The sequence below is a fragment of the Mycolicibacterium sp. 624 genome (assembly GCF_040548615.1).
In the GTDB taxonomy this organism is placed as follows: domain Bacteria; phylum Actinomycetota; class Actinomycetes; order Mycobacteriales; family Mycobacteriaceae; genus Mycobacterium.
The window spans coordinates 115,344-559,947 of the sequence record NZ_JBEPRZ010000005.1; the positions used below are offsets into that span (position 1 = coordinate 115,344).

A 444,604-nucleotide genomic window follows, 5' to 3' on the forward strand; every position below is an offset into this window, starting at 1 on the left:
CGACGGGCTGCCCACCGAGTTCGGTGGCGCCTAAATCACATCAGCCACTCATGCCCCCTCTCGGGGGTGGTGATGCGAGTGCCCGCCTCTGAGCGACAATCTCATTGGCGTCGGATGCCTTCGGGCGAAATGTCGCTCAGAGGTGGGCAAACGAAGTGGCATTTCCTGAGTACACCGCGGGCGCACAGGAGCAACCCGGCTACTTCTGCAACGGTGTCGGACGCGGGCCCTAGGGTAGATCTCAAATGGGCCTTCATCTCCACCGTGCGGAACGCACCGACGTCCTCGCCGACGGGCTCGCAGATCTACTCGCCCAACCGCTCGTCGACCCGTTCGCCATGGAGTTGGTGCTCGTTCCCGCGCGCGGTGTTGAGCGTTGGCTCTCGCAGCGGCTGTCACACGTGTTGGGTCGCGGCTCGGGGGCCGACGGGGTGTGCGCGGGCATCGACTTCCGCAACCCGCACTCACTGATCGCCGAGATCACCGGCAGCGGCCGCAACCCCGGCGACGACCCGTGGGCCCCCGACACCATGGTGTGGCCGCTGCTCGAGGTGATCGATGCCAGCCTCGACGAGAGCTGGTGCCGCACGCTGGCCACCCACCTGGGCCACTTCGAGACCGGCGAGGCCGAGCGGGAGCTGCGGCTGGGGCGGCGCTACGCCGTCGCTCGGCGCATCGCGGGCCTGTTCGCGTCCTATGCCAGACAGCGCCCGCAACTGCTCATCGACTGGCTGGCAGGCGCCACCGACGACCTGCCCAGCGACGTCGCCTGGCAGCCTCCGCTGTGGCGGGCGCTCGCGGCGCGGGTGCCCGCCGACCCACCCCACATTCGCCATGCGAACACCCTTGCCCGACTGCGTGATTCGGCAATGGACCTGCCGCAGCGGCTCTCACTGTTTGGACACACCCGGCTGCCGGTGACCGAGGTGGAGTTGATCACCGCGCTGGCAACCCATCACGACCTGCACCTGTGGCTGCCCCATCCCAGCGACGCGCTGTGGCAGGCACTGCGCGGCGTGCGGGGCTCGGTGCCCCGTCGCGAGGACAGCAGTCACCGCGTGGTCGGCCATCCCCTGCTGGCCACCCTTGGCCGGGACCTGCGCGAGCTGCAGCGCGGCCTGCCCGACGACGTCGGCACCGACGAGCACCTCGAGGCCGGCGACCATCCCGCCACGCTGCTCGGCTGGCTGCAATCCGATATCGCCGCGAATGCCGTTCGCCCGCAGGGCCGGACGTTCACACCGTCCGACCGCTCGGTGCAGGTGCACGCGTGCCACGGCCCCGCTCGGCAGGTCGACGTGCTGCGGGAGGTGCTGCTCGGTCTGCTGGTCGATGACCCGACTCTGGAACCGCGCGACATCCTGGTGATGTGCCCGGACATCGAGACCTACGCGCCGCTGATCAACGCCGACTTCGGCCTCGGTGACATCCTCCCCGGCGTGCACCCGGCCCACCGGCTGCGCATGCGGTTGGCCGACCGCGCGCTCGTGCAGACCAACCCGCTGCTCGGCGTGGCGACCGAGGTACTGGCCCTGGCCGGTAGCAGGGTCACCGCCAGCGAGGTGCTCAACCTCGCCCAGGCCGCCCCGGTGCGGGCACGCTTCGGATTCACCGACGACAACCTTGAGGACATCACCCGCTGGGTCCGGCAGGCGAACGTACGCTGGGGTTTCGACCAGGAGCACCGCAAGCCGTACGGCGTCGACTTCGTGCACAACACATGGCGTTTCGGAATCGACCGCGTGCTGGCTGGTGTCGCGATGTCCGATGACGCCCACGCCTGGATCGACTCCACGTTGCCCTTGGACGACGTGAGCAGCAACCGCATCGAACTGGCGGGCAAGCTCGCCGAGTTCATCGACCGCCTGCAGCGAACGGTCACCTCGCTGACCGGTGCGCGGCCGCTGCGGGACTGGTTGAGCGCTGTGACCGACGGCATCACGATGCTGACCCGCATCAGCGATGCCGATGCGTGGCAGCTCAGTCAGATGCAGCGCGAGTTCGGTGACGTCCTGCGCGACGCGGGCACCCACGCCGACACCGAGATGCGGCTGCCCGATATCAACGCGCTGCTGCAACGCCACCTGGCCGGCCGGCCGACGCGGGCCAACTTCCGGACCGGCACGCTGACGGTGTGCACGATGGTGCCGATGCGGTCGGTGCCGCACCGGGTGGTGTGCCTGGTGGGTCTCGACGACGGTGTGTACCCGCGCCGGGGCGCCACCGACGGCGACGACGTGCTGGCGCGGGACCCCGTGACCGGTGAGCGCGACATCCGTTCAGAGGACCGGCAACTGCTGCTCGACGCCATCGGCGCGACCACCGAGAAGCTGGTCATCACCTACACCGGGGCCAACGCCTACTCGGGCCAGCCGCGTCCGCCCGCCGTACCACTGGCCGAACTCCTGGACGCACTGGAGGCCACCACACCCGATCCGGTTCGCGACGCGATCGTCGTCCATCATCCGCTGCAGCCCTTCGACATTCGCAATGTCGTACCCGGCGGCCTGGTGCCGGATGTGCCGTTCACGTTCGACTCGACGGTTCTGCGGGCGGCCCGCACCAGCACCGGCGAGCGGTCCGAGCAGCCGAAGTTCGTCTCCGGACCGCTCCCGCCGCGGCCGACTGATGATGTCGCGCTCGCCGATCTCGTCGGGTTCTTCAAGGATCCGGTCAAGGGTTTCTTCCGCGCGCTGGACTACACGCTGCCATGGGATGTCGACGGCGTCGCGGACGAGATGCCCGTCGACATCGACGCTCTGGAGGAGTGGTCGGTGGGCGACCGAATGCTCACCGACATGCTGCGCGGTATGGAGGCCAAGGACGCCCGGCAGGCGGAGTGGCGCCGCGGCACCGTGCCTCCTGGCCAGCTCGGCTGGCGCAAGACGACCCAGCTGCTCACCCAGGCCGATCTGCTGGCCGAGGCGGCACGCCGCCATCGCACCGCCGAGCCCAGCGCGTACGACGTGGATGTCGAACTCGACGGTGGGCGTCGGCTCACGGGGACGGTGTCGCCGGTCTTCGGCGACCGGATGGTCTCGGTGACCTACTCCAAGCTGGGCGGCAAGCACCTGCTGGCATCGTGGATTCCGTTGCTGGCGTTGTTCGCCCACCGTCCGAATCGGGATTGGTCGGCCATCTGCATCGGCCGGCCACCGCGCGGAACAGACCCACGCGAGCAGACTCTCGGCCGTCCCGAGGAATCAGCCGTCGACCTGTTGCGGGACCTGGTGGCGATCTACGACGCGGGCCGGCGCGAACCGCTTCCGCTGCCGATCAAGACGTCCTACGCCTGGGCCGCCGCCCGGCACAGCGGTGATGACCCGGAGCGGGCCGCGGGGTTCCGATGGAAGTCGGGCAACTTCCCCGGGGAGGAGGCCGACCCGGCCCAGGTGCGCGCCTGGGGGCAGGGCGCATGGCTGAGGGATCTGATGCAACCGCTGCGGCCGGGCGAGGAGTACGACGGCGAGACCAATCGCCTCGGCGCCTACGCCGCACGGCTCTGGTTGCCGATGCTGCGGGCCGAGGGGAGGCGTGGATGATGGAGCGTTTCGACCTGCAGGGTCCACTGCCCGCCGCGCCGTCGACCACCGTGCTGGAGGCCAGTGCAGGCACCGGAAAGACGTTCGCTCTCGCCGGGTTGGTGACCCGCTATGTCGCCGAGGGCGAGGCGACGCTGGACCAGATGTTGCTCATCACGTTCGGCCGCGCGGCCAGCCAGGAGCTTCGCGAGCGGGTCCGCTGCCAGATCGCGCAGGCCGCAGCGGCTTTCGACGATCCCTCGCTGGCCGGTGACAATAAGCTGGTCGCCCACCTGTTGGATGCCACCGATGCCGAACGCGTCGCCCGTCAGCAGCGGTTGCGCGACGCACTGGCCAACTTCGACGCCGCGACGATCGCCACCACCCATCAGTTCTGCCAGCTGGTGTTGAAGTCCCTCGGTGTGGCCGGTGACTCCGATTCCGGGGTCACCCTGGTGGAGAGCCTGACCGACCTGGTCACCGAGATCGTCGACGACCTCTACCTCGCGCACTTCGGGCATCAGCGTGAGGACCCGGAACTGACCTACCCCGATGCGCTGAGGCTCGCGCGGGAGGTGGTGGCCAATCCGGCAACCGAGCTGCGGCCCCGTGACCCCGCACCCGAGTCCCGAGCCGCGGTCTGCATCACGTTCGCCAAACGCGTTCTCACCGAACTGGAACTGCGCAAGCGCAGACTCGGCATCCTGAGCTACGACGATCTTCTGACACGGTTGGCCGACGCGCTGGAGCCGCTGGACTCCCCCGCCCGGGTCCGCATGCACCAACGCTGGCCCATCGTGATGGTCGACGAGTTCCAGGACACCGACCCCGTGCAGTGGGAGGTGATCGACCGCGCATTCAGCGGACGCTCGACGGTGATCCTGATCGGTGACCCGAAGCAGGCTATCTACGCGTTTCGCGGCGGCGATATCGTCACCTACCTGCGCGCCGCCGAGACCGCGGGCGCCAAGAAGACGCTGGGCACCAACTGGCGCAGCGATGCCGCACTGGTCGACCGGCTACAGGTCGTGCTGCGCGACGCCGAGCTGGGCAACCCGGCGATCGTCGTGCACGACGTCGACGCGGCCCATCGGGGCCACCGGCTGGTCGGGGCGCCACACGACGATCCGTTCCGGTTGCGTGTGGTGGCGCGACCGACGTTCGGCCGCAGTGGAACCCAGAACGTGGCGATCGCCGACCTGCGACGGCACATCAGCCAAGACCTGGCCAACGATATCGGGGAGCTGCTCGCCAGCGGCGCCACATTCGACGGCAAGCCGGTCCAGGCCGGCGACGTCGCGATAATCGTTGAGACGCACCGGGATGCGCGCGCATGTCAGCGTTCGTTGACCGCGGCGGGTATCCCCTGCGTCTACACCGGCGACTCGGACATCTTCACCTCCGCCGCGGCCGATGACTGGCTGTCACTGTTGGAGGCCTTCGACCAGCCGCACCGCACCGGGGTGGTGCGCGCCGCCGCGGCCACTATGTTCTTCGGTCACACCGCGCAGACCCTGGTGACAGGCGGCGACGCGCTGACCGACCGGATCGCAGAGACGTTGCGGGAGTGGGCAGGCCATGCCCGCGAGCGTGGCGTGGCGGCGATATTCGAGGCCGCGCAGCTGGGCGGTATGAGCGACCGGGTGCTGTCCTGGCGTGACGGCGAGCGCCACATGACCGACCTCGCGCACATGACGCAGCTGCTGCAGGACGTCGCGCACCGCGAGCACTACACGCTGCCCGCGCTGCGCGACTGGTTGCGCGCCGAGCGCGACGACCGCGGCGGAGCCACCGAGCGCAACCGCCGCCTCGACAGCGACGCGGCCGCTGTGCAGATCATGACGGTGTGGGTGAGCAAGGGGCTGCAGTACCCGATCGTGTACCTGCCCTTCGCCTTCAATCGCTACGTGCCGGAGCCCGAGCTCATCCTCTTCCACGACGGCGACACCCGGTGTCTGCACGTCGGCGGCAAGGACAGCCCCGACTATCACGCCGTTGCGAAGCTGGGGCGCGAGGAGTCCGCAGGTGACGACAGCCGCCTGACGTATGTCGCGCTGACCCGGGCGCAGGCCCAGGTGGTGGCATGGTGGTCGTCGGGCCGCGACGAACCCAACGGCGGGCTGTCCCGGTTACTGCGTGGTCGGCGACCGGGCGAGCGCGTCGTGCCGGAACGCTGTGTGCCCGCCAAGATCAGCGATGACGACGCGCTGGCGCGGCTGCGCGAGTGGGAGGCGCTCGGCGGACCCGTGCTCGAGCAGTCGGTGCTGGGGCCGGCGCCGACGCTGCCTTCGGTGCCGGCACCGACCGATCTCGATGCCAGGCACTTTCACCGCAGCATCGACCTGCGCTGGCGCCGCACCTCCTACTCGGGTCTGATCCGGGTGGCCGAGACAACCAGTGTGGGCAGCGAACCCGAGATCGTCGAACTCGACGACGAGGTCGCCGATATCCCGCTGGTGGCACCGTCGCGGGGACCGTCGGTGCCATCCCCGATGGCCGATCTGCCGACGGGCGCGCAGTTCGGCACCCTGGTGCACTCGGTGCTGGAGACCGCCGATCCGCTGGCGCCCGATCTGGCCGCGCAGTTGGAGACCCACGTCGGCGAGCATCTGGCGTGGTGGCCGGTCGACGTGTCGCCACGTGCGCTGGCCGAGGCGTTGGTGCCGCTGCACGACACCCCGCTGGGCCCGCTCGCGGGCGATCTGACACTGCGCGAGATCGGGCTGCCCGATCGACTGCGCGAGATGAACTTCGAGATCCCCTTGGCTGGCGGCGATCTGGTGACCGAGGCACCCGACATCGCGCTGCGTGACGTCGGCGCGCTTATGGCCCGGCACGTGCGCGCACCCGACCCGCTCGCGACCTACGCCGACCGGCTCTCGGGTGACGCGCTGGGGCATCAGTCGTTGCGCGGATACCTCAACGGGTCGATCGATGCGGTGCTGCGGATCCCCGACAGCGACGGTCACCGCTATGTGGTGGTGGACTACAAGACCAACTGGCTGGGGGACGGTAACGAGCCGTTGACCGCGGCCGACTACGACCGGCCGCGACTGGTCGAGGCCATGTTGCACTCGGACTACCCGCTGCAGGCGTTGCTCTACAGCGTGGTGCTGCACCGGTTCCTGCGGTGGCGGCAACCGGGGTATGACCCCGATCGTCATCTGGGCGGAATCCTGTATCTGTTCGTGCGCGGCATGTGTGGCCCGCAGACACCTGTGATCGACGGGCACTACGCCGGGGTTTTCGACTGGCGGCCGCCGTCGGCGTTGATCGTCGAGATGTCCGACCTCCTCGATGCGGGCAGGGCTGTCGCGTGAGCACGCTCGAGGTGCCCGACGCCGCGGACTGGCGACGCGCCGTCGGTGCGTCGGGACTGTTGGCGGCGTTCAACGAGGCTGGCGTCATCGACTCCTCGGATGTCCTTGTCGCGCAGCGCCTGACCGCACTCGGGGAGGATGACGACGAACTGGTGGCGTTGGCCGTCGCGTTCGTGGTCCGCGGGTTGCGCAGCGGCTCGGTGTGCGTCGACGTGCGCGCCTTGGAGGCTCAGGTCGACGTGAGCGACCTGCCGTGGCCCGCGCCCGACGAGTGGCTCGCCGCGGTTGCGGCCAGTCCGCTGCTCGAAGCGCCGCACGTCCTGCGCATGCGAGACGAGCTGCTCTACCTCGATCGGTACTGGCGCGAGGAACAGCAGGTCGCCGACGATCTCCTGACGATGGTGTCCGACGGTGTGGGAGCGGCGACCGTCGCCGACGCCGGCCGGCTGTTCCCGGCGGGTTATGACGAGCAGCGGGTGGCCGCCGAGCTGGCACTCAACCAGCGCCTGACGGTGCTGACCGGCGGGCCCGGCACCGGAAAGACCACGACGGTCGCCCGTCTGCTCGCGTTGCTCGCCGGGGAGGCGCAGGCCGCCGGGGCGCCGCGGCTGCGGATCGCGTTGGCGGCGCCGACGGGAAAGGCCGCCAACCGGCTGCAGGAGGCCGTGCAGGCGGAGATCGACCTACTCGAACCCGTTGATCGCCAGCGCATCTCGGGGTTGGGTGCCACCACACTGCACCGTCTTCTCGGCAGCCTGCCGGACAGCTCGTCGCGGTTCCGGCACCATCGGGGCAATCGACTCCCCCACGATGTCATCGTCGTCGACGAGACCTCGATGGTGTCGCTGACGATGATGGCGCGGCTGCTCGAGGCGGTGCGTCCCGAGGCCCGACTGCTACTTGTCGGCGATCCCGACCAGTTGGCCTCGGTGGACGCCGGCGCCGTGCTCGCGGATCTGGTCGAGGGGCTCGGGCGCAGGACCGACGTGCGGGTCGCCGAGCTGAGAACCTCACACCGGTTCGGCGAGACGATCGGGGCGCTGGCGGCCGCGATCCGCGACGGTGCCGCCGACCTCGCCCTGGAGGTGCTGCGCGCCGGCGGGGATCACGTCGAGTGGCTGGAGGTCGATGACCCGGGGCCCGAGCTGCGCAAAGTGCTGGTGCCCCAGGCGCTTGCCGTGCGGAAGGCGGCGATGCTCGGCGACGGGCCGTCGGCGCTGGCCACGCTCGAGGAGCACCGGCTGCTGTGTGCGCACCGGCGTGGCCCCCACGGTGTGGCGCACTGGAATCACCAGGTGGAGCGGTGGCTGACGGAGGCGACGGGCGAGCCGATCTGGTCGGCCTGGTACGTGGGTCGGCCGATCCTGGTGACGGCCAACGACTACGGGCTGGGGCTGTTCAACGGCGACACCGGTGTCGCGCTGGCCGGCGAGGCCGGACTGCGGGCGGTGGTCGCGGGCACCGACGCGCCGCTGAGCTTCGGAACCGGTCGGCTGTCCGACGTCGAGACCATGCACGCCATGACCATTCACAAGAGCCAGGGCTCGCAGGCGGCCGAGGTCACGGTGTTGATGCCGCCGGTGGACTCCCGGTTGTTGACGCGCGAGCTGTTCTACACCGCGGTCACACGCGCGAAGACGAAGGTGCGCGTCGTCGGGTCGGCCGACGAGGTTCGCGCCGCGATCGACCGCCGCGCGGTGCGCGCGACCGGGTTGGCGTCGCGGTTGAGCGCCTCGTCCTGACCCGGCTTCCGTTCGGTCGTCACAGATATGTCACCGCTTCCACGTGTGCGCAGCGGCAGACTGGCAATCACTGGCATCAACGAGGAGGAGGGCGCCCATGCTAGGTCGACTGGCATCACTGACCGTGCAGGTCGTCGAATCGGCGCTGATGATTGTCGGGATACGCATCGGCACCGAGGAGCCCTCCCATACCAGCGAACCACTCGCCGATAACGTCGAGCTACGCCGCTACGGCCCGCGTATAGCGGCCGAGACCATCGTCGCGGCCGACGAGGACGCCGCACGCAGTGAAGGCTTTCGCCGTCTTGCGGGCTATATATTCGGGAGGAACCACGGCTCGGACGCCATCGCCATGACGGCCCCCGTCGGCCAATCGAAGGCGGGGCAGTCGATCGCGATGACCGCGCCTGTCGCCCAGTCCACGCAGCCCAGCGACGGCGACACTGGCTGGGTGATCCGGTTCTTCATGCCGTCCAAGTGGACCATGCAGACGCTCCCCGTACCCGATGACGACCGCGTCCGGCTGATCGAGGTGCCCGCCGAGACGTTCGTTGTCCTGACGTTCACCGGCGACCGCGGTCCCGATGCCCTCAAGGCACGAACAGCCGAGCTGCGGGAATCGTTGCGCGCCTACGGTATCGAGGCGACGGGCGATCCCACGGCGTGGTTCTACGACCCGCCATGGACGCTGCCGTTTCGTCGCCGCAACGAGATCGCGATACCTGTCTCGGCGTGATCAGCGCCCCCGCTCGTGCCAGCGCTACGCGTGCAGGTGCCGCTGTCGCTCCGGGTGTTCGGCGAGCCAGCGCTGCTCGACACGCTTGACCCGGCGGTGTTCCAGCGTGATCAGGAGCGCGCCCGCCGTCACCAGTGCGCCGGCGATGAACCCGAGGGCCAGCTGCACGTCACTGTTGCCGTACGCCGTGGCAAAAATGAACCCGGCGATGGTGACGGTGCCGAACATGATGAGGATCAGGCCGGGCAGCCACAGCGTGTCGATGAACGACTCGCCGGCATGCGGCTGAGTGGTGCGGGCGTGGTCAACAGGATCGTGATACGCACCCTTCATCTGCATCTCCCTTCCTCGCGAGATGCCCCCAGCGTACGCCTGCTTGTGAGGCAGGTCACACGGTCGCGGATGCCGCCAGCGCCTGCCGGGCGTAGGCGCGGACGTCGGCATCGCCGTCGTCAAGCGCACCTGTCAGCGCATCGCGCGCCGTGACCTCGGACGCCGCCCACCGGGTAAGGCTGAGGACCGCAGCCTTGCGCACGTCGAGGTGTGGATCGCCCAGCGCCCTCGACAGCGGCGGTACTGCCGTCGACGGTGACGGGGCCCCGGCCAGCGCGCGGGCCGCACCCTGGCGGATCTGCCAGGCCGACGCGGCGAGCGCACCCTCGACCGTCGTGGCGTCGGTGTCGTCCCACCCGATGACACCCATCGCGGCAAGGGCGGCGGCGCGCACCAGCGGATCGGGGTCACCGATCAGTGCGCGGACGGCCTGTGTGCCGGTGCCCAGGGTGCCCAGACCGTTGGCCACGGTGATGCGCACCTCACGGTTGACGTCGTCGCGGGCGCCAGCGACGCCGTCGGCGTCATCGACGGAGACCAGGGCCCGCACGGCCTCGATCCGCACGCGGTGGTCGTCGTCGGCCACCGCCCGTCGATAGCTCGCGGGATCACCGACGCGACGTGAGCTGAGCACGTACAGAACAGCGCCGCGCACGATCGGGTCGGCGGAGTCGACCAGCGGGCGCAGCGCCTCGGGGCCGGGCAGCACCTCGACGAGTTCCCGGATGCCGTCGGCCGCCACCCGCCGCACCTCGACGTGCTCGTCGGCAAGCGCGGCGACTAGTGCGGATGCGTAACCGTCGCACAGGTGCTCGGTGAGCACGTCGACGGCGGTCTGCCGCACGCCGGGATCGCCGTCGGTGAGGAACGGCGCGAGATCGTCGAGCGCGGGCTCGTCGAGCGCGAGCACCGCAGCTATCCGCGGTGACGGCGGCTGCGCCGACGACTCGGTGCGCACCCGAGACACCTCCGAGGGCGGCGCCTGGCCGCCGACGAGGTCGGGCTGTCGCACGGCGATGGGTTCGGTTTCACCGCTGGGCAAGTCGTCGAGCCCGGGGACGGGGACGAAGTACGGTGCGACGGGCCGCTTGAGGAACTCCATATCGCCACTGGAGGTCTTGCGCAGGTTGAGGTGGTAGCGCCAACCCTCGTCATCGCGGTCGGGCAGGTCACTGCGGTCGTGGTAGAGGCCCCAGCGGGATTCGGTGCGGGTCAACGACGAACGGGCCGCCATCTCCGCGCAGTCCCGGATGAACGACACCTCGACCGCGCGCAGTAGCTCGTGCGGCGTGGTGGCACCGATTCCGGCGATCTCCTCGCGCATGCGATCGAAGGTCTGCACAGCGATCGACAGCTTGGCCGCAGTCTTCGGCGGCGCAACATAGTCATTGACGAAGCGCCGAAGCTTGTACTCGACCTGGGGCTGCGGCGGGCCGTCGGGGTTGCGGAGCGGCCGGTAGATCAATTCGTGGGCCTCGGCGATCTGGTCGGCCGGCAGGGCTTCCGGCGCCGCGACGTCAGCAAGTGTTGACACCGCGTGGGAGCCCGCCAGATCCCCGTAGACGAAGGCCCCGATCATGTAGTTGTGTGGCACGCAGGCCAGGTCGCCGGCCGCGTACAGGCCGTCCACGGTGGTGCGGGCGTTCTCGTCGACCCAGACTCCGGACGCGGAATGTCCACCGCACAGGCCGATCTCGGAGATGTGCATCTCGACATCGTGCGTGCGGTAGTCATGGCCCCGGTTGGCGTGGAAGGTGCCGCGGGTGGGCCGCTCGGTGGTGTGCAGGATGCCCTCGAGCGTCGACAGCGTCTCGTCGGGCAGGTGGCTGACCTTGAGGTAGATCGGGCCGCGGGCCGATTCGATCTCGCTCTTGACCTCGGCCATCATCTGCCCCGACCAGTAGTCGGAGTCGACGAACCGCTCGCCGAGAGCGTTGACCTGATAGCCACCGAACGGGTTGGCGACGTAGGCACAGGCCGGTCCGTTGTAGTCCTTGATCAGCGGATTGATCTGGAAGCACTCGATGCCCGACAGCTCCGCGCCCGCATGAAACGCCATCGAGTAGCCGTCACCGGCGTTGGTCGGATTCTCGTAGGTGCCATAGAGATAACCCGATGCGGGGAGGCCGAGCCTGCCACACGGTCCGGTGGCGAGGATGACGGCCTTGGCGCCGACGACGACGAACTCGCCGGTCCGACTGTTCAGGGCGGCGGCACCGACGGCCTTGCCCTCGTGTGTCAGCACGCGCACCGGCACGAAGCGGTTCTCGATGCGGATCCTCTCGCGCATCGAGCGCTGCCGCAGCACCCGGTAGAGCGCCTTCTTCACGTCCTTGCCCTCGGGCATCGGCAGCACATAGGAGCCCGAGCGGTGGACGCGGCGGACGGCGTACTCGCCGTGCTCGTCCTTCTCGAACTTGACGCCGTAGCGCTCGAGCCGCTGCACCATCGCGAAGCCGCGGGTCGCGGTCTGATAGATGGTGCGCTGGTTGATGATTCCGTCGTTGGCGCGGGTGATCTCGGCGACGTAGTCCTCGGGGGTGGCCTTACCGGGAATCACGGCATTGTTGACGCCGTCCATACCCATCGCCAGTGCGCCGGAGTGCCGGACGTGGGCCTTCTCCAGCAGCAGCACCTGCGCGCCGTTCTCAGCGGCGGTGAGCGCGGCCATGGTGCCCGCCGTGCCGCCGCCGATGACGAGGACGTCGCAGTCGAGCCTGATGGCATCTGAGAGTGCGGGGATGTCCACTAGCTGATCAACTCCGAATGATCGAGTGCGGCAATCACTTCTGCACGCACAGCGCTACGCACGACGGTGGTGTCGCGCGGAGATGGCACGTCGAGAAGCGCCCGCAGCGGCTGGCCTGCGCGTCCAAGCACCGCGATGCGATCGCCGATGAGCAGGGCCTCGTCGACGTCGTGGGTGACGAAGACGACGGTGGTCGGGTGGGCGCGCCAGGTGTCAATGAGGAGGCGCTGCATGGTGGCCCGCGTCTGGGCGTCCAGCGCACCGAACGGCTCGTCCATCATGACGGCGCGGGGTGCACCGGCCAGGCCGCGGGCGAGTTGGACGCGTTGACGCATACCGCCGGACAGGCTCTTGGGCAGGTAGCGCTCGAAACCGGTCAGCCCGACGTCGGCGATCCACCTGATGGCCTCGGCGCGACGGCCCTGGCGTGGGGCGCCTGCCAGCTTGAGCGCGAGTTCGACGTTGGATTGCACGGTGCGCCAGGGCAACAGCGCGTTGTCCTGGAACACCATGGCGCGATCCCGCGAGGTCGTGGTGACACGTTCGCCGTCGGCCAGCACCTCTCCCCCGTCGGGTTGCAGCAGGCCCGCGATCGCCCGCAGCACGGTGGACTTACCGCACCCCGAGGGCCCGGTCAGCACCAGGATCTCGCCGGGGGCGACGTCGAGGTCGAGACCGTCCACGACGGGGGCGCCGCCGTAGCTCAACACGAGGTCGCGTAGCTGCAGTGCCATGCCCGAGCTGTCAGTCATGACCCCGCCCTCTCCTCGCCGCGGGGCAGCCAGCGGGTGACGCGGCGACCGATGAGTTCGATGGCGGCCGAGGTGGCGAAGCCGAGCACGCCAATGGTGATGATGCCGACGAACACCTCGGGGTAGGCCAGCACGGTGTAGGCCTGCCACGTGCGGTAGCCGACGCCGAGGCGCCCGGAGATCATCTCCGCCGAGATCACGCAGATCCACGCGACGCCGATGCCGACCGAGAGCCCACCGAAGACGCCGGGGAGGATTCCGGGCAACACGACTCGGGTGATGACGTCGGCGCGGTTACCGCCGAGCGTGCGCACCGAGTCCTCCCACAGCGTCGGCAGGGCGCGCACGGCGTGGCGGGTGCTGACCATGATCGGGAAGTAGGCGGCGAGGAAGGTGATGAACACGATCCCCGCCTCGTCGCTGGGGAACAGCAGAATGGCGACGGGCACGATCGCGATGGCGGGGATGGGCCGCGCGAGTTCGGTGAGCGGTCCGAAGGCATTGGCGAACTTGCGGGACCGGCCGAGCATGATGCCGGTGACCACACCCGCGACCGCGGCGAGCGCGAACCCGGTGAGGATCCGGATCAGTGACTGGCCGAGGTCCAGCCAGTAGTCCTGTGTGCCGAGTCGGGTACCGAAGGCCGTGACCACCTCGGTGACGGTCGGCAGCGTGTCGAATCGCAGCCAGGCCCGAACATCGTTGACGGTCAACACCTGCCACAGCGCGATGGCCGCCGCCACCGACGTGATGCGCACCAGCCAAGAGGGCCAGGCCCGGGTGCGCGTCTGCCTCGGCGGCGAGGCCGGGGCGAGGACGACCGGCGCGTCGGCGGCGAGGACGGCGGGCGGGGCCGTCATACCGCACCCGCGAGGGCCTGCTGGTAGTCGACGACGGCGGAGCCTGGATGCGCGGCGGTGTAGCGCCCGGCGCCTGCCGGCGTGCCGAACGGCAGGTAGTTGGCGCCGTCGTGAACCCAGACGGACTTGTCGGCGAACCATCGGGTGCCGAACTCGGTGTCGGGAACGTAAGCGGCGCGGACAGTCTCACCGCGCGCGGTCGCCTCACGGATCGCACGCAGCAGGCAGCCTGGGTTGGCGGCGGGTTGCGTGGCGTCCTTACCGTCGAGCCACACTTCGCCTGCCAGTTTGGCGTCGGTGACGGCGACATCACACACGGGGTCCTGGCCGGTGACGGCCGAGGGATTGGCGGTGGCGTCCAGTGCGGCGTCGTAATCCTGGCCGCGGTCGGCGAACGCCTTGCGGATGGCGGTGTCGGAGACGAACCCGTCGATGTCGAGGTCGGCGAAGTCGCCGATGGACTTCAGATAGGGCACGTCACCCTTCAGCGCCTGCACCAGGGACGGCTTGATCGTGGTGTCGAAGCTGGTGCCACCGGGACCGTTGTAGAGGTAGACGACCTCCTGCGGCAGGCCGCTACCGTCGGCGACCAGCTTCGCCGACTCCAGCGGGTGCTCGTTGAGGAACTCGGTGGCGTCGAGCTGGGCCTGTAGGAACGCGTCGAGCAACTCGGGATGCTGGCCGGCGTAGTCGCGACGGATCACCACGCCGTGGAACGTCGGGTAGTCGCCCTCGGCACCGTCGTAGAGCAGCGTGGCCTTGTTCTGGAAGACCAGCAGGCCGGGCCAGGCGACGAACTGCGAGAGCGCCTGAGCCTGACCGGATTCCAGGGCTGACGCGCCGACCTGGGGCTGCTGGTTGAGCACCTCGACACCGGTCTTGGGGTCGATGCCTGCGTTGTCGAGCGCACGAACCAGGGTGCCGTGCCCTGCAGATCCGACACTGGCGGAGACCTTCTGGCCCTTGAGGTCGGTTATGGTGCGGGCCGGTGAGTCGGGTCCCACGACGATCATGTTGAGCGATCCGGTCGGGCTGTAGCCGGTGACGGAGACCATCTCGGTGCGGGCGCGCTCGTTGGCCTGGGTCTTGGAGCCGTTGATCAGCATCGGGTAGTCCCCCATGGAGCCGATGTCGATCTTCTCGGCGACCATCTGAGCGGTGATGGGGGCGCCGGTGTCGTAGTCCTGCCACGAGACGTTGTACGTGACGTCGCTTGACTTGCTGATGTCTGCGAGGCGCTTTTCCAGAAATCCCTTGGCCTTCAAGAGTGTTCCGGCGGTGACGGTGTTGATGGTCTTGGACTGGTAGCCGATGACGACGTTGACGGTGTCATCGGACTGCGAGGCGGAATCCAGTGAGCAGGAGGCCAGTGACGTCGCGGCGACGGCGGCCAGCAGGGCGGCGAGGGTGCGTTTCATGGTGGTCCTAGGGCTTTTCCGGAGCTATCGGAGGAGGTAGGGCATGTTGACGGAGACGGCGCCGGTGGGACAGCGGGCCGCGCAGGGGCCGCAGTACCAACACTCGTCGACGTGCATGAACGCCTTGCCGTTCTCGGGGTTGATGGCCAACGAGTCCAGAGGGCATATCTCGACGCAGAGCCTGCAGCCCTCGATGCAGAGCGATTCGTCGATCGTGACGGGCACGTCGACGCGTTGGTTGACCTGGGCCATCAGTGTCCCCTGACTAGGTTGCCACGCAGCGTGATTCGATCGCCACGCATGCGTATGTACTCGAGGTCGACGGGCCGTCCGTCGTCGAGATGGGTGAGGCGCTCCAGCAGCAGTAGCGACGCCGTGTCGGGCACCTGTAGAAGCGCTGCGGAGTGGGGCTCGGCGGGTACGGCCTCCACCGCCAGGCTGGCGTTTCCGAGCCGGCGTCCGGTGACCTGCTCGATGAGGGCGAAGACGTCGTTGGTCTCGAGGTCGTGTGCGATGACCTCATCACCGATATCGGAGGCGAGGTAGGTCATGTCGAGGCTCAGCGGCAGGTCTCCGAGGTAGCGCAGGCGCTCGATGAAGACGACGGGTTCTCCGGTGCGCAGGCGCAGCTTGCTGGCGACGCTGGGTGGCGCGGAGACGGTCAGGGTGGCGCGGACCTCGTTGCGGATGTCGCCGTAGCCCCTGAACGTCTCCTTGAGCCCGACCAGCGCATCGAGACCGTGGTCGTACTTGCGGATCGCGACGTGGGTGCCGGTGCGGGGCCCGCGGTCGATGAGGCCCTCGTCCTTGAGGGTGGCCAGCGCCTCGCGGACGGTGTTGCGGGAGACGAAGAACTCGCTCGCGAGGTCCTGCTCCTGCGGCAGACCGTGGGGATAGCCGCCGGCGTGGATCTGGTGTCGCAGGACGTCGGCGACCAGGCGCGCCTGATCGGCGCGGGGTCGGCGGATGGGGGTTGGTGGTGCACCGTCGTCGACAGCGTCTTGCGAGGCCACGGTCACCTCCTCGGGGCTGTTCGGTGTGTGACTGACCTGGTGAGAGACGGTATCGGCGGGTTCGCGTGTGATCAGGGTCGTGATGTGCGGTGGAGCTCGACGGGTCGCGAATGCGCCACCCTCGACCCCCGCGAATCCGTCGTCACCAGGGGTGGTTGTCGCATTGCGCCACCCACAACCGGCCTGGGTGGCTTTGAATCGCGGTGAGCGGAACTGCGGCCTTGCGTGGCCGTCATACTTGCGTCAGGCCTGGGACCCAGGCCGTTGACCTGCACGTATCTGGTTGGCCACGGACCATACGTGCGGTTTTCACGCCTGTCGTGCATAAATCGGTAACGATGGGGGTATCGAGCCCCGAAAAACCCAGTAACAGAGGCCTGCGCCCCGCCCGCTGCGTGCGGCCGATCACGACCTGTGCGGGTAATCGACAACAGATGGGCAGTGGGATGACGTTCAGTTTCCGAGGCGCGTGGCGCCGGATTGCGGTGGTCGCGGTGTCAGCTGCGGTGTTGCCTGGCCTGGTCGGTATTGCCGGTGGTTCGGCGACCGCGGGCGCCTACTCCCGGCCGGGCCTTCCGGTCGAGACCCTGATGGTGCCGTCGGCGTCCATGGGCCGCGACGTTCCGGTCAGGTTCCAGGGCGGTGGCTCTCACGCGGTGTACCTGCTCGACGGGCTGCGCGCGCGGGATGACAACAGCGGGTGGGACATCGAGACCAACGCATTCGAGGACTTCTACGAGTCGGGTGTCGCGGTGGTCATGCCGGTCGGCGGGATGTCGAGCTTCTACACCAACTGGAATGCCCCCGCCGTCGGCAATGGACAGACCCAGACCTACAACTGGGAGACCTTCCTGACCTCGGAACTGCCGGCGTACCTGTCGGCGAACAAGGGGATCTCTCCGTCGGGCAACGCCGTGGTCGGGTTGTCGATGGCGGGCAGCGCCGCGCTGATCCTGGCCGCGTACCACCCCGGCACCTTCTCCTACGCCGGGTCGCTGTCGGGATTCCTCAACCTCTCGCAGGGGATGTGGCCGACACTGGTCGGCTTCTCGATGCGGGATTCGGGCGGTTTCGACGCGAACGCGATGTGGGGTCCGGGCGGCGGGCCGGAGTGGCAGCGCAACGACCCGACACTTCAGGCAGGCAGGCTGGCAGCCAACGGCACCCGGCTCTGGGTGTACACGGGTAACGGCACGCCCACCGAGCTGGGCGGCGGCGATCTGCCTGCCACCGTGCTCGAGGGGATGACCAAGGACAGCAACATCGCCTTCCAGAACGCGTACACCGCCGCGGGCGGCAACAACGCCACCTTCAACTTCCCGCCCAACGGCACGCACAACTGGGCCTACTGGGGCGCGCAGCTCGAGGCCATGAAGCCCGACATCGTGCGTTCGCTGGGGTAGTTCACTCGTAGCCAACGTGAAGAAGATGGCCATGTTTCGCGAGATCCTCGCCATCTCCTTCACGTTCGGCGAACCGTGGCAGTGTGGAGGGCATGACGCTCACCGACAAGACCGGCGCACCGGTGACGGTGCACAAGGAATCCGACAAGTTCACCATCGCGATCGACGGCAAGACCGTCGGCCTCACCGAGTACAGGGATGAGGGAAACGCGCGGGTGTTTCCGCACACCGAGGTCGACGACGCCTTCGAGGGGCGCGGCCTGGCCACCGTCGTGATCAGCGAGGCACTGGCACAGACGAGGTCAGAGGGGCTGCGGATCGTGCCGGAGTGCCCGGCGGTGATCGCCTACCTCGAGAAGCATCCCGAGTACGAGGACATCGTCGACCGTCCCGGGCGGTAGCTCAGTACCCCGAAGGTCCAGTGACGCCGGGCTTATGCGTCTCCGTGCCGACCAGCGGCGGGTTGAACACGCATATGAGCCGCATCCCGTCGGCGCTCGAGAGCACATGCACCTCCCCCTTGTCGGGTGCGTACAGAGTTCCCGGCTCGATGGCGAACGTCGTTCCGTCGACCTCCACGGCGCCGTGGCCCTCGACGCAGTAACAGGACTCCAGATGGTTGTCGAAGCGCAGCTCGGTCGACGTGCCAGGCCTGACATAGGCGTCGGTGATCGCGTAGCCTCGCTCGTCCGCTGCCACCAGCAGCCGGCGGCTCGTTCCGTTGCCCCAATCGACATCGAGGTCCGTGCCGAGTATTGAAGCCTTCGTCCGAATGATCATTCTTACCTCTCACTTGCGTTGAAACTCAGGGACAACGGCCGCTGCTGTTTGCAGCTCAGCGGCGCAGTGCGGCGAGCGCCGCGGTGAGCCGATCGACATCCTCATCGTCGTGGTAGTACACGAAACCAAACCGCACAACGCCCTCTACGTCGGAAATCCCGAGCGCTCTTAGACATTCGATGGCGTAGTTATTGCCCGACGACACGAACACCCCGTGCTTGGCGAGTTCCCTCGCTACGGCCCGTGGTGTCCACCCGGCGACGGTGACGGCGAAGATCGGCTCACGACCGTCGACCGTGTCGATGCCGTGCAACGTGATGTGATCAAGGCCAGCAAGCGCCTCGAGGGTGCGTCCGGTCAGCGTCCGTTCGTGGGCGCGGATGCGCTCGTACCCGATCTCCAGCATGTAATCCGCAGCCGCTGACAGACCGGCGATCGACTCGAGAGTGGGCATCCCGAGCTCCCACCGCCGCGGCCCGGCAGCAGGAGCGGGGCGCACCTTGTCGGGTTCGAATCGTTCGAGCACGGCAGGGCTGGCCGACAACACCCCAATGTGTGGACCGAAGAACTTGTAGGCCGAACAGACACTGACATCGATCCCCAGCCGGGTCTGGGCGATACTCGTGTGCGCCGCGGCGGCTACGCCGTCGGCAAAGGTGAGGGCCCCCACCGCCTGCGCGGCCCCGACGAAGGGTGCTGTATCGATCTCGGTGCCAATAAGATTCGATGTTCTGCTGAAGGCGATCAGCCGCGTCCGGGAATCCACCACACGGTCGAGATCCTCATAGCGCAAGGTGAAGGACTCGGGGTCGAGCCGCACAAATCGCACCTCGGCACCCCTTCGCTCACTGATCGCCAACCAGGGGGCGACGTTGGCGTCGTGATCCAGCTGCGTGCAGACGATGTTGTCGCCGGGCTGCAGCGTCTTCTCGAAGGCACGGGCGAAATGCCATGTCAAAGAGGTCATGTTCGGCCCGAAGATCACTCCCTCGGCATCGGCGTCGAGCAAATCGCCAACGCCTTGCCGCGTCGAATCGACCAGAGCCCGCGATTCGAGTGAGGTCACGAAATCCCTTGTGGGATTGGAGTTGAAATCGCCGAGGAAGGCACCTATCGCGTCGATCACCCCTTGTGTCACCTGCGTACCACCCGGCGCGTCAGCATGGACGAACCGCTCGCCATCGGCGCCCAGGCGGTGCAGCGAGGGAAAGTCCTTTCGGTCATGGGTGGGCGGGTTGCGGAGAGTCGTCACCGATTCACCGACGCTGTTCGAACTCATGCGCCCATCCTCAGGTCGACCCGTTACTGCTGTCCAATACCTGAATCGGATCAGATTGATAACGTAGCGATATGGAGCTTCGTCAAATCCGTTACGCCGAAGCCGTCGCCCGGCACCTGAACTTCACCAAAGCTGCCGCCGAGATGTTCGTCGCGCAACCGGCCCTTTCCCATCAGGTCAAGCAACTGGAGACGGAACTCGGCATACGACTGTTCGATCGCGGCACCCGCCACGTCGGTTTGACGGACGCGGGACGCGCCTTCATGCCGCTGGCGCGGCGAATCCTTGCCGACTTGGAGGCAATCGAGCGGACCATGCGCGAGACCATGCAGCTCGAACACGGAATGGTTCAACTCGGGGCGCAACAGTCGGTGACAGCCTGCGGAGCCCTGCCGGAGTTGCTCGTGAGGTTCCGCTCTTTGCACCCCGGCGTCGACGTCATCATGCAGGAGGAGAGTGTCGAGGACGCACTGACTCTGCTGAAGGATCGCAAGCTCGACATGGTGCTCGCCCAGTTCGAACCACACCACGAGTCAGAGAGCCTCGTCTCCGAGACGCTGTACCACGAGGAGATAGCCCTGGTGGTGGGACCGGATAGCCCACTGCGGGAATCGGTACGAAGCCTGCGCGATTTGACCACTGAGAACTTCCTGGCGTTCAACAAGTCCGCTGCGCTGCGGAGGATGCTCGTCCAGGTCTGTGCTGATGTCGGGTTCCAGCCCCAGATCGGTTACGAGAGCCCATCTTTAGGAAGCATCCGCGCGATGGCCTCTGCAGGGCTTGGCGTTGCACTGCTGCCACTTCCATCGATTCTGGCCGCTGGCCCTCCGGTTTGCCCATTGAACATACCGCCGCTGCCGTCGCGTCCCATCTCCCTGGTACGTGGACGTGACCACTATCGATCGTTCGCAGCCCTATCGCTAGCCGGGCACCTCCAGGAGAATCTGCAGACGTCCGTGCACGCCTTGATGTCTCAGACGGGCGGCTCATAGACATGGCCACAGATCCGACGCCCGTAGGCCAGGATTGCGGGCTCGGATCCCGGTCGCCCGACTATCTGGCGAGGACCGTCGTCAGTGGGTACCACCATTGCGGGCCAACCCAGCGCATTGACCATCGGTGTGATCTCCAGCAGGCGATCCGATGATGTGAGCTTCTTCGCGGCGTAGTCCTCCAGAACCGCCTCGACGGTGGGGGCATCCCCGCGGAAGACAGGCAGAACTACGAGGTCGACGCCATCCAGTGACCGGTGCACCTCGTCTCGCCAATCGGCCATGGTTGCCTCGGCCCGCGCGACATCGCCGACCTCGCCGCCGAGTTTGACCAGCAGGTCGTCGCCGAAGTCCTCGGGCGACTGCTCGGCATGGGCGCGGTGCAACGCATAACTCTGGGCACGGAAGGTCACCCAGTGGTCCGCACTCGGAAACGGCGGGAGCAGGTCCAAGCCGTCTTCGCAGACGGTCAGATCCTGCACCTCGGGAAGTTTTGGGACCGCCAGTACACGCTGGAGGATCTCGACTGACCGAACCAGGTACCCAATCGAATCATGGCTCGGGGCAAGAGGATGAACGCCCTTCATGGACACCGATCCGTGTGCGCACTTGAAGCCGATGATGCCGCAACACGCAGCGGGAATCCTGACCGATCCGCCGGTGTCCGTGCCTAATCCGATGTCACAGTAGCCCGCCGCCACCGCCACGGCCGAACCACCGCTCGACCCACCGGGCGTCCGCGAGCGATCGCCCGGGGTTCGCATCAATCCGTAGTGCGGATTGTATCCACTGACACCGTAAGCCATTTCATTCAGGTTGGTCTTGCCAATGACCACAGCGCCCGCGCGTTCCAGCTGCGTCACCACCGGCGCGCTGCGGGTGGGAACGTGGTAACGGAAGCGTGGCGAACCGTAGGTCGTGCGCAGCCCGGCGGTATCGATGAGGTCTTTGACACCAACCGTCAGCCCGCGCAGCCGCGTCCCGCCGCCCATCGACAGATTCCTGTTCACCGCATCAGCATCCACCGTGATGAAGGCGCCGAGCTCTGGGTCGATCCGGTCAAGTGCCGCCTTCATCTTCGCGCGTATCTCGTCGTCGCTCGCGATACCACTAGACATGACTGATGGCCGCTAGGAAAGTCTTCGTCCGGTCCTCCGCCGGTGCGCCGAACAACTGGTCGGGATCGCCGGTCTCGATGATCCGGCCCTCGTCCACGAAGACCACACGATCAGCGATTCGGCGGGCGAAGCTCATCTCATGGGTCACGATGACCATCGTCATCCCGTCCCGGGCAAGGTCGGACATCACCTGAAGCACCTCTTGTACGAGTTCAGGATCCAGCGCTGACGTCGGCTCGTCGAACAGCAGAACGTCCGGATTCATAGCCAACGCACGTGCGATCGCCACACGCTGTTGCTGACCGCCGGAAAGCTGGTGCGGGAACTTATCCGCATGAGCTGACATGCCGACCTTGTCGAGCAGGGCCATTCCGAACTCGCGAGCGTCGTTCTTCTTGACGAGGCCGAACTCGCGTGGCGCCAACGTGACGTTATCGAGAGCCGAGTAGTGCGGGAACAGTTCGAATCGCTGGAACACCATGCCGATTGCTCGCCGGCGGGGTGCCAGTCGACGCTCGGACGATATTGCGGGCCGAAGGCCGCTGCGGTCCTGCGGGCCACCGCACTCGTCGCCGTTGAGAATCACCACACCGCTGTCCGCCACCATCAAGTGATTGAGACAGCGCAGGATGCTGGACTTACCCGACCCGGATGGGCCGATCACGACGCAGACTTCACCCCTCTTGATGGCGATGTCGACACCGCGGAGAATTTCGCGCCCACCAATCGACTTGTGCAGATTCCGGCCCTCAAGGGCGACAGGACTGGACTCCAGGTCTGAGCGACTCCTCTCCGGAGGCGGCGCATAATCCTCGGGAGTCCGAAGTTGCTGAATGCCAGGCGAACTCGTCGGTCCAGCGGCCATCGGCGGTTTGCCGTTCGCCCGCCTGTGGGTGTCCATTCGACGTTCGACGATCCGCTGCAATTGGCTGAAGACTGTCACCATCACCAGGTAGATGCAGGCTATCGCCGCCAGCGTCTCCAGGACGCGGAAGTGCACGCTGTAGATGCGCTGCCCCACCAAGGTCAGTTCAACGAGGGAGATGACCGACACCAACGACGTGTTCTTCAGGTTGGAGATGTACTCATTGCCCAATGCCGGTATGGAGAGCCGTACCGCCTGGGGAATGACCACCCGCCTCTGCACCGCGATATAACCGAACCCCAGCGCCCGGCCCGCGTCTCGCTGGTCGTTGCTGACCCCTTGCAGTCCGCCGCGGAACACCTCGGCCATGTAGCCGCTTTCGCTCAGCACCAAGGCGACCAGACCCGCTATGAAGGGATTCGACAGGAGTGACTGCGATTGCGGAATTGCCTGCGGCACAGCGTTGTAGATGAAGATGATGAGCAGCAGCAGCGGGATTCCGCGAAAGAACCACACGTAGGCCGCGCTGAATGCTCGAACGACGCCGATTGACGATTGCCGCATCAAGGCCAGGCCGAAGCCGATCACCGCGGCGAGCGCCCAGCTGATGGTCGCCAAGGTCACCGTCGTCTTCGCCGCATCCCACACGGCTTGAACAGTGAAGGCGTCGAGGAACGCCGCCCACTGGAAATCGATTCCCATCATTTGTAGAGGACACCCTTCCGCGCGTCCTCAACCAGCGCAGGGTCCGGCAGTTGCAGTCCGAACTTGTCCAGAAGTGTTTCGAGTTCGCCGTTCTCAACCAGCTTTTCGACCGCTTGCTCCATCGCCCGCGAGGTGTCCGGCCTGTCCTTGGACACTGCGATGCCCGTGGGAATCGGGAACAACAGCTCGGGGTTCGACACCGCGAGATTGAGTTCCGCGAACTCGTCGGCACGATAGGAGACGATCGAGAAGTTGGTGAAGAAGGCGTCAGAGCGGCCCGCCGCCACATCTTGTGTCGCCTCGACGTCGGTGGGGAAGGATTTCACATCGAGGGTGGAACCGCTGGCCGCGCAATCTGCAGTGATTGCTCCTGTCGCCATGCCCTCCTCGAAACCGCCGGCAAGGACGGCGACCTTGTGGCCACACAGATCGGCGGCGGTCTTGGGCTGAAAATCGCCGTCACTCTTGGCCAGAAAGCCCGATCCAGTCTGCGCGTAAGGCACCATGTCGACGGTTTTCAGGCGTTCCTGCGTGATGTAGAGCATCGATATCGCGGCGTCGGCTCGACCGGCCTGCAGGCTGGGAATCAGCGAACTGAAACGGGTGTCGACGAGTTCGAGTTTCAGCCCGAGTAGTCGCGCGATCATCTCGTCGAACTCGACGTCGAACCCCTTCTTGGTCGTTCCCTCGACGTAGTCGAAGGGTGGCCCCTGGAAGTCGGCGGTGACGGTGAGGGCGCCAGGTGAGATCAAGGCCGACGGCGGGCTGACCTCAGCGGAGGCCGCCGTGTCTGCCACGCTGCCTTCTGCGCTACACGCGGCGACTGTCGCAAGCGTGATGGGCAGCACCAGGCTCAACGTGAATGCACGCATCTTCTTTCGCATCGTCTTCCCTAGGAAACGGGGTCGCCAGGTCGCGACGGTTGACCAATGCTGTGCCTCGTGGAGCCGATCGTCCAATACATAGATCGGCTGACATTGATAACTGACGACGATTAATTCACTACGGTCGCCGTCGTCCCCCTGCACCCCCGTCGAACGTGCAGTAGATGGCGAGAATCTCGCGAAACGTCGCCAATTACTTCACGTTCGGCGGACGCAGCGGGGGCTCATTCGTTGTCGCCTCCGGTTGACGCGGTCTTGTCGAGATCTGTCACATCGACCGCTGAGCGCGCCGCCGGCCACACCCAGTCCCGCACCTCGGGGATATCGTCGCCGTGCTCGCGGGTGTACTCGCGTGCGGCGATCCGCTTGTCACTCAACCGTTGCCGCAGCGGCGCCGCCTTGGACTGCAGGAACGGCACGCGATCGATGACGTCCATCGCCAGGTGGTAGCGATCCAGGTCGTTGAGCATCACCATGTCGAACGGCGTGGTGGTGGTGCCCTCCTCCTTGTATCCGCGCACGTGCAGGTTGGGATGCCCGACCCGCCGGTAGGTCAACCGATGAATCAGCCAGGGGTAGCCGTGATAGGCGAAGATGATCGGCTTGTCGACGGTGAATATCGCGTCGAATTGCTTGTCGGACAATCCGTGCGGGTGCTCGCTGTCGGACTGCAGTCTCATCAGGTCGATCACGTTGACGAATCGGATCAACAGGTCGGGCAGGTTCTGCTTGAGGAGGTCGACCGCTGCGAGTGCCTCCAGCGTGGGGACGTCGCCGGCGCAGGCGATGACGACGTCGGGGTCCTCACCCAGCGTCTCGGTGCCCGCCCACTCCCAGATGCCCAACCCGCGCGTGCAGTGCGCGATGGCCTGCTCCATGTTCAGGAAGTTCGGGCTGGGCTGCTTGCCCGCCACCACGACGTTGACGTACTGCCGCGACCGCAGGCAGTGGTCGTAGGTCGACAACAGCGTGTTGGCGTCCGGCGGCAGATACACCCGGACGACTTCGGCCTTCTTGTTGACGACGTGGTCGATGAACCCGGGGTCCTGGTGGGAGAACCCGTTGTGGTCCTGGCGCCAAACATGGCTTGATAGAAGGTAGTTCAGGCTCGCGATCGGCCGACGCCAGGCGATGTGGTTGGTCACCTTGAGCCATTTGGCGTGCTGATTGAACATCGAGTCGATGATGTGGATGAACGCCTCGTAGCAGTTGAACAGGCCGTGCCGGCCGGTCAGCAGATACCCCTCCAGCCAGCCCTGACACTGGTGCTCCGACAGCATCTCCATGACGCGCCCGGCGCGGGCCAGGTGGTCGTCGACCTCGGGTCCGAAGAACTCGGCGTTCCACTGTTTGTCGGTGGCCTCGTACACCGACTGCAGGCGGTTGGACGCGGTCTCGTCGGGTCCGAAGATGCGGAAGTTGTCCGGATTGAGCCGGACGACGTCGGTCAGCCACTGGCCGAGCACCTTGGTGGACTCGGCGATGGGCGCGCCGGGGGTGACGACGTCGACACCGTAGTCGCGGAAGTCGGGCAGTCGGAGGTCCTTGAGCAGCGAACCGCCGTTGGCGTGCGGGTTGGCGCTCATGCGCAGATCACCCGCGGGGGCCAGGGCGGCGATATCGGGGTCCAGGGCGCCGTTCTCGTCGAACAGTTCCTCCGCGCGATAGGACGTCAGCCAGTCGTTGAGCACCTGGAGGTGTTCGGGGGTGTCGCGGGCGTTGGCGAGTGGAACCTGGTGCGCCCGCCAGGATCCGGTGGTCTTCTTGCCGTCGATGGTGGCCGGACCGGTCCACCCCTTCGGGGTGCGGAACACGATCATCGGCCACTTCGGCCGCCGCTCATCGCCGTCGGCGGCCTTGGCCTTGAGGTCGGCGATCTCGTCGAGGACCTCGTCGAGCAGCTGCGCGAATCGGCGGTGCGCGTCGGTGTGGTCGGCCGCGGTGGCGTCGTCGGGCACCTCGAAGAAGTACGGTCGGTGCCCGTGGCCCTCCATCAGGCTGCGCAGTTCGTCGGTCGGGATTCGCGCCAGCACAGTCGGATTGGCGATCTTGTAGCCGTTCAGATGCAGAATCGGCAGGACGACGCCGTCCTTGACCGGGTTGACGAACTTGTTGGAGTGCCAGCTGGTGGCAAGCGCTCCGGTCTCGGCCTCGCCGTCACCGACCACGGCGGCGACGAGCAGGTCGGGGTTGTCGAACGCGGCCCCGTATGCGTGCGACAGGGCGTAGCCGAGCTCACCGCCCTCGTGGATCGACCCCGGCGTCTCGGGCGCCACGTGCGATGGGATTCCGCCGGGGAAGGAGAACTGCCGGAACAGGCGGCGGATGCCCTCGGTGTCGGGCGTGATGTCGGAGTAGACCTCCGAGTACGTGCCGTCGAGATAGGCGTTGGCCACCAGCCCGGGGCCACCGTGGCCCGGGCCGGTGACGTAGATGGTCGACTGCGCGCGCTCGGCGATCGCGCGATTGAGATGTGCGTATAGGAAGTTCAATCCGGGCGTGGTGCCCCAGTGCCCGAGCAGCCGGGGCTTGACGTCCTCGCGGGTCAGCGGCGTGCGCAGCAGCGGATTGCCGAGCAGATAGATCTGCCCGACGGACAGGTAGTTGGCGGCTCGCCACCAGCGATCGATCCTGGCGAGAGTGTCGGCGCTGATCTCGGCGGCGCCAGCGCGCCATGGGGTGGATGTCGCGGACATGGATCTCACGGTTTCGACCACCTTGACAATCGTAGGTGCGGTGCCTGCGCGGCACCGGACTGTGGGAACAACGTTTACCTGGGCTTCTTGTGCGCGACCAGTCCGTCGAGAGCCGAAGGCGCCATCCCGTGACAACGGCTGCCCATCATGGACGAGACTGAAACCATGACGGACACCGCTGCCACCCGCGTCGCGGTCTATCTCGACTTCGACAACATCGTGATCTCGCGGTATGACCAGGTCAACGGGCGTAGCTCGTTCCAGAGGGACAAGACGAAGGGTCTGGAGCAGGATCGGTTGGACCGGGCGACCGTCGACGTCGGCGCCATCATCGACTTCGCCTCGTCGTTCGGCACGCTGGTTCTGACCCGGGCCTACGCGGACTGGTCGGCCGACGTCAACGCCGGATATCGCGGTCAGCTGGTCGGTCGCGCCGTCGACCTGGTCCAGCTGTTCCCGGCGGCCGCCTACGGCAAGAACGGCGCCGACATCAGGCTGGCGGTCGACGCCGTCGAGGACATGTTCCGGCTGCCCGACCTCACCCACGTGGTGATCGTGGCGGGCGACTCCGACTACATCGCGTTGGCGCAGCGCTGCAAGCGACTGGGCCGTTACGTGGTCGGGATTGGTGTCGCCGGTTCATCGAGCCGGTCGTTGGCCGCGGCGTGCGACGACTTCGTCATCTATGACGCGCTGCCGGGCGTCCCGGTGTTCGAACCGGATCCGGAACCCGATGTCGTCGAGGAGGCCCCGAAGAAGCGGACGGCGCGCCGCAGCACCAAGGCCGCCGGACCGCCAGCGGAGCCGGAGCCGCCGGACCCGCAGACCGCGGCCACCGCGCTACTGACGCGCGCGCTGCAGATCGGCCTGGAGAAGGACGATGTCGAGTGGCTGCACAACTCGGCGGTCAAGGCACAGATGAAGCGGATGGATCCGTCGTTCAGCGAGAAGTCGTTGGGCTTCAAGTCCTTCAGCGACTTCCTGCGCTCGCGCACCGATGTCGTGGAGCTGGACGAGAGTTCGACGACGCGGATGGTGAAGTTGAAGTAGGGCTGACGGGCTCAGAAGACGGGTTGCGAGTGCCCACCTCTGAGCGACAGTGCGGGTGTCACGGTGGCCAGCCCGCTCAGGGGGCGCGTCGCCCACCGCGAAGTCGCTCAGAGGTGGGCACTTCGACTGGCACCTCCGGGCCGCCACGCTGCCGGCCGGCCCTACCCCTGGCGCGCCCGCACGATCTCACGCACCCGATCCGCGGCCTCGACCGGATCCTCGTGCTCCCAGACCCGCACGCTCACCCAGCCGGCCTGCGCCAACCGCTCGTCGGTGTCCCGGTCGCGCGTCCGGTTGCCCTCGACCTTGTCGGCCCAGAACTTCGCGTTGGCCGACGCGACGGTGTGGTGCTGCGGGCAGCCGTGCCAGAAGCAGCCGTCGAGGAACACCGCCACCTTCGCGGTGGGGAACACCATGTCAGCGGTGCGCCGCAGCCCGGCCAGCGGTTTCGCCGACACCCGGTAGCGCAGGCCCAGCGCGTGGACCGCCGACCGCAGCGCCTTCTCGGGCTTCGTGTCGCGGCTCTTGTTGGACTGCATCACCCGCCGCACCGCTGGCGAGGAGGCCCATGACTCCGCCATGTCTCCAGAGTATTGGCGGCGCGCCGCCCCACCTGCCCGAATAGCGGGCTTGGCTGCCTACCATTACGGGGATGCTTGAGCCTTCCCTCGTCGCCGGTGGGCATCGGCCCAGCGCCGAGGCCGGCTTCGAGCGGTTCCGCACCCGCAACGGTTCCTACGAACGCGTCCTGCACCTGCGCGACGGCAGCCGGGCCACCAGTGTGCTGGCCCGCTATCCCGGTCGCGACGCACGACCCACCTGCGCCGACGAGGCCGAGCGCGCCTGGCTGCAGAACCCGATCGCTCCGCCGTGCGCCGCCACCCGCTCCTCGGTGCGCGTGGTCGACCTGTTCTCGGGCTGCGGCGGGCTCTCGATCGGGCTGGCCGAGGCGGCGCGAGCGCTCAACCGCCCCTTCGAACCGGTCCTGGCCGTCGACCTCGACGACGTCGCCGCGCAGACCTACGCCGACAACTTCCCCACCGCCACCACGGTCTGCGATGACGTCGCCGCGCTGCTGCCCGGTGAGGTGGGCGCGCGGCGCACCCCGGCCGAGCGTCAACTGGCCAAGCGGTACGGCGGCGTCGACATCATGGTCGGTGGCCCACCGTGCCAGGGCCACAGCGACTTCAACAACCGGACGCGGCACCGCGACGAGAAGAACGAGCTGTACCAGACGATGGTGCGTGCCGCCGAAGTGCTTGAGCCGCAGCACATCCTGATCGAGAACGTGCCGGGCGCACTGAATGACCGGCGGTCGGTGGTGCAGCGGACCGCCGACGCGCTGCACGCCCTCGGCTACCACGTGTCGATCGGCGTCGTCGCGCTGCACGAGATCGGCGTCCCGCAGACCCGCCGGCGCCTGGTGCTGATGGCCAGCCTGTCGCACACCGTCACGCCGGCTGAGGTCGTCGACCGCCACCGCCGCAACCCCCGGACCGCGGGCTGGGCGTTCCAGGACCTCGAGACGATGCCCGACGCGCACCGCGTGGACGCGGTCGACGTGGTCGCACGCTCGGCACCGACGACCCGCCAACGCATCGACTACCTCTTCGAGAACGCGGCGTTCGACCTACCCGACAGCCAGCGTCCCGACTGCCACGCCGACGGCGGCCACAGTTACAAGTCGATCTACGGCAGGCTCGCCTGGGACCGACCGTCGCAGACCGTCACCACGGGCTTCTACAGCATGTGCATGGGCCGCTACGTGCACCCGAGTCGCCGGCGCACCATCACCGCCCACGAGGCCGCCCGGCTGCAGTACATCCCGGACTGGTTCAGCTTCTCGCGCGTCAACCACCGCACCGCGCTCGCGCGAATGATCGGCAACGCCGTGCCATCGCGGCTGAGCTATGCCGTTGCCCTGGAATGGCTTCGGTGAGCTTCACGGTCGCAGGACTGTTCGCCGGTATCGGCGGCCTCGAACTCGGCATGGCCGAGGGCGGTCACCACACCGGGTTGCTCGTCGAGAACGCGCCGGCCGCCATGCACGTGCTGCGGCGCCGCTTTCCCGACACCAAGATCGAGGCCGACGTCCGCGACGTCAAGCGCCTGCCGACTGGCACCGACGTCGTCGTCGCGGGCTTTCCCTGCCAGGACCTGTCCAGCGTCGGGCGCAAGGTTGGAATCGACGGTGCGCGAAGCGGTCTCGTCGGCGAGGTACTGCGTCTGCTCGATACCTCCGACGTGCCGTGGGTGGTGCTGGAGAACGTCCCGTTCCTGATGTCCCTGGGCCAGGGAGCGGCGCTGCGAATGGTCACGCGGTCGTTGACCGACCTCGGCTACCGGTGGGCGTATCGCGTCGTCGATACCAACGCGTTCGGTCTGCCGCAGCGCCGCAACCGGTGGTATCTGGTGGGCAGCCGCGTCGGCGATCCCCGCGACGTTCTGCTGGCCGACGACCACGAGAGACCTGCAGATGGTGGCGGCTATCCCGATGTCGCCTGCGGCTTCTACTGGACCGAGGGCATGCGGTCGTTCGGCTGGGCCGTGGACGGTGTGCCGCCGATCAAGTGCGGATCATCGGTGGGCGTCGCCTCTCCCCCGGCGATCCGGCTGCCGTCCGGCGAGTACGTCACGCCCGATGTGCGAGACACGGAGCGACTGCAGGGCTTTCCCGATGACTGGACCTCCCCCGCCGACGAGGTGGCCAAACGGGGCGAGCGATGGCGGATGGTCGGCAACTCCGTCAGCGTGCCCGTCGCGGCGTGGGTCGGGACCCGCCTCGCCGAGCCCGGTCACTACGACCGCGCCGACGACCCGCCGTGGGCGGGCGCGAAGTGGCCCCGCCGGGCCGCGTGGGCGGACCTCGACGGCCAGGTGCACGCGTCGAACGTCGGGCCGTGGCCGGTATGGCAACCACGACCGTCGTTGGCGGACTTCCTGCGGTATCCGGGAAAGCCGCTGTCAGCGCGAGCGGCGTCGGGCTTCCTGGGACGAACACACAAGGGCACGTTGCGATTTCCGCCGGGGTTCATCGAGGAACTGACGGCGTACGCGCAACGTGCCGGATGACTCAGCCCCAGAATCGGCGCTTCTGGTGCTTGCGCGCGTCGCCATGCACCTCGGTCCAGCCATCGGCTGGATAGCTGAACGGCGCCTTGGCGCCAGTGCGAATCACGTCGAGCGATCCGTCGCCATGTTCGAAGTAGGTGTCCCCGAACCGCATGTATTGATCGGTTTCGCCGTCAGGCAGCGTCACTGTGACCGTCATGGCCGAGACTCCTCACGTCGAGAACATTGCCCGAAACCGGGCCACTCGACACCTCCCACGGTACGCCTCTTCCGTTGAGAGTGACCGCTATTCGGACTGCACTACCTCTGCGGGGCGATTCTGGAACGCGATGATGTCGGGATTCATGATCTTGCCGTCGAGGATCTCGATCGCCGCCCGCACCGTCGGGTCGTCCTGCCACGCATCGCGTCCGGCGAGCACCGTCCGCAGATACGGCATGAGCGCCTCGCCGATCTCCCAGCTCGCCGCGTTCCACAGGTAGGACGGGCTGTGGTCGACGGCGTAGTACGTGATGTTCGGGCCGACCGTGAACGTCGGCTCATCGAACGTCGTCGGATGCGCCCAGCTGAAACCCATTGCCTCATCGCATGATACGTCGATGATCAGGCCGCCCTGGCGGAACGACGTCAGGTCGTCCTCGTCCAGGAAGGTCAGGGGCGCATTGGTGTCCTGCAGAACGCAGTTGACGATGATGTCGTGCTCGGCCAGGTATCCGGCCAACGGTACTTTGCCGTCTGGCGTCATCGCGTAGTTCGTCGGCTCGCCGGGGCCGGCGTCCGGGTCGTTTCCGAAGTTCAGGATCTGTGCCGAGTGGATCGGTGAGGCCACCTCGGTGACGCTGCGGTTGGTCAGGATGTTGACGTCGTGAATCCCGAGCGCCGCCAGGGCCGTCACCGCGCCGCGGGCGGTGGCACCGAATCCGATGACGGCGGCGTTGAGCCGGGGACCGTAGGTGCCGGTCAGGCCGACGATCTGCAGGCCGTGCAGCACCGAGCAGTAGCCGGCCATCTCGTTGTTCTTGTGGAAGACGTGCAGTTTGAAGGACCCGTCGGAACCCCACACGTTCATCGCCTCGAACGCGATGACCGTCTGCCGGCGTTCGACGGCCTGATCGGTCAGTGCCCGGTCCTGGACGCAGTGCGGCCAGCCCCACAGCACCTGACCCTCGCGAAGGGCGGCCAGATCGGCGGCACACGGTTTGAGCAGCAGGATGACGTCACACTCGGCGATCAACTGCTCGCGAGTGCGCACGCCTGCGACGAGACTCGACAGATGCTCGTCGGAGACACCGAAGTCGGCGCCGTAGTTCGCCTCGAGGTAGATGTTCGCGCGCAGATCCGCGTCGATCCGCTCCACGTGGTGTGGATGGATCGGCAGCCGGCGTTCGTTCTCCTTGCTGGTCCTACCGATGACGCCGAGGCTGAGGGTCGGCGTCGGCGCGGTCACGCCATCGACCGTCGCTCGAGCACCAGGCGTTGCGCCAGAATCAGATACGACTTGCTGACGGCGGGCCACAGCATGGTCGGGGCCAGACGCCTGCCCTCGGCGGCCATGGCACCCGACGATCGCGGATCGGTCAACACCTGACGTAGTGCGGCCGTCAACGCATCGGGGCGATCGTGCGCGACGACGATGCCCGCGCCGCTGCCGAGAACGTCGACGGCGTGCGGGAAGGCCGTCGCGATGACGGGACGTCCGTTCGCGACGGACTCGACGAGGACCCCGGAGGTGACCTGGTCGGTCACGTCGTACGGCAGCACGACCGCCGCGCAGGACTGGATCAGCGCCGCAATCGAGGCGCGGCTGCGGTAGTCCGGCGCGAAGAGCACCGTTCCGGTAAGTCCACTGTCGATGACCTGTTGCTTGAGCGCCTCGCGGTAGGCCTCGCCCTCGGCCGCGAGCGTTCTGGGGTGCGTCGGGCCCGCGATGACGTAGCGCGGCTGTCCGCGCAGGTCCTTCAGCGCCACCATGGACTCGATGACCCGCTCGACGCCCTTGCCGGGACGGAGCAGGCCCCACGTCAGCAGGGTGGGCCTGCCGCCACGCTTCACCTGGGCGGCGGCGGGGATGGTCGCGCCGTGCGCGATGGTCGTCACCTTGCGGCGGTGCACGACGTATTCGGTCTGCAGCCGCTCGCCTGCCGTGTCGGTCATGACGACCACCTGGTCGGCCAGGTCGAGAATGGTCTCGAAGACGGCGCGCTGCTCGGGTGTCGGAATGCGTGGGACGGCGTGCGCCACGACGATCGCGGGGACGCGCAGGGCGCGCATGACCTCCACGAGGTCGGCGCCGTCGGTGCCACCGTAGATGCCGACGTCGTGCTGGATGACGGCGACGTCGCAGCGGTTGAGAGTGTCCGCGCATGCCGCGATGGACGAGCTTGACCCGGCGGTCAGTTCACCGACGACGCGGGGATCCTCCGAGGGCTCTCCGTCGGCGATCCGCACGACCTGGACCTTGGCGCCACTGGCCTCCATCCCATCGCACAGCGACGCGCTGAAGCTCGACAATCCGCAGATCGTTGGCGCGTAGGTCGTCAGTACGCCCACACTTGGAGACGAGGAATCGCCCTGGTACGCAATGCTATTGATCGATGATCGACCAAGTGATAATGCTGTCAAAGTGATCCCGACGCGCGGTTGTCGCGAGGTGCCCGGCTTGAGCGGTTGCTCGTGGATGTCAGCGGTGAACTGCTGATTCATTCCGGGCTGGTCGGTTTCCCAACACCCCTGACATTACACCCTCCGACCAACCCGTCAGGCCCTGCCAAACGTCCAGCAACCGCTGCTCAGCAGGCTCGCGTGGGCCGCGGCGTGGGCCCGACCAGGCATTTCGGCGCGGCCTGCCGTCGACTGCGGGCCCCGAAGGCGCGGCCGTGAGCGTAGGGTCCAGGTATCGGGACCAGCCAGGCCCCCTTATCAAAGGGCCGACATTGTCTGACAAGTCCCCGCGCCAGGGCATGACCAAGAAGACCGGCAAGTCGTTGAAGGAAAAGCGCGCCGACAAGCGCTCCAAGTCCGACACCGCCTCGCAGACCGACAACCTGCTGCACGGCAAGAAGCGCTAGCCGCTCCACTGGCGGACCGCGGTCCGCACACCCAGTAAGCCGCCCTCGGAGTCCCACCTCGAGTACGCCGCGGCCATCTCCTCCAGATCGCGCACCGAGAGTTGCCGGGCGGCCGGGACAACTTCGAGCACGATGCTGGTGCCCCCGATGCTGTACGCGTAGAGCTTGTCGAACAACTCGTACCGATAGGCCTCCAGCGTGACCGTCGCGTCGCCTACGACCATCTGACGGGGCACCAACGGCGCCCACCCGGCCGGGTTGTAGACGACCCGCTCGACGCGTCCCAGCCGATCGGCGAGCGCGGCGAGAAGGTCGGGAAGCTCGGCCACCAGATCTCGCGATCGCGGCCACCAGGTTCCGCCGGTTTCCCCGACACAGTCGGTGAGCGGCTTCAGACTCAGGTGCAGCGGTTGCGTGGCGCGCACGGACGGGGCGTGTGCCTCAACTGACGTCATGAGAGACGCTGCGTTCCCTCGGCCTGCACCGTGCCGCTCGGATGGCGGATGGTCTTGTCCCGAAGCCGGCGGTTGTGCATGGGCTCGCGCATCGACTTCTGGTGTTCGAGCTGACGGATCAGCTCACGCTTTGCATCGTTGAGCGCGCGGGTGAGGTCCATGTCGTCTGCGACCGCCACGACCGGGTTTAGCCCCGGCAGCGTCGTGCGCAGCGTGACGCGCTGCTCCTTGGCGCCGCGGTTCTGCACCGACACCTCCACGCGCACGCCGCTGGGGTCCCAGCGGCCCAGATGCGGCCCGAGTGTTGACAGCTCCGCCATCACATGTGGGCGCTCCTTGGCCACGAATCCCGCGCCGATGTGTACGGCCTTCTCGCTGAGTGTGTTTCGTTGCGGATCTTCGGTCTTGCTCATGGTGTCTCCTCTACAGGGCCTCTCAGGTTTCGCGGGCGAGTGCGGCCAGCAACTCGGGAAGCGACACGGTCGCGATGCCGATGGCGCTGTCACAGATCCCGTACGGGATCACCAGCGTGTCGGCGTGAACGAGCGCGCCGCATGAGTAGACGACGTTGGGCACGTAGCCGTTCTGCTCATCCGGCACGGGGCTCAGCAGTGGCCGCCGCAGACGGCCGAGCACCCGGGTCGGGTCGTGCAGATCGAGCAGAATCGCACCGATGCTGTACGTGCGCATCGCTCCGACACCGTGGGTCAGCACCAGCCAGCCGGCATCGGTTTCGATTGGCGGGCCACAGTTTCCGAGTTGCAACGTTTCCCACGACTCCGTCGGCGTCTGGCATGGGGCCGCACTCGTCCAGACCGACAGGTGATCGGCGAAGCCGAGGGTGTTGGTCTCCCGATCCGATCGCGACATCGCGGCGTAGCGACCGCCGATGCGACGGGGGAACAGCGCCAGGCCCTTATTGGCGGCGGCGCGCCCGACGAGCGGACCGGAGGTGAAGGTCCTGAAGTCCGTGGTCTGCAACAGCTGCTGGCTGATGAGGGATCCGCTGTAGGCCGTGTAGGTGGCGTAGTAGGTGATCGAGCCGTCGTCGTCGACAAAGCGCACGAAGCGTGCGTCCTCCATGCCTGCCTGCTCGGCCTCCATCGACGGCCACAGCACCCGCTCGGACAGCGCGACGCCGTCGGGGAACTCGATGGCATAGAAGCGCTCGGCGATGCCGCGGATCACGGCGATCGTGTCCTCGGCGTGTCCGCGTGTGCTCAGGCGGGTCCGCAGGTCATCGAGTCGCTCGTTCAGGTCGGCTCGGGTGAACAGTGCGTCGAGCCCGTTGAAGACGTAGTCCGCGGCCTCACCGGCGTGTTCCTGGCGGCTGAGTTCGACGCGGAAGGCGGCTGCGTCGAGGAGCGTGCGCCCGACACGTCCGGTGGCGGCGAACGGGGCGGGCTCGTCCACCGTGGCGTTACCCGCCGAGTCGATGACACCGGTGCGGAATCCGATCGAGGAGCGGTGCCCCTCCCCGATCCCCCGGACGCTCATCACGAACCGCAGGCTGCCCGCGGCGGTGTCGGTCTGATCGGGATGCGCCACCATGCTCGGGTTGCACAGCGCAGCGCCTTCGATGGCGTACTCGCTGGTGAATGCCGCTCCCAGCAACATCTTTCGCGAATCCGAGAGAGTGCGGTCGGGATCGAGACGGTCGGCGAGTTCACTGGCGTGACGGCGAAAGATCCCGTCGAGGTCCCGGTGACGCCAGTCGAAGCGGGTGACAACGTCCTGCAGCGATGCCGCGACGTCATCGTCGGACAGGGCCAGGATGCGCGACAGAACGACGCCGGTGCGGGACTCCTGGAGTTCGAAACCCTCCTGGCCTGGTACGAAGAGTCGCGTGACCACGCGGCCAGGGTCCGCCGCGATCCGTAGTGAGCTGCGGGTGGCCAGTGCGGTGTGCATCGCCGTCATTGCGGTGCCGTCGCAAACTGGCGGGCGTGCTGCATGGTCGACATCACCGCGAGCGTCGACTCCGCGCCCTGGTTCTGGTTCACCCGGTCGGTGTGTAGCCCGTCGAAGCCACCGCCGGTGTCCGGGTCCCACATGAGCAGCCCAACGTCGTTGGCACCCTGGAACCAGGCGGCGGCGGATCGGACGCCCTCGGCCCACAGCGATCGTGGATCTGCGCCGGCCGCGCGTGCGCACGCGTCGGCCAGGGTGGCCACCTCGATAGGCTGCTGGTCGAACGCGGGCCGGGCGTCGTGCGGTCCGCGCCCACCCACTGGGGTGGGCGAGAGGTGACCGTCTGCCGTCTCGTAGTCGAGTAGCCACTCCAGACAATCCAGGCCGCGCTGCAGCAGCGTCGAGTCATCCAGGGCCACGCCCGCAGCGATCATGGCCTCAGCCAACACGGCGTTGGCGTAGGTGAGCCGCGTTTCGGGCCAAGGCCATTCGGTGTCGTGGGCTGCTTCGGCGACGGTGGCGGCGTAGTCGGCGAGCAGCTGGGACGCTGCCGGATGTCCGGGCACGAAGGTCAGCAGTTCGGCGGCGCCAAGCGCGGCGAACGCCATCGCCCGCGGCGCCCGCGACCTGGCCTTGGCCGCACGCTCGAACTGGATAACCGCCAACCGGCGAACCAGGCTCACATCACTGTGGGCGGCGGCGGTGCCGAGACCCCAGATCATCCGGCCCCAGTGATCGTCGGTGGTCGGTTGGTCGGTCCAGTGCCCCCCGACGTCCATCCGGTTGCGGCAGGCTCCGTTGAAGGACTGCGCGTCGTTGAGGAACGTCAGGGCCTTACCGGCCAGCCCCTTCACCTCGCCCGGCGCATCGGGCTCGCGGGTGGCGACCACCAGAACCCTGGCCATGTCGTCGGTGCAGTAGCCGTGCTCGCGACGGGGCTCGGTCAGGCAGGCGTGTTCGAAGGTGGCGCGGTGATCCGTCAGGCGCAGCAGGTGCCCGAAATGCGAGGCGAATGTCGGGTCGGCCTCTGCGCCGGCCACGTCAGCGTCGGTCACGTCAGCGCCAGCCGTGCCGCGACGAGCCGCCGCGCATGTTCGAGATAGGCGTCGGCGACCACCGGCCACGCCATAGTCGGCGCGAGTTCGCGTGCCTCCGAGGCCATGGAGCCCGCGACGCGCTGGTCGGTCAGAAGCCGGCGTAGCGCGTCCACCAGCGCCTCGGGATCGTCGTGTCCGACGACGGTGCCCGCGCCGCTGCCGAGCAGCTCGACGGCGTGGGGAAAGGCGGTGGCGATGACCGGTCGGCCGCTGGCGATGGAGTCCACAAGCACGCCGGAGGTGACCTGCTCCCTGGAGTCATACGGCAGGACCACGACGTCGGCGGTCTGAATGAATGCGGTCAGCTCTGCGGGGTCGCGGTACACGGCGTCGAAGTCGACCGAGTCGGCGACGCCGACGCGCCGCGCCTTCTCGATGAGCGCCTCGCGGTACGCCTCCCCCTGGGCGGCGAGCACCTTCGGGTGGGTTCGGCCGGCGATCAGGTACCGCGGCGGGTTGGGGAGATGCTGCAGGGCTCCCATCGCCTCGATCATCCGCTCGATGCCCTTGCCCGGACCCAACAGACCCCACGTCAGAATCGTCGGTCTGCCCGAGCGCTGCACGGCGGCAGTACTGGGCAGCGCCGCGCCGTGCGGGATGGTGACGACCTTGTCGCGGTCGACGGCATAGCCCGCGCACAGCCGAGCACGTGCGGCCTCCGACATCACGACCACCTGATCGGCGAGCGCCACAACCTCTTCGAGGACCGAACGCTGGTGCGGTGTCGGATCTTTGAGCACCGTGTGGGCGATGACGATCGCCGGGATCCGCAGGCCCTTCATGACCTGAACCACTTCGTCTCCGTCAGGACCGCCGTACACGCCGTACTCGTGCTGAATGAGCGCGACGTCGCTCCTGTTCAGCAGCTCCGCGCTGTCCGCGACCGATGACGATGAGCCGTTGACGAGTTCACCGACGACGTTGGGGTGCGCGGAGTCCGAGCCGTCGGCGATGCGGACGACGCTGACAGCGGCGCCCTTGGCAGACAATCCGTCGGCCAGCGCCGCACTGAAGGTCGCTAGCCCGCAGGGCGTCGGCGGATGGGTGCTGAGAATCCCGAACCGCGGCATGTAGGCGAAACTCTGCATCCCGAAGGGAGCAATCAAATGATGAACTGTCGTTGGAGCATTCAAGGTTATCCCGACTGGCGGTTGCCACCGGAGATTCCGGCGTGTGCGGCTGGTCGGGGGAATCAGCGTCGAGAGCTGACCCATTCCAGACGAGCTGGGTTTACCACCACCACCGACGGTACACCTCATTGGGTCAAACGGGTCCTGAAGGTGACCAACACGGCAATGCCGGCACGACCGTCACCGAGCCGCAAACGTCAGTATCGGAAATTAATCCTGCACCAGGACAGTCGATTCCGGCCGTGAGCGGTCGAGGCGACGCAGCCGATGGACGATGCGTTGCGGAACGGTCGGCGCGGCGCCGTCCGTCGACGTCCAGAACCCGTCGGGGAAGGCCAGCTCGTGGATGACTCGCAGCGTCGAGAGGTACTGACGCGGTAGCGACCCGCTGGTGTAGGGGATGTCGTACTTCTCGCACAGCTGCCGGACCCGCGCGGCGATCTCCGCAAGGCGGTTGCTGGGCAGGTCGGGGAACAGATGGTGCTCGATCTGATAGGAGAGGCTGCCCGTCGAGAACGCCAGCAGCGGTCCTGCGTTGAAGTTCGCGGCACCCAGCATCTGGCGGAGATACCACTCGCCACGGGTCTCGTTGTCGAGCACCGCTGGATCGAACTTCTCGGCGCCCTCGGGAAAGTGCCCGCACAGGATCACCACGTTGGTCCACACGTTGCGCAGGAGGTTGGCGGTCACGTTGGCGCCCAGGGTGCGACGCCAGCGCCGTCCGCTCAACGCAGGGAACAACACGTAGTCCTTGGCTGTCTGACGGCCGATCTTGCGGAGCAGCAGCTTGCGCTCGGCGGCCTTCTTGTCGGGCGTCTCGACGCGGTCACGCTCCGAGTAGAAGTCGTGCAGTGCGATGCCCCACTCGAAGGTGGCTGCCAGCAACAGGTTTCGCAACGGCTGGAACAGATTCTCGAGCTTCCACGGTTGGTCGCGGGTCACGCGGATGACGCCGAAGCCGAGGTCATCATCCACACCGACGATGTTGCTGTTCACGTGGTGGCGATAGTTGTGCGAGTACCGCCACTGAGAGGACGGGCCGACCATGTCCCACTCCCAGGTGGTGGAGTGGATCTCCGGGTCGTTCATCCAGTCCCACTGGCCGTGGCCGATGTTGTGACCGAGTTCCATGTTCTCGATGCACTTGGCGTAGGCCAGCGACAGCGTGCCGGTCCACCAACCGGTCCTCGACCGACTGCCGGCGATGAGCAGCCGCGCGGCCAGGTCGAGTGTCCGCTGGAAGGCGATGGTGCGTCGAATGTAGGTGGCGTCGCGCTCGCCGAGCGATTCCTCGATGTCGCGGCGGATGCCGTCCAGGTCGCGCCCGAGACCCTCGATGTCAGCCGCGCTCAGATGCGCGTACTCGGCAATGTCGGCGATGGCCATGTGCTGTCCTCGGTAGATCCAGGCGGGCGGATCTGGACCCTGGAGCCGACGTGTTGCCAACCAGTCGTGCGACGTGTCGGCAGCTCGTCGGAGCGTGGTTCCCAGGCTAGTGATGCGACCGGCATGCGGCAACACGACCGATTGCGACATGTGGCGTCGGCCTGTGTTTCGTAAGGCTCACGAAATGTTCCGATTGCGTGATGTCATCGCGCCACGAGTGAGTTGAGCTCCATCCCGTCATCAGACAACTGGATCAGGGTGCTGTTGATCCGCCAAATACGAGCAAGCGAATCGGGCTTGGAAGGGATCGACCACACCTTTTCGCAGGAGATCCGATCCCTGGCCGTCGCAAGCAGACCTGCATTGTGGTTGGTCACCTCGAAGACGAAGATCGACCCGTCCGTTCCGATGTAGTTCTGCATCGGGAAATCGCAAGCCGAACCCTCGTCGCCGGTCTTCAGGTCGTACTGCTGCCACATCGGAAATGACTGGCTCTTTGTGTCGTTGACCAGCAACGCGGTTCCGACGCGGCTAATCGCACCATGAGGAACCTCGATGAGCTTGCGCCCCTGAGGGGAGTACACCGTTAGCGGGCTGTCGTCGCCTGACGAGATAACCGGCAGATCGATTGAGTCGTCCGACAATGCGCCATCCACTCCCTGGTCGCCGACTCGCTGGCCCGTCTCATCAAAGAAGCTGATGCCCGAACGGGTGCCGTCAGGCCCAAGAATCTCCGCAGCGAATCCACCCGCGTAGACCGCAGTATCGGCGAGTGAGGCCCCCTCTTCCACTGCCGGTTTGATCACCTTGCCGTCACTTACCGAGAAGATGGTCGTTGCCCACTTCCTGGGGTTTGCGTCCCCCTGCGCAACAAGTGACTGCGGCACCGGCCGGGAGTTGTCCGGTGGAGCGGTCTGTGCGCGACCATCGCCCGGAACGAACCAGGTCGTTTCCGCGCGTGGTCCGATGCCATACACACCTTGGCCGTCGGTCTCCGCCACGGCATAGATGCCGACCTGTTTGACCGAGAGCGTCGCGGATCCCAACCGGAGATCAGTGGGGCCGGTGTGCGATACGACGCCGGATCGTCCGTCGATCACCCAGGCAGCTCTTGAAGGAAACTCATCGAGACACAGGATGTGGTTGGGCCCGTTGAGAAAGCATTGAGGCGGCTGGACTGTCACACCGAGTGGAATGGCGTCGAAGAGACGTTTTCCGTCGCGAACGTTCAAACCCACAAGCCACCACTGTTGCCCTGTTGGTGCAGGACTGGTGGCCAACATGTAGACGCTCTCACCGACATTCTTGACCCATGCGCGAGGCCCAGTTGGTTCGTTGCTAACGACGATGCGACTGTGATTGGCTTCTGGGAGCCCGAGGTCGACAACGCTTGTATGCCAACCGGCGACCGGCTGCTCGCGCATCGACGATGACAGCACGGGGTCCGGCGGCTGCCACGCCGCGCGCGCGTCGTTCAACTTGTACCTCGGCCACCACACAAGGACGAGCGCAAGCCCCACGGCCACAACGAGTAACAACGCCCCGCCTACGAATAACCATCGACGACGCCGATGGGGAGTCTTCGACATTCGCGCTTACTCGGCCCGCAGCGGGTATCGAGCTGCGAACAGGTCTGCCATGTGCGCGCTCGAGACGTCGGGTGCCGGCAGTCCGATCGCATGTTGGAGGTAGCCACTGGTACCTGCTCGGTCGTGGCCAAGGCCGCGCATGAGTTCGACCGTCACCGCGTGCTGGGCGGCCAGTGCCTTCTCCTTGGCCAAGTCCGCCAGTACGACGATCTCGTCGGCCAGCTGAGACTCGGTGAAGCTCGATGCGTCCAGGATGTCGACGTCACGGATGCGTCCGCCGATCGTCGCCGTCGCTGACACCGTTCCCGGCGGATTGGATACCGTGAAGAACGCCACGGGCGCCATTTCAGCTTCGTCGCTGATTTCTAGTGAATCGACTGTCCACTCAACGCCCTCGTCTGACACGGTGGGCACGTAATCGTCGAACGCAGCTAGGCCAGACGCAGTGTGCGGGTCATCTTGGAGGCCCGTCTCGACTTCGTCGTCGTCCCACGGATCGCTACCGGACATCGCCTGCCCTCATCCGCCGACTGATCTGCATCACAAGCTGCAAGTATCGATGTCCTTGCCTGCGAGCCAGTCAGCATTGTTGTAATTCGCCGACGCCAAGGTCAATCGCTCCGAGAGGTCGTGGGACATCCGCCATAGCTTTGCGTCTGCGGCATCGCGTGCGGATTCGATGGCGCTGACCGCCATGTTGCTCAGGGCACACACCACTCCGTGCGTAGACGACACGCTGGACGCAAGGTCGTTGACCGTCTCCCCCGCGATCTTGAGGCAGCCAGCGGCTGTGGTCTGCCTGGCCGCGAGGTCGTCGATGTGCTCGGTCAACACTCGAAGATTATCGGTTTGACTAGACATGAATCTGCTCCTTCCGAGAGGGGACGGTTGTCAGCGTGGCGCCGGTATCTCGTAGGGCGTCGCAGGCGGGTAGATCACCGGCGGTCCGTCGATGACGGGCGGGGTGAACGGCGTATTCGGAAGAGTGCGACTTGGGAGCTGCCCTCCGGTGCGCTCGTCGCCAAAGGGCTCGCCACAAGGGAACGTGTTCTCGGGGTCGACCTTGTCCTCTCCCGCTGCCGACTCGTACCTTCCCTGCGGCGTGCGCATCTCGTTCGCTACGAGCGCCGACTCGGCGACAAGCCTTGCAATTGAGAACTCAGCGAATCCGAGTTGCGTGGATGCGACACCCATGTCGGCCGCAGCCTTGACGGCGGCGCCGCCGGGTATCGCGTTCATCCACGATGTCGTGGTGTCGTAGTCCGAGAGAAAGTCAATGGCATCCTGCAGATCCTTCCGGGTCGCGTTGACCTGGGCAGCCAAACGACTGAGTGACTGCTTCATCTCCCTGTCAGCTGCGGCGGCCTCCAGTGTCAGGTGGCGATGCTTGTCATTGATCTCTCCATAGGCATTCGCTGCGGTGCCATTCCACTGATCGTCCTTGACCGATGCGTCGATGAGGAGGTCGCCCGCTTCTTCATACAGATCCGCGGACTTCTCGAACGCTTCACCCGCCTGGGGCTCGCCGGAACCCGTCGTCGCCTTCATCCCCTGGATCGTGACCTGCGCGGCAGCAAGAATGGGCGAACTCGCAAGGTTGACGACGCCCAAGTTCGGGAGACGATCGAGCGGCCCGGGCGCCTTGTCCCATTTGACGCCTATGACATCGCCGTAGCGGCGAAGAATGTCTAGCGCTTCTCCCAATAGGCTCAACGAACGCACCTCCTCGTGCGTCCAGCATAAAACGACCAACCCGCCGTCAACTGCACCAATCGCCGGACAGTCGTTGCCAGCCTTTGAGGGTGGTGAGGCGCCTACTTCTGCAGCGCGGTGCCCGCCGTCCCGAGATCGAGGAACACGGTCTCGCCGTTGGCGTCGTCGAGCCCGTCGTTGTCGGTGACGACGAACAGCTTCCCGTTGCCCGCGACGGCGAAACCCTCCACCTTCTCCTGCGCGAAGCCGTTGGTGGCCTGCAGATCCGGCAGGAGATCACGGGCGAGCTTCTTGGGCAACACCTTCGGGGCCTGATCGGCGGCGGTCAGGACGCCGTCCTCGGGAATCTCGACGCGGTAGATGGCCTTGACGCGGGCGTCGGGTCCGTTGAGCTTGTCGCGTTCAAGCACCAGCAGCGCGCCGTCGTGAACGGCGATCTCGGACAATCCGATCCAGTCGCCCTCGACGGCGGTGCTGTCCAGCTGGTAGCCGAACCACACCCACTTGCCGTCGGCCGGGGTGTAGCGACCGATGCGGGCCACGCCCTTGGGGTCGGTCTTGAGTTCGCGCTGGAGCGCCACCCAGACGGTGTTGTCGTCTGCGGCCACCCCCTCCAGGCCCTGACCGCCCAGTCCGTCCGCGATTTCGGAGGGCAGCGAGACTCGGTTCTCGATGCTGCCGTCGGCGGCGACGAACACCAGCTGGTTGTCGGGGCCCTTCTCCCCCTCGACGGCCAGCACGAAGCCGCCATCGGGGCGGGCCGCGACGCCCTCGACGTCGAGAGTGACGGGCTTGCCGTCCTCGGTGATCGGCAGCGCGGTGTCGATCACCGCCGGGGTCTGTGACACGTCGACGCCGAGGATCCGCGCCGGCCCGTACGCGCTGTCGGTGGAGGTGTAGAGCCGGTTCTCGTTGGCCGGGTCGGCGGACAGCGCGCCAAGGGCGCCCCAGCCGATCGGCGCGCCGTCGACGTCGCCGGACACGATGGACGGGAACGCGGGCTTGCCGCCGGCCGCCGCGTACTGGTCCCCGTAGCCGTACACGCTAACCGAGGCGCGCACCCCGTTGTCGGCCTCATCGGCCTCCGAGGAGACCACCAGCAGGTTGCGCGATGGGATCGGCAGGACACCCTCGGGGCCCGGCGTGGTCGGCAGGATCTGGCGGAACCGCGGCGCGGCGGGGTCGCTGACGTCGTAGACCGCGACGAAGTTGCTGCGCTCGGAAGCGATCAATGCGGTTGGGCGACCGTCGATCTCGGTGATCGCGAGACCTTCTGGCTCCGGGCCCTTCGACTCGGCGCGACTCTCGATGTGCAGACCCGTCCGCACGGCGAGCTGCTCGACGGTGTTGCCGGCGTCCCAGGCCACCTCCCCGGTGGTGGCGTCGAAGACGGTCCAGCCGCGGGTGCCGCCCTTCCAGTCACCCTCGTTGGCGGTGGCCAGGTGGTCGTCGCCGATCCAGCCGATCGCGTCGGGTTCGCGGGGCGTCTCGGGGATGGAGCCGCTCTGGTCGATCTTGCCGTCCTCGGCGGTGTCGATACCGCTGACGGAGGCGGTCCCGGCGCTGAAGATCTTCTGCACCGCGCCGGTCTTGCCGTCGATAATGGCGATGCCGTTGTTCTCCTGCAGGCTCACCGCGACCTGGCCGCGGGAGTTGATGCTGACGTACTCGGGCTCCAGGTCCCCAGGGGTGTCCAGGCCCGCCTGGCGCGCGGCGTCGACGTCGAAGTCGACCTTGCGGCTCTTCCACGCGGTCGGCGCGCCGGCGAGGTTGACCAGTTGCACGAATCCCGTTGGGGGCTGGGGCAGGTCGCCCTCCTCCTTACCGGCCGGGGTGAACTCCTCGTCGCGCTGGTTCTCGATCGCGATCGCGGCGAACGTACCGTCGGAGCTGATGGCGATCGAGTCGGGCTGACCGCCGAGGTCGATGCTGTGCACCCGAGTGCGATCACTGACCCGCACGACGTCGACGCGTCCCGACGGGTTGGCGAAGTCGCCGCCGGTGGTGTCTACGACCACCAGGACGAACTCGCCGACGGCGGCCACCGAGGTCGGCTGGTCATCGGCGTGACCGAGTTCCTTGAGCGAGAGCGTGCCCAGCCCAACGGGTTTGGCGGGATCGCGGACGTCGACGAAGCCGATCCGCTTGGCGGCGGCGTCGGTGTAGATGACGGTGTTGCCGTCGGGCGTCACGGTGGAGATCTCGGCGACGGTCTCGGCCGCCGGATCTTCGGGGGGAGCCCCTATGGGCTTGTTGAGATACACCGGGTAGGTGGCCTGCCGGTGGTAGCGCTCCGATGCCGGCAGGTTCCAGTCGATGGGCGAGGTGGCCTTCGGCGTCTCGGGCGGGGTCTCGGAGGCCTCCTCGGTGGTGGAGCAGGCCGCCAGCAGCAGTGCTGCGATGGTGGCCGCCGCCGCTCGACTCAGGTGCGAGGTGGTCACGAGTCCCCTATTCAGTTCGGCTGTGAAGTCGCAGTGAGCCTGTCGTGAGCAGGTGACACAAAGGGGGTGTGCGGGTGAACGCTGGGCGATGGGGAGGTGTCCGGAGGTTGTCAGGCGTCCTCGTCGTCGTCCCAGTACACCGGGTTGTCGAGCACCTCCTGCTTGAACGCCGGACCCAGCTCGTCGATCACCGCGAGCGCCTCTGCGGTGAGCTCCTCCCGAATGCCGCTCTGCGCGTGGGCGAACGGCACGAAGGCTCGCAGGAGTTCTGGAACCGCGAGCACACGCTCCCCCGCGACGTCCTCGCTGAAGGATGACGAGCCGAGGGCCTGCTCGACACGCGCCGCACTCCACCGCACCGGGTCGCCCGATCCGGTCTCCAGAAGCTCCAGCAGCAGCTCCCGATAGTCGGGATCGCCGAACGGTACGCCCCATGGGGAGTCTACGAACTGGTTGAACAACTCCGACAGGCGAAGACCCCATGCGGGTGATTGGTATGCCTGCCCGCCTTCGGGCAGGTGTGCAATGAGCCATTGCACCAGTGGCCGACAGCCCGGCCACGAGTCGGTGCCCGCCACAAACATCTGCTGGCCGAGTCCATATTGGATCCAAGCCCGAGCATCGGCAGGGCTCATCTCGACGAAGCTGGTGTCAGGGTCTGTGTTCTGCTCTGCCGCAACGGAGATCACATGGTCAATCGAATCAGGCACGAAGAACGCGTCTTTGACCTCCGAGAACAGGAGGTGATTGATGTGCGCAACGCAGGTCACTTCGTGACCGCTGGTGAACCTGGCGCCGATCAGCAGTTCGTCGCCGTCGCCCAGCACGTGTGCCATCCGCACCGCGCGGTAAACGTCGACCTGCGGCAGCTCGGAGATCCACTGTGGCGGGGCGTCGTGCCGCGCGGCGACCTCCGCTCGGCACCGCAGTGCCAGGTCCGTGTCGTCGACCAGCAGTTCGGCGAGCACCGCCAGCAGCACCGTCGTCTCCGGAATCGGTACGTCGACGAAGCCGGTGATGAGGTCATCGAGTCGGACGGGGTCCCCCTGCGGGCCAGACTTCACAAATGCCAGCGGGTCGGGCTTCGTGGCCTCGATCAGCAGGCTGACCATCCCGAGGAGATCGAGCGGATGCCCCGTGGCCAGTGCCTGGCGCACCTCCTCGACCAGCGGCGTTTCGTCAGGGGTTTCCTGGTCACGAGGGGTTTCCTGGTCGCGGGTCTGCATCCGCCGCACGTCGCGTCGCGCCTGCTTGGCTTTGCGTCGCCTGCGTCCGTCGTTCATGGCACCGACGCTACTTGCGGGCAAGGACACCGCCTTGCACTCGGTGCCGGAAAAACCCGGGACGTGGCCATTGTTCAGCCCGGCGTCGTACCGTACCGTCAACTTAGTTGATATGATTCCGTCCGCCGAAGCAGTACCTCACCACCGGTAAATCATGTCACCGCTCCTCGAAAGGCCACGAATGCAGCGGTTTTCGCCCAGTCGCTTTCTGATGCGACGGTGGATGATTGTGGTGGCAGTGCTGGTGGTCGGGGTGGCTGGGTTCGCGGTGTATCGCCTCAACGGCATCTTCGGCTCCCAGGACGTGGTGTCCACGCCTGACAACAGCGCCAACGACACCAAGCCGTTCAACCCGAAACGCGTGCTCATCGAGGTGTTCGGCGCCCCGGGGTCCACCGCCACCATCACCTACCTGGACATCTACGCCCAGCCCCAGCGCGCCGACGCCGTCGCACTGCCGTGGGCATATGACACCACCACGACCCAGCCGACCGTGTTCGTCAACGTTCAGGCCCAGGGCGACGGCGAAACGATCGGCTGCCGCATCACCATCGACGACGCCGTCAAGGACGAGAGATCGGTCAACGCCTTGAACCCCTTCACCTACTGCCTGGACAAGTCCGGATGAGCGGGCGTCACGGCTCGACCGACGAGGCGCCGACGGCCCCGATCGACACGCCGCACGACGAGAAGCGCAGCCGCATCGCCCACACGATCCGGGTGCTCTGCGTCCCCATCGTGGTGTTCTGGGTGCTCGTCGCCGGGCTCAGCAACGCGCTCGTCCCGCAACTCGAGGTGGTCGGCGCGGAGCACAACGTCGCGCTGAGTTCCCCTGACTCGCCGTCGCTGCAGGCCTTCAAGCAGATCGGCGAGAAGTTCGAGGAGTTCGACACCGACAGCGCGGCAATGATCGTGCTGGAGGGCGACGAGCCGCTGGGCGCCGAGGCGCACCAGTACTACGACGAGATCGTCAAACGAGTCGGCGCCGACACCAAGCACGTTCAGCACATCCAGGACTTCTGGGGCGACCCGCTCACTGCGGCCGGTTCGCAGAGTCCCGACGGCAAGGCCGCCTACGTCCAGGTGTTCCTGTCCGGCAATCAGGGCGAGGCCCTGTCGCTGGCCTCCGTTGACGCCGTGCGCGAGATCGTCGACGGCACGCCCGCCCCACCCGGGGTCAAGGCCTACGTCACCGGGGCCGCCGCCCAGATCGCCGACCAGTTCGAGGTGGGCAACGAGAGCACCGAACTGGTGACCGCGCTGACGGTCGGTGTCATCGCGGTGATGCTCCTCATCGTCTACCGCTCCTTCGTCACGATGCTGCTGGGGCTGGCCACGGTGCTCATCCAGATGGCCGCCGCGCGAGGCATCGTGTCGTTCCTGGCGAACGAGAACCTGATCGGCCTGTCGACGTACTCGACCAACATCCTGACGCTGCTGGTCATCGCGGCGGGCACCGACTACATCATCTTCCTGCTCGGCCGTTACCACGAGGCGCGCGGCCTGGGTAAGGATCGCGAATCCGCCTGGTACGACATGTATCACGGGACGACACACGTCATCCTCGGCTCGGGGCTGACGATCGCCGGCGCGGTGGCCTGCCTGTACTTCACCCGGCTGCCGTACTTTCAGAGCCTCGGCATCCCGGCGGCGCTCGGCGTGCTGGTGGCGCTGTCCGCCTCGCTGACACTGGCGCCCGCGGTGATCGTCATCGGCGGCAGGTTTGGGCTGCTGGATCCCAAGCGCCCCACGCAGAAGTACCGCTGGCGGCGGATCGGGACGGCGATCGTGCGCTGGCCCGGACCAATTCTCATCGCCACGATGGCCGTCGCGCTCATCGGACTGCTCGCGCTGCCGGGGTACAAGACCAACTACGACGACAGCGTCTACATGCCAGACAGCGCACCGTCGAACGTCGGTTACGCGGCCGCCGAACGCCACTTCTCCAAGGCCCGGCTGAATCCCGAACTGCTGATGATCGAGACCGATCACGATCTGCGCAATCCCACGGACATGATCCTGTTGGAGCGGGTGGCCAAGGCCGTGTTCCACACCGACGGCGTCGCGCAGGTGCAGTCGATCACGCGGCCGCTGGGCACGCCGCTGGACCACACGTCGATCCCGTTCCAGATCAGCGCGGGAAGCGCGTCGCAGATCAACAACCTGCCGTTCCAGCAGGCCCGCGCCGACGATCTGCTGAAGCAGGTCGGGGTGATCGACGACAGCATCACCACGCTGCGCCAACAGATGCAGCTGCAGCTGCAGTCGAGCGACATCACGCACGAGCAGAGCGAGGCGTTCCAGCAGACCGTAGCCACGGCCGCCGACCTACGAGACAAGATCGCCACGTTCGACGACTTCTTCCGGCCGATGCGTAACTACTTCTACTGGGAGCCACACTGTTACGACATCCCGGCGTGCGCGGCGTTCCGGTCGCTCTTCGACGCGCTGGACGGGATCAACGAGCTGACCGATCAGCTGGCCAACGTGTCGGGCAGCATCGCCAAACTCGATGAGCTTCAACCGAAGCTGGTGGCGCTCATCCCGCCGCAGATCGCGAATCAGGAGACCAACCGCGATCTGACGATGACTAATCACTCGACCACGTCGGGCATCTACGACCTGAGTGCGGCGGCGCTGGAGAACTCCACGGCGCTGGGCCAGGCGTACGACGCGTCGAAGACCGACGACTCGTTCTACCTACCGCCGGAGGCGTTCGACAACCCCGAGTTTAAGCGCGGGCTGAAGCTGTTCCTGTCGCCCGACGGCAAGGCCGCCCGGATGATCATCACCCACGACGTGGATCCCGCGACCGCCGCGGGCATCTCGCACATCGAGGAGATCCGGCACGCGGCTGCCGAGGCGGTGAAGGGCACGCCGCTGGCGGGGTCGAAGATCTACATCGGCGGCGTGGCGGCCACCTACAAGGACATCGCGGAGATGGCGCACTACGACCTGTTCATCGCCGGCATCGCCGCGATGAGCCTCATCCTGCTGATCATGATGTTCATCACACGCAGCCTGGTGGCCGCACTCGTCATCGTCGGCACCGTGGCGCTGTCGCTGGGCGCCGCGTTCGGCATATCGGTTCTGGTGTGGCAGTACCTCTTTGGCATACCGCTGTACTGGGTGATCCTGCCGTTGTCGGTGATCCTGCTGCTCGCCGTGGGGTCGGACTACAACCTGCTGCTGGTCTCCCGGTTCAAGGAGGAGATCCACGCCGGGCTCAACACGGGCATCATCCGCGCGATGGCGGGCAGTGGCTCCGTGGTCACCGCCGCCGGCCTGGTGTTCGCGTTCACCATGGCGTCGTTCATCATCAGCGACTTGAAGGTGCTCGGCCAGATCGGGACGACGATCGCGCTGGGCCTGATGTTCGACACGTTGATCGTGCGGTCGTTCATGACGCCGTCGATCGCGGCGTTGATGGGCCGGTGGTTCTGGTGGCCGCTGCGGGTACGACAGCGGCCAGTGCCCGCGAAGTTCGGGGCGGACCGTCGCGACGACGAACAGCTGGCGTTGTTCTAGGTCGGCGCTACAGGCCCGAGGCGATGAGGTTGACCACCGAGGCCACGATCACCGACCCGAACAGGTAGGACAGCAGGCCGTGCTTGAGGGCCGTGGCGCGCATCCGCGATGAGGTCAGGTTGGTGTCCGAGATGGCGAAGCTCATGCCGACGGCGTAGGCGACATAGGCAAAGTCGCTGTAGCGGGGCGGTTGCTTGGTGTTGAAATCGATTCCGCCGACGGGCTTTTCCTGAAAGTAGATCTTGGCGTAGGTGAGCGCGTACAGCGTGTGCACGGCGAACCACGAGATCACCACGCTGACGACGGACACGGCCGGGGCGACGGCCTCGTAGTTGTCCGGCAACTCGTTGGCCAGCAGCAACCCAACGCCGACGAGACTGGCCAGCGCACCACCGAGGATCAGGATGAAGACGGTCCGACGGCCGGGCTCCTCGTCCTCGGCGTGCGACGCCGTCTGCGCAGGATTGAAGGGCCAGATCACCCGCCAGGTCCAGGCCATGAACGTCACCGCGAGAAAGTCCCAGCCGATCAGCAGGGAGAACCACCGGAACCCGACCCAGGCCGCCACGGCGGTCGCGATGAGACCGACGATTGCGCCGCCCAGCACGCGCACGGCGGGGCTGTGCATCCGGTGGCCTGTGCGCATGGGGCACAGTCAACCAGGTGGGGCTGTGAGTTCCGGGCTGGTCAGAGGATTCCGGGCCGACGCTTCGGGCCTACCGGCCGCTCTGCTGCATGGCGAGGCACGTGCCGTAATGCTCCGGCGTGCACGGGACGCCGTTCACCGACGGAAGCTCACCTGGCCGTGACACGACATTGGCGCCGCCGCCAGGGGTGGATCCCGGCGGGAGGAACGCGGGTGCGTTGGAGCCGCTCTTGGTGCACACGCCCGGCCACTTGGTTTGCGAGGTGCCGGAGGGGCAGGGCTTGGCCGACGCCGGAGACGCGAAGATCACCGGTGCCGACAGCAGCGCCATCGCACTCCCGAGGGCAAGGATTCCGAGCTTCACGACGTATTCACGCTCCAAACGACTCAATGTTTCTCTGAAGCCTAGCTTCTGCTGCGCTGGAGCCCGGCGCTTGGCCGTAAGTGCCGAGGTGACAGCGTTGGACACCGAGGGGTTGCTGTTGCGATTGCCCGCCTCTGAGCGACTATCGCGCGGAGGCGGGCGATGGGTTCGCGTCGCGCCGCCTAGGCTCAACGGACGGCGATACACGGGAGCGGCGGATGACATCGGCGAGCACATCGACACCGTCCACTTCGACATGGGCACCGCTGCGATCGCCGGTCTACCGCTCACTGTGGATCGCGCAGCTCGTCTCCAACCTCGGCACCTGGATGCAGATCGTCGGGGCGCAGTGGATGCTCGTCGGCGACCCTCGCGCAGCGGTCCTGGTGCCGCTGGTGCAGACCGCGACGACGCTGCCGGTGATGCTGCTGGCGCTGCCGTCGGGTGTGCTCGCGGACCTCGTCGACCGGCGCCGGCTGCTCATCGCCACCCAGGGGGCGATGGCCGCGGGAGTGGGTCTGCTCGCCTCGTTGACCGGTGCCGGGTTGACGACGCCGGCGGTGCTGCTGACCCTGTTGTTCGTCATCGGCTGCGGGCAGGCGCTCACGGCGCCGGCCTGGCAGGCGATTCAACCGGATCTCGTTCCCGCTGAGCAGATTCCGGCGGCGGCCGCGCTGGGCAGCATGAGCATCAACGGCGCGCGAGCCATCGGGCCGGCGATCGCCGGCGTGCTGGTGGCGGTGTCCGGCCCGACCCTGGTGTTCGCGCTCAACGCGGTGTCCTTCGTCGGGATCGTGTTCGTGCTCATCGCGTGGCGTCGCCCCGGCGTCTCGAGCGGCTACCCGCCCGAGCGAGCGCTCGCGGCGTTGAGCGCGGGCGGACGGTTCATCCGCAGCTCGCCCGTCGTGCGGCGCATCCTGCTGCGGGCGGCGCTGTTCATCGCACCCGGCAGCGCGATCTGGGGACTGCTACCGGTGATCGCGAAGGACCGGCTGGGGTTGTCGTCCTCGGGGTACGGGTTGCTGCTCGGTGCGCTCGGTGCCGGTGCCGTGCTCGGGGCGTTCCTGCTGTCGCGGCTGCGAGCGCGGTTCAGCCAGAACGCGCTGCTGACGGTCGGTGCGGCGGGCTTCGCGGTGGCCACCGCGGTGCTGGCGCTGGTGCCGATCTTCGCCGTCGTGTTCGCGGCCCTGGTCGTCGGCGGCGCGGCGTGGCTGCTGTCGCTGTCGACGCTGAACGCGTCGATGCAGTTGAGCCTGCCCGCGTGGGTGCGCGCCCGCGGCCTGTCGGTGTATCAGCTGGTCTTCATGGGCGGGCAGGCGGTGGGTTCGGTGGTGTGGGGTGTGCTCGCCGGAGCCACCACCAGTTCGGTCAGCCTGCTGGTGAGCGCGGCCATGTTGGTGGTGTGCGGGCTGTCGTCGCTGTGGTGGCCGCTGCACGCGAAGACCAACGAGCTGGACCTGACGCCGTCGTCGCACTGGCCCGAGCCGACGCTGATCTTCGAGCCCGAACCGCTGGACGGCCCCGTGCTGGTGCTGACCTCCTACTGCGTCGCGGCGGCGGACGAGAAGGACTTCCTGGCGGCGATGACGGTGCTGGGCCGGTCCCGCCAGCGCACCGGCGCAGCGGAGTGGCGGCTGTTCCGCAGCATCGAGCATGAGGCGACGTTCGTGGAGTCGTTCATCGTGCGGTCCTGGGGCGAGCACATGCATCAGCACTACACCCGGCTCACCGGTCAGGACCTGCTGATCGAGCAGGCCGTCGAGCGCTACACCGACGGTGTGCCGGTGTCTGAGCACTATCTGGCGGTGCGGGACGTGCGGTGAGGTGGCACGGTGGGCGGACGGGTCGGCTAGTCGGCCGCAACGACGTCCGTATGCCCAAAATCATCGCCCTTGAACAACAATGGCTGACCGCTGACCTTGGCTAGCGCGTAGGAGAAACAGTCGCCGTAGTTCAGGCCTGCCCGATGACGGCCTTTGCCATAGCGCCGGTAGGCCGCTCGGGCGACCTCGGCTTGGTCGGCGTCGACCGCGACAAGACTCACCGAGGCCCGGTGCAGCCACAAGTCCAATTCGCGGCCGCCGGATTCGCCGAAGCGGCTCTCGACCACGATGGCGGTCTCCAGGTATGACGCAGTGGACATGGTCCGCACGGGATCGTCTGCCACTCTCGCCTCGAAAAGCTCGGCATCAGGCTCGTCGGTCAGCATGGCGACCAGCGCGGAGGTGTCGATGACCATCAGGACGGCAGCCCGCGGTCGTCATAGCCCACGATCTCCTCTGCAGATCGGTCGTCGGCGGCCGGCAGCGCCGCGCACCGACGACGGATCGCCGCGAGTTCGTCGCGTAGTGGGATCACTGCAGTGCGACCGGCCTGGCGCGCTAGTCGCTCACGCAATGCGACCACCACCGCCTCGGTCAGCGTCTCGCCGGTTCGCGCGGCGAGTTCCCGGGCGAGGCGGTCAGCCTCGGGATCCTTGATACTAAGAGCCATATCGAGATTATAGATAGGTGTCGCGATTCTAGAAACCGTCATCTGCACCTTTCCAGTCAGGGCTGGCCGTTGAGTTCGACCCGATTTTCTGCGCGCCCTCACCGGCCAGGCCAAGGTGACTTCCTCCATGATCGTGCCGATCTTGTTCTCGAAGAACTGGAGGAACTTGGGATGCGGATCGCTGCGGCGGTGCGGCGCTAGACCACGTCGTCGAGGCCCCAGTACTTGGCGTGCCTCAAAACCTCCCGCTTGTAGCTCGTCCTCAGACTCTCGACCATAGCGAGCGTCCGCGCCGTCAGTTCGTCGCGAATCCCACTCTGCGCGTGAGCGTATGGGATGAACGCGCGAAGTAGATCGGGAGCATCTAGCGCGACCTCCAACGGAATGCTGTACTCGCTGTGGGGCGTGCCGCCGATCGCCTGTTCGACGCGCGCCGCGCTCCACCGCAATGGGTCACCCGTACCAGTCTCGAAGAGTTCCAGCAGCAGCTCCCGATGGCTGGAGCCGGTGAACGGCGCCGCGGAACTGGTCGCGAAGAACCCATCGCACAGCTCCTTGCCCGACTTCCAATCCCCGGGCGGTGACCGGTGCTCACCACCTTCGGGTAGCCGACCTACCAGCCACCGAACCAGTGCCCGGTAGAGCGGCCATTCATCGGTCTTCGGCGAGAGTGTCGGCATGTTGAGAGCATCCTCGGTCCACACCCGCGCGTCGGCAAGCGTCATCTCGAAAATGTCGGTGTCGGTGCTGGTTTCGGCGACCTTGGCAAGCGCTTCGTCGATCGGTTCCGGCACAGCGGCTGCATCGGTGACAGTCGAGAGCATGTTGTGGTCGATCCGGATGGCGACGGTCAGCTCGTGGCCACGGTCGAGTCGCATACCGATGACTACTTCGTCGACGTCACGGAACACATGGGTTCTGCGGACCGCGCGGTAGACGTCGACCTGCGGCAGTGCGGTGATCCATCGCGGTAGATGCTCGCCACGTTCGGCCACTTCGCGGCGGCATCGGAGCTGTTGCGCTGGATCGTCGACGAGAAGTTCGGCAGTGACGGCCAGTAGCGCCGTCGTCTCCCGATTCCGTACACCGATCAATCCGGTCAGGATGTTGTCCAGGTGCGTCTCATCGCGGCGCCTGTCAGGTTTCCCCACGTGGATCACCATGCTGGCCATACTGAGCAGGTTGAGTGGATGCCCACCCGCCAGCGCACTGCGTATCGCGTCCGTGAGTTCCGTGTCGGTAGAAGTTCCCGCGGTGCGCCTCTTCGCCCGCCGCACGTCACGTCGGGCCTGTTTGGCCCTGTCTGCTCGTCGCTTGTCACTCATATCGCGGACGCTACTCACGGGGAGTGACAAACGCCGCCCGCGGTTCAGAGGCCTTCTCCTCCAGCGCCTTCATCAGTGACGGTCGCCGGCCGTAGTCCTGGCGGATGTGCACGGCTCGCAGTGCCTGGCGGCCCTTTTCCCGCAGGGGGCCTGAGGCCGGCAGCGCCGCGCACCGACGGCGGATCGCCGCCGTTTCTGAGTTTTCGACAGGTTAAAGACTCCAGAAGCCCCATTGACCTCCGATTTCCTGACGCCCTGCGGTAGCTTTCGCCGCGAGCGTGTCCGCTGACGCAGGACTGGGGGTTCTGAATGGACGAGCTGAAACCGTTCTCGCCGTCGATCGACTGGAGTAACGGCCTTGTCGATTCGCTGATCTGGATCGGCGAGGCCTGGGCGATCACCGCGCTCGGCACGCTGGTCGTGCTGACGCTCATCGCCCGGTTCACCGTCTGGGGCCGACAGTTCTGGGCCGTCACCGGGGCCTATTTCACCGGACGGCACAGCATCAAGCCGTGGATCTCGTTGAGCGCCATGCTGTTGTCGGTGATCATCGGGGTGCGGCTGAACGTCCTGTTCAGCTACCAGAGCAACGACCTGTACTCCGCCGCGCAGATCGCCGTGCAGGGGCACGCGGTCGGCAACCAGTCGGTGAAAGACTCTGGGGTCTGGGGCTTTTGGCTGTCGCTGATGCTCTTCGCGCTTCTGGCGGCGATACTCGTCACCCGCATCATGATCGACCTGTTCATCACCCAACGCTTCATGCTGGCCTGGCGGGCGTGGCTGACCGACCGGCTCACCGGCGACTGGCTGGACGGGCGGGCCTACTACCGCGGCCGGTTCATCGACCAGACCATCGACAATCCGGATCAGCGCATCCAGTCCGACATCGACGTCTTCACCGCCATCTCCGGCCCGCAACCGAACACTCCGCATCAGACGAGCAACGGCACGCTGTTGTTCGGGGCGATCTCGTCGATCGTGTCGGTGGTCTCGTTCACCCAGATCCTGTGGAACCTCTCCGGTTCCGTGTCGCTCTTCGGTGTCGAGGTGCCGCGCGCCATGTTCTGGACGGTGTTCGTCTACGTGGCGGTCGCGACCGTCGTCGCGTTCTGGCTTGGCCGTCCGCTCATCCGGCTGTCCTTCAACAACGAGAAGTTCAACGCCGCGTTCCGTTACGCGTTGGTCCGGTTGCGGGATGCCGCCGAGGCCGTCGCCCTCTATCGCGGCGAGAAGCCCGAGCGCCGTCAGCTGCGCAGCCGGTTCGAGCCGGTGCTGTCCAACTACAAGCGGTTCATCAACAGGACCATGGTCTTCACCGGATGGAACCTGTCGATGAACCACATCAACCTTCCGCTGCCGTGGCTGCTGCAGGCGCCCCGGCTCTTCACCGGCCAGATCCAGCTCGGCACGGTCATCCAGTCGGGGGCGGCGTTCGGCTCCATCCAGGAGGCGCTGTCGTTCTTCCGCAACTCCTACGACGTGTTCGCCGGCTACCGCGCCTCCATCCTGCGACTGCACGGGCTGGTGACCGCCAACGAACAGAGCCGAGCGCTGCCCAAGCTGACCGTCGCCGCCGATGCCGACGGCGCGGTCGAACTCGACGCGGTCGAGGTCCGCGACCCGGCCGGTGCGCAGTTGATCAGCGACCTGCAGCTGCGACTGGATCCCGGGGAGTCGCTGATCATCACCGGGAAGTCGGGCACCGGCAAGTCCACGTTGTTGCGCAGCCTGGCCGAGCTGTGGCCGTACACCTCGGGCACGATGCGCTGCCCGGGCGGCGAGCACGAAACGATGTTCCTGTCCCAGCTGCCGTACGTTCCGCTCGGCGACCTGCGGACGGTGGTGTCCTATCCGCACGAGCCCGGCGAGATTCCCGATGACGAGGTGCGGGCGGCGCTGGAGGCGGTGGCGTTGCCGCGCTACACCGATCGGCTCGACGACGAGGCCGACTGGGCCAAGGTGCTCTCCCCCGGCGAGCAACAGCGCATCGCGTTCGCCCGCGTGCTGTTGACCAAGCCCAAGGCGGCGTTCCTCGACGAGGCGACCTCGGCCCTCGACGAACCGCTGGAGTTCATGATCTACAGCCTGGTCCGCCGCGAACTGCCCGACACCGTGTTCGTCAGCGTCACCCATCGCAGCACCGTCAACCGGCATCATCGGCAACACCTGGAACTGCTGGGCGAGGGCGCGTGGCGGCTGGGTCTCGTCGACGGTGCCGAGCCGGTGCCGGTCTGACCTCCGAGTTCCGTGTGAGGATGCAGGCGTGATCCTTCGCTTCGTCGCCGCCATGGCCATCACCGCCGCCGCCGTGATCGGCGTGCCCGCGACACCGGCGTCCGCCGATCCGTGTGCCGATGTCGAACTCGTCTTCGCCCGCGGCACGGCGGAGCCGCCCGGCCTAGGTCGGGTGGGGGACGCGCTGGCCAACACGCTCCGACCGCAACTCGGCGGTCGCACCCTGGGCACCTACGCGGTGAACTACCCCGCGAGCTACAACTTCCTGTCCACCCGGAACGGCGCCGACGACGCTGCGGGCCACATCGCCTGGATGACCGAGCAGTGCCCGGCCACCAGGATTGTGCTCGGCGGCTTCTCCCAAGGCGCATCCGCGGTGTCGATGCTGGCGGGGGTGGCGCCCATCGGGGATCGCATCGGCTCGATCGGGTCGGCACCACCGCTGCCCATCGAACTCGCCGGCAATGTCGCTGTCGTTGCGGTGTTCGGAAACCCCGGCGCGCGGTTCGGAAGCCCGTTGTCGACGACCGGCCAATTCGCGGGCCGCGCAATCGATCTGTGCAGCCAAGGGGATCCGATCTGCTCGGCGGGCCGCGATCGGTCGGCGCACAGCAATTACGAGCTTGCCCCCTATCCGGATCAGGCTGCGCGGTTCATTGCGGGGTTGGTGTAGCACGGCAGATCTGGGCACGGCCACTGCCGGGGTCGCGTGTCTGTCTGATGGTGTTCAGCCGCAGCAGGTTTGCGACGAATCGCTCTTCGACATGACATCAGCTCGAGGTAGTCGACACACTAGAACGACGAATTCGCTTGTACCGCTTAGGGTTGTGCCGAGCAGAGTGGCATACGAGTCAGACCCCATTAGGTACCGGCGGGTGTAGCCGAATGGCTGCCAAGCGTTCGGTCCACCGCTGGCCGTTGCGGTAGCACCGTACTGGTCGTCGGCGGCGTGGCCTGACTGCTGACGCTGTCGACGCTAAACGCCTCGATGAACTAAGCCTGTCCGCGTGCGCGCCCGCGGACAGGCGTCGCCGATGCGGCGTGCCTTCCGGCAGATGCTCGTCACCTGCTCATATGGTGGGTGCATGGCACGCATCCGATCGATTGCACAGGGACAGCAAACAATCCGGCCGCATCGGTCCGAGGTCGACTGCTTCTACAATGTCGTCCAAGCCGACGACGGAGCACTGCTCCTACATCTGAGCACCTTCGGTTCTGACGACCGCACATCGGAGCCGAAGAGCAGCCAATCGATACAGGTCGATGAGGACAACGCGCGGCAACTGGTCGAAATTCTGATCACCACCTTCCCTTCGATCAAGAACTCGACGTAGGCCTGTCAGCGCCCAGCTCCGCCACCGCGCACACCGATGTCGTGCACTAGGTTGTTTCGGTTTTTGAGTGTGGTCGTCGCCATGGTTGGAGACATTGCACCACAGCAGCTTTTTAAGGCCGACTTGGGTACGCCGGGTATAGATCGCCGATCACATTTGCTTATCGGTGCGCAGTTCGATGATTGTCTCCACGCCCGATGTGCGTTGAACGGCGCACGGCTGAACTAGCATGACTGCCGCGGTTCGACGGACTTCCGCGACAGAAGTGTGATGCCGGACATGTCCCCACCCGCACGACTCACTTCGTGCTGCCCAGGGGATTCCACTTGACGCTCATCCGAACGACTGCCAACCGCATCCGCGGCCAAGAGCCCCAATCTCTCGTCGAGCAGCTTCTCGAGCAGATGTTGTATCAAACTGGCCACCGCGCCTCGCCCGCCGAACAGTCGTCTTGGCGGAAGAGCCTGCCAGCGTTTGCGGGCGATCTCGTCGACGCAGGCCTCGGCGAAGTCGAGATGCTCATCGAGTACCACCTGCCGCTCACATCTCAACGCGCTGATGTGGTCCTGGCCGGAGTCCACCCGCTGACAGGACAACCGTCATACGTGGTCGTCGAGCTGAAGCAATGGTCGACCGCATACACGTTTGAGGGGGACCCAGAACTCGTCGAGGTTCCAGGCATGCCAGGGCCGCCCAAATTGCATCCAGTAGTTCAAGTTCGCGGCTACTGTGAGTACCTGGCGAGTTTTGCCCGCGCAATCGCCGATCAGCCAGACGCCCTTGCAGGCATGGCCTACCTCCATAACGCGGTCAATCTAGCTGAATTCAAAGACCTCCTCGCAGTCCCTGTGTCCACAAACGGACGATTGTTCACCGGTGCTGACAAAGGGACGATGGTTGACTTCCTAAAGTCCAGGCTCGCGGCTCGTCCCGGCCATACAGCCGGGGACATCTTGATGCACTCGGCAATCGCCCCGTCGATGCAGCTGCTCAAAGTAGCAGCCTCAGAAATTCGCGATCGACCGCAGTTCCAACTGATTGGAAATCAGCGACTTGCCGTCGAGTTGATCCTGCACACGATCGAACATGCCCGTGCCGGAAACAAGAAGCGCGTCATCGCGGTCACGGGCGGCCCAGGGTCGGGCAAGAGCGCAGTGGCGCTGTCAGTATTGGGTGAACTCGCACGAAGGGGCCGCACCGTCGTACACGCAACGGGATCGAGGTCCTTCACTCAGACGCTACGCAAGGTCGCGGGACACCGGGCAAAGGCAGTGCAGGCGATGTTCAAGTACTTCAACCAGTTCATGTCCGCCGACCCAAACGGGCTGGATGTTTTGGTCCTCGATGAGGCGCACCGCATCCGCGAGACGTCGGCGAGCCGCTATACAAAGGCGGAATATCGAACCGATCGAACCCAAGTCGACGAACTCATCGCTGCAGCTCGGGTCCCGGTCTTCCTACTCGATGAGAACCAGGTCGTCCGACCGGGTGAGATGGGCACCCTGGAACAGATTGAACGGCACTCGGCACACCTTGGCCATGACTTCCAGCACATCGAGCTTGGTGCGCAGTTCCGTTGCGGTGGCAGCGAGGAATACGTGCTCTGGGTGACACGACTGCTCGGCCTCACTGAGGGTCTACCGACCCAATGGCATGGCGATCCCCAGTTCGACGTACAAGTGGTTGACAGCCCAACCGACTTGGAGGACCTCCTCCGAGGAAAAATGGAGCACGGTTACTCAGCGAGGATGACTGCTGGATTCTGTTGGCGCTGGAGCGAAGCCCGCAAGGATGGAACGCTGGCACCAGACGTCCAGATCGGCGATTGGGCGCGCCCGTGGAACAGCAAGAGTGATCGACGTATCGGCGACGCGCCGCCAAGTGCACTCTGGGCGACCGAGGATGGCGGCTTCGGTCAGGTCGGTTGTGTCTACACGGCCCAAGGATTCGAATATGACTGGAATGGCGTCATCATCGGCCCGGATCTAGTATGGCGCGACGGACGGTTCGTCTCGGTTCGAAGCGCCAACAAGGACCCAGACTTCCGTAATCAGGCAACTGTTCCCGATCGGCGCTTTGATCTGCTCGTTCGTAACGTTTACAAGGTGTTGCTCACCCGGGGGATGGTCGGAACCGCCATCTACTCAGTAGACGCTGAGACCCGTGAAGCGCTGCGATCCCTTCTGAGGGATTAGGCCGAGATCGCCGTCGGCGAGGAAGCGGCAGAAGTACTCGCCTCCGGGCCGCGCCCAAAGATCAGTCGCGGGATAGCCGTGATCTAGCTCCTCACCCCATTCCCAGCCCCGCAGTGGGTCCGGGTGGCGGCGCGCCTACCGAAGTCGCCCAACGAGCTACCGCGCCCCGTACTCCAACGCAGGATCCGTCTCGGACCCACGGCTACTCGAGATGGTCAGCTGATCTGGTCGCACCTGATACCGGGCACCGTCGTCCGGGTTGATCGCGTCGAACCCGCCGCCGGCAGGCACCGCGTTCTGCAGCACCAGCTGGGCCCCGTCGCGCAACCGCTCGCCGCGGTAGTAGTAGCTGCCCGGCGACGTCTCGCACACGATCGCCAGGGAGTTCGCGGTCTTGATCATCGCCGCCGGCGAACTGCCCGCGTCGCAGCGCGCCGAGTGACCGACGAAGCCCTGCGAATCGATCCCCGACAGGCCCGCGATCGGTGCCGAACTCGTCGTCGTCGTGGGTGAGGTCGACGTGGTGGACGGTGTCGTCGTCTCCTCCTCAGAGGCCGACGGCACGGGCTCTTCAGAAGGCAATGGCGGCGGCACGGCCAGCGTGCTCCGCGGCTCCGAACCCCCGCCACTGCCTCCAGTGGACGCCACCACCGCGGCCAGCACCCCTGCCAAGGCGAACATGCCGACGATCCCCGCCATCAACGCCCACTGGGTCCGGCTGAACCGCGACTTCCGGACCGGTGCCGAAGGCGGGAGCGGGGCATGAGGGACGTAGCCCGTCACCGACGGTCGCGGATCGACCGCCGTGAACTGCCGCGTCGGGGGCGGCGAACTCGGCCGAACGGGCGGGGCCGGCGCCGCGGCCACCGGCCGATCGTGGGCGGCGGCCGTCGCGGCCCTGGCCAGCTCCCCCGCCGACGCGTAGCGCTTGGCGGGGTCCTTGGCCATGCCCTTCGCGACGACGTCATCAAAGGTTGACGCGATCCCGCGGCGCATGATGCTGGGCCTCGGCGGCGGTGAGAACAGGTGCGCGCTCATGACCTGGCGCAGGTCACCGGCCTCGAACGGTGCCCGACCGGTCAGGCACTCGTACAGCAGGCACGTCAACGAGTACACGTCCGACGCCGAGCCACCGGCCTGTCCGTTCAACCGCTCCGGCGCCATGTAGGCACACGAGCCGATGACCAGACCCGTCTTCGTCACCGTCGCCTCACCGCCGCCATAGGCGATGCCGAAGTCCACCAGGTACGCGAAGTCCTCGGGCGTGAGCAGCACGTTCTCGGGCTTGATGTCGCGGTGAACCAGGCCGCTGGCGTGCGCGGCGTCCAGCGCGGACGCGACCTGGCTGATGATCGCCGTCGTCCGGGTCGGCGGCAGCGCGCCGTTGACCCGCAGCTCGTCCTTGACGCTGGTGCCCTCGACCAGGCGCATGTCGATGTAGAGCACACCGTCGATCTCGCCGAAGTCGTGCACGGGGATGACGTGTGGCTCCTGCAGGCGCGCCGCGATGCGCGACTCGCGGCGGAAGCGCTCCTGAAAGCTCGGGTCGGCCGCCATGTCGGGCCGCAGCACCTTGAGCGCCACCTCGCGCTCACGCACGGTGTCGTAGGCGCGATAGACCTCGCCCATCCCGCCGACACCGATCAACGAGTGCAGCTCATAGGAGCCGAATCGTGAGCCCAGACGCGGGCCGACATCCGAAGAACCCATATGCGTTCCTCCTGCCCTTCCGCGATAGATCTCATGGTGACCGCGCAGGTCACACCGTCAACCCTGACGGTGTTCCCGCATGCTGCTGCGCTCAACCCGCTCCCCGCGGCAGGCGACCTGCTGTGACACCGAAGTCACAGCAGCACAAGCCAATTGCTCGCAAGCCAGAGTACACACGTCCTAACGCTACGGTTGACTGGCGACAACGGCGACCCTGCCTCGCCCACCTACGTTCTTTGCCGTGTGGCACTCGACGGTGGCCCGGGGACCGGCGGGTGTAGCCGCCGTCCACGTCTCTCGTGACACCGCTCACAAATGGAACTTCCAGCGCCGCCACTATGGGTTCAGCTTCGTGCTTCCCTCGATTGGGTGCGTCGTACTGACGACCTTCGCGATGCAGTTGTCCCTGTCGAAGCCCTGATCGGTGCACCACCCGAGGACTTGGTAGGGGTTGTTGGAGAACAGCCCGACGATGGTGACCCAGAAGTTGGGACCGTCGTAGGTCGACCAGTCCCCTGACCACAGCAGCCGAACATCGGGATAGATATTGCGTAGCCGTAGATGTTCCTCGAGGATCGCCTGGTTGTCCCAGATGATGCCCTTGGCCTCGATGCCGACGCGCTTCGAGCTGACCTGTGGGACCCAGATGTCGGCGAGGCGTGCGGCGACGTAGCCGCGATCTTCGCCCGCGATGTTCTGCAGCCTGGTCAGGCTCATCTTCTCCACGTCCGGCGTCGGTGACACCGTGACCGTCCGCGTGGGCGTAGAGGGTTTCGGCCGCGGGGTGGGCGTCGGATCGTCGGTGCCTCTCATGAGGAACTCAACGCCGGCCTTCGCCTCCTCCTCCGTGTAGCTCATCTCGTGGCCCTGGCCCACCTGTACGCGGTAGAACCGAGCCCCCGCAGGGACGTCGCCGACCGCGAACTGCATGACGCAACCGTCGTCGTTACTGCTGCTCTTCTGGATGCTGCCCTTGGCCAGAAGCTTGCCCGACTCATCCTCGACGGTGATCGGGGAGTTGGGTGCGATGTCGCCGAAATCCCTTGCTCCAGCGCACTTGTAGCCGGTGGGCAGGTCGACCGTCTTGATGATGTCCTTGGTCAGTTGCACTGTTCCTGCAAGGGTGAACGGATCAGCAGGAGGCGGCTCGTTGGCGGGCTGCAGCGCGAAGTACGCGCCCAGGGCGATCACCAACACGATTGCCGCCGCACCGATCAGGAGGGCACTCCGACGGCGACGGTGACCCAGCACGGGCGCCTCCGGTGTGCGTGTAGCGGGGGTGGCCACGGGCGCCACCATGGTGTCAGCGGCGTGCAGGGTGGGTGTCGTCACCGATTCGTCTGGCGTCTCGGTGGGCGCCTCCAACGCACTGACGAACTCCATGCACGTGGCGAATCGATCATTCGGGTCCTTGGCCAGCGCCCGCGTCAGCGCCGCGTCCAACGCCGCCAACTCGGGCCGGATGTCGCCAAGCTTGGGCGGCATCGCGTTGAGGTGGTTGCTGATCACGACTGCCGGGTTCGAGTGCTGGAACAACTGCGTTCCGGTCAGCAGGTGATAAGTCGTTGCCGCCAGCGAGTATTGGTCCGCCCTGCCGTCAACGGGGAGCCCCATCAGCTGCTCGGGCGCGGCGTACGCCGCCGTCCCGACGGTCATGTTGGTGGCCGTGAGCCCGCCGCCACTCTCCTCGGCCAGGTCGCGGGCGACACCGAAGTCGCCAAGAAGGATTCGTCGTTCCCCGTGCTCGGCGTCCGCCACCAAAATGTTGGCGGGCTTCACGTCACGGTGCAGCAAGCCCTTCGCGTGGGAGTAGTCGAGCGCCGAAGCCACCGCCTTGACGATGGCGAGAGCATCGCGAACCGGCATGCCATCGGGATACTGCTCCTGGAGCAGACAGGCCACGTCGGTGCCGTCGACGAAGTCCATTGTGATCCACAGTCGCCCGCGGTACTTGCCGCGGTCGAGAATTCCGACGATGTGCGGGTGCCACAGCTTGGACGCCAGATCTGCTTCCCGATTGAACCGTTCCATGTAGTCCGGGTCGGACGAGATGTCGGACCGCAGGACCTTGATGGCGTCGTGTCGGGGCAGCCGAGGATGCTGAGCGAGGTAGACCTCGCCCATCCCCCCTGCGCCAAGCCGCCGCTCAATGGTGTAGCTGGCAAACTTCGCACCGTTGGCCAACGGCATGGCTGGACGGTACCGATGATTCGCTCAGTCGACACGGAGATTGTGCACTCTGCCCTTATACGCGGTCAGCGCCGCCGCTTCACATCCCGCAGCACCTCGCGAGCCGCATTCCGGCCGTTCGCCCCAGTCACCCCACCACCGGGGTGCGTGCCGGCACCACACAGATACAGCCCGCGCACAGGCGTCCGATACTTGGCCCACCCCCGCACCGGCCGCATGAACAGCAACTGATCCGGCGACATGTCCCCGTGCAGCGCGTGCCCGCCCGTCAAACCCATCACCCGCTCCATGTCCAGCGGGCTGAGCACCTGGCGATGCTCGATCAACCCGCTCAACCCGGGGAAGTGCGCCTCGAGTTGGGCGATGACCTCGTCGGCCCGCTTCTCCTTGATGTCGTCCCACGACTCGTCGCGCAGGTGGAACGGCTGAGAGTTCACGTCGATGGTCGCGATGTGCTTGCCGTCGGGCGCCAGAGACGGATCATGCACCGTCGGGAACACGATCTCCACATGCGAGTCCCGCACCGCCAGACCGTACTGCGCCTGCGCCTGGTGCAGGTCCATCTCGGCGATGAACGGGTTCACCTCCATGATCCCCCGGTGATACGGCTGCACTCCCCCGGTCGGATGCCCTGTGACATAAGGCAACTCACTCAGCGCCAGGTTGATCTTGATGCTGGTGCCCATACAGCGGTAGGCCTCCACCTGCCGCACGAAGTCGTCGGGCAGGTCGGCGCGGTCGCACAGCGTCAGAAACGTGTGCTTGGGATCGGCGTTCGACAGCACCCGCGTGGCACTGATCTCCTCACCGGACACCAGCCGCACCCCGGTCGCCTGCCCCCCGCGGGTCACGATGCCCGCAACCGCTGCATCGCAACGGATCTCAGCGCCGGCCTCCCGCGCCGCATCGGCCATCACCTCGGTCAGCACGCCCATGCCCCCACGCACGAAACCCCACTGCCGCACCCCGCCGTCGCTCTCCTCGCTGGCGTGGTCGTGCAGCAGCACGAACGCCGTCCCCGGCGTCGACGGCCCCGCCACGCTGTCGTTGATCGCATGCCAACCCAGCGCGGCCTTGACGTGTTCGCTCTCGAACCGCTCGGCCAGGATCTGATGCGCGCTGGAGGTGAACAACCGCGCCAGCTGGTCCAGGTGCTTGCGTGCGCGCAGCCCGACCCCACCCAGCCTCGCCAGCCCACGCAGGTCGTCCAGACTTCTCACCCGCGGGTCGGGTGCCGTCCAGTCGAACACCGGCAGCACCTGCTGGACCATCTCGCTGAGGTCCTCCTCGAACTTCGGCAGCGCCCGCGCGTCGGCCGCCGAGAAGTGCTTGGTCGCCGCGACGTTCTCGGCCATGTCGTCGCCCAGGTAGTAGCTCGCGCCGTCGGGATAGAGGTTCAGCGTCGGGCCCGCCGGGTCGACGAAGATTCCCCGTCGCTCCAGCGCCATGTCCTGCCAGATCGCCTCGCGCAGCATCGACAACACGTAGGCCCCGGTCGACGCTCGGTAGCCCGGCGCGAACTCCTCGGTGTTGCACGCCCCGCCGACGAACGGCCGCCGCTCCAGAACCAGCGGCTTGAGCCCGGCGCGCGCCAGGTAGAACGCCGCGACCAGCCCGTTGTGACCGCCACCGATGATGACGGCGTCGTAATGAGTCATCTGCCCTCTGTTCTTCGCGCCAGCGCTCATCACCGGGGCATCACGGCGCCTTGGCACGCTGGTGCGACGTTCCTGGCATAGAAGGCCAAGTATCCCGATTTCACGTTGGGTTCGCGACGGGTCCAGCGGGAACGCCGCTCCTCCAGCACGTCCGCGGGCACGTCCAGGTCCAGCCGGCGCGCACGCAGGTCGATGACGATCCGGTCCCCGTCCTGCACCAACCCGATCGGCCCACCGTCGGCCGCCTCCGGCCCGACGTAACCGATCGCCGGGCCGTGCGTCGCCCCGGAGAACCTGCCGTCGGTGATCAGCGTGACGCTCTCCGACAGGCCCATCCCCACGACTGCCGATGTCGCACCGAGCATCTCGCGCATTCCCGGCCCGCCCCTGGGCCCCTCGTTGCGGATGATGATCGCCGTGCCCGGTGTGACGTGGCCGCCGAGGATCCCCTCGATCGCGGACTCCTCGTCCTCGAAGACCTTGGCCGTGCCGTCGAAGCTCCACATCGACGGTGCCACGCCGGACGCCTTCACCACCGCGCCGTCGGGTGCCAGGCTGCCCCGCAGGATGAAGATCGCCCCCTCCGGCGCGATCGGGTTGTCGCGGGATACCAGCAGCTCGGGGTTGAGGTTCTCCGCCGCCGCAGCGATCTCGCCGGTGGTCTGTCCTGACACCGTGATGGTCGACTTGTCGATCAGGTCACCGAGTTCGGCGAGCACCGCGGGCACCCCGCCCGCCGCGTGCAGTTCGGTCACGCCCCAGGGGCCCGACGGCGCGAGCTTCGCCAATGTCGGCGTCTGCCGGCCGATGCGGTCGATGGTGTCGAAGTCCAGCTCGATGCCCGCCTCCTTCGCCATCGCGATGAAGTGCAGCACCAGGTTCGTCGAGCCGGACACCGCCAGCGATACGCGCAGCGCGTTCTCGAACGCCTCCGCGGTGAGGATGTCGCGAGGACGGACGTTGTCGCGCAACAGTTCCACGATGCGCATCCCGGTGTACTTGGCCGCCCGGATCTGGTTGTTGCACCCCGCAGGCAGGGTCCCGGTGTGCGGCAACGACATGCCCAGCGCCTCGCAGTAGATGCCTGCGGTGTTGCCCGATGTCAGGGTGTCGCCCGCGCCCGGCCCGGGGAACAGCTCGTCCTCCCAGTGCTTGAGCGTCGCCTCGTCGAGTTCGCCGCGCACCACCTCACCAACGCCGTCGTACACCGTCTCGAGGAACAGCTTCTTGCCGCGGTACACCCCGTACTGCGTGGGGCCCGCGTACAGCAGGATCGCCGGCAGGTTCAGCCGCGCGGCCGCCATCATCATGCCCGGCGTCGGCTTGTCGCCGCCGGTCAGCAACACCAGCGCGTCGACGCCGTGGCCCTCGGCCATCAGCTCGATCGAGTCGGCCACCACATCACGGCTCGGCAGCACGTAGCGCATGCTGCGCGCCGCGAACGCCTCGCTGTCGGTGACGTGGAAGGTGTTGAACTCGATGGGCGTTGCGCCGCCCATCCGCACGCCGGTCTTCACCGCGTCGACGAGCGTGCGCAGGTGCGCGTTCTCCGGCGAGAAGTCCTGATAGGTGTTGGCGATCAGCACCAGCGGCTGCGCGAGCTCCTCGTCGGTGAACCCGGCGCCCTTGATCCAGGCCCGCTGCAGCGAGCGGTCCGTCCCCTCGAACTGATCCCTACTTCTCATGCTTCTCCCTCTCAATCGCGTTAAGCACGGTCGCGGCCACCTTCTCGACCTGCTCGGGTGTAATGACAAGTGGCGGACGGATCTTCAGGACGTCCGAGCGCGGACCCGTCGAGCCGATCAGCACGCCGTTGCGGCGGGCTCGGTCGAGCACCCGGCCGGCGTGCGCGGCGTCGCCGAGGTCGACGCCGATCAGCAGGCCGCGGCCGCGGACGTCGTAGCCGCTCTCGGTCAATCGCTGTCGCAGCAGTTCGCCCATTGCGCCGGCGTGCTCGATCAGGTTCTCGTCGGCGATGACGTCGAGTACCGCGGTGGCGGCCGCCGCGGCGACGGGCCCGCCGGCGTAGGTGCTGAAGAACTCGGTGTGCTCTGCCAGCGCCTCCACATCGGCGCGGCGCGCGATGACCGCGGCCACCGGGAAGCCATTGCCCATCGGCTTGCCGAGCGTGACGACGTCCGGCGTGATGCCCGCGCCGACGAACGACCACAGGTGGTCTCCGGCGCGGCCGAAGCCGGCCTGCACCTCGTCGGCGACGACGAGCGCGCCCGCCTTATGAGCCCTGGCACACAGCGACGCGTGATAGTCGGTGCGCGGCACCAGGATTCCGTCGCTGGTGTAGGTCGGTTCGATGAACACGGCGGCGACCCCGTCGGCCTCCGGCTGCGAGCCCACGGTGAACGTCCGCACGTGCTCCGGCGCCCAGCCGCCGCGCCACTGCTCGGGCGACAACGCCGTCGTCGCCGTCGTCACCCCGTGGTAGGCGAAGTCGGACACCAGTGCGCCGGTCTTCCCGGTGGCGGCCTCGACGATGCGCCACGCCAGGTCGACGGCCTCACTGCCCGAGTTCAGGAACAGCACGGTGTCGAGTCCGGCGGGCATCGTCGCGATGAGTCGCTCGGCGAGCTCGATGGCGCGCGGGTGCAGGTAGCGCAGGTTGGTGCTGAGCAGGCGGGCTTGATCGGCGATCGCCGTCGCCACCCGCGGGTGCGCGTGCCCGACGACGGGCACGTTGTTGTAGGCGTCGACGTACTCGCGGCCGTCGACGTCGTACAGCGTTGCGCCGCTTCCCCGTACAGGCGTCAGCGGCTCGGAGTAGGTCAGCGGTGCAAGCACGGTTCCGAAGACTCTGTCGCGGCGGGCGCGCAGGTTCGTCGGCTTGGGTTGTGGTGTCTCTAGTTCGCGGAGCAGGCTCCACGCGCCGGCGTCCCAGCTGGACAGGTAGTCGGCGATGTCGGGGCGATCGCGGCGGCGCCCTGCCGACAGGCTCAACGTGATCGCGGTGCGCAGCCGCAGCGTGTCGACGAGCACCTCGCGTTCCACGGGTTCCAGCGGGCAGAACGCCGTGTAGCCGTCCAGGAACAGCCCGATGGTCGAGTGCAGGTCGCGCCCGGTGCGAGTCGACGCCACCGACGACAGCGCGGCGGCCACGTCCCAAACCAGAGCGGTGTGCGTCAGATCACCGAAGTCGAGAATGCCGCAGACGTGGTCGTCGTCGTCGAGCAGCAGATTGTCGAGCGTGAGGTCGGTGTGCACGGGTTGCGCGCGTAGTCCGGCCCACCGCGGTGCGACATCGGTCTCGAATCGGTCGAAGGCCTCGAGCACCAGTGCGCGGCCGGCGGTGTCGGTGATGGCGTCGGCCATCGGGCGCACGTCGTGGCGGGATTCGGCGTGCCACGGCAGCCCGCGCCGAGCGGCGGAGTGGAAGAATCCGCGCAGCGCCAGGCCGAGCCGGGCGGCGACGGCACCGAACTCCTTGACGGCAGCGGGTTTGAGCGTCGAGCCGGGCAGGGAAGCCTCGCCCGGCAGCCGGTCGTAGAGCCGGATCAACCGGCCGTGGGACGTCCCGTGCAGGGCGCCGTCGAGCGTCGGCAGCGGGACGGCCATTGGGAGCGTCGGGTCGACGTCGCGGACCCAGACGGCGGCTCTGCCCTCGAGATCCACGTCGGCCTCGGGCGTCGCGGCGTGCGAGATCTTGACGACACGTTGCGCGCCGTCGGCGTCGGCAAGCAGCGCGGTCTGGTCGCGCTCGCTGTCGAAGCCGCCGACCACCGCGCCGACGATTCCGAACAGTTCGCCTACGGCGGCGGCTATTTGGGCTTCGTCGAGTGCAACGTCGGGATCTGCGAGCAGATCGCCCTGGTTCATCTGTCGAGTTCCGCGCTCCGCGCGGCGAAGTCCATCATGATGCCTTGACTTGCGCCCAGGCCCTGATCCACGCGTCGCGGTCCTTCGGCGGGGCGGCAGGAATGGCGTCGTCGAGGTTGAAGAGCGTGTCCAGTGCCGCGTCCTCGCGCACCTCCGGCGTGACCGCCTCGACGATGCCCTCGTTGGAGCCCATGTAGTTCCAGTTCGTCGCCGCCCACACCTGGGCGGGCAGGCTGGTGTACCAATTGAGCAACGCGTATGCGGCATCCACGTTCTCGGGCTTGATCTTCGGACTGATGCCGTACCCGCAGGTCCACAGCATCTGACCTTCCTTGGCGGTCGCGAACTTCACGTTCAACCCCTCGGACTCCAGGTCCTTCTGAATGTTGGTGTAGCCGCTGGCGATGTCGATCTCGCCGGTCTTGAACAGCGTGATGAGTTCACCCTGATCGGCCCACCAGGTGCGGAAGTTGCCGCGGTTGGAGATGAGGAACTGCTTCACGCTCTCTAACTGCCCGGCGTCGATGTTGAGCGGATCCGTGATACCGGTTGCCAGTGCGCCGATATCGATCGCGGTGACGGCGTTGTCCTGCAATGAGGCCCGGCTCTTGTACTTCGGGTCGAACAGGTCGTTCCACGACGTCGGCGGGGTGGTGATCTTGTCCGCGTTGTACATCAGGCCGGCGGTGCCCGCGTCGACCGGGACGACGAAGAACTGGCCGTCGTACGTGACGCCGGGCATCTCCTTCATGGCGGGCCAGATCTTGTCCCAGTTCTCCAGGCGCGAGGTATCCAGCGGCGCATAGACATCCGCCTCGACGGCCTCCAGCGCGGCCTCGTCGACGCAGGTGTTGATGACGTCGGCGGTGAAACCGGACTTGACCTTCGCGATCGCCTCCTCGTTGCTGCCGAACGACGCGGTGTCGAGCGTGATGTTCGGGTACTGCTCCTTGAACGACGCCATGTAGTCGGGGTCGTAGCCGTCCTCGTAGGAGAAGAGCCGAATGGTGCCGGTGATCGAGGCGGGGTCACCGGGGTTGGAGCTGCCGGCGCCGACGGGCGTGTCGTCACCGCCGCCGCAGCCTGCGGTGAACAGGGTCAACGCGGCGAGTGCCAGGGCCACCGGCTTCATCATGCGTCGAACCTATTTCGCAGACTCCATATTGTCAACAATCTGCGTTCTGCTCGAACGGCGCGGGTCCGACGGTTCGGAGAACTACTTGGCTTCGTTGAGCAGCGCAACCAGTAGCCGGCCGGCCTCGAGCACGTGCTCGCTGGCCAGTTGCGCGGCCAGGTCCTCGTCGCCGGCAGCGATCGCGTCGACGATCGGCTCGTGCTGGCACATGACCTGATCCAGCGACGGCATGATCTGCTCGTCGAGCCGCAGCAGACCGCGGATGGTCGGCACATAGCGCTGGAAGACCTCGAGGACACGACTGTTTCCCGACAGCGCACAGAGGCCCTGGTGGAAGGCGACGTCAGCGCGAGCGACGGCGGACGCGTCACCGGTGGCGGCGGCGTCGCCGATGCCCTTGACCAGCGCTCGTAACGTGGCGATGGCGGCGGCGTCCTGCTGCTGGGTCACCAGCCGCGCCGCAAGTTCCTCGATCGCGGCGCGCAGGCCGTAGATGTCGGTGACGTCCTTGGCGGTGAGGCTGACGACGAACACGCCGCGGCGGGGTTCCTCGGCGACGAGGCCCTCGGACCGCAGAATCTTGAACGCCTCACGGACGGGGCCGCGGCTGACCTGGAGCTGCTCGGCGATGTGCGCTTCCTTGAGGTGCTCGCCCTGACGGAAGCCACCGAGGATGATCTGCTCGCGGATCCGGTCGGCGGCGTCCTCGGTCAGCGAGCGCGGCAGCTCGATGGGCCGCAACGTCACAGGATCGGTCATGCCGGAAGAATAGCAACTAATCTTGCTAGCTGTTTTTTGTCAACAATCTGTAGTGTGCACGGCGTGGCGAACATCGTGTTGATCGAGGCGTGGGCCCTGGGCCCCGACGTTGAGCGGTTCCGGTACACCTCCTTCTCCGACGAGGTGTTCACGACGACGACGTTGGTGCGGATCACCGACGCCGATGGCTATTGGGGTATCGGCGCGTACGACTCCGACACCTTCGGGATGTGGGACCGCATGCCCATCGAGACGTTGCGGCCACTGTTGCCGCGGGTGCTGGGCCGGGACGCGTCCGATCGTGACGGCGTCTATGCGATGGTGTCGGAGGACGGCACGTCGCCGTTCCCGCCCGCAGTGCGGTCGACGATCGACACGGCGTTGTGGGACTTGGCTGCTCGGCGCGCGGGCGTGCCGTTACGGGAGCTGTTGGCGGGCGGGGATTGTGGCTCGTCCCTGCCGGGGTACGCGTCGGTGCCGCTGCTGGACGACGAGACCGCGTATCGGGATGCGCTCGCCGGCTTCGTCGAGTCCGGTTACAGCGCAGTCAAACTGCACGCGTGGGGCGTACCGGACCGGGACGCATCGCTACTGTATGGGTTGCGCTCAGCGTTCCCGGAACTGGTGCTGATGTTCGACGCAGAGGGACGCTACGACCGCGAAGGTGCACGCAAGGTGGCGGCGGCGTGCGACACGGTTGGGGCGCGCTGGTTCGAGGCGCCGCTGCCGGACTTCGACCTGGCAGGGTATCGAGAGTTGCGCGACGAATTCGGTTCGGTGCCAGTACTTCCTGCAGGCGACGCCCTCTGGCAGCCGGAACTGCTCGCGAATGTGCTGCGGTTCGAGCCCTTCAGCGCGGTGCGGTTCGACGTGTCGTTCGTGGGCGGGCCGACGCCTTCTGTGCGGTTGTTTCAGGTGGCTGCGGACGCGGGGTTGGACGTCGAATTGATCAGCTACGGCCACACCGTCATCCAGGCCGCGGATCTTCATGTGGCCCTGGCGTTCGGCCGGACGACGTACTTCGAGCAGGCCGTGCCTGTGGAGCCGTTCGAGCACGGGGTTGTCGACGTCTTGCGCACCGGGTCCGACGGCCTGGTGCACGCCGCCGGGCCCGGGTTGGGGATCGGACTGGACGACGAGGCGATCGACCGGATTGCGTTCGAGCGGTTGGTGGTCGGGGCCTAATCACTACACACGACGGCGCTAACTGGCGACCGCCGCGATGGCCTTGACCAGCGCGGCCACGTTGTCGTCAGTCATCGCGGCGTTGGCCTGGATCCGCAGCCGCGCAGTGCCTTCCGGCACCACCGGGTAGCCGAATCCGGTCACCAGCACCCCGTGCTCCTCGCGCAACTCCCGGCTCATGCGGCCTGCGCGCGCCGTCTCGCCGACGATGATCGGAACGATCGCCGTCGCCCCCGGCAGCGGGTCCAGGCCGGCGTCGCGCAAGCCGTCGCGCAACGCAGCAGCCAACGAGTGCAACCGTGTCACCCTCTCCCGTTCGGTCCGCAGGATCCGCACCGCCTCGCGGGCGCCGCACGCCGTCGGCACCGGCAGCGCATTTGAGAACAGCGACGGGCGCGCGACCTGCGTCAGCAGCTCGACTACCTCGGACGGACCCGCCACGTATCCACCGGCTGCTCCGCCCAGCGCCTTACCCAAGGTGCCAGTCAGCACGTCGATCTCACCCAGCACGCCCTGCGCCGACGGTGTCCCTCGACCATCGGCGCCCATCACACCGACGCCGTGTGAGTCGTCGACGATCAGCACAGCGTCGTGACGACGGCACAGTTCGACCAGGTCGGGTAGCGGCGCGACGTCACCCTCCATGCTGAACACGCCGTCCGTCACGACGATTCGGCGGGCCCACTCCCCCATGCCCGACAGCGCCTCGTCCAGCGCGGCCAGATCCACATGCGGGTACACGACCTTCTTTCCCGCCCGCGACAGCCGGACGGCATCGATGATCGACGCGTGGTTCAGCGCATCGGACAGCACGACGGTGTTCTCGTCGGCCAACGTCGTGATCGCCGCCGCGTTGGCGTCCCAGCACGACACGAACGTCAGCGACGCCTCGGTACCCACCAACGACGCCAGATCTCGTTCCAACTCCAGGTGTGGCGTGAACGTTCCGCAGATGAACCGCACCGACGCCGTGCCCGCTCCGAACTCCTGCAGACCCCGAGCGGAGGCCGCGACCACACGTGGATCGGCCGCCAAACCCAGGTAGTCGTTCGAGCACGCGACGAGCACCTCCCGGCCGTCACCCAGCCGGCTCGACGGGCCCTGCGGCGCGTCCAGGATCGGTGGCACCTTCAGTGTTCCCCTCGACGCCATGTCGGCCAGCGCCGCGGCACTATCCGAGCGCAGCCGATCGTTCACGCGACGGCTTCCCCGATGGCGGCGATCACCCGATCCAGCGCCTCTGCGTAGGCCTCAGGCGACATCGACAGGGACGGTTGAATGTTGAAGCTCGTCGTGCTCGACGCGACCAACACGCCGCGCCTGAGACACCCCTCGGCGACGGCCTCCTGCAAGGCCGTTGCCCGCTCCTTGGTCACCGGGTCAACGACGAGTTCCACGCCGACGAACGCACCCTGCACTCGGACGTCACCGACCTGCGACACCTGCTCAACCAACGGGCACAGCTTGGCGACGGCAACCGCGTGCAGCGCGCGCACATTGCCCAGCACATCCTCGCGCTCCAGCAGGTCCATATACGCCAGGGACGCCGCACACGCGGCCGGGAGCCACGACCACGTGCTGCCGGTCGACAGATCGTCGTATCCGCCCAGCGCCCGCTCATTGCCGAGCAGCGCGCCGATCGGCATCACACCGCCGCCCATGGCCTTGCCCAGACACAACAAGTCTGGCTCGAGATCCCACAGGTCAGCGGCGAACACCTCGCCCGTCCGACCGAAGCCCGTCTTCACCTCGTCAAGGCAGAACAACCAGCCGAATTCCTGACACAAGCTCGTCAGCGCCGGCCAGAACGAATCCGGCGGTATCACAACGCCTCCCGAGCCCAGGATCGGCTCAATGATGACCCCGGCCACTTCCGCCGGATCGACGACGTGGAACAGGATGTGGTCGCGCAGGAAGTCGACCGTCGCGTCGCCGGTGCCGCCCGGCCGTGGCGACCCGAACGGACTGCGGTAGCTGTTCGGGAACGGCACGTGGACGAAGCCACTGGTCACCCCGCGCAGGCCGCGCCCGATCTCGGACTGCTCGGCACCCAGCCCCGCGGTCGTCGTCGTCTCGCCGTGATAGCCGCCCATGAACCCGATGATCACCGGGCGGCCCGTTGCGCGACGCATCACCCGCACCGCCGTCTCGACCGATTCGGTGCCGTTGAGCGCGATATCGACGCGCGTAAGACCGTTCGGCGCGAGGTCGAGCAACCGGGTGGCCAGCGGCAGCATCCGCTCGTGGAACACGGCGTGGCTGTCCTCGTTGCCGAAGTCCAGCAGCGCCTGCGCCGCCGGTTCCACCACCTCGGCCCGCCCGGCGCCGAGTGGCACCGACGCCGAGGACGACACCAGGTCGACGAACACGTTGCCGTCCACGTCGGTGACCGTCCAGCCCGACCTGGACCGCGCGACGAACGGATACCCGTCCGACGACAGCCCCGGGTAGAACACCTTGTCCTGAGCGGCAAGGATTTCCGCGCTGCGGGGGCCCGGCACAGCGGTGGGCTCGGTAGGAAGCAGGCTCACGGTGTCACGACTCCAGTCTGTTGATCTTGGCCATTCGGAAGGCTATTGCTGCGACGACACCCGACGCGATCAGCAGCAGGTTGCTCAGCGCCGCACCGCGTGCGAGGTCGCCCTGTTCGAGGATCAGGTCGTTGACGGCCTGTCCCAGCATGTAGCCGCTGGTGCCGCCGACCAGCGTCGGCGTGGCGAAGTCGGTGAACAGCGGGATGTACACCAGCAGTACGGCGACGAAGATTCCCGGGGCGGCCAGCGGCAGCAGGATCCGCCGCGTCATGGTCCACCAGCCGGCACCGAGGTCGGCGGCCGCCGAGAACAGTGTCGGGTCGATCGCCTTCATCGCCGCGTACAGCGGTATCACCGTGTAGGTGATCCAGCCCGTCGACAACACGACGATCACCGTGCCCTGGTTGAACAGCAGCGCGTCGATCGGCTGATCGATCAGCCCCACGGTTTCGAGGAACTTGTTGATGATCCCGTTGCGACCCAGCAGCATTCGCCAGGCGTACACCCGGACCACGGGATTGAGCTCGTCGAGCACGACGAGGCCCAGCAGCAGCGGGATCTCGAAGCGACCGGCCTTGAACGCCATCACGTACGCCAGTGGCACGCCGATCACCAGCTGCGCGATCATCGCCGATGTCGCGATGATGATGGTGGTGATAGCCACCTTCCGGTACAGCGGGTCGGTCAGGAGGCTGGTGTACGCCTCGAGCGACCACACGCTGGTGCCGCGGCCGATCTCCATGCCGATGCTGATGAGGAACAGGATGAACATCGGCACCAGCACCAGCAGGATCAGCACCGTCATCGGCGCCGACAGGTACGCGGCCGGCAACAGGCCGCCCCGCCTCTGCGCGGGGGCGGTCTTCTCGGCCTCCAGCACCTCGAGCGATGCAGTCACCGCAGACCCCCACCCACCATGTCGGTCAGCGTCTCCTCTGAGCCGCGGCGTCTGTTGATGGCCTGCAACGCCATCCACATGCCGTAGACGACCAGCACCTGTGCCACCGAGACCGCCGTCGACACCGCGTTGACGATCGGCAGGTTGTCCGACCGGCGCAGCACCGAGTACACCCACACCGGGAATGTCTGCTCGTAACCGCCGTTGAAGAAGCTGATCTCGAAGTTGTTGAACGACCATGCGAACGCGAAGATCAGCGCCGCACCGAGCGTGGGCGCCAGCTGCGGCAGCACCACCTTGGTCATCAGCTGCAGCTGCGAGGCCCCGAGGTCGACGGCGGCCTCCTCCTGCGAGCGTTCGAACCGCACCAGCCGCGCCGACACCAGCGCCGTCACCAACGGGAACGTCACCGCGATGTGCATGGCCCCGACCGTCATCAGCGACAGCTCGATGCCCAGGGAGGCGAACAGCAGCAGGCCGCTGACACCCATCACGAGCCATGGGATCACCAGCGGCGCGGCCACCAGCGCGGACCAGAAGCCGCGGCCACGGAACCGGAAGCGGGTGAGGCCCCACGCGGTCGCGGTGCCCAGCACGACGCACAGCGGTGCGATGATCGCCGCCAGGACCAACGAATTGCGCAGCGAATCAGCCACATCCGGGTCGGAGAACGCCGCCCGGTACCACTCGAACGTGAACCCCTCGAACGGTAACGCGATGATCGACGAGTCGTTGAACGAGAAGACCGCGAGCAGCAGGATCGGACCGACCAGGACGACCATCACCACCGCGACCAACGCCGTGGCGAGGACCGTGCCCCAGTTGTTGCGACCCGTCACCCGCCGGCCTCGATCTCCTGCCACGCGCTGCGCCACACCTCGGCGTTCGCCGGTTCGACCTGCGGGATGGTGCCCTTCACCTCGGCAGGATCGGCGCCCTTGCGGAACTCCTCCGAAACCTCGGGCAGCGCCGTCGGGTTCGTGATCACGTAGCCGAGGTCACCGACGACGGCCTGCGTCGCGGTCCCGATGTAGTCGTTGATGAACGCGTACGCCGCGTCGGTGTCGGCAGCGTCGGCGCTGATTCCGAGCCCGCACACCCAGGACAACGTGCCCTCCTTGGGCGCCACCCAGGTGACGGCGCCGTCCTCGGAGTTGATCTGCTCGGCGGTGCCGCGGCCGCCGTCGGCCAGGACGATCTCGCCCGACTTGAACAGGTTGGCCTGGTCGGAGTCCGACTGCGAGATGGTGCGGAACTGGCCGTCGTGCAGCGCGGCGATGATCTTGTCCTTCATCTCGCCGACCTGGGCGTCGGTCATCGAGATCGGGTCCTTGATGCCCGACGCGAGCGCGGTGTCGGCGAGCGCGGTGAGCCAACCGCCGTCGAGCGCGACCTTGCCCTTGTTCGCCGGGTCGAACAGCGCTGCGTAGCTGTCGACACCGTCGGGGAAGTCCTTGGTGGAGTAGATCATCCCGTGCGGACCCGACGACACCGGCACCATGATGACGTTGCCGTCGACTGTGACGCCGTTCGCATCGCGAAACGTCGTCGACAGAGCGTCCCAGTTGCTCAGCTTCGAGGTGTCGATCGGCGCGAGCAGATCGTTCTCCAGCAGCGGCTTGGCCTCGTCGAGGCACACCTCGATGACGTCGGTGGAGAAGCCGGACTTCAGCTTGGCCGCCGCCTCGTCGAGGCTCTCGAACGTCGCGGTCCGTACGTCGACGTCGGGGTTGGCCGCCTTGTACGGGGCGAGGATCTCGTCGCTGACGGTGTCCTCGTAGGTGAAGGTGCGCAGTTCACCCCCGCCACCGGACGCGGTGCTCTCGCTCCCGCCACCGCACGCCGCCAGCAGCAGCGCCGCCGACGCACACGCCGTCATCCGAATGGGATATCGAATCATCTTTCCTCCAGGGTCGTGCCGTCGAGCAGAGCGTCACTATCCGATCCGAATCGTTCGTGCAGCAGGTCTCGGACAGGCCGCAGATCCGCCTCCCCAAGCTCGTGGGCATCCGAGGCCACCAGGTCAGCGAGCCCCTCGGCGAGCAGGCGGTGCGCCTCAGCCGCCACCGCGGGTCCGTCGCAGCCGAGCAGCGAGCCCGAGTCGACCTGCAGCAGGGCACCTTTCGACTTCAGTTCGTAGGCGAAGTCGTGGTCGCCGTCGAACAGGAAGGCCCGACGCTCGGGGTGCGCCACCACGGGCCGCAGGCCGGCGGCGACGACGCGTTCCACGTAGGCGAGGATGCCGGCGTCGTGCTGCATGGGGATGTCGTCGGGGCCGTCGACAAGTACCACGTCGGTGCCCGCCAGGCGCCAGCGCGCGGGGTCGGCGACGAACTCCGGTGCGCCCGGTCGCGGTGCGATTTCGAAGCCCATCCGCAGCTCCGGGCAGCCGGGTACGTCGGCGCCGAGTTGCTGCAGGTGGTCGAACGCCTCAGCCAGTGCCGAGGCGCGCTGCGGAGTCCACGGGTAGCGCTCGTCGAGATGGGAAGTGACGAACAGGATTCGGGTGCCGCCGGAGGCGGAGTCGTTGAGCATCTGCACGCTCTCGGCGTCGGTGCGCGGCCCGTCGTCGACCCCCGCAAGCAGGTGCGAGTGGCAGTCGACGAAGCCGGTCACGACTCGACCGAACCGATCACGTGGCTACAGCTCGCGGGCCAGGACAGCCGCACCCTCGACCCGCGGCCGATCGCCCGCACGTCGGTGTCGTTGCTCAGTTCGTGCACGACGAGCTGCTCGCTGGTGGGCAGCTCGACGGTGACATGAGTGGTGGACCCGCAATACACCAGCTCCGTCACGACGCCGCGTACCGCGCTGTGGTCATCGGGCACCTCGGCGTCCTCGGTCGGATGCAGGTAGATGCGCTCCGGCCGGACGGTCACCTGGAGGTCGCCCGCCGTCGAGCCCGCACGCGCGACGAGCCGGTCGCCCCTGCCGAGCACACTGACGTGGTGTTCGCCCACGCGCTGAGGATCCCTGAGCACCAGGATGTTCGACGTGCCGATGAAGCCGGCGACGAACGCCGTCGCAGGCCGTTCGTAGAGGCTGCGCGGGTCGGCGAGCTGCTCGATGCGCCCCGCGTTCATCACCGCGATGCGATCCGACAGCGTCAGCGCCTCCTCCTGGTCGTGCGTGACGTAGAGGAACGTCGTCCCGGTGCTGCGGTGCAACCGGCCGAGTTCGAGCTGCATCTCCTTCCGCAGCTGCAGATCCAGCGCGCCGAGCGGCTCGTCGAGCAGCAGCGCCTTGGGCCGGTTCACCAACGCGCGAGCCAGGGCGACGCGCTGCCGCTGGCCGCCCGACAGCTGAGCGGGTCGTCGCCCGGCGAGCTTGGTGAGCCGCATCGACGCCAGCGCCTCGCTGACCCGCTGCGAACACTCTTGCTTGCCAAGGCCTTTCACCTTCAACCCGAACGCCACGTTGTCACCGACCGTCATGTGCGGGAACAGCGCGTAGTCCTGGAACACCAGGTTCACCGGCCGCTTCGCCGGGCGAGTAGTGGTGATGTCCTCGTCACCCAGCAGCACCCGACCCGATGTCGGCTGCTCGAAGCCGGCGACCATCCGCAGCGTCGTCGTCTTTCCGCAGCCGCTGGGTCCCAGCAGCGAGAAGAACTCGCCCGCTTCGACCTTGAAGTCGACGTACTCGACGGCGTGGTAGATGTTCTCGTAGGTCTTGGTGACGGCTTCGAACGTGATGGAGCTGCCCGTGCGGACGAGCGCACGGGTGTCTGGGAGAGTCGCGAGATCGCTCAGTTTCGGCCCCACAGTTCATTGACCACGTCGAAGACGTAGGTGTTGGGGTGGACGCCGGTGAAGCGTTCGGCCAGCGGACCCGCCGCGGTCACCGGCACCATCGTTCCGGTGTGCTCGGGAGTGGTCCAGTCCACTTTGAATTTTCGGTCAGTGCCCTTGATGGTGAACGGCCCGCTGCGTTTCGGAACGCCACCGTTCGGCAGCGGCATGTTCTCCGGCTCCTTGGCCCAGTACGGCACCGGGTCGTCGGCGATCTGGTCGCTGTTGGGTTCGGGCTCACCGTCGTCCAGCACATTCTCGATCGTCATGCCGCCGGTCTCGTGGTCGGCGGTGACGATCAGCAGCACCTCGGGATGGTCCTTCTGGTACTCGGTGATGACCTTGACCATCTCGTTCATCGATTCGCCCGCCAGCATCATGTTCTGTGCGTCATGCTCGTGGCCGGCGGAGTCCAGATCGTCGCTCTCGATGACGAGGAAGAAGCCCTTGTCGTTGTTCCCGAGGATGTCGAGCGCCTTGGAGACGAGCTTCTCGGGTGCCACATAGTTGGGATCGGTCGTGTAGTCGTAACCCTCGATCTCGGTGGAGCGACGCTTGGCACTGTCCTGCACGAGCGCCAGGGCCTTCGGTCCGGACAGCGCATCGAAAGTCGGCTGATCCCAGGCATACTGGTAGCCGTCGGCCTCGGCCCGTTGGACCAGGTTCGACGTGCCCTCGCTGGCATCGTCCTCACCCTTGTCGGCGATCTTGCCCGGCTCACCCTCGGGGTACCAGTACTTCTCACCACCGCCGAACAGCACATCGATCCCGTTGTCGAGATAGCCCTCGGCGATGTCGACCTTGAGGTCGCGGTCGGGCACCGGGGACCCGAACGCCGCCAGCGTCGCATTGGTGATGTCATGATCATTGACCAAACCCGTGGACATGCCACGGTCTTTGGCGATAGTCATCAGCGTCGGCACTTGCTCGCCGTCGGGGCCGAGTCCCGTCGTGCCGTTGGGCACCTTCTTGCCGATGGCCCACGCGGTCGCGCCGGCGGCCGAGTCGGTGACCGCGGCCTCCGGGTCGCCCGGAATGGTGTCGAGGAAGCCCGAGTACGGCAGCGCGTCCATTGGCTGCCGCTCGTCGAGGCCATACAGGTAGTACTGGATCGCCGTTCGCTGCTGCGGGCCCATGCCGTCACCGCTGAGGATGATCACGCTCGGATTCTCAGGTGATCCCCTGTCAGAGGAAGTGTCGCCGCACGCGCTGAGCGTCGTGGCACCGGCAGTGAGCAGAACCATGAGCGTCGACATCCGTCGGCCTAAGGGCATGTTCGGAGACGTTATTGGCAGTAGCGCAAAAGGTCAACAGCAGATTGTAAACAATATGCGAAGAATGAACGTCCAATGCGCAGCCGGCTGAGCGGCAACGCCACCTCACAACGACCGCAGCACCGGCTCCCGATCCGCAACCACGAACGACGCATCGGTCCGCACCGGCGCGCCCGGGCGCGACACGTACGGCACCACCCGGAAGTCGGCGCGCATCTCATCGGCAGACACCCTCGCCCGCACATACCCGCGCCGATTGTTGAAGTACCGGATGTGCGGGTTCTCCGGCAGCACCGCCTCGATATCCGCCCGAGTGTCGGATCCGTCCCCGCCCGAGGTGATCGACGACGTCACCAACTCGGTCGCCACGACGGGCGACGACGGGTCGCCGACCCGCTCGCGCACCTCGGCGGCCCAGTGCGAGTGCACGTCACCGGTGAGCACCACCGCGTTGCGCACCGGAGAGTCGACCAGCCCGGCGATGATCCGCTCCCGATTGGCGGTGTAGCCGTCCCACCCGTCGGGGTTTATGCCGTCATCGGGTCCGGGTTTCAGCTCCACACCGCCGAAGAACACCTGCTGCCCCAACACATCCCACCGCGCCGACGACCGCGCGAACCCGTCCAACAGCCACCGCTCCTGCTCCACCCCGGTCAGCGTGGCGGCCGGATCGAACCGCGCCGCGCAGTCGGATTGGAACTTGTCACCGCACGGCTGGTCGGTGCGGTACTGCCGGGTGTCGAGCATGTGAAACGTCGCCAACCCTCCCCACTGCACGCGCCGGTAGAGCTGCATGTCGATGCCCCGTGGCAACGCCGACCGGCGCAGCGGCATGTTCTCGTAGTACGCCTGCAGCGCAGCGGCGCGTCTGTCCAGAAACCCCGGCTCGGGTTTCGCGGGCACCTCGTCGGCCCAGTTGTTGGCCACCTCGTGATCGTCGAACACCACCAGCCACGGCGCCACCGCGTGCGCCGCCTGCAGGTCGGGATCGGTCTTGTACTGCGCATACCGCTGCCGGTAGTTGGCCAGCGTCACCGTCTCCGGCCCGATGTGATCGCGCACCCGCTCCCTGCTCTGCCCGGCGGCGTACTCGTAGTGGTAATCCCCCAGGTGCACAACCAGATCCGGCTGATCCTCGGCGAGCCGGCGATAGGCGGTGAACCAGCCCTGCTCGAAGTGCGAGCACGACGCGACACACATCGTCAGCGGCCCAAGCGATCCCAGCGCGGGTGCGGTGCGCGTACGTCCGGCCGGTGACAGATGACCGCCGGTGCGGAACCGGTAGAAGTACTCCGCACCGGGTCGCAACCCCTCCAGTTCGACGTGCACGCTGTGCGCCGACTCCGGCACCGCCGTCACGCTCCCCCGCCGCGCGATGCGGGTGAACGACTCGTCCTCGGCGAGTTCCCATTCCACGTCGACCGGCCGCGCCGGCATGCCACCCAGACCGTCGTCGGCCAGCGGGCCCGGCGCCAGCCGCGTCCAGAGCACCATGCCGTCCGGGGATGGTTCACCGGAGGCCACGCCCAGCGTGAACGGATCCGATGACAGGAGCCCGCGACGATGCTCTCCGGAGAATCCCACGACGGGCAGAACGGCCAGCACAGCCGCTCCCTTGAGCAGGGTGCGGCGGCTCGGACGATGGGACACGGCCGAGTGTCCGAGCCCCACCTTTCCAGTCGGTGACGGGCAGCCATCCGGTGTCTCCCCAGCGGCAGGCCGTCTACCGAACAGGTTGTGTACGTGGTGTTTCCTGATGGAGGCCAGTGCATGTCTGACCTCAACTTTTGCAAACCCGAACAGGAACGACGCGCCCCGTGCTTACTGTGGCGACATGCCTGCTGCCATAGAGATGTCCCATCCGCCCGAAGCGCTGCTGCGCGCTGTCAACCCCGCCCTGCGAGTCCTGATCGGTGTCCCCGGGGTTGGCTCTGCACTCAAGGACTTCATGGTCGTCGAATTCACCGGCCGCAAGTCGGGACGACACTTCGCCGTGCCCGTCAGCGCGCACCACCTCGACGGCGACCTCTACGCCATCCTCGAAGCCGGGTGGAAGCACAACTTCGCCGACGGAGCACCCGCTGAGGTGGTGTACGCCGGCAAGAAGACGCCCATGCAGGGCCAACTGATCAAGGATCCCGCGACGGTCGCCGACATCGCCCACCGCGTCGCCAACGCCTACGGACCCAAGAAGGCCCAGCGCTCGATGGGTTTCAAGTTCACCACCGGAGCGATCCCCTCGCTCGACGAGTTCACCGAGGCGGCCAAGCGCCTGAAGATCGCGGCGATCCGGCTGACCCCCCGCGCCTGACCTACGGGTACGTCGCAGCGGCGAGGTCCAGAATCTCCTGACGATCCGCGGCCAGCAGGAAGCCTGCCTCGATCGCCGCATCCAATGACTGGGTGAACCGGTCGATGTACTCGGCCGCACCACCCGGGTAGAGCCGCGCCACGGTGTCGGCGTCGAAGACCTCACCGGACCCGAAGAGCATCGCCATCAGCGGCTCAGCGCTGCCGATGCCCGAGGTCCGGGCGATCGGCACGTCGACCCACGGCGTGCGCACCCCACCCGTCGCGAGCCCGTTCGCGTCAAGCACCAGCTGTGGCGGCTCGGCGTCGGTCAGGTCCATCCGCTCAGCGGTCGGCGGAAGCTCGCCCGTGCGCACCCACGCGACCAGATGAGCGAGCGCGGCCTGCAGCACGTAGTGGTGCTGCGGCGCGAAGTTGATGCAGTGTGGCAACTCCTGGCCCATCAGGGTCGTGGTCGGCGCGTAGCCGGCGACGAGGTCATCCAGCGGCGCCGCGCCGGAGTCGATGAACCCCACCTTGATCGTGTAGTTGTCGGCGTGCGCGGTGCCCGCGACCTCCCAGGCGCGCAGCCGATCCCCGTCGGGCTGCCTGGCCAGGTGATAACCCGCCCGGACGCCGCCGACGAGGTCGGTCTCGGTGATGACCGTCATGACCGGCACCCGCAGGTCATCGCTGAACGGCACGGGTTGCGGATCGGCGGAGTCGTCGTCGAAGATCGACGAGCCATCCAGCGGCGCGGCGGGACCGAACCGCGAGTGCACCAGGAACCCGTCGTACACCTGCGCGAGCGGATCCATGACGTTGACGTAGGTCGTCAGGAACAGCGCCGACTGCGATTCGCCAATGGCCAGAACAGTTTCCGGCTGGAGACCACCCAGGAGTTCGTCAGCGCGGACCCGGACCAGTCGGCCGACCTGGGAGTAGATGTCGTAGGCGTACGCGTCACCGGGATGTGTCAGCGCGCCGTAGCGGGCTGCGTCCAGCGTCTTCAGCGACATGTCCATGCCCATGCTGGCGCCGCCCTCGATCCCGACGCGCTGCGCCGAGACCGCGACGTAGGCGTGGCCCGCGCGGACGATCTCGCGGTGCGCCATGAACCACACTGCGGGAGCGTCGATTCCGCCGCTGACGTTGAGCCACTCGACGACGACCGTGCCGCTGAACCGCGCCGGGTCCGTCGGCGTCATGACCACAATGCGTGTCACGTAGTCCGCGCTGGACGGCTGCGGCACGTAACTGGTCGCGGTGCCGGAGACGAAGTGCTCCTGCGCCGCGTAACCCAAAGTTGACACGTCGAAGGCACCGAGCAGAAGGTTCGGCGTGCCCGGCACGTGCTCGATCGCCGGGTCGGTCACTTGATCGCGCACTGCATCATTGGCCACCGGCCCACCGTACGTCGCCGACCTGAAGGACTGTGGCGTTGTCGCTCAGAGGTGGGCACGTGCAACATCGTCTCGGCGGCACATCCCCCCTCGGCGCCCGAGAGATCAGGCCCTGGCATCGCCCGTCTCGACGTCGAACCGCCCGGCCTTCAACCGCTCCAACGCCCGCCCGTCAACCAGTTCGGTTCGTTCGTCTGGATGCAGCCAGTAATGCCGGATCATCCAGTACAAACCGACTCCCCTGGGCACGTAGAAGTCCAGCCCGTCGATGATCCTCTCGCTGCCATCCCTCAGACTGAGCACGGCCGCCTTGCGGGTCTTCTTCTCCTCTGAGTGGTCGACCATCTTGACGATGTCATCCCACTCGACAATGTCATTCGAAAGGATGTTGGCGATGTCTAGGCCGGCGGGCGTGAGCTTGACGTAACCGACGCCGCCTCGCTTGTACGCGGTGAGCAACCCGCGAACCGCGAAGACCACTGCGGGCACAAGCACGATCGGTGTTGCGAGCTGCCATCCGCGCGACACATCGAGGTCAATCGTGCCCCGGGGTATGAAGATCGCGAGCACGGCTCCTCCGACGATGAACAGAGCAAACCCGAGATACCCGCACCATTCGAAGATCTTGTCGGCGACCAACTTCGTTCCAGTGGCATCACGTCTCGCGCGCAGCGAAGTCCATCCCCCCGCAACGTATCCCAGCATGCCAACGAGCACGATCGGGCAACCGACGAACGCCCCCACCCCAACAGCCGTCAGGTAGTCACCTCTGACAGCGGCACGGCCGGCCACGTAAACGAACCAGGCCACGAAGGCCACAGTTCCGAGGCTCAACCACGCCAAACGGTGCCAGCTATCACGCCAGTTCAGCGGCTCCGGCAACGGCATCACATTCGCGAATCGTCCGTGTCATCGACATTGAACCGCCCGGCCTTCAACCGCTCCAACGCCCGCCCGTCAACAAGTTCGGTTCGTTCGTCTGGATGCAGCCAGTAGTGCCGGATCATCCAGTACAAGCCGCCGCCGGGGACGTACGCGGTGAGACCCTCGATGATCTCTTCACCACTATCCTTCAGACACAGGACAAGCGCCTTTCTCGTTGGCTTTTCGGCCGAGGCCTTGATGCCGATCACGTCGTCCCACGCCACGAAGGTCGTAACTTTGACATTTGCGTTCTCGATTCCCGACGGGCTCAAGCGGAGATAGCCAGCACCCTTGCGTCGAACGATCGAAATCAAGCCACCAACAACGATGAAAAGCGCGCTAGCCATCAGTATCGGCGAGAAAACTTGAAAGCCGCGCGACATCGGGAGGTCAATCTGCCCACGCGGTACAAAGATCACGTACATCAACCCGCCGGGGATGAACAGTAAACCGCCAATGAGCAGCAGTGTCGCTACCCGTATATCCCCACGGAACTTTGTGCCAGCTGAATCGACACTTGCCCGCAAGGACGTCGGCGAGACAGACGCCCACACCAAGACAACTAAGCCGAGGATCATGGGCGCTACCCACCCGACGACTATGACGGTAGTGAGGTAGTTGCCGCGCACCGTCGCTTGGATGCCCAAAACGCTAAGCCACACGCAGGCAACGACCATGAAAGCCGCTGCCCAGACCCACTTACGCTGCGCTTCTCGCCAGCCGCCAGGTTCTGGCAGGTTCAGTACGGACACACGACCTCTCCTACGAACTTGCCCAATTTTGCGCCGCCAAACGCGCCGACCGCACCCACGAAGAATGCGCTGACGGGCACAGTGAACGGCGCTGCTGGACCTCCCATCAACCCAATCACCGCACCGGCCGACGCACCCGCTTCTGCTCCCGCCCAGCCACCGCCCGCACCGGCAACACCAGCGACCAATGCGATACAGCGATCCTTGCCCGAGTCCGCCATGGCCATGTCGAACACTGTCGTGGCAACACCGAGCGCGGGTCCACCGAACTTGGCGGCCTTGCCGATGTCGTCGATCGACGAAGCCGTGATCATCGGCAGGCTCCCGCCGTTCACGACGTGCTTCTCCAGTCCTGAAAGCCCGGCCCCCGACACCAATGAGATGTTATCGATCAGTTCCACCGGCACAGCCGAATGCCTGCCATCGGCCGTGGTGAAACCGGCGGTCCGATATCCGGTCGGATCCATCGACATCGTCCAATGCGATCCGTCCGGCCAAGAGACAGTCGTGTAGTCGCAGTCAGTTCCGAAGTCGTGCCACGAACTGGATTCCGACACCTCGTTGCCGTTCTTGTCGAACTGCTCGACGGTGATGAAGTTCTGCTTGCTGGGCCAGTCGAACGGATCGCGCTTGGTGATGACCTGTCTACTGCCGTCCTGCATGTACACGGTCGTCACCTCCTCGCCATAGGAGTTCTCCGACTCGACGACCTCGCGAACCGTAATCGACATGTCCCCGTTGCGAATTGCCTCCTGCGCGACCACACCTACTGGATCGCGGGGATTCGGCACCTCATCGCCGGGGCGCTGCGCGACCGGGACCATCATCGAGCCGAGGTCGGTCGGCGGGCCGGCCTCGACGAAGCCGAACTCGGCTCCCGCCGCCACCACCGCGTTGGCCGTCGCGTCATCGGCATCACCGACGGCCATCAGCATGCGATTGATCGTCTCCTGCTCCGAACGCGCCAGCTTCTCGAGTTCAGCCATGTCCTCGGCCGACATCTTGACCGGGTCGATCAGGACCACCCACTGGTCGGTGACGTTGAGCGGACCCGCGTCGACCTGGTCTGCCGCGTTGAGCAGCGCAGTTCGCGCCGGTCCGATCGCATCGGCACCGGTTCGCAGCGCCGACGCGACGCCCTTCGCGTACGCAGAGAATGTCGACGCCTGACGGCTCGCCCGTCCGAACATCGCCGACGCCGCGTCATGCGCACGCCCCGACCAAGCCTTGGTCTCGGGCATGCGCTGGCACGCGTCATCGATACCCGTCACCGCATCCGACACCGACTGTGCCTTGGCCATGATCGACTCGGCAGACGCCGTCAGGGAGTCCGGGTTCCACCCCCGCAGGGTGGGACGCGACGGCAGCATCGCTCAGAACAACCCGTCCAGAGTGCCCGCCAGCGCGTCATCGGTCACCTCGTACGTGTCACCGGCACCGCGCACGGCCTGTCCGAGCTTGGTGACATTCTGCGCGAGTTGATCTGCCACGGTGGAGAAGTGCTCGCCGACGGCGCGCACCGCCCACTGTGTCGTGGAGCCGGGCAGTCCCTCGGCGGCTTTGGATGTCGTCCCACCGACATCGGCCGCGGTGATCACCCCGGCGGCGCTGTCGACCTGGCCGGCCAACGCTCGCAATATCTCCGGATCTACCTGCACCTGTCCCCCTCAAGCACTCCCTCACCCCATTCTGCTGCATGCCGAGGGTACGGATGCGCACGTCTTTTAATGCCAAGGTGAAGAAATCCCCGCAGCCGACGTCCCGACCATCGCCGGCCACACCTGCCCCTCAGGCGATGCAGCGAAACCCGATGTGGGTGGTGGCGCTGTCCTGCGACTGCGACGAGCGCGCGGCCGGGCGGTAGCGGTGGCAGTACTCGGGCGCGCACAGGTGTGACCCGCCCTTGAGAGCCTGGTTGATCGCCGGGTCCCCGGACGACGACGGCGGCGGGGGCGGCGGACAGCAGGTGGGCTGGTCCGTCCGGTGTCGTGGCGTGTAGGGCGTGGTGGTCCACTCCCACACGTTGCCGATCATGTCGACCAGGCCGAAACCGTTGGGCGGGAACGTACCGACCGGGGAGGTGCCGACCCAGCCCAGCGCGCCGTCGTTGCGGTACGGAAACCGGCCCTGCCACGTGTTGGCCATCAACTGGCCATCGGGCGACGCCTCGTCGCCCCACGCATAGGCCGTCTCCGCTCCGGCCCGCGCGGCGTACTCCCACTGCGCCTCACTGGGCAGGCGACGCCCTGCCCAGGCCGCGTACGCGGCGGCGTCCGGGTAGGCGACCTGCACCACCGGGTGATCGAGTCGATCCTCGATGGAGGACTCCGGTCCGAACGGGTGCCGCCACGACGCGCCGGGTGCCCAGGTCCACCACTGCCGCCAGTTGCGCAGATCGACCGGCCCGTCCGTGGGCTGGAAGACCAGCGCGCCAGGAACCAGATCGGCGGGTGGAACGCCAGGGAAGTCCGCCGGGTCCAGCGGTCGCTCGGCGACGGTGACATGGCCGGTGTCGGACACGAACTCGGCGAACTGCGCGTTGGTCACCGGATGGCGCTCGATGGAGAAGGCCGCCACCGTGACCGAGTGGACGGGGGCCTCCTCGGGATAGAAGTCGGTCGAGCCCATCCGGAATGAGCCGGCCGGCAGGTCCAACAGTTCGGTGAGCATCCCGCCAGGCTAGATCCACATCCGGGCGAACGTCGGACTAGCCGCGCGCGCCGTTCACCACAGGCGTGTCGATCATGCCCTTCTCGACACCCCACATCGTGGCGATGGTGCGGTACTCGCCGGTCTTCATCAGGTGCTCGAGCGCCAGCCGCAGCGACTCCGACAGCGCCGAGCCCTTGGACACCGGCCAGCCGTAGGGCGCCATGTCGAATATCTCGCCCGCGGTATCGAGTTCTCCCGCACTGAGTTTCACCGTGAAACCGGTGACCGGCGAGTCCGCCGACATCGCCTCGATGTCACCGGCGATCAGCGCGGCGGTCAGGTCGTCCTGCCGGGTGTAGACCACCATGTCGATCGGCGCCAGACCCGCCGCGACACACGTCGCGCTCTTACCCGGCACCTCGGTGGTCTCCTGGATCGTCGCGAACGTGACCCCAACCCTCAAGCCGCAGGCCGCATCCGGGTCCACCGCACCGCCGGAGCGCTTGGCCCACTGCGTGCCCGCCTGGAAGTAGGTCACGAAGTCGACGGCCTTCTCCCGCTCGGCGGTGTCGGTGACCGACGACATCCCGACGTTGAAACTCCCGCCGGTCACCGAGGGAATGATGCTCTCGAACCCGGTCTCGCGGTAGTCGGGCGACAGACCCAGGACACGGGCCATGGCGTTCATCAGGTCGACATCGAAACCGACGATCTTGCCCGAGGAGTCCTTGAACTCGTTGGGCGCGTAAGGCGTATTCACGCCGACCACCAGCCGACCCGTCGAGCGAATGTCAGGCGGCACCGTCGCCGCGATCTCGGGCACCTCGCCGTCGGGCGTGCCCGGCGGGACCGTGGACTCGGCCACGCTCGCGGGCTTGGCGTCGCGGCCCGGCGCACCCCAGATCTGCCACGCCCCGAACGCGCACAACCCGGCCAGCACCACCGCGGCACTGGAGGCGGCCAACGCCCGCCACGGCACCCGGCTCGTCGACGTGACCGGACGTGCGATGTGTCGTCCGCTGGTCCGGCCCGACCGCGGCACCGGCGCGGTCAACGCCCGCCGCGCCGCCCCGGCCAGCTCGGCCGCGGTCTGATAGCGCTTCTCCGGTTTCTTGGCCATGCCCTTGGCGATGACGTCGTCGAACGCCCCCAACCTCGCGGCGGTGGCCGACGGGCGCGGTGCCGGCGACATCATGTGCCCGGCGATCTGCTGCTCGAGGCTGTCGGCCTGATACGGCCGCGCGCCGGTCAGCAGCTCGTAGAGCACGCACGTCAGCGCGTAGATGTCCGCGCGGGAGTCGATGGGCCCGCCCTCGAACCGCTCCGGGGCCATGTACCCCAACGTGCCCAGCGTGTTGCCCGCCGTCGTCATGCCGGCCTCACCGGCCGTGCGGGCCAGCCCGAAGTCGATCAGATACGCGAAGTCGTTCGGCGTGAGCAGGATGTTGGACGGTTTGACGTCGCGGTGGATCAGACCCGCCTTGTGCGCGGCGTCCAGTGCGCCTGCGACCTGTTCGATCACCGCCACCGCCGATGCCGGATCCAGCGGCTTCTTGTCCTCGGCCAGGATCTCGCCCAGCGTGCGGCCCTCGATGAGCCGCATGTCCAGGTAGAGCCTGCCGTCTATCTCGCCGTATCCGTGAATCGGCACCACGTGCGGATCGTTCACACCGGCGGCGGCCTGCGATTCGCGGCGGAACCGCTGCTGAAAGACCTCGTCGGTGGCTAGGTGCGGTGGGAGAACCTTGAGCGCGACAATGCGATCGGTGTTGGTGTCGTAGGCCTGGTAGACCTCGCCCATTCCGCCTCGGCCCAGCAGCTTCTGCAGCTGGTAGTGCCCGAAAGGTGTCGCATCCACCGGTGAACTCCTCGGCTGCGGCCAGTCGGTGTGTGTCGCATGCAAGTTACCGCACCATTTGCACGATTGACGAAAAATGTCGACAGCCTGTGCCAGTTTCCTGCTTGCACTGCGGTCCCAGAACCGCACTTGTGGCGTCGGCAAACGTTGCGCCGCGGCGCGGTATCGACTTCCAGGAAACGCGCAGCGCCGGACGGTTGATTTCCCTGGTCGCGGGTATTCGATATGGCTCACGGTGTCCATCTCGGGGACATGAGGATTCGGAGAGCACGATGAACGTATTCAAGGGAGCATTCCGTCTCGTCACCACCACTGCCGACGCGGCAGTGGCCACCGCGGGTGCGGTCGGCGGCGCTGCGGTCAGCGGCGTGATCGGCGGTGTTCGCGGCGTCGCGAGCGGCGTCCGCGACGGAGCCAGCAGCGGCAGCCACTCGACGCCGGCGGCCGCAGTGGCGCTCGGACTGATCGGCGCCGCGGGCCTCGTCGAGTGGCCACTACTCGTCGGCATCGGTGGCACCGCGCTGGTGGTCCACCAGCTCAGGCATAACAGCCAGCGCCCACCGCCAGCAACCCTGCGCGCGGTCGCCGACAAGGGTTCGCGTTCGGCGTCCTCCGAATCGCGCACCCGCAGAGCGCCGGCCAAAAAGGCGCCGGCCAACAGGGCACCCGCCAAAAAAGCGCCCGCTAAGAGGGCACCGGCCAACAAACGCACTCCCGTGAAGGCGGCCGCAAGGAAGACCGCCACGAAGTCCGCGCCCCGTAAGCGCTGACCGACAGGAGCCGTCCCACGTGAACCTCGCGCACCTGGTGAAGGCCTCGGTCGCACTACCCCTTCGGGCCGTTGACACCGGAGTCCGCGCTGCCCAGCTCGGCGTGGCCACTGCCACCGTTCTGACGGCGGCAGGCATCACCCTGGTCGATGCGCCGCGGCGCGCGGCCGTCAGCGCGGCCGTCAGGTTGCCCGGCGCGCTCGGCGGACAGCGACGCTGCTGGACCCGCGACGACCGCTGTTGGATCGAGGTCCGCGGGCTCGACGACGACGGCACGATCGGCGCAACGGTGCTCGAGAAGCTCCGAGCCGAGCCAGCCGTGCGCGAGGCATTGCTGAACCGCGCGCTGGCGCGCGTCATGGTCCGATTCGCCCCCGACACCGACACCGACGACCTGTGCGACCTGGTGGCCGACGCCGAGGCCGCGGTGGTCGGGGGGCCCGCCGAGCCGCCCGGCACCGAGCTGCCGTGGGACGGCCCCGTTCTCGTCGCCAACGCGGCATCTGCGGCGGTGAACATCGCCGGTCTGGCTGCGGCGCTGGCGGGGCGTTTCACGCCCTGGCCGGCGCTGCCGTCCGGGGTGGCCGCCGCCGCGGTCCTGATCGACTATCAGCCCCGGTTGCGCGCCGCCCTCGAGCATCGGCTCGGCGCCACCACCGCCGACACCGCGATAGCACTCACCACCGCCGCGGCCTACACACTGACCCAGGCTCCGTGGTCGCTCGCGATCGATGCGACCAAGCACCTGGCCCGGGCCGCGGAGGCACAGTCCGCAGCCCGTGCGTGGCGCGCCAGGGAACCCGATCTGGCCGAGCACGCCGACTGCGACGACGGCGTACGCGCGAGCTCCCGGCCCCACCCGCTGCCCGCAGGTCCCATCGAGCGCCACGGCGACCGCAGCGCCGTCGTGCAGCTGTTGACCGCTGCGGGCCTCACCATCGGGACCGCCGGCCTGGACGCCGCGGCCACCGCGATCCTGGTGGCCACTCCCAAGGCCGCCCGTAACAGCAGGGAGGTCTTCGCCAGCACGCTGAGCTGCGGCCTCGCCGACCGGCACGGTGTGCTGCCGGTACGACCCGCGGCGCTGCGCCGGTTCGACCGCGTGGACACGGTGGTGGTCGACCCACGGGTGCTGGGCACCGAGGAGCTACACGTGGGCCGCATGCGCAACGTGGATGACCGTGACCGGGTCACGGTGTGGCAGTGGGCGCAACACGAACTCGGCCGCGGCGCCCTGAACGTGGGATGGCAACCCGCACAGTCACCTTCGAACGGACAAAGCGGCGGCGAGGTTCTGGTCCGCCACGCGCGGCATCCGCTGGCCGCCGGGCTTCTCGGCGAGCTGCGCCGGGGGCCCGCCGAGTCCGTCAGCCTCGACGTCGACTACCTCGACGATATGAGGGCCGCCTTCGACGATCTGTGGCCATGTGAGGCCGACTCCGTCGACGATGCGCTCGCCGGCCTGGTGCGTCGGCTGCAGTCCGACGGCCGCACCGTCGCCGTCGTGTCCACCGACGCCGGCCAGGCGATGTGTGATGCCGACGTCGCGATCGGCGTCCGCCGGGACGAGACACTGCCCTGGCGTGCCGACCTGATCACCGACGACCTCGCCGGCGTATGGCGCATCGCGCACGCGTTGCGGGCCGGGCGTCGAGCCAGCGAGCGCGGTGTCCAATTGGCCACCGGTGCATCAGTTCTCGGCGCGCTGCTGATGATCCCCGGGGTGCGGGGACGCGGCCCCGGCCCCGTCACCGCGGGTGCCGCCGCGGGGGTCTGGACGGGATTCTCACTGGCCCGCGGCGTACTGACGGCCAATCCACCGCAGCCGGTCATCGAGCGCGACTGGCACGCCATGACGGTCGACGAGGTGCGAAGCGCGCTACCCCCACCGGAACCGTCGGAACCGCCCAAGTCCCGCTCTCGATTGACCTCCACCGCGGCCTCGGCAACCGGTGCCATCTGGTCAGTCGCTGGCCCGGCCCGCCGCACGGTGTGGCAGTTCGCCAGCGCCATGCGCTCCGAGATGTCCGATCCACTGACCCCGGTGCTGGCGATCGGCTCAGCGGCCAGCGCCGTGCTCGGCTCTCCGGTGGACGCGGTGCTCGTCGGGTCGGTGCTCACCGGCAACGCAGCACTCGCCGCGACACAGCGCCTGCGGGCCGAACGACTGCTGCAGCGGATGCTCACCGTGCAGGATCCGCCAGCTCGTCGTCTCGTCGGCGATGACAGCTACGAAACGGTGCAGGCCAACACACTTCGCCCCGGAGACGTTATCGAGGTGCGGCCCGGCGAGGTGGTGCCCGCCGACGCCAGGATCGTGCACGCGGCTGAGGTGGAGGTCGATGAGTCCGCGTTGACGGGCGAGTCGCTGCCGGTGCCCAAGCAGGTCGAGCCGACACCGGCCGCGCCTGTCGCCGAACGCGCCTGCATACTGCACGCCACCACGACGGTGGTCGCCGGCACCGCCGTCGCTCTTGTCACCACCGTCGGCTCCCAAACCCAGGCCCGCCGGGCTGCGCACTCACCACACTCGGAGGGCTCGGCCGTCGGACTGCAGGCGCAGCTGCGTGAACTCACCGACAAGGCATGGCCGTTCAGCCTCGCGGGCGGCGCCGCGGTGACGGGTCTGGGTCTGCTGCGCCGAGCCGGCCTGCGCCAGGCCGTCAGCAGCGGCGTTGCCGTCAGCGTGGCGGCCGTGCCCGAGGGCCTGCCCCTGGTGGCCACGCTGGCCCAGCAGGCATCGGCGCGCCGCCTCACCCGCGTCGGCGCGCTGGTTCGCACACCCCGCTCGGTGGAGGCACTCGGCCGCGTCGACGTCGTCTGCTTCGACAAGACCGGCACGCTGAGCGAGAACCGATTGAGCGTCAACAGGATCGAGGCCTGCCCGGGATCCTCCGACGACCGGGTGCTCGACCACGCGGCACGGGCGACACCTCCCCCCAACGGCGACGGCCACGAACACGCCACCGACGCCGCCGTGGCCGAGGCCGCCGAGAACGCCGGCCTCGGCGCCTGCCAGCCGGCGCGCGCTCGCCTGCCGTTCCGCTCCGGACGACCGTTCTCGGCGTCGATATGCGGGGACGTGCTGTCGGTCAAGGGCTCACCGGAGGCGATCCTCACCGCCTGCGGGAATGTCGATGACGATGTGACCCGGACGGTCCAGGAGATGGCCACCGACGGCCTGCGCGTCATCGCGGTCGCCCGTCGCGAACTGACACAGACGCAGGTGGACGATGTCGGTGACGACGCCGACACCCTCGTCGAACTGTGCAGCGGCGGGCTGTCTTTCGAGGGCCTGCTCGGACTGTCCGACACTCCGCGCCCCGAGGCCGCGGCAGTGCTGGCGGAGCTGGCCGACTCCGGGATCGGCGTGCGCCTGATCACCGGCGACCACCCCGTGACAGCGGTCGCGATCGCGACCGAACTGGGCCTGGACGCCTCCATGGAGCAGGTGATCAGTGGCTCCGACTGGGAGGGCCTGTCGCGGCGCGGTCAGGAGGAGGCCGTCCAGAACAGCGTGGTGTTCGCACGCATGTCCCCCGAGCACAAGGTGCAGATCGTCCAGACCCTGGAGCGGCTGGGACAGGTCTGCGCGATGGTCGGCGACGGCGCCAACGACGCAGCCGCCATCCGTGCGGCCACGGTCGGCATCGGCGTGGCCTCGCGCGGCAGCGACCCTGCGCGCACCGCTGCCGATGTGATGCTGCTCGACGGACGGATCGGCGCTCTGCTCGACGCCCTCGACGAGGGCCGCCAGCTCTGGCGACGGGTGCAGTCCGCGGTGGCCGTGCTGCTGGGCGGCAACGCGGGTGAGGTGGCGTTCGCGATCATCGGCACGGCGCTGTCGGGCCGGGCCCCGCTCAACACGCGCCAGCTGCTGCTGGTCAACATGCTCACCGACGCGCTGCCCGCCGCCGCGCTCGCCGTCAGCCCGCCGAGTGCCAGTCAGCGGACTGCCGGCCGGGGACCCGATCAGGCTGCCCTGGGACGCACCGTCGCGGTGCGCGGGACGGCAACGGCTGCGGCGGCGACGACGGCGTGGGGCCTGGCCCGTGTGACGGGTCGCGAGGCGCGGGCGTCCACCATCGGACTTGTCACGCTTGTCGCCACGCAGCTGGGCCAGACGCTGATCGACTCGCACAGTCCGCTGGTGGTGAGCACCGCAGCCGGCTCGCTGGTGGTGCTCGGAGCCCTGATCAGCACGCCGGGGGTGAGCCAGCTGCTCGGTTGCACACCACTCGGGCCCCTGGCGTGGGGGCAGGCGCTGACCACGGCGGCCGCGGCCACGGGTGCCGCAGCACTGGCACCCCGGCTGTTCGCGCCGGGTGCACAGGGCCCGATCGAGGATCAGTCGACGATCTCCACGATGCCGAGTGACACCAGCAGTGCATACAGCTCGCGCACCGGCACGGCGAGCACGCGGGCCACGGCGTCGGTCAACGGGTCCGAACCGAGTGGTGAGGCCATGGCCACCACAGTCGGCACACCGAGCGACGAGACGTCGAACTCGCCATGACGGGAAGGCAACGAATGTCCGAAGACTCGCTCGCGGCGCGGCGCCGCGATGCCATTCAGCGGGTGCGGGACGCCCGTGGTTTCGCCGTCACGCTGCCCGTCGTGGGCAGGATCCGCGTACCCCACCCCGAACAGCTCGCCTACTACGGTGCGCTGGCGGCCCTGGCCGCCGTCGAGATCATCGACTGGCCCGTCGCGCTGGCCCTGGCCGCCGGGCACGCGTTGATCGAGGACCAGCACAATCGCATCGCACAGGAGATTGGCGAAGCGCTCGAGGGGGTCTGAGACCCTGACGCGTGCGCATGGTGGGCCGGGTGGAGATCGGTCCGCGCACTATCCGACCGTCTCCGACTCTGGACTCGGCACGGGTTCACTCGCGCTCTGCGGTGCGGCCGCCGGGCCGTAGACCTCGGGCCGATCCGGCCACAGCCGATCGATGATCGGGCAACCGATGAGCGCCACCAGACCCGAGGCGACAAGTCCGCCGTCGATGCCGCCCATGAGCGGCACCAACGCGCCGGTGAACGCGTCGTTGAGTGAGAACAACATGCCGACCGCCGCCGAAAGGGTCCAGAGGCCCAGCGTGCGCGGGTTCAACCCGTGCCGGTACCAGTAGACGCCGCCCTTCTCCCGGCGGTTGAACACCTGCAGATCGTCGACGTTGTAATAGCCGCGGCGACGCAGGTGGCCGTAGACGATGATGACGACCCACGGAATCGAGAAGCACACCAGCAGTTGCAGATAGACCGCCATCCCGCCCTCAACCGCGTCGTAGAAGTGCCCGACGTAGACCAGCGCGGTGGCCAGGGCGCAGGCGAGCAGAGTCGCCTGAACGCGGTTGAACCGAGGAATGATGGCGCTGGTGTCCAAGCCGGTCCCGTAGGTATTGATGACGGCCTGCGTCGTGCCCGATGCCAGTCCCAGGTACAGCAGGAACGGGATGTACCACAGCGGCACGATCTCGACGATGCCGAAGACAAATGGGGTGTCGGCGTTGGCGGCTGCGGCGTTGAACGCAGCGGCCGATGTGAAGGCACCCCAGAGGAAGCACACACCCATACCGAAGATGCCGCCCATGAACAGGGTGAACACGATCCGGCGGTCGGAGAACTTCTTCGGCGAGATGTGCCGCGTCCAGTCACCGGAGTAGGCGGCATACGACGACACGGTGGCCGCGCACAGCAGCGCTGAGATCAGCCATGTCACCAGGTGCGAGTCGAACGCGTAGCTCCCGGTGCCTTGGTACGAGGCGTCGAAATCCTTGCTGTAGACGAACAACCCGATGATCATGCACAGTCCGGCGGTGGGCAGGATGAACTTCAGCGAGCTCATCATGATGTGGTGGCCGTAGACGGATATCACGGTCACGATGATGCTGAGGACCGCATACGCGCCCAGCCGCACCGCCTCGTTGTCCTGGATGTCGAAGTAGCGGATCAACGCCGACGCCAGGGCGTCGCCACCGGTCCAGATCGAGATGGCCGCGAACGCCAGGCTCGCCGTTGCCTCGAGGAACGAGCCGATCAATCGCCCCGCGACCCCGAAGTAGGCGCCGCTGGACACCGGGTTGTTGGTTCCCGAGTGGGGGCCCATCAGCCCGGACAGCCCAAGGAACACCGCTCCCACGGCTGAGCCGAAGACTATGGACGTCGCCGCCGACCACCACCCCAAACCGAAGGCGATCGGATACCAGCCGATGATGAACAGTCCGAATGTCATGCTGCCGCCAAGCAGCAGGACGTACAGATTGCTTGGGCGGGAGCGTCGCTCGTCTTCGGGGATGTACTCGATACCGTGCTTCTCTACTTGTAAGAATCGGTCCTTGATCGCAGTCTCGACGCCTTTGTCTTCCATGCCGTTGTTGTCACTTTCGGACGAGCCATTCGAATGGCTTGAGGTGTTCTGAATTTTCGGTGTAGATCAGTTCGGGATGCCACTGCACACCGAAACAGTTCTCGCCTTCGACTGCCTCGACAACTCCGTCGGGGCTCCACGCGGTCGCCAGCAGCGAACCGGTGTCAGAGATGCATTGATGGTGCTGCGAATTCACTTTGGTGAGATTGGGGAAGATCGAGCTGGCGAGGGTTCCCTCCTTGATTTCAATGGGGTGAATAATCGATGCGTACTCACCGTCGATGGTGTCGACCATGTGCTTGTTCATCCCCAGGGCCAACAGGTCCTGGGCGAGCCGTCCGCCGTGCGCGACCGCGAGTAGTTGCGCCCCACGGCACACTCCAAAGGCCTTGATCCCCCGGCGCATTGCCGCCTGCGCGATGGCTAGCTCGACGCCGTCGCGTTGCTCGTCGACGCCGTGCAGAGTGGCACGTACCGTGTCGCCGTAGCGGCGGGGATGAATATCCCCGCCGCTCAGCAACAGCAGGGCGTCGATCCGCTCGGTCAGCTTCAACGCGTCGTCCGGATCCACCATGGCGGGGATCATGATCGGTGAACCACCAACCGCGACGATCGCATCGATGTAGTTCCGATGACTCATCAGGAAGCCATCGGGACCCAACCCAGAGACAACACCAATGACCGTCATAGCTCCAACAGGTACCTTCTGCGCTCGCTGTCCGACACCAGCAGGTGGTCGGCTTCCCACTCCTTGATCTTCATCTCGGTGTACTCACGCACGAAGGCCGGCGGGAAAGTCGCGTGCACCAGTGGATCACCCTGAAACGCCTCGATCGCCTCGAGCAGGGTGCGCGGCAGCGTCGGCGCATCGGTGTTGTGCGACGCCTGCTCCAGCGGCGCACCCGGGTCCAGGCCCTCCCGAATTCCCTCCAACCCCGCGGCGATCATCAACGCCGAGGCGAAGTAGTAGTTCGCGGCGCTGTCAGCGGCGCGGTACTCGATGCACGGCCGGTTCTGCGGCAGCCGGACCGTGCAGGACCGGTTGTTGGAGCCGTAGCTCACCCGCGTTGGCGCCCAGGAGATCTGACCGTCGGCCAGCCGCGGAGTCAGGCGCCGATACGAGTTGGTGGTCGGATTGCCCAACGCGGTGAAGGCCGGCGCGTGCTTGAGCACACCCGCGATGAACTGGTAGGTCTCCTGTGTCCACTGTCCGGCGGTGTCGTCGGCGCGGAATGCGTTGCGCCCAGTGGCGATGTTGACCAGGCTCATGTTCAGGTGCGCGCCCGAGCCCCACATGCTCGCGTACGGCTTGGGCATGAACGTGGCCAGCAGTCCGCACTCCTTGGCGACCTGCTTGACGGCGAACCGGAACAGCGTCATCCGGTCGGCCATCTCCAGGACCGGGGCGTGTCCGATGCTGAGTTCGTACTGACCGTCCCCGCCCTCGTGACCGAACGCGTAGACACCGAAGTCGAGTTCACTGAGATAGCCGACGAGCTTGTCGAGGAACTCCGACGCGTCCATCGTGGCCTCGACGTCGTAGGCCGGCGACGGCTTGAGCGAACCGCTGGCCGAGATGGGGATCAGCCGCTCGTGTTCACCCTCGAGTGACTCCGGGCGGAACACGTAGAACTCGGGCTCCACCCCGAGGTGTACCGAGTAGCCGAGTTGGGCCGCCGCCTCGACCTGCGACCGCAGTGCGGCACGCGGGCACAGCGCGAACGACTCGCGGCCGCCGTAACTCATGTCGGCAAGCATCCAGGCGTAGTTCCGGTCCCACGGCAGGATCTTGAGAGTGCTCAGATCCGGCACACCGATGACCTCGTCCTCGGTGGGGTTCATGCTGCCGATCCCACCGAATCCGCGTGGCGTGTAGCGCTCGGCACCCGCCACCAGATCCGCGAAGTGGGTCAGGGGCACGATCTTGGACTTGGGACGGCCGAGCACGTCGATCCAGTTCGCCATCGCATACTTCACGCCCTTGGCGCGGAGCTCCTCCGCGACCCGCGTGTGCTCCGGGTCAAGGCCATACAGCGTGTCGTTACGTTCGAACACGGTGTCAGTCATGCACTTATCTCCTTGTGATATCGAGTCCCACAGCGATGTGGCTGTGGGCATGCTGATTTGGCTATTGCCTGGCGATCGCCTCGGCGGCCAGTACGAACGGTTCAAGCGGCGCGCGAGCGACACCACCGCCGATCTGGCCTCCGCCCACACCGGCGATCCCGATGTCGAGGACGGGAGTGATGCCGGTCTCGGCGATCACGCGAACGTCGAAACCCACTGGGGTGCCGCGATAGTCGAGCACCGGGATGCGGAAGTCGGGATGTTCTGCGACGCAGATGTCATACATCTGGGTCGTCCGAGCGATCATCGCTGCCGCACTGCCTCCGCTGGATCGCTGCAGCGGAAGCGCCGCTGCCTGCGCGACTCCGCCCAGACCGACGACCTCGGTGATGACACTCTCGCCACCCATGAACTCCATGTCGTCCGCGGTGAAACCCGGATTGAGCTTGGTCGCCTCGAAGGTGGGCAGCGGACCGCGGAACCACTGATCCCCGGTGCCGGCGACCTGAACGCCGAACTCCGCACAGGAGAACGCCATCGCGGTGACCACACTGGAGCCGCGCACCCCGCGCATGGTGTTGGCCATGACCTTGGCCGCGGCCATCGCGAGCCGCAGGAAGAAGTAGTCGCCGGTGAAGAGGTACTCGGCGAGGACACGCGCATCGTCGGCCGACAGGTCGGCGAACACGCCAAGGAGTTCACGGACGAAGAGCGTGGTGGCTGCGGTGTTGCGGCTGTGCAGTTCATCGCCCATGGTCAGTGCGCGGGCGATGATCGGCTTGAGTTCGACGCCCCCGCACATTTGGACCGCACGGCCGAGGGCGGGCCCGACGTGGTCGTGCAGGTAGTCCAGATTCTCGCGGGTGGCCGCGGTGTACTTGCCGTAGTTCAGGCGGTCAGCCGCGTCGCCCTCATACAGCGTGCAATAGGCCCGGTCGCCGGTGAGCGGATCCTCGACGACCACCACCGGCATGGACGCCGTGGTCACCCCGGCCAGTGAGCCGACCGCACCGAGTTGCTGACAACCGCTGACCACGACTTCACCAGCGGCGTAGGCACGTTCGGCCTCGACTCGGTTGGTGGCGTATCCCTCGTAGATCGCCGCGCCGAGCAGGGCTTCGCGCTGCCCCCCGGTGTAGCGCTCGAACGGCAACGTCGGACCTGACGTCAGGATCTGGTTGCGCTGCATCCCCGGGATGGCGCGCAACGCCGACTCAACGGCGACGAGCCTCGGCTGGCAGGCGAAGAGCCGGTGCACTGCCTCGGTGTTCGCATCCAACGCCGGCACGGTGTGGCCGCTCGCGCTGATCCCACTGATCGTCACGTCGCTCCTCCAAGTTGGTAAAACCTTTTGGCATCGATCAGGCACAACGGTCCGCGTTCGACTGACACCCTGAGGGGCCGACCATGGACCGAGCGATGAGACCTAGTTTGACAAAAGGTTTTGGCTCTGCTGGTATGAAACCATAGTGCAGTGATCTGATGCGGGTCAAGACCCAAGTGTGACGACGAGCACCAGAGCGGAGCAGGGAGAGACGTGGCGAACATCAAGGACGTGGCACGCGAGGCCGACGTCTCGATGACAACGGTGTCCCACGTGCTCAATGGCCGTGGCCGCGTCGCAGACAAGACGCGCAAGCGCGTCCTCGAGGTCGCCGAGCGACTCGGATACATCGCCAATCCCCATGCCCAACAACTAGTTACGCGCCGCAGCCGAATCCTCGTCATCCAGATGCCCGATCTCGACGGCAACGCTGGAAGTGGTGGCCTGGTACCGACATCCGAGTCGGAGTACTTCCTGGAGCTGATCAACGGCGCCGCCGCGGCCGCCGCCGCCGCCCGCTACGCGTTGATCGTGACGTCGGCGGGCGTTGACCCCTCGTCGCTGGGCGGATTCGGGCTCGACGGCATGATCATCGTCGACCCCAAGGGCTCCGAACAGGCACTGCAGTCCTCCTTCGCCGCCAAATATCCGGTCGTCACCACGGGTGAGCCCGTTGTCGCAGCGGGCGCCCCCTCGTTCGTCATCGACAACGACCATGCGAAGGCCACCCGGGAGGTTCTGAATCACTTTGTCGCCCAGGGCTGCTCGCGCCCCGCACTCATCGTCGACACGTCCTCGCGGTCCTTCATCCGCGATATCGTCGACGCCTACGGTCAGTGGTGCACCGAGCACGACGTGCCCCCGGCCGTGTTCGCGGTGTCGGACATGTCGCCAACGGAGATGGACCGCGCGCTGGACTCGCTGCGCGCCGGGCCGTTGCCGGCAGACGCCGTCTACACCAGCTCGGATGGCTGCGCGATCGCGCTACTCAACGCCGCGCGGGCGGCCCATGTGTCGGTGCCCGGCGATCTCGCCCTGGCGAGCGCGGTCGACAGCACGATCCTGCGCGTCACGAACCCACCGGTGACCAGCGTTCATCTGCATCCGAGGGATATGGGCGCGCAGGCGGTGCAGATCCTCACCGAGCTGATCGCCCGCGAGGAGCCGGACTGCGATCTGCCTCCCATGGAGGGCACCCGCCTGCTGATCCCGACCCGGCTCATTCTCCGCGCGTCGTCGGTAACCGAGCCCGAACTCGCCCAGACCTAGAACAGGCGGCAGTTGGGCTTCATGCCGGAGAAGTGCACCGCGGGCATGCCGTCGACGGTCACGAAGTCGGTTCCGACATCCCACGTCGTGTCGGGTTTGATCCACGGCGGCACGCCATCCGGATAGGCGATGGTCATATCGGTGTAGAACAGGAACCCGCGCGGGCACTTGGAGGAACTGGCTGCCGGCTGCGGATTCCACGCGTGCACGACGACGGGGTTGGTCAGTCGAGTGCCCTGCGCACAGTTGGGTTGGCACTCCAACGAGTCGTCGGTGCCCTTACCCTTGGCTCCCTTGGCATCCCACGACGTCCACACCATGTCTTGCAGCACACCGGTGCTGTCGCAGTTGTAGTCGAATCGCTCGGGCTCTGGCTGAGCGGGCTGTTCGGCCGTGATGCACTTGCCGATGGCGTAGGTGGTGGGCAAGGGTTGCGGATCTGCCGCTGCGATCACCGAGTTCGACATCGCGATGGCGGCGACAGTCACGGAAAGTGCCAGAGCGCGGAGCACACGGCTCTCCTTCGTCACGGGTGGGCGGCAATTGCGATGTTATCGGACGCAAATATCCCCGACGTGGCCACATGGCGCACCCGGACAGCGAAACGCGCCCGGCGGCATCGTCACGTATGACGACACCGCCGAGCGCGCATCAGCACTCAGGCGTGGAACTGCCTGTCAGAAGTTGTTGCAGGAACCCGCGACCGAGTTGATCAGCCCGGTGTAGGAGTTGAGCTGCGGGTACGCCTGGATCTGCGCGATCATGCTGCGACGACCCTCCGGCGGCGAGGCAACAAGCTTCTGCAGCCATCCGGTCGCCATCGGGCTACCGGAGAGCTGGCCCGCCGCGGCGGGATCCTGCGACTGCAGCGCCGCCATCACCTGCGGGTAAGTGCACGTGGAATTCACGATTGCCTCGATATCGGGCGCCGCGGACGCAATTCCTGCACTCGCGAACACCGACACCAACGCGCCGCCACAGCCAACAATGACCTTCGTCGTCAACGACATTCTCAATCACCCTCCGACGGCACCGCCGACCTTCAGCGAAGTCTCGTCACTCGTTTGGCAGCGACGTTATTCGCCGAGCCTCTGCGTTACAACAGTAAGACAAGCTAAAAGCTTACCCGTTCCCGTTGCGGGAAAAGTTTGTCTCTCCCCTGGCTAGGTCTTCGCTCGGCGCCCGCTGTGCGTTACCGCGCATGCGATGTGAGCGTCGTCTCAGCCCGCCGCGTGACGGCCTCACCACGGAAAACCCACGCTACGCCGAGCGCGGACCCGCCGTGTCGTGCAGCCCGTAGGGCACCGCCCGCAGCAGTGTGACGTCCTGCATCGCCAGGTTGGGCAGCTGATAGCTGCGGGTATCGCCCACCCGCGCGCCATTGATCGCCGCCCCCAACGGGGAGTTCAGCGAGTACACCTCGATATCGCCGTAATCCGCGCCGCGGGTACCGAGCAGGAAGGTGTCGGTGTCGTCGGTGCCGCCGTAACCGACCGTCACGACCATGCCCGGCTCGGCGATCCCGTCGTTCGGCGGCTCCTCACCGATCACGGCGCTGACCAACATCTCGTGGATCTGCTGGATCCGAGCCTGCTGCGCACGCCGGACCGCGACCGCATCGGTGTCGGCGGAGTCGGTGACATCGACGGCCCACTTCTGCAGCGTCGTGAGTTCTTCGCGCAGGCGATCGTGTGCCGCGGGGGTGAGCCAGACGCCTTGAGCAGTGGTCATTGAAATCTCCTTGTTGTAGGGGTTTGCCGTCAGGGGCGGGTGTTGTGCACACCGCCCCTGACAGCTGTGGGTGAGGTCCTACCGGAGGGGCTCGAACGCGGCGAGCGCGTCGGACTGCTTTCCGGTGGTGATTTGTTCGGCCAGCAGACGGCCGGTGATCGGGCCGTGCGCCAGGCCCCACATACCGTGGCCGCCTGCGACGTAGACGCCCGCGTCCACCTGCCCGATCACTGGCAGGCCGTCGGTGGTGACGGGTCGCGGTCCGACCCAGACGTCGTGCATATCGTCCCAGCGCACGCCCTCGAGCAGCCCGGCGGCGGAAGCAGCGATGGCACGGACACGCGCCGGCATCACCGGGTCGTCGGGGTCGCGGAACTCCATCGTTCCCGCCACCCGCAGGGCGCCCTGGTACGGCGTGCAGGCCACGCGCACCGTGGGCAGGTAGACCGGTCCGAGCATCGGGCGGTCGACGGGCACCGTGAACGAGTAGCCGCGGCCAGCCCGCACTCCCACTCGCACCCATCGCCGCGCCAGTGCCGGCAGCCACGCTCCGGTCGCGATCACGGCGGCGTCGGCGTGCAGCGTCGCTCCGCAGAGCCCGTGCACGGCAACTCGATGGCCGACCGGATACACATCGGTGACCTGCAGCTGGCGGATCTCGGCACCGCGTTCGGCGACCGCGTCTCCGAGCGCCGTCACGAACCTGCCCGGGTCGACGAAGCGTTGATGATCGATGGACAGCCCGACGTTGACCGCACCTGAGGCCAGCGGAACCCGTTCGCGCAGTTCATCTTCCGTCAGTTCGGTGACCTCGACGGACTGGCCGGCCCGCCGCAGATCAGCCAGCTCACGGCGCAGCTCGTCGGCCTGGTGGTCGTTCTCGAACAACGCGGTGATCGACGCCTCGGTCCGGGGCGCGTCGACACCGTTGTTGGTGAGCACGTCGAAGGCCTCGAAGCACTCCTCGTTCAGCGGAAGGTTGGCGCGAATCACCTGCTCAGCGCGTGAGCTCCGGCAGTTCAGCGCGAAGCGGCCAAGGAACCCTGCCAGCCCGACATCGGCCTTGAGCGGAATGTGCAGCGGCGCAGCGGGATCCAGCAGCGATCGCAGTCCGTGTCGCAGCACCGCCGGCTGGTTGAGCGGAATTGTCAGCGCCGGCGACAGCCAGCCCGCGTTACCCCAGGACGCACCCGCGGCCACACCCGCGCGATCGACGACCGTGACCTCGACGCCACGCTCCTGCAGGAACCACGCCGTCGAGAGGCCCACGATGCCCGCGCCCACCACGATTACCGACCGGGGTCCCCCGTCGATACGCTCGGCGCCCGCCACCACGAACCTCCCTGTTCAGCCAGTACTCCTTCCAAACCATGATGGTCCTAGTTGAGCAACGCCGACTGGGCTGGAGCGACAATCAGGCGGTGGGGTTTTGTGGCGGTGCCACAGTTGCGAGCTGGATGACCATCGCGAGCCGCTTGTCCGGGTCATCGAGGTCCAGCGGAGCGATCTCCAACATCTTGCGCAGCCGATTCCGCACGGTGTTCTCGTGAACCCCCAGCCGGATGGCGGCCTGCGCGGCGTCACCCTGAGCCTCCAGCCAGCTCCGCAGCGTCGCGACGAACAGCGTGCCGTGCTCCTCGTCGTAGCGGACCAGCGCCGCGACCGGCCCACGCGTCGGGCTGCGCCCAGATCCCGCCGCCGTCCGCAGCCGCTGCAGCAGGATGTCGTCCCACGACTCGTCATAGGCCGGCGGATCGATGCGCGAGGCGTTCGCCTCGTGCAGGCCAAGGCACTCGTCGGCCTCGCGACGCGCGGTGGCCAGTTCGACCGCCGTCGCCTCGCCGCTGATGCCCGCACACAGCGTCGCCGCTGGGGGCAGCGCCGTCGCCAATCGGGTGGTCCAGAGCCGGGCCTGGGTCGCGGACTCCGCGGGCAACACGGTGTAGACGGCGTTGTCGACAACCGCGCTGCGGCCGGGTCGCGACCACCCGAAACCCGCCGTCGCCTGCTCGAATGCCACCAACAGCGCGGTGTGCGGCTCGGCGGCGATGCGGGGCCGCACGGCGATCACCCGAAGCCGCTCCTGCGGCAGCCCCAGCCTGCTGACCACGGTGGCGGCGTCCGCGGTGCCCTCCAACAGCCGGATCACCGATTCGGACTCGACCTGGCGTTCCAGGTCCGCGCTGGCCCGCGAGCGCAGCAGATGCAGGGCGACCGTGCGCGCACCGTCGGCCAGCGCGGTGCGCGCCGTGCCGTCCAGCTCCGCCGAGCACGTCACCCACACCGAGCCGAGCAGTTCACGCCCGACGCGCGCCGCGACCACCATGCGGCCGGTCAGCCCATGCTCGGTGACGGGTTCGACGAAGAAGGGTTCGTCCGACGTCGACAACCGGGTGTCGACGCCGCGCCGTTCCAGCGCCGCGCGCAACGGCTCGGGTGTCGCCCGCGCCAGGATCGTCTCGATGCGGGCGGGGTCGGCGTCGGTCTGCATCCGCGAGTACGCCAGCACCCGTGCCCGACGGTCCTCGATGACCACCGCGCCGCCGATCGCATCGGCGAGGCTGTCCGCCAGCGCGAACAAGTCGGTGGGCCCGCGGCCCGATTCGGTCTCACGGCCCTCGAGAACCAGGCCGTAGACGACGGCCACCAACTCACTCCATGGGACGGCCGGATCGACGTACAACACCGCGACGCTGGTGGCGGGCCGCTGATCGGCGGCGCGGACGAGTACCGCCTTGGCCCCGGCGGCCACGGCCCACTGCAGGGCCTCCTCCACCGACCGCGCCCCGATGCCCAGCACGACGTCCCCGAAGACGCCGGCCTCGGGGATCACGACGCTGCGCAGCTCGGTCGATCGCGGCACCGAACCCAGCTGCGACACGACGCCGTACCCGCCCAGGACGTTGACGAGCCGGTCCAGGGTGATCACGGTTGGAGCCTATCGATCCGCGCTGGAAGACAGGACAAGACGACGGCCCCGCCACAGGCGAAGGCCGTCGACCTCTCTTATCAGCTTCAGCTCGTCGCGGCGTCCCACTCGGGGCGACGGATCGGCTCGACCTTCTTGATCATCAGGCCGAAGCACAACGCACCGGCGACGACGACCGCGGCAGTCAGCAGCAGTGGCACCGTGAACGATCCGGTGGCGCCGTAGAGCGCACCGATCACGATGGGGCTCAACGCACTTCCGATGTTGGAGAAGAAGTTCTGCGTCGAGCCGAGGCTGGCGACCGTGCTGGAGTCGACCACGTCAGCGGGCAGGCACCAGATGGAGACGATGGTGAATGCCGCCGCCGCATACGAGATCGACATCAGCACCAGCGCCTGCCACGCCTCGGGTGCGACCGCGGCCAGCGCGATCACCGAGCAGACGAGCATGCCACCCACCAGGCAGGTCTTGCGGACCTTGTTCAGCGACCAGCCCCGTTCCAGCAGGAAGTCGCCGACCAGTCCGCCGGCCCAGCTGCCGAGGATGGCGGCCAGCGGCGGGATCATGCCGAAGGCGCCGAGCTTGAGCAGGTCGAATCCGCGTTCCTCCACCAGGTATGACGGGAACCAGGTGAGGAAGAAGGTGATCATGAAGTTCAGGCAGAAGAAGCCGAGCATCATGCCCCACACGGTGCGCTGCTTGAACAGCTCGGCGATGGTCATCGGCTTGGCGTCGGGGTGCAGGTTGTTGGCACTCTGCTCGCGGTGGCTCTCGTGGATGATCGCCAGCTCGAGTTCGTTGACCCCGGCCTTGTTCTCCGGCCGCCGGTACCAGGCCCACCACCCGATGGCCCACAAGATGCCGATTCCACCGGCGAAGATGAACGCAGCCTGCCAGTTGAACACGCCGATGATCAGCGCGATGAGTGGTGTCGCCGCGGCGCTACCGATGCGGGCACCACTGTCGTAGACCGAGGTGGCACGACCACGCAGTCGCAGCGGGAACCATTGCGACACAGTCTTGGCGGCGGCCGGGTAGGCACCGGCCTCGCCCACGCCCAGGCCGAGACGCAGGCCAAGCAGTGCGGCGAAGCTCGAGACACCCGCGGTGGCCGCGGTGAACAGCGACCACACCAGGACCGAGGCGCCGAACATCACGCGCTCGCCGAACCTGTCGATGAGCCGGCCCGCCGGAATCTGCATCAACGCGTAGCTCCACGAGAAGGCGCTCAGGATGAGGCCCTTCTCGGTGGGCGTCAGATGGAAGTCCTCGGTCATGAACGGCAGGCTGACCGAGATCGCCGACCGGTCGATGTAGTTGATCGCGAGGCCGACCGCACAGAACACCGCGACAGCCCAGCGCACCTTGGTGGCGCGGGTCATGCCAGCGGGGCCGGGGTCGACGGGTTCCGATTTCGTAGCGGGAATGCTAGTCATCTGTGTCTCCAAGTTGGACTGTTTGATTGTTTCGCTCACCGCGGGGTGAGAAGCGGACGCTGGTTGAGCGTGGCTGTGGTGCGCGACACAATCAGGATCCTCGTCGTACATGATTGAACCAATCATTTTGATTGTCAAGACCCTATCTTTGCGCCCTTGTATGCGCACACAATCACATCGAAGGCGTCTAACGATCACAAGATGATCGATTCACGCATCTAAGGTTGACTTGCGCACATCGCGCATGTAACTTCGGTCACTGTGAGCAACGAGGATCTGACGAACGACACGGGTGACGATGAACTGGTCGCGCGTCGCCGGGATGTCCGTGGCGCGAAGCGGCGGGAGCAGATCCTTCAGCTGCTGCAGACCGTCGAGTCCGGCGCACTGAGCGTGGAGGAGATCGCCGAGCGCTTCGGCGTCTCGTTCGCCACGGTCAGGCGGGACCTGAGTCGGTTGCACCAGGACCGCCACATCACCCGCACCTACGGCGGTGTCGCCCTGACCGGCCCGGCCGAACTGTCGATTCACCAGCGCCATCTCGAGTTCACCGCCGAGAAGGACGCCATCGGCAGGCACGCCGCCGAACTGGTCGGCGACGGCGCCGTGGTGATCCTCGACGCCGGCACCACGACCGAGTTCGTCGCACGCCACCTCGACGCCGCCGACGTCACGGTGTTCACCAACGGCATCGGAGCCATCAACGTCCTGCTCGGCAACGAGGACGTCTCGGTCGTCGTCCTCGGCGGACGGCTGCGCGCCGTGAACCAGACGGTCAGCGGACCCGAGGCCGAACACATGCTCGGTTCCGTCGTCGCGGACTACGCCTTCATCGGTGCCGACGCCGTGCATCCGGAGTACGGCGTCGCATCACGAACACTCGAGCAGAGCCGGCTCAAGACCTTGATGATGCAGCGGGCGCGCCAGATCGTGGTCGTCGCCGATCGCCGCAAGGTCAGCACCGACCAGTTCAACTACTGGTCACCAACACCGGCGCGGTGGCGCTTGATCACCGACGACGACGCCGACCCGGCATCCCTCGACGAACTGCGCGAGACCGGGGCACAGGTCGAACTCGTTACACCCCTGCGAGCTCTCGCCGAGCCCACCAATGTGAAAGGCAACCAACCGTGACCACCACGTCGGACACCAGCACGTCGGACACCAGCACGTCGGACACCAGCACGTCGGACACCGCCACCGCAACGCAGTCGGCGCCGTTCTCCGGGCAGACGACGATGCGCCAGGCCGTGCTGCACCAGCCGAACGATCTGCGGATCGAGGAGGTGCCGGTCCCCACCCTGGAACCCGGTGACGTTCTCCTTCGCGTCGACGCTGCGCTGTTGTGCGGCACCGACGTTCGCATCTACGAGGGGCGCAAGCAGAAGAACGTCACCTTCCCGACCGTGTTGGGTCACGAGTTCGCCGGCACCGTCGTCGACGCGAACGGCCCGCTGCCCGACGGTGTGGCGATGGGCGATCAGGTCGCCGTCTACCCGTTGGTCACCTGCGGTGAGTGCGCGGCCTGCCGCAAGGGGCACGAGAACATCTGCCGCAACCGAAAGGCGTTCGGCTACCAGCTCACCGGCGGCCTGTCCCAGTTCGTCCACGTTCCGGCCGTCGCACGGCAGAACCTGGTCCCGGTCCGCGGCGTCTCGGCCGCTGAGGCCGGCATCATCGAACCGGTCGCGTGCGCCTACAACGGGCAGAAGCTCGCCAACATGTCGCGCGCTGAGACCGCGCTGATCGTCGGCTGCGGCCCGCTCGGACTGATCCACACCGGGCTCGCCAAGAGCTTCGGCGTGGAGAGGGTCGCCGCCGTCGACCCGATCGCCGGGCGGCGCGCGATGGCAACCCGTTTCGGGGCCGATCTGGTGCTGGAGCCAGGCCCGGACGCGGCCGAGCAGCTCAACGCGTTCAGCGACGGCGGTATCGACGTGCTTGTCATGGCGATCGGCCGAATCGATGCGCTGACACCGTATCTGGGCTGCCTGGCACCCGGCGCCAGCGTGTCGGTGTTCGCCGGGTTCGGCGCCGACGCCGACCTGGCCGTCTCGGCCAACGATGTGCACTACAACGAATGGAACATCGTCGGCGCCTCGTCGTGCCGACTCGACGGCTTCCACGCCGTCGCGCCCATGGTCGCCACCGGACAGCTCCCGGTCGCCGAACTGATCGGCACCCAGCTGCCGCTCGACCAAGCCGTCGAGGCCCTCACCCTCGCCGGCTCCGGCGCTGACATGCGTGTCGGCGTCAATCCCTGGGCCTGACCCGCAGACCCAACCCTCGGCCCGTCCCACCACACAAGGAGAGCAGTAGGCATGACCGCCACCTTCACCCCCGCCTTCGACATCAACCCGACGGGAACCACCGCCGGACTCGGACGAAACCTCCGGCTGCGCCGGCTCTTCGCCGCAGACGGCCGCACCGTCACCGTCGCCCTCGACCAGGCCGTGCCGCGCGGTGTCGCGCCCCGGCTGGCCACGATCGGCTCCACCTTCGCCAGCATCGCCGACGGTGAGCCCGACGCCGTCACCATCACCAAGGGCCTGGCCGGTCCGCTGCTCGGTGGCAACCGCGCTCCCCTGCCCTGGATCCTCAAGGCCTCGATGTTCTCCGTCGAGTTCCACCCGACCTACGACGCCACCATCGCCACCGTGCAGGACGCCGTGAGACTCGGTGCGGACGCCGTCGCGGTCGGCATCTCGGCCGGCTCGTCCAACCAGGTCGCCATGTTCGAGATGCTCACCCACGTCGTGGAGGAGGCGCACACCTGGGGTCTTCCCGTCGTGTGCCACGCCTACCCCTCGGGCGAGATGTGGGGTGACCGCAAGGGTTCCACCGAGTCGGTGCTCTACGCCTCCCGCGCCGCGGCCGAGCTCGGCACCGATATCGTCAAGACCTGGTACACCGGCTCCACCGCCGAGTTCGCCAAGGTCGTCGAGGGCACCCCGGCCATCGTGGTCGCGGCAGGCGGCGCGCCGGCCAACAGCCCCCTGGACGTGCTCAAGCAGGCCGCCTCCGTCGTCGAGGCCGGCGCCCACGGCATGACCGCAGGCCGAAACATCTGGCAGGCACCGGATCCCGGCAAGATGGTCGCCGCACTCAAGGCCGTCATCCACGGTGGCGACAGCCCCGAGGTCGCCGCCAAGCTGCTCGACTGACCGAAAGCCGTTTCCGCACAGCCGATCAGAACCGTGCGCAACCCTCGAAGGAGTGGGTTTCGAATGCCTTGGGAAAAGCACCATCAGGATGCCGCTCCGGTGACCTACCTCGGAATCGACGTCGGCACATCGGCCACCAAGGCTGTGGTTCTCGCCTCTGACGGCACGGTCGTCGCCCGGTCCCGGGTCCCGCACCCCGCAGCACGCGGGGCCGGGGCCGGGCGGGCCGACCCGTCGGCCTGGCGGACCAGCGTCACCGCAGCGGTGCGCGAACTGGCCCCGCACACCGCAGAGGTGCGCGGTGTCGGCATGGACACCCACTGCCCCACCGCGCTGCTGCTCGACGCGGCCGGCGAGCCGCTGGTCGCCGGCGTCACCTGGGATCACCCCGGGCTCGCCGAGCCCACCGCGCAGCTCATCGCCGCGCTGTCCCCCGCACATCGTCGGCTGCTGGGGAATCACCTGATGCCCGCCACCGCGATGGGGGCGGCGCACCGACTGCTCCAGACCATCGAACCCCAAGCCGCCGCAGCGGCAACCACATTCGGTCTCGCCGGGACCTGGCTCGGCCAGTGGCTGACCGGTCAGCGCGCGATTGACCCCACCCAGGCCTCCTACACCGGACTGATGGCCAGCACCGACGGATCCTGCCGCTGGCTGACCGATGTGGTCGCGCAGCTGGGAATTCCACCCGAGCAACTACCGCCGGTGCTGCCGTCGCTGAGCGTTCTGGGCCCGCTGACGGCTGCTGCCGCCGCGACGCTGGGCCTGCCCGAGAACATTCCAGTCCTCGTCGGCTCCGGCGACACCCCCGCCGCGTCCTACGCGCTGGGAACCGAGCCCGGGGGCCGCCCACTGCTCATCATGGGCACCACGCACGTGGTGTCCAACGCGCTCGCAGTTCCCGACCCCCGCGCCAAGGCGCTGCAACGCGTCGACGTCCGGGCAGGCCGGTGGCTCATCAACGGTGTCATCAACGGCGGCGACGCGCTGGCCGACGGCGCCGCCCGACTGGGCTACGGCCAGGGCGATATCGCGGTGGCGGCGTTGGTGGGGACCGCATTCGGAGCCCACCCCGATCAGATGGCCGACGCCCCCGTCTTCATTCCGCACACCCGCCCGGAACGCGGCCCACTGTGGTTCGCCGAGCCCCGGACGGCGATGCGCGGCGACATTCCCGATCCCGCGACGCCGGCTGCCGCCCGCGGTGTCGTCGAGGGGGTGTTGTTCGCCGACAGGATGATCGTCGAGTCGTGTATCGGAGACCAGCAGCGGACGCTGTACGCCAGCGGCGCCTTCGGCTTCGAACCCGAACTCCCGCAGCTGCTCGCTGACGTGCTGGACCGCGACATCCTCGTTGTCGACGAGAGTCACCTGCCCGCCATCGGTGCGGCCGCGATGTGCGTCGAGGTTCTCGAGGGAGCCGTCGTCGCGCCACCGCACGCACGGCTGGTGCGTCCCCGCCCGGAATGGCGGCCCATCGTGGCACAACGCTGGCAGCACTACCGGCAGGTCTGGTCCGACGTCACGGGGACGGTGCCGCTGAGCACCCTCGATGAGTCCATCGATACGCTCGCACCATCTGCCCAGAAACCGCAGCGCATCACCAGGAGCGTCCTCACGTGACAACCTCACCCACGCCCACCTCGGCCCGGACCGTGACCGGAATGATCTATGTGTCAAGGCTTCTCACGGACCGCGCGATGGATCACCTGCACTCACTCGGAGCTCCGCTGCGGATCGGGGCCGAGGCGCCGCCGAGCCGCGCAGAACTCGAGGCGGGTATCGCGGGCGCCAGTGCCGCCGTCATCACCCTGACCGAGCGCGTCGACGCGCAACTGCTCGCCGCGGCCGGACCGCAGCTGAAGGTCATCGCCAACGTCGCGGTCGGCTTCGACAACATCGACCTGGCGGCCACCGACGCCGCTGGCGTGATCGTCACCAACACCCCCGGGGTCCTCGACCGCGCGTCGGCCGATCACGCCTTCGCGTTGATACTCGACTCCACCCGCCGAATCAGCGAGGGCGACAGACTGATCCGCAGTCAGCAGCCCTGGGTGTGGGGACCGCGGATGCTGGTTGGCCTCGACATCAGCGCAGGCGCCACACTCGGCATCCTCGGTTATGGCCGGATCGGTCAGGCCGTCGCCCGCCGCGCACAGGCATTCGACATGAGGGTCATCGCCTCGGGGCGCAGCCGAACCCCCGGCAGCGTCGAGAACGGTGTCACGTTCGTCGACAACGCAACCCTGTTGGCCGACAGCGATATCGTCACCGTCCACACGCCGCTCACCCCCGAGACCCGCCACCTGATCGACGCCGCCGCGCTGGCGGACATGAAACCCACCGCGTACCTCATCAACACCGCACGCGGTGGTGTCGTCGATGAGGCCGCGCTGATCGAGGCCCTCCGCACCGGCCAGATCCGCGGAGCCGCACTGGATGTCTTCGAGGGCGAGCCACAGGTGAATCCCGCCCTGCTGGACGCGCCGGGGCTCGTTCTGACCCCGCACACGGCCAGCGCGGGTGAGGCGACCCGCGACACCATGGGCATCCTCGCGGTCGACAACGCCGCCGCGGTGCTCGCCGGTGAACCGCCCCTGACCCCCGTCCGGTGAAGTTCGTCCTCGCTCCCGACTCGTTCAAGGAGTCCATGAGCGCGGCGCAGGCCGTCAGCGCGATGTGCAGCGGCGTCCTGTCCGCCATCCCGGACGCGGTGTGTGTCGGCGTGCCGATGGCCGACGGCGGCGAGGGCACCGTGGACGCCGTGGTCGATGCGCTCAACGGCGAACGCGTCACGGTGGAGGTCCGCGATCCGCTGGGGCGCCCAACACCGGCCACGTACGGCTACATTCCGCACCGCCGCCTGGCCGTGATCGAGATCGCGGCCGCCGCCGGGATTGCCCTGGTCGCGCGGCACGAGCGAAATGCTCTCGACGCCAGCAGCTTCGGCGTGGGTGAGCTGGTGATGTCGGCGCTGGAGCACGGTGCCACCGACCTTCTCGTCGGCCTTGGCGGATCGGCGACCAATGACGGTGGCGCGGGCATGCTGTCGGCGTTGGGCGCCGAGTTCACCGATGCCGACGGCTCTCGGCTCGCGCCGGGCGGCGCCGCCCTTGAGCACCTCCACCGGATCAATCTGGATGGGCTGGACCCGCGACTCGCGGGCATCCACATTCGTCTTGCCTGCGACGTGACGGCCCCGCTGCTCGGCCCCGACGGGGCGAGCAGTGTCTTCGGGCCGCAGAAGGGTGCGAGCGCGGCTGATGTGGTTCGTCTCGAGTCGGCGTTGACGCGCCTGGCGGAGGTCACCTCCTCGACGCTCGGCAGCGTTCATCCTGACCGTGCCGGCGCGGGGGCCGCCGGCGGGCTCGGGTTCGCGTTCCTGGAATACCTGGGGGCTGACGCCCGACCCGGCGTCGAGGTGGTCGCCGAGACAGTCGACCTCGACGGGTCACTCGCCGACGCCGACTGGGTCTTCACCGGAGAGGGCAGCGTCGACGCCCAAACCGCGCTCGGCAAGACGCCTTTCGGCGTCGCGCAGGTCGCGCGACGCCACCACACCCCCGTCGTCATCTTCGCGGGCCGCGTCAGCGCCGACGCCTCAGTTCTGCTCGAGCACGGCGTCGTCGAACTCGTCGAGATCACGCCCCGCGGGACGCCGATCGAGCAGGCCCTTCGCGGTGGCCCCGCCGCTCTCACTCGCGCGGCCCACGAGTTCTGCAGCCGGCTCTGAAAACGACACGGTCGCCGCAACCTCTCTTATCGAGAGTGTTGCGACGACCGCGCCTACCCGCCAAGCGGGACTAGTCGATTCCTGGTGTCAGCTGTCGCCACCCTTGTCGCCGGCATCGCTGCCAGCACCGGAGTTGTCGCCGCCTTCGGCGCCTGCACCCGCATCACCCTTGGGCGATTCGGTGGCGTCGCCACTGCCGGCCGGATCGCCTGCGGTGGTGGGGGTGGTGGTGACCTGCGACGGATCGTTGTCCTGGCGAGTGGACGTCGTACCGGTCTTGCCGGGCTCCGCCTTGTTGCCCTTGGACAGGTCGGTGCCGCCGCCTGGCTTGCCCTTGACCTCGCCCTCGTCACCTTCGTCGCCCCTGGGCGTGCCGGCACCTTCGCCGGCACCTTCGCCTGCTCCTTCGCCGGCGCCGTCACCCTCGCCAGCTCCGCCACCGACGTCGGTGCCACCGCCGGGTGTGCCGGCGCCCTCGCCGCCGGCACCGCTGTTGTCGCCAGCGCCACCGTCAGTGCCGGTCTCTTCACCGGCGGGAGCCGCCGGGGCATCAACGGCAGGGCCGGATTCGGATTCGGATTCGAGGGACACGGTCTTGGCATCGAACGACGCTGCGCCACTCAGCTCGTCGACCCCGCTGCGCAGAGCCGCACCGGAGAAGGGCACTTGGGAGACCGGTGCCAACTGCTGGGCGATGAGTTTGCGAATGCTGAGCACGATGCCGAACGGACCATTGGGCGAGAGGATGCCCGGGTTATCCATGGGGAAGGGGCCCGAGATGGGCGGTCCGTATCCCCCGTTGAGGAAGCCGTCGACGACCACTCCGGGCGCGTCGAAGAGTGCTTGGGCGACCTTCCCGATATCGCCGGTCCCCGCGGCGTCGATGACACCCTGCACCGCCGTCCCCACTGCGCCGATGGTGCTGAGCACCGGACCCATGATGGCCATGGCGCCCGTGATCATGATCAAGCCGGTCGTGTTCTGCACGATGTTGTTGATCCGGTTCACGGCCAGCATGATCGGAGCGATGATGCCGTCATACACCGTGTCGAGTAGCGGAATTGCAAGTGTGGCAGGGATACCCAGCAGCGCGTTCAGCGCGGTCTCGACGTCGCCGTTGGCGATTGCGGTAGACGCGGTGCGAAGCGCTTGGGGAATGAGATCGGTGACCGCGTACGCGATGTTTCCGGCGCCCTGGGCGAGTGCGACGATGAGCGCGTCGGCATTCGCGACCTGGTTCTTGATGACCTGCGTGAGGATCGGCGCTGGGTCCCCGATCAACGTACCCGCGAGCTGCCCGAGGTTGGTGGTCGTCCGCGCGAACACCTCGGTGTAGAAGTCGAGCGGACTCGCCACCAGATTCACCGCGGCCGACGAGACGGCGTGCGCAGGTGCGTAGATGTCCGGTAGCGCCGTCGAGACCGGACTGATCGGACTGATGGCGATGGCACTGGCCCCCACCAGTGAGATCCCCGCCGTGACATATGGACGCAGCATTGCGTGCATGAACCACTCCCTCAAAGTTGTGCTGTTGTGACGCTTTTGTGATGTACGACGAAGAGGAACGTAGCCCGAGGGAATCACAAGCGGAGTCGGTTTCCGCAAATAATTGACGCAACCGTCTAAGTAGCGAATCCCACCCCTGTGCATTTGCTCAATAATTGCTGTTCACATAACCGATGAAACCGCTCCAGCAAACACCGCCGATACCCAAGAACGTTGCTAATGCAACTAATAAAGTCCGGTTTTAGAACTTGTTTCAGGCTTTGCCACCGCACGCCTAATCGCGGCTATGACGGGGCTTACCTGCCCTGATCAGGAATTCTGGGTTTGCTCACGCAATAGTAGACAAATATTCTTCGATGTCTACTACTGGTTAGCGAGTGACCTTTGGGACTACCAGCGACGATGTGCCGGGCAGGTAAGTGCTGCCTCAGTTCATTGCCAACCCACTGGTTGATTCGGCCCACTCGCCGGGCCACGGAGCCGAGTGCGCACCGCTGGCAAATTTAACTCGCCTCGCCTATTCGTGGGCTAGGAACAATCCCGTGCGGCCGTGGCAGGGGTGTGATGCCTGGCCGATGTCCTTGCGCGAACCACAGCCATCCCCGAGAGCGCATCAGGCCGAACGCGCCCACCCCCAGATCCGCGGCTGAGATCACTAAAGCGACTGGCCGACAATGACATCCATTCGACGCACGTCGTATTGCCTGAGGCCAGCAGACGACTGATCTGCCACGTGTGAGGGCTGCTCCGCATGCGGCGGCCGGCCATACCAGCCGACCGCCGCGTGTGCGGGTGTGCGGGTGTCAGCCGACGCGCACCACGGTGCGCCCCACGGTCTTGCCTGCCAGGACTTGCGACAGGGCAGCCGGAACGTCGTCCAGCGTCGTCTCCTCGGTACCGATGGTGCTCAGGGTGTCCGAGTGCAGATCGGTGGCAAGCCGGTTCCAGATGTGCTGGCGCCTCGGCAGCGGGCATTGCACGGAGTCGATACCGAGCAGTGCCGCGCCGCGGAGAATGAAGGGGAAGACGGTGGTGGACAGGCTCGCGCCACCGGTGTTTCCACTGGCGGCCACCGCGCCGCCGTATCGCAGTGTGCTGAGCACGTAGGCCAGCGTGTCGCCACCGACGCAGTCCACTGCCCCCGCCCACTGTTCCTTCTGCAGGGGCTTGGCTGCGGCGGCGGTCTGGGAACGCTCGACCACCTCATGCGCGCCGAGACCGAGCAGCCAGTCGCGTGCGGACGCGGTGCCCGTGGAGGCCACCACCTGGTATCCGAGGTGCGCGAGCAGTGCGACCGCGGTACTGCCGACTCCGCCGCTGGCGCCCGTCACCAGCACCTGACCCTGGTCGTTGCGTAGGCCGTGCGCTTCGAGGGCATCCACGCTGAGGGCTGCGGTGAAGCCCGCCGTTCCAATGCTCATCGCCTCGCGGGCGGTCAACCCGTCGGGCAGGCGTACCACCCAATCCCGTGGCACCCGCGCGTACTCGCTGTAGCCACCGTGGTGCGCCACACCGAGGTCGTAGCCGTGCACCACCACCGGCGTCCCAGCGGTCAGATCAGTGTCTCCCGCGTCGACAACGGTGCCGGCCAGATCAATCCCGAGCACCAGTGGCGAGATGCGAGCCACCTTGCCATCCGGCTTGGACGCCAGCCCGTCCTTGAAGTTGACACTCGACCAGCTCACCTTGATCACGACGTCACCGTGACCAAGCTGATCGATGCTCAACTCTCTGACGCTTCCGCCAGTCTCGCCTTCGACTACATACGCACGGAAGCTCTCCGGAATCGCGTTCATGACAACCCTTCTCGTCTCGGACATTCTCCTGAAGCTTGCTGGGCGAGGTCAGGTGTGACCATGGGCACAGTGTCCACTCTTGCCGTTCGGTGTTGACACGTTGACGCTGTACTCCCGTCGACGGCCGCGGCAATCATTGTCGGCATGTCGCTTTCATCGATCTTGCGTCCGCGGTCGATCGCGGTCGTCGGAGCGTCGCCGCGCTCGTTCGTCGGTCAGATCGCCATCCGCAATTGCAGGCAGACCGCCTTCACAGGTGCGTTGTACGCTGTAAATCCAAAGCCCAGCGTCATTGACGGAATGAACACGGTCGCCAGTTTGTCTGCGCTGCCAGAGGTTCCAGACGTAGTACTGGTCCAGGTTGCGACCGAACGCGTCAGTGCGGTGGTGGAGGAGGGCCTGCGCATCGGCGTCGGCGGTTTCATCATCCCCGGTGGGGGGCACACCGACTCAGGGGCGGACGCCACGGCACTGTCGTCTCACCTGTCGCAGCTCCGCAAGCGGCACGACTTCGAGGTCATCGGGCCCAACTGCATGGGCGTGTTGGATCTCGTGACCGGCGCTGCGCCCTATATCGGCACTGTGCCGGCTGAGGTCCGCCGCGGTTCGGTCGGCGTAGTCGCCCAGAGCGGCGCGATAATCGAGGCCGTCATCAATTCCGGTGGAAGGGTGCCACTTTCGACGGCAGTATCCTCGGGTAGCGAGGTGACCACGTCAATCGGCCAGATTCTGGACTTCTTCGCCGTGGACACCGAGACCACTGCCGTATTGGCCTTCGTCGAGACGGTGACCGACGCCGACGCAACGCTGTCCGCAGCGCGCCGGCTCGCCGCCGCCGGCAAGCGACTGGCGGTGTGCATCGTGGGCCGTTCACCGACGGCATGCGAGGGCATCGCGGCGCACTCAGGCAAGTTGGCGTCCGGCGCGCGCGTGACCGCGGCGGCGTTTCAGCAGGCCGGGGCCATCATCGCCGGGGATCTCGACGAGCTGCTCGCCATCGGCGAACTGTTCGGCGCCGAGCGGCCCCTGCCACGCGGGCGCCGAGTCCACGTCATCACCAATTCCGGCGGCGAGGGCAACTTGATCGCCGACATCGCTCACGACGTCGGTCTGGAGTTGCCTGCGATGAGCGAGGCCGGATCGGCGGCCCTGAACCGGCAATGGCCGCGTTTCCAGGTCCGAAATCCACTGGATCCGTGGGGAACCGACGACTACAGCAAGATTTATCCGGCGGCACTCGCCCAGGCGGTCCAGGAATCTGGTGACACGTTGATGGTCGCCATCGACACCCAACGGACATCTGGCGACCACGAGAAGCAACTCGCGCTCGACCTGGCCCGGTATCTGGTGGATGCGGTGACCGGATCCACCAGATTCCCGGTCATGGTGAGCCCGACAAGCCAGGATCCCGATCCGCGACTGACGGACTTCTGCAGGTCACACCGCGTCCCGCTGCTCCGGGGCGTCCGCACTGCGCTGTCGGCATTGGCCAACGTATCCGCCGTGACGCCCGCACACGGTCTCGTCGCGACCCGAAGTACCGTGCCACGACTCGCCGACCTTCACGGCGAGGACGCCATCCTCTCTGCGCTGGCGTCTCTCGGTGTGGCGACACCGCGCTGTCTTCGGGCCCGAAGTGCCACTGAGGCGGCTGACGCGGCACGCGACATCGCCGCACCGGTGGTGCTGAAGGGTAGCGCGGCCGGCGTGCTGCACAAGACCGAACTCGGGCTCGTTCGCACCAACCTCGTCGAACCGGAAACCGTTCGCGCAGAGGCACAACGAATGCTCGACTGGGCCGCGAGCGCCAGCGTCGACCTCGAACTGCTGGTCGCCGAGATGGTGCGCGGCGAACTAGAGGTCATCGTCGGCTACAAACGCGACGCAGTGTTCGGCCCGACCACCCTGATCGGTCTGGGTGGGGTGTGGGCCGAGTTCTTCGACGACGTGGCGCTGCATGTCGGGCCTCTCGACAGGGCCGCCGCTGCGGAACTGATCGGTCGATCCCGGGTATCCGACATGATCAGTCGATCTCGCAGTGGGGCGCTGCACCTGGAAGGCGTCGTGAGCGCACTGTGCGCGGTCTCAGCGCTTGGCGCCGGCAACCCGGACGTACTGAGCATTGACATCAACCCCCTCATCGTTGGCGTCAGTCACGCCACCGCGGTCGACGCGGCAGTGGAGCGCGCGTGCGCACTCCAAACCGCGTGACCAATCCATCAACACCAAGCACAACACCAAACACCAAAGGAGAGAACATGTCAGAGAACATCACGGCCACCTTGCGGGTTCGTATCGGCCAGGAGGAGGCGCACTACGGCGGCAACCTGGTAGAGGGCGCCCGGATCCTCAAGTTGTTCGGTGACATCATCACCGAGATCGCCATCCAGACCGACGGCTCAGAGGGGTTGTTCGTGGGGTACTCGACGATCGAGTTCCTCGCGCCGGTCTACGCCGGTGACTTCATCGAGGCCACCGGAACAGTGGTCCGCATGGGCAAGACCAGCCGCACCGTGGAGTTCGAGGCCCGCAAGGTGATCGCCTCGCGCTACGGCATCGCACCCGACGCCGCCGACGTTCTCGACGAACCGATCGTCGTGGTTCGGGCAACCGGCACCACCGTCGTCCCCGTCGAGAACTCCCGTGGGTCGACGGTCAGAGCCTGACCGCTATGCGCAGCCGTCGAGGCCCATCAGCGCCGCGTGCAATGACGTGCACACCTCCGCCGATTCGAGATCAACCGCCAGGATGCGCTCGATCGTGGCCAACCGCTGATAGAACGACTGCCGAGACACATGCGCAGCGCTTGCCGCGCCGGACTTGTTGCCGCGGTGCTCAAGATAGATGCGCAGAGCGCCGACGAGATCTGTGTCGTTGCGGCTGTCGAAGTCCAGGAGGGGTCCGAGCATGCGTTCGACGAACGCCTGCAGCCGCGGATCATCTGCGAGAGTGTAGAGAAGCCCGCGCAGTTGCACATCGGGCATCTCAAAGTACCCGCGGCGGACATTCAGAGCACGCGCCGCGGCCAGCACGTGTCGAGCCTCGGCGAACGAGCGCGGTAGGTCTTGGAGCGACAGGACCGGTGAGCCGACCCCGATAAGCACCGCCTCCGCGGAGGGCTTCTGTAGCGCTTCGGCCAGCACGGTCAGCACGGCGTCCTTGTCGGCAGTGGCGTCAAGCGTGACAAGGACGTCGACGACGCCGTCTGAGGCCGTGGACGCCAGGTTCGGCACACCGGAGGTCCGGATCATCGCGGCGATCCGGTCCGCGTCTCGACTTGAGCGGTATGGCCTACCTCCTCGGCGACCACGGTCGTCTTGGCGTTGCACTGCCACACCGAGCAACGTGCGCCGCGCCGTCGGGACGCCGAGTGCCGCTGTGCGAACATGCATTTCGCGTTCGTTGGGATACCGCCGTTCAACGATGTCCGACAGTAGCGACGCGTGTGCGCGGCCCTCGAGGACGGCGCCGTCACGGGCCAGCAGTCGGCTCAGAGTCAACGCGGTGGCTGCGCGCTCGGCGATCATCAGCTGCTCATTCGTCAGCGAGTCGCGGGCGACGACGATCAGCCGGCCGAACAGCTCGCCACGCGCCTCGACCGAGGTGACTGCCCACCCCTCCGGCTCGGCGAAACCGCTGCGCTGCCGGACCCGCACGGCGCGTGAGCGATTGGCCCAGTTCGTCAACAGATCGGCCAGCGGGACGTCGAGGGCGTCATAAGCCAGCACGCGGTACATCAGATCCTCGAACACCACTGGCGCATCGACCATCTTGGCGGTCTCACGGACGATCTCCTCGGCGCCTGCACCATCGATGCTGAGCGCCGTGAAGACCTCGTGCGCACGCTGCAACGTAGTCAGCGCACTGAACTGCTTCTGCACGATGTCCGCGTGGACGGCCTCGGTGAGTTCAACGAACGGCAGCTGACGGCGCAGCTGAACCAGGGGCAAGCCAGCCCGGTCACACGCCCGGATCATCGCCTCGGGCACTTCGGTGAAGCGTCGCCCGGTCTCGATCAGCAGGCCGCTGGCATCAGCGTCGACCAGCGCGTCGACGTACGCCCGCAGACGAGACGCGTCGTCCGGCAGGCCAATACCGGTGGTGAGGATCAGCTCGCCGCCACGCAGGAGAGTGGTGATGTCCTCCAACTCCAGCACATGCAGCCACCGCACCAGACGGTCGAGTCGATCACGACCCGCGAGCACCAGTGGGCGCCCGGACTGCAGCGCAGGCATGGCGAGCACATTGGCGACCGTGGGCAACGGCCCACCCATGGCTGCCAACGGCGTCATGGGTTATGCGGTGCGGGCACGACGCGCTCGCTGGGACCTCCCAGTGCTAGCCGCGGAAGATGGTGGAGTGCCATGGCTTTCGGGCCTCGCCGGTGATCTCGGACATCACGTGTTTGACATTGGTGTACTCATCGAAGGAGTACTTGGACATGTCCTTGCCGTAGCCGGACTGCTTGTACCCGCCGTGGGGCATCTCCGACGCCATCGGGATGTGGTCGTTGATCCACACGCAACCGGCCTGGATCTCACGAGACGCACGCTGGGCGCGAAGGATGTTCGACGTCCACGCCGAGGCAGCCAACCCGAAGGGTGTGTCGTTGGCCAGGTTGATGGCCTCATCGTCACTGTCGAAGGGATGGACCACCAGCACCGGGCCGAAGATCTCGGACTGCATGATCTCACTGTCCTGGCTGGCATCGGCGATCAGTGTCGGCTCGTAGTACGCGCCGCCCTTGAGGGCACCACCGGGCGCCGAGCCGCCGGTGACAACCTTGGCACCGGCGCCACGCGCGCGCTCGACGATCGCCGACACGCTCTCCTGCTGGCGCCGCGAGATCAGCGGGCCCAGATCGGTGTCCGGGTCGGCCGGATCACCCAGACGCACGGTCTCCATCAGTCTGGCCACGCCGTCGAGGAAGTCGGCGTAGTACGCGCGGTGCACGTAGGCGCGAGTGGCTGCCGTGCAGTCCTGCCCGGTGTTGATCAGCGAACCCGCGACCGCACCCCGAATCGCGGCTTCGAGGTCGGCATCGTCGAACACGACAAACGGCGCCTTGCCGCCCAGTTCGAGGTGCACGCGTTTGACGGTCTCGGCGGCGGCCGTGGCGATGCCCTTGCCCACGCTCGTCGACCCCGTGAACGACACCATCCGTGGCACCCGATGACGCATCATTGCCGCGCCGACCGAACGCCCCGGTCCGTTGAGGACGTTGATGACGCCAGCGGGGACGCCCGCCTCGACCGCGGCCTGGGCCAGCATCAGCGACGTCAGCGGCGTGACCTCGGCGGGCTTGAGGACGATCGTGTTGCCTGCGGCGATCGCGGGCAGGATCTTCCAGCCAGCCATCTGCAGCGGGTAGTTCCACGGCGCGATCGAGGCGATCACACCGAGGGGCTCTCGCCTGATCGACGACGTGTGCTGACCGGAGTACTCAGCACTCGCCGCGCCATCAAGATGGCGTGCCGAGCCGGCGAAGAAGTCGGCGTTGTCGATCGTGCCGGGCACGTCGAACTCACGCGACAACCGGATCGGCTTACCCGCTTGCGCGGTCTCCGCCTGCGCCAGTTCCTCCGCGATGACCCGCATCCTGGCCGCAAGTGCATGAATGACGGTGGCCCGATCACCGGGGGTCGCGCGCGACCAGTCACCAAAGGCATCCTGGGCGGCCGTCATCGCGGCGTCGACATCGTCTGACGATGCCGCCGGGAACCTCACCAATACCTGATCGTTGGCGGGATTGACCACCGTCGTGAAGGTGTCCCCGCGGCCCTCGCGATACCGGCCCGCGATGAATTGGCCACCCTCAATATTCCCGTACACCGTCATGCCTGCCTTCCGTTTCCGTCACCGCTTAGCCTCGGCCATCGAACCCTCGACGACAAAGGGACACTGTGTAGCTTTTTGGCCCCGCCTCTTGACACATTGCTTGGGGGGCGTCCTACTGCCCGGCACGTTCCCAATAGATATGGCCGACCGCGCCAACCACCGCGGTCGCGGCAGCCGACAGGTACACCGGCACACTGATGTGCAGCTTCATCAGCAGCGCACCTGCGACGGCGCCACCCAGAATCGCCAAGACAGCCCACAGGCGTCGGTGAGTGAACGGTTTGCGACCCCGCTGATGAAGCGTCTCGCTCGCATACGCGGTGATCGTCGACGTCACGACGACGGTGGTCATGTCGGTCACCGACAGGAAGCGTGCGTTGGCGGCCTGCGCGCCCATCACCGCAGCGATCGTCGCAGCGATCGCAATGCCGACGGCAGATCCGCCCCGGATGTCGACGACCGCGAGAGCCGTCGCAGTCGCGGCAAGAAGTGCGGCGCTGGCCGCAAAGGCCGCCGTCACAGTTGTGTTCCAGCCTCGCTGCCGACCGCGCAACAGCCGGCCGATGATCGCCGCGCCCACCACATACGCGCCGAGCGCGACCAGAGGGCCCGCCACCGGCAGACTGTCCTCCGCGGCGACACCCATCCCGAGGATGACGATGTTGCCCGTCATGTTGCCAGTGAAGATTCGGTCAAGACCGAGATACCCGACAGCGTCCAGGGCGCCCGTGACGAACGTGAGCACCATCATCAGCCAGAGCCGCAGGTGGCCGCCAACCAACGGTCTTACTGCTGCGGCACGGCGCCGGACAGCGTTTGGCGATTGCACTGTGCGCCTATTCATTTCCACGGTGGCGCGCAAACTGCGCCACGACGGCCGCACCGTCTGCGCGGGGATCGGACGCTGCGGTCATCGCACCGTCCGTGCCGATGAACACCACATTGGACTGCCCCAGGCCCTCAGTGTGCGGCGGCACGTCAAACACCGACAGGCCGCTTGACTCAATCGACTGCCGCCCGAGCGCAGCGACGTCGGCCTCAACCGCGACCGAGTCTGGGGTGCACCCGTAGACCTGCTTGCCCACGATCGCACGCGGAGCACTGACTGCGGCCTCCGCGCTGGCACCCGCGACCGCGCGCAGAAGCAGCTGCGCGATGATCTGCGGCTGCCCTTGGCCTCCCATCGTCGACAGCACGTGCCGGACCCGGCCATCGTGTGTCGTCATCGAGGGCATGAGGGTGTGCAGCGGTCGCTTTCGCGGCGCGATGACATTCGGCACGGCGTCATCGAGCGAGAAACTGGTGCCGCGGTTGTGAAACAGAATGCCCGTCTGCGGGTCGATGAGTCCGGACCCGAACGCGAAGAAGACGCTCTGGATCAGAGACACCGCGTAACCATCGCTGTCCGCGGCGGCAATGCCCACGGTGTCCCCGTGAGGCACCGCGCGAGGGCCAGCCGCGTCGGCGGCACCCACCTCGGCCAGCTCGCGGAGCCCGCCGCGCACCAGGGCGTCGACGTCCACCGCAGCCAACCGCGGATCGGCCAACGCGTTGGCGCGCAATTGATTACCTCGGTGGAAGATCCGCATCAGGGTCGCAAGGTCGGCGCCAACGGGATCATCAACCCCGAGTTCCTCGATCGCGTGCAGAGCGCGTAACAACAGGAAGCCATGCGTGTTGGGAGGACTCGTCAGCACCGTCAATCCCCGGAAGGACGCTGTCAGCGGCTCGGTGATCTCCACCTCGAATTCGGCGAAGTCGCTGGGCTGCAGAATCGATCCGTGTGAGCGCAGGTACTCGACGGTCCGGTCGCCGAGCGCGCCCGTGTAGAAGGCGTCAGGTCCCTGCTCACGAAGAACACCGAAGGTGCGCTCGAGTTCACGTTGGCGCAGTTCATCGCCGATCTGCAGAGCACGCCCGTTCGGGCGGAAGACGCGGTCGAAGTCCTCGGTGCCGAACAGGTCTCGGTTCTCCGGGTCCGCGACGTGCGCCGCCAGCGACGCAGGCACCGGTACGCCATGGCCAGCGGCGTGTTGGGCGGGCTGCAGCGTGCGCTCCCAGGACAGCCGAGAGCCGAAGCGACGCAGCGCCTCCCAGCCTCGGATACCACCGGGCACGGTGACGGTATCCGCACCTCGCAGTGGCAGGGAGTCACCGCATCGGGCTCGCAGCGCCGCCGCATCGACGGCCCGGCCCGCCCACCCCGACGCGTTGACACAGTGGACCGTTCCCTCAGGGGTGCGGACCAGCGCGATCAGATCACCGCCCAACGCGACGTTGTGCGGGTAGATGACGGTCAGCAGCGCCGCAGCCGCGATGGCGGCGTCGATCGCGTTGCCGCCGTCGCGATACACCTGCATGCCGGCCTCAGTGGCCAGGGCATGCGGCGTTGCCAGTGCGGCGGTGAATGAGGTCGAACTTGACGACGCCGAAGGCGACATGTGTGTGCTCCTAAACAGATTCATCACGACAGCGCGGCCGGACCGATAGGTGTGAGCTGCGCCGCCCGCGGCGTCGGCCGCGTCTACGAACTGCGCTTTCCCAGGTACTTTGCTTGCAGATCGGTGCTGTCGAGGAACTCTGCGGCTGAGCCTCCACCTGACGTCTCGCCGTGTTCCATGACGTATGCGCGGTCGGCTATCTGCAGTGCTCGGGTCGCGTTCTGCTCGACCAGAAGGACGCTGGTCCCTCGGCTGTGCACTTCGGCGATCAGGTCGAAGATCTGCCCGACCACGATCGGAGCCAGCCCCATGGACGGCTCATCGAGCAGCAGCATCGACGGGTGCCTGATGAGGGCACGTGCGAGCGCCAGCATCTGCTGCTCTCCCCCGGACAGGGTGCCGGCCATCTGGCGTCCGCGCGTCTTGAGGATCGGAAACAGATCAAGCACATAGTCGGCCTCCTGTTTGAAGGACTTCCCCGACGCCCACGTCGCGGTCTGCAGGTTCTCCGTGACCGTCATTCGCGCGAAGACCCGGCGCCCCTCGGGGACATGGCACAGACCGGCCCGCACCCTCTTCTCCGCCGGCAACCCGCGCAGGTCGCGCCCGTCGAACTCCACGAGACCGGTGTAGTCGTGCAAGCCGGACACCGCCCGCAGCAGCGTCGTCTTGCCAGCGCCGTTGGCGCCGACCAACACCACCAGCTCACCCTGGGCGACCTCGAGCGACGCCTGGCGAACCGCAGCGATGGGCCCATAGCGGACTTCCACCCCGGAGATCTTGAGCATTACCGTTGCTCCTGTCCCAGATACGCTTCGATGACACCGGAATCTGACCGGACATCGTCGGGTGTGCCGTCGGCGATCACCTTGCCGTAGTTCAATACGACGACCCTGTCAGAGACTGACATCAGGATGTCCATGTCGTGCTCGATGATGACGACAGCGATGCCGGCCTGACGGATCTCGTTGACGAGCTGCGCCAGATCCCGGGACTCCGATTCGTTCATACCCGCGGCGGGTTCGTCGAGAAGCAGCAACGACGGATTCGTCATGAGCGCTCGCGCGATCTCGAGCCTGCGCTGATAGCCGTAGGCAAGGGTCGCCGCCTCTCGGTCCCGAAACTCATCCAACCTCACGAACTGCAGGATCTGGTTGACATCGTTCATCGCGGCCTGCTCACGGCGTCGAAAACTTGGACTGCGCAGCATCGTTGGGCCGACACCAGCCGCAACACGCCGGTGTGCGCCGACCAGAAGGTTCTCGCTCACGGTCATGCGGCCGAACAGCCGGACATTCTGGAAGGTGCGCGCGATCCCATGCGCGTTGACCACTGCGGCGTCCTTGCCAGTGACACCGGCCCCACCCACCGTCACTGTCCCCGACGTTGGGGGGATGACGCCCGAGATCACGTTCAGCAGAGTGGATTTCCCCGCCCCGTTCGGACCGATCAGTCCGACGATCTCACCCTGGTCGACGTGAAACGAGGCGTCGTCGATGGCACACACGCCGCCGAAGGACTTGGTCAAGTTGCGACACTCCAGCAGGTGCTGGCCCGCCACGGCCGGCGGTTTGAGAACCGAACCGACCGCGCCGTTGGTATCCGTTGCCATGCCAGTGTCCACTGACACGGCAGCGGCGTGTGGAATGGTGCGGCTCAACTTCGCCTTACTGCTCACCAGTCCCGCCGGCCGCAGGATCAGAACGAGGATGACGACCAGCGCGAGCACCGCCGGCTGAATCTCCGGATGGCTCTGCACTATCGGTTGGTCCCGCGACCAGTTCGACAGGAAGATCCAGACCACAGCACCGACAACGGGACCCCAGAATGTACCCGCGCCGCCGACGATCACCAGGCTCAGGATGATGAAGTTGTCTTCCAGTGTGAAGTTGTCGGGGTTGATGAACTGCTGCATGTGGGCGAAGACGACACCGGCGACGCTGGCGATGCTCGCCCCGCAGACGTACGCCAGGAGCTTGTAGCGCCGCGTCCGAATACCAACCGATTGGGCCACCAGTTCGTCTTCACGCACTGCCACCCAGGCGCGCCCGATCGATGAGGCCACGATCAGCGTAATCACCAGCAGCAGAACGGCTACCACCGCCAGCACCGTGTAGTACACCGATGTGGGTTTGACGAACTCCTCGCCGAGCAGCCCCAGCGGACTGATCTCCCGGATGCCGGCCGTCCCACCCGTCACCGGGGTGGCGTTGATCACGACGATGCGGATGATCTCGCCGAACGCCAGGGTCATGATCGCTAGATAGTCGCCCCGCGCACGCAGCGTCGGATAGCCGAGAACAACCCCGAACGCCATCGCCACCGCAATGGCGACCGGCAGCGTGCCGATCGCGATCCATTGCGCGACAGAGACACTGGCCATCTCATTGGTGCCGAGGATCTTCACGCTCAGTATCGACGTCGTGTACGCACCGACGATGAAGAACGCGACGTAGCCCAGATCCAGCAGTCCGGTCATACCGACCAGAAGGTTGAGGCCGCTGGCCAGTGCCACGTAGATCAGCGCGACAGCGCCGACTCGGATCCACTGCCCTTCGGCAACGACGAACGGGAAGAGCAGCGCCACAAGAAGTGCCGCGATGGCGACAAGCGGACGGTGAGCGAATCGCTGCCGGGCGGTACTCGCCCACGAACCGAGTGAGAGTTGCACAGTTACACCTTCTCCACTTCACGTCGTCCGAGGAGACCCTGCGGTCGAAGCCACAGAATCAACGCGAGCAGGGTGAACGCGACGACATCCCGGTAGGCCGATCCCTGCGGCACATAACTTGCCGCGAGTTCCTCGGTGACGCCGATGAACAGCCCGCCGAGGAAGGCGCCGGGAATACTCCCGATACCACCGAGGACCGCAGCGACCAGCGCCTTGAGCGCCGGGAGGAATCCCATGGTGGCTGCGGCGTACCCATACCGCTGCGAGAACAACGTGCCTGCCAAGGCAGCCATCAGTGATCCCATCAGGAACGTCGTCGCAATCATGCGGTCGACGCCGATGCCCATCAGGCGTGCGGCGTCGCGATCCTCGGCCAGCGCCCGGATGGCTCGGCCGGTCGACGATCGCTGAACGACGAACGCGAAGGCGATCGTCGCGGTGATCGCGATCGCCAGGATCACGATGTCGAGCCGCTGAATGGTGACGCCGAACGCGACGATCGCCCCGCCCATCGCTGGGGGAACACCGGTCTGGGCCGCACCGAACAGAAACTGGCCCACCGCGCGCAGCAGCATCGACACCGCGATCGCCGTGACCATCATCGACAGAATCGGAGCCGATCTCAGTGGCTTGTAGGCGAAGCGCTCGATCAGCACGCCCAGCGCGCCGCCGATCACGCAGCCGATGACGGCGGCCACCCATGCGGGCAGTTCCGGCATGGGCGTCGGGTATCCCGCGATCACCGCGTTGGCTTGCGAGAACAGAAAGGACCCGAACGCGCCGAACATGAATACTTCACCGAACGCGAAGTTGACCATTCTCAGTACGCCGTACACGACGCTGAATGCCACCGCGAGCAGACCGTAGATGCCGCCCAGGGCCAAGCCGTTCATAAGTGTTTGCATCGTCATCTCCTGCAGAAGCGGAGGGCGGGGACCATGTCGCGGTCCCTAGGGATTGAGAACCAGGAACTCGCCGTTGTCGACCCGCATGAAGACCAGCCGACCGAGTCGATCGCCCTGATCGTCGAAGGAGACCGGCCCGCTCGCGCCTTCGACACTGACCTTCTTGAGGCCACTGTCGATCTCCTCGCGGCTCGTTCCACCACCGGCGGTCGCTGCTTCCTTGATCGCATAGACGGCGTCGTACGCCAAGGCGGCCCACGACGTCGGCTCCTTGTTGAACTTCTTGCGGAACGCGGCAACGAAGCTCTGTGCCCGGCCCGCAGGCGAATTCGGCGCGAACGCGGCATAGAACGTCAGACCGTTGACGGCTTGTTCGCCGATCCCGACCAGGTTGGGACTCAGCGCACCATCGGACGCATAGATGGGCAACTGGGACCCGGCAGACCGGGCCTGTCGGGCGATCTTGGCGATCTCGGTGTAGAACCCACCGATGAAGATGGCCTGCGGTGCACCAGCTTTGGCATTGTTCAACAACGTATCGAAGTTGTAGGTACCGAGGTGATACGCCTGCGAACTCGTCACCTTCGCCCCACCCGATTCCAGAGCCTGCTTCACCGCGTCCGCGACGCCCTGACCGTAGTCATCCTGTTGGTACATGACCGCCACCGACTTGATGCCCTGATCCAGCAGGTACTCACCCATCTGCGTGCCCTGGAACTTGTCGGTGAACGACGTTCGGTAGAAGTACGGGCTGATGCCAGTGAGCTGTGGGGAGGTGACCGACGCCGCGACCACAGGCAGCTGACACTGCTCCAGGACGGGCGCAGCCGACAGCGCGACGCTCGAGAAGCTGAATCCGAGAACAGCGCTGATCGAGCTGTTGTCACAGAACTTCTGGGCGATGACCGGGCCGTTCGCCGGCTTGCCCTGGTCGTCCTGAGACTCCAGCACAACCTTCTTGTCCAGGATGCCGCCGGATGCATTCACCTCGTCGAGCGCAACGTCGATGCCCTCGCGCATCTCCAGGCCGAAACTGGCGAAGTCGCCGGTGAGGGTGGCCACGTAGCCGAGATGAAGTTCGCTGTCGTCTGCCGTCGTTCCACACGCGGTGGTCGCCAACACGGTTACCGCCAGAACCGCACCAAGAAGTGGTGCGAGTGGCGGCCTTCGCCGCCACTCAACCCCTTTCATCACAATGAGTCGACCGTTTCGACGACCATCCAGTTCTCGAAGCAGTGATTGTGGGCCAGCGACGTCACGCCGATGGTGGCCCGTCCACCCAAACCTGCCGCGTCCCCGAACACCTCCTTGAACAGATCCGTCGCGCCGCTGGACACCTTGTTGACATCAACGAAGTCCGGCGCGGACACCACGAAGTTGAGCGAGTTGACCAAGCACTTGACGTTGTCCAGGCTGCCGACCGCCAGTCGCATGGTCGCGAGGCAGTTGATCGCGGTGATCCGCGCGGCCTCGTAGCCCTCCTCGATGGTGACCTCGGCGCCCAGCTTGCCTGCGTGGATCGGCGGATCCTCACGACCGGGGATGTCGGGGACGTGGCCCGACAGGTACAGCGCGGTTCCCAGCCGGTGGTACGCCTTCATCGAGCCGTAGTTGAGGCCGTGATAGGAGCCATCGGTGTAATCGGGGATCTCAAGACCGAGTTCGCGGACTTTGTCTTCGGGCGATTTTGACATGGGGGTATCCCTTCCTTTTTGCAACTTCTCGGATGCGTGTGATGCCCTTGACCTGCCGCGATAGGCGGCCGGCCGGCTAGGCACAACAGAAGTATTGCGTGGCGCCAGCGCCTGCGTTGGGGTCACAATGTGCGTCTTAAACCCGTAATGTGACCAACATGTGCAAATCACCCCAGTGTGAGGGCTGACACAGAAAACGATGCGACACTCAGTCCCTTGCCGCCCCCTAGGAGATTGAAATGGCACCAGAAGAAGGCCGCCCTCCGGTGCCGCTGGGACAGAACTCCACGGTCGCCCAGATCCTCGAACTGCCTGAAGCACGGGTCGGCAAGCCGGAGGTGGTAGCCGCCGGCGACCTGTTGGACCGCTGCGTGCGCTGGGTACATGCCTCCGATTCACCGGAGCTGGCCACCCAGCTCGAGGGTGGCGAACTCATCGTGACGACGGGCGCCGCTATCGGCGACTCGGCTGCAGACCAGCACAACTACGCGAGGAGTCTCGCCGCGGCCGGAGCCGTCGGAGTTCTGTTGGAGCTGGGCAACAAGTTCGACAGCCCGCCGGAAGGACTCACCACGGCGTGCGCACGAGAGCAGTTGCCCCTCATCGTCTTTCGCCGCCCGGCCTCGTTCGTCAAGTTTGTCGAGGCCGCGCAGTCAAACCTGATGACGCAGCAACTTTCGGACCTGCGCTTCGCCGAGTTCGTGCACCACACCTTCATGCATCTGTCCCTTGAAGAGGCGACGATGTACAAGATCGTCAAGACCGTCTCGGGACTGGCGGGGTGTCCCGCGGTCTTGGAGAATCTGATGCACCGCGTCTTGGCCTACGAGCCGACGGCCGACGTCTCGACCGAGGTTCTCCTCTCCGGCTGGGAGGCGCGTTCCCGTGCGGCTCCCATGTCCCAGACCACCGAGGTCGTGGGCCGTGAGGCCTGGTTGACGACGCCGGTGGTCGTACGCACCGCTCCCGTCGGCCGACTCGTCCTGCTGACCAAGAACGCCCCCACACCGACCCAGATCAGGGTGCTGGAGCGTGGCGCGTCTGCACTGATGATCCGGCTGTCCTATCAGCGCACCCCGGATCAATCCGAGGGTGACGCCGACAAGGCGGCGATCTACGACCTGATCCACCGCCGACACTGCGGGGAGCGGCAGATGTCCACCCGGTTGGGGGCCCTCGGCCTACCGGTGCGACATCGCAGCCTCGCCGGGGTGATAATCGAAATCCGCAGCGGCGGTGAGAATTTGAGCTGGAAGGGTCTGGAGGAGAACGCATTGTCGATAGTGCGCACCTGCAGCTCCGTGCACGATGCGAAGATCGTGGCGGCTACCCTGCCCGACAGCAGGCTCAACATCGTGGCGAGCGTGCCACCCAAGTCGACTCCCGACAAATTCCTGGATGCCGTGTACCACAAGCTTGGAGAGCTTCTGCCCCAAGCCAGAGTGATCATCAGTCTCGGTGCGCCAGCCGAGGACATCACCGGAATCTGCCGTTCCCTCGAAGAGGCCGCGCAAGTGGCAAAATCGATAACCGATCATACTGTCGAACGAATTTACTACAGCACCAACGATATTCAACTCCGCGGATTGTTCGCGCTGCTTCGAGACGATCCCGAGGTCCACACCTTCATCGAACGCACCATCGGGGCCCTGCTTGACTACGACATCCGAAACGGCAGCGACCATCTCGCCATCCTGCATCTCTACCTGAACAACGGCCGCAACAAGGTGCTGGCCGCACAGGCCGCTGGCATCTCCCGACGAACCGTGTACGAACGGCTGTCTGTCGTCAGCCGAATCCTTCGGGCGGACCTCAGCGACGACGAGACATGCACGTCAATCCACGCCGCAATCATCGCGCGTGAGTCGGTCATGGCCAACCACCACGGTCCGACGCGAGTTCCCGAGGCACTGCGCGTGACACACCCGACACGGTTCACGACATTCGCACCACCGCAGGCCATCTGACCGCTCTGTGGTGGCGGCGTAGTCCAGTTTTGGTTCAGCGGCGCCCAAACGACAGCGCGACGCCGAGCACCCGTACCTCCACAAGCCACCGACGATCGGCCATCCTCGGCGGGTTCGGACTGGGAACAAGCGGCGACATTGGCTGCTACGCCCCGTCCAGCGCAGAGATGACACGATTCGCGATGAGGTCGACGTCCTCATCGGTCATGACCGTCGAGAGAGCGAGCAGGCCGTTGGTGCCCGCGAGTACGCCCGCCTCGTACAACCGCCACCACGTTGTCTTCGCGTCCTCGACCACCAGGCGCAGAAGCGACCCGCGACCGTTCACGGCAAGGCCCGCGTCAACGAGCCTGCCGCGCAGGCCGTCGCCCTTGGCATTGAGTACGGCGATGTCAGATTCGTCGTAGCGGCGGATGGCGGTCAGTCCCGCTGCCATCGTCACCGGGTTGGCGCTGAACGTGCCTCCCCACGCCACCGGCCCGTCTCCCAACGGGCTGAAGGCATCGAGGACGTCGGCCCGGCCGCCGACGGCGCCGACCGGGAAGCCGCCGCCGATCACCTTGCCGAGCGAGACGAGATCCGGTGTGATCTCGTAGGTTTGGTGCAGGCCGCCGCCACCGAGGCGGAAGGTGATGACCTCGTCGATGGCGAGTAGCGCTCCGTGTTCGTGCGTCAGCCTGCGTGCCGCGGAGGCGAACTCGGACGACACCGGCCGCAGACCGGCCCGGTTCGGCATGAGGTCGAGCAGCACCACGGCGACGCGGTCACCCAGAGCCTGCATGGCGGCGTCGAGTGCTTCGACGTCGTCCTGAGGCAGCACGATCGAGGCATCGGCCACCCCCGCGGGCACTCCGGAAGCCCCGGGCGACACCACACCGTCATAGGTGCCGTGGTAGCTGCCGTCGAACCTCACCACTAGATCACGTCCGGTGTGCGCACGTGCGCCGCGAATCAACATCATCACGGCCTCGGTACCGGAGTTACAGAATCGCCACTTCTGCATTCCGGTACGCGCACTGAGCAACTCGGCCATATCGACCTCGTACGACGTCGGCAGGCCGAAGGCCGTGCCCTTCGCAGCCGCGTCACTCGCGGCCGCCAGGATCTCGGGGTCGGCGTGGCCGTGGATCAACGCGGTGTAGTTGTTGTTGCAGTCGATGGTGCGGTGACCGGCAGAGTCGACGACGAACGCTCCCGCACCCGCGACGGCGTACGGCGGGTGAGGCTCGACGAAGAGCGTCGAACGGGTGTTACCACCCGGCATCACGTCGACGGCACGCGCGAAGAGCTTGTCCGCGGAAGTCATCGGCCCGCGGAGCCGGAACTGACGGTGCGGCTCTGCTCGCGCATGAAACCGGGCAGGTACCACGGTCCCAGGCCACCCTTGCCCGACGATCCGCTGGCCTTCCACCCGCAGAACGACTGCAATCCCGGCCACGCGCCCGTGGTGGCGCCCTCGCGCCGATTCACATAGACCACGCCGGCCTGGATCTCGTCGAGAAACTGCTCGGTCTCCGCATCCACGGCGCTGAAGATGCCAGCGGACAAACCGTATTCGACCGCGTTCGCCTCGGCCAGAGCGTCGTCGATGCCATCGACCGCCGTTACCGTCACGACAGGGGCAAACAGCTCCTCGCGGGTCAGCCGATGACCACGCGCGAGGCCCGTGATGATCGTCGGCGGGACGAAGTGACCGGGGCTCTCCGGCACTGGCGCGCTGATCACCGTTGCGCCATCAGTGCGCGCCGTCGACAGAGCCGACATGACCCGCGACGCGATGCCCTCGTCGACAACTGGGCCGACAAACACATCGGCGGATGACGGGTCGCCAACCACGATCTGCTCGACACGCGCCGTCAACCGGTCCACGAGTTCGTCATGCACCGCAGACTCCACGATGACCCTCCGCGTCGCGCTGCACTTCTGGCCGGAGAAACCGTAGGCCGATCGAACAATGCCCTCGACGGCGGCGTCGAGGTCTGCGCTGCCCATGACGATGGCCGGGTTGTTGCCGCCCATCTCGGCCAGCACCGGTTTGGCGTAGGCGCCGCCGGACAACGCCCGAATGATGCCCCATCCCACGTCGGCCGAACCGGTGAAAGCGACACCGTCAACGTCGGATTCGACCACGAGCTGACCCGTCGTCGCACCACCGTGCACCAGGTTGAGCACGCCCGCGGGAAGTGACTCGGCGAGCAGCCGCGCCGCGAATGCCGTCGAGCGTGGGGTCTTGTCAGAGGGCTTGAGGACCGCGGTGTTGCCGGTCACCAACGCGGCCACGGTCATGTTCACCGCCAGCGCGACGGGAAAGTTGAACGGTGCGAGGATCCCGAACACGCCGTAGGGCCGCAAGACGTCGACGGTCCGGTCGGTCGCGGTTGATCGGAGCGGTGTCTCGAAGCCGTCCCGAGATTCCATCTGCGCGCAGTAGTGCTCGATCAGGTCGGCGGATTCCTGCGCTTCGGCCAGCGCCTCGATGCGCGACTTCCCCGTCTCCGCGGAGATGGTCGCGGCAATCTCGACGTCGTGGTCCAAGAACCGAGACTTGGCTGCGCGCAACAGCTCAGCGCGCTTTCCGAACGGAACCGCGCGCCAGCTGCGCGCGGCATCGCGGGCAGCGGCGACGGCGTCATCGACAACCTGCCCGGTGGCGGTATGGGCACGTGCGACCACTCGGCTCGGGTCGGCCGGATCGCGACGCTCGAACACGTCACCGTCATGCCGTTCAGCGCCTGCGACGACGTGCGGCAACGGCTCGGGGATCTCGGTGCGGCTCGTCGCGAGCGCCTGCTCGAATTGGCCGTTGAGCTCAGTTGTCAACGATGTGCTTGCGTAGTTGAGAGTCGACATTACTGTCCTTTCAGATGGTGGGTGGTGTTGGGGCGCCGGCGATGAGGCGTTCGGGAGACCAGCTTCGCGACCAACTGAACGTGGTCGTGGCGTCGAGGACCGCCTCGGCCGCGACGAGGCCAACGGCTGGAGCCAGTTGGATGCCCGATCCGCCCGCACCGAGTGCGCAGACCACCGTCGGCTGTTCGGGGTGCCGTCCCACGATCGGGCGGTGGTCCGGGCTCATTGGATAGATGCCCTGCCAGCTGCCGCTGATGGTCAGGTCGTCGACGATATGGAGACGCTCGGCCATCAACGTCAGGATGCGCTCCACTTCGTCGTCTCCTACCCGCCGAAGCTTGACGTTGGGAGCCACCGCATCGTGGACACCCTCATCCGTGTGCAGGCCTGCGATGAGCTGGTCGACCCGCTCCGACCGGAAATAGACACCGTCAGTGCCACTGTCGGGCACGTAGTCCATGACGAAGGGCAGCAGCGGATCCATCGCTCGGCGCAGATCGACGGTGATCGCGCCATGTAGCTGGGGGTGAAGAGGCGCGGGGGCGCCGAGAAGCTCGCCCACCTGTGCTGCCCATGGCCCCGCAGCGTTGACCACGACGTCTGCGACGAACGTGCCCTTGGTGGTGTTCAGCTGCCAACGGCCGCCGGCGTCGACGCTGGCGTCGAGCAACTCGGTGTTCACCGAGATCCTTCCGCCCTTGCCTGCGATCAGCTTCGCGGCGATGGTGCAGTACTCGTATCCGTCGATGTGACCATCGGACTCGCCGTACAGGCCGCCTAGTCGATCGGAGGTGACCAATTGTGGCCACTTGTGCGCGATCTCGTCGGCAGTCAGCACGCGTGAGTCAACGACACCGAAGTCCCGCTGTATCGCCAGGCTGCGCTCGAACGTCTCGATGTCAGCCGAGGTCGAGCCGAGTCGCAGGTATCCGCACGCCACGAAGTGCAGGCCGTGGTCGGCCGCCATCCGGTCGTAGAAGCGGCGGCCGTACACCCGGGCTTCGATATCGTCTGCGCGAAAGTACTGCGTCTCGACCATCCCCACCGATCGCCCCGAGGATCCCTCACCGGGGTGGGTCCGTTCGATGACGTGAACGTCGCACACGCCTCGGTTCACGAGTTCCAGAGCGGTCGACAGTCCGAGGACGCCCCCACCAATCACGACCACGCTCGGGGTCGAGGTCATCACGCCTCCAAAGGAAGAGAAGTAGCTGCAGCCCGCCGCAAGGAGCAGTCTCGCTCGCTGTCCGGAACCGGCATGATTTGAAATCATATAGTTGAGTTGTTTTACAAGCAAGCGTCGGGTCAGCTCAATTTCTCCCAATTCCACTACGCGCCCGGTAATCACGGCACGACGGAACCCGGATGTGTCTAAATACGCTGAACGACAGTGATTCCCGGATCAGCTAGTCGAGCAATACGACTGACCATCCGTAGTGCGACACCGGCAGTCGTTGCAACGCGGCATAGTCGGGGTCGTTTCGAGCAGCGCGCGAACGAATCGGCAGTCCGGTACTGAGGGACGGAAGGGTGGAGACCACGACACGATCCGACTCATTGACCAAGGCCACGGGTGTCGGTATCCGCTGCAGATCGGCGGTCAGCGACTCGATGAATCGGCGCACGTCGACATCTGCGGCCACCACGCCTCGCGGTCCCGACGGCCCAGGCACCGCCAGGGAGACGGTGACGGTGTAGTCATCGGAACCCCAGGTGTCGATGAAGGGTCCGGATAGCGTGGGCTGTCCGCTGACCATCGCCGTGCGGAACCAGCGCAGCGACGCATAGTCGTAAAAGCTCTCTGAGTCGGGATCGACGCTGTGCGTCCTCTCGACCACAGAGTCTCCACGATGCACCCACCACACCATTGCCGGTTGGTCGGCGGAGTCCTGGTAGGCGACCGCATATCCCACGCCTGCGAGGGCGCCGACGTTGCCGCTCTCGACCAGCAGTTCGCGTGTGGACTTCACGAAACTGTCGAAGCCACCCGTCGCCGAGAGCGCCTCCGCCGCTACCGCATCCAGCTTCTCGACAACTGCGTCGATGCGGCCGGCTACCTGGTCCGCGAAGCGGGCGATCTTCTGTTCGGTGGCTTCCTCGCGTCGACTCATGACTTGCTCCTAGCGATCGGCCCGGTCTTCTGACTGGCCAATCCGTGCGCGACTTCGATGCCAGCCTCCCTGATCGCCCTGGCGGCATCTTCGCGGCTACCGTCACGCACAGCGCCAAGCAGTGCCTCATGATGCAGCGCAATAGCCTTGCGTAGCTTGGCGTTCCGATAGGCAACCGACAGCAATGGGCCGTAGTCGATGATGCAGCTCACAGCGGCCCTGGTCAGCCGAACCGACTGGGACGCGGCAGCCAGCGCGATGTAGAGCCGCCCCTCGGCGCGACGCGCCGAGGCCGAATTGCGGGCGTTGACGAAAGCTTCGACGTGTTGCCGCATTCCGTCGACCTCGTCGTCGGATGCACGCTCGGCGGCCAGTGACGCGGAAGCCTCCGCGACCGAGATTCGCCAGTCCGAGAGGTCGCGCAGATCAACCAGCGACATGTCCGCCAACTGCGAACGCCCGTGCTCCACAGGGTCGTATCCGTTTCGACGGACGAAGCTGCCGCCGGTCCGTCCGCGCCTGGTCTCGACGAGTCCGGCCTCTCTCATGAGGCCGAGGGCGTCGCGCAACGTCACCGGTGAGATGCCCAGTTGCGCGGCGAGCTCAGTTTCGGGAGGGAGCTGTTCACCGTCCTTGAACACATCGAGCGCCACCGCGTTTCGGAGGCGATCGAAGATCACCTGCGTTCTTCCGCCATGCTCGAGGGGCGCGAAGATCACCTCGCGCAGGATGTGCGACGTTTGCGGTACCGCCATCGACGTCATACCAACTTTCGCGTCTCGTGAAACGATCCGAACGCTCGAGGAGCCGGCTCCTGCCAGCTCCTCGAGCAGGCTCAGCGACCAAGTATGCCCAACACCTCTTCCGCAGCGAGTCCACCGGTGTGCAGAGCCCCCTCGACACCGAGGCGGGCGTCGAAGTCAGATCCCGCGAACGTGACCCGGCCTCGAGCCTGCCGCGCCTTGGGTCGGACAGCGGTCTGCCCCGGTCGCAGATAGCTCCACGTGCCACGGGCGAACTCGTCACCGGCCCAGTCGTGCCACGCGACTGCCTCCACCTTGATGCCAGGAACATACTGCTGCAGGGACCTCTCCACTGCGGCAGTGTCATTGATGTCGAGCACACCGGCTTCAGATGTGAAGCCGACGACGATGGCCCGGTCGCCCTCGTGGAACGTGGTCGACGCAGTCGCGAACCCACCACCTTCCGGGATGCCGTGCGCATAGAAGGGCTCTGGGCAGTTGCTGACGAACATCGTGACCTTCTCGGCCTGCGCTGCGACGCCCTGACCCGCCAGGCTCTGCAGTTCCGGCGACAGCTCGGGCGTGAACGAGACGTTCGAGAGCACGCCGATCGGAAGCGCACACACCACCGAGCCGACCGTGACGTCGCCCGCAGTGGTCTGCACGCGCACGCTCTCCCCCGCGTCCTCGACCGCGGTGACCTTCACACCCAGAAGCACTTCGGCGTCCGAACCTGACATGACTGCCGCATGCAGGGCACCCGTGCCGTCGGCCAACTGCGGCCCCAGAGTGCGAGCCATCGGGGTGTCGTACGGCGCCGCGAAGAACGTGGCCGCAGACACCGAACCGCTTTTCGCGATGGTGTGCAGCAACGGCAGCGCAGACGGCACGTCCCACGGGTCGCCGGCCAGCGTCACGATGTGCGCGGCGAACAGTTCGCGCGTGTGCGGTCCGAGCGCCAAACCCTCGATCAGCGTCGGCCACGTCACGTCGAGTTCGGAGACATCTTGCTCCTCGATCGGCCGGTGTGGGTCAATCCGCGACGCCAGCGCCGACAAGTGCAAGATCAGGCGCTCGAACGATGCGAGTTCGTCAAGGGGAACCGGCATCGGTCCGACTCGGCGCTCACCGGCGGACAGCCAGATCAGCTTCGTCGGCTCCAGCGATCCCCAGTCCAGTGCGAGGCTGTGGGCGTCGATCTCCTTCCAGGTCAGCGGATAGCTGAGGCGGTCGAGCATGAATGCACCGCCCCACTCCACCGCATGTCCGTCGAAGAACTGCTCTTGCGTCCACATCCGACCCGCGAGCCTGTCTCGTGCCTCGATGATCAATACGCGAAGACCGGCCTGGGTCAACCGCCGCGACGCCGCGGCGCCGGCGAATCCGCCCCCCAGGATCGCAACGTCGTACTGACCTTCGGGCTTCTCCACAACGCGATGCATGTCTCTCCTGTGTTCGTGCCTGTTTTGGTGCGGCGGATTACTTGGCCTGGAACGCCGAAAGGGCGTTCGACACCGGGTCGAGGTTGTCCGCGTAGTACTTGGCGTTCTCACTCACCGTGTTGACTGCCGTTTCCTTCGACACGACATAGGGCTGCACGTCCGGGCTGTAGTCGCCGGCACTGAGGTCCTTGATCGCGGTGGTGTAGGTCGTGCGGTCGACGAACCCGATCTGACCCTTTCGGTCGAGGATCCACATGGCGATCGCCGCCTGTCCCACCTTCGAGTTCGGCGCCCCCTTGGGCACAGCGAAGTAGGCGGCAGTTGTCAGCCCGCCGTTCCAGGTGAAGTCCAACGGCAGCTTCTGCTTGACGATGGCGTCGTAGACCCGGCCGGTCCACACCATGCCCATCGAGCACTCGCCATTGTTGAGCAGCTGCAGAACCGTCGATCCGGACTCCCACCACACGATGTCGTTCTTGATGGTGCCGAGCTTGTTCAGCGCACGGTCGACGTCCAGCGGATAGATCTCATTGGCGGGCACACCGTCCGCCAGCAGTGCCACTTCGAGAGTGCCTGCGCTCACGGGGTACTTGTACAGGCACCGCTTGCCGGGAAAATCCTTGACATTGAAGAGGTCTGCGGTTGACGTCGGCGTCTTGCCGCCGAGCGCGTTGGTGTTCCAGACCAGGACCGCTCCATTGTCCTCGACCTTGATGCCCTGCTTCTCGACGCTGGCCGGATCGAGCTTGTCGACGGGAACGAGCGAGGTGTCGATATCCTCGAGCAGGCCGGCGTTGGCCGCCTGGTAGAACTCGCCGCCCGTGCCGAACTCGACAAGGTTCCAAGGGACGCTGCCCGACTCGGCCGCGGCGCGGAACTTGGTCGATGTGCCGTCTGTGAACTCGGCCTGAGCCGGCAAACCTGTGAGGGTCGTGAAGTCCTTCCACACCGTCTCGTTCTTGGCGTCGGTGGTGAGACCGCCCGACGAGTCGTACCAGGTCAGCGACCCGGACAGATCCTTGAACGTTGACTCGGGAAACACCGATGAATCGAAGTCTGCGGCATTGCCGGTGGGCGCCTGCGAGTTGCCACATGCCACGGCAACGGAACTGCAGAGGGCCACGGCCAAGACCGCTGTCGCCTGCTTCAATCTCGCTCTTGACATGGCTGCTCCTTTGGGTCAGGTTGTTTTAACCGATCGAACTGTATCTTTAATCTAGCCCACGTCAAGAGGAAACTGTGAGAGCCGTTACACAACCCCCCAGCGGGGCTGGGTTAGATTCGCCGTGCACCCAGCCTCCGGTAAATACGTTTGCACGCAAGCGTTCTCGTCCAAACCGTGCCGTAGGCACCACCGTTCTGCTGCTCGTCCTTGCCGCGCTCTACGGAGTTTTCTTCTTCTGGCCGCTGGTGAGCATCGCGCTGCGCAGCCTTAACGCCGACGGCGCGGCCTCGTACAGTCCGGGCGGCTTTACGCTGGTCAACTACGTCAGCCTGTTCACCGACGCCCTGCTGCGTGACGTGCTTGTCAACACCGTGATCACCGCCGGCGTGTCCACCGCGATCACATTTGTGCTCGCCTTCCCGGTGGCCTACCTGATGTCCCGGCTGCAGCGGACGCTGTCGACGGCGCTGTTCATGATGGTGCTGCTGCCGTTCTGGGTGTCGATCCTGGTCAGGCTGTTCGCATTTCTGGAACTACTGTCGTCCAACGGGCCCGTCAACGACGCCCTGGAGGCGCTCGGCGTCGGTCGTCAATCGCTGCTGTTCAACTCCACCGGCACCGTGATCGGCATGGTCAACTACCTACTGCCGTACATGATCCTGGTCTTGTTCGCAGCCATGAGCGGCGTCGACCCAAACCTGACCCGCGCGGCCAAGTCGCTCGGGTGCTCCAGCTGGCAGGCCTTCACGTCCGTCTATCTCCCCCTGATCCGCGGGTCGATCGTCGGCGCGCTGCTGCTGAACTTCATCATCGCCACCGGCTTCTTCCTGACTCCGGCAATCCTCGGTGGCCCGCAGGACGCCACCATCTCGACCTACATCGCCACCCAGGTGCAGAACTACCGGTGGGGCCCCGCCAGCGCGTTCGGGGTCGTGCTGCTGATCGCGACGTGCATCTGCTTCACCGCGGCGGGTCGGATGACGGGCCTCACAGCCGGGTCCGGAGTCGCGATCACCGGATCCAAGGGCGTTTCCCGCGACGCGGCAATGCCTTTCGGGCCAGCGAAGGCGGGACTGTGGACGATGACCATCCTCGTCATGGTGTTCCTGTTCGCCCCCATCGCGTTCGTGTTCCCGCTGTCGTGGGGTGTCGATGCGACCATCGCCTGGCCGCCACGCGGCTTCACCCTCGACTGGTATCACGCCGCGCTCACCAACCCCATGTGGACTGCGGCACTTCAGAAGAGCGTCACGGTGGGGCTTGCCGTCGCCGTGCTGTGCGTACTCCTGGCGGTCTTCATCGCCCGCTGGGTGCGCACCCTCGACAGCCGTCCACGTGTGCAGTCGGCGCTGGTCACCGTCGTTTACCTGCCGATGGTCGTACCCGTCATCCTCCTGGCGATCGGCACCTTCGACGTGCAGAACCGAATCGGGCTGCTCGGCACATGGTGGGGGCTGGTCCTCGTCGAGACCATCCTCGCGCTCCCCTTCACCTACCTCGTGGTGGCAGCAGCGCTCAACAACGTCGACCCCAGCCTGGAGAAGGCGGCGTGGACCATGGGTGCGAGCCGCGTCTACGCGCTGCGGAAGGTCGTCATCCCGACGGTGATCCCGGCGATAATCGGCGCCGCGCTGCTGGCATTCATCAGCTCATGGGACGAGGCAGTTGTCGCCCTGTTCCAGACGAGCTTCGAGAAGACTCTGCCGGTCAACTTCTACGCGTCGCTCAAGAGCGGCTCGAGCCCGGTGATCGCCGCCATCGGTGCCATGTTGATGCTGCTGGTCCTCGTGCTCGGCGGCGCATTCGTCACCATCCAGGCGGTGCGCTCCCGCCGCGCCAAGAAATCCGTACTCAACAGCCCGACCCCCGACAAGAGGCCTTCATGATCACCGAACAGAAACGCTCTCCCACAGCCGCACCCGTCGACCAGTCGTTCATCGAGATCCGCGATCTGCACCACGAGTACGGCGGCATTACCGCGCTGGACAGTGTGTCGCTCGACGTGCGCGCCGGAGAGTTCGTGACGCTGCTGGGCCCGAGTGGCTCGGGCAAGAGTTCGTTGCTGCACATTCTCGCGGGCCTCATCGACGCCACCTCGGGAACCATCAGCATCGCGGGGCGTGACATCACCCGGGTCGCTCCGCAGAAGCGCGAAATCGGGCTTGTCTTCCAGAATTACGCCCTCTTCCCGCATCTCACCGCCCGCGAGAACATCCGCTTCCCACACAATGTGCGCAAAACCCCCGAGAGTGAGGCGTCGGACCGCGTCGCCGAGGTGCTCGAACTCGTCGAGCTGACGGCGCTGGCCGATCGCCGGCCCGACCAGCTCAGCGGCGGTCAGCAACAGCGCGTGGCGGTCGGACGCGCGATCTCGGCGGTGCCGAAGGTGCTCCTTCTCGACGAGCCACTCGGCGCCCTCGACCGCAGATTGCGTCAGCAGCTGGGGCACGAAATCCGGCGTGTGCAAAGGGAAACCGGAATCACCACGCTCTACGTCACCCACGACCAGGAAGAGGCATTCACCATGTCGGACCGGGTCGTGGTGATGAACCACGGCGAGATCCGACAGGTGGGCACACCAAAGGACGTCTACACCCGGCCGAGCGATTCCTTCGTGGCGAACTTCGTCGGCGAGGTCAACCTCTGGCCAGTGACGGTCGAGAGTCGCGCGAGCGCCACGACGGCGGCGACCATCGCCGGCGCCGCGCCGTTCACCACACAGTGCGGGGACGAGGCGCGCGCCTGCGATGGCAACCTCATGGTCGCCGTCCGACCCGAGCGGGTGTGGGTGTGGCGGCCGGGAGAGCCCGCGCCCCGGCCCGAGATCCAGCTGGTCGACTCGGGTGTGATCGTCGAATCCACCTTCCTGGGCAACAGTCACAACGTGGTGGTGGAATCCGACAATCTGGGGCGGACCACCGCGCTGCTCTACGACGGCGAGGAGCCACGCGATCTCGGCGAGAGGGTGGCGCTCGGCTGGGAAGCCAAACACGCCCTCACGATTCCGCAGTAGCAATGACGAAGAACAACATGACGGTGAACAAGGTCGTCGCCTCGGCGCACGAGGCCGTCGCCGACATCCCCGACGGGGCGAGCCTGGCGGTCGGCGGCTTCGGGCTGTCCGGCATCCCGTGGTTCCTGATCGACGCCGTGCTCGCCGGCGGCGCAACCGGCCTGACGATCGTGAGCAACAACTGCGGTGTCGACGGCGGCGGGTTGGGCCTGCTGCTGGAGTCCAACAGGATCATTCGCGTCATCGCCTCCTACGTCGGCGAGAACAAGGAGTTCGCCCGGCAATATCTGGCCGGTGAGTTGACCGTTGAGCTGACGCCGCAGGGCACGCTCGCCGAGCGCCTCCGCGCCGGCGGCAGCGGCATCGGCGCGTTCTTCACCCCTACCGGCGTGGGCACCCTCGTCGCCGAGGGCGGTCTGCCGTGGCGCTACCACCCCGACGGAAGCGTGGCGCTGGCATCACCGCCCAAGGAGGTCCGTACCTTCGGCGGTCGCGAGATGCTCCTCGAGGAGTCGATCGTCACGGACTTCGCGTTGGTACGCGCCGCAGTTGCCGACACCGCAGGCAACTGCGTGTTCCACGCCGCGGCGCGTAACTTCAACCCGCCCGCGGCGATGGCCGGACGCACGACGATCGTCGAGGCCGAATGCGTGGTGGCGGATGGCGAACTGGACCCCAACAGCGTCCACTTGCCCGGCATCTTCGTCGAGCGCGTCGTCGCGTTGACCCCGGAGCAGGCGGCGCACAAGCGCGTCGAGAAGCTCACCACGCGCCCCCGCCCGACAGACGACCAGGAAGCCCGATGAGCTGGACACACGCAGAGATGGCAGCGCGCGCGACCGAGGAGCTTCGCCCCGGTGACTACGTCAACCTGGGTATCGGCCTGCCCACGCTGATACCCGAGCACCTGCCCGCGGACTCCGGCGTCTGCCTGCACGCCGAGAACGGCATCCTCGGTGTGGGGCCGTTCCCGTTCGAGGACGAGGTCGACCCCGATCTCATCAACGCGGGCAAGCAGACGGTGTCGGTTGTCGCGGGCGCTTCGTTCTTCGACTCCGCAACCAGCTTTGCGATGATCCGTGGCGGCCATGTCGACGTCGCTGTCCTCGGCGGGATGCAAGTGGCGGCCAACGGCGACCTCGCCAACTGGATGGTGCCGGGTGCGATGGTCAAGGGCATGGGCGGCGCAATGGATCTGGTCAGCGGCGCCGAACGGGTGATCGTCCTCATGGACCACGTCGCGAAGTCGGGTGCGGCCAAACTGGTGACGTCGTGTTCACTGCCACTCACGGGGCGCGGGGTGGTGGCCCGCGTGATCACCGACCGCGGCGTGTTCGACACCGCAAGCGGTGAGTTTCGTCTCGTGGAACTCGCGCCGGGATGCGAGTTTGAGGACATCGCGGCGATCACCGACGCACCGCTGACGCGCGCCTGACCTCGCGCGCTTGGGAATCAACCAATTGGCCCTCGGCCAGACCACAAACGCAGTCAGGCCCCCTCGAAAGGGGGCCTGACCAGTGTGGCAGATGCAGGATTCGAACCTGCGTAGGCGTAAGCCGACGGATTTACAGTCCGCTCCCATTGGCCGCTCGGGCAATCTGCCGGGGTGCATCCATTCCCTACCCGGGTTTGGTGCGTAAGCAGGGTACAACGAGGATGGTCCCAAGACGAAAACGCACCACCAACGTGCACCGATAGAAGGAGGGTCCAATGGCGGATTCAAGTTTCGACGTCGTCAGCAAGGCCGATCGTCAAGAGGTCGACAACGCGCTCAACCAGGCCGCCAAGGAGCTGTCCACCCGGTTCGACTTCCGCGGCACCGACACCACCATCGAGTGGCAGGGCGAGGAGGGCATCATCCTGGTCTCCTCCACCGAGGAGCGCGTCAAGGCCGCAGTCGACGTGTTCAAGGAGAAGTTGATCCGTCGCGACATCTCAATGAAGGCGTTCGACGCAGGTGACCCGCAGCCCTCGGGCAAGACCTACAAGGTCATCGGCAGCATCAAACAGGGCATCGACAGCGAGAACGCCAAGAAGATCACCAAACTCATCCGCGACGAGGGCCCCAAGGGCGTCAAGGCGCAGATCCAGGGCGAGGAGATTCGCGTCAGCTCCAAGAAGCGTGACGACCTGCAGGCCGTCCAGGCGCTGCTGCGGGGCGCCGATCTCGAGGTTGCGCTGCAGTTCGTCAACTACCGCTGACACCGCCGGGCCCGCTCCCCCACGCCGAGACCGCAGCCACGGTCGTTGCGCGCCCCGCTTAGCGACCAGGACGACGATTTCGGCGGAGGGGGCGGCGCGGCGGGGAAAGCAGCCATTCGGAACCGTCCTCGGCCATACGCTGAACGGCATGGCAGCAGCGCAACGTGAACCCAACGTCGTCGTCCTCGGTGGAGGGTCCTGGGGCACCACCGTCGCCTCCATCTGCGCGCGGCGCGGGCCGACGCTGCAGTGGGTGCGCTCGGAGGAGACCGCCGCCGATATCAACGACCACCACCGCAACCGCCGCTACCTCGGTGACGACGTCGAGCTGAGCCCCACACTGCGCGCCACCAACGACTTCTCCGAGGCCGCCGAGTGCGCCGACGTCATCGTCATGGGCGTGCCGTCACACGGCTTCCGCGGCGTGCTGCAGCAGCTGGCCAAGGAGCTGCGGCCATGGGTCCCCGTGGTGTCGCTGGTCAAGGGCCTCGAGCAGGGCACCAACTACCGGATGAGCCAGATCGTCGACGAGGTGCTGCCGGGCCACCCGGCGGGCATCCTGGCCGGACCCAATATCGCCCGTGAGGTCGCCGAGGGTTACGCCGCCGCGGCCGTGCTGGCGATGCCCGACACCAAGCTCGCCGCTGATCTGGGAAAACTGTTCCGCACCAAGCGCTTCCGCACCTACACCACCGAGGACGTGGTGGGTGTCGAGATGGCGGGCGCACTCAAGAACGTGTACGCCATCGCCGTCGGCATGGGCTACTCGCTGGGCATCGGCGAGAACACCCGCGCCATGGTCATGGCCCGTGCCGTGGCCGAGATGTCCAAGCTCGGCGTGGCGATGGGCGGGCACCGCGACACCTTCGCGGGCCTGGCCGGCATGGGCGACCTCGTCGTCACCTGCACCAGCCAGCGCAGCCGCAACCGCCACGTCGGTGAACAGCTCGGTCAGGGCAAGACCGTCGAGGAGATCATCGCCTCGATGAACCAGGTCGCCGAGGGCGTGAAGGCCGCCAGCGTCGTCATGGAGTTCGCCGAGAAGTACGGCATCACCATGCCGATAGCGCGCGAGGTCGACCGCGTCATCAACCATGGCTCCACCGTCGAGGACGCCTACCGCGGACTGGTCGCCGAGAAACCCGGTCACGAAGTGCACGGCTCGGGATTCTGATGGCACCGCTCCCACCCGACGCAACGGTCACCACGCTGCGATGATCTAGCGCATGGAAGCGGCGACGTTGAAGGGTCGGGCGGCCGAGCGCAGCGCCTGCACCGACCTGCTCGCCGCCGCCGAGACCGCGCCCGCCGCCCTGATCCTCGAGGGCGACGCGGGCATCGGGAAGACCGCGCTGTGGCGCTCGGCCGTCGAACAGGCCTCGCGGAACGGCTTCCGCGTGCTGAGCGCCGCGGTGGGTGAGGCCGAGACGGTCCTGGCCTACACGGCCGTGGGCGATCTGCTCGGCAACATCGAGTCCGACGTGCTCGACGCGCTGCCCGGCCTGCAGCGTCTCGCCGTCGACCGCGTCCTGCTGCGCGCCGGTAGCGACGGCCAGGTCACCGATCAGCGGGTGGTCGCCGCGGCATTCGTGTCGATCGTCGAGATCCTCGCCGCGGATGGGCCGGTGCTGATCGCCATCGACGACGTGCAGTGGCTGGACCCCTCCAGTCACACCGTCATCGCCTTCGTCGGGCGGCGCCTACGCGGACGCGTGGGTGTCCTGCTCAGCGAGCGGTCCGACCCCGACAGGGGCACCGCGGCGTCCCTGCTGCAGCTCGGCCGGCCCGAGGACGTCCGCCGGATTCGTCTGGGCCCGTTGACCCCCGGCCGCCTGCACGAGGTCGTCTCGGCGAGGCTCGGCCGCGGCCTGTCGCGGCCCATCATGGGACGTATCAGCGAGATCTCCGGCGGCAACCCGTTCTACGCCCTCGAGTTGGCCCGTGCGATGGCCGGCCGCCCGTTGAGTCCTGAGCCCGCGTTGCCCGGTTCCCTTGCCGAGCTGGTGCGGTTGCGCATCGGAGGCATCGACGGCGGCGTTCGCGACGTGCTGCTGGCCGTCGCCTCCGTCGCCGCCCCGACGGTGGAGCTGCTGGCCCACGTCCGGCAGACGACCACCGAGGAGATCGTCGACGCGCTCGAGGCCGTCGAGACGGCAGGCATCATCGGCATCGACGGCAATCGCGTCCGGTTCACCCACCCGCTGCTGGCCCGCGGCGTCTACACCGATGCGACCCCGGCCAGCCGCCGCGCCATGCACCGCGCGTTGGCCGAAGTGGAGACCGAGCCCGAGCTCAAGGCCCGCCACCTCGCGCTGGCCACCGCGAGCACCGATGACGCCACGTTGGCCGCGCTGGACTCCGCCGCCGACTCCGCCCGCAACCGTGGCGCACCCGCCGCCGCCGCCGAACTTCTCGACCTTGCCATCGGCCTCGGCGGTGGCAAGCCATGGCGCCGCGTCCGGGCCGCGGGAGATCACTTCCAGGCAGGTAACACCGAGCACGCCCGTAGCCTGCTCGAACCCCTGATCGATGAGCTGCGCCCCGGCATGCTTCGTGCGATCGCCCTGAACCTTCTCGCCGCGATCTTCATGTACGAGAACAACTTCAAGCAGGCCAACGACCTGCTGTCCCGTGCCGTCGAGGACGCCGCAGACGTCCCGCCTGTGCTCGTCACCACGCTGATGAACCTGTCGTTCACCCAGGGCCTGGGATCCTTCGCCGAGGGCACCCCTGAGACGGGCATGCTCGAGGCGTCACTCAACAGCGCGCACGAGGCGATGCTCGTCGCCGACGGCGCGGGCATCCCCGCGCTGCGCAGCCAGGCCACCGCCATCTGGGTGCACGCCAAGTTCAACTTCGGCCACGGCGCCGACTACGAGGCACTGGCCCGCGCGGTGGAGCTGGAGAACACCAACGACGATGTGCCGATCCCGTTCAACGCCAGCGCCGTCGAGGCCCTCATCTACGCCTACACCGGGGACCTGGACCGAGCCCGCGCCAAGATGCACGCCCTGCGCGAGCGCTGCCTCGAGCGCGGCGCCGACAGAAACATGATGGGAGTCTCGGGATACAGCGCGCTGATTGAGATGTGGAGCGGAAACTACCCCGCCGCCATCCGGTTCGCCGACGAGGCGGTCGAGCGCGCCCGACAACTCGGCAGTGGCCACGTCGACATCATCGCGCTGTCGATTCGGTCCGCCGTCCATGCGCACGCGGGCCGCGACGCCGAGGCCCGGGCCGACGCCCACGAGGCACTGGCGGCCACCCAGGTGTGCGACGCGCCCCGGATGGCGGAGTGGCCGATCATGTCGCTGGCGTTCCTCGAGGTGTCCCAGGGCCGGTTCGCACAAGCCCTGGACGCGTTGGCGCCCATGCTCGCCCGCTTCGCCTACGTGCCGGGCACCGAGGTCATGAGCCACTGGTACATACCCAACGCCGTCGAGGCGATGATCGCGCTGGACCGCCTGGACGAGGCCGAACCGTTGATCGCGGCCCTTGAGACCAATGGGGCGCGGCTGGACCGGACGTGGAACATCGCCACGGGTGCGCGGTGCCGGGCCATGATGCAGGCCGCGCGTGGCGATGTGGAATCCGCCATCGAGTCGGCGCATCACGCGATGGCCGCCCACGAGCGGCTGCCGATGCCGTTCGAGCGGGCCCGCAGCAGGCTGCTGCTGGGCAAGCTGCAACGCCGCCGTCGACTCAAGGATGCGCCGACCAGGACGCTCAGCACAGCACTGGCCGAGTTCGAGGCCATCGGAGCGCCGTTGTGGGCCAAACAGGCTCGCGACGAACTGGCGCGCACCAAGGTCCGCCCCACCACCACGTCCGAACTCACACCGTCCGAGCAGCGCGTGGCCGAACTCGCCGCGTCGGGGATGTCCAACAAGGACATCGCCGCGACGCTTTTCGTCGGCACCAAGACCGTCGAGCACAATCTGACCCGCGTCTACGCGAAGCTCGGCATCCGGTCCCGCGTCGAACTCGCACGGCGCATCGACCACGAAGCCGACGGCCACTGACATCAGCCGGGCAACACCCTCGAGGCCAGTCGCAGGCTCAGCGCAAGCACCGATGAGATCGGATCCGTGCCCACCAACTCACCCGCGTCGTTGAGCGTGAACGGCGAGCGCCTCCGCCCGCGCCTGCCCATCCGCCACGCGATCGCATCGGCGACCCGCAGCGGTTTCAACAACGGCGGCTCGTCGAGATCGAAGACGTCGCAACGATCCTCGGGGTCGAACTCCTCCTGCACGAGGATCCCGTTGACCGCCCTTCTTGCTGCCTCGTTGGCACCTTCCATGGTGGCCAGATCGGTGTTACTGCGCACAAAGTCCGACGCGATGAAGAAGTTCGGGATGCGGGTCACGGCGTCCGGTCGATGACGCCACGAGCGCTTGGTGTTGATCAACAGCGGCTCGTCGTTGGCGAGGTTCGCCGGATCGCGAAAGTCGATGGCCGGATCAAGGAACCGGTGCAGCAGGTTCTCCTCGGCGATCTCGCCTTGCTCGAGATGGTCGGCCAGCTGCTCCCAGACCTCATCGAGGATCTCCCTCTCACTGCACTCGCGGGCCGGTTTGCCGAGCCGCGGACTTGGAGTGTCCCAATCCGAGATGTCCACGGAGAGCACGTCTCTCACACGTCCGTCGCCCCGGTCGGTGAGCTTGACGTCCTTCCAGAACTGCCCCTGGGCGATCGAGGTGAGCGCCCACTCGGAGTCGATGTAGATGGCATGGCCGCGCGGGAAGTCGGTCAGCTCCTTGTCGAAGTAGAACATCGCGCCGGTCATCCACCGCGTCGTCAACCTCTCGAGGTATCCCAGCCGGGGTTCGGCGGACCGGAGTTGGTCGGTGAGTAGGCGGTTGAGCTTCTCGACCGGTATCGCGGCGATGTAATAGTCGGCGGTGACCGGTTTGAGCCGGTCCCCGATCGAGACGCCCGTGATGGTCTGGCCGTCGCAGTGAATCGCTGTCACCGGAGCGCCGCCCTCGAACGTGACCGACTTCTTGCCCAGCTTCCTCGCACTCAGGTGCTCGACCCACGGGTCTATCCACACCTCGCTTGTCGGGCCGTTCAACACCCGGTCGACCTTGCCGTCGACCTGTGCCATGTCCTGCATCAGCTGCGTCAGAATCGCGCATCCGGTCCTGGCCGACATCTCCTCAGCGCGGGCGGCCACCAGTGAGCGCGTCATCCCCTTGGCGAGGAACTTCTGGAACTGGCTGGAGCGGTGCTCGGCGTCGACGAAGTCCCACCAACTCTGTCCCTCGAACTCCGCCAGGCGGCGTTCGTCGCAGGCTGTGAGGTAGGCGAGAATCCGTTCGACGAAGGCCGCGTACTCGGGCAGCGGGACGGCGAGGTCGACCGCGATCATGCGCATGAACCGGACCATCTTCACGATGTCACCGACGCTCGACGGGAACTTCATGGGCGCGATGATCTCGTTCTTCGACCCCGCCGCCTGAGCCATCAGCATGTCGGTGGCCAGCACCAGGTTGTCCTTCACACAGCCGCCGCCGAACGGGATCTCGGCCATCGTGGCGTCGATGTGCCGATAGAACCCGGGGAAGAACCGGAAGCCGTGCTCACCGGGCAGGTCTGACCTGCCGTCCTTACCGGTCCCGGGCACCGGGATCGAGCGGGCCTTGCCGCCGAACACCGCGCGCGCCTCGTAGACGGTTACGTCGAATCCCCGCTTGGAAAGCTCGTGGGCAGCACTCAGGCCGCCGATCCCACCCCCAAGCACCACAACGGATGCCCCCATGGGGCGATCATATGGCGGCGAACTAGTTGAAGTAGGGGTTCGTGCCCTCGGGGCGATCCAGCAGCGGGTTGGTCGCGTTCAGGATGTGGCTGCCCGCCGGGCTCAGCACGAAACCGGCCTGGTCGAAGTTGTTCTGACACGTCGTGACGACGCCGTCGAACCCGCAGGTGACGTTGCGGAAGCTGATCCGTGACCCCGGGGGTAGCGGCTTGGCGTCCGCAGTGACGCCGGCATAGATCGGTGCGGCCGCGTTGGCGAAGCCCGGTGCACCCACCTGGCCACCGCTGACGGTGTTCGCGCCGTTGGGGGCCGCGGGGATCGCGCCGCTGCATCCATAGCCGCCGGTCGAGCGGCTCATCACGCAGGTGACGCCGTCGGCGACGGTGAATGCGTAGAAGGTGCCGTCCTTGGAGGAGAACTCCGAGGGCTTGACCGACACGAACGAGTTGACGTTGGGCGGGGGTGGTGGCGGCGCCGGTTCCGGATCGGCGACCGCCATGGCGGACGTACCGATCGCTGCTGCCCCCGCAGCAACCAGGCCGATCAGGATTCTGCTCAGCACTGGCTCAGCGTAGAGCAGGTGTTTGCTGCGTGCATCACTGCGGTGGAAACCGCAGGTCACACGGGCCGCTCAGTACTGGCCCGGCCCGCGGCCCGCCATCTGCTCCAACCGCGCGATGCGCTCAGCCATCGGCGGGTGGGTGGAGAACAGCTTGCCGATCTTCTCGCCGGCCCGGAACGGGTTGGCGATCATCAGGTGCGCCTGGTCGGCCAGCTGCGGCTCGGGCGGCAGCGGGGCCGCCTCGACACCACTGCTGATCTTGCGCAGCGCGCTGGCCAACGCCAACGGGTCTCCGGTCAGCTCGGCACCGGACTGGTCGGCCTGGTACTCCCTCGACCGCGACACCGCCATCCGGATCACCGTGGCTGCAATCGGGCCCAGCATCGAAACCAGCAGAATGGCAAAGGGATTGGCTCCACCGTCGCGGTTACCGCCGAACGCGCTCATGATGAACGCGATATTGGCCAGTGCGGTGATCACCGAGGCCATGGCACCGGCCACGCACGAGATGAGGATGTCGCGGTTGTAGACGTGGCTCAGCTCGTGCCCGAGCACCGCGCGCAGCTCGCGCTCATCGAGGATGCGCAGGATCCCGGTGGTGCAGCACACCGCGGCGTTGCGCGGGTTGCGGCCGGTGGCGAAGGCGTTGGGCGCATCGGTGTCGCTGATGTAGAGCCGCGGCATCGGCTGGTGCGCGGCGTTGGCCAGTTCTCGCACGATCCGGTACATCGCCGGGGCCTGCAGCTCGGTGACGGGCTGGGCGTGCATCGCCTTCAGCGCCATCTTGTCGCTGTTGAAGTACACGTAGGCGTTCATGCCGAGCGCGAACAGGACGGCCAGCCCGAGGATGGCGGTGCTTTGGAACAGTGCGCCAATGAAGACGATCAGCGCAGAGAAACCCGCAAGCAACAGGAACGTCTTGAATCGGTTCGCGTGCGGATGCCAGGTCATTGGTTTGCTTCTTCCTACGAAACTCTCGGAGTCATCGCTGATACCAACGCCCGGGGATGCCCCCCGGGTTCCAACGCGTCAACCGTGACGGTGGACGGTGTAGTCGATCAGGCCCAGCAGGGCGTGCCGACCTGGACCGTCGGGCAGCTTCTCCAGCTCAGCGCGGGCGTCGGCGGCGTACTTGCTGACGGTCTGCTTGGCCTCCACGATGCCGCGTGAGGAACGCAACAGCGCCAACGCCTCGGCCAGCTCGTCGTCGTCCTCGACGGGACCCGCCAGCAGCACCCGCAGCCGGTCGGCGTCGGGACCGCTCTCGCGCAGGGCGTACAGCACCGGCAGGGTGTGCACGCCCTCTCGCAGGTCGGTCCCGGGAACCTTGCCCGACTCGTCGGGGTCGCTGTCGATGTCGATGATGTCGTCGGAGATCTGGAACGCCGTGCCGACAATGCCGCCGATCCGCGCCAGCCGCTCGATCTGCTCCTCGTCGGCGCCGGAGAACGTCGCCCCGAAGCGGCCTGACGCCGCGATCAGGCAGGCCGTCTTCTCGTAGACCACCTTGAGGTAGTGATCCACGGAGTCGACATGCTCGACCGAGCCGCGCGTCTCGCGCATCTGGCCGGTGACCAGTTGCGCGAACGTGTCGGCGATGATGGCCACCGCGTCCGGGCCAAGGCGCGACACCAACCGCGACGCCGTCGCGAACAGGTAGTCACCCGCCAGGATCGCGATGTTGTTGCCCCACCGGGCATTGGCACTCTGTGCGCCGCGGCGAATCTGCGCCTCGTCCATAACGTCGTCGTGGTAGAGCGTCGCGAGGTGCACCAGCTCGATCACGGCGCCTGCGACGGTGACCTGCCAGGCGTCGGGGTCGGGCCCGAGCTGCGCGGAGAGCACCGTGAACAGCGGTCGGAACCGCTTGCCGCCGGCCTTGAACAGGTGCGAGACGGCCTCGGCCATCAACTCGTCGGCCTTGCCCAGCTCGGTCGACATCAGGTCCTCGACCCGTGCCACTCCATCGCGCACTTGCGCGGCGAAGTCGGGGTCGCCAAAGTCCACGCCCGCGACCACAGTCGCTGGTGTCTGCATTGCTCCAACATACTGGGTAGGTGGAACCGGATACGGAGGGCAGGAGCGCAGCGACCCGATCGGCTGATGTGCTGGTAATCGGGGCGGGACCCGCCGGTTCCGCGGCCGCTGCCTGGGCGGCTCGTCGTGGCCGCGATGTGCTGGTCATCGACTCCGCCGAGTTCCCCCGGGACAAGGCATGCGGAGACGGTCTGACGCCGCGCGCGATCGCCGAACTGCGCCGGCTGGGCCTGGGGCAGTGGCTCGACGGCCGGATCGTCCACCACGGGCTGCGGATGTCGGGCTTCGGTGCCGATGTCGAGGTGAGATGGCCCGGCCCGTCGTTCCCGTCGACCAGCAGCGCGGTACCCCGCACCGAACTCGACGACCGCATCCGGTCGGTCGCCGCCGACGACGGCGCCAAGATGCTGTTGGGCACCAAGGCCGTTGGCGTGCGTCACCATTCGAATGGCCGTGTGGCCGCCGTCAAACTCGACGACGGCACCGAGGTCACGTGCACGGAGCTGATCGTCGCCGACGGCGCCCGTTCCACGCTCGGGCGGGCCCTCGGGCGGGCCTGGCATCAGGAGACCGTGTACGGCGTCGCGATCCGCGGCTACATCGCCTCGCCCCGCGCCGCCGAGCCGTGGATCACCTCACACCTGGAACTGCGCGCGCCGACGGGTGACGTGCTGCCCGGCTACGGCTGGATCTTCCCGCTGGGCAACGGCGAGGTGAACATCGGCGTCGGCGCGCTGGCCACCACCAAGCGTCCCGCCGACGCCGCGCTACGCCCCCTGATGTCGTATTACACGAGCCTGCGCCGCGACGAGTGGGGCTTCGACGGCGAGCCACGCGCCGGACTGTCCGCGCTGCTCCCAATGGGCGGCGCGGTGTCGGGGGTCGCCGGACCCAACTGGATGCTGATCGGTGACGCCGCGGCGTGCGTCAACCCGCTCAACGGCGAGGGCATCGACTACGGGTTGGAGTCCGGCCGGCTCGCCGCCGAGATGCTCGCATCCGGCGACCTGACGCAGGCGTGGCCAGCCGAGCTGCGCGAACACTACGCCCACGGCTTCTCCGTGGCCCGCCGGCTCGGACTTCTGCTGACGATCCCCCGGTTCCTGCCCGCCGTCGGCCCGGCCGCGATGCACTCGCGGTTCCTCATGGGTATCGCTGTGCGGGTGATGGGCAACCTGGTCACCGCCGAGGACGCCGACTGGATCGCCCGGGTCTGGCGCCGCGCCGGCGCCGGTTCCGCGCGCCTGGATCAGCGCCCGCCATTCAGCTAGCGCCACGGCGGAATTCCTCGTCGCACGCGTTACCGAGCGCGTCGTTGACGCTTACGATAATTTCTCGTCCTATAGGCATGACGACGTCATCGGCGGACACTTGACGTAGCTCAACAATTGTTTGCCGAGAGAACGGAGGGGGAAGATTGCTGGGGTGGTGCACGGTGTCGCGGAATCACGCGCCGTTGCCGAATTCCTGAAGTCCGCCCAAGTACATCCGGCGGTGCTGGTCATCGAGGGTGAGGCCGGCATCGGTAAGTCGACGATGTGGCGGGGGGCTGTGGAGCAGGCACGCGAGCGCGGATTTCGCGTGCTCACAGCACGGGCTGATCAGGCCCAGTGCGGCCTCGCCTACAGCGCGCTCGCCGATCTGCTGGACGGCATCGAACCCGAGATCCTCGACACCCTGCCCCATGTGCAGCGGGTGGCCTTCGATCGCGTGCGCTTACAAAAGGCCGACCGGCACACCGTCAGGACCGCCACCGACGAACGTGTCGTTGCTGCGGCGTTCCTGACGCTGGCCGATCGGCTGTGCGCTCATTCGCCGGTGCTCATCGCACTTGATGACGCGCAATGGCTGGACCCGGCGAGCCGGGCGGTCGTCGCCTTCGGGGCGCGCAGGCTGCGGGGCCGCATCGGGGTCATGGTGGCAGACCGGATGGACCCCAAGGCCGGCTACGGCGCTGCCTGGCTGCAACTCAACGGCCTCGACAGCGTGGACCGTGTCGGGATACAGCCGTTGAGCGAGGCAGGCCTGCGCTCGGTGCTGCGTGAGCACCTGGGTCGAGCGCTACCCCGGACCGAGATGATGCGCATCACAGAGCTGTCCGGCGGCAATCCGTTCTACGCGCTCGAACTGGCCCGCGCCATGGACGAGCAGCCCGTCACCGCCGACTTCGGCCTGCCGGGGTCGCTGGCCGACCTGGTTCGGTCACGTCTCGATCGGATCAGCGGCGCCGGCCAGGACGTGTTGCTCGCCGCCGCCTCGGTCGGCGCACCCACAGTGGACTTCCTGGCCGAGGCCACGTCGCGCAGCACCGACGAGGTCGTCGAGCTGCTCGAGGAGGCCGAGACCGACGGCATCGTGGTGATCGAGGGCAACCGGGTCCAGTTCACCCACCCGCTGCTGGCCCGTGGCGTGGACGGCATGGCCAGCATCGACCGGCGGCGTGAGATGCACCGCAGGCTGGCCGACCTCGTCGAGTTACCCGAGCCTCGGGCCCGCCACCTCGCGCTGGCCTCCGCACACGCCGACGCCGCGACGCTCGAGGCGCTCGACGACGCCGCCGAGAATGCCCGATCCCGCGGAGCGCCCTCAGCGGCGGCCGAACTCCTCGACCTGGCCATCAGCCTCGGCGGCGACACCCCAACGCGACGAATTCGTGGCGCAGAGCATCACTTTCGAGCGGGTGACACCCAACAGGCCTACCAGCTGCTCGGCCCTGTAATCGAGGCTCTGCCGCCGGGCCCGTTGCGCGCCGAGGCTGCCAATCTGCTTGCCGCCATCCACACCGTCGACGATCGCTTCGTCGAGGCGACGACCCTGCTCGACGGGGCCCTGATCGACGGCGCGGAGGACCCCGCGCTGACGGTGCAGAGCCTGCTCCTGCTCTCGTACGCGCATTTTCAGGAGGGCGACTTCACCGGTTCACAGCACCGCGTCCGCGAGGCCGTCGATATCGTCGACACGCTGAAGGCTCCCGGGCTGACCAGCCAGGTTCTTGCGATGTCGGTGATGTCGGAATTCATGGCGGGCAATGGATTCAGCGAGGACACGATGCGGCGTGCGCTGGAGTCCGAGGACCGTGACACCGACGTCCCCGTCCAGTTCCAGGCCAGTGCCGTCAACGCCATTGTGCTGGGCTGGATGGGCCGACTGGATGAAGCACACGCCGGTGCCGCCGAGGTCAGGCAGCTCAGCTCCGAACGCGGCGCCGAGAGCGATATGACGGCCGCGGCGGGCCATGCGGCGTTCATCGCCGTGTGGCGCGGAGAGTTCGAGTCGGCGGACCAACTCGCCGACGAGGCTGTGGAGCGCGCCATCCTGGCAGGCGGTCAACACATTCGGATGACCGCGCTCGTCATACGGGCCGTCGTATCCGCTCACCTGGGCAGGATGGATCGGGCGCGAGCGGAGGCGAACGAGGCCATTGACATCGCATTGCACTGCGGCTCACCGCAGTTCGCAGTGTGGCCGACCGCGGTTCTCGGCTTCATCGAGGTGTCATTGGGCCGGTACGCGGAGGCGCTGTCCTACCTCGAGCCCTTCATCGGAGTGTTCGATCAGCTACCGGGCAGCGAGATCACCACCATGTGGTACGTGCCGGACGCTATCGAGGCGATGATCGGCACGGGCCGCAGCGACGAGGCCGAACCACTCATCGCGAGGCTGGAGGACGAGGGGAACCGACTCGACCGGGCCTGGCTCATCGCCACCGGCGCGCGCTGCCGGGCGATGTGGCTGGCAGCGCAGAACGACCTGCCGGGCGCGGTCCGCGCGATCAATCGCGCGATGGCCGAACACGACCGTCTGCCAATGCCGTTCGAGCGTGCCCGCACCCTGCTGGTGCGCGGGCAGCTGCTGCGGCGTCGGCGGCTGATCTCGGCCGCGGCACAGACGTTCAGCGAGGCGTTGCAGGCGTTCGAGCGGATGGGCGCGTCGGTGTGGGCAGACCGGGCGCGCGCCGAGCTGTCCCGCACGCCGTTGGGCGGCGGCGCCACCGGGCTCACCGCCGCCGAGCGCCGGGTCGCCGAGTTGGCAACGTCGGGTATGACGAATCGTGATGTCGCACAGGCATTGTCGGTCAGCCACAAGACTGTCGAGGCCAACCTGACGCAGATCTACCGCAAGCTCGGGATCCGATCGCGCGCCCAGCTCGCACAGCGGCTGCGCTCGCCGGGGTGGTAGCGCCGGCGATCAGGCCTTGACGGCCGCGTGCAAGGCGACAATGCCGCCGCTGAGGTTACGCCACCGCACCGATGACCACCCCGAGGCCGAGATGCGCTGCGCCAGTTCGGCTTGGTCGGGCCAGGCACGGATCGACTCGGCGAGATAGACGTAGGCATCGGGGTTGGACGACACCGCCGTCGCCATCCTCGGCAGCGCCTGCATCAGGTATTCCTTGTAGATGTTCGCGAACATCGCGTTCGTCGGCGTCGAGAACTCACACACCACCAGTCGGCCACCGGGCTTGGTCACCCGAGCCATCTCGCGTAGTCCGGCCTCGTGGTCGACGACGTTGCGCAACCCGAAGCTGATGGTCACGGCGTCGAACGTGTCGTCGGGGAACGGCAGTTTGGTGGCGTCCCCCGCGACCTTCGGCACCGGCCGCGATGCACCGGCGGCCAACATCCCGACCGAGAAGTCACAGGCCACACACCACGCACCGGAGCGTCCCAGCTCCACAGTCGAGACCGCGGTGCCGGCCGCCAGGTCGAGCACCATGTCCCCCGGCCCGATACCGAGGGCCGATTTGGTGGCCCGCCGCCATGACCGGTCCTGCCCGAGTGACAGCACCGTGTTGGTGACGTCATAGCGTCGCGCGACGCCGTCGAACATCGACGCGACCTCGTGCGGGTCCTTCTCCAACGACGCCCTGCTCACGACATTAAAGCTACCTGTGAGGTTTTGCCTTGTGGGAATGGGTCGACGTGATCGACGTTGAACAGCGCAGGCACCACGATGAGGAGAAGACGACATGGCAGGAAAGACCTGGTTCATCACCGGAGCGTCGCGGGGGTTCGGCCGCGAGTGGACCATCGCGGCCCTGGAGCGCGGCGACAGAGTGGCGGCGACGGCACGCGACACGGCGACGCTCGACGACGTGGCGGCCAAGTACGGTGACGCGCTGCTGCCGATCAAGTTGGACGTCACAGACCGCGAGGCGGACTTCGCCGCCGTCAAGCAGGCACACGAGCACTTCGGGCGGCTCGACGTCGTCGTGAACAACGCCGGGTACGGGCAGTTCGGCTTCATCGAGGAACTGTCGGAGGCCGACGCCCGGGATCAGATCGAGACGAATGTGTTCGGCGCGCTGTGGGTGACCCAGGCGGCGCTGCCCTTCCTTCGCGAGCAGCGCAGCGGCCACATCATCCAGGTGTCGTCGATCGGCGGCATCACAGCCTTCCAGAACGTCGGCATCTATCACGCGTCGAAGTGGGCGCTGGAGGGCTTCTCGCAGTCGCTGGCGCAGGAGGTCGCATCGTTTGGCATCCACGTCACGCTTATCGAGCCCGGTGGCTTCTCCACGGACTGGGCCGGGTCCTCAGCCCGGCGCGCGACCCCGCTGCCCGCCTACGCCGAGGCGCACGCCGAGGCCGACCGCATCCGCGGCCAGCGCTCCGCAGATCCCGGTAACCCGAACGCATCGGCAGCGGCGATCCTGAAGGTCGTCGACGCCGAGAAGCCGCCGCTGCGGGTGTTCTTCGGCTCGTTGCCCTTCTCGCTGGCCAAGGCCGACTACGAGAGCCGGCTGGCGAACTGGGAGCAGTGGCAGCACGTCGCCGAGTTGGCTCAGGGCTGAGCGATTTCGGCGCGTTTAGGAGCGGTGAGCGCTCCTAAACGCGCCGACATCGCAGGGGTTAGGCGGCCTTGGCGCTGCGCGTGCCCAGCACTGCGTCGTAGTGATCGACCAACTGCGCGCAGACCGCGGGCCAGGTGCGGCTCAGCACGCTGCGGCGTGCGGCGACCGAGTAGCGGGGACGCTCGGCGAGCAGGTGTGCGACGGCGGAGGGAAGCCTCGCCTCGAAGTCGTCAACCTCCAGCAGCAGGCCGGTGTGCATCGGGGACACCAGATCCCGGGGCCCGCCCGCGTTGGGCGCCACCACCGGCAGCCCCGAGGCCATCGCCTCCTGCACGGCCTGGCAGAACGTCTCGTGCTCACCGGGATGGACGAACACGTCCATGCTCGCGTATCCGGCTGCCAGCTCGGCGCCGTACAGTGCGCCGGTGAAAACCGCTGAGGGCATGAGGGTTTGAAGTCTGCTCCGGTCGACGCCGTCGCCGATGATCACGACCTGAAGGTCGTCGCGGCCAGCCAGTGCCGCGAGCCGCTCGACGTGCTTCTCCGGTGCGAGCCTTCCGACGAACCCGACGATGGGCTTACCCGCCGGCGACCACGCCGATCGCAGCGCATCATCGCGCGCCGATGGGACGAAACCCGTGATGTCGACGCCGCGTCCCCAGTGATGTACGCGCGGCACGCGGTGCGCGACCAGGTTCTGCATCGCCGAGGTCGACGGGGCCAGCGTGCGGTCGGCCATCGCGTGTAGGTGACGCGTCCACGCCCACGCGGCGCGCGATGCCACACCGACTCCGTAGCTCTCGGCGAACCCGGCGATGTCGGTCTGGAACACCGCCACGGTCGGCACACCCAGGTGGCGGGCCGCGTGCAGGCCGCCGTAGCCGAGCAGCGCGGGCGAGGCCAGGTGCACGACGTCGGGGGCGAACCCGCGCAGCACGCCGACCATCCGCGGGCGCGGCACCCCCAACGGCAGCGATGTCACCTTCGGGAACATCCGCGAGGGCACCCGATGGATGCGGACACCGTCGTGCACGCGGTCGGCGGGGGCTTGATTCCTCGGGGTGTCCGGGGCGATGACGAGAACCTCGTGGCCGGTTCTGCGGAGATGCTCGATCACCCGAAGCACCGAGTTGGTGACGCCGTTGACATTCGGGAGGAAGCTCTCTGTGACGATCGCAACGCGCACACCAGGAGCGTGTCAGCGGCGCCTGTCCACGAGGTTGCGTGCAGGCATACGCGACGCGAAAACGTGACGATCACCGGTAGGCTGACGTCCTCGGAAGGGGGCCTCATGCGGCGATGGCGCAGCGCACTGGTCGCGGTGGCCCTGGTGGCACTGACATCGACGGCGGCGGGGTGCACCAAGGCCGTCACCGGGGCCGCACAGCCCGATCCGGCCACGGCGGCCGTCGAGATCACCGAGGACGGCTACGGCATCCGGGCGGGCTTCGACGATGCGCCCGTCGAGATCGAGATCTTCACCGAGCCGCAGTGCACCCACTGCGCGGACCTGCAGGCCGATTTCGGCGACCAGATCGCGTATTACATCGCCGTGGGGCAGCTGGCCGTCACCTATCGGCCGGTGACGTTCCTGGACAGCGAGGCCGACGGGCACTCGGCGCGGGTGTCCAATGCGCTGTTCGTCGCCGCCTCACCGAGTCCTGACGGCGATACTCCGACCGGGCCGGCGTTCCAGCGGTTCGTCGAGGAGCTCTGGGCCGCACAGGATCCCGGCGGCTCGGGACCAGCCAATGACGAGATGGCCGATATGGCACGGGCGGCGGGCATTCCCGACTATCAGGCCGGCGAGATCGCGTCGGGCGATCTGACCTTCGACACCGCCGCCATGTCGGACACCAACCTGATCTATCTACTCGACATCGATCCGCTCGAAAGCGGCACGCCCACGGTCTACGATCTGACGAACGATGAGAAAGTCGATGTCTACGACAACGACTGGCTCTCAACGCTGATGGCCTCCTGAGCTGCCACCCTTCGCCCCAGGAACGCCAGCACCGCCAGCAGGAGGCCGGCGATCAACCATCCCAGCACCGCTATCGACCCGGCGGGAATCAACGCCAGCGCCGCGTTTCGGTCCCGGACCCGGACCACATCGGGGTCGTTCTTGTCGTACTCGACGTAAATCCGCATGCCCGTGTCCAATTCGGACGGGTAGAGGACGCCGAGTTCCGGCCGGTAGGTGACCCGGTCCGGTGTGACGAACTCGATTGTCGAACGTCGCGGGCCCGCGTCGAGAACCTCGGCCGCGGCCACACCCATATTGCGTTCGATCTGCTGGTCGTTGCGCCACGCTCCGGCGACGAGCAGCACCGACATCAGGGTCACCAGGCAGGCGACGAGGACCACACCAAGGCGCGTCCAGCGCAGGATGCGTTGCCTGCGTGTCTCGTTCGGCTCGCCGTACAGGTGCGGGAAGAGAATCCCCCAGAAGGCGTTGGCACGCCGGATAATCGACGCGATCACGAGGCGTCCCTCAGCGCCGCGCGGATCGACGCGTGCAACGCCCGCAGCGATGAACGGTCGGCCTTCACCTCCAACACGCGCATGCCCTCGAACGGCTCCGCCAGGACGTCGGCGAGGTTCTCGGCCTCCACCTGCGCGCAGTCGATGTGATATGCCCGGCACAGTGCGGCGATGTCGACATCGTGCGGCGTGCCGAAGATCCGGGCCGACACGTCGGAGAATCGCGGGTCGCCCTGCTCGAGCAGTTCGAAGATGCCGCCGCCGTTGTCGTTGGACACCACGATGGTCAGGCTCTTGGGCCGCGGTTCGGTGGGCCCGATCAACAGCCCGGAGCTGTCGTGCACGAACGTCAGGTCGCCGATCAGCGCGACGGTGCGGCCACCGGTGCGGTCGTGCGCCAGCGCGGCGCCGATCGCCGTTGACACCGTGCCGTCGATACCCGCGACGCCGCGGTTGGAGCGCACCCTGATACCGGGCCGGTTCAGGCCGACCAGGGCCGCATCGCGCACCGGATTGGACGCGCCGAGCACCAGCTGGTCACCGTCGAGTAGACCGCTCACGACACCCGCGGCCACGTGCAGCCCGGTCGTCAGCGGATGCGCGGCGAGCTGGGCGCGAACCGTCTCGACGGCGGTCTTGTTGGCGGCGCGGCACCGGCTCAGCCAGTCCGGATCCGATGTGCCGTGTAGTACCGCACGCGTGCCTGTGGCCTGCGAGTTTCCCGACACATCGGGCCAGCGCGGGCCCGTCGTCAGCGCGTACACCGGCACCGCAGGGTCGGCCAGCAGCGCCGAGACGCCGCGGTGCAGCGTCGGCCGGCCCAGCATGATCGCCTGGCGCGGGGTCACCGATGCCAGGGCCAGCGGGTGCAGCGGATTGGCCGGCGGTGGCGCGGTGGGCTCGGCAACCGTCGGCAGGTGCGCGAGGTTGGGGTGCGCGCCGGCGCCGTGCCCCGCGATCACCACGGTGTCGGCCGTGACGTCGATGTCCAGCGGCTGGTCGAACGTGACGGGCGGGGTGAAGGTCCACGGCATGCCATCGGGTCGGCCCGGTGGGGTGTCGTCGTCCCCCGGCGCGTCGACGTCGGGCACCAGCGGCTCGCGCAGCGGGATGTCGAAATGCACAGGACCGGCATTGGCACTACGAGATCCCTTGGCGGCCACCAGAACCCGGCACGTCGCCGAACGCCACTGGCCGTTGATCGCGTCGATCCGGTCGGGTGCGTGCTCGGCCAGGCCGAGGCTGATGGTGGCGCGCACCTGGCTGCCGAAGTAGCCGAGCTGTTCCATCGTCTGGTTGGCCCCGGTGCCCAGCAGTTCATACGGCCGGTTGGCACTCAGCACGATCAACGGCACCCGGGCGTAGTTGGCCTCGATCACCGCGGGTCCGAGGTTGGCCACCGCGGTGCCCGATGTCATGGCCACGCACACCGGCGCCCCGGCCGCGACGGCCAGGCCCACGGCCAGGAAGCCCGCCGTGCGCTCGTCGATGCGCACGTGCAGCCGCAGCCGTCCCTGCCGGTCGGCGGCCTCCAGCGCAAAGGCCAGGGGCGCGTTGCGGGAACCGGGGCAGAGCACCACATCGTGGACGCCGCCGCGGATGAGTTCGTCGACGACGACGCGTGCCTGAGTCGTCGACGGGTTCATCGGTCCTTCACTCCTACAGCCTGTCACACGCGAACTAGACGCCAGCGGCGAAGAACTCCAGCGCCGCAGCGTTGACGGCGTCGGGGCGCTCGATGAAGCCGAGGTGACCCGTATCGGGAATGCGCAGGTAGCGGCCGTTCGGCATGGCGTCGGCGACTTCGCGGCCCAGATGCGGTGGAAGCATCATGTCGTCGGCGAAGCCGATCACCAGCGCAGGCGCCGCAATGCCGCGGTAGGCGGGTAGCCGATTGCCCTCGGGCGCGACGTCGATCTGGGCCAGCACGCCCGGCGTCAGCTTGTTGGGCCACATGGTGAACATGTCGATCCAGTCGCGCACGGCCGCGTCGTCATTCAGCGTCTTGGGCGAGAAGTTCTCCAGCAGCCGGTTCTTCGCGTCGTAGGCGGGCGGCAGCTCGATACCCGCCGCGATCAGATCGCGTTCCGCGCTGCGGCAGAACTCGCGGGTGCGGTCCTCACGTCCCCGGGTGGCCATGAGCACCGCCGATGACACCAGCTCAGGGCGGGCCAGCATCAGTTCCTGGGCGATGAACGACCCCATCGACACCGACATGATCCGCACCGGGCCGAGGTCGAGCTTCTCGATGAGCGCGGCGGTGTCGGCGACCATCTGTTCCGTCGTGAAACCCGTCGCGTTCTCGGTGGCGCCAATACCGCGATTGTCGAACGTGACGACGCGGTAGCCGGCCTTCTGGAACGCCGGGACCTGGTGCAGGTGCCAGGTGCGGCCTGCGCCCCCACGGCCGGCGATGAACAGGACGGGCTCACCGGAGCCGCGGTCTTCGTAGGCCAGGTTCACGCGGCCGACCCTACCGAGTGCGAGTTCGGCGCGCTAAGGCGCGGTGGGCGATGCTCAGCGCGCCGAAGTCGCGCTCTTGCGGGTGCCGCGTCCGCGGGCAACCTCGATCGCCCGGTCCCACAGCAGCCGCACCGGAGCGGTGAGCTGACCCGCCTTGACCATGTCCACCGTGAGGAAGGCCGCCGCCGTCGCCTTGGTCGCCGCCGATGCCTTGGACATGTGGCCCGAGTCGAACGGCGGTTGCGGGTCGTACTCGATCGCGAGCTGGATGGCCCTGGCCCTGGCCTCCCCGCCGATCTGGCCTGCCAGCCACATCGCCATGTCCAGGCCCGCGGACACCCCTGCGGCCGTCACGAGCTTGCCCTCGTCCACGATGCGCTCGTCGCCGACCGGGGTGACGCCGAACGCCTTGAGCATCGGCAGGGTCCCCCAGTGCGATGTGGCGCGCTTACCCTTCAGCAGACCGGCGGCCGCGAGAATCAGTGATCCCGAGCACACCGAGGTGGTCCACGTTGACGTCGCGTCGGCCCGGCGCACCCAGTCGAGCACCCTCTCGTCGCGCGCGTGCTCCATGGTCGACGGTCCCCCGGGCACCAGAATGACATCGGGCGACGGGGTTTCGTCGAACGAGTGCGTGGCGCCGACGATCAGCGCGCCGGAGTCGGCGGTGACGGGACCGGGCTCGTGCCACACGAATCGAACCTCGGTATCGGGCAGGTTGCGCAGCACCTCATACGGTCCGATGAAGTCCAGCGCGGTGAAACCGGGATAGAGAACTATGGCGAGCTGCATTGCTACTCCTCTGTTCAGGTGAAGGATCTGCGGTACTGGTCGGGCGAGATGCCCATCCGGCGAACGAAATTGCGTCGCATGGTCTCGGCGGTGCCGAACCCGCAGCGCGCGGCGATCAGGGTGACGGTGTCGTCGGTCTCCTCGAGCTGACGTCGCGCCGCCTCGGTGCGGACCCGTTCGACGTAGGCACCGGGCGCCTCGCCCACCTCGCCGGTGAAGACACGGGTGAAGTGGCGCGGGCTCATCGCCGCGCGGCGCGCAAGATCTGGGACACCGTGCGCGCCACCGGGTTCGGACTCGATGGCCTCCTGGACGGCGCGGATGGGCTCGCGTTTGGCGCGCGGCATCCACACCGGTGCGGCGAACTGCGTCTGCCCACCCGGCCTGCGCAGGTAGAGCACCATCCAGCGGGCCACGGTCTGCGCCACCTCGGTGCCGTGATCGGCCTCGACCAGCGCCAGCGACAGGTCGATACCCGCCGTGACCCCTGCTGCGGTCCAGACGGTCTCCGAGCTCCGCACGAAGATGGGCTCGGGATCGACGTTGACGGCGGGGAACTCGTTGGCCAGTTGCGCCGCGAACGCCCAGTGGGTGGTGGCCGTGCAGCCGTCGAGCAGGCCCGCCTGCGCGGCGAGCAGCGCCCCGTTGCAGACGCTCACGACGCGGCGGGCGGTCTTGGCGACCGCCTGGATCCAGGCGATGACCTCGGGGTCGCGGCGCGCGGCGTCGGTGCCGAACCCGCCAGGGAGCACGACGGTGTCGATGCCGCGCCGCGGATCCGGCAGCAGGTGGGTGACGAGTTCCAGACCCGTACCGGTGCTGACGGGACCACCGCGCAGCGATACGACGCGCACGTCGTAGCCGTCGTCGAGTTCGCCGTGAGACAGCAGGATGCCCGTCGCCGCGTTGAGCACGTCGAATGGACCCACGAGGTCCAGGGCCTGAACGCCGTGGAAGCCGAGGATCACCACCGAGCGCTTCACGTGTTCAGTGTCGGCTCCCGTGGCGATGGCGTCTATGCCACGCACCCCACAGATCAGGACATCACGGGTTGTGCGCGGCGCCGAGCAGCGTGATGCGCAGCAGCTGGCGCACCACCGCCTGGGACTGTTCGGTGTATTCGTAGCCCATGAGTCGGCCCAGGTCGACCACGAGGGCAAACGCGGCGTGCACGGCGAACCGGGCCTCGGCCGGGGTGATCTCGGGCACCGCCTCGCACACCTGCCTGCCCCAGGCCTCCGTCGTCGCGCGCTGGATGTTGTGCAACGCCGCCTGCTCCTCGGCGGGCACGTTCATCCGCTCCGCGTAGTACACGTAGGCGATCTCCGGGTCCGCGAACGACCGACGGACATACGTGTCGACCAGGCGGCTGACGGCGTCGACGGGGCCGTCGGACTCGGCCAGGATCGTCGAGACATCACCTGACACCCGGTCGGCGGCCCGCCGATACGCCGCGGCCAGGATCGCGCTCTTACCTGTGAAGAACCGGTACAGGCTGGTGGTGGGCATACCCGCGGCGGCCGCGATGTCATCCATCCCGGTGTCCCGATAGCCGCGCTCGTGGAACAGCAGCATCGCCGCGGCCAGGATGCGCTCGTACTCCCCTGCCGCCGGGTGCACCACGGCCCGGGTGGCCGCACGATCCCGCGGCGCGGCCTCACCCGGCAGATCGATGTCTCGGATGTCACGGGCGATCCGGGTCAGCGTGGCGTGAATCTCGTTGGTGGACAATTGAGCCCGGTGGTCGGTGATGCTGCCGATAACGCTGAGCACGGCCGATGACAACGTCCAACGCTGCCGAGAATTGAGCTTCGGCCGCAGCAGCGACAGCGGGCGTTGCAGTCTGCGGTTGACGAGCTTGATCTGCGCGTTGAGGACTTCCTGGTCATCGTCGGAGAGGTAGCGGCCCTCCCACCGGTACAGGCCACCGCTCGTCCGGTTGCGCAGCGTTGTGTCGATGAGTTCGGTGACGATGCGGTCCCACAGCTGCTCCGGGTCGGCACCGGGCTCACCCTCGGACACGTCGTCGACGAATGCGGTGCACTCCACCAGTTGCTGGCCCAGACCCAGCACCGCGACCCGGAACAGGTCGTACTTGCGGGAGTAGTGCCGATACAGCGATGCCGCCGTGACGCCGACGCGGCCGGCGATGTCCTCCATGCTCACACCGTGATAGCCGAGTTCGCTGAACGCCTCGGCGGACGCCCTGGCGATCTGCTCCTTGCGATCCTTGGGTCGCCTGCGCCGCTCCGCGCCCACCTCTGGCGTTGCTGGCATGCCGTCAGACTAGGTCAGCGATGCCGTGCTCTGCTCAGCGTGCCAGCGGTAAACACTCGGCGATGCGGTCGATCCACCACTGCCGCCGATCGGGCGTTGCGGCAAGCGCGTGAAGACGGGCGGGGTCGGGCACCGTCGGGCCGACGGGCAGATGACCGTCCACGCCGACGAGCGGTTCGGCGACGTCCTCGGTGAACAGTCCGCCGGTACCCAACCCGCACGCATACGGCAGGTCGGGGAGGCAGGCCGCGGCCAGCAGTCCACGCGACATACCCACCGCGGAGTCCAGCGCGCTGGAGACCACGATCGGAATGTCGATCTGGGCGGCGATGTCCAGCAGTGGCCGCACGCCGCCCAGCGGCGCCACCTTGACCACCGCGACGTCGGCGGCCCTGGCCCGCACGACCCGCAGCGGGTCCTGCGCCTTGCGGATGCTCTCGTCGGCGGCGACCGGTACGTCGATGAGCTCTCGCAGTTCGGCCAGCTCCGCCACCGAGGCGCAGGGTTGTTCGAGGTACTCCAGCGGGCCATCAGCGGTCAGCGCGGCCGCGGCGGCGACGGCCTGTCGCACCGTCCACCCGCCGTTGGCGTCGACCCGCACGGTCGGAATCAACGCGCGCACCGCGCTGACCCGCGCGACGTCATCGGCCAGGGTCTGCCCCGGCTCGGCCACCTTGACCTTCGCGGTGCGGGCGCCGGGAAACCGGGCCAGCACCTCGGGGACACGGGCCGCGTCGACGGCGGGCACCGTCGCGTTGATGGGGATGCGGTCGCGCAGCGGGGTCGGGGGTTGGGTGTGGGCCGCCTCGATCGCCGAGGCCAGCCAGTGCGCCGCCTCGTGCGGACCGTACTCGAGGAAGGCGCCGAACTCGCCCCAGCCGCAGGGCCCCTCGATCAGCGCGACCTCGCGAACCTCGATACCGCGGAACCGCACTCGCATGGGCAGCGCGACGACGTGCAGACCGTCGAGAACGTCATCGATGCTGGGCTGCACGCCTCCATACTGCCCCGTCGTGGGGGGTGATCACGGCACTGGTGCAGAACTCGCGAGATTCGCGTCGACTTCTGCAGGAGAGTCGCGCACCGACACAATTCAGACGGCGGCGCGGACGAGTTCGTCGCGCACGGCGTTGCCGAGGTCCGAGGTGCTCGCAGACCCACCCATGTCGGGGGTGAGTGCCGAACCGCCGCGAGCCAGAACGGTTTCGACTGCCTGCAGTACCGCTACGCCTGCCTCGACCTCGCCGAGATGCTCGAGCATCATCGATGCGCTCCAAATCTGTCCGACCGGGTTGGCCACCCCGCGCCCCGCGATATCCGGCGCCGATCCGTGCACCGGTTCGAACAGACTCGGAAAGCGCCGTTCCGGGTTGATGTTCCCGCTCGGAGCGATACCGATGGTGCCGGTGCACGCTGGCCCCAGGTCCGACAGGATGTCACCGAACAGGTTGCTTGCCACCACCACGTCAAACCGGTCGGGATGCATCACGAAGTTAGCCGCCAGGATGTCGATGTGATACTTGTCGACGCGCACGTCGCCGTACCCCGAAGCCATCGCCTCCACACGTTCGTCCCAATAGGGCATCGTGATCGAGATTCCGTTGCTCTTCGTCGCCGACGTGAGATGCCTCTTTGGTCGGTTCTGGGCAAGATCGAAGGCGTACTTGAGGATTCGGTCGACGCCGGTGCGCGTCATCACGGTCTCCTGCATGACGATCTCGCGGTGGGTGCCCTCGAACATCTTGCCACCGATGCTGGAGTACTCGCCCTCCGTGTTCTCCCGGACCACGTAGAAGTCGACGTCGCCCGGTTCACGGCCGGCCAGCGGGCTGCGCACTCCCGGCAGCAGTCTCACCGGACGTAGGTTGACGTACTGATCAAAGTGACGCCGGAACTGCAGCAGGCTGCCCCACAGGGAAACATGATCAGGGACGACGGCGGGCCACCCGACCGCTCCGAAGAAGATGGCATCGAACGCACTCAGTTCGTCGAACCAGCCGTCGGGCAGCATCTGCCCCGTCTTGCTCCAGTAGTCCGCACTTGCGTAGTCGAACTGCTCGATGTCGACGGCGAAATCGAATGCTGAGGCCGCGGCTTCGAGCACCTTGACGCCCTCGGGCATGACTTCCTTGCCGATGCCATCGCCCGCGATGGCGGCGATTCGATGGGTTACACCCATGGTGTTGCGCTCCAATCTCAGCCGTACCGTGTTAGCGATTACCACCGTATTCGGCAACAAGCCACACCAGTAGGGCGCCGGCAGCAAGATAAAGTTGCCCGATACGACATAAGACGAGGAGCCACCGTGAGCACGTCCGATGACGTCGCGTTCTTCGAGGTGGTCGCTCGATCACCCAGTCTCACCGAGGTGGGCCGGGAGATGGGCATCTCGGTCTCGGCGGTCAGCAAACGACTGGCGCACCTCGAGAAGCGGCTCGGCGTGCGCCTCGTGCAGCGCAGCACCCGACGGCTGACCCTAACGATGGAAGGCGAACGCTACGCCGCGGGCGCGGCGGTGATCGCAGCGCAGTTGGCCGAGCTCGAGGAATCCGTCACGGGTAACTACTCGCAACTGCGTGGGCGCATCCGGATTCACTCGTCAGTCGGCCTTGGCAGAGCGCATATCGCTCCCCTGCTGGCGGAATTCGTCGAGCAGAACCCGCTCGTCCAGGTCGACGTCGAACTATCCGCCAAACCCTTCGCCACCGCGGGTACGCCATTCGATATTGCGATTCGCGTTGGCGCTCTGCAGGACTCGCGGTTGACGGGAAGGAGACTGCACCCGAACCGACGGGTCATATGCGCGTCCCCGCAGTATCTGCTGCGACACGGAACTCCTGAGTCGATCAGCGACCTCGATCACCACAACTGCATCGTCCTACGCCAGGACGAGGGCGACTTCGCGCTGTGGCGGTTCGGAGGCGAGGGGAACGAGATGTCAATTCGCGTGGCGGGAAACATGATCAGCAACGACGGTGACATCACGACGCAGTGGTGCCTGGACGGTCGCGGGCTGTTGATGCGCTCCTTGTGGCACGTTCGGCCGATGCTCGACGCCGGAACGCTCGTCCAGGTGCTTCCAGACATCGAGACACCGCCCGCCGACATCCACGCCGTCTACTCGGCCACTCCGGAACCACCCCGCAGAGTGCGAGCGGCGGTGGACTACCTACAGGACCGGCTCGGCGACCGTCTCCGCTGACAACGTGGATTCCGTTGCCGTACGCACACTCACCAGCCGCGTTCGGCGAGCCGATGCGGCTGCGCGATGTCCTCGACGTTGATGCCGACCATGGCCTCACCCAGCCCGCGCGACACCTTGGCCAGGACGTCGGCGTCGTCGTAGAAGGTGGTGGCCTTCACGATTGCCGCGGCGCGGGCGGCGGGGTCACCGGACTTGAAGATGCCCGAACCGACGAAGACACCCTCTGCGCCGAGCTGCATCATCATCGCGGCATCGGCCGGGGTGGCGATGCCGCCGGCGGTGAACATCGTGACGGGCAGCTTGCCGGCGCGAGCCACCTCGACCACCAGGTCATACGGTGCCTGCAGTTCCTTTGCGGCGACGAACAACTCGTCGGTCGACAGGGAGCTGAGCCTGCGGATCTCGCCGAGGATCGTGCGCATGTGGGTGGTCGCGTTGGAGACGTCGCCGGTGCCGGCCTCACCCTTGGAGCGGATCATCGCCGCCCCCTCGGTGATGCGGCGCAGCGCCTCGCCCAGGTTGGTCGCGCCACACACGAAGGGAACCGTGAACTTCCACTTGTCGATGTGGTTGGCGTAGTCGGCCGGGGTGAGCACCTCGGACTCGTCGACGTAGTCCACGCCGAGGCTGGCCAGGATCTGCGCCTCCACGAAGTGACCGATGCGGGCCTTGGCCATCACAGGGATGGTGACCGCGGCGATGATGCCCTCGATCATGTCCGGATCGCTCATCCGCGATACGCCACCCTGGGCTCGAATATCGGCGGGCACGCGCTCGAGCGCCATGACGGCGACAGCGCCTGCGGCCTCTGCGATGCGAGCCTGCTCCGGGGTGACGACGTCCATGATGACCCCACCCTTGAGCATCTCGGCCATACCGCGCTTCACGCGGGCCGATCCCACCGTCTTATCCTCTGCTGCAGCAGTCATTTTCACTCTCATCAGCATTCGACGAAACTCACAGGAACATTGATCGCAAGCCCACCGGTGGAGGTCTCCTTGTACTTGGTGAGCATGTCCGCGCCCGTGCTGCGCATGGTCTCCAGAACCTGGTCGAGACTCACCCGATGGGTACCATCGCCGCGCAGCGCCATCCGGGCGGCGTTGATCGCCTTTCCCGCCGAAATGGCGTTGCGCTCGATACAGGGCACCTGGACCAGTCCGGCGATGGGGTCACACGTCAGTCCGAGGCTGTGTTCCATGGCGATCTCGGCGGCATTCTCGGTTTGTTGGGGCGTGCCGCCGAGGATTTCGGCCAACCCGGCGGCTGCCATCGACGCTGCCGAGCCGACCTCGCCCTGACAACCGACCTCTGCCCCGGAGATCGACGCCCGTTCCTTACACAGGGAACCGATCGCGCCGGCGGTCAGGAGGAAGCGCACTGCGGTGTCGTCCGGGTCGCGGCGGCCACACTCGGTGTAGTGCATCGCATAGTGCAATACAGCCGGGATGATGCCGGCCGCGCCGTTGGTCGGCGCGGTGACGACGCGACCACCGGAGGCGTTCTCCTCGTTGACCGCCAACGCGACCAAATTGACCCAGTCCTCGGCGAACTCGGGCCTGCGATCGGGATCCTCGGCCTGCAGTTGCTCGAACCACCGGTGGGCCCGGCGGCGGACCCGCAGCACGCCCGGCAGCAGTCCGTCACGTTGCATACCGCGGTTCTGGCACTCGACCATCACGTCACGGATGTGCAGAAGTCCGTCACGGACCTCACGTTCGGTGCGCAGCGTGCGCTCGTGAGCGAGCATGATGCCGCCCACCGACAATCCGAGAGTCCCTGTCAGCGCGAGCAGTTCCTCTGCGGAGCCGAACGACACCGCGCCGCGGCTGGGTGCGGTGGGCTGCGCACTCTCCGCCTCCGTGACGACGAATCCGCCACCGACCGAGTAGTACGTCTGCCGATGCACCTCGGCGTACTCGCTCGTGAAGGCGATCAGCCGCATCCCGTTGGGGTGGAAGGGCAGGCTGATCTGCGGGTGCAGATTGATCTCATCCTCGGCCAGGGCAATCGCGCGCTCGCCGCCCAGCCTGATCCTGCCGGTGTTTCGCATGGCCTGCAGACGCAGTTCCATGTCGTCGGTGTCGATCTCCTCCGGACGGCAGCCCTCGAGTCCGAGGAGGACCGCAGGCAGGGTGCCGTGTCCGGCCCCGGTTGCAGCAAGCGATCCGTAGAGGTCGACGCTCACGCAGGTGACGCTGTCGATCACCGCAAGCAGACGCAGATCGTCGACGAACCGCGCCGCGGCGCGCATCGGGCCCACCGTATGGGAACTGGACGGTCCGACACCCACCGAGAACAGGTCGAACACGCTGATGGTCATGCTCTTACAGTCCCGGATAGAGCGGGTACGCATCGGCCAATGAGCGCACGCGAGCGGCGAGGTCGGTGGTGTCGCCGCCCTCCTCGGCGATGAGTGCCTGCGCGATCAGCTCAGCGACGATCGCGAAGTCGGCGGTGCTGAAGCCTCGGGTCGCCAGCGCGGGTGTGCCGATGCGGAGTCCCGACGTCACCATCGGAGGCCGCGGGTCGAAGGGGACCGCGTTGCGATTGACCGTGATCCCGATGGCTTCCAGTCGATCTTCGGCTTGTTGACCATCGATGGCGGCGTCTCGCAGATCGACCACGACCAGGTGCACGTCGGTGCCACCGGTGACGACGGCGATGCCGGCCTCCTTGGCGTCGGCGGCGCTGAGGCGTTCGGCGATGATTCTCGCCCCGTCGATGCAACGCTGCTGGCGCTCTCGGAAGTCGGGCTCGGCGGCCATCTTGAATGCCGTTGCCTTGCCGGCGATCACGTGTTCCAGCGGACCGCCCTGCTGACCGGGAAACACCGCCGAGTTGATCTTCTTGGCGATGTCGGCGTCATTGGTCAGGATGATCCCACCGCGCGGCCCGCCCAGTGTTTTGTGCGTGGTGGAGGTGACCACGTGCGCATGCGGCACCGGTGAGGGATGCAGACCTGTGGCGACCAGTCCGGCGAAGTGCGCCATGTCGACCATCAGGTAAGCGCCGACCTCATCGGCGATCTCGCGGAAGCGCGCGAAGTCAAGCTGACGCGGATAGGCCGACCATCCCGCGATGATGAGTTGGGGACGGTGTTCGCGCGCCGCGGCCGCGACCTCATCCATGTCGATGAGGTAGTCCTTCTCCGAGACTCCGTAGGCGGCAACCTTGTAGAGTTTGCCGGAGAAGTTGATCTTCATGCCGTGGGTGAGATGTCCCCCATGTGCCAGGGACAGGCCAAGAATGGTGTCGCCGGGCTTGATCAACGCGTGCATCACCGCGGCGTTGGCGGTGGCACCCGAATGCGGTTGCACGTTGGCGTACTCGGCACCAAAGAGCCCTTTGACGCGGTCGATCGCCAGCTGCTCGATCCCGTCGACGTGTTCGCAGCCGCCGTAGTAGCGGCGCCCCGGGTATCCCTCGGCGTACTTGTTGGTCAGCACGGAGCCCTGGGCCTGCATGACCGATACCGGCGCGTGGTTCTCCGACGCGATCATCTCCAGGCCGGTGCGCTGGCGCTCCAGTTCCCTGCCGATAAGTGTCGCAACGTCTGGATCATATTCCGCCAGTGATTGATTCAGGGCACTCACGCTGTCGCCTCGTTCTTCGCCGCGTACTCGGCAGCGGTCAGAAGCGTTCCCGTTGCGGTTGCCTGCACGGCGAACAACCAGCCCTCGCCGTACGGGTCTGCGGTGATGATGCTGGGGTCGCTCTTGACGGCCTCGTTGATCTCGACCACCCGACCGGTGACCGGCGGAAACAGTTCGGACACCGTCTTGGTGGACTCGACTTCACCACAGCTCTCGCCTGCGACGATCTCAGCGCCGACCTCGGGCAGCTCAACGTAGACGAGTTCGCCGAGTGAGTCCGTGGCGATGGAGGTGACACCGACGCGCACGGGTCCATCAGGCAAGTCCGCGCCGGGTGGCAGCGAAACCCACTCGTGTTCTTCGGTATAGCTACGGTCGTCGGGAATGGTGTCAGACATGCGGTCTCCTTGAGGGGGTTGTGGACGCTGGTCGTCAGGACCGGCGGTAGAACGGGGGGCGCACGACGGTGAAGGGCTGCTTCGTGCCGCGGATATCGACGCTGACTTCGGTGCCGGGTTCAGCGAGCGCGGTGTCGACGTAGGCGAGGGCGATGGGGTAGCCCAGTGTCGGGGACAGTGCGCCGGAGGTCACGGTGCCGACCGGCGCTTCACCGCTGTCGAACACCGAGTACCCGGCGCGCGCGGCGCGGCGGCCACCGCCGGTGAGCCCGACGAGTTTCTGACCGATCGGCGCCTCGGAGGCTTGCTGCAATGCGTCCCTGCCCACAAATGGCTTGTCCAGCTTCACCACTCGTCCCAGTCCCGCTTCGAAGGGGTTGGTGTCGCGGGTCAGTTCGTGGCCGTAGAGCGCCATGCCTGCCTCCAGGCGGAGACTGTCGCGGCACGCGAGCCCCGCTGCGGTGCCGCCATGCTCGGTGGTGGCGGCCAGCAGTGCCTGCCAGAGCGCGACCGCCTGGTGGTTGGGCACGTACAACTCGAAGCCGTCTTCGCCGGTGTAGCCGGTGCGGGCCAGCAGGACGTCGATCCCGGCCACCGTCGCCGGTGTCGAGGCGTAGTACTTCAGGTCTTCGACGAGCGCCACCTGCTCCGACGGCACGAGTTGGGTGACGATGTCCTGGGACTTCGGCCCCTGGACCGCCAGCAGCGCGGTCTGGGACGACTGATCGTCGACCTCGGCGGCGAACCCCTTCACCCGGTCGACCAGTTCACCGGACACCGCGGCGACGTTCGATGCGTTTGCGACGACGAGGAATTCGTCGTCGGCCAACCGGTAGACGACGAGATCGTCGATGACCCCGCCTGCGGTGTCGCACAGCAGGGAGTACTTCGCCTTGCCGACGACAACCTTGGACAGCTCACCGGCCAGGGCGTGGTCGAGCATGGCGTCGGCTTGGGCGCCCCGGATGTAGATCTCGCCCATGTGGGACAGATCGAACAAGCCTGCGGTGGATCGGACGGCGCGGTGCTCTGCGAGCTCGCTGACGTACTTCAACGGCATCTGCCAGCCGGCGAAGTCGGTGAAGTGGGCGTTCAACGCCTGGTGTTCGGCGAGCAACGGGGACGCTGGTGACGTGGTGGTGGTCATACGAGGGCTTCCTCGAGGTCGGGAGTCGGAGTCGAAACAGTCGTCATTTCAAAGGCTTCTGGTGCTGGGCAGGAGCAGACCAGGTTGCGGTCGCCGTGGACGCCGTCGATGCGCCGCACCGGCGACCAGTACTTCGCTGCCCGCAAGGTCGCGACGGGGAAGGCGGCGAGCCGGCGCGAGTACGGCAGATCCCAGTCGTCGGCCACGATCTGCTCAGCGGTGTGGGGCGCCTGGCGCAGGGGGCTGCGTTCCAGTGGCCACACGCCATCCCCGACGCTGTCGATCTCGCCGCGGATCGCGATCATGGCGTCGATGAACCGATCGAGTTCGCCGAGATCCTCGGACTCGGTGGGTTCGACCATCAGTGTCCCGTTCACCGGGAAGGAGAGCGTCGGAGCGTGGAACCCATAGTCGATCAGCCGCTTCGCGACGTCTTCGGCGGTGACGCCGGTCTGCTTGGTCAGACCGCGCAGATCCAGGATGCACTCGTGCGCAACCAGACCGGTGGGCCCCGTGTAGAGCACGGGGAAGTGCGGATCTAGCCGCGCGGCGACGTAGTTGGCGGCCAGCACTGCCATCTTCGTGGCGTCGGTCAAACCGTCCGCTCCCATCAGCGCGATGTAGGCCCACGTGATGGGCAGAATGCCCGCCGAGCCGTGGTTCGCCGCCGAGACTGGGCTCCCCGCGGCACCGTCGCCGAGTGGGTCACCCGGCAGGAAGGGGGCCAGGTGCGCGCGCACGGCGACCGGGCCGACGCCCGGTCCACCACCGCCGTGGGGTATGCAGAACGTCTTATGCAGGTTCAGATGTGACACATCGCCGCCGAACCGTCCTGGCTTGGCCAGGCCCACCAGGGCGTTGAGGTTCGCCCCGTCTACATAGACCTGTCCGCCGGCCCGGTGGACGAGTTCGCAGACGGTACGAACGTCCTCCTCGTAGACTCCGTGCGTCGACGGGTAGGTCAGCATGATCGCCGCGACACGGCCCTGGTGACTGGCAAGTTTGGCCTGCAGGTCGTCCGAGTCGATGTTGCCATTGGCGGCGGTGGCCACCACGGCGACCCGCATTCCGGCCAAGACCGCCGAGGCGGCGTTGGTGCCATGCGCCGACTGCGGGATGAGGCACACGTCCCTGTCGAATTCACCACGGCTGTCGTGGTAGGCCTTGATCGCCAGCAGCCCGGCGAGTTCGCCCTGCGACCCGGCATTGGGCTGCAACGACACGTTGTCGTACCCGGTGATCTCGGAAAGCCAGGTCTGCAGGTCGGCGATCAGCTTCTGATAGCCCAGCGTCTGATCCCGAGGTGCATGCGGGTGAATACCGGCGAAGCCCGGCCAGCTGATCGGCTCCATCTCGACGGCGGAGTTGAGTTTCATCGTGCACGACCCCAGCGGGATCATCGTCCGATCCAGCGCGAGGTCCTTGTCCGACAGTTTCCTCAGGAAGCGCATCATGGCGGTTTCGGAGCGGTGTGCGTGAAAAACGTTGTGCTGCAGGTACGCAGTGGTGCGAAGCGCGGCGCTAGGCAGCTGCCACTGGGCGGCGTGGGGTTCACCGGCACCGAACACGGCCGTGACCTTGGCGACGACCTCGTCGGTGGTGCACTCGTTGCAGGCGATCGCAACGTGGTTCGCATCGACGAGACGCAGGTTGATGCCCGCGAGTTCGGCACGTACGACGATGTCGCGTGCCTGACCCGGCACGCGGACCAGGACGGTGTCGAAGATTGCCTCGTGAACCACGTGGTGACCGGCGGCGTGCAGGCTCGTCGCGATGGCCCTGGCGTGAGCGTGCACGCGTTTGGCGATGGCGCGCAGACCTTCTGGGCCGTGGTAGACCGCGTACATCGCCGCCACGTTGGCCAGCAGCGCCTGCGCCGTGCAGATGTTGCTGGTCGCCTTGTCACGTCGGATGTGCTGTTCGCGAGTCTGCAGGGTGAGCCGGTAGGCCGGGGCTCCGTCGGCGTCGATCGAGACGCCCACCAGCCTTCCCGGCAGCATCCGCTCAAGACCGTCGCGCACCGCCATGTAACCGGCGTGCGGTCCGCCGAAGAACAGCGGCACACCGAAGCGCTGCGCTGAGCCCACCGCGATGTCGGCGCCCTGTTCGCCGGGCGGGACCAGCAGGGTCAACGACAGCAGGTCGGCCGCGACGGCGGCCAACGCGCCACGCTGGTGAGCTGCGGTGATCAGCGGCTCGAGGTCTCGGACGACACCGCTGGCACCAGGTGCCTGCAGCACGAGACCGAACAGGTCCCCATCGGGTAGGCCGTCGCCGAGGTCGGCGACGAGGACATCGATGCCGACAGCGGCGGCTCGGCCACGGACCACGGCCAACGTCTGGGGCAGGCAGTCGGCATCGACGACGACCCGGGCCACATCGGACTTCGCCTTGTTGGCACGACGCATGAGCAGGATCGCTTCCACCACGGCGGTGGCCTCGTCCAGCAGCGACGCTCCTGCCAGCGGTAGTGCCGTCAAATCCTCGATGACCTGCTGAAACGTAAGCAGTGCTTCGAGTCGGCCCTGGGAGATCTCCGGCTGGTACGGGGTGTAGGCGGTATACCAGGCCGGCGATTCCAGCATGTTGCGCCGCAGCACTGCCGGTGTGATGGTGTCGTGATAGCCCAGCCCGATCATCTGCACGCGGGTGTGGTTCTGGGCGGCCAGTGCGCGCAGATCCTCCAGGACCTGCTGTTCTGATCGCGCCGCCGGCAGGTGCATGACCTCGCGGTTTCGGATCTGCTGAGGTACAGCGGCGTCGATCAGCTCGTCGAGGGACGGGTATCCCAGTGTGTCGAGCATGTGGTGCGTGGCCGAAGCGCTCGGTCCGATGTGCCGGGATGGGAAATCGCCTGCTGAGGCGGTGATTTGCGCCGTGTGGCGAGAACTGGCTGACACGAGGTGGCTCCGGTTTCGACAGTGCCCGGACCGCACCGGACATCGCTAAAAGGACACCTCCCCGCTCTGTCCTGAAACCTGAGAGTCTGCGCGCGCCTTCTCGGCGGGCTCTACACCTTCGGTAAGTACCGGCTGTGAGACCGGTCCTGTTCTCCAGAGTTGCCTCTGCGCGGCGGTGCTGGGGCCTGAGAGATTCCCGGGGAGGAATTTGCTCCTACGGCGTCTCCCGAAGGAGATTCTCCCGCTGCGCATCAATGGCGTATTGAGTTGTGGTGGGTGACGCTACACACCACGCCATGGTTTGTCACTACCGAAGTTCGGACGGGTTCGACGCGGCGTCCGTCTTGCCAACGACGATGTTCGTTTGGCATCGTGCAGGGTGTCGTTTCCGTGACCGCACACGTGCGAACGCCTCTAGGACTATCTGGGAACCGCGTGGTCCCCCGTCCAGTTCATCTGTCTCGCTGAGACTTCCGATCCCAATGACCTACGTCCGCGCGACGTTCGCCATCACATTTGCCGTGCAAGGAGCACCATGTCGGTCAACAATGAAGGGCGTCGTCTTCTGCGCCTGGAGGTCCGCAACGCCCAGACTCCCCTCGAGCGCAAACCCCCGTGGATGAAGGTGTCGGTACGCACCGGCCCGCAGTACCAAGAGCTGTTGAGCCAGGTGAAGGAGCGCAAACTCAACACCGTGTGCCAAGAAGCGGGTTGTCCCAACATTTTCGAGTGCTGGGAGGATCGTGAGGCGACTTTCCTGATCGGCGGTGACCAGTGCACCCGGCGGTGCGACTTCTGCCAGATCGACACAGGCAAGCCGACGGCGTTGGACCGCGACGAGCCCAGACGCGTCGCCGAGTCGGTGGCCACCATGGGCTTGCGCTACGCGACCGTCACCGGTGTTGCGCGCGACGACCTGCCCGACGGCGGCTCTTGGCTGTACGCCGAGACAGTTCGACAGATTCACCGACGCTGCCCGGGCACCGGAGTGGAGGTACTGATCCCCGACTTCAACGCCGACACCACCCAGCTGAACGAGGTCTTCTCCTCCGCCCCAGAGGTTCTGGCGCACAACGTCGAGACTGTCCCTCGGATCTTCCGACGCGTACGACCCGGCTTCAGCTACAAGCGTTCGCTGCACGTGATCACCATGGCGCGCGAAGCGGGCCTGCTTACCAAGTCCAATCTCATTCTCGGGCTTGGCGAAACCACCGAGGAGGTCGTCGCGGCCTTGACCGACCTGCACGGGGCGGGATGCCAACTCGTCACTATCACGCAGTATCTTCGGCCTTCGGCGCGTCATCATCCCGTGCATCGCTGGGTCAAACCCGAGGAGTTCATCATGCTCGAATCGATCGCGCGTGAGATCGGACTCCTGGGCGTCATGTCTGGCCCGCTGGTCAGATCGTCCTATCGTGCGGGTCGCCTCCACGCGCAAGCGGTAGCCGCGACGCAATGAGGTCGCCCGGCGAAGGTGTGGTCAACGCGCTAGATAGCCGCCGTCGACAGCAAGGACTGCTCCGGTCGTGAAGGAGGCATCGTCGGACGCCAGATAGACGACCGCACCAGATATTTCGGACACATCGGCGCGGCGCCCCATCGGGGTGCGCTCGATGACACTGCCCCGTGGGTTCGTGCGGTTCATATCCGTCTGCACGCCGCCAGGGCAGATCGCATTCACACGTACGCCGTCTGGCGCGAGTTCGATTGCGGCGACCTTGGTGATTCCGATAAGCGCTGCCTTGGTTGCGCAGTAGGCGACGTAGCCTGCTGCACCCACCAGCCCATAGGTGGAAGCGATGTTGATGATCGATCCGCCGTATGCGGCCTTCATCGCCGGGGCCACCTGTTGTATGCCGATCAGAGGGCCGGTGGTGTTGACCGCGAAGGCGGTGTTCCACTGGTCGAGCGGCTCCTCCAACAGAGCGTTGGTGTGCACGACGCCCGCATTGTTCACGAGAACATCGAGACGACTGGTGATTTCGACAGCGTGACCGACCGTCGTGGCCCAGTCTTGCTGTGACGTCACGTCCAAATGTCGGAACTCGCAGTTGAGCCCCTCCTGCTGCAGCCGACCCGCTGCCTCGGCACCGACGTCGTCGAGAACGTCGGCCATGATCACGTAGGCGCCCTCCCTGGCAAGTCGTTCCGCATGTGCGGCACCCATGCCTCTGGCGCCACCCGTGACAATTGCTGTCTTACCGAGTAAACGGCGTCCGTTCACCATCTGTGCTGACTGCTTCATGCACTTTCCCTCACTGGTTCTCGTCGTTTCACTCGTCTTCGGGACTGCGGATGACCCGTTCACACACCTCGAACTGCGCCAATGTGGAGAACGCGTGAACCATTGCCTCCAACCCGACGCGGACAGATGGACGTCCGTCGTCTCGCCTCGTCAACGCGAGAATCTCCCGCTTGAGCGTCGGCAACACAGGAAGGACGGCAACGCGGTCAGGCACCCAGGCGCGGATGAGGCGAGGTATGAGAGCTGCCGCAAGATTGTTGGACACGAGTTCCAGCTGGGCCGAGAAGTCCGGCACCTCGAAGGGAATAGCCGGTTCCAGGCCGGCTTTTCGCAACGTCTGCTCCAACCAGGTATGGAACACCTCATTCCTCCGCCAGGTGACCCACGTCATGTCCGCCAGGTCGGCAAGCGTCACGCCATCGGCGGTGGCGTGCGGGTGACCCGCCGCGAGTGCCACTTCAACGACGTCGTCATGGAGGTGTTGGTGCACCACATCGTCTGGTAGATGCAGCGGCATTGTCACCAGACTCTCTGCAACCACCAGGTCGACCTCGTTTCTTCGCAAGGCGTGTAGCAAAGCGTCGGTGGTACCTGAGCGGTACGAGAGATCGAGCGCCGGATGGTGTGAGCGCAGATGGCTGATGGCCTGTGGCAGCACGATTCGGCATGCGGATGGAAACGAGCCGAGCCGCAGTTCACCGATGGCGTCGTGTTCGAGGGATGCCAGGGCGTGCTCCGCCTCCGCCATCAACGACAGGATTGTGCGTCCTCGACGAACCAGGAGTCGGCCCGCGTGGGTCAGTTGAACGCCACGGCCGACGTGCTCGAGTAGCGGTACACCCAGTTCGTTCTCGAGTTTGGCTAGTTGTTGGGATACACCAGACGCGGTGATATGAAGCCGGACGGCGGCCGCCGAGATCGAACCATGATCAGATACGGCGCACAGCGTCCGCAGCCGGTCAGTGTTCAACACGTAAGTAGTCGTGCATGATTCACCTCTGAGATGGTTGATTGTGCGGGTGCCTCGGTCCCCGCAGAATTGGCAGAATGGCAGTAAGACCCTCCGCGATCTCATTGAACGGCGAGCCGCGCGCACGAGGTGGAATCGATCCGCGGACCGCGGTCATCATCGGCTCGCTATTCATTTCGATGACAGGCGTCTTCATTGACATGTCCGGTGTGTCACCGTCCACGTCCACAGCCTTTCGCTGCCTTCTGGCATTGCCGTTCATCGCACTTCTTGCCCTATACGAGATCCGTAGACAGGGTTGGATTCCATGGCGCACAGCCGGTTTCCATTTCCTGGCCGGCGCGGCGTTGGGTATCGACTTCGCCTTGTGGACTCAGTCGATGCACCTCATCGGCACCGGGATGGCTACCGTCATCACCAACGTGCAGGTCGTCCTGGTCCCCGCGATAAGCTGGGTGCTGTTCCGCACCCGCATTCCGCGGCGGTTTGTGCTCGTCACACCGTTTCTGATGGCAGGCGTGGGCCTGGCCAGCGGCGCTTTCCGGGCGCAGGCACCTGGTGGTGTTCCCCTGTTGGGCGCCAGTCTCGCCTTGGCGGCCGGAATGGGTTTCGCCACATACATTTTGATCGCAGGCCGCGCCGGCCCCGCTGGCCGACCCGCCACAAAGCTTTTTGTCATCACTGTCGCGGCTGGATTGACGGGAGCGCTCGCGGGGCTTCCGTTCGGAGGATTCGAGTGGACGCCCGGCTGGCCTGCGATGGGCTGGCTGCTGGCGCTTGCTGTATGCAGCCAGGTGTGCGGTTGGATGTTGGTGGGATCTGGCCTAGCACGGCTACCCCCTTTCGTCGGTGCATCACTTCTCATGCTGCAACCTGCTCTTTTCGTTGCGACAGGCATGCTGATCCTGGGCGAACGCCCCTCGGCGAGTCAGCTTTTAGGCTGCACCCTCTTGATTGGCGCGGTGTGGGCCGTCTCGGTGTACCGCGCCAGAGACCACGACGTCGACTGACCCATGCCTGGGCTCGCCGAGCCCACTGCCGGACGGCAGGTGTGGTTCACCCGCAGAGCGCGCGCGCAGGGTTGTGGACCAGCAGCTGTTCGACTTCGGAGTCGTTGAGTCCCGCTTCGATGAGGGCATCTCGGAACACTGTCGGCACGAACGTGAACCCGCAGCCGCCGTATGCACTCAGGTCGTCCAGCGTGCACACATCGTGGCTGAGAAGAATTCGTGACAGATAACCTGCTCTGCACAGGTCGACAACCCAGTCAACTCTTCGTCGAAGCTGATCACCGAGCACGCTTCGAATTCCGTCGAACTGGACCCACGCTCCCGACTTGGCAATATCGATGTGATACTCGGGGATCGGCACCGAGTCGCAGTGCCCAATGATCACGTGAGTCGGGTCCACTCCTTCCGATTTCAGGATGTTGAGCTGCTCGATCCCCACCGGCCATCTCGCGGCATGGGTCGTGATAACGCTGCCCGTCCTCAGATTGGCTCGAGCAGCCGCTCGGAACGAACGCTCCTCGGCAGCCGAGATGAACCACTTGTCGCTGCCGATTTCGCCGATGATTCCGGCTCGGACGGTCGTTCCGGGGAAGCCCTCCTCGAGATCACGCACGAGCAAGCTCGCTATCTGGTCCACCGAGTGCTCGTCGAACCACTGCTTGTCCAGATAGGGGTCTCGATAGTGACCCGTGCCGACGACGATGTGCACCCCGGAGTCGCGCGAAAGTGACTGCAGGTCAAGGATGTGAGCCACTCCGCGGGTATGTGAACCCTCAGCATCATTCGCGCCCGCGCGGTAGACCAGCGCCGGATCCGCTGCGGCGCCTTTGGCCAACTCACCCGATGTCAGCTCGACGATTGTCCGACCGCCTGCCTTTCTGTACTCCTCAAGTTCCGCCAGGAGCACGTCACGGTCGTGGACGAGACCGATGCGGCGTTGCTCTCGCATTTGGTTGATCATGAGGTGCTCGTGCATCAGGGTCAGGCCGAGTTCAGCACTGTCTATCTCACCGTCAATTGTTGTCACAGCGGACATTTAGACCTCCTCTTCCGCTCGTCGGTCATGTCCCGGGGCAGTCTCTCGCAGGGTCAGTACCGCGACGAGCGTGACGATCGCTGCGGCGATGCAGAAGAAGGCGGGAGCCACGGAGGCACCGGTCACCTCCCTGAGGTAGGCGACAACAAAACCCGCCGTTCCGCCGAATATGGCGACCGCAAGGCCGTACGCAATTGAGATGAGGCTGTATCGCGTTTCCACGGGCATCATCTCGGTGATCGCCGTGGTGAAGGGGCCCGCGTACATGCCGATCGATACCGCCATCAGCACCAGCCCCAGGAATGCAAGACCAGCCTGACCGCTGGTGACCAACCAGAAGGCCGGAAGCACCACAACCGCCATCGCCACGCTTCCGGCCAGCAGTACCGGGCGCCGCCCCACTCGATCGGACAGTGCTCCGAAGGCGCCGATGAGCGCGATCTGAACGACCAGTGAAGCGCTGTACATCACGCTGACCGTCGTGGCGGGCAGATCGCCGAAGGTGACGATGAAACCCTGCATGTTGACGTAGGCATAGTTGGCGATCGTGAAGCCGACCACCAGTCCAGCGCCCTGCAGCACCCGCAGCTTGTGCGTCTTTGCGACAACCGCCAAGGGGTTGGATTCCCGCACGACCTTCTCGCTGGTGAACGCCGGTGTGTCGGCGAGCCGCCTGCGCATCCAGAACCCCAGCATCGCGACGAAAACGCCTGTGACAAAAGGAATCCGCCAGCCGAAGTCAGACATCTGCTCTTCAGAGAGGGTATGGAACAACACCGCGACCAGGGCAGCACCCATGAGGTTGCCGAAGATCAGCGCCATGTAGTGGATGCTTCCGTAGAGACCCCGGCTCCTCCTCGGCGCGTACTCGACGATGAACGCAGCGCCACCAGCGAACTCGCCGCCGGCCGAGAATCCCTGCCCGATACGGGCCAGTACCAGGATGATGGGCCCCAGGATTCCGGCGGCCTCACGACTGGGCGCCACTGCGAGCAACAACGTCGACAGCCCCATGATGATGATCGTCAGCGCCAATGCCCTGTGGCGTCCGTACACATCGCCGATGTGGCCGAAGAACAGCGCTCCCAAGGGACGGAACAGGAACCCCACGCCGAACACGGCTACCGCGGCCAGGAACGAGTGCGTCGGGTTGTCGCTGTCGAAGAACTGTGCGCCGATGACGGTCGCCAGCGCGGCGTACACGCTGAAGTCGAACCATTCCAGAGCAGTGCCGATCGCGCTGGCCGAAATCGCTCGACGCCTGCTCTGTGTGGTGGTCAGTGCGTCGTCCGCGAGAGATGCGGCCATCAGAGGACCGTACCCGCTTCCGACCGACCGGTTGTCTCCAGCGCGACGGCCGCAGCGTCGATGGCACGCTTGATATCCGCCGCGGAGACGTCGAGGTGGGTAACCGCCCGCACTCGCCGGGGCCCCTTGGCGTTCATGATCACACCGAGATCAAACAGGGCTCGTTCGAAACCTGGAGCGTCCGGCACTTCGAAGTAGACGATGTTGCTCTCGACGTGGGCGGGGTCGAGGTCGACACCGTCGAGCTGAGCCAGACCTTCGGCCAGTGTGCGCGCGTTGTCATGGTCGTCCTTCAGCCGGTCGACGTTGTGATCCAGCGCGTAGAGGGCCGCCGCGGCGATGATGCCGGACTGCCGCATGGCACCGCCCCACATCTGCTTGTACCGCCAGGCTTCATCGATCATCTCGCGGGAGCCGACGAGCACAGCTCCCACCGGAGCGCCGAGCCCTTTGGAGAAGTCCAGCCACGCGGTGTCGAAGATGCCGGCGAACTGGTCCGGCGCGGAGCCGCTGGCCACCGTGGCGTTCAGTAGCCGTGCCCCGTCGAGGTGGGTGGCCACATTGTGCTGCTTGGCCACGTCCACGACCGAGCGGATCTGGTCAACCGTCCACACCCGCCCCCCTCCCGCGTTGGCTGTCTGTTCCACACACAGCAGGGCGGTCCGCGGGGAGTAACGGCTCGTACGCCGGATGGCCGAAGTGACCTGTGCGGCGCTGAACACTCCTCGATCGCCACGCAGTCCGGTGAGCACGACGCCCGACAGCGCGGCCGGACCACCGGCCTCGGCATTGATGAGGTGCGAGGAGGCGTCGGCGAGGACCTCGTCTCCCCCGGTGCCAGTGTGTAGCCGGACCGCGATCTCGTTGCACATGGTGCCCGATGGGAGGAATACGCCGGCCTCATGGCCCAACAGGTCGGCGACTCGCTCTTCGAGCGCTCGGGTGGTGGGGTCGCTGAAGGACTGCTCGTCGCCCACAACCGCATTGGCGATCGCTTCTCGCATCGGCTTGGACGGCCGCGTCTGCGTATCGGATCCGAGATCGACAACGTTGCTGGCAGCGGCAGTGTGTGTCGCTGAAGTCATGAACACTCCTTGGTGGTGGTTACGGGTGCTGTCAATCGGCTTGAGCGTGCTCAGCCGAATACGCTTGCCGACTCCGAGTGGGCACGCGGTGCTTGCAGTGAGAACCGAGAGGTCGTCGGGGCGCCCCCGGCGAGCAGATTGGCGGCTTCGGCCCCGATCATGGGCGCGTGCTTGAACCCCTGGCCAGAGCCGCCGCCGACGATCCACCAGGACGTCTCCCCGGGCAGCCGGTCGATGATGAAGTCGCCATTGACTGACATCTCGTACTGATTGGTCTCGGATCCGGTGACCGGTCGGTCAGCGAGGCCCGGGAAGTGTTCGCTCAGATAGCGACGCAGCCACGCCAACGTAGCGGTGTCCGCGAGCCGGTCGCCGCAGTCGAGATCCGCTTCCACGAATTCGCGGTCCGTGTTGATCTTGATTCCGCGGCCAGTCAGGTCGCCACTGCCGTACACCATCGACGTGCGGTCGAGCCATAACGGCATCTGATCAAGCCCGAGCTGCGCGCCACCGAAGTAGTAGATGTGTTGGCGCAGTGCGGTGACCGTCACATCGTCGAAGAGCTGGCCGAGCCAGGGCCCGCAGGCCCATACGACGTGATCTCGCTCGATGTGCGAACCGTCCGCGAGAACAACCCGACCGTCGGCTCCCGGCCGCGCGTGTGACGTCGCAACGGTGACCCCCTGCTCACGGCACCTGGCCACGATCGCCCGCACTGAACGGCGCGCATACAGAAGACCGGCGTCAGGCTCGTGCAGCCCCCGTCTGAATCCACGGATAGCTGTTCTGCCGTATATGCTTTGGATCTCATCGGTGTCGAGCCACCGATACTTCGCGCCGCAGCGCGCCAATGTCGATGCTGATGCTGTCTCCCAGCCGTCATCCTCGCCGTCACGAATCAACCAGGTGGCCCCTGCGGTCGCCTGGAGCGGCTCATGCCAGCCGCGGTCGAGTTCCTGCCAATGGTGCACCGACTGCATCGACCATTCGGTCAACAGCTCATCGGAACCGTGGGCGAAACGGATCGTGCGGCTCTCGCCGCCCGAGGACGCCCGGGCGTTACCCGGTGCGAACTGATCGACGAGTGTGACCTCAAAACCTCTCGACGCCAGCGCCGATGCCGTCCAGCTACCGAGAATGCCCGCGCCAACGACCAGGACACTGCTTTTCGTCACTTGGGTACCTCCAACGGGGGAATCGCTGCCGCGGGGAGGGTCCGGGTCAGGAACTTACGCGTACGGTCATCGTTCGGCTGCGTCAAAAGCTCTTTTGCACTGCCGATTTCGATGACTTTGCCACCTTCGAGATAGGCAACCAGGTCGCTCACCTCATACGCGAAGGACATCTCATGGGTGACCAACACCATTGTCATGCCGTCCTTGGCCAGGCCCCGGATCACAGCGAGGACGCTGCCCACGGTTTCGGGATCCAAAGCGGCAGTGACTTCGTCGAGAAGCAGCAACTGGGGATTCATCGCCAACGAGCGTGCGATGGCTACCCGCTGCTGTTGACCGCCGGACAGCTGAGAAGGCCAGTGGTCGGCCTTCTCAGCCAGCCCGACGTGTTCGAGCTGCTTCCTGGCGATGTCGCGGGCTTCCTGCTTACTGCGTTTCAGTACTTTGCGCGGGCCGACGGCGACGTTGTCAATCACCCGCATGTGAGGGAACAGGTTGTAGCTCTGGAAGACCATTCCGACGCTGGTTCGCAGGTCGTCGAAATTGGTGTCCTTGTCCATCCGGCGGCCGAGTATGTCGATGCTGCCAGAGTTGGCCTTGGCCAGTCCGTTCATGGTGCGCAGCAGCGTCGATTTACCACAGCCGGAACGCCCGATAAGACACAACACCTGCCCCTTGGCGACGTCCAGATCGATCCCGTTCAGGACTGTGTTGGATCCGTACGCGACTGACAGGTCACTGATGCGGACCGCGAGCGGGTTCACAGCCTTCTGTTCAATGTTGGTCATTGCATTGCACTTTCGGGAAGAAACTTTCCGAGATGCCGTTCTGCACGCCGGATCGCGAAGCTCAACACGCTGGTCATGACGAAGTAGAGCATGGCAACGAGAATCCATACCTCGAACGCCCTGAAGGAGTTGGCGATGATGATCTGGCCCTCTCGGGTCAGCTCGGTCACGCCGACGACAGCCAACAACGAGGTGTCTTTGAGACACATGACCAGTTGGTTGCCGATCCCAGGAAGCCCGTGCAGCAGCGCCTGCGGTGCGATGACGGTCCGCAACGACCGGCTCCACGACATCCCGAGTGATCGCGCGCTCTCGTATTGCGCGACGGGCACTCCCTGAATGGCACCCCGGACCACTTCGCTGATGTAGGCGCCGTAGTGCGCACCTATCGCGATGAGCCCAACTGTCGTCGCCGGCAGCGCTTCTCCGGTGATGATAGGGAGACCGAAGAACAGGAAGAAGATCTGCACGATCAGCGGTGTCCCGCGGATGACCTCGACGTAGCAGAGCACCGCCGTCTTGAGGACGGGCACCTTGAACGCCGTCACCGTTCCGCACACCGACCCAATCACTAGGGCGATAAGGCTGCCAAAAACGGTGAGAAATAACGTGACCTGCGCGCCGTCGAGGAGGGCCGGAAGGGACTGCAACCAGAAGTCCAGTAAGTTCGGCATGTGGGCGCCTAGTCGAGATTGCCTGGCAGGGACGAAGCCTCAGGTTCTTTACCGAAGTACTTCTGGTATATCTTCGAGTAGGTGCCGTCCTCCACCATTGCCAGCAAGCTGGTGTCGATGGCTTCCTTGACGTCGGGGCGGTCCTTCGGCACGGCGTAGCCGTAATTGTCTTTGGTCAGCAGAGGCCCGCGGACCTCCAGCTTTCCCGCCCCCTGCTTGGCGATGAAGAAGTCGAGGATTGCCCCGTCGTTGGCAACAGCATCGTCGACGCCACTGAGTACCGCAGCGAGCTGGTCGTTGGTGGTGTTGTAGCGATGAATTTCAATTTCGGCGGCGAACGGCAGCTGTTCCATGTAGAGCGAGTTGTTGGAGCCCGTCTTCACCGCAACGCTGCGACCCTTGAGGTCTTCGACACTCTGTACCGGTGAATCCGGCCGCGTCGCAAGGACAATGCCGGTCCGGAAGTAGGGCGTCGAGAAGTCCACCACTTCCCTACGCTTGTCCGTGATGGACATCGACGCTGCACCGATCTGGGCCTGGCCGGCCAGAAGCGCGGGTAGCACGCCGTCGAACGGGAGAGGCTTTTGCTCCAGAGTGAACCCCGACCGCTTCGCGACCTCATCGATGACGTCGACGTCGAAGCCTGACAGTGTGCGGCCTTCCACGGAGATGAAAGGAGGACTGTCGGCGTCGTAGGCGACCGCGATGGTCTGCCCTCTCAGCCCTTCCGCAGAGCGTTCGGACGGCGAACTCCCGCAGCCCGCCAGCGCGAGGGCACTCGCTGCGGCGAGCGCGAGTAGAGCCTTGGTGGTTTTCATGGCACTGTCTCGTTTCTGTTGTGGACGTTGGATTTTCAGATGGAGAATGCGAGGCGGTCGCAAGTGGTGAGAACTTCGACGCCCGTGTTCGTGACGAGGACCGTGTCCTCGATCTGCAGGCCTCCGGTGCCCATCTCGTAGAAGGGCACCTCGAAGTTCAGCACTTCGCCCTCGACTAGGACAACGTCGGGCGACTGCGTGGGACTCAAGACCGGGAACTCGTACATATCGAGGCCGATTCCATGTCCCAAGTGATGCCTGCGGAAGTCCGAGATGCCGTTGGCCCGCACCGTCTCCAATCCCCGCGCGACGAGGTCGACGACTCGCACGCCTGGTGCCGCCATCTCGAACATGGCGGTTATTCCCGCGTGGATCGCTTTCTCGGCCAATTTGATTCGAGGTGACATCGGACCGATGCATGCGTTGCGTCCGGTGTCGGAGCTGTAGCCGGCGAAGCGTCCGCCGCAGTCAATTCGGATCGTGTCTCCGTGCTGTACCCGCACCTCGCCGTCTGGAGGGAAGCAGCCGCTGGCTCGGCCGCCGATGTTGACCTCGCAATGGCCGGGGACGATCCCGGCGTCGATGCACGCATGTTGGTAGTGCGTCCACAGATCCGTCTCAGATGATCCGATCTCGGCGCTGCGGAAGACGGACTCCATGGCGCATTCGGTCCTGCGTGCGACGTCGGCTAGCAGGGTGACCTCGTCCGGCGTCTTGATTCTGCGCACTCGCTGCAGCACGGCGTTGCCGTCGACATCGGCGACAAATGGGTATCGGTCTCCCAGACGGCGAAGCGTCGCAAGGTCGATGCCCCGCCCGTCGACTGCCAGGCGTTCACCGGAGCCAAGTCCCGCCTCGGCGACAACGGCGTCAAGTGCTGCCAGCGCATCCGGGAAGTGCGGTACCCCTGTCCGCATCGACTGCCAGTGGCGGTCGAGGTCTGAGAGTTCACCGTCCGGGGACAACGTCACGAAGAAGTCGCCATAGGTCACCAGAAAGCAGTCTTCGAGCTCTGCGGTCGCCAGGTACTCCCCCGCGTTGAGCGGTGCGACGAGCCCACGGCGACCGTCAGCGTTCACCACGGCGTAGACGCCGTGATCGCGAAACGTCCGCAGCGGCCAGTGGTCGTATCCAGTGAGATAGACGATGTTCTCCACCGTCGTTGTCACTACGCCGTTCAAGTCCAGCGTGGCCAGTTCACGTGCGCACTGCGCACCATTGAAGTAGACGCCTGCGCGACGACGGTGGGCAAATGAGGCTGGGGCGTGACCGAAAGCACTGGTGATCTGCGTCATACTCCGCACTATATATAGTATGGTGTACATCGTCTAGTGGGAGCGCCAAATTCATGTGGCCCGCAGGAGAGGAACGATCGACTTGACCGACGTACTGGAATCACGGCTACTCATCCACGGCCAGTGGCGCGAGGCAGAGTTCAATAGGACTCTGGCGGTGGACAACCCGGCGACGGGCCGTGCCCTGGCGGACGTCGCCGACGCCAGTGTCGCCGATGCCGCGCTAGCGGTCGCGGCTGCGGTGCAGGCTCAGGAACAATGGTCGCGAACCTCGCCTCAGACTCGGTCCGACATGCTTTATCGGGCATACGAACTGGTGTTGTCCCGTAGTGGGCGGCTGGCCAGGATAGTGACGCTCGAGATGGGCAAGCCTCTACTCGAGGCCCACGCAGAAGTCCGCTACGCGGCCGGATTCCTGCGCTGGTTCTCCGAGGCCGCAGTGCGGATCACCGGCGAGTTTCGTGACAGCAATGACGGGCTGTCGCGCTGGATGGTCCGAAAGGAGCCGGTCGGACCGGCACTTCTGATCACGCCGTGGAACTTTCCGATAGCAATGGCCGCACGCAAGATCGGTCCGGCGCTAGCAGCGGGCTGTACAGCGGTTCTGAAACCCGCGCCGCAAACCCCATTGTCAAGCCTGGCCCTCGCCGAGATCTTCATCGAAGCCGGCATTCCGGCTGGCGTGCTGAACGTCATCCCCACCAGCACGGCTGCCGAAGTGGTGCGCCCGCTGCTGCACAGCGGAGACATCAGAAAGCTCTCGTTCACCGGTTCCACCGCTGTCGGTCGGATACTCCTCGAACAATGCGGCCCGCGGATAGTCCGGACCTCCCTCGAACTCGGCGGCAACGCGCCTTTCATCGTCTTCGACGACGCCGACGTGGACCGCGCGGTCGACGGCGCGATGGATGCCAAGATGCGGAACATGGGTCAGGCATGCACTGCGGCCAACCGCTTTCTGGTCGCGGCGCCCATCGCGGATGAGTTCAGCACACGTTTCGCCGCCAGGATGGGACAGCTGCGCGTAGGCGACGGATTGGACGATGGCATCGACGTCGGGCCACTGATCGACCAGCAGGCGCGGGAGAAGGTGGACCGATTGGTACGCGACAGCCAATCCCGTGGGGCGAGCACTCTCATCGGCGGCACATCCCCCGAACGCGACGGATACTTCTACAGCCCAACGGTTTTGACTGGTGTCCCCCACGGCAGCCCGATCGTCAACGAGGAGATCTTCGGGCCGATCGCCTCGGTTCAGACCTTCGAGACCGAAGCTGAGGCGATCGAGATCGCCAACAGCACACCGTGGGGTCTGGCCGGCTATGTGTTCACCACCGACCTCGACCGGGCGTTCCGGGCTTCCGAAAGGCTGGCTGTGGGAATGGTGGGGTTGAACACCGGAATCGTCTCCAACCCGGCGATCCCCTTCGGCGGCATCAAAGAATCCGGGGTCGGGCGCGAAGGCGGCCTGACAGGTATCGACGAGTTTCTCGAGCAGAAACTCATCAGCGTGCCAATCGCTTCGCACTGACCATAAGCACTCCCCCGACCACGCTCATGAAAGACATGCCAATGACAAACGATGCCAGTCCATCCACCATCCGTCGCTGGGCGATGACCGGCGCCGCCGGCAGTGTCGGCCGCCACCTCAGAGCAACCCTCGCGGACTCCTTCGACGAGTTAATCCTGTTGGACATCAACGCTATCGAGGACCCCGCAGCCCATGAGCGCGTCGTCACAGTCGACCTGCGCGACCTCAACGCGCTACAAGAGGCCCTCGCCGGCGTAGACGGCATCATCCATCTCGGAGGCCTTGCGGATGAGGCGGACTTTCACGATCTCGCAGAGGTCAACATCGTCGGCACCTACCACCTCTTGGAGGCCGCGCGGCTGAACTCAGTTCGCCGAGTCGTCTACGCGAGCAGTAACCGCGCCACCGGCTTCTACCCCACCGGTCATGTTGTCACCTGCGAGGACCCCTACCGCCCAGACGGGCTCTACGGCGTCACGAAGGCCGCCACCGAGACGCTCTGCCGGCTCTACACAGACAAGTTCGGCCTAGAGGTCGCCTGCCTACGAATCGGAAGTTTCGAGCAGAAGCCGACCACGCCGCGTGAACTCCACACCTGGTTGAGCCCAGGTGACTGCACCGCAGCCTTCCGCGCGGCGGTCGAGGCGCAGTACACCTTCACCACGTTCTACGCCGTCTCGAACAACACGCACCTGTGGTGGGACCTCGAGCCAGGTGCCGCCATCGGGTTTGTCCCACGTGACAACGCGGAATCATTCGCGGGCTCGATCACGGGCGACCCGCTCGAACCCCAGGGCGGCGTGTTCGCGACACCAGAGTTCACCCTGACGCGGCAAAAGCACCTAACGCGATCAGAGGGACTGTAATACTATATATTGGCGCCATGACTGAGCCTCCCGTCGTCAAGTCGGCTCGCGAGACGGCCTACGACTACCTCAAGGCTTCGATCGTCTCGGGAGAACTGAAGCCCGGCCAAATCATCGACGACGCCACCGTCGCGAGTCTCTGCGGAATCAGTCGTACGCCGGTCCGGGAAGCGTTGATCCAGCTCGAGAAAGTCGGATTGGTTCACGCGCCTCCTCGTAGGCGACCATCCGTCGCGCCAAGCATGGGAGACGACGTTGAACAGATCCTCGCCCCACTCGGGGCACTACAGGCAGTGGCGGCACGGCTCGCGACACCTCTGGCAACCGCCGCCGATGTCAGTCTGATGGAGGAACTCAACAGCAAACTGGTCGCGGCCGCCGACGCCAATGACTGGACGGCGGCAGCCGTCGCCGACATGAACTTTCACTTTGTTCTGGTGAATCGGACGAACAATAGATTCCTGATCTCCGAGGTCGACAATCTGCAGACGCTCTTCAACCGTGCGAAGCGGCTGTACATGCGGAATCGTGGGCCTGACCAGAAGTCAGGCCAAGAACACGCCGCCATCATCGACGCCGTCAAGAACGGCGACGCTGAGGGCGCCGCAGCCGCGACAATCAAGAATTTTCAGCGCCTCCCGGAAGACGGCGATGACTAGCTTCCATGCGTCGGTCCGAGGCCCCGTCACGCCAGTCACGATTCAGACAGTGGCGCGGTCGCGGCCCTCCCAGTGCGGCTTACGCAGGTCCTTCTTGAGGATCTTGCCGGTGGGGTTACGGGGCAGCGCATCAACGATGTCGACGGTCTTCGGGCACTTGTAGGCGGCAAGGCGCTCGCGGGCCCACCCGATGATCTCCTGATCGGTGGCCTCACCCTCAAGTGCGACAATGGCTTTCACCGCCTCGCCCCATTTGTCGTCGGGCACACCGATCACCGCGACCTCGACGATGGCGGGATGTTCGGCCAGTACGCGCTCCACCTCGATGGAGTACACGTTCTCGCCACCGGTGATGATCATGTCCTTGAGCCGGTCCTCGACGAAGATGAAACCGTCGGCATCGACCCGGCCGATGTCACCGGTGCGAAACCAGCCATCGGATGTGATCGCCTCAGCGGTCGCCTCCGGCTTACCGTGGTAGCCCTTCATCAACTGCGGTGTCCGGAACCACAATTCGCCTTGCGCGCCATCGGCGACGTCTTCGAGCGTGTCGGGGTCGACAACCCGAACCTCCGCGCCGGAGATGACCTTGCCCGCGCTGACCATCCGGTCCTCGTCCCCGGAGCGGTGGTCGTCGCCACCGAGGAGACTGATCACACCGCACACCTCGGTGAGCCCGTATACCTGAATGAACTCGGTATCCGGCCACGCCTGCAACGCAGAACGCAACAGCGGCAACGGCATCGGTGACGCGCCGTAGGCGTAGGTCTTCAACGCGCCGAAGAGCTTCACCGCGTCCTCACCCGACTCCAGCACCTTGGCCAGCACGGCGGGAACCAGGAACGTTCGGTTGGCGCCGGCCAGAATGCCGCCAGCCAGTGCGGCGCCGTCGACATCGCGCGTCATGTACGTCGGCGCGCCGTTGTGCAGGCCGAACTGCATGTAGGAGGTGCCGCCGACGTGGAACAGCGGCATCGCGACGAGGCTCTTGTCCTCTGGCCCCAGCGTCCAGCCCTCGAACGCGTTGATGGTGTGCGCGATGACATTGGCCTGGGTCAGGGCGACACCCTTCGGCCGCCCCGTGGTGCCCGACGAGTACATGATGATGGCGACGTCATCGGACTGCACGTCGGGCGAGCGATCGACCGGTGTTGCCGCCGCCAGCATCGCCTCGTACTCGTCGCCGTCCTCGCCCTCCGGTGTCACCACCACGATCTCGGTCACCGCGGTGAGCTTGTCTCGGATCTTGTCGATTCCCGCCGCGAACTCCGACCCGACGATCAGCAGCTTGGCGCCGGAATCGTTGAGCACGTAGTCCATCTCGTCGGCCGCCAGCCGGAAGTTGATGATGGCAGTGGCCGCGCCAAGCGACGCCGCGGCGATCGTCAGCTCGACGCAGGCGGGGTGGTTCTTGTCGAGGAATGCCACGACGTCGCCACGCGATATGCCGCGCTGCGCCAGCGCACCCGCGAGCCGCCGGATGCGGTCGTGGAACTGCGACCACGTCCACGTGCGACCCAGGTAGGTGATGGCATCGTCATCGGGTTTGGTCTTGGCCCAGTGGGCCACGCGCTCATCGAGGAATCGGGGGTGAGGCAGGTCCGACATGGCCGAGAGCGTGCCAGAACTACGTCGCCATCAGGCGGTTTTAGCAAAAACCTGTTTGCCCGCGAGATAGGTCGCGACAACGTCGAGGTCAGCGATGTCCTGCGCAGGCACCGCGCGCGGGTCGGCCGACAGCACCACCAGATCGGCGTACTTGCCGACCTCCAGGGAGCCGACCACGTCATCGGCGAACAACTGCCACGCCGCGTCGATCGTCTGCGCACGGATGGCCTGCTCGACGGTGATGCGCTCCTGCGGGGCGAGCACGCGCCCGCTCGGCGCCAGTCGAGTGGCGGCGACGCTGATATTGCGCAGCGGCTCCTCGGGTGTCACCGGCGGATCGTTGTGCAGTGAGATCCGCATGCCGGTGGCCACGGCCGACCCCGCGGGCATCCACGTCTCTCCGTGCTCGGGACCGAACAGCCCGTCGACGAGAACGTCACCCCAGTAGTGAATGTGGTCGACGAAGATGCTGCACGTGACACCGAGGTCGTGGGCGCGCTGCAGCTGTGCGGGCGTGATGGCGCCGACGTGTTCGAGGCGCAGCCGATGGTCATCGCGCGGGTGCTTGGCGATTGCCTGCTCGTACACGTCGAGGATGGTGTCCACACCGCGATCACCGTGCACGTGGCACGCCATCTGCCACCCGAGCGGGTAGTAGGCGGCGACGATCTCCTCCAACTGCTCGCGGGTGTAGTTGGCGTGCCCGCACGATCCGGGCGTCACCCCGATGGTGCGCACGGCGTCGGTGTCGAGGTAGGGGAACGTCAGGTCGATGTTGCCGATCCACGGCGACCCGTCGACCCAGATCTTGATGCCGACCTGCTTGACCATGTCGTCACCGTTGGCCAGTGCCTCGGTGGTCGTCATCTGCTCCGTCGACATCTCATACGTGCGCAGCCGCACCGTGACGTCGCCACGCAACGTCTCCAGCATCGGCCGGAACATCGGATCGAAGGCCATCTCCGAACACGTCGTCAGCCCGGCGCGGTTGAGCCGCGCGCACTCGGCGAGCAGCATCGCCGGGTAGCCGTTCGGGTCGACCGCGTCACCGACGAGGGAGAACACCGCACCGGTCTCGATCGCCGTGCCGTCGAGCTCACCGTCGGCATCGCGTCCGAACGACGCGCCCTTCGGGTCCGGGGTGTCGCGGTTCAGTCCGTTGCGCTGCGCGGCAGCGGAGTTGAAGTACGCCTTGTGCCCGGAGTTGTGCACGATCACGAGCGGGGTGTCGGGAGCCTGGTCGTTGAGCCACGCCAGCGTGGGCTCCGGCAGACCCTCCTGCAACAGCGGATCCCAGCCGTTGAGGTAGGCGCCGTCTGCGCCACGGGCGGCGACCTCCCGCGCGATGGCGGCCACCACGTCGTCGGCGCGTGACATCGTGACGGGCCGGATGTCGACGATGCGGTCGGCGAGCACGATCGCCTCCATCAGCGGGTGCCCGTGCGCCTCGACGAACCCCGGCATCACGCACCGCTGCCGCAGCTCGACCACCTCGGTGCCGGGTCCAACCAGGTGCTCGACGTCCGCCCGCTCCCCCACCGCCACGATGCGGCCGTCGGCGACAGCGAGCGCCTGCGCGGTCGGCCGGGCGTCGTCGACGGTCAGCACGGTACCGAATAACACCAGGTCAGCGGGCATTGGGTGATCCTATCGGCGGCATTGGGAAAATCCTTGCGAAACAAAGTTCACCGCCGTGTCGATTTCGGGTGTTGCCGTTCGACGTAGTCACGAGGGCACGATGGAGATGCCCCTTCAACCGAGTAGAAGGAGACAGAACAATGTCGCGCTACATGCTGATCATGCGGTCCACCCCCGAGGCCGAGGCCGCCTACGAGAACGTCGACTTCAACGAGATCATCGAGTCGATGGGCCGCTTCAACGAGGAACTCGTGAAGGCCGGGGTGCTGCTGGCCGGTGAGGGCCTGACCGGACCCGAGGAGGGTTTCGTCGTCGACTTCGACGCCGACCCGCCGGTCATCACCGACGGCCCCTACACCGAGGCGAAGGAACTGTTCAACGGCTTCTGGATCCTTGACGTCTCCTCGAAGGAGGAGGCCAAGCAGTGGGCGCGCAAGGTGCCGCTGGGCCCCGGCGTGAGGCTCGAGGTGCGTCGGGTGTCGGAGACCGAGGAGTTCCCGATGGACAACCCGTGGATCGAGAAGGAGATCCAGTGGAAGGCCGACCTGGCCGAGAAGATCGCCGTCCAGGCTCGCAAGGCTGCTGACGAGCGCTTGCGCGAGGAACCGACGGCCTAGGTCGCTGAGTGATTTCGGCGCGCAAACCCGCGGTGAGCGCGGGTTTGCGCGCCCAAGTCGCCGCCTGATGCGGGGCGGCCCTTGTAACTATTTCTGTAACACGTTCTAATCTGAAGCCATGACCGACGCGTTGCTGAGACATCCCCTGCACTCCGGACACCTCACGGTCGGCGCGCTCAAGCGCAACCGGGACAGGCCGGTGCTGTTCCTCGGCGATACCACGCTCACTGGCGGACAGCTCTCCGAGCGCATCAGCCAGTACATTCAGGCGTTCGAGGCGCTCGGCGCGGGCACCGGGACCGCGACGGGTCTGCTATCGCTGAACCGCCCCGAGGTCATCATGATCATCGGCGCCGGGCAGACGCAGGGCTACCGCCGCACCGCACTACACCCTCTCGGTTCGCTCGACGACCACGCGTTCGTGCTGTCGGATGCGGGCGTGACGTCGCTCATCATCGACCCGACGCCGATGTTCACCGAGCGGGCGCTTGGCCTGCTGGAGAAGGTCCCCTCGCTCAAGCAGATCCTGACCATCGGCCCCGTGCCGCAGGCGCTGGCCGGTGTGGCCGTCGATCTGGCGGCCGAGGCGGCCACCTACGAGCCCCAGCCACTGCAGGCCGCGGACCTGCCGCTCGACCACATCGGCGGTATGACCTACACCGGCGGCACCACGGGCAGGCCCAAGGGCGTCATGGGTACGACGCAGTCGATCACCACGATGACCACCGCTCAGCTCGCCGAGTGGGAGTGGCCGGAGCACCCGCGGTTCCTGATGTGCACGCCGCTGTCGCACGCGGGCGCGGCGTTCTTCACGCCGGTCATCGTCAAGGGTGGCGAGATGATCGTGCTGTCCAAGTTCGACCCGGCAGAGGTGCTGCGGACGATCGAGGAGCAGAAGATCAGCGCCACGATGCTGGTGCCGTCGATGATCTACGCGCTGATGGACCACCCCGACAGCCACACCCGCGACTTGTCGTCGCTGGAGACCGTCTACTACGGCGCATCGGCGATGAACCCGGTGCGCCTGGCGGAGGCGATCCGGCGGTTCGGGCCGATCTTCGCCCAGTACTACGGCCAGTCCGAGGCGCCCATGGTCATCACCTACCTGGCCAAGGGTGATCACGACGAGAAGCGGCTCACCTCGTGCGGGCGGCCCACGCTCTTCGCGCGGACCGCACTGCTCGGCGAGGACGGCAACCCGGTACCCCAGGGCGAGGTCGGCGAGATCTGCGTCTCGGGGCCGCTGCTGTGCGGCGGGTACTGGAATCTGCCCGAGGCCACCGCCGAGACCTTCCGCGACGGCTGGATGCACACCGGCGACCTGGCCCGCGAGGACGAGGACGGGTTCTGGTACATCGTCGACCGGACCAAGGACATGATCGTCACCGGCGGGTTCAACGTGTTCCCGCGTGAGGTGGAAGACGTTGTCGCCGAACATCCCTCGATCGCACAGGTCTGCGTGATCGGCACACCGGATGAGAAGTGGGGCGAGGCCGTCACGGCCGTTGTGGTGCTCCGCCCCGACGCTGCGACCGACGACGCGGCCGTCGCGATCATGACCTCCGAGATCCAGGCCGCCGTCAAGGACCGCAAGGGTTCGGTGCAGGCGCCCAAGCAGGTGATCGTCGTCGACTCCGTGCCGGTGACCGCGCTGGGCAAGCCCGACAAGAAGGCCGTCCGCGCGCAGTTCTGGGAGGGTTCCGGCCGCGCGGTGGGTTAGTCCGCTTCGGGCGCCTTGACCATCACGGCGCGGGTGTAGAGCAGCTGGAAACCCTTGTTCTGCACGTTCTTCTGCGACCGCGAGCCCGGGGCGGTGGTGACCACGGCGATATCGCACTCCGCGGCGGCGGCGTCGCGCAACCTCGCGGTCAACAGCGCGGACTGCGCACCGCGGCGCCGAAACGCCGGAGCGGTGGCAGCACCGGTGAGCTGAGCGATGCCGTCGGTCAGTCGTACGCTGCCGACTCCGGCGATCACCCCATCGCACAGCGCGACGTAGTTTGCCGCGCCTGCCTTCTCGATGTCGCGCATGGCATTCGCGACGACATCTCGGGGGAAGTCGTCGATGCCGGGCACGCCCTCGCCGTCGGGGTTGGCGAAGCCCTCGGTGAAGATGGCGACCCACGCGTCGAATTCATCGTCGGTGCGCCTCCGCACGTCGATGCCGAGTGGCGCCTCCGGCTCGATCAGCAGGGAACGCCCGAGCACGTTCTCGAACCCGATCAACCGGTAGCCGCGATCGGACAGCACCGCAGCGACCTCGGGGTCGGCGAGATTGGACAGCTCCACCTGCACGGGAACGCCACAATCGGAGAGGGTCCGTTCGATCTGATCCAGCTCCGCGGAGTCGGGAACTCCGTTGAAGCCGACGCCGACGACCTTGTTCATCGGCGAGCCGTCATCGGCCAGACACGCGAAGCCGCCGGCCACGGGCAGCACCATCCCCTGGGCGCCCCGCCTGCCCGCGGCCTCGGTCGCGGCGACGATGAGCTGGGCCTCGGCCTCTTCGATGCGCTGCGCGAGTGCCGTACCGCAGAACAGGGATGCGTTATTCACGCCGTGATTGTCCACGCTGGACACGCGGCGGGAAACTGATTATTCAGGCGCCGCAGAGTCCCGCGAGGATGCCGTCGAGCAGCTGCCCCGCGGTGCGGGCGGCCAGATCCACGTCGCCGACCACGATGTGGTCGAGCAGCACGCCGTGGTCGACGATGTGCACCGGCGTCTCCTGAGTGCTCGCGATGCTGGCCGTGATGACCTCGATCAGCCCGCGGTACAGCTCGGTCAGCATCGGGTTGTGCGAGCTGGCGACGACGGCCAGGTGGAACTCCACGTCGGCGCGCGCGAACTCGTCGGTGCGCCCGTCGCGCACACACTCGTCGCGGTAATCGAGCAGGGTCCGCAGTTGCGCGATGTCGGCGTCGGTGCGGTTGGCGGCGGCGAGTCTGGCGCCCTCGACCTCAAGGCCTCGACGGACCTGGAGGACGTCGCGCAGTTCGGCGCCGCAGAGCCGGCGCAGCGCGCCCGACACCTCACTCGTGGCCCTGACGTAGGTGCCGTCACCCTGCCGGACCTCGAGGATGCCGGCGTGCGCCAGGGCTCGGACCGCCTCACGCACGGTGTTGCGGCCCACCCCGAGGCTCTCGACGAGCACGGCCTCGTTGGGGATGCGCCCGCCGAGCGGCCACTCCCCGGCCGCGACCGTCTGCCGAATCTGCTCGATGACCTGGTCGACCAGGCCCGCCCGGCGCGCAGTGCTCAAAGCCACAGGGACATCCTTTCAACCAATCATGGGATGTATGCGATCCTAGCAGCGTGCACGGTGACAAGCAGGGCAAAGGGACTGACGGCGGCCACGACGACTACGCGACCGAGCTGACCCTCCAACTCGACGGCGCCGCGGAGATCGAGAGCAGCCGGGTCCCCACCATCGCCGGCGGTGCGCTGCTGGCCGTCGCCGTCATCCTCACCGCACTGAATCTGCGGCCCGCCGTCACGAGCGTCGCACCCCTGCTCGACGAGATGCGCGCGGATTTGGGCGTCTCAGCGACGTGGGCCGGCCTGCTCACCACGCTGCCCGCGCTGTGCTTCGCCGCCGCCGGTCTCGCCGCCCCCTGGCTGTCGTCGCGGATCGGCCTTGGCCGCACCATCTCGGCGGCGCTGGTGGCACTCTCCACGGGCCTGGCATTGCGTGTCGCCGACGGCCCGCATCTCATGATCGGCGCGACGCTCATCGCATGCGCGGGCATAGCGCTGGTCAACGTGCTGATCCCCGTCGTCATCAAGGGATCCTTTCCCGCCCGGGTCGGGCTGATGACGGGCATCTACACCGCCGCCCTGCAGGGTGGTGGCGCGCTCGGGTCCGCGGTGACACCGGGCCTGGAGGAACCGGTCGGCGGTTGGCGCACAGCCCTGGCGCTCTGGGCCGTCGTCGCAGTGATCGCCCTGGTGGCCTGGATACCGGCCTCGCGACGCCACCGCGGCGCGTGGGTCCTCAACACCCAGCCGTCCGGTCAGCGCCGCTCGCTGCTGCGCAGCCGGCTGGCCTGGACCGTGACCCTGTTCTTCGGCTGCCAGTCCTTCATGGCCTACATCGTGATGGGTTGGCTGCCACAGGTTTTCATCGACACCGGGATCGACAAGTTGCAGGCGGGAATCCTGGTCGGGCTGACATCGCTGATCGGCGTGCCGGTCGCGTTGGTGCTCACGCCACTGGCCGCGCGCAGCTCCAGCCAGAGCGGATGGATCGTCGGACTCGGCACCATGGGCATCGCCGGCGTCGTCGGCCTGATGATCGCACCGGGGGCCCAGCCGATCCTGTGGAGCATCCTGGTCGGCGTCGGTATGAGCGTCTTCTCGATGGCACTGGCGGTGATCGCGCTGCGCTCGCGAAATGCCGAGGACACCGCGCAACTGTCCGGAATGGCACAGGGATTCGGCTACCTGATCGCGGCCATCGGCCCCTTCCTGTTCGGCCTGCTTCATGACGTCACGCACGGGTGGACGGTGCCCTGGGTGATGTTCCTGTCGGTCTACGCCGTGCAGATCTGCGCAGGCGCCCTCGCCGGGCGCAACCGGTACGTCTGACCGCCTGCGCGGCACAATGGTGGCGTGAGCGCCCCCGTCGTCCAGCAGACCGTGGACGCGGTGTGGCGCATGGAGGCGGCCAAGATCGTCGCAACACTGACCCGCGCCGTCGGCGATGTCGGCCTGGCCGAGGACCTGGCTCAGGAAGCGCTCGTCGACGCGCTTGCGCAATGGCCCACCTCCGGCGTGCCGCGCAATGCGGGCGCCTGGCTGACCACCGTCGCCAAGCGCAAGGCCGTCGACCAGTGGCGCAGGCAGGATCGCCTGGATACCAGGTACGCCGCGCTGGCCCGCGACCTGCAGACCCAGAGCCAGAGCCAGACGGAACTGGCATGGGATCCCGACCACATCGACGATGACGTGCTGCGGCTGATCTTCATCTCGGCGCACCCGGCGCTGTCGCGCGAGAATCAGATCGCGCTGACGCTGCGCGTCGTCGGCGGCCTGACCACCGAGGAGATCGCGCAGGCGTTCCTGGTGCCGAAGGCGACCATCGCCCAGCGCATAGTGCGGGCCAAGAAGACCCTGCGCGACGCGGGCGCCCCGTTCGAGGTGCCCGACCCGTCGGAGTACCCGACGCGACTGTCGGCGGTCCTGAGCGTCATCTACCTCATCTACAACGAGGGCTACTCGGCGTCCTTCGGGCAGCGCTGGATTCGCGACGAATTGTGCACCGAGGCACTGCGTCTGGGCCGTGCACTCGCCGCTCTGGTACCCGAGCGCGCCGAGGCGCAGGGACTGGTCGCGCTGATGGAGTTCCAGTCCTCACGGTTCGCCGCCCGCACCGATGCCGACGGCAGGCCGATCCTGCTCGAGGATCAGGACCGCACCAGGTGGGACCGCGCGCAGATCAACCGCGGCGTGGCGGCACTCGAGCGGGCCGCTACGGCGTTGCAGCGCAACGGCACCGGCTGGGGGCCTTACGCACTGCAGGCAGCATTGGCCGAGTGTCACGCCGTCGCACCGAGTGCCGCCGACACCGACTGGGCACGCATCGTCACGCTGTACGACGGCCTGCTGCAGATCGCGCCGTCCCCGGTGGTCGAACTGAACCGGGCGGTCGCCGTCGCGATGGACTCGGGTCCCGAGACCGCCCTGGCGATCGTCGACAACATCACCGGACTCGACGGCAGCTACCTGCTGCCCAGCGTCCGGGGCGAACTACTGGCGCGCATGGGGCGACGCGATGAGGCCGCCGTCCAGTTCGACGCGGCAGCGGCGCTCACCGACAACGAAGCGGAGCGAGACATCTTGGCGGACAAGGCGAATAGGGCGAGGGCATGATCAGCGCGGTACTCTTCGACTTCTCTGGAACGCTCTTCCGGCTTGAGGAGGACGACAGCTGGTTCGCCGGCATCAAGGTCGATGAGCAGGTCGTCGACGGTCATGTGCAGGCCGAGTTGATGCGGCGACTGACCGCACCCACCGGACGCTCCGTCGACATGAACGATGAGCAGTACGGCAACTGGATGAACCGGGATCTGGCACCGCATCTGCACCGCGAGGCCTACCTGCATGTGCTTCGCGAGTCCGGGGTGGCCGATCACCAGGCCGAGACGCTCTACGAACTTCTCATCGACCCGGCCAGCTGGACGGCCTACCCCGACACCGCCACGGTGCTCGCCGGCTTGCACCGCAAGGGCATCCCGATCGCGGTGGTGTCCAACATCGCCTTCGATGTGCGGCCAGCGTTCGCGCAACTCGGCGTGCTCGATGTCGTCGACGAGTTCGTGCTGTCATTCGAAGTGGGCGCAGTGAAGCCGAACTCGGAGATCTTCCAGACGGCACTCACGGCGCTGGGGGTGCCCGCGCAGGACGCGCTGATGGTCGGTGACAGCGAGGAGGCCGACGGTGGCGCCCGCGCGCTCGGCTGCCGGTTCGCACTCGTCGACCCACTGCCCACCGATCAGCGACCCGACGGCCTCATCAAGGCCCTGACCTCGGCGGGCGTCGCACTCTAGCTCGCGGCGCCCGCCCAGGCGCTCAGAGGTGCGGGGCCTCCTTGATGGTGCTGTCCTGCTTGCCGGCGGTCTGACAGAACGCCTGAACCGACAAGCGGGTGCCGGTGATCTCCAGCGATGCCGGGTCCGCGCCCTTCTCGTCCTTCAGCATCTTGTTGACCGCCTCGTTCTGAGTCTTCTCGTCGGCACCCACGAAGTCCTTGCACTTGGTGTCGCCACCCTGGACCGACGGTGAGCATCCCACCAGCATCAGACCGGCAATCACGCCCGAAACCAATACCCCTGCTGACCGCTTCATCCTGGTCCTCCTAGTTCGTGGCGCGACGTACGCACCGTTGCGGCCACTTGGTACCCCTAGGCGCTTCCTGTGAAACCCGGACGGCCCTTAAGGTCGTCTTCGTGAGCGACACCGCAGGCACCGAGAATCCGTTCGACCCGTCACAGTGGCGGCCCGTCGCAGGTTTCGACCTGACCGACCTGACCTACCACCGGCACGTCGCCGACGGCGTCCCGCAACCGACGGTCCGCATCGCGTTCGACCGACCCGAGGTGCGCAACGCGTTTCGGCCGCACACCGTCGACGAGCTCTACCGCGTCCTCGACCACGCGCGCATGTCACCGGATGTCGGCGTTGTCCTGCTCACCGGCAACGGCCCGTCGCAGAAGGACGGCGGCTGGGCGTTCTGCTCGGGCGGCGACCAACGCATCCGCGGCCGCACCGGCTACCAGTACGCGTCGGGCGAGACCGCCGAGACCGTGGATCCCGCCCAGGCCGGCCGGCTGCACATCCTCGAGGTGCAGCGCCTCATCCGGTTCATGCCCAAGCCTGTCATCTGCCTGGTCAACGGGTGGGCCGCCGGCGGCGGGCACAGCCTGCACGCGGTGTGCGACCTGACGCTGGCCAGCCGTGAGCATGCCCGGTTCAAGCAGACCGACGCCGACGTCGGCAGTTTCGACGGCGGCTACGGCAGCGCCTACCTGGCCCGGCAGACCGGTCAGAAGTTCGCCAGGGAGATCTTCTTCCTGGGCCGCCCCTACACCGCCGAGCAGATGCACGCGATGGGCGCGGTCAACGAGGTGGTCGATCACGCCGACCTGGAAAACGTTGCGCTGCAATGGGCCCGCGAGATCAACGGCAAGTCGCCGCAGGCGATCCGGATGCTGAAGTTCGCGTTCAACCTTCTCGACGACGGCCTGGTGGGCCAACAGATCTTCGCCGGGGAGGCGACCCGGTTGGCCTATATGACCGATGAGGCCGTCGAGGGCCGGGATGCGTTCCTGGAGAAGCGCGACCCCGACTGGTCGCAGTCACCCCGCTACTTCTAGCGATTGGGGCGGGCGGGCCACCACATCCGGTCTCCCAGGATCACCATTCCGGCGGGGATGAAGATCGTGCGTACGACGGCGAGGTCAAGGAGCAGACCAAGCCCGACGGTCGACCCGATCTGCACAAGGGTGAGGACGCTACCGCTCATCAGGGCGAACATGGTGATCGCGAAAACCAGTCCAGCAGTGGTGATGACGCTGCCCGTGGACCCGAAACCGCGAATGATGCCCCGAACCATGCCGCCGCGCTCGGCCTCCTCCCGGATGCGATCGGCGAACAGCATGCTGTAGTCGGCGCCGACTGCGACCAGTGCCATGAACGCGACCGGCAACACCGACCAATCCAGGGGTATGCCGACGATGTGCTGCCAGACCAGGACGCTCAGTCCCGCAGCGGCACCAAACGACAACACCACGGTGCTCACCATGAACGCGGGCGCGACGAGAGAGCGCAACAGCATGACCAAGACCAGGAAGACACCGATCACAGCCACGGCGCCGAACAGTCCGAAGTCGTGGATCACCTGAGTGCGCATCTGTTCGGACAGCGTGGTCAAACCCGCCGTCGAGAACGCTGCCTCCTTCAGTACCGTTCCCCGAGCCGCCAATGACGCGGCCGAGGAGATCTGTCCGACGGCGTTAAGCGCCTGGTCGGAGTACGGGTTGACACTCCACACCACCAGCATTCGCGCGGATCGACCGTCGGGCGAGAGCAGAAGACGTGCGCCGTCGACGAACCGTGGATCATCCAATCCCTGTGGCGGAAGGTAGAATCCGCTCCCGGGCCCATTCGTCGTATGTGCGCTCATCCGAGCGAGATAGTCCGTCGCGGTGGTCAAACCGGACTGGAGTTTCGAGGTCAGCGCCACTGCCTGGTCAGTCCCCACCTTCACCTGCCCGAGCCCGTCGCTGAGATCGACCAGACCCGAGGTGAGTTCGTCCACGCCGTCGGTGAGCCGCGACAACTGGGTCCTCAGCTCAGCCGGAGACTGACCGTTGACCTGTGCGAGCAGCCGCTGCAGTCCCGTCAGCCCCCGCTCGACCTGCGGCAGCGCCGCCTGCGCACGGTTCACGACCTCCCGGGGGAAGCCAGTCAGCGTCGCGGTGTGTCGCAGCGCGACGCCCGCCGCACCCGCGGTCGCCGCATTGAGGTCCGTGAAGGCGCGCCGCGCCTGCAGGCAGCTGGGGTCAGCAGTACAGGCAGGAGAGGCATCGGCGGCTAGCAACGGCCCGAACACCGCGTTGAGTTCCGAAATTGCCGCAGCCTGTTGGTCATTGGTCGAGCCGACGGCGGATGCCACCGACGACAGGGCCGTGACAACGTCGGTGAGTTTGGCGGTTGCCTGCTCGAGACTCGCGGTGTTCCCGGTGGCGCTGTCGATCACCTGCTGTGCGACGTCGAGACCGTCGACGACTGATCTGGCGATGTTGACGACGCGGTCGGTACCCGCGGACAGGGCGGGCAGTTGCTGCGCTGCCTGCGCTGCGCCGGCATTCAGCCGGTCGACTCCCTCCGCGAGTTCGATCAACTGTGGCGACGCCTGCTGTAACTGGCGGTTCGCATCGCCGAGCCCGTCTGCTACCCGACCGGTCTGGTACCCGGTGCTCGCCTCTGGCAGCGGCGCACCGTCGGGCCTGGTGATCGACCGGACGTAGGCGACTTCGGGGAGGTTGGACACTCCGATCGCAATTGCTTCGAGGGCGGCGAGGTCATTTGTGTTGCGCATGTCGTGATCGGCGCGGATGAACAGATACTCCGGCAGCGCCTCGTTGACGCCCCAATGGCGATACACCGAGTCGTGCCCGATCGTCGAGTCGGTGGCGCGCAATTGCATTCGGTCTTCATCGAAGCCCATCACCATCGTCATCAGCACCGATGACGCCGCCAGCAGCACCGCCGCTGCGGCCACCGAAAGCGGGATCGCGCGGCGGACGACCACCGCGCCCACGTGGCGCCAGCGGCGTTCGTTGAGCGGCCGTGGCTCCACCCAGCCCCGCGGGGCGAAGTACCGCAGCAGCGCCGACGGCAGAGTCAGCGCAACCAGACACGCGACGACGATCGAGATTGCGGTCGGAATACCCGCGGTGCGGAAGATTCCCACCTTGCAGAACGCCATCGCGCCGCTGGCGACGGCGACGGTGAGGGCCGAGGCCACCACAATCCGGGTCACGCGCGTGGACGAGTACGAGATCGCCTCCTGCCAGGGCAGCGATTTGCGCCGCCCCTCGAAGAAGCCCATGACGGTGAAGATCGCGTAGTCGGTCGCACCACCGAGAACCATCGCCGTCGCAATGGCGATCGAGAAGTTTGACACCGGGATCACATGCGCGGCGCCCAGCAGTGAGACGACGGGGCGCGCGACGGCCAGACAGATTCCGATCGTCAGGAGCGGAACCGCCGCCGCCGCGAACGACCGGAAGGCCAACAGCAGCAGCACGGTGATCAACAACACCGAGACCGCCGTGATGATCAACAACGACGAGTCGATCGCAGTGAACAGGTCCGCCAGGACTGGTGCCGCACCCGTGAAGTACGTCTGTACCCCAGCGGGTTTGGGTATCGAGTCGAGGGCCGACCGAATCTGTTCGGTGCTCGCGTGTGCACGCGCCGAGCCGACGTCGCCTACCGCTGCGACCGTCAGCTGAATGGCCTTGCCGTCGGGGCTCAGGCCAATGTCGCGGATGGCCGGATTGCCGTAGGTGTCCAGAACGTAGGCGACGTCGCGACGGTCGTTGGTCAGCCGGTCCACGATCTTCTCGTAGTACTGCTGCTCGGCCGGACCGATCCCGCCGTCGGTCTCGATGACCACGCTGCCCAGTGCCGTCGACGGCTCTGTGCCGAAGTCGTCAGCCATGTCGCGCAGCGTCTGCACCGCGGGCAGATCGTTGGAGATGAACGGCGCGGAGTTCTTGGCGACAGTCACCTCAAGCTGGGGCACGAAGACGTTGAGCAGCGCGGCGGCCAGGACCCAGAACCCGATGACCCAGGCCGCGCGGTCCGTACACCATCGCCCAAGTGCTGACGCTAATCGTCGGTCGCTCGGCATCCCGCTCCCCGTTCTGCGTACGACCAGCTAACGCGCTGGGCGACCAGGTAGATCGATCGGTCTACTGTAGGTAGACCAATCGATCTACACAAATTGGCCACCGCATGAGAGGGAGAAGCCCCACATGAGCACGGACATCGACCGCAAGTTGGAAGGCGAGCGGGTTGGGTGGCAAACCTAGAGCCGAACCCGGATGTCCGCATTAGGACGGCCGCGCGGTGGCTACCCGGTCGCGCCCGCGTGCCGTTCGGATGACTACTCCGAACCCTCCTGTGAATCCAAGCGGGCCCGGAGCGCCGAGGACAGATGTTCGTCGACGGCGTCGAGTGGTTGCGTGGAGCGGTAGGCAAGGCACTGCACGACTGCTCCTTCAATCGCCGACACGGCGAAACTCGCGAAGGAGGCGGCCACCGTCGGGATCAAGCCAGCCTGGGAGAGTTGCTCCGCCAGCGCGTCCTGCCAACTCGCGAACACCGACGCCGCCTCGCGCGCGAGTTCGGGTGTTTCGAAGGAACCGAGAGCTGCCATCGCGACCGGACATCCACTGCTGAAGTCCTCCGACTGCATCATCACCTTCCACGAGGCGATGAACGCCCGGAGGCCTGCGACCGGATCGTCGGCCTTGGCGAACGTTCGGATGGCGCCGTCGATCTCCCCACCGGCGCGACCCGTGGCCTCAACCATCAATTGCATCTTCCCGTTCGGGAAGTGCGAGTAGAGCGACCGCCGGGCAGCTCCACTGGCGGCCACTATGTCGGCGACACCCGTCGCCTCCACACCCCGGCTGCGCAGCAGGCCGATTGCGCCTATGACGAGGCGCTCCCGAGCGCTGGCCACCGCGGCTCCTCTCAATCAAAGAACATCAAGGTAGACCGCTCATTCTACTGAGGTTCGCGCCGTTGCCGCGCGGAACGCTCCTCGCAGTCCATCGATGTCCGCGGCGGCCCCCTCCGGGCACGTTCTAGGCTCGACGGCGACGTCATCAGTGTGTGATCCAGGGGGCAGTCATCGAAACCACCGTCACCAAGTGGGTGATCGCTGTCCTCGGCGTGGCCATCATCGTCGCGGGCATAGCGCTGCCGTGGTTCCACGCCGCCGGGGTCAACGGCTCCGCCGACATGGCCGGGTGGGGTGCGTGGACGCGCACGGGTGAGGTCGACGCGAGCCTGCGGCCGCTGCCGCTGGCGCTGCTGGTCCTCATACCCGCTGCCGTCATGATCTGGGGAGCGCTGCGGGAGTCGTTCGGCATCGCGGTCATCGGTTCGATGGCCACCTTCGCCGGCGGACTCATGCCGTTCATGCTGATGCCCGTCGCAGACCGGCGTGCGCCCGGCCGCGACGCCGTGGGCATCGCGGTCGCATCGGGGCCGCAGGTCGTCGTCGCGATCGCCGTGGTTGTCACGACGATCTGCTGGATTGGCTACGCGCGCTGCGTGTTACGCCCCGCACCGCGCGCCGAGTCATGACGGTGCGCCGTTGGCGGGCACCGCGAGCAGGTGGTCTTAGCCCAACGGCCTAGGCTCGGTGGCCGTGAGCAAGAACCCGCTGCGCCGCCTCTCCGAGAGCCTGCTGCTGACCAGCATGCGCCCTTCGATCACCGAACAGCTGCTCGGGCCGAGGCGCGATATCGACCTGGCGGGCAAACGCATCCTGGTCACTGGCGCCTCATCGGGCATCGGCGAGGCGGGCGCGCGCAAGCTGGCGCAGGAGGGTGCCACGGTGATCCTGGTGGCCCGCCGGCAGGAACTTCTCGACGCCGTTGTCGATGACATCACCGCCGCGGGCGGGCAAGCGTCGGCGTATGCGTGCGATCTGTCCGACCTCGACGCCGTCGATGACCTGGTGGCAGGAGTCGAGAAACGCTACGGCGGTATCGACGTGCTGGTGAACAACGCCGGCCGCTCAATCCGCCGCCCGCTGGCCGAGTCGCTGGAACGCTGGCATGACGTCGAACGCACGATGACGCTGAACTACTACAGCCCGCTGCGCCTGATCCGGGGGTTCTGCCCCGGTATGCGGGAACGCGGCGACGGCCACGTCGTCAACGTCTCCACGTGGGGCGTGCTGAGCGAGTCCTCTCCCCTTTTCGCGGTGTACAACGCGTCGAAGGCCGCTCTGACCGCCGTGAGCCGGGTCATCGAGACCGAGTGGGCCGCCGACGGCGTGCACGCCACCACGCTGTTCTATCCGCTCGTGAAGACGCCGATGATCGCGCCGACGCGTGCCTATGACGGGCTTCCCGGGCTGAGCGCGGAGGAGGCCGCCGACTGGATGGTGACCGCGGCGCGACACCAGCCGTTGCGGATCGCACCGCGGATGGCGCTCACGGCGGGCATCGTCAACAGCTTCGCGCCCGCCGCCGTCGACGCGGTGATGAAGCGCCAGCGCGTCCAGCCCGGGGGGGTGAATAGTTAGGTTAGGCTGCCATACTCTTCGCGTGCCTGACCTAGCGATCCAACTCGACGCCGTCACCAAGCGGTTCGGCGACCATCAGGCTCTGCGCGGCATCACGTTCTCCGCGCCGGCGGGTTCGGTCCTCGGCGTGCTTGGCCCCAATGGCGCGGGCAAGACCACCACCATCAACATCCTCTCGACGTTGACCCAGCCGTCAGGCGGTACGGCCACGGTTGCCGGGTTCGACGTCGTGAAGCAGGCCAAGAGGGTCCGTGCCGCTATCGGCCTCACCGGTCAGTACGCCGCTGTGGACGAATTGCTCACCGGCCGCGAGAACCTCGTCCTGTTCGCACGGCTGCGCGGTATGAGCCGCCGACAGGCCCGCGAACGCGCCGACGAGATGCTGGCGACGTTCAGCCTGTCCGACGCCGGCGATAAGCGCGTGACGACCTACTCCGGCGGTATGCGACGCCGCGTCGACATCGCCTGCGGGTTGGTCGTGCCGCCTGCGGTGGTGTTCCTCGACGAGCCGACCACCGGCCTGGATCCCCGCAGCCGCCGCGAGGTCTGGGACCTGGTGGGCTCGCTGTCCGAACAGGGCATCACCACGCTGCTGACGACGCAGTACCTCGAGGAGGCCGATGCGCTGTCCGACGGCATCGTCGTCATCGACCGCGGCCAGGTCATCGCCGACGGCACCCCCGAGGAACTCAAGAACAAGGTCGGTGGCACCTTCTGCCAGGTCACCCCGACCAACCTCGCCGACGTGCCGCGCATCGCCACCGCGCTGGCCGGCTTCGACGGACTGGAGACCGACGAGGACGGCGGAACCGTGTCGGTGCCCGCTCCTGACGGTGTCGCGACGCTGACCGATGTGCTGCGGCGGGTCAACGACATTGGCGTCGAACTCAACGACGTGTCGCTGCGCAAGCCGTCGCTGGATCAGGTGTTCTTCACGTTGACCGGGGTGCCCGTCCAGGACGCAGGAGCGTGAGCGCTCTTCGCGCCCTGACCGAGCGGTCGGTGCTCGACACCGTGCGCGACGGCGACCTGATCTTCGCTATCGGCGGTCCGATCGCGTTCTTCCTGTGCTTCAACGTCACGCTGCGCAATGTCATCGATATTGAGGCCACCGGCGCCTCCTCATACCCGCAGTACATCCTGCCGGTGATCGTCGTGCAGGCGATGATCTTCACCGCGATGACGACGGCCGACCGGGCCGCGCGAGATCATCTGAGTGGCATGGGTATTCGTCTGCGCAGCCTGCCCATCTCGGCACTGGTCCCTGTCACCGCGCGGATGCTGTCGGCGCTGATCCGCGCGAGCGCCGCACTCATCGCGTCGATTGGCATCGGCTACGTTTTCGGCTTCCGGTTCGAGGGCCACCTCGGGCATGCCCTGGCGTTCTGCGCCATCGCCCTCGTGCTGTCGCTGGCGCTGTCACTGGGCGCCGACGCACTTGGATCGGTGGCCACCAATGCCGAGGCCGCCGGGCAGACGCTGCTCATCCCGCAACTGCTGCTGGTGATGCTCTCGACGGGGATCGCACCCGCCGCGGCCTTCCCGGGTTGGCTGGGATGGTTCGTTTCCCACCAACCGGTCTCGAAGATCGCGGGCACGCTGCGCGATCTGGCTGGGGGCGATGTGCAGGGCAGCGCACTGCTCGTCACCCTGGCGTGGTGCGCAGGCCTACTGGTGGCATTCGGCGGGATCGCGCTACGGATGCAGCGGAGGAACGTGTGAGCACCCAGACCGAGTACGCGAGCACGTTCGCCCAGCAGACTCGCCTACAGGCTGGCCGGCTGCTGCGTCGCTGGACACGCGAACCCGTCGTCCTTGTGCAGGCGCTCATCTTCCCGACGTTCCTGTTGGTCGTCTACAAGTTGGTGATCGGCGAGTCCGTCATCAACCTCACCGGCAGCAACAGCCTCTACGGGCTGGTGCCCATGTGCGCGATCGTCGGCGCGATGTTCGGTGCCATCGGCGCGGGTGCATCGCTGCCCGACGAACGCAGCTCGGGGCTGATGAGCCGGCTGTGGGCGCTGCCGGTGCACCGGGCCAGTGCACTGTCGGGCCGCCTGCTGGCCGAGGCGGGCCGCGCGCTGGTCGGCGCGATCGCCATCACCGCCGTCGGTATTGCGATGGGTCTGCGCCTGAACCAGGGTTGGCTTGCCGCAATCGGATTCGTGCTCATCCCCGTGCTGATGGTGATCGGCTTCGCGACGGTCATCATCGCCGTTGGCGTGCAGGCAGGCGGCAAGAACATCATCACGGGCCTGTCGGCGGTGTGCTTCCTGCTGCTGTTCTTCAACTCCGGCATGGTGCCGATCGATGTGTTTCCCGGCTGGTTGCAGCCGGTGGTGGCCGCTCAGCCGATGTCACCGGCCATCGAGGCGATGCGCGGGCTGTCCGAGGGCGGGCCGACGCTGTGGCCCGTGCTGCAGTCGGTGGCCTGGGTTATCGGGCTGATGGCGGTGTTCGGGCCAATCGCGGTGCGGGGCTATCGCATCGCCGCCGAATCCGGAGCCTGACGCGCGAGCCGCGGCCGTGTGTTAGAACCGACGGTGTGGAGATTCTCGCCAGTCGCGTCCTGTTCCGGCCGGCGGACTACCAGCGGTCGGTGACGTTCTACCGCGACGACATCGGTCTGGCCATCGCCCGCGAATACGGTGGCGGCATGGTGTTCTACGCCGGGCAGTCGTTGATCGAACTGGCCGGCCACGGTGAGCACAACCACGATGCAGGACCGTTCCCCGGCGCGCTGTGGCTGCAGGTGCGCGACGTCTACGCGACGCAGGCCGAACTACACAGCCGCGACGTGTCGATCGCCCGCGAGGCCCGCCAGGAACCGTGGGGTCTGCACGAGATGCACGTGACCGACCCCGACGGCGTCACCCTGATCTTCGTCCAGGTCCCCGAGACCCATCCGCTGCGGCGCGATGCCAGGAGCTGACGGGGGAAGTGGTCAGCGGGCGGGCGTGGCCAGTGGCCATCCCACCGAGGCGAGCCGCGACGCGACCTGATGAATCTCCTCGGGGTTGGGTTCCTTCTCGATGACGGCGTGCACGGCGGTGCGGATCTCGGCCTCGGTGACGGTGTCGGCGTCAGTGGACCTCAGGATCGACTGCGCCGCACTGATGACCTCGTCCTCCGTCAGCGACCGCTTCAGCAGCGCGAGCAACGGGAAGTAGTCCTTCTGCGGCACACCCTCCGGATAGCCCTCGTGCAGCCACGCGAGCACGTTGTCCATGAGGCCCTGGTTGTCTGCCATCGGTTACGCCTTTACTTCGCCGGGATGAAGGGGACGGGATTAAATCCGAAGTGGTGCTCGATGGTGGTGCGCGTGATCCACAGCAGCGCGATCACGATGACCGCCGCGACCAACGCGAACAGCAGCAGTCCCAAGTACTTCAGCACCGGGTTGGGAGCGTGCGTGGTGCCGTCGGCGTCGGTGTTGCCCGCACCCGCCGAATACGCCACCAGGCCGTAGGCGAACATCGCAGGCAGGCCCGCACCGAGGATCAGGCCCACCACAAGCACCGTGAAGACGCTTTCCAGATAGATCACTTCAACGCTTCCTTCGGTAGTGGGTGCATTAGTGGGTGGTCAGCCGGATCAGACGGCGGCCGAGTCCTTCGGCGTGACGGTGGCCTCGCGGACATCGGCGGGGATCACCGAGTTGGTGGAGTCATCCCAGTCGGCGTTGACGTTGGAGCTGTCCACCTTCTGCTGCTGGGCGCGCCACCACATGTAGAACGACAGGCCCACCAGGATGAGGAAGATCAGCCCGTCACCCACCAGCTGCGTGGTGAAGCCCGCCACCGAGTGCGACAGCCAGAAGGCCAGCGCGCCGACGATGCCAGCAGCGGGCAGCGTGACGAGCCATGCCAGCGCCATGCGTCCGGCGACGGCCCAGCGCACCTGGGCACCAGGCTTTCCGACGCCGCTGCCAAGGATCGAGCCGGTCGCCACGTGTGTGGTGGACAGCGCCATACCCGCGGCGCTGGAGCTCAGGATGATCGCGGCCGAGGACGCCTCGGCGGCGAAGCCCTGCGGCGACTCGATCTCGACGAGTCCCTTACCCAGCGTGCGGATGACACGCCAGCCGCCGAGGTAGGTGCCGAGTCCGATGGCCAGCGCGCAGGACGCGATGATCCAGAACGGCAGGCCGTCCTCCTTGACGTCACCCGTCAGATGGCCGGTGGTGATGAGCGCGAGGGCGATGACGCCCATGGTCTTCTGCGCGTCGTTGGTGCCGTGCGACAGCGCGACCAGCGATGCCGTGGCGATCTGCCCCCAGCGGAAGCCGTCCTCACGGCGCTTCTTCACGACCCTGCGGGTGATCCGGTAGACCAGCCACGTGCCGCACGCCGCGACGAGGCCGGCGATCAGCGGGGCCGCGACGGCGGGGATCAGCACCTTCTGCGTCACGCCCGCCCAGTTGACACCGGCCAGCCCCACCGCAGCCATGCCAGCGCCGATGAGGCCGCCGAACAGTGCGTGCGATGAACTCGACGGGATGCCGAACAACCAGGTCAGCAGGTTCCACAGGATGCCGCCGATAAGACCGGCGAAGATGATCGTCAAACCCGTCGAGGCATCGATGTTCGGCAACAGCGTGCCGGTCTTGGTGTCCTGGATCCTCAGCACCGAGGTCGTCACGGTCAGCGCCACCTCGACGGAGAGGAAGGCGCCGACGAGGTTCAGCACACCGGCGAGCAGAACCGCCGTCTTCGGCTTAAGCGCACGCGTGGCGATCGACGTCGCCATGGCATTCCCCGTGTCGTGGAAGCCATTCGTGAAGTCGAAGGCCAGTGCCGTGGCGATCAACAACACGAGGATGATCAGCTCTGCGCTCATGGCGCTCATTCTGTGCGATTCTCAGCAAGTTTGACCAGCCGACAGGCGGGCCAGTTCGACGGATTACCTGGGCAAACGCCGGCTGACAGAATCCGTTCATCCACTGTTCATCTAGGCAGCCCGACGCGTTTGCCGATTGCGGCCCCTTGCGTTCGCCCCCGGCGCTCGGACGGCCCGTTTTCGGGGTCACCATTACGATCGATCTGTCATGAAGCCGGGCGGAACCGCCGCCCGGCGGGGAGTTCTGAGAAGTGAACGGATTTCTCGCCAAGATCGTGGCGTGGCTCAATGCCGGGTATCCCGAGGGAGTGCCCGGCCCCGATCGAGTGCCGCTGCTGGCTCTGCTGACCCGCAGGCTCACCAGTGACGAAGTCCGGACGGTGGCCCAGGATCTGATGGACCGCGGTGAGTTCGACCACGTCGACATCGGCGTCCTCATCACCGGAATCACCGATGAGCTGCCGCTGCCGCAGGACGTCGAGCGGGTCCGGGAGCGCCTGGCCGTCGCCGGCTGGCCGCTGGACGATCCACGTGACGATGAACCGGAGACCTCGCCATAGCCGTCCTACGCGCCGTCGTCGTACCGCCAGTGCCGTCGGCGCCCGCGCTGATCGCCGCCCTCGAGGGCGTCCTCGGCGGCCGGGAATCCGGGATCGCGCTGGTGCCGGCCGCCCAACACGAGGCCGAGCTGATCACCACCGCCCTGCGAGTGGGCGAGGACGTCGACGACGACGTCGCGGTCATCGTGTCGACATCGGGCACGACGGGAGTTCCCAAGGGGGCCATGCTTACCGCGGCCGCCCTGATCGCGAGCGCGGATGCCACCCACGAACGGCTCGGCGGTGCGGGTACGTGGCTGCTGGCATTGCCGGCCCACCACGTCGCGGGGCTTCAGGTGGTGGTTCGCAGCATCATCTCGGGCACCGTGCCCGTCGTGCTGAACCCGAGCTTCTCCGCCGCCGAGCTGCCGGTGGCGGTCGACGCCATGGGCTCGGGACGCCGGTACGCCTCGCTGGTGGCCGTGCAGTTGGACAAGGCACTGAACGATCCGGATGCGACGGCGGCACTGGCGCAGTTGGACGCCGTGCTGATCGGCGGCGGTCCGCTACCCGGGACGCTTCGCGAAAGAGCTACGGCGGCAGGGATTTCAGTGGTTCGCACCTACGGCATGAGCGAGACCGCGGGCGGATGTGTGTACGACGGCGTTGCACTGTCAGGAGTCCGGGTGCGAGTCGGCGACGACGGCCGTGTGACGTTGGGCGGCGACACCATTGCCAAGGGCTACCGGAATCCGGCCGATCCGGACCCGTTCGCCGAGACCGGCTGGTTTCAGACCGATGATGTTGGTGTGCAGGATGATTCGGGCGTACTGCAGATAGTCGGCAGGATCGACGACGCCATCAGCACCGGCGGGCTCACGGTCATGCCCACGCTGGTCGAGGCCGCACTCGCCACTCATCCCGCCATCGCCGACTGTGCGGTGTTCGGCGTCACCGACGCGCGCCTCGGGCAGCGGGTGGCGGTCGCGGTGGTGCTGGCCACAGGCGCGGGCGCGCCGACGTCAGCGCAACTGCGCGAGCACGTCACAGCGACGCTGGATGCCACCGCGGCGCCGCGCGAGGTGCATGTCGTCGACCAGGTGCCACGCCGGGGCATCGGCAAGGTGGACCGACGGGAGCTCACAAAACGATTCGACACCGGTGGATGATGGAATCATGCGCCGTGACGTCACCACCGCCGAGGAACTCCGCGCGATCGTCGGGCAGCCCGTGCCCGCCGTCGCGAACAAGGTGAAGAGCAGGCTGTCAGACGCGCAGCAGCACTGGCTGTCACACTCACCGCTGGGTTTCGTCGCCACCACCGACGCCGAGGGTCGCGTGGACGTCTCCCCCAAGGGCGACCCGCCGGGGTTCGTGCACATCATCGATGACGTCACCATCGCGATCCCCGAACGCCCTGGCAACAAACGGGTCGATGGCTACCTCAACGTGCTGCAACGCCCGCATGTCGGCACGGTGTTCGTGATACCGGGTCGCGGGGACACCCTGCGGATCAACGGCACCGCACGCGTCCTTGCCGATGCGGACTACTTCGACCAGATGGTCGTCGATGGCAAGCGGCCGATCCTGGCGTTGGAGATCGCGGTCGAGGAGGTGTTCTTCCACTGTGCCAAGGCCTTTCTGCGCTCCGACGCCTGGAAGCCCGAGACCTGGAACCCGACCGCCGTGCCCAGCGTGGCGCAACTCGCCAAGGCCATCAAGCCCGATATGAGCGACGAACAACTCGAGGCGTACTACGCCGAGGACAACATGCGCAGGATCCTCTACTAGGAGCCAGCGTCGCGGGACGCGAAGAGGAGCGCGCTGAACCTGTGAGAAACCAGATGGTCAGCGCGGGTTTGAATTTGACGAAACTGGCAATTCCGTCTTGGCAAACGCACCACTTCACGTCTACAGATGGGAACGGCAATGATCGTCCTCGGCGTAATCCTCCTCCTGATCGGCTACTTCACAAGCCTTTCGATCCTCTACACCATCGGCGCAATCCTCGTCGTCGTCGGCGTCGTCCTCTGGATCCTCGGCGCGGTCGGCCGACCCGTCGGTGGCCGCAAGGTCTGGTTCTAGCGCCGCCCTGATATGACCACCGCCGCGGGGCGCGACGATCGGGCGGTCAGCCCGCTCGTTCGCGCCGCCGCGGCGTGGTCGTGGCGGCTGCTCGTCATCGCGGCGGTGGCACTTGTCACCCTGGAGATCATCAGCCGCCTCGGCGTCGTCTTCGTCCCCATTGCAATCGCCCTCGTCTTCACCGCGCTGATGCTTCCCGCCGTCGACTTTCTCGACCGGTACGGCGCGGCGCGCGGGGGCGCCGTTGCGTTCGTCCTCGTCCTCGGCCTCGCAGTACTGGCCGGGGTCCTCACCTTTGTGGTGAACCAATTCATTGACGGTGCACCACAACTCGTCGACGAGGTCACCCGCAGCATCGACAGCACGCGGGACTGGCTGATCAACGGTCCCGCCGGCTTGAGTGCTGACCAGATCAATCACGCCGGTGACACCGTCATCGAAGCGCTGCAGAACAATCAGACTCAACTGACGACCGGGGCGCTGTCGACAGCGGGCACCATCGCCGAGATCCTCACGGGCGCACTGCTCTGCCTTTTCACCGTCATCTTCTTCCTCCTCGGCGGCCGCAGCATCTGGGAGTTCGTCACCCGCCTGATTCCCAGCGAACAGCGGGCCCGTGTTCGCGAGGCAGGCGCAGCGGGATTCCACTCACTGGCCGGCTACGCGCGGGCGACGTCGCTGGTAGCACTCGTCGACGCCGTCGCCATCGGCAGCGGGCTGGCGATCATGGGAATTCCGCTGGCGCTTCCGTTGGCCTCGCTGATCTTCCTCGGCGCCTTCGTTCCCTTGGTGGGTGCGTTGGTGACCGGGTTTCTGGCCGTCATCGTGGCGCTGCTTGCCAAGGGATTCGTGTACGCCCTGATCACGCTCGCCCTGATCATCGCCGTCATGCAGCTCGAGGCACACGTCCTGCAACCACTGGTGATGGGGCACGCGGTGTCACTGCACCCGCTCGCCGTGGTCATCGGTATCACCGCGGGAGGCGTCCTCTACGGCGTGATCGGCGCCCTGCTCGCGGTGCCCGCCATCGCCTTCTTCAACAGCTTCGTCCGCGTCCTGGTCGCCGAGGACCCCGGTGCGCGAGCCGATGCTCTCGACGCCGATGACGGCCCGCTAGTGGATGCCGACGCGGGTTGACGCGAGCAGCGTAAACGCCCCACTACCCGCTCCCCACCCAGCCGTGCAGCCCGGTTAGTCGAGGCGGCGAGCGGGCACTCATCAGGGGTCAATCGAGATGAGGGAGAGACATGAAATCCGATCGCTTCCGGATGCTCGCGAAGGCGCAGGGACCGTTCGCGTCCGTCTACTTCGACGACTCACACGACACCCCGGACGCCCGCAGCCGCCTGGAGCTGCAGTGGAATCACCTAGAAACCCAGCTCACCCGTCACGGCGCCCAAGCGGCACTGGTGCGCCGCATTCGCCGAGCCTATGACGGTGTCCCGTCGGCTGTGGGCAGGCGCGGCATGGCCATTGTCGCCGGCGACGACGTCATGGTCACCCAACGACTGGACCACGTTCCCGAGTACATGACCGTCCGGGTCGCCGAGTGGCCGTACCTGATCCCGATCGTCGAACACGCCGAGTCCCCCGCGACCTATCTCGTGGCGATCGTCGATCACGTCGGCGCCGATATCGCCGTTCACCACGCAGGGCAGGTGCACACGGAGAGCGTCGAGGGCGGTGAGTACCCCATCTACAAGGCATCGGGAGCGGAGACCCCCGGCTTTGGCGATCCACAACCACGTGCCGAGGAGGCCGCCCGGAGAAACATCCGCACCGTCGTCGAGCGTGTCACCACACTGGTGGACGAGTTCTATCCCGAGGCGGTATTCGTGGTTGGGGAGGTGCGCTCGCGCAACGACTTCGTCACCGCGTCGCCCAAACGGGTCGCGGAGCGCGCCGTCCAGGCGAACCTCGGCGCACGGCACGCCGTCGACAACGCGGTGTTGAACGAGTTCGTGACGCAGTACTTCGAGATGGACCACGCCGAGTCGGACGACGCTGTACTGCAACGCTTTCAGGCGGAACTCGTCCGCGCCTCCGGCTTGGCCACCGAGGGCATTCCCGGGGTGTGCGCCGCGCTGCGGGACGGCGCGGTGGAGACCCTCCTCATCGGCAATCTTGGTGATGCGACCGTGCTGGTCGGAGACTGCAGGTCCATAGTTGCGCCGAACGCGGACGTGCTGTCAGAGCTGGGTTCGAAGTCCGCGACGACTGTTCGGGCTGATGAGGCGCTACCGCTCGCCGCCATCGCCATCGACGCAGATCTCGTCGCGGTGGGCGACAGTGCAACGCCGCGAGACGGGATCGGCGCGGTGCTGCGATACGCGCCTCGGACCTCGGCGGCGACGTGATGTCCACCATCGGGGAGATCCGAGGTTGACCGATGGACTGGCTCGCGGCGCCGGAGTCATGGTGGGCCAGACTCGTCATGGAGCGAGGTATCGCAGCCGTGTACGTCGTTGCGTTCCTGTGCGCCGCGCTCCAGTTCCGGGGCCTGATGGGCAGCCACGGTATGACTCCGGTGCCGAGATTCCTGTCGCACCGACCCTTCCGCTCCACGCCGAGCGTCTTTCACATGTTCTACTCGGACCGCTTCTTCGCGACCGTGTGCTGGGCGGGCGTCGCCATCTCCGCCGCCATGGTCCTGGGTCTGGCCGACGCGGTACCGCTGTGGGCGGCGATGGCACTGTGGCTGGCTCTCTGGACGGCGTACCTGTCGATCGTCAACGTCGGGCAGGTGTGGTATTCGTTCGGCTGGGAGTCGCTGCTGTTGGAAGCCGGGTTCCTCACGATCTTCCTCGGCAACGACGAAACGGCGCCTCCCGTGCTCGTGCTGTGGCTCGCCGCGTGGCTGTTGTTCCGCGTCGAGTTCGGCGCGGGCATGATCAAGCTCCGCGGCGACAGATGCTGGCGTGACCTGACGTGTCTGTACTACCACCATGAGACCCAGCCGATGCCGGGGCCACTCAGCTGGTTCTTTCACCGGATGCCGAAACCGTTGCACCGCATCGAGGTTGCGGGAAACCATGTGGCTCAGCTGATAGTGCCGTTCGGTCTCTTCTTCCCGCAACCCGTGGCTACCGTGGCGGCGATCGTCATCGTGGTCACCCAGTTGTGGCTGGTGGCGTCGGGGAACTTCGCCTGGCTCAACTGGGTGACGATCATCCTGGCATTCAGTGCGATCGATGATGGGTTCGTCGCCACCGCGCTCGGGGCGGCACCGCCACCCGAGCACCCTGACGCCCTTCCCACCTGGTTCGCCGTGGCGGTCATCGCCTACACCGCACTCGTGGCAGTGCTGAGCTGGCGGCCCGCCCGAAACCTGGTGTCACATCGGCAGCGGATGAACAGCACGTTTGACCCATTTCACCTGGTGAACGCCTACGGCGCGTTCGGCAGCGTGAGCAAGGTCCGCCGGGAGGTCGTCTTCGAGGGCACCGTGAACACCCACATCGACGGGCACACCGAATGGCGGGAGTACGGGTTCAGAGGCAAGCCCGGCGACGTCGCACGGACACCGCGGCAGTGGAGCCCCTACCACTTGCGACTGGACTGGTTGATGTGGTTCGCGGCGCTCTCGCCGTCCTACGCCGACCCCTGGATCGGACGCTTCTGCCAGGGCCTTCTGACCAACGCCACCGATATCGTGAAACTGCTGCGCGACAACCCCTTTCCTGACGAGCCGCCGACATACGTCCGCGCCGTTCTCTACCGTTATCGCTTCACCACAGCGCGCGAGTTGATCCAGGAGCACGCCTGGTGGCACCGCGAACCGATCGGCGAGTATCTCGCACCCGTCGGCATCAACGAGTTACGGAGGTTGGTGCCGTGAAGGCTCCGGGGGCAGCCGAGTTCGTGCCCCGCACACACGATCTCGACAACCGCGCACCGGTCACGATGGAGACAACACCGCCGCGGCGGGCACGCCGAATGTCAGCAGGCTCGCGGAGAGCAGGAACCAGCCGGCACCCTGCCAGATCGGCCACGTGCGGCGGGCGCGCCAGTCGCGGTAGGTCTTCACAAAGGCACCCAGCGCACCCGCGAACAGCACGCCGGGCGTCAACGCCGCCACGATGACCCGGTCGCGATCCCCGAGTGCATAGACGGCGAACATCAGCGCCGCGAGCACTAGCACCACGAATACATAGGTCACCGCCGATCGCACCGCATGAGGATCGTGCCACCGCTTCTCGACATCGTTGGTCACCTCACTCCACCACCTCGATGGTGTGCAGCGTCGACGAGCACGTCGACTAGCGAAGTCGCTGACTGACCCATGCTCATCGGATACCCGGCTGTCGTCGTTATGAAGCCCCACCACGGGGTACCCGCCAGCCATGCCGGTTCCTGGATTGATCGTCATCGGCAGTGGGCCCGCCGGGGTCGCTGCCGCGGCAGCCTTTCGCGACGGTGACCCCGACACGCCGATACTGCTGATCTCCGCCGACCAAGACCCGCCCTACGCGCGGCCACCGCTGAGCAAGGACTATCTGCGCGGTGACACCGACGACGTGGCTCTGCACGAGCCGTCGTGGTACGCCGATCGGACGATTCAGCTGAGCCTGGGGCGTCATGTGGACGCCATCGACCCCGACGCCCACCGCGTGATGATCGACGGCGCGCCCCGCGAGTACACAGCGTTGGTGCTGGCCACCGGGGCGGCTCCCGCACCGCTGCCGGTGCCCGGCGGCGAGCACGCGCTGTCACTGCGGTCCTTGGCCGACGCTCGTCGACTGCGCCAGTCGGCAAGGTCGGCGAAGTCCGCCGTGGTGATCGGATCCGGGTTCATCGGCTGCGAAGCCGCGGCATCGCTTGCCATGCAGGACATTCCGGTCACGATGATCGCGCCCGAACGGATACCTCAGGAGAAACGTCTCGGTACCGCGGCTGGCGATCGGCTGCGCCAACTCGTCGAGCAGGCGGGTGCGCGCCACGCGGGCGGCACATCGGTGCAGGGAATCGAGCGCAGAGGTGACCGGCTGGTGGTCAGTGTGAGCGACGGCGTCGCGATCGACTGCGAGTTGGTGCTCGCCGCCACCGGTGTGCACCCGCAGTCCGGCCTCGCAACGTCAACGGGGCTGAAGGTCGACGACGACGGCCGGATCGTCGTCGACGCCGGCGCCCGCTCGTCGGCGCCGGACGTGTATGCCGCCGGGGACGTCGCGCTGATGGGGAACGATGCGGCGGGCCGTCACATCGCGGTCGAACACTGGCAGGACGCCGAGGATCAGGGTGCGATCGCGGGGACCAATGCGGCCGGCGGGCGGCAGCGCTGGGCGGGTGTGCCCGGCTTCTGGTCCACCATCGGCGACGCGACCATCAAGTACCACGCCTGGGGCGACGGGTACACCGCAGAACGCCTCGTCGAGCGCCACGACGGGTTCGCCGTCTGGTACGTGCGGGGCGGAGCCGCGGTGGGCGTCCTCACCTGCAATTCCGACGACGAGTACGACGAGGGTGAGGAGCTCATCCGGGTGGGCAAGCCGCCGCCGCTGGCTGTGCCGTGATTATCGCGGTGCTCGACGTTTGAAATGCGGCGCAGCGGGTACCTTCCGCTATCACGGCGAGGACGGGAGGCTCATGCGTACCGAATTCCATGCCGAACTGGACCGTCTGACGGCCGAACTCGGTGAGATGTGCGGCGCAGCGGGCACCATCATGCAGAGTGCAACCGTGGCGTTGGTGGACGCCGACTTACCCTCCGCGGAGCGGGTCGCCGGCGAACTCGCACGCCTTGACGTGTTGGACGCCCGGGTCCAGGACCGCGCGTTCGCGTTGCTGGCGCTTCAGGCGCCCGTCGCGCGGGATTTACGGACCATCGTGTCGGGAATCCAGATCGCCGCGGACGCGGACCGCATGGGCGGCCTCGCCGCCCACGTGGCCAAGATCGCGCGGCGGCACCACCCCGCGTCGGCCGTGCCGCATCCCGCCGGCGAGTACTTCGTCCAGATGGGCGGTATCGCAGTCGGATTGGCCGAGCGCGTGCAGACCGCGGTGCTGACCGGGAACGTCGAGCAGGCCCGCCTCATCCAGGAGGGCGACGAGGTCATGAACGACCTGCACCGGCGCCTGTTCGGCGTGCTGACCGACCATCGGTGGCCGCATGGCACCGCAGCGGCCGCCGACGTCGTGCTGCTCGGCAGGTTCTACGAACGCTTCGCCGACCATGCCGTGGCGATAGCCCGGCGCATCGAGTTTCAGAACACGGGTCACACCCCGAATCGATTCAACGACACCTCACCCGTTGTCGAGATCCACCGCTGACAGGAGAACCGGTTTCCATCGCGACGCTCGCGGGTAGTTCGGCAATGTCGGCACACAACTTGGTGCCGCTCACCAAACATCAAGCCCGCGGGAAGAAGATCTGCCATGGCCTCACAGCCCATCACCACGCCTGGTGACGTCGTCACCTATCTCAAGGATCAGCACGAGGCGATCAAGGCGCTGTTCATCCACACACTCGACGCGAAGAACGCAGCGGATCAGCAGGCGTCGTTCACACGGTTGCGCACACTGCTGGCCGTGCACGAGACGGCCGAGGAGATGATGATCCACCCCCGCGTCCGGCGCAAGGTCGACGGTGGCGAAGAGGTGGCCGCAGCTCGACTCAGCGAGGAACACGACGCCAAGATCGCCCTTGGCAACCTGGAGAGAATTCCGTGCGGCACCGCCGAGTTCAGCAAGGAACTCATTCACCTGCAGAGAGCTGTGATCGAGCACGCCGAACGCGAGGAAGCCGAGGAGTTCACCCTGCTGGGCGAGCAGCTCGACGCCGACGAACTCGCCAAGCTCAGGACCGCCGTCCAGTTCGCAGAACGTATCGCGCCGACACATCCGCATGCCGGCGTGGAGTCCGGCTTCGCCAACTTCGCGGTCGGCCCCTTCGCATCCCTAGTCGACCGGGCCCGCGACGCGCTGCGCGGTAGGGCCGTCTGAGTTCCGGCCTGCGCTCGATGGGTCAGTCGGGTATTCGCTCGTGCACCGTGAGGAGCACGTGATCGACGGCCGATCTCGTTCTGCGATCCATGGGCTGCTCGCAGAGTTCCTGAACGAACCCCTCCGCGATCTTGCGCAGCTTGACGTTGGTCTCCTGCGAGCGCCAGGTCAGCACCTTGAATGCCTGATCGCCTGACACCCCATAGGCCATCCGAATGATGCCAATCGCCTGGTTGATGATCGCGCGGCGCTCCTCGACCTCGGCCACGGCTTCGGTGACCGAGCGTTGCACGTCGGCGTCCAGGTCGTCGGTGATGTCGATGTAGAAGCCCGTCGTGCCGAGGACCTCGCCGTCCGCGCCGCACAGTTGATCGCCCACCACCACGACGACGTGCTCGCTTCCCGCCGTGTCGATGATGCGGTGCCTGCTGCTGAACGCGGCTCCGTGCTGCAGGACCTGGTCAATCACCTCGGCCACGGCGGGCTTGTCGTCAGGATGCTTGTGGGACAGGATCAGCTCGGTCGTCGGCGTGACCTCACCCGGCGCGTAGCCGTGCATACGAGCAACTGCGTCCGACCACTCCCAGCGCCCGGCAGCCTTCAGGTATTGGAAGCTTCCGACGCGTGCGAATCCGTCCGTCTCGGGATTCGACGATCCGTTGCCCACGGGAGAAGCAATACCACATCGACCTGGGCACCATCCGCGATCGTGATTACCGGCTGCATCTCGGGCACACCCTTGATCAGCCAGCCCATACCAGCCGGTTCTGGCCGTCGTCGTACACCACCTCGGTCGGGGCGGGCCCGGTGACGTCGAAGTAGATGCTCCCGCTGGAGTTTCCACCCTGGTTGAGCGGGGAGACGCTGAGATCGGGAGCCAGCGTCTGCTCCAGCACGCGGTAGTTCTGGCCGTCGGCGGTGCGCGCGTTGAAGAACTGCATCGCGGGTATCACGGAACCGCTAACCGCATCCACGGCAACGGGCGCCTCCCACAGGGTGCCCGCTAACGGAACCTCGCCAGTCAGCGGCACGTTCAACTCGTTGGTACCACTGGGTTGCAGGTCATCGACGGTGTACCCACCAGTCCCCGCGCCGTCTGTGTCGGTGACGTGCAGTTGTGCGCCGAACCCGGCGGCGGCCGGTTCGGCCGAGGCACTGGGGGTACCGCCCGTTCCAATGGAGGCCGCCACAACGACTGCTCCGGTTACGACTGCCGCGGTTGTCATCACGTTCATGAGAGTTCGGCTCCTCCTTCCGCAACCCGCGCCGGACGATCACGACGGTCGCGCGACCCCCAGCGCGTTCGGTGTTGTCACTAATTGGCTTGCCGCTTTTGAGCTGTCAAAAACACCCCGCTGCTCAACGTGAAGTGCTCGACCGAGAGGGAGACAAAACGTCGACGATGAGTGGCCGGTGATCTGAGAATGGCATCAGCGGTGCGGTGCAGCCCGCAGCGACGAACCTCGGGTCGTCTGTGAGCACGTGATCGAGTTGGCGGTTGGGTTCGTGAGCGGGAAATGTCGGCGCCGTGGCCAGGGCCCGCATGCCCGACCAGCGCGCCACCGACCCCTCAGTCATATTGAGATCGCCCACCAGCAGGCGCGGCCCCGGCATGCCGCGCAGGTCACGGACGAGGCTGCGCAGCTGACGGCGGTTCCACCCCGGGACGAACGACAGATGCGTGTTGGCTACTGTCACCACGCCGATCGGGGTGTCGAACCGGCCGATAACCGCAGCGCGAGGCTCCTCGTCGACGACCATCACCCGACGCGGCCCGGGCAGATACATCGGGAACCTCATCGGTATCCGTGGCAGCCGCACCACCTGCCACGACGCTGCGGGATGGCGCGACAGCAGTGCTACGCCGTAGGCGGCCGTGCCAGGCTGCTCGTCGCCGGTGGCTGCCATCCAGGTGGCGCCGGGTGTGCCGGAGATGGCGGCGACGAAGCGATGGCTGGTCGCACCCATCGCCTCGGCGGCGACGGCCGTGAGGTCGGCCATGCCGGACCGCTCCTGCACATGGTCAACCTCTTGCAGGGCAAGGATGTCGGCGTCGATGCGGCGCACACAGTCGGCCAGCCTGTCGATGTCGACACCGTTACCGACGGTCCTGCCGTGAAGGATGTTGAATGTCGCGATCCGCACGGGGTATTACGTACCCACGATGACGCTGACACACCCTTGGGAGGCACGATGCTCGCCCATGAAGACGCGCTGCGCGACGCCCTGCGCCTAGCGGCATCCGCACTGCGCGCCCACGGTCCCGAGTTCGCATTGGCGGGCAGCTACGCCCTGTGGGTGCACGGCGCACCGGAACCTGTCCACGACGCCGACATCGTGGTCGCCGAGGCCGATGTGGAACACGCCGTCGCCACACTCGCCGACGCCGGTTTCGAGATCATCCGCACACCCGAGGACTGGTTGTTCAAGGCCACGATGAACTCGGCACTGGTCGACGTGCTGCACCGCGTGAACGGGGTGGTCGTGGACTCTGCCCTCATCGCCGCGGCCGACGTCCTCGACGTGCTCGCCATCCCCATGCCCGTTCTGCCGCCAACCACTGTCCTCACCCAGAAGCTGAAGTCCTTGCACGAACACCACTGCGATTTCGAAGCGCTGCTGCCCGCTGCGCGAGCGGTCCGCGAACGGGTGGACTGGTCGACAGTGCGGTCCGAGACCAAGGACAACGACTTCGCGACCGCGTTTCTGTTTCTGCTCGACCGTCTCGGCATCACCGAGATGCCGCCCGGCTGAGTCCCTCACCACATCGGGGCGCCGAACCAGTGCGACAACGCCTGCCGCAGTGACGGCACTGCGGTGTCGGCGGCTTCGTCTATGCCTGCGGCCCAGGCGATCTGGGCATCAGGACGGATCAGCGCGGCGTCAGCCGGTCGACCATCGGACGGCGCCGTGCGCAGATCAACCCGATGCGCCCAGCCCCCGGCGGCCTCGCGCAGGTCCGCGCGGTCGGCGAAATCGACGAGAACGGGCCTTGCCGTGCGCACCAGTTCGGCGACGCCGATGGTGTCGGGCGCGAACGTGCCGGCCAGCGCGTGGTGACCGGATCCGGGCATCGGATAGCGGACGTCGCAGCCCGCAATGAGGGCGCTCATCCGGTGCAGTGGCGCTTGGTCGACGAGGAGCTCGGAGAAGAGATCCCGCAGCGCTACAGCGGCTGGATCGTGTCCACGCCGCAACGCCACCTGGGCCTGGGTGTGCAGCAGCGTGCGGGAACCGGCGAGATGACGCTCGTCGTGATAGGTGTCCAGCAGGCCTGCGGGTGCCCAGCCAGCGATGTCGGCGGCTAGCTTCCAGGCCAGGTTGACCGCGTCCATCATGCCCGCGTTGACCGCCACGCCCGGTGCCGGGAACAGATGGGCCGCATCGCCTGCCAGAAATATCCTGCCGTCGCGGTAACTCTGCGCGTGCCGGGCATGGAAGGTGAAGCGCGTCAGTCGAGTCGGCTCGCCAAGGGGCACGTCCGCGCCGAGTACCCGCCGGATGCTGTCCCGGAATTCGGTCACGGTCATCGGCACGTCATCGTCGTAGTCTCCGGCGTCGTTCTCGTTGGTGTAGACGCCCAGATCACCTGGGGTGTACGAGGCGATCGCGAATTCACCGCGCTCCGTTCGGGTGAAGCCTGAAGGAAGCCGGCCGACACCGGGGATGTCATAGTCACCGTCGTCGCGCAGAGTCACCGAATCGGGCATGGTGAACTGGCCCAGGCGGTTGACCTCCGGATAGGTCAGACCGGGAAACTCGATGCCGGCCATATCGCGTACCGCGCTGTGCGCGCCGTCGCAGCCCACGAGATAGCGCGCGGTCACCCGGTATGGGCCGTCGGGGCCACGTACGTCCGCGATCACCGCGTTCGGGTCCTGGCTCACCGCGATCACCTCGTGCCCACGACGGATGTCGGCGCCGAGTTCGGTGCCGATGTCCGCGAGCAACCGCTCTAGATCGGGTTGCGGGAGACGCAGCGCCTGCATCGGGGGCTCGGTGAGCGAGGTGAAGTCGATGTGCAGACCGCCGAAGGGGAACCGGGGCGTCGGGCGGGGCTGGCCACTGGCGGCCTCGAAGCGCTCGATCAGGCCTCTATAGCGCAGTAGTTGCAGAATCTGCCCGCCCAGACCGCCGGCCTTCGGGACCTCGCGGACCCGGGGCAGCCGGTCCAGAACCAGCGGCCGCACACCCGCCGCGCCCAGTTCCGTTGCCAACGTCAGGCCGGTCGGGGCCGCGCCCACGATGATCACGTCGGTATCGAACTCTGGCATTCACACGCTCCATTTCCGCAGGTTCTGGCTTCGGCGTGCGATTCTGCGGCACTACCGGGGTCTTGCCGCAAGCCCCCCGGTGAGCTATAAGTTGAAGGTGAGGGCAAGACAGCTCCGCCCCCTTACCCCGTGTTCGCACCGGATTGACTGGCCGCGAAACGGGGTAATCGGAGCCCACATCAGGCCGTGAGGCCAGGGAGGGCGGAAGCTATGACCACTAGAGGCGCAACGGTCACCGTCGAATACGGCATTCAGACACCGAACAGCAAGACAGTCCTGGTGGTCACCGACGATCTGAGCGAGGCTGTGAGCACCCTCAATATGCTCGGATCCGGCACACTCATCCGGCGCACGGTCCGATGCAGCCCGTGGCGCGCCGTCGACCACGGGTTGCACGAAGCGGTCTGAGACACGAAACGGTGTGAGACCTGCTGCGTTCAGCCCGAACCCACTGTCGTGGTTAGGGTCTGAGCATCACCTTGACCGCACCGTCGGCCTTCTTCTGGAAGATGTCGTAGCCGTGGGCGGCATCGTCGAGCGGTAGAACATGGCTGGCGAACGTGTCAACGCCGAGCGGGTCCTCATCGGTCAGCAGCGGCATGATGTCATCCACCCACCTCTTGACGTTCGCCTGTCCCATCCGCAGTTGTATCTGCTTGTCGAACAGCGTGAGCATGGGCAGCGGGTCGGCCATGCCGCCGTACACGCCGATGAGTGAGATGGTTCCGCCGCGACGGACGATGTCGATCGCGGAGTAAAGGGCATCGAGGCGGTCTACGCCCGCCTTCTGCAGCATGGGCTTGGCGAGGACGTTGGGGAGCACGGACGTGAGCTGCTGGGCCGCCTTGGCGATCGGCGAGCCATGCGCCTCCATCCCGACCGCGTCAATCACCGAATCGGTTCCCCGCCCATCTGTCATATCCCTGATCACATCCCCGACCGGGGCACCGAGGGATCTCAGGTCGAGCGTGGAGATACCGAATGCCTCTGCCCGGGTCAGCCTTTCGGTCACTCGATCCACCGCGATGACGCGGTACCCGAGGTGGTGAGCGATACGGGCCGCCATATCCCCGATCGGGCCGAGCCCCAGAACCGTGACGGACCCGCCATCGGGAACGTCGGCATAGGCGACCGCCTGCCACGCGGTCGGAAGCACGTCGGAGAGATACACGTACCGCGCGTCGGTCGGCCCGACCGGAACCTTGATGTGGGTGAACTGAGCTTGCGGGACGCGGAGCAACTCCGCCTGCCCGCCGGGCACCGAGCCGTACAGCTCGGAGTAGCCGAACAGCGCAGCGCCCATGCCCTGATCTCGCACCTGAGTTGTCTCGCACTGGGTGTACAACTGCATATCGCACATGAAGCAGTGGCCGCAGGACATCTGGAACGGAATTACCACGCGGTCACCAACCTTCAGGTTCTCCACATCAGAGCCCACGTCTGCAACGATGCCCATCGGTTCGTGTCCGAGGATGTCACCGGGACGCATGAACGCCCCCAGTACCTCGTACAGGTGCAGGTCGGACCCGCAGATATTGGTCGATGTCACCTCGATGATGGCATCGGTGCCCACTTCGATCTTGGGGTCCGGCACCGTCTCAACACGTACATCGCGTTTCCCGTGCCAGGTGACTGCTCTCATCATGCTCTCCTGTCCTTCAGTCGGCACCTCACAGGTCGCCATACCCGGTGCGGGGCAACGCAAACAGCCCTGGTCACCGAATCGTCAGGCACCCACACGAGGGCGGCACCTAGGGTGAAGGTCGTGAAGTCCTCCGGCCGCGCGTTCGCCCGCCGCGACGTCGTGGCTGTCTCGTTGGCCTTCCTGCTGGTGGTGGCGGCGTTCGTCGTACCCCATCTCAACCTGGGCATCGTCACGCCCTTGATCAACGCCACACCCCAGCGATTGCGGGCCTTCGCAGGCACCGCACCGATTTTCGGCTGGTGGAATGTCCACGTCGGATGGGGCACCGTGCCGGCGATCATGATCGGCGCGGCCGCCGTGCTGGCTGGCCAGTCGGTCGCGCAGCGGCTGCCCTGGCGCACCGTGCCCTGGGTGACGTGGGCGACGTCGTGCGCGTGGGCGTTCTCACTGGCGATGATCGACGGCTGGCAGCGCGGATTCGCCGGCCGCCTCGCCGCCCGCCACGAATACCTGCGCCAGGTCCCGACTGTCGACGATATCCCCGAGGCGGTCCGCACCTTCGCCGACCGCATCCTCGACTTCCAGCCAGACTCGTGGATCACCCACGTCTCCGGTCATCCGCCCGGCGCCCTGCTGACATTCGTCTGGCTGGACCGTATCGGCGTCGGTGGCGGAGCCTGGGCGGGTGCGCTGTGCCTGCTGGTCGGCTCGAGCGCGGCCGCTGCGATCGTGGTGGCGGTGCGAGCGCTGGCAGATGAGTCCACCGCCCGACTGGCAGCGCCGTTCGTCGCCGTTGCGCCGACCGCCATCTGGATCGCCGTCTCGGCCGACGGCTACTTCGCCGGCGTTGCCGCGTGGGGTCTCGCACTGCTGGCACTGGCCGTCCGCGGTACGACGCGTCTGCCGGCACTCACCGCCGCGGGTGCTGGCCTCCTTCTGGGCTGGGCAATCTTCCTCAACTACGGCATCGGGCTCATGGCGCTGCCCGCCGTCGCGGTTCTGCTGTCCGCCAGGGACCTCCGCGCCGCGCTGCGGGCCCTCATCCCCGCGGTGCTGATGGCGCTCACCGTCGTCGGGGTGTTCGCCCTGGCCGGTTTCTGGTGGTTCGAGGGCTATCACCTGGTGCAGGAACGCTATTGGCAGGGCATCGCGCTGGACCGCCCATTCCAGTACTGGTCGTGGGGGAACCTGGCCGCGGTCGTCTGTGCGGTCGGACTGGGCACGGTGGCGGGTATCGGCCGGGCGTTCGACATCGCGGCGATCAGACGCCGCTCGGGCCTGCACCTGGTGATCCTCGGCGCGCTGCTGGCGATCGTGTGCGCAGACCTGAGCATGCTGAGCAAGGCCGAGGTAGAACGCATCTGGCTGCCGTTCACGGTCTGGCTGACGGCGGCGCCCGCCCTGTTGCCGCCGCGATCACACCGGTGGTGGCTGGCTCTCAACGTCATCGGCGCGCTGGCGCTCAACCACCTCATCCTGACGAACTGGTAGGAACCGCGAGAGCAGGTGGTACAGCGGCACGCACGCCCAGACCACGGCGATCGCGATCCAGAACCCCAGCGGATAGTCGCGGTCGACCACTGTCATGTTGTCGGCGTGCGCGCCGGGCCTGGTGTACACCGGGATCGCCAGCAGCACAAGCACGCAACTGCACAGTCCGGCCACTGACACCGGCGTCCACCACCGGCCGCGAAAGAGCCGGCGACCCGCGAGGCCGAGAGCCGCGGCCACCGGCGCGAACACGAAGTCGTGCAGCACCGCACCCACCACAGCCCAGACCGCGATGCGCACCATCACCTCGACGGGGTTCTCGAAGAGCAGCGCCACACCGTAGGCGCCGATCGCAATGCCGATGACGACAAGCGCCGTTCGCACCGTTCGCATCAGAGCACCTCGATTCGGGATAGCCACTTCGTCTGCAGCACACCGGGTCTCGTCGGCGCGATAAGCCTGCAGGGGTAGCCGTGATCGATGTCGAGCACCTCGCCGTTCAGCTTGAGCGCGATCACGGTCTGGTCATCACGTGAGTGGCGGGCGGGCAGTGTGGTCCGCGAGTATGGACCCGGCGGTTCCAAGGAGATCATCCGAACGTCGGAGTCCGGATCCGCACCCACCGCCCGAATCAGTTCGCCCAGTATCACTCCCGTCCACTCCGCGTTGGCACTCCAGCCCTCGACGCACGAGATCGGCAGCCGGTGCGTCGTCTGCGGCATGGCCTGCAGCTCAGCGACGGTGAACGCCCTGGTGGTTGATCCGTTGACGACCGTCAGCCGGTACTCCGGCGCCCGTGCACTGGCCAGCACACCGGCCGCGAATGCCGACCGGTTGATGGGAACTCCCTGCGGTCCCTCACCGGAACGCGGGGCCAGTACCGACACCCTGCGCAGCCACGGGACGGTCTGACCGACGGTGACCAGCGTCGCCAAACCCGCAGCCAGGCCCGCGCCCACGAGCACGGTGCGCCTGCTCCGGCCGATCGCGCCACCACTCGGCACGTCGCTCTCCAGCGGTTCACCGAGCGCCTGCCGGATGACCGGGAGCTTCACCCCGATGTGTACGACGAGCGCACCGAACACCACCCACGCCATCGCGTAATGACTCGTGGTGAAGAAGAACCCGAAGGGATACCAGTGCGCCGTGTTCACCAGGCCGGTGCTGAGCTGAAAGACCATCGACGCGACAAGCACCAGAATGGAGCCACGCTCGAGCACGCGGACCGGCCCGCCGATGATCGGCCGCTCGAACAACTTCGGCCACACCGACCACAGCTTGACGATGAGCAGCGGGATCGCCGCGATCCCGGTGGCGACGTGCAGACCCTGTGTGAGGCGGTACAGCCACACCGGCCGCGTCGGCCAGTAGAACCATGGTTGGGGATGCTGGATGAAATGGCTGATCAGACCGGTGAGAAAGCACGTCGCGATCGCGACGCCGAGCGCGACCCCCACCCGCGCCGTCACCGCGGTACCGCGCGACGCCGACGTAATCACGCCGCGGCCAGCGTGGCGAGCACCCGTCCTCCGATGCGGTCCACGGCCGACAGGGTCAGCCCGACTTCGTCGGCGACCCGCCGTGCACCGTCGAGGCCCACCGTCGCCCAGCGAAACCACGGCCCGATGGTGCGCGATGACTCCAGCCGAACCCACCGCACGATGACGTCCTCGGTCTTCTCATCGATCTCGGTGACGCAGCGGCCGCCGGCCCTGAGGAGTTCGCCTGCCCGGTGCAGCACGCGGCGGGGATCACCGGTCAGCCCGACGTTTCCGTCGGCGAGGAGCACCGTCGACCAGCGGCCCGTGCCGGGCAGCGGGTCGAAGACGTCTCGCCGCAGCGCGGGTGCACCACGGCGACGGGCCAACTCGACGGCGGTCGCCGACTGATCCACACCGAGCGCGGGCACACCGCGCCTCACCAGGTGTGCGACGAACCGCCCCGGCCCGCAACCGAGATCGATCGTCGGGCCGTCGCACAGTCCCAGGACCGCGTTGTCGAACGCGTTGTCAGCGCGTCGGCCCAGCCAGCGGTGCACGGGCAGCCCGTGCACGCTGCCGTCGTCATGCCGGAGCCAACATCGCTCACCCGTCAGTGCCTCGTCGTAGAGATTGCCGAACATGTCATACCCCCGCTGCTTGCGACGCGCGATGGAAACGTCCATCCGGCCTGCACACTCGTCGCACGGCGGCGAGATCCTCGATGGTGTCGACATCGGCCAGTTCGCGCACCAGTTCCACCTCGGCCCCGGCGTCGCGCAGGGCGGCAAGCGTGAGTGCACCGGTGTCCGACGTCGACATCGGTACGTCGCGAAGGCACTGGGCCAGGCTCGGCGTCGACACACCAAGCACCCACCACCCACCGTCGGTCGCCATGCCCAGCACCGCGTCGGTGCCGAGCAGTGTCACCGCGGTCTCGGCGAGGAGATCATCGCTGACCTGCGGGGTGTCCATCCCAATCTGCAGGACGGGCAGGCCGGGGCAGGCCCGCGAGGCGTCGGTGTGGGCGTTGGCCAGGCGTTCGGCGAAATCGGCTCCACGCTGTTCCACCACCCTGAAGCCGGTGAGCCGCTGCGTGATCTCGACCCCACGGCATGCCGCCGACAGGTCCCCCGTCAGCGCCACGACCCGGCTCACCACGGGCGTGTCCGCCACGGCGTCCAGGGTGTCCAGCAGGGCCGCCGCGGCAACGTCAGCCGCGGCCTGCGCACCGAGGTTCCTGGCCAGCCGCGTCTTGGCCAGGCCCGGCACCGGGGCCTTGGCAACCACCAGCAAGGTCACCTGAAGTGTCATGAGATCACCCGCCAGAAGTCAAGGGCCGCAACGAAACTCCCCCGCAGCGAGCCACTGACCTTGGACTTGCCGCCGGTGCGCGAGCCGTAGGGCACGTCGCGCTCCACCACACTCCAGCCCGCGGCGGCCGCCCGGACCAGTAATTCCAGCGGGTACCCAGACCTCCGGTCGGCTACACCCAGCGCCAGCAAAGCGTCCCTGCGGGCCACCCGCATGGGGGCGATGTCGTGCACATCGATGCCGTGCCGTTGGCGCAGTCGCCAGCACACCGCAGCCGTGCCCAGCCGCGCGTGCCACGGCCATCGCGTGGTCGCCAGGGGCCTGCGCCGCCCCACCGCCATATCGGCCCCGGCCACGACCGCCGCCACCAATGCGGGCAGATCACCGGGGTCCATCGAGCCGTCCCCGTCGATGACCGCCACCAACGGCGTGTTCGCGGCGACAACCCCGGCGTGGACGGCGGCGCCATAACCGGGCTGCCTCTCGCTGACCACCTCGGCACCGCACCGTCTGGCCACCTCAGCGGTGCTGTCGGTGCTGTTGTTGTCGACGACCAGCGGCACATAACCCTCCGGGATCGCGGCGAGCACCCCGGGCAACGACTGCGCCTCGTTGAGGCAGGGCAGCACCACCGTGACCTGACACCGGTTCACAAGCCCGAGGCTAGCCGCGCCGCCCGGTGTGCAAACCCCTGACCGCTGACGAATCCGTGACGTCCATGCAGGTGGTGGCCATGCGGGGCTAGGTTGGACGTCGTGACCCGTGTGCTGATCGCCGACGACGACATCGTCGTGCGCGATGTGGTGCGCCGCTATCTCGAGCGGGACGGCCTCGCCGTGACCGTCGCGAAGGACGGTCACGAGGCGCTGCGCGCACTCGGCTCGGAGCACATCGACGTCGCGGTGCTCGACGTGATGATGCCGGGTCCCAGCGGCCTCGCGCTCTGCCAGACACTGCGCGAGCGCGGCGGCTACGCCATCCCCGTCATCCTGCTGACCGCACTAGGCGAGGAGGACGACCGCATCGCCGGCCTCGAAGCCGGCGCGGACGACTACCTCACCAAACCATTCAGCCCACGCGAGTTGGCGTTGCGGGTCCGCTCGGTGCTGCGCCGCTCCCCCGGCTCCGCCGATGCCCCGCAGGTGGTGGTGAGCGTCGGCGACATGACGGTCTCGGCGGCGGCGCGGTCGGTGCTCATCCGGCAGCAGCCGATCAGCCTGACCAACCGTGAGTTCGACCTGCTCCTGTTCTTCCTCACCCACACCGGCACGGTCTTCAGCCGCGAGGAACTTCTGAAGCGGGTCTGGCAGTGGGACTTCGGCGATCTCTCGACCGTCACGGTGCACGTCAAGCGGCTGCGCTCAAAACTCGGTGACGAACACCGTGTGCAGACGGTCTGGGGACGTGGCTACATGTGGAGCCGGGCACCGGATGCAGTCGACTGACCTGTGGGGGATCGTCCTCATCGCGCTGGCGTGCTCGGTGCCGGTCGTCGCGGTGGGCGCCATCGTGATTCGTCTCGCGCGGTCGTGGTCGCTGACGGTCAGCATGGTGGTCCTCGCCCTGATCCCCACGGTGGCCACGTTCACCGGATTCCTCGGCGCCAGCGGCTTCATGGTGTCGGACGGTTTCGAACGCATCGTCGTGGTGCTCGTCATCGTCTCGGTCGTCACCATTCCGGCCGCCATCATGCTGGCGCGCTATCAGGCCCGGCGGATGGTGTGGGAGCGGGAGATCCGCGACTCCGAACAGGCCGCCGAGCAGTCCCGGCGCCGCCTGGTCGCCTTCGTCAGCCATGACCTGCGCACCCCGCTGGCCGGTATCCGCGCGGTGTCTGAGGCCATCGCCGACGGCGTGGTCGCCGACGATGAGGTGCGCGCGCACGCCAAGCACATCGAACACGAGACCATCCGACTCTCGGAGATGGTCGATGACCTGTTCGAGATGTCGAAGATCAACGCTGGCGCAGTCCAACCCGCCTATGACCGGGTCGCACTCGACGAGGTCGTCGACGACGTTCTTGCCGCGCACCGCATCGCCGCCGAGCGGGCAGGCGTCATGCTGCGCTCCGACGTGCCCGCCGATCCCGTCCGGGTCATTGGCAGCGACAGGGCCCTGGTGCGGGTGCTGTCGAACTTCGTGGCCAACGCCATCGCGCACACCCCGGAGGGCGGCACCGTCGAACTCGCGATCGGCGCCGACGAGCGCGGTGCCTGGGCGCGGGTCGACGACACCGGCGTCGGCATCGATGAAGCCGACCTGACCCGCGTTTTCGACATCGCCTACCGGGGCTCCAACGATCGGGTGCCCCGTTCGGACGCCTCACTGCCCAGCGGGTCGGGCCTCGGCCTGGCGATCGCCGCGGGCCTGGTTCAGGCGCACCACGGCACGGTGTCGGCCTACAACCTGGACACGGGTGCCCGGTTCGAGGTTCGGCTGCCGCTGGCCGGCGGGGAGTGAGACGTATCTAGTCCGGCAGTGTGCCGCTCAGCCGCTCGGCGGCCGCCAGGTAGTCGTCGATGAACTCCAGCACCACCTCGCGCGCGGGTTTGACCTTGTTCATCATCCCGACGCCCTGCCCGACGAAGTACGTGGCCAGCTCCTGCGCCCCGGGGTGGCCCTGTTCGGCGAGGGTGTCGATGCGGCGCAGCACCGGCTCGGCCAACATCGACTGCAGCGGAAGCGGTAGCGGCTGACGGCCATCTGCGTGGGGTTGCCACGCATCTGTCCAGTCCGAAACCAGCTGGCGCGAGGGCTTTCCCGTGCGTCCCGCGGAACGCACGGTGTCGCGGGACGTGGCGGCGAGCATCTTCTGCACGGTGTGCGGCGCGGTCTCGGCCTCCTCGGTGGTCAGCCACACCGAACCGGTCCAGGCGCCCGCGGCACCCATCGCCACCACGGCGGCCATCTGCCGGCCGGTGACGATCCCGCCCGCGGCGAGGACGGGCACAGCGGCACCCGCCTGCTCGATGGCGTCGAGCACCTCGGGGATCAGCACCAGGGTGCTCACCTCACCGCAGTGCCCGCCGGCCTCGGTGCCCTGGGCCACGATGAGATCGACGCCCGCCGCCACCTGTTTGAGGGCGTGCTCCTTGGCGCCGACCAGGGCGGCGACGGGGACGCCGCGCTCACGGCCGGCCTCGATCATGTAGTCCGGCGGCACCCCGAGCGCGTTGGCAATCAGCTTGATGGGGTGGCTCATCGCCACGTCGAGAAGTTCGGGGCCGGTGTCGCCGGACAGCATGGTTCCACCCAGCCGCGGCGACGCCTCGGGCTCGATACCATGCGCCGACAGCAGCGACGCCACGAACTGGCGGTCATCATCGGAGATCCGGCGGGCGAGGTCGTCGCGGGTCAGGCCTTCGCCCTTGCCCTCGAACTTGGCGGGCACGATGATGTCGGCGCCATAGGGCTTGCCGTGCACGTGGTCATCGATCCAGGACAGCTCCCGGTCGAGCTGCTCGGGGGTGTACGCCGTCGCACCCAGCACACCGAAGCCGCCTGCGTTGGTGACCGCGGCGACGACGTCGCGGCAGTGGCTGAACGCGAACAGCGGAAAGTCGATGCCGAATTGTTGACAGATGTCGAGTTTCACTCTGTCAGTATGCGCACCCCGTCGCTTCGCTCGCCCAGAATGCGCACCCCGTCGCTTCGCTCGCTCAGAATGCGCACCCCGTCGCTTCGCTCGCCCAGAAAATGCCTCAGCCCCGCAACGGCGCGAACGCGAACTCCGCCAGTCCGTCGCGCGGATCGATCGCCGCGCGGAATCCCAGCACGTCAGCGGCCCGCGCCGGGTCGGCGACGATATGCCTGACGTCACCGCTGCGGTAGTCACCGGTGATGATCGGCGGTGCCGCGTCGCGGGCCTCACAGAGCCTGCTCGCCACGTCGAGGATCGATACCGGCCTGCCCGAGCAGACGTTGAATGCGGCGAACCCATCCCGCCGCGCCGCGACGGCGGCGACGTTGGCCGCCGCGACGTCGTCGACGTGCACGAAGTCGCGCATCTGGCCACCGTCCTCGAAAACCCTTGGTGGCTCGCCTCGTTCGATGGACGATCGGAAGATCGCCGCAACACCCGAGTACGGGGTGTCGCGCGGCATGTGTGGACCGTAGACATTGTGATAGCGCAGCGCGACAACGGAACCGCCGGTCGCCTCGGCCCACGCCAACGCGTAATGCTCCTGCGCCACCTTGCTGGCCGCGTAGAGGCTGCGCGGCCGCAGCGGGGCGTCCTCCCCCACCAGCCGCCACTGCAGTGGTTCACCACCGATGGGGCACCTATGGTCAAACGACCCGGCGTCAAGGTCGGCACGCGTGCGCGGTAGCGGGTCGACGGCGCCGTGCGCGGGGCAGTCGTAGGCCCCCTGGCCGTAGACCACCATCGATGACGCCAGGACCAGCCTGCGACAGCCCGCCGCGAACATCTCGGCCAGCAGCACCGTGGTGCCGAAGTCGTTGTGGCTGCCGTAGTTCGGCGCGTCGGCGGCGTCAACACCTGCACCCACGACGGCCGCCTGGTGGCAGACCACGTCGACCCCCGGCAGCAGCGATGCCAGACCCGACGCGTCCCGGACGTCCACCTCGAGCACGCCGTCGGGCGGTGCCGAGGTATCGCCGTGCGCGGCGCTGAGCATGGCGTCGATCGCGATGACCTCGTGCCCGGCAGCGGTGAGCGCGGCGCGTACCCGCGAGCCGATGAACCCGGCGGCGCCGGTCAGCAGGACCCTCACGGCAGTTCGAACGGAAGGTCCACGCCGTCGTGAGCAAGACAGTGCGTGCAGGTGCGCTCCGTGTCCACCTGGGCGATGGCCTCGTGCAGCAGCTGTTTGAACGGCACCAGGTTCCGCTGGAACTCCGCGAACACATCGACGGTCGTGACGCCCGACCCCGCCTCGATGCCCGCGTCCAGATCAGTGACCAATGCGATGGCGGCGTAACACATCTCGAGTTCGCGGGCGAGCACTGCCTCGGGGTAGCCGGTCATGTTGACCAAGCTGAAACCCTGATCGGCGAACCACTTACTCTCCGCGCGGGTGGAGAACCGGGGACCCTGGATGACGACCATGGTGCCGCCGTCGATCACCCCGGGCAGGCTGGTCGCGGCCCCTCGCAGCGTCGGGCAGTAGGGGTCGGCGAACCCGACGTGAATGCCGCCCGAGTCGAAGTATGTGTCCAGCCGTGCCCTGGTGCGGTCGACGAGTTGGTCGGGCACCACCATCGCACCGGGCCCCAACTCGGGGGTCAGGCTGCCGACCGCACACGGGCCGAACACGCGCCGCACGCCGAGCGCTCGCAGCGCCCACATGTTCGCGCGGTACGGCACGGTGTGCGGGGAGTACTCGTGACCGACGCCGTGCCGCGGCAGAAACGCCACCTCGTGCCCGCCGACCTCGCCCACCGTGATGGGTGCACTCGGAGCCCCGTACGGGGTGTCCAGGTCGACACTGCGCGCTTCTGGTCCGAAGAACGAGTAGAAACCACTGCCACCGATGACTCCAAGCACCCGATTAGCCCCTCGCATCCGCGGTCATTGGTCCATTCTCCTGCATACCCCGGCGTCGACGGCCCGCCCGCAATGCAAGGATTACGCCGTGGCCAGTATCGCGCAGTGGATCGAGGGCGCCCGTCCCCGAACCTTGCCCAACGCCGTTGCCCCCGTCCTCGCCGGAACGGGCGCGGCCGCATGGCTGGACTCCGCCGTCTGGTGGAAGGCACTGCTTGCTCTGGTGGTGTCGCTGGCGCTGATCGTCGGCGTCAACTACGCCAATGACTACTCCGACGGCATCAGGGGCACCGATGACGTGCGGACCGGGCCGCTGCGGCTCGTCGGATCGAAGCTAGCGTCACCGCGTGCCGTCCTGACCGCCGCCATGACCAGCCTGGCCATCGGCGCCGCGGCGGGCCTCGCCCTGGCCCTCGTGAGCGACCCGTGGCTGATCGCGATCGGCGTGGCATGCATCGCGGGCGCGTGGCTCTACACCGGAGGTTCGACGCCGTACGGCTACCGCGGGCTTGGCGAGGTAGCGGTGTTCGTGTTCTTCGGTCTGGTCGCCGTGCTCGGCACGCAGTACACCCAGGCGTTGCGCATCGACTGGGTCGGCGCCGCGCTAGCCGTCGCGACCGGCGCGCTGTCCTCTGCGGTGTTGGTGGCCAACAACCTTCGCGATATCCCCACCGACAAGACGTCGGGCAAGATCACGCTGGCCGTCCGCCTCGGTGACGCCCGCACGCGGGTGCTGTTTCAGGCACTGGTGGTCCTGGCGTTCGTGCTGACGCTGGTGCTGATGCTGGCGACGCCGTGGTGTGCGGTGGGACTTGTCGCGCTGCCGTTGGCAGTGCGCGCCGCGGCACCGGTGCGCAAGGGTCTCGGCGGGCGCGATCTGATTCCCGTGCTGCGCGACACCGGCTTGACGATGCTGGTGTGGTCGATCGCCGTCGCCGCGGCGCTCACCCTCGCCAGCTAGCTCCTCCTCTCCCACGAGGGCGCGTGTCTGCGGGCGACACGCCGGTCTCGGATACGAGTTTGCGCACGCTCGCCAGATTGGTGAATTCTCTTCTGCCCCTTTGGTTTCACTAGTCACAATCCAGGCCAAACCTGTCGGTGCATCGAACTAGTGTTCGAAGTATGTCGGTGGCGGAATTGCATGACTACGAGGGCCCGGTCGCCGCGGCCCTCGATGCGCTCGACGCCGCCCTCGACGACCTGGACCAGGCAACCATCGACACGATGAGCCACCCCAGACTCCTCGATGTCATGGACCGCCTGGAACGGGTGAACCGCAGACTGCCCGTCACCGGGAATCGCGTCCTCAACCGGCTGGCTGCTGAGGCCAACCCGATGGAGCTGGGTGACACCACACTGCGAAAGCTACTGGCCTTCCGGCTGCGGATCAGCACCACCGAGGCCAGCAAGCGCATCGACACCGCCGCCGACCTCGCGCCGCGGCGCACCCTGACCGGCCAACCGCTACCACCGGTGCTGGAGCGCACCGCCGCCGCCCAGGCCCGCGGCCAGATCAACACCGAACACATCGCGATCATCCGCAAGTTCTTCGCCGACCTACCCGAGCACATCGACACCCAGACCCGCACCGACGCCGAGACCGACCTGGTGCGTGTGGCCGCCAAACAAAGCCCCGAGGGGCTGCGCAGTGCCACTGCTCTGCTGCTCGCGCTGCTACACCCCGACGGCGACTACACCGACGCCCAACGCGACCGCCGCCGCGGCATCTCGATCGGCAACCAAGGCGCTGACGGGCTGAGCCGCATCAGCGGACACCTCACCCCCCAACTGCGCGCCACCCTCGAACCGATCCTCGCCAAATGGGGCAAGCCCGGCATGTGCAACCCCAACGACCAGACACCCACCATCGACGGCGAACCCACCGACGCCGCCATCGACAGCGATGACCGCACCCAATACCAACGCAACCACGACGCCCTACTCGCCATGGGCCGCAACCTGCTGTGCACAGGACAACTCGGCCAACACCACGGGCTACCGACCACCATCATCGTCACCACCACCCTGCAACAACTCGAATCCGGGACCGGGCACGCCATCACCGCAGGCGGCACCCGCCTACCCATGCGCGATCTCATCGCACAGGCCTCCCACGCCTTCCACTACCTGGCGGTGTTCGACCAACACACCGAAGCGGCCCTCCACCTCGGGCGCACCCGACGCTGCGCCACCGGCGCCCAACGCATCGTGCTCTACGCAAAAGACCGTGGCTGCACCCGACCCGGCTGCACAGCCTCGGGCTACACATGCCAGGCCCACCACGCCGTCGCGGACTGGAAGAACGGCGGCCAAACCAACATCGACGAACTCACCCTGGCCTGCGGACCCGACAACCGCCTCATCGAACAAACCCAGTGGACCACCCGAAAACGCAAAGACGGCCGCACCGAATGGATCCCACCCCCACACCTGGACACCGGCCAAACCCGCACCAACGACCTGCACCACCCCGAACGCATGCTGCACCCAACCGATGAAGGTTCGGATGACGGCGAGGGTCCCTAGTGTCGACATCTCACCGCGACCGGCAGTCTCCTTGTGGCCCTGCGATTTTCGTTGAGCACACCCGGTGTGCACTCGGCGCTGGCCGTCGCCGGTTACGCTGCGTTTTGTGACACACCACGGCGGCGTCCCCCCGGGCTGGTATGACGACGCCACCGGTTCCGGCGGTCTGCGCTGGTGGGACGGGCAGCGCTGGACCGATCACCGCAACCCGGCTCCCCACCAGCACCCGCAGTACCCGGCCTATGGCATGCCCGCGCGGCGCACGTCCCGGGCTCTGCCGATCACGCTGGCGCTGGTGGCAGTCGTGGTGATCGGCGGGTTCATCCTCTACGCGTTGCTATCCGGCGGCGAGCACAAAACCCAGTGGTACCAGGAGGGTTACGCCGCGGGCGCCGAGGCCGCCACTCTGGTCAGACTCGGCTCCTCCCCAGAGGGAGCGTGCAGCCTGGCGCTGATCGACAAGATCAAGTACGACGATTCGAGGCGAAGCACTCGCGTGAAGGATTTGAGAAGAGGCTGCTTGCAGGCCGTCCGCGATTTGGCCGCGGACTGATCAGGTCACGCCGCGTCGTCGAGCAGGTGGAGGATCGAGCCGCGCAACTGCGATACCGGCACGTGCTCATCGATGAGCCCGATTGCCCTCTCATCCGCGCCGCGCAATATGCCCAGCAGCAGATGCTCGCTGCGGATCTCCTTGTCTCCGTGGTGGATCGCTTCCCGCAACGCTAGTTCGAGCGACTTCTTGGCGGACCGGGTGAACGGGATGTGTCCGCGGCGGCCCTTGCGCCGACCGGAGCGATGCAACGCATTGTCGAATGCGTCGGCGCCGAATCTGCGGGCCACGCTGTCTCGAACGGCGCCCAGGTCGATACCAATCGATCGGAGGGCTTCCGCGTCCTCCTCGAACGACTGCTCGTCGCCACCCAGCCCTGCCATCAACCGCGCGCGGACGGCATCGGCTGTGAGGCCGAAGCCGCCGAGCAATGTCGACAGGGCGTGATCCGAACTCTGCAGGACTCCTACGAGAAGGTGCTCGGGCTTGATCTCTCGCGCCTCGAGTTCACGCGCATCCTCCTGCGCCAGGACGACGGCAACCCGAGCGCTGCGGGTGAATCGCTCGAACATGATCATCTCCTCCGGTTGTACTTCTGATGGACCGCCTGCCGGCTCACACCGAGCGCCTCGGCGATCGCTTGCCAGCTCCATCCCTGCTCACGGGCATTCAGGACGTGGACGGCCTCGAGTCGCTCCTGCAGTCGCTGCAGGGCGCGCACCGCCCGCAGGCCCTCGGCAGGGTCAACTGCGCTCATCGCGTCGGCGTCGAGACCGTCGATTCCCGTCATGGTGTCAATCTAGGTTGACAGCATGGAGCCGTCAAGAAACGTTGACAGCCCAGTGGTGGACCGGGGTCGCTGAATTCAGCGCCGAAAGCCCCGGCGCTACGTCATGGTTTGGTCAGGTGTCGGCTCAGGCGTCGGAGGGGCCGTCGCCACGCAACCGGGCGCGCAGCTGTTCCTTGTCCGATCGCCTGCGCTCGTCGAACTCCGCGACGCTAGCCGTCGCGCGCCGCCGCAGCGGGGCGAAGAGCCAGATACCCAGAGGCAGGGCGACGACGATGGCAAACAGCAGCGCCACCACCACCGGAAAGTCGCCGACGCCGATCAGGTGGCCGACACCGACGATCACGCCGGTCAGAGCGGCGACCAGAGCCAACCGCGCACCCGCATACGCGGCCATGTCGAGCAACATTCGGGTTCCTGGTCGACCTTGACTCATGGGAACGAGCGTACCGACGACGCGTATATTCAGGTGAAGGAGGTTCTCTGTGGTTTACCTACTCGTCGTCTCGATGTTGGCGGGGCTGGCCTATGCGGCCTGGCGGATTTACCGTGCCTCCGCAAACGCCCCGCGGACCCGGGTGGTTGGCCCGGACGACGACCCCGAATTCCTGCGCAGGCTTAATCACCCCGACCCCGACGGACGCTGAGCCTCAGCGCGTCGCCGGGAACCCGGTCGCGACCGTGGCCGCCAGTTCGACCAGCGCGTCACGGGTTTCAGGCCGCAGCCGATCAAGGCTGATCTCAGCGCCCTCCTCCAGATGCGCATCGAACGGCACCTCATGCACCGCGCGGCACCGCCGGGCGAAGTGATCGACGACCTTGCCCTGATCGACCCGAGGACCGCGCCTTCCCGACCGCGGCCGGACCGCATTGACGACGACGATCGCATCCTGCACCAACTGCTGGTAGCCGTGCGCGTCGAGCCAGTCCAGCGTCGCCGACGCGCTGCGGGCCCCGTCGACCGCTCCGGAACTGATCACGATGAGCACGTCGGCCTTGTCGAGCACAGCCGACATCGCCGAGTGCAGCATGCCGGTACCGCAGTCGGTGAGCACCAGACTGTAGAAGCGTTCGAGGACCTCCAGTGTCCGGGCGTAGTCGTCACTGCTGAACGCCTCCGACACCGCCGGGTCGCTCTCCGAGGCCAGCACCTCGAGCCGGCTCGGACCCTGCGACGTGTAATTGCGGACGTCGCTGTAACTCTCAATGCCCTCGGCGTCGCGCAACAGGTGGCGCACTGTCGACGGCGTCTCCAGCGGCACCTTCTGGCTCAGCGTGCCGCGGTCGGGGTTGGCGTCGACCGCGATCACCCGGTCACCGCGGACCGACGCGAAGGTCGCACCCATCGTCGCGGTGATCGTCGTCTTGCCCACGCCACCCTTAAGCGATAGCAGTGCAATCCGGTAGCAGCCGCGCAACGGACGGCTGGCTTGCGCCGCCATGGCCCTGCGGTGAATCTCGCGGGGTCCCTCGCCGAGGTTGATCAGCGTTCCCGACGTCAGGTAAAGCCAGCGTCGCCAGCCCCGCGACGGCTTGCGCTTGGGCTGGCCGAGTAGCGCGATGGATGACAGGTCGGCGCCAGGATCGAAGAAGCTGGCAGGCACCGCCGGTTCGACGGGTGCGACAGTCGGGACCGGCCCGGCCTGTGCCGCCGCGGCCAGCAGTGGGGCTAGCGGAATGCCCCGCGGCGGGGTCGGCGCGGTCCACTCCGGGGGCACCGTCTCCGATGGGTCGCTGAAGCGCTGTTGCGCCCGGAACCCGGTCGGCGGATCGAACGCCGACGGAGACCCCGAGAAAGCCAAGTCAGCCCACTCCCGCGTAGGAGTGCAGTCCGACCGTGACGAGGTTGATGAAGAACAGGTTGAAAACCATCGCGATGAAACCGACGACGTTGATCCAGGCCGCCTTCTTGTCGCGCCAGCCCGCCGTCGAGCGGGCGTGCAGGTAGGCGGCGTACACCACCCAGGCGATGAAGGACACCGTCTCCTTGGGATCCCAACCCCAGTACCGGCCCCACGCCTCCTCAGCCCAGATGGCGCCGAAGATCACGCCGAACCCGAAAATCGGGAACGCGAAGATCGTCGTGCGGTAGGCGATGCGGTCCAGTGTCTGCGCGTCGGGCAGCCGCGACACGATGCTCGCGACCACGCCCTCGCGTCCGGGTGCGCCCAACGAGGACATCTTGAGCAGGAACAGGATGCTCGCGACACCGCCGACGAGGAAAACCCCCGAACCCAGGCTGACCACGGACACGTGGATCGGCAGCCAGTAGGACTGCAGCGCTGGCATCACCGGCGCGGCGTGGCTGTAAAGCCACTGACCCGACACGGTCAGAAGGATCAGCACCGGCAGCAGGACGAAGACCCACAGCGCGCGGTACTGCGGACGCCGCAACACCACCGCGGCGGCGAGGAGACCGCAGAAGCAGGTCAGGTTGATGAACTCGTACATGTTGCCCCACGGCACGCGTGAGGTGGCCAGGCCGCGCAGCACGATGCAGACCAGCAGCATCGCGATGCCGACGTAGACGAGGGCGAGCCCCGCCCGACCGATCCGCTCGTCGACCGGGCGGCGCGGCACATCGGCGACGACGCCGGGCCGGGCGCTGTCGGCGGCAACCCCGCCGGCTGCGGCGCCGACGAGTTCGCGCTCCTCAACCTTGCGGCTGCGGCTGTAGGCAAGTTCGACGGCCAGCAGCAGCATCGCCGCGACCAGGATCAGGGTCGACGATGTGAAGGCCCAGTCCGAGTACCGGGCCAGATCAATGTCGATGTCATAGGTGTTCATGTGCGATCCAGCGCCCTCTCTCCCGCGTGCGGCACCAGCCGCGCGGTCAACTTCTCGAACTCGTCACCCCAACCGGAGTTGTCAGTGCGCGCGAGACCGCCCAATTCCAGGCTCACGGTACCCGGCTCCGCGGGTGCGATACGAACCCAGATGCGGCGCCGGCGCACCACCAGCGAGACGAGCAGTCCGGCCATCATCGACATCGACCAGATCAGCACCCACACCTGTGCCGGATCGTGGGAGACCTGCACGTTGATGAACGGCACCGCGCCGTCGAATCGGACGATCGTGCCGTCGGCGAGCCGGGTCGACTCGCCCTCCCCGAGGTTGACCCGCGCCTCCTTCTTCAACCGGTCCTGGCCGATGAGCCGCGAATCAAGCGAGAACACCGACTGCGGTCGGCCCGTGTCCAAGCCCGCGTCACCGCGGTAGACGTCGATGGCGACGGCGGGATCGTTGAGCGCGGGGAAGCTTGAGGACAGCAGCGTGCCGTCCAACTGCTCCGTCGGTGCGAACAGCCCTTGGATGGCGATCTGATTCTTGCGCCGGTCCCCCGCGTCGGGATACGTGCCCGCGGGCGGGTCGAACCGCATCGCACCCGAGGACAGCAACGTCTGCGGGTCGTCCGGGCGAAACTGCAGCGTCTGGGTTCGGGTCTGCCCGTCGGGGAAGATGACGGTGAACGTCGGCGCGTAGCCGTGGCCCTGCAGGTAGAGCCGGTCACCGCCGAGCCGCAACGGGTGGTTCACCTCGAGCCGGTAGGGCCGCCAGGTGTTGGACTCGAGGTCCTCGCCCGCCTGGTACTCGACGTTGGCTGCGAAGCTCAGCGCCTGACCGGTCGGCAGGTAGGTGGCGTCGAAGTCGTTGACCTTCACACAGATCGGGTTCAGCGACGTGCCGTCGACGGTGTTACCCGCGCGGAACGAGTCGAACGCGGCGGGCGAGGCCGAGCAGAAGCCGGGTCCCCCGTTGGCGATGACGATGACGTTGCCCTCGTAGCCGAACAGCTTGCCGACGGCGATCGCGATCAGCAGACCCAGCAGCGAGAAGTGGAAGACGATATTGCCGAACTCGCGCAGATAACCCTTCTCAGCGGAGATCTCGATCTGTTCACCCTGGCGCCTGGTGGTCTGCCGCCAGCCCTTGAGCCGCTGCGACGTCTGTTGCGCCACAGCCTCGACGTCGCCTGGAGTCTCACCCTCGAAGTGCTTGGGCAGCCTCGCCAGATTGCGCGGCGCCGCGACCGGTGTCGTGCGCAGGCTCCGGACGTGCTCGGCCAGCCGCGGTGTCAGGCAGCCCACCAACGAGATGAACAGCAGCACATAGATCGCGGTGAACCAGAAGCTGGAGAAGACGTCGAAGGCCTGCACGCGGTCCAACCACGGCCCCAGCACCGGGTGATCGGCGAGGTACTCGTCGACCTTGCTCTCATTCAGACTGCGCTGCGGCACCAGCGCGCCCGGGATCGCGGCCAGCGCCAGCAGGAACAGCAGGGCCAGCGCGGTACCCATCGAGGTCAGGGTTCGCCACGTGTTGCGGACGTACGCGGTGAGACGTTTGACGCGTTTCACAGAGGCAGCCTCGTATCGGTGATGAAGGCATCGCGGACCCAGGACACGAAGTCAGCCCACAGCCCGGTCAGCAGCGCCGTACCGACCAGGATCAGCAGCACGCCGCCGAAAACCTGGATGGTCCGGGTGTTCCGGCGCAGCCAGCCCAGACCCCGCATCGCACGCGCCGACCCGAACGCCAAGAGCACGAACGGGATTCCAAGACCAAGGCAGTAGGCCACCACCAGCACCGCGCCGCGCGCCACATTCGCCCCCTCGGTCGCCGAGGACACCGCGATCACCGCGGTCAGCGTCGGGCCGAGGCACGGCGTCCAGCCCAGACCGAACACCGCACCCAGCAGCGGCGCCCCGCCGAGCGTCGACACCTGCCGCGGCGTGAATCTCGCCTCACGCTGCAGTGCCGGGATGAAGCCGACGAACACCAGGCCCATCACGATCGTCACCACGCCGCCGATGCGTTGCAGCAGAAGCTGATTGACGATCAGCGTGGTCGTCATCCCGAGGACGGCCATAGTACCGAGCAAGAACACGACGGTGAATCCGCCGACGAAGAGCGCGGCAGCACCCGCGACGCGCCACCGTGCCGCGCGAAGGGCCACACCGCCGTTCTGCCGGCCCGGTTCGTCGTCCACACCGACGACTGCTGCAAGGTAGGACAGGTAGCCGGGCACGAGGGGCACCACGCACGGCGACGCGAAGGAGATCAGGCCTGCGAGCGCGCTGACGCCCAGGGCCAGCAGCAGGGGTCCGGTCGACACCAGGTCACCGACCTGGTCGAGACTCGCTGCCAGAACACTCATGTCGCCGGCTCGCCTGCCAGCCGCTCGACGACGGGCAACAGATCCTCGGCGAGCAGTTCACGAAGGAATACCGCCGCCACCCGGTGCTGGCGGTCCAGCACAATCGTCGACGGGATCACCGTGGTGGGATATCTGCCGCCGAACGCGATCATCGTCCGCATCGACGGGTCGTAGATCGACGGGAAGGTGACCTTGCGGTCGACCACGAAGTCCACCGCCGCCTGGCGGTTGTTATCCCGCACGTCGATGCCGAGGAACGCGACACCCCGCTCGCGCGTCTCGTCGTAGACCCTCTGCAGTTCCGGGATCTCGGAGCGACATGGCGCGCACCACTGCCCCCACACGTTGATCACGACGACCTTGCCGTCGAAATCGGTCAGCGACAGCGTCTTCGCCGGGTTGAGCAGGTCGGGCCCGGAGATCGGTCCCGGCTTGCCGCGGCTTTCCGGCGGGTCGTACAGGATGTCGGTCTTGCCACCGGGAGCGACGAACTCGAACGAGCCGCCCTGGGCGACGGCGTCGTCACCAGTGGAGCATCCGGCCAGCAGCAGTGTTACCGCCGCAACGCCGATCGCCAGCCACTTCCCGCCAATCATCGCGCTACAGGCCCCACGGTTCGGTGTAACCCCACCTGACCAGGCGATCACCGGAAAAGGTGAACGACGTGATCGAGGCCAGGTTGCACAGCCGGCTGTGCGGCAGCGGCAGGTGGGGCAGTTTGCGTCCCGTCATCGCGCGACGCAGCGTCTCGACGGGCAGCTGATGACTGACGCAGACCGCCTCGTGGCCCTCGGCACGCGCTCGGGCCCTGTGCAGAGCCGCGGTCATGCGGGGCGCGATCTCCTCATAGGGCTCACCCCACGACGGCTTCATGGGATTGCGCAGCTTGGGCCAGTTCCTCGGGTCGCGCAGCGCCCCGTCTCCGGGGGCGACCCGCTCCCCCTCGAACTGGTTCCACGACTCGATGAGATCGGCGTCGGTGTCGATGGGCAGCCCGTGGCTCTCAGCGATGGGCGCCGCGGTCTCCTGTGCCCGTTCCAACGGCGAGGCCACCACGTAGACGACGTCGTTGCGCGCCAACCAGTCCGCCGCGGACTGTGCCTGCGCCCGGCCGCGCTCGGAGAGGTGGTAGTCGGGCAGCCGTCCGTACAGCACCTTCTCGGGGTTGTGCACCTCGCCGTGCCGCATCACGTGCACGGTGGTCGTCTCCGCCATCAGGTGGCCGGCCGGTCGGCGGCCGCGGCGGCACGGGCGGCATCGGGAAGCGCGGTGGCGATCCGGTCGAACGCCTGCTCGTCCAGCGCCGTCGAGACGAACCAGGTCTCAAAGGCACTGCACGGCGGGTACACCCCGGCATTGAGCAGGGCGTGGAAGAACGGCGGGAAGCGCCAGGTGTCCGTCGCCTTGGCCGTCGCGAAGTTGGTCACCGGAGCCTCGGAGAAGAAGACGCTGAACATGTTCGCGGCCCGCGAGATCTGGTGCGCCACACAGGCTTCTGTCAGGGCATCGGATACCAGCCCGGACAGCCGTGCGGAGTTGGCGTCCAGCGTCGCGTAGGCGGCGTCATCGGCGGCCCGCAGCGTGGCCAGACCTGCGGCCATCGCCACCGGGTTACCCGACAGCGTGCCCGCCTGATAGACCGGCCCGAGCGGGGCCAGGCGGTCCATCACCTCGGCGCGGCCGCCGAACGCCGCGGCGGGCAGGCCACCGCTCATCACCTTGCCGAACGTGAACAGATCGGCGTCCACCGGATCGACGCCGTACCAGCCGGCGCGGCTCACCCGGAATCCCGTCATCACCTCGTCGAGGATCAGCAGTGCGCCATGCTCGGCGGTGATGCGGCGCAGTGCGGCGTTGTAGCCGGGCTGCGGTGCGACCGTGCCCATGTTGCCCGCGGCGGCTTCACTTATGACGCAGGCGATCTCATCGCCGAACGATGCGAACGTCTCCTCCACCGCGGCGACGTCGTTATAGGGCAGCACGATGGTGTCGGCGGCGGCCGCTCCGGTGACACCCGGCGAGGACGGCAGACCCAGCGTTGCGACACCCGAGCCGGCGTCGGCAAGCAGCGCGTCGCTGTGGCCGTGGTAGCAGCCGGAGAACTTGATGATCTTGGCGCGGCCGGTGAACCCGCGAGCCAACCGAATGGCGCTCATGGTGGCCTCGGTTCCCGAGTTCACCAAACGCAGCTTCTGCACCGCTGCGACCCTGCCGATGATCTCGGTGGCCAGTTCCGTCTCGGCCGGCGTGGGCGCTCCGAAGGACAGACCGTCGACGGCGACGCGTTGCACGGCCTCGACCACCACCGGATGGGCGTGGCCAAGTAGTGCGGGTCCCCACGAGCACACCAGGTCGACGTACTCGTTGCCGTCGGCGTCAGTCAGCAGGCAGCCATTGGCCTTGGTGATGAACCTCGGCGTGCCGCCCACGGAGCTGAACGCCCGGACCGGCGAGTTCACCCCACCGGGGATCACTGCGGCGGCCTCGGCGAACAAGCGCTGCGATGCCTCGGTGGTTGTGGGGACGGACATGGGCACCAGTGTTCCAGCCGAATCGCCAGCGACCAACTACAGGGTGTAGTGGGAGCGATTACGGAGCGGGTGTCAGCGCGAACACCGGGTGGTCGGCATCGCCGGGCAGCTTGCGCCAGTAACCGTCGACGACCCTTCCGGCCAATGGCCGGTACGCGGCGATGATCGGGGCCCGCTGCTCGACGGGAACTTCGGCCGCCACGTAGCTGACGTCGCCTATCCGCACCGAGGCGTCGGCCCGCACATTGCGCACCCAGTCCGTCTCGCCGCGGGTCGAGACCAGGTACTTGACGCCAGCCACCTCGGGCACGACGACCGGGATCTGCTGCGGCTGCCCACTCACACGCCTCGTGACAGTCAATGTCTCGCTGTTGCCGACACCCGTCGCCATCGCCACCCTGTTGAAGATCACGCGGGTGAACCACGGGGGCTTGAGATAGGCCATGAGCTAAGAGTTTGATGGTGTGATGCAGCTACCGCAATGGTTGGCTCGGTTCAACCGTCACGTGACAAACCCGATCCAACGGCTGTGGGCCGGCTGGGTGCCGACGATGGGAATTCTTGAACACGTCGGCCGCAAGTCGGGCAAGCCCTACCGCACCCCGCTCACGGTTTTCAGCACCGATGACGGCATAGCCATCCTGCTCACCTACGGCCCGAACCGGGACTGGCTCAAGAACGTCATCGCCGCAGACGGCGGGCAGATACGCCGCTACGGCAGGACCTTCGCGGTCACTGCGCCCCGGGTCATGTCCAAGGCCGAGGCGGCGCCGTCGGTGACGGGGCTCTGGCGGCCGATCTTCACGCGATTGCCGTTCGCCGAGGCCGTCTTGCTCACGAGGGTGGGATGAGGTTCGCCGACGCACGGGCCCGGTTCAACCGCCGCGTCGTCAACCGGGTGGTCCGCCCGATCTCGGGCAGGTTCGCGATGTGGTCGATCATCGAGCACCGCGGGCGCCGCAGCGGGACGGTGTACCGCACCCCGGTGTCGGTGTTCCCCACGCCCGACGGCGTGGCAATCCTTCTCGCGTACGGCGAGGACCGGGACTGGGTGCGCAACCTAATGGCCGCCGACGGCGGCCGCGTCACGATGAGCGGTGAGACGTTCGCCGTCGTCGACCCTCGGATCGTGCCGACGAGAGACGCAGCGGCGCTGCTGGATTCGCCCTGGCGTCAGATGATCGGCCTGATGCGCACGCCGACGGCGCTACTGCTGCGCCGCGCCTGACCTACGCCGGGCCCCTAGCTCCGCTGTCCACAAAGTTTGCTGAACCCGAGTCGGCCGAGTGCTGTTCACGTTGCGACCAGCCGGTGTCCGCAGTGCTAGCGTCCCGGTTTCTTGCAGCCCTTTCGGACCCACACTGGTCGCTCCGCGACTCCTTCGAGCCAGGCGGATCGCACCCATCTCGGCCGCACAGACCCGAGCCAGTCTCGATTTGCTGCGATCTGCTGTATCTGAGTAAAAACACCAACGACGCTTGTTCATGTGCTGACGCCAGTGATCCGGTGTCCGGGCGGATAAACGCACAGCAGAAATCGGTTTGGGAAGCGGGCCTGACCGCCGACCATCACACGTAGGAACTAGTTCCAATTCCACCGAAACTGCTTTCCACTTGAAGTAATAGATCGAAATAGCCAGTTTGCCGATGTACGAGAGGACCCTTGGCGACCAGCGCCGGAGCACGTGGTCCCGGATTGCCGACCAACGGCGCTTCTGCACCGGTCCACGGCCAGCTTCATTCAGGCGGCAGTACCTGAGAATTTCCTCAGGTAGCTTCTACAGCGTCCAAAATCACGCGCAGAAACGAGCCCCACATGCAGTTAGCTATACGATCAACCTTCACTGCCGGTGTGACTCTAGCCAGTGCCGCTGTCATAGCCGTGAGTCCGATCAGCCCGGTCGCACCACGACTCGCCGAAGCGACGGCCTCGGCGATTCATACCTCTTCAGCCGCGGTAGAACTCACCGGCGTCACCTACCCAGCCACTTCATGGATGGAAGTCTTCGGTACGACGTTCAACAACATCTCGCATATCGGTGGCGACATCGCCGCTGCCCCCTTTCCAATCCTGCAGCAGGTCATCGCCAACCAGGTCGCCAACGGGCAGTTGCTCTTCAGCTCAATCGACGCCGCCGCCATGAGCTACATCCGCTTCTTCACATCCGCAGCTGACTATCAAGGGGCGTATTGGGTCCGGGAAGCCGCCAAAAACCTGATGGCAGGCAACATCAGCGGCGCAGCGGCCAATGTCAGCACTATCCTGTTCCGCCTGTTCGCTTTCGCGAATCCGCTGATCAACATCATGCAGATCCCCATCGGCATGAGTCGGAACCTGGTGAACGCATTCGCCGTGGTGCCGGACATCTTGATGCCGCTCGGGCTGAGTGTGTTGAATCCGATAGAGGGCGCCATCAATGCGTCCGGCGATATCGGCCAGAGTGTTCTCAACGCCATCAACGCTGGCGACCCGATTCGGGCACTCAGCGCTGTCATCAACGCTCCCGCCGTACTCGCCGGCGCGATCCTGAATGGCTACTACAACGATATCGCGGGAGGGACAACAGGGCTGTTCACCACTGACCCTTCGTCACTCAACAGGGGCCTGATCCAAACCCTGTTGGTGACAATTCCTCGGATGATTGCGACGGCAATTGGCTGGCATGCACCGGCCACCGCGCGCGAGTTGCCAGCAGACGTCATCGACGAAGCACCAGCGGTCGAGACCGATGCGGAGACCGGTGTCACCGAGGTGCTACCCGCAGTCGAACACACTGCCGTCAGCAACATTTCGGACACCAGCGAAGCGGTTGCCAAGGCGGTCAAGGCCCTCACGTCATCGCTGACTCCGCAGTCCGAGGCAACCGGGACGCCAACGGCCAGTGAGCCGTCCGAGGTAGACGGCGGCGAAGCAGGCACGGTCATCGAGGACGAGGCACCTGAGACGGAGACGCCCGCGGCCGACAACACCGGTGTCGTCGACCACACCGCCGAGAGCACAGACCCCACTGCTTCCGAGGAATCGAACGGCTCGAAGCCATCGCGCAACGGATCCACCGATCTCAGCGGCGGCAACAAGGCAGTACCCGGCAAGACCGGCTCGAGCACCAATGCAGGCACGGGCTCGGGATCGGCGGCCACGGATGAGTCGGCCAGCCCGACCACCGGTGACACCAGTGACGCCGGCAGCACCAGCGACAACGCCGGGGGCTCAAACGATGGCTCCGATGGCGGCAGCGACAGCTGACCCGCTCCTGAGTCGTCGGATGCAAGCGAATCGGCCCCCTCTCCCCTAGGAGGGGGCCGATTTCCTTGCCCGCCAACGAAAGAGGCGACACAGATGGATGTCGTGTGGTGGCTGATACTCACGCTCCATCGCACGATTCCTGATGGCCGTTACCAGGACAGGACGATTCCCGACCTATTCCTGTTTCGCTGATTGTTGTTGATGTCCGCCACCGTGGGTGCCCGAGGCGTCGGTACCGCCTTGATCGACACGCTGCCACTGGTCTCACATCGGGTCACGCTGCCGCCGTCCTGACAGGTCGGTACAGCGCCGGCGGCCGGAGCCGAGATGAGCGGCCCCACAATCACACTCGCCAATAGCAGCGCCTTCACGTACTTGTTGCGATTCGTCATAGCCCCTCATTCCCGCTGAGAATCCTGTCCACCGAATCGCCACTCACGGGCAGGACGATGCAAGTACCCGGGCCCCTGGATCGAGCACCAGGTCGGCCTGACCGACGTGCCGAAATGCATCAGCACGGGCTGCTTCGACGGTGTCGCCAGCGCCACCCGACACGATGCCACTACCGTCGTCGGCGCCCACGGACACCACGCAGAAGACGTCGTTGGTCACCTCGTCACTGCTGCACTGTTCGGCGCCTGCGTTCTGACATGCCGCCACCACGGCTTCCACTGCCGCCGCGTTGGTTGGACCAGATGCGGAGAAACCCGTCAGGGCTCCCTCGATTAGGCCGGAACCGACGGCCCTCGACATGTCGGTGTCCTCGACCACTCCGGCGGGGCCACCCGCCCACGCCGCGCTCGACGAGACCATCGCGGCCACCAGCACCGAACCCAAAATCACAGAAACCCTGCGGATGGCGGCCATACCGTCCCTTCGAGTCGACAACTTGAATGCATGCTATCGGCCTAGGCGCAGTTCTCGCCGGGTTAAGGAACCCACTCTGCCGTGGTCGAGCCTCGGATTGTGTCGAAGAGGGACGCCGACGGCTCTATTGCTGCGTCGTCGCTGACCTACGATGGGCAGGTGGTGTTGGGAGGCTGGCTCGCACACATTCCGGCGGCCACCTTTGGACGACCGGCAGTGTCGGCGACCATGGTTCCACGACCGGCCGTCACTCGGATGCTTAGCGAGGCCCGCGACGGGCTTGTCGTGGTGACCGCGCCGGCGGGATATGGGAAGACCACCTCGGTGGCGCTGTGGGCTGACACCGACGAACGCCCCTTCGCGTGGGTGCGTCTCGATCACCTCGACAACGATCCCGCGCACCTGCTGTTGCACCTGGCCACCGCGGTGGACCAGGTTCACCGCGTCGACCCTGTGGTCCTCGATTACCTGCGCGGTGCAGGCCGATCCGCAGAGACACAGCTGGTGCCCGCGTTCGTGGCCGCGCTCGAGGAGTGCGGGCCGATGGTGCTGGTGCTTGACGACGTCCACGAGCTGGTGGCGGCCAGCGTCGATGCGCTTCGGGCGCTGGTGGACATGGCCCCCACCTCGGCGACCCTGGTGCTCGTCGGCCGTCACGTGCCGCCATTCGACCTGGCGCGGCGTCGACTGCAGGGCGGCCTCGTCGAGATCGGAGTCCCGGAGCTGAAGCTGTCCGGTCCCGAAGGGGCCGCGGCATTCGCCGCGGTCGGCGGCAATACCGATAAGTCAACCGTGGCCAAGGTGCTCGCCAAGTGCGAGGGCTGGGCCGCCGGTGTGACCATGGCGGCCCTGGCGCTCCGCGACGGCGCAACCGCCGATGCCCTCACCGGTCGCCACCGGTTGGTGGCCGAGTACCTGATCGAGGAGGTGCTCAATCACCTCGATCCCGCGACCGCGGCGTTCCTCATAGAGTCGGCGGTGCTCGACCGATTCTGCGCCGATGAGCTGAATGCCGTACTCGGACGCAATGATTCGGCCGCGATGCTCGACGCGATCACCCGGTCGGGCAATCTCTTCCTGGTTTCCCTTGATGCGCAGGGTATCTGGTACCGCTACCACCAGCTGTTCGGCGACCTGTTGCGCACGCGGCTCCGAGATCGGGATCCAGCCAGGTTTCGGATGCTGGCGACCGAGGCCGCCGATCGGCTGGCGCGCGGAGGTGACATCGATGGCGCGTTAGTGCAGGCGCTGGCGGCGGACGACCGGGCGCGTGCGGCCGCCCTGGTGGGCGGTGACGCGGTTCGGCTGGGTTTCGACGGGCGCGCGGGCATCCTGGCCCGGCGACTCAGCCTGCTCGACGAGCAGACGTTCACCGAGTACCCCGACGCCGCCATCGCGAGGGCCTGGCTGGGGGTGACCACCGGTGACGCCGACCTGATCCAGCGCTCGCTGTTGATGGCCAGTGCGGCCGACCACGGCGAGCCGCTCGCCGATGGGACACCGTCGGTCGAGGTGGCGGCGGCGCTGATCGGCTCTCTGGTCGGGGTCGGTGGCGTGCGTGAGGTCGTTCGCCATGCCGACACGGTGCGCGATGCGGGCGACCACCTGGTCAATCCATGGTGGGGCGCGGCAACCACCATGAAGGGTGCGGCGTTGTCCATGCTGGGGGATCCGGTACAGGCGCGGGCACTGCTGGAGTCGGTCCTGCCTGTGATCGATGAGCTGCCGGGCTTTCATGCCGCCGCGCTGGCGCATCTCGCCGTGCTCGACCTCGATGACGGCGACCTCACCGCGGCTGTCGCGCACAGCAACAACGCCCGCGCGATCGCCGACTCGCGGGACCTGTCCGATGACGTCCCGATGGTCGTGGTCTATGCAGTCGACAGCCTGATTCGGGCGCGGCGCGGTGACATATCGGGGGCGAGGGCGGCCGTACGCGCGACCGAGCGTCTCCTCGACCGACTCGGCGATCTGTCTGCCCGCACTGCTCTGCTCGGACATGTGCTGGTGGCGGGTACCGCAGTAGATGTCGACGACACCGAGCTCTGCGAACGTCACCTCGACGGGGCAGAGCGCGCGCACCGGCGTGAGCCCGATGCCGTCGGCGTGGAACGCTGGCTGGAGCAGTCCCGCGCGCTTGCTGCGGCCCGTGCCGCACGTGGACGACGGCCAGCGCTGACGGCGGCGGAGCTACGGTTGTTACCGCACTTGGCAACTCACCTGCCGTTACAGCGAATCGCCGGCGAGTTGACGGTCAGCCGGGAGACCGTCAAGAGTCAGACCAAGTCGATCTACCGCAAGCTCGCAGTCTCCTCCCGGACGGCTGCGGTGGCCGAGGCCAGGCGCCTCGGCCTGCTCAGCGACGCCTAGCGATCATCCGAGCGAATGGCAACAGCATCAGGAACTCGGCGATCAACACCACGGTGATCATCACGACGACCTTCGGATCATCGAAGTTCTGCCCGGCCACCACGAACGCCGCTGCGGCGTTGCGCTGAGCGGTCCCCAGCGCCAGTACCTCCCGTGTCCCGGGACCGCCCATGAGCCAACCGATCCCGGCGCAGATCACTGTGTACACGATGGCCGCCAGGATGCCGAACGTGCCGAAAACCGATAGCACGCTGTTGAAATGGGCAGCGATCGTGAACACGATCACAAGAATCATGCTGGCGGTGGACACCTTCGCGATCACGGGCTGGAGGCGGGCGGCCACCCTGGGACCGCGGGCCCGCAGCAGCAGGCCCGCGGCCAGCGGGATGAGCATCAGCACCACGAGAGACGTAGCGATCTGGGCTGGGTTGACCTCGGCGCCCGAGACGAAGATCGGCAGGATCAGCGGCACATAGCCCACGGTGACCACCATCAACAGCACCATCAGACCCACCGCGAAGGCCACGTCGGCCTTCGCGAACTCGGCGAGCTTGATCAAGAACGGCGCGCCGGCTGCGAGCCCGCACAACAGCAGGCCGATCCCGAGCGGATCGTCCAGATCGAACACCTGCCACAGCCCGAACGCGGCCAGCGGCGCCAGCACGAAGTTCGCCGCGAGGGCCAGCACGACCAGACGAATGTTCTTGAGCGGGGCCAGGATCTGACTGACGGTCAAGCCCAGACCGACCGCCAGGGTGCTCGATACGACGAAGAAGACGACGGCGACACTCGAGCCTCGGAGCAGGAGATCGTTTACTCCGCCTCCCATCAGGCCATCGTTACAAGGTTGCGCCAGAAGGACTTCAGGCTGTCACTGGCACCGAACAGTGTCGTGAAATGGGTTGAGTCGACCAACACGATGTCGCCGGCGCGGTCACCGGACGGCGGCATGTGGATCATTGCGTTGAACTCAGTGTTGCCTGCCAACGTGAACGGATGCGGCCGGGTCTGGTCGATCAACTGGCGACCCAGCACTCGCAGGTCCGGCCCCTCCGGCGCGGTGAGCGCATAGTGCGGCAGGTGTGGATGCAGGGCCAGCGTCGTGACGTCGCGCAGCAGGCCTGCGGAGTCCAGATCGTGGAATCGCGTGAGCGGCACAATCTGTTTGGTGCCCTCGACCGTGGCCGGACGCAGCCCCCAGGTGTTGTGTACCGGGATATTCAGTCCGGTCAACAGCGACCGGGCATAGCCGCTGAAGCGCTGTATCCGCGGTGTCAGTGGATCGCGGTGGTGCAGGTACTCCATCTGCTGCTGCTCTTTGTCGTCGGTGAACCCGACGTCATGGTGCGGTGCCAGCATCAGGCAGGTGCCCTCGCGCTTCAACCACTGTTGGATCGCGGCGATCTCCTCTGCGGTGGCGGCCTCGTCGCCGAGCAGGTGGTCCAGGCCGAAGATCATCAGGGTGTCGGTGTCGTCCAGGATGCGCTCATCGATGGGCAACCGGTATCCGGCCTGATCGACCCGCTGGAACACCGCCACCGGATGCCCGGTCGCTTCGCCGGCGACGTTCTGAAATGCCAAGGACGAGCGGTGGAACAGTTCCAACGTTCCGTCGATACCCTGCAGGAACTCCTTGGCGGTGTACTCGGGCGTCTCGTAGGCCGGCCACGTCGCGAGTCGCACCTCGGTGACCGTGGAGAACCGGTTGTACAGCTCCGCCGGGTCGCGCTGGGCCTCCCAGGGATAGCTCCACGACCAGTAGATGCTGACGCGTCGTTTGCCGTTGCGCGGCCGCTCGATGTGGGCCTGGTTGTAGGTGCGGGCGAATGGCTTGGTGGTCATGCTGTCTCCTTCATTCCGATTGTGGTCAGGTAACGCAGCGCGCTCAGGCCGGGCAGGAAGAAGTACGCCCCACCGCGCAACGTGGTGAATGCGGGCAACCCCTTGTGCACCTTGCGGATCGGCCGCTTGGGGATCGTGAAGTCCAGCGTGCCGTCCTGAGTGCCGCAAATGGGGTCGTGCTCGTTGCCGAGGCCTTTGAACGACGTGTCGTTGACCCAGACGTTCTGGGCGAACTCGAACTGACGGACGAGGCTTGCGCAGATCAGGAACATCCCGACACCGCGTTCGACACCGTCGTCGGCGACGCCTTCGGGCAGTGCGGGGCCGTAGGTGCCGCTGCGCCGGATCAGCCTGCGCCTATTCGGATTCGGCTCGGTGTCACGGGGGTTGAGCCTGCGGGCGTGGGCTCCGAGCGGACAGGCATAGCCGTGCGGATCCATTTCGCCGTAGTCGAAATCGTTGTTACGCATCGGATCGGCACCCAGTTCCGGATCGTCGTGATCCGGTGCCAGTGCCAACGGTGCACCGCTGCGCCAGCGCCCCATGAATTTGGCGGCCAGCAACTCCTCGCCCTCGGCGCCGTCGGCGTTCTGCCGCAGGTAGTCCCGAAATGCCCCGACATGTTCCTCGAGTCGGCGGTAGGCCATGTAGCTGCCGTTGCGCGAAAGCACGTCGGGTCTCGGCTGATTCGCGACCAGGTGATCCTCGTCGGGGTAGCCGAGGAGGAACTCTCCCGGTTCCAGCCACCCGCCCGAGCCGGGTATCAGTACCTCCCCGGAACCTCTCATCTGCGGCTGAGACACCGGATCGCGGTACCCGAAGTGATCGTGGTCGTATTCGAATGGCGCGGTGGCGGCCAAGTCCAGATGTGACAGTGACCGCACGCCGGGGCAGCGGGCCAGCAGTGCATCGTGTTCGCCGACGCACCGCACGCGTTCCTCTTCGTCCCGGGCGAACAGGATGACGATCGCGTGCAGACCGTCGTCCGCGAGCCCGCCGACCCAGTGTTCGGGTGCGGCCGCACCGGTATCCCCGAGGATGTCGGCCCGGGACGCCATCCCCTCCCGGAACTCGTCGGGGAACGACGCCAGCGCCTCGTCGTCCAGACCAAGGGCGCGCAGTCCGGACCAGGTGAAGGCCAGGTTGACCCACCGCTTGAAGACGTTGACCGTCTCGCGGACATCGGTGGCCGACTGCACCAGCGGAACCATCTCGGCCAGCCAGGCGCGCCCCGCTTCTGGGGTGTCGAAGGACAGGAACTCGTACCGACCGGTCAGGTGGGGCGTCCCGGTCAGCATGATGTGCTGGATATCGTCGAATTCGAGGTCGGTCATTGCATCTGGTCCAACATGTCGGAGAATGCGGCCTTGAGCCGAAGCGCCTTCTTGACCTCCTCAGATGTGACGTACGGGTATTCGCCATACTCCAGGAAGCTGGGCACCTGGTGGTCGCGAACGAACATGATGAATGCCTCGGGGTTGGTCTTCCAGTCCTCCGGGAAGCCCTCCAGGTGGGTGAACGCCGTGGTGATCCCGGTCGAGCTGAACAGCTTGACGGCATCCTCGGTGTATTTATCGAAGTCGGTGTCGAAGATCCCCTGATACTGGAAGTGCAGACCGGATCCGACGTCGAAAAGCTGCCAGCGCAGGTAGTGCAGCTTCAGTGGGGCGAGCACGTCAGGTTGCGCGGCGACCGCCGCCTCGAGTTGCTTGCCGTAGTCGCGGATTGCCTGCCCGTGGCCCTCGAGCACCTTGGCGATGATGTTGAAGCCGTAACAAGCGGGCGTGCGGGGATAGACCGGGCCGTACCGCCCCCGAGTGAGTTCGAAATAGCCTTCCTTCGGGATCGCCATCGCCGCCGGCCGCGACCAGACCGCATCATTTCCGTCGTTGACCGCATCATTCAGATCTCTGCTGTGACTCATGGGAACGACGCTAGGCTCGGAAAACTCCCGCGTCGTCCCCCAGAAAAGGGGAAATCTGACGACGCGCGGACTTCGGTTCTGGGGCGCGACGGGCTGCCCTACTTCGCGACTGCCGCGACCGCTTCAATCTCGACCAACTGGTCGTCGTAGCCGAGAACGGTGACACCCATGAGTGTGCTCGGTACGTCGTGCTCACCGAAGGCATCACGAACCACTTCCCACGCCGACACGAGATCGGCCTGCCGAGTAGACGCGACCAGCACGCGCGTTCTGACCACGTCCTCGATCGTCGCTCCGGCGGCGCCGAGTGCGATCAGCAAGTTCTCCAACGCCTTTGCGGCCTGACCCGCGTAGCTGCCCACCGCGGCAGTGGACCCATCCTCATTCAGTGGGCACGCGCCGGCGAGGAAGATCCGCCGTGCACCAGCCGACACCGCTGCCACATAGGCATATTCGGCAACGCCGGACAACTCGGCCGATCGGATTAGTGTGACGGAATTCGCCATCCCGGCCCTTTCGCGGACGAAGAGTTGGTCTGCAGTGTGGCGCAGTCTATGCGCGGGAGCGCAATTCACACAACGCATTTGTGTGACACCGAACCAGTGTCGTTTTCGGCCGAAAACTGCCAACGTAGCGGGATGCAGAGTCGAACGCAGACGCCTCCCGACGATAACCTCGCGGTTCCCTACATCGGGTCCGGACCATATTGCTACACAAACTGCCTGGCAACCATGATGGGCGCCAACTCAGCGGACACCGCCGTCATCGAGACCGCGACGGGCAGTGCGTTCGGCATGCAATTGGTGGATGGGACACCGTTTTTCGACCCATACGGGTGGACTCCTGACATCGGCCTGAACGAGGCGCTGGCGAACCTTGGCTGGACTGCCACTACCACCGCCGGAGGTGACAGTGCCGACGCACTGGACCGTCTCACCGCGCAATTGAACTTCGGCCCGGCGCTGGTCGGACCCGTCGAGATGGGATACCTTCGCCACCAGCCTGGCAAGGTCGGGCCGATCGGCGCCGACCACTTCATCATCGTGCTGCGCATCGACGATGACGCGGCCACAGTCCACGACCCGCAGGGCTATCCCTACGCGCGTATCCCGCTGGCGGACTTCACGGCAGCCTGGCGGGCCGAGACCATCGACTACGGCGAGCCCTACACGATGCGCACCGATTTCGTTCGACTCACCACAATCAGTGACACCGAGACCATCCGCGCGTCGATCCGCTTCGCCCGCGATCGCCTCAGCGCGGTTTCCGCCACCGACATGCCAGCCGGCCACTTCGCCAACGCCGACGCGGCGCTCGCCCTCGCCGAGGCAGTCGAAGGCGGTATCGACGATGAGCTGCGTGATCATCTCACCGCCTTCGCGGTGCGGGTCGGCGCACGTCGCCTCGCCGATGCAGCAGCATGCCTGCGTCGCGCTGAATTCCCGCAAGCCGCTGCCACTCTCACGGAACAGGCGCGACTGGTCGGATCGCTCCAGCATCCACTGGTGGTGGGTGACAACGCGAGAGTCGCAGCGACACTTAGGGCGGTGGCGCCCACCTACGACGAGCTACGCGCCGGACTTGAACCGGGCGCGTGGCCGTAGCAGCGATTTCGCACTGCAACAAAGAGATTCATCCGCAGGCTGGCGCGGTTGCCAAAGTCACACCTAGCCGAGGCTCTGACGTTGCTATCCTGGAATGGTCATCACATGACACCGGACGAGCCACACCGTACCCGGCCAGCGACAAGACGGTTGTGTTGGAGGTGTGTGATGTCCTGGCTCATTCTCTTGGCGTCGGGCGTTCTGGAAGCAGTCTGGGCGACGGCGCTCGGCAAGTCCGAGGGCTTCACCAGGCTCGGACCATCCGTGGTTTTCGGTGTGGCCCTGTTCTTCTCGATGGGCGGACTGGCGATCGCGATGCGCGATCTGCCGGTGGGTACCAGCTACGCGATATGGGTTGGCATCGGCGCGGTGCTGACCGTCGCATACGCGATGCTGACCGGCAGCGAGACCGCATCACTGGTTAAGGTGCTGTTAATGCTTGGCGTGGTCGCGTGCGTCACGGGCCTGAAGGTGGTGGGCCACTGAGGCGCCGGATGCTGCCGCCGGTGGTGCGTCAGGCCTGGTGCCACAACAGCGGCGCGCCCTGCCCCTTCGTCATCACCGTGCCCGCCATCACCCGCAGTCGGTATGGGTGCAGCCTCAGCACCGCGAACTCCTCCGACGTCGGGCCGTCGCTCCACATCGGGATGATGCGCGGGTCGTAGCCGACGGGCTCGGGAGCGTTGGCGAACTTCTCCCACACCGCTTTGCACGTCTCATCGTCGACGTAGAACTGGGCCGTGCACTCCGCGCTGCAGGTGTCGTGGGTGGTCGTCCAGTAGCTCAGCGACACCTCGGGGTGGGCATGAAGGTGGGCATGCTTGAGCGGTGTCGGCACGGTGGCGATCCAGCCCACCAGATCGGTGCCGTCCCACTCCCAGATCGGGTGCAGGATTCGGCTGCGGGGCCTGCCGTCGCGGTCGACGGTCGCCACCGACGCCCACACGATGGAGTGGGCCATGTCGACGAAGGCGGGTGCGATCTGTTCGAGTGGCGTCACACTGACCCACCTTAGTTGCGCCAACTGGTCTAGGAGTCGTCCTGTGCGCCGCCCCTATCCACGTCGCCGTACTTGGGGTTGCCGTCGTCGTCGACCCATTCGTTGACTGCGGTACCCGCGACCGTGCCGCCGCTTCCGGGCAGCGTGATGGTGGGACGCTGGTCGTCGTACGCGTCCATCATCTTCTTGGCCCGGTCGTGATGCTCTTCGGTGACTTCAGGCTTCTCTGTGATGTGCTGGTCTTCGTTGGCCGCACGCTCGTCATTGGACATATCCCTGGCTGCCCGAATGTGCGGGACACGAAACAGGGTGGGCTAGACCGGTACCGCTCGGAGTGCCGCGGGCAGGCTCGGCAGGAAGTGCCGGGTGGCATACGCGCGGATGTCCTCGGCCTCCTCGAGCGGCTGCGCACTGGGCAGCAGCAGCAACGACGCCGCATACCGCAGGATGGTGTCGGCCAGATCGTCGACGACGTCGGGACCGATGCGGTCGGCGAAGCCCGGCGGGAAGATCACCCGCAGCGCCTCGCCCATCCGCTCGATCGCGGCGGGCCAGTGCCGGTGGGCCAGCTCGAGCACCAGCGCGGGTTCATCGGTGATCATCTGGTTGAGCACCCGATGGCGGCGGAACGCCAGGATCGACCATGTGAACGCCTCGACGTAGTAGCTGGTCTGTGGCTTTGCGCGGTTCAACTCGTCGGCGATATCGGCGAACAGTGCCACATTCTCGCGTTCGACCACCGCGCCGACCAGTTCGTCACGGTTGGCGAAGCGCCGGTAGATCGTGGTGCGGCTGACTCCTGCCCGCCGCGCGACGTCATCGAGTGCGACGCGGCGGTAGCCGTGCCGTTCGAACTCGGCGAGCGCCGCGTCGAGGATTGCCTCGGTGGACGCGTCAGACCCGGCCATAGCCCTCTTGCGCGAACTTGTTGTAGCGCACCGTCATAGGTAGACGATCCCACAACCAGTTCACCGCATGTGACCGCCATAGCGCCGCGAACCCCTGATACGCCTTCTCCTTGCGGTCGCTCCAGGGCAGCCCGAGCATGTCCCGGGCGCGCGGCGGCATACCGCCGGTGGTGATGAAGGCGGCCACCGGGTTGAACAACGGCGACACCAGCCGCCACGTCAGCTCGGAGACACCCTTCGGTCGCGGGAATCCCTTGGTGACATAGCCGACGCCGTACTTCGCCGTCTGGTGGGGCACCAGGATCTCGTCCATCATCCGGTCCCAGTACCTCTCGAAGTCGGCATAGGTTGCCGGCATCGGCCGGTCGCTGACGCCGTAGCGGCGGTACCAGGTCTTGGACTCGAGGTAGATCTGTTCCCTCTCGGCCTCGGTGAGACGTTTGACGAAGGTGTCCGCGAAGTACAGGACCTGCTCGACGAACGTCGCGTGCGCCCAGAAGTAGGTCTCCGGATCCAGGGCGTGATACCGCTCGACGGACCCATCCGGGCCTGCGGGCATATCGCCCTTGATATCGCGGTGGAAGTCGCGCACCCGCGTGCCCTCGTTGGCGTCATCGCTGCCGTAGACGGTCCGGTAGATCGGCGGAAGCGAGCGCTTGATCCGCGCCGCGGTGTCGGAGAAGAACACCGAGTGATCCAGGACGCCCTGACCGAGTTCGGCGAGCATGTTCTGCAGGACGGCGGGCCGAGGGCCGATCAGGTACATCCGGTTGTCCCCGAAGTACCGCCAGACCAGGGATTCGGGGCCAAGTGGAAGGGCGTCCGCCTGCTGCGCGTTCTCGGCGAGTTCAGTCATGGGGACAGTGTTACAGAATTCGCACTTTGTACCAAAGGAGGTGTGAGAAGGCTCACTCACTGCCACGAAGCCGGGCGACGCCGATCACGGCGAACACCCCGGCGACCGTGACGAACAGCAGGGACAGCACTATCAATGGCGGGTAGTAAACAGCCGTGACCTGCGACGGCTCATTCGGCAACACCGGCGGGGCCATCTCGGTCGTCCGCGCCGCCACCCAGAAGTACACACCCGCGGCGCTCGCGGCGGCGGCCAGGATCAGCTCCAGCACCGCGCGGATGCCACCCCTCATGGCGTGTTCTCGATGACCAGCGCGCTCAGCGCCGCCCGCAGTGCGCGATGCTTGCGTGCCCAGGCCTGCGCGGTGCGGTCATTCGTCATCTTCAAGCCGATACCGGTACGCCCCCGCGGCACTCCGGTCAGCTCGCCGAGTGCCCGTGCAGACTGCCACTTCTGAGTCTCCTGGCCCGAGGGCTCCGGATAGATCCTGACGATCTCACTGATGCGGATCGTCTCGGCGCCCTGCCGCAGATACTCGGCCGTCAGCTCGACTGAGGTGTGAATGCGCGCAGCCTTCACCTGGACGGATAGGAAGCCTGTCACCAGCAGGAGGAAAACGATGGGCACCAGAAAGTCGATGCCGTAGCCGGTCCAGACCTGGATCAGCAGCATCGCCGCACCCGACGCGGGTCCGGCCGCCACCCACCACCAGGTCGCGCCGGGTTCACGAAAGAGAACATCGGGGGCCGCCACGGACGGCTGGGACTCGGTGTTCACGATGCTCCTTCGAACCATTCCTGCGCCACCCCACGCTGCACGGCCACCGAACCGGCGATCAGCAGCGCCATCGTGACGGCGACGATGCAGATGACCACGGCACCCGCGCCGAACAGCAGCAACAGGGCCAGAAACGCAACCGACGCCATCGCCAGGCCCACGGCTGCGCCCGCAAACTTGCCCTCACGCCCGCGCGCCCGGCCAGCCAGATAGCCCTGCCCGAGGCCTGCGGCGATCAACAACCCGCCAGCGGCGTAGATGAACGGATGCCCGCCCTGGCTCAGCGTCAGCATCCCGAGCGCAGCGGTCAGGACCGCGCCGGAGACCCAGCACCAGAACGCGATGTCGACGATTCGGGGCCGGGTCGACGGATTCGGCGGCGTTGCGGACATATCGGGCCAGCCTAACGGGTGAAGAAGGCCTGAGCGTCCTTGCGGTGCAGCAGGTAGATACCGCCGATGATCAGCACCGAGCCGACGATCGCGCAGACCGCGTACAGCAGTGCGGCCACCGGCGGACGGTCCACTGTGAACAGGTTTCCGATCACGTACACCACCGACGCGGCACCGCCGCCGCTGAGCAGCGTCCGCGCCCACGCGTAGCCCTGCCGCATCAGCAGCATGAAGGTCAGCGCCACCGCGGCGATCACCACCACGAAGAAGCCGGCGAAAGCGGTGACGAACCAGGCGTCGACGGACACGGCGACAAGGTCCACGACGTATGCGGCCACCAGCAGCGGCAACGCAACGAGCCACAGCCAGAAGCCCGTCGCGACGTCATCTGGTCGCTCCCCGGGTGGGGCTTCGGCCGGGTCGTTCGGTTCGGTCACGCCAGCCAGCCGGCGGCGTCGACCGCCCAGTAGGACAGCACGATGTCGGCTCCCGCACGCCGGATGCCGACCAACGTCTCCAATGCGACGGTGGGCAGGTCGATCCATCCGTTGGCGGCAGCGGCGCTGATCATCGAGTACTCACCCGATACCTGGTAGGCGGCGACCGGCACCGGCGACACCTCGGCCGCCGCGCGCACCAGATCCAGGTAGGCCATCGCCGGCTTCACCATCACGATGTCGGCGCCCTCGGCGATGTCCAGTTCGATCTCGTGCAGCGCCTCGCGGGCATTGCCCGCGTCCTGCTGGTAGGTCCGCCGGTCGCCGTGCAGGCTCGAGCCCACCGCCTCGCGGAACGGGCCGTAGAAACCGGATGCGAACTTCGCGGCGTACGCCAAGATCACGACGTCGGTGTGCCCTGCGGCGTCCAGGCCGTCCCTGATGGCCGCGACCTGGCCATCCATCATGCCGCTGGGCCCCACCACGTGGGCACCTGAATTCGCTTGCGCGACAGCAAGTTCGACGTACCGATCATTGGTGGCGTCATTGTCGACCCGACCCGAGCCATCCAGCACACCACAGTGCCCGTGGTCGGTGAACTCATCGAGGCAGGTGTCCGCCATGAGCACCGTCGCATCACCAAGATCCGCGGCGAGGTCAGCGAGTGCGACGTTCAGGATGCCGTCGGGCGCGGAGCCCACCGATCCCGTCGCGTCCTTGTCCTCGTCGCGGGGCACCCCGAACAGCATCAGCCCACCGACCCCCGCGGTCACCGCTTCTGCGGCGGCGCGACGCAGGGAGTCCCGGGTGTGTTGCACGACACCGGGCATCGACGCAATCGGGCGCGGTTCGTCGATACCGTCGGCGACGAACATCGGGAGAACCAAATGCCTTGGCTCCAGGGATGTTTGCGCCACCAGGCGACGCATCGCCGGAGTGGTGCGCAGCCGTCGGGGCCGATGCCTGGGGTACGCCACTGGAGAAGTCCGACAGCCCTAGCGGCGACGGCTCTTCTTGCGCGGCGGCGGCAGTGCACCCTCGGCGCGCAACCGGGCCGCGTGCTCGGCCAGTGCCTCGACCAACGGTCCCACCGCTGCGCTCTCGGGCTGCACATCAACGCGCAGGCCGAACTCCGCTGCGGTCTCGGCGGTCTTGGGCCCGATGCACGCCACGATGGTCCGTGCGTGCGGCTTGCCCGCGATGCCGACGAGATTGCGGACCGTCGAACTCGACGTGAAGCACACCGCGTCGAAGCCACCGGTCTTGATCATCTCGCGCGTCTGCGCCGGCGGCGGGGCCGCTCGCACGGTGCGGTAGGCCGTGACGTCCTCGATCTCCCAGCCGCGTTCGCGCAGACCCTCGGCCAGCGTCTCGGTGGCGATATCGGCACGCGGCAACAGAACCCGGTTGACCGGGTCGAAGATGTCGTCGTACGGCGGGAACTCGTCGAGCAGGCCCAGCGAGGACTGCTCGCCCGCGGGCACCAGTTCGGGGTTGATGCCGAACTCGCGGACGCGGTCCGCGGTGGCCTGACCCACGCATGCGATCTTGACGCCGGAGAACGCGCGGGCGTCGAGACCGAACTCGTTGAACTTCTCCCACACCGCGCGAACCGCGTTGGTGGAGGTGAAGACGACCCACTGGAACCGGCCGTCAACCAGGCCCTTGACCGCACGCTCCATCTGCGCGGGGCTGCGCGGCGGCTCGACGGCGATGGTCGGCACCTCGACGGGCAGGGCGCCATGGCTGACCAGTCGGTCGCTCATCTCGCCTGCCTGGTCCTTGGTACGCGGCACGAGCACGGTCCAGCCGTACAGGGCCCGGCTCTCCCACCAGTTCAGCTTCGCGCGGTTGGCCACCGTCTTGCCGATGGTCGCGACGAGCGGCCCGGCCAGCGGCCCGGCGGGCTCGCTGCCGGCCAGCGTGGCCTTGTCGAGCAGACCGGACAGCGTGGTCTCCACCGAACGCTGTTGGCAGGTGGTGCCATTGGCGGTCACGACACACGGCGTGTTGTCGGTGAGGCCGAACTCGATGAGCGTGCGCGCGGCATCCGGCAGATGCGATGCCGTGGCGTGCAGGATCAGGGGTCCGGGCGCCGCCGCGAGGGCGGCCCAGTCCACGTCGCCGCGGACGTCGGCCACGGTGTGCGACGAGCCCAGCGGCAGACCGGCGTAGGTCGGCACCGCGGTCGTGGCGGGCAGGCCCGGCACGATCTCGAAATGGGTCTGCGTGCGCGCCACCGCGCTCACCTCGGCCAGCACCGCGTCCACCGACAACGGGTCGCCTGCCACCAGTCGCACGACGTCAACGCCGGCGCGAGCCTCGTTGACCAGCGTCTTGGCCACCTCGGCCGGATCGCCCAGCGCGGGGCGCACATCCACTCCGTTGGGCAGGCCAGGTGCGGCGCCGACAACCTCGGCCGCCGTGTCGCCGTCATCGCCCGGCTTGGCTGGCTGCGGCCCGGACTGCGGAGGCAGTTCCGTACCGACCAACGTCAGTACCGCCTCCGGTACGTCAGGGTCGACGAACACCATCGCGGCGTTGGTCAACACAGCACGCGCACGCGTCGTCAACAGGCCGGGGTCACCCGGTCCCGCGCCAACGAACGTGATGCGGCCGGGCTTGTGCTTACGCCCTCGGGTCGTCATCTCTCACTCCCGCTCTTCAGTCCGCTGCACCAACAGATCTCGCGCTCCCAGCTCGAACAACTCCGCGGCCACCGAGAGCCCTAGCTCTCGTGCCCGATCGGGAGTCCCGATGCCGGACGCGCGGATCACATCGGATCCGTCCAGCGCCGCCACGCATGCGCGCAGCGACAGCTCTTCGAAGACATTGCCCTCCTCGTCAATGGACTCGACCACTTCCGCGATCGCACCCACTGGCGCGGAGCACCCCGCCTCCAGTTCGGCGAGCAGGACACGTTCTGCGGTGACCGCGGCGCGTGTGTCGGCGTCATCCAATGCCGACAGCAGCGCGGCAAGCTTGGAATCACCCGCGCGACATTCCACCGCGAGCGCTCCCTGAGCTGGTGCTGGCAACATCTGCACCGGCTCGATTGTCTCGGTGATATCGCCTACACGTCCGATGCGAGCCAAACCCGCTCGGGCGACGACGATACCGTCGAGATCACCGCTTGTAACCCTGTTCAACCTGCTGTCTAGGTTGCCTCGTAGGGGGCGAATTTCCAAACCGAGACCCAGTGCTTTAAGCTGCGCGCTCCGTCGCGGGCTCGACGTGCCGAGAATTGAACCTGCCGGCAACTCCCCCAGCACCAGTCCGTCGCGCGCGACGAGGGCGTCGCGGGGATCCTCGCGCACCGGTATGGCCGCGATGACGAAGCGCGGGTCCTGGGCGGTCGGCAAATCCTTGTACGAGTGCACGGCCATGTCCACGGTGCCGTCGTCGATGGCCTCGCGCAGTGCCGCGGTGAAGACGCCGACGCCGATCTCGGCGATCGGAGCGCTGGAGCGGTCGCCCGCGGTCGACACGATGACGAGTTCGGCGGGGTGCCCCAGCGCGATTACGGCGTCTCTGATGAAACCGGCCTGGGTGGTGGCCAGTAGGCTGCCCCGGGTTCCGATCCGGATGACTGCGTCGTCACTGCTGGCGGATGAGCGCTCGCGCGAAGACCCTGTTGAAGTCGGCAAGCGCTAATCAGTCCTGTCTAAGTCAGTGCGGGGCGCCGGAATCGGATCGCCCGGGATGAAGGGTGTTTCACTACCCGCGACCGCATCGACGGCCTGCGGGTCGAGTTCGAACAGTTCGCGTAGCGCCTCGGCATAGCTGTCGCCGCCCGGCGCACCGGCGAGCTGTTTGACCCGCACCGTCGGGGCGTGCAGAAGCTTGTCGACGACGCGACGCACGGTGCGCGCCACCTCGTCGCGGTGGGTGGAGTCCAGCCCCGGCAACCTGTTGTCCAGCCGCAGCAACTCGGCCTCGACGACATCGGCCGCGCGCTGCCGCAGTGCGGTGACGGTCGGGGTGACCTCGGCCATGCGCTGGCCCGCGAGGTAGTTGGCTACCTCGGTGGCGACGATGACGCGCGCCGCCTCGGCGTCGGCTGCCGCGGCGCGCGCCGACGGCTCACGCTGGATCCGGTCCATGTCGACCATGTAGATGCCCGGCAGTCCGGCGACGGCGGGGTCGACGTCACGCGGCATGCCCAGATCGCAGATGACCAACTGGCAGTTCTCCGGTCGGCCGACCAAGCCTCGGTGCGCATCGGCCAGCGACACGACGGGCCGGACGGCCCCGGTACAGCTCACGACGACATCGGTGTCCGTCAGCGCGTCCGACAAGTCGTCCAGCGACGCCGCGAAGGCCTCCACGCCCTGTTCGGTGAGGTTCTGCGCCAGCCGCTGCGCGCGGGGCAGCGAGCGGTTCACGATGTGGACGCGGCCGATCCCGGCGCGCATCAGATGGGCCGCGGCAAGTGCGCCCATCGAACCGGCGCCGACGATGGTCGCCGTCCGGCCCGCGAGCCCGCCCAGCTTGCCGTCGGCCATGTCCAGGGCAACCGACACCACCGAGGCGCCTGCGGCGTCGATACCGGTCTCGGAGTGCACGCGCTTGCCGACCGAAAGGGCCCGTTGGGACAGCTCGTGCAGCGTCCGGCCGACGGCCTGGTTGGCCTCGGCGGCGGCATAGGAGCGGCGGACCTGGCCGAGCACCTGCTGCTCGCCGATCACCGCGGAGTCCAGGCCGCTGGCGACGGCGAAGAGATGCTCCACCGCGGCTTCGGCGTACCGCACGTATGCGTACTTGGTGAGATCGCTCAGCGACATCGCGGCATGCTCGGAGAGCACCTGGCCGACGACCGACAGGCCGCCGTGGAAGGCCTCGACGACCGCGTACACCTCGACCCGGTTGCACGTCGAGAGAATCATGGCCTCGCTCACCAGCTCGGACTGCAGGAGCTGGTCGACGATCTTGGCCTGATCGGACTCGCCGGTGCTCAATTGCTCAAGCACGGACACGGGCGCACTCCGGTGCGAAACCCCGAATAGCAGAACGCTCATGGCCTCGTCACCACGCCCTCGAAGGTAGTCGTTGCCATGCCTTTGCACCAAATTTGCTGAGCGGTAACTCAGCCGCCTCAGCCAGCGAGGTCAGCGCGCAGTCGCTGCTCGTCGACCTCCCAATAGCTGTGCTCGCGGCCGTCGAGCAACACCACCGGCAGGCGGTCCCCGTACTCCGCGCGCAACGTGCCATCACCGGCATCCGCCGCTGCGTCGACATCGGTGGTCGCCAGGTCGAATCCCAACTCGTCGGCGAGGACCGCGAGTTGCAGCCCCGCCTGCGCGCACAGGGTGCACCCGGCGCGGGTCAGCAACGTCACAGCATGCTCCACGCCCTCCAGTATCCAGTGACCTAGTGTTGAGGGGTGTCCGAGCCCGGTGACATCGCCGACGAGGCTGGTTCGGAGGTCCTCGTCGACGAGCACGGCGTAGTCGCCGAAGCGTCCAGTCCCCAACCGCCGCCCCCCGACCTGACCGCGGCGGCGTTCTTCGACGTCGACAACACCCTGGTGCAGGGTTCCTCGCTGGTGCACTTCGCCAGGGGCTTGGCCGCACGCAAGTACTTCACCTACGGCGACCTGGCGCGGTTCGGATACGCGCAGGCGAAGTTCCAGCTCACCGGCAAGGAGAACAGCGACGACGTCGCCGAGGGCAGACGTAAGGCGCTGGCGTTCATCGAGGGCCGGCCGACGGCCGAACTGGTCTCCCTCGGCGAGGAGATCTACGACGAGATCATCGCCGACAAGATCTGGTCGGGTACCCGGGCACTGGCCCAGATGCATCTGGACGCGGGCCAACAGGTGTGGCTGGTCACCGCGACGCCCTACGAGCTGGCCGCGACCATCGCCACCAAGCTCGGGCTGACCGGGGCGCTTGGCACCGTCGCCGAATCCGTCGACGGCGTCTTCACCGGGCGACTGGTCGGCGAGATCCTGCACGGCGCGGGCAAGGCGCACGCGGTGCGGTCGCTGGCCATCCGGGAGGGCCTGAACCTGCGGCGCTGCACGGCGTACTCGGACAGCTTCAACGACGTCCCGATGTTGTCGCTGGTGGGCACCGCCGTCGCCATCAACCCCGACGCGGCGCTGCGCGATCTGGCGCGCGAGCGTGGCTGGGAGATCCGTGACTTCCGGACGGCGCGCAAGGCCGCCCGAATCGGCGTGCCGTCCGCGCTTGCCCTCGGTGCCGTGGGTGGCGCGCTGGCAGCCGTGGTGTCCCGTCGAGATGGCCACTGACCCCAGCGCTGATAGTCTCAGCCGCCGGACCACCGGAGACACGAGCGGGAGCGAATCCGACCATGAGCATCGCCGAGGACATCATCGGGACCCATTTTCGGTACCCCGATTACTTTGAGGTCGGCCGCGAGAAGGTCCGCGAGTTCGCCCTCGCCGTCAAGGACGACCATCCGGCTCACTTCACCGAGGAGGGCGCCAAGGAGTGCGGGTACGACGCACTCATCGCGTCCCTGACGTTCGTCGCAGTCGCGGGCCGCCGGGTGCAGGAGGAGATCTTCAATCAGTTCGCCCTGCCGTTCAACATGGAGCGCGTGCTGCACCGCGACCAGAAGCTGATCTTCCACCGGCCCATCGTGGTCGGCGACAAGCTCTGGTTCGACTCCTACCTCGACTCGGTCATCGAGTCGCACGGCGCCGTGCTCACCGAGGTTCGCGGCGAGGTCTCCGACGACAACGGCCAGCCGGTCATGACGAGCATCATCACGATCCTCGGCGAGGCCTCCCCGTCGGAGGAGACCGACGAGATCACGGCGCAGATCGCGGCGGCGCGTGATGCGGCGATCACGAAGATGGTTGCTGGGCAAAGCGCTAGCGCGGCGGCGAGCCGCCCATTGGACGCGGCGGCGAGCCGCCCATTGGACGCGGCGGAGTAGTCACCCACCCGGCGCAGTGGCCGCCGGTCCGCAGCTCAGCCGAGGAAGGTGTTGCCTCGGTTGGCGAGCAGTTGGTAGAGCGTCTGCTGGATGGTCTCGCGCACCCGGTCGGTCAGTTCGAACGTGACCATCGGGTCCTCCCCCATCGCCTCGTCGTACTCGTCGGTGAGGATCGGTTCGCCGAACTGGATGTGCCATTTCGAGGGCAGCGGCACCAGTCCCAGCGGCCCAGCCAGCGGGAACAACGGCGTCACAGGGAAGTACGGCAGCCCGAACAACCTGGCCAGCAGCTTCACGTCCGCGAGCATCGGGTAGATCTCCTCGGAGCCGACGATCGAGCACGGCACGATCGGTGCGCGGGCGCGCAACGCCGCCGAGACGAAGCCGCCACGACCGAATCGCTGCAGCTTGTAGCGGTCACGGAAGGGCTTGCCCAGACCCTTGTATCCCTCGGGGAACACCGCGGTGAGTTCACCGGCGGCAAGCAGGCGATGGGCGTCCGAGGTGCACGCCATCGTGTGCCCGGCCTTGCGCGCGGCCTGTCCCATCAGAGGCATGTCGAAGACCATGTCGGCGGCCAGTAGGCGCAGGTCACGGTTGGCAGGATGGTGGTCGTGGACGGCGACCGAGGCCATCAGACCGTCCAGCGGAAGCACGCCGGCGTGGTTGGCCACGATGAGCGCCGGACCCGTGTCGGGGAGGTTCTCGATGCCGCTCACCTCGACCCGGAACCAGGATTTGAAGAGCCCTCGCAGCAAAGGCAGGAAGATTGCGTTGTTGATGTGTGGGTCGAACCCGAACTCATCGACCACGTAGTCGCCGGACATCCGCTTGTAGACGAACTCGGCGATCGCGGCGATGCGCTTGGCGAGTTCGTTGGGCGACTCATCGACACTGCCCGCACCGGCGACCGAACTGCGTTTGTCGTCGATCTCGCGGACCACCGCAGCGATCTGCTCGGCGGATGCACGACCACCCGGATCGCCCATCAACGATGGATGTCGACGCGAACTCTCCGTGCGCGCCGCAGCTCGTCGCGCCGCCGAAGAGCGACTCGAATTCGAGTGCAGTGGAATCACTTTCGCTTTTGATTCACCTGCCACGTCGTCAACCCTCCACCCCTAGCCAAACCGAACTGCCCGACCGGTTACCTCGCCCTACCGGCCACCCCACCGCTGCGCCGCCACCACTGCACGACTCTCAACCGAGCGTACCCAGCGCGGGTCGATGATCGGCGTCAAACCTCGACCGCGCACGTAATCGTCAAAAGCCTCCGCCGTTGTCCACTTCGGGTTATAGCCTAGGTCGCTACGCATCCGCGCGGTATCCATGACCCGCCCGAAGCTCAGGTAGTTCAGCTGCTCACGATCGAGTTCACTGTATCGAGTTGCGCGGCTCAGCGAATCAACGACAGAGAGTGCCGACCTCGGGACGGGCAGCCGGATCCGGCCGGATCGACGGATCGCCTGACTCATCATGATGACGCCCGAGGCACCGACGTTGAACGTGCCGGCGCGGCCGGCGACGGTGGCGCGTTCCAGCGCACCGAGGGCGTCCTGCTCGTGCAGCAGCTGCAGTCGGGCGTCGCGGCCCAGCACCGACGGTACGACGGGCGCGGCCAGGTACCGCGACAACGCGGTGTCCATCGCCGGACCGATCATGTTGGCGAGGCGCAGGATCGTGACGGCGATATCGGGCCTACGCCGCGCGAGTCCGCGGGCGTAGCCCTCGATATCGATGCTGTCGCGGGCGAACCCCTCGCGGGGTGGCCGACGCGAACTGCCGTCCTCGGTGAACATGACCGGGTCGTGTGCACTGGACCCGTACACCTCAGAGGTGGACTTGAGCACCACGCGAGCGACCGACGGAGCCTTCTGGCACGCCGCGAGGAGCTGCATCGCCCCCATCACGTTCTGTTCCTTCAGCGCCGCCCTGCCGCCTGAGCGCGGGGCATAGGAGGCCGCAGCGGCGTGGACGACGGTGTCGACGTTGCCGTTGCGGATCACCTTGGCGATGAACGGATTTCGAATGTCGGCTCGGACGAACTCGGCCCGCCCCATTCGGCGTTGGAGGTCCTTGCTCGGTGTGATGGCATCAACCGCGATGACGTGGTCGATCAGCGGGTTCTGCGCCAGCCTGGCCGTCAGGTAACCCCCGAGGAACCGGCATGCGCCAGTAACCAGCACCACCTTGGGGTGGTGCGCGGTGTCCTGTGAGTCAGAGCCGACGGACCCCGCTGCGGGGCGACCGCTCGAGGGCCCGTCGGATTCCATCGGGCCAGCCTAACGGCTGAAGCTGAAAGCTACTTGCCGAGTTTTCTGCGCTGCACTCGTGTGCGGCGAAGCAACTTGCGGTGCTTCTTCTTCGACATGCGCTTGCGACGCTTCTTGATGACTGAACCCATGGACTCCGCTACCTAAAGACAATCAAGGCCGAACGAGAACTGGAGATCTCGAATACGCCTCGTTAACTGACCCGGTTACCTTACCCGGCCAGCAGGGGCGGAACGAAAACGCCTGTTGATCGGGCGAACTAGCCCGCGTCGAAGTACGACGTCTCCAGGAGATCGTGCACGGCCTTGGCGTGCACACGGAAGGACCGGCCGACCCGCACGGCAGGCAGTTCGCCGTTGTGGACCAGTCGGTAGACCGTCATCTTGCTTACTCGCATCAAGCTCGCGACCTCGGCGACGGTGAGGAACTGCTGAGCACGCGCCGGTTGGCCACTATCCCCGGCACTGCCGGCGGCTGCGTCGCGCGCAGCCTTGCCGCTCGCCGAATCACGCGCCGATGGACCGTTCATAGACGTCATCGCAACCCAATCAATCAGGCACGGCCTTGCCAGCGGCTTCCCCACCGTTGGCGCAGGTGCGTGCATACAACGAGGAGAATAGCGTGGCTACTGGGGTTATTGCGACGGGTGTGGGCTAATCCGTTGGAAATTCATGAACTACTCAGATGTAATTCCGAGCTGCTCAGAGCGTGTTTTCGCGGCGAAAACCGCCTCGGTGACAGCCGTCCGCAGGCCACCGCGCTCGAGTTCCCGCAGACCAGCGGCGGTAGTGCCGCCGGGGGACGTCACCGTGGCGCGCAGCTGGGCCGGGCTGGTGTCCATTCCGACGCCCTTCGCAGCATCCCCGCCCGACGGTTGATCATCGAGCCGATCGAGCAGCATGGCCGCCGAACCCGCCATCGTCTGAGAGACGAGCTCGGTCGCCACCTGACGGGACAACCCGGCCGCCACACCCGCGTCGACGAGTGCCTCGGCCATCAGGAAGAAGTACGCCGGACCCGAGCCCGATACCGCGGTCACGGCATCCAACTGCGATTCAGGCACGGCCAGGACCCCACCGACGGCGGCGAAGATCGCCGACACGTCCTTCAGCTGCTCGACCGTGGCGAAGCTGCCACGCGACAGCGCGCTGACGCCCCCTCCGACCACCATCGGCGCGTTCGGCATGACCCTGATCACGGGGGCCCCGGCGGGCAACTTGGACTCGTAGAAGGCGGTGCTGACGCCCGCGGCCACCGAGACGATGACCTGTTCGTCGCTGTCGTTGTCGGCCTGGGCCACGGCCTCGGCGATCTCGGCGACAACGGACTCCACATCCGCCGGCTTGACGGCGACGATGACGTAGGCGGCGTTCTCGGCTGCGTCGGACGGTGATGTCAGCAGCACCGAGTACGTCTCTGACAGGTACTTCGCACGCCCCGGATCCTTCTCCGAGACAGCCAAGTCCTTGGCCTGCCGGCCGGCCCTGATCAGGCCCGCCAGCAGCGCCTCTCCGATGCTTCCACCACCGATAATCGCGATTCTTGCCACGGGATGAAGCATTGCACGTCGGCTCAGCTGTGCAGCGGAGGCACCATGGCCAGCTGGCGGGATTGCACGATGATGCGACCGTCGCTGTCGACGACGACATGGTCCTCGTCGAACCACTCCTGGCCGATCTGCATCGTCGTGCACAGCACCCGGAGCCACCCGTCGACCGGGATGGCACGCAGATAGGCCGTCAGTTGGACCGTGGGCGCCCAACCGAACCGGTTCACGCCGAATGTCACCGGCGCGGACACATCGCCGCACACGAGGGCGAATAGGACGTCGGGCGGGCAGTCCCGCGGCCGCACCCAGTACTCGATGACCGGCGGCCCGCCGTCGGACCTCGGCTCCATCGTGGTCAGCGATGGCCGGATATCGATACCGCGGGCGAGATGGACGATATCGGCCATCGGGTGACCGGGGCCGATCGATTCGAGGCCCGGCGGCGGATCCGGCGTCATCAACGGCACCACCGGATTGGCCACGAGCAACGGCGCCGCCTCGTGCTCGGGGTCGCCGAGCGTGATCGTCGCTCGGACAGCCGTCTTGCGCCCCGACCCCAGAGCCTGATTCGACTCAGCCGCCTGGTTCAACTCAACGTCGACCAGACTCACCCGCCTGCCGCGCTTGCGGATGGTCGTAACCACCTCGACCGCGCCGGGGTCGGGCGCCCACAGGAAGTTGCCGGACACCGCAACGGGCTGCACGCCCTCGCCACCGTGCGCGGTGCGGGCCGCGTTGGCGCACAGCGCCAGCATCATGCCGCCGTGAACCTTGGGTCCGATGGTCCAGTTCTCGTTCAGGACGCCCTTGAAGACATGTTGGACGACACCGTCGGTGTCATCGACTGACACCGGCTCCAGAGCCATGGCTTCGGTGAACGACGTGGATTCGGTGAACGACGTGGATTCGGTGAACGAGGCGGATTCGGCCACGGGACTCTCCCAGTTCCTCAGCGCAGCAGGTGTTGTCGCGCGAACTCGAGTGATTCGGTCAGCAGCTGCTCGCGCTCGGCGGCGTTGCGCGCCCGCGACGTGGTGACCTCAAGGATCACGTGGCCGGTGAAGTTGCTCGCGGCGAGCATCTGGCAGACCTCGGCCGCAGGCTGGCCGCCGCGTCCGGGCACCAGATGCTCGTCGGTGGCGGCCCCGCTGCCGTCACACAGGTGCAGGTGCACCAGTCCCTCCCCCATGCGACGCGCCATCTCAAGGGCATCGGTGCCCGCGGTCGCGGCGTGCGACAGGTCCAGCGTGTAGTGCGCGTGCTCACCGTCGAGCGGGTCATACGACGGGGCGAACGCCGAGATGGCCGCGCCCGGCGATCCGCCGCGCTTGCGCATCCGCTCGATTGACGGCTGCCCCGACCCGAAGAAGCGATCGGTGCGGAACGGGAACATGTTCTCGACAGCGACCATCACGTGGCTGGACGCCTCGAGCTCGACCACCTGATCGGAGAACCCCTCGGCGTAGCGACGCTGCCAGCGGAACGGTGGGTGCACCACCACGGTCTGGGCGCCCAGGTCCTCGGCGGCCCGCACGCTGCGCGCGAGCTTCGAGATGGGGTTGGCCCCCCAGACCCGCTGGGAGATCAACAGACACGGCGCGTGGACGCTGAGCACCGGCATGTCGTAACGCTGCGAGAGCTTCGCGATGGCGTCGACGTCCTGGCTCGCGGTCTCCGCCCACACCATGAGTTCGACACCGTCGTAGCCCAGCTTGGCCGCGTATTCGAAGGCGGCCTCGGTCCGCAGGGGATAGACCGAGGCAGTCGACAGACCAACCTTGATGGCGGGGCGCACTGATATCTATTCTGCGGCGTCAGTGCGACTGCAGCAGGGCGAGCGGACCCAACGTGACCAGGGCACCCACCGCCACGGCGATCAGGGTGCTACCGATGTCCTCGGTCTTGCGCACCACCCGCACGCCGACGACCAGTCCGAGGATCACCAGGACCGACAGGACCAGGGCGACGATGTTGTTCCACTTCCACAGCTGATCGAAGGCGATGAACAGCGCCGCACCGAACGCGACCGCGAGGATGCACTGGGCAACCACCCACACACCGCGCAGGAACGCCGAGCCAGTCGTCTCGCTGACGGTCTCGGCGGGGAGCTTCGTCGTCTCGTCATCGCGCTGGTCCTCGCCCAGGTCGATGTCCTCGGGCCCCGGCTGCCGTCCGCGCCGGGCCAGGTCGTCGGCAACCGACTGACCGCCGAACAGCGTGTCACTGTTCGACCGCAGTAACGAGGGTGCCGGCTCGAATCCCTGGGACTCCCTGACTTCAGCTGCGCCGCTGGCGATCTCGGCGAGGTCACGATCGATGTCGTCGTCGCTGGGCGACAGATCGTCGTCGAAGAGCGGGTCCGGGCTCATCTGCTCGGCACCGCCCGGTGACGTGAACCCCGTGGGTGCGGGCGCTGTCGGGCGCCTTGTGGGTGGCGTGAACTCGATCGGCTCCGGTTCGACGTCACGCGCTTGCAGGTGTGCGGCGTAGTCGGCCTCCGCCTCGTCGACCTCGGTGGCGGCGGTCTCGTCGACCTCGGCGTCAGTCTCGTCGACCTCGACCTCGACCGCAGCGTCGTCGACTTCGACGCCGTCTACTTCGACGTCGTCAACGGCCAGGTCGGTGTCATCGGCCAGGTCGGTGTCATCGGCAAGGTCCGCGAAGTCCTCATCGACGGATACGGGCTGCGGCTCGGCCTCGACCGATTGCCTCGGCTCTGCGACGGTCTCGACGGTGTCGGTCGCGCGGATGATGGGGATCTCGCCGGTGAGTTCGGCGACGGTGACAGAGTCGGCATTGCCACGCCTGCGTCGGCGTCGTCCGCCCACGGGCGGCGAGCCAATGGTGCCGTTCTTCGCGAGCAGCTCGGCCACCGAGATGGGGCGGGTGCCGCTGTCCTGTGGTTCTGTCATCGTCTGCTGCCTCTGGCCTTGGCTAAGTCCGCTGACGTCTCCACCAGCGCGGTCCCGTCAGCTTCACTGTCGAGTTTCCGCAAAATCAAACCCTCTCGCAACGCCCAGGGGCAAATGTCGACTTTGTCGATAGCCAGCGCTCGCATACTCGCCTCCGCCACCAATGCGCCCGCCACGATCTGTGGCGCGCGATCGGCGCTCACCCCTTCCAGTTCCGCACGGTCCGCGGCGGTCATCCTAGAGATGAAGGCTATGAGCTGTCGCAGGCCCGCTGCTGTCAGTGTCCTCTTCACCCGTGGTCCCGCACCGGAAGGCGCGGCACCGGTGAGTCGTGCCAGGGATCTGAAGGTCTTCGACGACGCCACGGTCAAGTCCGGAGCGCCGGCGTCGAGGACTCTCGCACCGGCATCGGCGACCTCGTTGGCCAGCCAGTCCCGAAGCATGGCGACCCGGCGCCGGCCGGGCGGGTCCTCGGGCAGCCACTCGCGGGTGAGCCGACCGGCACCCAGCGGGAGCGACAGCGCCACGTCGGGCTCCTCGTCGACACCGCTGGACAACTCAAGCGAGCCGCCGCCGATATCGATATTGATGATGCGGCCCGCGCTCCAGCCGTACCAGCGGCGCACCGCCAGAAAGGTGAGTCGGGACTCGTCGACACCGCTGAGCACCTTGAGCGCCACGCCGGCCTCGGCCTGCACGCGAGCCAGCACTTCCTCGGAGTTGGTGGCGTCCCGGACCGCGGATGTGGCGAAGGCCATCAGTTCCGCACAGCCCGAACTCGTCGCGATCTTGGCGAACTCGTCGATGGTCTCGACGAGCTTGTCGGCACCCTTGCGGGTGATATTGCCTGAGCCGTCGATGGCCTCGGCGAGGCGTAACGACGCCTTCGTCGAACTCATCGGCGTCGGGTGCCCACCACGGCGCGCATCCACCACCAGTAGATGAACTGTGTTGCTGCCCACGTCTAGCACGCCCAATCGCACGCAGCCCACGGTAACGGGTCTACCGTTGGATTCCATGAGTGGATGCACGATGAGCGCTTGCGCGAGCAACCCCGCACGATGAGCGAAGGCGCCAAGAGCAATCGGGGCACGCCCGGTGAGGTGGAACTGGACTTCGCCCGCGAGTGGGTTGAGTTCCTGGACCCGGAGAACCCCGAACACCTGATCGCCGCTGACATGACATGGCTGCTGTCGCGGTGGACGTGCGTGTTCGGCACTCCCGCCTGCCAGGGCACGGTCGCGGGCCGGCCCGACGACGGCTGCTGCTCGCACGGCGCCTTCCTGTCTGACGACGGTGACCGCGCCAATCTCGACGACGCGGTCAAGCACCTGACCGCCGACGACTGGCAGTTCCGGGACAAGGGACTGGGCCGCAAGGGCTACCTCGAAATGGACGAGTACGAGGGCAAGAAGAACCTGCGGACCCGTAAGCACAAGGGCGCCTGCATCTTTCTGAACCGGCCCGGATTCGCCGGCGGTATCGGCTGCGCCTTGCACAGCAAGGCCCTCAAACTCGGTGTCGAACCGCTGACCATGAAGCCGGAAGTGTGCTGGCAGTTGCCGATCCGGCGCACGCAGGACTGGATCACCCGGCCCGACGGCTCGGAGATCCTGCGCACCGTCATCACCGAGTACGACCGCCGCGGCTGGGGTGAGGGCGGCGCAGACCTGCACTGGTACTGCACGGGCGATCCGGCCGCGCACACGGGCTCGCGGCCGGTCTGGCAGTCCTACGCCCCCGAGCTCACCGAACTGCTAGGCGACAAGGCCTATAACGAGCTCGCAGCGATGTGCAAGCGACGCGGTGTGCTCGGGCTGATAGCCATCCACCCGGCAACCCGCGCCGCGCAGTAGCCGCGCTCAGCCCTCGAGCTTGTAGCCCAGCCCCCGCACCGTGACCAGATGCACCGGGTTCGCCGGGTCGGACTCGATCTTGGAGCGCAACCGCTTGACGTGAACGTCGAGCGTCTTGGTGTCGCCGACGTAGTCCGCACCCCACACCCGATCGATGAGCTGACCGCGGGTCAGCACCCGTCCGCTGTTGCGCATCAGGTACTCGAGCAGGTCAAACTCCTTGAGCGGCAGGGTGATCAGATCGCCGCCCACCGACACGATGTGGCGCTCGACGTCCATCCGGACCGGCCCGGCCTCCAGCACGCCATCACCGATCCCCGGATCGTCGACCTCGACACCGCGGCGCAGCACCGCGCGGATGCGTGCGATCAGCTCACGCGCCGAGTACGGCTTGGTGACGTAGTCGTCGGCGCCGAGCTCCAGGCCCACCACCTTGTCGATCTCACTGTCCCGTGCGGTGACCATGATGACCGGCACCGTGGACTTCGACCGCAGTTGCTTGCACACGTCGGTGCCGCTCATTCCGGGCAGCATCAGGTCAAGCAGCACGATATCGGCACCCGCACGCTCGAACTCGGCAAGCGCCGACGGCCCGTCGGTGACCACCGTCGCCTCAAAGCCCTCCTTGCGCAGCAGAAACGCCAGGGGGTCAGCCAGCGACGGCTCGTCCTCCACGATCAACACATTCGTCATTTCGGTGGGTGGTCCTCTCGTTTGTGTGACCCGTCGCGCTCGTCTGGGTCGTCCAGGTCGTGATGGGGGTAGGTCGGTATGGACAAGGTGAAGGTCGATCCGGTGCCCGGCTGACTCCACAGCCGAATGGATCCGTTGTGATTGGCCGCGACGTGCTTGACGATGGCCAGTCCTAGTCCCGTGCCTCCAGTGGCCCGGGATCGCGCCTTGTCGACGCGGAAGAAGCGTTCGAAGACCCGTTCCTGGTCAGCGCTGGCAATGCCGAAACCGCGATCGGTGACCGCGATCTCAACGAAGTTGCCACGTCGCCTACGGCTGACTGACACTTGCGATCCCTCGGGCGAGTAGGCGATCGCATTGGACACCAGGTTGGCGATCGCGGTGACCAGCAGCGGTTGATCGCCGTACACCCGGTAACCGGTCGGTGCGTCGGTGTTGATCGCGATGTCGGCGTTGTCGGCGGCCACCTTGTGGCGCGACAGTGCCTCGGTCACCACGGTGTCGACGTCGACCGCCTCGAGGTCGGGCAGCGGTTCGGCACCCTGCAGCCGCGACAGTTCGATCAGCTCGCCGACCATATTGGCCAGGCGCTTGGACTCGGTGCCCATCATCTCGGCGAAGCGGGCGACCGTCTCAGCGTCGTCGGTGGAGGCGAGCAACGCCTCGGCGAGCACGCCCATGGCTCCCACCGGGGTCTTCAGTTCGTGACTGACGTTGGCGACGAAGTCTCGACGGGTCGCCTCCATGCGGGCGTGTTCGGACTGGTCGTCGACGTAGACGACGGCGAAGCGGCGGTCGTCTTCCGTCAGCAGCCGCACGTGGCCACGCACGTTCAAACCCGACCGGCCGGGATTCTGCTTGCGAGTCGGCGACAGATCGACCTCGATGTCCTCACCGGTGGCCAGCGTGCGCTGTGCCGCCGACCAGGCGCGCTCGTCGAGCAAACGGTCCCGGACCAACCCCAACTCCTCGGCCTGTGCGTTGGTGTAGACGACGTCGCGGTGAGTGTCGACCACGACTATGCCGACCGGTGACATCGCCACGACGTGCTGCAGCATCTGCGAGATGGTGATGCCGTCCTGCTCGAGCGAGCGGCGTTCCTGGCGTTCACGGAGTCGCGGCATCAGCACCACTCCGAACGCTGCGCCGAGCGCCAGCGCGAGCAATGCCACGACCGCTGTCAGCAGCAGTGCGGACCCCACACTCACGGGCAAATCGTACGCACCCGGTGAACGTCATCCCAGCAGCGTGCGGCCAATTCGGGACAAGTCACACATTCAAAGACAGGAGTTTGTCCGGTGTTCACTCGCGTTCACCCGAGTTCACCGGAATTTTGCTCCAACGGACCTTGATCAGCCGCCGTCGGCTACTTGGCGCCCTGGGCGGCGACGGCCGCGGCACCGGCGGCAGCGGCGTCGGGATCGAGGTACCGCCCGCCAGGGACCGTGGGGCGCAGGTCAGCGTCCAGGTCGTAGACCAGCGGGATACCGGTGGGGATGTTCAGCCCCACCACGTCGGCATCGGTCATGTCATCGAGGTACTTCACCAGGGCGCGCAGTGAGTTCCCGTGCGCGGCGATCATCACGGTCTTGCCTGCCCTCAGATCGGGCACGATCGCTTGCTCGAAGTACGGCACGAAGCGGGCGACGACGTCGGCGAGGCACTCAGTCAGCGGGCCACCGCCGATATCTGCGTAGCGCGGATCGGCGTCCTGGCTGTACTCGCTGCCCTTCTCGATCGGGGGCGGCGGCGTGTCATAGCTGCGACGCCACGCCATGAACTGCTCTTCGCCGTACTTCTCCTTGGTGGCGGCCTTGTCCAACCCCTGCAGCGCACCGTAGTGCCGCTCGTTGAGTCGCCAGCTGCGGTGCACGGGGATCCAGTGCCGGTCAGCCCTGTCCAGGGCCAGGTTGGCGGTGGTTATCGCGCGCCGCATCAGCGATGTGTACAGCACGTCGGGCAGCACGCCCTCAGCGGCGAGCAGCTCGCCACTGCGGGCTGCCTCGGCTCTGCCCTTGTCCGTGAGGTCGACGTCGACCCACCCGGTGAAGAGATTCAGCGCATTCCATTCGCTCTCGCCGTGACGGAGCAGCACCAACGTCGCCATGGGGCTCATCCTTTCACGTACGAGTCTCAGGCCGAGTCGGAGTCCTCTGTGTCATCGGTGTCGTCAACGATGAGGTGCTCGAAGGCCTCGAGATTCTTGAGCGACTCGCCTCGGGCGACCCGCCACTCCCATTCCCGCTGGATCGATGAGCGAAAGCCCAACTCCAGCAGGGTGTTGAAGTCCGAGTCGACGGCTTCGAGCACCTGGCCGAGGACACGGTCGACCTCGTCGGGTGTGACGGCGTGCAGCGCCATCCGGCCCACGAGGTAGATGTCGCCGACGTTGTCGAGCGTGTAGGCGACCCCGTAGAGCTTGCGGTTGCGGCGCAGCATGAACCGGTAGACACCCTCGGCGTTCTCGTCGGGTCTACGGCACACGAACGCCTCGATCCGCACCGCGTGATCTCCGACGCGCAGGATCGTGTTGGTCTTGAGCTTGCGCTCCCCCGGCAGCGAGACGACCACGCCGGGGCGGCCGTCATGCTCACCCTGGTAGACGGTGTACTCGAGATCGTGTTCGGCCAGCGTGTCCTCAATGACCTGTTGGACGTTCAAGCGCGCACACCGCGCCGCACCGAGAACCGCCTGCCATTGCGTCGCGCCTTGGCGTCGTGCCCTTGGTGGCGCGCGTGGTAGTCGGCGATGGCGCGGCCGTAACTGTCCAGCAGCGCGTCGACGGTGTGCGCCCAGGAGAACGTCGCGGCATGCCGGTGCGCGGCCTCGCGCATGGCCTTCGGATCCCGTGCGAGCAGGTCGCCGATCGCCGCCGCCCAGGCGTCGGTGTCGTGAGTGGGCACCAGGGTGCCGCTCACCCCGTCGCGTACCGCGACCGGGAGGCCACCGACTGCCGCCGCGACCACCGGGGTGCCGCAGGCCTGGGCCTCGACCGCCACCAACCCGAACGACTCGGCGTAGCTCGGGACCGCGACCAGATCGGCGGCCCGGTACACATCGACGAGTCCGTCGCGGGCCTGAGGCGGTAGGAAAGTCACGCGGTCGGTGATACCCAACTCGTCGGCCAAACGAACCAGACCGTCGGGATTGGCCAGGCCGGTGCCCGAGGGGCCGCCCGCGATGAGCACGCGCACCCCCGGCAGCTTGGCGGCGGCGCGGAGCAGGACGTCGGGCGCCTTGAGCGGCTGAATCCGGCCGACGAACGCGACCACCTGCTCGTCGGGCGACAGGTTCAGCGCGCGCCGCGCGGCGTCCCGGTCACCGGGGGTGAACGTCGCGAGATCGACCCCGGGATGGACGACGTCGATGCGGTCGGGGTCCGCGTGGTGCAGTGAGACCAGTTGACCCGCCTCGTATTCGGTGTTGACGATCAGCCGGTCAGCCTCGTCGGTCACCTGCTGCTCGCCAACCGCGCGCAGCGGCGGTTCGGGGGCGTCGCCGATCGCCAGCGACGCGTTCTTGACCGCGGCCAGGGTGTGCGCGGTGTGCACCAGCGGCACCGCCCAGCGGTCCCGGGCCAACCATCCGACCTGGCCGGACAGCCAGTAGTGCGAGTGCACGATGTCGTAGTAGCCGGGTTCGTGAGTCGCCTCGGCCCGCAGGACGCCTGCGGTGAACGCACACAGCTGAGTGGGCAGGTCGTACTTGTCGAGGCCCTCGAACGGACCCGCCACCACATTGCGCACCAGCACGCCGGGGGCCACCCGGACCACCGGCTCGTCCGATGACGACGTCGCCCTCGTGAAGATCTCGACCTCGACGCCGCGGCGGGCGAGTTCCAACGCGCTCTGCAGCACGTAGACGTTCATCCCGCCCGCGTCGCCGGTACCCGGCTGGGCGAGCGGCGAGGTATGGACCGACAGAACGGCTACGCGCACCACCCCATACTTACACCGCGCCCCGAGCCCGCCACGTCGACCCTCTTCAGGCGGTGCGATCGCGGGCCGCTCGTCGCATCGCGCCGATCGGATCGGCGTAGAGGCCACCGAGGGAGACCACCCCAGCACCGGCCTCCTGGATGCGGTTGCCGAACGAGGTCACCCGGATATCGCGCGGTCCGAGCACGGAGCGCTCGGCGAACGCGGCCTCCACGAGCGGCACACCCTCGGGGTACTCCGTGAACGCCTGCCCACCGACCACGAGGTCATCGGGGTTGAGCATGTCGCGCAACAGTGCGACGGCCTCGCCGAGCACCCGGGCACGCTCCGCAAGTAGGCCTGCGGCCTGCGCATTGCCCTGACGGGCGGCGCGGAGCACCGCGCCGATTGTCGACGATGATCCGTCGGCGGGCACGATGCGCAGCCTGCGGGCCGCCGACAACACCGCCTCGTCACTGACCGTCGATTCCAGTTGGCCTGTGCCACCCAATAACTCGGACTGAGCGGGCAGTGCGGCAATGGTGCCGGGTCCGCTGGCGGGCGAGTGCACCCGACCGCCGATCGACAATGCGTAGCCGACGGTCTCGCGGGCGTACAGGTACAGGCTGGTGGACGTCTGGGCCGCCGACCGGCGTGACCCCAGCAGAAGCTCGGCGCCCGCCATCGCGTCGACGTGGCTTGCGAGCGAGACCGGAAGGCCGAGCGTCTCGGCGAGCACGGGGCCGACCGGAGCGCCCGACCAGCCCAGCCGGGCGTGGTCGATCTGGCCCGTGACGCTGTCGACCACGCCACCGGCGGTCACGCCAACCCACAGCGGACGGCGCCGGTGCCAGCGGCTCAGGTAGCGCCGGGCACTGCCGGCCAGCGAGGCGAGTGCCGCGTTCTGCGTGCCCAGCGGGGTGGGGGTCTCGACGACGTCGAGTGTCCGTCCCAGCAGATCGGTCGCGGCGATGCTGGTGGTGCGGGCGCCGATGTGTACGGCCAGGGTGAGGAAGGGTTCGTGATTCACCTCGACGGGGACCCGCGGGCGTCCGATGGCGCCGGAGACTGCGAGATCGGCGCGCTCACGCAGCACGCCGGCGTCCAGCAGCGCTGTCACCTGCCGGTTCACGGTGGCGATGCTCAGGCCGGTGACCTTGGCGACGACGTCGCGGGCGATCGGGCCCCGCACGCGGGCGGCCCCGAAGACGGCGGCAGCGGCGGCGTCGGCGACGCGCAGCGACGGGGCCACGATGTGGTGGCGGGCGAGCAGTGCGCGCTTGGCATGTGCCGCCGCGGTCTGGCGGGCGACGGCGCTCGAGGCGGTGGTGCTGGGGGCGGAGATGGTGGAAGTGCTCACGGAACGGTCCTTTGGAAGAAGTCGGCTGGTGGGTGCGGGCCACACCTGCGACTCAGCCGGACGTTCTAAGGAGTCCGCGATTCAGTCAGGCGCGACGAGTTGCGCAACAACAACACGCACGCCGAGTGGCGATACGGGAAGCCTGACCTGAGGACACGTCGTGAACCTAGCACGCTGACTAGGGTTGGTGCGATGACGGCACCAGAATCGAATCAACGCGTCGCGGTGGTCACCGGCGCCAGCTCCGGGATAGGCGCAGCGACGGCTAAAACACTTGCAGCCCTTGGCTTTCACGTCATCGTGGCGGCCCGTCGGGCGGACCGAATCTCCGCGTTGGCGGACGAGATCGGCGGCACCGCCATTGTGACGGACGTCACTGATGACGCATCGGTGAATGCGCTGGCAGCGGGCCTGGAGCGGGTGGATGTGCTGGTCAACAACGCCGGTGGCGCCAGGGGCCTGGCTCCAGTCCTCGACGCCGACCTCGAGCACTGGCGGTGGATGTGGGAGACCAATGTGCTGGGCACGCTGCGCGTGACCCGGGCCCTGCTGCCCAAGCTGGTCGAATCCGGTGACGGCCTGGTGGTCACGGTGACCTCGATCGCCGCCTTCGAGACCTATGACGGTGGCGCGGGCTACACCGCCGCCAAGCACGGACAAGGCGCGTTGCACCGCACGTTGCGCGGCGAGCTGCTTGGAAAACCCGTGCGGCTCACCGAGATTGCCCCCGGGGCGGTGGAGACGGAGTTCTCACTGGTCCGCTTCGATGGCGACCAGGACCGCGCGGACGGGGTGTACCAGGGGATCACACCACTGGTGGCCGACGACGTCGCCGAGGTCATCGGGTTCGTCGCGTCGCGGCCGTCGCACGTCAATCTCGATCAGATCGTGATCAGGCCGCGAGACCAGGCACCCAACGGCAGGTTCAACCGCCGGGTCTAGCGCCACCCGGGGCAGCACTCGGCGTGGTGGTCCCCGACGGCGTCGGCGCGCCACTGGGCGTCGCGGGTGCGGTGTCGGGGATGTTGGTCGGCGACTGCGCGTCCGAAAGCGCCGACATCGCGGTCCACTCGTTCCAGTCGATGACCCAGTCCCAGATGTCGCCGTCGGCGTAGGACAGCTCGATGCGGGTGCCGGTGACCTCGACGGGGTCGCCGTACATCGCGGTGTTGAAGTACTGCTCGGCGTCCGCGGTCGACAGGTTGATGCAGCCATTGGTGACGTTGGTGTTGCCCTGCGCGTCCGCGCTGTTGGGGTTGGCGTGGATGAACTCGCCGTTGTTGGAGATCCGCACCGCGAACCGCTCGTGCACGTTGGCGTAGCCGGCGGCCGGGTTGGTCATCCAGAAGTCCTCGTACTTCTCGGTGACCACGTGGATGCCGCTGCGCGTGACATTGCGGTCCAGGTCGCCCTCGCCGTAACTGCACGGCAGGGTCATGATCACGCCGGCATCGGTGAGCACCTCGATCTGGTGCGACGACGCCTCGGCCTTGACCAGCTGGTAACGCCCGACGCTGAAGTCAAGCGTCGAGTCCGCCGCACCGAACGCCCCGGCGCCGAACGGCACACCGTAGAGGTCGGCGCTGACGTGGACCTTGGTGCCTGCCGGGTAGTACTCCCTTGTGCGCCAGTGCACCCGCGAACCGCCGACCTCATCGGGCAACCAGGCCCAACCGCCCTCGACGGGCGGCGTGGTTGTGACGGTGAGGGCCTTCTCCACCCGCGCCCTGTCCTCGTCGGCGATCGCCGCGTCGAATTGCAGGATGATGGGCGCCGCCACGCCGACGGTCTGCCCGTCGGCCAACTGGAACTGGCCGTTGACCTGCACCTGCGGATCGACGGTGGTGAAACTGCCTGCCAGCGGCACGGCCTTGCCGTCGTGGCCGACGACCGAGCCGCCCCAGGTGTACTCCGCGCCGTAGCCCAGCGGCTCGCTCACCGTGAACGCCGTGCGGTCCCGGTTCACCGCACCGGCGACCACCCTGCCCTCGGAGTTGGTCAGCGTGACGCGCTGGAACCAGCCGTTATCGACCTCGACGCCGACCTTGGCCGTCGGCACCACATCATCGGCCGCGTTGGCGGGATTGAAGGTGATCTCGGGGGCCTTGGGTGACTCGGCGGTCGGCGACCCGTCCGGCCCGGTGACCGTCCGCCCGGCGCATGCGGCAAGGAAGCCGGAGGCCCCCACCGCAATCGCGGTCATCGCTGCACGCCGGTTCATGGTCACGTCGACCAAGGGTACCTAGAGGGTGGCCCCAATCAGGCATGGCTCGGGTGTGAGATCGATCCCGAACGCCGCGCGCACACCGTCACGGACCGTCCTGGCCAGCGCGATCACATCGGCGGTGGTCGCGGATCCGCGGTTGGTCAGGGCCAGGGCGTGCTTGGTCGACAACGTGGCAGCCGCACCCGCACCCGGGTAGCCCTTGCCGAATCCCGCCCGCTCGACCAGCCAGCCCGCGGCCAGTTTGACCCCGTTCGGGGCCGGATAGTTGGGTACCGGCGCGCCCACGGTGGCCAGGATCCTCTCGAAGTCAGCCTTCGTGACCACGGGGTTGGTGAAGAAGGAGCCGACGCTCCACGTGTCGTTGTCCGCAGCGTCGAGCACCATGCCCTTGGCGGCACGCAGCCCCAGCACCGCCTCACGCACCCGCGCCGGGTCGGTCCGGGCGCCGGCCTCGGCGGCCAGGGTGGTGGCCAGTTCGCCGTAGCGCAGCGGCGCACTGAGACCGGCGGCGTCCAGGGTGAACTCGACCTCCAGCACGACGGCGTGATCGGAGTTCTTCAGCACGCTGTGCCGGTAACCGAAGCCCAGTGCATCGGGCTCGACCCACTCGTCGGCACCGGTCCTTCGGTCGAGCAGCCGCACACGGCTGATGGTGTCGGCCACCTCCGCGCCGTATGCGCCGACGTTCTGCACAGGCGTGGCACCCGCGGAACCCGGTATCCCCGACAGGCACTCGAGCCCACCCAGGCCATGTTCCAGCGAGGTCACGACGACGTCGTCCCACACGGCGCCCGCCTCGGCCCGCAGCACGCGCCCCTCGACACTCACCCCGGAATTGCGCAGGTGCACGACGGTCAGGTCGGTCAGATCATCGGCGATGACCACGTTCGAGCCACCGGCCAACACCAGGGATCGTTCGTCGCCGGGGAGTTCTCGCAGCACCGCGATGATCTGTTCGGTGCGCTCGCACGTGATCAGGCGGCGGGCCACGGGGCCGACACGCAACGTCGTCAGCGGCGCGAGCGGCACGAACTCGCTGACCGCTGCGCCTGCGATATGCGAACCGACCACGGGGCGTAACGGTAGCCTGAGCGGCTATGTCACGTTCTTTCGACGTGTCCGCGCGCTACGGCGGCAGCGTCGAGCAGGTTTACCGGGCATTCGGGGACCGGCAGTACTGGCTTGCGCGGCTGGCGGATTCGGGTGCTGATGACGCCACCCTCGACTCGATGACCGTCGGATCCGACGGCAGCATCGACGTCATCACCACACAGACCCTGTGGGCGAGTCGGTTACCGGGTCTGGTGTCCCAGTTCCACCGCGGCGACCTGAGTTTCGTGCGTGAAGAGACGTGGACGCCAGTGCGCGACGGGCAGGCAGGCGCGAACGTGCGGGGCTCGATACCCGGCGCCCCCGCATCGCTGTCGGGTACGGCGACGCTGAGCCAGACGGGTGCCGGTTCCCTTCTGGACTTCGCGGCCACCGTCGAGGTCCGCATCCCTCTGGTCGGCGGCAAGGTGGAGAACTTCATCGGCAGCCAACTGGTCGAACTCATCACCGCCGAGCAGCGCTTCACCACCGAATGGATCTCCGCCGGCGCCTCCTAACGCACTTCGGGCCTGGCGGGGTGGACAATCAGGCCATGAGCGGCCCCATCGGACAGCTCACCCGGGGCACCACCGGCTACAACCGGCTGCGGCGCAGCGACCGGTGGCTGGTGCACTCGCCGCGGGTGCGCGCGGCACTGCAGTCGGCCGCCGAACCCCTGGTCGTCGACCTTGGTTACGGGGCGCTTCCGGTGACCACCCTCGAACTGGCGTCGCGTCTGCGAAGTGTGCGCGACGATGTCCGCGTCGTCGGCTTGGAGATTCACCCCGAGCGGGTCGACGCCGCCCGATCGGCGGCACTGCCGGGTGTCGAGTTCGGTCTCGGTGGTTTCGAATTGGCCGGTCTCACACCGGTTCTGGTGCGCGCCTTCAACGTACTGCGACAGTACGACGTCGACGCGGTGCCCGAGGCGTGGTCGATGATGAGCAGGCACCTGGCAGCAGGCGGCCTCATAGTCGACGGGACGTGCGACGAACTGGGTAGGCGGTGCTGCTGGGTACTGCTCGACGCGCAGGGGCCCGTCAGCCTGACGCTGGCGTGCGATCCATTCGCCATCGACAAGCCCTCAGATCTCGCCGAGCGACTACCCAAGGTGCTCATCCACCACAACGTCGACGGGCAACCTATAGGCGCGCTCCTCGCCGCGGCGGACCGGGCCTGGGCCAGTGTGGCCGGCCACGGGGTGTTCGGCCCGCGGGTGCGCTGGCGCGCGATGCTCGACATGCTCGCCGAGCAGGGAATCCCCGTCGATCCCCCGCGCCGCCGACTCCGCGACGGCGTGCTGTCGGTGCCCTGGGACACCGTCGCACCCCGGTAGACCCGCAGTAGGCTCGATCCATGCGAATCGCGCTCGCGCAGATCACGTCCAGCACCGATCCCTCGGCCAATCTCAGCCTGGTCGAGGACTACTCACGCCGCGCCGCCGACGCGGGCGCGCGCATGGTGCTGTTTCCGGAGTCGACGATGTGCCGGTTCGGCGCGCCCCTGGCTCCGATCGCGGAACCGCTCGACGGGCCGTGGGCGTCGGAGGTGCGTGCGATCGCGCAGCGCTACGGCATCGTCGTGGTGGCTGGTATGTACTGCCCAAGCGGCGACGGCCGGGTCACCAACACCCTGATCGCCGCGGGCCCATCCACGGAGGGCCTCATCGACGCGCACTATGACAAGATCCACCTCTACGACGCGTTCGGGGTCACCGAGTCCCGCACCGTCGCACCGGGTTTCGAGCCGACCATGATCACGGTCGATGGTGTCCGGGTCGGCCTGACCACCTGCTACGACATCCGGTTCCCCGAGCTCTACGTCGAGCTGGCCCGGCGCGGCGCCCAGATCATCACAGTGCACGCGTCCTGGGGTTCGGGTCCGGGCAAGCTCGACCAATGGACGCTGCTGGCGCGCGCCCGGGCTCTGGACACCACCGCCATCGTGGCGGCGGTTGACCAGGCCTATCCCGGCGATGAGATCGCGGCGAGCGGCCCGACCGGTGTGGGCGGCAGCCTGGTGGCCTCGGCCACCGGCGATGTGATCGCCGCGGCGGGGGCTGACGTGCAGTTATTGGTCACCGACGTCGACCTCGCCAGCGCAGAGAAGGCACGGGCGAGCATCGCGGTGCTCGACAACCGCACAGCGTTCGCGTGGTCGAGTAGGGCACAATCGCTGGGGTGACCGATCCGTGGGCCCGTCCGGCCAACCAGCCACCCCAGGAGCCGACCCCCCCGACCGGTGAGCAGCCGACCCAGCAGCTGCCTCCGCAGGCAGCCCCGCCAACAGCCCCGCCGCCGGCCCCGCCGACTGGCCCGCCGCCGCAGCAGGCTCCCGCAGCTCAGCCACCCGAACCGCCGAAGCCGCCCAAGACCGGGTCAGCCTTCACCAGGTTCATTCGCGACCCGCTGTCGATCACGCTGGTCATCGTGATCGTGGCCGCCCTCGGGCTGGCAGGCCTGGTCGGCGGCGAGCTGTGGGCACGCAGCAAGGGCAGCGAGGTCGTCGCCCAGTCCACGCAGTGCATCGTGCAAGACGGTGTGACGGTGTCGTTCGGCGCTCGCCCGTTCCTGCTGCAGCACTTCACCGGCCACTACAGCGGTATTCACATCACCACGGCGGGCAACAACATCCGCGAGGCCAAGGGCATGAAGGCCGATATCGTCATCGACAACGTCACGGTGGCCAACGACGGCAGTAACCGCGGCACCATCGGAAACCTCAACACGACCGTCACCTGGTCAGCCGAGGGCATCAAGGAGACCATCAAGAAGGCGATCCCGCTGATCGGTAGCTTCGTCAACGGTGTGACCACCAACCCGAGCAACGGCACGGTGGAACTCGATGGCGTGCTGGGTTCCATCATCGCCAAACCGCAGGTCGTCAACGGCAGCATCTCGCTGCAGGTCGTCGAACTGACGGGGCTGGGCTTCACGTTGCCGCGTGAGACCGTGCAGCCGGCACTGGACGCATTCACCAGCCAGCTGACCAAGGACTACCCGATGGATCTGCGGGCCGACAGCATCGAGGTGACCGACTCGGGCGTGACCACCAAGCTCTCGGCGCAGAACGCGACCATGGACGCCGGTGCGCCCCAGAGCGGCGACTGCTTCGCCGGCATCTAGGCCCGCCGCGGATCAGTCGGGCAGACCGTCCAGAACGGCGCGCGTGCCAGACAGGCCCAGCCGGGTGGCACCGGCATTGAGCATCGCGACGGCATCGGCCGCGGTCCGGATGCCACCGCTGGCCTTGACCTCGACGGTCGGGCCGACGGTGGTCGCCATGATCTCGACGGCCCGCACGGAGGCACCGCCTGACGGGTGAAAGCCCGTCGAGGTCTTGACGAAGTCAGCGCCTGCGTCGGCCGCCGTCCGGCACACGTCGATGAGGGTCTGCTCGCCGGCCAGTTCCAGCAGCGCCGCGGACTCGACGATCACCTTGAGCACGACAGCTTCGGGGAGTGACTCGCGCACGGTCGCGACGTCGGCGCGGATGGCGTCGAGATCACCGGCGACTGCGGCGCCGACGTCGATGACCATGTCGACCTCCTGCGCGCCGGCATTGACCGCGATGACCGCCTCGTGCGCCTTGACCGCCGAATCGTGTTTACCCGACGGGAATCCGACGACGGTGGCGATCGCCAGGCCCAGCGCATCCGCGCGTTTGGCTGTGGCCACCATCGACGGAGAGACGCACACCGCGTACACCTCCAGGTCGACGGCCTCCTCGGCCAGGGCGGTCACATCCGCCATCGTGGCCTCGGGCTTGAGCAGCGTGTGATCGACAAGTTCGGCGACTGCGGCTCGTGTCCAGCGTGTACCCATCAGAACGGCTCCTCAGTACCACCGGGATTGCAGCCGGTGGAGAACATCGTGGCGTCATCGACCTCGGGCCGCCAGGGTTCGAGATTCCAGCTGGACTTACCCGGATCGGCGATCTCGGCGAACTGCCAGTGGCACATGAACTGCTCCCGCATGCCCGGGATGTCGGCATCCGGGGAGATCGCGAGCACCTCGGTCCACGCCTCATCACCCTGCGCGATGGTGCCGGGCTGACCTGCCACCACGCGGCCTGCGTACGTCGGATAGACACGCAGGCTGGACAGGTCTCCCCACTTGACCCACTCGGTGTGCACGATGAACGGCGGGCCGGTGACGGGATCCGCGGACGCGGCCGGTGTGGTGACAGGCGTCAACGCGGCTGCGACGGCGACCGCCAACAGCGAGGCGGCGATCAGGCGGGGCACGCCGCTACCGCGACTTTCCCTGAACGTCGAGAATCTTGGGGCGAACGTCGACCATGTAGACGCCGGCCGCGCAGATGACGATGGCGGAGCCGACAGGGGCGCCCAGCAGGTAGGGCAGCGCCAAAAGCGTTGTACCGCCGAGGATCGCGAGCCAGATCGGCTTGCTCAACTTCTCGGCGGCAGTGAATGCGTCCGGGCGTTGCATCGCGGCGTGTATGAAGCAGTAGGCCCCGAAAACCAACGCACCAACCATGATGACGAGGAGGACGTAACCCACCAGGCTCTGAGACTGCACGCCTCAAGCCTAGGCGGGGTACGTCCTCCTGTGCCAAATCGGGCCAGGTGACCCGATCGGGATTACTTCTGGGTGACCTTCTTGGCGGGAGCCTTCTTGGCCGGGGCCTTCTTGGCGGGGGCCTTCTTCGCCGGGGCCTTGGCCGGAGCCTTGGCAGCAGCCTTCTTCACCGGCGCGGCGGCGTTCTCGGCCTTCTTGGGCAGTTCGACACCGACCAGCTTGGCGGCGCGCTCACCCACGGCGCGGGTCTGCGAGGCGACGGTGCCAAGCGCATCCTGCGTCAGCTCGACAGCCTGGTCGGTGACGGTCTCAACGCGGTGAGCCGCCTCTTCGAGCGCCGGCTGGCTGCGCAGACGCTCCAGGGCCGCCTCGCCCCGCTCGACGAGCCGGTTGTAGGTTGCGGTCGCGGAATCGGCGTAGCCCTCGGCAGCCTTGCGCAGCTCATCGCTATTGAGGCGCTCGCGGAGATCGCCCACCTGGCTCGGCAGCTCCTCCTGCAACTTGTTCAGGTTCGCGCGAGCCTCCTCGACGCGCGCCTCGGCGTCGGTGCGGGCACCCTCGGCGCGCTCGCGCAGCGCGATGACGATCTCGTTCACGGTGGCGAGCGCCAGGTCTGCGGCACCCACGGCGGCGAGCAACGGAGCCTTCAGGTCTTCAATGGTGGGCTGATTCTTCTCGGCCATGTCAGTTCATTCCTCTCAGGATGTTCATGCGGTGTTTTGGTGTGTTCGTGATTTCAGTTCGCGGTGAGGCGGATGTCAGTCAGTAGTTGGCTCCTCATCACTGTCAGAGGCTGCTTCATCAGCTGCCGCTTCGTTCTGCTGGCGAAACGAGGCGTAGATGTCGAGCAACACCTGCTTCTGCCGCTCGGTGATCGCGGTGTCGGCCACGACGGCGTCGCGCACCTCGCTGGGTTCACTCGGCTCGAGGATTCCGGCTTGGACGTAGAGCACCTCTGCCGACAACCGCAGCGCCTTCGCGATCTGGTTGAGCACGTCCGCGGACGGCTTACGCAGTCCCCGCTCGATCTGGCTGAGGTAGGGATTGCTGACACCGGCCTTCTCGGCGAGCTGCCGAACCGATACCTGGGCGGCCTCGCGCTGGGTTCGGATGAAACTGCCGATGTCGGACGCGGCGTTGCTTACGACTGCGGCCAGCTTCTCGTCTTGCGACATGTTCACCCCCTCCGTCAGTAACCGATTGGCCTCGAAATCAACCGTAAGACGGGGTGCTAACTTTTGCAAGCACTAGTTAGCGCAGGTCAGAACAGCAGCTGGGCTATCGAATAGATGACGAGGCCCGCGAGCGCACCCACCACGGTGCCATTGATTCGAATGAACTGCAGGTCACGGCCAACATGTAGCTCGATCCGGCGACTCGCCTCGTCGGCATCCCAGCGCTCGATGGTCTCGGTGATGATCGCTGTGATCTCCGTCCCATACTGCGTCACCAGGTGCTGAGCCGCTCGAATGATCCAGTTGTCGACCTTGTCTCGCAGGTCGGCGTCATCACGCAGCGACTCCCCGATATGCACGACGGAGTCGGCGATACGCGCGCGCAGCGTCGAGGACGGATCCTCGACCGACTCCAGGATGATGCGCTTGGCCGCACCCCACGCCGTCTCGGCGGCACGCGCCACCTCGTCGCGAGCCATGATCTCTTCCTTGACCTTCTCCGCACGCGCGATCGTCGTGTCGTCGTGTTGCAGGTCGTCAGCGAACTCGAAGAGGAACTTTGTGGCCGAGCGTCGCAGCTCGTGGTCGGGGTTGCGGCGCACCTTGTCGGTGAAGTCCACCAGCTCGCGATGTATCCGGTCCCCCACCAGATGGTCGACCCAGCGCGGCGACCACGTCGGCGAGTCACGCTCGATGACACGCTCAATGACCTCACCCGAATTCAGGGACCACTGGAACGCGCGATCGGCGAGCAATTGAATCAGGGCCTCCTGGCGGCCGGCCTCCAGCAGCGAGGCCAGCACCCGACCGATCGGCGGTCCCCACTGCGGGTCGGCGATGCGTTTGACGATCATCCGGTCCACGAGCTGTTGGATGTCCTCGTCGCGCAGCATCTCGACCAGAACACGCAGTACCGTCGACGCCTCCGCGGCAACCCGCTCGGCGTGCGCGGGCTCCGACAGCCATTTGCCTGCGCGGCCCGACACCTGGGCGTCTCGGAGCTTCGTCTCGACCACCTCAGGAGACATGAAGTTCTCCCGGACAAACGTCCCGAGACCCTCGCCGAGCTGGTCTTTCTTGCGCTTGATGATCGCGGTGTGCGGTATCGGGATGCCCAGCGGATGCTTGAACAGGGCCGTCACGGCGAACCAGTCGGCGAGTGCACCCACCATGCCCGCCTCCGCGGCAGCGCGGACGTAGCCCACCCAGGGGTCCGCACCGCGCGACTGGGCCCACGTGCACAGCAGAAAAACGATGGTCGCGCCCACCAGAAACCCCAGGGCAACGACCTTCATTCGGCGCAGGCCACGGCGCCGTTCGGCGTCAGCAACGGAGTCGATTCCGGCCAGAGTTTCGGCGAAGCTCGCTCGCGCCTGCGCGGTGGGTCGGTGTGACACTCCACCATCATGCCGTCATCACGACAGGGACCCGTGCGTCCCATCGTCCGGCCGCGATCCATCGGCCGTATCATCGGGGGCAACATAGGGAACGGAATACGGGGATACGTGGCACAGCAGACCCCAGCCGGGGCGGTGAAGACCGATGGCCGCAAGCGACGCTGGCACCAGCACAAAGTCGACCGCCGCAATGAGCTGGTCGACGGCACGCTGGTAGCCATCCGCAGTCGCGGCAGCAACGTGAGCATGGACGAGATCGCCGCCGAGATCGGCGTCTCCAAGACCGTGCTGTACCGGTACTTCGTCGATAAGAACGACCTCACCACCGCGGTGATGATGCGTTTCGCCCAGACCACCCTGATCCCCAACATGGCCGCCGCCCTGACATCCAACCTGGACGGCTACGCGCTGACCCGGGAGATCATCCGGGTGTATGTCGACACCGTCGCCGCCGAACCGGAGATCTATCCGTTCGTGATGGCCAACAGCTCGGCGAGCAAGAGCAAGGCCGTCGCCGATTCCGAGCAGATCATCGCTCGCATGCTCGGCGTCATGCTCCGGCGACGGATGGCTGAGGAGGGCATGGACACGCACGGCGCGCAGCCATGGGCGTTCATGATCGTCGGGGGTGTGCAGCTGGCCACTCACTCGTGGATGTCGCATCCCCGGATGACCGCCGACGAACTGATCGACTACCTCACGATGCTGTCCTGGAACGCGTTGCGCGGAATCGTCGAGGTGGGCGGATCGCTGGAGAAGTTCAACGCGCAGGCGCATCCATCCCCAACCCTGCCTCCTCAGCTGCTTGACTGATGCGGTGACCGAGACCGATCTGCCCGAGTTGTGGACCCACGAGCCTCACATCCAACTGGAGTTCAAGGCCGGCGACCGGGTCGCCGACATCGACACCAATGCCACCCCGGGTTTTAAGGGCAGCAAGAGCGACTCCCCTGCTCTGCAGGAGGAGCGCAACGCGGGCTTCGCCGAACTGCAGGAGATGCTGTACGCCAGTAGCCGCGGCGGCGACAACCGGTCGGTGCTGCTGGTACTTCAGGGCATGGACACCGCGGGCAAGGGCGGCATCGTCAAACACGTTGTGGGCGCGGGCAATCCGCAGGGAATCCAGTACACCAGCTTCGGCAAGCCCACCGCGGAGGAACTCGCCCACCACTACCTGTGGCGGATTCACAAAGCACTGCCCGCGGCCGGTCACATCGGAGTGTTCGACAGGTCGCACTACGAGGACGTGTTGATCGTGCGGGTACACGACCTGGTGCCGCCCGACGTGTGGGGCGCCCGCTACGACGAGATCAATGCCTTCGAGAAGGAACTTGTCGACACCGGCACCACCATCGTCAAGGTGGCGATGTTCGTCTCACTCGACGAGCAGAAGAAGCGCCTGACGGAGCGCCTCGAGCGACCCGAGAAGTACTGGAAGTACAACCCGGCCGATATCGACGAACGCCTGCTGTGGCCGAAGTATCAGGAGGCCTACCAGGCGGTTCTGGATCGCACGTCCACCGAGTACGCGCCGTGGCACGTGATCCCCTGCGACCGCAAGTGGTACAGCCGACTGGCCATCACCGAATTGTTGATCGAGGCCCTCAAGGGACTCGAATTGTCTTGGCCGCCAGCCGACTTCGACGTGGAAGCCGAGAGGCGCAGGCTAGCGCAGGCCTGACCGGAGCTACTTGACCAGGGTGAACTGACCGATGTTGGTGATACCGCGGTGGAAGAAGTCCGCGCAACCGGTCAGGTACTTCATGTAGCGCTCGTAGATCTCCTCGGAGGTGATCGCGATCGCCTGGTCCTTGTTGGCCTCCAGGTTCGCCGCCCACATGTCCAGCGTCCGGGCGTAGTGCGGGCGCAACAGGTGCGTGCGCTCCAGCGTGAACCCCGAACCGTCGGCGAGCTTCTCGATGTCCTCCACCGCGGGCAGCTGCCCACCCGGGAAGATCACATCGCCGATGAACTTCATGAACTTCAAATCGCTGATCGTCAGCTTGATGCCGTTCTCACGGAAGAACTCCTGGGTATGAGCCAGGATCGTGTGCAGCAGCATGCGGCCATCGTCGGGCAGGATGCTGTAGGCACGCTCGAAGAACGCAGGGTAACGCTCCTGCTTGAAGGCCTCGAATGCGCCGATCGAGACGATGCGGTCGACGGGCTCGTCGAACTCCTCCCAGCCCTGCAGTCGCACCTCCACCGTGCGCGACGTCGGGATCTTGGCGAGCCGGGCCCTGGTGTACTCACTCTGGTTCTTGCTCAGGGTGATGCCGATGACGTTGACGTCGTACTTCTCCACCGCGAGGGCCAGCGCGCCACCCCATCCGCAGCCGACGTCGAGCAGCGTCATCCCCGGCTCGAGGTCGAGCTTGCCCAGCGCAAGGTCGAACTTGGCGAGCTGGGATTCATCCAGCGTCATGTCATCGCGTTCGTAGTACCCGCAGGTGTAACCCATGGTCGTACCCAGGAACAACGCGAAGAACTCATCCGAAATGTCGTATATCGACTGAGACTCTTCGTAATACGGCGACAGATCGGAGTTGGGTTGTGACATTCGCTGACTAATCCTTGCTTTCGCTACACGCGGCGTATGCACCGGCGTCTGCCCCAAACGCCAGGTTAACTAATGACTTCGCCATTTGCCAATGCTGTGATGGGCTTAGTACTTGTAGAAGCCCTGGCCCGACTTCTTGCCGAGCTGACCGGCCTCGACCATCCGCTGCAACAGCGGAGGCGGCCCGTACAGCGGCTCCTTGAACTCCTCGAACATCTTGTCCGCGATCAGTTTAAGCGTGTCGAGCCCGATCAGATCGGACAGCTTCAACGGCCCCATCGGATGCGACAGCCCGGCGACGATGGCGATGTCGATGTCCTCGACCGTGGCGACACCGGCCTCGGCCATGCGCACCGCCGACAGAAGATAAGGCACCAGCAACGCGTTCACCACGAAGCCGGACCGATCCGAACACCTGACGACCTGCTTGCCCAGGACCGCGCCCGCAAACTGCTCGGTGCGGTTCAGGGCCGCATCGGTGGTGACCAACGTGGCCACCAGCTCGACCAGTGGCAGCACGGGAACCGGGTTGAAGAAGTGCAGACCCAGAACGCGGCCAGGATTCTTGGTCGCGGCAGCAATCTTCATGATCGGGATGCTCGACGTGTTCGACGCCAGCACGGCGTCGGGGTCGGTGATGACCTCGTCGAGTTCGGCGAACAGCTTGGCCTTGACGGCCTCGTCCTCGATGATCGCCTCGATCACCAGCTGACGATCCGACAGGTCGGAGAGCTTGGTGGTGAAACTCAGCTTGGCGAGTGCGGCGTCGAACTCGTCCTGGGTCAACTTGCCCTTGTCGACACCCCGCTGCAGAGATTTGGTCAAGCGGTCGCGACCTGCTGTGGTCAGCGCCTCTGTCGGCTCGTAGACCAGCACGTCCACACCGGCACGCACGGACACCTCGGCGATCCCCGCGCCCATCTGCCCGGCGCCAATGACGCCCACCCGCTGAATCTCAGTCACGTTCACCGTTTCTACTATGTCGGAAAATTGAGACAGGCCCCGCCCCGTGGAAAACGCGGGCGGAGCCTGTGCTGCCTTCGCCGGCAGACGCAGACTCGCACGCACGGAGTGCGGTTCACGCGAGTTTGCGTCTGCCGGGCGTCTAGCTCAGTGGAACTGACCCTCTTCGGTCGAGCCCGCAAGCGCGGTGGTCGAGCTCGTCGGGTCGACCGTGGTGGCGATGCGGTCGAAGTACCCTGCACCGACCTCACGCTGGTGCTTCGTCGCGGTGTAGCCGCGCTCCTCGGCAGCGAACTCGCGCTCCTGCAGCTCGACGTAGGCGCTCATCTGGTTGCGGGCGTAGCCGTGGGCCAGATCGAACATCGAGTAGTTGAGGGCGTGGAAGCCGGCCAGCGTGATGAACTGGAACTTGAAGCCCATCGCGCCGAGCTCGTTCTGGAACTTCGCGATGGTCGCGTCGTCCAGGTGCTGCTTCCAGTTGAACGACGGCGAGCAGTTGTAGGCCAGCATCTGGTCGGGGAAGTCAGCCTTGACCGCCTCGGCGAACTTCTTGGCCAGTGCCAGGTCCGGGGTGCCGGTCTCCATCCAGATCAGGTCGGAGTACGGGGCGTAGGCCTTGGCGCGGGCGATGCACGGCTCGACACCGTTGGTGACGTGGTAGAAGCCCTCCTTGGTCCGCTCGCCGGTGATGAACGGCTGATCGCGCTCGTCGACGTCGGAGGTGAGCAGGGTCGCCGCCTCGGCGTCGGTGCGGGCGATGACGAGGGTCGGCACGTCGGCGACGTCGGCCGCGAGGCGGGCCGAGGTCAGGGTGCGGATGTGCTGCTGCGTGGGGATCAGCACCTTGCCACCGAGGTGGCCGCACTTCTTCTCCGACGCGAGCTGGTCCTCCCAGTGCGAACCGGCGACGCCGGCGGCGATCATGGCCTTCTGCAGCTCGTAGACGTTCAGCGCACCACCGAAGCCTGCTTCACCGTCGGCGACGATCGGGGCCAGCCAGTTCTCCACCGAGGTGTCGCCCTCGACCTTGGCGATCTGGTCGGCGCGCAGCAGGGCGTTGTTGATCCGGCGGATGACCTGCGGCACCGAGTTGGCCGGGTAGAGGCTCTGGTCGGGGTAGGTGTGGCCGGACAGGTTCGCGTCACCGGCGACCTGCCAACCCGACAGGTAGATGGCCTTCAGGCCGGCACGAACCTGCTGCACGGCCTGGTTGCCGGTCAGTGCGCCAAGGGAGTTGACGTAGTCCATGCTGTGGAGCTGCTCCCACAGCACCTCGGCGCCGCGGCGGGCGAGGGTGCTCTCCTCGACCACGTGGCCCTGCAGGGCGACGACGTCCTGGGGCGTGTAGGTGCGCTCGATGCCGTTCCAGCGGGGGTTGTGGTCCCAGTCGTGCTGGATCTGCTCGGGGCTCTTCGGCGTGCCAACGGTGGACATTGCGGCTCCTTCGGTTGCTGATCGCCGCGTGCATCGTTGCTAACGTCGCCGCAGCTTCACTCTTTTGCTAACACGACCATGGCACATGGCATATCCGCAGGTCCACCCGTTTGACTTGCCAATTTCCGCCAACAATGTCGTTATCTTGCAAAGGTTGCGAAGGAGCTTCGGAGCTGAACCGGTTCAGAGGTTACCGCGCGGTAAGCGATCTTCGCAGGTCAGTACGCTCGTACTGTTAAACCCGGCAAATCAGAGCGAGAAGATGCTCGCGACGGCTTTCGTCTCGTCGTCGACGACGTATGTGAGCGTTGTAACAGTGCGATCCGTGAGCTCCGGACCGAACGCATCGGTGGAGCCCGCCGGATGCACGTGCCGGATGATCTCCAGCTCGTCGCCCAGCGCCACCGGCAGATCGTGCTCGATCGTCACGCGCAACGGTGCCGCCATCAGCGCGGGCTGGGTGGCCAGGTAGTCCTCGACCACACTCCAGTACACCGAGTTGTTCACGTGATCGAAGATGTCGATATCGCTCACCCGAAGGGGAAAGGGGCGGACATCCTGGGCGTCCTCACGGCTGCCTGCCTTCAGGTAGGCCTTCCACCTCAGCCTGTCGACGTCAGTCGTGCGCTGCAGACCTGAGAGGAAGTCGTCGGAGATGCGCGCCGGGCCCTGCGTCTCCCGGTTGATGTTGATCCAGAACGCCTCGGACTCGATCAGCCCGCCCTTGCGACCGTCGATACGCACCCGCATCTCGCACCACCGGTTCGAGGTTCCAGAACACCACCGCCGCAGCCGCAGCATGTCCTTGAACTCGATGGGCCTGATCACGTCGACCATCGTGCGCCGCACGATCCACAGTGGGTGGGTCTCCTCGTAGCCCATCTCACGCAGCTGGTCCGAGCCGATGTCCTGAATGTGGCGAGTGGCCGCGTCCAACTTCAGCCTGCCCTCGCGGTCGACGTCGGCAACCCGCAGCGGCCACTGCACGTCGAACACGTCGGGGTGGGGGTCGGGGACGGGCAGCATCTGCTTGGCAAGACCCGTCACGGCCTGCGTTTTGGCCGTCGCACCGCTGGTACTCACGAAGTTCGATACTGCCACAGGGTGACCCGTGCAAAGGCTGCGAAGTTGGCATTCACAGCGTTGTTAGGCTGGTTCACGTGGCCAAGACCTTCGTCGGATCGCGGGTACGTCAGCTACGCGGTGAGCGCGGCTTGAGCCAGGCCGCGCTGGCGCAGATGCTCGACATCTCGCCGAGCTACCTCAATCAGATCGAGCACGACGTGCGTCCGCTCACCGTCGCGGTGCTGCTGCGCATCACCGAGGTGTTCGGCGTCGACGCCACGTTCTTCGCCCCCCATGACGACACCCGCCTGGTCGCCGAACTCCGGGAGGTGACACTCGACCGCGATCTCGGCATCGACGTCGACCCGTCCGAGCTCGCGGATCTGGTCAACTCGCATCCGACCCTGGCGCGGGCGATGGTGAACCTCCACCAGCGCTACCGACTGACCGCCACACAGTTGGCGACCGCCACCGAGAGTCGCTACGCCGACGGCAGCGGCAGCGGGGCCATCACGATGCCGCACGAGGAGGTCCGCGACTTCTTCTACCAGCGGCAGAACTACTTGCACGAACTCGACACCGCCGCTGAGGATCTCACCGTCCGGGTGCGGATGCACCGCACCGAACTGGCCCGCGAGCTCTCCGACCGCCTGCGAGCGGTGCACGACGTGCGCATCGTCACGCGCAGCGACCTCGGCGACACCGTGCTGCACCGCTTCGACCCGGAGACCAAGACGCTGGAGATGAGCGCGCACCTGTCCTCGGGGCAGCAGGTGTTCAAGCTCGCCGCCGAACTGGCCTACCTGGAGTTCGGCGATCTGATCTCGAAGCTCGTCGACGAGGGAAACTTCACCAGTGCCGAGTCCCGGACGCTGGCCCGCCTGGGGATAGCCAACTACGTCTCCGCGGCCATTGTGTTGCCCTACAGCCAGTTCCACCGGGTTGCCGAGAACTTCCGCTACGACGTCGAGCGACTGTCGGCGTTCTACTCGGTGAGCTACGAGACGATCGCGCACCGGCTCTCGACGCTGCAACGCCCGTCGATGCGGGGCGTCCCGCTGTCCTTCGTGCGGGTCGACCGTGCGGGCAACATGTCGAAGCGTCAGTCCGCCACCGGTTTTCACTTCTCCTCCAGCGGTGGCACGTGCCCGCTGTGGAACGTCTACGAGACATTCGGCAACCCCGGCAAGATCGGTGTGCAGATCGCGCAGATGCCCGACGGCAGGCACTACATGTGGGTGGCGCGCACGGTCGAGCGGCGCGCGGCGCGATACGGGCAGCCCGGCAAGACGTTCGCGATCGGGCTGGGCTGCGAACTGCGCCATGCCCACAGGCTCGTCTACTCAGAGGGCCTCGACCTGTCCAGCGAGATCGCCACCCCCATCGGTGCGGGTTGCCGGGTGTGCGAACGCGATAACTGTCCGCAGCGCGCATTCCCGGTCCTTGGCGGCGCGCTCGACCTCAACGAGCACCGCAGCACTGTGTCCCCATACCTGGTAAAGCATCCCTAGACTCGCTGTTGTGAGCGCTCCCGAGTCTGCCCCGGCCCGCATCCAACCCGGGGGGTTCCGCGAACTCGGGCCCCTCAACTGGGTGATCGCCAAACTCGGCGCGAGGGCCATCCGCGCGCCGCGGTTCGCCCTGTTCAACGTCATCGGCCAGCACCAACTGCTGTTCCTGGCCTGGCTGCCCTACTCCGGTGTACTGCTCGGCCTCGGCAAGTTGTCGCGCCAGGAGGCCGAACTGGTGATTCTGCGGGTCGGTCACCTGCGCAACTGCGAGTACGAATTGCAGCAACACCGCCGCCTGGCCCGCAGTCGCGGCGTCGACGCGCAGACCCAGGCCCTGATCTTCGAGGGTCCCGACGCCGAGGGGCTCACCGACCGCCAACGGGTGCTGATCACCGCGACCGACGAGTTCGTCATCACCCGTTCCATGTCGGCCGAGACCTGGACGGCGCTCTCGGCCTACCTGAACAAGAAGCAGCTCATCGAGTTCTGCATGCTGGCAAGCCAGTACGACGGCCTGGCGGCGACGATGGCGACGCTTCGCATCCCGCTCGACTTCCCGGACTAGATCGCAGCGCCCGCCCCTACAGGTAGGTGACGCCCAGGACGATCACCGACAGCAGCACCGGAGCCATCGGCAGGCACCACGCGAACCACGCCTTGGCGTAGGCCTTGGCTTGATGGAACCGTCGGCCCAGCAGTCCGCCGATCACCGCCGCGACCAGTGACACCGCGGCGACGACGAGAACCCAGGTGCTCACCTCGGTGGTCGCCATGGCCAGCGATATACCGACCAGCCACAGCACGTGGCCCACGATCAGTCCGCCGATCCCGGCGACTACCACTGCTCTCACGGGCACGGAGACAGATCAGAAGTTGATCATGTGGCCGGCCAGGCCGTGGAAGCACTCCTGCAACGCCTCCGACATGGTCGGGTGGGTGTGCACGTTGCGCGCCAGCTCGTTGATCGTCAGATCCCACTTCTGCGCCAGGGTCAGCTCGGGCAGCAGCTCGGAGACGTCGTGCCCGATGAGGTGGCCACCGATCAGCTCGCCGTACTTGGCGTCGGCAATCAGCTTGACGAAACCGCTCGGGTCGCCGAGACCGTGTGCCTTGCCGTTGGCGGTGAACGGGAACTTGGCCACCTTCACGTCGTAGCCCTCGGCGCGGGCCTGCTCCTCGGTGAGCCCGAAGCTGGCGACCTGCGGCTGGCAGAACGTGGCCCGCGGCATCATCCGGATGTCGCCCAGCGGGAGCGTCTCGGCCCCGGCGATGGTCTCGGCCGCCACAACGGCCTGCGCCTCGGCCACGTGGGCCAGTTGCAGCAGCCCGGTCACGTCACCGATGGCATAAATGTGCGGCACGTTGGTGCGCAGGTAGTCGTCGACGCCGATGGCCTTGCGCTCGGTCAGCTCGACGCCGGCCTTCTCCAGCCCGAAGCCCTCGACGTTGGGGGCGAAGCCGATGGCCTGCAGCACCTTGTCTGCCTTGAGGTCCTCGGACTTGCCGTCCTTGCTGACGGTGACGGTGACAGTTGACCCGTCGTCGTTGATCGACTCGACCTTGGTACCGGTGAGGATCTTCACGCCCAGCTTCTTGTACTGCTTCTCGATCTCCTTGGAGACCTCGGCGTCCTCATTGGGCAGTGCCCGCGGAAGGAACTCCACGATGGTGACGTCGACGCCGTAGTTCTTCAGCACATAGGCGAACTCCATGCCGATCGCCCCGGCACCCGCGATGATGATCGACTTCGGCAGCTCGCGAGACATGATCTGCTTCTCGTAGGTGACGACGTTCTCGCTCAGCGACGTGCCCGGCACCAGCCGGGTACTGCTGCCGGTCGCGATGATCGCGTTGTCGAATGTCAGCGTCTCGGTGCCGCCCTCGTTGAGGTCGACGGCCAGGGTGTTGGCATCGGTGAACTTGCCGTAGCCGTGGATCTCGGTGATCTTGTTCTTCTTCATCAGGAAGTGCACACCGGCCACGCGGCCCTCAGCGACCTTGCGGCTGCGGTCGAAGGCGGCGCCGAAGTCGAAGCTCGCCTCACCGCTGATGCCGAACTGCTTGGCCTCCTTGGTGAAGATGTGCGCCAGCTCGGCGTTGCGCAGCAGCGCCTTGCTCGGGATGCACCCGACGTTGAGACAGACGCCGCCCCAGTACTTGGGTTCGACGATGGCGGTGGTCAGGCCCAACTGCGCTGCGCGAATGGCCGCGACATATCCGCCGGGACCTGCTCCGATTACGACGACGTCATAGTGAGTCACGCCCACAGCCTAGTGGGCGGCGGTGCGGCGCTAACGGCCGAACCAGTCAAAGACGTAGGCACCGTAGAGGACCCCCGCGGCGGCCGTTGATGCCAGGGGTGCCGACATCAACGCGACCGCCAGCGCCGCCAGGAGCGGCTTGTTCACGATCATGGCGACCAGCAGGCTCACAACGGTGCACACGACGACATAGACGAACACCACGAAGACCGGTGCCGTCTTGTCTACCGAGGAGAACCACCACTCGTAGAGCGCCACCCCGATCCCCGCGCCGACGATCCACACCCCGGCGACCACGAGCACGAAGGTCCAGCGCTTGACGTAGGTGTAGGTGCCCGGCACCACCTCGGGCGGCGCGAACGCGGGAATCGGTTCGGACGGCGTGTCGCCGGGCGGTTCGGTGGCGGTGATCGGTTGCGCCTCGGCGCTCTGCGCTGCGATCGCGTCGGTGTCGAAAAGCGGCGTCCAGTTCCCGGTCGGCTCACCCACCGCGTGCTCAGGCACCGGAGACCGCCTCGATCGCGGCCAGCACGCCGAACCAGCCGGGGGCCAGCGAGAGGACGAAGACGCCGAACGTCGTCACCCACCGGCGACCAGACAACAGCACCAGCAGCATGCCTGCCGCACTGGGCACACCGACGACGAGTCCGACGACGAGGTCAGGTCGGATGGCCGCCGTCACCAGCACACTCGATGCGACACCCGCGACCACGCCCGTGGCGACGCCGATGAGCATCGCACTGGTCAGGAGCCACGCCCGTGGGAGCGGAATCACCCCTTCACGGTAACTCCGCGCGTCGCCGCTAGTCGTGCACCTGCGCGGCGCGTCCCGCCGGTATCGGGCAGGCGTCCACGGCCTCGGCGACGATGTGAGAGCCCGTTGCGACCGGTCGCTCCCCCGCCTCGAATCGTCTCCCGGTGACCGGCGGGTGCTCGTCGAGCAGCGCGTTCTCCGCCGCGGTGAACGCGCGTCCGCGGGACAGGAACCGCATGCCCTCTGGCGATTCGAGGCTGAACCCACCACCTCGGCCGGGAACCACGTCGATCACCAGTTGGGTGTGCTTCCACGCCTCGAACTGCGACCCGGAGATCCACACCGGTACGCCGTCGCCGTCGCCCACATCGAGAATCGACAGCAGGATGTCGCGGTCACCGACGATGAAGTCCCCATCGGGGTAGCACATCGGTGACGATCCGTCGCAACAGCCGCCTGACTGGTGAAACATCAGCGGACCATGTCTGTCCTGGAGTCGACGCAGGAGATCAGCTGCGGGCGCGGTGATGAGTGCTCTGCTCGGCACGGCCATCACTCACCCTATCGCCGCACGATTACCGCCGATAGCCACAATGGACCCGTGGACCCAAGCGCTGATACCGACCCCACCCTCCGGGACCCCTACCTCTGGCTGGAGGACGTCACCGGCGATGACGCCCTGGCATGGGTGGCCCAGCACAACGAGCCCACCCTGGCCGAGCTCGGCGGCGAACGATTCGAGCAGATGCGCTCCGAGGCCCTGGCGGTGCTCGACACCGACGCCCGCATCCCGTACGTGCGGCGGCGCGGCGAGCACCTCTACAACTTCTGGCGGGACGGCGCCAACCCTCGCGGCCTGTGGCGGCGCACGACGTTGGAGAGCTACCGCTCGCAGGAGCCCGACTGGGACGTCGTCATCGATGTCGACGCACTCGCGGAGGCCGATGGCGAGAATTGGGTGTGGGCCGGTGCCGAGGTCATCGAGCCGGACCTGACGCGAGCGCTCATCAGCCTCTCCAGGGGCGGTTCGGATGCCACCGTGGTCCGCGAATTCGACATGCGGACACGTGAATTCATAGCGAGCGGATTCGAGCTACCGGAGGCGAAGACCGATATCGGCTGGGAGGGAGCCGATGCCGTGATCGTGGGCACCGACTTCGGACCGGGCTCGCTGACCGACTCCGGCTACCCCCGTGTCGTCAAGCGGTGGCGACGGGGCCAGCCCCTCACTGACGCCGAGACGCTCTTCGAGGGCGATGTGTCCGACGTGAGCGTCGGCGCCGGGTACGACCCGACGCCCGGTTTCGAGCGGCTGCTGATCTCGAGGTCACTGGACTTCTTCAATCGTGACCGATACGAACTCCGCAACGGCGAGCTGCTCAAGTTCGACGTCCCGACAGATGCCGGCACGTCGATACACCGCGAGTGGCTGCTGATCCGGCCGCGCAGCGACTGGACGGTGGACGGCACGACATACCCAACCGGCACGCTTCTGGCCACCAAGTACGACGAATTCCTCTCCGGCACGGCCGATCTCACTGTTGTCTTCGAACCGGACGAGCACACCAGCCTGCAGAGCTACACCTGGACGCGTGACCGGCTGATCCTGGTGACCCTGGTGGACGTGGCGAGCCGCATCGAGGTCGTCACGCCAGGGCCCTGGACACGCGAGCCCGTCGAGGGCATCCCGCCGAACACCAACACCGTGGTGGTGGCTGCCGATGAGTACGGTGACGAGATATTCCTGGACTCAAGCGGTTTCGACACACCGTCGCGACTCCTGTGGGGCCGGGTTGGCGAGGAACTCTCCGAGATCAAGAGCGCGCCTGCGTTCTTCGACGCCTCCGACATCGAGGTGAACCAGCACTTCGTGGCGTCGGCCGATGGCACGATGATCCCGTACTTCGTGGTAGGACACCGCAGCGCGAGCGGCCCCGGCAAGACGTTGCTCGGCGGCTACGGCGGATTCGAGAACTCCAGCACACCGGCCTATGGCGGTGTGCTCGGCCGGTTGTGGCTGTCACGCGGCGGCACCTACGTGCTGGCCAACATCCGTGGCGGCGGCGAGTACGGGCCGCGGTGGCACACCCAGGCGATGCGCGAGGGCAGACACCTGGTGCACGAGGACTTCGCCGCGGTTGCCGCCGATCTGGTCGCGCGCGGCATCACGACAGTCGATCAGCTCGGCGCACAGGGCGGCAGCAACGGCGGCCTGCTCATGGGCATCATGCTGACGAAGTACCCCGACCTGTTCGGCGCCCTGGTGTGCAGCGTTCCGCTGCTCGACATGAAGCGCTACCACCTGCTGCTGGCCGGCGCGTCATGGGTTGCCGAGTACGGTGACCCCGACAACCCGGACGACTGGGAGTTCATCTCGGAATACTCGCCGTACCAGAACATCTCGGCGGACCGACGGTATCCCCCGCTGCTGATGACCACGTCGACGCGCGATGACCGGGTGCATCCCGGGCACGCCCGCAAGATGACCGCAGCGCTGGAGGCCGCCGGGCACCCGGTGCAGTACTACGAGAACGTAGAGGGCGGCCACGCCGGCGCCGCCGACAACGCCCAGACCGCGTTCCGGTCAGCGCTGATCTACGAGTTCCTGCACCGCACGCTGGGCGAGTAGGGGCTTAGCTCAGCACCCCGCGGCCGATGATGGTCGGCAGATCGAGGAACGTCCGGATACCCGGTGCCGCTTCGCATACCGGTGCGATGGCGTGCACGGCATGCATCGCGGTGCCGAGGCAGCCCTGATCCGTCTCGTCCTCACCATGGGCCGCGATGCGCGACTCGAGCACCATCGAGGGGCTGCCCTCGACGGTCACCTTCCACCCGCGTCCGGTCGGCCAGTCCGGAGCCTGGTCGTCGCGCAGGCGGGTGATGTGCTCGATGGTCAGCGCAGGTCGGCCGCCGATGATCGCGGAGCAGCTGAACCGCTGCGCCGAGACGGTGCCCACCTCGATCCGTCCGGCCGTGATGTCGAAGGCCTCGGCGGTGACGGCCACACGGCGGTCGTAGGCGAAGTCGTCGATGGTGGCGCCGAGGCCGTCGGCGACCAGCATGAGTGACGCCTTGAACGTCGAGCCGGCGAGCACCGGATCGGCCAGCGGAACCGGCGCATCGGGTGCCCCGCCGAAGCCCATGATGTCGAACAGCATGTCGGCGCTGTCATAGGTGCTGTAGTCCAGTAGTTCCTGCACCAACAGGGAATCGATGCGGCCGAACAGGCTCGACATCGTGAGTGGCAGAACCTCTGCCGCCCAACCGGGTTCGATACCCGTCGCGTGGAAGGACGAGCGCCCCTCGGCGCACGCCGCCTCCAGCTGGTCGACGACGGCCTGCCCCATGCTGGCCGGGTAGATCAGTGCCGTCACCGCCGTGGACACGACGTTCTTGCCCGACGCCAGCAGGGCACAGATGTCACGCAGCGCGCCCATCGGGTTCATCTCGCCCTGCGGCATGTACAGCACGCAGTCGGCGTCCAGCGCAATGATCGCGTCACGGTCACGCGTTGCGGTGACACCGATTTCGCCGATGCCACACAGCTCGCCGGCGTCACGGCCGTCCTTGGACTCGCCGTAGACCAATGCCCCGACCAGGTCGAGGTCAGGATGACGGTGCACCGCGGCGACGGCGTGGCGTCCGACGGTTCCGGTGGCCCACTGGATGACACGCAGCATCCCGATGAACTTACGGTAATACCAACGGCACAGTGGGCGGGTTGGCCGAACCACCACCATAGGGTGGAGCCATGAGCACCACGTCCCTGATCCTCTTCTACGTCGGCATCGGGCTGCTGGTCGCCGGAATCGTGGTGCCGGGCTGGGATACGAATCGGCTGCCGAAGCGGGCGGTGAAGCGTCGCATCTACTGGACCGCGACGGCCGTGGCGATCCCGGTGCTGTTCATCGCGGGCTACCGGATCTTCAGAGTTCGGTCGCGTTCGTCGCGATGGCGGTGGTCCTCATGGTCGGGTGGGCGTACTTCCGCACATCGAACATCAAGATCGGCGGGGAGGTCCGGGCCGCGGACCCGGCCCACCGTGGGCCGGACCCGGCTCCGCGGGGTGAGGGGTCGTAGCCGGCTGAACACCTTGGTGGTGAAGCAGATCGATGCGGCCGACGTTGAGGCAAACAAGACGGCATGACCGCCGAGCCACGTCCGTCCGCTCCGCTCCACCCGCCGAGACGCCGCAGAGGCGCTGCCGTCCCGGGTCTGTTCGTACTCGTCGTGTTGCCGATCATGGGAGCAGCGCTGGCGTCCTGTTCCCGCGGAGAGACCACCTCGTCGACGACGCCCATCTCGACATCGCCCGCTCAATCCCAGAAGCCGACCCCACCGTTCGAGACATCGGACGGATTCGCGTGGCTAACGGCGGCCTGCGGCGGGCCTTCGGTGATGGATGCTTCGCCGAACTCATGGCTCCCCCAAGCCTCGAACGTCGCGCTGTGCATGACACCGCCCGGTCAACCATCGGTTCTAGTCGGTGTCTACGACGACCCATCCGAAAGCGCCGAAGACCTGACCAAGACGCAAGGCCAGCACGGCTATGCGACCCGGCAGGACGACCAGGGCCGAACCTGGATATTCGTCGTCGAAGGCACCGACCCCAGTCCGCTGCAGCCCCTGGAGCGGTACGGCTTCGCCCTCGCATGACAGATTTTGGTGCGTGGACCCCGGTTAACCGTCGGTAAACTGGCGAGATCGGTAAGTTCACGATAACCGTGACGAACCGTTGGGGGGAACCGGATGTACATCGACACGGACATGCTGCGCATGGGAGCGGACTTCTCCGACAGCGCGGCGACGATCATTCAACGCGGTGCGGCTGACTTCTCGTCGACCCGACTCAGCGTCGGTGTGTTCGGCGATTTCGAGGCTGCGCGCGGCTTCCACGGCGCCCTCACCGCGGCTCACCAAACCCACGCCACAACTATGGACGGTCATCGCACCGAACTAGACGCGATCGCCCAGAAGGCCACTTGCGCCGCGACGATGTTCCTCATGCAGGATGAGCAAGCTGCCGGCGCCGTCGATGCCGCGGGAAATTCCCTGACCTGATCCCCGATGACGCTGCAGCTTCGACATCTCGACGTCAAGGGCCTCATTGGTTCTGTCGGTGGTGACCCGTGGCAAATGAACCGCACGATCCAGGCTGGATCTCCGGGCGAGATCAGCGAGTTGGCCACCGCATTCCGGGCGGCCAGCACTTGTACCAGCGAGACCACCGAAGAGTTTCTCGCTGCACAAAGGCGATTCGAGTTGGCATGGGATCGTCACGACGGCGGCGACCATCCCATCAATGACTCGGCCGAAGTGTCGCGGGCCACCGAGTCATTGCAATACAACAAGGACAAGATGTCCAAGGTCGCCGTTGACTTGCAGAGCATCGCTGCTTCTTTGGCGGAAGCGCAGCGCAGCGGGGCCATCTCGATCAGCAATCTCGATGGCGCACTGCGGCGGATCGACGACCAGATCGACTACGAAATCAGTCTCGCGGCGGCCAACGGTGAGACCGCCGACATCTCGGAACTTACGCAGGCAGCGGTCGATCGCGTCGCCACTGCGCTAGACGAAGTGCGGTCTGTCCGTGACGCCTACTCCGACCAACTCGACCAGGCGCAAGCCGAGATGGCGGCAGAGGGTTACACCCCCGACGCCACGAACGGCGCCGACGGACGGGCCCTTGATTCTGAGCCGGGCGCCAAGTCAGCATCGGACAAGTACGACACCCGTCAACGCGCCGTCGACCAGGCACTGGTCGACGCTCCAGGCCCGTGGACGCCCGAGAAGCAGGCGGCCGCGGGACGGCTTCGCGACTTCGCGACGATCAACGATCCGGCGGCGAACATCGACGAGATCCAGTATGCGGGCCAACGACTGGGCGACTACAACATGTCTCATTTCACTGGCCCACTGCCTGTCGACCCCATCACCGGCAAGACCGCGGCCCAACGAGCCGCCTTCCGACAGGAATGGCAGCACAAGCTTGAGCAAGGCGTTCTCGGCGCCCCACCGATGAGTCCAGATCAGGCAACGCGGTTCCTCAATCAACAGGAAACGACCGCACGCAATATCGTTATTGATGGCGTTGAGACCAAGCTGCGAGAAACCGGGATCTCGGAAGAAGGAATTGCGGACATTGTCAAGAACCTCAGTACCGGCGCAGACATGGTCGGCACTGGATTCGAACGCTATGGCGAATCAGTTCCGACAGGCAGGCACACCCTCGAAGGTCTTTCCAAGGCGGACGCTGAACTGCTCAGCAAGGCAGGATTCAAGCTTTCGGCGGTCGGCAACGTCGTACAACTCGGGTTTGCCGGATGGGAGTGGTGGCACAGTGATTCGCACGACCGCAACGAAAAGCTGGGTGAGGCAACCGGATCTGTGGGTGGCAGTATTCTTGGTGGGGCTGCCGCGGGGGCAGCAGTGGGATCGGTAGCGGGACCGATCAGCGCGGCTGGCGCGGCAGTTGTCGGCGGCTTGCTCGGTGGGTTCGCCGGCGGCGACATCGGAGGAGACATCGGTGGATTGTTCGACGCGCCACTGACAAATGGCAGCGGCGGCGGCGGAAAGAGCTGGTAGTGACACTCTCCAAAATTCTCTTTATCTCTGGCCTGACACTCATGGTTCTCGGTGTGGTGGGAGGCTTTTTCCCGCTGTGGAAGTCGCGTGCCCTCTCTCCGGCTTCGATCCAGAGAAGGGTGTATTGGAGTGCGTGCTCGATCGGGATCGCACTGATGTTTCTCTCTCAGGCCCCGCAGTGGGGTTCGGCCATAGCCATCGCGCTCGCAATGACATTCGGGGTCGTGGTCATCGCGTTCGGAAACACGTCTCACATAAAGGTCGGCGGCAAGATCTATGCTGCATACCGCACTCTCCGCAAACCGGATCCGCCGCCCGCACTTCAGTCTCGCTCGTAGGCCGACAACAACGCCCTCTTCGCGCGGACACCTCATGCGCAAGCAGTCGAATTGCCCCTCTGAAACTCTTGCTACGGATACCCCACTCGGGAGCTGGCGGCCACTAAGTCGCTCACAGGGCATCTGTGATCTGTTTGGGTACCGCCCCCATCCTTGGCATGGCAGAGGCGGATAGCGAATTACGATGTGCAGCTCTAGCTGACGAAGGTCGTCGCTCGGCGCTAAACCGACAGCGACGCAAGAGTCCACGACGAATCCTTGACTTCCGGTCCATCAGTGACTCGACTTCAGTCATGGCCCAGAGCTTTGAGACCCTGCTGTACAAGGCGCAGCCGCCGGTCGCCACGATCACGCTGAACCGGCCCGAACACCTCAACACGATCGTGCCGCCGATGCCCGACGAGATCGAGGCCGCGGTCGGCCTGGCCGAGCGCGACCCGCAGATCAAGGTGATCGTGCTGCGCGGGGCGGGGCGCTCGTTCTCCGGCGGCTACGACTTCGGTGGCGGCTTCGCACAGTGGGGCGAGTCGATGAACACCGACGGCCGCTGGGATCCGGGCAAGGACTTCGCCATGGTGTCGTCGCGATCGACGGGGCCCACGCCGAAGTTCATGGCGATCTGGCGGGCATCCAAACCGGTGATCGCCCAGGTGCACGGCTGGTGCGTCGGCGGCGCGAGCGACTACGCGCTGTGCGCCGATATCGTCATCGCCAGCGACGACGCCGTCATCGGCACGCCATATGCCCGGATGTGGGGCGCCTACCTCACCGGCATGTGGATCTATCGGCTCGGCCTGGCGAAGGCCAAGTGGCACTCGCTCACCGGGGAACCGTTGACCGGTGTCGAGGCCGCTGCGGCTGAGTTGATCAACGAGTCGGTGCCGTTCGAGCGACTGGAGGCCCGCGTCGCCGAGGTCGCGGGCATGCTGGCCCGAATCCCGTTGTCGCAGTTGCAGGCTCAGAAGCTCATCGTGAACCAGGCCTACGAGAACATGGGGTTGGCGTCCACCCAGACTCTCGGCGGCATCATCGACGGGCTCATGCGCAACACACCCGACGCGCTCGAGTTCATCGACGTCGCAGCAACCGAGGGCGTGCGCGCGGCGGTGCAGCGCCGGGACGGGCCATGGGGCGACTACAGCCAGGCGCCGCCGGAGCGCAGGCCCGATCCGTCACACATCATCGAGCCGTAGCCGCGCCTCCAGCAGGGCATCGAGGTCGCCCAGGCAGCGCAATGTGTCGTTGAGGTGGGTACAGGTGCTGGTGCCGACCAACTCACCCTTGATGCGGTGCCGCAGATCGGACAGCGCCATACCTCGTATGCGCAGCGCACTGGTGATCGCACTCGGGCACTCCTGCCACGGCAGCACATGCACTCTCGCATCGACCGACACGATGGTGCGGGCGGACACGTCCACCACGCCCGCCACGGTGTACTCGTGCACGATCGTCTCGGTCCCGTCACCGTCGACGTGGGAGTCGCGGAAGTGGGCGTCGAACTCGGCCGAGTCGGCATCGCCGGGCCGCAGGTCGATGCGTCGGTGTCGGCGCATACCGTGCGGGCGCAGCGGTTCGACGTCGCGCAGCGCGTCCAGGGCCGGCGCGACCGGGCCGAGCACCGTGGGGATGACCCCGTTGCTCTGGGCGTAGGTGACCATGAATGCGTCGTGGGCGAAGCCCGCGCAGATCGGGGCCAGGTTGTCGGTGACGCTGACGGGCAGCCGCTCCTCGTCGCCTCGGGTTGCCGCCTCGGCCATCAGTGCGTAGCCGGAAACCAGCGCTGCACCGGCCCAGTCGTCGAGCAGCAGGTGCAGCAGGCTCGCGCGCGCCGCGTCAGCCGGAACGACCCGCGTGACCGCGGAGCGGAACCCCGGCCCGACGCGGTTACCCGTCAGCGCGGTGAGGCGGTCGTCGTCGACGGCGCCGACAATGTCGATGGCGTCGATGACGCGGTCGGTGAGATGCGCACGCAGTTCGACCTGGTCGAGCACCTCGACGCCTGATGCGCGTGCCACCACGTCACGGCCCCGCAGGGTGACGTCCGATCCCCCGGGTTCGGTCTGATGAGTGTCGATGACGCTGATCCGCCGCAGTGTGCCCGGCACGAGTGACGGCGTCGTGGTCACGGGCTGTTGCGGCCCGAGGTCCGTGAGGAAAGGCATGGCCTGACGTTACTGGGCAGTCGACTAGCAGGACGACGCATGCCGCGAGCGTCAGTCGCGCCGGCGCAACCCACCGAGCATCGCCACGACGACCCCGAACGCCACCAGGACCACGCCTGCGGCCAACGTCAGGTTCAGCCACAGGTGCAGACTGTCGACGGCGTGACCGACCATCGCGTCAGCGACCTGCCGGATCCCGCCGGAGGTGACATCGAGCGCCTTGTCGACGTAGCGGCGTGCCACCTCGATAGCCGCCCAACCGGCCGCACCGACCACCAGCGCCGAAACCCCCAGGGCTGCAAGGGCCTTACCCCGTCGCCGCGCAACCGCGAGTGTCAGCAGCGCGAAAACGCCCGCCAGGATCGCCGCCCCGAGGCTCGCCCACGGACCCCACGTGGACAGCTGGCGCAGTTGCCCCGGCCGGAGCGAATCGGACACGTTCTCCGTCAACGGCACCGTCAGCGTCGACGGCGCGCTGATGCCGAAGTCGCTCAGGGTCTGCTGAAACGAGCGATCGGCGAGCATCGGCGACAGGTCGATCTCCCAGCGCCCCGACTCATCGGACTGCGACACCGCATCGGTGAACATCCATCGGTGGGCGATCCGGTTGGCCGTCGCGAACTGGCCGGGGAACGCCGCGCTGCGCGTGTAGGTCGTCGCCGCGCCGCGCAACAGATCGGGGGTCACGTCATAGCCGCTGTTGCCCGCGAGGTTCACCAGCTGGTCGGTCAGTTCCAAGGCCATCGCGTTCTGCAGCGGCGGTTCGGTGGCCGCGGCCTGCGCCAGCGCGACGTAGCCGCCCTCGTCGACGACGTTGTGCTGGGCCCACATCGCGGGCACCGCCACCGCGAGCGCCACCGTTGTCAGCAGCCAGAAGAGGAGCGCAGCCACGAACCGCACGGCGCGTCCTCCTCTCCTGGACGCAGCCGGGTCTCAGTCAGCCAGTGCGCGTCCCACGATGAGCGGATCGGCGCGGCCGACCACCTCGTGATCCTTGTTGTCGTAGTCGAACTTACCGAGGACGTAGCGCATCGCGTTGATCCTGGCGCGTTTCTTGTCATTGCTCTTCACCACGGTCCACGGTGCCGCCTCGGTATCGGTCCAGGCGAACATGTCCTCCTTGGCCGCCGTGTAGTCGTCCCACTTGTCCAGCGACGCGAGGTCGGTCGGTGAGAGCTTCCACTGCCGGACCGGGTCGACCTGGCGGATGGTGAAGCGGGTGCGCTGCTCGGCCGCGGTCACCGAGAACCACAGTTTGGTCAGGCTGATGCCGTCGTTGACCAGCATCTGCTCGAACAGCGGCGCCTGCCGGATGAACTCCGCGTGCTGCTTGGGCGAGCAGTACCCCATCACGCGTTCGACGCCCGCGCGGTTGTACCAGGACCGGTCGAACAGCACGACCTCCCCCGCCGCGGGCAGGTGCGGAACGTAGCGCTGGAAGTACCACTGCGTGCGTTCCCGCTCGGTCGGCTTCTCCAGCGCGACGACGCGCGCGCCGCGCGGATTCAAGTGCTCCATGAACCGCTTGATGGTGCCGCCCTTGCCTGCGGCGTCGCGACCCTCGAACACGATGACGTGCCGGTGCCCGTTGGCCTGGCTCCACTTCTGCAGCTTGAGCAGTTCGATCTGCAGCAGACGCTTCTGCTGCTCGTACTCGTCGCGGCTCATCCGCTCGTCGTATGGGTAACCCTCGCGCCACGTGTCGACGACCTCGCCTGTGCGCTGGACGAGCAGCACGGGATCGTCGTCATCGTCGTCGCGCACGATGTAGTCATCAAGAGCAGAACCGTCCAACATCACCGGCGCAACGTATCGACCCCCGCCTACACGGGGGTGACGCCGAGATGAACGAACGGTGCCGTGCGCTACCCGGCTGCTACTTGGCGACCCGCCTCGGTCGACGCAGTGCCAGCTTGGTCATCAGCGTGTTCATCCGCTTGAGCGCCTTGAGCGAGTTGTTGTAGTAGTTCCCGCCCGCACCGACGGTGGTCCGCGGCACGACGACAGCCTCCTGACGACAGAACTTCCGCACGCCGTCCGCGCCGCCGAACCGCGCGCCGATGCCTGATGTCTTCCACCCGCCCATCGGGGCCGTGGTGCACATCAGGTTCGAGATCACGTCGTTGACGTTCACTGCGCCGCAATCCAATTCAAGCGCGACATCCTTTGCCCGGGCGATGTCACGCGAGAACACCGACGCGCTCAACCCGTACGGGCTGTCATTGGCCAGGCGCACCGCCTCGGCGACGCTCGACACCTTCATGATCGGCAGGGTCGGGCCGAACGTCTCCTCCGTCATGCAGAGCATCGAGTGGTCGACGTCGACGAGAACCGTCGGCGGGTAGAAGCTCCCGACGCCCTCGTGACGCTGCCCACCGGTGAGCGCCCTGGCGCCCTTGGCGACGGCGTCGGCGACGTGCCGGTCGGTCACGGCCACCTGACTGTCATCGATCAGCGCGCCGAAGTCGTGGCCCTCGCCCGCGCCCATTTTCAGGTTCTTCACGTCGCGCACCACGGCGTCGACGAACTGGTCATACACCTGGTCGAGCACGTAGACCCGCTCCACCGACACACACGTCTGGCCGGCGTTGAACATCGCACCCCACACCGCGGCGTGCGCGGCCAGATCGACGTCGGCGTCCTCGAGCACGATCATTGGATCCTTGCCGCCGAGTTCGAGGCTGACGGGCGTGAGCCGGCGCGCGGCCCGTTCCATCACCTTCGCGCCGGTTGCGCTGGAGCCGGTGAACTGGATGTAGTCGGCGTTGTCGACGACGGCCTCGACGGCCTCGCGGGCGCCCTGAACGATCGCCATCACCTCGGGCGCACCCGAGTCGAGCCAGCCCTTCAGCAGCAGCTCGGCGGTCAGCGGTGTGCGCTCCGACGGCTTGAGCAGCACGGCGCAGCCCGCGGCCAGCGCGGCGATGCCATCCATCAGGAGGTTGGCGACGGGGTAGTTCCACGGCGCGATGATCCCGACCACCGGACGCGGCCGGTAGTGCACGGCGATCTTCTTGATCGACAGGAACGGCAGCGGTGCCGGCCGAGTCTCCGGTGCCAGCGCCTTCTCCATCGTCTTGATGTAGTACGACGCGATCATGATCAGCAGCGGGACCTCTTGAGCGGCGTCCGTCGCGGACTTGCCGGTCTCGGCGATCAGCAGTGACTCGATCTCGTCGCGGTGCTCACCGAGCCAGACGGCGTAGCGCGCCATCACCTTCGCTCGGCCCGCGGCGCCCCGTGCCTCCCATTCCCGTTGGGCGACGCGCAGACCTGCGGCGATGCGGCCGACATCGGCTGGGTCGGTCCAGCGCACGGTGCCCGCGACGGCACCCGTGGCGGGGTTGAGGATGGCGCCCTCCGGAAGGCCGGAACCTGGCGCGGAAACTTCGGGCGTTGCTGTCATGGCCCCATGTTAACCACAGCTGTGATCCACGTCGCACCTGGGTTGACACCTGTCAAGTCTGGCCGTCCAGACCGCCAGACACACCACGGCCGTTCCGAGCAGCACAGCACCGAGAGTGTCGGTGAAGTAGTGGTAGGTGAACGACTGGCCCAGCATGCCCAGCAGCACAGCGATGACGGCGCCAGCCACCACCCACGCGGTGACACCGGCCAGCACTACCAGCAGACAGATCACCACCACGGCCAGCGTGGTGTGACCACTGGGATAGGCCAGCGCGCCACCCTTGGTGCGGCCGAACACCGGCTTGACCAGGCGCACCGCCACCAGGGCGACCAGCGGTGCCACCACCATCACCACGACCATTCGCCCGCGCCGCCGATGGGCCGCCACGGCGATGCCGATCGCCAGCACGACGGCCTGCGTTAGGCCCGCGGTGAAGAACAGCAGCCAGCCCAGCGCCGGATGGGCGTCGCCGGTCCGGATGAACCAGTCATCGACCCGGGTGGACTCCGAGCCGACCGCAAGCCCCAGCAACACCATCAGCGGCAACGCGACGCACGGCCACCATCGGACCAGCCTCATTCAGGCGCGGGGCCCTTGACTGCGATGCCCTTGACGTAGGCCGCCTGACCGAGGTGCTGTGCGCAGTCGTCGATGATGCTGACGAGGCGGGCACTGGCCGTGACGGGCGGGGTCCAGCGCCTGTCGACTATGCGCTCGAGTTCCTCGGCCGTCACACCCGCGACGAACTCGAGCGTGATCCGGTGCACCGCGTGGTAGTAGCCGGCCAGCAGTTGAGCCGACGCGCGAACCTTGCCGACCTCCTCGGGAGTGTGCCCGTAACCATGCGCGTCCCGCGGGAGGTCGAGGGCGAATTTGTCGACCCAGCCGTCGCGTAGCCACACCTGCTCGGTCCCGGCGATATCGCACAGCTGCGCGTCCTGCACGCGGGCGCTGTGCCAGAGCAGCCACGCGATGCTGTTGGCCTCCGGTGTCGGACGGTACGACGACACGGCGTCGGTCAGCCCGTCGGTGATTTCGTCGGCGTGTTCGATGAGGCGGGTGAAGGAGTCGCGGAGCAGTTCGCGCGCCGCGTCGATATTTGCTTGCGCCATGTCCGCCAAAGTTACGCCTGTGGTGCAATATTCCGACTGGTGTGGGCGTCATCGCTGCTCTGCTCGGAAGGGAAACAGACTTTGGCTGTGCCGTCTTCAAAAGAAGAGCTAGTGCATGCCATCACCGGCGAGTACGACAAGTTGGTGCGGGACCTCGCACGGGTGCCGGCCGAGCAGGTGCGCGAGAAATCTCTGCCAGGACACAAGGCGAACACGCTAATGAGTCCTGCGGATCTTCTGGCCTATCTACTCGGATGGAGCGAACTCATACTGACGTGGCATGAGCAACGCGACGCAGGCATTGAACCCTCCTTCCCAGCGTCCGGATACAACTGGAATCAACTTGGGGATTTAGCGCAGCAGTTCTACCGCGACTACGCCAGCCTCAGCTGGACCGAACTGCTCGACCGTTTCAATGCAGCTGAGTCCCGTGTGCTCTCTCTGGTCTTGAAGATGAGCGATGAAGACCTGTACGGGAAGCCCTGGTACGGCAAGTACACCGCGGGGCGAATGATCCAGCTCAACACTTCGTCGCCGTATGCCAACGCTCGTCGTCGCATCCGCTCATGGCTGCGAGAGAACAACCTCTGATTCGTTCACGATGGTGCAACGGGATCCGGCCCCGATGAACGCCGCTGGCCGGGAAGGACCTAACCCTTCGGGCCGCCGCCGTGGAACACAGCCTCGACGTTGTTACCGTCGGGGTCCCGAACGAAGGCGCCGTAGTAGCTGTCGTGGTACTCCGGCCACAGCCTGGGCTCGTGCAGTGGTTCCACCCCCAGCGCCACCGCTGTGTGGAAGAAGGTCTGCACCGCCTCGGGGTCCTTGGCCACGAACGCGATATGCACCTCGCGATTGGGACCCGAGGCATCACCCGCCGACGCGTCGCCGATCCAGAAGTGCGGATGGCCGTCCGCGCCGTAACCGATGGCCACGCCGAAGTCCATCTGACGGGTGAAGCCCAGCACGCCGAGAACCTTGTCGTAGAAGTCCTTCGACTTCTCCCAGTCGCTGCAGTTGATGCCGAAGTGATCGATCATCGATCCATCGTGGCATGTGGCTACGACACCGTCGTACATTCAGGTGTATGGCCTATGACTTGCTCATCCGCAACGGCACCATCGTCGACGGCCTCGGTGGTGAGCCATTTGTCGGCGATGTCGCGATCACCGACGGGGTCATCGAGGCGGTGGGCGCTGTCGAGGGTTCGGCAGCGCGCGAGATCGACGCGACGGGGCTGCTCGTCACACCCGGCTTCATCGATCTGCACACGCACTACGACGGGCAGGCCATCTGGTCCGATCGCATGTCGCCGTCGTCGTCGCACGGCGTGACCACCGCGGTGATGGGCAACTGCGGTGTCGGTTTCGCCCCGTGCCGGGCCGACGACCACGAGACACTCGTCGACCTCATGGCGGGCGTGGAGGACATCCCCGGCGTCGTGATGGTCGACGGGCTGCCGTGGACATGGGAGACGTTCCCGGAGTTCCTCGATGCCCTGGACGATCGGCGCCGGGACATCGATGTGGCCGCGTTCCTGCCACACTCCCCGCTGCGGGTGTACGTGATGGGCCAGCGCGGCGTCGATCGCGAACCCGCCACCGACGAGGACCTGGCACTGATGCGCAAGCTCGCCGAGGAGGCGGTTCGAGTCGGAGCGCTGGGCTTCGCATCGTCGCGGCTGACTCTGCACAAGTCCGAGAGCGGCCATCCCATACCGAGTTTCGAAGCCGGTCACGCCGAGATCGAGGCCATCGCCCGCGGCGTCAAGGACGCAGGCGGCGGACTGATCCAGTTCGTTCCCGACCTCGTTGCCGGTGACTTCGCGCCCGCGTTGCAGACGGTGTTCGACGTCGCAGAGGACGTGGGTCTGCCGGTGACGTTCACCCTCGCGATAGGCAATGCCGGCGACCCGTTCTTCGAGGACGGGCTCACGATGGTCGAGAAGGCGAACGCAGCGGGTGGTGAGGTCACCGCGCAGGTCTTCCCGCGCCCGATCGGTCTGGTGATAGGCCTGGAGCTGAGCGGCAACCCGTTCGTGCTCTATCCGAGTTACCGCGAGATCGCCCACCTCCCGTTGGCCGAACGCGTCGCCGTGATGCGCAAGCCCGAGGTCCGGGCGCGCATCCTGGCCGACACCCCGGCCAGTGACGGCCACCCGCTGATGTTCGCGGTGCAGGCGTGGAACTGGATGTTCCCGCTGGGTGATCCGCCCAACTACGAGCCCGACCCGTCGCAGAGCATCGGCGCCCGGGCGCAGGCCCGCGGTGTCAGCCCGCTCGAGGAGGCCTACGACCGGCTGCTCGACGATGACGGCCACGCCATGCTGCTGATCACGCTGGCCAACTTCCGCGACGCCTCCCTGGACACCGTGGCTCGCCTACTCCGTCGCGAGGACGTGGTCCTTGGCCTCGGCGATGGCGGCGCCCACTACGGAATGATCTGCGACGCAAGCTTTCCCACCTACATGCTGGCGCACTGGGCACGCGACCGCGCAGCGGACCGGCTGTCGGTGGCCGAGGCGGTCCGCGAACTGACGTCGGTTCCCGCTCGCGTCGCGGGGCTCGCCGACCGCGGCCGAATCGCAGTGGGCCACAAGGCCGACCTCAACGTCATCGACCACGCGGCAGTGCATCTGCACAAGCCCGTCATCGCGCATGACCTGCCAGGCGGCGGGCGTCGACTCGACCAGAGCGCCGACGGGTACGTCGCGACGATCGTGTCGGGTGAGGTCATCGCCGAGCACGGTGTGCCAACCGATGCGCTGCCCGGCAAGCTGGTGCGCGGCCGTCAACCGGCACCGAGCGTCCGCACCTGAGAGAGGCCCGGTCTCCGCGAGAAGACCGGGCCCCCTTCGACGCCAACCTATGCGGCCGCGGGCGAGTCAGCGGCTCCTGAATCCGAGTCAGCGGGACCCTCGGGCTCGCCGGCCGTGACATCGCTGTCGACCGGCTTCGGCGTGGCCTTCGGTTCCTCGACCGTCTTACCCTTGGCCATCGCGCCCTTGATCTGGTTGACGAACTTATCGCCGGGGTAAACCTTGTTACCCGACTTCACCGTGTTCGTCACCGGCTTGTCGTCCTTGACCTCAGGGACGTCCGTGTCCGCGGCGGGTGTCTCATCCGCAGCGACGTCACCGGCCACCGGAGGCGTGTCCTGCGGCGCGTCCGGAAGCGTGTTCAGCTCAGAATCCGTTGCCTCGACCTTCTTCTCGACCGGATCGACACTCGACAACGCGACAGCGCCTGGGACCTCGAGCGACGCCTGCGGCAACGCGCTCGGCTCGTCCGACGTGACGGTGAACTGCGCCGAACTCTGGCCCAGCAGCGACTGGTTCGGCGAGATCGGGTCGGGGAGCCGCGACAGCAGGTGGTCGACGCTATCGGAGATGGCCGTGAAGACGCTGCTCGCCAGCTCGCCGATCGGCCCCGGCAGAGTGTTGAACGGCCGGGCGGCGGCGTCCAGCAGACCCCCGAGCAGCCCGTAACTCGGCGACAGCAGCCCGTACACCAGGTTGCTCACCAAGCCGGGAATCTCACTCGGATTCCGAATCGCCGACTCGAAGGTCGCCTCCAGGTCTGCTGGCAGATAACCCAGGTAGTACACGGTGTTGTACAGCATCCACACAGGTGCGGTGACGGCGTAGTTAACGGCAGCGAGCGTGCGGCCGATGTCGGTGCCCCAGAACGCATCCGTCGCATCCACTCCGGGAGCCGAGCTGGGCAGATGGGCGAGTGCGCCACCGATCGCATCGGAGATCTGCTCGACGGCGTTGATGATGGCTGGCCCGAACGGATTCGGCAGCAGTTCGGCCAGCGGCTCAATCGAGTACGCCCTGATGTCCCACGCGTATGTGTAGGGCATGTAGCTGGCGGACGGGTTGACGTACCGCTGAACCAACCAGGACAACACGTTCGGGCTCAGAGACGGGTTCTGCGCGGCGGCGGCGATGGCCGTGAGGGCATCGAACGGCAACGACAACGCACCATCCAACGCGATGGTCACGCCGGCCGCGACGCCATTGACGGCGTCGCCCAGCTTGTACAGCGCGTCGGTCACCACGGACGCGTTCGCCACATCCGTGGTGATAGCTGGCAGGCCGCGATACTCCGGCACCCCGACGATCGATGCCGCCGAGACCACACCGGCGGCCACCAACGCGGCGGCGAACTTCGTCTGCGGACGAATAGAAACAGCGTTCACAAATCCCCCTCAATGGTGCGACCCCCTGTCGCAAGGCGAGTATATGGGTCATATTTACGTCTTCGTCAATGGTTTGCTGATCCTTAATTCAGATTTCACAACTGCGGGCCGTACCCTCGCCACATGAGCATCAAGGTGGATCTCGACCGTCTGTCCGATGCGCTGAGCGACTTCGGACTCGGCTACCTGATCACAGTCGGCGACGATTTCCGCGCGCACACCGTCTCCATCGACACGGTCATCTCGGGCGGCGTGTTCAACATCGGCCACATCGGAAACACCACTCGCCGCAACGTGATTGAGCACGCCGACGTCACACTGCTGTGGCCACCCCGCGAGCAGGGCGGCTACTCGCTCATCGTCGACGGACGCGGCGAGGTGGAGGGCGACGGGCTGTGCGCGACGCCGACGCGAGCGGTGCTGCACCGGTCCGCCACGCCCCGCACCCCCTCCGCATCGGGCCGTGCGGAGGACTGCGTGCCACTCGCCGAGGGCTGAGCCGGCACGATCAGTTGCGATCATCACGGTTGCAACCCTGTGAACACCGGCACGCATGTGGCCTAGCTGTTCGATGTGACTGTCACCAATGCGCCCGTCATCACCGACGATCAGAGCGCCACCATCTCACCGCAGGCCCGCACGGCGCTGTGGGCGAGCCTGGTCGGCACCACGATCGAGTGGTACGACTTCTTCCTCTACGCAACCGCCGCCAGCCTGGTGTTCAACCACGCGTTCTTCCCTGACCAGTCGACGTTCGTCGGGACGCTGCTGTCGTTCGCGACGTTCGCGGTCGGCTTCCTGGTGCGGCCGATCGGCGGCTTCGTCTTCGGCCACGTCGGAGACCGGATCGGGCGCAAGAAGACGCTGGCCTTCACGATGCTGCTGATGGGCGGCGCGACGGCGCTGATGGGTGTGCTGCCCACCGCAGCGCAGATCGGCGTGCTGGCACCCATTCTGCTGTTGCTGCTGCGCATCGTGCAGGGCTTCGCACTGGGTGGCGAGTGGGCCGGCGCAGTCCTGTTGGCGGTCGAGCACAGCCCGCCGAAGCGCCGCGGCCTGTTCGGCAGCATCCCGCAGGTCGGTCTGGCGCTGGGCCTCGCGCTGGGCACCGGTGTCTTCGCCCTGCTTCAGATCACCCTTCCGGATGACGCCTTCCTGACGTACGGGTGGCGAATCGCGTTCCTGCTCAGCATCGTGCTGGTGATCTTCGGCGTCGTGGTACGTCTGCGGGCCAGCGAGACACCGTCTTTCGAGAGGGTGCGTGACAGCGACGACCGCGCCGCGGTTCCCCTGCGGGAGATCTTCAAACCGCCCGTGCTCCGCTCGACGGTGCTCGGCATGCTGTCGCGATGGGGCGAGGGAGCCGCCTTCAACACGTGGGGTGTCTTCGCGATCGCCTATGCGACGAGCACCCTCAAACTCGACAAGGTTCCGGTTCTGATCTCCGTCACGGCCGCTGCCCTGCTGATGGCGGCGCTCCTGCCGGTCTCGGGCTTGCTCACCGATCGGTTCGGCGCAAAGCGGGTGTACACCACAGGAATCGCGGCGTACGCCATCTCCGTGTTCCCGGTCTTCGCCCTGTTCGGCACCGGGAACATCTGGCTCTACGCGCTGGCGTTGCTCGTGGTGTTCGGCGTCATCCACGCGCTGTTCTACGGCGCGCAGGGCACGCTCTACGCATCGCTGTTCCCCGCCCGGATTCGCTACACCGGGCTCTCGACCGTCTACCAGCTGTCCGGTGTGTACGCCTCGGGCCTGACCCCGCTGATCCTCACGGCGTTGATCGGCGTGGCCGGTGGGTCGCCCTGGATCGCATGCACCTACCTGGTGACGACGGCGACCATCAGTGTGATCGCGACGCTGCTACTCAAGCCGACGCCGCTACGCGACCTCGAGTAGGTCCCCCGGCACACGAAAAGGCCCGGCTCGCAAGCGAGCCGGGCCTTCCGTGTGAAGCTAGGAACTTCCAGAAATCAGAAGTCCATGCCGCCCATGCCACCGGTCGGGTCGCCCGCAGGTGCGGCGGCCTTCTCCGGCTTGTCGGCGACGACGGCCTCAGTGGTGAGGAACAGCGCCGCGATGGACGCTGCGTTCTGCAGCGCCGAGCGGGTGACCTTGACCGGGTCGGCAACGCCGGCGGCCAGCAGGTCCTCGTACACGCCGGTCGCGGCGTTCAGGCCGTGACCCGAGGGAAGGTTCGAGACCTTCTCCGCGACGACACCCGGCTCCAGGCCACCGTTGAAGGCGATCTGCTTGAGCGGGGCCGACAGCGAGACCCGGACGATGTTGGCGCCAGTGGCCTCATCGCCTTCGAGCTTCAGATCGTCCAGCGCGGGAGCGGCCTGCAGCAGCGCCACGCCACCACCGGCGACGATGCCCTCTTCGACGGCAGCCTTCGCGTTGCGAACGGCGTCCTCGATGCGGTGCTTGCGCTCCTTGAGCTCCACCTCGGTGGCAGCTCCGGCCTTGATCACAGCAACGCCACCGGCCAGCTTGGCCAGGCGCTCCTGCAGCTTCTCGCGGTCGTAATCGGAGTCGCTGTTCTCGATCTCGGCGCGGATCTGGGCCACCCGGCCGGCGATGGCGTCGGAGTCGCCCGAGCCCTCGACGATGGTGGTCTCGTCCTTGGTGATGACGACCTTGCGGGCGGTGCCCAGCAGTGCGACGTCAGCGGTCTCCAGCGAGAGGCCAACCTCTTCGCTGATGACCTGGCCACCGGTCAGGATCGCGATGTCCTGCAGCATGGCCTTGCGGCGGTCACCGAAGCCCGGGGCCTTGACGGCGACGGACTTGAAGGTGCCACGGATCTTGTTGACGACGAGCGTGGAGAGCGCCTCGCCCTCGACGTCCTCGGCGATGATCAGCAGCGGCTTGCCGGACTGGATGACCTTCTCCAGCAGGGGCAGCAGATCCTTGACGGTCGACACCTTGGAGCTGACCAGCAGGATGTAGGGATCCTCCAGGACGGCTTCCTGACGCTCGGCGTCGGTGACGAAGTAGCCCGAGATGTAGCCCTTGTCGAAGCGCATGCCCTCGGTGAGCTCGAGCTGCAGGCCAAAGGTGTTGGACTCCTCGACGGTGATGACACCCTCGTTGCCAACCTTGTCCAGAGCCTCGGCGATCAGGTCGCCGATCGACTGGTCACCGGCGGAGATGCCCGCGGTCGCAGCGATCTGCTCCTTGGTCTCGACCTCCTTGGCCGAAGCAAGCAGCGTCTCGGTGATCTTCTCGACGGCCTTCTCGATGCCGCGCTTCAGGCCGAGCGGGTTGGCGCCGGCAGCGACGTTGCGCAGGCCTTCGCGAACCAGGGCCTGGGCGAGCACGGTGGCGGTGGTGGTTCCGTCGCCAGCGACATCGTCAGTCTTCTTGGCAACTTCCTTGACCAGCTCAGCGCCGATCTTCTCGTAGGGATCCTCCAGCTCGATCTCCTTGGCGATGGACACACCATCGTTGGTGATCGTGGGGGCGCCCCACTTCTTCTCCAGAACGACGTTGCGACCCTTGGGCCCCAACGTCACCTTTACCGCGTCGGCGAGGGCGTTCAGGCCCCGCTCGAGGCCGCGGCGTGCCTCTTCGTCGTACGCAATTGTCTTGGCCATTGCGAGTGATTCCTCCGAATTAGGGGATCGCACGTTTGTTGGTCGGGTTCAGTGCCCGCGACGGACGACCATGGCTGTGCGGCCCAGTCTCACCGTCCCGACCTAGCACTCGCCGATCGCGAGTGCCAACGTCATTTTTAGCACTCGGCCATGGCGAGTGCAAGGTTGGCGGAACTGTCCGCTTACAGCGGAAAGGTCAGAGAACATGTCCAGGTGCCCGCGACTCCGTCCGCTCCACCGCGAATCCGACACGCCGAGACCTTCGCTGCGGCCACGACGTCACTCGACAGGTTGATCGACTGGTCCCACGACGCGTGCAGCCGGGTGGGCTACTTCGCCGCGCTCTACAAGCGCATCAACCTCGCGATCGAGGCCGCCGCCGACGGCGGCAGCTTCTCCGACGCCGAGCGGATGCAGCGGCTCGACGTGGCCTTCGCCAACCGGTACTTCGACGCGATGAACGGCTACTTCCACCGAGACCACTACCCCAAGCCGACGCACTCGTGGCGGATCACGTTCGACCACGCCGAGCAGGACGAGCCGATTCTCACCCAACACCTGCTGGCCGGGATCAACGCCCACATCGCCCTAGACCTCGGCGTCGCGCTCGACACGCTCTGCGGTGGACGCAACCTGAACTCGGTGCGGGAGGATTTCCTCAAGGTCAACGCCGTGCTGGCCGGGCAGGCCGACGATGTCCTCGATCAGGTCGAGGATCTGTCCCCCACCCTCAAGCGGGTGCTGGACTTCATCCCCGGCGAGGAGTCCTCCCTCATCGGCATGAGTGTGAAGCTGTGGCGCGACAGCGCGTGGCGGTTCGCCAAGGCACTCGCCTTCTCACCGGCCGCCCTGGATCCCTATGCGATCGGGGTTCGGGACCGGGTGGTCGCGCGACAGGGATCGTTCACGTTCATCCGCGGCCCGTTCGCCCTGGCCTATGACCTCATCGCCGACGAGGAGTGCCGCGACGTGAAGCGCAACATCGCCAGGCTCAGCGAGATCGCGGCGACACCCGCGCCGCCGAAGCTCAACCTCGACTGAGGCGTGAGATCGCCGACGTAATGTGGCGTCATGTCGCTGTGGACCCGAGAGGTACCGCCGTATCCGCCCGTGCGCTACACCGGCGAACCCGAGGTCAGCGCGACACTGCGCCGCGGTGACGAGCCGGCCGACTACGACTCCTTCGGGCTGGTGCAGTACCACTATCTGGCCAACCAGAAGAAGACCGACGGCGACTACGGACTATTCCGCGTCGACCTCGCGCCGCGGGCGGGCGGACCGGGTCCGCACTTCCACCGCGCCATGTCGGAGGCGTTCTTCGTGCTGTCGGGGTCGGTGACGATCTACGACGGCACCGAGTGGACACGCGCCGGGCAGAACGACTTCGTGTTCGTACCGCCGGGCGGTATCCACGGCTTCCGCAATGAGGTCGACGACCCGGCCTCGATGCTGATGCTGTTCGCCCCTGGCGCACCGCGCGAGCACTACTTCGAGGGTCTGGCCCACCTCGGCGACCTGACCGACGCGGAGCGCGCCGAGTGGTTCGCCGCGAACGACAACCACTTCGTGGACTAGGTGCGTAGCCGCGCGGCCAGATACGGCGCGGTACGGCTCTGTCCAGCGGCCGCCACGTGCTCCGGGGTACCTGCGGCGACGACGCGCCCACCCGCCTCGCCTGCACCCGGACCGAGGTCGACGACCCAGTCCGTGCCAGCCACCAGGCGCATGTCATGTTCGGCGACGACGACAGTGTTGCCCGCGTCGACGAGGCTGTGCAGTTGGCCGTCGAGCAGGTCCACGTCGGCTGGATGCAAACCGGTCGTCGGCTCGTCGAGGACATAGAGCGTGTGGCGACGACGTCTGCTCGCTCGGCGAGCCTCGCTCGGTGGCGTGGACGTTTGCAGTTCGGTGGCCAGCTTGATCCGCTGCGCCTCACCGCCGGAGAGCTCAGTTGCGGGTTGCCCGAGGCGAAGGTAACCCAGCCCGACCTCCTTCAGCGTCGTCAGGGAGCGCGCCGCACCGGCGACGTCGGCGAAGAACACCGATGCCTCGTCCACGGTCATCGCGAGAACGTCGGCGATCGTGCGGTCGCGGTAGCGCACCTCGAGCGTCGCCTCGTTGTAGCGGGCGCCGTGGCATGTCGGGCACTGGCCGTAGGTGCCCGGCAGGAACAGGAGTTCAACGGATACGAAGCCCTCGCCCTGGCAGGTGGGGCAACGCCCTTCGGCGACATTGAAGGAGAACCGGCCCGCGGTCCATCCGCGGCGACGCGCCTTGGGCGTGGCGGCGTAGACCTTTCGCACGGCGTCGAACAGCCCGGTGTAGGTGGCCAGTGTCGAACGGGGTGTCCGCCCGATCGGCTTCTGATCGACGGCCACCAGCCGGTCGATCAGCTCGACTCCGTCAGCGGTGACGCCGACGCTCGCGTCACGGTCCAGGTCGATCATCTCGGTGTCGGCGTCGGCGTCTCGGTCCGGTTCGGCGGCCTCGCCGCCCAGATGGCGGGCGACGACGTCACCGAGCACCTTGTAGACCAGTGTCGACTTGCCGGAGCCGGAGACGCCGGTGACGGCGGTGTAGGTGCCCAGCGGGATGTCGACATCGAGGTCGCGAAGGTTGTGGAAGGTGATACCGCGCAACCGCAGCGTCCCCGATGGCGTGCGCGGAACCCGCGGCGCGGGTGGTGTCGCGTCGAACAGGTACCCGCGGGTGATCGAGGCGGGCACATCGGCCAACCCAGGCACCGGACCGCTGTAGAGCACCTCACCGCCGAGTTCGCCCGCGCCGGGGCCGACGTCGACGATCCAGTCCGCTCTCCGGACCACGTCCATGTCGTGTTCGACCACGAACAACGAGTTCCCTGCCCGCCGCAGCCGGTCGAGCACGTCGAGCAGTGGCTCGGCGTCGGCCGGGTGCAGCCCCGCCGACGGTTCGTCGAGGACGTAGAGGACGCCGAACAGTCCAGCCCGCAACTGGGTGGCCAGCCGCAGCCGCTGCAACTCCCCCGGCGACACCGTCGGCGTGCGGCGGTTCAGGGCCAGGTAACCGAGCCCGAGTTCGACGAGCACCTGGACCCTGGCGACCAGGTCCGCGGCGATCATCGTGGCGACCTCGGTCAGCTCGCCTGACTCGGTGGACTCGTAGGCGGCCTCGAAGTCGGTGCGTTCGGCGGCGGGCCGGAGCACCTCGGCGAGTTCGGCCAGCGGCAGCGCCACCAGTTCGGCGATGTTGCGGCCCGCGAAGGTCACGGCGAGCGCCTCGGCTCGAAGGCCCGACCCATCGCAGAGCGGGCAGTCGACGCTGTCGACGAACTTCAGCACCCGTCGGCGCATCATGGCGCTCTGCGAGTTGGCCAGGGTGTGGCGGACGTGCCGCTCGGCACTGGAGAAGGTGCCGTTGTAGAAGTAGTCGGCGGTGACGGCAGCCCGGTTCGGATGGATCTCGACGGTCGGCTGCTGGTCGGTGAACAGAATCCAGTTGCGGTCGCGCTTCGGGAGCTTGTGCCACGGCTTGTCGATGTCGTAGCCCAGCGTGATGAGGATGTCGCGCAGGTTCTGGCCCTGCCATGCTCCCGGCCACGCGGCGACGGCACCCTCGCGGATGGTCAGCGACGGATCCGGAACGAGCGTCTGCTCGGTCACCTGGTGGATGCGCCCCAGGCCGTGGCACTCCGGGCAGGCGCCGACCGCGGTGTTCGGCGAGAACGCATCGGAGTCGAGGCGCTCGGTGAAGCCCTTCGGGAACGTGCCCGCGCGGGAGAACAGCATCCGCAACAGGTTCGACAGCGTCGTGACCGTGCCGACCGATGACCGCGATGACACCGATCCGCGTCTCTGCTGCAGCGCGACGGCGGGTGGCAGTCCGGTGATGTCGTCCACCTTGGGCGCGCCGGTGGGCAGCAGCAGTCGGCGGGCATACGGCGCCACCGACTCGAAGTACCGCCGCTGTGCCTCCGCGTAGATCGTCCCGAACGCCAGCGAGGACTTGCCGGAGCCCGAGATGCCGGTGAACGCCACCAGGGCGTCGCGCGGCGCGCTGACGTCGATGCCGCGTAGGTTGTGCACGCTGGAGCCAAGGACTCGAACGAACGGGTCATGATCGGCATTCGGCGTCGCAGGCATGCTATGAGTTTGCTCTCATTCATCGATTCGAAACCCGATGACTCGACTGGACGCGTCGTCGGTCGGCGGCGGTGTTACCCGCCCATGACACTCCGACACGCTAGTTCCCCAGACACGCCCGGCGGATGTGCGCTGCCGGAACCGCTTGCCCTAGAGTGTCCTTCGACCAGATAGGAGTCTTCGGGTGCGGGCATACGAAGCGCCCAGCACCCAGACTTTGCGGGGCTGGCAACGTCGGGCGTTGGTGAAGTATCTGACCGCCGCTCCTCGTGATTTTCTCGCGGTGGCGACCCCGGGATCGGGTAAGACTACGTTTGCGCTGCGCATCGCGGCCGAGCTGCTGTCCGAGGGTGTCGTCGAGCGGATCACCGTGGTGGTTCCCACCGAACACCTCAAGATCCAGTGGGCGAAGTCCGCGATGAACCAGGGCATCGCACTCGACCCCAAGTTCAGCAACTCCTCGGCGCAGAACTCCGATGAGTACCACGGCGTGGTCGTCACCTATGCCCAGGTCGCCAGCCATCCGGGACGTCACCGGGTGCGCACCGAGAATCGGCGCACGCTGGTCATCTTCGACGAGATCCACCACGGCGGCGACGCCAAGAGTTGGGGCGATGCGGTCCGCGAGGCGTTCGACGACGCGACGCGGCGGCTCGCGCTGACCGGTACGCCGTTCCGAAGTGACGACAGCGCCATCCCCTTCGTCACCTATGAGCGCGGCCCCGACGGGTTGGAGCGCTCGCAGGCCGACCACACCTACGGTTACGCCGACGCGCTGGCCGACGGCGTCGTTCGCCCCGTCGTGTTCCTGGCCTACTCCGGTGAGTCGCGCTGGCGCGACAGCGCGGGCGAGGAGCACGCGGCACGTCTCGGCGAACCGCTCAACGCCGAACAGACCGCCCGCGCCTGGCGAACCGCCCTGAACCCCGCGGGTGACTGGATGCCCGCGGTGATCGCCGCGGCCGACAAGCGGCTGCAACAGAAGCGCCAGCACGTGCCGGACGCCGGCGGCATGATCATCGCCTCCGACCAGACGGCGGCCCGCGCCTATGCCGAGCTGCTGACGAAGATCACCGGTGAGACCCCCACCGTCGTGCTGTCGGACGACAAGGGCGCCTCGGACCGAATCACGGAGTACTCCCAGGGCACCAGTCGCTGGTTGGTCGCGGTGCGAATGGTGTCCGAGGGCGTGGACGTGCCTCGCCTGTCGGTAGGGGTGTACGCCACCAGCGCGTCGACACCGCTGTTCTTCGCGCAGGCGATCGGCCGTTATGTGCGCCTGCGCCGCCGGGGCGAGACCGCCAGCATCTTCCTGCCGTCTGTGCCCAACCTCCTGGAGCTGGCCAGCGAGATGGAGGCCCAGCGCAATCACATCCTGGGCAAGCCGCACCGCGAGTCCGACGGCGAGTTCGACGAGTACGAGGAGAAGGCGAAGTCCGAGCCCAGCGAGCTGGACAACGGCTTCGAGATGCTCGGCGCCGAGGCCGAACTCGACCAGGTCATCTTCGACGGCTCGTCGTTCGGGACGGCCACCCCCGCGGGCAGCGACGAGGAGGCCGACTACCTCGGGATCCCCGGGCTGCTCGACGCCACCCAGATGCGAGACCTGTTGCGGCGCAGGCAGGAAGAGCAGCTCGACAAGCGCACCGCAGCGGGCGGGACGCTGCCGGTGACGTCAACCACCCACGGCCAGTTGCGCGATCTGCGACGTGAACTCAACGCGCTGGTGACCCTCGCCCATCACCGAACGGGCAAGCCGCACGGCTGGATTCACAACGAGCTGCGGCGAATCTGCGGTGGCCCGGTGCTCGCGGCGGCGAACTCCGAACAGATCAGCGCCCGCATCGAGGCCGTCCGCACGTTGAAGACCTAGCCGCGAGGAACTCCTAGCGCTGCTCGGCCAGCTGCGCCAGGTGCCCCAGCGAGTTCTCCAGGTGCGCCAGCGGGAAAGGCGGGAACTGGATCTCGTCGCGCAACTCCTGCGGCACCGCCGACCAGTCGTAGGTCAGGGTGACGTCAGTGCGGTCGGCGCCGGCGGGAGCCAGGTCGTAACGCCAGATCCAGCCGCCGTACTCGATCTCGCCTTCGGGTCCGGCCTGGCCCGGCTCCCAGGCAATGACGCTCGGTGATTCCAGGGCCACCACCTTGTTGGCCATCTCGTAGGCGCCGTCGGGGTGATTGCCGTGGTACATCGCCATGCGGAAGATCTGCCCGTTCTCGGTCAGCGGCTTCCCATCGAGGGACTCCCGCACCCAGCCGGTGCCGTCGATGGCCTGGTGCGACGAGGGATCGGCAAGCACGGCGAAGACGTTCTCGACGGGCGCACCGACGGTGGTTTTCACGATTACCAGTTCATTGCTCATGCCGGTACCGACTCGTCCGGACCCGAGAAGTCATCGCGGCGAGGCGAGGTCGAGCGTGACGCGGATCTCCCGAGGGAGACCTCACGGCCAGGCCTCCTTTTACTTAGGCTTGCCTCACCTAACAGGAAAGGTGAGCGATGCGAGACATCAAGGTCGCGGTGATCGGGGCGGGTCCGGCGGGAATCTACGCCGCTGACATCCTGACCAGCGAGTACGGACACGCCCGAGTCGACGTCTTCGACCGGTTGCCCGCGCCTTACGGACTGGTCCGCTACGGCGTGGCTCCCGACCACCCCCGCATCAAGGAGATCGTCAAGGCGCTGCGCCGGGTGCTGTCCCGCGACGCGATCCGGTTCATCGGCAACGTCCACTACGGCACCGATATCAAGCTGTCGGATCTGCGCCGCATCTACGACGCCGTCATCTTCGCCACCGGCGCGCGCGCCGACCGCAACCTGGACATCCCCGGCGTCGACCTGCCTGGCAGCCACGGCGCCGCCGACTTCGTGTCGTGGTACGACGGCCACCCCGACGTGCCCGCGGACTGGCCACTGACCGCGAAGAACGTCGCCGTACTCGGTGCGGGCAACGTGGCTCTCGACATCGCGAGAATGCTCGCCAAGCCCGCCGACGAACAACTCTCCACCGAGATCCCCGGCAACGTCTACCGCGGTCTCTCCCTCAATCAAGCCACCGACGTTCACGTCTTCGCCCGGCGTGGTCCGGCCCAAATCAAGTTCACGCCAATGGAATTCCGCGAACTGTCGCACTCCCCGAGCGTCGACGTCATAGTTCACCCTGCGGGTTTCGAGATCGACGAGGGCAGCCAGCAGGCCATCAATGCGAGCAAGTCCACGCGGCTCGTCGTGGACACGATGTTGCGCTACCTCGAGAAGGAGCCGACCGGTGCGCCGCACCGGATTCATCTGCACCTGTGCCAGGCTCCCGTCGCCATCCTGGGCACCGACCGCGTCGAGGGGCTGCGCACCGAGCGCACCGAGTTGATCGGTGACGGCACCGTGCGGGGCACCGGTGAGTACGTCGACTGGCCCGTCGAGGCGGTCTACCGGGCGGTGGGCTATCTGCCGTCGCACCTGGCCGACTTGCCGTTCGACCATCACGCCGGGGTCGTCCCACACGACGCAGGCCGAATCCTGGACATGGATGGCGTGCCCATCGAGGGAACGTACGTGACCGGATGGATCAAGCGGGGACCGATCGGGCTGATCGGCCACACGAAATCCGATGCCTCCGAGACCATCGTGAGCCTGCTGGCGGATCTGCCCGGCCTCCCGAGACCCGAGCTCAGCGACGGCAGCGACGGTGATGCCATCCTGGAACACCTGCGGGGCCGGGGCGTGGACTACACCACATGGGCCGAGTGGGAGCGGCTCGACGCGCACGAGATCGCGCTCGGCGCCCAGCAGGGTCGTGATCGGGTCAAGGTAGTCGCACGCGACGACATGATCCGCGCGGGCCGCGGTTGACCGCGCTACAACCCGAGCAGCGCCGGCAGGTCTGCCACCGAGTCGATGACGTGATTGGGCTGCATCGCGAATTCATCGGCAGCCCAGCGGTCGAGCGTGTCCTGCCGGAACTTCCCGGTGCGCACCAGCACGCCTGCCATACCGACCACCTGCGCCGCAAGGACGTCGTTGTTGAGGTCATCGCCCACCATGTACATCTCCTCGGGGTCGACCCCGAGCCGGTTGGCCGAGGCGAGGAACCCCTCCGGGGCGGGTTTGCCCACGCCCACTGCCTTGCGGCCCGAGGTCTCCTCCATGCCCAGCAGGTACATGCCCGTGTCGATGCGCAGTCCGTCGGCGGACTTCCACGCCGTGCTGCGGTGCATCGCCACCACCGGAACGCCCTGTGCCATCCAGTCATAGACCCGGCTGAGGGTGACGTGGTCGTACTCCGGGCCCGCGCCGCCCATCAGGATGACGTCGGGAGTCTCGTGTGAGTCACCGACCTCATTGGAGTAGACGACGTCGACGCCGGCCATGTCCTCGCCGATCTGCCCGCTGTTCACCAGGAAGCACCGCGCGCCGGGGTAGCGGTCCCGCACGTATTCGGCCGTGAGCACCGCGGCCGTGATCACCTCGTCGGCGGCGACGGCCATACCGGCCCCGGTGAGCAGCTCGGCGATCTGGACGCGGGTGCGCGTGGTCGTGTTGGTGAGGTAGCTGCGCGCGATCTGGTGATCCGCCAACACCCGCAATGTCTCCGCCGCACCCGGAATCGGCTGCCATGAGGTCACCAGGACACCATCGATGTCGAAGAGCACACCACCGATAGCCATGATGCCGACAGTAAACGGCGACCGTGTCGGCGCAACTCGGGCCTCCCCGGTCTCACTCAGGCCGACGCCGTTTAGGTCTGAGAAGCAGCCCACTCGGTCCGACCCACCCACGGCGTCGCCTCCGCGGCGATCGACCAGGCCCACTCGGCGGGCACATCGAGAACCCGGTAGCCCTTGACTCCCGCTGCGGTGGCCGCGACCAACGTGGCAACGCCCGCGCGGCGCTGGAACCAGCTCTGGCGCACCGTCCAGCCGATGACGCCAGCGGCGGCGATGCAGTCACGGCGCCGGTCCAGGCTTCCCGACCGCGCGACCAGCCACCCGTGACCGACGCGGTGCCCCAGCGATCGGGCCCGGTCGAAGCCGAGGAACGCGCACGCCGCCGTCCCCACCGCGAGAAGCGCCCACGCCCACGGCGGTGCCGACCAGACCACGGCGGCCACCGCGCCGACGACGGGCAACGCCAGCGCCCGCGTCCACCGCCGGCGCGCCGCGACCCGCCCGTGACGCCGCAACTCCCCGCCGACCTCGGCCGCCGTCAGGTCGAACAGAACCCTCTCGGCGGTGCTCCGCGGGCACGGCGGCAGCAGCAGCGACGCCTCGCCCGACCCGTCCACACCCGTCATCACCGCGTCCAGGCGGGCACCCCCGAACGCTCGGACCAGCAGTGGTTCGCGCAACGTCCCACCGCGCAGACGGCGCATATCGTAGGTGTGCTCGCGCACCCGCAGCAGGCCATGAGTCAGGTGCAGCACACGGTCCCCGCCCTCGCCGTCATCGCGCCGCGACAGCACCAGATTGCCGAACGTGACCAGTGACCGCAGCACCGACAGCGTCACCGATGCCACCAGCACCGCCAGCCCTGCGGCCGCAACGGTGACGACGACACCGAGCCGCTGCGCCGTGTCCAGCCCCGCCTGCGCCAGCTCCGAGTCCTCCAGCACGGCAACGGCTCCCGTCTGATAGACCACGCCCACCACCGCGGCGATCATCGCCAGCCCGGCGAGGCTCAGCGGGCTGTAGCGCAGCCACGACGGCTCCCAGCGGGCCAGCACCACCGCCGGTGCCTGCGCCGAACTCGACCCGGGCCCTGGCGCATCCACGAGCAGCATCGCGCGCAGATCGGTCACCTCCTCGACCCGGACGGCGTCGAGCGCGAACTCCGTGTCCCCCTTGGCCTCCTGACCGGTACTCACCTTGACGACGGTGAGCCCGAGCAGCCGGTGCAGCAATCGCGCGTCGGTCGAGACCGATCGGATCCTGTTGCGCGGCACCGACAGCACCGTCCGTTGCAGCACCCCCTCGCGGCGCTGGATCTGCTCGGCGTCGATGCGGTAGGTGGTGGTGAACCACCGGGCGATGCCGTAGGCCACCAAGAGCACCAGCGCCGCCACCGACCACAGCGGGTTGCCCGTCGCGGTGCCCAACACCACCGAACCGATGAGCAGCGGTAGTTGGCGCAGCACCTCGTGGATCGGGTGCACCAGCAGCATGCGGGGGCTGAGCCTGCGCCACTCGGTTGCGGTCACGTCGCGTCCTGCTCACCGATCGAGGCGATGTCGGTGAGTTCTGCGGCGATCCGGTCTGCGACATCGGAGTCCAGCGCCACGATCCGCACCGCGCCCGCGGAGGACGCTGTCGTCACCGTGACGGTGGCCAGGCCGAACAACCGATCCAACGGGCCGCGCTGGGTGTCAACGGTCTGCACGCGCGAGATGGGGGCGATGCGGCGCTCCTGCACCAGCCAGCCGGTCCGGGTGTAGACGGCCTGCGCCCCGATCTCCCACCGGTGCACCCGGTATCGCCACATCGGCACGACGAACACGAACAATGCGATGCCGAGCACCGTCGCGCCTGCGGCGGCGGCGTGCAGCGCGACATGTCTGCCGTCGACGGAGAACCACACCACCTGTGCCACCGCAAGCACACCCCACGGGATGGCCGCGCCGATCGCCCAGACCAGCGGTGCCCTGCGGCTGGGCGGGTTCGTGGGGTCGATCAATGTCAGCACCCCTCTGAGTATGGTCGTGCCTATGAGCACGAAGTGGACAGAGCACGACGTTCCGAGTCAGGAGGGCCGCGTCGCCATCGTGACCGGCTCCAATACCGGCCTCGGGTTTCACACCGCCAGGGTGCTCGCCGAACATGGCGCCCGAGTGGTTCTCGCGGTGCGCAACACCGACAAGGGCCGGGATGCGGCCGTCGAGATCGCCAAGACAGCTCCCGGCGCTGACGTCACGGTGCACGAACTGGACCTCGGCTCGCTGGCCTCGGTCCGCGACGCGGCGGAGAAGCTGAAGGCGACCTACCCGCTCATCGACCTTCTGATCAACAACGCCGGCGTGATGTACCCGCCCAAGCAGACCACCAAGGATGGCTTCGAGCTTCAGTTCGGCACCAACCATCTTGGCCACTTCGCGTTCACCGGGCTGTTGCTCGATCACATTCTGCCCGTCGAGGGTTCGCGGGTCGTCGTGGTCGCCAGCATGGCGCACAACATCCGGGCCGGCATCCACTTCGACGACCTGCAGTCGAAGCGCAGCTATAACAGGGTGTCCGCCTACGGGCAGTCCAAGCTGGCCAACCTGATGTTCGCCTACGATCTGCAGCGCCGCCTGGCGGCAAAGAACGCGCAAACCATCGCGGTCGCGGCGCATCCGGGCCTGTCCAACACCGAACTCATGCGCCACATCCCCGGCGCGAACCTGCCGGGTGTCATGAAGGCCGCGGGTCTGGTCACCAACAGCCCGGCCATGGGTGCGCTGGCCACGCTGCGCGCCGCGACCGACCCTGCGGTCAAGGGCGGGCAGTACTACGGCCCCGACGGATTCCAGGAGCTGCGCGGATATCCCGTACTCGTCAAGTCCAGTGCGCAGTCCCACGACAAGACGATCCAGGACAAGCTGTGGACCGTGTCCGAGGAACTCACCGACGTCACCTACCCGGTGTGACGATGCGTTCAGTCGAAGAACACCAGAGTGTGGTCGCCGGGCTCATCACCGCACGCACCGCGATCACGGTCCCGCTGGCCGAGGCGCTCGGCCTCGTCCTGGCCACCGATATCGTGGCCCCACTCTCTCTGCCCGGTTTCGACAACTCCGCCATGGACGGGTACGCCGTCATGGCCGATGACATCGCAGGCGCCACGTCAAGCAATCCAGTGAGACTTCCTGTCGCCGAGGACATCCCGGCTGGACGCACCGATCTGCTGACGCTCGCACCCGGTACCGCGCATCGCATCATGACGGGAGCACCGCTGCCGTCGGGTGCCACCACGGTGGTTCCGGTCGAGGCCACCGACGGCGCCATCGACGTCGTCGAGATTCGTTCGGCCACCAAACCCGGCCAACACATTCGGCGGGCGGGCGAGGATGTCAGCGCCGGCACCACGGTGCTCACCGCGGGCCAGGTCCTGACCCCGCCTGCACTCGGACTGGCTGCGGCCCTGGGGCTGGCGGAGTGCAATGTCATTCCGCGACAACGGGTTCTGGTGATGTCGACGGGCTCGGAACTCGTCTCCCCCGGCACCCCGCTGCAACCCGGCCAGATCTACGAGTCCAACGCCGTGATGCTGGCCGCCGCGGTTCGAGACGCGGGAGCCGAGGTGTCAACCGTCGCGATGTGCTCGGATGACGTCGACACCTTCCGCGATGTCCTGGTTCGCAACTGTGCCGACGCCGATCTCGTCATCACCACGGGCGGTGTCAGCGCGGGCGCCTACGAGGTGGTCAAGGACTCGCTCGGCGAGGAGGTTGAGTTCGCCAAAGTCGCGATGCAGCCCGGGATGCCGCAGGGCGCGGGCCGGGTCGCGGGCACGCCGATCATCACACTGCCTGGCAATCCGGTAAGCGCACTGGTGTCGTTCGAGGTTTTCGTCCGCGCCCCACTGCGCGCGGCCATGGGCCTGCCTGATCCCGGACGCAAGCGGCGCACCGCGACGCTCACCGAGTCGCTCACCTCACCGCAGGGCAAGCGCCAGTTCAGACGCGGTGTCATCGACGATGACGCCGTCACCAGCTATGGTCCGCCGGCATCGCATCACCTGCGCTGGCTGGCGTCGGCCAACTGCCTCCTCGAGATCGGCGAGGAAGTCACCGAGCTGAGCGCCGGGTCGGCGGTGCGGGTGTGGGACTTGAGCTAGCCGTCCCGGCAACAGCAGTCCGTACGTAGAATCGAGCCCAATGGCCAGACCAGCGCGACCATCCGACGCACCCGCCCAATCCGAGATCGCTCGGCTGGTTGAGCTGGTGCAGATGACCATCCCTCCAATCCACCCTGCCGGCCTGCCGTTCATCGCAGGCGGGCTCGGGATCGCGGCCGCGGGCCGCCGCCGCCGTTGGGTGCGCAATGCGGGGCTGAGTGCCGCGGGCGCGTGTGCACTGTTCTTCCGGCACCCGCCCCGCGTGCCACCGACCCGAGAAGGGGTCGTCGTGGCACCGGCCGACGGTCGGGTCACCCTGATCGAGAGGGTCGTGCCACCCGCAGAGCTCAACCTCTCCGATCAGCCGATGACACGCATCAGCATCTTCCTGTCGGTGTTCGACGCCCACGTCCAGCGGGCGCCGGTAACCGGTGAGGTCGTCAGCGTCAAGTACCAGCCGGGCCGGTTCGGTTCGGCTGAACGCGATGAGGCCAGCACGGAGAACGAGCGCAACAGCGTGTGGATCCGTACCGCCGACGGTGTCGACGTCGTGGCCGTGCAGATCGCGGGTCTCATCGCCCGCCGCATCGTGTGCTCGGCGAACGTCGGCGACAAAGTCGCCATCGGCGACACCTACGGCCTGATCCGGTTCGGCTCGCGGCTGGACACCTATCTGCCCGCCGACGCGACGGTGCTCGTCGAGATCGGTCAGCGCGCGATCGGCGGCGAGACGGTCCTGGCGGAGTTGCCCCGATGAGACCCCGCATCAAGAAACCACCCCAGCTGTCGGTGCGCATTCTGCCGAGCGCGCTGACGGTGGCGGCCATCTGCCTTGGGCTCTCAGCGGTGAAGTTCGCGTTGGAGGGGCGGCCCACCGAGGCGATGGCGCTGCTCGCGGGTGCCGCGATCCTCGATGCGCTCGACGGGCGGGCGGCCCGCCTGCTCAAGGCGACGTCGAGGATGGGCGAGGAGATCGACTCGCTGGCCGACGCCGTGAACTTCGGTGTGGCACCGGCGTTCATCGTGTACGCGACGCTGTTGGAGCACTCGCAGCTGGGGTGGATCGTGGTGCTGTTCTACGCGGTGTGCATTGTGCTCCGCCTGGCGCGCTACAACGCGATGCTGGACGCCGACGGTCCCGCGTATGAGAAGGAGTACTTCGTCGGCATGCCCGCCCCGGCGGGTGCGATCGGCGCGATAGGTCCGATCGCCGCCAAGCTCCAGTTCCCCGGGCCCTGGTGGGACACACCCCAGGCCGAGTGGGCCGTCATCGCCTGGATGATCGGCGTCTCACTTCTGGTGGTCAGCGCGATCCCGATGCGCAAGGTGCACACGTTCGCGGTGTCACCGAATATGGTCGCTCCGCTGTTGGCACTGCTTGCCATTCTCGTTGCGGCGTCGATTCAGTACGGCTACATCGTGATCATGGTGATCATCGTGGCCTACGTCATCCACATCCCGTTCGCCATCCGGACCAGGGCCTGGCTCGCCAATCACCCCGAGGTGTGGGACGACAAACCGAAGGTGCAGCGTCAGACTCGGCGCGCGATCCGGCGGGCACAGCCTCACCGGCGCTCCTCGGCCCGCCTTGGCCTGCGCAGGCCCGGTTCGGGGACTGGACCCGGTCCGCGCCGGTGACGCAGAGCAACGGATTCGACGGCCCTGGATTCGACGCCGAGTCCGGCGACCGCCCGATGACCCACCTGCAGTTGACCGCGCGGTTGAACACGTCGGCCCTGGATGCGCGCCGCGGCGTGGTCCGTCTTCATCCTGAAGTGCTTGCCGCGCTGGGAATCCGGGAGTGGGACGCAGTGTCCCTGACCGGTGCCCGCACCACCGCCGCGGTCGTCGGCGTCGCGCCGGCCGGCACAGCGACGGGAATCGCACTTCTGGACGACGTCACGATGTCGAACGCCGGGCTGCGGGAGAGCACGATGGTGATCGTCGCCCCGGTCACGGTGTACGGCGCCAAGTCGGTCTCACTGAGCGGGTCTCGGCTGGCGAGCCAGTCGGTGTCCCCGGCAACACTGCGAATGGCGCTGCTGGGCAAGGTGATGACCGTCGGTGACACCGTGTCCCTGTTACCGCGCGACCTCGGCCCCGGCACCTCCACGTCGGCCGCCTCCTCCGCGCTGGCGTCCTCGGTGGGCATCACGTGGACCTCCGAGCTGCTCACCGTCACCGGTGTCGACCCGGCCGGTCCCGTGAGCGTGCAGCCGAACTCGCTGGTCACCTGGGGTGACGGCGTCACGACCGCGAGCGACTCCCCCACGGCGGGGCAGTACACCGTGACAGGCCCCAGCCAGCACGATCTCCAGCCCGAGCGGCCACCTATCCCTATCGACGACATCAGAGGTGCGCACGCCCAGGTCGGCAGGCTCACCGAGTGGCTCAAGCTCGCGCTCGACGAACCCGAACTGCTTGCCACGCTGGGCGCCACACCGAATCTCGGTGTCCTGGTGTCCGGGCCCGCGGGCGTCGGCAAGGCCACCATGGTGCGGGCCGTGTGCGCCAAGCGCCGCCTCGTCGAACTCGACGGCCCCGAGGTGGGGGCGCTGCGCGCGGAGGACCGACACACCAGGGTGGCGGCGGCGGTCGCCACGGTGCGCGACGGTGGCGGCGTCCTGCTGATCACCGACGTCGACACGCTGCTGCCCGCGACTGCCGAGCCCGTGGCCACGCTCATCCTGTCCGAGCTGCGGACGGCGGTTGCCACACCGGGCGTCGCGTTCATCGCGACCTCGGCCGTGCCCGACGGCGTCGACGTCCGGCTGCGCGCCCCCGACCTGTGCGATCGCGAACTGGGCATGAGCCTGCCCGACGGCGCCACGCGCAAGGCGCTTCTGGAGGTACTGCTGCGCGGAGTCCCGACAGTGGATCTGAACCTCGACGAGATCGGCTCGAAGACACCGGGTTTCGTGGTCGCAGATCTCGCAGCGCTGGTGCGCGAGGCCGCGCTTCGGGCCGCCGCACGCGCGAGCGAGGACGGCAAGCCGCCGGCGATCACCCAGGCCGACTTCTCCGGAGCACTGTCGGTGATTCGCCCGCTGTCGCGCTCGGCCACCGAGGAGGTGGCGGTCGGCGCGGTGACGCTCGACGACGTCGGCGACATGGTCGAGACCAAGCAGGCGCTCACCGAGGCGGTGCTGTGGCCGCTGCAACACCCCGACACCTTCGAACGCCTCGGCGTCCAACCGCCCCGGGGTGTGCTGCTCTACGGTCCGCCCGGCTGCGGCAAGACGTTCGTTGTCCGCGCCCTGGCCAGCACCGGCCGGCTGTCCGTGCATGCCGTCAAGGGCGCGGAGCTGATGGACAAGTGGGTCGGCTCATCGGAGAAGGCGGTGCGCGAACTGTTCACGCGCGCACGCGATTCCGCGCCGTCGCTGATCTTTCTCGACGAGATCGACGCACTGGCCCCGCGGCGTGGGCAGAGCTTCGACTCCGGTGTCACCGACCGCGTGGTCGCCGCACTGCTCACCGAGCTCGACGGTATCGATCCCCTGCGCGATGTCGTGGTGCTCGGTGCCACGAACCGGCCCGACCTCATCGATCCGGCCCTGCTGCGACCAGGGCGGCTGGAGAAGCTGGTCTTCGTCGAACCCCCCGACGCCGACGCGCGCCGCGACATCCTGCGCGCATCGGGAAAGTCCATCCCGTTGAGTGCTGACGTCGACCTCGACGCGCTCGCCGACGATCTCGACGGCTACAGCGCGGCCGACTGCGTGGCGCTGCTGCGGGAAGCTGCGCTGACCGCGATGCGGCGGTCGATCGACACCGCCGACGTCACGGCCGAGGACGTCGCCAAGGCCCGCGAGGCGGTGCGGCCATCGCTTGATCCCGTGCAGGTGGCCTCGCTGCGCGCGTTCTCCGAGGGCCGGTGACTACGGGCGGGCCTCGAGCACCAGATTGAACGGGGTTTCGGTGGCGCGCCGGAAACGGCTGAAGCCACCGCCGTCGACGACGACTTCGCGGATCCGGGCCTCGCCCGCTTGAGCACCCAGCGCCGGGCCGTTGCGCGCAAGCGAGACGGGCACGCAGATCTGTGTCGAGGCGCCGTACATCACCCGGCCCACCGGGTTCAGGTTGTCGGTCACCACGTCACCCGCGAACGGTTCCACGATCATCGCGGTGCCGTCGGAGCTCACCGCCGTCCTTGCGTGCCTGGCCACACTGACCGGATCGGCCATGTCGTGGAGGCAGTCGAAGAACGCGATGAGGTCGAATCCCCTGCCCTCGTAACCGACCGCGTCTGCGACCTCGAACCGCGCATTCTGCGCACCGGCTGCCGCCGCCTTCTCCGTTGCGACATCGATCGACTCGGCGTGGTAGTCGTATCCGACGAATTCCGAATCGGGGTAGGTCAACGCCATCAGGATGGTGCTGGCACCGTGCCCGCAGCCGATGTCGCCGACCTTCGCGCCGCGCTGCAGTTTGTCGACGACGCCGTCCAGGGCGGGCAGCCACGACCCGATCAGGTTGGTGTTGTAGCCCGCCCGGAAGAATCGTTCGGTGCCCTCGAACAGGCACGGATGGTGTTCACCCCACTCCATGCCTGCACCCGACCTGAAGTTGTCGACGGTGTGGCCAAGGGCGTGGAAGGTCGCCTCGACGATGTTGTAGGCGCCGGGCAGGTCCACCGGGCCATTCGGATCGGTCAGGCACAACGCCTGTTCCTCGCTAATGGACCACAGCTCAGTCGCCGGGTCATATTGCACGTAGCCGCCCGCGCCCTGATTGCCCAGCCATTCGCGGACGTAGCGTTCGTTGGTGCCGGTGCGTTCGGCCAGTTCGGCGGAGGTGACCGCACCCTTTGCCAGCTCTCGGTACAACCCGAGTCGATCCCCGACGAGCATCAGGGCCGAACTCATCGCCGCACCCAGATCCCCCACGGCCTTGCCGAGGAACTCGTTCAGCTTTGCTTCGTCGACAGCCATGGCTGCCTCTTTTCATTGCCGGGTTTGTCCTGATCCCAGCGTGAACCTCTCGCCGGTCCCGCATCGGCGATTAGCCAGAATCGCCGCTCTCGGCGAGGTCGGCCAGTCGCTCCATCGACGCCGCCAGCTTCTCGGGGGTGGTGGCCCGGGCCCGCACCAGCCGTTTCTCATCGGTGAGGCGTGACCAGTCATAGGTGTGCGTGACCAGTGTCCGGCCGTCATCGAGCGGTTGCAGTTCCCACCGCCACAGGTGCCCTGGCGGCTCGGCGCCCTCCTCGGAGGGCAGCCACGCGATACGCCGGCCCTCCTCGAACTCCACGACATGATTCTCACGGACGATGCCCAGCGTCAGCATCATCGTGAACACATCGCCGACGGCGCGCACCCGCTGGCCGGTGGGGGCTTGGGCCAGGTTGTCGTTACCGTCCCAGCTCGGCTGCTGCGCCGGATCGGCGATGAACTCGAAGATGGCCGCGGCAGGAGCGGCGATCTCCCGGCCGACGCTCACAATGTGGTTCACACCAACAGTTTACGGATAGCGGCAGCCAGATCATCCTCCAGCCACGCAGGCAATTCGCCGTCGTGGGCGTGCCGACGCACCACCGCATACGGCAGATCGACCACGGCTCGAGCGACGGCGTCCAGCGACCGCGGGCCGTCATCACCGCGCAGCTCCCGCGTCAGCTCCCGTAGCCGTGCCATCAGCGGCGCGTTCATCTGCGCCAGTCGCGCCCCGAATGCGTCATCGGGTTCACCGTCAAGCAGGTCACGGGGCCGGATCGTCAGCAGCAGTCGGGCATCCTCGGGCAGTGCCCGCGCGAACCGGACGGCGGCCACACCCATCGCCACCGCGACATCCACTGGCGTCTCCCCCGACGCCTCCAACGCCCCGGCCTGGAACCGTTGCAGCGCACGCAGCCACGCCGCGGTGAGTATGCCGTTGCGGTTACCGAACCGGTGATACAGCGTGCCGGCCGGGGCGCCGCTGGCCTTGGCGATGGCCGCGACGCCTGCCGCACGCGGGCCGTCGGCGAGTACCAATGCCCGCGTCGCGTCGAGGATCGCGTCGGTTTCATGCTTCCGCGGAGGTGCCACGATCTAGTACAGTCCTTCTATATGGAACAGTTGCCCTATATCGATGAGCATGCCATAGACGTCGACGCCGGCCGCGCCGACACGTGGGCGGCGGTCACCGCACGCCTGGGCGGACCGCCAACGGGCTTCCGCATCGGCGAGGCACGCGAGCCCGAACGGTTCACGCTGGCGGGCCGGCACCCGTTCGCGATCTACGAGTGGGTCTTCGAACTGGACCGCCTCGACGCCGAACACACCCGGGTGCGGTCCCAGACCTGGGCGGCCTTCCCCGGTCTGCACGGCAAGATCTACCGCGCCCTCGTCATCGGCACCGGAATTCACAAAGTGGCGGTGCGCTGGACACTGCGCCGCATCGCCGGGGCGGCGCCGCACACGCGAGGAGCAGACAACCGGTGATCCTGAACTGGGGCGCGACCGCCGAGGAACGATCCGCAGCCCTGCCGTGTGACGCCATCGCACCGCACGCCGCGACACGGGCGGACCGGGCCATCAGCATCGCCGCGCCACCGTCGGTGACATTTGGCTGGCTGTGCCAGTTGCGGGTGGCCCCCTACAGCTATGACCTGCTGGACAACGCCGGCCGCCGCAGTCCGCGAACGCGCGACCCGGAGTTGACGAAACTTGCTGCGGGACAGCGCTTCATGCACATTTTCTCGCTTGCCTCCTTCGCCCCCGACGAGCACATCACCCTGCAGACCGGACGGGTGGCGGTCACCTATGCGGTGCATCCGGCGGGCGCCGCGACCCGACTGCACGCGCGGGTGCTGTTCGGCGGACCTCGTGCGTTCGGATGGGCGCTGGCCCTGGGCGACGTGGTGATGATGCGCAAACAACTGCTCACACTGCGCGGGCTGGCCGAGCGGGAGGCTGCGCCACTTCTGAGCGAACGCCCGGACCCAACCCGTCGGAGCGGCTGATCTGCCATCCGTAGAATGGCAGAAGACCAAAGCCCGGACGGCCTGCGATGTGCTTCGTGATCCACGCGTCGGAAGTGGCTGACACCCCGAGAACCGGATCGGAGTGCCATGCTGGCCATCCTGTTCGCCCACGCGGTTGCCGCCGCGGTGGCGCCGGTGCTCGTGCGCCGATGGGGACGGCAGGCGTTCTACCCGCTGGCACTCGTCCCGCTCGGCTCACTGTTCTGGGTCGGCGCGCACTGGCCGGGCCATGGCGCGCAGACCGTCGACATCTCATGGGTTCCCGAGCTGTCGATGAACATAACGCTGCGCTTCGACGCGCTTGCCGCCGTGATGAGTGTGCTCGTCCTCGCGGTCGGCGCGCTCGTCCTGTTCTACTGCGCCGAGTACTTCCACCACCACGACGGTCACACTGAGAAGCGTCTGCCGAGTTTCGCCGCCGAACTCGTCGCATTCTCCGGTGCCATGTTCGGCCTGGTGGTCAGCGACAATCTGCTGCTGCTCTACCTGTTCTGGGAACTGACCACGGTGTTGTCGTTCCTGCTGGTCGGTCACTACGCCGAGCGCGCCACCAGCAGGCGCGCGGCAATGCAGGCGCTGCTCGTCACCACCGCAGGCGGCCTCGCGATGCTGGCCGGCATCATCATCCTTGGCGAGATCTCAGGCACCTACCTGCTGTCCGAACTGGTGCAATCCCCTCCGACCGGTACAGCCGTGACGGTCGGCGTCCTGCTGGTACTGGTCGGCGGGCTGTCGAAGTCGGCGATAGTCCCGCTGCACTTCTGGCTCCCCGGTGCGATGGCCGCACCGACACCGGTCAGCGCCTACCTGCACGCCGCGGCCATGGTCAAGGCCGGCGTCTACCTCATCGCGCGGATGACTCCCGGCTTCGCCGACTCCCCCGGATGGCGGCCGACGGTCGTCGTGCTCGGTCTGGTCACCCTGGTGATGGCCGGATGGCGTGCCATCCGCGAGTACGACCTCAAGCTCATCCTGGCGTTCGGCACAGTCAGCCAGCTCGGACTCATCACGATCATGGTCGGCACCGGCGGGGGCGACCTGATGCTCGCCGGCTTGGCGATGCTGTGCGCGCACGCCATGTTCAAGGCCGCGTTGTTCATGGTGGTCGGCATCATCGACCACGCCACCGGCACCCGCGACATCCGGCGGCTCGCCTGGCTCGGCGACCGCCACCGCCCACTTCTGGTGATCTCGATCGGTGCCGCAGCCAGCATGGCCGCTCTGCCACCGTTCCTCGGCTTCGTCGCCAAGGAGGCCGACTTCGAGACGCTGGCACACAGTGCGTCACTGGGCGCCGCGGCGCCGTGGGTGCTGGCGTGCGTGGTGTTCGGCTCGGTGTTCACCACCATCTACAGCCTGCGCTTCGTCTACGGCGCGTTCGCGCGCAAGGGTCGCTCCGAGCCGAGCAAGCTCGTCGCTGAGATGCATCGCCCGACCGCGACGTTCCTGTTCGCGCCCGCGTTCCTCGCCGCAGCCGGCCTGGTGTTCGGGGTGTGGCCCACGGTCCTCGACGATGTGCTCGGCGACTACGCCGACACCGTTCCCGGTGCGTCCGACTACCACCTCGCGCTGTGGCACGGCGTGAACCTGCCGCTGCTCCTGTCGGTTGCGGTGCTGGCCACGGGCACGGCGATCTTCTACTTCCGTACGCGGCTGCGCCGAGTGCGATTGGGCTTCCTACCACTGGCCAACGCCGACCACATCTACGACAGCGTGGTCCGCGGCACCGATGCGCTGGCCGTCCGACTCACCTCCGTCACCCAGCGCGGCTCGATCCCCGCGACGCAGGCCGTCATCCTCTCCACCCTGGTCCTGCTGCCCACCGCGATGCTGATAATCGGCGCGCGCGACCGGCCGGAGGTTCGGCTATGGGAGTCGCCCCTGCAGGCCGTCGTCGGCCTGATCGTCCTCGCCGCGGCGGTCAGCGCCGTGGTGATGCGCAACCGGTTGGCCGCGGTGCTGCTCGTCGGCGTGACGGGTTACGGGTGCGGACTCATCTTCGTCTTTCACGGCGCACCCGACCTCGCGCTCACGCAATTCCTCGTCGAGACCCTGACCCTGGTGATCTTCGTCCTCGTCCTGCGGACGCTGCCCGCCGAGGCGGAGCGGTCGTCCATGAACCGAAACCGATTGCCGCGCTTGGCCCTGTCGTTGGCGGTGGGGGCATCCGTCACGGCGCTGGCGGCGTTCGCCATGGCCGCCCGCAGCACCAGGCCCATCGCGGACCTTCTGCCCGACGCCGCCTACTACCGCGGGCACGGATCCAACACGGTCAACGTGCTGCTGGTCGACATCCGCGCGTGGGACACCCTGGGCGAGATATCGGTGCTACTGGTGGCGGCGACGGGCGTTGCGTCAATGGTGTTCCGCAACAGGCGTTTCGGTGTGGCACCGCGGGTCGCCGACGCCGGCCAGCCCGATATCGGCCGGATTCCGGTGCTGGCGACCAGCCCTGCGGTCGGCGACGTCACGTGGTTGCGCGGCAGCGAACTGCGTGACCCGCGCTACCGATCCCTGGTACTCGAGGTGGCAACGCGCATCATCTTCCCGCTCATCATGGTTCTCTCCGCGTACTTCTTCTTCGGCGGGCACAACACGCCCGGCGGTGGCTTCGCCGGTGGACTGACGGCGGGCCTGGCGCTGGTGCTGCGCTATCTGGCCGGCGGCCGGTACGAACTCGGTGAGGCTCTGCCACTGGATGCCGGCAAGATTCTGGGCGCGGGCCTCGCCCTCTCGGCGGGTACCGCAGTGGCCTCCCTGTTCCTCGGCGCCCCCGTCCTGTCATCGGCGGTGTTCGAGTTCGACGTGCCCGTGCTCGGTTCGATCAAACTGGTGACGGCGTTGTTCTTCGACCTCGGTGTGTATCTCATCGTGGTGGGCCTGGTGCTCGACGTGCTGCGCAGCCTCGGCGCCCGACTGGACACCGAGATGGTGCAGCGCATGCGGGCGGCCCAATGAACATCACCTACATCGTCCCGCTGATCCTCATCGGTGGGCTCACGAGCACCGGGGTCTACCTACTGCTGGAGCGCAACCTGACGCGAATGCTGTTGGGGCTTCTGCTCGTCGGCAACGCCGTCAATCTGCTCATCCTCACCATCGGAGGACCGTCGGGCAATCCGCCGATCCGCGGGCGTACCACCGAGGGCGGAACAAGCACAGCCGATCCCCTGGCCCAGGGCATGATCCTGACCGCCATCGTCATCACCATGGGCATCGCCGCGTTCGTGCTGGCCATGACGTACCGGTCCTACCGACTATCACGCGCCGAGGAGGTCCCCATCGACTTCGAGGACGCCCGAGTGTCCGAGCGCGGGACGTCACCGCTCGACGAGGACCGTCCCGAGCACGTGCCCTCACGCGATACCGATGCCCCCGACGAACTGGACGCGTTGCCGGGGCACGAGGGATCACGGTGAGCCTCGCAACAGTCCTAACGCCGCTGCCCGTCCTGATCCCGACTCTTGCCGCCGCGGGGACGTTGCTCGCGAGCCGCATGCCGCGACTGCAACGGGTGATCACCGTGGTGGCGTTGATGGCGGTCGTCGCGGTCTGCGCGGTCCTGGTCTACCTGGCCGACCGGGACGGCACCATCGTTGTGCACGTCGGCGGGTGGGAGCAGTCCATACCCGGTATGGGCCCCCTGGGCATCTCGCTTGTGGTGGACCGGCTCTCGGCGCTGATGCTCGTCGTGTCGGCGATCGTGCTGCTCGCCGTCGTCTTCTACGCCATCGGCCAGGGCATCCGCGACGGCGACGAACGCCAGCCGGTGTCGATCTTCCTGCCGACCTATCTGGTGCTGTCGGCGGGCGTGTGCATGGCGTTCCTCGCGGGCGACCTGTTCAACCTGTTCGTCGGCTTCGAGGTGCTGCTGTCCGCAAGCTTCGTGCTGTTGACCATCGGCGCGAGCGCGGAGCGGGTGCGCGCGGGTATCGCCTACGTGATGGTGTCGATGGTCAGCTCGCTGATCTTCCTGATCGGCATCGCGATGATCTACGCGGCGACCGGCACGTTGAACATGGCCGAGCTGGCGATCCGCCTCGACGACGTGCCGTCCGGTACGCGCGCCGCGCTGTTCGCGGTGCTGATGGTGGCGTTCGGCATCAAGGCCGCGGTGTTCCCGCTGTCGGCATGGCTGCCCGACTCGTATCCGACCGCACCTGCTCCGGTCACCGCCGTGTTCGCCGGCTTGCTGACCAAGGTCGGCGTGTACGCGATCATTCGCGCCCACACGCTGTTGTTCCCCGGCGGCGCACTCGACGAGGTTCTTCTCGTCGCCGCGCTGCTGACCATGGTGGTCGGCATATTCGGCGCCATCGCGCAGACCGACATCAAGCGACTGTTGTCGTTCACGCTGGTCAGCCACATCGGCTACATGGTCTTCGGCATCGCGCTGTCCACCGAGCTCGGCATGTCCGGTGCCATCTACTACGTCGCACACCACATCGTGGTGCAGACGACACTGTTCCTCGTGGTCGGTCTCATCGAACGCCAGGCCGGCGCATCGACACTGCAACGCCTCGGCGGCCTCGCCGCGGCCAGTCCACTGCTGGCCTTCGTCTTCCTGGTCCCCGCGCTGAATCTCGGCGGCATCCCGCCGTTCTCGGGTTTCATCGGCAAGGTGGCGCTACTGGAGGCAGGCACGCAGACCGCGTCGGTGCTGGCATGGATGCTGGTCGGCGGCGGCATCGTGACGAGTCTGTTGACGCTCTACGTCATGGCGCGGGTGTGGACCAAGGCGTTCTGGCGCTCGCGCGCGGACGCCCCCGAGGGCGATATGTCGGCGGCAATCCCATCAGCACTGCTCGACGAGAGCGAGGACTCCGATGACGTCTCCTTCGTCGATCGCGACGATGTGGGCAAGATGCCGTTCGGCATGCTGGCGCCGACCGCCGCGCTAATCCTGGTCGGTCTGGCGCTGACGGTGTTCGCCGGACCCATCTTCGCCTTCAGCGAGCGCGCCGCAGCCGAGGTCATCGACCGCGGCCAGTACATCACCGCGGTCCTAGGTGGTGGATCGTGAGGTGGCTAGCGCTGCGCGCCTGGATACTGTGCTGGCTGATCCTGGTGTGGATGTTGTTGTGGGGCGAGGTTTCCCCGGCGAATGCGATCAGCGGGCTGGGCGTCGCGCTCTTGATCACGGTGCTGCTACCGCTGCCCCCGGTACCCGTCGAGGGCCGGTTGCATCCGCTGTCGCTGCTGCGCCTGTTGGTCACGATCTGCTACTACCTGGCATCGTCCTCAGTTCAGGTGGCCTGGCTCGCGATCAAACCCGGCCCACCCCCGCTCACCGCTGTACTGCGCGTCCACCTCTCGGTGAAGTCGGATCTCGTCCTCGCGCTGATGGTCAACGCCATGAACCTCATCCCGGGCGCGATAGTCCTGGAGATCGACCAGACCCGCCGCATGATCTACGTGCACGTGCTCGACGTCGGCTCCGATGCCGCGGTGCGGCGGTTCTATCAGCAGACCGCGGAACTGGAGCGACTGATGATCGCGTCGTTCGAGCGCGATGCCGACTGGAAGCCATCCAAGGAGAGCGATCAGGAGAGCGGGGATCGCGCATGAAGGCCCAGCGAGAAGCGAAGCGGGATCGCGCATGAATATCGTGTGGACGATATCGGCGGTGATGCTGACCGCGGCCGCCGCCGTCACCATGTTCCGGCTGCTGGCCGGGCCCGGCACGCTGGACCGCCTTGTCGCGCTGGACACCTTCATCGCGGTGATGATGTGCTCCATCGGCACATGGGCCGCGTTCAGCCTGGACACCACCGTCACCTACAGCCTGACCGCCCTGGCGCTCATATCCTTCGTCGGCTCAGTCGCTGTGGCGCGCTTCCGCGTTCGCGACACCGACGAGATCAAGCGGGGTGTCAAGTGAACACGCTCGATGTCGTCGCCGGGGTGCTGGTGCTGGCCGGTTCGCTGTTTGCGCTGACGGCCGCGATCGGCGTGGTGCGCTTTCCCGACACGCTGTCGCGGATGCACGCCGCGACCAAGCCGCAGGTGCTGGGATTGCTGCTGGTACTGCTCGGTGCGGGGATCCGGCTGCGCGGGCACGCCGACGTCGGCATGCTGATCCTGGCCGGACTGTTCGCCGTCATCACCGCGCCGGTGATCGCCAATCGGGTGGGCCAGCTCGCCTACCGGGAGCAGAGCTTTCGCGACGACCTGCTCACCAAGGACGAGATGGCCGAGCGGGATCCGTCCGAGTACTGATCCGGCCAGGCTACTCGCCGGCCAGCTGAAACTCGACCATTGCAGCGACCGTCGCCACCGCGTCGCTCAACGCGTCCAGCCGCGCACTCGCCGAGGGTGCGGCGAGCACCGCATAGCGGTCGGCCTGCCCCATGGGCACCCGAGAGGCCAATGCGTACAACCGGTTCCCCGCATCCTCACCCAGCTGGAGTTCGCCGAGCAATTCCCCACGCGACGGTAACCGCGCCTTCTTGGCCGCCGCGATGCGCTCGAACAGTGCCATCACGCGGTCCTCGACATCGACGATCTCGTCACCCGTGACAAGCCTGCCGGCCTCATCGGGCCACGGCTCGACAACGGCGCGCGGATACGGATCGTCCTCGAGCCACTTCTCCACGCGGATCCGCTCGCGCATCTCGCATGCGATCCGGTACCGGCCTTCGCCGTGTTCCTGGGCAGAGACGATCTCGGCCAGCGAGCCGACATCACACCGAGCGTCGCCGCCGCCGACCTCACGGCCCGCTGCGATCAGCACCACGCCGAACACCTTCGCACCTGCCAGGCAGTCCCGGACCAGTGCGCTATAGCGCGGCTCGAAGATGCGCAACGGCAGATCCTCGCCGGGCAGTCTGACGGACTCCAACGGGAACATCGGCGTGATGGTCATGCTGCTACAGAACCAGTTCACCGATCAACGCATCGACAACGGCGCGCAGATCTCCGTCGTGTTCCTCGGCGACGCGGCGCTGCCGCTGATAGGACGCCCCATGGCGGCCGATATCGGCGACCCTGGCAAGTTCGTCGGCGCATCCGAGTGAGACGGCCACGGGCTGCAGCCGATTGAGCAGCTCGTCGAGATCCTCGGTGACCAGCCGCTCATTGCTGTCATCGTCGAGGATGATCACCGCGTCCAGGCCGTAACGCGCTGCGCGCCACTTGTTCTCCTGGACGTGCCAGGGTGGCATGTGTGGAAGCTGCTCGCCTGCGTCGAGTCGTCGATCCAAATCGACTATCAGGCAGTGTGTGAGAGCTACCAGTGCGCCGAGTTCGGCGATATTGGACACGCCGTCGAAGATCCGGACCTCGATGGTCCCCAGGTGCGGCGAAGGCCGGATGTCCCAACGGATCTCGTTCATGTGGTCGATGATGCCGGTCTTCTTCTGGTCATGAACGAAACCCTCGAAGTGCGACCACTCCTGGAAGTGAAACGGCAGACCAGCCGTCGGCAGCTGCTGGAACATCATGGCCCGATTGCTCGCGTAACCGGTGTCCTCGCCGTCCCAGTACGGCGAGGAGGCGGATAGCGCCAGCAGGTGCGGGTACTGGTTGAGCAGTGAGGTGATGATCGGCATCACCTTGTGCGCCGACGAGACGCCGACGTGGACGTGCACACCCCAGATCAGCATCTGGCGGCCCCACCACTGCGTGCGCTTGATCAGCTCGGCGTAGCGCGGGGCATCGGTCAGCTGCTCGGCCGACCACTTCGCGAAGGGGTGCGTGCCCGCGCAGAACAGCTCCATACCGCGCTCGCGCACGACCTTGCGCACAGGCCGCAGCGTGGACCGCAGGTCCTCCATCGCCTCGCCGGAGTTCTCGCAGATACCGGTGACGATCTCGACGGTATTGCGGAGCAGTTCCTTGTGGACGTGCGGGTTCTCGCCGATCTCGGCGATGACCTCGGCGGCCTCGTTGGACAGCTCACGGGTCTCGTGGTCGACGAGCGCGAACTCCCATTCGACGCCGACGGTCGGCCGGGGTGACCCGGCGAAGTCGATGCGTTGCGGCCGGTTAGCCGTTTCCGATGACACCGCACGCCACGCGCTTGCCGGCGTCCCCGGTGGCCATGGTGGTCTCATCCGGCCCGGGGGTGCCGTTGACCTGCTGATACCGCTCCGCCGGGATGTTGGCGAAGTTATCGGCCTTCTCGTGAATGATGATGGCGGTCTTGGCGCCAGACAGGAGTTCCTCGGCGGTGAAGCCGTCGGTGGTGGTCACCAGCTTGGCCGAACCGTCGCCACGAACCTGCAGCGAGCTGAGGTCGCCGCTGGCCGGGTGTCCGGTGTGGCCCGCGACCTGGAGGTGACCGCCCGCGGAGTTGAAATCGCCGGGGGCGCCGCCGGTCGGCGCGACGGAATTCGCCTCGCACTTGCCCACCGAGTGGAGGTGCAGGCCGTGGAAGCCGGGGCTCAGCTGGCCGGGCGCGGTGGTCTGCACTGTCACCGTGGCGTAGCCATCGGAGAAGACGAACTCGGCGCTGGCAACCGACGTGCCGTCCGGGGTCTTGATGTCTGCTGTGAGCGTCTCACCCTCGGCGGACGCGCCGGGCTCGGTCTGTCCCGCCGTCGGCGCCGGTGAACCCGTCCAGACGGGCGGGGTGGTGCCAGGCTCCGTGGCGATGGGCTCATTGGGAGCGCACGCGACGGCGATCGGGATGACAAGCGCCGCAGCGGCGAGGAGGCGAAGCGAAGCGGAGGTCGGCATGCCTGAGAGCCTAACCGGTGACTACCACGATGACGCCGGGCGGTTGCTCTGCGACCGCGGGGGCTCTCGGCTCCACCGGTGCCGCCAGCAGCTTGCCCACTTCATCTGCGGCTTCCCGCTCGCCCGGGGTCTCACCGAAGTACACGGTGGTGACCGGCACGCCCTCGATGGTCAGGTTGCCCGTCTCGGTGACGTTCCAGTCCGCGTCGCGCAGCCGGTTCGCGGTGGACTCGGCGGCGCCGGCGACCTCGGAGATGTTGAAGACTCGGACATCAGGCCTGGCCGGCTCGGCCTCCGCGGATGCCTTGGCGGTGGTGGTCGAGGTGGAGGTGATGGTGCTGACCACGGTCGATGAACTGCTCGACGAGTCCGAGTCGGATTTCATGGCCTGGAATCCCACCAGCAGGAAGACCACACCGAGAAACAGAAGCACCATGACCATGGCGCGCAGTGGCAACCCGGAGGACTCTCGCTGATTCATCGAACCCACTGTATTTCACCCAGCCGATCGGGAGAAAAGCTCAGGTGACGTCGAACCCCAGCCGACGCGCGGCACGGGCCTTCTGCCTGCTGGCCCGTAGCCGACGCAACCGCTTGACCAGCATCGGGTCAGCAGCCAGCGCCTCGGGGCGGTCGACAAGGGCGTTGAGCACCTGGTAGTACCGGGTGGCCGACATCGAGAACAGCTCCTTGATGGCGTCTTCCTTGGAGCCTGCGTATTTCCACCATTGCCGCTCGAACGCGAGGATGTCGTGCTCGCGACGGGTTAGCCCGTCGGCAAGCGCAGAGTCGTCCCCGGATTGGCCAGTCCGCGCGATGGCGCCGTCCATTTCTATCCTGGGACCCTTCTGAAGCGTGAAATACATTGCGGTGGTTTCGGCGATATTCAACCACGGCAGCCGGAGTTGAGACGTGATCGTCGCCCGCGAGTCGGCTGACTTAAGCTTGCTCACCGTGGCCGTCGTACCGATTCGCATCGTGGGAGATCCCGTCCTGCACACCGCGACCAGTCCCATACCCGTCGGCGACGACGGCTCCCTGCCCGTAGAGCTCGCCGATCTCATCGCCGATCTCTACGACACGATGGACGCCGCGCATGGGGTTGGCTTGGCAGCCAACCAGATCGGCGTGAGCCAGCGAGTGTTCGTCTACGACTGCGCCGACGAGCGCGGTCGGACGGCTCGGCGACGCGGCGTCGTGGTGAACCCGGTGCTCGAGACCTCCGAGGTTCCCGAGACCATGCCCGATCCCGAGGACGATGACGAAGGTTGCCTGTCGGTGCCGGGCGAGTCGTTCCCGACGGGGCGGGCGAGTTGGGCGCGTGTCACCGGACTGGACGCGGACGGCACCCCCATCACGCTGGAGGGCACCGAGCTCTTTGCTCGCATGCTGCAGCACGAGACCGGTCACCTCGACGGGTTCACCTATCTCGATTGCCTGATCGGCAGGCATGCCCGCGCGGCCAAGCGCAGCGTCAAGTCGCACGGCTGGGGCGTGCCCGGGCTCAGCTGGATGCCGGGCGAGGACCCCGACCCGTTCGGACACTAGGCGTGCGACCACCGCCGGTGGGCGCCCGGGTGAGCCTGCGCTATCGGCTGCCCGCCGGTTCCGTGCCACCCCTGACCGACGTCGTCGGACACGTGATCGAGACCGGCAGCCAGATCCTGATCCGCACCCGCAGGAACGAGGATGTGGTCGTGGCCGCCCCCGACGTCGTTGCGGTGCGGATCATTCCGGAGATCCCCGTCAGGACGTCTCAGATCCGCAACCTGGAGCACGCCGCGGCGCTCGCGTGGCCAGGCGCCGAACACCAGGTGCACGCCGGTTGGCTGTTGCGGTCCGGGCACGGCAGCACCCGCCGCGCGAATTCGGCGGTGCCGATCGAGTTCTCGGCGACACCGCCGCTGTCCGCGATCATCGACTGGTACGGCACGCGGGGTCTGCCACCGCTTCTGGCGGCACCCGATCGACTGGTGCGCGTTCCAGAAGGGGTGCCCGTCGACGGCGAGAACATCGTCTTGGTTGGCGAGGTTTTGACATCAGATCCGTCGCCGGACGTGGCGATCACATCGCTGCCGGATGCTGCGTGGCGCGACGTCGATCAGCGCGGCGTCCCCGACGACGTGTTGACCGCCGTGATCGACGGCGAGGTGGCGTTCGCGAGGCAGGCCGACGTCGCGGTGGCGCGCGGGGCGGTCACCACCGCACCCGACGGGACACGGTGGCTCGGCCTGTCGGCGGTGCACGTCACCCCCGGTGCGCGGCGCAACGGCGCGGGGCGGGCGATCTGCGAGGCGCTGCTGGCGTGGGGCGCCGACCGCAGCGCCACAGGCGTCTACGTGCAAGTCCTGCCCGACAACGCTGCAGCCCTGGCGCTGTACGAGGCGATGGGATTGCGACCCCATCACCGATCCCGCTACGTCGACGCCCGTAACCTCTAGCGCGTGCGACTCGCCACCTGGAACGTCAACTCGATCAGAACCCGCGTCGACCGCGTCACCGACTGGCTGGAGCGTGCCGACGTCGACGTCCTTGCCATGCAGGAGACCAAGTGCAAGGACGACCAGTTCCCCACGATGCCGTTCGCGGCACTGGGCTACGAGATCGCCCACGTCGGGCACAGCCAGTGGAACGGTGTGGCGATCGCGTCGCGGGTGGGTCTGGAGAACATCGAGGTCGGGTTCTCCGGCCAGCCGCAGTGGAGCGAGGCAGTCGAGGCGCGCGCGATCGGTGCGACGTGCGGCGGGGTCCGGGTGTGGAGCCTGTACATCCCCAACGGACGAACCCTCGCGGACCCGCACTACGCATACAAGCTGGATTGGCTTGCCGCACTGCGTAACACCGCATCCGGATGGCTTGCCGACGATCCGACGACACCCGTGGCGCTCGTCGGTGACTGGAACATCGCGCCCACCGACGACGACGTCTGGGATATCGAGGTCTTTCGCGACAGCACCCACGTCACGGAGCCGGAACGCGCGGCATTTCGGGCAATCGAGGCCGAGTTCGCCGACGTCGTACGGCCGTTCACACCCGAGCCCAAGACGTTCACGTACTGGGATTACACCCAGTTGCGCTTCCCCAAGAAGCAGGGCATGCGCATCGACTTCATTCTCGGCTCACCCGAGTTCGCCTCGCGCGTCACGCACGCCGAGATCGTGCGGGACGAACGCAAACCGGGCAAGAAGGGCACCAAGGCACCGAGCGATCACGCACCGGTGCTGGTCGACCTGTCCGACGGGTAGGCGCGATTAGGGCTTGACGCCGATCGTGATCAGGTCGGACAGGGCTCGCGTCCACAGGGGTCTACGGATGCGGTGTTGATCGCCGATGGTGAACCCCGCGCCTTCGAACAGGGCGCGCATCTCCGCCGGCGACGGGTTGTGCGCTGGGGCCCACCCGCTTCCGTCGATCAGCTGAAACGGCAGCAGTTGGCGCGGGCTGATCGTCGCGACCGCCACCAGTCCGCCGGGGGCGAGCACGCGGTGGAACTCGGCAAGCGCGGCGGGTTGATCGAAGAAGTGGAACGCCGACGTGGTGACGATGGCGTCGAGGAAGTCGTCGACGAACGGCAGCCGCTCGGCTGGGCCCTTCTTCCAGAGCACGGCCGACGACCGGCGCCGCGCCGCAGCCAGCATGCCGTCCGACATATCGACCCCGTAGGTCTCGTCGGGACGCAGATCGGCTGCGATTCGTGACGCGAGAATGCCTGTTCCGCAGGCGATATCGGCCACCCGACGGGACGAGTGCTCGCGCAGCGTGGCGATCACCTCATCCTGCGCAGGCTGATAGACGAGGCGCTGCAGGCACCGCTGGTCGTATGCCGGGGCGGCGAGACTCCAGAACCGCGTGATCGCCTCGTTCATCCCCCTGCGGTGCACCGTCGTCATGCAAACCACAGTAGGAGAAAACCTCGGCCCGGCCTGTGGATAACTTCGGCGGGTGTCGGGGGGCGATGGCATACTCGAACACGTGTTCGATGAACGTACGCCCGGCGACTTGCTCCGCGATATCGAGGAGAGCCTGCGCGAGGAGTCGATGGTCGTCGCGCGCCGGATGTCCGCGGTCGCGGGATTGCTGTGGCATCGAACCGCGGAAGCCGAGGGTGTCGATGACGACGATCCGTCGTATGCACTGATCACGGGGTTCGCCCGCACCTGTGCCGAGGTGAGTGCGGCGATGACTCTTCCACCGATGTCCGCGAGCAGGCTGGTGTCGCACGCCGAGGCCCTGAGCACCCGCCTGCCGGAAGTCGCCCGACTGCTCGCCGAGGGGCGGACCGACTGGCGCACCGTCGAGTTGATCATCACACGAACCGAACTCGTCTCCGATGACCTGATCGCACAGCTAGACCACTCGATGGCGGAGCGGATCATCCACTGGCAGCATTGGTCACGCCGTCGCATCATCAACGCGGTGGACGCCGCCGTGCGCGCCATCGACTCCGACGCCGCCAAGGAGCGCCGGGTCACTGCCGACAACGCCCGTCACGTCAGCATCGTCGCCGAACCCAACGGGACGGCGCGGATTCGCGGTTCGCTGTCGGCGCCAGCGGCCGCGCTGGTCGACAAACGGCTCTCGGAGATGGCCCGCTCGGTGTGTGCCGGCGACTCCCGCACCACCGATCAACGCCGCGCCGACGCCCTAGTCGCGCTCAGCGATGGGCGTGAACTCGCCTGCAACTGTGGGGCATCCGACTGCCCCACCCGAGTCACCGCAGAGCCGGCCGCAGCCGGCGGTGCACGCTTCGTCATCAATGTGATCGCCAGCCAGGAGACAGTGGACGGGCGCAGCGAACAACCCGGGTACCTCGAGGGTTACGGTGTGATCGACGCCGAGCAGGTGCGCCAACTCGCCGAGTCCGCCACGTTCCGGCTGCTCACCGCGCCCACCACCCCCGACGCAGAGACGCTGCGCTACCAGCCGTCGGCGGCAGTCGAGCGCTGGATCCGCTGTCGCGATCTGACGTGCCGATTCCCCGGGTGCGATCGTCCGGCGTGGACCGCCGACATCGACCACACCCTGCCCTTCAATCACACCAGGCCCAGCGCCGGTGGGCTGACAGTGCCAGGAAACCTCAAGTGCTATTGCCGACAACACCACCGGCTCAAGACTTTTCACGGCGGACCGCATGGATGGCGCGATGAACAGCTTCCTGACGGCACCGTCGTGTTGACGTCCCCGACGGGGCGCGTCTACCGCAACACCCCGGCTGGCGCGGAGTTGTTTCCACAGATGCGCCCCGCATGCGTCGAACCGCAGCCGCGAAAACACAGTCGGCACCGCGAGAGGTCGGCACGTGTGGCGCTGGCCCGCAGCCGGATCCACGCCACCCGCCATCAGAACGAGCAGACGCGTCGGAACAATCGTGCGCGCAGTGACGAGATCGATGTCCGCAAGTGGCGCAACAACATGCGCAGAACACTGCTGGTGTTCAAGGGCGGCGATGCCAGTACCAGTCCGTGGTGCAGCTGGGTCAACGATCCGCTCGAGGACGAGCACATCAGCGCCGACTGGTTACCACCGCTCCCGCCGGCACCGACACCGGACGGCCGAGCATCGACACCGGACGACGTGCCACCGTTCTGATCACGCTTGAAAGGGGAGGCAACCAATGAAGATTCTCGTCGCCACGCAACTCACCCAGGGCATGGAGGCAGACGACTACCACTACTGCGTCGAGGGCGAGTTGGTGTGGATTCAGGAGCCCTGCGCGAGGGACCACAACAATCCCGAAAGCCCCTGTGGATGCGGCCGGGGGTTCGCGGGTGCGGCATCACACCGGGCCACCACCACCGCCGCCGTGGTGGATTCGGAGCTGAGCCGCGCTGACGTCGTCCTGGCGTTCTCGACCAGCCTCGTCGACGGGGGCTGGCCCATCGAGTGGGCCGAGGAGGTCGCCGACGACAACCTGGCCGTCGCAGACGAACTTCCCGTCGGCACCGTCATCGGCCGCCGACTCGACGGCTTCCTGGTGCGGGCGGTCAGGACCGCGGGCTAGGCGGCTCTCACTAGGACTCGTTGTCGGCGCCCGGCGCGGTGGCGTACTTGCCGGAGCTGAACATCGAGGCGATGGCACCGATCACCATCATCACGGCGGCCGCGATGAACACCACCACAAGACCGGAGTGGAACGGCTCGGCGATCAGGTGCGGGAAGAACGTCTGACCGGTCAGCGTCTCGGCGTCGACCCCCGGCTGGTGCAGCGCGCCATAGGGCTCCAACAGCTCGGCGATCGGGTTGTAGCCCAGGAAGGCCGCGAACAGGCTGCCAACGGGTGGCAGGTTGGCCACATCGTGGGCGACCGCTGCTGACACGCCCTGCTCCTGCAGGCCCGCGCTGAGCGCCGTCGGCAGCGTGCCAGCGAGCCCGACGATCATGAGCGAGAAGAAGATTCCGATCGACAGCGAGGATCCCGCGTTGAAGAACGTGGCGCGCACGCCCGATGCGGCACCGCGCTGCGAGGCGGGCACGCTCGACATGATGGCCGCGGTGTTGGGTGCGGTGAAGATGCCGCCACCGAGACCGTTGAGGAATATCAGCACGGCGAACACCCAGTAGTCGAAGTCCACGGGAATCAACACCAGCGCAACGAATGACGCCGCCATCAGGATCATGCCGCCGACCGTGAAAGGTCGTGCCCCGTAGCGGTCCGACAGCGAGCCCGCGACCGGCCCGGCGATCAGGAACCCGACCGTGACCGGAAGCATGTAGACCGCCGCCCACAGCGGCGTGGACTCGAACTCATAGCCGCGCAGGGGAAGCCAGATGCCCTGCAGCCAGATGATGAGCATGAACTGCAGGCCACCGCGGCCCACCGACGACATCAGGCCGGCCAGGTTTCCCATGCCGAACGCCGCCGAGCGGAACAGCCTCATGTCCACCATCGGCGCGGCCACCCGCAACTCGATGAAGACGAACGCCACCAGGGCCGCCAACCCGAAGCCGATCGAACCCATCACCCACGGGCTTGTCCACCCGGTGGAGGACGCCCCGTAGGGCTGGATGCCGTAGGTGATGCCGATCAGCAGCACCGTCAGACCGATGCCGAAGGACAGCGTGCCCGCCCAGTCCAGCCGACCAGTTGACCGCACGCCGAGTTCCTTGAGCGAGCGGTAACTCCAGATGGTGCCGACGATGCCGATCGGCACGCCGACCCAGAAGATGGCCTGCCAGTGCCACTCGGACAGGAATCCGCCGATCAGAAGGCCCAGGAATGACCCGGCCACGGCCGCCACCATGTTCACCCCGAGCGCCATACCGCGCTGGTTGGCCGGGAACGCATCGGTGAGGATCGCCGACGAGGACGCCATGAGCATCGCGCCGCCGACACCCTGGATGACCCGCCAGCCGATGAGCCACACCGCTCCCCCGCCGAGGTGGAACGGGTCGAAGGACAGCGCGACGGCCGCCACGGTGAAGACGACGAAGCCCAGGTTGTAGATGCGCACCCGGCCGAACATGTCGCCGAGTCGGCCGAATGGCACCACCAGCACCGCGGTGACGACGAGATAGCCCATCAGCATCCACAGCAGGTAGCTCACGTTGCCCGACGACAGCGGGTTGAGCCCGATACCGCGGAAGATCGCGGGCAGCGAGATCAGCACGATCGACGCGTTGACGGTGGCCAGAAGTGTGCCAAGCGTGGTGTTGGACAGCACGATCCACTTGTAGGAGGGGTGGTCGTGATCCATCCGGCTGCGCCGATTTGCGGTCTCGGCCTGTTCGGCGTCGGCACGGGCCTTCGCCAATTCGATCTCAGTCGTCATCAGCCATCGCTTTTCGCATCTAGATACTCAAAACACATATGTTAGCTATACAAAAGATCTCCCGGCAATTCGTATTCCGCCGGGCCGGGGTCAAACCGTTGGGGTACGTTGGGCAGCGTCCACACACGGGAGCGCACCCAAGTGCGCTGAGAGGACGGCTAGCGGGCCGTCGACCGTACGAACCTGACCGGGTAATGCCGGCGTAGGGAGATGAGTAGATGAGTCTGTCCATTTCTAGTTCAACCGTGACCACGGGCCCCATCACCGGCAGTTCGAAGGTCTACCGCGAGCTGCCCGACGGGGCCCGGGTGCCGTTCCGGCGGGTGCACCTGACCGACGGTGACCACCTGGACCTGTACGACACGTCCGGTCCGTACACCGATGAGTCCGCGGTGATCGACCTCACCGCCGGGCTGGCGCCACGGCCCGGCGTCGTCGCCGACCGCGGCACCCAGTTGCAGCGTGCCCGCGCCGGGGAGATCACCGCGGAGATGGCCTTCATCGCGGAGCGCGAGAGCGTGCCCGCCACGCTGGTGCGCGACGAGGTGGCCCGCGGCCGCGCCGTGATCCCGGCCAACCACAACCATCCCGAGAGCGAGCCGATGATCATCGGCAAGGCGTTCTCGGTCAAGGTCAACGCCAACATCGGCAACTCGGCCGTGACGTCGTCGGTGGCCGAGGAGGTCGACAAGATGGTGTGGGCCACCCGGTGGGGCGCCGACACCATCATGGACCTGTCCACCGGCCGCGATATCCACCTGACCCGAGAGTGGATCCTGCGCAACTCCCCCGTCCCGGTCGGCACCGTGCCGATCTATCAGGCTCTCGAGAAGGTCGACGGCGACCCGACCAAGCTCACCTGGGAGGTGTACCGCGACACCGTGATCGAGCAGTGCGAGCAGGGTGTCGACTACATGACGGTGCACGCGGGGGTGCTGCTGCGCTACATCCCGCTGACGGTCAACCGGGTCACCGGCATCGTGTCCCGCGGCGGAGCCATCATGGCCGCCTGGTGCCTGGCGCATCACACCGAGTCGTTCCTGTACACGAACTTCGCGGAGCTGTGCGAGATCCTGGCCCGCTACGACGTGACCTTCTCCCTGGGCGACGGCCTGCGGCCGGGCTCGATCGCCGATGCCAACGACGAGGCGCAGTTCGCCGAACTGCGCACGCTCGGCGAGCTGACCGCGATCGCGAAGAGCCATGGCGTGCAGGTGATGATCGAGGGCCCCGGCCACGTGCCGATGCACAAGATCGTCGAGAACGTGCGCCTCGAGGAGGAACTCTGCGACGAGGCGCCGTTCTACACACTGGGGCCGTTGACCACCGACATCGCGCCGGGCTACGACCACATCACCTCCGCCATCGGCGCCGCCATCATCGCGCAGGCCGGCACCGCCATGCTGTGCTACGTCACGCCCAAGGAGCACCTCGGACTACCCGACCGCAAGGACGTCAAGGACGGCGTGATCGCGTACAAGATCGCCGCCCACGCCGCCGACCTCGCCAAGGGTCATCCGCATGCCCAGAATCGGGATAACGCACTGTCCAAGGCGCGCTTCGAGTTTCGTTGGTACGACCAGTTCGCGCTGTCTCTGGATCCCGACACCGCGCGCGAGTTCCACGACGAGACACTGCCCGCCGCCCCGGCCAAGACCGCGCACTTCTGCTCCATGTGCGGCCCGAAGTTCTGCTCCATGCGCATCACCGCCGATATCCGCGAGGCCTACGAGTTGGGGATGGCGAGCAAATCCGAGGAGTTCGCGCAGAACGGCAACCGCGTCTATCTACCCTTGACGTCATGAACTATCTGCCACTGACGCCGCCCGGTCAGACCCCGGCTCGGGTGATGACCATCGCCGGGTCCGACTCCGGCGGCGGTGCGGGCATCCAGGCAGACATGCGCACGTTCGCGATGCTCGGTGTGCACGGATGCGTGACCGTGGTGGCGGTGACAGTGCAGAACTCGGTGGGCGTCAAGGGCTTTCACGAGATCCCGCTCGATGTCATAAGCGGCCAGATGGAGGCGGTCGTCAGCGATATCGGCATCCAGGCCGCCAAGACGGGAATGCTGGCCTCCTCGGAGATCATCACGACCGTCGCGCAGACCTGGCGCAGCCTGGAGGTCACCGCGCCGCTCGTGGTCGACCCGGTGTGCGCGTCGATGCACGGCGACCCGCTGCTGCACCCGTCGGCGCTCGACGCGCTGCGCAACGAGCTGTTCCCGATCGCCACCCTCGTCACGCCCAACCTCGACGAGGTCCTGCTCATCACCGGCATCGAGGTCGTCGACACCGCATCCCAGCGTGACGCGGCGCGCGCGCTCCACGATCTCGGGCCCCGCTGGGCACTGGTCAAGGGCGGGCACCTGCGGTCGTCGGCGCACAGCCCCGATCTCCTGTTCGACGGCACCGACTTCTACGAGTTCGACGCCGAACGCATCCCCACCGGCCATGACCACGGCGCAGGCGACACCCTTGCGGCGGCAACGGCCAGCGCGCTCGCACACGGATACCAGGTGCCCGACGCGGTGGCGTTCGGCAAGCAGTGGGTCACCGAATGCCTGCGCGCGGCATACCCGTTGGGACACGGTCATGGTCCGGTATCGGCACTCTTCAGGTTGACTGCCCATCATGAGTCTTGACGCCATCGCAGGCATTGCCCACGCGCCCGTCGGCGACGTGCACGGCGCCGTCGTGCTCACCCACGGCGCGGGCGGCAACCGCGACGGCGCGCTGCTGGTGAAGCTGTGCGACGAGTGGGCCCGCCGCGGCTGGCTGGCCATCCGCTACGACCTGCCCTACCGGCGACGCAGGCCGAAGGGACCGCCCTCGGGTTCGGCCAAGGCCGATCAGGAGGGCATCGTCGAGGCCGTCGAGCTGGCTCGCGGGCTGGCCGGTGGCCGCGTCATCGCGGGTGGCCATTCCTACGGCGGGCGCATGACCTCAATGGCGGTGGCCGACGGGCTCGCGGTGGACGTGCTGGCGTTGTCGTCCTATCCCCTGCACCCGCCCGGCAAGCCCGAGCGCGCCCGCACCGAACACCTGCCGCGGATCGCCGCACCCACGGTGTTCACCCACGGCACATCGGACCCGTTCGGCACCATCGACGAACTGCGTGATGCGGCCGGACTCATCCCGGCGCCCACCGAGATCGTCGAGATCACGGGCGCTCGCCACGACCTGGGTTCCAAGACGCTCGACGTGCCCGCGCTTGCGGTGGACGCCGCCCTGCGATTGCTTGCGTGAGCTGCGCGGCAAGCCTGCTATCTTCCGGGGATGACGTGGCCCACGGGAGACCCGAATCAGCCCTACGGGGCCCAACCCCCAGCCCAGTCTGCCCCGCCACCTCCGCCTCCTCCGGGCAGCTATCCACCACCGCCGCCGGGCAACTACCCACCCCCGCCTCCCATGCCCTATCAGCAGCCGCAGTACGGCCAGCCCTACGGCCAGCCCGGGTACCCGCAGCAACCGCCCAAGAAGTCGAAGAAGGGCCTCATCATCGCCGTGGTGATAGTCGGCGTGCTCGCCCTTGTCGGGTTGGCCGTCCTGGCCGTCGTCGGCATCGTGGTCGGCAATGACCGGGTCATCGCGACCGACGTCGAGGTCGGGAGCTGCATTGCCGACGTGCCCACGGCCGCGCGGGTCGTCTCGCTGCCCACGGTGGACTGCGCCGAGCCGCACGGCGGCGAGGTGTACTCGGTGCTCACCATGCCCGACGGTGACTACCCGGGTGCCGAGACCATCGACGAGTGGCAGTCCAAGTGCCCCGACGAGCTGGCCTCCTACTCACCCGAGGCCATGCTCGACGACTCCGTCGGCGTCTATGTGCTGTACCCGACACAGGAGACATGGGACGCCGGCGATCGCGCCGTGACGTGCATCGCAACGCTGGAACCCAAGCGCACCGGCACCCTCAAGGAGTAAGAAGTGCTATCCGATACCCCTGGTACCGTCTAGCCATGTCTACCGAGCATCACGACGCAGTAATCGTCGGCGCCGGGTTCGCAGGCATCGGCGCAGCCATCCAGCTCAAGCGGTTGGGCATGAATGACTTCGTCATCCTCGAACGCGAGGACGACCTCGGCGGTACCTGGTACGTCAACCACTACCCCGGCCTTGCCGTCGACGTGCCCACCACCACGTACTCGTACTTCTTCGAGCCCAACCCGAACTGGTCACGGCTGTTCACCCCTGGACCCGAGATCAAGCAGTACGCGGACGACGTCGCCGACAAGTACGACGTCCGAACCCACATGCGCTTTGGCACCGTTGTCGAGGGCGCCCGCTGGGACGAGGAGGCGTCGCTGTGGCGTATCGCGCTGGCCGGCGGGGACACGCTGACCGCCCGCTATCTGCTCACCGCGACCGGCTTCCTCTCCCAGCCAAAGGTTCCCGACATTCCGGGCATCGAGAGCTTCGAGGGCAAGGTCATCCACACCACCGATTGGGAGGATGACTTCGATGCCACCGGGCGGCGCATCGCCGTGATCGGCACGGGCGCCACCGCGGTTCAGCTCATCCCCCAACTCGCCAAGCGCGCAGCGGATCTCACGGTGTACCAGCGCACCCCGATCTGGGTGGTGCCCAAGATCGACATCCGCTTCGGCGAGCGGGCCAAGCGGTTGTTCGCACGTGTTCCGTTCACGCAACGGGCGCTGCGCTGGCTCACCGACTCGATCTACGAGGTGATGATCAACACCGCGGTGCTGCGGCACCGCCAGTTCTCGCGGCTCAACGTCGCCGCCGCCGATCTGTCGAAGGTGCACCGGTTCTTCTCCATCCGTGACAAGGAGCTGCGGCGCCGGCTGACGCCGGACTACGACTTCGGTTGCAAGCGACCGACGTTCAGCAACGGCTACTACCGCGCCTTCACCAAGCCGCACGTGCACCTTCAGGATGCGGGCATCGATCACATCGTGGCCGACGGCATCGTCGGCAAGGACGGCGCCAAGGTCACCATCGACACCCTGGTCCTGGCCACGGGCTTCGACCTGTGGGAGGCCAACTTCCCCGCCATCGAGGTCATCGGCCGCGAGGGCCGTGATCTGGGAAAGTGGTGGCGGGACACCCGGTTCCAGGCCTACCAGGGCGTGTCGATGCCGTACTTCCCGAACTACCTGAGCCTGGCCAGCCCCTATGCGTTCCTCGGGTTGAACTTCTTCAACACCATGGAGTACCAGATGCGGCTCATGGACAGGCTCTTCACCGAGGTGAAGAGGCGCGGGGCGACGACATTCGAGGTCACCGAGGAGGCGAACACCGCGTTCCTGGACCGGATGACCGAGCTGCTCGGCGACTCGCTGTTCACCATCGGCAACTGTGCGAGCGCGAATTCGTACTACTTCAACCCCGCGGGAGAGCCCACGCTGCTTCGTCCGTCGTCGACAGAGTCGGCGGTCAGGGAAGCCTCGGCGTTCCCGCTCAGTGATTACCGGATTGCCTGACCAGAAAGAGAGCCCAGTGCCTCAAGATTCGAAGAACTCCACAGCGGCCACGCTCGTCGGTCTGTCGGTGGCGGGTGCGGGTATCGCGCACTTCGTCCGCCCGCAGCTGTTCGAGGGCATCACGAAGTCGGCGTTCCCGCGTGACACCGAGCGGCACATCAAGACCAACGGCGGTATCGAGACCGCGATCGGTGTCGGTCTCCTGGTGCCGAAGACCCGCAAGCTGGCGGTTCTCGGCACGGTTGGCTATGTCGCCTACCTGGCCGTGAACTCCGTTCGCAATCGCTGACATCTCCTGAAGCGCACTCTCGGCACCGCTGACGCGGTAGTCGTCGGACTCGGGGCGATGCTCGGCGCGGGCATCTTCGTGGTGCTCGCGCCCGCGGCCGCCGCGGCGGGCTCGGGTCTGCTGCTGGGCCTGGCGATCGCCGCCTTCGTCGCCTATTGCAACGCGACGTCGTCGGCGCGACTGGCGGCGCTCTACCCGCAGTCCGGTGGCACCTATGTCTACGGCCGGGAGCGTCTCGGTCCGTTCTGGGGCTACACCGCGGGTGCGAGTTTCATCGTCGGCAAGACAGCGTCGTGTGCGGCGATGGCGCTGACGGTCGGCTACTACGTGTGGCCCGGGCACGCGCACGAGGTCGCGGTGGCCGTCGTGCTGGCGCTGACCGCGGTCAACGTTGCGGGCGTACAGAAGTCGGCGCTTCTCACCCGGGTGATCGTGGTCGCCGTGCTCGCCGTGCTGTGCACCGTGATCGTGGCGATCCTCGGGTCCGGCGACGTGGACGCAGGCCGGCTCGCGCTCGGCGACGACGCCAGTGCGTTCGGCATTCTGCAGGCGGCGGGTCTGCTGTTCTTCGCCTTCGCCGGGTACGCGCGGATCGCCACCCTCGGTGAGGAGGTTCGCGATCCGGCCCGCACCATCCCGCGGGCCATCGCGCTCGCGCTGGCCATCGCGCTGGTGGTGTATGCAGTGGTTGCCGTCGTGGTGCTCGCCCAGCTGGGTGGCACGACACTGTCGTCGGCCACCGCGCCACTGGCCGACGCCGTTGCGGCCGCCGGACTACCCGGGCTGGTACCGGTGGTGCGGGTTGGTGCTGCGATCGCCGCGTTGGGGGCGCTTCTCGCGCTCATCCTCGGTGTCTCGCGCACGGTTCTGGCGATGTCGCGTGACAGGCACCTGCCGAGTTCGCTGGCAGTGGTGCACGACCGGTTCGACAGTCCGTACCGCGCCGAGATCGCGGTGGGAGTCGTGGTGGCCGGGCTCGCCGCGGTGGCCGACGTGCGCACGGCCATCGGATTCTCGTCGTTCGCGGTGCTGGTGTACTACGCGATAGCCAATGCGGCCGCGTTCACGTTGGGACGCAAGCTGATTCCCGTGCTCGGGACCATCGGATGCGTGGTGCTCGCGGTGACGTTGCCTGCGACCTCGGTGCTGGCAGGTGTCGCGGTGCTCGTGCTCAGCGCCGCGGTGTACGGCCTGCGCCGGTGATTGGGCTGCGCCACAGCGCCCAATGGTGTGTAGTTCGTGCTTGTGATTCCTGCCAAATCAGCACTCACCTGGAAGGCCGTCCCGCATGACGCGGCGGTCGTCGCGCCCGACGAACGGCTCAGCTGGCCCCGCACGATAGGCATAGGCGCCCAGCACGTGGTCGCGATGTTCGGCGCCACGTTCCTGGTGCCGGTGCTCACCGGGTTCCCGCCCGCCACGACGCTGCTGTTCTCCGGCCTCGGCACGGTGCTATTCCTGATCATCACCGGCAACCGGCTGCCGAGCTATCTGGGGTCCAGCTTCGCCGTGATCTCACCGGTGATCGCCGCGGTCGGCTCGAACGGCGCGGGCAGCGCGCTCGGCGGCCTGGTGGCCCTTGGTCTGACGCTGATCGTCATCGGCGTCATCGTCCACCTGGTCGGCACGCATTGGCTCAACGTCGCACTTCCACCGGTTGTGACGGGCGCCGTCGTCGCGCTGATCGGCTTCAACCTCGCGCCCGTCGCGAAACAGAACTTCGAGAAGGGCCCCGTGGTCGGCATCGTCACGCTGGTGCTGCTGGTCGCCACGTTGGCGTTCTTCCGCGGCATCATCGGCAGGCTGGCGATATTCCTGGCCGTCGTCATCGGATACGTGTTGGCCTGGCTACTGGGTGGCGTCGACGAGGCCGCGCGGGCCGCGATAAGTGCCGCGCCGTGGGTGGGGCTGCCCGAGTTCCAGACGCCGACCTTCACCTGGGCGGTGTTGCCACTGTTCCTGCCCGCGGTGATCGCGCTGATCGCCGAGAACATCGGGCACGTCAAGTCGGTCGGCCAGATGACGAACACCGACACCGATCCGCTGATCGGTCGCGCGCTGGCCGCCGACGGCGTGGCCACCACACTCGCGGGGTTCGGTGGCGGAACGGCCACCACCACCTACGCCGAGAACATCGGCGTCATGGCCGCCACGCGCGTGTACTCGACCGCGGCGTACTGGGTCGCGGCCCTCGTCGCGATCGTGCTGGCGATGTGCCCGAAGATCGGCGCGCTGATCTCGGCGATCCCACCGGGCGTGCTGGGTGGCGCCACCATCGTGTTGTACGGCCTGGTCGGCGTGCTGGGTATCCGGATCTGGCTGACCAATCACGTCGACTTCAGCCTGCCGGTCAACCAGATGACGGCGGCCATCCCCCTGATCATCGGCATCGCCGACTTCACCTGGACCGCTGGGGATCTGACGTTCACCGGTATCGCGCTCGGATCCATCGCTGCGCTGCTGGTGTATCACGGTATGCGGCTGTTGGGCTTCCGCAGCTCTGATCGCACGGCGGCAACGCGGCAGCCGGCGGCGGGCGAATCGGTTTCTGGGTGATGGTGCCGGCTGCGTCGCACGCGAAGTCCTCGTCAGCCGCTTCCCGTTCACACGTCGGCGATGCCGGAGCCGGCCAACGCCGGAACGCTGTATTCAGCGTGCAGTACCGATTGTGCGCCGGCCTTGAATCGGTCGAATATGTCGATGATCGTCTGCCCTTCCGGGGTGTGGCCCCAGATGCTGATGCCCTGGTGAGTGGTTGGCTCCCAGGTCGTTTCGTCGACGACGATCGGGTTCCAACCAAGTTCCCACTCGAAACCTGACGGGCTCAGTGCGTAGAAGGACAGCTCCCTGTCGTTGGTGTGTTGGCCGACCGACAGGGCTATACCGAAGCCAAGTTCCTTGACCCGCTGATACGAGGCTGTCATGTCGTCGAGCTCGGCGACCTGGACATTGCAATGCTGGATCTTGGTGCGGATCGGGTTGATTGGCAATCTGTTCACGGCCGCAATCGCGACGGTGTGATGGCGTTCGTTGACCCGCAGGAAACGGATCTTGAACTTCAGGCCGCTGATCGTCTCGTCGATGTAGTCAGTGAGCCGCGCGTCGAACACGGTGCTGTAGTAGCCGCGCATCTGGTGAGGCTTCTTGGTCGCGATGGCCACGTGGCCCATCCCGTGCTCGCCGGTGACGAATCCGCACCGCACGGCTAGGCGCAAGGGTTCAGATGCCTTGCGGGCCTTCACGTACATCTCCTGGGCCAAGCCGTTGGGTCCGGGGAATCGGACGAGGCGCTCCACGCCTCGCAGCGCGGCCTCTTCGGTGGAGCCTTCGCTGACCGGAACGCCGTGCGCCTTGATGCGGGCCTCGATGGCGTCCAGGGTGGCATGGTCGTCGAGTTGCCATCCGAGAGCGGTGGTGTCCTCGGCGGGGCCGCGCTGCAACAGGAAGCGGCATTCATTGTCGTCGAGACGAAACCGCATGACGTCAGGCAGGGTCTCGTCGAGGTGCATGCCGATGGCGTCGCGGCCGAAACGTCGCCATTCGGAGAACTTCTCGGTCTCGATCACGAGGTAGCCGAGCTGGACCTTGCCGAACACCGAGACGGTGGGCGCGGTCACGAGTTGACCAGCTTGGAGTCGGCGCCCAAGAAGTCGGCGACGAGCTGATTGAACAGTTCGGCGCGTTCCCACTGCATCCAGTGGCCGGTGCGCGAGGTCATGACCAGTTCGGCATTGGGCATCAGGTTCAGCAGAAGTGGCCCACCGGATGGGCGGTTGACCTTGTCGTCGCGACCCCACAACACCAGCGTCGGCGTCGCAAGCCGACGCAACCGCTTGTCACGCGTCAGATCCATGCGCCACAGGGTGCGCAAGCCCGAAGGGCGGCGCAGCGGCGGGTTGGCCACCACCTCCGGATCGATCGAGGCCTGGTAGCGCAGGTCGATCAGTTCGTCGGGTACCGCAGCGCCGTCGTAGACCAGGTAGGTGCGGATGAACGCTGCCAGCTTTTCGCGGCTCGGGCCCTCACCGCCGTAGTAGGACAACAGGCTCTTGAGTCCGTCGGTGGGGAGGCCGCGTGTGGTGCCGATTCCGCCTGGGCCCATCAAGACGAGCCTGCAGACGCGGTGCGGCGTGTCCAGGGCCAGGCGCAGCGCCGCAGCGCCACCATAGGAGTTGCCGATCAGATGCGCTGTCTCGATACCCATTTCGTCGAGCAGACCGCGGATGCTGTCGGCGAGATAGCCGAACGGATCGGCATGGTCGACGCCCTTGGCCGAGCGCCCGTAGCCGGGCATGTCCGGCACGATGACGCGGTGGGACTGTGCGAGTGCGTCGATGTTGCGCGAGTAGTTCGATGTCCCGGACGCGCCGGGCCCGCCGCCGTGCAGCAAAACCACGGGCGGGGCACTTCCGCCTGTGTCGGTGACGAAGATCTGGGCGCCCCTGACGCGCACAGTGGACTCAGAAACCACTGGCGTTGAGCGGTCATTGGGCATGCTGTCGTTGGTCATACTTCGTCCTTCACTTGGCGAACCGGGGCGGCGGTGAATCCGGTCGGTGGCGGGGGCAGCGGTTGGTCGCCGCCGGCGGCGTACACAAATCCGTCGGGCCGCACGGCCACGGAGGACGCCTTCTTCTTGTCGAGCCAGCGGGTCAGTGTTCCGTCGCGGTCGACGATGCAATCAGCGGCGGGCGCGCTACCCGGCGGGGCGATTCTGACGACGGGCACACCGGCTGACCGCCAAACCTGCCCCGGGGCGGCCGGACCAGTGTGCAGCACCGTCCACCGCCCGCCGATGACGTCATCGAAACGCACCCGATCGCCTTTTTCATCGGTGACCCACGGTTGCGGGATCAGCCAGCCGACGGCGCCGTTGCCGTTGCGCGCCAGCAGCCCATCGCGATAGCGCGCATCGGGAAGCCAACGATGCTCGCGTAGCCAGGTGGTGAAGAAGGGCACCTTGCTCGCGGTGCGGAAGAAGTGGTTGCGCACTGCGGCCCGCCAAGGACTGCGCTCGATGATGAGCTTGCCGGTTTTGACCGTCCGATTGGTGACTTCCATGACATGCGGTAGCCGCTCGGCCTGGTAGGTGTCGAGCACCGATTCTGGCAGTGACCCGGCCAGAACAGCGCCAAGTTTCCAGCACAGGTTCGCCACGTCACGCACACCGGCGCACATGCCCTGCCCGATCCACGGTGGCATTGCGTGCGCTGCGTCCCCGGCCAGGAACACCCCGCCCACCCGCCACCGGTCGGCGAACCGGACGTGGTGGCTGTAGCAGGCGAAGCCGAGGATCTCGACGTTCGCTCGGGTGATGCCCTGACCGTCGAGCACGCTCCAGATCGCGCCGTCAGTGAGCAGATCCTTCTCGTCTTCCTCGTCGTGCACCGGGAATTCCCAGCGGTGGTGCCCGAGCGGAGTGGGGCAGTCGACGGTGGGCCGCTCGGGGTTGCAGTGGAACCGAAGCTGGTCATGGCCGGGCCACTCGTTGAGCACCTTGGTGTCGATCACGATCCAGCGCTCGTGGAAGGTCCGGCCGCCGAAACCGATACCCAATTGCCCGCGGACGGAACTCGATCCGCCGTCAGCGGCGATCACATAGGATGCGCGGATCCGTTTGAAGTCGTCGCGGGTGAGGTCGGCGAGCATCAACTCGACACAGGCTGGGTGCTGGACGACGCGCAGGCACTCGTGTCCGAGCAGGGTCGACACGTTGGGGAAGCGGTCAACCCCTTCCCGCAGGACCCTGTCGACCGCGGGCTGATAGATGAACTGCTGTGGTGGGTGCCCGTTACCTCTGTCGATGGGCAGCAGCGACACAAAGGGCACGCCGTCGGCATCGACGAAGTTGGCCCCTGCGCCGGGCTGCATGTCGGCGTTGAGCCGATCTGCCAGCCCGACCTGCTGCCAGATGCGGACCACCTCCTCGTCGGTGGAGATCGCACGGGCGCGGAAATAGATGTCGGGATCGCGCTCCACCACCACGACATTGAGCCCCATCTGGCCCAACAGGTTGGCCGCGGTGGCGCCGACCGGCCCGTAACCGACGATCGCCACGTCATAGGTCGAGTCGTCACTCATAGCTGTCTCTCATCCATCGATGGCCCCGGCACTTGTTCCGTAGTGATCGCTACGGTATTGTAGCGATCACTACGGAGTCAAGAGGCAGGAATCTCATGGCCAAGAAGATCAACGATGAAGAGCCCAAGCGCCGTCAGCGCCGCGCCGACGGCGAACTCTCACGCAATCGCATCCTCGATGCCGCCACCGAGATCGCGGCCGAGCGCGGTTACGAGGGCACCAGCATCGGCGCCGTGAGCGCGAAGTGCGGCCTGCCCGCCAGTTCCATCTACTGGCACTTCAAGGACAAGGACGACCTGATCGCGGCCGTCATCGAACGCAGCTTCCAGAACTGGCTGGCGATTTGGGAGCTGCCCGAGGACGTTGTAGAACGAGACCGAATGATCGAGGTGGCCGTGCGTACCGCGAAAGCGGTGCTGGACTCCCCGGATTTCCTGCGACTCGGACTAATGCTGGCGCTGGAGCGCCGACCGGTCGAACCACGAGCCCGGGCGATGTTCGTTCAGGTCAGAGACCAAGCACTCCAGGCCCTAACGACCAGCATCTATGAAATCGCACCGAGCCTGTCCCGCGAGCAGGTGCAGCAGCTGGCAACCTACGCGATCGCGGGGGCAGACGGTCTGTTCATCGCCAAGGAAATCGGCGGCGACAGCGTCGACCTCCTTCCGCTGTTCACCATGCACGGCCAAGCCCTCTACGACACTGCGGTACGTATGATCACGGATAACTCATCCCAATCGCCTTGACGCACAGTTGGTTCAAAGTACGCGCGGGTGTTCAGGCGGCCAGTACGACGAGCCCGTACGCCACGGCGAAACGATGGCCCAGCTGCCCGCACACGTTGCCACGCCCGACGGTGACCTCGTGGCCCAGCTGTTCGCTGACCGCCCGGACCAGTTCGTCGTCGCTGGCTCCGCCACCGACCAGCAGAACCCCGGCCGCGCCGGGGGCGACCTGCTCGACACCCCGCATCACGTTGCCGCCGATGACGAGCCGCTTGGCCGCTAGACGCCAACTGCGCCATTCCGCGCCGGAGAGCCCCGACGTGAACGGCAGCAGACCACTCGGCGCAGATGTCAGCAGCCATCCCGTGCACCGGCCGTCGATCGGCTTGTCGAGGAACTGTCGCCGACCGTGCTCGTCCTCGACGAGCTGGGGTGTGACTGCGGTGACCGCCTCCGCGCGTTTCGCATACTCAGCGGCGCTCCTGGAGATCTCCAGTGCGGTGGCGGTGGCCGTGGTGAGGAGCTGCCCCGCACCTGGCAGGACGACGCGGGAACCCTCGGTGACGACGTCGACGGTCCCCCCGCCGACGTCCACGACGACGACGTCGGACGTGACACCCGGTGTGGTGAGCGCGCCGACACGCGCCGCGGCAGCCTCCGAGTCGATCTGCGTCACCGGAACCCCAAGTGCGCTGCCGAGAGCATCGGCGTCGGCGGGTGGTTCCTCCCCGCCACCCATCGCGGCCATCACGAGGCTGTCGACCACGACCGACCCGCGGCGCGAGTTGGCCTGCGCCGCAATGTCGGCCAGGTGAACGACGTAGCGCTGATCGTCCTGGGCCCCTGACGGCATGGCGGGCTGCTCGACCTCCCGCGGCGACGAGTCGTGCGCCGGTGAGGTGCCATCGAGGTACACCACCGCGCACGCGCTGTCGAAGAGCTGGTCGGCGATAACGCGGGCGTCGACGCGTTCGCCGTCGTGCAGGCCGAAAACGTCGGCGAGCCAGAACGGGTCGGTGAGCTTCTGAAGCGGCGCCAGTCCGTCGCGCACCTCGACCGCGACCAGTGCTGCCGACATCAGCGGGCCCACGTCGATATCGTCGATCACCGGCAGGGCAGTCCGCAGCCGGTTGGACACCAGCACGGCCTCGTCGTTCGCCGTCAACACCGCGACCACGTTTCTGCCGTCCTCGACTGCCGCATTCACCAGGTGCGCCACCTCGAGGTAGCCCCACTCCCGGGTCGCGCAGGCGACTATCGGACGGTCGCGGTCGGTGTGGCCGAGGTGTTCGACCGGCACCGGGGCACCGACGCCTGCGGCGTCACCCGCGGTGGTCGCCGCCGACCGGGTGGCGATGGTGAGCCGCCCGGTTCTGCGGGTCTCCAGTTGGACGCGTCCGACTGTCGAGTGCACAGGCGGGGTCGGAGCGAACGCGGCGCGGTCGATCACCAGTCCACGAGTGTCAGCCAGCCGGCGTGCGAGCTGCGCGGCGCCCTGCACGGCCCGCACTGATCCCTTGCCACCGCGCGTCGGAGTGCGGGCGCTGGCAAGCACGTCGAGCCCGTCGGCCCCGCCGCAGAGGACCACCTCGGTGGTGGCGTTACCGATGTCGACTCCGGCCCAGATGGTCATCGCAGCAGGCCGCGCCGCCGATACACCGAGGCGGCCTCACGCACGAATTCCGCGCAGGTGTCCGCCTTTTGGTCGGCAAGCCGCTGCGCCAGCTCCTCCAGTTCGGCGAACGTGGAGCGTCCCGGTCGCAGCGCCTCATACGCCGCGAGCATGTCCTCGGAACTCAGTGCGGTCATCTCGGCCGCACGGCGGAGGTTCATCGCCAACTGAAGCGAGCCGCTGCGCTGCGCGGTGTCCGCCTGAGCCAGCAGCGTCTCCCGGCTGATCCGGATGTCGTCCAGAGTCAGATCGCCGGAGCGGGCTGCCTCGACGGTCACCTCGCTGATGCTGCGACCCGAGTGTGAGGTGATGGTCATCGCGTGTACTCCATTTCGACGTGCGTGCTGCCCTCATCGCCTGTGCGGGGTGCGAACTGCCCCCGTTCGATGGCAACCATGGAAACGACCTGGGTGTGGTATCGAGCGGTGATCGCCTCCTCGGTGTAGGCGTTGCGCATCGGGGCGGGTGTCGTGCCCTTGGCGTGCCTGCCGGCATTGATGCCGATCAACCGATACATCTCCGGGGTGATCAGCGGCGCGATGCTGAGCAGTTCGAGGTTCGCCAACGGAGTCAGGTCGCGACGGTGAATGATCGTGGTGCCCTTGGCCTGTAGTCCGACCGAGATTCCGGACCCGGACAGTTGGGCCGCGGACTTCCCGATCGCGCCGAGGTCGATGCTGTCGGTGATGCGAACCAGCCGCGCCACGCAGTGTTCCTCCTCGAGGCCTGCGAGAATCTGGTCGAGCACGTCGTAGATGGTCAGACCCGAGAGGGCACGAAACAGCTTGGTACCGAACGCGGGTGAGACACCGATGACGACCTCCCGCGGATCCTCGCCGACCCCGGCCGGACCAACGTCCACCAGGCGGTCAGGCCGGGCGAAGGTCGCCTGTTCCCTGACGAGGTCGGCTACCGACCGCGCCTGCCGCACGGCGTCGATCTGGGCCTGACGCTCGGGCGTCGGCCGGTACCCCGTGCCCGGCCCGCGGTAGTCATTGGGATCCGTCAACGCCGACAGCACGTTCATCTCCTCGTCGAAGATCGCGGCGGTCTGCAGGTAGTCACCGGCGACCCGGGCCGTGGCCATGCCCAGAACCCGATCGGCGATGTCTCCGAAGCCGGTCTCGGCGAGCGCACCGACTACGTCGAGCACCGTGAGACCCGACTGCTCGATCATCCTGGCCGCACTCAGCACCTTCACACCGTCGGTCTGCGGCAGGTCCTTCGAACCAGCTGCTCCGACAACGGCTTCCACATGTTCGTCATCGAAGTCCGCGAGACCCAGGTACTCGAAGACCGCACGAGTGGCTTCGGCGGCCTGCCGGCGCATCGACTCCAGAGTGGTCGGATCGACCGACCGCAAGCCACCATCGACACCCCAGTCGCGCTGCAGGACGAGGTAGTCGTCAAGATCGCTGGCGTTGAAGTTCGATGGTCCGAACATGTTGTCGTAGGCCGCAACCGAGCCGAATCCGGAGAAGATGAAGTCCGACCCGGACAGCAGCACCGGCAACGTCCTGCTGGTCCGGCGCATCGTGGACTCGGACATCAAACTGTCGTTGCCGCTGCAGGACTCGAGCCCACGGAGCATGACCATGAGGTTCTCGGCGATCAGCTCTCGGACGCCGCCTGGCACCGACGCCGTGATGCCTGCACCGTCGATACCGCCGTTCTGCACGCCCTGTGCTCCGATGCCCTTGGCCAGGGCCACACACCGAGACTCCAGGTAGTTCATCGACTTGCGCTCGGCCTGCCCCATGAGCACCTCTGAGCCCGCCCCGCTGGACAGCCGCATCTTGATCCCGCGGGAGGCGTAGGACGACGTCAGGAACGCCTTCGACCACGGGGTGTCATCACCGTCGGTGAAGACCTGCTCGGTGCCGTAGACCGAAACCGTCTCGGCGTAGGAGACCAAACCGCGCACGCCCAGCTCCAGTTCACGGGCCTCCTCGACCGAGCACTGCGTCAGCGCGCCGGGGGCGGGCACCTGCGAGCCGATCAGCAGTCCCACGGCGACGGCTGGGGCATCGTCGAGAACCGGGACCGTCGCCTCCAGTTCCCGGAAGCCGTAGACCACGGCCGTGGCCGCGTCGGCCGCGATCAGCAATGGATCATCGAGGCGATTGGTGACATGGGCCTGGTTGGCGGGAGTCCGACGAGAGCGCATCTTCATCATCGCCATCTGGATCTCGACGGGCTGCAACATCGCGACAACCCGGGCCATCTTGGCCGGGGTGAGGCCCGCACAGACAGCCAGCACATCCTCGCGGGGCACGCTCGAGTCGACGATCAGCCGAGCCAGATCGACCTCACTCATCGCCATCGACCGGGGAGCCTCGGCGTGGTCGACGGCGTATCGCACGATGAACTCGTCGATCGTGTCGAAGTCTGCGGCCGCGGTCGAGTCCATCTCCAGCACGGTGCCGTCCTCGGCGACGACCCAGGACGGTTCCGGGTCGTGCGGCGAGAGATGCGAGATCATTCCCAGTTCCGGGTCCGCCTCGGCGAACCCGTCGAGGTTGACGCGCTGCTCGTCCAACACCCGAATGCGTCCCAGCCGGTGGTCCTGTTCGATCTCAGTGCTGCTCAGATGCATGGCGCCCAGCATCGACTGAACGCCGTGGCGAGACAACGACGCGTGCCGAGGTTCCAACAATGTGTGTGACGGGGATGCCAGTCTTCGGCCCCTGTGTGACCTGGCCTACAACAAGGTGTTGGAAAGTGCTGGACCGCTCTGGCAGATTGCGTGTCCTTCTCGCAGACTTGCCCGGAATTCGATGGAGCCGGCGATATGCGGTTCCGCTGGCAGAGGAGGATCAGCCCATGTCTGAGGTTGTCGACGCGGACGACACACGCGCCCGCGCACCGTCTCCGGACGACCGTTCCGGAAAATTGCGGGGAAATCTCGGTGTCCCCGCAATCGTCCTCATGGTCGTGGCCGCTGCGGCACCGCTGTCAACGATCGGCGGAAACGTGCCGATCGGGATGGTGCTCGGCAATACCACGGGCATCCCCGTCGCGTTCCTGGTCGCGGGTGCCATCTTCCTGCTGTTCGCGGGGAGTTTCGTGGCGATGTCGAAGTACGTCACGAACACCGGCGCGTTCTACGCATACATCCAGAAGGGACTCGGCCGTGCAGCCGGGACCGGCGCCGCCGTGCTCGCACTTCCGGCGTACATGTGCACGCTGCTCGGCGTAGCGGCGTACGACGGTGTGATCCTCGCCGGCTTCATCGAGCGATTCGGCGGACCGGCCATCCCCTGGTGGTTGCTGACGGGAGTGGTGCTCGCGATCGTCGGGTGGCTGGGCTACCGCGACATCGACCTCAGTGCCAAGGTTCTCGGCATCTTCCTGGTCTCCGAGGTGGCCATCCTGGTCGTCCTCGACCTGGTCATCGTCCTCCGGGGTGGCGAGCAGGGCATCACTGGCGACTCCTTCACCCCTCAGGGCATCGCCGGTGGGTTCTCGATCGCCCTGCTGTACGCACTGTGGGGCTTCGTCGGTGTCGAGGCGACCGCCGTCTTCCGGGACGAGGCCAAGGACCCGGACCGCACCGTCCCCCGCGCCACCTACTGGGCTGTGGGGATCGTGGCCAGCTTCTACGCCTTCTCGAGCTGGGCCCTCATCGAGGGCAACGGCGGCCCGGACGCCATCCAGGCGGCCAAGGATGATCCCGACAACTTCATGGTGAACACCGCCCAGCAGTACCTCGGCATGCTGGGGCGCGATCTCACCACCGGCTTCTGGTTCATCAGCGTGTTCGCCTGCGCGTTGGCATTCCACAACATCAGTGCCCGCTACGCGTTCGTACTGGGTAAGAGCGGCGTGCTGCCGAAGCGCTTCGGTGATGTCCACGGGCGCCACGGCTCACCTGCGAACGCGTCGATTCTGATCAGCGTCTTGTCGTTCGTGATCATGGCTGTGCTCGCCGCGCTTCAGCTGGACCCGGTGCTGCAGATCTTCGGCCCGCTCGGCGGCCTCGGAATCCTGGCGCTGGCAATCCTGTGGCTGATGACGACGGTCTCGGTCGTGATCTTCTTCACCCGCCGCGGTGGCTCGACGCGCATCGTGGTGCTGGCATCGATCGCCACACTCGCGCTGGCCGCGGCCCTGGTGCTGGTCGTGTCGAACCTGACCCTGGTCGTGGGTGGCTCCCCCACCCTGGCCTGGATATTCGGTGTGATGCCGCTGTTGCTCCTGGGGCTGGGCATGCTGCTGAGCCGACGATCGACTGAGGACCTGGCCTAGCCCCGATCGCCTGCGCGCACACCACTGCGGAGCGCTGATACCGTCGATCAGGCGGAGTCAGCGCTCCGCCGCGGTTTCTCTTTAAGGGAGCGACCAAACGGGGCAAAGGGGTTGGGCAGGAGAAGGTGCGACATGGCTCGGGACTCGCCGCTGAGTGTGGCGGCGGCCTTGACCGTTCCGCCACTGGACCAGGGCTCGGTCATAGCCGGGCACCGAGGTTTGACCCGTGAGGTGCTGTGGGTCGACATCATCCACGCGCCAGCCGAGTCCTTCGTGCGTGCTCACGACCTCGTGTTGACCACCGACGCCGACATTCGGCAAGCCGATGTACGGGAGTTCCTCGCCTATCTCGTGGCCTCCCCGGCCGCCGGGTTGATAATCAGCCCTCCACCCGAACTCGCTGCCGGCACTGTCCGCGATCTCCTCAGCTCGCTGGTCGCGCTCGCTGATCGCCATGAGTTCCCGGTGGTGCTCCTGCCATGGGAGATAGCCTTCGCCGATGTTCAGAAGAGCCTGCTACCACTGTTGACCCCATCGGTTCCCGGCGCACAGGTGGAGATGGCCATCGGACGCCGCGAAGGTGACGCGGGCGGCCGGAACGCCGGCGGTTGGGAAGAATTCGCCGACCCCTTCGTCAAGGCGCTCCACGAGTTGGCGCGCGCGGCCGGTGTGACGGTCCGATCGTCTGTGACCGACGACCTCGTGATGTGTCATTTCTCCGCCGCCCTGTCGGCGTCCACGGTGTCCGGATTGATCGCGTCTGCCCAGCGACTCAGCGGCATTCCGGAGAACCTCGTGAGTTGGGTGCTGCTCCCACCTGCGCACGGCCAGACCGTCACAGTGCCAGCGTCGGTGCCGTCGTCCACACCCGATGGCCCGGTGGATCCGCGGCAGTTCGCCGAGGTGCTCAGGCAGGATCCACGGAGTATGGCGACGATCCTGCAGACCCTGCAGCCGCTCGTCGACTACGACAGGACACGCCGCGGGCAGCTCGTCCACACCTTGGAGATCCTGCTCAATGAGGCCACGAACATCAGCGCGGCTGCCAGAGCGCTGTACCTGAACCGGCACTCCCTGCTGTACCGGATCAAGCTCATCGAGGAACTCACGGGTCTCTCGCTCAAGAATCCCGCGGACCGCTTCCATCTGGAGGTGAGCGTTCGCGTCCACCAGATCGATGAGGGGCGCACAGTCTCGTGATCGCCGTCTCGTGAGCGGTGCTGACCACCGAAGCGCTGTTCATCGGTGGGCGCTCCGGCACGGGCAAGACCACTGTCGGTTTCGAGATACATGCCCAGTTGAGCGCTGCCGGCGTCACGCACTCTCTGATAGAGGGCGACTTCCTCGACATGGCCCACCCGTCGCCATTCGAGCACGACCTCGCCGAACGCAACCTCGCAGCGATGTGGGGAAACTACCGAGCGCTCGGATATCACCGCATGATCTACACCAATACCGTCAGCGTGCTGCCCGACGTGATCGAACGACTGACCACCGCGATGGGCGACAACCCAAGGGTCGTCGCCGTTCTGCTCACCTGTACCGACGCCACAGCCCGAGAACGTCTGGGCCAGCGCGAGATTGGCTCAACCCTGGATCACCACCTCACATCCAGCGAGAGGGCGGCTGGCTTGCTGGAGCTCGGCGCTGCAGACTGGGCTCATCGAATCGCCACCGACAATCGCTCGGTCGCCGAAGTCGCCGCAGACGTCATCGACATCACGGGCTGGCGGGTCAGCCCCTAGCCGGTACGCCGTTCACACCGTCGGTCGACTTCGCGTAGGTGCCGATGACATAGGCCACCGCCGGGCCGGTGACGCCCAGCGCCTCGCGGTTGATGTTGGCGATGGTGTCGTGCGGTGTGCGGTACGCGGGATCGAACGGCTTGCCCGCCTGTCCTCCCCACAGTCGCGCCTGCACTTCGGTCTTGCGCCCGGGGACCCAGGTGGTGAGCCCGCCGATCGGCACCCCGGCGGTGAGGAACGGGCTGTAGTCACCGGTCAGGCCAAGTGGCGAGTCGGCGGGGCGGATACCCGCGAGGTTCAGGTAGCCCGCCAGCGTGCGCTCGATACCCGCGGAACCCTTCGGGACGGACGCCGCGGGTACGTCGGGATTCGCCAGCCCCGACTGGTCGCCGTCGTAGGTGAAGTAGCCGGCGTTGCGCGAGCCAAGCATGTCGAAGTCCAGGTACAGCGCGACATCAGACAGGCCCTCGCGCCCGAGGCTCTCGACGTAGTTGCGCGATCCCTCTCCGCCCACCTCCCCCGCGCCGAAGAACGCGAACCGCACGGCGTTGGTGACCTGCGGTGAACCCCCAAGCGCGACAGCGGTCGCCAGCACGGCGGCCACACCCGAACCGTTGTCGTTGAGGCCGGGGCTGCGCACCGGCGAGTCCAGGTGCGCACCCGCCACGACGACGTTGTGCTGATCACCGGTCTTGGTCTGCGCCACGATGTTTCGCGACGTGACGGTGCCCGCGCGCGCATCGAGAACGAGGCGTACCGGCGCGCTGGTCCGGCGCAGCTGCGCATCGACATCGCGGCCGATCACCGCGACCGGCGCTTTGAGCTGCTGGTAGTAGCCGGGGGTGAACAGCCCCTGGGTCCCGGAGTCGCTGACGACGAGAAGTCCCACCGCACCCTCCGCCGTTGCGGCGGACTGCTTCTCGACGACCGAGCAACCTTGGTCGTCGACGACGGCGATCGCGCCGCGCACGTTCGCATCGCCGTAGTCGGCGGCGGTGCAGCCCGCGGGCTTGCGCGGGCGCAGGGTGGGCGCACTCAGGCCACCCTTGGGCGTGTTGACGAGCAGTGACGCCTGATCCACGGGCTGGCTGCGGCCCGCGACGGTCAACATGGGCTTGCCCGGTTCGGCGACGACGAGACGGTCGAACTCCGGGGTCGTCACATCGAATCCGTTGTCGCGCAATATGCCCGCGACGTACTCGACGCTGGCGTCATAGCCCGCGGTGCCGTCGGCGCGGGTGTCGCCATTGGCCTCGGCGACGTCAGCCAGACGCTGTAGGTGACCGAACATGTCGTCGACGGTGACCTGCTCGGCCAGGTCGGTGGGGTCGGTGGCCGCCTCGGGTGCTGAGGATCCGCACGCCGCGAGCACAGCCACCACGGTCAGCGCCACGAGTGTCAGCAGCGCGACGGCACGCCCGCCCGCGGCGGCACGCGTCACGGCTCGGTCACCACGTGACGGACTCGGTCCTCGCGGATCGGAACGCCGTTGCGACCGGTCTCATTCTGGGCGTAGAGGCCGACGGTGTATGCCACTCCACCACCCTGGATTTCGAGTGCGGTGCGATCGATGTTCTCGATGGTGTCACCTGGCTTGTGGTAGTTCGGGTCGAACGGCTGGTCGGCCTGCCCGCCCCACAGGTCGGCCTCCTCCTTGCTCTTCTTCGTCTCGGCACCCGCGAACAGGCCGCCGGCGGGGATACCGGCCTGGGTGAACCCGTCGTAGTCGGAGCGGCCGTCGAAGTCGGTGTCCTCCGCGGTCTTGTCCTCACCGTCGAGGTAGTCCACTAGCGTGCGCTCGATACCCGCCGAACCCTCTGGCACGCGTGGCACGCCGTTGGCGGGCGGTGGTGTGGACTGATTGCCGTCGTAGGTGAAGTAGCCGGGGTTCGGCGAGCCGAGCATGTCGAAGTTGAGATAGAGCGCGATGTCCTTGAGCTCCTCGACATCGAGCCCGGCGATGTACTCGTTGGACCCGACCAGGCCCATCTCCTCGGCACCCCAGAACCCGAATCTGACCGCGTTGCGCACGGGCGGCGAGCTGCCCAACTGCACGGCGGTCTCCAACAGCGCAGCCACGCCCGAGCCGTTGTCGTTGATACCGGGACCCTCCGGCACGGAGTCCAGGTGTGCGCCCGCCATCACGACATTGTCGGTGGCACCGGTCTTGGTCTGGGCGATCACGTTTCGGGTGCGCTCCACGTTGACACCAGCCTTGAGCTTGATCGTGGTGGTGCCCGGATTCTCACGCAGGCGCGCGCCGTCGGACTTCGTCACACCGACCACCGGAATCTTGACGTCGGTTTCCTCGCCCAGCGTGCCGCCGAACTGCTCATCGTCGCTGTTGTTCACGACGATCATCGCCACGGCGCCGCGGTCGGCGGCGACCTGTTGTTTGATCCCGAAGGCGCAGGCCCCACGATCGACCAGCACGATCGCACCGTCGACCGGCAGACCGTCGTAGTCCACGGGCTCACAACCCGGCGTGTCCTCGACGCGGACGGGCACCAGCGGAGCGGTCAGCCCCTGCGGCGGCGTTCCGATGGTGTAGTTGAGTGGCGCCGCCTTGACGCCTGCCCCGCCGACCGTCACCGACGGCTCCTCGGCGAACGGCAGGCGCACATCGAACTCGTCGGTGGTGACGTCGAAACCCTTGTCCCGCAACGTGCCCGCGACGTAGTCGACGCTGGCGGCGTAGCCCTTCGTGCCGAGTGCCCGGTTCCCGTCGTTGGCGTCGGCGATCTCCTGCAGCTTGCCCAGGTGCGCCATCATGGCATCGATGGTCACCTTGTCCCGCTGCTGCGTCGCGAACTCCAGGGCGGCCTCATTGGACGGCGCCCCGGTCGGCTCAGGTTCCGAGGACCGGCCGCACCCCGCGAGCACCGTTGCCGAAACCGTCAGGACCACCAGTGCCGTTCGTGACATTCGCCGCATCGTGCCCACGTTAGTCAAGCGTCACGCTTGACGATCACGACGGTGGCCGCGATGAAGATCACCACGACGATGGTGGTGAAGTAGACGAGCGACCCGAACGGGCCCCACAGCATCACATAGGTGGGGAACAGCCATTGCACGTCGGCGAACAGGAACGCGTTGGCGAACGGTAGATAGGGGCCGATCTCCGGACCGATGCTCGGCAGATTGCCCACGATGGGCTCGACCACCAACGGCCACATCAGCAGAACGGCGACAGCTCCCGCGGCGTGGCGCATCAGCGCCCCGACACCGACGCCGAGCACCGCGGCGACAGCGGCGAACAGTGCCAGCGCCGCCACCACTCGCCACACCGCCGAACCGGCCAGCGACAGCCCCGCACCGACGAGGGGGTCGGCGGCCAACCGCGCCACCGCGACCGCGGCCACCACCAGGACCGCGGTGAACACCGCCGAGCACACCGCCATGACGACGGCCTTCGCCGCGAGCACCAGCGGGCGGTTCGGGACGGCTGCGAACGTCGCGCGGATCATGCCGGTGCGATACTCGCCCGTCACCGTCATCGCCGCGAGCACCATAAGGATCGGAACGCCGAACACCGCGACACCCATCGCGGCCCGCTGCGGCGACAACCCCGCCGCTCCGTATGCGGTGGCGCCCTGAAGTGCCGCGACGCCAATACTGAGCACCGCGGCGGCCAGCGCCGACCACAGCGGGGAGCGGATGGTCGACAGTTTGATGCGCTCGGCGTGCAGCGCGGCCAGCGCGGATGCGGCGCTCATCGGCCCGCCGTCCGGTACTCGACCTGGTCGTCGGTCAGCTTGAGGTAGGCCTCCTCGAGCGAGGCCCGTTGTGCGCTGAGCTCGTGCAGCGCGATGCCGTTGCGCGCTGCCAGCTCACCCACCACCTCGATCGCCACGCCCCGTACCGCCAGCGCCAATCCATCGGCCTCGGCGCACGTGTCGATACCCGCATCGTTGAGCAGCCCAGCCAGGGAGTCGAGCTGGGGGCTGCGGACCCTGACGGCGTCGGCACCCGAACTCGCGACGAACTCGGCGACCGTGGTCGAGGAGATCAATCGGCCCCGGCCGATCACCACAAGGCGGTCGGCGGTGTTGGACATCTCGGCCAGCAGGTGACTCGACACGAATACCGTGCGGCCCTCGGCGGCCAGCGCCCGCATGAGCGTGCGCACCCAGCGGATGCCCTCGGGATCGAGTCCGTTGACCGGTTCGTCGAACAACAGCACCGGCGGGTCGCCGAGGAGGGCGGCCGCAATGCCCAGGCGCTGGCCCATGCCGAGCGACAGTGTGCCCGCGTTCTTGTCCGCCACCGAGTCGAGGCCGACCACGTCGAGCACCTCGTCGACGCGGGTGAACGGAATGCGGTTGGTGGCCGCGATCCAGCGCAGGTGGTCACGGGCGGACCGGTTGGGGTGCACCTGTTTGGCGTCCAGCAGCGCGCCGACCGTCCGCAGCGGGTCGGATAGTTCGCGGTACCGCTTGCCGCCGATTGTCGCGGTGCCCGAGCTCGGATGGTCCAGGCCAAGGATCATGCGCATGGTGGTGGTCTTGCCGGCACCATTGGGGCCGAGGAACCCCGTGACGACACCCGGCTCGATCGAGCAGGTGAGATCGTCAACGGCGCGCTTCGCACCGAAGTCCTTCGTCAGACCCGCCAGCTCGATCACTTCTGTCCCTTTGCTCCTCGCGTCCGCCTCATGATTTCAGCTCAACGCACCGACGATCAGGTCGGCGACGGCGCGCATACCCGCCGCGTTGGGGTGCAGTGGAGCGGGGCGGCGTGGCACCGGCAAACCGAATCCGGTCGTCCACGCCTCGGCTGACCACGGGTGATGGTCGAGGCTGGCGTCGCCCGCGCGGACCAGTCCGCAACCCGTGTCGGCCGCCGCGGTTTCGGTGTGGAGCTTGAGCGTGTCGGCGATGTGCCTACCCACCTCCGCGTGGGCGTCCGACATCGGTGGGGCCGCGGTGCCCGGTGGTGGCAGCAGTGTGAGGTAGTCCACGAACATCACCGTGGCGTGCGGTGCGCGGCGGCGTAGCTCGGCACCGACGGCCCTCAGGGACGCACCGACGCTGGCGAGTGCCCCATCGCGCGCGACCGGATCCAGTGCGTCGCGCAGCACGCGGCCCAGCAGCGGGAGCGACGTCGCGAACCGCGGCAGTCCCGCGGCGAACAGGTAGGGGACGTAGCCGACGTCATTGCCACCGATGGTCACGGTGACCAGGCGCTCAGTGCCATCCAGCGAGTCGACCTGTGCGGGTTGGCCGCGCTGCGACTCGGTAAGTACGTGTGCGGTCCTCGCTCCGGAGAACGTGACGTCGACGAGGTCGTATCCGAGACGCTCGGCGACCAGGTGCGGGTAGTTCACGGCGGAGCGTCCGGAACCGAACGGCGCTCCGGCGGCCTTCGGCCTGATGCCCGGTCCGGCCGCCATCGACGAACCGAGTGCGACGTAGCGGCCCGCCCGGGTCACGGAGCGGTGGGGCTGGAGGCCTGGGCCCAGAACCGCTTGGGGATTCGGCCCGCCTGCCTGGCCAGGTACCCGGCCTCGACGGCGGCGGCCATCGCGGCGGCCATCACGGGTGGATTCGACGCCCGGGTCACGGCGGTGGCCAGCAGCACGGCCTCGCAGCCCAGTTCCATCGCCAGGGCCGCGTCGCTGGCCGTGCCTATGCCCGCGTCGAGGATGACGGGCACTCCTGCGCGGTCCACGATCATCTCGATGTGGTGCGGGTTGGCGATGCCCAGGCCCGTGCCGATGGGTGACCCCAACGGCATCACGGCCGCGCAGCCGACGTCCTCGAGGCGCCGCGCCAGCACCGGATCGTCATTGGTGTACGGCAGCACGACGAAACCGTCGTCGACCAATTGCTCTGCAGCCCTGACCAACTCGATGGCATCGGGCAGAAGCGTGCGATCGTCGGCGATGACCTCCAGCTTCACCCAGTCGGTGTGCAGGGCCTCGCGGGCCAACTGCGCGGTCAACACCGCCTCCGCAGCGCCACGACAACCCGCGGTGTTCGGCAGCGGGGTTATCCCGAGTTCGGTGAGCAGGTCCAGCACGCCGGTGCCACCCTCGGCGTCAACGCGCCGCATCGCCACCGTGGTCAGCTCGGTACCCGAGGCGACCAGCGCCTCACGCAGCACCGCGAGGTTCGCCGCACCGCCGGTGCCCATGATCAGGCGAGAGCGGAAACTGCGGCCCGCAATGGTCAATTTCGAGTGTTCAACCACCCTGCACCGCCGTCACCACTTCCACCTTGGCGCCGTCGGACAGCACGGTGTCCCACTCGGACCGAGGCAGCACCGACCAGTTCAGCGCCACCGCAATGCCCTTATCGGGAAATCCCAGGGTGTCGAGCATCGTTGTCACCGTGGCGTTCTCGTCGATCTGGACGTCCTCGCCATTGACGATCACCAACATGTCGGCACCTCACCTTTCAACACGGCTACCTTCAACTCGGATTCCTTCAACTCGGCCGCGATCCGATCGGCCGTCCACGGCGCCAGCAGAAAACCCGAGCGACCGTGGCCCGCAGCCACCAACGTGTTTTCGTCGAGCCTGCCCACTAGCGGCACACCGTCGGGCGTCATGGGGCGCAGGCCCGCGGCACACTCGGCGAGTTCGTACTCACCGAGCGCGGGCATGACCTCGCACGCGTCGTCGAGAAGGTCGCGCACACCCGATACGGCGGGCGCGGTGTCACGGCCGTGCTCGTACTGCGTCGCACCGATCACCAGCCCATCCGGACGAGGCACCAGGTACACCTGCCTGCCGTGCACCCGGGCGCGGATAACCCTGCGCGGCAGCGGCATACAGCCCTTGCGCCACCGCAGGCGCAGCACCTCACCCTTGACCGGCCGGATCGCAAGACCGGGCCACAGGGCCGGGGCGTCGATACCGTTGGCGATCACCGTGGTATCCGCGTCACGCGTCTCGTCGAGCGACTCCACCGGCGGCGCCCATTGCACACCGAGACCCTCGCACGCGTCCGCGAGGGCGGCGACGAGCGCTCGGTTGTCAACGGCGAGTTCGGTTTCCGCGATGAAACCGTGCCGGATACCTTGAGCGAGCAGGGGTTCGACATCCCGGGCAGATCTGGTCAGCGTCACGGGCTGCCCCTGCGCGCTGAGCCACTCACCCACCGTCCGCAGATCCTCGGCATCGGCGCGGTCCACCGCCACCACCAACGACTCGCGGGCGGTGACCACCTCGGCGGGCAGGCCGTCAAGGAAGCCCTCATGCCACAGCCGCAGCGACTCGAGGCCGATCTGCAGCAGCGTCTCCTCACCCGGCCAGCCCTCACTGTGCGGTGCGAGCATTCCGCCCGCCACCCACGACGCACCGTGATCGGCGGTGCGGTGCACCCGCACCGACCACCCGTCGAGCGCGGCACGGCGGGCCACGGACAAGCCGATGACACCACCGCCGACGACGGCGAGACTTCGCGCCGGTGAGCCGGCCATTGAATCCGGAGACATCCTCTTCCTGCTCCCTTCGCCGGCATGACCCGGATCAGGTGTGACGGTAAGGGCAGGATGCGTGCCCACTCTCAGTCCTCGATCCCGGGACTCCCGTGTTGTCCGGTCCACTTTACTCTCGCGGTGTGCGTGAAATCCGTGAGCGTCTCAACACCGCCCTGCTCTACCTGTGCACCGACGCGCGCCGGGAGCGGGGTGATCTGGCGTCATTCGCCGATGCGGCACTGCGCGGCGGCGTCGATCTCATCCAGCTGCGGGACAAGGGCTCGGCGGGTGAGCAGCAGTTCGGCCCGCTGGAGGCGGCGGCCGAGCTAGATGCCCTGGAGATTCTCGGCGATGCGGCCCGACGCCACGGCGCACTGCTGGCGGTGAACGATCGCGCCGACATCGCCCGCGCGGCCGGGGCCGACGTGCTGCACCTCGGACAGGATGATCTGCCGCTGCTGCTGGCCCGCGATGTCATCGGTCCCGGCCCACTGATCGGGCGGTCCACCCACGATGAGACGCAGGTGGCGGCCGCGGTGGCCGAGGAGGTCGACTACTTCTGCGTCGGCCCCTGCTGGCCGACGCCCACCAAACCGGGCCGGTCGGCACCGGGCCTGGACCTGGTCCGCTACGCCGCCGAATCGGGTTGTGAGAAACCGTGGTTCGCGATCGGCGGAATCGACGCGCAGCGGCTTCCCGATGTGCTCGAAGCCGGTGCACGACGTGTCGTCGTGGTGCGTGCGATCACCGCCGCCGATGACCCGGAGGCCGCGGCACGCGATCTGAAATCGGCGCTCAGGGCTGCCCGTTGACCAGCATCGGGATGGACGCAGCGACGCTGCGCACCTGATCCCAACTGGCCGCGAACCCGGGGTGCAACGGCAGATCGACGACGTCGGCCTCGGCGACCCAGCGCAGTTCTGTGCTCTCGCCGTTGGGTCGGGTGGCCAGCGGCTTGGCCGCGTCCGCGATGACGGTGGTGTAGGTCCAGGCCGGTCCGTCGGGTCCGGGCACCTCCGAGGTCACCACCGATGTCCGCACCGTCATCAACTCCGCCGTCAGGCCCGCCTCCTCATGGGCCTCCCGGACGGCGGCCTCCTCGACCGACTCGTGGCTGTCCCTGGCTCCGCCGGGCAAACCCCATGTGCCGCCCTGATGGCTCCACGCCGCCCGATGTTGTAGCAGCACGGCCGCGCCGCCATCACCCCACGGGGCACGAAGGAGAAGACCCGCGGCACCGTGCCTGCCCCAGTAGTGGGCACCGCTGTCTGACAACACCCAACCGTCTCCGTCGCCTCGCACTCCCCAAGGATAGGAAACCCACGTCGATACTGGTCGACCTGGAATCCCCCCGAGTCGGTCCAACAACTCTTAGAATTTTTTTATAGAATCGATTTCTCGAGACAGCTCGCCGGAAAGTTGAGGTCCGCGCACAGGTGACCGTGGAGTTGGCGCACCCATCGACCGAGCCGCTCGCGTCACGGTCGCCGACCACTCCAGCGCATCCGCGCTGGTGGTTCCTCTGGACCACACCTGGCCGAATCCTGACCATCGGCGTCGTGCTGTCCACTCTCGTGGTCCTCTCCGCGTTCGCGACATCGACCACGATCAACGATCGACAAGAGGCGCTGACCCGGGTCCTCAACCACACCGAGCCCCTCGCCTTCGCAGCGGGCGAGCTGTACACAACGCTGTCGGTGGCCGACGCCGCGGCGGCAACCGCCTTCATCGCGGGCGCCGAACCGCGCCCCGTCCGGCAGCGCTACGAGCAGGCCATCACCGACGCTGCCGTCGCGGTGACCCGCGCGTCGAGCGGGCTGACCGATGAGCCGATGGTCGAACTGCTGGGTCGCATCAACGCGCAACTGGCGGTGTACACCGGCCTAGTCGAGACTGCCCGGACCAACAACCGGGCCGGCTATCCCGTCGGATCGTCGTACCTGTCCGAGGCGTCATCGCTGATGCAGACCCAGATCCTGCCCGACGCACAGCGGCTCTACGAGGAGACCTCCCGGCGGGTGGACGTCGAGACCACCGCATCCACCCGAATTCCCGCGCCGGTGATCCTGGTGGTGCTGGCGACCCTGCTGTTCGGCGCCTTCGCGAACCGGTGGCTGGCGCGGCACACCCGACGCCGCGTCAACGTCGGCTTCGTGGCGGGCGGGATGGCGGTCCTGGTGATGATCATCTGGGTGGGCACGGCGCTGATCATCTCCACCGCGGACAGCCGCAGCGCCAAGAGCACCGCCGCCGAGTCGCTCAAGACCGTCACCACCATGGCGATCACCGGGCAGCAGGCCCGTGCCGACGAGACGCTGTCGCTGATCCGTCGCGGCGATGAGGGGGTGCGCAAGCAGTCCTACTATCAGCGCATCGACACGATGCAGCAGCAACTGGCGGACTACCTCGGCCGCGAGGACGCGATCGACAAGAGCGATCTGGCCGATGCCGAACAGCTGCTCAGAAAGTGGCGAGCCGCCGACGACCGGATCAACGCCTACATCGCGGTCGGCAACTACTCGGCCGCCACCCAGGTCGCGCTCGGCACCGGCCAGGACGACTCGACGCCTGCGTTCGACAAGTTGGACGCCGCACTGAACAAGGGCATCGCCGAGAGCCGCAAGCAGTTGCGCAGCGATATCGTCAACGCGCGCCGGGTGCTCTCGGGGGCCACCGTGGGAGCGGCGCTGCTGAGTGTGACGGCGGCGGTCGCGGTGGCGCTGGGCCTGTGGCCCCGACTCAGCGAGTACAGATGATGAATATGAAGACCTTGCTCGCGGCGCTCAGCGCGGTGGTGATGCTCGCAGGCTGCGGCGAGTCGGCGCCCGAACTCGCGGTGCCCAGCGTGACGCTGGCCCCGCCCACGCCTGCGGGCATGCGGGAGGCACCGCCCGAACCCGTGCAGCTGCCGATCACCGAGGACGACTGCAGCGCGAGCCTGCGCCCCTTCCCCACCAAGGCCGACGGGGCCGAGGCCGTCGAGAACATCCGCAACCGGGGCAGGCTCATCGTCGGCCTCGACATCGGCAGCAACCTGTTCAGCTTCCGTGACCCGATCACCGGAGAGATCACCGGTTTCGACGTCGACGTCGCCGGTGAGGTGGCGCGAGACATCTTCGGCACCCCGTCACAGGTCGAGTACCGCATCCTGTCCTCGGCCGACCGGATCACCGCGCTGCAGAACAATCAGGTCGACATCGTCGCCAAGACCATGAGCATCACCTGCGAGCGCAAGGAACTGGTCAACTTCTCCACGGAGTACCTGTCGGCCCATCAGCGCATCCTGGCTCCACGGGACTCCGCCATCACGCAGGCCTCCGACCTGTCCGGTAAGCGGGTGTGCGCGGTTACTGGCACCACGTCGCTGGACCGGGTCCGGCAGATCAATCCCTCGCCGGTGGTGGTGGAGGTCGTGACCTGGGCCGACTGCCTCGTCGCGCTGCAGCAGCGTCAGGTCGACGCCGTCAGCACCGATGACACGATCCTGGCGGGCCTGGTGGCCCAGGACCCCTACCTGCACATCGTCGGGCCGAGCCTCAACGAGGAGCCCTACGGCATCGGCATCAACAAGGAGAACGACGGCCTGGTGCGGTTCGTCAACGGGACCCTCGACCGGATCCGACGCGATGGCACGTGGAACACGTTGTACCGCAAGTGGTTGACGGTTCTCGGGCCGGCGCCCGCCCCACCCGTTCCGAGATACGAGAACTGATGGCCGGCGACCCGAAACCCGATGAGGGCACCGACGTGCCCAACGACGACGTGCCCGACAACGACGTGCCCAGCGGCGACGTGCCCGACGATGACGATTACCCGAGCACCCAGCCGGCCGACGCCATGACGTACGACTCCCTGGCCACCATGCGACCGATGGCCACCCAGGCGGTGTTCCGGCCAGACTTCGACGACTCCGGGGGCAACTCGGTCAGCACCGTCGAGACCGAACCGCAGACCACGACGATGACGCGCCGGTGGTCGCCGATCCGCCGACTCGGCGGCGGGCTGGTCGAGGTACCGCGGGTTATCGAGCGCGATCCGCTGGCAGCCCTGATGAAGAACCCGGTGGTGGCCGAGTCCAAGCGGTTCTGCTGGAACTGCGGCAAGCCGGTGGGACGCTCGTCCGCCGACGGCAAGGCGTTGTCCGAGGGCTGGTGCCCACATTGCGGTAGTCCGTATTCCTTTCTGCCGCAACTGAGCCCAGGCAGCATGGTGGCTGACCAGTACCTGATCAAGGGCTGCGTGGCGCACGGTGGCCTTGGCTGGATCTACCTGGCGCTGGACACCAACGTCAACGACCGGCCGGTGGTGCTCAAGGGCCTGGTCCACGCGGGTGACGCCGAGGCGCAGGCCATCGCGATGGCCGAGCGTCAGTTCCTCGCAGAGGTCACCCACCCGGGGATCGTGAAGATCTTCAACTTCGTCGAGACCGATGACAAGCACGGCGACCCCGTCGGCTACATCGTGATGGAGTACGTCGGCGGCACCTCGCTCAAACCGGCCAAGGGCACCAAGCTTCCGGTCGCGCAGGCCATCGCCTACATGCTCGAGATCCTGCCCGCGTTGGGCTATCTGCACTCGATCGGCCTGGTCTACAACGATCTCAAGCCCGAGAACATCATGATCACCGAGGAGCAGCTCAAGCTCATCGACCTCGGCGCGGTGTCGCGGATCGGCTCCTACGGATTCCTCTACGGCACACCGGGTTACCAGGCTCCCGAGATCGTGCGGACGGGCCCGACCGTGGCCACCGATATCTACACCGTCGGCCGCACGCTGGCCGCGCTGACCCTGGACATGCGTACCCGTAACGGACGCTACGTCGACGGGCTGCCCGAGGACGATCCCACTCTCACGCAGTACGACTCCTTCGGCCGACTGCTGCGTCGCGCCATCGACCCCGACCCGCGCCGCAGATTCGCCAGCGCCGAGGAGATGTCCTCTCAGCTGCTCGGTGTGCTGCGCGAGGTTGTGGCCAGGGATACCGGAGTTCCGCGCGCCGGCCTTTCGACGGTGTTCAGCCCGTCGAGGTCGACGTTCGGCATCGACCTGCTCGTCGCGCACACCGACGTCTACCTCGACGGCCAGGTGCACTCCGAGAAGCTGACGGCGCAGGAGATCGTGCGGGCGCTGCCGGTGCCGATGGTCGACCCGGCCGACGTCGGCGCGACCATCCTGTCCGCGACGATGCTGAGTCAGCCTGTGCAGACCCTTGACTCGCTACGCGCGGCCCGGCACGGCACGTTGGAGGCCGAGGGTATCGACCTGTCGGAGTCCATCGAGCTGCCACTCATGGAGGCCCGTGCCCTGCTGGATCTCGGCGACGTGGCGAAGGCCAACCGAAAGCTCGACGATCTGTCCGACCGAGTCGGCTGGCGATGGCGGCTGGTGTGGTACCGCGCGGTGGCACAGCTGCTGTCCGCCGACTACGACGCGGCGATCAAACACTTCACCGAGGTGCTCGACACGCTGCCAGGCGAGCTGGCGCCCAAGCTCGCGCTGGCCGCAACCAGCGAGCTGGCGGGCGCCGCGAGCGCCGAGGTGTTCTACAAGACGGTCTGGAACACCGACAACGGGGTGATCTCGGCAGGTTTCGGGCTGGCCCGGGCACAGTCGTCGGATGGTGAGCGCGCGGCCGCCGTCAAGACTCTCGACCAGGTTCCGCCCACCTCAAGACATTTCACCACCGCACGGCTCACCAGCGCGGTGACCCTGTTGTCGGGGCGCTCGGGCAGCGAGATCACCGAGGACCAGATCCGCGATGCCGCCCGCCGTGTGGAGGCACTGCCGGACACCGAGCCGCGCGTCCTGCAGATCCGGGCGCTGGTGCTGGGCACGGCGATGGACTGGCTGGCCGACAACACGGCCAGCACCAATCACATCCTCGGATTCCCCTTCACCGAACACGGGCTGCAGTTGGGGGTCGAGGCGTCACTTCGCGGGCTGGCCCGGTTGGCGCCGTCGCAGGCGCATCGCTACGCCCTGGTGGATCTGGCCAACAGCGTCCGCCCGATGAGCACGTTCTAGATCGCAGCCACGCAGGCCCGCGCGATCGCGAGTTCCTCGTCGGTGGGGATGACGAGCACCGTGGTGGGTGAGTGCTCCGCCGAGATCCGACGCGGTCCGCGCGCCGGACTGTCGTTGAGGTGCTCGTCGAGTTCGATGCCCAGTGGCGCAAGGCCACTCAGGGCGTCGCGGCGCACCATCGCGTCATTCTCCCCCACCCCCGCGGTGAAGGTGATGACGTCGGTGCGGCCCAGCAGCGCCAGGTAGGAGCCGATGTACTTGCGCAGCCGGTGGATGTACACGTCGTAGGCCAGCTTGGCGTCGGCGTCACCGGCCTCGATATCGCGGTGCAGGACCCGGAAGTCGATCGCCCCGCCGAGGCCCAGCACTCCGGATCGGCGGTTCAGCATCGACTCGATGTCCTCGACACTCATCCCCGCCTCACGCCAGAGGTACACCAGCACACCGGGATCCACATCACCCGAACGCGTGCCCATCACCAGGCCCTCCATCGGAGTGAGCCCCATCGAGGTGTCCTGGGGTCGGCCGCCGACGATCGCCGAGGCCGACGCTCCGTTACCCAGGTGCAGCACGATCTGGCTGAGGGACTCCAGCGGCGCCTTGAGGAAGTCGGCGGCCTGTTCGCTGATGTACTGGTGCGACGTGCCGTGGAACCCGTAGCGCCGAATCCGCCACTGCTCGGCGACATCCCGGTCGATGGCGTACGTGGCGGCCGCGGCAGGCAGATCGTGGAAGAACGCCGTGTCGAACACCGCGACATGCGGCAGATCGGGCAGCACCCTGCGTGCCACCTCGATGCCGAGGATCGCAGGCGGGTTGTGCAGCGGCGCAAGCGGTGACAGCGACTCGAGCGTCGCGATCAGCGCGTCGTCGACGACGGTGGGCTGATAGAAGTCGGGGCCACCGTGCACCACCCGGTGGCCAACGGCCACTAGGCCGAGCTCGTCGAGCCGGTGCCCCTGTTCACCCAGGACGTCGAACGCCGTACGCAGCGCCGCCTCGTGGTCGGGGATCTCCCCCTCGCCGATCCGCTCGACGATTCCATCGGTCACCTGACGGCCCGATTCGGGTTCCACGACGGCGTACTTGAGCGATGACGATCCGCAGTTGAGGACGAGGACCGTGGGCACCGGCGATCCGGTTGGTCCGTTCACTTGCCCTGCGCCTGAATTGCGGTGATTGCCACGGTGTTCACGATGTCCTCGACGAGCGCACCCCGGGACAGGTCGTTGACGGGTTTGTTGAGCCCCTGCAGGACCGGTCCGATGGCGATGGCCCCCGCGCTGCGCTGTACGGCCTTGTAGGTGTTGTTGCCGGTGTTGAGGTCGGGGAAGATCAGCACGGTCGCCCTTCCTGCCACAGCAGACTCCGGCATCTTGGTGGCCGCCACCGAGGGTTCCACCGCGGCGTCGTACTGGATGGGCCCCTCGACCAGCAGCGACGGTTCCCGTTGTCGCACCAGTTCGGTTGCCGCCCTGACCTTGTCGACATCGGCCCCGGTACCGGACGTGCCTGTCGAGTACGACAGCATCGCCACCCGCGGATCGATGCCGAACTGGGCCGCGGTACGCGCTGAGCTGATCGCGATATCGGCCAGCTGCTCCGAGGTGGGATCGGGCACGATCGCGCAGTCACCGTAGGCCAGCACCTCGTCGGCCAGACACATCAGGAAGATGCTGGACACCGTCGAGACGTCGGGCATCGTCTTGATGATCTCGAACGCGGGCCGCACAGTGTGCGCGGTGGTGTGCCGAGCACCCGACACCATGCCGTCGACCATGTCGTTGTGCACCAGCATCGTGCCGAAGTAGGAGACGTCGTGGATGACCTCGCGGGCCTGCTCCACGGTCACACCCTTGTGCTTGCGCAGTTCGGCGTACTGGGCTGCGAACTGATCGCACAGATCGCTGGTCTGCGGGTTGAGCACGGTGGCCGTCGACAGGTCCACGCCGAGTTCGGCGGCCCTGGCTCGCACGGCGGGCTCGTCACCGAGGATCGTCAGGTCGGCAACCGCCCGCTGCAGCAGCCGTCCGGCGGCCCGCAGGATGCGGTCGTCCTCTCCCTCGGGGAGCACGATCCGCTTGCGATCGGAGCGTGCCTGGTCGAGCAGCTGGTAGGTGAACATCTGCGGCGTGACCACTGACGGAATCGGAATCGACAGCTGTGCAATGAGTTCCGCAGTGTCGACGTGTTCGTCCATGAGTTCGAGCGCGGTGTCGATCTTGCGCTGCGAGCTGGTTGTCACGCGGCCGCGCGTCTGGGCGACCGAACGCGCGGTGTCGTAGGTGCCGAGGTCGGTGGCCACGATCGGCAGGCGCAGGCCCAGACCCGCAACCAGCGCCGCGATCGACGGGTGCAGCGGCAGCCCGCCGTTGAGGATTATGGCCGACAGGGACGGAAAGCCCTCGGCGGCGTGCGCGCTCGCCATGGCGAGCACGACATCGGAGCGATCACCAGGGGTGATGACGGCCATCCCCTCGGCCAGTCGCTCCAGCACGTGCTCGGCGGTCATACCGGCGACCAGCACGCCCATCGCCTCGCGGGTCAGCAGATCCGCGTCACCGCTTATGAGAGTCCCGCCCACCGACGTGAGAAGCTCCCCGACCGAGGGCGCGATGAGCAGCGGCTCCTCCGGAATCACATAGCACTTCACGCCGTCGGAGGCGGCGCGCTTGAGCGCGGCGGCGACAGCGTCGAGTTCTGCCGGTGCGCAACGGTTCGCCACCACCGCGGCGGTGTGGGCGTGTTGTCCGGCGATCTCGGCCAGGCACAGTTCCACGACATGGGTGACCTCGTCGGGCGTGCGGTCCGCGGCGCGCACTGTCAGCACCACCGGTGCGCCCAGATTCACCGCTATGCGGGCGTTGACGCTCAGCTCGCTGGGCGAGGCGACGTCGGTGTAGTCGCTACCCACGATGAGCACGACGTCGCACCGCTGCGCGACCTGGTGGTAGCGGTCGACGATATCGGCCAGCGCGCCGTCGGGATCCTCGTGCAACTGCTGATAACCGACGCCGACGCACTCCTCGTAGGTCAGGCCGGCCGTGGTGTGAGCGAGGAGTAGCTCCAGGATGTAGTCCCGATCCTCACCCAATCGCGTGATGGGCCGGAACACCCCGACCTTTGCGACGGTGGCCGCCAGCCGGTGCAGGATTCCGAGCGCAACAGTCGACTTACCTGTGTCGCCCTCGGGTGAAGCGATGTAGATGCTGGATGCGAAACCGGGGCCGTCGGGCACGCCCATAGCCTTTCACCATCGGCTCTCGCGCCGCCAGCCCGCACCCGACTTGATGGGTGATCCGGGTCCTGCTCAGCCTGTGAGGTGCGGATTTGCAGATCCGGGCCACGCTGCTGCCTCGTGCGCGACCATGGAGTGATTGACGGTCGGGAAGATAGCGGGGGATGACCAGTCCAGTCGGTGATACAGAGGATCGGTGCGGCTCGTGCGGCAACGATCTGCGGGCAACGTCGCGCTTCTGCGATGCGTGCGGCTCACCGGTGTCTCCACAGACCACCCCTGGCGAGCACAAGCAGGTGACGGTGCTGTTCGCCGACGTCGTCGGGTCGATGAAGCTCGCGGCGACGCTGGACGGCGAGCGCCTCCAAGAGGTCATGCACGAGCTGTTCAATCGGGCCGCGGCTGTCGTTCAGTGCTACCAGGGCACGGTCGACAAGTTCACCGGCGATGGGTTGATGGCACTTTTCGGCGCCCCGGTGGCGCTCGAGGACCACGCGCTGCGGGCCTGCATCACCGCACTTGAGATTCAGTCGATGGCCCAGCGATATGCCGCCGAGGTACTGCGCCGTGACGGCGTGTCGCTACAGCTTCGGATCGGCCTCAACTCGGGTGAGGTGATCGCAGGCGACATCGGCTCCGGCCCGGGGCGCTACACGGCAGTGGGCCACCCCGTGGGAATGGCCCAGCGCATGGAGGCCGGCGCGCCTCCGAATGGAATCCTCTGCTCACACTCGACGACACGGCTCGTCGAGGATGCCGCCCGTCTCGGGTCTGCCGAGACCATTGTCGTCAAGGGTATGGACGCACCGGTGCAGGCACGGCGGCTACTCGGGGTCGAGGCCGATCGGATGCTATTGGGCCGCAATGAGGGCACCATGCTGGGCCGCGATGCCGAGATGGCCCGGTTGCGTGCCGTTTTCGCGGCGAAGCGGGGTTGTCTTGTCGGAATCGTCGGGGCCCCCGGCCTTGGCAAGAGTCGACTCGTCAGCGAACTCACCGCGATAGTCAGCCCGGAGTGGGATCTGGTGCTGGCCCGCTGCGAATCCCACACCACAACGCATGCGTTTCGTGCGTTGTCACGGTTGCTCCGGGCCATGTTCAAGGTGGAGGGCCTCAGCGCGGCCGAGGCCCGTGATCACACGTCGGCACAGTGTCGGGGATTGCTCTCACCGACGTCTGCCGATACCCACATCCTGTTCGAGGCCATGCGTATCGCCGACAATGACGGCCCACCGGTGCAGGTCAACGTCGACGGCCGACGCCAGCATCTGGTCGAGATCATGGCGCAGTTTGTGCTCGCACGCGCTGTGCCAACCGTGTTCGTGCTCGAGGACGCGCATTGGATCGATGCGCCCAGCGACGACGTCCTTGCCGGTTTCGCCGCCAGACTTGACGCGACGACATCGGTTTTCGTCACGACGTATCGACCCGAGTTCCGCGGGGCACTCGACCAGAACACCGCCGACACCATCGCGCTGCAACCACTGAGCGATTCGACTACCAAACGCCTGGTCGGCCAGCTCCTCGGCGACCACCCCTCGCTAACGCAACTGGTGAACAGGATTGCGGTCGCCGCGGTCGGCAACCCGTTCTTCGCCGAGGAGATCGTTCGAGATCTTGCCGGGCGCGGCCTGCTCTCGGGTGGCCGAGGCGCGTATCGACTCATGTCCGATATCAACGATATCGCCGTTCCACCAACGGTAATGGCGGTGCTGGCCGCCCGTATTGACAGGCTGACCGCACAGACGAAGTCGGTCCTCAACACCGCAGCGGTGATAGGAAGTCACTTCGACATCGACACCCTGAGCGCCCTGCTTCCAGAACCCCTGGCTCCGCGGTTGGCCGAGCTGGTTTCGGCGGAACTCATCGATCAGACGGAATTCCTGCCACAGCAACGCTATTGCTTTCGACACCCGTTGGTGCGGGCCGTCGCCTACGAGTCGCAGTTGAGCACGACCCGTGCCCACGTCCATCGCAGGCTCGCATCCGCACTCGAGGCGCGCGACCCGCGCGCGGTCGACGAGTACGCGGGCCAGATCGCCACTCACCTCGAAGCCGCCCACGAGTTCACCGAGGCCCACCGCTGGTATCTGCGCGCGGCCGACTGGCTGCGGTCTCGAGACCTCCCCGCCGCCCGCGCGAAATGGGAGAGCGCACAGGTCATCGCCGATCGCCTACCGGACGATCATGACGGTGTCATAGCCATGCGGATCGTGCCCCGCTCCATGCTGTTGTCGACACAGTTCTACGTCGGCGGCGATCCCGCGGCCGACGAACGCTACCGCGAGCTAGGTGACCTCGCGCGCGGAAGTGGGGATCTACGGTCGCTGGCGATCGCCATGGCGGGGCGGATCTGGTCTTTCACCGTCAACGAGAATCGCATTCGCGAAGGCGCCGCGCTGGCAGCAGAACTCACGGAGTTGATCACCACCATCCGCCTCGACGCGGACACCATGGGCATCGTCCTCAACTCGGTGGCCTTCGCCCGGTTCGCCGACTGCGATTTCGATGCCGCACTCGAGGTGATCAAGTCACTCGAGGCGCTGGCCGGGGATGTACCCGCGATGGAACTCGCCCCCGCCGTCGCACTACGAGGTTTGGTCGAGTGCTTCCGCGGCGACGCCGACGAGGGTTGGCGGCACATGCGCGAGGGCATGGCACAGGCGCGGTTGCTGCCGCCCGTGAACTACGCTGCCATATCAGTCTATTGGGGCATCCTGGCCGGGTCCGGCATGTGTGTGGCCGACGATCTCATCGATGATGTCGGTGAGGTGTTGCGGCGCGCCGAATCGTTGGGCGACATCCTCGGACTCGTCGCCGCACAGTTCTCCTATGGAACGGTGCTGCTGCGCGCCGATACGGCGTTCCGCGATGCCGCGATCGCGGAGTTACAACGCGCGCGCACCAGCATTCTCAAACGCAGGCTGAGCGAGATGATGTTGCCGTCGATAAGTGCCGATCTGGCGATACACACCACCACCGCCGAGGAAAGCGATGACGCGATCGCTGAACTTCGTCAGCTGGTTTCACAGGGGATCGCCAGCCGCTCAATGCTTCTCGTGGGTTGCCCGAGCGAGGCTCTCATCGAACTGCTCATTGCGCGGGGATCGACCGCCGACATGCGCGAGGCCCACCTGATTCTCGACCGATGGGAGGTGTGCAGGCCGGGGATCGCGATGCTGGACCTGTGGTGGCTGCGATCACGCGCCTTGATGGCTCGGGCGGAAGGCGACACGACACGCTTCGGCGAGCTTGCCGGGCAGTATCTGGCGCTCTGCGAGAAGGTCAACGCCCGCGGCCGACTTGCCGGAGCGCGTCAGCTAGTCGATACGACGAGTTGAGCAGCTATGGCAACGGTTCTGGCCTACACATCGCCCGCACTCGGTCACCTGCTCCCGATGAGCGCGCTGCTGTCAGAGCTGAGCGGCCGCGGCCATTCGATTCACGTGCGAACGCTGGCAGACGGTGTCGGTCTCGCGGAGACACTGGGTTTCGGCGCGACCGCGATCGATCCGCGAATCGAGGAGATCGAGCTCGACGACTGGAAGGCCCCCAATCCCCGCGCCGCGCTGAAGGTCGGGGTGGCGGCGTTCGGCCGACGGGCCAGCCACGAGATCGGCGATCTGACCCGCGCAATAGCAGCCGTGGCACCGGACGCAGTCCTGATCGATGCGAATTGCTGGGGAGCCCAATCACACGCCGAGGCCAGCGGAATCCGATGGGCGTCGTTCCTGCCGTACCCACCGCCGCTGAACTCGGCTGGTGTCCCACCGTTCGGGCTCGGACTGAGACCGCTGCCCGGTGTGGTCGGTCGAGTCCGTGACGCCGCCGTTCGCCGCACAGTCACCCGCCTGCTGGAGAACGTCATGCTCGGCCCGATCAACGAGGTCCGTGCGGATGTCGGCGTGGCGCCGGTGGCATCGATGGACGAGTTTCTGCGGCGGGCGGAACTGATCCTGGTCGCCACCGGTAAGCCGTTCCAGTACCCGCAGACCGACTGGGGCGATTCGGTGCAGATGATCGGGCCGTGCGTGCTCGATCAGGGGCCGGACGAGGTCCCCGATTGGCTGACCGCGATCGACCGACCAATCGTCCTCGTCACGACATCGTCGGAGAGACAAGCCGACACGACGCTCGTTCTGACCGCGCTGGCCGCGCTGGCCGATGAACCGGTGCACGTGGTTGCCACCATGCCTGCCGGGCAACCCGACGACATTGCGGCGCCGCCCAACGCGACGGTGCGCCGGTTCGTCCCACACAGCGTGGTGCTTGACCGCGCAGTGTGCGCGGTGACGCACGGCGGCATGGGCGCGACGCAGAAGGCGCTCGCTCTTGGCCTCCCCGTCTGCGTGGTGCCGTTCGGCCGCGACCAGCTCGAGGTGGCACGACGCGTCGAGGTGGCGCAGTGCGGCACCCGGCTGCCCGCCAGGCGGCTGTCGGCTCCGCGGCTGCGGGCAAAGGTGCTGCAGTCGATGACGATGACCGCGGGCGCGCAGCGGGTGGCCGCGGGGTTTGCGAGCACCGGTGGGGTCGCGCGTGGCGCCGATCTGTTCGAACGTCGCGTGCTCGGCCTCACCGACGACTGAGCGTCGAGCTACCCCAGCTTGCGCAGCCGCGGCTCCAGGTCCCTCTTGAACAGTTCGAGGAACCGTCGCTGATCGTGGCCGGGCGCGTGGAACACCAGGTGGTTGAGGCCCCAGTCGACGTAGTCCTTGACCTTGGCGACCGCCTCGTCGGGATCTGAGGCGACGATCCAGCGCTTGGCGACCTGTTCGATGGGCAGCGCGTCGGCGGCCTTCTCCATCTCGATCGGGTCGTCGATGGAGTGCTTCTGCTCCGCGGTCAGCGACAGCGGCGCCCAGAACCGGGTGTTCTCCAATGCCAGTTCGGGATCGGTGTCATAGGAGATCTTGATCTCGATCATCCGGTCGACGTCATCGGGGTTCTTGCCCGCGGCCTCGGCACCCTCGCGCATCGCGGGGATGAGCTTGTCCTTGTACAGCTCCTCGCCCTTGCCGGAGGTGCAGATGAAGCCGTCGCCCGCACGGCCGGCGTACTTGGCGACCTGGGGTCCGCCCGCGGCGATGTAGATCGGGATACCGCCCTCAGGCACGTCGTAGATCGATGCGCCCTTGGTCTTGTAGTAGTCGCCCTCGAAGTCGACACGGTCGCCGAGCCAGAGCTCGCGCATCAGCCGCACCGACTCGCGCAGCCGCGCGTAGCGCTCCTTGAACTCGGGCCACTCCCCCTCGTACCCGGTGGCGATCTCATTGAGCGCCTCACCGGTTCCCACGCCGAGGAATATGCGATCGGGGTAAAGGCAGCCCATCGTGGCGAACGCCTGCGCGATCACGGCGGGGTTGTAGCGGAATGTCGGCGTGAGCACCGATGTGCCCAGGACGAGCCTCTTCGTACGCTCGCCGACGGCCGTCATCCACGCCAGCGAGAACGGCGCGTGGCCACCCTCGTGACGCCACGGCTGGAAGTGATCGCTCACAGTGGCGCTGTCCATGCCGTGCGCCTCGGCCTCAACGGCCAGTTCAACGAGTTCGCGCGGGGCGAACTGTTCTGCCGACGCCTTGTATCCCAACTTCAGTTCAGCCATTTTCCGTCCCTGCTCCTCGCGTGCGCACCCCTTAGTTTCTACTCCTGCCCTTACACTCGTCGCATGGCGGCTCTGACGGCCATCACCGATACCGTGCACTTCGCGCAGACCGACTTGGTCAATTGGACGCTGGTCACCGACGGCAGCGGTGTGGTGCTCATCGATGCCGGGTTCCCCGGCCAACGTGACGAAGTCCTTGGCTCGGTGCGTCAACTCGGGTTCGGCGTCGACGATATCCACGCGATCCTGCTCACGCACGCTCACGTCGACCACTTCGGCTCGGCGATCTGGTTTGCGAAAACTCATGGCACGCCGGTTTTCTGCCACGCCGATGAGGTGGGCCACGCCCATCGGGAGTATCTGGAACAGGTCTCGCTGACCGACCTGGCCACACGTATGTGGCAGCCGCGGTACGTGATGTGGTCGGCGACCATCGGGTTGAAGGGGGCGCTGGTCCGCGACGGCATACCCACCGCCCACGCCCTGACCGAGGAGGTCGCGGCGGCGCTGCCCGGCACGCCGATGGCCATCCCAACCCCCGGCCACACCGGCGGGCACTGCTCCTATGTCGTCGACGGAGTGCTCATCAGCGGTGACGCACTGGTGACGGGGCACCCGGTGTCAACGCGCCGGGGACCGCAACTTCTGCCCGGCCTGTTCAACCACGACCAGGACGGCTGTGTGCGCAGCCTCGCCGCGCTCGGGCTTCTCGACACCGAGGTCATGCTGCCGGGGCACGGCCCGGTGTGGCGCGGGCCGATCCGGGAGGCAGCCGAGCGGGCCGCTCAATGAGTGCTGCTGGGCGACAACGCATGTCCTAGCGGATGAGTGCTCCGCTGGACTGAAGCAGGGGTACGACCTCGTTGACGAAGTCATCGAGGCCGTGTTCGGGCTCCGGGCACAGGATGAATCCTTCGCACACGCCGGATCGCACGCGCAGTGCGATATCGTCGGCCTCCCGCATCGGGTCCTCGCATCTCCCGACGCTCATGGCGTGCAGCGCCGTCGTGTTCTGCAGCCGGGCTCCTCGCCCCTGCGGTCCCGCGGGCAGCGTTGCGACACCGGAGCTGGCGAATCGGGCGCCGCGGTGGGTGACCGTGCGGATGCGCTCGGGGACGACGTAGATGCCCGAGGCCTCGTCTGCGATCACCGCGTCGGGTGCCCAGCTGTCCCAGAAGGCCGCGACCACCACGAGAAACTCGTCGATGTGCGTGCCGGACCCGACCGCACGCCACCCGGCCCGACCGTCGGAGAGGTGATCGAGAGTGGCGAGCTGTCGGGCCACCGTGAACGGTTCGGCGGAGTCCGTGTCGACCGAGCCCACCAGGCCGATGGTCTCGGTGACCGCGGCCAGGGCAGCCAGCACGGTGAAGTCGTCGAACAGAACGAAGTCGAACATGCCACGCTCGGCGGTCTGCGCCAGCTGCACGACGGCTGCGAAGCCCACCTCGCCCGGGTCGGGCAACTGCACAGCGAGGTGCACACGCCCGGCCCCCATCAGGGTGCGCCGTTCGGCTGCTGGGGCAGCCAGCGTTGCGCGAGCAGCTCGTGCGAGCGCAGCCGGTCTGCGTGCCGGTGGGTGACCGAGGTGATCACCAGTTCGTCGGCGCCGGTGTGCCGTTGCAGCGCGTCCAGGCGGTGCGCGACGTCGTCGGGATCGCCGACGAACTGCGTCGCGGTGCGGTCGCGGACCACCTCTTCCTGCTCGGGCGTCAGCGGTGCGCACCCGTCCGGGTCCGGATAGGGAACTGCACCGTCACCGGCCCGGATCGAGTACACCCAGTGGCCGTAGCTCGACGCCAGATGCTCTGCGGTGCAGCGATCTTGGGCAACCACCACATCGGCCGACACCACGACGTAGGGCTCCGGCAGCGATGCCGACGGCACGAACGACTGGCGGTAGACCTCGATGGCCTCCAGCGCTGTCGCGGGCGTGAGATGGTAGCTCGCGACGAACGGCAGACCGTGCGCGCCTGCGACCCGCGCACTCTGTCCCCTGCTGCTGCCGAACACCCAGGGCCGCAACGGTGCCCGCTCCCCGGGGACGACGTGGCTTGGCACCCCGCCGGGGGCGAAGGTGCCGTCGAGCATCGCCAGGATGTCGGTCACCTGGTCGGCGAAGTCGGGTGTCACCGCCTCGGGCTGCTGCAGCGCCGACATGCGCGCCACCAGGCGCGGGTTGCGCATCAGGGCACTCACGTCGAACGGTGTCGGCACCACCACGCCGTCCACCTCGTGCCACACCCGTGGCGGACGCGGCGACCGGTCCGCACCCTGCCGGCTGGCCTCACGGCGCTTCTGACCGGACCGCCCGACGCCGAGGTCGATGCGACCGGGATGGAACGCGTCGAGGATGCCGAAGCTCTCGACGACGGCAAGGGCGGTGGTGTGGCCGAGTTGGACGGCGGCCGCTCCCACCCGGATGCGCTCGGTCGCGGCGGCGATCTGGCCGATCAGCACAGCGGGCGACGAGCTGGCGACCGCGACGAAGTGGTGTTCGGCTATCCAGTACCGACGATAGCCCCACCGTTCGGCGTGCTGAGCCAGGTCCACGGTGTTGCGCAGTGCGGTGGCGGCATCGCCGCCCTCGGGGATCGGCGACAGATCGAGTATCGACAGCGGGACGTTCATCGGCCGACCCCGACTCGGCTGCGTAGCGTCTCGGCCTCGGCGTAGGCGTCGCGGAACCGGCCAGCGGACTGCAGCAGTGGGACCACCTCGTCGACGATCCAGGCCAGGTCGACGTCGTTGACCGACGGCCGTAGCCGAAACCCGTTGATGCCAAGGCTATTCCAGCGCAGCAACAGGTCGACGAGTTCTTGCGGGCTGCCGCTGAAGACGTATGCGTCGGACCGGGGGTCGGCCGGCGATGTCGTGTACACGAAAACGTCGGCGTAGACGGCCAACCCGCGGCCACCCACTTCGGTGATCTCGTTCAGGATCGCCCGCACGTCGTCATCGTCGGCCGGCGTGATGAAGACGAGGTCGGCGCTCGTGGCTGCGAACTCGTAGACCCGCCGGTTGTGCGCGAGGGCAGCGACGACCGCCCGACCGCGTATCGCGTCGACGAATTCGGATGCGGCCGCGAAGAGTTCGTCGGGGCTCGCGACTGCGCGTCTGCCGAACAGTGCGGCCTCGTGGGCGGTCGAGCTGATCCGCGGCTGCCAACCCGCCCGACCGTGCGATATGACGTCGAGCAGGGCAATGGACCTCGACACCTGGGCCGGATCGGCGTGCGTCACTCCCGCGACGGGCACCAGACCTATGTGCGCGGTGGTCGGCGCCACCCGCGACGCGACGAGCACCGCGTCGGGCCTGCCCGCCAGCCAGCGCGGATCGATCTCGGGTCGGCGGCGGCGCTGGGGTGTCAGGCCGTCGTCGAAGGTGACGAAGTCCAGCAGTCCGCGCTCGGCGGTGGCCGCCAGGCCCGACCAGTACGGCCCGCGCAGGACCGACTCGCGGTTGGGTGTGTGCCGCCATGCCTCGGGGTGCCAGCCGTAGCCCTCGAGAGCGACCGCCACCGGCAGGTGGCCGGTCACGCCAGCTCCTTGAGGAAGGCGACGGGATAGGCCTCCCCCTCGCCGGGCAGCGGACCGGCAAGCCTGCGGTAACCGGCCGCCAGGTACAGGGCCGCCGCCTCGGGCTGGCGGTCACCGGTGGTCAGGTAGACGCGCCGGTAGCCACGGGCGGCGATATCCGCCTCGAGCACCTCAAGCAGCGCCCTGGCGAGGCCGCGACGGCGATAACGGCCGTCGGTCCAGATGCGCTTGAGCTCGGCCGTTTCGGCGTCGAACCGTCGGAAGGCACCACCGGTCACCGCGACGTCGTTGAGCAGACCCACCACCATGGCGCCCCATGGTGCCGCGAATTCGCCGGGCGGGTACTGGCGCAGCCATTGCTCGACGCCCTCGGCTGTACCGCCGTAGCGGGTGGAGTACTCGACCGCCAGCTCGGCGAGCAGGGGTTCGGCGAGCGCATCGTCCTGCCCGACAGGCACGAACACGATGTCAGAGCGGGCCACCACCACAGTCTGTCGCGCCGCCGCCCGCATGCCCATGACTGGGTCCAACGCGGGCGAGCCAATCCCATTCCCCGTCGCCGACTTCGCATCACGATGATCGGAACCCGGCCCCGATGCCGACCGCTTCACAGCATAACTTGACACGTGTAAAGTTTCGCCGCATGGACAACATCAGGGGCAAGACCATCGCGATCACCGGAGCGGCCCGCGGCATCGGTCATGCCACCGCGAGGGCACTGCTGGCCCGGGGTGCGCGAGTGGTCATCGGCGACCGCGACGTGGCGGTCCTGGAGTCGGCGGTGACGGAACTGGGCCGGTTCGGTCAGGTCACCGGCTACCCGCTCGACGTCACCGACAAGGAGTCCTTCGAGGTGTTCCTCGACAAGGCCCGCACCGACGGCGCGGGCCACATCGACGTGCTCATCAACAATGCGGGCGTCATGCCGATCGGGCCCTTCCTGGAGCAGTCCGAACAGTCGATCCGCTCATCGATCGAGGTCAACCTCTACGGCGTGCTCGCAGGCTGTCAGCTGGTGCTGCCCGAGATGGTCAAGCGACGGCGCGGCCACGTCATCAACATCGCCTCCATGTCGGGCATGATCCCGGTGCCCGGCCAGGTGGTCTACGTGGGCTCGAAGTTCGCCGTGGTGGGGTTGTCGGTGGCGCTGGCCGATGAGATGGCGCCGCACGGCGTCGAGGTCTCGGTGATCATGCCGCCGTTCACCAACACGCAGCTGATCTCCGGCACCAAGGAGACCGCGGGCACCAAGCCCGTGGAACCCGAGGACATCGCCGCGGCCATCGTCAAGACGCTCGACAAGCCCAAGACACAGGTGTCGGTGCCCACCCCGCTGCGCTTCACCGCCGCGGCGTCATCGATGCTGGGCCCCCGCGGCCGGCGCTGGCTCAACAAGAAGCTGGGGCTGGACCACGTGTTCCTGGATTACGACCACACCGCACGCAAGAGCTACGAGGACCGCGCTCAGGACGCCCAGGGCGTCATCGAGAAGAGCTAGTAGGCCTCGGGCAGCGGATCGCCCGCGCGGTATGCCTCGATATCGTCGAGGCTTCCGGCCAGGTCCGCGATGGCGAACTGGTAGTCCACGCCGTCGGCCTCGGTCGAGCCGACCAGGATGACGTGCGGCTCCGCGGGATCGGTCAGCCACACTCGGGTCACGGGCTCGATCGCCCCGTCGTCTTCGATTTCGTCGGCGACCTCGATACCCGACGGCGGGTAGAACCAGCTGAGGAGCTCATCACTGCTGAAGTCCTCGTCGAACTCCCACCCGCGCGCGGTCAACGTCTCGTCGAGACCGGTGACACCGGACAGATCGGCGTGCACGTCGGGCGGCAGCCAGCGGTCATTTCGGGTGGCCACCCGCCTCTTGCGCCGAGCCTTCTTGGCAGCACTCGACTTTGACATCTAGCTCAACGCCTCGCCCAGGTCCGCGATCAGGTCATCGGTGCCTTCGAGCCCGACCGACAGCCGGACCACCGCGTCACCCAGTCCGATCGCCGCACGACCCTCCGGGCCCATCGCGCGGTGCGTCGTGGTGGCTGGATGGGTGATGAGCGACTTGGAGTCACCGAGATTGTTGGAGATGTCGATGATGCGCAGCTTGTCGAGCACCTCGAACGCACGCTGCTTGCCCCGGCCCTCGGCCGCGGCGAGTTCGAAGGTGACCACGGTGCCGCCGCCACGCATCTGACGCTTGGCCAGGTCGTACTGCGGATGCGACTCCAGGAAGGGGTACTTGACCCACGACACCGCCGGATGGGCTTCGAGGAACTCCGCAACGCGCTGAGCCGAGGTGTTGGAGTAGTCGACCCGAACCGAAAGCGTCTCAAGGCCTTTGAGCATGGTCCAGGCGTTGAACGCACTCATCGCCGGGCCAGTGTGGCGCATGAGCTGCTGCACCGGGCCGTCGATGTACTCCTTGTCGCCCAGGATCGCACCGCCGAGCACGCGGCCCTGACCGTCGATGTGCTTGGTGCCGGAGTAGACCACGACGTCGGCGCCGAGCGGCATACCCTGCTGCAGCAACGGGGTGGCGAAGACATTGTCCAGCACCACCTTTGCGCCCGCGGTGTGGGCCAGATCGCATACCGCCGCGATATCCACCAGCGACTGCATGGGGTTGGACGGCGTCTCGAAGAACACCGCCTGCGTGGGAACCGACAGCGCCTCCTCCCACTGCGCCAGGTCCTCACCGTCGACGAACACCGTCTCCACACCCCAGCGCGGCAGGATCTCGTTGCACACCACGAAACACGAGCCGAACAGGCTGCGCGCCGCGACAAGGCGGTCCCCCGCGCCAAGCAGCGCGCCCAGCGATGTGAACACCGCGGCCATGCCGGTGGCAGTCGCGAACGCCGCTGGTGCGCCCTCGATCAGGCGTAGCCGCTCCTCGAACATCGAGATGGTCGGGTTGCCGTACCGCGAGTACACGTAACGGTCGATCTCACCGGTGAACGCCTTCTCCGCGTCCGCCGCTGACGAGTAGACGTAGCCCGACGTCAAATACATCGCCTCGGCGGTCTCCTCGAACTCCGACCGCAGCAGCCCGCCGCGGACACCGATGGTGGCCTGGCTGACTCCGTCTGGCAGTTGAGCGGGGATGCGCACGCTGGGCACCGGGCTGTCGGCGCCGTGTTCTGGGGAACTCATGACTGCCTCCAGGGCAGGCCGACTGCCTTCCAGCCCGTCGCACCGCGATGCCCCTGCTCGTCGAGGTTGCCCTCGAATCCGTCCAGCACGTTGTAGGAGGGCGCGATGCCCGCCTCGGTGGCCGCCTCGGCGGCGCCGATGGAACGGTTGCCGGAGCGGCACAGGAAGACGACCGGGCGCTCGCCCGGTGTCACGCCCGCCGCGCGCAGCTCGTCGACGAAACCCCCGTTGCGCGTGCCGTCGGTGCGGCTCCACTCGATGTACACGACATCGCGCCGCAGTGACGAGATGTCGGGCACGCCGACGAAGCGCCACTCCGCCTCGGTCCGGCAGTCGACGAGCACGGCCTCGGGATTGTCGACCAGCACCTGCCATGCCTCTTCAGGCGTGATGTCTCCCGCGTAGCTCACGATCGCGAGTGTCCCATACCTAGCTGGGGCCGGGCGAACACACCTTCCAGGCCTGCCCGTCGCGCGCGAACTTCATCTCGGCGGGCACCTTGGTGTCGGGCGCCTTGTCGAAGTGATAGGTCACCGTGGCCGTCGCGACATCGTCGTCGATCTGCACGTTAGACACGCCGTCGACGTAGCGCTCACCGCGAGCGGCGGACGAATCGCGTTGGCGGGCAAGCACTTCAGCTTCACTCCCGTGCTGCTCGGCACAGGTGTAGGTGACGAAGTCCTGATAGGCGGCACGCTGCAGCGCGTCGTTCTGGGCGACCGCGGCGCGGCCCACCTCCTGCTCGGGGGTGGGCCCGTCATCTTCGAAGGCGCCCAGAGCAACGATTCCGCTCACGACGAGCACGATTACCGCAAGCGCCCCGAGGAACGGCGCCATGGTGGGCCGGGTGGACTCGGACTCGTCGTCCGGCTCGGCGCCTGTCATGGCGCCCGCAGAACGCTGGACACCCGGTGCGCACGGTCACGTGCCCGCACCACATCGGGTGCGGTGGCGATGGCGATCGCCCCGTTGTCGCTCACCCGCACGTCGCTCTCGGGGACCTCCAGCGCCTCGCTGAGCACACCGACTGTCGTCGTCCCGCCCTCGAGCACCTCGGCGGCGGCCGGCGAGATCATGATGGTGTCGAGCGAGACCCCGAGGATCGCCCTGGCGTGCAGCTCGAACTGCGAGAGCCGTTGTGAGCGCAGCGTCAGCAGACCCACGTCCTCGGGACGCGGCCGGACGCCGGAGAAGTAGACCTCGTCACCGCGCACCAGCAGTTCGACGCTGAACACACCGCGCCCGCCCAGCGAGTTGACGATGCGCGCCGCGATCGAACGCGCGGCGTCCAGCGCGGCGGGCGACATCTGGTGTGGCTGCCAGCTCTCCAGCGGACCACCGTCAGATCGGCGGTGGCCGATCGGTTCGCAGAAGGCCACGGTCGGCCCGGACGGCGCGATGCTGCGTGCCGTGAGCAGCGTCACCTCGTCGTCGACCTCGACGACGGTCTCGGCCACCACGCGCTGCGGTGAACCGCCTCCGGCCGTCGCAAGCTTCCAGGCCGCCTCGACGTCCTCGGGCCGGGTCAGGACCGAGCTACCCGCTGTCGACTGGCCGGCGACGGGCGACACCACCAGGGGGAAGCCCGCATGGCGCGCCACGGCGTCGAGTTCCTCGGCCGAACCGGCGAACCAGAACGGCACCGTCGGCAGCCCGAGCTCATCGGCGGCCAACTTGCGCAGACCCTCGCGGTCCAGGCTCAGCCGTGCGCCGCGCGGCGTCGGAAACACGTCGACGTTCTCGGTCTCCGCGGCGGCGATCAGGATCTCGGGTGGCACGTCGGGCGACGCCGCGACCACGTAGCGCGGCTTCACCTCCGCCATCTTGGCGATGACGGCCGCGGCGTCCAGGGTCTCCACCAGGGCCACCCCAACTCCCAGCCGCTGGAACGCGAGGGCCAGCTCGCCTCCGGCCGGCGTCGTGCCGAGAACCATCACTACGGGCGGGTCCGCGCGTGTCTCACTCATCGGTTGTCCACCCTGCCAGACCCCGCGTCCAGCCGGATGTCGATGTAGCACCAACGCCACGTCTCACCGGGTTCGACCGAGCGCATCACCGGGTGATCGCTGGCGTGGAAGTGGGCGGCGGCATGGCGGTACGGGCTGGAGTCGCAGCAGCCCACGTGTCCGCAGGTGAGGCACATCCGCAGGTGTGCCCAGGTACTCTCGCCGAGTTCGTGACACTCCTGGCACACGCCAGGGGTGAGTGGCTCCGGTTCGGCGAGATCGGCGGCGGCCGACAGATGCTCGCAGGTCTGTGGCGGGGAATTCGTGTCGCGCCCCCGCGTTCTCCTCCGCATGCTGATCAGGATAGGTCGGACCGACCGCGCAAACGGCATAGGTGTGATGGGCAGAGAGGTGGGACCACGTGGCTGCATCGCTACTCGCAGTGCTGGTCGTGTCGGTGTTGTTGGCGGCGGTGGCGCGACGGTATGACGTGTCGGCGCCGCTGGCGCTGGTGGTGGCCGGCCTCGGGGCAGGCATGCTGCCCGGCCTGCGCGGTATCGAACTCGAGCCGGAACTGGTGCTGTTCGTGATCCTGCCGCCGCTGCTGTGGTCGGCGGGGCTGGAGAGCAGCTACGTCGCGCTGCGCAAGAACCTGCGGCCGATTGGGCTGCTGGCCGTCGGACTGCCGTTGGCGACGACGTTCGCAGTTGGGGTGGTTGCCTTCCACACAGTGCCGGAGCTGACGATCGCGGCGGCGCTGACCCTTGGTGCGATAGTCGCGCCTCCCGACGCGGTGTCGGCGACGGCGGTGGGACGCAGGCTCGGCCTGCCGCGCCAGATCATGACGCTGCTGGGTGGCGAGAGCCTGCTCAACGACGCGACCGCGCTGACGGCCTACAAGGTCGCCCTGGCCGCGGCCATCGGCACCGCGGCGACGTGGGGCAGCGGGCTCGGCACGTTCGCGCTCGCGGCGGTCGGCGGCGTGGTCGTCGGCGGCGTGCTCGGGTTGATCATCGACCACATCCGGACATGGTTGAACGATCCGCTTGTCGAGAGCGCGATCGGTCTGGTGGCGCCGTTCTTCATCTACTTCCTCGCCGAGCAGGTGCACGGTTCGGGCGTTATCGCGGTGGTGATCGCCGCACTGCTCCTCGGCCAGCGCTCCACGCGGGCGAGTTACGCCACCCGGCTGCAGGACACCGCGGTGTGGAGGGCCGTGCAGTTGGTGCTGGAGTCCTTCGCGTTCCTGCTGATCGGCCTGCAGCTGCCCACCGTGATCGACGAGCTGGCCGGTATCAGGGCCTCGGTGCTGGCCACCGCATCGGTGGCGGTGCTGGCGACGGTCATCGTGGTGCGCATCGTGTGGGTGTACGCGTTCGCATATGTGCCCCGCATGCTGTCGGCCCGCATCCGCGAGAGGGAACCGAGGCCGACATCGGCGCAGGTGTTCATCGTCGCGTGGGCTGGCATGCGCGGCGTGGTGTCACTGGCCGCGGCGTTCGCGGTGCCGATGACGACGCTCTCCGGTGACGCGTTCCCCGGTCGGCCCCAGCTCGTCTTCCTGACGTTCGTCGTCGTGGTCGGCACGCTGCTGCTGCATGGGCTGACACTGCCGTGGTTCATCAAGGTGCTCGACGTACCGAGCGATGACAGCGCACGCGATGCGCTCGAGGCCGCGGCGGCACAGACCAGGGCCACACAGGCGGCGTCACGACGGCTCGACGAGCTGCTCGCGGAGGACAGGCCAGGGGTGATCATCCACGAGCACACGCCCAAGATCCTTCGGGCGTGGAACGAGCGGCGCAGCGACGCCGCGTGGGAGGAGCTGGGCCGCGGCGACGACGAGATCGGCGAGAGCCCGGCGGCCACGTTCCGCAGGCTTCGCCTGGCGATGCTGGCGGCCGAGCGTGAGTCGTTCATCTCCCAGCGCGACGAGGGCTCGATCGATGACGAGGTGTTGCGTGCGCTGCTGCGGGGCCTGGATCTGGAGGAGGCCGCGCTCAATCGCGACCGTGAGTAGGCCGAGACTTCAGTCCTGACCGACCACGTCCTGACCGATTGGGGCCGGCATCTCGGCACGGTATGCCCGCATGCCTGCCACCAGCGCCCCGAAGGTGCGGTGGGCGGCACGCAGGTCCTCATCGGGCAAATCCGCGAGTGCGGCGTGGGTGTGCTCACCGAGCCGGGTGAAGAACTCGCGGGCAACGTCCCAACCGTGGTCGCCGTAGCGCAGGATCACCTTGCGTCGGTCGGTGGGATCCATCTCTCGTCGGAGGTGCCCGTTCTCGGCCATCCGCTCCACCAGGTAGGTGATCGCGGCCCCCGACAACCCCATGTTCTTGCGAAGGTCGCCCGCTGTCATCCGAACCCCCGAGTGCTCGGCGATCATCACGAACAGCAATGCCCGAAATTCGTTGGCGGACACATTATTACGTACCGCGAAGGCACGCGATATCCAATCGGACTCCGATGTGAGTTCTCGGAGGTCGGCCGAGATGACACGTTCCATTCGGAGTCGCTCATCTCCTGGCGGCCCTGATTCCGGCATTGCGCTTGCGGTTCCTTTGGCAGAGTTGACTTTCCAACATATTCCGCTGATTCAACCACCGAACCTTGATCCTTTGTTTGAATACTGAAAGATTGAATCGATGTCCTCACGCCTGCACGGCCTGATCGCCCTCGTGGTTCTGCTCGCATCGGTGGCGACCCTGGTTCTGCTCGGCGGATCCGACACCGATTCAACGTCGCCAGTAGCCGTGCCAGCGAACTCCGAATCGGCCCGGGCGGATAGCACACGCCCAGAGTTCCCTCAGGGCGACGCAGTTCCAGCAATCCTGGTCGTCACGCGGCCCGACGGTGCCGCACTGTCGCCGGCCGACCTCGCCGCCACCGATGCGGCGCGCGCCCGGGTCCTGGCCGCGGGTGACGCCGATGGCGCGCCGCCGGTCGTGGTCTCCCAGGACGGACAGTCCGCGGTCGCGACGATCCCGCTTCGGGGAGAACTCTCGGGCTTCGCCCTGAACGACGCCGTCACATCACTGCGGGCGGCGGCAGCAGACGGTCTGCCATCGGATCTGCGCACCGAGGTCACCGGCGGACCGGCGTTCGGCGCCGATATCGCGAACTCGTTCAGCGGCGCCAACATCACCCTGCTCGCCGTGACCGCAGCGGTGGTCGCGCTACTGCTCATCATCACCTACCGATCGCCCGTGCTGTGGCTGGTGCCGCTGTTGGTGATCGCACTGGCTGACCGCGTCGGATCGGTGATCGGTGCGGCGATCGCCACCGGGGTGGGGACGACTCCCGACGGCTCGACGTCGGGTATCACCAGCGTCCTGGTGTTCGGCGCGGGCACCAATTACGCGCTGCTGCTCATCTCCCGCTACCGGGAGGAACTCGGGCGAGAGAGCGATCACCGTGCGGCCCTCGCGACGGCGCGGCGTCATGCCGGACCCGCCATCATCGCCAGTAACGCGACGGTGGTGCTTGCGCTTCTCACCCTGCTGCTGGCGTCCTCGCCGAGCACCCGCAGCCTCGGCGTGCAGGCCGCAGCGGGTCTGGTGGTCGCGGCGGTTTTCGTGCTCCTGGTGCTGCCGCCGGCGCTCGCGCTCTTCGGTAAGCGCTTGTTCTGGCCGTTCGTGCCGGAGGTCGGCGCTGAACCCCTGACGACGACGGGCTTCTGGCACCGCATCGCCGACGGCGTGGCACGGCGGCCAGGCCAAGTCGCCGGTGTGTCGATCGCCGCGCTCGCACTGCTGTGCACCGGCCTGATCGGCACCCCGATCGGGTTGTCGCAGACCGAACAGTTTCGCGTGCAGGCCGAATCGGTCACGGGGTACCAGACGCTGGCCGCGCACTTCCCCAGTGGCCTGACCGATCCCACCCGCGTCGTCGCGGCGACCGCCTCCGACGACGCGATCCGCCAGGCCATCGCCTCGACCCCCAGCGTGGTGTCGGCCCAGCCCTCGGGGCAGTCACCATCAGGCCTCACGCAGTGGTCGGTGGTGCTCGATGCCGCACCGGGATCGGATGAGGCCTTCGACACCATCGACTCGCTGCGGGCCTCGGTGCACGACGTCGACGGCGAGGCACTCGTCGGTGGGTCCGACGCGTCGGCCCGGGACGCGCGAGCCTCGGCGGAGCGCGACTTGCGCGTCGTGGTGCCCGCGATCCTGGTGGTCGTGCTGGTGGTGCTGTATGTGCTGCTGCGCGCGGCGCTGGCCCCGCTGGTACTGGTTGCGGTCACCGTGCTCAGCGCGCTCGCCGCGCTCGGCCTCGGCGGCTGGGTCAGCGTGCACGCCTTCGGATTTCCCGCGCTGGACAACACGACACCGTTGTACGCGTTCCTGTTTCTGGTGGCCCTCGGTGTCGACTACACCATCTTCCTGGTCACCCGGGCCCGCGAGGAGACCCCCGAGCACGGCACCCGCGATGGCATCGTGCGCGCCGTGTCGACCACTGGCGCGGTGATCACGAGCGCGGGAATCGTTCTGGCAGCAGTGTTCTGCGTTCTCGGCGTGCTGCCGCTCATCGTGCTGACCCAGATCGGCATCATCGTTGGTCTCGGCATCCTGCTGGACACCTTCGTGGTCCGAACCGTGATCATCCCCGCACTGTTCACGTTGATCGGTCCACGAATCTGGTGGCCCGCGCTGCGTCCAGACCGCTAGCGCCGGCTGAGTCGTCATCATCTTCACGTTCGCCGAATTGGTGAAAACTCTTCTGCCCCTTTGGTTTCACGTGTCACAAATCTGAGATTCCTGTCGGTGATCGCACGTATGTTCGAGATATGTCATCGGGTCCCGTCGCCGCCGCCGTGCAGGCGCTGCGCGCCGCCCGCGACGCGGTCGCGGCCCTCGATCTCGACGCCCTGACCCATCCGGAACTCCTCGAACTGCTCGATCACCTCGAGCACGACACCCGCCGCGCACCGATCGTCGAGCACCGCATCCTCAACCGACTCGCCACCGAGGCCAACCCCGTCGAACTCGGCGACACCACACTGCGAAAGCTACTGGCGTTCCGGTTGCGGATCAGCGTCAACGAGGCCGGCAAGCGCATCGACACCGCCGCCGACCTCGCGCCGCGGCGCACCCTGACCGGCCAACCGCTACCACCCGTTTTGGAGCGCACCGCCGCCGCTCAGGCCCGCGGCCAGATCAACACCGAGCACATCGCGATCATCCGCAAGTTCTTCGCCGACCTACCCGAGCACATCGACACCCAGACCCGCACCGACGCCGAGACCGATCTGGTGCGTGTGGCCGCCAAACAGAGCCCCGAGGGGCTGCGCAGTGCCACTGCTCTGCTGCTGGCGCTGCTACACCCCGACGGGGACTACACCGACGCCCAACGCGACCGCCGCCGCGGCATCTCGATCGGCAACCAGGGCGCTGACGGGCTGAGCCGCATCAGCGGACACCTCACCCCCGAACTGCGCGCCACCCTCGAACCGATCCTCGCCAAATGGGGCAAGCCCGGCATGTGCAACCCCAACGACCTCACACCCACCATCGACGGCGAACCCACCGACGCCGCCATCGACAGCGATGACCGCACCCAATACCAACGCAACCACGACGCCCTACTCGCCATGGGCCGCAACCTGCTGTGCTCAGGACAGCTGGGTCAGCACCACGGGCTACCGACCACCATCATCGTCACCACCACCCTGCAGGAACTGGAATCCGGGACCGGGCACGCCATCACCGCCGGCGGCACCCGACTACCCATGCGCGATCTCATCGCGCAGGCCTCCCACGCCTTCCACTACCTGGCGGTGTTCGACCAACACACCGAAGCGGCCCTCTACCTCGGGCGCACCCGACGCTGCGCCACCGGCGCCCAACGCATCGTGCTCTACGCCCGCGATCGGGGTTGCACCCGACCCGGCTGCACAGCCTCGGGCTACAAGTGCCAGGCCCACCACGCCGTCGCGGACTGGAAGAATGGCGGCCAAACCAACATCGACGAACTCACCCTGGCCTGCGGACCCGACAACCGCCTCATCGAGCTAACCCAGTGGCGCACCCGCAAACGCAAAGACGGCCGCACCGAATGGATCCCACCCCCACACCTGGACACCGGCCAAACCAGAGTCAACGACCTGCACCACCCCGAACGCATGCTGCACCCAACCGAGGACAACCCCGACCAAGACGACGACCCCGTCTAGCCGATGCCAACGTGGGCACGGAATACACCGTTCGACGGAGTCGCGCGGCGCTGACCGCGGTCTTCACCGGGCGATCGACCGCGTCGGTACCGTCGAAAGGATGACCCAGACGACCCCACCGCCCCCGGTGCACATGCGGCGCAACGGCTTCGACCCGATACCTGAACTCGGTGAGATCCGCATCCGCGAGGGTGTCACGAAGGTCGTCAACTCCTTTGGCATGCAGGTCTACCTCGTCACCCGCCACGAGGACGTCAAGGCAGTGCTGTCAGATCACGTGCACTTCTCCAACACGCGCCCGCCGGGATTCGTCCTGCCCGGCGCACCCGACACCCCGGTGGAGGACCAGGAGGCCCAACGCGCGGGAAACCTGCTGGGGCTCGACCCGCCCGAGCACCAACGGCTGCGCCGGATGCTCACCTCCGAGTTCACCATCCGTCGCATCAAGCGACTGGAACCGCGGATAACCGAGATCGTCGAGGATCACCTCGACGCGATGGAGGCCGCGGGATCGCCCGGGGATCTGGTCGAGTCGTTCGCCCTGCCCATCCCGTCGCTGGTGATCTGCGAACTGCTCGGCGTGCCCTACGCCGACCGTGATGACTTCCAGAAACGCGCCAATCGCCAGCTCGACCTGTCGTTGCCCGTGCAGGATCGGATCGACACGCAGCGTGAGGCCCGCGACTACATGCACACGCTGGTCTCCAGCGCCCGCCGCAGTCCGGGCGAGGACATCCTGGGCATGCTGGTCCGTGACCACGGCGATGAGCTGACGGACAACGAACTCGTCGGCATCGCGGGCCTGCTGCTGTTGGCTGGGCACGAGACCACGTCGAACATGCTCGGGTTGGGCACCCTGGCGCTGCTGCGCCACCCCGACCAGCTCGCCGCGGTGCGCGACGACCTGGATGCGGTCGGCCCGGCGATCGAGGAACTACTGCGCTGGCTGTCCATCGTGCAGACCTCGATTCCTCGGATCACCACGGCCGACGTCGAGGTGGCCGGCGTGCCGATCCCGGCACACCAGCTGGTCTTCGCATCGCTGCCGGCAGGCAACCGAGATCCCGAATTCATCGATGCGCCAGACATTCTCGATGTCAGCCGCGGCGCACCCGGACATCTCGCCTTCGGCCACGGCGTGCACCACTGCCTCGGCGCCCCCCTGGCGCGCATGGAGATGCGGATCGCGTGGCCCGCACTGTTTCGCCGGTTCCCCAACCTGGCGCTGGCAGACGACTTCGAGAACGTCGAGTTCCGCGAGTTTCACTTCATTTACGGACTACGTTCGTTGTTGGTCAGCTGGTGATTGAGGTGGTGATGTGGTGATGAAGCTGAGCGCCGATCGGGATGACTGCATCGCGTCGGGTAACTGCGTGATGATCTCGGATGTGTTGTTCGATCAGGACGACGACGGTGTGGTGATCCTGCTTGAGGAGGATGTGCCCGAGGCCGAGCAGGACCGGGCCCGCGAGGCGGTCAGGACCTGTCCTGCCTCGGTTTTGCACGTGGAGTGACGTCGTTGTTCTCATGATCGTCGTCATGACGTAGGTCGATGACGCCTGCCCGGACCAGCGCGAGCAGGCTGACCAGGAGCACCCAGATCGGGAAGACGACGGTGACCCACATGCTGACGTCGCTGGCGATCAGAATGGCAACCGCGGCAACGTAAGTCACAGTTATCAGCCAGGTGGGCATGAGTCGCGTCCTCAGCCAGATCGTGGCGAGCGAGAACATGAAGACCCCCGCCATGCGCAGCGCGTAGGTGTTGCTCAACGAGACCAGCACGTGCTCGCCGAACACCGCGACGTCACCGATGTCCGCCGCGTCGGGCTTGGTGGCCCGCAGCGCGACCAACCCGGCGCCGATCGCGGACGAGGCGAACATCATCGCCAGGAACAGCAGACCGCTACCGAGGAACACCGACGAGAAGAACTTGTCCTCGTACTTGCCGAACCCGTCGCGCACCACCCCGATGAACCACAGGAACGCGATCCCCGCGAACGGCATCAGCACCGCCGCCACCCTGAGTTTGCCGCTTGCACCCTCGATCCACTGCGACCCCGGCTGGCCGCCCTCGGGGAGGGCCGTCTTTATGAGCACCAGCGCGGTGCCGAAGAGGAGCGCGAACAACACGCCCGCCAACGCCGCCGCGCGGGGCGTCGAGAGCTTGCGGACGTGACGCTGCGCGGCGTGCTCGGTCCTGTGTTCGGTCACCGTCTCATGGTGACAGAGCGATGACTCGTTCATGCGCGAAGGAGTCCTCAAGACGACAACTCGTTAGCCTGAGTTGCCGGGGTGCCGCGCTGTCCGGTCGCGCCCTTTTGGCCGATGGAGCCCATGGCGCCGTCGATGCCGGACTTCTCCGAGCTGCCGAATCGGTTCTGGCTGCCGTCTGGCGCCCATCGGGCAATCGCCCCGTCGCGGAATTCCTCGAGGCCGTCGTGAATCTTCGCAGTCGAGGTCGATGACGCCCAGCCTTGGCAAGATCCCCACTGCGGGAAGATCGTAGACCGGCGCAAGCCCTATTCACCGCCGAAATCCTCGAGCGAGAGGGGAATACAACGAGCGCGTGGCCTACCGCCAACGCGACGGGCTGACCCCGACCCGGGTTGGGCACCAACCAGGCGACGGGGATAACCACCATCGATCAGCCGCGGGCCATACGATCAGCAACGTGAATGCTGGGTGGCCGCTAACCGGCCGAGACGAGGAACTGCGCAGCGTAGTCGACACCGTCCTCGGCGATGCGCACCGCGGCGTCCTGATCGCGGGCAACGCCGGCGTGGGCAAGACGCGCCTGGCCCGCGAGGCAGCCACCGACCTGGCCGCACGGGGCTGGGCCGTACGGCGCGTCGCCGGAACCTCGGCCGGTCGCGCGATCGTCATGGGGCCGTTCACGAGGTGGACCACTTCCGCAGGCACGTCCAGATCGGCTCAACTGGCCGAGGTCGTCAACGGGCTGAAGAGCGAAGCGGGCGGCGCACCCTTGCTGGTGGTCGCCGACGACGTGCAGTGGCTCGACGAGCTGTCGGCCCTCGTCCTGCACCAACTCGTCGTGCACGAACTCGCCAACGTCATACTGACCTTGCGCAGCGGCGAGTCCGCGTCGGACACGGTGTTCGCGATGTGGAAGGACGACCACCTGTTCCGGTTGGATCTGCGACCGCTCATCCGACCGGAATCGGATCGCCTGGTGCAACGCGCGTTGACCGGACGGGTACCCGCCGACTTCCTCGACCGCGTTTGGCGGCTGACGGCGGGCAACGCCCTGTTCCTGCGCCACCTCGTCGAGCAGGAACAGACCTCGCAGCGGTTGACGGCGGACGGTGACGCCTGGCGGTGGGTCAGCGGCCCGGTGGCGACGCCGTCCCTGGTGGACCTCGTAAAACTCCAAATCGGTGACGTACCAACCGAACTGCGAGACGTCGTCGACCTGGTCGCCGTCGCAGAGCCCATCGAGTGGTCCTGTTTGAGCACGCTCGTCGAGTCGGAACTCGTCGAGGCTGCCGCCGAGCGCGGCCTGATCGAGGTCACCCCGGACGGCGCGATCATCCGGGCCGGCCATCCGCTCTACACCGAGGTCCGCTCGGAGGAGTGCGGCCCCGTCCGTCTGCGCAAGCTTCGCGGCGTTGTCGTGAAGGCCATGCTGGCGCAACGAACCGGGCGGCCGGCCGATCCGCTGCGGCTCGGGACGCTCTGGCTGGATTCCGATCTCGATCCCAATCCCGATGTCTTCGCGGCGGCAGCCCAATGCGCCTGCGCACGACTGGATCTCGCATCCGCCGAGCGACTGGCACGCGCAGCATTGGCCGCCGACCCCAACGACGACGCGCGAATGCTGCTCGCCTATGTGCTGTACCTCAGCGGCGACGGACCCGAGGTGGAAGCGCTCCTCAGCAACGTCGAGACGAACTATCCGACAACGGGATTCGTCAACGCGGTCACCCTGCGCGCCGCCAACCGGCTGTGGGTCCTGCGTGAGCCGGCAGACGCTCGCGACATCGTCGAACGGGCCCTTGGGAACAGCCAGGGCGACACCTCCCACGTGCTGCGTGTCTTCCATGCATTCCAGGAGGCCATGGCCGGCCAGCCCGCAGCGGCCCGTCGGGACGTCGAGGCCTCCGACCTCAGCCGGCTCGACCCGTTCGGGCAGGTGATGGGTCGCTGCGCCGAGACGTTGGCCGCCGGCGACATGGGACATGTGCGAGACGCCACCGCGTCCGCCGCGGCCGGCTACGCCGTCATCGAGCAGGCACCCCAGGATTCGATCCACGAGTTGGGGCTCGCCGAACTGCACGCCCACGCCCAACTCCTGGCGGGATACCTCGACGCGGCTGCCGCGACCGCAGATTTGCACTACGTGAGGTGCGCCGACGTACCGGGTTTGACCAGAGCGATGGCCCTGGCCATGGTCGGCGCTACCGCGCTCGGATGCGGAGAGCTCCCTAGGGCGCTCCACCACCTGGACGCGGGCGGAGCCGAAGCAGACGACAGCGACATCAACGGTACGTTCTACCGGTTTCGGGTCACCCACGTCGAGACGCTGGCGCGGGCGGGACGGGTGCGCGCCGCCGTCGCCCTCCTCGACTCGACGACCGCTGGCCGCCACGCCGCGTACGAGTACGTAGACCCCGCCTACCAATTGGCGAGGGCCTGGGTGGCAGCGGCCCGAGGGCGGATCGATGAAGCACGCCACATCTGCTGTCGCGCAGCTGAACTCGCGCGCGAACGAGGCCAGTGGGCGAGAGAAGTGCTCTGCCTGCAGACTGCCGTGCAGTTCGGCTTCACCGCGGCCGAGGAGCGGCTGACCGCGCTCACCGGACTCGTAGAGGGCCCGCGGGCACAGCTGGCCACCCGCTACGCCGCAGCGTTGGCGGCTGCAGACGGAGTGGCGCTGGACGCGTCGTCGGTGGAGTACGAACGGATGGGCGACCGGCTCGTCGCTGCCGACGCGGCCGCGCAGGCGGCCGCCACGCATCGCCTCGCCGGCCGCCGAGGCAGCGCGTTGACGGCGAACTCGCGCGCGCAGAAATTGGCCAGGCAGTGCGGCGGCGCCGATAGCCCCGCACTCCATTCGTCCCGCATTGCGCTACCGCTCACCCAACGCGAGCACGAGATCGCTCTCCTGGTGGCCGCGGGCATGACGAACCGCGAGATCGCCACCGCGACGTCGCTCTCCGTCCGCACCGTGGAAGGTCACGTGTTCCGCGCGACCGTCAAGGCGGGGGTCAGCGGGCGGTCGGAGTTGTCGGCGCTGATCAGCGCCGACAACCCGTGACGGGTCAGTCCGGCGGCGCGATGACTGTCACGGTGACGGTGGCGTCGTTGCCTGAGAAGCCCTTGCTGTCCCACACCCGATACGAGAAGGTGTACACGCCGGTCTGCCCCGCAGGTGGCGTGTACACGATCGTGTCGCCTTCCAGCCTGAGGATGCCGTCCGCGAGATTGTTCGTCGCCGAGTTCACGCCCACCGAATCCCCGTCGGGATCGGAGTCGTTGGCGAGCACGTGGATGGTGATTGGCGTGTCTCGGGTGGTCGTGACGCTGTCGGGGTTGGCGACCGGCGCATGGTTGATGTTGATGTGGACGGTGCCCGTGTTGCTGATGGCGCCCTCCGAATCCCTCACGGTGTAGGTGAAGCTGTCGGTGGACGCAGGCCCTCCGGTCTGCCGGTACGTCACGCTGCCGTTGGGGTTGAGCGTGGCAATGCCATGAGCGGGTTGCGTGATCTCGACGCTGGACCCGACGATGGTCGAATTGCCCTCTGCATCAGTGTCGTTGAGGAAAGTCCGGATGCTTCTCGTACCACCCGTGTTGACCTCGAGGGTGTCATCGACCGCGACGGGAGCGTCGTTCACGGGGGCGATGCTCACCGTGACGGTGGCGGTATCGCTGAGCGCACCCAAGTCGTCCCTCACGGTGTAGGTGAAGCTGTCGGACGTCACCTCGTCGCCGTTGGACTGATAGGTGACGGTGCCGTCTGCGTTGACCGTGACGGTGCCGTGCGCCGGTTGGGTGACCTCCACCGACGCGGGGTTCAGAGTCGAATTGCCGTCCGGATCCGTGTCATTGGCCAGCACTGCGATGACCACCGAGTCACCCTCGTCGACCGTTGCAGTATCCGAATTGGCCACGGGCGCACCGTCGTTGACGGGATCAACGGTGACGGTGACCGTTCCGGTGGCAGTGTGCCCCTTCCCGGTCAACAGGCCCAGCAGACCGTGCACGTGAAATGGGCTCGAACGGTCGGTGATGGTGTAGCTGAACGTGTCGGTGCCGTAGAAGTTCGCATTCGGGGTGTACGTCACCGTGCCGTCGGAATTCAGCACGGCGGTTCCGTTCCCCGGCTGGGTGACGCTGGTGACGGTCACGTGCCCGTCGTCGTCCACGTCGTTGACCGCCACGTCGATGGTCGTCGAGGTGTCCTCCGAGGTGCTGACCTCGTCGACCACCGCGGTCGGGGTGTGGTTGAAGAACGTGCGGTGGATCTCGCGGCGCACCCAGCTCAGCACCGCCCACAACAACGGCGGTTGGGCTGGAGCCGTTGGCCCGGGTGCGATGAACGGCGAGAGAAAGAGGGACACCAGGCTGGACGCGAAGCCGGCGATCGCTCCCGTCGGGGCCAGAGGCGCAGCGGGGGCCAGCGCGAAGGAGGTGGCGATCTGGTGGTCGGTGTCCGACGCAGCGACCTCGGGTACGGCCACCTCCTCTGGTGCCGCGGTGAGTCGCGCGACGAAGGGCGCCGGTGCTGCCGACTCGGGTTCGGTCTCCACAGGCTCTGATTGCGCGGCCGCGACCTCCGTCGCCGCGTGGCGTGCCACCACGACGGGATCGGAGGCTGAATCCCGCTTCGCCGCTTCAGTTTCCAGTGCGGGCACAGGTTCCGTCGGCGCGGCTGCCGGTGCGGTGTTCGGCTCGGGTGGGCTCGGATCCAGCTCGTCGGCACTGCCGTCGTCGGCTTCGTCCTTGTCGAGGTCGTCGCCAGCCCCGTCGTCACCGGGCGGCGGGGCGCCGGCGTCGGTGGACTGCCCGTGGTCGTTGACCGACGTGTCCGCACCTCCCGAGCTACTCACCTTCATTTCGCCGGTCGACGGCGGCTGCTTGGGCTCCCCGGCAGCTCCCGGGGACCCGCCCGCGGCCGATGGCGGATTCGGTTGCACATCTGGCTGGTCGGCCGCGCTGGGCGCCGACTCGCCCGACGAGGTGTTGACGGCAGCCGCGTCGTCGTTGGTCCCAGAGTCGTCGGCGCGGGCCACACCCACGCCGTGACCTGTGGCGATCGCGACACCCACACCCAGGGCGACCGCCAACGCACCGACCCGGCCGATGTAGCGCCCACAGCGTCCCGGCGTTTCCGTGTCGGTCGACGTTCCTATCGCAGGCAAGGCACCGCCCATTTCTTGCTACCTCAACTCACCATCCGACTACCTGGGATCTCCCGGCGCGTGTGAGTGATTCTCGAACCGCTGGCAGCAAACAGGACCCGGTGCCGACTACCTGAATATCGCCGCGTGGACTACCTAGCCCCCGTCCACCTACCTAGCGCCAAACCGGGCTGGGCCGGATACAACGGCCGCGCAAGCTGGTGGCCGCCGCCGGGCCCGGCCGGCACCCGACTGATCGTGCGCTCAGAAGGTGACGTTCTCTCCACGCGGTCATCGCGTCATTGATCCACCCGAAACTGCGGTGAGATCGCAAATTTTCGCGACAACGCGATCTGCCCGCAGTTTCGACGCGGCAGACCTAGGGCTGGCCGGGCAGGAGTCGAATCATCAGTCCGTTCGCCTCGGCGAGCAGCGTGCCGTCGGGATCGCGGAGTTCGGCGTTGACGAATGCCTTGCGGCCCTCGGTCTCGCGGATCCACCCGCGCGCGGTGAGCGGCGTGTCGATCGGTGTGACGTTGCGGTAGTCGACGTGCAGGAATCCGGTGCGACTGATCGGCCGTCCCGCGGCGTGGATCACCATGCCGAACACCGAGTCGAACAGCAGCGGGAGGACACCGCCGTGCACGGCGTAGTTGCCGCCGACGGAGAAGCGGCTGAACTGCACGCTCAGTTCCACGCCGGCCGGCTCGAACTTGATGACGCGGTACGGCGGCATCAGCAGGCTGCCGGAGCCAGGCAGCGACGGAACGCGGTTGGCCGGGCCGACACCCTCGGCCGCCTCGAATGGGTCGAGCAGTTTGACGAGTTCCTCGGCGCGGTCGGCGGCCTGCTCCCAGGTGTCAACGTCTGGGTTGGCGGACACCGCCAGGTCCTGCGCGCGGCGCATCGCGGTCAGGAACCGCCCGAACCCCGGCCCCGGCTCGGCCGCCTCGAAGTTGGGGAATCCGCCGTGCTTGTCGTACTCGGGGTCGACAAGCCGAGGATCCTCAGTCACCGGGGCTCGAGGACGTCGCGGCGCACGATCGTCTGGTCACGGCCTGGACCCACGCCGATGCACGAGACCTCGGCGCCGGCGAGCTCCTCGAGCCGCAGCACGTAGTCGCGGGCCTTGGCCGGAAGATCGTCGAACTCGCGCGCGCCGGAGATGTCCTCCCACCAGCCGGGCAGTTCCTCGTAGATCGGTTCGGCGCGGGCGATGTCGCTCTGCGTCATCGGCATCTCGTTGGTGCGCTTGCCGTCCACGGTGTAGCCAACGCACACCGGCACCGTCTCCAGGCTCGACAGCACGTCGAGCTTGGTCAGGAAGTAGTCGGTGATGCCGTTGACCCGGGTGGCGTAGCGCGCGATGACGGCGTCGAACCAGCCGCAGCGACGCGCGCGGCCGGTGGTCACGCCGACCTCGCCGCCGGTCTTGGCCAGGTAGGCCCCGTGCTCATCGAAGAGCTCGGTCGGGAACGGACCCGATCCGACACGGGTCGTGTAGGCCTTGAGGATGCCCAGCACCGTGGTGATGCGGGTGGGCCCGATACCCGAGCCGACCGATGCGCCGCCCGCGGTCGGATTCGACGACGTGACAAAGGGATACGTGCCGTGGTCGACGTCGAGCAGGGTGCCCTGGGAACCCTCGAGCAGAACGGTCTGGCCGTCCTCGAGAGCCTCGTTGAGCAGCAGCCGGGCGTCGGCGATGCGGTGCTTGAAACCCTCGGCCTGCTCGAGCAGTGAGGCCACGACCTCTTCGGGGTCAAGCGCCTTGCGGTTGTAGATCTTGACCAGAACCTGGTTCTTGAACTCGAGCGCGGCCTCGATCTTGTGGGCCAGCTGATCGGGATCCAGCACGTCGGCCACCCGAATGCCGATACGCGCGATCTTGTCCTGATAGCAGGGCCCGATACCGCGCCCCGTCGTGCCGATCTTCTTATTGCCCAGGTAGCGCTCGGTGACCTTGTCGATGGCCACGTGATAGGGCATCAACAGATGTGCGTCGGCTGAGATCAGCAACTGCGATGTGTCGACGTCGCGGTCCTCGAGCCCCTTCAGCTCGGTCAGCAGGACACCTGGATCGACCACCACGCCGTTACCGATGACGTTGGTGACGCCGGGCGTCAGGATTCCCGAGGGGATCAGGTGGAGTGCGAAGTTCTCACCCGTGGGAAGCACGACGGTGTGGCCGGCATTGTTGCCGCCCTGGTACCGCACTACCCACTGCACTCGGCCGCCGAGTAGATCGGTGGCTTTTCCCTTGCCCTCGTCGCCCCACTGGGCGCCGATGAGGACGATTGCCGGCATGACATTTTCTCCCGCTGTCTCCCGCACGTACTGGTTTCAGTACTGTGTGCAGCCGGTGAGCTACCTTATCCGACCTGATGCCCGAGTGTTTGCACGGAGCCTTCAGACGCGAGGAGCGAGTTGATTCCCGATCCGACTAAGCCCGAGTTCGCGGTGCTGCGATTCGGCGACCGGCGGGTCCCGCGGGCTCTGCGCGACATCCCCGCCTCGACGGTGACCGCACCGGCCGACATCGACGCGGTGACCGGGTGCCGACGTGTCATCGTCGTGGGCTCCGACGCCGATCTGGCCGCAGTGTTGACCCGCCTGCTCCGCACCGACCGGCTCGACGTCGAACTCGCCTACCTGCCACGATGGCGCACCGCCGCGACCCGCGCCTACGGGTTGCCCACCGGGTGGCGGGCGGCCCGGCTGGCCCGAGCGGGCACCGCACAGCGGGTGCCGCTGATCCGCGATGACGGCGGCCACGCCCTGGTGGGTGCGGCACTGTGGGTGGGCGCGACCGAGTTCGACAGCGGCGCGCCGACGGCGAGCCTGCACGGTGAGGCCGTCGTCGACGACACCGTGCTCTTCGATGGCGAGGTGACCGCCATCCGCGTCGAACCGATGCGGATGCAGCCGGGGCTGCGAGCCGCCGCGCTCAGCAGACGCATGCGGCCCACGCGGTGGGTGAGCGGGCGCGCCGCGCAGCTCGGGACGCCAGGAGCGTTCGTGGTGCGCGACGACGAGACGGTCAATCGATCGATGCGCCGGTCGACGTTCTACCGGCACACGACCGGCTGGCTGGCCGTCCGCTGACGTAGCTTCATGTGGTGAACATCCGCCCGCTGCACCAGTCGGTGCGCCCAAGCCCGATCTTTCTCGCGATCGTGGGGATCACGGCGATCGGCGGCGTCATCGCCTGGTTCGCGGGCATGTACCGGACTCCCCTGGCCTACGTCGGCGTGTTCGTCTTCGTCATCTTCGGATGGCTGGTGTCGTTGTGCCTGCATGAGTTCGGCCACGCGTTCACGGCGTGGCGCTTCGGCGACCACGATGTCGAGGTCCGCGGGTACCTCACCCTCAACCCGCTGAAGTACTCGAACCCCATGCTGTCACTGGGCCTGCCGGTGCTGTTCATCGCGCTTGGCGGGATTGGGCTCCCCGGCGGCGCGGTGTACGTGCGCACATCGTGGATGACCAAGCGCCAGCGGACACAGGTGAGCCTCGCTGGCCCGGCGGCCAACGTGGCGCTCGCCGTGCTGCTGCTCACCCTGACCCGGCTGCTGTACGACCCCGACCACTCGGTGTTCTGGGCCGGTGTGGCGTTCCTCGGCTTCCTGCAGGTGACCGCGGTGATCCTGAACCTGCTGCCGATTCCGGGGCTGGACGGCTATGGCGCGCTCGAACCACATCTGGCGCCCGACACGGCCCGCAGGCTCGAACCCGTCAAGGCGTGGGGCTTCATCATCCTGGTGGTGCTGCTGATCACGCCGCTGCTCAACCAGTGGTTCTTCTCGGTGGTGTTCTGGTTCTTCGACCTGTCCGGCGTGCCGAGCCCCCTGGTCGGCGCGGGTAGCGGACTGACCAGATTCTGGTCGGCCTGGCTGTAAGGCGTATTGCAATACATGCGTGTTTACGCATATATTGCTGGCATGGGTTCAGGTCACGATCACAACCACGGCGGCGCCGACGTCCGTGTGAGCAGGATGCTCATCGCGGCAGGCGTGCTGGCCGTCTTCTTCGTCGTCGAACTGAGCACCGCGCTGCTGATCAACTCGATCGCACTGCTCGCCGACGCGGGCCACATGTTGACCGACCTGGTCGCGATGTTCATGGGGCTGACGGCGGTTCTGCTGGCCAAGCACGGCCCCGCATCGGCCGCCAGGACCTACGGCTGGCATCGCGCCGAGGTGTTCACCGCCGTCGCCAATGCCGCGCTGCTGCTCGGCGTCGCCGGTTTCATCCTCTACGAGGCATTCGAGCGTCTCGGCGACGCACCCGACGTGCCCGGCGTCCCGATGATCGTGGTGGCCCTTGCCGGACTGGCAGCCAACCTGGTCGTCGTCCTGCTGCTGCGCTCGCAGTCCGAGAGCAGCCTCGCGGTCAAGGGCGCCTACATGGAGGTCATGGCCGACACCGTCGGCAGCATCGGCGTCCTGATCGCGGGCATCGTCACGGTGACCACGTCCTGGCCCTACGCCGACATCGTCGTCGCGGTCCTTGTCGCGCTCTGGGTGCTGCCGCGAGCCTTCTCGCTGGCCCGGGCGGCCCTGCGAATCCTGTCGGAGTCGTCACCGAGCCATATCGACGTCGACGAGCTGCGCACCGCCCTGGCCGCCGTCGACGGCGTGACCGGCGTGCACGACCTGCACGTGTGGACGCTGGTACCCGGCCGCGATATGGCGACCGCGCACGTCACGTGCAGCGGCGACGCGGTACAGGTGCTGGAGGGCGCGCGTGCCGTGCTGGCCGCACGCGGCCTCGAACACGCCACGGTTCAGGTGGAGCCGCCCGAGAACGCGGGCGACTGCGACGAGCACACCCACTGCTGACCGGGTCGGTCAGGCGAGGCCCAGCTGCGCACGCGCGCTCGGATCGCAGTCGTCCAGCAGGTCGACACACCGCGCGACCTCATCGGTCTCACCGATCGCGTCAGCGGCCCGAGCCAGGGCCGCGACGCAGCGCAGGAAGCCACGGTTGGGCTCGTGGGCGAACGGCACCGGGCCGAAGCCCTTCCATCCGTTACGACGCAACTGGTCCAGGCCTCGGTGGTAGCCGGTCCTGGCATAGGCGTACGCCGTGATCGCCCTGTCGTCGTCGAGGGCCTGTTCGGCCAATATCGCCCACGCCACCGAAGCCGTCGGATGCGCGGCCGCGACGATCGATGGGTTCTCGTCTGCGGCCAACGCCGCCTCTACCTCGGTGTCACCAGGCAGCAGTACTGGCTCTGGCCCCAGAAGGTCACCCATTCGCGTCATGGGCCTATTGTGCCGTGCGGGCCCAGGCGTGGTCGCAGGCGATGCCCGATTCGGGTGGATAAGCTCAGCTGGACCGTTTCGAGGAGGATTGAGACTCACATGTCGAACCCATCGGGGCCCGACGGGGACCAGCAGTACCCCTCAGACGACGAGCCCACCGCCGCACCCGAATCCGAGGCGATGACTGAGGCCTTCCCAGCCGCAAGAAACCCCGCCACCGAAACTCACGGTGCCGGCGCCACACCGGACGAGTCCCCGGAGCGGCGCTTCACCGCGCCGTCACCGTCGGATGCCGGACAGACCCAGATCATCGGCACGGTGCACGAACCCGCCACCGAGATCATCTCCGTGCCCGAACAACCCGCGGACGTCGCCGCCGCGTCGGCGTTCACCGAGCCGATCGCGCACTCGAACGTGGCTGGGCCACAGGTCATTCCGGGCCGCGGCGGCGCGCCCAAGCCGCCCGGCAGTCGGCGCAGCTGGGGCTGGGTCGTCGCGGTCGTCCTGGTGATCGGCGCGCTGGTGGCGCTCGCGATCCTCGGCACCGTCCTATTGACGCGCGACGACGCTCCGAAGGTGTCGCAGCAGGACATGGTGAAGCAGACCATCCAGAACTTCGACACCGCCATCCAGAAGGGTGATCTGGCGACGCTGCGCAGCATCACGTGCGGTGACACGGCCGTCAGCTACGTCCAGTACAACGACGCACAGTGGCGCGACATCCACGCCAGGGTGGCCGCGGCCCGTCAGTACCCGGTGGTGGCCAGCGTCGACCAGGTGGTGGTCAACGGGTCGCACGCCGAGGCGAACGTGACGTCGTTCATGGCGTACGACCCGGCGACCCGATCAAGCCGGTCCTTCGATCTGGAGTTCCGCGACGACCAGTGGAAGATCTGCCAGGCCCCCCAGTAGTTGTGATTTCGGCGCGTTTTGGAGCGGTCACCGCTCCAAAACGCGCCGAAATCGCTGGGGAAAGCTAGCCGGCGGGGGCGCAGGGGGCGCGGGGGTGGAGGGGGGTTGATGCGTAGAATAAGCGCGCG

423 protein-coding genes, 1 tRNA gene, 2 pseudogenes and 4 riboswitches (1 of these 430 running past the window's edge) are annotated in these 444,604 nt (G+C 67.0%); of the genes and pseudogenes, 163 read left to right on the forward strand and 263 right to left on the reverse strand.

Translation table 11 applies throughout. The features are described 5' to 3' along the window. The 5 genes from ABIA65_RS20210 to ABIA65_RS20230 all read left to right on the forward strand — a co-directional run. Positions 1-34: the 3' portion of a crotonase/enoyl-CoA hydratase family protein gene (locus ABIA65_RS20210; protein WP_241400908.1), read on the forward strand. It extends 680 nt beyond the left edge of the window; the window shows 34 of its 714 coding nt (coding positions 681-714); the start codon falls outside the window, past its left edge; it ends in the stop codon at positions 32-34. Between the two features lie 211 nt (positions 35-245). Beyond that, positions 246-3,542 carry an exodeoxyribonuclease V subunit gamma gene (gene recC, locus ABIA65_RS20215; RefSeq protein ID WP_354524703.1) on the forward strand — a complete coding sequence of 1,099 codons (3,297 nt, stop codon included), beginning with the start codon at positions 246-248 and terminating at the stop codon, positions 3,540-3,542. After that, a complete protein-coding gene (recB, locus tag ABIA65_RS20220) occupies positions 3,542-6,841 on the forward strand; it encodes an exodeoxyribonuclease V subunit beta (protein WP_354524704.1) in 3,300 nt (1,099 codons plus the stop codon). Before recC ends, recB begins: the two co-directional genes overlap by 1 nt. A 56-nt stretch (positions 6,842-6,897) precedes the next feature. Continuing rightward, positions 6,898-8,583: an exodeoxyribonuclease V subunit alpha gene (recD, locus tag ABIA65_RS20225; protein ID WP_354524920.1), complete on the forward strand. Its 1,686-nt coding sequence runs from the start codon at positions 6,898-6,900 to the stop codon at positions 8,581-8,583. Positions 8,584-8,680: 97 nt separating this feature from the next. Then, the gene (locus ABIA65_RS20230; protein WP_354524705.1) at positions 8,681-9,319 is read left to right on the forward strand and encodes an SOUL family heme-binding protein; all 639 of its coding nucleotides are present in this window, start codon (positions 8,681-8,683) and stop codon (positions 9,317-9,319) included. A gap of 24 nt (positions 9,320-9,343) precedes the next feature. Here ABIA65_RS20230 and usfY read toward each other — a convergent pair whose 3' ends face one another. Genes usfY through ABIA65_RS20265 form a run of 7 tightly spaced genes read right to left on the reverse strand, consistent with a single transcriptional unit; the run spans position 9,344 to position 16,444 of the window. Next, positions 9,344-9,658, reverse strand: a complete 315-nt coding sequence (gene usfY / locus ABIA65_RS20235) for a protein UsfY (protein WP_354524706.1) — start codon at positions 9,656-9,658, stop codon at positions 9,344-9,346. Positions 9,659-9,707: 49 nt separating this feature from the next. Then, positions 9,708-12,401 (reverse strand): fumarate reductase/succinate dehydrogenase flavoprotein subunit, encoded by a 2,694-nt coding sequence (locus ABIA65_RS20240; RefSeq protein ID WP_354524707.1) that lies wholly within the window; start codon positions 12,399-12,401, stop codon positions 9,708-9,710. Continuing rightward, entirely contained in the window at positions 12,401-13,135 is a 735-nt protein-coding gene (locus ABIA65_RS20245; RefSeq protein ID WP_371747137.1) for an ABC transporter ATP-binding protein, read from the reverse strand. The genes ABIA65_RS20240 and ABIA65_RS20245 overlap by 1 nt, the downstream gene beginning before the upstream one ends. A 14-nt stretch (positions 13,136-13,149) precedes the next feature. Then, positions 13,150-14,013 (reverse strand): ABC transporter permease, encoded by an 864-nt coding sequence (locus ABIA65_RS20250; protein ID WP_354524708.1) that lies wholly within the window; start codon positions 14,011-14,013, stop codon positions 13,150-13,152. Beyond that, positions 14,010-15,431, reverse strand: coding sequence for an ABC transporter substrate-binding protein (locus ABIA65_RS20255; RefSeq protein WP_354524709.1), 1,422 nt, complete (start codon positions 15,429-15,431; stop codon positions 14,010-14,012). Before ABIA65_RS20255 ends, ABIA65_RS20250 begins: the two co-directional genes overlap by 4 nt. A gap of 24 nt (positions 15,432-15,455) precedes the next feature. Then, positions 15,456-15,683 (reverse strand): 4Fe-4S dicluster domain-containing protein, encoded by a 228-nt coding sequence (locus tag ABIA65_RS20260; protein WP_241400915.1) that lies wholly within the window; start codon positions 15,681-15,683, stop codon positions 15,456-15,458. After that, positions 15,683-16,444 carry a GntR family transcriptional regulator gene (locus tag ABIA65_RS20265; RefSeq protein WP_241400916.1) on the reverse strand — a complete coding sequence of 254 codons (762 nt, stop codon included), beginning with the start codon at positions 16,442-16,444 and terminating at the stop codon, positions 15,683-15,685. Before ABIA65_RS20265 ends, ABIA65_RS20260 begins: the two co-directional genes overlap by 1 nt. Positions 16,445-16,890: 446 nt before the next feature. On the opposite strand from ABIA65_RS20265, the gene ABIA65_RS20270 reads away from it, so the two are divergent. Together ABIA65_RS20270 and ABIA65_RS20275 are read left to right on the forward strand one after the other, a co-directional pair. Next, positions 16,891-17,847, forward strand: a complete 957-nt coding sequence (locus ABIA65_RS20270; RefSeq protein ID WP_354524710.1) for an esterase family protein — start codon at positions 16,891-16,893, stop codon at positions 17,845-17,847. A 92-nt stretch (positions 17,848-17,939) separates the two neighbouring features. Continuing rightward, positions 17,940-18,248, forward strand: coding sequence for a GNAT family N-acetyltransferase (locus ABIA65_RS20275; RefSeq protein ID WP_354524711.1), 309 nt, complete (start codon positions 17,940-17,942; stop codon positions 18,246-18,248). 1 nt (position 18,249) lies between these two features. Here the strand turns inward: ABIA65_RS20275 and ABIA65_RS20280 are convergent, their stop codons facing one another. Both ABIA65_RS20280 and ABIA65_RS20285 read right to left on the reverse strand, forming a co-directional pair. Further along, entirely contained in the window at positions 18,250-18,627 is a 378-nt protein-coding gene (locus ABIA65_RS20280; protein ID WP_354524712.1) for an ectoine synthase, read from the reverse strand. Between the two features lie 55 nt (positions 18,628-18,682). After that, on the reverse strand, positions 18,683-19,906 hold the full coding sequence (locus ABIA65_RS20285) for an aminotransferase class V-fold PLP-dependent enzyme (RefSeq protein WP_354524713.1): 1,224 nt from the start codon (positions 19,904-19,906) through the stop codon (positions 18,683-18,685). Positions 19,907-19,977: 71 nt separating this feature from the next. On the opposite strand from ABIA65_RS20285, the gene ABIA65_RS20290 reads away from it, so the two are divergent. Further along, positions 19,978-20,898 (forward strand): LysR family transcriptional regulator, encoded by a 921-nt coding sequence (locus ABIA65_RS20290; RefSeq protein ID WP_241400921.1) that lies wholly within the window; start codon positions 19,978-19,980, stop codon positions 20,896-20,898. Here ABIA65_RS20290 and ABIA65_RS20295 read toward each other — a convergent pair. The 4 genes from ABIA65_RS20295 to ABIA65_RS20310 all read right to left on the reverse strand — a co-directional run bounded on the left by ABIA65_RS20295 (position 20,880) and on the right by ABIA65_RS20310 (position 27,166). Then, entirely contained in the window at positions 20,880-22,016 is a 1,137-nt protein-coding gene (locus ABIA65_RS20295) for an amidase (RefSeq protein ID WP_354524714.1), read from the reverse strand. The two genes, ABIA65_RS20290 and ABIA65_RS20295, sit on opposite strands and share 19 nt — an antisense overlap. Then, positions 22,009-23,583: an amino acid ABC transporter permease/ATP-binding protein gene (locus ABIA65_RS20300; protein WP_354524715.1), complete on the reverse strand. Its 1,575-nt coding sequence runs from the start codon at positions 23,581-23,583 to the stop codon at positions 22,009-22,011. Before ABIA65_RS20300 ends, ABIA65_RS20295 begins: the two co-directional genes overlap by 8 nt. Continuing rightward, positions 23,583-24,470 (reverse strand): transporter substrate-binding domain-containing protein, encoded by an 888-nt coding sequence (locus tag ABIA65_RS20305; protein WP_354524716.1) that lies wholly within the window; start codon positions 24,468-24,470, stop codon positions 23,583-23,585. The genes ABIA65_RS20300 and ABIA65_RS20305 overlap by 1 nt, the downstream gene beginning before the upstream one ends. Positions 24,471-24,694: 224 nt before the next feature. Beyond that, positions 24,695-27,166 (reverse strand): phosphoketolase family protein, encoded by a 2,472-nt coding sequence (locus tag ABIA65_RS20310; RefSeq protein WP_354524717.1) that lies wholly within the window; start codon positions 27,164-27,166, stop codon positions 24,695-24,697. 165 nt (positions 27,167-27,331) lie between these two features. On the opposite strand from ABIA65_RS20310, the gene ABIA65_RS20315 reads away from it, so the two are divergent. Next, positions 27,332-28,216, forward strand: a complete 885-nt coding sequence (locus tag ABIA65_RS20315; RefSeq protein WP_241400924.1) for an NYN domain-containing protein — start codon at positions 27,332-27,334, stop codon at positions 28,214-28,216. Between the two features lie 161 nt (positions 28,217-28,377). On the opposite strand, the gene ABIA65_RS20320 is transcribed toward ABIA65_RS20315, so the two are convergent. After that, the gene (locus ABIA65_RS20320; protein WP_354524718.1) at positions 28,378-28,797 is read right to left on the reverse strand and encodes a very short patch repair endonuclease; all 420 of its coding nucleotides are present in this window, start codon (positions 28,795-28,797) and stop codon (positions 28,378-28,380) included. Positions 28,798-28,868: 71 nt separating this feature from the next. Here ABIA65_RS20320 and ABIA65_RS20325 point away from each other — a divergent pair, with 71 nt between their 5' ends. Both ABIA65_RS20325 and ABIA65_RS20330 read left to right on the forward strand, forming a co-directional pair. Further along, the gene (locus ABIA65_RS20325) at positions 28,869-30,155 is read left to right on the forward strand and encodes a DNA cytosine methyltransferase (RefSeq protein WP_354524719.1); all 1,287 of its coding nucleotides are present in this window, start codon (positions 28,869-28,871) and stop codon (positions 30,153-30,155) included. Beyond that, complete coding sequence (locus tag ABIA65_RS20330; RefSeq protein ID WP_354524720.1) at positions 30,143-31,288, forward strand: DNA cytosine methyltransferase; 1,146 nt, start codon at positions 30,143-30,145, stop codon at positions 31,286-31,288. Before ABIA65_RS20325 ends, ABIA65_RS20330 begins: the two co-directional genes overlap by 13 nt. Before the next feature lies 1 nt (position 31,289). On the opposite strand, the gene ABIA65_RS20335 is transcribed toward ABIA65_RS20330, so the two are convergent. The 3 genes from ABIA65_RS20335 to ABIA65_RS20345 all read right to left on the reverse strand — a co-directional run bounded on the left by ABIA65_RS20335 (position 31,290) and on the right by ABIA65_RS20345 (position 33,838). Continuing rightward, positions 31,290-31,487, reverse strand: a complete 198-nt coding sequence (locus tag ABIA65_RS20335) for a hypothetical protein (protein WP_354524721.1) — start codon at positions 31,485-31,487, stop codon at positions 31,290-31,292. An 87-nt stretch (positions 31,488-31,574) separates the two neighbouring features. Continuing rightward, positions 31,575-32,735: a N(5)-(carboxyethyl)ornithine synthase gene (locus ABIA65_RS20340; protein WP_354524722.1), complete on the reverse strand. Its 1,161-nt coding sequence runs from the start codon at positions 32,733-32,735 to the stop codon at positions 31,575-31,577. Further along, the gene (locus ABIA65_RS20345) at positions 32,732-33,838 is read right to left on the reverse strand and encodes a glycosyltransferase (RefSeq protein ID WP_354524723.1); all 1,107 of its coding nucleotides are present in this window, start codon (positions 33,836-33,838) and stop codon (positions 32,732-32,734) included. The genes ABIA65_RS20340 and ABIA65_RS20345 overlap by 4 nt, the downstream gene beginning before the upstream one ends. A 383-nt stretch (positions 33,839-34,221) precedes the next feature. Here ABIA65_RS20345 and ABIA65_RS20350 point away from each other — a divergent pair, with 383 nt between their 5' ends. Then, a complete protein-coding gene (locus ABIA65_RS20350; protein WP_256462136.1) occupies positions 34,222-34,356 on the forward strand; it encodes a hypothetical protein in 135 nt (44 codons plus the stop codon). On the opposite strand, the gene ABIA65_RS20355 is transcribed toward ABIA65_RS20350, so the two are convergent. The 12 genes from ABIA65_RS20355 to ABIA65_RS20410 form a co-directional block, all read right to left on the reverse strand. Further along, entirely contained in the window at positions 34,353-34,811 is a 459-nt protein-coding gene (locus tag ABIA65_RS20355; protein ID WP_354524724.1) for a DUF5994 family protein, read from the reverse strand. The genes ABIA65_RS20350 and ABIA65_RS20355 overlap by 4 nt on opposite strands. Next, positions 34,808-35,224 (reverse strand): hypothetical protein, encoded by a 417-nt coding sequence (locus ABIA65_RS20360; protein WP_354524725.1) that lies wholly within the window; start codon positions 35,222-35,224, stop codon positions 34,808-34,810. The genes ABIA65_RS20355 and ABIA65_RS20360 overlap by 4 nt, the downstream gene beginning before the upstream one ends. Before the next feature lie 22 nt (positions 35,225-35,246). Continuing rightward, positions 35,247-36,731, reverse strand: coding sequence for a glycoside hydrolase family 130 protein (locus tag ABIA65_RS20365; protein WP_354524726.1), 1,485 nt, complete (start codon positions 36,729-36,731; stop codon positions 35,247-35,249). Continuing rightward, positions 36,728-37,777 (reverse strand): glycosyltransferase, encoded by a 1,050-nt coding sequence (locus ABIA65_RS20370; RefSeq protein WP_354524727.1) that lies wholly within the window; start codon positions 37,775-37,777, stop codon positions 36,728-36,730. The genes ABIA65_RS20365 and ABIA65_RS20370 overlap by 4 nt, the downstream gene beginning before the upstream one ends. Further along, positions 37,774-38,907 carry a glycosyltransferase gene (locus ABIA65_RS20375; RefSeq protein WP_354524921.1) on the reverse strand — a complete coding sequence of 378 codons (1,134 nt, stop codon included), beginning with the start codon at positions 38,905-38,907 and terminating at the stop codon, positions 37,774-37,776. The genes ABIA65_RS20370 and ABIA65_RS20375 overlap by 4 nt, the downstream gene beginning before the upstream one ends. A 252-nt stretch (positions 38,908-39,159) precedes the next feature. Next, complete coding sequence (locus tag ABIA65_RS20380) at positions 39,160-40,335, reverse strand: fatty acid desaturase family protein (RefSeq protein WP_354524728.1); 1,176 nt, start codon at positions 40,333-40,335, stop codon at positions 39,160-39,162. Between the two features lie 203 nt (positions 40,336-40,538). Further along, on the reverse strand, positions 40,539-41,813 hold the full coding sequence (locus ABIA65_RS20385; RefSeq protein WP_354524729.1) for a 9-bladed beta-propeller domain-containing protein: 1,275 nt from the start codon (positions 41,811-41,813) through the stop codon (positions 40,539-40,541). Positions 41,814-41,930: 117 nt separating this feature from the next. Then, positions 41,931-42,434: a YbaB/EbfC family DNA-binding protein gene (locus ABIA65_RS20390; RefSeq protein ID WP_354524730.1), complete on the reverse strand. Its 504-nt coding sequence runs from the start codon at positions 42,432-42,434 to the stop codon at positions 41,931-41,933. 30 nt (positions 42,435-42,464) lie between these two features. Next, entirely contained in the window at positions 42,465-42,785 is a 321-nt protein-coding gene (locus ABIA65_RS20395) for an ESX-1 secretion-associated protein (RefSeq protein WP_354524731.1), read from the reverse strand. 30 nt (positions 42,786-42,815) lie between these two features. Further along, positions 42,816-43,646 carry an EspA/EspE family type VII secretion system effector gene (locus ABIA65_RS20400; protein WP_354524732.1) on the reverse strand — a complete coding sequence of 277 codons (831 nt, stop codon included), beginning with the start codon at positions 43,644-43,646 and terminating at the stop codon, positions 42,816-42,818. A 92-nt stretch (positions 43,647-43,738) separates the two neighbouring features. Then, positions 43,739-46,078 carry an esterase-like activity of phytase family protein gene (locus ABIA65_RS20405; protein WP_354524733.1) on the reverse strand — a complete coding sequence of 780 codons (2,340 nt, stop codon included), beginning with the start codon at positions 46,076-46,078 and terminating at the stop codon, positions 43,739-43,741. A 110-nt stretch (positions 46,079-46,188) separates the two neighbouring features. Beyond that, positions 46,189-47,361 (reverse strand): hypothetical protein, encoded by a 1,173-nt coding sequence (locus ABIA65_RS20410; protein ID WP_354524734.1) that lies wholly within the window; start codon positions 47,359-47,361, stop codon positions 46,189-46,191. A gap of 181 nt (positions 47,362-47,542) precedes the next feature. On the opposite strand from ABIA65_RS20410, the gene ABIA65_RS20415 reads away from it, so the two are divergent. Continuing rightward, on the forward strand, positions 47,543-47,989 hold the full coding sequence (locus ABIA65_RS20415) for an MmpS family transport accessory protein (RefSeq protein WP_241400939.1): 447 nt from the start codon (positions 47,543-47,545) through the stop codon (positions 47,987-47,989). Continuing rightward, positions 47,986-50,889, forward strand: a complete 2,904-nt coding sequence (locus ABIA65_RS20420) for an MMPL/RND family transporter (protein ID WP_354524735.1) — start codon at positions 47,986-47,988, stop codon at positions 50,887-50,889. The genes ABIA65_RS20415 and ABIA65_RS20420 overlap by 4 nt, the downstream gene beginning before the upstream one ends. A 7-nt stretch (positions 50,890-50,896) precedes the next feature. Here ABIA65_RS20420 and ABIA65_RS20425 read toward each other — a convergent pair whose 3' ends face one another. Continuing rightward, positions 50,897-51,535 (reverse strand): DUF1345 domain-containing protein, encoded by a 639-nt coding sequence (locus tag ABIA65_RS20425; protein WP_241400941.1) that lies wholly within the window; start codon positions 51,533-51,535, stop codon positions 50,897-50,899. Between the two features lie 70 nt (positions 51,536-51,605). Further along, positions 51,606-51,899 carry a hypothetical protein gene (locus tag ABIA65_RS20430; RefSeq protein WP_241400942.1) on the reverse strand — a complete coding sequence of 98 codons (294 nt, stop codon included), beginning with the start codon at positions 51,897-51,899 and terminating at the stop codon, positions 51,606-51,608. Between the two features lie 218 nt (positions 51,900-52,117). Between ABIA65_RS20430 and ABIA65_RS20435 the strand changes: the two genes are divergently transcribed. After that, positions 52,118-53,722, forward strand: a complete 1,605-nt coding sequence (locus tag ABIA65_RS20435) for an MFS transporter (RefSeq protein WP_354524736.1) — start codon at positions 52,118-52,120, stop codon at positions 53,720-53,722. Positions 53,723-53,748: 26 nt separating this feature from the next. Here ABIA65_RS20435 and ABIA65_RS20440 read toward each other — a convergent pair whose 3' ends face one another. The 3 genes from ABIA65_RS20440 to ABIA65_RS20450 form a co-directional block, all read right to left on the reverse strand. Further along, complete coding sequence (locus tag ABIA65_RS20440) at positions 53,749-54,138, reverse strand: type II toxin-antitoxin system VapC family toxin (protein WP_354524737.1); 390 nt, start codon at positions 54,136-54,138, stop codon at positions 53,749-53,751. Continuing rightward, a complete protein-coding gene (locus tag ABIA65_RS20445) occupies positions 54,138-54,392 on the reverse strand; it encodes a type II toxin-antitoxin system VapB family antitoxin (RefSeq protein ID WP_354524738.1) in 255 nt (84 codons plus the stop codon). The genes ABIA65_RS20440 and ABIA65_RS20445 overlap by 1 nt, the downstream gene beginning before the upstream one ends. A 197-nt stretch (positions 54,393-54,589) precedes the next feature. Beyond that, positions 54,590-55,717: a hypothetical protein gene (locus ABIA65_RS20450; RefSeq protein WP_354524739.1), complete on the reverse strand. Its 1,128-nt coding sequence runs from the start codon at positions 55,715-55,717 to the stop codon at positions 54,590-54,592. A gap of 309 nt (positions 55,718-56,026) precedes the next feature. On the opposite strand from ABIA65_RS20450, the gene ABIA65_RS20455 reads away from it, so the two are divergent. The 4 genes from ABIA65_RS20455 (at position 56,027) to ABIA65_RS20470 (ending at position 61,481) form a co-directional block, all read left to right on the forward strand. After that, the gene (locus ABIA65_RS20455; RefSeq protein ID WP_354524740.1) at positions 56,027-57,952 is read left to right on the forward strand and encodes an ABC transporter ATP-binding protein/permease; all 1,926 of its coding nucleotides are present in this window, start codon (positions 56,027-56,029) and stop codon (positions 57,950-57,952) included. A 52-nt stretch (positions 57,953-58,004) separates the two neighbouring features. Next, on the forward strand, positions 58,005-58,625 hold the full coding sequence (locus tag ABIA65_RS20460) for a cutinase family protein (RefSeq protein ID WP_354524922.1): 621 nt from the start codon (positions 58,005-58,007) through the stop codon (positions 58,623-58,625). A gap of 412 nt (positions 58,626-59,037) precedes the next feature. Beyond that, complete coding sequence (locus ABIA65_RS20465; RefSeq protein ID WP_241400953.1) at positions 59,038-59,286, forward strand: hypothetical protein; 249 nt, start codon at positions 59,038-59,040, stop codon at positions 59,284-59,286. Positions 59,287-59,612: 326 nt separating this feature from the next. Next, positions 59,613-61,481, forward strand: a complete 1,869-nt coding sequence (locus ABIA65_RS20470) for a DUF2075 domain-containing protein (RefSeq protein WP_241400954.1) — start codon at positions 59,613-59,615, stop codon at positions 61,479-61,481. Between the two features lie 156 nt (positions 61,482-61,637). Here ABIA65_RS20470 and ABIA65_RS20475 read toward each other — a convergent pair whose 3' ends face one another. The 7 genes and pseudogenes from ABIA65_RS20475 to ABIA65_RS20505 form a co-directional block, all read right to left on the reverse strand. Further along, on the reverse strand, positions 61,638-63,191 hold the full coding sequence (locus ABIA65_RS20475) for a serine/threonine-protein kinase (protein WP_354524741.1): 1,554 nt from the start codon (positions 63,189-63,191) through the stop codon (positions 61,638-61,640). A gap of 1,362 nt (positions 63,192-64,553) precedes the next feature. Further along, a pseudogene (locus ABIA65_RS33520) lies at positions 64,554-65,381 on the reverse strand (serine/threonine-protein kinase); the annotation flags it as partial. Positions 65,382-65,446: 65 nt separating this feature from the next. Continuing rightward, positions 65,447-67,039 (reverse strand): phytoene desaturase family protein, encoded by a 1,593-nt coding sequence (locus ABIA65_RS20485; protein ID WP_354524743.1) that lies wholly within the window; start codon positions 67,037-67,039, stop codon positions 65,447-65,449. Positions 67,040-67,068: 29 nt separating this feature from the next. Next, positions 67,069-68,724 (reverse strand): dihydroxy-acid dehydratase, encoded by a 1,656-nt coding sequence (gene ilvD, locus ABIA65_RS20490; RefSeq protein WP_354524744.1) that lies wholly within the window; start codon positions 68,722-68,724, stop codon positions 67,069-67,071. Further along, positions 68,714-70,867, reverse strand: a complete 2,154-nt coding sequence (locus ABIA65_RS20495; protein ID WP_354524745.1) for an aminotransferase class III-fold pyridoxal phosphate-dependent enzyme — start codon at positions 70,865-70,867, stop codon at positions 68,714-68,716. The genes ilvD and ABIA65_RS20495 overlap by 11 nt, the downstream gene beginning before the upstream one ends. A 34-nt stretch (positions 70,868-70,901) precedes the next feature. Beyond that, positions 70,902-72,002: an ABC transporter substrate-binding protein gene (locus ABIA65_RS20500; RefSeq protein WP_354524746.1), complete on the reverse strand. Its 1,101-nt coding sequence runs from the start codon at positions 72,000-72,002 to the stop codon at positions 70,902-70,904. Positions 72,003-72,083: 81 nt separating this feature from the next. Then, positions 72,084-72,761, reverse strand: coding sequence for a GntR family transcriptional regulator (locus ABIA65_RS20505; RefSeq protein ID WP_241400960.1), 678 nt, complete (start codon positions 72,759-72,761; stop codon positions 72,084-72,086). Between the two features lie 63 nt (positions 72,762-72,824). Between ABIA65_RS20505 and ABIA65_RS20510 the strand changes: the two genes are divergently transcribed. Next, positions 72,825-73,946, forward strand: a complete 1,122-nt coding sequence (locus ABIA65_RS20510; RefSeq protein WP_354524747.1) for a mandelate racemase/muconate lactonizing enzyme family protein — start codon at positions 72,825-72,827, stop codon at positions 73,944-73,946. An 18-nt stretch (positions 73,947-73,964) separates the two neighbouring features. Here the strand turns inward: ABIA65_RS20510 and ABIA65_RS20515 are convergent, their stop codons facing one another. From ABIA65_RS20515 to ABIA65_RS20555, 9 genes are all read right to left on the reverse strand, one after another. Next, the gene (locus ABIA65_RS20515; RefSeq protein ID WP_354524748.1) at positions 73,965-75,143 is read right to left on the reverse strand and encodes an aminotransferase class I/II-fold pyridoxal phosphate-dependent enzyme; all 1,179 of its coding nucleotides are present in this window, start codon (positions 75,141-75,143) and stop codon (positions 73,965-73,967) included. Further along, positions 75,140-76,477 carry a class-III pyridoxal-phosphate-dependent aminotransferase gene (locus ABIA65_RS20520; protein ID WP_354524749.1) on the reverse strand — a complete coding sequence of 446 codons (1,338 nt, stop codon included), beginning with the start codon at positions 76,475-76,477 and terminating at the stop codon, positions 75,140-75,142. The genes ABIA65_RS20515 and ABIA65_RS20520 overlap by 4 nt, the downstream gene beginning before the upstream one ends. 4 nt (positions 76,478-76,481) lie before the next feature. Further along, on the reverse strand, positions 76,482-77,378 hold the full coding sequence (locus ABIA65_RS20525) for an ABC transporter permease (RefSeq protein ID WP_241400964.1): 897 nt from the start codon (positions 77,376-77,378) through the stop codon (positions 76,482-76,484). Further along, positions 77,375-78,241 (reverse strand): ABC transporter permease, encoded by an 867-nt coding sequence (locus tag ABIA65_RS20530; protein ID WP_354524750.1) that lies wholly within the window; start codon positions 78,239-78,241, stop codon positions 77,375-77,377. Before ABIA65_RS20530 ends, ABIA65_RS20525 begins: the two co-directional genes overlap by 4 nt. After that, positions 78,214-79,278 (reverse strand): ABC transporter substrate-binding protein, encoded by a 1,065-nt coding sequence (locus tag ABIA65_RS20535; protein WP_354524751.1) that lies wholly within the window; start codon positions 79,276-79,278, stop codon positions 78,214-78,216. The genes ABIA65_RS20530 and ABIA65_RS20535 overlap by 28 nt, the downstream gene beginning before the upstream one ends. Further along, entirely contained in the window at positions 79,275-79,994 is a 720-nt protein-coding gene (locus ABIA65_RS20540) for a CpsB/CapC family capsule biosynthesis tyrosine phosphatase (RefSeq protein ID WP_354524752.1), read from the reverse strand. The genes ABIA65_RS20535 and ABIA65_RS20540 overlap by 4 nt, the downstream gene beginning before the upstream one ends. Continuing rightward, positions 79,991-81,142: an ABC transporter ATP-binding protein gene (locus ABIA65_RS20545; protein WP_354524753.1), complete on the reverse strand. Its 1,152-nt coding sequence runs from the start codon at positions 81,140-81,142 to the stop codon at positions 79,991-79,993. Before ABIA65_RS20545 ends, ABIA65_RS20540 begins: the two co-directional genes overlap by 4 nt. Further along, a complete protein-coding gene (locus tag ABIA65_RS20550) occupies positions 81,127-82,329 on the reverse strand; it encodes an alkaline phosphatase (RefSeq protein ID WP_354524754.1) in 1,203 nt (400 codons plus the stop codon). The genes ABIA65_RS20545 and ABIA65_RS20550 overlap by 16 nt, the downstream gene beginning before the upstream one ends. Positions 82,330-82,548: 219 nt before the next feature. After that, complete coding sequence (locus ABIA65_RS20555; RefSeq protein ID WP_354524755.1) at positions 82,549-84,093, reverse strand: alkaline phosphatase D family protein; 1,545 nt, start codon at positions 84,091-84,093, stop codon at positions 82,549-82,551. Between the two features lie 184 nt (positions 84,094-84,277). Between ABIA65_RS20555 and ABIA65_RS20560 the strand changes: the two genes are divergently transcribed. Further along, on the forward strand, positions 84,278-84,754 hold the full coding sequence (locus tag ABIA65_RS20560; RefSeq protein WP_354524756.1) for a hypothetical protein: 477 nt from the start codon (positions 84,278-84,280) through the stop codon (positions 84,752-84,754). A 1-nt stretch (position 84,755) separates the two neighbouring features. Here ABIA65_RS20560 and ABIA65_RS20565 read toward each other — a convergent pair whose 3' ends face one another. From ABIA65_RS20565 to stpK7, 7 genes are all read right to left on the reverse strand, one after another. Continuing rightward, positions 84,756-86,108, reverse strand: coding sequence for an alpha/beta hydrolase domain-containing protein (locus ABIA65_RS20565; protein WP_354524923.1), 1,353 nt, complete (start codon positions 86,106-86,108; stop codon positions 84,756-84,758). 132 nt (positions 86,109-86,240) lie between these two features. Continuing rightward, a complete protein-coding gene (locus tag ABIA65_RS20570) occupies positions 86,241-86,945 on the reverse strand; it encodes a hypothetical protein (RefSeq protein ID WP_354524757.1) in 705 nt (234 codons plus the stop codon). A gap of 77 nt (positions 86,946-87,022) precedes the next feature. Next, positions 87,023-87,811, reverse strand: coding sequence for a hypothetical protein (locus tag ABIA65_RS20575; RefSeq protein ID WP_241400973.1), 789 nt, complete (start codon positions 87,809-87,811; stop codon positions 87,023-87,025). Beyond that, positions 87,799-89,181 (reverse strand): WXG100 family type VII secretion target, encoded by a 1,383-nt coding sequence (locus ABIA65_RS20580; RefSeq protein WP_354524758.1) that lies wholly within the window; start codon positions 89,179-89,181, stop codon positions 87,799-87,801. Before ABIA65_RS20580 ends, ABIA65_RS20575 begins: the two co-directional genes overlap by 13 nt. A gap of 3 nt (positions 89,182-89,184) precedes the next feature. Then, positions 89,185-89,469, reverse strand: coding sequence for a type VII secretion target (locus tag ABIA65_RS20585; RefSeq protein WP_241400975.1), 285 nt, complete (start codon positions 89,467-89,469; stop codon positions 89,185-89,187). 130 nt (positions 89,470-89,599) lie between these two features. After that, entirely contained in the window at positions 89,600-90,481 is an 882-nt protein-coding gene (locus ABIA65_RS20590) for a formylglycine-generating enzyme family protein (RefSeq protein WP_354524759.1), read from the reverse strand. A gap of 37 nt (positions 90,482-90,518) precedes the next feature. Next, the gene (stpK7, locus tag ABIA65_RS20595) at positions 90,519-92,321 is read right to left on the reverse strand and encodes a serine/threonine protein kinase StpK7 (RefSeq protein WP_241400977.1); all 1,803 of its coding nucleotides are present in this window, start codon (positions 92,319-92,321) and stop codon (positions 90,519-90,521) included. A gap of 272 nt (positions 92,322-92,593) precedes the next feature. On the opposite strand from stpK7, the gene ABIA65_RS20600 reads away from it, so the two are divergent. Then, on the forward strand, positions 92,594-93,091 hold the full coding sequence (locus ABIA65_RS20600) for a hypothetical protein (RefSeq protein WP_354524760.1): 498 nt from the start codon (positions 92,594-92,596) through the stop codon (positions 93,089-93,091). Between the two features lie 2,023 nt (positions 93,092-95,114). After that, positions 95,115-97,328 (forward strand): annotated as a pseudogene (locus ABIA65_RS20605) (cation-translocating P-type ATPase); the annotation flags it as partial. A 110-nt stretch (positions 97,329-97,438) separates the two neighbouring features. Here ABIA65_RS20605 and ABIA65_RS20610 read toward each other — a convergent pair. Then, a complete protein-coding gene (locus ABIA65_RS20610) occupies positions 97,439-97,558 on the reverse strand; it encodes an Rv1535 domain-containing protein (protein WP_354524924.1) in 120 nt (39 codons plus the stop codon). 63 nt (positions 97,559-97,621) lie between these two features. Here ABIA65_RS20610 and ABIA65_RS20615 point away from each other — a divergent pair, with 63 nt between their 5' ends. Beyond that, positions 97,622-97,891 (forward strand): hypothetical protein, encoded by a 270-nt coding sequence (locus tag ABIA65_RS20615; protein WP_241400979.1) that lies wholly within the window; start codon positions 97,622-97,624, stop codon positions 97,889-97,891. A 48-nt stretch (positions 97,892-97,939) separates the two neighbouring features. Here the strand turns inward: ABIA65_RS20615 and ABIA65_RS20620 are convergent, their stop codons facing one another. The 4 genes from ABIA65_RS20620 to ABIA65_RS20635 form a co-directional block, all read right to left on the reverse strand. Next, entirely contained in the window at positions 97,940-99,460 is a 1,521-nt protein-coding gene (locus ABIA65_RS20620) for a purine-cytosine permease family protein (RefSeq protein WP_354524761.1), read from the reverse strand. A 10-nt stretch (positions 99,461-99,470) separates the two neighbouring features. Further along, the gene (locus ABIA65_RS20625) at positions 99,471-100,148 is read right to left on the reverse strand and encodes a gamma-glutamyl-gamma-aminobutyrate hydrolase family protein (RefSeq protein WP_241400981.1); all 678 of its coding nucleotides are present in this window, start codon (positions 100,146-100,148) and stop codon (positions 99,471-99,473) included. Then, complete coding sequence (locus ABIA65_RS20630; protein ID WP_241400982.1) at positions 100,145-101,527, reverse strand: glutamine synthetase family protein; 1,383 nt, start codon at positions 101,525-101,527, stop codon at positions 100,145-100,147. The genes ABIA65_RS20625 and ABIA65_RS20630 overlap by 4 nt, the downstream gene beginning before the upstream one ends. Positions 101,528-101,588: 61 nt before the next feature. Continuing rightward, positions 101,589-102,851 (reverse strand): YlbE family protein, encoded by a 1,263-nt coding sequence (locus tag ABIA65_RS20635; protein ID WP_354524762.1) that lies wholly within the window; start codon positions 102,849-102,851, stop codon positions 101,589-101,591. A gap of 213 nt (positions 102,852-103,064) precedes the next feature. On the opposite strand from ABIA65_RS20635, the gene ABIA65_RS20640 reads away from it, so the two are divergent. Then, the gene (locus tag ABIA65_RS20640) at positions 103,065-104,120 is read left to right on the forward strand and encodes a LacI family DNA-binding transcriptional regulator (RefSeq protein ID WP_354524763.1); all 1,056 of its coding nucleotides are present in this window, start codon (positions 103,065-103,067) and stop codon (positions 104,118-104,120) included. On the opposite strand, the gene ABIA65_RS20645 is transcribed toward ABIA65_RS20640, so the two are convergent. The 6 genes from ABIA65_RS20645 to ABIA65_RS20670 all read right to left on the reverse strand — a co-directional run bounded on the left by ABIA65_RS20645 (position 104,117) and on the right by ABIA65_RS20670 (position 110,216). Further along, on the reverse strand, positions 104,117-104,632 hold the full coding sequence (locus ABIA65_RS20645; RefSeq protein WP_354524764.1) for a hypothetical protein: 516 nt from the start codon (positions 104,630-104,632) through the stop codon (positions 104,117-104,119). The genes ABIA65_RS20640 and ABIA65_RS20645 overlap by 4 nt on opposite strands. A gap of 165 nt (positions 104,633-104,797) precedes the next feature. Continuing rightward, entirely contained in the window at positions 104,798-105,130 is a 333-nt protein-coding gene (locus ABIA65_RS20650; protein ID WP_241400986.1) for a hemophore-related protein, read from the reverse strand. Positions 105,131-105,380: 250 nt separating this feature from the next. Further along, complete coding sequence (locus ABIA65_RS20655; protein ID WP_241400987.1) at positions 105,381-105,851, reverse strand: GreA/GreB family elongation factor; 471 nt, start codon at positions 105,849-105,851, stop codon at positions 105,381-105,383. A 78-nt stretch (positions 105,852-105,929) separates the two neighbouring features. Further along, complete coding sequence (locus ABIA65_RS20660; protein WP_241400988.1) at positions 105,930-107,183, reverse strand: NAD(P)/FAD-dependent oxidoreductase; 1,254 nt, start codon at positions 107,181-107,183, stop codon at positions 105,930-105,932. A gap of 82 nt (positions 107,184-107,265) precedes the next feature. Next, positions 107,266-108,780 carry a PucR family transcriptional regulator gene (locus tag ABIA65_RS20665; protein ID WP_354524765.1) on the reverse strand — a complete coding sequence of 505 codons (1,515 nt, stop codon included), beginning with the start codon at positions 108,778-108,780 and terminating at the stop codon, positions 107,266-107,268. An 86-nt stretch (positions 108,781-108,866) separates the two neighbouring features. After that, a complete protein-coding gene (locus tag ABIA65_RS20670; RefSeq protein WP_354524766.1) occupies positions 108,867-110,216 on the reverse strand; it encodes an MFS transporter in 1,350 nt (449 codons plus the stop codon). 261 nt (positions 110,217-110,477) lie between these two features. Here ABIA65_RS20670 and ABIA65_RS20675 point away from each other — a divergent pair, with 261 nt between their 5' ends. The 6 genes from ABIA65_RS20675 to ABIA65_RS20700 all read left to right on the forward strand — a co-directional run bounded on the left by ABIA65_RS20675 (position 110,478) and on the right by ABIA65_RS20700 (position 117,116). Continuing rightward, the gene (locus ABIA65_RS20675) at positions 110,478-111,350 is read left to right on the forward strand and encodes a DeoR/GlpR family DNA-binding transcription regulator (RefSeq protein WP_241400991.1); all 873 of its coding nucleotides are present in this window, start codon (positions 110,478-110,480) and stop codon (positions 111,348-111,350) included. Beyond that, the gene (locus ABIA65_RS20680) at positions 111,347-112,486 is read left to right on the forward strand and encodes an alcohol dehydrogenase catalytic domain-containing protein (protein ID WP_354524767.1); all 1,140 of its coding nucleotides are present in this window, start codon (positions 111,347-111,349) and stop codon (positions 112,484-112,486) included. The genes ABIA65_RS20675 and ABIA65_RS20680 overlap by 4 nt, the downstream gene beginning before the upstream one ends. A 51-nt stretch (positions 112,487-112,537) precedes the next feature. Then, complete coding sequence (locus ABIA65_RS20685; RefSeq protein WP_241400993.1) at positions 112,538-113,380, forward strand: class I fructose-bisphosphate aldolase; 843 nt, start codon at positions 112,538-112,540, stop codon at positions 113,378-113,380. A gap of 63 nt (positions 113,381-113,443) precedes the next feature. After that, complete coding sequence (locus ABIA65_RS20690) at positions 113,444-115,006, forward strand: xylulokinase (protein ID WP_241400994.1); 1,563 nt, start codon at positions 113,444-113,446, stop codon at positions 115,004-115,006. Further along, entirely contained in the window at positions 115,003-115,998 is a 996-nt protein-coding gene (locus ABIA65_RS20695; protein WP_354524768.1) for a 2-hydroxyacid dehydrogenase, read from the forward strand. The genes ABIA65_RS20690 and ABIA65_RS20695 overlap by 4 nt, the downstream gene beginning before the upstream one ends. Next, the gene (locus tag ABIA65_RS20700; protein ID WP_354524769.1) at positions 115,995-117,116 is read left to right on the forward strand and encodes a glycerate kinase; all 1,122 of its coding nucleotides are present in this window, start codon (positions 115,995-115,997) and stop codon (positions 117,114-117,116) included. Before ABIA65_RS20695 ends, ABIA65_RS20700 begins: the two co-directional genes overlap by 4 nt. 87 nt (positions 117,117-117,203) lie before the next feature. On the opposite strand, the gene ABIA65_RS20705 is transcribed toward ABIA65_RS20700, so the two are convergent. Then, positions 117,204-118,622, reverse strand: coding sequence for a hypothetical protein (locus tag ABIA65_RS20705; protein ID WP_354524770.1), 1,419 nt, complete (start codon positions 118,620-118,622; stop codon positions 117,204-117,206). An 803-nt stretch (positions 118,623-119,425) separates the two neighbouring features. Further along, positions 119,426-120,418: an acrylyl-CoA reductase family protein gene (locus ABIA65_RS20710; RefSeq protein WP_371746865.1), complete on the reverse strand. Its 993-nt coding sequence runs from the start codon at positions 120,416-120,418 to the stop codon at positions 119,426-119,428. Positions 120,419-120,562: 144 nt separating this feature from the next. On the opposite strand from ABIA65_RS20710, the gene ABIA65_RS20715 reads away from it, so the two are divergent. Beyond that, positions 120,563-122,629, forward strand: coding sequence for an acetate--CoA ligase family protein (locus ABIA65_RS20715; RefSeq protein WP_354524772.1), 2,067 nt, complete (start codon positions 120,563-120,565; stop codon positions 122,627-122,629). Between the two features lie 47 nt (positions 122,630-122,676). Beyond that, on the forward strand, positions 122,677-123,084 hold the full coding sequence (gene kal, locus ABIA65_RS20720) for a 3-aminobutyryl-CoA ammonia lyase (protein WP_354524773.1): 408 nt from the start codon (positions 122,677-122,679) through the stop codon (positions 123,082-123,084). A gap of 3 nt (positions 123,085-123,087) precedes the next feature. Here kal and ABIA65_RS20725 read toward each other — a convergent pair whose 3' ends face one another. The 9 genes from ABIA65_RS20725 to ABIA65_RS20765 all read right to left on the reverse strand — a co-directional run bounded on the left by ABIA65_RS20725 (position 123,088) and on the right by ABIA65_RS20765 (position 133,967). Further along, on the reverse strand, positions 123,088-124,710 hold the full coding sequence (locus ABIA65_RS20725; protein WP_354524774.1) for a PucR family transcriptional regulator: 1,623 nt from the start codon (positions 124,708-124,710) through the stop codon (positions 123,088-123,090). A 46-nt stretch (positions 124,711-124,756) separates the two neighbouring features. Then, entirely contained in the window at positions 124,757-126,256 is a 1,500-nt protein-coding gene (locus ABIA65_RS20730; RefSeq protein WP_354524775.1) for a gamma-aminobutyraldehyde dehydrogenase, read from the reverse strand. Positions 126,257-126,368: 112 nt separating this feature from the next. Continuing rightward, positions 126,369-127,037: a DUF1275 family protein gene (locus tag ABIA65_RS20735; protein ID WP_241401003.1), complete on the reverse strand. Its 669-nt coding sequence runs from the start codon at positions 127,035-127,037 to the stop codon at positions 126,369-126,371. A 55-nt stretch (positions 127,038-127,092) separates the two neighbouring features. Then, a complete protein-coding gene (locus ABIA65_RS20740) occupies positions 127,093-128,697 on the reverse strand; it encodes a gamma-glutamyltransferase family protein (RefSeq protein ID WP_241401004.1) in 1,605 nt (534 codons plus the stop codon). Positions 128,698-128,780: 83 nt separating this feature from the next. Continuing rightward, complete coding sequence (locus ABIA65_RS20745; RefSeq protein ID WP_241401005.1) at positions 128,781-129,485, reverse strand: ABC transporter ATP-binding protein; 705 nt, start codon at positions 129,483-129,485, stop codon at positions 128,781-128,783. Next, entirely contained in the window at positions 129,485-131,368 is a 1,884-nt protein-coding gene (locus tag ABIA65_RS20750) for a branched-chain amino acid ABC transporter ATP-binding protein/permease (RefSeq protein WP_354524776.1), read from the reverse strand. The genes ABIA65_RS20745 and ABIA65_RS20750 overlap by 1 nt, the downstream gene beginning before the upstream one ends. A gap of 2 nt (positions 131,369-131,370) precedes the next feature. Continuing rightward, a complete protein-coding gene (locus ABIA65_RS20755; RefSeq protein ID WP_241401007.1) occupies positions 131,371-132,273 on the reverse strand; it encodes a branched-chain amino acid ABC transporter permease in 903 nt (300 codons plus the stop codon). 45 nt (positions 132,274-132,318) lie between these two features. Continuing rightward, complete coding sequence (locus ABIA65_RS20760; RefSeq protein ID WP_241401008.1) at positions 132,319-133,464, reverse strand: ABC transporter substrate-binding protein; 1,146 nt, start codon at positions 133,462-133,464, stop codon at positions 132,319-132,321. Beyond that, the gene (locus ABIA65_RS20765; RefSeq protein WP_241401009.1) at positions 133,464-133,967 is read right to left on the reverse strand and encodes a RidA family protein; all 504 of its coding nucleotides are present in this window, start codon (positions 133,965-133,967) and stop codon (positions 133,464-133,466) included. Before ABIA65_RS20765 ends, ABIA65_RS20760 begins: the two co-directional genes overlap by 1 nt. 239 nt (positions 133,968-134,206) lie before the next feature. On the opposite strand from ABIA65_RS20765, the gene ABIA65_RS20770 reads away from it, so the two are divergent. Then, the gene (locus ABIA65_RS20770; protein ID WP_241401010.1) at positions 134,207-135,934 is read left to right on the forward strand and encodes a PucR family transcriptional regulator; all 1,728 of its coding nucleotides are present in this window, start codon (positions 134,207-134,209) and stop codon (positions 135,932-135,934) included. Positions 135,935-136,079: 145 nt separating this feature from the next. On the opposite strand, the gene ABIA65_RS20775 is transcribed toward ABIA65_RS20770, so the two are convergent. From ABIA65_RS20775 to ABIA65_RS20805, 7 genes are all read right to left on the reverse strand, one after another. Continuing rightward, on the reverse strand, positions 136,080-137,240 hold the full coding sequence (locus ABIA65_RS20775; RefSeq protein WP_354524777.1) for an aspartate aminotransferase family protein: 1,161 nt from the start codon (positions 137,238-137,240) through the stop codon (positions 136,080-136,082). Beyond that, on the reverse strand, positions 137,237-138,784 hold the full coding sequence (locus tag ABIA65_RS20780; protein ID WP_354524778.1) for an aldehyde dehydrogenase family protein: 1,548 nt from the start codon (positions 138,782-138,784) through the stop codon (positions 137,237-137,239). Before ABIA65_RS20780 ends, ABIA65_RS20775 begins: the two co-directional genes overlap by 4 nt. Positions 138,785-138,794: 10 nt before the next feature. After that, positions 138,795-139,970, reverse strand: a complete 1,176-nt coding sequence (locus ABIA65_RS20785) for an NAD(P)/FAD-dependent oxidoreductase (protein WP_241401013.1) — start codon at positions 139,968-139,970, stop codon at positions 138,795-138,797. 220 nt (positions 139,971-140,190) lie between these two features. Further along, on the reverse strand, positions 140,191-140,895 hold the full coding sequence (locus ABIA65_RS20790) for a PDC sensor domain-containing protein (protein WP_241401014.1): 705 nt from the start codon (positions 140,893-140,895) through the stop codon (positions 140,191-140,193). Continuing rightward, positions 140,892-141,650, reverse strand: a complete 759-nt coding sequence (locus tag ABIA65_RS20795) for a FadR/GntR family transcriptional regulator (RefSeq protein WP_354524779.1) — start codon at positions 141,648-141,650, stop codon at positions 140,892-140,894. The genes ABIA65_RS20790 and ABIA65_RS20795 overlap by 4 nt, the downstream gene beginning before the upstream one ends. Positions 141,651-141,730: 80 nt before the next feature. Beyond that, a complete protein-coding gene (locus tag ABIA65_RS20800) occupies positions 141,731-143,080 on the reverse strand; it encodes a flavin monoamine oxidase family protein (RefSeq protein ID WP_354524780.1) in 1,350 nt (449 codons plus the stop codon). Between the two features lie 37 nt (positions 143,081-143,117). Continuing rightward, complete coding sequence (locus ABIA65_RS20805) at positions 143,118-144,245, reverse strand: extracellular solute-binding protein (protein WP_241401017.1); 1,128 nt, start codon at positions 144,243-144,245, stop codon at positions 143,118-143,120. A 245-nt stretch (positions 144,246-144,490) separates the two neighbouring features. Here ABIA65_RS20805 and ABIA65_RS20810 point away from each other — a divergent pair, with 245 nt between their 5' ends. Genes ABIA65_RS20810 through ABIA65_RS20825 form a run of 4 tightly spaced genes read left to right on the forward strand, consistent with a single transcriptional unit; the run spans position 144,491 to position 148,693 of the window. Continuing rightward, entirely contained in the window at positions 144,491-146,131 is a 1,641-nt protein-coding gene (locus ABIA65_RS20810) for an ABC transporter permease subunit (RefSeq protein WP_354524781.1), read from the forward strand. After that, the gene (locus ABIA65_RS20815; RefSeq protein ID WP_354524782.1) at positions 146,128-147,258 is read left to right on the forward strand and encodes an ABC transporter ATP-binding protein; all 1,131 of its coding nucleotides are present in this window, start codon (positions 146,128-146,130) and stop codon (positions 147,256-147,258) included. Before ABIA65_RS20810 ends, ABIA65_RS20815 begins: the two co-directional genes overlap by 4 nt. A gap of 17 nt (positions 147,259-147,275) precedes the next feature. Beyond that, positions 147,276-148,064 (forward strand): CoA transferase subunit A, encoded by a 789-nt coding sequence (locus ABIA65_RS20820; protein ID WP_354524925.1) that lies wholly within the window; start codon positions 147,276-147,278, stop codon positions 148,062-148,064. After that, positions 148,061-148,693 carry a 3-oxoacid CoA-transferase subunit B gene (locus tag ABIA65_RS20825; protein ID WP_354524783.1) on the forward strand — a complete coding sequence of 211 codons (633 nt, stop codon included), beginning with the start codon at positions 148,061-148,063 and terminating at the stop codon, positions 148,691-148,693. Before ABIA65_RS20820 ends, ABIA65_RS20825 begins: the two co-directional genes overlap by 4 nt. Positions 148,694-148,778: 85 nt before the next feature. Here ABIA65_RS20825 and ABIA65_RS20830 read toward each other — a convergent pair. Beyond that, positions 148,779-148,861: transfer RNA gene (locus ABIA65_RS20830), tRNA-Tyr, on the reverse strand. 107 nt (positions 148,862-148,968) lie between these two features. On the opposite strand from ABIA65_RS20830, the gene ABIA65_RS20835 reads away from it, so the two are divergent. The 3 genes from ABIA65_RS20835 to ABIA65_RS20845 all read left to right on the forward strand — a co-directional run bounded on the left by ABIA65_RS20835 (position 148,969) and on the right by ABIA65_RS20845 (position 153,482). After that, the gene (locus ABIA65_RS20835; protein ID WP_241401021.1) at positions 148,969-149,460 is read left to right on the forward strand and encodes a YajQ family cyclic di-GMP-binding protein; all 492 of its coding nucleotides are present in this window, start codon (positions 148,969-148,971) and stop codon (positions 149,458-149,460) included. A 148-nt stretch (positions 149,461-149,608) separates the two neighbouring features. After that, the gene (locus ABIA65_RS20840) at positions 149,609-150,634 is read left to right on the forward strand and encodes an NAD(P)H-dependent glycerol-3-phosphate dehydrogenase (protein WP_241401022.1); all 1,026 of its coding nucleotides are present in this window, start codon (positions 149,609-149,611) and stop codon (positions 150,632-150,634) included. 52 nt (positions 150,635-150,686) lie between these two features. Continuing rightward, on the forward strand, positions 150,687-153,482 hold the full coding sequence (locus tag ABIA65_RS20845; protein ID WP_241401023.1) for an AAA family ATPase: 2,796 nt from the start codon (positions 150,687-150,689) through the stop codon (positions 153,480-153,482). A 2-nt stretch (positions 153,483-153,484) separates the two neighbouring features. On the opposite strand, the gene ABIA65_RS20850 is transcribed toward ABIA65_RS20845, so the two are convergent. The 4 genes from ABIA65_RS20850 to grcC1 form a co-directional block, all read right to left on the reverse strand. Next, a complete protein-coding gene (locus ABIA65_RS20850) occupies positions 153,485-155,224 on the reverse strand; it encodes a hydroxysqualene dehydroxylase (RefSeq protein ID WP_241401024.1) in 1,740 nt (579 codons plus the stop codon). A gap of 22 nt (positions 155,225-155,246) precedes the next feature. Further along, positions 155,247-155,786, reverse strand: a complete 540-nt coding sequence (locus tag ABIA65_RS20855) for a hypothetical protein (RefSeq protein ID WP_241401025.1) — start codon at positions 155,784-155,786, stop codon at positions 155,247-155,249. Between the two features lie 69 nt (positions 155,787-155,855). Beyond that, the gene (gene htpX, locus ABIA65_RS20860) at positions 155,856-156,737 is read right to left on the reverse strand and encodes a zinc metalloprotease HtpX (RefSeq protein ID WP_241401026.1); all 882 of its coding nucleotides are present in this window, start codon (positions 156,735-156,737) and stop codon (positions 155,856-155,858) included. Between the two features lie 78 nt (positions 156,738-156,815). Then, positions 156,816-157,823, reverse strand: a complete 1,008-nt coding sequence (gene grcC1, locus ABIA65_RS20865) for a nonaprenyl/(2E,6E)-farnesyl/geranylgeranyl diphosphat synthase (protein WP_241401027.1) — start codon at positions 157,821-157,823, stop codon at positions 156,816-156,818. Between the two features lie 68 nt (positions 157,824-157,891). Here grcC1 and menJ point away from each other — a divergent pair, with 68 nt between their 5' ends. Together menJ and ABIA65_RS20875 are read left to right on the forward strand one after the other, a co-directional pair. Beyond that, complete coding sequence (gene menJ, locus ABIA65_RS20870; protein WP_502919604.1) at positions 157,892-159,094, forward strand: menaquinone reductase MenJ; 1,203 nt, start codon at positions 157,892-157,894, stop codon at positions 159,092-159,094. Between the two features lie 154 nt (positions 159,095-159,248). Then, the gene (locus ABIA65_RS20875) at positions 159,249-162,002 is read left to right on the forward strand and encodes a helix-turn-helix transcriptional regulator (protein WP_354524785.1); all 2,754 of its coding nucleotides are present in this window, start codon (positions 159,249-159,251) and stop codon (positions 162,000-162,002) included. 9 nt (positions 162,003-162,011) lie between these two features. Here the strand turns inward: ABIA65_RS20875 and ABIA65_RS20880 are convergent, their stop codons facing one another. After that, positions 162,012-162,698 (reverse strand): demethylmenaquinone methyltransferase, encoded by a 687-nt coding sequence (locus ABIA65_RS20880; RefSeq protein ID WP_241401030.1) that lies wholly within the window; start codon positions 162,696-162,698, stop codon positions 162,012-162,014. A 94-nt stretch (positions 162,699-162,792) separates the two neighbouring features. Between ABIA65_RS20880 and ABIA65_RS20885 the strand changes: the two genes are divergently transcribed. Next, positions 162,793-163,617 carry an SDR family oxidoreductase gene (locus tag ABIA65_RS20885; RefSeq protein ID WP_354524786.1) on the forward strand — a complete coding sequence of 275 codons (825 nt, stop codon included), beginning with the start codon at positions 162,793-162,795 and terminating at the stop codon, positions 163,615-163,617. A gap of 58 nt (positions 163,618-163,675) precedes the next feature. Here the strand turns inward: ABIA65_RS20885 and ABIA65_RS20890 are convergent, their stop codons facing one another. Beyond that, the gene (locus ABIA65_RS20890; RefSeq protein WP_354524787.1) at positions 163,676-164,803 is read right to left on the reverse strand and encodes a glycosyltransferase family 4 protein; all 1,128 of its coding nucleotides are present in this window, start codon (positions 164,801-164,803) and stop codon (positions 163,676-163,678) included. A 105-nt stretch (positions 164,804-164,908) separates the two neighbouring features. On the opposite strand from ABIA65_RS20890, the gene ABIA65_RS20895 reads away from it, so the two are divergent. Next, positions 164,909-165,601 (forward strand): DsbA family protein, encoded by a 693-nt coding sequence (locus tag ABIA65_RS20895; RefSeq protein WP_354524788.1) that lies wholly within the window; start codon positions 164,909-164,911, stop codon positions 165,599-165,601. Here the strand turns inward: ABIA65_RS20895 and ABIA65_RS20900 are convergent. From ABIA65_RS20900 to ABIA65_RS20935, 8 genes are all read right to left on the reverse strand, one after another. Further along, positions 165,562-166,098 (reverse strand): DUF3592 domain-containing protein, encoded by a 537-nt coding sequence (locus tag ABIA65_RS20900; RefSeq protein ID WP_354524926.1) that lies wholly within the window; start codon positions 166,096-166,098, stop codon positions 165,562-165,564. The genes ABIA65_RS20895 and ABIA65_RS20900 overlap by 40 nt on opposite strands. Beyond that, positions 166,098-167,747: a 2-succinyl-5-enolpyruvyl-6-hydroxy-3-cyclohexene-1-carboxylic-acid synthase gene (gene menD / locus ABIA65_RS20905; RefSeq protein WP_354524789.1), complete on the reverse strand. Its 1,650-nt coding sequence runs from the start codon at positions 167,745-167,747 to the stop codon at positions 166,098-166,100. Before menD ends, ABIA65_RS20900 begins: the two co-directional genes overlap by 1 nt. Before the next feature lie 34 nt (positions 167,748-167,781). Next, positions 167,782-168,564, reverse strand: coding sequence for an alpha/beta fold hydrolase (locus ABIA65_RS20910; RefSeq protein WP_241401035.1), 783 nt, complete (start codon positions 168,562-168,564; stop codon positions 167,782-167,784). A gap of 54 nt (positions 168,565-168,618) precedes the next feature. Then, the gene (locus ABIA65_RS20915; RefSeq protein WP_241401036.1) at positions 168,619-169,356 is read right to left on the reverse strand and encodes a DJ-1/PfpI family protein; all 738 of its coding nucleotides are present in this window, start codon (positions 169,354-169,356) and stop codon (positions 168,619-168,621) included. Positions 169,357-169,370: 14 nt separating this feature from the next. Then, positions 169,371-170,339 carry a GlxA family transcriptional regulator gene (locus ABIA65_RS20920; RefSeq protein ID WP_354524790.1) on the reverse strand — a complete coding sequence of 323 codons (969 nt, stop codon included), beginning with the start codon at positions 170,337-170,339 and terminating at the stop codon, positions 169,371-169,373. Between the two features lie 61 nt (positions 170,340-170,400). Next, positions 170,401-171,633 (reverse strand): TetR/AcrR family transcriptional regulator, encoded by a 1,233-nt coding sequence (locus ABIA65_RS20925; RefSeq protein WP_354524791.1) that lies wholly within the window; start codon positions 171,631-171,633, stop codon positions 170,401-170,403. 34 nt (positions 171,634-171,667) lie between these two features. Further along, on the reverse strand, positions 171,668-172,627 hold the full coding sequence (locus ABIA65_RS20930) for an o-succinylbenzoate synthase (RefSeq protein ID WP_241401039.1): 960 nt from the start codon (positions 172,625-172,627) through the stop codon (positions 171,668-171,670). A 99-nt stretch (positions 172,628-172,726) separates the two neighbouring features. Next, on the reverse strand, positions 172,727-173,812 hold the full coding sequence (locus ABIA65_RS20935; protein ID WP_241401040.1) for a tartrate dehydrogenase: 1,086 nt from the start codon (positions 173,810-173,812) through the stop codon (positions 172,727-172,729). Between the two features lie 126 nt (positions 173,813-173,938). Here ABIA65_RS20935 and ABIA65_RS20940 point away from each other — a divergent pair, with 126 nt between their 5' ends. Continuing rightward, positions 173,939-174,835, forward strand: coding sequence for a LysR family transcriptional regulator (locus tag ABIA65_RS20940; RefSeq protein ID WP_354524792.1), 897 nt, complete (start codon positions 173,939-173,941; stop codon positions 174,833-174,835). A gap of 29 nt (positions 174,836-174,864) precedes the next feature. On the opposite strand, the gene pdxS is transcribed toward ABIA65_RS20940, so the two are convergent. From pdxS to gcvP, 6 genes are read right to left on the reverse strand one after another with little or no spacing between them, the layout of a single operon-like run. Next, entirely contained in the window at positions 174,865-175,767 is a 903-nt protein-coding gene (pdxS, locus tag ABIA65_RS20945; RefSeq protein ID WP_354524793.1) for a pyridoxal 5'-phosphate synthase lyase subunit PdxS, read from the reverse strand. An 11-nt stretch (positions 175,768-175,778) separates the two neighbouring features. Continuing rightward, the gene (locus ABIA65_RS20950; RefSeq protein ID WP_354524794.1) at positions 175,779-177,161 is read right to left on the reverse strand and encodes an L-serine ammonia-lyase; all 1,383 of its coding nucleotides are present in this window, start codon (positions 177,159-177,161) and stop codon (positions 175,779-175,781) included. Positions 177,162-177,165: 4 nt separating this feature from the next. Next, positions 177,166-178,434, reverse strand: coding sequence for a serine hydroxymethyltransferase (gene glyA / locus ABIA65_RS20955; RefSeq protein WP_354524795.1), 1,269 nt, complete (start codon positions 178,432-178,434; stop codon positions 177,166-177,168). Beyond that, a complete protein-coding gene (gcvH, locus tag ABIA65_RS20960; protein WP_241401044.1) occupies positions 178,431-178,832 on the reverse strand; it encodes a glycine cleavage system protein GcvH in 402 nt (133 codons plus the stop codon). The genes glyA and gcvH overlap by 4 nt, the downstream gene beginning before the upstream one ends. 34 nt (positions 178,833-178,866) lie before the next feature. Further along, positions 178,867-179,979, reverse strand: coding sequence for a glycine cleavage system aminomethyltransferase GcvT (gene gcvT, locus ABIA65_RS20965; RefSeq protein ID WP_241401045.1), 1,113 nt, complete (start codon positions 179,977-179,979; stop codon positions 178,867-178,869). Next, positions 179,976-182,783 (reverse strand): aminomethyl-transferring glycine dehydrogenase, encoded by a 2,808-nt coding sequence (gene gcvP / locus ABIA65_RS20970; protein ID WP_354524796.1) that lies wholly within the window; start codon positions 182,781-182,783, stop codon positions 179,976-179,978. The genes gcvT and gcvP overlap by 4 nt, the downstream gene beginning before the upstream one ends. Positions 182,784-183,042: 259 nt before the next feature. After that, a riboswitch (glycine riboswitch) is annotated at positions 183,043-183,133 on the reverse strand. 281 nt (positions 183,134-183,414) lie between these two features. On the opposite strand from gcvP, the gene lipA reads away from it, so the two are divergent. Next, on the forward strand, positions 183,415-184,338 hold the full coding sequence (gene lipA / locus ABIA65_RS20975) for a lipoyl synthase (RefSeq protein ID WP_354524797.1): 924 nt from the start codon (positions 183,415-183,417) through the stop codon (positions 184,336-184,338). 21 nt (positions 184,339-184,359) lie between these two features. On the opposite strand, the gene ABIA65_RS20980 is transcribed toward lipA, so the two are convergent. Further along, on the reverse strand, positions 184,360-185,124 hold the full coding sequence (locus ABIA65_RS20980; protein WP_241401048.1) for an SDR family NAD(P)-dependent oxidoreductase: 765 nt from the start codon (positions 185,122-185,124) through the stop codon (positions 184,360-184,362). Positions 185,125-185,152: 28 nt separating this feature from the next. Continuing rightward, positions 185,153-186,097, reverse strand: a complete 945-nt coding sequence (locus tag ABIA65_RS20985; RefSeq protein ID WP_354524798.1) for a LysR family transcriptional regulator — start codon at positions 186,095-186,097, stop codon at positions 185,153-185,155. A 101-nt stretch (positions 186,098-186,198) separates the two neighbouring features. On the opposite strand from ABIA65_RS20985, the gene ABIA65_RS20990 reads away from it, so the two are divergent. Further along, positions 186,199-187,104, forward strand: coding sequence for a DMT family transporter (locus tag ABIA65_RS20990; protein WP_241401050.1), 906 nt, complete (start codon positions 186,199-186,201; stop codon positions 187,102-187,104). A 46-nt stretch (positions 187,105-187,150) separates the two neighbouring features. Here the strand turns inward: ABIA65_RS20990 and ABIA65_RS20995 are convergent, their stop codons facing one another. The 8 genes from ABIA65_RS20995 to ABIA65_RS21030 are packed head-to-tail and all read right to left on the reverse strand — an operon-like array spanning position 187,151 to position 195,283. Beyond that, entirely contained in the window at positions 187,151-188,140 is a 990-nt protein-coding gene (locus tag ABIA65_RS20995) for a phosphotriesterase family protein (RefSeq protein WP_241401051.1), read from the reverse strand. Continuing rightward, on the reverse strand, positions 188,141-189,448 hold the full coding sequence (locus ABIA65_RS21000; RefSeq protein WP_354524799.1) for an MFS transporter: 1,308 nt from the start codon (positions 189,446-189,448) through the stop codon (positions 188,141-188,143). After that, a complete protein-coding gene (locus ABIA65_RS21005; protein ID WP_354524800.1) occupies positions 189,448-190,533 on the reverse strand; it encodes a threonine aldolase family protein in 1,086 nt (361 codons plus the stop codon). Before ABIA65_RS21005 ends, ABIA65_RS21000 begins: the two co-directional genes overlap by 1 nt. A 50-nt stretch (positions 190,534-190,583) precedes the next feature. Beyond that, positions 190,584-191,708 carry an NAD(P)/FAD-dependent oxidoreductase gene (locus ABIA65_RS21010; protein ID WP_354524801.1) on the reverse strand — a complete coding sequence of 375 codons (1,125 nt, stop codon included), beginning with the start codon at positions 191,706-191,708 and terminating at the stop codon, positions 190,584-190,586. Then, on the reverse strand, positions 191,705-192,496 hold the full coding sequence (locus tag ABIA65_RS21015) for an amino acid ABC transporter ATP-binding protein (RefSeq protein ID WP_354524802.1): 792 nt from the start codon (positions 192,494-192,496) through the stop codon (positions 191,705-191,707). The genes ABIA65_RS21010 and ABIA65_RS21015 overlap by 4 nt, the downstream gene beginning before the upstream one ends. After that, positions 192,493-193,170 (reverse strand): amino acid ABC transporter permease, encoded by a 678-nt coding sequence (locus tag ABIA65_RS21020; protein ID WP_241401056.1) that lies wholly within the window; start codon positions 193,168-193,170, stop codon positions 192,493-192,495. Before ABIA65_RS21020 ends, ABIA65_RS21015 begins: the two co-directional genes overlap by 4 nt. Positions 193,171-193,178: 8 nt before the next feature. Then, entirely contained in the window at positions 193,179-193,988 is an 810-nt protein-coding gene (locus tag ABIA65_RS21025; RefSeq protein ID WP_241401057.1) for a substrate-binding periplasmic protein, read from the reverse strand. A 35-nt stretch (positions 193,989-194,023) separates the two neighbouring features. Then, positions 194,024-195,283, reverse strand: a complete 1,260-nt coding sequence (locus tag ABIA65_RS21030; protein ID WP_241401058.1) for a M24 family metallopeptidase — start codon at positions 195,281-195,283, stop codon at positions 194,024-194,026. A gap of 82 nt (positions 195,284-195,365) precedes the next feature. Here ABIA65_RS21030 and ABIA65_RS21035 point away from each other — a divergent pair, with 82 nt between their 5' ends. Genes ABIA65_RS21035 through ABIA65_RS21045 form a run of 3 tightly spaced genes read left to right on the forward strand, consistent with a single transcriptional unit; the run spans position 195,366 to position 198,339 of the window. Continuing rightward, positions 195,366-196,814 (forward strand): NAD-dependent succinate-semialdehyde dehydrogenase, encoded by a 1,449-nt coding sequence (locus ABIA65_RS21035; RefSeq protein WP_354524803.1) that lies wholly within the window; start codon positions 195,366-195,368, stop codon positions 196,812-196,814. A gap of 41 nt (positions 196,815-196,855) precedes the next feature. Continuing rightward, a complete protein-coding gene (locus ABIA65_RS21040) occupies positions 196,856-197,680 on the forward strand; it encodes an NAD-dependent epimerase/dehydratase family protein (RefSeq protein WP_241401060.1) in 825 nt (274 codons plus the stop codon). A gap of 17 nt (positions 197,681-197,697) precedes the next feature. Further along, positions 197,698-198,339 (forward strand): GntR family transcriptional regulator, encoded by a 642-nt coding sequence (locus ABIA65_RS21045; protein ID WP_241401061.1) that lies wholly within the window; start codon positions 197,698-197,700, stop codon positions 198,337-198,339. A 42-nt stretch (positions 198,340-198,381) separates the two neighbouring features. Here the strand turns inward: ABIA65_RS21045 and ABIA65_RS21050 are convergent, their stop codons facing one another. Together ABIA65_RS21050 and ABIA65_RS21055 are read right to left on the reverse strand one after the other, a co-directional pair. Further along, positions 198,382-199,947: a long-chain-fatty-acid--CoA ligase gene (locus ABIA65_RS21050; RefSeq protein ID WP_241401062.1), complete on the reverse strand. Its 1,566-nt coding sequence runs from the start codon at positions 199,945-199,947 to the stop codon at positions 198,382-198,384. A 30-nt stretch (positions 199,948-199,977) separates the two neighbouring features. Further along, entirely contained in the window at positions 199,978-201,585 is a 1,608-nt protein-coding gene (locus ABIA65_RS21055; protein WP_241401063.1) for an amidohydrolase, read from the reverse strand. Between the two features lie 140 nt (positions 201,586-201,725). Here ABIA65_RS21055 and ABIA65_RS21060 point away from each other — a divergent pair, with 140 nt between their 5' ends. Together ABIA65_RS21060 and fadD8 are read left to right on the forward strand one after the other, a co-directional pair. Continuing rightward, positions 201,726-202,202 carry a YciI family protein gene (locus ABIA65_RS21060; RefSeq protein WP_241401064.1) on the forward strand — a complete coding sequence of 159 codons (477 nt, stop codon included), beginning with the start codon at positions 201,726-201,728 and terminating at the stop codon, positions 202,200-202,202. A gap of 118 nt (positions 202,203-202,320) precedes the next feature. Then, on the forward strand, positions 202,321-203,922 hold the full coding sequence (fadD8, locus tag ABIA65_RS21065) for a fatty-acid--CoA ligase FadD8 (protein ID WP_241401065.1): 1,602 nt from the start codon (positions 202,321-202,323) through the stop codon (positions 203,920-203,922). On the opposite strand, the gene ABIA65_RS21070 is transcribed toward fadD8, so the two are convergent. Continuing rightward, entirely contained in the window at positions 203,919-204,758 is an 840-nt protein-coding gene (locus tag ABIA65_RS21070; protein ID WP_241401066.1) for a GNAT family N-acetyltransferase, read from the reverse strand. The two genes, fadD8 and ABIA65_RS21070, sit on opposite strands and share 4 nt — an antisense overlap. A 43-nt stretch (positions 204,759-204,801) precedes the next feature. Further along, positions 204,802-205,470, reverse strand: coding sequence for a FadR/GntR family transcriptional regulator (locus ABIA65_RS21075; protein WP_241401067.1), 669 nt, complete (start codon positions 205,468-205,470; stop codon positions 204,802-204,804). A 107-nt stretch (positions 205,471-205,577) separates the two neighbouring features. Between ABIA65_RS21075 and ABIA65_RS21080 the strand changes: the two genes are divergently transcribed. The 3 genes from ABIA65_RS21080 (at position 205,578) to ABIA65_RS21090 (ending at position 208,750) form a co-directional block, all read left to right on the forward strand. Beyond that, on the forward strand, positions 205,578-206,789 hold the full coding sequence (locus tag ABIA65_RS21080) for a CynX/NimT family MFS transporter (RefSeq protein WP_354524927.1): 1,212 nt from the start codon (positions 205,578-205,580) through the stop codon (positions 206,787-206,789). A 69-nt stretch (positions 206,790-206,858) separates the two neighbouring features. Beyond that, a complete protein-coding gene (locus ABIA65_RS21085; protein ID WP_354524928.1) occupies positions 206,859-208,073 on the forward strand; it encodes an RNA polymerase sigma factor in 1,215 nt (404 codons plus the stop codon). Further along, positions 208,070-208,750 carry an HAD family hydrolase gene (locus ABIA65_RS21090; RefSeq protein WP_354524804.1) on the forward strand — a complete coding sequence of 227 codons (681 nt, stop codon included), beginning with the start codon at positions 208,070-208,072 and terminating at the stop codon, positions 208,748-208,750. Before ABIA65_RS21085 ends, ABIA65_RS21090 begins: the two co-directional genes overlap by 4 nt. Positions 208,751-208,772: 22 nt before the next feature. Here ABIA65_RS21090 and ABIA65_RS21095 read toward each other — a convergent pair whose 3' ends face one another. Further along, a complete protein-coding gene (locus ABIA65_RS21095) occupies positions 208,773-209,048 on the reverse strand; it encodes a hypothetical protein (RefSeq protein ID WP_241401069.1) in 276 nt (91 codons plus the stop codon). Between the two features lie 101 nt (positions 209,049-209,149). On the opposite strand from ABIA65_RS21095, the gene ABIA65_RS21100 reads away from it, so the two are divergent. Continuing rightward, positions 209,150-210,076, forward strand: coding sequence for a 1,4-dihydroxy-2-naphthoyl-CoA synthase (locus ABIA65_RS21100; protein ID WP_241401070.1), 927 nt, complete (start codon positions 209,150-209,152; stop codon positions 210,074-210,076). On the opposite strand, the gene ABIA65_RS21105 is transcribed toward ABIA65_RS21100, so the two are convergent. Next, complete coding sequence (locus ABIA65_RS21105) at positions 210,073-213,123, reverse strand: MMPL family transporter (protein ID WP_354524805.1); 3,051 nt, start codon at positions 213,121-213,123, stop codon at positions 210,073-210,075. The genes ABIA65_RS21100 and ABIA65_RS21105 overlap by 4 nt on opposite strands. Before the next feature lie 255 nt (positions 213,124-213,378). Continuing rightward, positions 213,379-213,960 (reverse strand): TetR/AcrR family transcriptional regulator, encoded by a 582-nt coding sequence (locus ABIA65_RS21110; RefSeq protein WP_241401072.1) that lies wholly within the window; start codon positions 213,958-213,960, stop codon positions 213,379-213,381. A gap of 152 nt (positions 213,961-214,112) precedes the next feature. Between ABIA65_RS21110 and ABIA65_RS21115 the strand changes: the two genes are divergently transcribed. The 6 genes from ABIA65_RS21115 to ABIA65_RS21140 all read left to right on the forward strand — a co-directional run bounded on the left by ABIA65_RS21115 (position 214,113) and on the right by ABIA65_RS21140 (position 218,470). Then, on the forward strand, positions 214,113-214,589 hold the full coding sequence (locus ABIA65_RS21115) for a hypothetical protein (protein ID WP_354524806.1): 477 nt from the start codon (positions 214,113-214,115) through the stop codon (positions 214,587-214,589). Positions 214,590-214,653: 64 nt separating this feature from the next. Continuing rightward, on the forward strand, positions 214,654-215,538 hold the full coding sequence (locus ABIA65_RS21120; protein WP_354524807.1) for an SDR family oxidoreductase: 885 nt from the start codon (positions 214,654-214,656) through the stop codon (positions 215,536-215,538). A 22-nt stretch (positions 215,539-215,560) separates the two neighbouring features. Further along, a complete protein-coding gene (locus ABIA65_RS21125; protein WP_354524808.1) occupies positions 215,561-216,511 on the forward strand; it encodes an efflux ABC transporter ATPase subunit, DrrA-related in 951 nt (316 codons plus the stop codon). Continuing rightward, positions 216,508-217,260: an ABC transporter permease gene (locus ABIA65_RS21130; RefSeq protein WP_354524809.1), complete on the forward strand. Its 753-nt coding sequence runs from the start codon at positions 216,508-216,510 to the stop codon at positions 217,258-217,260. Before ABIA65_RS21125 ends, ABIA65_RS21130 begins: the two co-directional genes overlap by 4 nt. Further along, complete coding sequence (locus ABIA65_RS21135) at positions 217,257-218,048, forward strand: ABC transporter permease (protein ID WP_354524810.1); 792 nt, start codon at positions 217,257-217,259, stop codon at positions 218,046-218,048. The genes ABIA65_RS21130 and ABIA65_RS21135 overlap by 4 nt, the downstream gene beginning before the upstream one ends. Positions 218,049-218,083: 35 nt before the next feature. Next, complete coding sequence (locus tag ABIA65_RS21140; protein WP_241401078.1) at positions 218,084-218,470, forward strand: VOC family protein; 387 nt, start codon at positions 218,084-218,086, stop codon at positions 218,468-218,470. Between the two features lie 12 nt (positions 218,471-218,482). Here ABIA65_RS21140 and ABIA65_RS21145 read toward each other — a convergent pair whose 3' ends face one another. From ABIA65_RS21145 to ABIA65_RS21155, 3 genes are read right to left on the reverse strand one after another with little or no spacing between them, the layout of a single operon-like run. Then, positions 218,483-218,788 carry a DUF3349 domain-containing protein gene (locus ABIA65_RS21145; RefSeq protein WP_241401079.1) on the reverse strand — a complete coding sequence of 102 codons (306 nt, stop codon included), beginning with the start codon at positions 218,786-218,788 and terminating at the stop codon, positions 218,483-218,485. 11 nt (positions 218,789-218,799) lie between these two features. Beyond that, positions 218,800-219,084 carry a hypothetical protein gene (locus ABIA65_RS21150; RefSeq protein ID WP_241401080.1) on the reverse strand — a complete coding sequence of 95 codons (285 nt, stop codon included), beginning with the start codon at positions 219,082-219,084 and terminating at the stop codon, positions 218,800-218,802. 48 nt (positions 219,085-219,132) lie between these two features. Continuing rightward, the gene (locus tag ABIA65_RS21155; RefSeq protein WP_241401081.1) at positions 219,133-220,377 is read right to left on the reverse strand and encodes an inorganic phosphate transporter; all 1,245 of its coding nucleotides are present in this window, start codon (positions 220,375-220,377) and stop codon (positions 219,133-219,135) included. 251 nt (positions 220,378-220,628) lie between these two features. On the opposite strand from ABIA65_RS21155, the gene ABIA65_RS21160 reads away from it, so the two are divergent. The 7 genes from ABIA65_RS21160 to ABIA65_RS21190 all read left to right on the forward strand — a co-directional run bounded on the left by ABIA65_RS21160 (position 220,629) and on the right by ABIA65_RS21190 (position 226,839). After that, positions 220,629-220,937 (forward strand): DUF3349 domain-containing protein, encoded by a 309-nt coding sequence (locus ABIA65_RS21160; protein WP_241401082.1) that lies wholly within the window; start codon positions 220,629-220,631, stop codon positions 220,935-220,937. 29 nt (positions 220,938-220,966) lie between these two features. Next, positions 220,967-222,085 (forward strand): o-succinylbenzoate--CoA ligase, encoded by a 1,119-nt coding sequence (menE, locus tag ABIA65_RS21165; RefSeq protein ID WP_354524811.1) that lies wholly within the window; start codon positions 220,967-220,969, stop codon positions 222,083-222,085. 7 nt (positions 222,086-222,092) lie between these two features. Further along, positions 222,093-222,707 (forward strand): pyridoxamine 5'-phosphate oxidase family protein, encoded by a 615-nt coding sequence (locus tag ABIA65_RS21170; RefSeq protein WP_241401083.1) that lies wholly within the window; start codon positions 222,093-222,095, stop codon positions 222,705-222,707. A gap of 126 nt (positions 222,708-222,833) precedes the next feature. Then, entirely contained in the window at positions 222,834-223,001 is a 168-nt protein-coding gene (locus tag ABIA65_RS21175; RefSeq protein WP_354524942.1) for a hypothetical protein, read from the forward strand. A gap of 12 nt (positions 223,002-223,013) precedes the next feature. After that, the gene (locus ABIA65_RS21180) at positions 223,014-224,138 is read left to right on the forward strand and encodes an AI-2E family transporter (RefSeq protein WP_241401084.1); all 1,125 of its coding nucleotides are present in this window, start codon (positions 223,014-223,016) and stop codon (positions 224,136-224,138) included. A gap of 110 nt (positions 224,139-224,248) precedes the next feature. Next, on the forward strand, positions 224,249-225,358 hold the full coding sequence (locus ABIA65_RS21185) for an Rv2629 family ribosome hibernation factor (protein WP_241401085.1): 1,110 nt from the start codon (positions 224,249-224,251) through the stop codon (positions 225,356-225,358). Positions 225,359-225,390: 32 nt separating this feature from the next. Next, complete coding sequence (locus ABIA65_RS21190; RefSeq protein WP_354524812.1) at positions 225,391-226,839, forward strand: lipase maturation factor family protein; 1,449 nt, start codon at positions 225,391-225,393, stop codon at positions 226,837-226,839. 60 nt (positions 226,840-226,899) lie between these two features. Here ABIA65_RS21190 and ABIA65_RS21195 read toward each other — a convergent pair whose 3' ends face one another. Beyond that, positions 226,900-227,214 (reverse strand): hypothetical protein, encoded by a 315-nt coding sequence (locus ABIA65_RS21195; RefSeq protein WP_241401087.1) that lies wholly within the window; start codon positions 227,212-227,214, stop codon positions 226,900-226,902. A gap of 130 nt (positions 227,215-227,344) precedes the next feature. Here ABIA65_RS21195 and ABIA65_RS21200 point away from each other — a divergent pair, with 130 nt between their 5' ends. The 3 genes from ABIA65_RS21200 to ABIA65_RS21210 all read left to right on the forward strand — a co-directional run bounded on the left by ABIA65_RS21200 (position 227,345) and on the right by ABIA65_RS21210 (position 229,943). After that, entirely contained in the window at positions 227,345-228,514 is a 1,170-nt protein-coding gene (locus tag ABIA65_RS21200; protein ID WP_241401088.1) for an NAD(P)/FAD-dependent oxidoreductase, read from the forward strand. 73 nt (positions 228,515-228,587) lie between these two features. Further along, entirely contained in the window at positions 228,588-229,271 is a 684-nt protein-coding gene (phoU, locus tag ABIA65_RS21205; RefSeq protein WP_241401089.1) for a phosphate signaling complex protein PhoU, read from the forward strand. A gap of 105 nt (positions 229,272-229,376) precedes the next feature. Next, positions 229,377-229,943 (forward strand): hemerythrin domain-containing protein, encoded by a 567-nt coding sequence (locus ABIA65_RS21210; RefSeq protein ID WP_354524813.1) that lies wholly within the window; start codon positions 229,377-229,379, stop codon positions 229,941-229,943. Positions 229,944-229,965: 22 nt separating this feature from the next. Here ABIA65_RS21210 and ABIA65_RS21215 read toward each other — a convergent pair whose 3' ends face one another. From ABIA65_RS21215 to ABIA65_RS21225, 3 genes are all read right to left on the reverse strand, one after another. Then, positions 229,966-230,610, reverse strand: coding sequence for a PAS and ANTAR domain-containing protein (locus tag ABIA65_RS21215; RefSeq protein ID WP_241401091.1), 645 nt, complete (start codon positions 230,608-230,610; stop codon positions 229,966-229,968). Positions 230,611-230,686: 76 nt separating this feature from the next. After that, positions 230,687-231,178: a DUF1942 domain-containing protein gene (locus ABIA65_RS21220; RefSeq protein WP_354524814.1), complete on the reverse strand. Its 492-nt coding sequence runs from the start codon at positions 231,176-231,178 to the stop codon at positions 230,687-230,689. A 124-nt stretch (positions 231,179-231,302) separates the two neighbouring features. Continuing rightward, entirely contained in the window at positions 231,303-232,088 is a 786-nt protein-coding gene (locus ABIA65_RS21225; RefSeq protein ID WP_354524815.1) for an endonuclease/exonuclease/phosphatase family protein, read from the reverse strand. 48 nt (positions 232,089-232,136) lie between these two features. Between ABIA65_RS21225 and ABIA65_RS21230 the strand changes: the two genes are divergently transcribed. Beyond that, positions 232,137-232,697, forward strand: a complete 561-nt coding sequence (locus tag ABIA65_RS21230; RefSeq protein ID WP_354524816.1) for a hypothetical protein — start codon at positions 232,137-232,139, stop codon at positions 232,695-232,697. 5 nt (positions 232,698-232,702) lie between these two features. Here ABIA65_RS21230 and ABIA65_RS21235 read toward each other — a convergent pair whose 3' ends face one another. After that, positions 232,703-234,217: an FAD-dependent monooxygenase gene (locus ABIA65_RS21235; RefSeq protein WP_354524817.1), complete on the reverse strand. Its 1,515-nt coding sequence runs from the start codon at positions 234,215-234,217 to the stop codon at positions 232,703-232,705. Positions 234,218-234,427: 210 nt separating this feature from the next. Between ABIA65_RS21235 and ABIA65_RS21240 the strand changes: the two genes are divergently transcribed. After that, complete coding sequence (locus ABIA65_RS21240) at positions 234,428-234,625, forward strand: hypothetical protein (protein WP_241401096.1); 198 nt, start codon at positions 234,428-234,430, stop codon at positions 234,623-234,625. A 52-nt stretch (positions 234,626-234,677) separates the two neighbouring features. On the opposite strand, the gene ABIA65_RS21245 is transcribed toward ABIA65_RS21240, so the two are convergent. Next, positions 234,678-235,859: a zinc-dependent alcohol dehydrogenase gene (locus ABIA65_RS21245; protein ID WP_241401097.1), complete on the reverse strand. Its 1,182-nt coding sequence runs from the start codon at positions 235,857-235,859 to the stop codon at positions 234,678-234,680. Between the two features lie 123 nt (positions 235,860-235,982). On the opposite strand from ABIA65_RS21245, the gene ABIA65_RS21250 reads away from it, so the two are divergent. Beyond that, a complete protein-coding gene (locus ABIA65_RS21250; RefSeq protein WP_354524818.1) occupies positions 235,983-237,353 on the forward strand; it encodes a hypothetical protein in 1,371 nt (456 codons plus the stop codon). Here ABIA65_RS21250 and ABIA65_RS21255 read toward each other — a convergent pair. From ABIA65_RS21255 to ABIA65_RS21275, 5 genes are read right to left on the reverse strand one after another with little or no spacing between them, the layout of a single operon-like run. Next, on the reverse strand, positions 237,279-237,746 hold the full coding sequence (locus ABIA65_RS21255; RefSeq protein ID WP_354524819.1) for a hypothetical protein: 468 nt from the start codon (positions 237,744-237,746) through the stop codon (positions 237,279-237,281). The genes ABIA65_RS21250 and ABIA65_RS21255 overlap by 75 nt on opposite strands. Beyond that, complete coding sequence (locus ABIA65_RS21260) at positions 237,746-238,852, reverse strand: molybdopterin-dependent oxidoreductase (protein WP_502919597.1); 1,107 nt, start codon at positions 238,850-238,852, stop codon at positions 237,746-237,748. Before ABIA65_RS21260 ends, ABIA65_RS21255 begins: the two co-directional genes overlap by 1 nt. Further along, a complete protein-coding gene (locus ABIA65_RS21265; RefSeq protein WP_354524930.1) occupies positions 238,849-239,475 on the reverse strand; it encodes a methyltransferase domain-containing protein in 627 nt (208 codons plus the stop codon). Before ABIA65_RS21265 ends, ABIA65_RS21260 begins: the two co-directional genes overlap by 4 nt. Before the next feature lies 1 nt (position 239,476). Then, positions 239,477-240,145 carry a TIGR04282 family arsenosugar biosynthesis glycosyltransferase gene (locus tag ABIA65_RS21270; protein ID WP_241401100.1) on the reverse strand — a complete coding sequence of 223 codons (669 nt, stop codon included), beginning with the start codon at positions 240,143-240,145 and terminating at the stop codon, positions 239,477-239,479. Further along, complete coding sequence (locus tag ABIA65_RS21275; RefSeq protein WP_241401101.1) at positions 240,142-240,798, reverse strand: glycosyltransferase; 657 nt, start codon at positions 240,796-240,798, stop codon at positions 240,142-240,144. The genes ABIA65_RS21270 and ABIA65_RS21275 overlap by 4 nt, the downstream gene beginning before the upstream one ends. Positions 240,799-240,900: 102 nt before the next feature. Here ABIA65_RS21275 and ABIA65_RS21280 point away from each other — a divergent pair, with 102 nt between their 5' ends. Then, entirely contained in the window at positions 240,901-241,590 is a 690-nt protein-coding gene (locus ABIA65_RS21280) for a response regulator transcription factor (RefSeq protein ID WP_354524820.1), read from the forward strand. Beyond that, positions 241,577-242,605, forward strand: a complete 1,029-nt coding sequence (locus ABIA65_RS21285) for a sensor histidine kinase (protein WP_354524821.1) — start codon at positions 241,577-241,579, stop codon at positions 242,603-242,605. Before ABIA65_RS21280 ends, ABIA65_RS21285 begins: the two co-directional genes overlap by 14 nt. A gap of 7 nt (positions 242,606-242,612) precedes the next feature. On the opposite strand, the gene ABIA65_RS21290 is transcribed toward ABIA65_RS21285, so the two are convergent. The 3 genes from ABIA65_RS21290 to ABIA65_RS21300 all read right to left on the reverse strand — a co-directional run bounded on the left by ABIA65_RS21290 (position 242,613) and on the right by ABIA65_RS21300 (position 245,669). After that, positions 242,613-243,740 carry a nitronate monooxygenase gene (locus tag ABIA65_RS21290; protein WP_241401104.1) on the reverse strand — a complete coding sequence of 376 codons (1,128 nt, stop codon included), beginning with the start codon at positions 243,738-243,740 and terminating at the stop codon, positions 242,613-242,615. Positions 243,741-243,846: 106 nt separating this feature from the next. Beyond that, positions 243,847-244,878: an NAD-dependent epimerase/dehydratase family protein gene (locus ABIA65_RS21295; protein ID WP_354524822.1), complete on the reverse strand. Its 1,032-nt coding sequence runs from the start codon at positions 244,876-244,878 to the stop codon at positions 243,847-243,849. After that, on the reverse strand, positions 244,875-245,669 hold the full coding sequence (locus ABIA65_RS21300) for an S-methyl-5'-thioadenosine phosphorylase (RefSeq protein WP_354524823.1): 795 nt from the start codon (positions 245,667-245,669) through the stop codon (positions 244,875-244,877). The genes ABIA65_RS21295 and ABIA65_RS21300 overlap by 4 nt, the downstream gene beginning before the upstream one ends. Positions 245,670-245,739: 70 nt before the next feature. Between ABIA65_RS21300 and ABIA65_RS21305 the strand changes: the two genes are divergently transcribed. The 3 genes from ABIA65_RS21305 to ABIA65_RS21315 all read left to right on the forward strand — a co-directional run bounded on the left by ABIA65_RS21305 (position 245,740) and on the right by ABIA65_RS21315 (position 248,730). After that, complete coding sequence (locus ABIA65_RS21305) at positions 245,740-246,612, forward strand: 1,4-dihydroxy-2-naphthoate polyprenyltransferase (RefSeq protein WP_354524824.1); 873 nt, start codon at positions 245,740-245,742, stop codon at positions 246,610-246,612. Positions 246,613-246,773: 161 nt separating this feature from the next. After that, positions 246,774-248,177, forward strand: coding sequence for an HNH endonuclease signature motif containing protein (locus ABIA65_RS21310; RefSeq protein WP_354524825.1), 1,404 nt, complete (start codon positions 246,774-246,776; stop codon positions 248,175-248,177). A 106-nt stretch (positions 248,178-248,283) separates the two neighbouring features. After that, complete coding sequence (locus ABIA65_RS21315) at positions 248,284-248,730, forward strand: DUF2510 domain-containing protein (RefSeq protein ID WP_354524826.1); 447 nt, start codon at positions 248,284-248,286, stop codon at positions 248,728-248,730. Positions 248,731-248,735: 5 nt separating this feature from the next. On the opposite strand, the gene ABIA65_RS21320 is transcribed toward ABIA65_RS21315, so the two are convergent. From ABIA65_RS21320 to ABIA65_RS21330, 3 genes are all read right to left on the reverse strand, one after another. Continuing rightward, positions 248,736-249,302, reverse strand: a complete 567-nt coding sequence (locus ABIA65_RS21320) for a Clp protease N-terminal domain-containing protein (protein ID WP_354524827.1) — start codon at positions 249,300-249,302, stop codon at positions 248,736-248,738. Positions 249,303-249,304: 2 nt separating this feature from the next. Then, positions 249,305-249,520: a helix-turn-helix domain-containing protein gene (locus tag ABIA65_RS21325; protein ID WP_241401111.1), complete on the reverse strand. Its 216-nt coding sequence runs from the start codon at positions 249,518-249,520 to the stop codon at positions 249,305-249,307. Between the two features lie 124 nt (positions 249,521-249,644). Further along, positions 249,645-249,953, reverse strand: a complete 309-nt coding sequence (locus tag ABIA65_RS21330; RefSeq protein WP_241401112.1) for a DUF4229 domain-containing protein — start codon at positions 249,951-249,953, stop codon at positions 249,645-249,647. A gap of 49 nt (positions 249,954-250,002) precedes the next feature. Between ABIA65_RS21330 and ABIA65_RS21335 the strand changes: the two genes are divergently transcribed. Next, a complete protein-coding gene (locus ABIA65_RS21335) occupies positions 250,003-250,164 on the forward strand; it encodes a hypothetical protein (RefSeq protein WP_241401113.1) in 162 nt (53 codons plus the stop codon). Positions 250,165-250,167: 3 nt separating this feature from the next. On the opposite strand, the gene ABIA65_RS21340 is transcribed toward ABIA65_RS21335, so the two are convergent. Genes ABIA65_RS21340 through ABIA65_RS21375 form a run of 8 tightly spaced genes read right to left on the reverse strand, consistent with a single transcriptional unit; the run spans position 250,168 to position 257,651 of the window. Further along, positions 250,168-251,319, reverse strand: coding sequence for a MinD/ParA family ATP-binding protein (locus tag ABIA65_RS21340; RefSeq protein WP_354524828.1), 1,152 nt, complete (start codon positions 251,317-251,319; stop codon positions 250,168-250,170). Between the two features lies 1 nt (position 251,320). After that, the gene (ccsB, locus tag ABIA65_RS21345; RefSeq protein WP_241401115.1) at positions 251,321-252,304 is read right to left on the reverse strand and encodes a c-type cytochrome biogenesis protein CcsB; all 984 of its coding nucleotides are present in this window, start codon (positions 252,302-252,304) and stop codon (positions 251,321-251,323) included. After that, positions 252,301-253,815 (reverse strand): cytochrome c biogenesis protein ResB, encoded by a 1,515-nt coding sequence (locus ABIA65_RS21350; protein WP_241405841.1) that lies wholly within the window; start codon positions 253,813-253,815, stop codon positions 252,301-252,303. The genes ccsB and ABIA65_RS21350 overlap by 4 nt, the downstream gene beginning before the upstream one ends. A gap of 56 nt (positions 253,816-253,871) precedes the next feature. After that, positions 253,872-254,675: a cytochrome c biogenesis CcdA family protein gene (locus ABIA65_RS21355; protein WP_241401116.1), complete on the reverse strand. Its 804-nt coding sequence runs from the start codon at positions 254,673-254,675 to the stop codon at positions 253,872-253,874. Further along, on the reverse strand, positions 254,672-255,271 hold the full coding sequence (locus ABIA65_RS21360; protein ID WP_354524830.1) for a TlpA disulfide reductase family protein: 600 nt from the start codon (positions 255,269-255,271) through the stop codon (positions 254,672-254,674). The genes ABIA65_RS21355 and ABIA65_RS21360 overlap by 4 nt, the downstream gene beginning before the upstream one ends. A 4-nt stretch (positions 255,272-255,275) precedes the next feature. Then, the gene (locus ABIA65_RS21365) at positions 255,276-255,890 is read right to left on the reverse strand and encodes a histidine phosphatase family protein (RefSeq protein WP_354524831.1); all 615 of its coding nucleotides are present in this window, start codon (positions 255,888-255,890) and stop codon (positions 255,276-255,278) included. Continuing rightward, positions 255,890-257,206, reverse strand: coding sequence for a glutamate-1-semialdehyde 2,1-aminomutase (gene hemL, locus ABIA65_RS21370; RefSeq protein ID WP_354524832.1), 1,317 nt, complete (start codon positions 257,204-257,206; stop codon positions 255,890-255,892). The genes ABIA65_RS21365 and hemL overlap by 1 nt, the downstream gene beginning before the upstream one ends. Before the next feature lie 58 nt (positions 257,207-257,264). Next, positions 257,265-257,651, reverse strand: coding sequence for a nitroreductase/quinone reductase family protein (locus ABIA65_RS21375; RefSeq protein ID WP_241401120.1), 387 nt, complete (start codon positions 257,649-257,651; stop codon positions 257,265-257,267). Between the two features lie 22 nt (positions 257,652-257,673). Here ABIA65_RS21375 and ABIA65_RS21380 point away from each other — a divergent pair, with 22 nt between their 5' ends. The 3 genes from ABIA65_RS21380 (at position 257,674) to ABIA65_RS21390 (ending at position 260,452) form a co-directional block, all read left to right on the forward strand. After that, on the forward strand, positions 257,674-258,057 hold the full coding sequence (locus ABIA65_RS21380) for a nitroreductase family deazaflavin-dependent oxidoreductase (protein WP_241401121.1): 384 nt from the start codon (positions 257,674-257,676) through the stop codon (positions 258,055-258,057). After that, on the forward strand, positions 258,054-258,434 hold the full coding sequence (locus ABIA65_RS21385; RefSeq protein WP_241401122.1) for a nitroreductase family deazaflavin-dependent oxidoreductase: 381 nt from the start codon (positions 258,054-258,056) through the stop codon (positions 258,432-258,434). The genes ABIA65_RS21380 and ABIA65_RS21385 overlap by 4 nt, the downstream gene beginning before the upstream one ends. A 623-nt stretch (positions 258,435-259,057) precedes the next feature. After that, positions 259,058-260,452, forward strand: coding sequence for a hypothetical protein (locus tag ABIA65_RS21390; protein WP_354524833.1), 1,395 nt, complete (start codon positions 259,058-259,060; stop codon positions 260,450-260,452). A 149-nt stretch (positions 260,453-260,601) separates the two neighbouring features. Here ABIA65_RS21390 and ABIA65_RS21395 read toward each other — a convergent pair whose 3' ends face one another. Further along, entirely contained in the window at positions 260,602-260,844 is a 243-nt protein-coding gene (locus tag ABIA65_RS21395; RefSeq protein WP_241401124.1) for a hypothetical protein, read from the reverse strand. A gap of 43 nt (positions 260,845-260,887) precedes the next feature. Then, entirely contained in the window at positions 260,888-261,340 is a 453-nt protein-coding gene (locus ABIA65_RS21400) for a hypothetical protein (protein ID WP_241401125.1), read from the reverse strand. 78 nt (positions 261,341-261,418) lie between these two features. Between ABIA65_RS21400 and ABIA65_RS21405 the strand changes: the two genes are divergently transcribed. Further along, a complete protein-coding gene (locus ABIA65_RS21405; RefSeq protein ID WP_354524834.1) occupies positions 261,419-263,689 on the forward strand; it encodes a winged helix-turn-helix domain-containing protein in 2,271 nt (756 codons plus the stop codon). On the opposite strand, the gene ABIA65_RS21410 is transcribed toward ABIA65_RS21405, so the two are convergent. From ABIA65_RS21410 to ABIA65_RS21430, 5 genes are all read right to left on the reverse strand, one after another. Continuing rightward, positions 263,676-264,518, reverse strand: coding sequence for a bile acid:sodium symporter family protein (locus ABIA65_RS21410; protein WP_241401127.1), 843 nt, complete (start codon positions 264,516-264,518; stop codon positions 263,676-263,678). The two genes, ABIA65_RS21405 and ABIA65_RS21410, sit on opposite strands and share 14 nt — an antisense overlap. Further along, a complete protein-coding gene (locus ABIA65_RS21415) occupies positions 264,518-265,531 on the reverse strand; it encodes a hypothetical protein (protein WP_354524835.1) in 1,014 nt (337 codons plus the stop codon). The genes ABIA65_RS21410 and ABIA65_RS21415 overlap by 1 nt, the downstream gene beginning before the upstream one ends. Then, positions 265,528-266,865, reverse strand: coding sequence for a Dyp-type peroxidase (locus tag ABIA65_RS21420; RefSeq protein WP_354524836.1), 1,338 nt, complete (start codon positions 266,863-266,865; stop codon positions 265,528-265,530). Before ABIA65_RS21420 ends, ABIA65_RS21415 begins: the two co-directional genes overlap by 4 nt. Beyond that, on the reverse strand, positions 266,862-267,383 hold the full coding sequence (locus ABIA65_RS21425; RefSeq protein WP_241405842.1) for a hypothetical protein: 522 nt from the start codon (positions 267,381-267,383) through the stop codon (positions 266,862-266,864). Before ABIA65_RS21425 ends, ABIA65_RS21420 begins: the two co-directional genes overlap by 4 nt. 170 nt (positions 267,384-267,553) lie before the next feature. After that, positions 267,554-267,961: a RidA family protein gene (locus ABIA65_RS21430; RefSeq protein WP_354524837.1), complete on the reverse strand. Its 408-nt coding sequence runs from the start codon at positions 267,959-267,961 to the stop codon at positions 267,554-267,556. A 132-nt stretch (positions 267,962-268,093) separates the two neighbouring features. On the opposite strand from ABIA65_RS21430, the gene ABIA65_RS21435 reads away from it, so the two are divergent. Next, positions 268,094-269,059 carry a YobF C-terminal domain-containing protein gene (locus ABIA65_RS21435; RefSeq protein WP_354524838.1) on the forward strand — a complete coding sequence of 322 codons (966 nt, stop codon included), beginning with the start codon at positions 268,094-268,096 and terminating at the stop codon, positions 269,057-269,059. 92 nt (positions 269,060-269,151) lie between these two features. Then, positions 269,152-269,216, forward strand: a riboswitch (guanidine-III (ykkC-III) riboswitch). 11 nt (positions 269,217-269,227) lie between these two features. Then, positions 269,228-269,545, forward strand: coding sequence for a DMT family transporter (locus ABIA65_RS21440; protein ID WP_241401132.1), 318 nt, complete (start codon positions 269,228-269,230; stop codon positions 269,543-269,545). Positions 269,546-269,573: 28 nt separating this feature from the next. On the opposite strand, the gene ABIA65_RS21445 is transcribed toward ABIA65_RS21440, so the two are convergent. From ABIA65_RS21445 to ABIA65_RS21505, 13 genes are all read right to left on the reverse strand, one after another. Continuing rightward, positions 269,574-270,059 (reverse strand): pyridoxamine 5'-phosphate oxidase family protein, encoded by a 486-nt coding sequence (locus ABIA65_RS21445; protein WP_241401133.1) that lies wholly within the window; start codon positions 270,057-270,059, stop codon positions 269,574-269,576. 29 nt (positions 270,060-270,088) lie between these two features. Then, entirely contained in the window at positions 270,089-270,331 is a 243-nt protein-coding gene (locus ABIA65_RS21450) for a hypothetical protein (RefSeq protein WP_241401134.1), read from the reverse strand. 42 nt (positions 270,332-270,373) lie between these two features. Next, positions 270,374-270,967: a TetR/AcrR family transcriptional regulator gene (locus ABIA65_RS21455; protein WP_241401135.1), complete on the reverse strand. Its 594-nt coding sequence runs from the start codon at positions 270,965-270,967 to the stop codon at positions 270,374-270,376. Beyond that, positions 270,954-271,823, reverse strand: coding sequence for an oxygenase MpaB family protein (locus tag ABIA65_RS21460; RefSeq protein ID WP_241401136.1), 870 nt, complete (start codon positions 271,821-271,823; stop codon positions 270,954-270,956). The genes ABIA65_RS21455 and ABIA65_RS21460 overlap by 14 nt, the downstream gene beginning before the upstream one ends. A gap of 52 nt (positions 271,824-271,875) precedes the next feature. Continuing rightward, entirely contained in the window at positions 271,876-272,115 is a 240-nt protein-coding gene (locus ABIA65_RS21465) for a hypothetical protein (RefSeq protein ID WP_241401137.1), read from the reverse strand. Next, a complete protein-coding gene (gene mce1N, locus ABIA65_RS21470) occupies positions 272,112-272,600 on the reverse strand; it encodes a transport-regulating membrane protein Mce1N (RefSeq protein WP_241401138.1) in 489 nt (162 codons plus the stop codon). The genes ABIA65_RS21465 and mce1N overlap by 4 nt, the downstream gene beginning before the upstream one ends. Further along, a complete protein-coding gene (locus ABIA65_RS21475; protein WP_354524839.1) occupies positions 272,597-272,992 on the reverse strand; it encodes a hypothetical protein in 396 nt (131 codons plus the stop codon). The genes mce1N and ABIA65_RS21475 overlap by 4 nt, the downstream gene beginning before the upstream one ends. A gap of 11 nt (positions 272,993-273,003) precedes the next feature. Beyond that, on the reverse strand, positions 273,004-273,429 hold the full coding sequence (locus tag ABIA65_RS21480; RefSeq protein ID WP_354524840.1) for a hypothetical protein: 426 nt from the start codon (positions 273,427-273,429) through the stop codon (positions 273,004-273,006). Beyond that, a complete protein-coding gene (gene hemB, locus ABIA65_RS21485; protein ID WP_354524841.1) occupies positions 273,426-274,406 on the reverse strand; it encodes a porphobilinogen synthase in 981 nt (326 codons plus the stop codon). The genes ABIA65_RS21480 and hemB overlap by 4 nt, the downstream gene beginning before the upstream one ends. A gap of 18 nt (positions 274,407-274,424) precedes the next feature. Continuing rightward, the gene (locus ABIA65_RS21490) at positions 274,425-276,077 is read right to left on the reverse strand and encodes a bifunctional uroporphyrinogen-III C-methyltransferase/uroporphyrinogen-III synthase (RefSeq protein ID WP_241401142.1); all 1,653 of its coding nucleotides are present in this window, start codon (positions 276,075-276,077) and stop codon (positions 274,425-274,427) included. Positions 276,078-276,080: 3 nt separating this feature from the next. Then, on the reverse strand, positions 276,081-277,076 hold the full coding sequence (gene hemC / locus ABIA65_RS21495; protein WP_354524842.1) for a hydroxymethylbilane synthase: 996 nt from the start codon (positions 277,074-277,076) through the stop codon (positions 276,081-276,083). Between the two features lie 3 nt (positions 277,077-277,079). Beyond that, positions 277,080-278,447, reverse strand: a complete 1,368-nt coding sequence (locus ABIA65_RS21500) for a glutamyl-tRNA reductase (protein WP_354524843.1) — start codon at positions 278,445-278,447, stop codon at positions 277,080-277,082. Between the two features lie 77 nt (positions 278,448-278,524). Next, positions 278,525-278,767 carry a glutaredoxin family protein gene (locus tag ABIA65_RS21505; protein ID WP_371746869.1) on the reverse strand — a complete coding sequence of 81 codons (243 nt, stop codon included), beginning with the start codon at positions 278,765-278,767 and terminating at the stop codon, positions 278,525-278,527. Positions 278,768-278,812: 45 nt separating this feature from the next. Here ABIA65_RS21505 and ABIA65_RS21510 point away from each other — a divergent pair, with 45 nt between their 5' ends. Together ABIA65_RS21510 and ABIA65_RS21515 are read left to right on the forward strand one after the other, a co-directional pair. Then, on the forward strand, positions 278,813-279,682 hold the full coding sequence (locus ABIA65_RS21510; protein ID WP_371746870.1) for an HAD family hydrolase: 870 nt from the start codon (positions 278,813-278,815) through the stop codon (positions 279,680-279,682). A gap of 62 nt (positions 279,683-279,744) precedes the next feature. Beyond that, positions 279,745-280,335 (forward strand): FAS1-like dehydratase domain-containing protein, encoded by a 591-nt coding sequence (locus tag ABIA65_RS21515; protein WP_354524844.1) that lies wholly within the window; start codon positions 279,745-279,747, stop codon positions 280,333-280,335. A 35-nt stretch (positions 280,336-280,370) separates the two neighbouring features. Here the strand turns inward: ABIA65_RS21515 and ABIA65_RS21520 are convergent, their stop codons facing one another. From ABIA65_RS21520 to ABIA65_RS21560, 9 genes are all read right to left on the reverse strand, one after another. Continuing rightward, a complete protein-coding gene (locus ABIA65_RS21520) occupies positions 280,371-281,438 on the reverse strand; it encodes a lysophospholipid acyltransferase family protein (protein WP_241401147.1) in 1,068 nt (355 codons plus the stop codon). A gap of 54 nt (positions 281,439-281,492) precedes the next feature. Beyond that, positions 281,493-282,608: an SDR family oxidoreductase gene (locus tag ABIA65_RS21525; protein WP_241401148.1), complete on the reverse strand. Its 1,116-nt coding sequence runs from the start codon at positions 282,606-282,608 to the stop codon at positions 281,493-281,495. Between the two features lie 29 nt (positions 282,609-282,637). Then, complete coding sequence (locus tag ABIA65_RS21530) at positions 282,638-282,739, reverse strand: 30S ribosomal protein bS22 (protein ID WP_003402602.1); 102 nt, start codon at positions 282,737-282,739, stop codon at positions 282,638-282,640. A 128-nt stretch (positions 282,740-282,867) separates the two neighbouring features. Further along, a complete protein-coding gene (locus ABIA65_RS21535; protein ID WP_241401149.1) occupies positions 282,868-283,146 on the reverse strand; it encodes a helix-turn-helix domain-containing protein in 279 nt (92 codons plus the stop codon). 138 nt (positions 283,147-283,284) lie between these two features. Continuing rightward, positions 283,285-284,157, reverse strand: a complete 873-nt coding sequence (gene proC / locus ABIA65_RS21540) for a pyrroline-5-carboxylate reductase (RefSeq protein WP_241401150.1) — start codon at positions 284,155-284,157, stop codon at positions 283,285-283,287. 23 nt (positions 284,158-284,180) lie between these two features. Further along, positions 284,181-285,023 carry a thioesterase family protein gene (locus ABIA65_RS21545; RefSeq protein WP_241405844.1) on the reverse strand — a complete coding sequence of 281 codons (843 nt, stop codon included), beginning with the start codon at positions 285,021-285,023 and terminating at the stop codon, positions 284,181-284,183. A gap of 83 nt (positions 285,024-285,106) precedes the next feature. Further along, a complete protein-coding gene (locus ABIA65_RS21550) occupies positions 285,107-285,952 on the reverse strand; it encodes a sugar phosphate isomerase/epimerase family protein (RefSeq protein WP_241401151.1) in 846 nt (281 codons plus the stop codon). A 19-nt stretch (positions 285,953-285,971) separates the two neighbouring features. Next, a complete protein-coding gene (locus ABIA65_RS21555; protein ID WP_354524845.1) occupies positions 285,972-287,069 on the reverse strand; it encodes an Rv0497 family membrane protein in 1,098 nt (365 codons plus the stop codon). After that, the gene (locus ABIA65_RS21560; protein WP_354524846.1) at positions 287,066-288,052 is read right to left on the reverse strand and encodes a Ppx/GppA family phosphatase; all 987 of its coding nucleotides are present in this window, start codon (positions 288,050-288,052) and stop codon (positions 287,066-287,068) included. Before ABIA65_RS21560 ends, ABIA65_RS21555 begins: the two co-directional genes overlap by 4 nt. A 78-nt stretch (positions 288,053-288,130) precedes the next feature. On the opposite strand from ABIA65_RS21560, the gene ABIA65_RS21565 reads away from it, so the two are divergent. Then, complete coding sequence (locus ABIA65_RS21565) at positions 288,131-288,925, forward strand: DUF3109 family protein (RefSeq protein WP_354524931.1); 795 nt, start codon at positions 288,131-288,133, stop codon at positions 288,923-288,925. A gap of 6 nt (positions 288,926-288,931) precedes the next feature. Here the strand turns inward: ABIA65_RS21565 and ABIA65_RS21570 are convergent, their stop codons facing one another. The 6 genes from ABIA65_RS21570 to ABIA65_RS21595 form a co-directional block, all read right to left on the reverse strand. Continuing rightward, positions 288,932-289,618, reverse strand: a complete 687-nt coding sequence (locus ABIA65_RS21570) for a response regulator (protein WP_241401154.1) — start codon at positions 289,616-289,618, stop codon at positions 288,932-288,934. After that, on the reverse strand, positions 289,615-290,826 hold the full coding sequence (locus tag ABIA65_RS21575; RefSeq protein ID WP_354524847.1) for a sensor histidine kinase: 1,212 nt from the start codon (positions 290,824-290,826) through the stop codon (positions 289,615-289,617). The genes ABIA65_RS21570 and ABIA65_RS21575 overlap by 4 nt, the downstream gene beginning before the upstream one ends. 158 nt (positions 290,827-290,984) lie before the next feature. Continuing rightward, the gene (locus ABIA65_RS21580) at positions 290,985-291,734 is read right to left on the reverse strand and encodes a phosphoglyceromutase (protein ID WP_241401156.1); all 750 of its coding nucleotides are present in this window, start codon (positions 291,732-291,734) and stop codon (positions 290,985-290,987) included. A gap of 17 nt (positions 291,735-291,751) precedes the next feature. Next, entirely contained in the window at positions 291,752-292,279 is a 528-nt protein-coding gene (locus ABIA65_RS21585) for a type III secretion system chaperone family protein (protein WP_241401157.1), read from the reverse strand. Continuing rightward, entirely contained in the window at positions 292,276-293,556 is a 1,281-nt protein-coding gene (mshA, locus tag ABIA65_RS21590; protein ID WP_354524848.1) for a D-inositol-3-phosphate glycosyltransferase, read from the reverse strand. The genes ABIA65_RS21585 and mshA overlap by 4 nt, the downstream gene beginning before the upstream one ends. Before the next feature lie 46 nt (positions 293,557-293,602). Continuing rightward, positions 293,603-294,880 carry an ROK family protein gene (locus ABIA65_RS21595; RefSeq protein WP_371747139.1) on the reverse strand — a complete coding sequence of 426 codons (1,278 nt, stop codon included), beginning with the start codon at positions 294,878-294,880 and terminating at the stop codon, positions 293,603-293,605. 207 nt (positions 294,881-295,087) lie between these two features. Here ABIA65_RS21595 and ABIA65_RS21600 point away from each other — a divergent pair, with 207 nt between their 5' ends. After that, positions 295,088-295,837: an SDR family NAD(P)-dependent oxidoreductase gene (locus ABIA65_RS21600; protein ID WP_241401159.1), complete on the forward strand. Its 750-nt coding sequence runs from the start codon at positions 295,088-295,090 to the stop codon at positions 295,835-295,837. Here ABIA65_RS21600 and ABIA65_RS21605 read toward each other — a convergent pair. After that, positions 295,821-297,116, reverse strand: a complete 1,296-nt coding sequence (locus ABIA65_RS21605) for a L,D-transpeptidase (RefSeq protein ID WP_354524932.1) — start codon at positions 297,114-297,116, stop codon at positions 295,821-295,823. The genes ABIA65_RS21600 and ABIA65_RS21605 overlap by 17 nt on opposite strands. A 21-nt stretch (positions 297,117-297,137) precedes the next feature. After that, the gene (locus ABIA65_RS21610; protein WP_241401160.1) at positions 297,138-298,193 is read right to left on the reverse strand and encodes a UDP-N-acetylmuramate dehydrogenase; all 1,056 of its coding nucleotides are present in this window, start codon (positions 298,191-298,193) and stop codon (positions 297,138-297,140) included. Positions 298,194-298,219: 26 nt separating this feature from the next. Here ABIA65_RS21610 and ABIA65_RS21615 point away from each other — a divergent pair, with 26 nt between their 5' ends. Genes ABIA65_RS21615 through ABIA65_RS21630 form a run of 4 tightly spaced genes read left to right on the forward strand, consistent with a single transcriptional unit; the run spans position 298,220 to position 301,336 of the window. Continuing rightward, a complete protein-coding gene (locus ABIA65_RS21615; RefSeq protein ID WP_354524849.1) occupies positions 298,220-298,729 on the forward strand; it encodes a DUF2505 domain-containing protein in 510 nt (169 codons plus the stop codon). 35 nt (positions 298,730-298,764) lie between these two features. Next, on the forward strand, positions 298,765-299,547 hold the full coding sequence (locus ABIA65_RS21620; protein WP_354524850.1) for a class I SAM-dependent methyltransferase: 783 nt from the start codon (positions 298,765-298,767) through the stop codon (positions 299,545-299,547). Between the two features lie 20 nt (positions 299,548-299,567). Beyond that, entirely contained in the window at positions 299,568-300,395 is an 828-nt protein-coding gene (locus ABIA65_RS21625; RefSeq protein WP_241401163.1) for a carbon-nitrogen hydrolase family protein, read from the forward strand. Next, the gene (locus tag ABIA65_RS21630; protein ID WP_354524851.1) at positions 300,392-301,336 is read left to right on the forward strand and encodes an LmeA family phospholipid-binding protein; all 945 of its coding nucleotides are present in this window, start codon (positions 300,392-300,394) and stop codon (positions 301,334-301,336) included. Before ABIA65_RS21625 ends, ABIA65_RS21630 begins: the two co-directional genes overlap by 4 nt. A 12-nt stretch (positions 301,337-301,348) precedes the next feature. Here ABIA65_RS21630 and deoC read toward each other — a convergent pair whose 3' ends face one another. From deoC to ABIA65_RS21660, 6 genes are all read right to left on the reverse strand, one after another. After that, entirely contained in the window at positions 301,349-302,035 is a 687-nt protein-coding gene (gene deoC, locus ABIA65_RS21635) for a deoxyribose-phosphate aldolase (RefSeq protein WP_241401165.1), read from the reverse strand. Continuing rightward, a complete protein-coding gene (locus tag ABIA65_RS21640) occupies positions 302,035-302,457 on the reverse strand; it encodes a DUF2599 domain-containing protein (RefSeq protein ID WP_371746871.1) in 423 nt (140 codons plus the stop codon). The genes deoC and ABIA65_RS21640 overlap by 1 nt, the downstream gene beginning before the upstream one ends. A 4-nt stretch (positions 302,458-302,461) precedes the next feature. Next, entirely contained in the window at positions 302,462-302,752 is a 291-nt protein-coding gene (locus ABIA65_RS21645; protein ID WP_354524852.1) for a DUF2516 family protein, read from the reverse strand. A 62-nt stretch (positions 302,753-302,814) separates the two neighbouring features. After that, entirely contained in the window at positions 302,815-303,435 is a 621-nt protein-coding gene (locus ABIA65_RS21650; protein WP_241401166.1) for a heparin-binding hemagglutinin, read from the reverse strand. A gap of 75 nt (positions 303,436-303,510) precedes the next feature. Continuing rightward, the gene (locus tag ABIA65_RS21655; RefSeq protein WP_354524853.1) at positions 303,511-303,927 is read right to left on the reverse strand and encodes a helix-turn-helix domain-containing protein; all 417 of its coding nucleotides are present in this window, start codon (positions 303,925-303,927) and stop codon (positions 303,511-303,513) included. Between the two features lie 86 nt (positions 303,928-304,013). After that, positions 304,014-305,324 carry a DUF445 domain-containing protein gene (locus tag ABIA65_RS21660; protein WP_241401168.1) on the reverse strand — a complete coding sequence of 437 codons (1,311 nt, stop codon included), beginning with the start codon at positions 305,322-305,324 and terminating at the stop codon, positions 304,014-304,016. Positions 305,325-305,432: 108 nt separating this feature from the next. Between ABIA65_RS21660 and ABIA65_RS21665 the strand changes: the two genes are divergently transcribed. Next, the gene (locus ABIA65_RS21665; RefSeq protein WP_241401169.1) at positions 305,433-306,137 is read left to right on the forward strand and encodes a TetR/AcrR family transcriptional regulator; all 705 of its coding nucleotides are present in this window, start codon (positions 305,433-305,435) and stop codon (positions 306,135-306,137) included. A 4-nt stretch (positions 306,138-306,141) separates the two neighbouring features. Beyond that, a complete protein-coding gene (locus ABIA65_RS21670) occupies positions 306,142-307,005 on the forward strand; it encodes a polyphosphate kinase 2 family protein (RefSeq protein ID WP_354524854.1) in 864 nt (287 codons plus the stop codon). A 6-nt stretch (positions 307,006-307,011) separates the two neighbouring features. On the opposite strand, the gene ABIA65_RS21675 is transcribed toward ABIA65_RS21670, so the two are convergent. The 4 genes from ABIA65_RS21675 to ABIA65_RS21690 form a co-directional block, all read right to left on the reverse strand. Continuing rightward, the gene (locus tag ABIA65_RS21675) at positions 307,012-307,884 is read right to left on the reverse strand and encodes a cyclopropane mycolic acid synthase family methyltransferase (protein ID WP_241401171.1); all 873 of its coding nucleotides are present in this window, start codon (positions 307,882-307,884) and stop codon (positions 307,012-307,014) included. A gap of 105 nt (positions 307,885-307,989) precedes the next feature. Beyond that, positions 307,990-308,847 carry a 3-hydroxybutyryl-CoA dehydrogenase gene (locus ABIA65_RS21680; protein ID WP_354524855.1) on the reverse strand — a complete coding sequence of 286 codons (858 nt, stop codon included), beginning with the start codon at positions 308,845-308,847 and terminating at the stop codon, positions 307,990-307,992. Positions 308,848-308,994: 147 nt separating this feature from the next. Next, positions 308,995-310,281 (reverse strand): isocitrate lyase, encoded by a 1,287-nt coding sequence (gene aceA, locus ABIA65_RS21685; protein WP_241401172.1) that lies wholly within the window; start codon positions 310,279-310,281, stop codon positions 308,995-308,997. A 249-nt stretch (positions 310,282-310,530) separates the two neighbouring features. Next, entirely contained in the window at positions 310,531-311,307 is a 777-nt protein-coding gene (locus ABIA65_RS21690; RefSeq protein WP_354524933.1) for an acyl-ACP thioesterase domain-containing protein, read from the reverse strand. Positions 311,308-311,441: 134 nt separating this feature from the next. Between ABIA65_RS21690 and ramB the strand changes: the two genes are divergently transcribed. Both ramB and ABIA65_RS21700 read left to right on the forward strand, forming a co-directional pair. Next, on the forward strand, positions 311,442-312,857 hold the full coding sequence (ramB, locus tag ABIA65_RS21695; protein WP_241401173.1) for an acetate metabolism transcriptional regulator RamB: 1,416 nt from the start codon (positions 311,442-311,444) through the stop codon (positions 312,855-312,857). A gap of 10 nt (positions 312,858-312,867) precedes the next feature. After that, positions 312,868-313,422: a carboxymuconolactone decarboxylase family protein gene (locus ABIA65_RS21700; protein ID WP_241401174.1), complete on the forward strand. Its 555-nt coding sequence runs from the start codon at positions 312,868-312,870 to the stop codon at positions 313,420-313,422. 16 nt (positions 313,423-313,438) lie between these two features. Here ABIA65_RS21700 and ABIA65_RS21705 read toward each other — a convergent pair whose 3' ends face one another. The 5 genes from ABIA65_RS21705 to ABIA65_RS21725 are packed head-to-tail and all read right to left on the reverse strand — an operon-like array spanning position 313,439 to position 316,425. Then, positions 313,439-313,708 (reverse strand): hypothetical protein, encoded by a 270-nt coding sequence (locus ABIA65_RS21705; RefSeq protein ID WP_241405852.1) that lies wholly within the window; start codon positions 313,706-313,708, stop codon positions 313,439-313,441. 15 nt (positions 313,709-313,723) lie between these two features. Next, positions 313,724-315,118, reverse strand: a complete 1,395-nt coding sequence (gene lpdA, locus ABIA65_RS21710; RefSeq protein WP_354524856.1) for a dihydrolipoyl dehydrogenase — start codon at positions 315,116-315,118, stop codon at positions 313,724-313,726. 30 nt (positions 315,119-315,148) lie between these two features. Further along, positions 315,149-315,622 (reverse strand): hypothetical protein, encoded by a 474-nt coding sequence (locus tag ABIA65_RS21715; RefSeq protein ID WP_354524857.1) that lies wholly within the window; start codon positions 315,620-315,622, stop codon positions 315,149-315,151. Continuing rightward, positions 315,615-315,893 (reverse strand): putative holin, encoded by a 279-nt coding sequence (locus tag ABIA65_RS21720; RefSeq protein ID WP_354524858.1) that lies wholly within the window; start codon positions 315,891-315,893, stop codon positions 315,615-315,617. The genes ABIA65_RS21715 and ABIA65_RS21720 overlap by 8 nt, the downstream gene beginning before the upstream one ends. 28 nt (positions 315,894-315,921) lie before the next feature. Next, positions 315,922-316,425, reverse strand: coding sequence for a DUF779 domain-containing protein (locus ABIA65_RS21725; protein ID WP_354524859.1), 504 nt, complete (start codon positions 316,423-316,425; stop codon positions 315,922-315,924). Between the two features lie 48 nt (positions 316,426-316,473). Here ABIA65_RS21725 and ABIA65_RS21730 point away from each other — a divergent pair, with 48 nt between their 5' ends. Next, complete coding sequence (locus ABIA65_RS21730) at positions 316,474-318,501, forward strand: prolyl oligopeptidase family serine peptidase (RefSeq protein WP_241401179.1); 2,028 nt, start codon at positions 316,474-316,476, stop codon at positions 318,499-318,501. A 4-nt stretch (positions 318,502-318,505) separates the two neighbouring features. Here the strand turns inward: ABIA65_RS21730 and ABIA65_RS21735 are convergent, their stop codons facing one another. Beyond that, entirely contained in the window at positions 318,506-319,555 is a 1,050-nt protein-coding gene (locus tag ABIA65_RS21735; RefSeq protein ID WP_354524860.1) for an NAD(P)H-dependent amine dehydrogenase family protein, read from the reverse strand. A gap of 71 nt (positions 319,556-319,626) precedes the next feature. Here ABIA65_RS21735 and ABIA65_RS21740 point away from each other — a divergent pair, with 71 nt between their 5' ends. The 6 genes from ABIA65_RS21740 to ABIA65_RS21765 all read left to right on the forward strand — a co-directional run bounded on the left by ABIA65_RS21740 (position 319,627) and on the right by ABIA65_RS21765 (position 323,991). After that, positions 319,627-320,022, forward strand: coding sequence for a hypothetical protein (locus ABIA65_RS21740; RefSeq protein WP_354524861.1), 396 nt, complete (start codon positions 319,627-319,629; stop codon positions 320,020-320,022). After that, the gene (locus tag ABIA65_RS21745) at positions 320,019-320,531 is read left to right on the forward strand and encodes a hypothetical protein (RefSeq protein ID WP_241401182.1); all 513 of its coding nucleotides are present in this window, start codon (positions 320,019-320,021) and stop codon (positions 320,529-320,531) included. Before ABIA65_RS21740 ends, ABIA65_RS21745 begins: the two co-directional genes overlap by 4 nt. Positions 320,532-320,624: 93 nt before the next feature. Then, positions 320,625-320,936, forward strand: a complete 312-nt coding sequence (locus ABIA65_RS21750; RefSeq protein ID WP_354524862.1) for a DUF2563 family protein — start codon at positions 320,625-320,627, stop codon at positions 320,934-320,936. Between the two features lie 6 nt (positions 320,937-320,942). Continuing rightward, positions 320,943-322,460 (forward strand): putative alpha/beta hydrolase, encoded by a 1,518-nt coding sequence (locus tag ABIA65_RS21755; protein WP_354524863.1) that lies wholly within the window; start codon positions 320,943-320,945, stop codon positions 322,458-322,460. Next, complete coding sequence (locus tag ABIA65_RS21760; RefSeq protein ID WP_241401185.1) at positions 322,460-322,798, forward strand: hypothetical protein; 339 nt, start codon at positions 322,460-322,462, stop codon at positions 322,796-322,798. The genes ABIA65_RS21755 and ABIA65_RS21760 overlap by 1 nt, the downstream gene beginning before the upstream one ends. A 293-nt stretch (positions 322,799-323,091) precedes the next feature. Continuing rightward, positions 323,092-323,991, forward strand: a complete 900-nt coding sequence (locus ABIA65_RS21765; RefSeq protein WP_354524864.1) for a crotonase/enoyl-CoA hydratase family protein — start codon at positions 323,092-323,094, stop codon at positions 323,989-323,991. On the opposite strand, the gene ABIA65_RS21770 is transcribed toward ABIA65_RS21765, so the two are convergent. The 6 genes from ABIA65_RS21770 to ABIA65_RS21795 form a co-directional block, all read right to left on the reverse strand. Continuing rightward, the gene (locus ABIA65_RS21770; protein ID WP_354524865.1) at positions 323,971-324,960 is read right to left on the reverse strand and encodes a DUF2889 domain-containing protein; all 990 of its coding nucleotides are present in this window, start codon (positions 324,958-324,960) and stop codon (positions 323,971-323,973) included. The genes ABIA65_RS21765 and ABIA65_RS21770 overlap by 21 nt on opposite strands. A gap of 51 nt (positions 324,961-325,011) precedes the next feature. Then, entirely contained in the window at positions 325,012-325,860 is an 849-nt protein-coding gene (locus ABIA65_RS21775; protein WP_241401188.1) for a hypothetical protein, read from the reverse strand. Positions 325,861-325,893: 33 nt separating this feature from the next. Next, positions 325,894-326,757, reverse strand: a complete 864-nt coding sequence (ppk2, locus tag ABIA65_RS21780; RefSeq protein WP_241405853.1) for a polyphosphate kinase 2 — start codon at positions 326,755-326,757, stop codon at positions 325,894-325,896. 79 nt (positions 326,758-326,836) lie between these two features. Next, positions 326,837-328,366 carry an aldehyde dehydrogenase family protein gene (locus ABIA65_RS21785; protein ID WP_241401189.1) on the reverse strand — a complete coding sequence of 510 codons (1,530 nt, stop codon included), beginning with the start codon at positions 328,364-328,366 and terminating at the stop codon, positions 326,837-326,839. A 9-nt stretch (positions 328,367-328,375) separates the two neighbouring features. Then, on the reverse strand, positions 328,376-328,948 hold the full coding sequence (locus ABIA65_RS21790) for a PA-phosphatase (protein ID WP_241401190.1): 573 nt from the start codon (positions 328,946-328,948) through the stop codon (positions 328,376-328,378). Further along, positions 328,945-329,481: a mycothiol transferase gene (locus tag ABIA65_RS21795; protein ID WP_354524866.1), complete on the reverse strand. Its 537-nt coding sequence runs from the start codon at positions 329,479-329,481 to the stop codon at positions 328,945-328,947. Before ABIA65_RS21795 ends, ABIA65_RS21790 begins: the two co-directional genes overlap by 4 nt. Before the next feature lie 39 nt (positions 329,482-329,520). On the opposite strand from ABIA65_RS21795, the gene ABIA65_RS21800 reads away from it, so the two are divergent. Beyond that, positions 329,521-330,072 (forward strand): ClbS/DfsB family four-helix bundle protein, encoded by a 552-nt coding sequence (locus ABIA65_RS21800; protein WP_354524867.1) that lies wholly within the window; start codon positions 329,521-329,523, stop codon positions 330,070-330,072. 59 nt (positions 330,073-330,131) lie between these two features. On the opposite strand, the gene ABIA65_RS21805 is transcribed toward ABIA65_RS21800, so the two are convergent. Continuing rightward, positions 330,132-330,521: a VOC family protein gene (locus ABIA65_RS21805; protein ID WP_241401193.1), complete on the reverse strand. Its 390-nt coding sequence runs from the start codon at positions 330,519-330,521 to the stop codon at positions 330,132-330,134. Between the two features lie 47 nt (positions 330,522-330,568). Here ABIA65_RS21805 and ABIA65_RS21810 point away from each other — a divergent pair, with 47 nt between their 5' ends. Continuing rightward, positions 330,569-332,299 carry an N-acyl-D-amino-acid deacylase family protein gene (locus ABIA65_RS21810; protein ID WP_354524868.1) on the forward strand — a complete coding sequence of 577 codons (1,731 nt, stop codon included), beginning with the start codon at positions 330,569-330,571 and terminating at the stop codon, positions 332,297-332,299. A 47-nt stretch (positions 332,300-332,346) separates the two neighbouring features. On the opposite strand, the gene ABIA65_RS21815 is transcribed toward ABIA65_RS21810, so the two are convergent. Then, positions 332,347-333,684 (reverse strand): hypothetical protein, encoded by a 1,338-nt coding sequence (locus ABIA65_RS21815; RefSeq protein ID WP_354524869.1) that lies wholly within the window; start codon positions 333,682-333,684, stop codon positions 332,347-332,349. A gap of 123 nt (positions 333,685-333,807) precedes the next feature. Here ABIA65_RS21815 and ABIA65_RS21820 point away from each other — a divergent pair, with 123 nt between their 5' ends. After that, positions 333,808-334,182 carry a pyridoxamine 5'-phosphate oxidase family protein gene (locus ABIA65_RS21820; RefSeq protein WP_354524870.1) on the forward strand — a complete coding sequence of 125 codons (375 nt, stop codon included), beginning with the start codon at positions 333,808-333,810 and terminating at the stop codon, positions 334,180-334,182. Positions 334,183-334,257: 75 nt separating this feature from the next. Continuing rightward, complete coding sequence (locus ABIA65_RS21825) at positions 334,258-335,583, forward strand: MFS transporter (RefSeq protein WP_502919598.1); 1,326 nt, start codon at positions 334,258-334,260, stop codon at positions 335,581-335,583. A 74-nt stretch (positions 335,584-335,657) separates the two neighbouring features. Here ABIA65_RS21825 and groL read toward each other — a convergent pair whose 3' ends face one another. After that, positions 335,658-337,283, reverse strand: a complete 1,626-nt coding sequence (groL, locus tag ABIA65_RS21830) for a chaperonin GroEL (protein ID WP_241401197.1) — start codon at positions 337,281-337,283, stop codon at positions 335,658-335,660. Positions 337,284-337,496: 213 nt separating this feature from the next. On the opposite strand from groL, the gene ABIA65_RS21835 reads away from it, so the two are divergent. Both ABIA65_RS21835 and ABIA65_RS21840 read left to right on the forward strand, forming a co-directional pair. Then, positions 337,497-338,324, forward strand: coding sequence for a DUF5995 family protein (locus ABIA65_RS21835; RefSeq protein WP_241401198.1), 828 nt, complete (start codon positions 337,497-337,499; stop codon positions 338,322-338,324). Positions 338,325-338,354: 30 nt separating this feature from the next. Continuing rightward, positions 338,355-338,858: a cupin domain-containing protein gene (locus ABIA65_RS21840; RefSeq protein ID WP_241401199.1), complete on the forward strand. Its 504-nt coding sequence runs from the start codon at positions 338,355-338,357 to the stop codon at positions 338,856-338,858. Here ABIA65_RS21840 and ABIA65_RS21845 read toward each other — a convergent pair. Next, complete coding sequence (locus ABIA65_RS21845; RefSeq protein ID WP_241401200.1) at positions 338,855-341,404, reverse strand: excinuclease ABC subunit UvrA; 2,550 nt, start codon at positions 341,402-341,404, stop codon at positions 338,855-338,857. The genes ABIA65_RS21840 and ABIA65_RS21845 overlap by 4 nt on opposite strands. Positions 341,405-341,588: 184 nt before the next feature. Between ABIA65_RS21845 and ABIA65_RS21850 the strand changes: the two genes are divergently transcribed. Continuing rightward, complete coding sequence (locus tag ABIA65_RS21850) at positions 341,589-343,277, forward strand: DEAD/DEAH box helicase (protein ID WP_354524871.1); 1,689 nt, start codon at positions 341,589-341,591, stop codon at positions 343,275-343,277. A 13-nt stretch (positions 343,278-343,290) separates the two neighbouring features. On the opposite strand, the gene ABIA65_RS21855 is transcribed toward ABIA65_RS21850, so the two are convergent. Beyond that, the gene (locus tag ABIA65_RS21855; RefSeq protein WP_354524872.1) at positions 343,291-343,767 is read right to left on the reverse strand and encodes an SRPBCC family protein; all 477 of its coding nucleotides are present in this window, start codon (positions 343,765-343,767) and stop codon (positions 343,291-343,293) included. Positions 343,768-343,904: 137 nt separating this feature from the next. Between ABIA65_RS21855 and ABIA65_RS21860 the strand changes: the two genes are divergently transcribed. Beyond that, positions 343,905-345,254, forward strand: a complete 1,350-nt coding sequence (locus ABIA65_RS21860; protein ID WP_354524873.1) for an FAD-dependent oxidoreductase — start codon at positions 343,905-343,907, stop codon at positions 345,252-345,254. A gap of 5 nt (positions 345,255-345,259) precedes the next feature. On the opposite strand, the gene ABIA65_RS21865 is transcribed toward ABIA65_RS21860, so the two are convergent. From ABIA65_RS21865 to ABIA65_RS21875, 3 genes are all read right to left on the reverse strand, one after another. Then, positions 345,260-346,069: an HAD-IIA family hydrolase gene (locus tag ABIA65_RS21865; protein WP_241401204.1), complete on the reverse strand. Its 810-nt coding sequence runs from the start codon at positions 346,067-346,069 to the stop codon at positions 345,260-345,262. A 71-nt stretch (positions 346,070-346,140) separates the two neighbouring features. Next, positions 346,141-347,562 (reverse strand): PH domain-containing protein, encoded by a 1,422-nt coding sequence (locus ABIA65_RS21870; RefSeq protein WP_354524935.1) that lies wholly within the window; start codon positions 347,560-347,562, stop codon positions 346,141-346,143. Between the two features lie 32 nt (positions 347,563-347,594). After that, on the reverse strand, positions 347,595-348,077 hold the full coding sequence (locus ABIA65_RS21875) for a PH domain-containing protein (RefSeq protein ID WP_354524936.1): 483 nt from the start codon (positions 348,075-348,077) through the stop codon (positions 347,595-347,597). A 25-nt stretch (positions 348,078-348,102) separates the two neighbouring features. On the opposite strand from ABIA65_RS21875, the gene ABIA65_RS21880 reads away from it, so the two are divergent. The 5 genes from ABIA65_RS21880 to ABIA65_RS21900 are packed head-to-tail and all read left to right on the forward strand — an operon-like array spanning position 348,103 to position 354,091. Beyond that, positions 348,103-349,020, forward strand: a complete 918-nt coding sequence (locus ABIA65_RS21880; RefSeq protein ID WP_354524874.1) for an SDR family NAD(P)-dependent oxidoreductase — start codon at positions 348,103-348,105, stop codon at positions 349,018-349,020. 2 nt (positions 349,021-349,022) lie between these two features. Beyond that, entirely contained in the window at positions 349,023-350,210 is a 1,188-nt protein-coding gene (gene moeA / locus ABIA65_RS21885; RefSeq protein ID WP_241401206.1) for a molybdopterin molybdotransferase MoeA, read from the forward strand. 40 nt (positions 350,211-350,250) lie between these two features. Beyond that, on the forward strand, positions 350,251-350,967 hold the full coding sequence (locus tag ABIA65_RS21890; protein WP_354524875.1) for a phosphatidylserine decarboxylase: 717 nt from the start codon (positions 350,251-350,253) through the stop codon (positions 350,965-350,967). Then, positions 350,964-351,848 carry a CDP-alcohol phosphatidyltransferase family protein gene (locus ABIA65_RS21895; RefSeq protein WP_241401208.1) on the forward strand — a complete coding sequence of 295 codons (885 nt, stop codon included), beginning with the start codon at positions 350,964-350,966 and terminating at the stop codon, positions 351,846-351,848. Before ABIA65_RS21890 ends, ABIA65_RS21895 begins: the two co-directional genes overlap by 4 nt. A gap of 56 nt (positions 351,849-351,904) precedes the next feature. Next, positions 351,905-354,091 (forward strand): AAA family ATPase, encoded by a 2,187-nt coding sequence (locus tag ABIA65_RS21900; protein WP_241405857.1) that lies wholly within the window; start codon positions 351,905-351,907, stop codon positions 354,089-354,091. On the opposite strand, the gene ABIA65_RS21905 is transcribed toward ABIA65_RS21900, so the two are convergent. The 3 genes from ABIA65_RS21905 to ABIA65_RS21915 all read right to left on the reverse strand — a co-directional run bounded on the left by ABIA65_RS21905 (position 354,092) and on the right by ABIA65_RS21915 (position 356,239). After that, positions 354,092-355,144 carry a methyltransferase domain-containing protein gene (locus tag ABIA65_RS21905; RefSeq protein WP_354524876.1) on the reverse strand — a complete coding sequence of 351 codons (1,053 nt, stop codon included), beginning with the start codon at positions 355,142-355,144 and terminating at the stop codon, positions 354,092-354,094. A 70-nt stretch (positions 355,145-355,214) separates the two neighbouring features. Next, on the reverse strand, positions 355,215-355,664 hold the full coding sequence (locus tag ABIA65_RS21910; RefSeq protein WP_354524877.1) for an SRPBCC family protein: 450 nt from the start codon (positions 355,662-355,664) through the stop codon (positions 355,215-355,217). After that, a complete protein-coding gene (locus ABIA65_RS21915) occupies positions 355,661-356,239 on the reverse strand; it encodes a TetR/AcrR family transcriptional regulator (RefSeq protein WP_241401211.1) in 579 nt (192 codons plus the stop codon). Before ABIA65_RS21915 ends, ABIA65_RS21910 begins: the two co-directional genes overlap by 4 nt. Positions 356,240-356,260: 21 nt before the next feature. Here ABIA65_RS21915 and ABIA65_RS21920 point away from each other — a divergent pair, with 21 nt between their 5' ends. The 8 genes from ABIA65_RS21920 to mnhG all read left to right on the forward strand — a co-directional run bounded on the left by ABIA65_RS21920 (position 356,261) and on the right by mnhG (position 363,396). After that, a complete protein-coding gene (locus tag ABIA65_RS21920; RefSeq protein WP_354524878.1) occupies positions 356,261-356,635 on the forward strand; it encodes a hypothetical protein in 375 nt (124 codons plus the stop codon). Then, a complete protein-coding gene (locus tag ABIA65_RS21925; protein ID WP_241401213.1) occupies positions 356,632-357,156 on the forward strand; it encodes a hypothetical protein in 525 nt (174 codons plus the stop codon). The genes ABIA65_RS21920 and ABIA65_RS21925 overlap by 4 nt, the downstream gene beginning before the upstream one ends. A gap of 108 nt (positions 357,157-357,264) precedes the next feature. Then, positions 357,265-360,135: a Na+/H+ antiporter subunit A gene (locus tag ABIA65_RS21930; protein ID WP_354524879.1), complete on the forward strand. Its 2,871-nt coding sequence runs from the start codon at positions 357,265-357,267 to the stop codon at positions 360,133-360,135. Beyond that, positions 360,132-360,596 carry a Na(+)/H(+) antiporter subunit C gene (locus ABIA65_RS21935; protein WP_241401215.1) on the forward strand — a complete coding sequence of 155 codons (465 nt, stop codon included), beginning with the start codon at positions 360,132-360,134 and terminating at the stop codon, positions 360,594-360,596. The genes ABIA65_RS21930 and ABIA65_RS21935 overlap by 4 nt, the downstream gene beginning before the upstream one ends. After that, the gene (locus tag ABIA65_RS21940) at positions 360,593-362,200 is read left to right on the forward strand and encodes a Na+/H+ antiporter subunit D (protein ID WP_241401216.1); all 1,608 of its coding nucleotides are present in this window, start codon (positions 360,593-360,595) and stop codon (positions 362,198-362,200) included. The genes ABIA65_RS21935 and ABIA65_RS21940 overlap by 4 nt, the downstream gene beginning before the upstream one ends. Then, positions 362,197-362,745 (forward strand): Na+/H+ antiporter subunit E, encoded by a 549-nt coding sequence (locus tag ABIA65_RS21945; RefSeq protein WP_354524880.1) that lies wholly within the window; start codon positions 362,197-362,199, stop codon positions 362,743-362,745. Before ABIA65_RS21940 ends, ABIA65_RS21945 begins: the two co-directional genes overlap by 4 nt. Positions 362,746-362,776: 31 nt before the next feature. After that, a complete protein-coding gene (locus ABIA65_RS21950) occupies positions 362,777-363,058 on the forward strand; it encodes a monovalent cation/H+ antiporter complex subunit F (protein ID WP_241401218.1) in 282 nt (93 codons plus the stop codon). Next, entirely contained in the window at positions 363,055-363,396 is a 342-nt protein-coding gene (mnhG, locus tag ABIA65_RS21955; protein WP_241401219.1) for a monovalent cation/H(+) antiporter subunit G, read from the forward strand. Before ABIA65_RS21950 ends, mnhG begins: the two co-directional genes overlap by 4 nt. Positions 363,397-363,406: 10 nt before the next feature. On the opposite strand, the gene ABIA65_RS21960 is transcribed toward mnhG, so the two are convergent. Genes ABIA65_RS21960 through napA form a run of 5 tightly spaced genes read right to left on the reverse strand, consistent with a single transcriptional unit; the run spans position 363,407 to position 366,686 of the window. Next, positions 363,407-364,042 carry an LON peptidase substrate-binding domain-containing protein gene (locus ABIA65_RS21960; RefSeq protein ID WP_354524881.1) on the reverse strand — a complete coding sequence of 212 codons (636 nt, stop codon included), beginning with the start codon at positions 364,040-364,042 and terminating at the stop codon, positions 363,407-363,409. A gap of 4 nt (positions 364,043-364,046) precedes the next feature. Further along, a complete protein-coding gene (locus ABIA65_RS21965) occupies positions 364,047-365,183 on the reverse strand; it encodes a glutamate--cysteine ligase (protein ID WP_241401221.1) in 1,137 nt (378 codons plus the stop codon). Then, positions 365,164-365,856 (reverse strand): superoxide dismutase[Cu-Zn], encoded by a 693-nt coding sequence (gene sodC / locus ABIA65_RS21970; protein ID WP_241401222.1) that lies wholly within the window; start codon positions 365,854-365,856, stop codon positions 365,164-365,166. Before sodC ends, ABIA65_RS21965 begins: the two co-directional genes overlap by 20 nt. A 10-nt stretch (positions 365,857-365,866) precedes the next feature. Then, a complete protein-coding gene (locus tag ABIA65_RS21975) occupies positions 365,867-366,337 on the reverse strand; it encodes a LytR C-terminal domain-containing protein (protein WP_241401223.1) in 471 nt (156 codons plus the stop codon). Between the two features lie 40 nt (positions 366,338-366,377). Next, a complete protein-coding gene (gene napA / locus ABIA65_RS21980) occupies positions 366,378-366,686 on the reverse strand; it encodes a nucleoid-associated protein NapA (RefSeq protein WP_241405858.1) in 309 nt (102 codons plus the stop codon). Between the two features lie 124 nt (positions 366,687-366,810). On the opposite strand from napA, the gene ABIA65_RS21985 reads away from it, so the two are divergent. The 3 genes from ABIA65_RS21985 to ABIA65_RS21995 are packed head-to-tail and all read left to right on the forward strand — an operon-like array spanning position 366,811 to position 369,101. After that, complete coding sequence (locus ABIA65_RS21985) at positions 366,811-367,404, forward strand: peptide deformylase (protein ID WP_241401224.1); 594 nt, start codon at positions 366,811-366,813, stop codon at positions 367,402-367,404. Positions 367,405-367,406: 2 nt separating this feature from the next. Beyond that, on the forward strand, positions 367,407-368,297 hold the full coding sequence (locus tag ABIA65_RS21990) for an N-acetylglutamate synthase, CG3035 family (protein ID WP_354524882.1): 891 nt from the start codon (positions 367,407-367,409) through the stop codon (positions 368,295-368,297). 3 nt (positions 368,298-368,300) lie between these two features. Beyond that, complete coding sequence (locus tag ABIA65_RS21995) at positions 368,301-369,101, forward strand: exodeoxyribonuclease III (protein ID WP_354524883.1); 801 nt, start codon at positions 368,301-368,303, stop codon at positions 369,099-369,101. Positions 369,102-369,107: 6 nt separating this feature from the next. Here the strand turns inward: ABIA65_RS21995 and ABIA65_RS22000 are convergent, their stop codons facing one another. After that, positions 369,108-369,746, reverse strand: coding sequence for a class I SAM-dependent methyltransferase (locus ABIA65_RS22000; RefSeq protein WP_354524884.1), 639 nt, complete (start codon positions 369,744-369,746; stop codon positions 369,108-369,110). 82 nt (positions 369,747-369,828) lie between these two features. Here ABIA65_RS22000 and ABIA65_RS22005 point away from each other — a divergent pair, with 82 nt between their 5' ends. Both ABIA65_RS22005 and ABIA65_RS22010 read left to right on the forward strand, forming a co-directional pair. Further along, on the forward strand, positions 369,829-371,445 hold the full coding sequence (locus ABIA65_RS22005) for an HNH endonuclease signature motif containing protein (RefSeq protein WP_354524885.1): 1,617 nt from the start codon (positions 369,829-369,831) through the stop codon (positions 371,443-371,445). 25 nt (positions 371,446-371,470) lie between these two features. Then, positions 371,471-371,857 (forward strand): DUF7715 family protein, encoded by a 387-nt coding sequence (locus tag ABIA65_RS22010; protein ID WP_241401229.1) that lies wholly within the window; start codon positions 371,471-371,473, stop codon positions 371,855-371,857. A 10-nt stretch (positions 371,858-371,867) separates the two neighbouring features. On the opposite strand, the gene ABIA65_RS22015 is transcribed toward ABIA65_RS22010, so the two are convergent. Next, the gene (locus tag ABIA65_RS22015) at positions 371,868-373,625 is read right to left on the reverse strand and encodes an MFS transporter (protein WP_354524886.1); all 1,758 of its coding nucleotides are present in this window, start codon (positions 373,623-373,625) and stop codon (positions 371,868-371,870) included. A gap of 115 nt (positions 373,626-373,740) precedes the next feature. Then, positions 373,741-373,852: riboswitch (TPP riboswitch) on the forward strand. Between ABIA65_RS22015 and thiC the strand changes: the two genes are divergently transcribed. The 8 genes from thiC (at position 373,844) to ABIA65_RS22055 (ending at position 381,916) form a co-directional block, all read left to right on the forward strand. After that, positions 373,844-375,430 (forward strand): phosphomethylpyrimidine synthase ThiC, encoded by a 1,587-nt coding sequence (thiC, locus tag ABIA65_RS22020; RefSeq protein WP_354524887.1) that lies wholly within the window; start codon positions 373,844-373,846, stop codon positions 375,428-375,430. Its footprint overlaps the riboswitch before it by 9 nt. Further along, positions 375,427-376,269 (forward strand): bifunctional hydroxymethylpyrimidine kinase/phosphomethylpyrimidine kinase, encoded by an 843-nt coding sequence (gene thiD / locus ABIA65_RS22025; protein ID WP_354524888.1) that lies wholly within the window; start codon positions 375,427-375,429, stop codon positions 376,267-376,269. Before thiC ends, thiD begins: the two co-directional genes overlap by 4 nt. Continuing rightward, complete coding sequence (locus ABIA65_RS22030; protein ID WP_354524889.1) at positions 376,259-376,873, forward strand: alpha/beta hydrolase family protein; 615 nt, start codon at positions 376,259-376,261, stop codon at positions 376,871-376,873. The genes thiD and ABIA65_RS22030 overlap by 11 nt, the downstream gene beginning before the upstream one ends. 30 nt (positions 376,874-376,903) lie before the next feature. Then, positions 376,904-377,551 carry a septum formation family protein gene (locus ABIA65_RS22035; RefSeq protein WP_354524890.1) on the forward strand — a complete coding sequence of 216 codons (648 nt, stop codon included), beginning with the start codon at positions 376,904-376,906 and terminating at the stop codon, positions 377,549-377,551. A 35-nt stretch (positions 377,552-377,586) separates the two neighbouring features. Continuing rightward, a complete protein-coding gene (locus ABIA65_RS22040; RefSeq protein ID WP_354524891.1) occupies positions 377,587-379,071 on the forward strand; it encodes a flavin-containing monooxygenase in 1,485 nt (494 codons plus the stop codon). Between the two features lie 16 nt (positions 379,072-379,087). Beyond that, positions 379,088-379,360 (forward strand): DoxX-related protein, encoded by a 273-nt coding sequence (locus ABIA65_RS22045; protein WP_241401236.1) that lies wholly within the window; start codon positions 379,088-379,090, stop codon positions 379,358-379,360. A gap of 57 nt (positions 379,361-379,417) precedes the next feature. Continuing rightward, positions 379,418-380,563: an APC family permease gene (locus ABIA65_RS22050; protein ID WP_502919599.1), complete on the forward strand. Its 1,146-nt coding sequence runs from the start codon at positions 379,418-379,420 to the stop codon at positions 380,561-380,563. Positions 380,564-380,605: 42 nt separating this feature from the next. Further along, positions 380,606-381,916, forward strand: a complete 1,311-nt coding sequence (locus ABIA65_RS22055) for a uracil-xanthine permease family protein (RefSeq protein WP_502919605.1) — start codon at positions 380,606-380,608, stop codon at positions 381,914-381,916. 47 nt (positions 381,917-381,963) lie between these two features. On the opposite strand, the gene ABIA65_RS22060 is transcribed toward ABIA65_RS22055, so the two are convergent. The 3 genes from ABIA65_RS22060 to ABIA65_RS22070 are packed head-to-tail and all read right to left on the reverse strand — an operon-like array spanning position 381,964 to position 385,441. Continuing rightward, a complete protein-coding gene (locus ABIA65_RS22060) occupies positions 381,964-382,977 on the reverse strand; it encodes a VOC family protein (RefSeq protein WP_354524892.1) in 1,014 nt (337 codons plus the stop codon). After that, on the reverse strand, positions 382,974-383,870 hold the full coding sequence (locus ABIA65_RS22065; RefSeq protein WP_354524893.1) for an alpha/beta fold hydrolase: 897 nt from the start codon (positions 383,868-383,870) through the stop codon (positions 382,974-382,976). Before ABIA65_RS22065 ends, ABIA65_RS22060 begins: the two co-directional genes overlap by 4 nt. Then, complete coding sequence (locus ABIA65_RS22070) at positions 383,867-385,441, reverse strand: bifunctional 3-(3-hydroxy-phenyl)propionate/3-hydroxycinnamic acid hydroxylase (RefSeq protein ID WP_354524894.1); 1,575 nt, start codon at positions 385,439-385,441, stop codon at positions 383,867-383,869. The genes ABIA65_RS22065 and ABIA65_RS22070 overlap by 4 nt, the downstream gene beginning before the upstream one ends. Positions 385,442-385,536: 95 nt before the next feature. Between ABIA65_RS22070 and ABIA65_RS22075 the strand changes: the two genes are divergently transcribed. Beyond that, a complete protein-coding gene (locus ABIA65_RS22075; protein WP_354524895.1) occupies positions 385,537-386,187 on the forward strand; it encodes a TetR/AcrR family transcriptional regulator in 651 nt (216 codons plus the stop codon). A gap of 31 nt (positions 386,188-386,218) precedes the next feature. On the opposite strand, the gene ABIA65_RS22080 is transcribed toward ABIA65_RS22075, so the two are convergent. The 3 genes from ABIA65_RS22080 to ABIA65_RS22090 are packed head-to-tail and all read right to left on the reverse strand — an operon-like array spanning position 386,219 to position 390,434. Continuing rightward, positions 386,219-387,799 carry a diol dehydratase reactivase ATPase-like domain-containing protein gene (locus tag ABIA65_RS22080; protein ID WP_354524896.1) on the reverse strand — a complete coding sequence of 527 codons (1,581 nt, stop codon included), beginning with the start codon at positions 387,797-387,799 and terminating at the stop codon, positions 386,219-386,221. Further along, the gene (locus tag ABIA65_RS22085) at positions 387,796-388,155 is read right to left on the reverse strand and encodes a diol dehydratase small subunit (RefSeq protein WP_241401242.1); all 360 of its coding nucleotides are present in this window, start codon (positions 388,153-388,155) and stop codon (positions 387,796-387,798) included. Before ABIA65_RS22085 ends, ABIA65_RS22080 begins: the two co-directional genes overlap by 4 nt. Further along, positions 388,152-390,434: a propanediol/glycerol family dehydratase large subunit gene (locus ABIA65_RS22090; RefSeq protein ID WP_354524897.1), complete on the reverse strand. Its 2,283-nt coding sequence runs from the start codon at positions 390,432-390,434 to the stop codon at positions 388,152-388,154. Before ABIA65_RS22090 ends, ABIA65_RS22085 begins: the two co-directional genes overlap by 4 nt. A 227-nt stretch (positions 390,435-390,661) precedes the next feature. Here ABIA65_RS22090 and ABIA65_RS22095 point away from each other — a divergent pair, with 227 nt between their 5' ends. The 3 genes from ABIA65_RS22095 to ABIA65_RS22105 all read left to right on the forward strand — a co-directional run bounded on the left by ABIA65_RS22095 (position 390,662) and on the right by ABIA65_RS22105 (position 393,831). Next, positions 390,662-392,086: an APC family permease gene (locus tag ABIA65_RS22095; RefSeq protein ID WP_241401244.1), complete on the forward strand. Its 1,425-nt coding sequence runs from the start codon at positions 390,662-390,664 to the stop codon at positions 392,084-392,086. A 132-nt stretch (positions 392,087-392,218) separates the two neighbouring features. After that, entirely contained in the window at positions 392,219-393,286 is a 1,068-nt protein-coding gene (locus ABIA65_RS22100) for a PucR family transcriptional regulator (protein ID WP_241401245.1), read from the forward strand. A gap of 17 nt (positions 393,287-393,303) precedes the next feature. Continuing rightward, positions 393,304-393,831, forward strand: a complete 528-nt coding sequence (locus tag ABIA65_RS22105; RefSeq protein WP_354524898.1) for an ATPase — start codon at positions 393,304-393,306, stop codon at positions 393,829-393,831. Here ABIA65_RS22105 and ABIA65_RS22110 read toward each other — a convergent pair. From ABIA65_RS22110 to thiO, 8 genes are all read right to left on the reverse strand, one after another. Then, positions 393,821-395,272 carry a M28 family peptidase gene (locus ABIA65_RS22110; RefSeq protein ID WP_371746875.1) on the reverse strand — a complete coding sequence of 484 codons (1,452 nt, stop codon included), beginning with the start codon at positions 395,270-395,272 and terminating at the stop codon, positions 393,821-393,823. The two genes, ABIA65_RS22105 and ABIA65_RS22110, sit on opposite strands and share 11 nt — an antisense overlap. Further along, a complete protein-coding gene (locus ABIA65_RS22115; RefSeq protein WP_354524899.1) occupies positions 395,269-396,756 on the reverse strand; it encodes a M28 family metallopeptidase in 1,488 nt (495 codons plus the stop codon). Before ABIA65_RS22115 ends, ABIA65_RS22110 begins: the two co-directional genes overlap by 4 nt. Before the next feature lie 23 nt (positions 396,757-396,779). After that, positions 396,780-397,547: a DUF2705 family protein gene (locus tag ABIA65_RS22120; protein ID WP_354524900.1), complete on the reverse strand. Its 768-nt coding sequence runs from the start codon at positions 397,545-397,547 to the stop codon at positions 396,780-396,782. Continuing rightward, positions 397,544-398,455, reverse strand: a complete 912-nt coding sequence (locus ABIA65_RS22125; protein WP_241401249.1) for an ATP-binding cassette domain-containing protein — start codon at positions 398,453-398,455, stop codon at positions 397,544-397,546. The genes ABIA65_RS22120 and ABIA65_RS22125 overlap by 4 nt, the downstream gene beginning before the upstream one ends. Positions 398,456-398,491: 36 nt before the next feature. Next, entirely contained in the window at positions 398,492-399,262 is a 771-nt protein-coding gene (locus ABIA65_RS22130) for an SGNH/GDSL hydrolase family protein (protein ID WP_354524901.1), read from the reverse strand. Further along, positions 399,259-399,966 (reverse strand): thiazole synthase, encoded by a 708-nt coding sequence (locus tag ABIA65_RS22135; protein WP_241405863.1) that lies wholly within the window; start codon positions 399,964-399,966, stop codon positions 399,259-399,261. The genes ABIA65_RS22130 and ABIA65_RS22135 overlap by 4 nt, the downstream gene beginning before the upstream one ends. A gap of 49 nt (positions 399,967-400,015) precedes the next feature. Then, on the reverse strand, positions 400,016-400,213 hold the full coding sequence (gene thiS, locus ABIA65_RS22140; protein WP_241401250.1) for a sulfur carrier protein ThiS: 198 nt from the start codon (positions 400,211-400,213) through the stop codon (positions 400,016-400,018). Beyond that, positions 400,204-401,271: a glycine oxidase ThiO gene (thiO, locus tag ABIA65_RS22145; protein ID WP_241401251.1), complete on the reverse strand. Its 1,068-nt coding sequence runs from the start codon at positions 401,269-401,271 to the stop codon at positions 400,204-400,206. Before thiO ends, thiS begins: the two co-directional genes overlap by 10 nt. Next, a riboswitch (TPP riboswitch) is annotated at positions 401,266-401,378 on the reverse strand. (Overlaps the previous gene by 6 nt.) Positions 401,379-401,396: 18 nt before the next feature. On the opposite strand from thiO, the gene thiE reads away from it, so the two are divergent. Then, complete coding sequence (gene thiE / locus ABIA65_RS22150; protein WP_354524903.1) at positions 401,397-402,068, forward strand: thiamine phosphate synthase; 672 nt, start codon at positions 401,397-401,399, stop codon at positions 402,066-402,068. Here the strand turns inward: thiE and ABIA65_RS22155 are convergent. Next, a complete protein-coding gene (locus ABIA65_RS22155; protein ID WP_241401253.1) occupies positions 402,052-402,558 on the reverse strand; it encodes an NUDIX hydrolase in 507 nt (168 codons plus the stop codon). The two genes, thiE and ABIA65_RS22155, sit on opposite strands and share 17 nt — an antisense overlap. A gap of 134 nt (positions 402,559-402,692) precedes the next feature. Between ABIA65_RS22155 and glnX the strand changes: the two genes are divergently transcribed. The 3 genes from glnX to ABIA65_RS22170 are packed head-to-tail and all read left to right on the forward strand — an operon-like array spanning position 402,693 to position 407,280. Further along, the gene (glnX, locus tag ABIA65_RS22160; RefSeq protein WP_241401254.1) at positions 402,693-404,012 is read left to right on the forward strand and encodes a protein kinase G-activating protein GlnX; all 1,320 of its coding nucleotides are present in this window, start codon (positions 402,693-402,695) and stop codon (positions 404,010-404,012) included. Beyond that, positions 404,012-404,968 carry a glutamate ABC transporter substrate-binding protein gene (locus ABIA65_RS22165; RefSeq protein ID WP_371747141.1) on the forward strand — a complete coding sequence of 319 codons (957 nt, stop codon included), beginning with the start codon at positions 404,012-404,014 and terminating at the stop codon, positions 404,966-404,968. The genes glnX and ABIA65_RS22165 overlap by 1 nt, the downstream gene beginning before the upstream one ends. Further along, complete coding sequence (locus ABIA65_RS22170; RefSeq protein WP_354524904.1) at positions 404,968-407,280, forward strand: serine/threonine-protein kinase PknG; 2,313 nt, start codon at positions 404,968-404,970, stop codon at positions 407,278-407,280. Before ABIA65_RS22165 ends, ABIA65_RS22170 begins: the two co-directional genes overlap by 1 nt. Here the strand turns inward: ABIA65_RS22170 and ABIA65_RS22175 are convergent. Together ABIA65_RS22175 and pta are read right to left on the reverse strand one after the other, a co-directional pair. Further along, entirely contained in the window at positions 407,277-408,434 is a 1,158-nt protein-coding gene (locus ABIA65_RS22175) for an acetate kinase (RefSeq protein WP_502919600.1), read from the reverse strand. The two genes, ABIA65_RS22170 and ABIA65_RS22175, sit on opposite strands and share 4 nt — an antisense overlap. After that, positions 408,431-410,524: a phosphate acetyltransferase gene (gene pta, locus ABIA65_RS22180; protein ID WP_241401258.1), complete on the reverse strand. Its 2,094-nt coding sequence runs from the start codon at positions 410,522-410,524 to the stop codon at positions 408,431-408,433. Before pta ends, ABIA65_RS22175 begins: the two co-directional genes overlap by 4 nt. Before the next feature lie 158 nt (positions 410,525-410,682). On the opposite strand from pta, the gene ABIA65_RS22185 reads away from it, so the two are divergent. Both ABIA65_RS22185 and ABIA65_RS22190 read left to right on the forward strand, forming a co-directional pair. Next, a complete protein-coding gene (locus ABIA65_RS22185; RefSeq protein ID WP_354524905.1) occupies positions 410,683-413,859 on the forward strand; it encodes an ATP-binding protein in 3,177 nt (1,058 codons plus the stop codon). Between the two features lie 6 nt (positions 413,860-413,865). Continuing rightward, on the forward strand, positions 413,866-415,104 hold the full coding sequence (locus ABIA65_RS22190) for a glycosyltransferase (protein WP_354524906.1): 1,239 nt from the start codon (positions 413,866-413,868) through the stop codon (positions 415,102-415,104). Between the two features lie 8 nt (positions 415,105-415,112). Here the strand turns inward: ABIA65_RS22190 and fgd are convergent, their stop codons facing one another. Further along, positions 415,113-416,123 (reverse strand): glucose-6-phosphate dehydrogenase (coenzyme-F420), encoded by a 1,011-nt coding sequence (gene fgd / locus ABIA65_RS22195; protein ID WP_241401261.1) that lies wholly within the window; start codon positions 416,121-416,123, stop codon positions 415,113-415,115. A 63-nt stretch (positions 416,124-416,186) separates the two neighbouring features. On the opposite strand from fgd, the gene ABIA65_RS22200 reads away from it, so the two are divergent. Then, positions 416,187-416,915 carry an MBL fold metallo-hydrolase gene (locus ABIA65_RS22200; RefSeq protein ID WP_241401262.1) on the forward strand — a complete coding sequence of 243 codons (729 nt, stop codon included), beginning with the start codon at positions 416,187-416,189 and terminating at the stop codon, positions 416,913-416,915. A gap of 25 nt (positions 416,916-416,940) precedes the next feature. Here ABIA65_RS22200 and ABIA65_RS22205 read toward each other — a convergent pair whose 3' ends face one another. Genes ABIA65_RS22205 through ABIA65_RS22220 form a run of 4 tightly spaced genes read right to left on the reverse strand, consistent with a single transcriptional unit; the run spans position 416,941 to position 420,174 of the window. Beyond that, entirely contained in the window at positions 416,941-417,621 is a 681-nt protein-coding gene (locus tag ABIA65_RS22205; protein ID WP_502919601.1) for an LLM class flavin-dependent oxidoreductase, read from the reverse strand. After that, positions 417,621-418,754, reverse strand: coding sequence for an LLM class flavin-dependent oxidoreductase (locus ABIA65_RS22210; RefSeq protein ID WP_354524907.1), 1,134 nt, complete (start codon positions 418,752-418,754; stop codon positions 417,621-417,623). Before ABIA65_RS22210 ends, ABIA65_RS22205 begins: the two co-directional genes overlap by 1 nt. Continuing rightward, entirely contained in the window at positions 418,751-419,662 is a 912-nt protein-coding gene (locus ABIA65_RS22215) for an LLM class flavin-dependent oxidoreductase (RefSeq protein WP_354524908.1), read from the reverse strand. The genes ABIA65_RS22210 and ABIA65_RS22215 overlap by 4 nt, the downstream gene beginning before the upstream one ends. Then, positions 419,659-420,174, reverse strand: a complete 516-nt coding sequence (locus ABIA65_RS22220) for a GNAT family N-acetyltransferase (RefSeq protein WP_241405864.1) — start codon at positions 420,172-420,174, stop codon at positions 419,659-419,661. The genes ABIA65_RS22215 and ABIA65_RS22220 overlap by 4 nt, the downstream gene beginning before the upstream one ends. Positions 420,175-420,305: 131 nt before the next feature. Here ABIA65_RS22220 and ABIA65_RS22225 point away from each other — a divergent pair, with 131 nt between their 5' ends. Beyond that, positions 420,306-421,160, forward strand: a complete 855-nt coding sequence (locus ABIA65_RS22225; protein WP_241401265.1) for an SDR family oxidoreductase — start codon at positions 420,306-420,308, stop codon at positions 421,158-421,160. On the opposite strand, the gene ABIA65_RS22230 is transcribed toward ABIA65_RS22225, so the two are convergent. The 6 genes from ABIA65_RS22230 to ABIA65_RS22255 are packed head-to-tail and all read right to left on the reverse strand — an operon-like array spanning position 421,157 to position 425,111. Further along, on the reverse strand, positions 421,157-421,567 hold the full coding sequence (locus ABIA65_RS22230) for a hypothetical protein (protein ID WP_241401266.1): 411 nt from the start codon (positions 421,565-421,567) through the stop codon (positions 421,157-421,159). The genes ABIA65_RS22225 and ABIA65_RS22230 overlap by 4 nt on opposite strands. Then, a complete protein-coding gene (locus tag ABIA65_RS22235; RefSeq protein WP_241401267.1) occupies positions 421,568-422,812 on the reverse strand; it encodes an O-succinylhomoserine sulfhydrylase in 1,245 nt (414 codons plus the stop codon). It abuts the gene before it with no gap. Then, positions 422,809-423,222 (reverse strand): rhodanese-like domain-containing protein, encoded by a 414-nt coding sequence (locus ABIA65_RS22240; protein ID WP_241401268.1) that lies wholly within the window; start codon positions 423,220-423,222, stop codon positions 422,809-422,811. The genes ABIA65_RS22235 and ABIA65_RS22240 overlap by 4 nt, the downstream gene beginning before the upstream one ends. Positions 423,223-423,241: 19 nt before the next feature. Further along, on the reverse strand, positions 423,242-423,697 hold the full coding sequence (locus ABIA65_RS22245; RefSeq protein ID WP_241401269.1) for an Rv0361 family membrane protein: 456 nt from the start codon (positions 423,695-423,697) through the stop codon (positions 423,242-423,244). Further along, a complete protein-coding gene (locus ABIA65_RS22250; RefSeq protein WP_354524909.1) occupies positions 423,694-424,779 on the reverse strand; it encodes an ATP-grasp domain-containing protein in 1,086 nt (361 codons plus the stop codon). Before ABIA65_RS22250 ends, ABIA65_RS22245 begins: the two co-directional genes overlap by 4 nt. Next, positions 424,776-425,111 (reverse strand): UBP-type zinc finger domain-containing protein, encoded by a 336-nt coding sequence (locus ABIA65_RS22255; RefSeq protein WP_241401271.1) that lies wholly within the window; start codon positions 425,109-425,111, stop codon positions 424,776-424,778. The genes ABIA65_RS22250 and ABIA65_RS22255 overlap by 4 nt, the downstream gene beginning before the upstream one ends. Positions 425,112-425,179: 68 nt before the next feature. Here ABIA65_RS22255 and ABIA65_RS22260 point away from each other — a divergent pair, with 68 nt between their 5' ends. After that, positions 425,180-426,778 carry a Na+/H+ antiporter gene (locus ABIA65_RS22260; protein WP_241401272.1) on the forward strand — a complete coding sequence of 533 codons (1,599 nt, stop codon included), beginning with the start codon at positions 425,180-425,182 and terminating at the stop codon, positions 426,776-426,778. 9 nt (positions 426,779-426,787) lie between these two features. Here the strand turns inward: ABIA65_RS22260 and ABIA65_RS22265 are convergent, their stop codons facing one another. Beyond that, positions 426,788-427,267 carry a MarR family winged helix-turn-helix transcriptional regulator gene (locus ABIA65_RS22265; protein WP_354524910.1) on the reverse strand — a complete coding sequence of 160 codons (480 nt, stop codon included), beginning with the start codon at positions 427,265-427,267 and terminating at the stop codon, positions 426,788-426,790. A 139-nt stretch (positions 427,268-427,406) separates the two neighbouring features. On the opposite strand from ABIA65_RS22265, the gene ABIA65_RS22270 reads away from it, so the two are divergent. The 4 genes from ABIA65_RS22270 to ABIA65_RS22285 all read left to right on the forward strand — a co-directional run bounded on the left by ABIA65_RS22270 (position 427,407) and on the right by ABIA65_RS22285 (position 432,447). Beyond that, positions 427,407-429,428, forward strand: a complete 2,022-nt coding sequence (locus tag ABIA65_RS22270; protein ID WP_354524911.1) for an MMPL family transporter — start codon at positions 427,407-427,409, stop codon at positions 429,426-429,428. A 119-nt stretch (positions 429,429-429,547) separates the two neighbouring features. Further along, positions 429,548-430,933: an HNH endonuclease signature motif containing protein gene (locus ABIA65_RS22275; protein WP_354524912.1), complete on the forward strand. Its 1,386-nt coding sequence runs from the start codon at positions 429,548-429,550 to the stop codon at positions 430,931-430,933. A gap of 100 nt (positions 430,934-431,033) precedes the next feature. Beyond that, the gene (locus ABIA65_RS22280) at positions 431,034-432,239 is read left to right on the forward strand and encodes a cytochrome P450 (RefSeq protein ID WP_354524913.1); all 1,206 of its coding nucleotides are present in this window, start codon (positions 431,034-431,036) and stop codon (positions 432,237-432,239) included. A gap of 19 nt (positions 432,240-432,258) precedes the next feature. Then, positions 432,259-432,447, forward strand: a complete 189-nt coding sequence (locus ABIA65_RS22285) for a ferredoxin (RefSeq protein WP_354524940.1) — start codon at positions 432,259-432,261, stop codon at positions 432,445-432,447. On the opposite strand, the gene ABIA65_RS22290 is transcribed toward ABIA65_RS22285, so the two are convergent. Continuing rightward, positions 432,410-433,147 (reverse strand): hypothetical protein, encoded by a 738-nt coding sequence (locus ABIA65_RS22290; RefSeq protein WP_354524914.1) that lies wholly within the window; start codon positions 433,145-433,147, stop codon positions 432,410-432,412. The two genes, ABIA65_RS22285 and ABIA65_RS22290, sit on opposite strands and share 38 nt — an antisense overlap. A 460-nt stretch (positions 433,148-433,607) precedes the next feature. Between ABIA65_RS22290 and ABIA65_RS22295 the strand changes: the two genes are divergently transcribed. After that, complete coding sequence (locus ABIA65_RS22295; protein WP_354524915.1) at positions 433,608-436,211, forward strand: helix-turn-helix transcriptional regulator; 2,604 nt, start codon at positions 433,608-433,610, stop codon at positions 436,209-436,211. A gap of 4 nt (positions 436,212-436,215) precedes the next feature. Here the strand turns inward: ABIA65_RS22295 and ABIA65_RS22300 are convergent, their stop codons facing one another. The 3 genes from ABIA65_RS22300 to ABIA65_RS22310 all read right to left on the reverse strand — a co-directional run bounded on the left by ABIA65_RS22300 (position 436,216) and on the right by ABIA65_RS22310 (position 440,604). After that, positions 436,216-438,330, reverse strand: coding sequence for an Ig-like domain-containing protein (locus ABIA65_RS22300; protein WP_354524916.1), 2,115 nt, complete (start codon positions 438,328-438,330; stop codon positions 436,216-436,218). Between the two features lie 346 nt (positions 438,331-438,676). Next, on the reverse strand, positions 438,677-439,312 hold the full coding sequence (locus tag ABIA65_RS22305) for a PaaI family thioesterase (RefSeq protein WP_241401280.1): 636 nt from the start codon (positions 439,310-439,312) through the stop codon (positions 438,677-438,679). Then, positions 439,309-440,604: an adenylosuccinate synthase gene (locus ABIA65_RS22310; protein WP_241401281.1), complete on the reverse strand. Its 1,296-nt coding sequence runs from the start codon at positions 440,602-440,604 to the stop codon at positions 439,309-439,311. Before ABIA65_RS22310 ends, ABIA65_RS22305 begins: the two co-directional genes overlap by 4 nt. Before the next feature lie 120 nt (positions 440,605-440,724). On the opposite strand from ABIA65_RS22310, the gene ABIA65_RS22315 reads away from it, so the two are divergent. From ABIA65_RS22315 to ABIA65_RS22325, 3 genes are read left to right on the forward strand one after another with little or no spacing between them, the layout of a single operon-like run. After that, positions 440,725-441,402: a peptidase M50 gene (locus ABIA65_RS22315; protein WP_502919602.1), complete on the forward strand. Its 678-nt coding sequence runs from the start codon at positions 440,725-440,727 to the stop codon at positions 441,400-441,402. A gap of 14 nt (positions 441,403-441,416) precedes the next feature. Beyond that, positions 441,417-442,196, forward strand: a complete 780-nt coding sequence (locus tag ABIA65_RS22320; RefSeq protein WP_354524917.1) for a site-2 protease family protein — start codon at positions 441,417-441,419, stop codon at positions 442,194-442,196. A gap of 42 nt (positions 442,197-442,238) precedes the next feature. Next, entirely contained in the window at positions 442,239-443,138 is a 900-nt protein-coding gene (locus tag ABIA65_RS22325) for a cation diffusion facilitator family transporter (RefSeq protein WP_241401283.1), read from the forward strand. A 9-nt stretch (positions 443,139-443,147) separates the two neighbouring features. Here the strand turns inward: ABIA65_RS22325 and ABIA65_RS22330 are convergent, their stop codons facing one another. Then, complete coding sequence (locus tag ABIA65_RS22330; protein ID WP_241401284.1) at positions 443,148-443,564, reverse strand: DUF3151 domain-containing protein; 417 nt, start codon at positions 443,562-443,564, stop codon at positions 443,148-443,150. Between the two features lie 99 nt (positions 443,565-443,663). Between ABIA65_RS22330 and ABIA65_RS22335 the strand changes: the two genes are divergently transcribed. Further along, on the forward strand, positions 443,664-444,476 hold the full coding sequence (locus tag ABIA65_RS22335; RefSeq protein WP_241401285.1) for an Rv0361 family membrane protein: 813 nt from the start codon (positions 443,664-443,666) through the stop codon (positions 444,474-444,476). Positions 444,477-444,604: the final 128 nt, after the last annotated feature.

Excerpts from the sequence above, each read along its gene's own strand:
- recC (WP_354524703.1), top strand. The coding sequence starts at position 246 with ATGGGCCTTCATCTCCACCGTGCGGAACGCACCGACGTCCTCGCCGAC.
- recB (WP_354524704.1), top strand. The coding sequence starts at position 3,542 with ATGGAGCGTTTCGACCTGCAGGGTCCACTGCCCGCCGCGCCGTCGACC.
- ABIA65_RS20230 (WP_354524705.1), top strand. The coding sequence starts at position 8,681 with ATGCTAGGTCGACTGGCATCACTGACCGTGCAGGTCGTCGAATCGGCG.
- usfY (WP_354524706.1), bottom strand. The coding sequence starts at position 9,658 with ATGCAGATGAAGGGTGCGTATCACGATCCTGTTGACCACGCCCGCACC.
- ABIA65_RS20245 (WP_371747137.1), bottom strand. The coding sequence starts at position 13,135 with ATGGCACTGCAGCTACGCGACCTCGTGTTGAGCTACGGCGGCGCCCCC.
- ABIA65_RS20250 (WP_354524708.1), bottom strand. The coding sequence starts at position 14,013 with ATGACGGCCCCGCCCGCCGTCCTCGCCGCCGACGCGCCGGTCGTCCTC.
- ABIA65_RS20255 (WP_354524709.1), bottom strand. The coding sequence starts at position 15,431 with ATGAAACGCACCCTCGCCGCCCTGCTGGCCGCCGTCGCCGCGACGTCA.
- ABIA65_RS20260 (WP_241400915.1), bottom strand. The coding sequence starts at position 15,683 with ATGGCCCAGGTCAACCAACGCGTCGACGTGCCCGTCACGATCGACGAA.
- ABIA65_RS20270 (WP_354524710.1), top strand. The coding sequence starts at position 16,891 with ATGACGTTCAGTTTCCGAGGCGCGTGGCGCCGGATTGCGGTGGTCGCG.
- ABIA65_RS20275 (WP_354524711.1), top strand. The coding sequence starts at position 17,940 with ATGACGCTCACCGACAAGACCGGCGCACCGGTGACGGTGCACAAGGAA.
- ABIA65_RS20280 (WP_354524712.1), bottom strand. The coding sequence starts at position 18,627 with ATGATCATTCGGACGAAGGCTTCAATACTCGGCACGGACCTCGATGTC.
- ABIA65_RS20285 (WP_354524713.1), bottom strand. The coding sequence starts at position 19,906 with ATGAGTTCGAACAGCGTCGGTGAATCGGTGACGACTCTCCGCAACCCG.
- ABIA65_RS20290 (WP_241400921.1), top strand. The coding sequence starts at position 19,978 with ATGGAGCTTCGTCAAATCCGTTACGCCGAAGCCGTCGCCCGGCACCTG.
- ABIA65_RS20295 (WP_354524714.1), bottom strand. The coding sequence starts at position 22,016 with ATGTCTAGTGGTATCGCGAGCGACGACGAGATACGCGCGAAGATGAAG.
- ABIA65_RS20300 (WP_354524715.1), bottom strand. The coding sequence starts at position 23,583 with ATGGGAATCGATTTCCAGTGGGCGGCGTTCCTCGACGCCTTCACTGTT.
- ABIA65_RS20305 (WP_354524716.1), bottom strand. The coding sequence starts at position 24,470 with ATGCGAAAGAAGATGCGTGCATTCACGTTGAGCCTGGTGCTGCCCATC.
- ABIA65_RS20310 (WP_354524717.1), bottom strand. The coding sequence starts at position 27,166 with ATGTCCGCGACATCCACCCCATGGCGCGCTGGCGCCGCCGAGATCAGC.
- ABIA65_RS20315 (WP_241400924.1), top strand. The coding sequence starts at position 27,332 with ATGACGGACACCGCTGCCACCCGCGTCGCGGTCTATCTCGACTTCGAC.
- ABIA65_RS20320 (WP_354524718.1), bottom strand. The coding sequence starts at position 28,797 with ATGGCGGAGTCATGGGCCTCCTCGCCAGCGGTGCGGCGGGTGATGCAG.
- ABIA65_RS20325 (WP_354524719.1), top strand. The coding sequence starts at position 28,869 with ATGCTTGAGCCTTCCCTCGTCGCCGGTGGGCATCGGCCCAGCGCCGAG.
- ABIA65_RS20330 (WP_354524720.1), top strand. The coding sequence starts at position 30,143 with ATGGCTTCGGTGAGCTTCACGGTCGCAGGACTGTTCGCCGGTATCGGC.
- ABIA65_RS20335 (WP_354524721.1), bottom strand. The coding sequence starts at position 31,487 with ATGACGGTCACAGTGACGCTGCCTGACGGCGAAACCGATCAATACATG.
- ABIA65_RS20355 (WP_354524724.1), bottom strand. The coding sequence starts at position 34,811 with ATGACGTCAGTTGAGGCACACGCCCCGTCCGTGCGCGCCACGCAACCG.
- ABIA65_RS20360 (WP_354524725.1), bottom strand. The coding sequence starts at position 35,224 with ATGAGCAAGACCGAAGATCCGCAACGAAACACACTCAGCGAGAAGGCC.
- ABIA65_RS20365 (WP_354524726.1), bottom strand. The coding sequence starts at position 36,731 with ATGACGGCGATGCACACCGCACTGGCCACCCGCAGCTCACTACGGATC.
- ABIA65_RS20375 (WP_354524921.1), bottom strand. The coding sequence starts at position 38,907 with ATGCAGAGTTTCGCCTACATGCCGCGGTTCGGGATTCTCAGCACCCAT.
- ABIA65_RS20380 (WP_354524728.1), bottom strand. The coding sequence starts at position 40,335 with ATGGCCATCGCCGACATTGCCGAGTACGCGCATCTGAGCGCGGCTGAC.
- ABIA65_RS20390 (WP_354524730.1), bottom strand. The coding sequence starts at position 42,434 with ATGTCCGGTAGCGATCCGTGGGACGACGACGAAGTCGAGACGGGCCTC.
- ABIA65_RS20395 (WP_354524731.1), bottom strand. The coding sequence starts at position 42,785 with ATGTCTAGTCAAACCGATAATCTTCGAGTGTTGACCGAGCACATCGAC.
- ABIA65_RS20410 (WP_354524734.1), bottom strand. The coding sequence starts at position 47,361 with ATGAACGACGGACGCAGGCGACGCAAAGCCAAGCAGGCGCGACGCGAC.
- ABIA65_RS20415 (WP_241400939.1), top strand. The coding sequence starts at position 47,543 with ATGCAGCGGTTTTCGCCCAGTCGCTTTCTGATGCGACGGTGGATGATT.
- ABIA65_RS20420 (WP_354524735.1), top strand. The coding sequence starts at position 47,986 with ATGAGCGGGCGTCACGGCTCGACCGACGAGGCGCCGACGGCCCCGATC.
- ABIA65_RS20425 (WP_241400941.1), bottom strand. The coding sequence starts at position 51,535 with ATGCGCACAGGCCACCGGATGCACAGCCCCGCCGTGCGCGTGCTGGGC.
- ABIA65_RS20435 (WP_354524736.1), top strand. The coding sequence starts at position 52,118 with ATGACATCGGCGAGCACATCGACACCGTCCACTTCGACATGGGCACCG.
- ABIA65_RS20440 (WP_354524737.1), bottom strand. The coding sequence starts at position 54,138 with ATGGTCATCGACACCTCCGCGCTGGTCGCCATGCTGACCGACGAGCCT.
- ABIA65_RS20445 (WP_354524738.1), bottom strand. The coding sequence starts at position 54,392 with ATGGCTCTTAGTATCAAGGATCCCGAGGCTGACCGCCTCGCCCGGGAA.
- ABIA65_RS20450 (WP_354524739.1), bottom strand. The coding sequence starts at position 55,717 with ATGAGTGACAAGCGACGAGCAGACAGGGCCAAACAGGCCCGACGTGAC.
- ABIA65_RS20455 (WP_354524740.1), top strand. The coding sequence starts at position 56,027 with ATGGACGAGCTGAAACCGTTCTCGCCGTCGATCGACTGGAGTAACGGC.
- ABIA65_RS20460 (WP_354524922.1), top strand. The coding sequence starts at position 58,005 with ATGGCCATCACCGCCGCCGCCGTGATCGGCGTGCCCGCGACACCGGCG.
- ABIA65_RS20465 (WP_241400953.1), top strand. The coding sequence starts at position 59,038 with ATGGCACGCATCCGATCGATTGCACAGGGACAGCAAACAATCCGGCCG.
- ABIA65_RS20475 (WP_354524741.1), bottom strand. The coding sequence starts at position 63,191 with ATGGGTTCTTCGGATGTCGGCCCGCGTCTGGGCTCACGATTCGGCTCC.
- ABIA65_RS20485 (WP_354524743.1), bottom strand. The coding sequence starts at position 67,039 with ATGACTCATTACGACGCCGTCATCATCGGTGGCGGTCACAACGGGCTG.
- ilvD (WP_354524744.1), bottom strand. The coding sequence starts at position 68,724 with ATGAGAAGTAGGGATCAGTTCGAGGGGACGGACCGCTCGCTGCAGCGG.
- ABIA65_RS20495 (WP_354524745.1), bottom strand. The coding sequence starts at position 70,867 with ATGAACCAGGGCGATCTGCTCGCAGATCCCGACGTTGCACTCGACGAA.
- ABIA65_RS20500 (WP_354524746.1), bottom strand. The coding sequence starts at position 72,002 with ATGATGAAGCCGGTGGCCCTGGCACTCGCCGCGTTGACCCTGTTCACC.
- ABIA65_RS20505 (WP_241400960.1), bottom strand. The coding sequence starts at position 72,761 with ATGACCGATCCTGTGACGTTGCGGCCCATCGAGCTGCCGCGCTCGCTG.
- ABIA65_RS20535 (WP_354524751.1), bottom strand. The coding sequence starts at position 79,278 with ATGATTCGATATCCCATTCGGATGACGGCGTGTGCGTCGGCGGCGCTG.
- ABIA65_RS20560 (WP_354524756.1), top strand. The coding sequence starts at position 84,278 with ATGCCTGCTGCCATAGAGATGTCCCATCCGCCCGAAGCGCTGCTGCGC.
- ABIA65_RS20580 (WP_354524758.1), bottom strand. The coding sequence starts at position 89,181 with ATGCTGCCGTCGCGTCCCACCCTGCGGGGGTGGAACCCGGACTCCCTG.
- ABIA65_RS20590 (WP_354524759.1), bottom strand. The coding sequence starts at position 90,481 with ATGCTCACCGAACTGTTGGACCTGCCGGCCGGCTCATTCCGGATGGGC.
- ABIA65_RS20600 (WP_354524760.1), top strand. The coding sequence starts at position 92,594 with ATGAACGTATTCAAGGGAGCATTCCGTCTCGTCACCACCACTGCCGAC.
- ABIA65_RS20610 (WP_354524924.1), bottom strand. The coding sequence starts at position 97,558 with ATGGCCTCACCACTCGGTTCGGACCCGTTGACCGACGCCGTGGCCCGC.
- ABIA65_RS20615 (WP_241400979.1), top strand. The coding sequence starts at position 97,622 with ATGTCCGAAGACTCGCTCGCGGCGCGGCGCCGCGATGCCATTCAGCGG.
- ABIA65_RS20620 (WP_354524761.1), bottom strand. The coding sequence starts at position 99,460 with ATGGAAGACAAAGGCGTCGAGACTGCGATCAAGGACCGATTCTTACAA.
- ABIA65_RS20625 (WP_241400981.1), bottom strand. The coding sequence starts at position 100,148 with ATGACGGTCATTGGTGTTGTCTCTGGGTTGGGTCCCGATGGCTTCCTG.
- ABIA65_RS20630 (WP_241400982.1), bottom strand. The coding sequence starts at position 101,527 with ATGACTGACACCGTGTTCGAACGTAACGACACGCTGTATGGCCTTGAC.
- ABIA65_RS20650 (WP_241400986.1), bottom strand. The coding sequence starts at position 105,130 with ATGTCGTTGACGACGAAGGTCATTGTTGGCTGTGGCGGCGCGTTGGTG.
- ABIA65_RS20655 (WP_241400987.1), bottom strand. The coding sequence starts at position 105,851 with ATGACCACTGCTCAAGGCGTCTGGCTCACCCCCGCGGCACACGATCGC.
- ABIA65_RS20670 (WP_354524766.1), bottom strand. The coding sequence starts at position 110,216 with ATGACTAGCATTCCCGCTACGAAATCGGAACCCGTCGACCCCGGCCCC.
- ABIA65_RS20685 (WP_241400993.1), top strand. The coding sequence starts at position 112,538 with ATGACCGCCACCTTCACCCCCGCCTTCGACATCAACCCGACGGGAACC.
- ABIA65_RS20690 (WP_241400994.1), top strand. The coding sequence starts at position 113,444 with ATGCCTTGGGAAAAGCACCATCAGGATGCCGCTCCGGTGACCTACCTC.
- ABIA65_RS20705 (WP_354524770.1), bottom strand. The coding sequence starts at position 118,622 with ATGCACGCAATGCTGCGTCCATATGTCACGGCGGGGATCTCACTGGTG.
- ABIA65_RS20710 (WP_371746865.1), bottom strand. The coding sequence starts at position 120,418 with ATGAACGCGATTCCGGAGAGCTTCCGTGCGTATGTAGTCGAAGGCGAG.
- ABIA65_RS20715 (WP_354524772.1), top strand. The coding sequence starts at position 120,563 with ATGTCGCTTTCATCGATCTTGCGTCCGCGGTCGATCGCGGTCGTCGGA.
- kal (WP_354524773.1), top strand. The coding sequence starts at position 122,677 with ATGTCAGAGAACATCACGGCCACCTTGCGGGTTCGTATCGGCCAGGAG.
- ABIA65_RS20725 (WP_354524774.1), bottom strand. The coding sequence starts at position 124,710 with ATGACGCCGTTGGCAGCCATGGGTGGGCCGTTGCCCACGGTCGCCAAT.
- ABIA65_RS20730 (WP_354524775.1), bottom strand. The coding sequence starts at position 126,256 with ATGACGGTGTACGGGAATATTGAGGGTGGCCAATTCATCGCGGGCCGG.
- ABIA65_RS20740 (WP_241401004.1), bottom strand. The coding sequence starts at position 128,697 with ATGTCGCCTTCGGCGTCGTCAAGTTCGACCTCATTCACCGCCGCACTG.
- ABIA65_RS20745 (WP_241401005.1), bottom strand. The coding sequence starts at position 129,485 with ATGCTCAAGATCTCCGGGGTGGAAGTCCGCTATGGGCCCATCGCTGCG.
- ABIA65_RS20755 (WP_241401007.1), bottom strand. The coding sequence starts at position 132,273 with ATGCAAACACTTATGAACGGCTTGGCCCTGGGCGGCATCTACGGTCTG.
- ABIA65_RS20760 (WP_241401008.1), bottom strand. The coding sequence starts at position 133,464 with ATGAAAGGGGTTGAGTGGCGGCGAAGGCCGCCACTCGCACCACTTCTT.
- ABIA65_RS20765 (WP_241401009.1), bottom strand. The coding sequence starts at position 133,967 with ATGTCAAAATCGCCCGAAGACAAAGTCCGCGAACTCGGTCTTGAGATC.
- ABIA65_RS20770 (WP_241401010.1), top strand. The coding sequence starts at position 134,207 with ATGGCACCAGAAGAAGGCCGCCCTCCGGTGCCGCTGGGACAGAACTCC.
- ABIA65_RS20775 (WP_354524777.1), bottom strand. The coding sequence starts at position 137,240 with ATGACTTCCGCGGACAAGCTCTTCGCGCGTGCCGTCGACGTGATGCCG.
- ABIA65_RS20780 (WP_354524778.1), bottom strand. The coding sequence starts at position 138,784 with ATGTCGACTCTCAACTACGCAAGCACATCGTTGACAACTGAGCTCAAC.
- ABIA65_RS20785 (WP_241401013.1), bottom strand. The coding sequence starts at position 139,970 with ATGACCTCGACCCCGAGCGTGGTCGTGATTGGTGGGGGCGTCCTCGGA.
- ABIA65_RS20790 (WP_241401014.1), bottom strand. The coding sequence starts at position 140,895 with ATGAGTCGACGCGAGGAAGCCACCGAACAGAAGATCGCCCGCTTCGCG.
- ABIA65_RS20795 (WP_354524779.1), bottom strand. The coding sequence starts at position 141,650 with ATGGCGGTACCGCAAACGTCGCACATCCTGCGCGAGGTGATCTTCGCG.
- ABIA65_RS20800 (WP_354524780.1), bottom strand. The coding sequence starts at position 143,080 with ATGCATCGCGTTGTGGAGAAGCCCGAAGGTCAGTACGACGTTGCGATC.
- ABIA65_RS20805 (WP_241401017.1), bottom strand. The coding sequence starts at position 144,245 with ATGTCAAGAGCGAGATTGAAGCAGGCGACAGCGGTCTTGGCCGTGGCC.
- ABIA65_RS20815 (WP_354524782.1), top strand. The coding sequence starts at position 146,128 with ATGATCACCGAACAGAAACGCTCTCCCACAGCCGCACCCGTCGACCAG.
- ABIA65_RS20820 (WP_354524925.1), top strand. The coding sequence starts at position 147,276 with ATGACGGTGAACAAGGTCGTCGCCTCGGCGCACGAGGCCGTCGCCGAC.
- ABIA65_RS20825 (WP_354524783.1), top strand. The coding sequence starts at position 148,061 with ATGAGCTGGACACACGCAGAGATGGCAGCGCGCGCGACCGAGGAGCTT.
- ABIA65_RS20835 (WP_241401021.1), top strand. The coding sequence starts at position 148,969 with ATGGCGGATTCAAGTTTCGACGTCGTCAGCAAGGCCGATCGTCAAGAG.
- ABIA65_RS20840 (WP_241401022.1), top strand. The coding sequence starts at position 149,609 with ATGGCAGCAGCGCAACGTGAACCCAACGTCGTCGTCCTCGGTGGAGGG.
- ABIA65_RS20845 (WP_241401023.1), top strand. The coding sequence starts at position 150,687 with ATGGAAGCGGCGACGTTGAAGGGTCGGGCGGCCGAGCGCAGCGCCTGC.
- ABIA65_RS20850 (WP_241401024.1), bottom strand. The coding sequence starts at position 155,224 with ATGGGGGCATCCGTTGTGGTGCTTGGGGGTGGGATCGGCGGCCTGAGT.
- htpX (WP_241401026.1), bottom strand. The coding sequence starts at position 156,737 with ATGACCTGGCATCCGCACGCGAACCGATTCAAGACGTTCCTGTTGCTT.
- grcC1 (WP_241401027.1), bottom strand. The coding sequence starts at position 157,823 with ATGCAGACACCAGCGACTGTGGTCGCGGGCGTGGACTTTGGCGACCCC.
- ABIA65_RS20885 (WP_354524786.1), top strand. The coding sequence starts at position 162,793 with ATGGCAGGAAAGACCTGGTTCATCACCGGAGCGTCGCGGGGGTTCGGC.
- ABIA65_RS20895 (WP_354524788.1), top strand. The coding sequence starts at position 164,909 with ATGCGGCGATGGCGCAGCGCACTGGTCGCGGTGGCCCTGGTGGCACTG.
- menD (WP_354524789.1), bottom strand. The coding sequence starts at position 167,747 with ATGAACCCGTCGACGACTCAGGCACGCGTCGTCGTCGACGAACTCATC.
- ABIA65_RS20915 (WP_241401036.1), bottom strand. The coding sequence starts at position 169,356 with ATGCAGCTCGCCATAGTTCTCTATCCCGGTTTCACCGCGCTGGACTTC.
- ABIA65_RS20925 (WP_354524791.1), bottom strand. The coding sequence starts at position 171,633 with ATGCCAGCAACGCCAGAGGTGGGCGCGGAGCGGCGCAGGCGACCCAAG.
- ABIA65_RS20935 (WP_241401040.1), bottom strand. The coding sequence starts at position 173,812 with ATGGGTGTAACCCATCGAATCGCCGCCATCGCGGGCGATGGCATCGGC.
- pdxS (WP_354524793.1), bottom strand. The coding sequence starts at position 175,767 with ATGACTGCTGCAGCAGAGGATAAGACGGTGGGATCGGCCCGCGTGAAG.
- ABIA65_RS20950 (WP_354524794.1), bottom strand. The coding sequence starts at position 177,161 with ATGACCATCAGCGTGTTCGACCTGTTCTCGGTGGGTGTCGGACCGTCC.
- gcvH (WP_241401044.1), bottom strand. The coding sequence starts at position 178,832 with ATGTCTGACACCATTCCCGACGACCGTAGCTATACCGAAGAACACGAG.
- gcvT (WP_241401045.1), bottom strand. The coding sequence starts at position 179,979 with ATGACCACCACCACGTCACCAGCGTCCCCGTTGCTCGCCGAACACCAG.
- gcvP (WP_354524796.1), bottom strand. The coding sequence starts at position 182,783 with ATGCTCGACACACTGGGATACCCGTCCCTCGACGAGCTGATCGACGCC.
- lipA (WP_354524797.1), top strand. The coding sequence starts at position 183,415 with ATGTCGGTCAACAATGAAGGGCGTCGTCTTCTGCGCCTGGAGGTCCGC.
- ABIA65_RS20980 (WP_241401048.1), bottom strand. The coding sequence starts at position 185,124 with ATGAAGCAGTCAGCACAGATGGTGAACGGACGCCGTTTACTCGGTAAG.
- ABIA65_RS20995 (WP_241401051.1), bottom strand. The coding sequence starts at position 188,140 with ATGTCCGCTGTGACAACAATTGACGGTGAGATAGACAGTGCTGAACTC.
- ABIA65_RS21000 (WP_354524799.1), bottom strand. The coding sequence starts at position 189,448 with ATGGCCGCATCTCTCGCGGACGACGCACTGACCACCACACAGAGCAGG.
- ABIA65_RS21005 (WP_354524800.1), bottom strand. The coding sequence starts at position 190,533 with ATGACTTCAGCGACACACACTGCCGCTGCCAGCAACGTTGTCGATCTC.
- ABIA65_RS21015 (WP_354524802.1), bottom strand. The coding sequence starts at position 192,496 with ATGACCAACATTGAACAGAAGGCTGTGAACCCGCTCGCGGTCCGCATC.
- ABIA65_RS21020 (WP_241401056.1), bottom strand. The coding sequence starts at position 193,170 with ATGCCGAACTTACTGGACTTCTGGTTGCAGTCCCTTCCGGCCCTCCTC.
- ABIA65_RS21025 (WP_241401057.1), bottom strand. The coding sequence starts at position 193,988 with ATGAAAACCACCAAGGCTCTACTCGCGCTCGCCGCAGCGAGTGCCCTC.
- ABIA65_RS21030 (WP_241401058.1), bottom strand. The coding sequence starts at position 195,283 with ATGACGCAGATCACCAGTGCTTTCGGTCACGCCCCAGCCTCATTTGCC.
- ABIA65_RS21040 (WP_241401060.1), top strand. The coding sequence starts at position 196,856 with ATGACAAACGATGCCAGTCCATCCACCATCCGTCGCTGGGCGATGACC.
- ABIA65_RS21045 (WP_241401061.1), top strand. The coding sequence starts at position 197,698 with ATGACTGAGCCTCCCGTCGTCAAGTCGGCTCGCGAGACGGCCTACGAC.
- ABIA65_RS21050 (WP_241401062.1), bottom strand. The coding sequence starts at position 199,947 with ATGTCGGACCTGCCTCACCCCCGATTCCTCGATGAGCGCGTGGCCCAC.
- ABIA65_RS21055 (WP_241401063.1), bottom strand. The coding sequence starts at position 201,585 with ATGCCCGCTGACCTGGTGTTATTCGGTACCGTGCTGACCGTCGACGAC.
- ABIA65_RS21060 (WP_241401064.1), top strand. The coding sequence starts at position 201,726 with ATGTCGCGCTACATGCTGATCATGCGGTCCACCCCCGAGGCCGAGGCC.
- fadD8 (WP_241401065.1), top strand. The coding sequence starts at position 202,321 with ATGACCGACGCGTTGCTGAGACATCCCCTGCACTCCGGACACCTCACG.
- ABIA65_RS21085 (WP_354524928.1), top strand. The coding sequence starts at position 206,859 with ATGGAGGCGGCCAAGATCGTCGCAACACTGACCCGCGCCGTCGGCGAT.
- ABIA65_RS21090 (WP_354524804.1), top strand. The coding sequence starts at position 208,070 with ATGATCAGCGCGGTACTCTTCGACTTCTCTGGAACGCTCTTCCGGCTT.
- ABIA65_RS21095 (WP_241401069.1), bottom strand. The coding sequence starts at position 209,048 with ATGAAGCGGTCAGCAGGGGTATTGGTTTCGGGCGTGATTGCCGGTCTG.
- ABIA65_RS21105 (WP_354524805.1), bottom strand. The coding sequence starts at position 213,123 with ATGCCGAGCGACCGACGATTAGCGTCAGCACTTGGGCGATGGTGTACG.
- ABIA65_RS21145 (WP_241401079.1), bottom strand. The coding sequence starts at position 218,788 with ATGGCAGACAACCAGGGCCTCATGGACAACGTGCTCGCGTGGCTGCAC.
- ABIA65_RS21155 (WP_241401081.1), bottom strand. The coding sequence starts at position 220,377 with ATGAGCGCAGAGCTGATCATCCTCGTGTTGTTGATCGCCACGGCACTG.
- ABIA65_RS21170 (WP_241401083.1), top strand. The coding sequence starts at position 222,093 with ATGCGCCGTGACGTCACCACCGCCGAGGAACTCCGCGCGATCGTCGGG.
- ABIA65_RS21175 (WP_354524942.1), top strand. The coding sequence starts at position 222,834 with ATGGGAACGGCAATGATCGTCCTCGGCGTAATCCTCCTCCTGATCGGC.
- ABIA65_RS21180 (WP_241401084.1), top strand. The coding sequence starts at position 223,014 with ATGACCACCGCCGCGGGGCGCGACGATCGGGCGGTCAGCCCGCTCGTT.
- ABIA65_RS21185 (WP_241401085.1), top strand. The coding sequence starts at position 224,249 with ATGAAATCCGATCGCTTCCGGATGCTCGCGAAGGCGCAGGGACCGTTC.
- ABIA65_RS21190 (WP_354524812.1), top strand. The coding sequence starts at position 225,391 with ATGGACTGGCTCGCGGCGCCGGAGTCATGGTGGGCCAGACTCGTCATG.
- ABIA65_RS21200 (WP_241401088.1), top strand. The coding sequence starts at position 227,345 with ATGCCGGTTCCTGGATTGATCGTCATCGGCAGTGGGCCCGCCGGGGTC.
- phoU (WP_241401089.1), top strand. The coding sequence starts at position 228,588 with ATGCGTACCGAATTCCATGCCGAACTGGACCGTCTGACGGCCGAACTC.
- ABIA65_RS21210 (WP_354524813.1), top strand. The coding sequence starts at position 229,377 with ATGGCCTCACAGCCCATCACCACGCCTGGTGACGTCGTCACCTATCTC.
- ABIA65_RS21220 (WP_354524814.1), bottom strand. The coding sequence starts at position 231,178 with ATGAACGTGATGACAACCGCGGCAGTCGTAACCGGAGCAGTCGTTGTG.
- ABIA65_RS21230 (WP_354524816.1), top strand. The coding sequence starts at position 232,137 with ATGCTCGCCCATGAAGACGCGCTGCGCGACGCCCTGCGCCTAGCGGCA.
- ABIA65_RS21235 (WP_354524817.1), bottom strand. The coding sequence starts at position 234,217 with ATGCCAGAGTTCGATACCGACGTGATCATCGTGGGCGCGGCCCCGACC.
- ABIA65_RS21240 (WP_241401096.1), top strand. The coding sequence starts at position 234,428 with ATGACCACTAGAGGCGCAACGGTCACCGTCGAATACGGCATTCAGACA.
- ABIA65_RS21245 (WP_241401097.1), bottom strand. The coding sequence starts at position 235,859 with ATGAGAGCAGTCACCTGGCACGGGAAACGCGATGTACGTGTTGAGACG.
- ABIA65_RS21255 (WP_354524819.1), bottom strand. The coding sequence starts at position 237,746 with ATGCGAACGGTGCGAACGGCGCTTGTCGTCATCGGCATTGCGATCGGC.
- ABIA65_RS21265 (WP_354524930.1), bottom strand. The coding sequence starts at position 239,475 with ATGTTCGGCAATCTCTACGACGAGGCACTGACGGGTGAGCGATGTTGG.
- ABIA65_RS21270 (WP_241401100.1), bottom strand. The coding sequence starts at position 240,145 with ATGACACTTCAGGTGACCTTGCTGGTGGTTGCCAAGGCCCCGGTGCCG.
- ABIA65_RS21285 (WP_354524821.1), top strand. The coding sequence starts at position 241,577 with ATGCAGTCGACTGACCTGTGGGGGATCGTCCTCATCGCGCTGGCGTGC.
- ABIA65_RS21300 (WP_354524823.1), bottom strand. The coding sequence starts at position 245,669 with ATGCGAGGGGCTAATCGGGTGCTTGGAGTCATCGGTGGCAGTGGTTTC.
- ABIA65_RS21310 (WP_354524825.1), top strand. The coding sequence starts at position 246,774 with ATGTCGGTGGCGGAATTGCATGACTACGAGGGCCCGGTCGCCGCGGCC.
- ABIA65_RS21320 (WP_354524827.1), bottom strand. The coding sequence starts at position 249,302 with ATGTTCGAGCGATTCACCCGCAGCGCTCGGGTTGCCGTCGTCCTGGCG.
- ABIA65_RS21325 (WP_241401111.1), bottom strand. The coding sequence starts at position 249,520 with ATGACGGGAATCGACGGTCTCGACGCCGACGCGATGAGCGCAGTTGAC.
- ABIA65_RS21330 (WP_241401112.1), bottom strand. The coding sequence starts at position 249,953 with ATGAGTCAAGGTCGACCAGGAACCCGAATGTTGCTCGACATGGCCGCG.
- ccsB (WP_241401115.1), bottom strand. The coding sequence starts at position 252,304 with ATGAACACCTATGACATCGACATTGATCTGGCCCGGTACTCGGACTGG.
- ABIA65_RS21350 (WP_241405841.1), bottom strand. The coding sequence starts at position 253,815 with ATGGGTACCGCGCTGGCCCTGCTGTTCCTGCTGGCGCTGGCCGCGATC.
- ABIA65_RS21355 (WP_241401116.1), bottom strand. The coding sequence starts at position 254,675 with ATGAGTGTTCTGGCAGCGAGTCTCGACCAGGTCGGTGACCTGGTGTCG.
- ABIA65_RS21360 (WP_354524830.1), bottom strand. The coding sequence starts at position 255,271 with ATGATTGGCGGGAAGTGGCTGGCGATCGGCGTTGCGGCGGTAACACTG.
- ABIA65_RS21365 (WP_354524831.1), bottom strand. The coding sequence starts at position 255,890 with ATGGCGGAGACGACCACCGTGCACGTGATGCGGCACGGCGAGGTGCAC.
- hemL (WP_354524832.1), bottom strand. The coding sequence starts at position 257,206 with ATGTCCGTCCCCACAACCACCGAGGCATCGCAGCGCTTGTTCGCCGAG.
- ABIA65_RS21375 (WP_241401120.1), bottom strand. The coding sequence starts at position 257,651 with ATGGCCTATCTCAAGCCCCCGTGGTTCACCCGCGTGATCTTCAACAGG.
- ABIA65_RS21380 (WP_241401121.1), top strand. The coding sequence starts at position 257,674 with ATGCAGCTACCGCAATGGTTGGCTCGGTTCAACCGTCACGTGACAAAC.
- ABIA65_RS21385 (WP_241401122.1), top strand. The coding sequence starts at position 258,054 with ATGAGGTTCGCCGACGCACGGGCCCGGTTCAACCGCCGCGTCGTCAAC.
- ABIA65_RS21395 (WP_241401124.1), bottom strand. The coding sequence starts at position 260,844 with ATGACGAATCGCAACAAGTACGTGAAGGCGCTGCTATTGGCGAGTGTG.
- ABIA65_RS21410 (WP_241401127.1), bottom strand. The coding sequence starts at position 264,518 with ATGGGAGGCGGAGTAAACGATCTCCTGCTCCGAGGCTCGAGTGTCGCC.
- ABIA65_RS21415 (WP_354524835.1), bottom strand. The coding sequence starts at position 265,531 with ATGACCACCAAGCCATTCGCCCGCACCTACAACCAGGCCCACATCGAG.
- ABIA65_RS21420 (WP_354524836.1), bottom strand. The coding sequence starts at position 266,865 with ATGACCGACCTCGAATTCGACGATATCCAGCACATCATGCTGACCGGG.
- ABIA65_RS21425 (WP_241405842.1), bottom strand. The coding sequence starts at position 267,383 with ATGGCGATCCCGAAGGAAGGCTATTTCGAACTCACTCGGGGGCGGTAC.
- ABIA65_RS21430 (WP_354524837.1), bottom strand. The coding sequence starts at position 267,961 with ATGGCGAATTCCGTCACACTAATCCGATCGGCCGAGTTGTCCGGCGTT.
- ABIA65_RS21435 (WP_354524838.1), top strand. The coding sequence starts at position 268,094 with ATGCAGAGTCGAACGCAGACGCCTCCCGACGATAACCTCGCGGTTCCC.
- ABIA65_RS21440 (WP_241401132.1), top strand. The coding sequence starts at position 269,228 with ATGTCCTGGCTCATTCTCTTGGCGTCGGGCGTTCTGGAAGCAGTCTGG.
- ABIA65_RS21450 (WP_241401134.1), bottom strand. The coding sequence starts at position 270,331 with ATGTCCAATGACGAGCGTGCGGCCAACGAAGACCAGCACATCACAGAG.
- ABIA65_RS21455 (WP_241401135.1), bottom strand. The coding sequence starts at position 270,967 with ATGGCCGGGTCTGACGCGTCCACCGAGGCAATCCTCGACGCGGCGCTC.
- ABIA65_RS21460 (WP_241401136.1), bottom strand. The coding sequence starts at position 271,823 with ATGACTGAACTCGCCGAGAACGCGCAGCAGGCGGACGCCCTTCCACTT.
- ABIA65_RS21465 (WP_241401137.1), bottom strand. The coding sequence starts at position 272,115 with ATGAGGGGTGGCATCCGCGCGGTGCTGGAGCTGATCCTGGCCGCCGCC.
- ABIA65_RS21475 (WP_354524839.1), bottom strand. The coding sequence starts at position 272,992 with ATGTCCGCAACGCCGCCGAATCCGTCGACCCGGCCCCGAATCGTCGAC.
- ABIA65_RS21490 (WP_241401142.1), bottom strand. The coding sequence starts at position 276,077 with ATGACGACCCGAGGGCGTAAGCACAAGCCCGGCCGCATCACGTTCGTT.
- ABIA65_RS21500 (WP_354524843.1), bottom strand. The coding sequence starts at position 278,447 with ATGAGCGTTCTGCTATTCGGGGTTTCGCACCGGAGTGCGCCCGTGTCC.
- ABIA65_RS21515 (WP_354524844.1), top strand. The coding sequence starts at position 279,745 with ATGAGCATCGCCGAGGACATCATCGGGACCCATTTTCGGTACCCCGAT.
- ABIA65_RS21525 (WP_241401148.1), bottom strand. The coding sequence starts at position 282,608 with ATGGAATCCGACGGGCCCTCGAGCGGTCGCCCCGCAGCGGGGTCCGTC.
- ABIA65_RS21530 (WP_003402602.1), bottom strand. The coding sequence starts at position 282,739 with ATGGGTTCAGTCATCAAGAAGCGTCGCAAGCGCATGTCGAAGAAGAAG.
- ABIA65_RS21535 (WP_241401149.1), bottom strand. The coding sequence starts at position 283,146 with ATGACGTCTATGAACGGTCCATCGGCGCGTGATTCGGCGAGCGGCAAG.
- ABIA65_RS21545 (WP_241405844.1), bottom strand. The coding sequence starts at position 285,023 with ATGGCTCTGGAGCCGGTGTCAGTCGATGACACCGACGGTGTCGTCCAA.
- ABIA65_RS21555 (WP_354524845.1), bottom strand. The coding sequence starts at position 287,069 with ATGACAGAACCACAGGACAGCGGCACCCGCCCCATCTCGGTGGCCGAG.
- ABIA65_RS21565 (WP_354524931.1), top strand. The coding sequence starts at position 288,131 with ATGAGCGAAGGCGCCAAGAGCAATCGGGGCACGCCCGGTGAGGTGGAA.
- ABIA65_RS21570 (WP_241401154.1), bottom strand. The coding sequence starts at position 289,618 with ATGACGAATGTGTTGATCGTGGAGGACGAGCCGTCGCTGGCTGACCCC.
- ABIA65_RS21580 (WP_241401156.1), bottom strand. The coding sequence starts at position 291,734 with ATGAGCCCCATGGCGACGTTGGTGCTGCTCCGTCACGGCGAGAGCGAA.
- ABIA65_RS21600 (WP_241401159.1), top strand. The coding sequence starts at position 295,088 with ATGACGGCACCAGAATCGAATCAACGCGTCGCGGTGGTCACCGGCGCC.
- ABIA65_RS21605 (WP_354524932.1), bottom strand. The coding sequence starts at position 297,116 with ATGAACCGGCGTGCAGCGATGACCGCGATTGCGGTGGGGGCCTCCGGC.
- ABIA65_RS21615 (WP_354524849.1), top strand. The coding sequence starts at position 298,220 with ATGTCACGTTCTTTCGACGTGTCCGCGCGCTACGGCGGCAGCGTCGAG.
- ABIA65_RS21620 (WP_354524850.1), top strand. The coding sequence starts at position 298,765 with ATGAGCGGCCCCATCGGACAGCTCACCCGGGGCACCACCGGCTACAAC.
- ABIA65_RS21625 (WP_241401163.1), top strand. The coding sequence starts at position 299,568 with ATGCGAATCGCGCTCGCGCAGATCACGTCCAGCACCGATCCCTCGGCC.
- deoC (WP_241401165.1), bottom strand. The coding sequence starts at position 302,035 with ATGGGTACACGCTGGACACGAGCCGCAGTCGCCGAACTTGTCGATCAC.
- ABIA65_RS21650 (WP_241401166.1), bottom strand. The coding sequence starts at position 303,435 with ATGGCCGAGAAGAATCAGCCCACCATTGAAGACCTGAAGGCTCCGTTG.
- ABIA65_RS21655 (WP_354524853.1), bottom strand. The coding sequence starts at position 303,927 with ATGTCGCAAGACGAGAAGCTGGCCGCAGTCGTAAGCAACGCCGCGTCC.
- ABIA65_RS21675 (WP_241401171.1), bottom strand. The coding sequence starts at position 307,884 with ATGTCACAACCCAACTCCGATCTGTCGCCGTATTACGAAGAGTCTCAG.
- aceA (WP_241401172.1), bottom strand. The coding sequence starts at position 310,281 with ATGTCCACCGTTGGCACGCCGAAGAGCCCCGAGCAGATCCAGCACGAC.
- ABIA65_RS21690 (WP_354524933.1), bottom strand. The coding sequence starts at position 311,307 with ATGCTGCCCGTCCCCGACCCCCACCCCGACGTGTTCGACGTGCAGTGG.
- ABIA65_RS21725 (WP_354524859.1), bottom strand. The coding sequence starts at position 316,425 with ATGGCCGTGCCGAGCAGAGCACTCATCACCGCGCCCGCAGCTGATCTC.
- ABIA65_RS21735 (WP_354524860.1), bottom strand. The coding sequence starts at position 319,555 with ATGCTGCGTGTCATCCAGTGGGCCACCGGAACCGTCGGACGCCACGCC.
- ABIA65_RS21740 (WP_354524861.1), top strand. The coding sequence starts at position 319,627 with ATGAGCACCACGTCCCTGATCCTCTTCTACGTCGGCATCGGGCTGCTG.
- ABIA65_RS21745 (WP_241401182.1), top strand. The coding sequence starts at position 320,019 with ATGACCGCCGAGCCACGTCCGTCCGCTCCGCTCCACCCGCCGAGACGC.
- ABIA65_RS21750 (WP_354524862.1), top strand. The coding sequence starts at position 320,625 with ATGTACATCGACACGGACATGCTGCGCATGGGAGCGGACTTCTCCGAC.
- ABIA65_RS21755 (WP_354524863.1), top strand. The coding sequence starts at position 320,943 with ATGACGCTGCAGCTTCGACATCTCGACGTCAAGGGCCTCATTGGTTCT.
- ABIA65_RS21765 (WP_354524864.1), top strand. The coding sequence starts at position 323,092 with ATGGCCCAGAGCTTTGAGACCCTGCTGTACAAGGCGCAGCCGCCGGTC.
- ABIA65_RS21770 (WP_354524865.1), bottom strand. The coding sequence starts at position 324,960 with ATGCCTTTCCTCACGGACCTCGGGCCGCAACAGCCCGTGACCACGACG.
- ppk2 (WP_241405853.1), bottom strand. The coding sequence starts at position 326,757 with ATGTTGGACGGTTCTGCTCTTGATGACTACATCGTGCGCGACGACGAT.
- ABIA65_RS21785 (WP_241401189.1), bottom strand. The coding sequence starts at position 328,366 with ATGACAGCAACGCCCGAAGTTTCCGCGCCAGGTTCCGGCCTTCCGGAG.
- ABIA65_RS21790 (WP_241401190.1), bottom strand. The coding sequence starts at position 328,948 with ATGAGGCTGGTCCGATGGTGGCCGTGCGTCGCGTTGCCGCTGATGGTG.
- ABIA65_RS21795 (WP_354524866.1), bottom strand. The coding sequence starts at position 329,481 with ATGGCGCAAGCAAATATCGACGCGGCGCGCGAACTGCTCCGCGACTCC.
- ABIA65_RS21805 (WP_241401193.1), bottom strand. The coding sequence starts at position 330,521 with ATGATCGATCACTTCGGCATCAACTGCAGCGACTGGGAGAAGTCGAAG.
- ABIA65_RS21810 (WP_354524868.1), top strand. The coding sequence starts at position 330,569 with ATGGCCTATGACTTGCTCATCCGCAACGGCACCATCGTCGACGGCCTC.
- ABIA65_RS21820 (WP_354524870.1), top strand. The coding sequence starts at position 333,808 with ATGAGCATCAAGGTGGATCTCGACCGTCTGTCCGATGCGCTGAGCGAC.
- groL (WP_241401197.1), bottom strand. The coding sequence starts at position 337,283 with ATGGCCAAGACAATTGCGTACGACGAAGAGGCACGCCGCGGCCTCGAG.
- ABIA65_RS21840 (WP_241401199.1), top strand. The coding sequence starts at position 338,355 with ATGTCGCTGTGGACCCGAGAGGTACCGCCGTATCCGCCCGTGCGCTAC.
- ABIA65_RS21845 (WP_241401200.1), bottom strand. The coding sequence starts at position 341,404 with ATGCCTGCGACGCCGAATGCCGATCATGACCCGTTCGTTCGAGTCCTT.
- ABIA65_RS21855 (WP_354524872.1), bottom strand. The coding sequence starts at position 343,767 with ATGAGCAATGAACTGGTAATCGTGAAAACCACCGTCGGTGCGCCCGTC.
- ABIA65_RS21860 (WP_354524873.1), top strand. The coding sequence starts at position 343,905 with ATGCGAGACATCAAGGTCGCGGTGATCGGGGCGGGTCCGGCGGGAATC.
- ABIA65_RS21865 (WP_241401204.1), bottom strand. The coding sequence starts at position 346,069 with ATGGCTATCGGTGGTGTGCTCTTCGACATCGATGGTGTCCTGGTGACC.
- ABIA65_RS21870 (WP_354524935.1), bottom strand. The coding sequence starts at position 347,562 with ATGCTGCTGGTGCACCCGATCCACGAGGTGCTGCGCCAACTACCGCTG.
- ABIA65_RS21880 (WP_354524874.1), top strand. The coding sequence starts at position 348,103 with ATGAGCACGAAGTGGACAGAGCACGACGTTCCGAGTCAGGAGGGCCGC.
- moeA (WP_241401206.1), top strand. The coding sequence starts at position 349,023 with ATGCGTTCAGTCGAAGAACACCAGAGTGTGGTCGCCGGGCTCATCACC.
- ABIA65_RS21890 (WP_354524875.1), top strand. The coding sequence starts at position 350,251 with ATGGCCAGACCAGCGCGACCATCCGACGCACCCGCCCAATCCGAGATC.
- ABIA65_RS21895 (WP_241401208.1), top strand. The coding sequence starts at position 350,964 with ATGAGACCCCGCATCAAGAAACCACCCCAGCTGTCGGTGCGCATTCTG.
- ABIA65_RS21900 (WP_241405857.1), top strand. The coding sequence starts at position 351,905 with ATGACCCACCTGCAGTTGACCGCGCGGTTGAACACGTCGGCCCTGGAT.
- ABIA65_RS21905 (WP_354524876.1), bottom strand. The coding sequence starts at position 355,144 with ATGGCTGTCGACGAAGCAAAGCTGAACGAGTTCCTCGGCAAGGCCGTG.
- ABIA65_RS21920 (WP_354524878.1), top strand. The coding sequence starts at position 356,261 with ATGGAACAGTTGCCCTATATCGATGAGCATGCCATAGACGTCGACGCC.
- ABIA65_RS21930 (WP_354524879.1), top strand. The coding sequence starts at position 357,265 with ATGCTGGCCATCCTGTTCGCCCACGCGGTTGCCGCCGCGGTGGCGCCG.
- ABIA65_RS21935 (WP_241401215.1), top strand. The coding sequence starts at position 360,132 with ATGAACATCACCTACATCGTCCCGCTGATCCTCATCGGTGGGCTCACG.
- ABIA65_RS21950 (WP_241401218.1), top strand. The coding sequence starts at position 362,777 with ATGAATATCGTGTGGACGATATCGGCGGTGATGCTGACCGCGGCCGCC.
- ABIA65_RS21960 (WP_354524881.1), bottom strand. The coding sequence starts at position 364,042 with ATGACCATCACGCCGATGTTCCCGTTGGAGTCCGTCAGACTGCCCGGC.
- sodC (WP_241401222.1), bottom strand. The coding sequence starts at position 365,856 with ATGCCGACCTCCGCTTCGCTTCGCCTCCTCGCCGCTGCGGCGCTTGTC.
- ABIA65_RS21975 (WP_241401223.1), bottom strand. The coding sequence starts at position 366,337 with ATGAATCAGCGAGAGTCCTCCGGGTTGCCACTGCGCGCCATGGTCATG.
- napA (WP_241405858.1), bottom strand. The coding sequence starts at position 366,686 with ATGGACGGCGCCATCGCGCGGACTGGCCAATCCGGGGACGACTCTGCG.
- ABIA65_RS22000 (WP_354524884.1), bottom strand. The coding sequence starts at position 369,746 with ATGACGACGGTGCACCGCAGGGGGATGAACGAGGCGATCACGCGGTTC.
- ABIA65_RS22010 (WP_241401229.1), top strand. The coding sequence starts at position 371,471 with ATGAAGATTCTCGTCGCCACGCAACTCACCCAGGGCATGGAGGCAGAC.
- ABIA65_RS22015 (WP_354524886.1), bottom strand. The coding sequence starts at position 373,625 with ATGACGACTGAGATCGAATTGGCGAAGGCCCGTGCCGACGCCGAACAG.
- thiC (WP_354524887.1), top strand. The coding sequence starts at position 373,844 with ATGAGTCTGTCCATTTCTAGTTCAACCGTGACCACGGGCCCCATCACC.
- thiD (WP_354524888.1), top strand. The coding sequence starts at position 375,427 with ATGAACTATCTGCCACTGACGCCGCCCGGTCAGACCCCGGCTCGGGTG.
- ABIA65_RS22030 (WP_354524889.1), top strand. The coding sequence starts at position 376,259 with ATGAGTCTTGACGCCATCGCAGGCATTGCCCACGCGCCCGTCGGCGAC.
- ABIA65_RS22035 (WP_354524890.1), top strand. The coding sequence starts at position 376,904 with ATGACGTGGCCCACGGGAGACCCGAATCAGCCCTACGGGGCCCAACCC.
- ABIA65_RS22040 (WP_354524891.1), top strand. The coding sequence starts at position 377,587 with ATGTCTACCGAGCATCACGACGCAGTAATCGTCGGCGCCGGGTTCGCA.
- ABIA65_RS22050 (WP_502919599.1), top strand. The coding sequence starts at position 379,418 with ATGCTCGGCGCGGGCATCTTCGTGGTGCTCGCGCCCGCGGCCGCCGCG.
- ABIA65_RS22065 (WP_354524893.1), bottom strand. The coding sequence starts at position 383,870 with ATGACCAACGACAGCATGCCCAATGACCGCTCAACGCCAGTGGTTTCT.
- ABIA65_RS22070 (WP_354524894.1), bottom strand. The coding sequence starts at position 385,441 with ATGAGTGACGACTCGACCTATGACGTGGCGATCGTCGGTTACGGGCCG.
- ABIA65_RS22075 (WP_354524895.1), top strand. The coding sequence starts at position 385,537 with ATGGCCAAGAAGATCAACGATGAAGAGCCCAAGCGCCGTCAGCGCCGC.
- ABIA65_RS22080 (WP_354524896.1), bottom strand. The coding sequence starts at position 387,799 with ATGACCATCTGGGCCGGAGTCGACATCGGTAACGCCACCACCGAGGTG.
- ABIA65_RS22085 (WP_241401242.1), bottom strand. The coding sequence starts at position 388,155 with ATGACCATCACCTCACACTCGGGTCGCAGCATCAGCGAGGTGACCGTC.
- ABIA65_RS22090 (WP_354524897.1), bottom strand. The coding sequence starts at position 390,434 with ATGCATCTGAGCAGCACTGAGATCGAACAGGACCACCGGCTGGGACGC.
- ABIA65_RS22095 (WP_241401244.1), top strand. The coding sequence starts at position 390,662 with ATGTCTGAGGTTGTCGACGCGGACGACACACGCGCCCGCGCACCGTCT.
- ABIA65_RS22100 (WP_241401245.1), top strand. The coding sequence starts at position 392,219 with ATGGCTCGGGACTCGCCGCTGAGTGTGGCGGCGGCCTTGACCGTTCCG.
- ABIA65_RS22115 (WP_354524899.1), bottom strand. The coding sequence starts at position 396,756 with ATGTCACGAACGGCACTGGTGGTCCTGACGGTTTCGGCAACGGTGCTC.
- ABIA65_RS22120 (WP_354524900.1), bottom strand. The coding sequence starts at position 397,547 with ATGAGCGCCGCATCCGCGCTGGCCGCGCTGCACGCCGAGCGCATCAAA.
- ABIA65_RS22135 (WP_241405863.1), bottom strand. The coding sequence starts at position 399,966 with ATGGGCACCGGCGGTGCGGCGAACCTCGCGGTGCTGCGTGAGGCGCTG.
- thiS (WP_241401250.1), bottom strand. The coding sequence starts at position 400,213 with ATGTTGGTGATCGTCAATGGCGAGGACGTCCAGATCGACGAGAACGCC.
- thiO (WP_241401251.1), bottom strand. The coding sequence starts at position 401,271 with ATGTCTCCGGATTCAATGGCCGGCTCACCGGCGCGAAGTCTCGCCGTC.
- ABIA65_RS22165 (WP_371747141.1), top strand. The coding sequence starts at position 404,012 with ATGAATATGAAGACCTTGCTCGCGGCGCTCAGCGCGGTGGTGATGCTC.
- ABIA65_RS22170 (WP_354524904.1), top strand. The coding sequence starts at position 404,968 with ATGGCCGGCGACCCGAAACCCGATGAGGGCACCGACGTGCCCAACGAC.
- pta (WP_241401258.1), bottom strand. The coding sequence starts at position 410,524 with ATGGGCGTGCCCGACGGCCCCGGTTTCGCATCCAGCATCTACATCGCT.
- ABIA65_RS22185 (WP_354524905.1), top strand. The coding sequence starts at position 410,683 with ATGACCAGTCCAGTCGGTGATACAGAGGATCGGTGCGGCTCGTGCGGC.
- ABIA65_RS22190 (WP_354524906.1), top strand. The coding sequence starts at position 413,866 with ATGGCAACGGTTCTGGCCTACACATCGCCCGCACTCGGTCACCTGCTC.
- fgd (WP_241401261.1), bottom strand. The coding sequence starts at position 416,123 with ATGGCTGAACTGAAGTTGGGATACAAGGCGTCGGCAGAACAGTTCGCC.
- ABIA65_RS22200 (WP_241401262.1), top strand. The coding sequence starts at position 416,187 with ATGGCGGCTCTGACGGCCATCACCGATACCGTGCACTTCGCGCAGACC.
- ABIA65_RS22205 (WP_502919601.1), bottom strand. The coding sequence starts at position 417,621 with ATGGGGGCCGGGCGTGTGCACCTCGCTGTGCAGTTGCCCGACCCGGGC.
- ABIA65_RS22210 (WP_354524907.1), bottom strand. The coding sequence starts at position 418,754 with ATGAACGTCCCGCTGTCGATACTCGATCTGTCGCCGATCCCCGAGGGC.
- ABIA65_RS22220 (WP_241405864.1), bottom strand. The coding sequence starts at position 420,174 with ATGCGGGCGGCGGCGCGACAGACTGTGGTGGTGGCCCGCTCTGACATC.
- ABIA65_RS22225 (WP_241401265.1), top strand. The coding sequence starts at position 420,306 with ATGGACAACATCAGGGGCAAGACCATCGCGATCACCGGAGCGGCCCGC.
- ABIA65_RS22230 (WP_241401266.1), bottom strand. The coding sequence starts at position 421,567 with ATGTCAAAGTCGAGTGCTGCCAAGAAGGCTCGGCGCAAGAGGCGGGTG.
- ABIA65_RS22235 (WP_241401267.1), bottom strand. The coding sequence starts at position 422,812 with ATGAGTTCCCCAGAACACGGCGCCGACAGCCCGGTGCCCAGCGTGCGC.
- ABIA65_RS22245 (WP_241401269.1), bottom strand. The coding sequence starts at position 423,697 with ATGACAGGCGCCGAGCCGGACGACGAGTCCGAGTCCACCCGGCCCACC.
- ABIA65_RS22250 (WP_354524909.1), bottom strand. The coding sequence starts at position 424,779 with ATGAGTGAGACACGCGCGGACCCGCCCGTAGTGATGGTTCTCGGCACG.
- ABIA65_RS22255 (WP_241401271.1), bottom strand. The coding sequence starts at position 425,111 with ATGCGGAGGAGAACGCGGGGGCGCGACACGAATTCCCCGCCACAGACC.
- ABIA65_RS22265 (WP_354524910.1), bottom strand. The coding sequence starts at position 427,267 with ATGGAACGTGTCATCTCGGCCGACCTCCGAGAACTCACATCGGAGTCC.
- ABIA65_RS22270 (WP_354524911.1), top strand. The coding sequence starts at position 427,407 with ATGTCCTCACGCCTGCACGGCCTGATCGCCCTCGTGGTTCTGCTCGCA.
- ABIA65_RS22275 (WP_354524912.1), top strand. The coding sequence starts at position 429,548 with ATGTCATCGGGTCCCGTCGCCGCCGCCGTGCAGGCGCTGCGCGCCGCC.
- ABIA65_RS22280 (WP_354524913.1), top strand. The coding sequence starts at position 431,034 with ATGACCCAGACGACCCCACCGCCCCCGGTGCACATGCGGCGCAACGGC.
- ABIA65_RS22285 (WP_354524940.1), top strand. The coding sequence starts at position 432,259 with ATGAAGCTGAGCGCCGATCGGGATGACTGCATCGCGTCGGGTAACTGC.
- ABIA65_RS22300 (WP_354524916.1), bottom strand. The coding sequence starts at position 438,330 with ATGGGCGGTGCCTTGCCTGCGATAGGAACGTCGACCGACACGGAAACG.
- ABIA65_RS22310 (WP_241401281.1), bottom strand. The coding sequence starts at position 440,604 with ATGCCGGCAATCGTCCTCATCGGCGCCCAGTGGGGCGACGAGGGCAAG.
- ABIA65_RS22325 (WP_241401283.1), top strand. The coding sequence starts at position 442,239 with ATGGGTTCAGGTCACGATCACAACCACGGCGGCGCCGACGTCCGTGTG.
- ABIA65_RS22330 (WP_241401284.1), bottom strand. The coding sequence starts at position 443,564 with ATGACGCGAATGGGTGACCTTCTGGGGCCAGAGCCAGTACTGCTGCCT.
- ABIA65_RS22335 (WP_241401285.1), top strand. The coding sequence starts at position 443,664 with ATGTCGAACCCATCGGGGCCCGACGGGGACCAGCAGTACCCCTCAGAC.